Here is a 461,373-nt window from a genome sequence, read left to right as displayed (position 1 = left end):
TCGAACGCCGCGACATGCGAGGCATTCCAGGATGTTTGGTCCATCCGCAGCACCGGTTGGACGAACAACGCCCGCGAGCACGACAGGATCATCGCGAACACCCACACCGCGATGCGTCGCCCCGATTCCGGGTCACGCCACATGCCGAGCTTGCCGTAGTCGATCTGTGCTTCGCTGCCCGGTTCGACCGCTCCGCGGGGCACCGTGACTTTTCCTTCGAGTCGCTCCTCGGCGAACGCCGTTGCCACGTAACGACGTACCGTCGATTCGGACACGTCCACAAGGTGGTCGTCGCGGAGGCGCTGCGCGATGGTCGCCACTGTCACCGGAACCTTCAACTGCTCGGCGATCCACTGGTGATGCACGGCGATCTGGGGCCATGTCAGTGCCCGCGCCGCCGGATCGACGAGCTCGGGAAACCAGCGCCCGATGCGTGCCCGCCATAGCTGCTCGTCGAACTCCCCAGGGCACGGTTGCAGACCCTCGGCCAGCGCCGGGGCCAGATACTTGCGGATGGTCTTGCGGTCGATACCCAGTGCCTCATTGATCTGCACCTGGGATCGGCCGGCGTTCCAGTGCCGGAACATCTCCACGAAGTCAGTCACGTTCCACGATCTCCTCGCCATTCAAGGCCCCTTTCAGGACCCCCGGAAGGGGCACCTGAACGGAGCGAACCTGAGCAGCACCCCAACCCCCGCCGGACACGCCCCAAGGGGTGGGGAATTACGTGACGGCAGGTGAGGAATTACGTGACGGACAACCCCTCAGACCTGAGGAATTACGTGACCGCTGACACGGCCGCCCGCAGCAGTACGGCTGCACGCTCTACCGCCACCACAGCGGGAATCGCGACGAACTCAAGAGCGCCGCGAAACGGTACGCACCCGATGTGGAGTTCTGGTCGACCCTGGACACGACGGACTACCAGCTCGATCCGGGCGCCCAGGCCGAGCTCGATCGCCAGTGGGCCGAGAACGGCCGGATCGCGGTGACGACCGGGCGGGGCAAGGAGAAAATCGTCATCGACACCGACGGCATCACCGCCGCCGGCGACTTCGCGCCGTGGAGCGCCATCGCCGGACTGACCGCGGTGACCGACGTGCAGAGCACCATGTCGCCCGGGATGACTTTCACCGACCGAGCGCACCGTCTGGTGGTCGTCACCAACGAGGTCGACCGGAAAGGTCAGCGGCGAACACTGCGTCCGGAGTACTCCGCGGGCCTACGGCCACCGCTGGAGCAACTGCTGCCGGCGATCCGGCGGATCGCACCCGATCTGCCCATCAACGACCAGCGCACCGGAGGCTGACGCGGCGGCTACATGCTGGCGATGAGCCGGTCCACCCGCTCGTCGACGCTGCGGAACGGGTCCTTGCACAGCACCGTGCGCTGAGCCTGGTCGTTGAGTTTGAGGTGCACCCAGTCGACGGTGAAGTCGCGCCCGTTGTCCTGGGCCGCGGCGATGAACTCTCCGCGCAGTTTGGCCCGGGTGGTCTGCGGCGGGGTGGTGACCGCGGCGTCAATCTCCTCGTCGGTGGTGACCCGGGCGGCCAGGCCCTTGCGGGCCAGCAGGTCGAACACCCCGCGGCCGCGTTTGATGTCGTGATACGCCAGGTCCAGCTGCGCGATCTTAGGGTTCGACAGCTCCCAGTCGTAGCGGTCCAGGTAACGCTGGAACAGTTTGCGTTTGATCACCCAGTCGATCTCGGTGTCGACCTTGGCGAAGTCCTGGCTCTCCACCGCGTCGAGCTGGCGGCCCCACAGGTCGACGACCTGCTCCAGCTGGGCGTCGGGCTCCCGGGTCTTCAGGTACTCCACCGCGCGGGCGTGGTACTCGCGCTGGATGTCCAGGGCGCTGGCCTGGCGACCGCCGGCCAGCCGCACCGGGCGCTTGCCGGTCACGTCGTGGCTGACCTCGCGGATCGCCCGGATCGGGTTGTCCAGTGCGAAATCCCGGAACGGCACGCCGGCCTCGATCATCTCCAGCACCAGCGACGCGCTGCCCACCTTCAGCATGGTGGTGGTCTCGCTCATATTGGAGTCGCCGACGATGACGTGCAGCCGGCGGTACTTCTCGGCGTCGGCGTGCGGCTCGTCGCGGGTGTTGATGATCGGGCGGCTGCGGGTGGTGGCGCTGGAGACGCCTTCCCAGATGTGTTCGGCGCGCTGGCTCAGACAGAACGTGGCGGCCTTGGGGGTTTGCAGCACCTTGCCGGCGCCGCAGATCAGCTGGCGGGTGACCAGGAACGGCAGCAGCACGTCGGAGATCCGGGAGAACTCGCCGGCCCGGACGATGAGGAAGTTCTCGTGGCAGCCATAGGAGTTGCCGGCGGAGTCGGTGTTGTTCTTGAACAGGTAGATGTCGCCGCCGATGCCTTCGTCGACCAGCCGCTGTTCGGCGTCGACGAGCAGATCCTCGAGCACCCGCTCACCGGCCCGGTCGTGGGTGACCAGCTGGCGCAGGTTGTCGCATTCGGCGGTCGCGTACTCGGGGTGGCTGCCCACGTCCAGGTAGAGGCGCGCGCCGTTGCGCAGGAAGACGTTCGAGCTGCGGCCCCAGGACACCACCCGGCGGAACAGGTAGCGGGCCACCTCGTCCGGCGAGAGTCGGCGGTGACCGTGGAACGTGCAGGTCACGCCGAATTCGGTTTCGATGCCCATGATCCGTCGCTGCACGCAGTCGAGCTTACGGCGTGCGGCAGTCTCCGGCGCCTAGGTCGGCGCCTCGGTGTCGGGTGCTTGGGCCAGGATGGCCAGCAGCAGCTCGGCGCGGACCCGGGCCAGCCCGAGGTCGCAGCCCAGCAGTTCGGCGGCCTGCTCGATGCGTTTGCGCATGGTGTGGCGGTGCACGCCGATGGCGGCCGACGCGGACTCCCAGTGCCCGTTGGCTTCCAGGAACGCCCGCAGCGCGGGCATCAGGCCGGTGCCGTAGGCGGCGTCGTGCTCGATCACCGGGGTCAGCATCGCCCCGAGCACCATCAGCACCTCACGGCTCTGCCCGAACGCCAGCAGCGCGCTGCCGGTCAGCGCGCCGAATTCCAGTGGGTCCCCGCCGCGGTCGGCGATGGAGGCGGCCATCCGGGCGTCGCGCGCGGCGTCGGTGAGCCGTTCCAGCGGGTGCACGCCGCTCAGCCCGCTGCGCGCCGACGCGCGCGCGGATCGGCCCAGCCCGGCCAGCAGCGCCGCCGCGCCGGCCGCGGTGACCGTGCCCGGCAGCAGCACGGTGAGCGACGCGGCGGTGTCGACGACGAACACCGGGCGCCCGGCGGCCTCCAGCGCGCGCGCCAACGCGGCCTTCATCCGGCGCCGGTGGTCCTTGTCGTTCGCCTCTGCGTCGGCCTCGATGACCAGCACCCGGATCCGGCCCTTGGCGTCGGCGGCCGCGGCCAGCTGCGCCCAGGCCGGCTCGCGGCCGTCGTCGGAGGCCAGCAGCAGGCCGAGCGCCACCTCGTTGAGCTGCCTGCGGGTGTCCTGCAAGCGGACCGGTTTCTCGAAGTCCAGCGCCAGCAGCGAGTTCGCGTGGCCGAGCAGCACCTGGTCGATCGGGCTCAGCCCGGAGGGGCTGACCACGGCGAGCAGGCCGTGCGAGCGGCCGCCGGCCCGGATGTCCTGGGCGGCGACGGTGGTGCCGTCGGCCAGCACCCGCACCGCCGAGTCCGCGCCGGGCTCCACCGAGTCCCGGACCAGGTTGACGGTGGTGACGTTGAGATTCGGCGGGTGCGACGCGATGACGGCGCCGGCGGGGTCGAGCACCACGACCGCGGATTTCAACGCCCGGCCCAGTTCGGCGGCCACCCCGGCCGGGCCGTCGCTGACCACCGCCCGGCTCATCCGCGGCTGGGCGCGCGAGGCCCGCAGCACGGCGTCGTACTGCAGTGCGGCCAGCCGGGAGCCGACCCGCTGGACGATCGCCGCGAACGGGGTGCGCCGGGGCACCTGGATCAGCGGCAGGCCCAGTTGTTCGGCGTCGGCGATGAGGTCGGCGGGTACCTCGTCGAAGGTCAGCCCGGTGCCGAATCCGACGGCGGCGACCCCGCTTTCGGCCAGCGTGCGCAGGTAGTTCCGGCGGCCCCGGTCGTCGGTGGGCAGGCTGATGCCGGTGGTGAGCACCAGCTCTCCCCCGCTGAGCCATTCGGCGGGATCGGCGAGTTCGGTGGTCAGCACCAGATTGACCTCGCGGCCGGCGCCGGCCCGCCCGGCCAGCAGCCGCAGCTGCAGGTCCGGCTGGTCGAGCACCCAGCGCACCGGAACCGTCACGCAGCTGAATGTACAGAATGTCGAAACAGATCGGACAAAATCACGCTTTTGTCAGGCGGCGTGGATGCGCCTGAGCTCTTCGCCGGCTCGTTCCTCGCCGGCTCGACTCAGGCGTTGTTGATGCGCCTGAGCTCTTCGCCGGCTCGTTCCTCGCCGGCTCGACTCAGGCGTTGGCGTCCTGGTCCTGATCCGACACCGTCTCGATGGTCTCGCTGTCCACCATCGCCTTGGCCGGGCGGCCACCGGTGTCAGCCAGCTCCGCCATCCCGCTGCGCACCCGGGTCAGCCGGTCCAGCAGCTCCTGGGTGAACACCGACAATCCCAGCTCCGGGTTGTAGCCGTGGATCTCCTTGACGTCGAGCTGCGCCAGGAAGTACAGGATCTGCTTGGAGATGACCTGTCCGGGCACCAGCACCGGGAACCCCGGCGGATACGGCACCACGAACGTCGTCGACACCAGGGTGCGGCCCTCGGCGATACGCCGTCCGGCCTCGCCCAGCTGCAGGTATTCCCGGTCGGACTCCTCATACCCGGCGTAGAAGGCGGTGCGCATATCGCCGTACGCGCCGTCCGGGTCGCGGCGGAAGGCCTGGTCGAACTCGCTGAAGTTCGGCAGCGGCGGCAGATCCTCGGTCATTTCGACGACCTTGCGCTCGGCCAGAATCAGGTCGGCGCGGCTGGCCTCGGCCCGCTCCCGGTCCAAGCCCTCGGCGACCCGGCGCAACGCGTCGAGCAGGTAGTGCACGCTGGACCAGGTCACGCCGATGGTGAAGATCAACAGCACCGAGTTGATCGAGGTCTTATTGATCTGGATGCCGAAGCGCTTCATCAGCACGTCTTCGCGGAACGCGAAGCCGTTCATCCCGGTCTTGCCGATGTAGAGCGTCACCCGGGTCGGGTCGAGCACGAACTCATCCGAGCGCCAGGCCTCGTTCCAACCGTCGAGCACCCCGTCGCTGTTCTGCCGGTAGGCGCTGACCCGGGACGGCCGGAAATTCTCCGGCACCAGGTCGCCTTCCTCCAGGATGCGGAACCACTTGCTGATCAGCCGGTCGTTGGCGACCCGCTGCCGGAACGCCAGCGCCATGTTGTACGCCGAGCGCACCATCTGGAAGCCCTCGATGTCGACCTGACGACGGGCCAGATCCAGCGAGGCCAGCAGCTGCTGGTTCGGCGAGGTGGAGGTGTGGGTCAGAAACGCCTCGTCGAAGGAGTCTCGGGCCTTGGCGTTGAAGTCCTGATCCCGAATGTGCAGCATCGAGGCCTGCCGCAGCGCCGACAGCGACTTGTGGGTGGAGTGCGTCGAGTAGACCCGCACCCGGGCCTTCTTCGGGTCCGGGAAGAGCCGACGATCCAGCCACTCCGACTTGTCGACGCCGGCCATCTCCTGCTGCCACTGCTCGTAGTCCTCGGCGTAGCGCGGCGAGGCCAACATCTCCTCGAGCTGATCGGCGGCGATCATCGCGGTGCGCTGCCGCGCCCACGGCACGGCGGTGGCGAACGCGTACCAGGCCTCGTCCCACAGGAAGCAGATGTCCGGCTTGATGGCCAGCACCTCCTCCATCACCCGGCGCGGGTTGTAGACGATGCCGTCGAAGGTGCAGTTGGTCAGCAGCAGCATCCGCACCCGGTGCAGCTGACCGGCCGCCTCCAGGTCCAGCAGCGCCTTCTTGACGGTGCGCAGCGACACCGCGCCGTAGATGGCGTAGTCCTCCAGCGGGTAGGCGTCCAGGTAGTACGGGTTGGCGCCGGCCAGCACCAAGCCGTAGTGGTGCGACTTGTGGCAGTTGCGGTCGATCAGCACGATGTCGCCGGGCCGGGTCAGGGTCTGCACGACGATCTTGTTCGCCGTCGAGGTGCCGTTGGTGGAGAAGTAGGTGCGGTCCGAGCGCCAGGTCTTGGCGGCCTTCACCTTGGCCTCCCGGATCGCGCCGTGCGGATCCAGCAGCGAGTCCAAACCGCCCGAGGTGGACGAGGTTTCGGCCATGAAGATATTGCGGCCGTAGAACTCACCCATGTCCCGCAACGACTTCGAATTGAAGATCGACGCGCCCCGGGCCACCGGCAGCGCGTGGAACTGGCCGACCGGAGCGGCGGCGTAGGCGCGCAGCGCGTCGAAGAACGGGGTGGTGAACCGGTTGCGGATCCCCGCGGTGACGGTGGAGTGCAGGTCGGTGGTGTCGTTGAGCCGGTAGAACGTGCGGTCGTAGATATCGGGCTCTTCCTCGCTGACCGCGGCGATCGACTCGTCGGTCAGCAGGTAGAGGTCGATGTGCGGGCGCAGTTCGCGGATCCACTCTCCGCACTCCACCCAGTCGTGGGTGCGGTCGGTGACCACGGCATGCTTCTCCACGCCGAGCAGCGTGGTCATCAGCGGCAGCCGCGACTTGGACCGCAACGGCAGATCGTGGCGGATGACCGCGGCCTGGATGTCGCCGTTGAGCGCGGCCGCGCAGATCGCGTCCTCGACGCTGGAGACCACCAGCGGCTCGAACAGCACATCGTCGTTCGGGTTGCGCAGCGCCCGCAACTGGTCGGCGAGGTTGTCGGAGGTGGCCGCCGGGGCGTCGTCGGCGATCAGCACGGTGTAGAACTGCTGATGCTTGGCGCGGGCGACCAGCTCCTGGTCCTCCAGCGGGGTGGTGGTGTCGAACAGCACGGCCCGCGCCCCGTACTCCGACAGCAATCGCACCGCCAGGGTGACCTCCTCGGCCAGCCGTTCGGTCTCCATACCGTCCAGGTAGCGCCGGAACCGGTCCACGCTGTCCTGGCCCGGGTAGAGCCAATACCGCTCGTAGGCGCCGATCCGGTCCAGCAGTCGGCGCACCCGGGTCACCTCGGAGTCGCACTCGATGCCGGCGCGGTGCACCGCGGCCAGCTGGCGACAGGAGTCGTCGAGCAGATTCCAGGTGTCCAGGCGCTGGTAGGACGGGTTGGCGGCGGCCGCCAGCGCGGACACCCGCAACCGGCGTGGCTTGTTGAATCGTTGCATATTGTCTTTCAACCCAGCGTCTTTCAACGCAATTCGGCCGACACCGCGTCGAACGCGCGGATGGTGGAGAACAGCATGTGGGCGTGCTGCGGCAGCGGCCAGCTGGACAGTTTGGCGGCCACCACCCCGGCCGGCCGGTTGACGTAGATCATCTGGCCGTGGATGCCCAGGCACAGCAGCACGTCGTTGCCCGGGTACGGGAACCAGACCTGATTGCGGTACATGCCGCCGGGCATCCGGTTGTCGTCCGGGCTGAACTGGAACGCCTGCCGGGAGTCCGGCCCACCGGCCAGGGTGTCGGCCACCCAGGCCAGCGGCAGCACCTGCTCGCCCAGCAGCGACACCCCGTTGTTGAGGTACAGCGACCCGAACCGCACCAGGTCGGCCAGGCAGGCGCTGATGCCACCGTCGAACATGCCGGTGCCCATCGAGTCGACGCCGATGTTCGCGTCGTGCGCGGCGCCGATCCGGCTCCACACCGCCTGCGACATCAGCTGCGGCATCCGGATGCCGGCGGCGGCCTCGCACACCCAGCCCAGCACGTCGGTCTCACAGGACCGGTACTCGAACGGGCCGCCGTGCAGCGACTTCTGCTTGAGCGTCAGCAGGAAGTCGTACATGGTCGCCGGCACACCCGGGTGCTCGCGCGGCGCCCAGCCGATGGCCTGTTCCAGCACCCGCACCTCGGCGTCCGGGTTCAGGTACTCCTCGGAGAACGAGATACCCGAACGCATATCCAGCAGGTTTCGGACCGTCGCCCCGGCATAGCCCGAATTGGCAAGCACCGGAACGTAATACGAGGCCAGCGCGTCGACGTTGAGGGCGCCGCTGCCGTGCAGCACCCCGGCCACCGCGGAGATCAGCGTCTTGGACACCGACATCAGGATGTGCAGGGTGTCCGGGCGCATACCGCCGTGATATTCCTCGGTCAGCACCCGGCCGCGGTGCGTGACGATCCAGCCGTCGGTGGCGGTGGACGCCATCACCGCGCCGACCGTCGACGACTCGCCGTCGGGCAACTCGACGGCGATGTCGGCGAGGCCGGTGTGCTCGTCGGGCAGGTGCGCCATCCGACCCTGGCCGCGCGCGATGACGGCCGTCGGCAGGAAGTCCGCGATGTGCTGGAAGGTCCAGTGCAGGTTGGGCGCGGACTGCCAGTTGTCCAGCGTCACCTCCGAGGGAACGCGTCCGGAGTTGCCGCCCAGCATCCCCGCTCCTTCGCCCGTGTCCGGCTCCTTCACCGAAACCCGGTCCATCATAGGTATTTGCCGGCGACCGGATTGGCGGCAACGCCCGGATCGGCCAGCGGCACGCCCGAGTACTGGGCGCGGATCGAGTCGATCAGGTGCCGCGCCCGGATGGTCAGCGCGGAGCCGCCTTGGGCGCGGTCGCGTTGCAGCCGGCCCTTGGTCACCAGCACGCCCAGATCGGCGCCCTTCCAGCGGTAGTCCCCGACCGGGTAGATGCGCAGGAAGAACGCGTCGGCCTCGGACTGCAGCTGATGCCAATCCAGGGCCGCGCGGCGGAACACCAGCGCGCCGGAGGAGTCCAGCGAGTAGGCGCCGGTGGCCGGGGTGGCGACGAGCTGCTCGACGGCGTCGTTGGTCTCCTTGATAACCATCTGGCTCCACTCATCGGCAGCGGCCAACTCCACCCAGCGCTCGTTGATCTCGTCGACGTCCAGGTCGAACTCCACGCCCATGTACTCCAGCAGGTGGAACAGGAACAGCGGGACGTCGGCGTAGGCGCCGGCGGTGACATTGGTGATCGAGGTGGCGCCGCTGATCCGCGGGTTCAGCTCGCCCAGGTAGACCTCGCCGTCGTCGGTGTCCACCAGCACGTCGACCTCGAAGAAGCCGCGGTAGCCCTCATTGGCCAGCCGGTCGCCCAGGCGGCGCACCAATTGCGTCGCCGCGGCGCGCCGTTCGGAGGTGAGCACCTCCGGGAACATCTCGTTGCCGCACCAGCCACCGCGGTAGGGGGTCAGCTCCTCGTAGCCGGTGAGCTCGGTCATGAACGGGCCGACGATGGTGCCGCAGCGGGTGATGACGGCCTCCACCGCGATCGGCCGGTTGTTGATCCGGCGCATCACCTTGATGTCCTGGCCGACGATGTCGTCGGCGTGCTTGCGCCAATCGCCCTCCGACGAGATGAAGAAGGTGGTCTTGCCGGAATCGCCGTAGGGGGTCTGCACCACCAGTTCGCTGCCCAGCCCGGCGGCCTCGGCCGCGGCGGTCAGCTCCTCCCAGCTCTCCACCTTGGTCAGCACGTTGGGCACGCTCGGCGCGCCGGCCTCGTCGCCGAGCCGGGTGGTGACGATCTTGGAGTCCAGGTGGTCGCGCAGTTCAGCCGACGGCAGGATCAGGTCGTAGCCGAGCTCGGCGCAGATCGCCTCGGTCTCCTCGTCGAAGAACACCATCGCGACCTTCGGCCGCACCCCCGGGGCCAGGCCCTCGGTCATGAACGCGCGCACCTCGGGGTTGCGCAGCAGCCAGTTGTTGATCGCCTCGCCGCTGGGAAACTCCTGGTAGGGCTTGTAGCTCGGGGTGAAGACCCGCGGGTGCGCGCCGTCCCAGGCGTCGTAGTAGGTGACGAAGGAGAACCGGCGCACCCAGCGGTCCAGGCCAAGCAGGTTGAACGGCGTCGCGCCGACGAAGTAGACCGGGACGTCGTTGGTGCGGAAGAAGTGCCGCACCTCGGACATATTGCGCAGCGTGCGGCGGCGCCCGCCCCACACCGGCGAGGAGGCCGATCCGGCGTCCATCGCCACGCTCACCTCCGGCGCGTCCGCGGCGTTCTCCGCGACGTGGGCGGCGACCGCCCCGAGGACGGCGCCCTCAACGGCTTCGGCGACGGCGGTCTCGACCGCCTCGACCACGGCTGCGGCCTTGGCGGCGCGTTTGCGCGGGGCGGCCTTGGGCGCCGGGGTCTTCGCGGCGGCCTTGGCGGCCGTCTTCGCGGGGGCCTTGGCGGTGGTCTTGGTGGCGCGCTTGGCGGTGCGGCGGGTCGATTCCGTCAACGTTCACTCATTCCAGGTTCGGGCACATGCCGGATTGGGCACAGGGGAGATCACCAGTTTGCGTGACGCAGGCCACATTGAACAGTCGACAAATCGTCGATTAACACCCCGAGTTATTCACCAGAACGTCGATAGCGCTGGTGGGCCGCCCGCGGCGACGCTAAGCGGCAGAACCTGACGTTGAAGGGAGCATCTCGATGACCGACATTTCCTACCGCCTCGCCCAGAAGCGGAACATCATCACCGAACTTCCCGGCCCCCGGTCGGTGGAGCTCGCGGCCCGGCGGCGCGCCGCGGTGTCGGCCGGCGTCGGCGCGTCCACCCCGATCTACACCGCCGACGCCGACGGCGGTGTGATCGTCGACGTCGACGGCAACTCGCTGATCGACCTGGGCTCGGGCATCGCGGTGACCAGCGTGGGCGCCTCGCACCCGGCGGTCGTCGCGGCGGTCGCCGAGCAGGCCGCCCGGTTCACCCACACCTGTTTCATGGTCACCGGCTACGAGGGCTACGTGGAACTCGCCGAGCGGCTCAACGCGTTGACCCCCGGCGATCACGAGAAGCGCACCGCCTTCTTCAACTCCGGTTCCGAAGCGGTGGAGAACGCGGTCAAGGTGGCCCGGCTGGCCACCGGCCGCAACGCCGTCGTCGCGTTCGACCACGCCTACCACGGCCGCACCAACATGACCATGGCGCTGACCGCGAAGGCCGCGCCGTACAAGACCGCGTTCGGCCCGTTCGCGCCGGAGGTCTACCGGATGCCGGCGTCCTACCCGTACCGGGACGGGCTGTCCGGCGAGGCCGCCGCCAAGGCCGCGATCCGCAAGATCGAAACCCAGATCGGGGCCGCGTCGGTGGCCGCGGTGATCATCGAACCGGTGCAGGGCGAGGGCGGATTCATCGTGCCGGCGCCGGGATTCCTTGCCGCGCTGTCTGATTGGTGCACAGCCAACGGCGTGGTGTTCATCGCCGACGAGGTGCAGTCCGGGTTCGCCCGCACCGGCGCCTGGTTCGCCGTCGACCACGAGGGCGTGGTTCCCGACATCATCACCACCGCCAAGGGCATCGCCGGCGGCATGCCGCTGGCGGCGATCACCGGCCGCGCCGACCTGCTCGACGCCGTGCACCCGGGCGGCCTCGGCGGCACCTACGGCGGCAACCCGGTCGCCTGCGCCGCGGCGTTGGCCGCCATCGACGCGATGGCCGAACTGGACCTGGCCGGCCGGGCCCGCGCCATCGAGGCGCTGGCGCTGCCGAAGCTGCGGGCACTCGCCGGCACCGGGGTGATCGGCGATGTCCGCGGACGCGGCGCGATGCTGGCCGTCGAAATCGTCGTCCCCGGCGGCGACGAGCCGGACGCCGCGCTGACCAAGGCCATCGCCGCCGAGGCGTTCGCCCGCGGCGTCGTGGTGCTGACCTGCGGCAGCTACGGCAACGTGATCCGGCTGCTGCCGCCGCTGGTGATCAGCGACGACCTGCTCGGCGAGGGCATCGACATCCTCGCCGACGTCATCTGCGACCTGACCAGCTGAGTCGCAAGCAATGCCGGAGGAACGGAGGCTTTGCGCAGCGGGCTCAGCGCATCAGCACCAGCTAACGGCTACACCCGGGCCGACGGCTGGTGCTGCGTGATGCAGTGGATGCCGCCGCCGCGCTCGAACAGTGGACGGGCGTCGACGCTGACCACCTTCCGGCCCGGGTACGCCTCGGCCAGGATGGCGGCGGCGTCGGCGTCCCGCGGGTCGCCGAACGCACAGGCGATCACCCCGTCGTTGACCACCAGGTGGTTGATGTAGCTGTAGTCGACATAGCCCTCGTCGTCGGTCAGCACCGTCGGCGCGGGCAGTTCGGTGATCTCCCAGGCCCGCCCCGCGGCGTCGTGGGTCTCGGCGAGCATTGCCCGAAGCTCTTGGCACACCGCGTGATCCGGGTGCGAGGCGTCCGGCTGGGCGTGCAGCAGCAGCCGGCCGGGCGAGGTGATCGCCGCGACGATGTCGACGTGCCCGCGGGTGCCGAACTGCTCGGAGTCCCGGGTCAGGCCGCGCGGCAGCCACACCGCGTGGCTGGCCCCGATGGTGTCCGCCAGCAGCGCCTCGATCTGGGCCTTGGTGGCGCCGGGATTGCGGCCGGGGTCCAGCTGGACGGTCTCGGTGAGCAACACGGTGCCCTCCCCGTCGACCTGGATCCCGCCACCCTCGTTGACCAGCCGGGAGTCGATGACCGGCACCCCGGCCCAGTCCGCGACCGCGACGCCGATCTTCTCGTCGCGGTCCCAGCGGGCCCAGTCCTGGCCGCCCCACCCGTTGAACACCCAGTTCACCGCGGCCACCGAGCCGTCGGCCGCGTGCACGAACGTGGGGCCGATGTCCCGCATCCAGGCGTCGTTCAGCGGCGCCTCCCGGATCTCGACCTCGCCGGACAGGTAGCGCTTGGCGGCGCCGACTTCGTCGGGGTCGACGACCACGACAACCGGCTCGAATTCGCAGATGGCGTTGGCCACCGCCGCCCAGGTGGACCGCGCCTCGTGCTGCTGGGTTTCGGTGTCCCCCAGCGAATATCCGGCCGACGGGAACGCCATCCACACCCGGTCCTGCGGCGCGGACTCGGCCGGCATCAGATAACCGGTCACTTCACCACCTCGCCGGCCTGGTGTCCGACGCCGTACGGACGCTCGACGTCCACCGGCGCGGTCAGCGCGGCGTAGCTGTCCGGCCGGCGGGTCAGCAGGAACGGGAACAGCGACAGCCAGTCGCGGCGCTGGTCGAGGTCCAGGTCGGCGACCAGCACCGCCTCCTCGTCGCGCGGCGCCTGCACCAGCACCCGGCCGTAGGGGTCGGAGATGAACGACGAGCCGTAGAAACTCACCTTGCCCTCGTCGCCGGTGCGGTTGGGCACCACCATGAACAGCCCGCTGTTGATGCCGTTGGCGACGATCACCTGCTGCCACAGCGGCTGGGTGTCGAAGTTCGGGAACACCGGCTCGCTTCCGATGGCCGTCGGGTAGATGACGATCTCCGCGCCACCCAGCGAATAGTTGCGGGCCACCTCCGGGAACCATTCGTCCCAGCAGGTCGGCAGGCCGAGCCGGGCGTCGAGGCCCTCGGGGGCGTACACCGGGTAGGGGTCGGGCTCGGCGGGTCCGGCCCGGAAGTAGGTGTCCTCGTAGTAGCCGGCCGAGATCGGGATGTGCAGCTTGCGGGTGCGCGCCACCAACTCGCCGTCCGGGCTCACCAGGATCGCGGTGTTGAACCCCAAACCATCTGCGGCCGGGGCCTTTTCGTACAGCGACGCGTGCACGAACACGCCGTTGGCGCGGGCCGCCTCGGCGGCCAGCGCGAACGTCGGCCCGCCGGTGAGGTCCTCGGCGCCCTCCCCCGGGTTCTCCCCCGCCGGGACGTCGGCCGGGTAGCGCAGCAGGGTGATCTCCGGCAGGCAGACCAGCCGGGCGCCCTCGCCGGCGGCGCGGTCGATGCCCTCGCGCAGCACGGCGGTCAGCTCGTTGGCGTCCTCGCGCCAGCGGTGCTGCACCAGCCCGACCCGCAGCGGCGCCCGGGTGGACTCGACGCTGCGTGACAGCGGCTCGGGCGTTGTGGCGGTGCGGACGAGCATCGTTGGCCTCCAGGGGTCGTCGGGATAGCTGTCATTGTGGCCTCCCGGATCGCGCCGCGCCGGAGGTTGTGGATAGCCGATCACGAAATTCGGTCGCGCGGTGTGTGCTTGTCGGATGTCCGAGACCCCGGTGGCGGTGAGCCAGGACCCGCTGCGCCGCAGCGTGACGGCGGTGCGTGAGGGCGCTGCCGGGATCTCCCGCGTCGCCGCCCGCCCCGGGCCGGGCCTCTGCATCGCGCTGCCCGGATCGTCGACGGCGGCGGTGACCGGGCCGCAGGCGGCGCTGACCCGGCTGGCCGAGCTGGCCCGTCAACTCGCCGATTGGGCCGACGGCGCCGACATCGGCGGCGCCCGGTTCTCCGAGGCCGACGACTCCGCCCGGATCCGGATCGCCGCCCGATGACCCGCCCGACGGTGTCCCAGGCGCGCGGTTGGCAGCCGGACTCGCTGCTGGACGCGGCGCGGGCCTGGGACACCGCGGCCGCCGACACGCACCGCGAGGTCGCGGTCGCGGTCCGCGGCGTCGATTCCAGCGGGGACTTCTGGCGCGGGTCGGCCGCCGACGCCGCCCGGGACAGCGCCGGGGCGCTGACCGCGGAGGTGTCCCGGCTGGCCCGGGCGTTCGTCGCCGCCGCGGCGGCCGCCCGCAGCGGCGCCGCGCTGATCGGGCGGTTCCGGGACGCGGTGCTGACCGCCGTGTCGAGCGCCGGCGACGAGGGCCTCACCGTCGCCGACGACGGCGCCGTGACCGGAACCGCCGAACAGTCCTCCCGCGCCGCCGAACTCACCGTCACCGTCCGGGCGGCGCTGGATCAGCTCGGCATCGCCGACGACGACACCGCCCGGGATCTGGAGGCCGCGTTCGTGCTGACCGATCCCGCGCCGACGCGCACCGCGGGTTGGCCCGCCGGCCCGCAGACCATGGTGGCGAGCTGGCCGAGCACCGGCCAGGACGAGATCGCCGAGCAGATCGCGGCGCTCACCCCGCTGCAGCGCCAACAACTCGTCGAGGCCGCGCCGCTGCAGGTCGGCAACACCGACGGGGTTCCGTGGGACCTCCGGATCGCGGCCAACCGGATCAATATCGCCGACGCGATCCTGACTGCCCGCGCCGAACTCGGGCGCAGCGAGGACCAGAAGGTCGCCGCGGAACTGGCCGCCAGTATGCCGAAATCGGGCGTCGACGCGGCCACCCACGAGCGACTGCGGATGCTGTTCGCCCGCGACCCGAACGTCCGGGCCGGCGCGGTGGCCGCCCAGGACCGCAAGACCGGTGAGCGCGTCGACTTCTACCAGGGTCTGCTGGCCGAGGTCGCCGACCCGACCGGGCGCAGCGAGCTGACCGTGGCGCGGCAGTTCATCGGGTTCGACCCGGAGCGGCAGTCGCTGATCGAACTGCACGGCGACCTGAACACCGCGACGGGACTCGGTGTGCTGGTGCCGGGGCTGAACACCCGGATGCAGGACAGCGCGGCCAACACCGAGACGGTGGTGCGGTTCACCCGGGCCGGGGCGGGCAAGCTGGCGATGATCACCTACCTGGGCGGGCCGTTCCCCACCGGCGCGGACATCGTCTCCGGGCTGCGCCAGGCCGCCGACCCCGGCTACGCGGAGCGGATGGCGCCGCGGCTGGCGGCGTTCAGCGAGGACGTCGACCGCACCGTCGACGCGACCGGCCGGGACATCCCGGTCACCTACCTCGGCCACTCCTACGGCGGGTCCATTCTGGGCACCGCCGAGAAGCACGGGCTGACCGCCGACCGGGTGGTGTACGTGGAGGCCGCCGGCGCCGGCGTCGGGGTGCTCAGCCCGGCCGACTGGCATAACCGGAACCCGAAGGTGCAGCGCTATTCGATGACGGCGCCCGGCGATTGGATCGAGGCGGTGCAGGGTTTTCCGTTCGGCCCGCACGGCGCGGACCCGGACACCATGCCCGGGGTGCTGCCGCTGCCCACCGGGCGGCGCGCCAACGGCTGGCCGATGTTCGGCCCGAGCACGCACAGCGATGTGGTCAACGAGCCGTCGGACGCCTGGTCCAACCTGCTGAAGGTGATGCTGGCCCGGCGCCGCTGACTCAGCAGACGGGCGCCGACCGGGCGGCCAGCCAGCCGCCGGCGGCGGTGATGTCGCGGCCCGCCGTCGCGGCGGCGTGATCGCAGCCGAAGCCGGTGACGGTGCTCCCGTCGTCGAGTTCGATCGCGCCGAGGGTCATCGGGGCGGGCAGCGCGGCCAGGAACTCCCCCAGCGCCGCCGGGGACAGCGCCCAGCGCTCCCCCGCGATGGACGCGCCCGAATCATCGCGCACCATCCCCGGTTTCGCCGGTTCGGTGTCGAGTTCGTAGAGCCGGTAGCACGCCGCGGTGCGCAGCGGACCGGCCCAGCGGGCGCCGCGCCCGGTCAGCTGGTGCTCCAGCGGCTGACCACGCAGGTGCAGCCCGAACACCGCGAGGTCGACGCTGCGCGCCACCCCCGCGCGTTCCGGCCAGGCCGGGCCGGCCGGTTCGCCGAGGAACCGGGCGCCCAGGTCGGCCAGCACCGCGTCGTGGTGTGCCGGGGCCAGCAGGGTCACCCCGAACTGGGCGCCGTCGGCGGCCGTGCCGGCCGGGACGGCCAGCGCGCACAGGTCGAACAGGTTGCAGAAGTTGGTGTAGCGGCCCATTTTCGTGTTGACGCCGACCGGGTCGGCGGCCACCTGCGCGAGCGTCGGGTGACACGGCGCCGTGGGGACCATCAGCGCCGCGGCGCCGGCCAGCCGGGCCATCGCCGCCGCGCGCAGCTCGGCGACCGCCCGCCGGTCGGCGAGCAGACCGACGGCGGTGTGCCCGCGGGCCGCGCCGATGATGCCGGCCACCGTCGGGTCCAGGCCGTCCGCAGCCCCGGCCGCGGCGACGAATTCGCCGACGGCGTCGGCTCTTTCGGCGACCAGCGCGCCGTGGTAGAGCAGGTCGGCGGCGGCGAAGAAGTCGGCCATCTCGATCTCGACGATCTCGAAGCCCGCGGCCCGGGCGCGGGCGACGGCCGCCCCGAACGCCGCCTGCCAGTCCGGGTCCAGGTCGTCGAGCGCGCCCGGGATGGCCACCCGGGGCGCCGGCGGCGCGGCCAGCGGGGTGTCGGTCGGCCAGCTCCGGTCCGGCGCGCCCGCGGCCATCACGGCCATCGCGGTCTGCGCGGTCTCCAGGTCGGCGGCGAAGATGGTCAGGCAGTCATAACTCGCGCAGGCCGGGACCACACCGGCGTTGGCGGTGGCCCCGAGCGTCGGTTTGATCCCGACCAGGCCCTGCAGCCCGGCCGGCACCCGACCGGAGCCGGCGGTGTCGGTGCCGATGGCGACGTCGGCGAAGCCGAGCGCGACGGCGACGGCCGAGCCGGAGCTGGAGCCGCCCGAAATGTGTTCCGGGCGAAGCGAATCGCGCACCGCGCCGTACGGGCTGCGGGTCCCGACCAGCCCGGTGGCGAACTGGTCCAGGTTGGTTTTGCCGATCACCACCGCGCCGGCGGCGCGCAGCGCGGCCACCGCCGGGGCGTCGGCGTCGGGGGTGTAGGCGTAGCCCGGACAGGCCGCGGTGGTCGGCAGGCCGGCGACGTCCACGTTGTCCTTGACCGCCAGCAGCGTTCCGGCCAGCGGGCCGGTGGCGGCGCGGCATTCGGCCTCCACCTCGGCCTGCGGGCGCAGCGTGATGAACACCTCGTCGCGCCCGCACTCGGCGATGCGGCGGTAGGCCTGCGCGACCCGGGTCATGCCGGCTCCTTTCGCGCGAATTCCCCGGCGTCGGACCAGCGTTGGCGTTCTTGCGCCCGGGCGGCCTCCATGCCGGCGCGGGTGGCGGCGATGTCGGCGGCGTTGTCCTCGAGGAAGCGTTGGTAGTCGGCGAGCGAGAACTGCCCATCGGTGATGTTTACCCGGCCGCGGCCGGCGGCGGTGTCCGCGCGCAGGTCGGTGAGTTCCTCGGCGGACACCGGGTACCACTGGATGCGGTCGAAGAACCGCAGCAGCCAGGGGTGCTCCGCTTCGAACCCGCCCGCGGGCTGCGGGTGCCGGTGGTTCCACACCTGGGTGGTGCGGCCGACGAACTGATACCCGCCCGGACCTTCCATGCCGTACACGCACAGATAGGCGCCGCCGATCCCGACGGCGTTCTCCGGGGTCCAGGTGCGGGCCGGGTTGTATTTGGTGGTGACCAGCCGATGCCGGGGGTCCAGTGGGGTGGCGACCGGCGCGCCGAGGTACACATCGCCCAGCCCGAGCACCAGGTAGTCCGCGCCGTAGACGATGTCGCGGACGTCCTCGACGCTGTCCAGGCCGTTCATCCGGCGGATGAACTCGATGTTCCACGGGCACCACGGCGCATCCTTGCGGACGCCGTGCATGTAACGCTCTATCGCCTCCCGGGTCGACGGATCGTCCCAGCTCAGCGGCAGCCGGACGGTGCGGCTCGGCACCACCAGGTCCGCGGCGGCCGGCAGTGCGGCCTCCAGTTCGGCGAGCATCGGCAGCAGGGTGGACACCGGCAGCCGGTCGGGGTCGACCTTCACCTGCAGCGAGCGCACCCCGGGAGTCAGGTCGATCAGGCCGCGGCCGGCCGCGCGGATGGGCTCCAGTTCCTGTGCGAGCGCGTGCACTCGGGCCCGCAGCGCCAAATCCAGTGTCATTTCGCCGTATTCGACGAGCACGTTGTCATCGCCGCTGCGCCGGTAGGTGACCGACGCGGCGCCGTCGGAGGTCGCGCCGCGGGCCAGCACCCCGTCGTCGGTGTCGCCGCCGGCGGAGAACACCGCGGGCAGAAACGCCCGCCGGCTGCGCCCGACGGCGCCGGGTGAGGCCGCCTCGGCGGCCCGGACGGCGACGAAGCGCACGGTGTCGCCGGGCGCCAGTTGGCCGAGCTTCCACCGGTCGGCGGAGGTCACCGTGACCGGGCAGACGAACCCGCCGAGGCTGGGGCCGTCGGGGCCGAGCAGGATCGGGGTGTCGCCGGTGAAGTCCAGCGCGCCGATCGCGTAGGCGTTGTCGTGGATGTTCGACGGGTGCAGGCCGGCTTCCCCGCCGTCCGGGCGCGCCCACTGCGGGCGCGGCCCGGTCAGCCGGATGCCGGTGCGGTCGGAGTTGAAGTGCACCTTGTAGTCGTGCCCGAGCACGGTGTCGATGTCGGCGCGGGTGAAGAACTCCGGGGCGCCGTGCGGGCCCATGGTGACCGCGAGGTACCAGTGCGAGCCGATCGCCGGTTGCTCGTCGTGCAGGATCCGGCGACGCTCGCCGGTCGGCGCGGTCCCGACCGCGAGGGTGTCCCCGGCGCGCAGCGCCCGGCCCTGGTGGCCGCCGAACCCGCCGAGGGTGAACGTCGACGCGCTGCCGAGGTGTTCGGGCACGTCCAGCCCGCCGGCGACGGCGATGTAGGTGCGCATGCCGGGCCCGGCGACCGGGGCGACGTCGAGCACACTGCCCGGGCCGACCGGGACGGGTTCCCACATCGGGATCTCGATCCCACCCAGCGTCACCGGTCCCGGGGCGCCGGTGACGCACACCCAGGCGTGGTCGTCGAACCGCAGCGCCGCGCCGACCATGGTGGTCTCCAGCGCCGGGGCGCCCTCGGGGTTGCCGACGGCGATGTTCGCCAGCCGGAAGGACACGTCGTCCATCGGCCCGGACGGCGGCACCCCGACCTGCCAGTAGCCGGTGCGACCGGGCCAGTCCTGCACGGTGGTCCCCATCCCGGGTCGGACCACCTCGATGGTCGTCACGGCCGGGTCACCACCATCCGCACCGGCGTCGGGTCGAACCCGTTGCAGGGGTTGTTGATCTGCGGGCAGTTGGAGACCAGCACCAGGGTGTCGATCTCGGCGCGCAGGGACAGCGATTTGCCGGGCGCAGACAACCCGTCCACGATGCCCAACGAGCCGTCGGCGTCGACCGGGACGTTCATGAAGAAGTTGACGTTGGACACCATGTCGGCCTTGGTCAGGCCCCAGCGGGCGCCCTCGCCGATGAAGTTCTCCACGCAGGCGTGCTGGTGTTTGGTGTGGTGGCCGTAGCGCAGCGTGTTGGATTCCTGCGAACAGGCCCCGCCGATGGTGTCGTGGTAGCCGACCTCGTCGGCCACGATGGTCAGCATCGGCGCGCCGTCGCTGTCGCGCAGCACGCTGCCGGTGCTCAGGAAGATGTTGCCCTGGGCGGCGATGGTGGCCGGGGCGCTGTAACGCACCCCGTGGTCACGGGCCCCGTAGAACAGGGTGTCGACCGCCTGGTTGCCGTGCAGGTCGATGATGGTGAGCACGTCGCCGGCGGCGACGACCCCCGACCACGGCCCGCGGGCGCCGACGATTTCGTCGAGAATGACGGCGCCGGTGGGGATTTCGATCACGGTCACAGTGCCCTCCAGGCCTCTTCGGTGTTGTGGTAGGCGCGTTGGTATTCCGGGTCGCGCTCGTGCAGGTCCGCGCCGATGGACGCCAGATCCTCGCGGGCCGCCCAGGCCAGCACCTCCAGCGGTCCGGCGCCGAACTCGGTCGCCGGGTCCAGCGGGTGCGCGGTGTTGGCGATCGCCACGATCAGCGGCAGGTGCAGGATCAGCTCCACCGTGCCGCCGGGGCCCGCGGATCCGGTCGAGGCCAGGGCGCCGTCGGATTCGACGCGCACCCCGTGGAAGAACGACACATTCGGCGCGACGTCGCGACGGGTCAGTCCGTGCTTGAGCGCGGCGAGAGCGAGCAGTTCCCGTCCGGCGGGGCTGGCCGACTCCGGTTCGCCGGCCCCGTATTTGGCGGTGTTGCCGGCCAGCGTGGTGGCGCCGCACAGCGCGTCGTGGTGTCCGGAGCTGTCGGAGACGATGGTGGCCAGCACCCGGCCCTGATCGCTGAGCAGCGGATGCCCGGTCGAAAGGTATGCCTGCCACGGCACTTTGACGGTGTCGGCGGCATTGAGCCGTTCCCAGGGCGCGTCGGCGCGCCACAGCATCAGGTTCGCGCACGCCGTGCCGGTCAGGTCCCGCAGCCGCAGCCGGGAACCCCGGCCGAGCACCTTGTTGGCATACCGGCCGCCGGGGACCGTTTCGGCCCAGGTCAGCCGTTCGGCGTCGACTCCCAGCGGTGGCCTGGGCCAGCGGGAGGCGGGCACCACCGGCATGCTGTCGGTCAGCGCGGTGGCCTGGGCGCGGGCGTGTTCGCGGGCGCCGTGGGTGGTGGCGGTGCTCACGGTGGCGGTCCTCATGCTCAGGCTCCGATCTCGACGGGTGTGGGATGGGTCTTGCCGCGCGGATAGCACAGCGCGCCAAGGGCGATGACGGCCGCGACGGTGATGGGGCCGGCCCACTGCAGGATCGGCATGCTGCCGTCGGGGTTGAAGATCTCCGCCCGCGGCCAGCCCAGGTTGACGACCATGATCGCGCCGTACACCACGGCCGCGATATTGATCGGGATGCCGAAGCGGCCGAGGGAGAACAGCGGCTTGCCTTCGGCGTCGACCTGGCCGCGCCGGCTCGGCCAGCCCTTGAACCGGCGGTACAGCAGCGGCGCGGTGACGGTCAGGTAGGCCAGGTAGATCAGGATGATGCAGACGCTGGCCAGGGTCGCGAAGATCGCCGAGTTGCCGACATTGACCAGCAGGATGCCGATGCAGGCGAGGCCGATCAGGATCGACGGCCAGATCGGGGTCCCGGTGTGCGGGTTGACCCGGGCCAGCAGCGCCGATCCGGGCAGTCGGTTGTCGCGGGCCATCGAGAACGTCAGCCGCGAGGCCGCGGTCTGGATGGCCAGCGTGCAGATCATGATGGCGATGCAGACGTCGATCAGCAGGATGGTGCCCCAGGTCGAATTCAGCACGGTGTCAAGCACATACGGCAGGCCCTCGGTGGCCAGCCGGCCGTCGGTGAGGCTGGGGGCGGCCATCAGCGCGCCCAGGATCATCAGCCCGCCGCCGAGCGCGGACACCGACAGCGCCAGCCGGATGGTGCGCGGGGCGACCCGGCGCGGGTTGCGGGTTTCCTCGGCGAGTTCGCCGGCCGAGCCGAAGCCGACCATCACGTAGGCGGCCATCAGGCCGGAGACGATCCAGGCCCAGATGTAGCCGGGCTGGGTTCCGGGCTCACCGGTGTCGAACACCACCGACGGGCCGCGCTGGGCGTGGGTGAAGAACACCCCGATGACGGCGACGACGCCGACGATCTCGCAGATCACCCCGGTGGTGTTGACCCGCGACATCCATTTGATGCCAATGCAATTGATGGTGGTGGTGAAGACCAGCAGCACGGTGCCGAGCACGACGGCGTTCGCCGCGCCGCTGGGCGAGGTGAGCGACGGATCGTCGCCGATGACCTGGAATCCGGACCAGATGGTGGGCAGCACCACCTGCAGGGCGATGGCCGCCGCCGAGGCGGTGACGGTCTGGGCGAGCACCATGAACCAGCCGCCGAACCAGCCGACGAGTTCCCCGCCCATCCGCCGCGACCACTGGTAGATGGCGCCGGAGATCGGGTAGCGGGCGGCGAGTTCGGCGAAACACAGCGCGACCATGAACTGCCCGACGAACACCACCGGCCAGGTCCAGAAGAACGCCGGGCCGCCGAAACCGAAGCCGAGGCCGAACAACTGGAAGATGGTGGTCAGGATCGAGACGAAGGAGAACCCGGCGGCGAACGATTCGAACTTCCCGAGCCGGCGGTGCAACTGCTGGTCGTAGCCGAATTCGGCGAGGTCGTCGTGGTCGGTGGCCACCGACGGCGGCGCCGTCTGGACGGGGATCGACATCTGGGCGCTCCTGGGCAATTCGGCATCCCCTGTCCGTTGCGGGGATGAGGGCCGGGACATCGTCGTCACGTCGGCTTAGGTAAGCCCGCCGGAATGTCGGGTTTGTCAACGCGCTGTTTCCCGGGTGTGGCCGAAGGTAACCACTGTGTTTCCGGCCCGCGCCGACCTGCGGGTACCCGCCGGGCGTCCCGCGCGGGGCGGTGAATATTGCGAGAATGCGGCACATGTCCGACACCTCGCTTCGCGATGCGCGCGCCGCGATGGCCGTGGCGCGCGACGGCGCCGAGCTGGCCGGGGCCGCGGCCGCGGCGCGGCTGCGGGTGCGCGCCGCGGTGTCGGATCGGGTGTCCGCGGCGGCGCTGGCCGCCGAATGGTCGGCGTTGTGCGCCGCCGCGGTCGCGGCCGCGGTGCGCTGCGTCGGCGACGGGGGGCACTGGTATGTCTCGGGCAGCGTGGGGCGCGGTGAGGCGCTGCCCGGCGCCGATCTGGAGACCCTGGTGTGCAGCGCCCCGGACACCACGGCCGACGACGCGCTGGCCGGGGCGGCGGCGGTGCATCAACTGCTCGCCGACTGCGGGTTCACCGAGGACCCGCACGGCGCGTTCGCGGCCCGCGGCCGGTTCAACCGGTCTGCGGCGGACTGGTCGGCGGGGATCGCGAAGTGGGCGGCCCGCCCGGAGGCCGACCGCGGCGTGGTGATGACCGGGCTGCTGTCCGACGCCGTCGCCGTCACCGGCGGCCCGGACCTGCGCGCAGAGGCCGCCGCCGCTGCCCGCGAACAGCCCGCGGCCCTGTCGGCGATGCTGGAGGACGCCACCGCGGTGCGCGCCCAGGTGCCGCCGCGGCTGCGGATCTTCGGCGGTGGGGGCGCCGTCGACGTCAAACGCGCCATCATCGACCCGGTGGTGCGGATCGGCCGGTGGGCCGCGCTGAGCGTCGGCGCCGACGCGCTGTCCACGCCCGACCGGCTGGCCGCGGCGGCGGGGTCAGCGTATCTGGACGATCACGACGCCGCTCTGCTGACACGCAGCCACCGGATCGGCGTCGCGATCCGCTGGCGGTTGCGCGCCGAGGTGTTCGACTCCCCCGGCCCGCCGCCGGACACCGCGGAGATGTCGGCGCTGACCCCGGCCGACCGGACCGCGCTGCGCCATATCGGCCGGGAGGTCAACGGGGTGTGCCGCAAGCTCCGGTATCTCGCTTCGACATCGGCGTTCTCGCGATGGTGATGCTCGACGACGCGGTGCGGCACCGGATCGCCCAGACGGTGGCGGCCGAGGTGATGGAGGGCTGGCGCCCGGAGCCCGAGCAGTTGGCCGCGCTGGATCGGCTGGCCTACGGCGAGCTGTCCTTCGGGGCGTATCTGGCGCCGGAGTTGTCCCGGGCGCCGCGGGCCAGGGCCCGGCCGCGGCTGGCCCGGCGGCGGCCCTACCTGATTCCGGGAACGACGTTGCTGCGCAACAGTTTCGGGGTCGTCGACCCGGCGGCGCTGGCCCGGTTGGAGTTCGTCGCGACGGCCGGCCGGATGCTGCAGGCGCTCCAGATGCCCAGTCCGCCGCTGGACATCCGCGCGCTGCACACCCAGGTGTTCGGAGACGTGTACCCGTGGGCCGGGCAACCGCGGATCGTGAATCTGCGCCGGGGGTCCACCACGTTCGGGTCCTGGCGGTTGATCCCGGAGCACCTCGATTTCTTCGACGCCGACGTCGGTGAGCTGGCGGTGACCGCCGCCCGGCTCGACGACGGCGAGTTGGCGTTCCGGCTGGCCCGGGTCTACGCCGAGCACAACCGGATTCACCCATTCCGGGAGGGCAACGGGCGCACCGGGACGCTGCTGCTGCACCTGCTGGCCGCCGCGGGCCGGCGCCGGCTGGACCTGTCCGGCCTGGATCGCGCGGAGTGGATTGCCGCGTCGAGGGATTCGATGCCGTTTCGCCGGGACGGCGAGGCCGACCCCCGGCCATTCACAGCGATCCTGCGGAGCCGGTTGGGGTGACTCAGTCCGGCTTGCCCCGCAGTCGGGCCCGCATCACCTCGCGGTTCACCGCGGCGATCGCGGTCATCGGGATGCTCTCCGGGCAGACGTCCGCGCATTCGCCGTAGCTGGAGCACGGGCCGAACTCGTCCTCCAGCGCGCCGGTGAGCGCTTTCGCCCGCCGTCCGCGTTCCTGCCTGCCGCGTGTCACGGTTCCCAGGTGCAGCAGCTTCGCGCCGGCGAACAGGTGCGCCGCGCCATTGGGGCAGGCCGCCACGCACGCCCCGCAGCCGATGCAGGCGGCGAAGTCCAGCGCGTACTCGGCGGCGTCCTTGCCCTGCGGTTCGGCGTCCGCGTCGGCGGCGGTGCCGGCGTCCACCGCGATGTGCCCGCCGGCGGTGATGAGCCGGTCCAGCGCGCCGCGGTCGACCACCAGGTCACGGACCACCGGGTAGGCCGCCGACCGGAATGGCTCGATCCGCACGGTGGCGCCGTCGCGGAAGCTGCGCACGTGCTGGCGGCAGGACGGGGTGTTGGCGACCGGGCCGTGCGGGCGGCCGTCGACGGTGATCCCGCAGGATCCGCAGACCCCTTCCCGGCAGTCGGAGTCGAAGGCGACCGGGTCGTCGCCGCCGTCGACCAGGGCGTCGTTGAGCCGGTCCAGCAGTTCCAGCAGCGACATCTCACCGGTGGCGTCGTCGACGAGGTAGCGTTCGAATCGCCCGGGCGCGCCGGCCTCGGGTTGCCGCCAGATCTCCAGTGTCAGTTTCATACGTAGTTCCTGGTCGCCAACGGCACGGCGGTGAACTCCAGCGGCTCATCGTGCCGGATCGGTTTGGGCGCGTGTTCCCACGCCGAGACGAACGCCCAGTGCTCGTCATCGCGCTGGGCCTCCCCGGTCGGGGTCTGGTGCTCGGTGCGAAAGTGCGCGCCGCAGGATTCGTCGCGGTCCAGCGCGTCGACGCACATCAGCCGGGCCAGGCCGAGGAAATCGGCGACCCGGCCGGCCTTTTCGAGTTCCTGGTTGAACGCCGCCGCCGTCCCGGCCACCCGCAGATCGGCCCAGAACTCGCCCGTCAGCTCGTCGATCTCGCCGATCGCGGTCCGCAGCCCGGCCGCCGAGCGGGACACCCCGCAGCCCTGGTAGAGGATCTCGCCGAGCCGGCGGTGGAACCGGTCCGGGCCCTGCCGTCCGTCGATGGCCAGCAGTTCCTCAACACGCGTTCGGGTTTCGGCCAGCGTCGCCGTGACGGCGGGGTCGTCGGCGCCCGGCGCGGGGGCGCCCAGCAGCCCGGCCAGGTAGTTCGGCACCGCGTAGGGCAGCGTGAACCAGCCGTCCACGCACGCCGACAGCAGCGAGTTGGCGCCCAGCCGATTGGCCCCGTGATACGCCCAGCCGGCTTCCCCGGCCACGAACAGCCCAGGGATGTTGGTCATCTGGTCGAAGTCGCTCCACAGTCCGCCCATCGCGAAGTGCGCGCCGGGGGCGATCCGCATCGGGACGACGTAGGGGTCCTCGCCGGTGGCGTCCCGGTACATATCGAACAGGTTGCCGTAGCGTTCGGCGATGACATCGCGGCCCAGCCGGGCCAGCGCGTCCCGGAAGTCCAGGTACACACTGTTTTTCAGCGGCCCGACGCCGTGGCCGGACTCGATCTGGGCGCGCGCGGCCCGCGATGACACGTCCCGCGGCGCGAGGTTGCCGTAGGAGGGGTACATCCGCTCCAGGTAGTAGTCCCGCTCCTGCTCGGGGATGTCGGAGGGCGCCCGGTCGTCCCCCGGCTTGCGCGGCACCCAGATCCGGCCGTCGTTGCGCAGCGACTCGCTCATCAGGATGGTCTTGGACTGCCACGGCGAGCTCAACGGCAGCGCGGTGGGATGGAATTGGATGAACGACGGGGAGGCGAACAGCGCGCCGCGCAGGTGCGCCCGCCAGGTGGCGCTGGCGTTGGAGTTGCGGGCCAGCGTGGATCGGTGGAACACATTGCCGTAGCCGCCGGTGGCCAGCACCACGGCGTGCCCGGTCACCGCGCGGATCTCGCCGGTGAGCAGGTCCCGGGTGATCACCCCGACCGCCCGGGACTCGGAGACGATCAGGTCGAGCATCTCGGTGCGGGTGTGCAGGGTGACCGCGCCGGCGTTGACCTGCCGCAGCAGCGCCTGGCTGGCGGCGATCTGCAGCTGCTGGCCGGTCTGGCCGCGGGTGTAGTAGGTCCGGGAGACCTGCACCCCGCCGAAGGACCGGGTGGCCAGGCTGCCGCCGTATTCGCGGGCGAATGGCGCGCCGATGGCGTTCATGTGGTCGATCACCCGGCTGGACTCCTGCGCCAGCCGGTAGCAATCGGCTTCCCGGGCGCGGAAATCCCCGCCCTTGACGGTGTCCTTGACGAACCGGGCGACGCTGTCGTTGTCGACCTTGCGGCCGCGGGCGGCGTTGACGCCGCCCTGGGCGGCCACGCTGTGCGCGCGCCGCGGCGCGTCGTGGAAGGTGAAGGATTCCACCTGGTAGCCCAGCTCGCCGAGCGCGGCCGCGCAGCCCGCCCCGGCCAGCCCGGTGCCGACCACGATGACGGTGAACTTGCGCCGGTTCAGCGGGCTGACCAGCCGGTAGTCCAGCAGTCGGCGTTCCCAGGCGGTGGCCGGGTCACCGGCCGGGGCGCCCGGCGCCAGGGGCGTGCCGATCTCGCGCAGGTCGTCGAGGCTCATGACAACCACCCGGTGAGCACCGCGATGGGGATGGTCATATTGCCGGCCATCACGGTGAGCGCGAGCAGGCCGCCGGCGGCGGTGAGCAGCGCCCGGGCCCGGGCCCCGGTCACGCCGAGGTCGTTGACGGCCGTGTAGAGCCCGTGCGCGAGGTGCGCGCCGAGCAGCAGCATGGCCAGCAGGTAGAAGCCGGCGACCGCGGGCCGGTCGAAGCTGGCGATCAGGTTGGCGTAGGCGGCGCTCGAGGTGTGGGTGGCGGCGGTGAATTCGGCGCTGGCGGCCGGCCGGGTTCCGGTGGTCAGGTCCAGGATGTGGAAAACGATGAACGCCAATAGCACGACGCCGGTGACCGGCATGGTGCGCGCGGTGAACGACCGCATCCCCGTCATCCCGCGGCGGCGGAATGCGCCGCGGGCCCGTCGGCCCCGGATGGTCAGCAGCACCGCGGCCCAGACGTGCCCGATCAGCGCGGTCAGCAGCACCGCGCGGAACAGCCAGAGCGCGCCCTCGTACGGCAGCAGCGGCTCGGCCAGGGTGCGCAGCCAGTGCGCGTAGTCGTCGAAATGCGTTGCGCCGGTGTAGATCTTGAGGTTGCCGACCATGTGGACCAGCACGAACAGCGCGAAGACCACACCGGTGACGGCCATGACGAGCTTGAGCGTCACATTCGACGGCCGCGGCATGTCCCCCGACATGCGCCCCAAACTACACGCTGTCGTAGATCCGCGCTTCGGCTATTCGGTCGCGGGCAGCAATCCGTCGAGCGCGGCGCCGGTGATGCGCCGGAACGCCCGGCGCGGCCGGGTCGCGTCGAGCACCGCGACCTCCAGATTCCCCGCGCCCAGCTCTCGGCGCTCGCCGTCGGCGCCGGATTCCAGCGCCGTGACCGCCACCGCGACCGCGTCGGCCAGCGCCGCGTTCTCGGTGTAGCTGTCCCGCAGCGCGGCGGTGATCGGCTCGGTCGCGCCACCCATCACCACGAAGTGCGGCTCGTCGGCGATGGATCCGTCGTAGGTGATCCGGTACAGCTCCGGCGCCTTGGTCTCGCCGTAGTGCGCCACCTCGGCCACGCACAGCTCCACCTCGTAGGGCTTGGCCTGCTCGGTGAAGATGGTGCCGAGGGTGGAGGCGTACCGGTTGGCCAGCTGCCGGCCGGTCACGTCGCGGCGGTCGTAGGTGTAGCCGAGGGTGTCGGCGAGCTGGATGCCGCCGCGGCGCAGGTTGTCGAACTCGTTGAACCGGCCGACGGCGGCGAACCCGATCCGGTCGTAGAGTTCGCTGACCTTCTGCAGCGAGCGCGACGGGTTCTCCGCCACGAACAGCACCCCGTCGGCGTAGGCCAGCGCGACGACGCTGCGGCCGCGGGCGATGCCCTTGCGCGCCAGGTCGCTGCGCTCACGCATCGCCTGTTCGGGCGAGATGAAGTACGGGAAGGTCATGACTGCTCTCGAATGTCGGTGTGCGGACCGTGATTTCGGCGCAGGCTGGTCTGTTCCCGGTTGGCGATCACCGCGCGGGCCAGCTCGGCGATCCGCTCGGCGGTGATCTCCTCGGCGCCCTCGGCGCCGATGGTGACCGCGGTCGGGAAGATGCCGCGCACCAGGTCCGGACCGCCGGTGGCGGAGTCGTCGTCGGCGGCGTCGTAGAGCGCCTCGATCGCCGCGCCGAGCGCGGACTCGGCGTCGGTGACGCTCGGGTACAGCTTCTTCAGCGACGAGCGGGCGAACAGCGAACCCGACCCCACCGAGTGGTAGCCCTCCTCCTCGATGTTCCAGCCGCCGGCGGCGTCGAAGGACACGATCCGCCCGGCGTCGGCCGGGTCGGCGTCGTCGCGGTCGTAGCCGACCAGCAGCGGCAGCGCGACGAAGCCCTGCAGCGCGGCGCCGAGGTTGCCGCGCACCATGTTCGCCAGCCGGTTGACCTTGCCGGGGAAGCTCAGCGCGATGCCCTCGAGCTTCTCGTAGTGCTCCAGTTCGACGGCGTAGAGCCGGGCGAACTCGACGGCGATCGCGGCGGTGCCGGCGATGCCGGTCGCGGTGTAGTCGTCGGTGATGTAGACCTTCTGCACGTCCCGGCTGGCGATCATATTGCCCTGGGTGGCGCGCCGGTCACCGGCGATCAGCACCCCACCGGGGTACTTGACCGCGACGATGGTGGTGCCGTGCGGCAACTCCGACCCGGTGGCGTTGATGTCGCCGACCTGCGGGAGCAGGTGCGGGGCCTGGGCGCGGAGCAGTTCGGCGAACGAGGACTGGTCAGCCGTCCAGCTCACTGGCCGCCCTTTTGGACATAGGCCCGGACGAAGTCCTCGGCGTTCTCCTCGAGGATGTCGTCGATCTCGTCGAGCAGGTCGTCGGTTTCCTCGGTCAGCTTCTCGCGGCGCTCCTGGCCGGCGGCGTCGAGGCCGGCCAGCTCGTCATCGTCGCCGCCACCCCCGCCGCGCTTTTGTTCCTGGGCCATCGCTGCCTCCCGATGTCGTTGAACAGTGGTTCTACCCTACCGGCCGGGTCCGACCAGACCGCGCCGACATTCGCTAGTGGGTGAGCTGGTCGACCAGCTCGGCGGCCGAGTTCACCGAATCCAACAGCGCCCCGACGTGCGCCTTGCTGCCGCGCAGCGGCTCCAGGGTGGGGATGCGCACCAGCGAGTCGCCACCCAGGTCGAAGATCACCGAATCCCAGCTGGCCGCGGCGATGTCCGCGCCGAATCGGCGCAGGCACTCCCCGCGGAAGTAGGCGCGGGTGTCGGTCGGCGGCCTGACCACGGCGTCGAGCACCTGCGCTTCGGTGACCAGCCGGCGCATCGACCCGCGCGCGACGAGCCGGTTGTAGAGGCCCTTGTCCAGGCGCACGTCGGAGTACTGCAGGTCCACCAGGTGCAGCCGCGGCGCGGACCAGGACAGCCCTTCCCGGCTGCGGAATCCCTCCAGCAGCCGCAGTTTGGCCGGCCAGTCCAGGATGTCGGCACACTCCATCGGGTCGCGTTCCAGCAGGTCGAGCACCTCGGCCCAGGTGTCGACGACGTGCTGGGCGCGCGGGTCCGGGTCGCGGCGCGCCAGCATCGCCGCCACCCGCTCCAGGTAGATCCGCTGCAGCGCCAGGCCGGTGAGTTCGCGGCCGTCGGCCAGCGCCACGGTGGCCCGCAGCGTCGGATCGTGGCTGATCACGTGCACGGCGTGCACCGGTCGGGCCAGCGCCAGATCGGCCAGATCCACCCCGTGCGCGGCGCTCTCCTCGATCAGGTCAAGCACCAGCGAGGTGGTCCCGACCTTGAGGTAGGTGGAGGTTTCGCTGAGGTTCGCGTCGCCGATGATGACGTGCAGCCGGCGGTACTTGTCGGCGTCGGCGTGCGGTTCGTCGCGGGTGTTGATGATGCCGCGTTTGAGGGTGGTCTCCAGGCCCACCTCGACCTCGATGTAGTCGGCGCGCTGGGACAGCTGGAAGCCCGGTTCCTCCCCGGAGGCGCCGATGCCGACTCGGCCGGACCCGACCATCACCTGCCGGGAGGCGAAGAACGGGGTCAGCCCGACGATCGCCGCGTTGAACGGGGTGGCGCGGCTCATCAGATAGTTCTCGTGGGTGCCGTAGGAGGCGCCCTTGCCGTCGACATTGTTCTTGTAGAGCTGCAGTTTCGGCGCGCCGGGCACCGAGGACGCGTGCCGGGCGGCGGCGTCCATCACCCGCTCGCCGGCCTTGTCCCAGATCACCGCGTCCATCGGGTCGGTGACCTCGGGCGCGGAGTATTCCGGGTGCGCGTGGTCGACGTAGAGCCGGGCCCCGTTGGTGAGGATCATGTTGGCCGCGCCGATCTCGTCGGCGTCGATGACCGGGGCCGGGCCCGAGGCGCGGCCCAGGTCGAATCCGCGGGCGTCCCGCAGCGGGGACTCCACCTCGTAGTCCCAGCGGGTGCGTTTGGCGCGCGGCACCCCGGCTGCGGCGGCGTAGGCGAGCACCGCCTGGGTGGAGGTCAGGATCGGGTTCGCCGTCGGGTCCGACGGCGAGGAAATGCCGTATTCGACCTCGGTTCCGATGATCCGCTGCATACTCGCAGCCTATCGGGACGCCGGCGCCGAGCTGACCCGGCGCCGAGGGTCGCCCGACCCGGACCGCGCCGCCCACCCCAGAGGAGTCCACCACCACGATGAGCCAGCCGCATCTGCCACCGGGCCGATCCCCGCAACGAGCCGCCGAGGAATGGTTCCTGCGCCGCGGGCTGCCGTCAGTCCTGCGACCGGGCCGGCTGCTGCGGCGCCTGCTGGTGCGATCGGCGCCCGCGCTGGGCGCGTTCGCCGCGATGATGGCGTTCTCCATGCTCACCGTCGCCCTCACCGGCCGGCACACCATCGACATCGACGGCACGCCCTCGCGGACGGAATGGTTCCTGCTCGCCGTGGTGGCGCTGTTCCTGCCGACCGCGGCCCTGGTGGGCTGGCTGGTCTCCCGGCTGGCGAGTCCTCGGGCCCGGCTGGCCGTCGCGTGGGCGTCGGTGGCGTTGGCCGTGCTGGGCGCGGTCCTCGGCGGCCCCAGTCCGCGCACCGGGTTCAACCTGTTGGTCGACGTCGCCGTCATCGCGGCGATCATCTCGTGCACGGCAACCGGCCTCGGGTCGATCCTCGGCTGGGCGGTCCGGCTCACCGTCGAGAACTTGACGTCCGTCGGCCGGATGCTGATCCGCGCGCTGCCGGTGATGCTGCTGACCATGCTCGTCTTCTTCAACACCGCGGCGTGGAGCATGGCGGCGACCCTCAGCCGCGGCCGGCTCTGGGTTGCCCTGGGCATCCTGGTCGTCATCGCGGTGGCGTTTCTGACCTCCAGCACGGCGAACCGGCTGCAGCCGACCCTGGCGCCGGAGGCCAAGCGGGCCGAGCCGGCCGGGGCGCTCGACGACACGGCGTTCGCGCGGCTGCCCGACCGCCCGAACCGGGTGCCGCTGTCGCGTCGGGAGCGAGTCAATGTGGTGTTCGTGGTGACGATGTCCGAGTTGGTCCAGATCCTGACGGTGGCGGTGGTGACCGGCCTGATCTTCCTCGTGTTCGGTCTGGTGCTGGTCAGCCCCGAACTGCTGTCGGTGCTCACCCACGGCGGATCGGCCAGCGGGCAGGTGCTGGGGATGACACTGCCGATTCCCGAGGCGCTGATTCAGATCGTGATGTTCATGATCGCGCTGACCTTCATGTACCTGGCCGCCAACACCGTCAGCAACGACGAGTACCGCGCCCAGTTCCTCGACCCGCAACTCGACGAATTGCAGGTGACGCTGGCCGCCCGGGACCGCTACCGCGCCTACACCGCCTCCGACCGGGCCGAGGCGGTGGCGAAGTGAGCCCGCACATGGACACCACGCGCCCCACCGGCCAACAGCACGCCGTCGAGCAATGGTTCCTGCAACGCGGGCTGCCGCTGGTGCTGCGCCCGGACCGGCTGGTGCGCGGCCTCTGGTCGCGGTCGGCGCCCGCGCTGGCCGCCTGGGCGGTCATCATGGCGTTCTCGATCGTGATCGTCGCGGTGACCGGTGAGCACTCCGTCGACATCGACGGCTCGCCCACCCGCGGCGAGTGGTTCCTGCTGGGCATCGTGGCGCTGCTGCTGCCCGGGGCGGCGACCGCCGGGTGGCTGGTGTCGCGGATCACCAGCCGGCCGATTCGCCGGCTGGTGGCGGCGGCCTCGATCTCGCTGGTCGTCCCGGGGGTGCTGGTGGGCGGCCCGAGCGTGTCCCGGGCGGTGAACCTGGCCCTCGACGTCGCTGTGATCGCGCTGATCTTTGTGTGCACCGCGACCGGGATCGGGTCGATCCTGGGCTGGGCCGCCCGGATGACGCTGGCGAACCTCACCTCGATCGGCGGGCTGATGGTGCGTGCGCTGCCGGTGGTGCTGTTGACCATGCTGGTGTTCTTCAACAACCCGGTCTGGCGGATGGCCGACGTCCTCGACCGCAGCCGGCTGTGGCTGGTGTTGGGCTTCCTGTATCTGCTGGCCACCGCGTTCCTGGCGTCGTCCACCCTGCGCCGGGTCCGGCCGATCCTGGCGCGCAACGACTATCAGTCGCACGCCCGCGCGCTGACCGGCACTCCGCTGGCCGCGCTGCCCGACCTTGAGAACCCCGGACCGCTGAACCGTCCGGAGCGGGCCAATGTGCTGCTGGTCATCGTGATCTCCGAGGTGGTGCAGGTGCTGACGGTCGCGCTGGTCGCCGGGGCGATCTTCCTGACGTTCGGCCTGCTGGTGGTCAGCCCGGAACTGCTGGCCGATTACACCCGCGGCGGGCCGTCGGACGGCCAGATCTTCGGCATGACGCTGCCGATCCCCGACGCGCTGATCCAGGTGGTGATGTTCCTGACCGCGCTGACCTACATGTATCTGGCCGCCCGCGCGCTGTCGGACAAGGAGTACCGCAAGCAGTTCCTCAAACCGCAGCTCAAGGCGATGCGGGTCAACCGGGTCGCCCGGGACCGCTACCGTGGTTTCCTGGCCGCCGCAGGCTCAGAGCGCGGCGCTCAAGCCAGCGGCGCCGGGGCGGGGTAGACGCCGTTCTCGTCGTGCACCTCCCGGCCGGTGACCGGCGGGTTGAACACGCACAGCAATGCGCAGTCGCTCCTGACAGGTGATCCGGTGCCGCTCGTGGCCGTCGAGCAGGTACATCGTCCCCGGCGCGAGCTGGTAGTCGGTTCCGGTCTCCAGATCGGTCAGCACGCCGAATCCTGGACCACCCATACCGCTTCGACATGGTGCCGGTAGCAGAATTCGCTGACCGACGGCGCGGCGATGGTGGTCTCGTGGATTCGTCAGATATTTAGAGGTACTGCCCCAAATTGGACTCGGTGTCGATGGCGCGACTGGCACTGGAATTCTTTCCGGTGACCAGGGTGCGGATGTAGACGATCCGCTCGCCCTTCTTGCCCGAGATCCGCGCCCAGTCGTCGGGGTTGGTGGTGTTGGGCAGGTCCTCGTTCTCGGCGAACTCGTCGACGATCGAGTCCAGCAGGTGCTGGATCCGCAGCCCCCGCTGCCCGGTGTCCAGCACGCTCTTGATGGCGTACTTCTTGGCCCGGTCCACCACGTTCTGGATCATCGCCCCGGAGTTGAAGTCCTTGAAGTACATCACCTCTTTGTCACCGTTGGCGTAGGTGACCTCCAGGAACCGGTTGTCGTCGATCTCGGCGTACATCCGGTCGACGACCTTCTCGATCATCGCCTTCAGGGTGGCGGGGCGGTCACCGTCGAACTCGCCGAGGTCGTCGACGTGCACCGGCAGCGACTCGGTCAGGTACTTGCTGAAGATGTCCTGCGCCGACTCGGCGTCGGGCCGCTCGATCTTGATCTTCACGTCGAGGCGGCCGGGCCGCAGGATCGCCGGGTCGATCATGTCCTCCCGGTTGGAGGCGCCGATGACGATCACGTTCTCCAGCCCCTCCACGCCGTCGATCTCGGCGAGCAGCTGCGGGACGACCGTCGTCTCGACGTCGGAACTGACGCCGGTGCCGCGGGTGCGGAAGATGGAGTCCATCTCGTCGAAGAACACGATCACCGGGGTGCCCTCGGACGCCTTCTCCCGGGCCCGCTGGAAGATCAGCCGGATGTGGCGTTCGGTCTCGCCGACGAACTTGTTCAGCAGCTCGGGGCCCTTGATGTTGAGGAAGTAGCTCTTCGCCTCGCGGGACTCCTCGCCGCGCAGCTCGGCCATCTTCTTGGCCAGCGAGTTCGCGACGGCCTTGGCGATCAGAGTCTTGCCGCAGCCGGGCGGACCGTAGAGCAGCACGCCCTTGGGCGGGCGCAGCGCGTACTCGCGGTAGAGCTCCTTGTGCAGGAACGGCAGTTCGACGGCGTCGCGGATCTGCTCGATCTGGCGGCGCAGGCCACCGATATCGTCGTAGGAGACATCCGGCACCTCTTCCAGGACCAGGTCTTCCACCTCGGCCTTGGGCACGCGTTCGAAGGCGTAGCCGGCCTTGGTGTCCACCAGCAGCGAGTCACCGGGGCGCAGCCGGCGCTGCTTGTCGTCGTCGAGGGCGTCGGCGATCTCGTCGGGCAGGTCTTCGGTGGCGACCAGCGGTTCGGCCAGCCAGACGATGCGCTCCTCGTCGGTGTGGCCGACCACCAGCGCGCGCTGACCGTCGCCCAGAATTTCGCGCAGCGTGCAGATTTCCCCGACGGACTCGTACGCCCCGGCCTCCACCACCGTCAGCGCCTCGTTGAGCCGAAGCGTCTGGCCGCGACGGAGCGTGGTCACGTCGATGTTCGGCGACACCGTCAGACGCATCTTGCGTCCGGAGGTGAACACGTCGACGGTCTCGTCGTCGGTGACTGTGAGCAGCACGCCGTAGCCGCTGGGCGGCTGGCCCAGTCGGTCCACCTCCTCGCGCAGCGCGAGCAGTTGCTGACGGGCCTCCTTGAGAGTTTCCATCAGCTTGGAGTTACGGGAGCTCAGCGACTCGACCCGGTGCTCCAGGGCCTGGATGTCGCGGGCTGTGCGCAGTCCGCTGCCGGCGCCGGCGGCGGCCTCCAGCTTGGCGCGCAGGGCCGCGGTCTCGCGCCGCAGTCGCTCCAATTCGGCGTCATCGCCGCTGGACTGCGCGGGAATTGCGGCGTCGCGATCGTTCTCTGAACGCTCTGACGGGCTCATGGCGCCCTCCTTTCCGCCGTGCAATCTGGTGCGGTAACACCTTCAACGCTACCGGCGATTCACCTGTTGTGTGCGCTCGCGCACCGCGACACACCCGTTGTCTTTGTTAGCCTCGGAGCAATCCCTCGGCAATTTGGAAGGACCCAAGTGACCATCAAGACCGTTATGACCGGCGCCGTCGCCTTCGCGTTCACCGCAGGCGCGGCCGCGGGCATCACCGGCCTGGCCACCGTGCCCGCCGCCCCCGTCGTCCAGCCGGTGGTGTGGGACATCCCGATGCCCGCCGCCCCGGCCCCGGAGATCGAGGGCGCGCTGAGCCAGACCCTGAACGGCCTGGTCGCGCCGGGTTCGTTCTCGACCAAGTCCACCTACATCCAGGGCGGACTGGGCCCCAAGGACACCTTCCTGGCGGATAAGGCCTACGACAAGAAGGCCAAGCAGGGCTACTTCCCGCTGACCTTCACGGTGGCCGACATCGACCAGGTCGGCAACCAGGCCACCGCCAACGTGTCGGCGACGGCGGCCAACGGCGCCACCGGCGCGGAGCCGATCACCTTCGTTCAGGGCCCCAGCCCCAGCGGCTGGCAACTCTCCAAGGCGTCGGTGCTTAGTTTGCTGACCTCTTTGTCCTAGTATTTGAGGGTGCGGAGCACCCGAGCTGTGATCCTGAGCGCCGCCACTGTCGTGGCGGCGTTCGGTCTTTCCGGGTGTCATTCCTCGACTCCCCCGGCCGCCGAGCCGACCACGACGGTGTCGGTCGCCGCCGATCCGCGGGCGCCGCTGCCGGCCCCGGAGGTGCTGACCGCGGTGCTGCTGCGGCTGTCGGATCCGGCCGTTCCGGGTAACCAGAAGCTATCGCTGATCGACGGGTCGACCGCCGGTGACGCGGCCGCTCTGGAGGGACTGACCAAGGCGATGGCCGACAATCACGTGCTGCCGCTGACCGTCGAGGCCTCGGATCTGGCCTGGGTCGACGGCCAGGACAAGACCGTCACCGCGACGGTCACCATCACCCCGAGCGGGGACAAGTACGACAAGCCGTTCAGCTATCCGATGGAGTTCGTCGACTCCGGCTACGGCTGGCGGCTGTCCCGCAAGACCGCGGACCTGCTGTTGACCAGCGCAGGCGACGCCGCCGCGACCGGCCCGGAGCCGACCACCGGCGAGCCCGTGGGCGCCACCCCGGCGCCCACCTCCACTCCCGGCCGCTGACAACCGTGTGGATCGGCTGGCTGGAATTCGACCTGCTGCTCGGTGACGTGCATTCGCTGAAGCAGAAGCGCTCCGTGGTGCGCCCGGTGGTCGCCGAACTGCGGCGGCGGTTCAGTGTTTCCGCCGCCGAGGTTGGGGACCAGGATCTGCACCGCCGGGCCGGGATCGGGCTCTCGGTGGTGGCCGCCGACGCCGGGCACGTCACCGAGGTGCTCGACGCCGCCGAGCGGCTGGTGGCCTCCCGGCCGGAGGTCGAGTTGCTCTCGGCGCGGCGCGGGCTGTCCCGCAGCGACGACTAGTACTGCCGCTCGGTGAACTGCGGCTGTTCTTTGGCCAGGCCGGCCTTGCGCGCGATCGCGTGATTGCGGCCGCGCAGCAAGCGGATCTGCAGGGTCTGCTCCACCGGGAACGACAACCGCGACCCGTTGTACCAGGTCTGCTCGAACAGCGCCTTGGCCGCGGCCACCGCGTCCGGTGAGCGTTCCCGGATGGCGGCGATCAACTCGTCGGCAGCGGCGTGCGGGTCCTCGGCCACTCCTGAGAGCAGGCCCCACTCCAAAGCCTGCGCGGCGGTGAAGGTTTCACCGGTCATCGTCAGACGCTTGGCGACGTCGATGCTGGCCAGCTGGGCGATGCTCGCCGACAGCGACATGTCCGGGATGAGCCCCCAGCGCGACTCCATGATCGACAAGTCGGCACTTGGGGTGGCGAACCGGAAGTCGGCGCCGAGCGCGATCTGCAGTCCGCCGCCGTAGCAGTGGCCGGTGACGACCGCGATCACCGGAACCGGGACGCTCCGCCACGCCCAGCCGGCGGCCTGGAAGGCGTTCGCCGCGGTGTGCCGCTTGGGAATCAGATTGCGCATGATCCGGCCGCGTTCCTTGCCGGCCGAGGCGAAATCCAGCCCGGAGCAGAAGGATTCACCGGCGCCGTTGAGCACCACCGCCCGGATCGAGCGGTCCTTGGCCGCCCGGTCGGCGGCCTTGGCCAGATCGTCGATCATGTCGAGGGTCAGCGCGTTGTGCTTCTCCGGCCGGTTCAGCCGGACGTGTGCGACATCCCCGGTGACCTCGTAGTCGATGTTCGTCATCGCCCTTGTCCTCTCGTTGCCGTCCCCCGATTCCATCACGGCGGGCAACGATGGACCTTCGCGGTGGCTCCCACACCTGCGGCAGCGCCAGGTCGGGCCGGTAGTGCCGCAGCCAGGCGCCGATGACCCCGGTGGTCCAGTTCCCGGCGTTTCCTCAGGTACACCATCCCGACGACCAGCAGCGCGATGGTGATTCCGCCAGCGTAGGCGGGCACACCGGATTTCGGGAACATCAGGCCCAGCGGCAGCGCGGCGAGCATCCACACGGCGAAGCCCATGATCAGCAGCACCGGGATCATCCGTCGCATCGCCTTGCCTGCGTCGAGGACGCAGCGCAGTTCCACCGGCTGGGTGAATCCGGGGTGAGACATGGTCATCGCCTCTCTGCGCGGTTGCGGACCCGTCGGGCGAACCGGGCGGCGAACGCCATCGCCACCTCCGTCGGCCCGCCGGCCATGGTTGTCGGTTCGACGACGCCGTCGTCGGCGACCAGGAACACGGTTCGCCCGGTCGCCCATTCGCCGGGCGGAACCGGCGCGAACACCTGCCAGCCGGCCTCCAGACGCACGGCCGCCAAGCGGTTCAGCGGATACCCGGCCGAACCCGGCGCGCCGGAGCGGCAGTAATCGATGACCTGCCGGATGGCGACGTCTTCGGGGATCCGCCGGCACAGCGGCAGCAGCACGTCGGCGGCGTCCAGCTGGGCCAACGCCGCGGCCATGTCGAAGGACTCCGGCACTCCGTCGACGAACAGTTGCCGCAGGGTCGCTTCGGTGACGATCCCGGCGTCGGCTGCGCGTACGAAATTCGCTGCGGCATAAGCATTTCGGTCGGTCAGCGCGACACCGACGGTGTTCAGCACGCCGGTCACGGCCTCGGCGGTGGATTCGATGGACCACACCGCGGGGACCGCGCCGTGGCGCTCATCGGCGGTCCCGCGCTCCGCGCTGTACCAGGTGTGGCCGTCCCACCAGCAGCAGAAGGACAGCAGCCCGGCCGCCGCCCGCGGATCCAGGTAGAGGTCGTACACCCAGGCCGGGGCGCCGCGGTACAGGTCCGGCCACCCCGTCTGCCCCCGGTAGGCGGCGGTCAGCAGCGCCGAATCTCCGCGCCCGCCGGAGATGACGGCCCGCCCGCCCGGCAGTTTGGCCACCGTGCAGCCGTCCTGGCCGCTGCGGAACACCGCGAACGCCGGGTCCAGCCGGACCCCCTCCGGGTGGTCGACGCCGCGGCACAGCGCGGCGAGCGCCGCCATCCGCGACCACAGCAGGTCGAACACCGGAAGCCCGTCGGCCACCCGCGGCGCGGCCAGCGCCGACTGCCGGGCCTGGGCGGGGCTGCGGCGCTGCTGCCCCTCGTTGCCGGCGTATGCCAGCAACCACAGCGCGACATCGGGCCGGGGGTGCTGCTCGAGGTCGCGCAGGTAGGCCTCCGACGGCAGCAGCTCGTCGGCGGGAATGGGGTTGTCCCCGTAGTCGAAGGACACCGCCAGCTCGCCGGACGCGCCGAGGTCGATCAGCATCCGGAACCAGGGGCCGGTGACGCCGATGGTCGCCCCGCGGTGCTGCTGGGCCAGGTCGACCACCCGCGCCGGGACGGCTACGCCGACCGGTCCGGCGGCCGTCGTCGCCACCCCCCGGGCGATCTGCTGCCCACCGGCCATGCTGAACGCCGCGCGCATGTGCTGCCAGCCCGTCGGGCAGGCCGCCGCGAGGAGTTGCGCGGCCTCGTCCACCAGCTCTTCGGCTGGCCGGGGCGCCGCGATCTCGGCGAGGTCGATGTCCACGGCAGAAACGCTACCGACGGTTGCAGGGCCCTCCGGGCGCCAATTTTCCGGGGGCTTTGACGGCGCTAGATGTGCTTCTTGCGCCGCAGCGGCGTCGGCGTGACGGTGCCGGGGGCAAGGCGACGGGCGGAGACCAGGAACGCGGTGTGCCCGCGCATATTGTGCTGGGGGCGCACCGCCAGGCCGACCACGTCCCAGCCGCGCTGCAGCGTCTCCCAGGACCGCGGCTCGGTCCAGCACTGCTGCTCGCGCAGCGCCTCCACCACCTTCGACAGCTGCGTGACGGTGGCGACATAGACGATCAGCACACCGCCGGGGACCAGCGCCTTGGCGACCGTGTCGAGCACGTCCCACGGCGCAAGCATGTCGAGCACCACCCGGTCGGCCCGCGGCCCGTCATAGTCGGACAGGTCGGCGATCACCAGGTCCCAGTTGGCGGGACGTTCACCGAAGAAGGTGTCGACGTTGCGGGCGGCGTGCACGGCGTGGTCGTCGCGCACCTCATACGAGATCACCCGGCCGGTGGGGCCGACGGCCCGCAGCAGTGAGCAGGTCAGCGCGCCGGAGCCCGCGCCGGCCTCCAGCACCGTCGCGCCGGGGAAGATGTCGCCCTCGTGCACGATCTGGGCGGCGTCCTTGGGGTAGATGACCTGCGCGCCGCGCGGCATGGACAGCACGTAGTCGATCAGGAGCGGTCGCAGCACCAGGAACGGGTCGCCGTTGGTGGAGGTCACGACGCTGCCCTCGGGCAGGCCGATCACCTTGGCGTAGGCGATGGCGCCGCGGTGGGTGTGGAACTCGCCGTCGGGGGTGAGCACCATGGTGTAGTGCCGGCCCTTGGCGTCGGTGAGCTGCACCCGGTCACCGACCTGGAAGGGTCCCGTTTTCTCCGTCACAACCGATCACCCTGCCATGCCGGGGTTTCGGCGACGCCGATACAGTCGCCAGGGTGACGCAGAGCTACTACCGCCGGCTGGGCGACAGCACGTTCGCCTCCAACGATTGTGCGCGCAGCAACTGGGGCCCGCCGATCCAGCACGGCTCTCCCCCGCTGGCGCTGGCGACCAAGGTCATCCAGGAGCAGTTGGCGGGATCCGGCCAGCGGATCGGGCGGATCACCCTGGACATTCTGGGCGCGATCCCGCTGACCGACCTGGTGGTGCGGACGTCAGTCCCGCGTCCGGGTAAGCGCATCGCGGTGCTGGAGGCCGAGCTCTCACCGGTGGCCGACCCGGATCGGCCGGTGGCGCGGGCGACCGCGTGGGCGCTGCAGACCGCCGACACCAGCGGTATCCCCATGGATCGCTATCCCGCGCTGCGGCAAGGGAATCCGCAGCCGATGCCCGCCTACTGGTGGGATGCGCCGGGTTACCTGTCGTCGGTCGAGTTCCGCCGGGAGGCCGACGACGGTCGCGCCCGGGTGGTGTGGATGCGCCCGCGGGTCGGGCTGGTCGACGACGAGCCGACGACCCCGCTGCAGCGGTTGGCAATGGTGGTCGACTCGGCCAACGGCATCGGCGCGGCGCTGGATCCGGCCGAGTACGTGTTCATGAACACCGACACCGTGCTGCACCTGCACCGGCTGCCGGTCGGCGACGAGTTCGGCATCCGGGCCGCCGGTTCGATCGGGCCCGACGGAATCGGGGTGACCACCGCGGAGGTCTTCGACCACGACGGTTACCTGGGCAGCTGCGCGCAGACGTTGTTGGTGCGGCCGCAGGGCTGAGTCAGGGAATCATCCCCCCGCGCCCCACGGATCGAAACAACGCACGCCCAACGGCTCAAAGTGCCGGAGATTGCGGGTCGCGACGATTTTGCCGGCGGCCTGGGCAACCGCAGCGATCAACGCGTCGTCATAGGGGGCGTGCTCGGGAACTCGATAACTAGCCAGGACGCGCGCCGCGGCCAGATCGAAGGCCAGCGTTCGACGGGTGAATACGCGCAGCACCTTATCGTCGAACCAGCGCCGCAAGTGCTCACCTTGGACTGAGTCTGTGCGTTCCTTTGAAATCACGCCACGCTCGATCTCGGCGAGGGTGATCGCTGTCACGAATTGCTCGGCGGCCGGAACGGAATCGACCCACTCGCGCACCGCGGGGTGACGCCCCGGCACGCGCAACGCAGACACCACATTGGTGTCTAGGACGTACACCTCAAAGTTCCGGCGTGCGGGCGGTCAGGCCGAGCCGATCCGGCTCGAAGTCAAAGTCATGTCCGGTGTCGGCTGCGAGCAGCTGTGACATCGGAACGTCGTCGTCGGCCAACTCGGCGGTGAGGATCGCGCGGGCCTCCGCCTCGACAGAGTGGGCATGGCGCGCGGCGCGGACTCGCAGCGCCGCCTTGGTTCCCTCAGGCAGGTTCCGAATCAGGATCTGTTCCACGGCCCCCTCCTTCGATATCAGTTCCATGATATCGAAGAATGAGTCGCAGAGCGACGGTCTTGTGATGCCTCAGATCCGGCAGAACCGGATGTCGGAGGCCAGGATCGCCTTGGCGCCGATGGCGGCCAGCCGGTCCATGATGTCGTTGACGCCCTTGCGCGGCACCAGGGCCCGCACCGCGACCCACTCCGGGTCGGCCAGCGGGGCGATCGTCGGGGACTCCAGGCCTGGGGACACCGCGACGGCCTGGTCCAGCGCCGAACGCGGGCAGTCGTAGTCCAGCATCAGGTACTGCTGCCCGAACACCACGCCCTGCACGCGGGCGGCGAGCTGGTCGCGGGCCGGGTCCGCGCCGTTGCCGGCCCGTTCGATCAGCACCGCTTCGGAGTCGCACAGCGAATCCCCGAAGGCCACCAGGTCGTGCAGCCGCAGCGTGCGGCCGGAGCCGACCACGTCGGCGATGGCGTCGGCGACCCCGAGCTGGATGGAGATCTCCACCGCGCCGTCGAGCCGGATGACGGTGGCGTCAATGCCGTTGGCGGCCAGGTTGTTTCGGACCAGGTTGGGGTACGCGGTGGCAATTCGCTTGCCCGCCAAGTCATTCACGTTCCAGTCTCGGCCGGCCGGGGCGGCGTAGCGGAAGGTCGACGATCCGAATCCCAGGGCGAGTCGCTCCGAGACCGGGGCGCCGCTTTCGGCGGCCAGGTCACGGCCGGTGATGCCGAAGTCCAGCTCGCCGGAGCCGACATAGATCGCGATGTCCTTGGGCCGCAGGAAGAAGAACTCGACATCGTTGACCGGGTCGACGACGGTCAGGTCCTTCGGGTCGGTGCGCCGACGGTATCCGGCCTCGGCCAGGATTTCGGCCGCAGCCTCACTGAGTGCGCCCTTGTTGGGCACTGCCACGCGCAGCATCTTCGTCACAGCTTCCGGTAGACGTCGTCGAGGGTCAGGCCGCGGGCCAGCATCAGCACCTGCGTCCAGTAGAGCAATTGGCTGATCTCGTCGGCCAGCTCGTCGTCGCTCTCGTGCTCGGCGGCGATCCACACCTCGCCGGCCTCCTCCAGGACCTTTTTGCCGACGGTGTGCACACCGGCGTCCAGCGCGGCGACGGTGGCGCTGCCGGCCGGGCGCTCCTGGGCGCGCAGCGTCAGCTCGCCGAACAGTTCCTCGAAGCTCTTCACGGTTAGGGATTCTTTCATGACCTGGGCCGGGCTCCCGCTTCGGCATTGGCGGGCCACGCAGGTTTTGCAATCTAATGGTTGCAGTTCGGGCCGACCTGTGCGATTGGTCGTATTGCAACCAAATGGTTGCAATACGACCAATCGAGATCCGGGAGCAACCATGAATGACACCGACCGCGCGAACCCGCCCGCCGTGATCGACGCGGACGCCTGCGCCGTTCGCCGCACGATCCGCATCAACGCCACCCGCGAGAAGGTCTGGCGCACCGTCACCGAACCGGAGCTCATCTCCCAATGGTTCGGCCAGATCAGCCTGACCGGCTCCGGCGTCGGCGCCCACGGCACGATCAGCTGGCCCAACCAGGCCGGCGTGCCGATCCGCGTCGAGGCCTGCGAACCGGAGTCGATGGTGGCCTACCGCTGGTGCAACGAGGAGTGCACGCTACCGGACGCCGTTATCGAAGAGACCTCGACGGTGTTCACCTTCACCCTGGAGGACGCCGCCGACGGCACCCTGCTCACCGTCGTCGAGACCGGCTTCGACCGCACCGGCGACCCGGTCGGGAACATGGAGAGCCACCGGGGCGGCTGGGACGGCGAGTTGGACAAGCTCGTCGCGCTGCTGGAGCCCGGCGCGTGAGCTCCGAGATGTCGGCGCCGACGGGCGTGGTGGCGATGTGCGGCGCGCTCGGCGACGAGACCCGCTGGCAGATCCTCACGGCGCTGAGCGAGGGCGACGCTTCGGCGTCCGCCCTCGCTCGGCGGCTGCCGATCAGCCGGCAGGCGATCGCCAAGCATCTCGCGGTGCTGGCCGAGGCCGGACTCGTGGAATCCATACGTGTCGGACGCGAGGTGCATTATCAAGTCATGGGCGCCGAACTCAGCCGAACCGCACGACGGCTCGAGGCCATCGGCGTCGAGTGGGACCGCCGCCTGGCCGCGATCAAGTGGATCGCGGAAGGTTTGGAGTGACGCTTGAGAGGATCGCCAACCATGGTCACCAGCCCTAAGGATTCGATAAAACTTTCGATTATAGCCGAAAAGTCGCTGGCGCAAGGCCAAAACACGGCGTAGAATCGATAGTATGTACGATCCGATCGATCCGGTAGACCTCACCAGGGTCGATTCCGCCGGGTTGGTCACCCTGATCGCCGAGGCCACCCGGGCCGAGAATTCGGCCGCCGGAACGCGCATGGCCGCCGTCGCGGAACTGCTGACCCGCCACCAGGCCGATGACGACCCGCGCTGGGTGATCGACGCGCACGCGGCCACCACCGCAGACGTCGGCGCCGCGATGGGCATCAGCCCCCGCCGCGCGGCCACCGTGGTCAACACCGCCGAGGCGCTGCGCGACCGACTCCCCCGGATCGCTGAGCGGCTGCGCGCCGGCGACATCAGCGAGCGCGTCGCCAAGGTGATGTGCTTCCGCACCCACCTGGTCAATGAATCCGCAGCCGCGGCCGTCGACAACGCGCTGGCCCCGCGGCTGCCGACGGCGCCGGAACGCTGTCGGACAGCGCGCTGAACGCCGATATCGACGCCGCAATCAACACCTTCGATCCCGACGCGGTGCGCCGCACGCACTACAACGCCTCCCAGCGCGACATCAAGTTCGGAAAACCCGACGATCAGACCGGCGCCCGCAGCATCTACGGCTCGATGAGCACGGCCGACGCCGACTGGCTGGAACGGCGGATCGACGCCCTGGTCGCCACCGTCTGCGCCGAAGACCCGCGGCGGATGGGCGAGCGCCGCGCCGACGCCATGCGCGTCGCCTGCACCGGCGCCGAAACCCTGCCGTGCCGGTGCAATCGGCCCGAATGCCCGCAGAATGTCACCGGCGCCACCGACGGCAACGGGGTCGTCGACCGGACTCGCGCCGGGTCCGTGGTCATCCATGTGCTGGCCGACCAGGCCGCCATCGACGCCGCGATCCGCGAGGCCGCCACCCAACCCAGCATCGGAACTCCCTGGCTGGACGCCCACAAGCCCACCGAGGTGTACTTCCCGCAATCCGATTGGGTGCAGATGTACACCTTCCTCGACATGGAGACCATCCTCGAGCAGACCCTGGTCGTCCATGACCACTGGAACCCGCCCCAGGGCCCGGTCACCGCCGCCGCGGCCGCCCGCGGGGAACAGCGGATGCCGGTGCGCCGCGACTTCGGATCCCGACTGCTCAACAGCAAACGTCGCACACGGCCACGGACCTCGCTGTGCCGTCCGTCGGACACGGCCGGCCGGGACACATTCGACCCACCCGACGCGATCGCGCCCGCCGATCCCCCACACCCGACACCCCCGCCGCAATCGAAGCGCCCGCCCCGTCAGTGGCCACCCCCGCGCGACCCGGCCCCGACCGGCAACGCGGTCATCCTCGGCAGCGGCCACCTTTCCACCCCCGAGCTGGCAGAACTGGTCCGAACCGGCGCGACGATCACCGCCCTGCGACCCATCGGCGCGGCGCCCGAACCACGCCACCGCCCCTCGGACCGGCTGTCGTGGTTCATCCGCGCCCGCGACCTGACCTGCAGCTTCCCCGGCTGCGACCGACCCGCCGAGCAGTGCGACCTCGACCACGTCGATCCCTAGCCACACGGCCCGACCCATCCCGGAAACCTCACCGCGCGGTGCCGAACCCACCACGTCACCAAGACCCACCACGGTTGGGCCGCCCGGCAGGCCTCCGACGGCAGGGCGATCTGGACCAGTCCCACCGGCCACACCTACACCGAGACGCCGCTGACCAAATCCCTGTTCCCGCACTGGGACACCAGCACACCGCTGCCCGGCGGCGCTATCGCGGACTCCACCGGTGTTCCCACCGCGGGACACACCAGCCGCATAGACCCTGCCAGCCCGGCCATTCCCGCGCGCCGACGAACCCGCGCCACCGAACGCCGCGCGCATATCGAGGCCCGGCGTGCCGAGAACCACTTCCTCAACAGCATCGGACGACGAAAACCGCTACGCCCCAGGCGCAATCGGTTCGGCGGATGCCTCCCACCGCCGCCCGACACCGGGCCGCAAGAGCCACCACCGTTCTGATCTCCCTGCCCCGAGGCTCAGAGTTTTGCTGAGACGAACCTGAGGGGATACTCTGATTCATCTGAGATCGCTGATCTCGGGGGGTCACCGGGGGGTGGGGGAAATGGCGGCACTTCTGGCGCCCGTGCTGGCTGCCAGCACGGTTCTGTTCGTCGGCGGCCAGGCGACGCCCGACGAACCTCTGACCGCAGGGCAGCTGTCCACCATCGTCGCCCCGATCTATGGCAATCCGACGCGCACCGTCGAGTGGAAGCAGAACCACCCCCAGCCCCAGGGCATCAACGAGGTGGTCGCGAGCCTGCTCGTCGACTCGGGCAACCCCACCACCTTCAGCGGCGCGGCCACCCTCGGCGCGCCGAATCGCTCCCTCGGGCTGATCGGGCTCTCCTCGGGCGCCGACAGTGTGCGCAGAATCCAGCGCATCCTGGAGCCCGCGGCCCTCGCCGCGGCTGTGCCCGATCAGGCGGTGACCTTCAGCTATGTCGCCGACCCGCACAGTCCCACCGGCTTGCGGGCCCGGTTCGGCGTCGCCGACACGGTCACCGGCTCGCGATTCACCACCACCTACATCCACGGCGAGTACGACCCGTGGGCCGACTTCCCGGACCGGCCACTGAATCTGGTGGCCACGGCGAACTCGGTGCTGGCGCTGCCCTACGTGCATCTGCCGACCGGAACCGGCAGCGCCGACGACCCGCTGACCCGCCTCGGCGAGGCGGAGAAGGATCAGATCGACGACACCACGTCGGTCCTGCGGGCGCCCACCAAGCAACTCCCCCTCACCCGCCCGATGCGGGACACCCTGAAGGCCCTGGCGCCCGACGCCGCGTCCAAGGACGACGTCGATCGGCTGGTCAACGAGGTCGACAAGCCGCTGCGCGCCGTGGTCGACGCCGGCTACTCACGCAACGACAAGACCGGCGGTTTGGTCAAGGGCGTCCGAGACCTGGTCGCCAAGGTCCTGCGTCCCAAGCCGACCGCGGCAACACCGCAGGATCACGACCCCGCCTGACCCGCGCCGCTCAGCTCGTCCAGCGCCCGCTGCATCGCCGACTCCACCCGCGCGGCGAACGCCACCGGGTGCTCCCCGGACGCCGCGGTCAGCGCCGGCAGCACCCGGGTTCGCAACTTCGTCGGCAATGGCAGGTACGGCAGGAACCCGACTGCCCCCACGCTCAGGCCCCACGGCAGCGACAGGGTGACCGGAAGGGCCTTGAGCCGGAACAGTTTGTCCAACTGCGCGGCCCGGGCCAAACCCTCGCCGCTGGACAGCACCAGCAGCGAATCCCCCGCCCCGGCGGTCACGATCGGCACAATGGGCGCGCCGTTGTCGATGGCCTCCCGGGCGAACCCGGTGCGCCCGCCGAACTTGATCCGATTGCGGTCCCGCCAGGACTTGAAACCGTCGATGTCCCCGCCGGGGAACACCGCCACGTGATGGCCCTGGGCGAACGCCCGCCGCACACTCTCCGGACTGGCCGGCTGGGCGCCGACGTACTCCAGCACCGGGCCCAGCCCGAACTGCCACCCCAGCTGGTGGCTCAGCACGGTGACCGGTCGGTCCAGGTTCAATCGCTCGATTGCCGCGCCGAACGCGAACACGTTGAGGTCGAACGCGGCGCCGAATCCGTGGTTGACCACGAACAGCGCCGGCTCCGACGGCGCCGGGGCCTCGATCTCGATGTCGAGCCGGTGGTAGCGCCGGACGTACTCGGCGCCCACACGTCGGAATACCCGGGCGCCGTCCACGCCGTGCAGACTAGCGGCCGATCAATCCTTCATGATCTCGGCGTGCATGTCCTCCAGGTTCTTGCCCTTGGTCTCACGAACGAACTTCCACACGAAGACGAACGACAACGCCGCGCAGATCGCGTAGAAACCGTAGGCGCCGCCGAGGAAGTCGCGCAGACCCGGGAACGTCGTGGTGATGATGGCGTTGGACACCCACTGCGCGGACGCCGCCAGGCCCAGGGCCGCGGCGCGGATGCGGTTCGGGAACATCTCGCCGAGCAGCACCCACACCACCGGGCCCCACGACATGCCGAACGCGACCACGAACAGGTTCGCCGCGACCAGGGCGATGGTTCCCGCCGCGCCGGGCAGGCTGACGTGGCCGTCGGCGCCGGTCTCGGCGAAGAACCCGAAGATGATCGCCATGATGCCCAGCGACAGCGTCATGCCGGCGGAACCGATCAGCAGCAACGGCTTTCGGCCGATCTTGTCGATCAGGGCGATGGCGATCAGCGTCGTCGCGATGTTCACGATCGAGGTGATCACGGTGATGGTGAAGGACTGGCTCTCGTCGAAGCCGACGGCCTGCCACAGCACCACCGAGTAGTAGAAGATCACGTTGATGCCGACGAACTGCTGGAACACCGACAGTCCGACGCCCACCCAGACGATGCCGTACAGGCCACCGGTGGGCTTGCGCAGGTCCTTCCATGACGGCGGCTTGTCGGACTGCAGCGACTCCTGGATGCGGACGATGGTCAGTTCCAGGTTCTTCTCGCCGAGCAGCATGGTGAGCACCTTGCGCGCCTCGGGGATCCGGAACTTCGCGATCAGGTAGCGCGGCGACTCGGGGATGGTGAACGACAGCAGGCCGTAGACCACGGCGGGCACGGCCATCATCAGGAACATCCAGCGCCAGGCCTGCATGCCCAGCCACAGTTCGGACTGCGCGGACCCGCCGGCCAGTTCCACCAGCAGCGCGTCGACGGCCAGCGAGATGAAGATGCCGCTGACGATCGCCAGCTGCTGCAGCGAGCCGAGCCGGCCGCGGATGTGCGGCGGCGACGTTTCGGCGATGTAGGCCGGGGCGATCACCGACGCCACGCCGACGCCCAGACCGCCGACCACCCGGAAGAAGCCGAGGGTGAAGATCTCCGGCGCCAAACCGGTGCCGAACGCGCTGATCAGGAACAGCAGCGCGGCGATCTTCATGACGGCGAGGCGGCCGATGCGGTCCGCCAGCCGGCCGGCGACCAGCGCGCCGAGCGCCGCGCCCAGCAGCGCGGCGGCCACCGCGATGCCCAGCGCCAGGTTGCTGACGTTCCATTCCTTCTGCACGGCGCCGACCGCGCCGTTGATGACGGCGCTGTCGTAACCGAAGAGCAGACCGCCCATGGCGGCCACCGCGGCGATCAGGACGACGCGACCGCCGCCGCCCTTCTCCCCGGTGTCTTCGTAGATCGAGGGGCCGTCACCACCTACTGGACCGTGAGACATCTCCGCCCACCTTTCGCCGCATTCCACCGGTTGTGCAATCGGTCACAGACTAGTGATTGCGCGGCCCGAACATGGCGCTATCGACGGAGTAACTCAGGCGGTTCGTTCATCCTCGGCGTCGCGCAGCGCGGCGTAGATATCGCGCAGATCCGTCGGTGACAGCCCGTCCAGGGAGTCGGCGAACGCCCGGCGCGGCCCGTGGGGCACCACAATGGCGTTGGGAATCACCAGCACCGGGCAGCCGGCCGCGGTCGCCGCCGCCGAGCCGGTGATCGAATCCTCCACTGCCAGACAGTCGGCCGCCGCGAAGCCCAGCAGCTCAGCGGCGCGCAGGTAGATGTGCGGGGCGGGTTTGCCCTCGGGCACCTCGTCGCCGCAGACGGTCGCCGAAAAGTAGTGCCGCCCAATGCCGTCGAGCATCTTCTCGGTCAGGTCCCGGCGGGTGTTGGTCACCAACGCGGTCGGCACCCCCGCCGCCGCCAGCGCGTCCAGCATCGGTTGCGCGCCCGGGCACCAGATGGCGCCCGCCGAGAACAGCTCACCGACGTAGTCATGCACCCAGTCGGCGGTCGCCGCCATATCCGCCGGAATCGGCTCCAACCCCAGGTCGGCGTAGACGATCTCCATCACGGTCTCACTCGACCCGCCGAGGGTGGCGTGCCGGATCTCCGGGGTCAGTTTCCGGTCATAGCGACCGTAGAGCTCCTCGATCGCGATGTCCCACAGCTTCTCGGAGTCGACGAGGGTCCCGTCCATATCCCACAGCACGGCGCGCATGATTTCAGTCCTCCGGGTTGTAGGCGAGGTTCGACGACAGCCAGCGCTCGCCCTCGGCCAGCGTCCAGCCCTTGCGTCTGGCGTAATCGGCGACCTGGTCCTGGGACAACCTCCCCACCACAAAGTACTGCGACTGCGGATGCGCGAAGTACCAACCGCTGACCGAGGCGCCCGGCCACATCGCCATCGAATCGGTCAGCTCGATGCCGGCGCGCTCGCGGACGTCCAGCAACTCCCAGATGGTCGTCTTCTCGGTGTGCTCCGGGCACGCCGGATACCCCGGGGCGGGCCGGATGCCGACGTACTTCTCACCGATCAGCGCGTCATTGTCGAGCTGCTCATCGGGCTGATACGCCCACAGCTCGGTCCGCACCCGCTGGTGCATCCGCTCGGCGAACGCCTCGGCGAGCCGGTCGGCCAGCGACTCCAGCAGGATCGCGCTGTAATCGTCCAGGTCGGCCTTGAACTCCATGATCTTGTCGGTGCTGCCGAGGCCGGCGGTGACGGCGAACGCGCCGACGTAGTCGGCCAGCCCGGTGTCGCGCGGCGCGATGAAGTCGCCCAGCGACCGGTTCGGGATGCCAGGCCGGTGCTCGCCCTGCTGCCGCAGGTTGTGCAGCACCGTCAGCACCTCGGTGCGGGTCTCGTCGGTGTAGACCTCGACGTCGTCGCCGACGGCGTTGGCCGGGAAGAAACCGATCACCCCGTTGGCCCGCAGCCACTTCTGCGCGATCGCGGCGTCCAGCATCTGCTGGGCGTCGTCGTAGAGCTTGCGGGCGGTCTCGCCGGTGGCCGGGTTGTTGAGGATGTCCGGGAATCGCCCCTTCATCTCCCAGGCGTTGAAAAACGGCTGCCAGTCGATGAATTCGCGCAGTTCGGCGAGGTCGTAGTCGAGGAACTCGCGCACCCCGAGGCCCTGGGCGGGGACCGGCGGGGTGTAGCCCTCCCACTCGATCGGGGTCCGGTTCGCCCGCGCCTTCTCCAGCGTCAGCATCGGCCGCTCGCCCTTCTTGGCGTGCCGATCACGCAGGGCCGCATAGTCTTTCGCGGTGGCCTCCAGCAGCGCCGGGCGCTGCTTGTCGTCCAGCAGCGCCGCGGCGACGGGCACCGAGCGGGACGCGTCCTTGACCCACACCGTCGGGCCTTTGCGGCGCGGCGCGATCTTCACCGCGGTGTGCGCGCGGGAGGTGGTCGCGCCGCCGATCAGCAGCGGAATCTCCAACCCTTCGCGTTCCATCTCGACGGCGAAGTTGCTCATCTCGTCCAGCGACGGGGTGATCAGGCCGGACAACCCGATGATGTCGGCGTCGTATTCCCTTGCCGCGTTGAGGATCTTCTCCGCCGGCACCATCACGCCGAGGTCGATCACGGTGTAGTTGTTGCACTGCAACACCACCCCGACGATGTTCTTGCCGATGTCGTGCACATCGCCCTTCACCGTCGCCATCACGATCGTGCCGTTGGTGCGCTCGGCGTCGCCGGGCTGTTTCTCGGCCTCGATGTAGGGCAGTAGGTAGGCGACGGCCTTCTTCATCACCCGGGCGGACTTGACCACCTGCGGCAGGAACATCTTGCCCGCGCCGAACAGGTCGCCGACGACGTTCATACCGTCCATCAGCGGGCCCTCGATCACCTCGATCGGCCGGCCACCGGCGGCGGCGATCTCGGCGCGCAGTTCCTCGGTGTCGTCGTTGACGTGCGCGTCGATGCCCTTGACCAGGGCGTGGGTGATCCGCTCGCGGACCGGCAGGCTGCGCCATTCGGCGGCCGCCGGATCCTCGGCTTTCTCCGAGCTGTTGAACTTCTCGGCGATCTCCAGCAGCCGTTCGGCGGCGTCGGGCCGGCGGTTGAGCACCACGTCCTCGATCCGGTCCCGCAGTTCGGCGTCGATCGAGTCATACGGGACCAACGCGCCGGCGTTGACGATGCCCATGTCCAGGCCGGCCTTGATGGCGTGGAACAGGAACACCGCGTGGATGGCCTCGCGGACCGGGTTGTTGCCGCGGAACGAGAACGACACGTTGGAGATGCCGCCGGAGATGTGCACCCCGGGCAGGTTCTCCTTGATCCAGGCGCACGCCTCGATGAAGTCGATGCCGTAGGTGGCGTGTTCCTCGATGCCGGTGGCCAGCGCGAAGCAGTTCGGGTCGAAGATGATGTCCTCGGCCGGGAAGCCGACCTGCTCGGTCAGGATCCGGTAGGCGCGGCCGCAGATCTCTTTGCGCCGCTCCAGGTTGTCGGCCTGGCCCTGCTCGTCGAAGGCCATCACCACCACGGCGGCGCCGTACTTGCGGCACAGCCGGGCCTCGCGGATGAACTTCTCCTCGCCCTCCTTCATGGAAATCGAGTTGACGATCGGCTTGCCCTGAACGTTCTTCAGGCCCGCCTCGATGACCTCCCACTTGGAGGAGTCGATCATCACCGGCACCCGGGAGATGTCGGGCTCGGCGGCGACCAGCTTGGTGAAGCGGTCCATCGCGGCGACGCCGTCGATCATGCCCTCGTCCATATTGATGTCGATGACCTGCGCGCCGACCTCGACCTGCTGCAGCGCCACCGACAGCGCGGTGTCGTAGTCCTCGGCCTTGATCAGGTTGCGGAACCGGGCCGACCCGGTGATGTTGGTGCGCTCACCGATGTTTACGAACAGCGAGTCGTCGGTGATGTTCAGCGGCTCCAGTCCGGACAGCCGGGTGGCCACCTCGACGTCCGGCAATGTCCTGGGCGCCTTGCCGTCGACGACCTTCGCGATCTCGGCGATGTGCTCCGGCGCCGTGCCGCAGCAACCGCCGACCAGGTTGACCAGGCCGGCGTCGGCGAACTCGGCGAGATAGGCCGCCTGGCGCTCCGGGTCCTCGTCGTACTCGCCGAACGCGTTCGGCAGGCCCGCGTTCGGGTAGCAGGAGACGTAGGTGTCGGCGATGCGCGCCATCTCGGCGATGTAGGGCCGCATCTCCGGGGCGCCCAACGCGCAGTTCAGGCCCACCGCGAGCGGTTTCGCATGCCGGATCGAGTTCCAGAACGCCTCGGTGACCTGGCCCGACAGCGTCCGGCCGGAGGCGTCGGTGATGGTGCCGGAGATGATCACCGGCCAGCGCCGCCCGCGCTGCTCGAACAGCGTCTCCACGGCGAACACCGCGGCCTTGGCGTTCAGCGAGTCGAAGATCGTCTCGATCATCAGGATGTCCGAGCCGCCGTCGACCAGCCCGGCGGCAGCCTCCAGATACGCCGCGACCAGCTGGTCGTAGGAGACGTTGCGGGCGCCCGGGTCATTGACGTCCGGGGAGATCGACGCGGTCCGCGTCGTCGGCCCGATCGCGCCGGCGACGTAGCGGGGCCGCGTGGGCGTGGCGAACTCGTCGCAGGCCGCCCGGGCCAGCGCGGCGCCGGCGTAGTTCAGCTCGTAGGCCAGCTCGGCCATGTCGTAATCGGCCAGCGAGATCGCGTTCGCGTTGAAGGTGTTGGTCTCCAGGATGTCCGCGCCCGCCTCGAGGTACTCGCGGTGGATCCCGGCGATGATCTGCGGCTGGGTCAGGGTCAGCAGGTCGTTGTTGCCCTGCAGCGCGGTCGGCCATTCGGTGAACCGGTCGCCACGGTAGCCGGCCTCGTCGGGCCGCTCGCGCTGGATCGCGGTGCCCATCGCGCCGTCGATCACCATGATCCGCCGGCCCAGTGTCTCCGTCAGCTCGACGGTGCAATCCGGGCGGGTCAGCGGTTCGAAGGAATTCGACTGCGGGGTGCTCACATGCGTCCCTTCCTCAGCGGAAGGCGTCCTTGGCTCACCGAGCGTGGCGGACTCCGGGCGATTTCCGGATCCGTTGCAACGCCTCTCGGCCCTAGAAGTCTACGTCGTGGCTCGGCAGGGGTGAATTCGCGCGGTGTTGCGCGCCGCCGTCGGCCACAGATCGTAGGCTTGACGGGTGACCACGCCGGAGGACAGCGAGCTGCCCGAACTGCGCGACACCATCGTCGTCGTGGCGTTCGAGGGCTGGAACGACGCCGGGGACGCCGCCACCGACGCAGTGGAGCACCTCGACGCCATCTGGGAGGCCCGCCGGATCGCCGAGATCGACGACGAGGACTACTACGACTACCAGGTGAACCGGCCGGTGATCCGGCAGATCGACGGCGTGACTCGGGCCATCGAGTGGCCGTCGATGCGGGTGTCGCAGTGCCGGCCGCCCGGCGCGGACCGCGACATCGTGCTGATGCGCGGTGTCGAGCCGAATATGCGCTGGCGCAGCTTCTGCGCGGAGCTGCTGGAGATCGTCGTCGCCGTCAACGCCGACACCGTCGTCATCCTGGGCGCGCTGCTGGCCGACACCCCGCACACCCGCCCGGTGCCGGTGTCGGGGGCGGCCTACTCCCCCGACTCGGCCAAGTACTTCGGCCTGGAGGAGACCCGCTACGAGGGTCCGACCGGCATCACCGGGGTGTTCCAGGACGCCTGCGTGACGGCCGGCATCCCGGCGGTGACGTTCTGGGCGGCGGTGCCGCACTACGTGTCGCAGGCCCCCAGCCCCAAGGCGACGGTGGCGCTGCTGCGCCGGCTCGAGGAGGTCCTCGACCTGGAGGTTCCGCTCGGAGACCTGCCCGCCCAGGCCGAGGAGTGGGAAGAGACCGTCTCGGAGATGACCGCCGAGGACGACGAGATCGCCGAGTACGTGGCGTCGCTGGAGGAACGCGGCGACGCCGAGGTGGATCTGAGCGAGCAGTTCGGCAAGATCGACGGCGACGCGCTGGCCGCGGAGTTCGAACGCTACCTGCGCCGCCGGCGAAGCTAGGCCCGTTTGTAGCGGGGTTTGTGGGGCCGTCCACGCGGGTAGCCAACAACCCATGATCGACAGCCCCGATCCCAAGCAACGTCAACTCGACACCGTCCGCGAGAACGCGGCCGACGGCCACCTCACCACCGCGCAGGGGGTGCTCGTCGACGACACCGAAAACGCGCTGACCGTCGGCGACCGCGGCCCCACCCTGTTGGAGGATTTCCAGGCCCGCGAGAAGATCACCCACTTCGACCACGAACGGATCCCCGAGCGGGTGGTGCACGCCCGCGGCGCGGGCGCGTACGGCTACTTCGAGCCCTACGACGACCGTCTGGCCGAACACACCGCCGCGAAGTTCCTCACCACCCCCGGGCGGCGCACCCCGGTGTTCGTGCGGTTCTCCACCGTGGCGGGTTCGCGCGGGTCGGCCGACACGGTTCGCGACATCCGCGGGTTCGCCACCAAGTTCTACACCGAGGAAGGCAACTACGACCTGGTCGGCAACAACGCGCCGGTGTTCTTCATCCAGGACGGGATCAAGTTCCCGGACTTCGTGCACGCGGTGAAACCCGAGCCGCACAACGAGATCCCGCAGGCGGCCTCCGCGCACGACACGCTGTGGGACTTCGTCTCGCTGCAGCCGGAGACGCTGCACGCCATCATGTGGGCGATGTCGGACCGGGCCCTGCCGCGCAGCTACCGGATGATGCAGGGCTTCGGCGTGCACACCTTCCGGCTGGTCAACGACGCCGGCAAGGGTGTTTTCGTGAAGTTCCACTGGACTCCGAAGCTCGGGGTGCACTCGCTGCTGTGGGACGAATGCCAGAAGGTGGCGGGCAATGACCCGGACTTCCACCGCCGCGACCTGTGGGACGCCATCGCCGCCGGGGACTTCCCGGAGTGGGAACTCGGCGTGCAGCTCGTCGCCGAGGAGGACGAGTTCGATTTCCCGTTCGACCTGCTCGACGCCACCAAGATCATCCCGGAGGAGCTGGCGCCGGTGCTGCCCGTCGGCCGGATGGTGCTGGACCGCAATCCGGACAACTTCTTCGCCGAGACCGAGCAGGTGGCGTTCCACACCGCCAACCTGGTGCCGGGAATCGACTTCACCAACGACCCGCTGCTGCAGTTCCGCAACTTCTCCTACCTGGACACCCAGCTGATCCGGCTCGGCGGGCCGAACTTCGCCCACCTGCCGGTGAACCGCCCGGTCGCCCCGACCAACAGCAATCAGCGCGACGGCTACAGCCAGCACGCCATTCACCGCGGTGCGACCGCCTACCACCCGAACACCGTCGGCGGCGGCTGCCCGGCCATCGCCGGCGAAGGCGTCTACCGGCACTACACCGAGAAGGTGGAGGGGCAGAAAATCCGGCGCCGCTCACCGAGCTTCGCCGACCACTACAGCCAGGCCCGGCTGTTCTGGCAGTCGATGTCGGCGGCCGAAGCCGACCACATCGTGGCCGCGTTCTCCTTCGAACTCGGCAAGGTCGCCGCCGACAGCGGCATCCGGGAGCGGACCGTCGCCGAACTGGCCAAGGTGTCGCGGTGTCTGGCCGAGCGGGTCGCCAATCGGCTGGGCCTGCCCGCCCCGGAGGGGTCCGAGGCGTTCGCGGAGAACAGCTTGGCGCCGTCGTCGGCGCTGTCGCAGACCGCGTACGTCCCGGACACCATCGCCACCCGGCGGATCGCGATCCTGGCGGCCGACGGCGTCGACGCGGTGGGCCTGGCCCGGGTGGCCGACGCGTTGCGCGAACGCGGCGCGGTCACCGAGGTGCTCAGCATCCGGCACGGTGGCGTGATCACCGGCCGCGACGGCGAGGAGGTCACCGTCGACCGCGGCATCGCCACCATGGCGTCGGTGCTCTACGACGCGGTGCTGGTGCCCGGCGGCGCCGAATCGGTCGACCAGCTGGCCTGCGACGGCCAGACCGCGCATTTCGTCACCGAGGCGTTCAAACACCTCAAAACCATCGGAGCCTTCGGCGATGGGCGCCGACTGCTGCAGATCGCCGGTGTCGGCAGCCACCTCGCCGACGACGAGACCGACGACGGCGTCGTCACCGATGACGGCGTGATCAGTTGCGCGGCAGACGATTCCGATATCCCGGCGGAGTTCGCGGAGCAGTTCGCCGCCGCCCTGGCGCGGCATCGGGCCTGGGATCGGACCGTCGACGCGGTGCCGGCCTAAGCGGTTGTTAGATGACTTACACCGACGAATCCGATTGCGCTGGTTTGGATCCCGACCCCACGGGGGTAACCCACTAACACGCGGGAACACCGTGTCACCGCAAATGGAAGGGCGAATATGAGCGAGCAGAATTCCGGTCCGGCCGAAGGCATCAAGGGCGTCCTCGAAGGCATCAAGGGCAAGGCCAAGGAGGTCGCCGGCGCGGTCAGCGGCCGCGAAGACCTGGAACGTGAAGGCCGCGCTCAGCAGGACAAGGCCGAGCACGAGCGTGACGCCGCCAAGCACGAGGCTCAGGCAGAGAAGGAACGCGCCCAGGCCGAGGTCGACGAGGCCCGGCAGCGCGCCAACCAGTAACACTGGACTCGCAGGTGGCGGGTCGGCCTTCGGGCCGGCCCGCTTCCGGCGTTCTACTGGTAGCGCGCGCCGCAACAGCCTGGCGACCCGTGCCGAGCGGCCCGTGGTGTCCGCTTTGCGCGGAGCCGTCCTGGGCTTTCGCGTACATCGTTGGCCACTGGTGCAATCGTTGACCGCTCGCGCTCTATTCTGTGCCGAATATGGCCGCTCGGGCTCCGCGCTCGCTGCGACTCCGGTGTTGACCCGGCAGGCCCGCTCCGACCTACCGGTAACGCCTCCGGTAATCGTCAAAGTCCCAGCCGGACAAGAACTCCCGGCCCGCGGCGTAGCCGGAGTGATACAGCGCCGCCTTCTGCTGCTCGGTCAGGTCGAACTCCAGCACCCCCACATCCGAGGTGTCCACCCGGATGGTCCGCGCGGCCACCCACGGCATGGCGAGCTTGGTCTGGTCGTGCCCGACCAGCATGGTGGTGACCACCTTCTCCAACAGCGTCGGCGGGCGCACCTTGTGCAGCAGCTTCAGCGCCGGGAACACCTCTTCGTTGCGATCGGGCAGCGGCGGCATCAGCACCACCCCGAACGTCGGCCAGCGGGGCGGCTCACGGTCCGGCCGGTCGAAGGAGTAGATCGGATAGTTGGCCAGCAGCCCGCCGTCGACCAGCGTCGACTCGCCGCCGTCGGGGCGGGTCAGGGTCGCCGGCTTGTAGAAGAACGGGATGGCGGTGGAGGCGCGCACCGCGTCGGCGACCAGCTGCTCGTCGGGGTCGAGGCCGTAGATGCGGCCGTAGTCCCAGGGCAGCCGGACCAGCTGGCCCAGGCTGACGTCGGCGACGGTCACCACCAGCCGGTAGCGCTGCTCGGGCGGCAGGCTCGGATCGTCGATGGCCAGGTCGGCGAAGGTGCGCACCCCGTACGCGTCGAGCTGTCGCGTCACCCAGGCGTGCAGGGCGTCACCGCGGTAGATGCCGTCCCCGGACAGCACCCCCCACGCCGGCCCCAGCAGCGGGACCTTCTCCAGCGCCGACTGGTCCAGGAAGGAGGCGTAGTCGACTTCCAGCGCCAGTTGCTCCAGCTGCTCGACCTGGATCGGGCCCGCCGCGGCCGCGGCCGCCAGCACCGCGCCGACCAGCGCGCCCGCCGAGGTTCCGGAGATGCGCTGCGGGGCGTAGCCGGCGTCGATCAGCGCGGCGGCCGCGCCAACCAACGAGATGCCCTTCACCCCGCCGCCGGCAAGCACCAGGTCCGCGAACAACTCCTCGGCGCTCACAGCCGCACCCCGAGCAGGGCGTCGACGCACGTGGCCAGCATGCCCGGGGCGCCCGGGTCGGGTCCGCCGTAGTCCAGCGCGTCGGTGACCCAGCCATCGACGGCGGCCAGCGCCATCGGGGTGTTCAGATCATCGGCCAGGTAGCGGCGCAGCCGGGCCAGCAGGTCGGCGATGTCGGGTCCGGCCGGCAGCGCGGCCGCCGCCCGCCAGCGGTCCAGCTGGATCAGCGCCTGTTCCAGCAGCTCGTCGCTCCAGGACCGGTCGTCCCGGTAGTGCCCGGCGAACAGCCCCAGCCGGATCGCGCCGGGGTCCACGCCCTGGGCCCGCAGCTGCGAGACCAGCACCAGGTTCCCCCGGCTCTTGCTCATCTTGTGGCCCTGCCAGCCGATCATGCCGGCGTGCGTGTAGTGCCGGGCGAAGCGCCGCGACGACGTCGCGCATTCGGCGTGCGCGGCGGAGAACTCGTGGTGCGGGAACACCAGATCCACCCCTCCGCCCTGGATGTCGAATCCGACACCGAGCCGGTTCAGCGCGATCGCCGAGCATTCGACGTGCCAGCCGGGCCGGCCGGGGCCGAACGGGGAATCCCAGCTCGGCTCGCCGGGGCGGACCGCCCGCCACAGCAGCGCGTCCAGCGGGTCGGCCTTGCCGGGCCGGTCCGGGTCGCCGCCACGCTCGGCGAACAGCTCCATCATCTGCGCGCGGTCCAGGCCGGACTCGTAGCCGAACCAGTCGGTGGCCCCGACCCGGTAGTACACATCCGGGTGCTGCGGGTCGTCGACGACGTACGCCGCGCCGGCGGCCAGCAACTTCTCGGTGAGCCCGACGACCTCGTCGATGGTTTCGGTGGCGGCGACGTAGTCATGCGGCGGCAGCACCCGCAGCGCGGCCATATCGTCGCGGAACAACTGCGTCTCCCGGTCGCCGAGGGCGCGCCAGTCGATGCCGTCGCGGGCGGCCCGCTCGAACAGCGGGTCGTCGACGTCGGTGACGTTCTGCACGTAACGCACGTCGTGCCCGGAGTCCAGCAGCACCCGGTAGACCAGGTCGAAGGTCAGATAGGTGGCGGCGTGGCCGAGGTGGGTGGCGTCGTAGGGGGTGATGCCGCAGACGTACATGGTGGCCAGCGGGCCGGGCGACACCGGGCGGACCTGACGGTCGGCGCTGTCGTAAAGCCGTAGCTGCGGACCGTTTCCCGGCAGGGCTGGAACGTCGACTGCTGGCCAAGACCGCATGATCGGACATTCTAACGGGGTTGCGTCAGCGGTTGATGGCCGCCAGCAGGGTCGACGCCAACTCCGGTCGGCACATCAGCAGATCCGGCAGGTAGGGGTCGGGGCGGTTGTAGCGCATCGGTGAGCCGTCCAGCCGGCTGGCGTGCAGCCCGGCGGCCAGCACCACCCCGGCCGGCGCCGCCGAATCCCACTCCCACTGCCCGCCGGCGTGCACGTAGGCGTCGACGTCGCCGCGGACCACGGCCATCGCCTTGGCGCCGGCCGAACCGATCCGGACCAGCTCGACGTCGCACTGCTCGGCGACCTTGTACAGCACCGCCGGGGGCCGCGACGACGACGCGGTGATCCGGATGGGCCCGTCGCCGCGCGGCGGGCCGGCGGTCACCGTGTCGGTGCGGTACACCTCGTCGAAGGCCGGCAGCGCGACCGCGGCGTCGGTGATCGAGCCGTCCGGGCCGCCGACCCGCTGCCACAGCGCGATGTGCACGGCCCAGTCGCGGTGACCGGGCAGCGAGTACTGCCGGGTCCCGTCGACCGGGTCCACGATCCACACCCGGTCTGAGGCCAGCCGGGCCGGGTTGTCCGGCGACTCCTCGCTCAGCACCGCGTCGTTCGGGCGATGCTCGCGCAGCCGGGCCAGGATGCGGGCATTGGCGCGCGCGTCGCCGGCGTCGCCGAGCTCCCACGGCTGGTCGAAGCCCAGCTCGTCGCGGACCGCGAGCAGCAACCGGCCGGCGTCGGCCGCCAGGTCGGCGGCCAGCTCGACGTCGCTGAGTTCGGCGGGGCCCACCCGATCAGTATCGTGGGTGTCCCGATCGACGCGAATGGAGGCCCCGGTGCGCAGGATCCCCGCGGTGGCAGGAGCCGGTGTGTTGATGTGCGCCGCGGTGCTCGGCGGCTGCGCCGGCGCCGGCCAGGCCGAGACCCCAGCGCTGGCCGGCAGTTCGTGGGAGCTGGTGTCCATCGAGTCGATGGACGACACCCAGGGCGTCACCGAGATCCCGGATCCGGCGAAGTTCACCGTCGCCTTCGGCGCGGACGGGCGGGCGGCGTTCCGGCTGGACTGCAATCAAGGTGGCGGCTCGTGGGAGGCCGATCCGGCCGAGGGCGAGTCCGGCGCCCTGACGTTCGGGCCGATCGCGTCGACGCTGATGGCCTGCCCACCGCCATCGCTGGACGGGCGGGTGTCCACCGAACTGTCGAACGTCACCGGTTACCTGTTCGCCGACGATCAGCTGCACCTGTCGACCAAGTACGACGGCTCGATCCTGCACTGGCGGGCTGCCCCGGCCTAGAACGCGCAGCGGGTCTGGCCCAATAACACGGCCTAAAACGCCGGCCAGGGAATCGGGCGCCGGCGGCCCTCGGGGCCGGGCAACACCGGGTTCTCCAGCAGGCCGGCGACCCGTCCGGCCAGCGCGGCGACCTCGTCGTCGGTCAGGTGCTCGGCCAACTCTTCGCCGAAGCCGCTGTCCTCGGCGAGCTCGGCCACCGCCGCGAGGTCTGCGTCGTCGACGCGCCGGCCGGCCCACCCCCACAGCACGGTGCGCAGTTTGTCCTCCGCGTGCAGGCACAGGCCGTGGTCGACGCCGTAGAGCCGGCCGTCGACGCCGCGCAGCACGTGACCGCCCTTGCGGTCGGCGTTGTTGACCAGCACGTCGAACACCGCCATCCGGCGCAGGTCGGGGTCGTCGGCGTGCGCCAGCAGCACCTCGTTGCCGTCCGGGTCGTAGGCGGCCAGCACCGGCAGGTAGCCGTCGGGCACCGCGTCGACGGCGAACAGGTCCACCGGGTCCGGGCCGGGGTCGGCGGCGGGTTCGGCTTCCCCGGCGAACGGGTCGCCGCTGCGGTGGATCCACAGCTGCGCCATTCCGGGTCCGGCCGGTCCGTCGCGTAACACGGTGTGCGGCACCAGGTTCCAGCCCAGCCGACGGGAGATGAGGTAGGTCGCGAACTCTCGGCCGGCCAGCACGCCGTCGGGGAAGTCCCACAGTGGGGCTTCCCCGGCGATCGGTTTGTAGACGCAGTGCGCGGTGGCGCCGTCCAGCTCGGCCTCGCACAACAGGGTGGCGTTGCTGGCCGAGCGGATCCGGCCCAGCACCCGCAACTCGCCGCGGGCCAGCAGGTCAGTCGAGTGGCTCATCGCCGGACCCGAACGCCGCCCGGCGGTAGCCGTTGGTCCGAACGCAGATGTGCCCGTCGGCCTCCAGTGGTTCGGCGCACAGCGGGCAGGGCGGACGGCCGGCGGCGATCACCCGGGCGGAACGGGCGGCGAACTGCCGCGCCGATTCCGGGCTGAGGAACACCCGCACCGCGTCCGGCCCGTCGTCGGTGTCCTCCAGCACCACCGAGGCGTCGAATTCGGCGTCGGTGACGGCCAGCAGTTCCACCACCACCGAATTGGCCTCGGCGTCCCAGCCCAGCCCCATGGTGCCGACCCGGAACTCCGATTCGACCGGGACGACCAGCGGGTCGAGGTCGTCGATCTCGTCGGCCTCCGGCGGCAGCGGGGTGCCGAACCGGCGGTTCACCTCGGCCAGCAGCGCCCCGATCCGGTCGGCCAGCACCGCGACCTGCTGCTTCTCCAACATCACCGACACCACCCGGGCGTCGTGCACGGCCTGCAGGTAGAAGGTGCGGTTGCCGGGCTCGCCGACGGTTCCGGCGACGAAGCGGTCCGGGGTGCGGAAGACGTGGATTGCGCGGGCCATTTGGGTCCAAACTACCCGGCGCCGCCGCCGACCACGGCGTCGCCGTCCGGAGCGGGCGGCGCCTGCGGCGGCCGGGACAGCGCGCCGGCCAGCGCCGGGCCGGTGTGGTTGATGTGCACGACGAACGGCCGGTGCGGGGTGTAGCGCACCACGCTCATCGAGGCCGGGTCGGCGACGATGCGCTGAAAACTGTCCAGGTGCGTGCCGAGCGCGTCGGCCAGCACCGATTTGATGACGTCGCCGTGCGTGCAGGCGACCCACAGCACGTCGCGACCGGCGGCGCCCGACAGCCGGGCGTCGTGTTGGCGGACCGCAGCCACCGCGCGGGTCTGCACCGCCGCCAGCGATTCGCCGCCGGGAAACACCGCGGCGCTGGGCTGCTGCTGCACCACCGCCCACAGCGGCTCGGAGACCAGCTCGCCGATGCCGCGCCCGGTCCAATCGCCGTAGTCGACCTCGGCGAGTCGGTCCTCGACCTGCGGCGTCAGGCCCAGCGCGGCGGCCAGCGGCTCCAGGGTCCGGGCGCAGCGCAGCAGCGGTGAGCGGACCAGCGCCTCGACGGGCAGGCCGGCCAGCCGGTCGACGACGCCGGCGGCCTGGGCCAGCCCGTGCTCGTCGAGGTCCACCCCCTCGGCGCGGCCGGCCAGGGTGTGCGCGGTGTTCGCGGTGGAGCGGCCGTGCCGCAGCAGGATGACGGTCACGACGCCGCCAGCACACCCGTGCCGAGCAGGATCATCACCGTCACCCCGAGGATGATCCGGTAGCCGACGAACCAGTACATGCTGTGGCTGACCAGGAACTTCAGGAACCAGGAGATGGCGGCGTAGCCGACGACAAAGGTGATCAGCACCGACACCAGCAGTTGCGCGCCGGTGGCGCTCATCCCCTCGGTGACCGGGCTGAACGCGTCGGGCAGCGAGAACAATCCGGATGCGAACACCGCCGGGATCGCCAGCAGGAAGCCGAACCGGGCGGCCAGCTCGCGGTCCACGTTCAAGAACAGCCCGGCGCTGATGGTCGCGCCGGAGCGCGACACCCCGGGCACCAGGGCCAGGCACTGGGCGAAGCCGACGGTGACGGCGTCCTTCCAGGTGAGGTTCTCCGCGTGCCGGGTTTGTCGGCCGACCCGCTCGGCCAGCGCGATGACCAGCGCGAACACGATCAGGGCGGCGGCCACCAGCCACAGGTTGCGGGCCCCGGAACGGATCTGGTCCTTGAACAGCAGTCCGAGCACGCAGATCGGGATGGTGCCGATGATGACGAACCAGCCCATCCGGTAGTCGACGTCGCGGCGGGCCTTGTCGGCCAGGCCGGCGAACCAGGCCCGCACGATCCGGATGATGTCCTTGGCGAAGTAGACCAGCACCGCAGCCTCGGTGCCCAGCTGGGACACCGCGGTGAACGACGCGCCGGCGTCGGCGCCGAAGAACAGCCGGGACACGATCGCCAGGTGGCCCGAGGAGGAGATCGGCAGGAACTCGGTGAGCCCCTGCACCACCGAGAGCACGATCACCTGGAGCCACGACATGGCCTGCACGGCTATTTCCACGCCGACGACGGTACCGGGCAGAAGCTGTGAGGACCCCGTCGGCTGAATCCGGCTCCCGCCGCGGGGCGCATAGACTCGACCGGACCCCCTCGAGCCCACAGAAGAGAGCGCCTTGCCCCACCACGTGACGCCCGCGCTGCGCGGGTTCGCCGTCGCAGCGACCGCGGTGGCGCTGCTGACCGGGTGCTCGGGCGACAACACCGTCACGCCCGAAACGATCCCGGTGGGCACCGCCGCGGACTCCCCGCCCCCGGCGGTGACGCCGGCCGGCCAGGTGCGCGCCGTCGACGGCGATCCGCAGGCGGTGATCGTCGACGGCGATGTCGGCCCGGTCGTGCTGATCGGGTCGGAATCGCTGCGGCTGCTCGACGCGGACGCCGCCATCACGCTGCCCGCCCCGGCGACCGCGCTGACCGCCGACGGCGCCGGCCGGGCGCTGCTGGCCACCCGCGGCGGCTATCTCAGCGTTGACCTGGACGCGCGCAGCGCCGAGCGGGTGGCCGTCGACGGCCAAGCCGACACCGAGTTCACCGCGATCATCCGGCGCGGCGACGGCACGCTGGTGCTCGGCAGCGCCGACGGCACGGTGTTCACCCTGGACGGCGCCTCGGCGGTGCGCCGCTCGGCCAAGCGGTTCGCGCGGGTGGACGCGCTGGCTGTCCAGGGCGACACCGCGTTCGTGCTGGACCGCGGGCAGACGTCGGTCACCGAGATCACTCCGGACGGCAAGGTGGGCCAGGCGCTGCGGGCCGGGGAGGGCGCCACCACCATGGCCGCCGACGCCGCCGGCCGGGTGCTGGTCACCGACACCCGCGGCGAGGAGCTGCTGGTGTTCAGCGCGGACCCGCTGATCATGCGTCAGCGCTATCCGGTGCACGCCTCGCCGTATGGGGTGGCCGGCTCGGCGGGACTGGTGTGGGTGTCGACCACGGCGAACAATCAGGTTGTTGGCTACGATCTGTCCACCGGTATCCCCGTCGAGAAGGTGCGTTATCCGACCGTGCGCCAACCGAATCTGCTCGCCTACGACGACGACGCCGACACTCTGTACGTGGTGTCGACCGATGGCGGCGGCGCGCAGGTGATCACCAACGCGGCGGAGCGCCCGTGAGCAGGGGCCGGATGCCGGAGGCCTGGCAGGCGGACCTCTCCGATGACTACGAGTGGGTTCCGCTGCGCCTGCCCCCGGATGTGACCCGGCTGACCGCCTCCATCCGGTTGTCCATCGAGGCGCAATACCGCGGCTGGGAACTGACCAAGGTTCGGCTGTACACCGACGGGAGCCGTCGGGTTCTGTTGCGCCGCAAGAAGATCCGGCCGAATCCGCTGGCCGACCAGGTGGTGGGTCTGTAGCCATGTACGAATTGCTGCGCTCGGCGATGTTCGCCGTCCCGCCGGAGCGGATCCACACCGTGGTGTTCGGCGCGTTGCGGGCCGCGACCGCGACCGCCCCGGCCCGCGCCCGGCTGGCCCGATGGCTGGGGCCGACCGACCCCATCCTGGCCAGCGAGGTCTTCGGTGTCCGGTTCCCCGGACCGCTGGGCCTGGCCGCCGGTTTCGACAAGGACGGTCACGGCCTGAACGCTTGGGGCGCATTGGGTTTCGGTTACGCCGAGATCGGCACCGTCACCGCCGACGCGCAGCCGGGAAACCCGTCGCCGCGGCTGTTCCGGCTGCCGGATGATCGGGCGCTGCTGAACCGGATGGGGTTCAACAATCACGGCGCCGGGGAACTGGCCGTCCGATTGGCCCGGCACCGCGCCGAGGTGCCGATCGGGGTGAATATCGGCAAGACCAAGGCGACCCCGCCGGAGCACGCGGTCGAGGACTACCGGACCAGCGCCCGGCTGCTCGGGCCGCTGGCGTCGTATCTGGTGGTCAACGTCAGTTCGCCGAACACCCCCGGGCTGCGCGATCTGCAGGCCGTCGAATCGCTGCGGCCGATTCTGGCCGGGGTCCTCGAGGAGGTCGACCACGCGCGCACCCCCGTGCTGGTGAAGATCGCGCCGGATTTGTCCGACGACGATGTGCTGGCGGTCGCGGATCTGGCCGCCGAGCTCGGGCTGGCCGGGATCGTCGCCACCAACACCACCATCTCCCGCGCCGGACTGGCCACCCCGGGGGTGGCCGAGCTGGGCGCCGGCGGGATTTCCGGGCCGCCGGTGGCGAAGCGTTCGCTGGAGGTGCTGCGGCTGCTGCACGCCCGGGTGGGTGGGCGGTTGACGCTGATCAGTGTGGGCGGTGTCGAGACCGCCGATCAGGCCTGGGAGCGGATCACCGCCGGGGCGGCGCTGCTGCAGGGCTACACCGGGTTCATCTACGGCGGCGGGTTGTGGGCCAAGCGCATTCACGACGGCGTCGCCGCCCGGTTGCGCGCGGGCGGGTTCGCCAGCCTCAGCGAGGCCGTGGGCTCGGCGGCGCGATGACCACCCCACCCGACTGGGCGCGGCGCCTGGGCGCGGCGCGCTGGCCGCGGTGTCGGCGGCGGCCACCGACGGGCGGCCGGTGGTGACCGCATCGGCCGGAAACCACGGTCTGGGCACCGCGTTCGCGGCCACCCGGCTGGGCGCCCGGGCCTGCGTGGTGGTCCCGGAGAACGCCTCATCGGCCAAAGTGGAGGCGCTGCGCGGCTACGACATCGACCTACGGCTGATCGGCGACAGCTACGACGCGGCCGAAGCCGCCGCGGTGGCGATCGCCGCGGACACCGGCGCCCGCTTCGTCTCGGCGTACTCCGACCCGGACGTCATCGCCGGGCAGGCCACCATTGTCGGCGAGATCACCGATCTGCTGTCCGAACCGCTGCGGATCGTCGTTCCGGTCGGCGGCGGCGGGCTCGCCTCCGGCGTCGCGCTGGCGGCGCCGGACCGGGTGCCCGTCGTCGGCGTGGAATCGGCCCAGTCCCGGGCGGTGTCGGCGTCGATGGCCGCTGGACAGGTAGTGGAGGTCCACGTCGGGCCCACCATCGCCGACGGTCTGGCGGGCAACATCTCCGCCGACGCGATGACCCCGGCGATCCTGCGGTCGGCCGGCGTGCCTGTGCTGGCCGCTGCCGAGGACGACATCAGGGCGGCCGTCTGCGAATTGGCGTTGCGGCACGGCGTGGTCGCCGAGGGCTCCGGCGCGGCAGGTGTCGCGGCGGCCCGCGCCGGTGACATTCCCGCCGATCTGCCCACGGTGTTCGTGGTGACCGGGCGCAATATCGCCGCCGAGACCCTGACAGAGTTGCTGACGAAATAGTTGCCACCGAAAACAGGTAGTGACTACGCATGTGTTCACCCTGGCCGCCGTCGTAACGTTTCCGTCAAGGCACGGCGGATGACGGAGGGGTCTGGGACGGCCCGATCAGCAGCAATTAGGGGGGTTTGCTGTTCGGGCCGTCGCCATCTGGCCGCGCCTTGACCGCGGACCGGGCGAACCGCGAGGGGACGCCCGGTCCGCGATTATTTTTGCGCCAGCACCGCGCACAACGCGTTCACCGCCTCGGGATAGGCGTGCTCGCCTGGCCCCGCGAAATTCACCAGCACCCCGTCGCCGCGCGGCATCGACCCGGCGTCCGGGTGTCGCAGCGGCGCAAGCCCATCCAGCCCGATCCCGGCCGCCTCGGCGCGGCGCAGCACGTCGGCTTCGGCGCCGTCGGGCAACAGCAGCAGCGCGTGCAGGCCGGCGGGCAGGCCGCTGATCCGCACCTCGGGCGCCAGCGGCGCCAGCCGGGCCACCAGCAGGTCCCGGCGGCGCCGGTAGACCGCGCGCATCCGGCGGATGTGCTTGTCGTATCCGCCGCAGGCGATGAAATCAGCCAGCGTCAGCGCGGCGAGTCCGTCGGTGTGCCACTGCTGGCCACCGGCCGCCTGCACCGCCGGGTCGACCAGACACTCCGGCAGCGCCATCCAGCCCAGCCGCAGCACCGGGCTCAAACTCTTCGAGGCCGACCCGAGATAGATCACCCGATCCGGGTCGAGGCTCTGCAGCGCGCCGACGGGTTGCCGGTCGTAGCGGAACTCGCCGTCGTAGTCGTCCTCGATGACATAGCCGTCTACGCGCCGGGCCCAGGCCACCGCGGCGGCGCGGCGAGTGCGGTGCAGCGGCACGCCGTGCGGAAAGTGGTGCGCCGGGGTGAGCAGCGCCGCCGGGACGTCGAGGGTGTCCAGGTCGGAGACCACCGCGCCACCGTCGTCGAGGCCGATCGGGACGGTGCTGCCGCCGAGCGCGGCGATGGCGTCGCGGAACAGGAACAGCCCGTAGGCCTCCACCGCGATCGGCCGGGCGGCGCCGAACATCCGGGCCAGGATCTCCACAGCGTGCCGGGTCCCGGCGGTGATCACGACGTTGTCCGGGCGCACCCGGACGCCGCGGGTGCGCGCCAGGTAGTCCGCGATCGCGGCGCGCAGTTCGATTCGGCCGCGCGGGTCGCCCATCCGCAGCGCGTCGGCGGGCGCGGCCTGCAGGGCGCGCCGGGCCGAGGTCAGCCACGCCGCGCGCGGGAAGCCACCCACGTCGGGGGATCCGGGCCGCAGATTGTGCCGGGGCGCCTCGGCGGCGTCGCGCGCCGGCCCGGCCGGGGCGGGCGGCGCGGCGTCGCGGGCCACCCAGGTGCCGGCGCCCTGCCGGGATTCCAGCCAGCCCTCGGCGACCAATTCGGCGTAGGCGTCGGCGACGGTGTTGCGGGCCAGGCCCAGGTCGGCGGCCAGCGACCGGGCGGCCGGCAGTGCCGCCCCCGCGGCCAGCCGGCCGGATCTGACGGCGTCGCGCAGGGCGGTGAGCAGTTCGTCGCGCACACCGCGGGAACCCGGGGTGACGGCGGCGCGCAGCTCCAGGTGCAGGTCCAACCCGGCGGAATTGGCCCATGAACTCACCGATGAATTGAACCACGATCGCGGTGCATTCGGCCGGTAGCGTCGCAGTCATGACCGCTTCGCGATTGAACCTGCAACGTGTCTCGCCCAAGGTGTACCAGGCGATGATCGCCCTGCACGCCGCGGCCGCCGAGAACCTCGACCCGACGCTCGCCGGCCTCATCATGATCCGGGCCTCCCAGCTCAACCACTGTGCGTTCTGCGTCGATATGCACACCCACGACGCCCGGCAGGCCGGCGAGACCGAGCAGCGGATCTACCTGCTGTCGGCGTGGGAGGAGGCCGGCACGGCGTTCACCGAGCGGGAGCAGGCCGCGCTCGCGCTGACCGAGTCCATCACCGAACTGATCGGCCGCGGCCACGTGCCCGACGAGGTGTACGCGCGCGCCGCCGCGGTCTTCTCCGAAACCGAACTCGCGCAGGTGATTTCGATGGCCACCGTGATCAACGCGTGGAACCGGATCGGCGTCACCACCCGGAAGCGGCCCCCGCTCAGGCGCTGACCCCGTTTCCGCCAAAAACCCCCGGTCACCGGCCTGCGCGCGCTTAACTGTGCGTGCGGGGGCGTGTGTGGGCGCGGGGACGGGGAGACGCGATGGGCGGGATCGACGGCGAGTGGGCCACCCAGACCGATGTGCTGGTCATCGGCTCCGGATTCGGCGGCTCGGTGGTCGCGGCCGAACTCGCCGCGGCGGGGGTCTCGGTGTGCGTCGTGGAACGCGGAAAACGCTACCCCCCGGGCAGTTTCCCGCGCGGCGGCAAGGCCACCGCCCGCAACTTCTGGGATCCCAGCGAGGGGCTGCACGGGCTGTTCGACGTGTGGACCTTCGACGGGCTGGAGGCGGTGACGGCCAGCGGGCTGGGCGGCGGATCGCTGATCTACGCCAATGTGCTGCTGCCGGCGCCGGAGTCGTCGTTCCACCAGCCGCACCCCGACGGGTCGGGCGCCACCGAGCACTGGCCGTTCAGCGCCGCCGACCTGGCCCCGCACTACGCCGCGGTGCGGGCCGTGCTCGACCCGCAGCTGTTGCCGGACCCGGAGAACCCGCCGCCCGGCGCGCCCCCGGTGGACGCCGCCTACGGGTTGACCAAGACCACCGCGTTCCTCGGCGCCGGCGCCCGACGCGCGCCGCTGGGCGTCCAATTCCGGGGCGCCGACGGAAACGCCGTCATCGGCGCGCAGGTCCCGGATCCGGGCTACCCCAACGTGTTCGGGGCCATCCCGCGGCGCACCTGCCGGCTGTGCGGCGAATGCGACCTCGGCTGCAACGAGGGCGCCAAGAACAGCATGGACCACACCTACCTGTCCCGGGCGGTGGCCGACAACGCGTCGGTGCACACCCGCGCCGAGGTCACCGCCATCGAAGCGCGCGACGGCGGCGGCTTCGACGTGCGGATCCGGACCTACACCCCGGAGCAGGAGCGGACCGATGACTGGCCGGAACCCCGCGGCTGGTGGCCGCGCCGGAAATCCAAACACACTCCGCCACCGGCGCCCGAACGCGTCATCTTCGCCCGCCGGGTGGTGCTGGCCGCCGGCGCCCTGGGCAGCACCTTTCTGCTACTGCGCAACCGCGACAAACTGAAGCTGACCAACCCCCGGCTGGGATCTCGGTTCTGCGGCAACGGCGACCTGCTCGGATTCATCCTGGGCGCGACCGCCGAACTCACCGGGTGGCGTGGACCGGTGATCACCTCCTACCGGGACTACGGGGACGGCATGCACATCCAGGACGCCGGCTACCCGGAATTCGCGGCCTGGCTGACCGACACCGTCGCCTCGCTACGACGGCTGCCGACCATGGCCCGGGTGATCGTCGGCGAGGGCATCGGGCGGCTGCTGAACCGCTCGGACAGCTCACTGTCGAAGGAGCTCAGCGAACTGCTGGGCCCGGCGCGCACCGCCACCCACGGCCTGCCGGTGCTCGGCATGGGCCCCGACGTCGCCGACGGCAAGCTGTACCTGCGCAAGGGACGGCTGGAGAACACCTGGAACACCGCATCGTCGGCGGCGTACTTCAGCCTGCTGAAGTCCCGGATGGAGGAGCTGGCCGAAGCGCTCGGCGGGCGCCTCACCCTCAACCCGACCTACCACTACCGCCGGGTCATCACCGTGCACCCACTGGGCGGCTGCCCGGCGGACACCCTCACCAAATCGGGTGAGCTGTCCACCCCCGGAGTGGTCGACGGATTCGGGCGGGTGCGCGGAGTGCCCGGGCTGTGGGTGTGCGACGGCGCGGCGTTCCCCGGTCCGATCGGCGCCAACCCGTCGCTGACCATCGCCGCGTTCGCGCACCGGGCCGCCGCCACCATGATCGCCGAGCCGACGCCCACCGACAGTTGGCCGGTGGTGCTGTGAGCAGCCGACTGCGGTTCCGGGAATCGATGCGCGGGTTCTACGCCCCCGGCGCCTCCGACTACGGCGCCGGCGCCGCGCACGGCCGGGCCGACGGCACCCGGCTCGGGTTCGCGGTGACCATCCGCACCGAAAGCGTCCCGGCGACGATCGCCGACCCGAACCGCCGGATGTGGGTCGAGGGCACGATCACCGCCAAGGAGCTCGGGCCCGTCCCGATGCCGATCAGCGACGGGACCTTCGACCTGTTCACCGCCGGGCACAACGGACGCTTCGCGATGCGCTACCGGCTGCCGTTCACCACCGTGGACGGCAGGCCCATGACGTTGCTCGGCCACAAAGACGTCGGCGACGACCGCGGCCCGGACATGTGGCCGGACACCACCACCCTGTTCATCCGGTTGATCGACGGCACGGTCGACTGGTCCGATGAGGCCGGCCCCGAGCACGCCCGCGGCATCCTCACCCTCACCGCGCCGATGTTCGCCGGCCAACTGCTCACCTTCCGGGGCGGGCCGGCGGCGCTGGCCCGATTCGGGTGGTTCTTCTGCCGCCATCTGCTGATCGCCTACCGCGGCCCGTACCCGGAGCGCAACCGATGACCGAAACCACCACCGTCGAATACACCGCCGGCGACGGAATGGTGTTGACACTCAAGCACGTTCGCGGCGCCGGCGGCGCCAAGGGCCCGGTGCTGCTGGTCCCCGGCGCCGGGGTGCGAGCCGAACTGTTCTGCCCACCCGAGCAGCGCACCGTCGTCGACGCGCTGGTCGACGACGGCTGGGACGTCTGGCTGCAGAACTGGCGCTCCAGCATCGACGTGCCGCTGACCGACTGGGACCTGGACCAGGCCGCGGTCTACGACCACCCGCGCGCGGTCGCCGCCGTCCGCGCTCACACCGGCGCCGACACCGTGAAGGCGATCGTGCACTGCCAGGGGTCCAGTAGCTTCATGTTGTCGGCAGCCGCCGGGCTGTTGCCCGATGTGGACGTCATCGTCGCCAACTCGATGGCCCTGCACCCCATCGTGCCGCCCTGGGCGCGGGTCAAACTGCGCTACGTGGTGCCGATCGCCGCGCCGCTGCTGCCGCACCTGGACACCCGCTGGCAGGAGCCGGGCCACCCGGCGCCCAACTGGATCGCCAAGGCGCTGGTGGCCGTGGTGCGCGCCACCCATCGGGAGTGCGAGAACAGCTCCTGCCGGATGGTCAGCTTCACCTACGGCGCCGGGCGCCCGGCGCTGTGGTCGCACGACAACATCTCCGAGGCGACGCACAACTGGCTGCGCAGCGAGTTCGGCGCGGTGCCGATGAGCTTCTTCAAACAGATGGCCCGTTCGGTGCGCCGTGGCCAACTGACGCCCACCGGCCGGTTCGCCGAACTCCCCGTCGACCTGCTGGACGGACCACCGCACACCGACGCCCGGATCGCGCTGCTCACCGGGCGGGACAACCGCTGCTTCCTGCCCGCGAGCCAGCAGCAGACCTACGATTACCTGAACCGGACCCGCCCGGGCGGGCAGCAGTCGCTGACGGTGATCGACGGCTACGGGCACCTCGACATCTTCTTCGCCAGATACGGCGAGCGGGACACCTTCGGATCCGTGCTGGAGCTGCTCAACGCCTGACCGTCTGGCCGCGGGCCGGCGGCGAATCGGCCAGCACCCCGGCGCCGACGGCGGCGGCCAGCTCCAGCCGGTCGGCGACCCCGAGTTTGGTGCAGGACCGGTAGATGTGGCCCTCGACGGTGCGCACCGAGACACACAACCGCTCGGCGATCGCCTTGTTGCTCAGCCCCTCGGCCACCAGCACCGCGATGCCGCGCTCCCGGCCGGTCAGCGGCAGCGGTGTCAGCGCGCGTTCCAGCGCCGGGGTGGACGGCGAGCCGCAGGCCCGGGCCCAGGTCCGCGCCGAAGACCGGGCGATCAGCTCTGCGGCGCCGGATCCGGCGGCGGCGAACCGGACCGCGGCCTGGGCGGCGGCGTCGGCCGCCGTCGGCAGCATGCCGTGGGCGGCGAAGGCGTCGGCCACCTCGGCCAGCCCAGCGGCGTCGGCGGTGGCCAGCGCCCGGGCGTGCCGGGCCACCAGCGGGGCCAGCACGCCCTGGGTGCGGCCGCAGACCCGCTGGGCGCGGTCGGCGATCCGGCCGTCGCCCATCCGGACGGCGTCGCCGATGGCGAACACCGCCACCCCGAGCTGGCCGCTGTCCTCGGCGGTGACGACGGCCCGGCGGGCCTCGGCGATCGCGGCGGGCAGGTCCCGGCCCGCGGCCAGCGTCCAGGCCCGGGCCAGACACAACTCGGGGGCGTACATCGCCGACCGGGTGCCGAAGGCGGCTTCGGCGCGGGCCAGCGCCGCGGCGGCGCCGCGTTGGTCGCCGCGCTGCCCCAGCACCCGGGCCTGCAGCATCAGCGCCAGCGGCCCCCAGGAGTAGCCGGTGTCGTTGAGCGCCACCGCGCTCTGGAGCAGCAGCGCCGACGCCTCGTCGAACGCGCCGCGCGCCACCAGCACATGGGCCAGCAGCACATCCCCGATGGCCCGGCCCGGCTGCTGGATGCCGGCGAACTCCAGGGCGCGCCGGGCCAGCGCCTCCGCGCCGGCGCTGTCGGCGTCCAGCAGCGCCGCCGTGGTCTGCCCCATCCCGATGGTGAACCGCAGCAATCCCGGCGGCAAGGTCTGCAGACCCCGTTCGGCCAGCGCCGGCACCGATTCGATGCGGCCCAGCCGGGCGTCGCACAGCGCGGCGGTGGCCGAGGCCCACGCGATGGCCAGCGGGCCCGCGATGTGCGAGTCCAGCACGCCCTCCGCGATGCGGAGGCTCTTCTCGATCTCCCCGGCGTTCAGCGCGAACGTCGCCGACAGCGCGTCGAGCACGTCCCGGCCGGCCGGGTCGGTGACCTTGCCGCGGACATCGGCGAGCAGTTCGCGGGCCTTCTCCGACTCACCGCGCATCCAGAACTGGTTGGCGGTCTTGGGCAGCGCCCACACCACCAGGTCGCTTTCGCTCAGGGTGTCCACGTCGACGACCGAGAGCACCGCGTCGGCCTCCGCGCCGCGGCCCTGCCAGGCCAGCGAGTGCGACAGCGGCAGCCGGGCGTACAGGTGGTCCTTGGCGGCCAGCGCGCCGTCGGCCAATTGCTCCCCCAGCAGCAGGTCGCCCAGCCGCATGGCCTCCCAGGACGCCGAGATCAGCTCGTCGGCGCCCAGCGGGGTGTCGGTGTCCAGCGACAGCGCCGCCACCCGCAGCCGGTCGCTGACGTGGTCGGGGCCGCGACCGGCGATCTGGGCGACCAGTTCGGAGGCCAGCCGTCGGCCGCCGAGGACGCCCAGATCGGCCCGGACGCACTCGGTGTAGATGGGGTGTCGCGCCTGGGCCACCGTGTCGGCGCCACGCACCGTGACGGTGACCGCGCCCGCGGATTCCGCGCGTTCCACCGCGTCCGCGCCGACCAGCTCGGACAGGTCGCGCACCGACAGCGGCTCGTCGATGGCCAGGTAGCGCATCACCTGCATCGCGTCCGGGTCCAGCAGGGCCAGTTGGCGGCGGATCAGGGTGGCCAATTCCCGGGACAGCGGCGTCTCGCCGCGCAGCTGCCACACGCCGTGCGCGCAGCGCAGCGCCTCGGTGCGCAGCGCCTCGTCGACCAGGTGGCGCAGGAACAGCGGGTTGCCGCCGCTGATCGCGTACAGCTGGTCGGCGGTGGCGGTCTCCAGCGGGCCCTCGAGCACCGAGCTGACCAGTTCCGCCGATTCGGCCGCGGTCAGCGGCTCCACCTCGACCCGGACCAGCAGTTGGTCCTTCCACAGCGCGGTGACCGCGTCCGGGGCGTCGACGCCGTCGCGCAGGGTCAGCACCACCCGGACCCGGGTGTGCAGCATCAGCTGGTGCAGCAGGGTGGCCGACAGCTCGTCGAGGTGCTGGGCGTCGTCAACGACGATCATGGTGCGCGCCTCGTCCACGCCTTCGCACAGCGCCAGCCGCGCGGCGTGCAGCAGGGTGGCCGACTCGGCGGCCGGCGCCAGATCCAGCAGGTGGCTGAAGGCGCCGAACGGGATGTGGCTGGCCGAGGCGGTGGCGCCCACCCACCGGATGACGGCCCGCGGGTCGGCTTCGGCGCACCGGGCCGCCAGCGCCCGGGCCACGAAGGTCTTGCCGACACCGGACGCGCCGGCCAGCGCCATGCCCCGATTTCCGGGGGCGCAGACCACCGCGTCGATCCGTTCCCACAGCGACGATCGCGGTGCGGTGTGCCAGCGCAGATCGATCACCTATCCAAGGGTAAAGCGCCTATCGCTCGTAGGTGCCGTAAATGGTGGCCCGGGCGATTGCGTTGCTGAACAGGTTGAAGCCCAGGAACGCCGGCGACGCGTCCTCGGGGATGTCCAACCGCTCCACGCCGACGGCGTGCACGGCCACGATGTAGCGGTGCGGGCCGTGCCCGGGCGGCGGTCCCGCGCCCAGGAAGCGCCGCAGTCCGGCGTCGTTGCGCAGCGTCAGCGCGTCCCCGGGCAGCTCGCTGCCGTCGCCCACCCCGGCGGGCAGATCGGTGACGGTGCCGGGCAGGTTGCACACCGCCCAGTGCCAGAAGCCGGAGACCGTCGGGGCGTCCGGGTCGTAGACGGTGACGGCGAAGCTGCGGGTCTCCTCCGGGAAGCCCGACCAGCTCAATTGCGGGGACTCGTCTTCGCCGCCGGCCCCGAAGATCCCGCTGACCTGCGGGTTGCTCCACGGTTGCCCGTCGGTGAAGGACGCGCTGGTCAGGGTGAAGCTCGGCAGCTCGGGCAGGAAGTCGTAGGGGTTGTACGGAAAAGCCACGGGCATATCCCTTTCTGGTGTCAGCAGTTCTGCAGGAATTCGGTCAGCACCTCGGCGCCGAAGATCAGCGAGTCCACCGGGACCCGCTCGTCGACGCCGTGGAACAGCGCCGCGAAGTCCAGTTCCGGCGGCAGCCGCAACGGGGTGAACCCGAAGCAGCGGATCCCCAGCCGGGCGAAATGCTTGGCGTCGGTTCCGCCGGACAGCATGAAGGGCACGATGCGCGAGCCCGGGTCGACCGTGAGCAGCGCGGAGTTCATCGCATCCACCAGGTCCCCGTCGAAAGTCGTTTCGTAGGAGGGCAATTCGGTGATCCACTCGCGCTCCACGTCCGGGCCCAGGATCTCGTCGACCTCGCGTTCGAAGGCCGCCGTGCGACCGGGCAGCACGCGGCAGTCGACGACGGCCTCGGCGGTGGCGGGGATGACGTTGGCCTTGTAGCCGGCCGCCAGCATGGTCGGGTTGGCGGTGTCGCGCAGCGTGGCGCCGACGATCCGGCCGATCGGGCCGAGCTTGGCCACCGCGGTGTCCAGGTCCGGTGACTCCAGGTCGATCGCGTGCCCGGTCTCCTCGGCGACCGCGGACAGGAACGCGCCCACGGTGTCGGTGAGCACCAGCGGGAAGCGGTGCCGGCCCAGGCGTCCGACGGCGGCGGCGAGGATGGTCACCGCGTTGTCCTCGTGCACGAAGGAGCCGTGCCCGGCCCGCGCCCGGGCGGTCAACCGCATCCAGCGCATACCCTTCTCGGCGGTCTCGATGAGGTAGAGGCGGGCCTCGGAGCCGTCGGCGCGCGGCAGGGTCAGCGAGAAGCCGCCGACCTCGCCGACGGCTTCGGTGACGCCGTCGAACAGGTCCGGGCGGTTCTCCACCAGCCACCCGCAGCCGTACGCGCCGCCGGCCTCCTCGTCGGCGACGAACGCGAACACCAGGTCCCGCGGCGGCACGATGCGCTCGCGTTTGAAGTGCCGGGCGACCGCGATCATCATCCCGACCATGTTCTTCATATCGATGGCGCCGCGGCCCCAGACGTAGTCGTCGACGACGGCCCCGGAGAACGGGTGCACGCTCCAGTCGGCGGCTTCGGCGGGCACCACGTCGAGGTGGCCGTGCACCAGCAGCGCACCCCGATTCGGGTCCGCGCCGGGCAGCCGGGCGAACACGTTGCCGCGGCCTGGGGCGCCGGATTCGACGTAGGTGGTCTCGTACCCCGCCTCGCGCAGCTGCTCGGCGACCCAGAGCGCGCATTCGGCCTCACCCGCGGTGGTCGCGGGGTCGCCGGTGTTGGTGGTGTCGAACCTGATCAGCGCGCTGACGAGATCGACGACCTCGTCGGCGGGCCGCAGGGATGGGGTCACAGGTCTTTCCTACCACGGTGATTCGCGACGCGCGGCGGTAGCGGGTTTGGGTATCGGCCCGGGCATCCGATAGCCTTAGCTGCCCGCCTAGGCGGGCGATGTCCGAGTGGCGGAATGGCAGACGCGCTAGCTTGAGGTGCTAGTGCCCTATTAACGGGCGTGGGGGTTCAAGTCCCCCCTCGGACACGTCCGGCGACACGACTTAAGTCGGCAGTCGCCGTGACTCGCTGAAGATGCGGGTCGTAGTCGAGGCGCAGGCCCAGGCTTGCGTATACCTGAGCGCGTTCCGCCCCGGTTGCCTCACCAAGCACTGCTGACAGCCCGCCCAATTCCTCAACCAACTCGCTGATTTGTGCGGCAGTCATGACGCGAGGTCGCTCCGCTTGCTCAAGACGGACCTTCAGCTCGTCGCGCTCGGCGGTGCGGCGGCGCAATGCAACAGTCAAATCCTCAACGGCCACACCAGACTCCACGGCGGTAACCAGAGCAGCAACCTTCGCATTCGCCTCGCTGAGCTGGCGCCGCAAGGCCGCGTAGCCAGCCCCTGCTACCGGGTCCGCGTCTTGCCCGCGTGCCAAGTCGGCCGGATCGGCCAGGGTGGCGATCCATTCGTCAAGTCGCGCAGTCACCTCATCTTCACGGAGGTAGACGGTGCGCGGGTGATCACTCAGGTCCGCGGGTACCGAACGCGACTTACCGAGCTCACAACGGTAGAGGATGCGTGTTGTTCGCTTCCCGGCGCGGGCAGCGCCCTGCATCCGCCGTCCACATGCGGCACAGAACAGCAGCCCACGCAGTGCATATGGCACTGTTGACTCTCTGCTGCAAACAAGACCGGGACCCCGCCGCGCCTGCATCCGAAGACGAACAGCCTGCGCTAGTTCGTCACGGATCAGCGCTTCATGCGTGCGGCGTTCTGGTGCGATCCAGTCGGCCTCATCACGCCACCGCATACGAGTCTCATACCCCGCAGCGACATCATCGGGGTTGACCAGAACCTCGTATTTCTCCTGCTTGCCCCAAACACGGATACCGCGGTACGCCGGGTTGTCGAGTATCGCGCGGATCGCCGAATGGGACCATCCTCGTGGGTCACGATGCCGATTCCGTGCCGGGTCGTACTGGCTCGGTGACGGTACACCATCGTCGGTGAGCCGTTGCGCGATATAGCGCAGGCCCGCTCCGTCGGCGTACATGCGGTAGATCCGCTCGACGACCGAAGATGTCGCGGGGTCGGGTTCGAGGCGGTGAAGCCGCTGCCCAAGATTGGCCTTGGCAGGGTTTGGATGCGGGCCGGCATCGACGAGCCGGTAACCGTAGGGTGGTCGACCACCGAGATATCTGGCGGTGTCGTGCGCGAGTGCTGACATCGCCGTACGGACGCGCATCTGGATTCGAGCGCGCTCTCCCTTGCTCATGCCGCCGAACAGAGTCATCACCAGGTCGTGTGCCTCGGAGCCGGGATCGACCGCTCCGCCGACCTCGGGTACCCACAGGCCAACTCCGTAGTGCGTGAGGACAGGGAAGGTGAGCGCGAACTGCGGCCCGTAGAACGCACGGGCGGGTTCCCCAATCACTACGGCATCAAAGCTACGGTCCCGACAAGCGACATCAGCAAGCAGACGTGACGCCTCTGGCCTGCGCTTCCACGGCAGTGAACGGCTCTGTCCCACATCGAAGTAGTCGGCGGCGATGAATCCGCCGTGCGGAGTGATCAGGTCCATGGCACGCCGCTTCTGCCAGCTGCGGCTCGCCTCCGGGTCTTGAGCGTCCTCCGTGCTCACTCGGCCATAGAAGGCGAACCTCAGGCTCACGCCACTCCCCTCCCTGATCCAAGCATCCGGTCCCGCACAGCCATTATCACGTGTACCAGCGCGCGGTTGGCCTCGGACGGAAGTCGATATTGGTTGGGCACAACAATTTCAACACCCCCCTCTGACACCGTCGGCGCATCGGGACGAGCGTCACACCCGGAGCGAGCACGTGCTGCTCGGGACCTGTCAGCCATCGCTTCCCCCTGGCGGATCCCATTGTTGATTGCGGGCTTGGCCACGGACTTCGATCAGTCCGATGCGGCGGGTGTGGATGTGTTGGACGGCCGCGGAGTAGATGAGGGTCCGGTCGCCGAGGCTGGTGGGGCCGGCACGATCGAATTCCCATGCCACCAGATCATCGCCATCGGTGGAGTCGAGGCCGAGATCATGTTGGTGCGCAGTGCTTTTTAAACGTTGTTCACGGGTCCAGGCCGCGCGACGTTCGCGCAGCGCGGTCATCGTGGTGGAATAGCGGCGGGATTTGCTGGTGATGTGGCCCCGGTAGCCCAGGGTGTGCAGCCACCGACCGACACCGGCCAGTCCCTTATCGGCGAGTTGGCTGATGGCGGTCAGGATCGCCCGAACGTGGTCGCAGACATCGAGGTCAGCGATGGCCTCGGTGGAGATGCGTCGCGCGCTGATCCCGACGTCAGCTAAGGATTTGGTGACGTATTTCGCGAGGTAGCGAGCTACGCGGCGGCCTGGAAGAACCCCGCCGTGTGGTGAATCCTCCTGCACAGCAGAGCCGTCCGTGCCGGCGTGCCGGTTGTCGATGGGTTGGGTGTCGACTTGTGTGCCGAACCTGATCACCCGTGTCGCTGTATTTGAGGATGAGTCGGTGACCGTCACGGCCACGGTTCGAACGGCCTGTTGGATGATGGTGGCCAGTTCGGTTGCCGCAAGGGGCGCATGCCAGTCATGACCGCCAGAGTCATCGCTGTCGGGCGGGTCGAGGCGGATCAGGGCATGAATGTGCGGGATGAGCCGGGCTTGCAGTTCGACGACTTTGATGAAGCTGACCTGCACCGCATCCGGGTCGGCGCCCGAAGCACGTAGCTCTCGGCGCAGTGTGCGTCGCAGGGTGATGGTGAAGCGTCGCCACAGTTCGGGCAGGTGCCATGTGAACAGGACATGCCCGGTGTAGTCGTAGCAGTCCGCGCAGATCGGCTGTCCCGCATAGATATCACCTTCGCCGTGGGTTGTGCTGCACCACAGTGGTTTTCCATGCGGGCATCGGCGGTAGCCGCCAGTGTGGTGGTGGTCGCGACACACACGCTGCTTCTTGTCGCCTGCACGCGCGGCGGCGTGAACAGGCCCGTAGCTAGGTGCGGTGAGGGTGACGAACACCTGCGGACGATCGGCCACTGCTGCGGGGATGTTGTGGTGGCCGCCGGCGGTGCCAGCGTGCACGAGCTGCCACGTGTCGCGGGCGTACAGGTCTGAGCACGATGGGCATACCTGTGCGCGGCGGTTGTTGCACCGTGTCCACACCACCCGATCGCGGCCTATCTCGTCGGTACCTCTGAGTTGGATGGGGTGGGCGCAGAAGCCAACAGATTCCGCGCGCCGCCACCACGATTCGAACCCCGTCGAGGACGCGCGGCGCACCATCTGATCCACCACCGCATTGGTGTCGATCGAGCCGGGAACCCCGGGCAACACCAGCGTGGGGGCTGTCGTTGCAGTAGTCACCGTTGACCCCGGGCGGTGTCGGTGCGCCCGCTGTTGGACTGGTTGGTTCGGGTCGCGGCACGAGGTGGCCGGAATCGTGCTGCCAGAGTGGCGATGTCGTGGTCGGCGACGTGAAATGCCCGTACCCGCACCGGTTGGGCCGTGCCATCGATCATCATGTAGCCCACACCGGGAGTGGTGTCGGGGATGTGATCGCAGTCGGCCCCCGCGTCGCGGGCGCCCTGGCCCAAAACCATGGTGGTTTGGGTGGCTTCGGTCAACCGCAACCCGATTCGCACGGTAAACAGCTGCCGCACCGGCAGGGTGTCTTTGGCCGGATCTTGCACCGCTGCCACCACCGAAATGCCGACGGCCCGGCCTTGGGAGAGCAGCAGGCCCAACAGCTGTTCAATTTCGCTGCGCACCTTGCGGTCGGTCACATACGCAGTCAGCGCGGCGATCTCATCGATCACCACCACGAATAACGGCTCAGTCGGAGTCGGGGTGTGCATGCGCGTCTTGCCCCGTAACCGATTGGCGCGGGCGTGCATCACCTCCACTAGTTGCCGCAGCAGGTACAGGGTGGTGCCAGTGGCGTCGTGGGTGAACACCGTGAACATGGGTGCTCCGGCGCCCAGTTCCATGCCGCCTTTCGGGTCGATGACGCAGAGCCGCACTTGTCCGGTTTTCACGGCGGGGGCGAGGCCAGCGATCAGTGACCACAACACTGAACCTTTCCCCGCGCCGGTCGCGCCAGCCACGAGCAGGTGGTGGCCAAGCAGAGGTAGGTGCCACCAGTGGCGGGTTTCGGTGATCCCGACCCGCACCGACCCCACATCCACCGCAGTCGCCGTCGTGGGCATGGGCAGGGCAATCGGGTCGGCCAGCACGTCGCCGCGCATCAGGGTGATGCGTAGCTCTCCGGGCGCGGTCGCGCGGATGGCGATCCGGTCGGCACGCCAGGCGGCGGCTAGCGCCTCGGATTGCTTGTGCCAATCAGCCAGGGAGTGGCCGGTGACCACTCGCAGCGCCAGGACGTCGGTCGTCTTGCCGATGCGCACCGACTGCAAGGTCGGCACCAAGGTGCGTTCGCCAAGTGTGGCGGTCAGGCCGTGCAGGGTGCACACCGATTGCCAGGTGCGGGTGTAGCGCGACCAGGTCAACCAGCGCCGCCGCACCGGCTCGGTGACCCATCCGTGAAACGATCGCGGGTCCAGCCACGCCCAGCCCGCATACGCGGCAGCGAAAGCAATACCGATGATCAGACCCGCGCGTGAGCCATGGGTAATGGCCATCGCCACGCTGGCGATGATCGGGATGCTGATGGCCGGGAACAGGACCGCCCACCACAGCAGATACCCGGCCGCTTTGAACAGTGAGAGGATGAGGTCGGTGATCCAGTCGTCGTCGTTGGATTGAGAGTTCTTGCTGTTTTTGTAGTTTGATGCCATGACAGGCGTCCCTCTGGTGAGTGAATGGTCGATAGCAGCTCACGTGCTGGGGCGCGACACCCACGAGCGCCGCGCCCCAGCAAATGGGGTTATTTCTGCGCGCGGGACGCTTGATCGCTCGGCGCAGCCGCGGGGTTGGTGGGGGTGATGGCGTCGGCACGGAACGCCACGCCGCTGCGATCACCTTGAGCCCAAGGGATAGCAACCAGACCCGCGACTGAAACAGGTTGGGTGACTGTCACTTTCGGATCCCCGGCGACGGTGACGTTGAGCACTTCACCACCGGTGTCATCCAACGCCAACAGCTGCGCGGCATACAGTGGCACGCCGGTGGCGGTGTCCACTTTTGGGCTGCCGGTCTCGAAGTTCAGCCGCGGCTCGGCCGCTCGGGTGACGATGAACCGTGTGCCTGATGTGTCGATTCTTAAACGCATTGTCCCGCTGTTCCTTTCGTGATCTGTTTGCGCCCGTTGCGGCGCTGGGCTCAGTTCACGTGGACATCGCGGACGTAGCGAGGGACGTTGGCAGGCATTGCCGACACTGCCGCAGACATTTCGGACACGACAGGGACATGCCCGTGGGCATCGGACGGGCATCACCGCCGCGGGGCGGCGGCAGTCGCATGGCAAACTAGGAACCACGCGCTGAGGATGGACAGGGATGACACGGAAAGATGTGCGCTGAGACGACGGGCGATCAGGACGGCGACGCCGAGGCCGCCACGATCCCCAACGATCGCCTCACCCAACGGCTGCACGCCAAGGGACTCTCCCCACAGAGGTTCGCCACTGCGGTGGGCGTGGATATCAAGACGGTGCGCCGCTGGCTGGCCAACATCGACTACAACGTCCGCGAGGACAACGCCCGCCGCGCCGCTAAGCTGCTTGGCTGCACACCGCACAACCTGTGGCCCAACCAGTATCCTGCCCCTACCGCGAGCGCGCTGGCGACGACGTCGCTGGGTGGTCCGTTCACCGCGACGCTGTATGCCAGCCGCACCCAGCTGCCGATCACGACGTGGCAGCAGCATTTCGGCGACGCCACCACCGGCATCGACATCCTCGTCCTGGCGGCCACGTTCCTGTTTGACACCCTCGACGGCTTCCTCGACATTCTGCTCGACGCCGCCGCCCGCGGTGTGGCGGTGCGGTTTCTCGTCGGGGATCCTGACACTGCCACCACGATCCTGCGCGGCAAGGAGGAAGGCATCGGCGAGGCCGTCATCGCCCGCTGCCGCACGTCCGTGGAGTTGCTCGCCCCGCATGCCGATACCCCGGGGCTGGATATCCGCACCCACGACACCACGCTCTACACGTCGATCTTCCGGGTCGACGACGCCATGATCGTCAACTTCCACATCTACGGCTCACCCGGGCGCAACAACCCCGTGCTTGTGCTGTCGCGCCACCACGAACCACGGCTCTGGGCCACCCTCGAAGACGCTTTCACCCAGGTCTGGGATCGCGCCAGACCGCTCAGCGCGAAAGGCTGAACCCTATGCGAACCGACTACTACAACGACCCCAACGCCCCGCTGCCCAACAGCGTCGTTCCGTCAGCCTCGGCCATCGTCACCGACGAACAGGGTCGTATCCTGCTGATCAAACGCCGCGACAACACCCTGTGGGCGCTACCCGGCGGCGGACACGACATCGGCGAAACGATTGCCGACACCGCCGTCCGGGAAGTCAAAGAGGAAACCGGGCTCGACATTGAAGTCACCGGCCTTGTCGGTGTCTACACCAACCCGCAGCATGTCGTCGCGTTCACCGATGGCGAAGTCCGCCAACAGTTCTCTCTGTCCTTCACCACCAAGGTTCTCGGCGGTACCCTGGCCATCGATCACGAAAGCACCGACATCGCCTGGACCGATCCCGACGACATCCCCAATCTGGACATGCACCCGTCGATGCGACTGCGCATCGAGCACTACCTGCAACACCGCGACAGCCCCTACCTCGGCTAACCGGCTGGGTTTACAGCCAATCGCGTACCCGTCGGACCGCCGCCAACAGTTCGTCGCGCCCCGCGTCGACCGCGCGGTGCACCGGGTCCTCGGGTCCATAGCGGCCCAACACCTCGATCAATCGATCTCGCGGTGATACCGGCGCCCCGTCCGGCCCGGTCGTCAGATCGCAAAAGGTCAACACATCCAGAACATCGCTGGGCGGATCGCTGAACGCCGCTAAACCTGACAAGCCGCGCTCGGCAGCTTCCGCGTGCGCCCCAGTATGGAACGCCACCAGGGAGGCGACCAGCTCCCGAAAACCCGCCGCCCGGGCAAACTCTGCGCCATCGAGCGGATGAAACCCGGTCCGGCGCAACGACGGTGCGTAGCCGATATCGTGCAGCCACGCCGCTGCCACCAAAGAGTCCGCTGTCTGGGCATCGAACCGCCGACTCAGCCGCTCGGCAGTCGTCGCGACACCCCGCACATGCGCCAACCGCCGCAGCTGCCCCACCAGTCGCGTCTCGGCCTCTCGCCGTGCACGCTGCGCCAGCATCCCGCTCACAACCGCCATCCTACGAGTCCCATCGCCATGGCGCAGACCCGCAACTGATGCTCAGCGGAGCCCGGGCCGCCATAGCCCGCGAGGAACCGGCGGCTACCTGCGGGCTTCGCTACACTCCCTCTGCTCCCGTCCGCTGGCGCTCCCGTCCGCGCCGCTCGCTACGCTTCGCCCTCCGTCCGCCGCCACACAAGCTTGCACACGACGACGAGCGCTGTACATCTCAACGGCCACGGCATCCTGGCACCACGACAAGCCAGGACTGTCCTCGCTCCTCGCCGCATCGAGACGCCGCGGGCAGCAGGCGCGACCAACGCCCGCCTGACCGCCGCTGGCCTGCGATGTGAGAACTTTCTTTACTGCTATCAAGTCGATGGCGGCACGTTGCCACCAGCTCGACACCGCAGCCGCCCGACTCGAACGCCACGTCGACACCATCACCGCCACCGCCGCACCCGAGCTACAGCGTCGGGCCCGACACCGCTGCCACGCTGCTGACCGCCCTCGGCGACAACCCCGCTCGGATCGGCAGCGACGCCGCTTTCGCCAAACTCTGCGGGGTCAGCCCACTGGAAGCCTCCAGCGGCAAAACGATCCGCCACCGGCTCAATTGGGGAGGCAATCGCGACGCCAACCGTGCCCTGCACGTCATCCTGGTGGTGCGCATGCGCCGTCACCAGCCCACCCGCGACTACTTCGTTCACCGCCTGGCCGAAGGCAAAACCAAGAACGGAATCATGCGCTGCATCAAGCGTACATCGCCCGCGAGATCTACCACGCCCTCCGCCAACCCAGCAGAAGAACCAACGAACTCATTGCCTGAAGAACTCATTGCCTGAAGATAGGAGCATCTGGTATCAACTCCCGAAGGGCACCCGATCCGCAATGTCCACCCATTTCGTGGCGATATGGCACCTCTGTAGATGCCATCAATCCTCCCAGGTGAGTAATGTGCAGGTGGCTAATCGTTCAGGGTCATAGGGAACGCGAGATGATTTCCTTCATCACCTCATTTGTGCCGGCGTAGATTTTCTGCACGCGCTGGTCCACCCACAATCTCGAGATGGGGTACTCGGTCATGTACCCATATCCGCCGTGGAGCTGCAAACAGTCATCGAGCACCTTCATCGCTCGCTCAGTGGTCCACCATTTCGCCATGGCGACGGTCTGGACGTCGAGTTGGCCCGCGAGGTGTAGGTCGATGCAGTAGTCCAAAAATACTCGTGCGATGCGCGTTTCGGTTGCAGCTTCGGCCAAGATGAATTTCGTGTTCTGGAAGCCGAAGACGGGCCGTCCGAACGCTTCCCGCTCACGGGTGTATTTGAGTGTCTGCTCCACGGCAAGTTCCATCGCCGCGACCGCCCCAACCGCGACGATGAGCCGCTCTTGAGGTAGCTGCGTCATCAGCTGAATGAAACCCTGACCCTCGGTCTCGCCCAGGAGGTGCGAGCGGGGCACTCTTACGTCGTCGAAGAACAACTCGGAGGTGTCTTGTCCGCGTTGGCCGATTTTGTCGAGGACCTTGCCGCGCCGGAATCCGGGTCGATCGGCTTCGGCGACGATCAGCGAGATGCCGGCGGCGCCCTGACTTGGATCTGTCTTGGCGACGACGATGATCAGGTCGGCTTGCTGACCGTTGGTGATGAAGGTCTTTGCGCCGGTGATCACGTACTCGTCACCGTCAAGAATTGCTTTGGTCTTGACACTCTGCAGATCAGAACCGGTCCCTGGCTCCGTCATGGCGATAGCACCGATCATTTCGCCTGAGGCCATCTTGGGCAGCCACTGCCTCCGTAGTTCTTCGGCCGCATACTGGAGGATGTAGTGCGCGACGATTCCGCTGTGCAGCCCTGCGCCCCATGAGCTGTCCCCGACTCGGGCTTGCTCTTCGAGTACGACGGCTTCGTGCGCGAATGTGCCGCCTCCCCCGCCGTATTCTTCGGGTATGGACATGCAGAGCAGGCCTAGTTCGCCGGCTTTGTGCCACAATTCTCGGTCAACTTGGTGCTGGTCTGCGAAACGTTGCGCATGTGGGGCCAATTCGGTCGAGAAGAACTTCGCGGCAAGGTCACGAAGCTCGAGCAATTCGGCGCTCATCCAGGGAGAAATTGATGCTGTCACAGGATTCCCTCTCGGCTGTTCAATATCAATGGGTTTGATTTCTTAGGACGTTTCGATCTGATACTCGCCGGCGGAGTGACGCGCGCGTATGGCCTTCTTGTCGTATTTCCCGACGCTTGTTCGGGGAATCTCAGACACGAAGCTCCACCGCTCCGGGATCCACCACTTGGCGACCTTGTCCAACAGAAACGCGCGCAGTCGGTCGATGTCGACCTCGGCTCCACGGTGAACCACGACCAGGGCGAGCGGTCTTTCCTGCCATTTGTCGTCGGGAACTGCCACCACCGCAGCCTCGTAGATCGCCGGGTGACCAATCAGCGTGTTTTCCAGCTCGACTGAGGAGATCCATTCTCCACCTGACTTGATGACGTCCTTCGCACGATCGGTCAGCGTGAGATACCCGTCCGGGTCGATCCGGCCGACGTCGCCGGTGCGCAGCCACCCTCCGTCGAACTTGTCCGGATCATCGTCGCCGAAGTAGGCGCCGGTGATCCACGGGCCTCGCGCCTGTATTTCACCCGCTGATCGACCGTCCCACGGCACTGTCTTCTTGTGGTCGTCACGCAACCGGATCTCGACACCGCACATCGGCCGACCCTGGCTTTCGCGCATCTCCCACGCACGGGTCTCGCCTACTCCGTGCGCTGCGCGTGCGACGGTAGCCAGCGGCGAGGTTTCGGTCATGCCCCATGCCTGCACGATAGGCACGTTGTACTTGTCTTCGAATGCCCGCATCAGCGAGACGGGGACTGCCGATCCCCCGCAGGCAACCAGCCGAAGTGAGGAGATGTCCCGGGCGGGATTCGATTCCAGGTATCGATCGACATCGTTCCAGATCGTCGGCACTGCACCGGCGATAGTCGGCTGAGTCTCTTCGATGATCGACACCAGCGGCGCGGCTTGCAGATGGCGATCGGGTAATACCAAGTCCGCACCAGACATCAACGCCGCGTAGATCAGTCCCCACGCATTGGCGTGAAACATCGGGACAATGGCCAGGATACGGTCGGCCTCGCTCACTGCCAGGGCGTTCGACGTGCAGGCGGTCAGTGCATGTAGGTAGGTCGAACGGTGGCTGTAGACAACACCTTTGGGATTTCCAGTAGTCCCGCTGGTGTAGCACATGGCCGCGGCGGAACGCTCATCGATCTCGGGCCAATCGAAAGTCTCCGGTTGCTGCGCCAGGATCTCCTCGTAACGCAACACCGTCTTCCCGCATCGCTGCAGCGGAGCGAGGTCGCCGCCCCCGGTGGCGATGACCGTATGCACCGACTCCATCGCTGGTAGCGCACTAGCCAACAATGGCGCAACCGACGCATCCACCAGGATGATCTGATCGCTGGCATGGTTGGCGATGTACGCGAGTTGCTCTGGAGCCAAACGAATGTTGAGGGTGTGCAGCACCGCGCCCATGGAGGGAACCGCGCAGTAGGCCTCGAGATGTTCTTGGTTACTCCACTGAAAAGTGGCCACCCGTTGATCTGCCGTTATTCCGAGCCCGCGCAACGCATTGGCAAGTCGGCCCGCTCGCCCCAGGACGCTACGGTAGGACATACTTCGGTATCCAATTCCGTCGGGGGTGATCACCTCGCTGTTTCCGTGAATGGAGGCGGCATGGCGGACAATTGCCGAGATTGTGAGCTGGACGTCTTGCATCGTGCTGTGCATTACGCATCGGCCCTTCAGGCGAACAGGTCTGGATGGCGACTCGCATCGCCTATGAGCGTCCCGTAGTGGGTTCTGAGCGCTTGCAGGATCTCTGCCAGCGGTAGATCGTCGAAGGCGCCTCGATCCCTCAGATATTCCATGTGTTGTGTGCCGTCACCGGCGAACCCGTGCAGCAGGGCGTCTGTGCGCCCGTCGAAATCAATTGGCGGGACGCCGAACCGTGCGCATAGCTCGCGATTGAACGCCGGAGTTGCCTTGACCCAGACACCGCAGAGATGCATGAGGCTGTATCCGTGGTAGACGAAGACGTCGGTACCGCCCATCCGCTCACGCAATGTCTCGGTCTGAAGGTGGTTTCGGACATCGGCGAACCCCAGCCGCGCTGGGATGCCTGCTGCTCGGCAGGCCGCCGTCAAGAGCACCGCCTTCGGGACGCAGTAAGCGCGGTCTGCAGTTGCGATGGTGCTGGCGCGATACGCATGCGGGTCATCGGTCACGGTGTAGGGGTCATACCAAATCGAGTCGCGGACCGCAGTGAAGATGGCTATGGCCTTCGTGGTGTCGTCGACCGCGCCGCGGGTCGCCGATGCAACGAAGTCGCGTACCGATTCATGTTGCCAATCGAGGAACTCCGTGGGCTCCAGGTAAGGCGAGTTCTCACCGCTCATCGGTGCCGCAACGTCACAGGCAGTCCGTCCACGGGAATGGGCAGCGAGGTGTTGTCCCAACGCACGTGATAGTCGTTTGGGACCGTCCAAGTGTAGGTACGCAACATCTGGTGCAGGATTGCCTTCACCTCGAGTGTGCCGAACTGCATCCCAATGCATTTGTGCGCCCCCCCGCCGAACGGCACCCAGGCGAATCGGTGCTGTTGGTCCTCGCGCCGGGGCTCATCGAAGCGCGACGGATCGAAACGGTCCGGGTCGCTCCATATTCTGCGGTCGAAGTGATTTACGGCGGGTGTGATTGCGCACAAGGTTTCACGGGGGATGTGATAGCCGTCGATGGCGACATCGCGGACGGTCTTGCGCATCACCAGCGGAACGGGCGCCAGCAGACGCAGAGCTTCTTTGAGGATCAGATCGAGGACCGTCATCCGCTCCAGTTCGTCGATATCTGGCGAATCGTGACCGAAGGACCGCGCCTCCGCCGCTGCCTTCTCCTGCCACTCAGGATGTTTAGCGAGGAAGTAGGTGACAGCAGTGGTGGTGATCGTGGAGGTGTCATGGGCGGCCATCATGAGAAAGATCATGTGGTTGATCACATCCTCGTCGGAGAACCGTTCACCGTCTTGTGTGGTCGCCTGGCAGAGGGCGGCGAATAGATCGTCGGTCTCGCCTGCACGCGCGGCCGGCAGGTGTCGGGAGAAGTAGTCCTCCAACACGCGCCGCCCATGCACGCCGGCGCGGAACCTGGTGCCCGGGAGTGGAACTCGCACAAAGGAACTCGCCGCGCGAACAGTGGACACGAACGCCTCGTTGACAGCAGCGCTCTCGTCCTTGCCGCGGCCACCCATGAAGACATCCGTGGCAATATCGAGGGTGAGATTCTTCAACAACGGGTAGATCCGGACCGACGGACCGGTCGGCCACGCGGGCACGGCTGCGCGAACGCACGGGGCCACCTGCCCGACATATCCGGTCAGGCGAGGACGCGTGAACGCCTCCTGCATGATGCGCCGGTGCATCAAATGTTCGTCGAAGCTCATGAGCATCAACCCGCGATGGAAGAAAGCATCGATCAGGAAGGACCAGCCATCTTGAGAAAAGGCCTTGGCTTCGCTTGTGAACGCCTCACGCGTTGCGTCTGGACCGGCGATGACCACCATTTTGGTACCGAATGCGCCCATCCACGACACCGAGCCCAAACGTTCGTAACGCTCCCGACTGAATTCTGAACCAAATCGGATGTAGTCGACAGTGTGCCCCAGCAACGGGAGTCCAGCGTCCCCTAGGACGGCTCTCAGCCCAGATCCGGCGGGGGCCGGCGCAAGTTCCCGGACTCTCCAGTCCCGACTCCACTGTCGCCATTTGTCATCGACGACGCGGGGGGCGGGCGCCAACAGGACAGACGTCAACCGCTCCTTGGGGTGACGCGTGATTGCGAGAAGCTGATTAGCCACGATGCCTCCTGGGCGCTCTGCTGCACGGGTATCTGGTAATAGTTTACATAGATGTGCTGAATGTCAATATTCGAACAGTTAACAGTGAAATGTTAGACACCGCCTGCGACCCGGATCATCTGCGCAGCCTCGCGCGGTTCTCACTCGGGCCGTCTAACTGAAGGCGTTCAACGTGCCTGAATAGATAATCGTGACTGCGTGGTTTGCGGGTGAGGATCCGGTAGGCAAATGTAGGCCCAGGCCAGTTCGTCGGGATCGCGCCACTCGAGGTCGTGTACCAGCTCGCGCAAAGCGCCCACACCGACCTTCGCAGCCGCCGGCTCAATCGTGTGTTGTAGCTTTGCTCGATGTCTGGCCTGACGTCGACCGTACGCCCTGGGTCACTCGCCAAAATCTTGATGAGGGCACCGACATAGCGGACCTGAGACTCGATCATGTAAATGATCGACCCGGAACCGACATTCGTGTTCGGGCCATAGAGGAGAAAGAGATTCGGGAACATCGGGACTGTAATGCCCAGGTATGCGTGCGCCTGCGTCCCCCACACCTCGTCCAGAGTCACTCCGCCCCAGCCGCGAACACGCATCGGGGCGAGGAAGTCGGTAGCGCGGAAACCTGTTCCGTAAATGACGACATCCGCGCGATGGAGTACGCCATCGTCGGTCACGACTCCCTTGTCGCAAAGCTTCGCAACCGCGTTGGTCACCAACGAGACTTCACCGTTGGCAATCGCGGGGTAGTAATCATTCGAGAACAACACCCGCTTGCACCCCGGCGCATCTGATGGCGTGAGTTGCCGGCGCAGCATTGGATCGGCAACCTGCCGATGGAGGTGGTAGCGGGCGACCGCGCCGAGAATGCGTGACAAGGGCTTCGCGTCGACCAACGTCACTGCGAGCACTTCAAAAATCAGCCATACCGCGAAACGCTCAAGACGCAGCCACAGCGGCAGAACCTTAATCAGCTGTTGGTGAAGACGTCCGTACCTGCTGTCCCACTTCGGCAAAATCCAAGGCGCCGTGCGCTGATACAGCGTTACGCGCTGTGCCTCGTGTGCGATCCGTGGCACAAACTGTATCGCGCTTGCGCCTGTCCCGATGACGGCTACTTCCTTGCCGCGCAGCGATACCGAATGGTCCCAACGCGCCGAATGAAAACGCGGCCCCTCGAAGGTGTCTTCGCCGGCAATATTCGGCGTATGAGGTCGCGAGAGCTGCCCCACGGCCGAAATCACGACATCGCACCAGATCGTCTCGCTGGATCCGGTCACCAAACGCCAACGGCCGGCCTGTTCATCGAAGGTCATCTCGACGACTTCGGTCCGCGTGCGCAAATGCAGGTCCATTCCGTCGGCCAGGACGAGTCGGCGAAGATATTGGAGTATCTCGGGCTGTTCTGCATAACGTCTCGACCAACGAGTGTTGGGCTTGTCCGAGAGTGAGTACAACGCTGACGGCACGTCGCAAGCCGCTCCTGGATAGGTGTTGTCGCGCCAGACGCCGCCGATGTCTGCAGCCTTTTCCACCATGGTGAAGTTGGTGAATCCGTCCCTCTTCAGCTGATGGGCCATGGCGATACCCGCGACGCCGGCCCCGATGATCACTATCGACGGATCGTGTCCTCGAGGATCCCTCGCAAAGCCGCCTGTCATGAGACAGCTAAGAAGCAGTTGATGGCGCGGTGGCAGTGGAGCATCCACGGTCCCAACACTTTCACCGGTGGGCCGAAGCTTTCAGGAAGTTTCCAGCGCGGTGGATCGCCTCACGAGCCTCGGGCAGGATTCGGAACATGGCTTGGAACACGTGGATCTGTCCCCGGTACACCTGTATCTCAACGCTTGATCCGGCCGATCGGAGGCGGTCGGCAAGATGCCTCGAGTCATCGATCAACATTTCTCTTCCGCCTACCTGAATCAGGATCGGTGGCATGGACCTGAGGTCTGCGTCGAGCACGCTGATTCGCTCATTGCGGTGATCTGCACCAGCCACGTACAGGTCAAGAGCGCGGGCCGCGGACCGAGCAGAGGCGAAAGGATCACGGCGGCGAAGTTCGCGTGCCCTCGCGAGTTCACATGTCAGATCCAGGACCGGAGACATGAGAAGCATCGAATCCGGCAGCGGCAGTCCGTCACTACGTGCGCCAAGGGCGGTGGCCATCGTGAGCTGGCCGCCCGCCGAGTCCCCGGCCACCGCAACACCGCGTTCGCCGGAAGCCGAAGGCTGCCCTGTGACGAGCCAGCGGTATGCGTTCAGTGCATCGTCGGCGGCAGCGGGAAAGGGATAGCGTGGAGCTAGCCGATACCTCACCGCAAAGATGGGCCGACCGCTCGCGGAGGCAAGTTCACCGAGCAGGCCGCGGTGGGTAGCCGGTGAGCACATGGAGTAGGCGCCGCCATGAATGTAGAGCAACGGAACCGCGTGTGGATCGACTGCAGGAGAAGTGATCCAATCCCCGCGTATCTGATTCCCGGCGAACTCGGTATCTATTGTGCGAACCGCCACGCTTCGGCGGGGCCGCGATCCCACAAGCGCCATCCGGAGTACGCGATCCATCACCGCGAGGCCGTGGGCGCTCGACGGGATGAGTTGCGACAGCGGACGCAGTGTGTTTCGCGAAGTCATTGCCACGAAATGACTTGCAAGACTGGGGCGCCGGTCCGCCGCATCAGTGTTGGTCACCGTGCGCCAACGGATTCTGCGCGACGTTCAAATCGGTAATCGGAGAGCCGGAAGGTGCGGCTACGCCAGTAAGTCTCCAGGGTAGTTGACGGACGCAACGGAACATCGCCGTGTTTGTCGAAATAGTAACTGTTGGCATTGGAACAGCTCGGCTGCCAGAAAACCTGTCGATGTCGGCGGCTAACCATGTCACCGAAGTAGCGATCGTTCGCCTGCTGTCTGACCTCTACGTAATCAGCCTTCAGCGTGCGCGCACGACGAAGACAGCGGACGATATGCCGACTTTGCGCCTCGATGAGTGTGAAGTACGAGGAGCCGTTGTAACCATAGGGACCGAAGATATTGAAGTGATTCGGGAACCCTGGGACGCTCACACCCTCGAAGGCTTGGAGGCGGTGCTCATCCCACCAGGCAGACTGCTCCACTCCACCGCGTCCCTTCAGCACATAAGTCGGCATATTGCCCGACTCCATCACTTTGAACCCGGTGGCCAAGACCATGACATCGATCGGATAACTCTTGCCATCTTCAGTGTGAACCGAGGCATGGTCGACATGGGTGATGCCGCTGGTCTCGAGCGAAACATTGCGACGGTTGTACGTTGCGAGATAGGAATTGTGGAAACTCGGTCGCTTACAACCCAACGAATAGCGAGGAATGAGTTGGTCTCGAGTCACCGGATCGTCGACCGCCCGACGCATATAGCGTTTCGCCGCCTCTTCCATGAGGTCCGACACAGGGATCAACGAGTGAAAATGAGCTGCGATGGGAAATGTGAACTCGACGAACGCCTGACTCGCAGTGCGCGTCATCAGTTGTGCCCCTGGCACCAACCGCATCACTGTCGCGGCCCAGCTCGGTATGGAGAAATCCGGCTTCGGCAAGCAGTAAATCGGCGTTCGCTGGAAGACCGTCAGACTTGATGCGATCTTCGCGACTTCGGGAATCAGCTGCACCGCAGATGCCCCAGTCCCGATCACCGCCACCCGCTTACCGGTGAGATCTTTCGTATGGTCCCATCTGGCCGTATGCAGCGTCACGCCGGCGAAGTCGCGCACTCCTGGAATATCAGGCCACTTCGGCCGACTGAGAACGCCAGAGCAATTTATCACAAAACGCGCGGTCAGATTCTGACCAGAGGAGCAGCTCAGCCGCCATAGTGCGGCGCCTTCGTCGAAACAGGCTTCGTCCACAGTCGTGTTGAACCGGATGTAATTTTGGAGTCCGTATTTTTCTACACACCGCTCTGCATAAGCCTTCAACTCATCCCCGTGAGCGTAAGTACGTGACCAGGATGTTCGCATCTCATAAGAGAACTGGTAACTATAGGACGGAATATCGACCGCTATTCCCGGATACGTATTCCAGTGCCATGTACCGCCGACGCCATCGGCGTCATCGACTATAAGAAAGTCCGCAAATCCGGCCTTCAACAGGCTGATCGCTGTACCAATCCCAGAAAACCCGGCTCCGACTATTACAATTTCGTAGTGCTGCCCAGACTCAGAACCCATTACTTCCTCACGTGCGCTTTGATGTTTACCCTATCCGCTGCTGCAGTTCAGCGTGTTTGTGTCAACTTCAGGTCAGCATCGTCACGCCGAGTGATATCGTAATCCCGCATATCCAGACGGGACAGTTCCCTGGTGAACTGAGTCGCAAAGCCCGGATACATCGTGCCGTTATAGCCATCCTCTGTTAAATACCAGCTGCTGCAACCCGAGTTCCATGTCGTGCGTCGTAACCGCCGCTGAATATTGGAGTGGTACGCGTTTTGGCTATTCTCTTTCACATCCAGGGTATGGACTCCGTTACCTTGGTCGCGCAAGAGCTCGATCGCTTTTACGATGTAATCGATTGCCGCCTCCATATATAGAAGAGCGGAGTTGTGGCCAGGACCGGAATTAGGCCCGAAAGTGAAGAACAAATTCGGATACCCGGCCACACTCACGCTCTTGTAGGCAAATCTCCCCTCAGACCACGCGTCTTCGAGTTTTCGCCCGTCGCGCCCCAGGATCGGAAATGGCGTACCGCGTTTACACACATCGAAGCCTGTCGCGAATACTATGCAGTCCACCTCATGCTCGATGCCGTCGGCGGTTCGAATTCCGTTCGGAGCCAGTGTGGCGATCGGCCAGCTGACGAGTTTGCAGTTATCGGCCTGGAGAGCAGGGTAATAGTCGTTAGTCATAAGCATGCGTTTGCACCCAGGTCTGAACTGCGGTGTTAGCTGACGTCTCAACCAGGTATCCTTCACCTGCCGACGCAGATTCGCCTTCGCGGCCGCTTGGATGACAGATGTGGCAGCGGTATCCCAAACCATGCCCACGGCCATGACCTCATGCGCCCAAAACCACGCACCTCGTAGGGCCTGTTCGGTTGCCGGCATGCGCTTGAAAGTCGAACGCGCCCAGGCCGGATGCCGGAAATTCACCCTCGGTAGGACCCAGCCGGGCGTCCTCTGAAACACCTTGACCGACGCCGCCAACTGGACCAATTCGGGAACGATCTGCACAGCGCTCGCCCCGGTCCCGATAACCGCCACCCTCTTACCGCTCATGTCATAGGAGTGGTCCCACCGAGCACTGTGAATCTTTTTCCCCTCGTACGACTCGATGCCACGAATATCCGGGAAACTGGCGTCAGCAAGTGGTCCGCTAGCCATCACGACTGAACGGCCCCGATACCGCCTGCCGCCGGTCGTGTCGACAACCCACTCTCCGGCATCCTCGTCGAATTCCAGTGCACTCACGTCCGCACCGAAATGAATGAACCTCCCAAGATCGTATTTCGCGACAATCGCGTCGATATAGGCGAGGATCTCTGCGCTCCCCGAGTATGCGCGAGTCCAGCCTGGGTTCGGCTCGAACGAGTAGGAGTACAGCAATGACGGAATGTCGCAGGCGGCGCCGGGGTAAGTGTTGTCACGCCAGGTGCCCCCGACGCGATGTGATCGCTCCAAGATGACAAAGTCGTTAACCCCCGCTTGAAGCATTCTCATCGCCGTACCGATACCCGCGAAGCCGGCGCCGACGATCAAAGTCGTTACCGTGTCCGTCATTTAGCGACCGGTTCATAGGTCAGTTCATCCGTCCATGAAGGCGGTCGCCCGAGTACTTGCACGGGGAAGATGTCGATCGCATTGCCTAAGCGCTGGGAAACGAAGTGAAGGGGTTGGGACCGCTTGATCGAGGAGGACATGTGGGCCTTCAAGATGTGATATCCAGGCACCCTCCGCGTGTGCTCACTGCGGTCCCCGACATTGCCATATCGCGTCACCGCGTTGTACAGCTTCTCTTCGGATAGCCCCATCGCGTTGAGATTCATCAACATGCGCGTGAGAAGCGGTATATACAGCAACGCGCCAGTGAGAATACGGGGGTCCATCACAGCGCCGACCGTTTGGATTGCATGGATTCGCATGGGACTGGCGCCGAGGTCATTCAGGACTTGAAAACCTACTGCAAGGTGCCGCGATTCGTCGCTGTTGACCTTATTGAATACTTCCCCGCAAATTGGGTCGTCGACCTCATCAAGGAGAAATTTCAGCAGGGCCCCGTCCAGCGCGGTCTCCAGTGCGGGAATCGCGGCGCCGATGACAGTCAGAGGAAGAGCCTCAGCGTACCGATCTAGCCACTCGATCACGAGACGGATGTTCTTATTCGGTACAGGCTTTTCGCCTTCCTCGATCATGCCCCAGCGACGCATCAGAGCAAGTTCGGCGTTGGCGTGACGCTGCTCCTCGGCGTGAAAGTAACGGTAAATGTCTCCGAGCGCTTCGAAGGGCGCCTTCGGGGCCATCGCAGCAAAGGCGCGCGCTCCGACATGCTCAATCCACACCACGTCGGACATGAATTGCTTGAGTTTGGGACGCTGTTCGTCGGTGATCAACTCCGCACCAGGGGCGCCCCAATCGATATCGGCGAGAGCCCATTGCTTGTTCTTGATCGTCTCGAGCATGTCGCTATATGCGAACGCCATTTCACTGCTCCCTCTGTTCGGCTGGATCGTTCCATGAGGCCACGCGCTCCACCAGCCCCAACGCCCGCGTAAACTGACCGGGTAAAGCTCTTTTCAGTTGCCACAAAATTTTCGCGTCCAGTTGGGGCACTACATAGATTTGTCCGCGATCGTGCGCGTTCAAGGTCGTTCGAGCCACTTGATCCGGCGAAATGCCGGTCCACCTCATCAGGTTGGTCGCGAGTTTCGCCGCCGACTCCTCAATCTGAGGATTTTTGGCGATGTTCGTCTTGACGAAGGTGGGGCAAAGCACTGTGACATTGACGTTAGTACCGCTCAGTTCGGCCGCCAAGGTCTCGGACAGAGCGAGCACTCCGGCCTTACTCACGTTGTATGCCCCCATTCGGGGCGCCGAGCCGAAACTCGCGGCGGACGCCACATTGATCACTCCGCCACGGCCGTTGCTCCGGAGCCGGGGAACGAAAGTCTCGCACCCGTAGATAACACCCCAAAGGTTGACAGAAATCGCAGCGTTCCAGTCCTCGACCGACGTAGCGCCGATGCGATTGCCGCCCGCACCGATTCCGGCGTTGTTGATCACCAGGCTCGCCGCCTTGCCAAACCAGTCTTCACTGGCATCAGCGAGGTTACGGACCTGCTCAAGGTCGGTGACGTCGCATACGACGTCGAAACCCTCGCCGCCGGCCTGCCTCACCAACTCGGCCGACTCTTTCGCAGTGATGGGGTCTTTGTCCGCACACACAACACGTCCACCTCGGCGTGCAAGCTCAACGGCGAACGCGCGGCCGATACCGCTCCCTGCGCCTGTGACTACTGCGTGGGCGCGGTGGGTTCTACCTGGTGAACTACCGAACGGCAAGAACCTCATCTGCTTGCCTTTCGGATCGCGACACTGATTTCCGGTGCGGGAGACCATTGATTTGGGGGCATCAGCCACCATTGGTGTCGCATGCCACCAGTTTGGTCGTGAGCCCGACGTTTTGTCAAGATGTTTGATGTGCGGTCGAGAAACACGCGCTGGGGTGGTCGGACCGGTGCTGAGCGTCGAGCAGAGCGACGGCAGCAATTGATCGAGGCTGCGACCGAGATTTGGAGTGAGAGCGGTTGGGCCGCAGTGACTATGCGCGGCGTGTGCGCCCGGACAGGGCTCAACGATCGATACTTCTACGAGGACTTCAAGACGCGCGAGGATCTTCTCGTCGCAGCGTGGGATGGCGTTCGCAATGACATGCTCGGCGAGGTTTCCGCGCTCTTCGACGAGCGTGTGGATCGGCCGCCGATCGAAACCATCACCGCGGCGATCGCCATCGTGGTCGACCGGATCGCACGCGATCCTGGCCGGGCGCACATCCTCCTCGCTCAGCATGTAGGTAGCTCACCGCTGCAAGATCGCCGCGCTGTGGCGCTGCAGGAGGCAACGCAGTTGGTCGTCGAGGCAAGCCGGCCACATCTCAGAGAAGACGCCGACGAGACGGCCCTTCGTATGGACACTTTGGTTGCGGTGGGGGGGTTCGTCGAAGTCATCACGGCCTGGCACTCCGGTTTGCTCGCGGTGACCGAAAAGGAAGTGGTCGCGCACACGAGCCGACTGGCTGAAACCTTGGCTCAACGCTACGTCGTCAGCGGCTGAGGCTTAACCTTTCCGTGAGTTTCGAGGCCGACTGCACTTGTCTGTATGACTGTCGCCTTGACCCGCCACCGGGCATCCAATCCGTGACGACAGGCGCGCTGTCGATTGTTTGGAGGAACGACGCAGAAACAGTGTCTTTCTGCGTCGCCCTCCTCACGCACTTTTGCTACCCCGGCTGAGCGATGACCTTCTGTGAGCCGTCTTGGTCGAACAGTTCCTTGCTCCATCGCTCCAGGACCGCGGTGCTGTCCCAATCATCAGGGTGGAAGCCGGGGCGGTTGTACGAACGGAATCGCTGCAGCGCATCGGCGGTGAACATCGGGGTGCGACTGAAGCGACGTAGGCTACGCACCAACGTGACCGGGTTATACGAGGCCTTGTCAGAGGCCATCGACAGCGCAGTCTGCAGAATGAGTTCGCCGAACAGAATTGCAGAGGCGATCCGCATGCCCCGTACGCGGGTGCGCTCGGTGCCTCCAATCAGCCGATAGGCGTCGAAGGCGACGGCTTTGTGCTCCGACTCCTCGAACGCATGCCACAGCAGAATCGGTCGAACCTCTGTCTGTCCGATGAGCTTCTGCGCGTCATCGCTGGTGAGAATGATTTCAGCGAGCGTCGCGGTGTAGTGCTCCAATGCAGAGGTCATCGACAGCCGCATTTCTGGCGAAAAGCGCCGCTCCAATCGCTTGATCAGGCGTGCGACGTGGCGGTCGATCCGCGCGGTCGGATAACCCATGGCCTGGAGCCGTTCGTTGAGGAGCCGATGCTGGTGTCGGTGTGTGGCCTCTTGCCCGATGAAACCCTTGACCGCTGTCAGCAATTGGGGATCGTCGATGGAACTCTGGAAATACTTGACCGAGCGGATGAAGAAGTCTTCCCCTTCCGGGAAGGTCGCAGAAAGCACCGAGATGAAATGGCTCATCACCAGGTCGCCATCCACGAAGTGTCGCCGCTTCGTGGAGGTGGGCATGGGGAAACGAACGCGCCGGGGTTTTGGCAATACACGGCTCTTGGTCGAGGCTCGATCTTCCGGCATCTTGACGGGGTCCTTCCTCCGTTGCGTGATCTGACTTTAGGCCTTGTCACATGAGACTGCCAGAATGTAGGGCATGAGTCCAGCACGTGTTTATGGCGGGCTGTCCGCAACTCAACGCGATGCGCAGCGCCGCGCACTGCTGATTGACGCCGCGGTCGCGCTCATGGGCAAGCAGGGAGCCGCCGCGTGCACCGTGACCGCTGTGTGTACGGAGTCAGGAGTGACGAGCCGGTACTTCTACCAGCAGTTTCGCGACAGAGACGCGCTCCTGCGTGCGATGTTCACCAAGATCTCCACCACCTTCCAAGCCGTGATCACCAAGGCGATACCGGATGACACCGTTGCTCCTCAAGAACTCGCTTACGCTCCGATAAAGGCCCTGGTTCAGATGATCGAGAACGATCCCAGCATGGCCCGCATATTGTTTGTCGAATCGGGCGCTGAACCCCTGCTTCGGCAGCTGCGAAGCGAACTGATGTCCGAATTTGCGGAGCTCGTCCTCAGAGAGGCCCGCCTGCATCTCGATATACCCAGCGAGGTGATTCAGGTCGCAGATCTCGGAGCAATGATCAGAACCTGTGGATGACCCTCGGTGAGGGGGCGTGAAAGTGGGCGCACCTTCCCGAGGATGATCTGAATATCCGAAGGTCCGATCATGAGCCGGCGTTGGCGCGCTGGTTCGGGAAGGTACGCCCATGCTCACCGTAGTTCACGATGCCACCGAGGCCAATGAAAGCACCGGCGGTGCCGGTCGGTCGTTGTTGGACGAGATCGTCCGTGACGGCGCCCGGCAGATGCTGGCCGCGGCACTGCAAGCCGAGGTCGCCGCCTACGTGGCCCAGTTCGCCGACCAGCTCGATGAGGACGGCCATCGGTTGGTGGTCCGCAACGGCTACCACCAGCCGCGTGAGGTGCTGACCGCGGCCGGCGCGGTCGAGGTGAAGGCGCCGCGGGTCAACGACCGCCGCGTGGACCCCGATACAGGTGTGCGGCAGCGGTTTTCCTCGGCGATACTGCCGGCGTGGGCACGGAAGTCCCCGCAGATGAGTGAGGTGTTGCCGCTGCTGTACTTGCATGGGCTGTCCAGCGGCGACTTCACTGCGGCGTTGGAGCAGTTCCTCGGTTCGGGTGCGGGGTTGTCGGCGTCGACGATCACCCGGCTGACCGCGCAGTGGCAGGACGAAGCCGCGGCGTTCGGGCGCCGTGATCTGTCCGGTACCGACTACGTCTACCTGTGGGTCGACGGCATCCACCTCAAGGTGCGCCTGGAGCAGACCAAGCTGTGCCTGCTGGTGATGATCGGCGTGCGTGCCGATGGCCGCAAGGAGCTGGTCGCGATCACCGACGGGTATCGGGAGTCCACCGAGTCGTGGGCCGACCTGCTGCGCGACTGCAAACGCCGCGGGATGGCTGCCCCGGTGTTGGCCGTGGGCGATGGCGCCCTCGGGTTCTGGAAGGCGGTCCGCGAAGTGTTCCCGGCGACCCGTGAGCAGCGGTGCTGGTTTCACAAGCAGGCCAATGTCCTTGCCGCACTGCCGAAGTCGGCACATCCGTCGGCGTTGGCGGCGATCAAGGATATCTACAACGCCGAGGACATCGACAAGGCGCAGGTCGCGGTCAAGGCTTTCGAGGTCGACTTCGGCGCCAAATACCCCAAGGCCGTCGCCAAGATCACCGACGACCTCGACACCCTGCTCGAGTTCTACAAGTACCCGGCCGAGCATTGGATTCACCTGCGCACGACCAACCCGATCGAATCCACTTTCGCCACGGTGCGACTGCGCACCAAGGTCACCAAGGGGCCTGGATCACGCGCGGCCGGGATTGCCATGGCCTACAAGCTGATCGACGCCGCACAAGCCCGCTGGCGGGCCGTCAACGCCCCGCACCTGGTCGCCCTGGTCCGCGCCGGCGCGGTCTTCCACAAAGGCAAACTGCTCGAACGGCCCACCGACATCACACCACCGCAACCGCCTTCAAACGGTCACGAGCGCACCGGAACGGAGGTCGCCTGAAACACCCCGATCCACAGGTCTTGACAATTTCTCCAGATCTCGCCGCTACCTACGGTGTCGGGGGCCTGTTCGAGATTCTCCGTCGCTGGATAGACGGACAACTAAACCTATCGACCGAAGTGCTTATCGAGCATTGTGCGGGTTTTCTCGGCAGTCTTGGCCTGTATACCCTCGGCCAGAAACCTGACCCGGCCGCTTCGCACATCCAGGTCGATATCAACTCCCCGGCGGGCCACAACAGATGAGACCGGCGGTATTTTCGCCGACACGCTGCGGCGTCACGCTACCGAAGGCTGGTACACCACGATGTGGTCGAGTACGCGTTTGCTTAGCAAACCCCCTGTCGGCCCCGGTTCAATCCTGAGCAGCCTGCGCCGGTTGAAAAATGAGCAGATTTACGGGTTGAGTCATCCTTCCCAGGGTGGTCGCGCAGTGCAGCGTATTGACGACGCCTTCTGTATGGAGCTAGTGAAGTGATCCAGCGTGACGACGACGAATAACCCGGACGCGGACGCGACCAGCTGGCCGGTGGCTTCCTCGCGCAATTCTGTCCGCACTTCGAGTTTCCGGCCGGTTCTGGACACGAGCTCCGCGCTGACCTCGTAGGGAACCCCCAGCAATACCGGCGCGAAGAACTCGGTGTCGAGCTTACGGGTGACGGCCATCTCACCGACGACGTAGAGCAGCATGCCCACCGTGTCGTCAAGAACCGTCATGACTGCGCCGCCATGTGCGATCCCGGGTGCGCCGCGATGTCGGCCGTCGAAGATATGCCTGGCGCCCACCCCGTCGCCACGCCGACGCGCTCGCAGGCGATGACCGTGCGGATTGTCTGTGCCGCAACCAAGGCACCACGGATGGTGCGCATCGAGGTAGTCGCCGTCGGCGGCGATAACACGATTCTGAAAGTTATGCCACCACGCGATGGCCGAATCTTCTTCCGCTTGCTCGTCGATGACGAAATCCTCCTAAATAGGACCACGCAGTGCATGGACCACCATGCGACTGAAGAACTGCGCCGACGTCGGCTGGGCTGATCGCCCGAAGACAGTATGTAAAGGACTCGTTAGCCCGCCGAGATCATCGCTGCGGTACACCTTCCAGTTCCGTCACTATCAGCCATTTGGTCCTGCCCCGCAATACGCCCTCGACGCTGTCGCCGCATAGCTCGCCCGATAATGCTCGGGGTCGTCGTCGGTGCTATAGGGGTCATACCAAATCCTGTCCCCCACAGCGGTGACGGTCAACCTCGCCTTCTGCACAAGGGTCACGAACGTCACCGACCGCGTTCTGGGCGAAGCGCTGAACATCGTCATGCTGCCAATCGAGAAACCAGTAGTCTTCAGGAAACTCGATTGATTTGAAGTGCCACTCACAGATAGCCTTTCAGATGAGCTTCGATGCCGGTATCGACAGTGCCAACGGATCGACTGGCCGTTTCGAGGGCTTCGACGAGGCGCGTTTCGGCGTCCGGGATCGTCGCGGCGACTTTGGCCGCAGCTAGACTACGACTCCGTAGCGATGTGCCGGCATCCGTGGCTGCGGCCGCAAGCGTAGACCACGCTTTGGAAGCATGTCGGGCCGCGGCAGCCGCTTCGGCAGTGGCGGCGTCATCTAGGAGATCGGCGATGTTCTGGCAACCGTCTGCCTGCAGCGTACGAAAGAGCCCGCCGCCGGTACCGGCTTTCTCGATGAACGCCCCGAGCCCGAACAATGCCGCGGTCAGGGCATCGTCATCGAACAGCGTTGGCCAATGCCCTACGTCATCGACGAAGTCCTGCACACCCTTCAAACCGGAAGATTCGACTTCAGCTGCCTCGATGCGCAGTAGCGGCGCACCTACGGCACCGCCGCGCATGAACGCTGCGCTCGCGGCGAGTGCAGCGGCCGCGATCGGCCCAAGGTCTGGCACTCGCTCTGGCCAGTCGACGTGATATGTGGTGTGCCGGGTAGGTGTGGGAAACCCGACCGAGGACCGCGCCCGGCGTAGGTCGTCGTAGGCCACCGTCTGGGTTGTCTCGCGGTCATTATCGACCACATAGGCGACCCGTTGTTCGTCATCGTATCCGGTGATGACAATGTCGTGACGGCTCATGTGCAATCGGACGCGCAGGTAAGGAAGTTCGCCGATGTCAGCCCAGACCATGACGGGTCGACCTTTGTCGATTTCGTCGGTCACAAATGCCCATCCCACGTCCGGGTCATCGGTCGATCGCACGACGAACTTTGCGCCAACCCGGGAGAGGTAATCCTGTTCCAGGTCGCTTCCTCGTCCTACCAGGTACACCTGGGGGAACAACTGCGTAGAGCGGACGTACGAGAAGTCCAAGACTCCGCCGAGGGTGAAGACCAATCCTTCACTGAGTGCTTCTGTCCCCCATCCGAGTTGGGCCCATTCAGTAAGGTCACGAAGCGCACCGGAACCACAGTGCCCTCCCCTCCTATGGGGATAGGGAACTTGAATCCTCGTCATCGCCGCTTCCTTCCTTGTCAGTAGCACTGTTGAGACTCGTCAAAAGCTACGTTTCATCACGGCTTCCCGGCTGACAGTAGGTGCCAACACCAACACGCGTGACCGCAGCCAACCTCAGCCGCGCATCTCGACAGCCTATGGCGATGCGGAATTTGTCAAGGTGTTTGAGTCCAGTGGGTGTTAGGCAGCTGTCGTCTGGTCCTCCGGTTCGGCTGGTTTGGGTGGGTTGATCGCGGCGGTCTCGGGTAGGTCGATGATCTTGGGTGCGCGGTCTTGGCTGAAGCGGTGCCGGTGGCGTGCTCGGGCCTCGGCGAGCACAATCCGCCGCTGGGTGTCTTTCTCGGCGGCGAGGCCGTAGAAGACGTCGGCGGGGGTGTGCAGGCCGATGCCGCTGTGCCGATGCTCGTGGTTGTACCAGTCCACGAACTCATCCATGAAATCCCTTGCGTGATGGATGGATTCGAACCGGTCCGGAAACGTCGGCGCGTACTTGAGGGTCTTGAACCACGACTCGCTGTAGGGGTTGTCATTGGAAACCTTGGGCCGCGAATGCGAGCGGGTCACCCCCAGATCGCAGAGCAGGCCGGCGACGGTGTTGCTCGTCATCGAGGTGCCCCGGTCGGCGTGCACGACGTGTGGGATGCCGTAGGTTCCGAAGATCTGCTCCATCATCTCTTTGGCCAGCACACCGCATTCGCGGGCGTGCACGTGCACCCCGACGATGTAACGCGAGTAGATGTCGATCATCACGTAGGCGTCGTAGTAGAGGCCCTTGGCCGGGCCGCGCAGCTTGGTGATGTCCCAGGAGTACACCTGCCGGGGCGCGGTGGCCACCAACTCCGGGCAGACCGCCTTGCGGTGCCGGGCCAGCCGGCGCCGCTCCTTGACCTGCTTGTTCTCGTTCAGCAGGCGATACATCGTCGACACCGAGCACAGGTAAGTGTCCTCATCGAGCAACGTGGCCCACACCTGGATCGGGGCGGCATCGACGAACCGGGCACTGTTGAGCACCTCCACCACCCGAGCGCACTCGGCGGCGGACAGCTTGTTGACCGGCGCCGCGGGCGCCCGCGCCGGCCCGGCCGGCGCGGGTGCGGCCCGCCGCAGCGCGGTCGAGCGGTGCATCCCGGTCAACACCGCCGCAGCCCGGGTCGTGACATGCAGGCCGCGCAGAGCGGTCCAGGTGTCCATCAGCGCTTGGTCGGCTTGGTCGGCGGCTCCGCGCTCTCGGAGAGACTTTCCAAGAGCGCGTGTGCTTTTCCCATGATGTCCAGGGCGGCTTCGGTGGTGGCCAGCCGCTTGGTGGTCTTGTCGAGTTCGCGCTTGAGGCGGGCGATCTCAGCCTGCTCGGCGGTCAGCCGCCCGACCTTGGCACCGGCCGGTTTGCCCTCCAACACCCCGGCGTCGCGCTGCTTGCGCCACTCGCTGATCAGCGACGAGTACAAGCCCTCACGGCGCAGGTAGGCGCCACCATCATTGGTTTCACAGGCCTGCTCGTAGGCCACCAGATGCGCCAGCTTGTCGGCCGGGCTGAACGTGCGCCGCCGCTGCGGCCCATCCGAGCGCGGATGCGTGGAATCCATCTGCACATTCTCCCCAGCCACAGCCAGGTTGGAAATCGTCATCGTTAAGTCGATCCGTATCTCGCCCTGCAGGCGGATTTGCTATGAACCACTGGACTCAACTCACCCTGACACGCAGGGATGGGGCACATTGACTTTCGATCGCTAGTCCTGCATCAACACGTCAACGGTAAGAGCCACAGACGCGCAGCACTCAACCGTTGTACTCAGCTCGCTTGCTCCCGTGGTCGCGCTCCCGCGCTTCGGCTGCTTTATCAGAATCGGATGAGTCCTCGGATGTTGCGGCCCGATCGCATATCCGCGTAGCCTTCGTTGATCTGATCGAGGGTGTACTCACGGGTGATCAGCTCATCCAGCTTGAGGTGTCCGGCGTTGTAGAGCTCGACGAGCCGCGGGATGTCGTGGGCGGCGTTCGAAGAACCGTACAGAGCGCCGCGGATCTGCTTTTCATACAGCGTCAATTCCAGCAGTGAACCCGACATCGAGGTGTCTTCGGGGTGCCCGATCGCGGTAACGACCACACGGCCGCGTTTACCGACCAAGGACAGCGCCTCGCCGATGTAGGACCCTTCGGCGACATCGGTGGTCAAGACGCAGACATCGGCGAGTTTGCCGCGGGTGATGTCACTGATCAGTGACCAGGCCTCGTCGATCGTGGCAACGGCATGCGTCGCACCGAAACCGCCGGCTTGTTCACGCTTGAACGCCACCGGATCGACAGCCACGATGTTCAACGCGCCCGCGATGCGGGCACCCTGAATCGCATTCATGCCGATGCCACCGGCTCCGATCACCGCCACGGTATCCCCGGCACGCACCTCACCGGTGCGCACCGCCGACCCGTACCCGGTCGTCACACCACACCCGATCAACGCCGCCTTGTCCAGCGGTGTCCCCTGGTCGATTTTGACCAGAGACGCCTTGGGGACCACGGTGTATTCCGAGAACGTGCCCAGCAGGCACATCTGGCCGACGTCCTCACCCCTGGCATGGAAACGGTAAGTGCCGTCGATCTGGGGTCCCATCATGAGCGCGGCACCCAAGTCGCACATGTTCCCCATCCCCCGCGCGCAATAGGAACAGTGCCCGCACGACGGCAGGAACGTCAGGATCACCGAATCGCCCTCGGCGACGTTCTCGACACCCGCACCCACTTCGACCACGGTGCCGGCACCCTCGTGGCCACCGACGACGGGCAGCGGAATGGGCAGGTCGCCGGTCACGAGGTGTTCGTCGGAATGGCACAACCCGGTCGCGGTCAGCTGGACGAGCACTTCATCGGGGCCGGGAGGATCCAACTCGATGTCCTCGACTTCCCACTTTTCTCCTAGGCCCCACAGCACTGCAGCACGTGTCTTCATGTGTGTCTCCTTAACGTCAGTGTTTCGGTCGCAGTGGATTGATGATTCACGCCAGCGTCTCGATGATGAGGTCACCGTCGGCGAACTGGCGGCGCAGCTTCTTCTTGTCGAACTTGCCAGTGGAAGTCAGCGGAATGTCGGTGACGAACGCCCACCGTTCCGGTAGCCACCACTTGGCCACCCGCGCACGCAGAAATTCGGTCAGCTCCGCCGCGGTGGCGGTGCGGTCGGCAGCCAGGACGACCACCGCCAGCGGCCGTTCCTGCCACTTGTCGTCGGGCACTCCAATCACCGTGGCGGTGCGCACCGCAGGGTGAGCGGCCAACTCGTTCTCCAATTCCACCGAGGAGATCCATTCGCCCCCGGACTTGATGACATCCTTGGAGCGGTCGGTCAGCGCGATGAGCGCGTCCGCGCTGATCGTCCCGACGTCCCCGGTACGCAACCACCCGTCCGGCGACGCCGCCGGACTGTCATTCTCGTAATACGACTGAGTGATCCACGGGCCGCGGACTTGAATCTCCCCCACCGATTTTCCGTCCCACGGTTGTTCTGCACCGCTGTCATCGACGATGCGGGCCTGCACACCGGCCACCACCCGGCCTTGGGTTGCGCGCAGGTGAAGCGACCTCTCCGGGGTATCAGAACTCCGCGGCAGAGCGACCGAGGCCAGCGGGGAAGTCTCAGTCATCCCCCAAGCCTGCACAATGCGGATGCCCAGCTCGTCATAGGCGGTCATCAACGACCGCGGAACCGCCGAACCACCGCAGGCCACCATCTTCAGCGAACTCACGTCATGGCCAGGATTGTCGCGCAAGTAATGCAGAACATCGGTCCAGATTGTCGGCACCGCCCCCGCCATCGTCGGCCGCACCGCCTCGATCATCTCCACCAAAGGCCCCGCCTGCAGGAAACGGTCAGGCAGCAGAAGCTGCGCGCCGGCCATCATCGCCGCATACGGCAACCCCCACGCGTTGGCGTGGAACATCGGAACGATCGCCAACACCGTGTCGTCATGACCGATGCCCAAGGCATTCGAGGTGCACGCCGCCTGAGAGTGCAACCACGTCGAACGATGGCTGTAGACAACACCTTTCGGGTGCCCGGTGGTACCGCTCGTATAGCACATCGCTGCAGCCGACCGCTCATCGACATCGGGCCACTCGAACGTACTCGACTGGGCGGCCACCACATCGTCGTACCGTAGGACGTCCTTTCCGCACCCCTCGACCGCGGCAAGATCGCCGGTTCCGGTCACTAGCACCGTGCGCACCGAGGTCATCGACGGCAACGCCGCCGCCAAAAGGGCAAGCACCGTACTGTCGACGATGATCACCCGATCCTCGGCATGATTGGCGATCCACGTCAGCTGTTCCGGCGGCAGCCGCAGGTTCAACGTATGCAGCACCGCGCCCATCGACGGCACCGCCGCGTAACAGTCCAGATGCTCCTGGTTGCTCCATTGCAGCGTCGCGACACGCTCATCTCCACGGATGCCGATCTGGCGCAAAGCATTTGCCAACCGTGCCGCACGCTCACCCACCTCGCGATAGGACACCCCAGAGATCTGCCGGGGTCCGCGCGCAGTCAGCACCTCGCGATCGCCATGGACTGCCGAAGCATGGGCCACGATCGCGGGCACAGTCAACGCAACGTCCTGCATCGTGCTCCTCATCGCACACCCGCCCTACAGCCCGCGGTGAGGCGAGGGTCACGCATCGATGAGGTCCTGCCGATTCTGGCTCTCCAGCATCAACCGGTACTCGGGGAACAGGTTCTTGGCCTGCGGGATCAACTTGATCAACTTCGGCACCGGACCTTTCGCACGTACCGTTCCCTTGGCCATCGCCATCGTCAAGTTCACCTTCCCCAACCAGAACTTGTTCCCCGTGTCTGCCGACATGAACAACTCCACGTTGGGCACCGCGGTACTGGCCGCTCCGGTCTCCACCACCTTGTTCGGCATGTCCACCGTCACAACCGCATCCGGATCTGTGTAATGCACCCGCAACACCACACCCGAATTCGCGAGCTTGTCCGCCAGACCCTCCTTCTCCAAACCCCGCCGAAAGATCCCGCCCAGGAAGGCATAGACCTCGTCCTCGTCCCTAAATACCGCCACCGTCAACCTCAACTAACCTCAATCTTTCGTGCGGTTGATCTCCCTGCTTGTCGGGGTTCGGATTGTGTTGCTGCGGGCTGATTCTTGCTGGTGGGTGTGACAGGGTCGCCGGGTCAGCGGGTTCTGCCGGGTTCCACTTCCCGGGGGGTCTTTCGTTGGTCGGCGTTATCAGTGCTGGTCTGTCCGGTTATCCGGGTTGCAGCTTGGCGGTGGCGGTGACCAGCAGTTCGGACCAGGGCGCGGTGGCCGAGAGGGGTAGTCGTGTCCTTCGGGCGTGGCGGGTGATCCTCGCGGCGACGCTGAACAGGCGCAGGCGGAGGCGTTTGGGTTCCCAGCGTCGGGCTTGGTGGCCGGCCAGGGTGATCATCTGGGTCCACGCGGTGAGCTCGCAGGCGAGTTGGACCAGGGCGCACCAGATGCGGTTCTGATCGAACCCGTGCAGCGGGAGATTGGCCAGGCCGGTGTCTTTGGCGGCCCGTATCCGGTCTTCGCAGCGTGCGCGGCGGCGGTGCCGCAATTCCAGGTCGGGGACTTGTCCGCGAGCAGTGTTGGTGGCGAATGCGGTCAGTCGCAGGCCGTTTCGGTCGGTGAACCGCAACTGGGCTCCCGGGTGCGGGCGTTCCTTTCTGATGATGACGCGCATCCCGGGCGGCCAGCCGGCCAGGGGGATCAGGCCCGTGAGCTCGGCGACCCACGCCCCGTCGCGCACGCCGCCGGCGCTGTCATAGGCCGGGGTCCACGCCTGCTCGGGTATCTGGTCGACGGCGGCGGCTATGGTCTCGGTGAGCCCGAACCCGACCGAGTACGCCAGCCGTCGGGCGTGCAGATAGTTCAGGAATTCATGGGTGCCGCCGGCGGTGTCAGTGCGCACCAGCACCGTCTTGCCCACCCGATACCCGCTGATCCCGGGGATTTGTTCCAGTGCCTGTTGGAGCACCGTCTTGTGGTCGGCGGCGGTGTTCGCCCCGGCATTGCCACTGCGGAGCATGATGGCCAGGGGTTCCCCCGTCCCGTCGGGGCCGTGGTCGGCGAACGCGCACAACGGGTGAAACCCATAGCCGCGCTTATACGTTGGCGCGGCGGACTCTTTGTCCGAGTGCGCGGTGACCAGGGTGGCGTCGATGTCGATGGCCAGCGGATCAGCGACTGTGCGCCCGTGATCGGGGGCGTTGTCTCCGGCGGCGGCCCAGGCGGTTGCCCTCGCCTGGGCGCGGGCGGAGTCGATCGCCGACAACGCCGCCGGGGCGTCGGCGGCCAAGGTGGCGATCAGCCGTGACACTGTCGGATCTGAGGCCACCCGCCCGAAGACGGCGGGTTGTTCGCGCAGCACCGCGATATCGGCCAGGCAATCCCCACCCACAGCCAGGCTGATCGCCAGATCGAGGAGGACCTTGCCCGGATCGTGAGTGGCCAGGGGTTTGCGCCACGGTGTCAACGCCCTGGTCAAGGTGCTGCTCAACCCGGTCGCATCGGCGGTGCGTGTCAGCAGAACCGCCCCGGCATGAGACACGATCCCGGTTCCGGTGGCCTCCACGGACAACGCAGGATAGGACGACGTAGACTTCTTCACCTGAAAGGTGCTCCGGCTTCTGGTGGAAATTCAGATCTTGACAATCCGAATTATCCCAGTTCAGAGCACCTTTCTCTATTCACGACACACCCCGCGTGGCGACTCACGATGAAAGCGCGAGGCTAACCTCATTGTCAGAACAGAACAGAACAGAACAGGCACCGACTTCTGACGCTGCTCCTCCGGAAAGAATCGTCATGCTCGTTGGGAAACCCCACTAGCCTCAATCTTTCGTGCGGTTGATCTCCCTGCTTGTCGGGGTTCGGATTGTGTTGCTGCGGGCTGATTCTTGCTGGTGGGTGTGACAGGGTCGCCGGGTCAGCGGGTTCTGCCGGGTTCCACTTCCCGGGGGGTCTTTCGTTGGTCGGCGTTATCAGTGCTGGTCTGTCCGGTTATCCGGGTTGCAGCTTGGCGGTGGCGGTGACCAGCAGTTCGGACCAGGGCGCGGTGGCCGAGAGGGGTAGTCGTGTCCTTCGGGCGTGGCGGGTGATCCTCGCGGCGACGCTGAACAGGCGCAGGCGGAGGCGTTTGGGTTCCCAGCGTCGGGCTTGGTGGCCGGCCAGGGTGATCATCTGGGTCCACGCGGTGAGCTCGCAGGCGAGTTGGACCAGGGCGCACCAGATGCGGTTCTGATCGAACCCGTGCAGCGGGAGATTGGCCAGGCCGGTGTCTTTGGCGGCCCGTATCCGGTCTTCGCAGCGTGCGCGGCGGCGGTGCCGCAATTCCAGGTCGGGGACTTGTCCGCGAGCAGTGTTGGTGGCGAATGCGGTCAGTCGCAGGCCGTTTCGGTCGGTGAACCGCAACTGGGCTCCCGGGTGCGGGCGTTCCTTTCTGATGATGACGCGCATCCCGGGCGGCCAGCCGGCCAGGGGGATCAGGCCCGTGAGCTCGGCGACCCACGCCCCGTCGCGCACGCCGCCGGCGCTGTCATAGGCCGGGGTCCACGCCTGCTCGGGTATCTGGTCGACGGCGGCGGCTATGGTCTCGGTGAGCCCGAACCCGACCGAGTACGCCAGCCGTCGGGCGTGCAGATAGTTCAGGAATTCATGGGTGCCGCCGGCGGTGTCAGTGCGCACCAGCACCGTCTTGCCCACCCGATACCCGCTGATCCCGGGGATTTGTTCCAGTGCCTGTTGGAGCACCGTCTTGTGGTCGGCGGCGGTGTTCGCCCCGGCATTGCCACTGCGGAGCATGATGGCCAGGGGTTCCCCCGTCCCGTCGGGGCCGTGGTCGGCGAACGCGCACAACGGGTGAAACCCATAGCCGCGCTTATACGTTGGCGCGGCGGACTCTTTGTCCGAGTGCGCGGTGACCAGGGTGGCGTCGATGTCGATGGCCAGCGGATCAGCGACTGTGCGCCCGTGATCGGGGGCGTTGTCTCCGGCGGCGGCCCAGGCGGTTGCCCTCGCCTGGGCGCGGGCGGAGTCGATCGCCGACAACGCCGCCGGGGCGTCGGCGGCCAAGGTGGCGATCAGCCGTGACACTGTCGGATCTGAGGCCACCCGCCCGAAGACGGCGGGTTGTTCGCGCAGCACCGCGATATCGGCCAGGCAATCCCCACCCACAGCCAGGCTGATCGCCAGATCGAGGAGGACCTTGCCCGGATCGTGAGTGGCCAGGGGTTTGCGCCACGGTGTCAACGCCCTGGTCAAGGTGCTGCTCAACCCGGTCGCATCGGCGGTGCGTGTCAGCAGAACCGCCCCGGCATGAGACACGATCCCGGTTCCGGTGGCCTCCACGGACAACGCAGGATAGGACGACGTAGACTTCTTCACCTGAAAGGTGCTCCGGCTTCTGGTGGAAATTCAGATCTTGACAATCCGAATTATCCCAGTTCAGAGCACCTTTCTCTATTCACGACACACCCCGCGTGGCGACTCACGATGAAAGCGCGAGGCTAGGTCCTGATGCGCTGCGCCAAGGCGACCGCCGGGCAGCCGCTAGCGTTCCTTTGCCAGCGGGGCTGGATGGCAATTGTCACTGAAGTACCTCTCCAAGACACGCGTCGCATCCGCCGTCGTCGTTCCCACCGCCTACGCACCGCCGGCACCTCAGTCCGAGCCGGCGAGCACCAGTTCGGCCCGTTCGACGGCGACTTGCTGCGTGATGACCCGCTTGCTGAACATGAAGTCGCGGGGGCGGTTGATGCAGTCGGCGGCAAGAAGCTCGCCGGCACGGAGGTAGAAGCAGGTGAAGTCGCGCTCCCGGGTCGGGTCGCCGCTGAGGACGACCTCGTCGTACCCGGTGTTGAGACCGGCGATCTGGAGCTTGAGGTCGTATTGATCTGACCAGAACCATGGAAGGGCCGCTATCTTCTTGGACTTCCCACAGACGGTCGCGGCGGCGACCTTGGCCTGCTCGGCCGCGCTCGGCACGGACTCCAGGCGGATGCGACGGCCGTAACGGGCCATGTCGTGGCTGGCGCAGTCCCCGGCGGCCACGATGTCGGGGTCGCTAGTCCGGGCCTGATCGTCGATCACGACGCCGTTGTCGACGACCAGGCCCGCGGTGGCGGCGAGCTCGGTGTTCGGCTCCACGCCGATGCCGACAATGACGAGGTCGGCGGGAATTGATTCGCCACCGGCCAGGATTACTTCGCGGACCCTGCCGTCGCCGGACAGAGCCTCGACCAGCGTGCCCGTCCGGATGTTGACGCCCTCCTCCCGGTGGATCCGGTCGAAGAACTCCGATACCTCCGGGGCGGTGACCCGTTCAAGGACGCGCCCGGTCGCCTCGAGCAGGGTGACCTCCAGACCCAGTGCACGCAACGAGGCGGCTGTCTCCAGTCCGATGTAGCCGCCGCCGACGATCACCGCCCGACGCCCGGGGCCGGCGGCCTCTCGGATCATCTCGCCGTCCGCGGCGGTGCGTAGGTAGAAGACTCCGGCCAGGTCCGCTCCCGGGGTGGGGAGCCGACGAGGCCGGGCGCCAGTGCACAGCGCGAGCTTGTCGTAGGGCAGTGCGTCGCCGGTACTCAGCACGACATGACCAGCCGAGCGGTCGACCGCCGCCACCGTCGCATCCAGGAGTCGGATCCGCTGCTTGGCGTAGAAATCCGAGTTGCGGATCGCGAGTTCGGCCAGTTCGCATTTGTCGGCCAGGTACGACTTGGACAGCGGGGGCCGCTGGTAGGGCAACGCCGACTCATCGCCGACGAGGACGATTTCGCCGTCCCACCCTTCTCGGCGAAGACTGGCGGCGAGCTGGGTGCCCGCGTGGCTGGCCCCCGCGATGACCGCTCGCTGCACGGTCATGCGCCACCTTTCGGGGTGAGGCGGACCATCAGCTTACTGATCCCCCTCACGAAGTTGGACTGCACGTACTCGGGCTCACCGACGACCTCGATGTTCTCGAACCGCGGAAGCAGCTCCTCCCACAGGATCCGCAACTGCATCTCGGCCAGCCGGTTACCCATACAGCGGTGCACGCCGAAACCGAAGGAGATGTGGTTACGGGCGTTGGCCCGATCGATAATCAGGTCATCGGGCCGATCGAACACGCGCTCGTCGCGGTTGCCCGAGGCGTACCACATCAGGACCTTGTCGCCCTTGCGGATGAACTGCCCGTTGAGCACAGTGTCGGCCTTGGCGATCCGGCGCATATGCGCGAGCGGGGTTTGCCACCGGATGATCTCCGAGACCATGTTGGGGATCAGCTCGGGGTTCGCCTTCAGCTTCTCAAACTGGTCAGGGAACTCGTTCAGCGCCAGAACACCACCGCTCATGGAATTGCGGGTCGTATCGTTGCCACCCACGATCAGCAATACCAAGTTGCCCAAGAACTCCATCGGGCGATCGATCAGGTCCTTGGTGCTCTCGTCGCTCTGCAACATGGTGATCAGATCGAAGCCGGGCAGCTCTCCGGCAGCTGTCCGGGCTGCCTTGTCCCGCCAGTGAGCGCTGAGACCTCTAGCCATATCGACCATGCCGCGAAATATCTCGTCGTTGTCCGAGGGCCCACCGTTGGCTTGCTCCATGGAGGTGGCGAGATCGGACCATTGGACGAGCTTGCGCCGCTGCTCGAACGGGAAGTCCAGCAGCGTGGCCAGCATGCGCGCGGTTAGCTCGATCGAGACGTGCTGCACCCAGTTGAACGGTTCGCCAAGCGGCAGAGCGTCGAGCACGTCTACCACCCGCTCGCGGATGAGGCCCTCCATCTCACGCAGGTTCTTCGGTGCGACCACACCCTGGACAGCCTGCCGTTGCCGGTCGTGTTTTGGGGGGTCCATCGCGATGAACATCGCAATGTCGAGGAAGCGCGGCGGGCTCCCGATGACGATGAACGGCTCGGAGGAGAAGACCTCGTGGTTCTTGTCGACGGCCACGATGTCGGCATGCCGCGTCACCGACCAGAACGGGCCGAACGCGCTGTGGGCCTGATAGTGCACGGGAGCCTCGTTGCGTAGGCGCTCGTAATAGGACTTCCAGCGACCCTGACGATAGAGGAAAGGATTGCTAAGGTCGATGTCGGTCAGTTCAACCTCGTCAGCCGGCGGGATCGGTCGCTCGATGAAGATTTTTTCACCGTTGGTGCCGGTGACCCAGCGCCGCGTTCTGTCGTAGAGGTGGGCGCCCTGGATTATTCGGTCCATCGGAATTGTTGCCTGAGCCTTGGCAGTGACTGCCTCGCGAATATTGCTCACGTCTCACCTCTCTTTCGTCATCACAGTTGGAACTCGGGCAGATGGACGATCAAACCGTCCCACGCCTCAGAGACCTGCATCTGGCAGGACAGCCGGGAGGTCGGCTGACGCTCGGGGTTCATCGCGAGCATCTCCTCTTCATTGGCCCCGGAGAGGCCGACCCGATCGGACCATTGCGGATCGACGATCACATGGCAGGTGCCGCACGCGGCTTCGCCTCCGCAGTCGCCGTCGATGCCGGGCACCGCATTGTTGGTCGCGACCCGCATCAGTGACTGACCTTCCTCGAGAGGCGCCTCATACTTCTCGCCGCCGTGGGAGACAAATGTGACAACTGCCATAGCCAGGCTCCTTGCGTGTCCTCAGTTACTTGACACAAGTCTTGCGCCAGATGAGCGCTGCGGCTATGTTCGCCGGAGTCAGAAACTTGTGATTTCGGCTCAAAGGGGCCATGGTCAGTGAACCCCAATGACGCGGGTGTGCCCCCACTCGCATTCGTGCAAATGCTCGAGAGCCCGGCGTTTGACCCAGACGCCGTCGCGCGGCTTCGCAACATCATGGCTCGCGAAGGAACCGACGAGGCGACGCTGATTCAGCGTGATATCCAGGCCCCGTTACGGTGGTTTCGTGAGGCGTACCCCGGTCTAGACATCGATCAGGCAACGCTGCTCGGATTTGCGTTAGCCGAACAGGCACAGTTGACGTCCTTCGGCCCGCTGAGTGTTCCGCTGGTCAGCGCGGGCTCAGTGGCCGAGATCGTAGAGCTGCTGACTTATCTGCCGTTGATCACGACGGCTGTCAAAGCACAGTTTCATCCAGATGACCAAGGCCTCACCGTCGGGCTCTGGGGACACACCAGCGATCGTGCCCTGGACTGCCTCGCCGTCACGTACGCCGGGTTGGCGTTGTTGCGACTGCTGGACATGCTCGTCCGTGCGGCGCCGACCCTCACACTCCACTTGAGTTGGCCAGCGCCCGCCGCCTTGAAAGATCGCGAGGACGACCTTACCGCCGGGCGCCTGTTCTTCGACGCTCCGATGTCCTTCCTCCATGTTCCCGCGGACACGCTCAACGAGGTGTGCCGGTTCTCCGATCCCGTCGCATACCGACTCGCCATCGTCGATCTGCAGCGAACTCTCGACCAGCGGAGCGAAACCACGTCGTTCTCGGAGAAGGTGAGACGGCTGCTGCAGAAGGAGCCCGGACGCCGAAGTAAACATTGGTTCGCACATGAGCTGTCGATGTCCACCAGCACACTCAAGCGGCGCCTCTCCGAAGAGGAGACCACCTTTCGCGAGTTGCGCCAAGCATTCCTGCGCGAGCGCGCGATGCTGCAGCTACTCGACCGATCCCTATCGGTGAGTGAGATCGCCACGGATCTCGGATACAGCGACCTCGCCAACTTCTCACACGCCTTCAAGCGATGGACCGGCCGCTCTCCGAGCGAGTTTCGGCTCTCACCACATTGAGCTGTCCCGGCGGGTCCGGAGATCCCGACCTTTGCGGCGTCTTTCTGCAGCGTCGCCTCTCCCCGGGTGTTCGATGAAGGCCCGAGCCTGCGCGCCGGGCAGCAGATTCACCCGGTCACACAAGCCGGCCAGATGCTCGGCCAGCACCGAATCCAATTGGCGGGCATAACCGAAAGTGAACTCCCGCAACAGCGTTCCCATCGTTGACGGGGGATACACCCGGCGGAAAAAGGGTTTTTATGCCGCCAGCGCGGACCAGGTCGACATCATCGATGTAATCCGCGCCCGCGTACATGCTCGCGATCAGGGTGGCCAGTTTCGGAGCCGGATTGGCCGACCTCGACTTGACCCTGGGAGCTGCGATGTGAATCTTGTTGGCCAACAACTCCGATAGGCCTGCCTGCTCAGCCAGCGCCATCACCGGCACCAGGCCCGCGCACGACACCAGATGTCCTCATCGAACACATCGGACCGCGGGGTGAACGTGTGGGACACTCGCGCCGGAAGTGCCGTTCTCGAACTGGACCGATTGTTGCCTGAACAATATCAATCTTCCCAGCTCAGAACGCACTTTCCTTATCCCGACACCCCGACAAACAGTCCATTGTCAGTGGATCGAGGCTAAGACCGCTCAAGTCACAGCTATCTATAGCCAACGCCGAGGTAGCGGAGCGCCACCCGCGAGATCCGCGCACCCGTGGTGGCGATGTCCGCGGAGGGAAGGACGACGTGACTCACGGTGAGCCGCACCAGAACGTCTGCGACCTCCTCGACGTCTTCGGAGTCGAGATCGGCGAAGTGGTCGTGAAACCACGCGACCAAAGCCGCGGAGGAGAGCTGGAGCAGGGACGCCGATGTCGGCAGGAGAGGAAGAACGCCCGTCGTCGGCGCACCGGCGCGATCATCCCCTGAGTGGCTGGACGTCAGCACCGACTTCAGGAGCGGACTGGCTTCTGCTTCACGCAGGGTGAACCGCACCGCTGCGGTGATGCCGCCCTGAACGTCGCCGGTGTGTTCGGCGAGGATGGCGTGGATACCCTCCAGGAAGCGCTGACCCTCGGCCACCACGAGCGCGTCACCAAGTCCCTGCTTATCGCCGAACTCCTTGTATAGCGTCGGTCGGGAGACGCCGACAAGTTCGGCGACCTCACTCACTCGGACTTGTTCCCAGCCCTTCTCAATGGTGAGTTCCCGTGTCGCCCTCAAGACCTGCTCGCGGATATGTCGGCGAAACGACATCCGCGCCGAATCAGTTGGCATACGAGCAGAATAGGTGGCGAACTGGGATCTCCCGCGCAGCCCGACGACTGGCGTCAAACGGTACGGTCGAGAAAGTCGACGACCGCCGTCGAGAATGCGTCGTTGTTGTCGCCAGCAACCATGTGGCCCGCGCCCGACACGTCAACGGTTTGCGCGTGGGGAACCAAGGTGAGGAAATCCTTCACTGTCTCTTCGGAGACTATGTCCGACAGCAGGCCGCGGACCAGCAGCGCCGGCGCGGACACCTGTCGCGCGCCATCGACAAGGAATGCGCTCATCATCTCGAACTCCTCTGCGCCGTCGTCTGAATCACTCTGCAGGAACTGAAAATTCGACGTCGCAAACGCCGGATCCCATCGCCAGGCCCAGCGACCGTCTCCACGTCGGCGGAGGACTTTTTGAAGGCCGTCGACGTTTTCGGGGCGAGGGCGGTGCGGGTTGTAGGCGGCGATCACGTCAGCGGCCGACTCTAGGCTGTCGAAACCTTCGGGATGGGCCGACATGAACGATAGGACTCGGCGGGCGCCGTGCATCTGCATTCGCGGAGTGATGTCAACCAGGACGACGGCCTGCCATAGCTCCGATGGGGCGAGCAAGTGCGTGCCGAGGATGGTCAAACCGCCCAACGATGCCCCGATCGCGGCAACTGGGCGGGCGGAGCCGGCGTACGCGCGCACGGCCAACAGGTCGGACCCCAGCCGTTCGATGTCATAGCGTCCGTCTGGATCCCAGTCGCTGTCACCATGTCCCCTTGCGTCGTAGGCGGCAACGGTGTAGCCCCGCTGATGCAATCGTTGGGCGGTGACATCCCAGGCGTGCCGGCTCTGACCACCGCCGTGAAGGAGCAACACGACCGCCCGCGGTCCGTCACAGCGGTAGAAGTCGACCGCCAGCGAGAGCCCATCCACCGTGGGCACGCGCTCGACGACAGGAGCGGACGAATCATGTGCTCTGTTTGCAGACATCAAGAGATGGCCTTCGGTGCGACGACGGTGACGGTGCCCTGCGCCGCACACACCGCTCTGCCGTCGTTGCAGATGTCGATACGTGCCACACCGCTGGTTCTGCCCAGCGAGATGATCTCAGCCGTGGCTACACAGGTTCCGCTGGAGACTGGACGAAGCAAATTCAGTTTGAACTCCGTCGTCGCGACCCAGGATCCCATCGGAATCACGGGATAAAACACCACTCCAAGGCAATGGTCGACCATGGCCGACAAGCAGCCGCCATGCAAGTTGCCGAAAGGCGTCTTCAGGTCGTCGCGTGCGTCCATCTCCGCGACGAGCCGTCCAGCAGTGAATTCAGTGTGCCGGAAGCCGAGGTAACCGGCCAGCCCGCCCGTGGTTTCTGCTGCGCTCTGCAGTTGTTCAGCGACCTGCTGGTTGAACGCGGTGAACTGCACAGACATGTCCGGCCTCCTACCTCAGCTGTGGTTGAGACATTACGCCTTGTCTGTCACATCGGTCGACAATGGTCGCTCGCCAGGATTGCGGGAAGGAGAAACCTTGAAAGAAATGTCCGGAGCCCGTCACGACTGCGCTCCCGCGGTCCTCGAACAGTCAGCAGGCTCAGTATCGTGCGGAGAACCCACTCGGCGGCGTCGTCGACGGAGACGCCCGGTTCTACGTAACTCCAGTGTCTCCTGAAGATGGGACGGAGAAACTCGGTGACGAGTTCGAAGAGTGACGTCGAGGTCCCCGCCGCGAGGCCAACGCCGGCGAGTTCCTCGTCGCTGCCGAACAACAATCCGATGATCTCTTCGCGGCGCGCGGCCTCAACTGTGTATTCCACGAAATCGACGAGAGCGGAGCCCAGATCGGTGTGCTCCGCGATCCGGGGGTTGATGCGATCGAGATAGCGCTCGGCGGCGCGAATGATGACGCCCGACATCACCGCCTCCCGATTAGGGAAGTAGCGATACACCGTTGCCCTGGAGACACCCGCTGTTCTGCCGATGTCCTCCATGGTCGTGCCTACCACGCCGCAACTCTCTAGGCACCGCTCGGCAGCATCTAGCAATCGGTCGCGAGCGGAATCACGATCTGACGGCGCGGCGGCACCCCATCGCACCAACTTCGTCGACACAACAGCCAGTATGCCGCGGGCGCACACCATTGTGGCTTGACTGCAGATATGACACCATCGCATTCGTGTCTCACAACAGCCCGTGGCCCTGAGCGAGTGATCGATTGTCGGTAGAAGCGCGTACTCCGGTGGCGGTCGGCGTAGGCGAAGTCACCCATCGCGGGGACGACGTCGTCACCGGCCTCGGTTGGTATTCGACGAAACATTCGGTCGGTGTGTGGTCGGCCACCCCTCCACCAACCGGGTGGCGACTGATCGACACGGCAGACGAACAAACTCCGATCGATTCATCGCGGCTGGCCGTCGCAGGCGTCGACGAGGCGACCGGTCGCGCGACAGTGGACGGGTACACGGTCGAATACGACCGAGACGGGCGACCTCGATGGACACCGACCATCGCGCACCTGTCCGACGGGCGAAGAGTCGTCGCACGCAGCGACGATCCGCAGATTGCCGAGGCGATGGCGGGCGAGATGTACGTTGGCAGAACGGTTTGCCTCCGAAACACAGGGTCGTCCACGGGATTCGAGCTTCCATGATCGCCGAGGCCATGGTGTTGACCGGACCGCGGAATCTGGAGCGGCGCCAGATGACCATCCCCGACGTCGGTGACCGCGGTGCGATCCTGCGAGTTGAAGCATGTGGTCTATGCGGTACAGATCACGAACAATTCACCGGACACCTGCCTGCCGGCTTCTCATTCGTTCCAGGTCACGAAATCGTCGGCATCGTCGAACATGTCGGCAATGCGGCCAGCGAACGCTGGTGCGTCCGGGCCGGCCAGCGCGTGGCCGTCGAGGTGTTCCGGTCCTGCCGAGACTGCCCGGAGTGTCGCCGCGGCGAATACCGGCGATGTGCGGTGAACGGCATCGCCACCATGTTCGGGTTCGTCGACGTGGAGATCGGCGCCGGGTTATGGGGCGGATACGCCACCCATGTGGAGCTTCCGTGGGACGCGATGCTACTCCCGATTGCCGAAGACATGGACCCCGTTCTCGCCACGTTGTTCAACCCTCTCGGGGCCGGTATCCAATGGGGGAAAACTCTTCCCGACACCAAGGCGGGGGGTATCGTAGCGATACTGGGACCGGGCATCCGCGGGATCTGCGCGGCGGTGGCGGCGAAAGAGGCGAGAGCCGCTTTCGTCGCGATGACCGGCATCGGTCCACGCGACGATCAGCGACTGGCCATAGCCAGATCATTCGGTGTCGACCTGCCCATCGACGTATCGCAGGACGATGCAGTGACAGCGCTCCAGCGTGAGACAGGCGGACAGCTTGCCGACGTGGTCATCGATGTCACCGCCAAAGCACCCTCCGCGTTCGCCGACGCCGTCGCCCTTGCCAGGCCTGGCGGCAGGGTCGTGGTTGCTGGCACCCGCGGCGGAGGCGGCGCGCCCGGCTTTGAACCAGACACGCTGGTGTATAAGGAATTACACATCGCCGGTGCACTCGGCGTGGAGTATCCCGCCTACCGGGCAGCCCTCGAGATTCTGGCCACGCGCCGCTGGCCGTTCGACCGGATCACAAGAGAATCAACCGGATTCGCTGGTCTCGCGCCGCTGCTCAGTTCGCTTGCAGATGAAAATGCCAAATCGAGTGCGGCCCTGCACAACGTCTTCGTGCCCACGCCCTCACAGCATGCGGAGCTTCAACAGAGGAAGGTCACACGTGACGAGAACGGAACGCGTACCGATGCTCGACCTTGAGCAGGCCCGGCTGCGGGCTGCCGAGTGTGGGCTGCCCGCAGAGATGGCAGAACTGTCAGTATTTCGCGTGGCACTTCACCAGCCGAGCCTCGCAGTGGCCCTGTACGGAATGCTTGAGGCGCTGCTATTTAACGGTGTGCTCGACGCCCGGCTACGCGAATTGATCATCATGCGCATCGGCTGGGTAACGGGGTCGGTATATGAGTGGACACAGCATTGGCGAATCGCGACGCTGCTCGGTGTGGCTTCGGATGACCTTCTGGCGGTGCGTGACTGGCAGAGTTCCAATCGTCTGGGCCATGCCGAGCGTGCGGTCCTGGCGGCGACCGATGATGTGGTACGTGACGGGGTCATTGCCGAGGAAAACTGGGCCGCGTGCCACAAGGCATTCAATGGCGATCACGCGGTTTTGGTCGAACTTGTCGGAGCGATCGCCAATTGGCGGCTCTTTTCGATCCTGCTTCGATCCTTGAATATTCCGCTTGAGTCGGGTACCGACTCCTGGCCGCCCGATGGGCGAGCCCCTCGACGTGACGATTGAGTAAAAACGGTTGTTCAGCAATCGCACCCAAGTTGAAGCTCGGTTACCCCTTATGTTCCTAGTCAGTTGTGGGCTATTGAATTTCAAACGGGTAGTTGTAATTTCGGTCTCTTAGCCACGGTCTCGGGGTAATGCCACCAACTGGACATGTGGAGCCAACTGTTCTGGGACGCCTACACCAGCTTGAAGCACGCTCCGTCATACGAATACGATCCAAGGGATGTCGAGGTTCTTCGCGACTCAGGCCAACTGTTACTACTGGGAGAGTCGTTCAATCGGGTCGCTGGCAACAGAACGCCAATGAAGGCGATCGTCGGCAGTCACCGCACACAGCACCTCACGCAGAGAATTCAAGAGCCCGCTGCTGCAAGCTAGACCCGGCGTCCGACACCGAGGCGCTGCCGTCTTCATACAGCTGACCACGAACGCCAGCCGCGCCGAAGTCCCACCGGGGACGGCAAACACCTTCCGCCGCAACACCTTCGGATGCAGCTTGGACGGAAGGCCACCAGCCACCATAATATCGACCGTCTCGGCGTCGCCAGCACCGCGGACGAATCGGTGTACCGGCCCGTTGCCACCTCGCCTCCGGCTTGCGCGGGTCAATCTCTCAGGTCGTCGTTGCCACACTCAGAAGTGACATGTACAAATCACGGTTCAGCGAGTGTACAGTTCACGGTGTGGAGGTATCCGTGACCGAGTTGCGCGCGCACCTTAGCGATTGGCTCGATCGAGTTCGGGCTGGTGATGAGGTCGTCATCACCGACCGCGGGATTCCGGTCGCGCGACTCGCTGCGCTGGACAGCGCAGGCACCTTGGAGCGTCTCACGGCCGAAGGCGTGATTGCCAGGGCCACCGCGCAGCGGCCCGTCGCTGCGGGACGGTCCCGGCCCCGACCGCGGCGGCCGGTGTCTGACCAGGTCAGCGACCAGCGGCGCTGACCGGTGCCGCTCGTCTACTTCGACGCCAGCGCCTTCGTTAAACTTCTCACCACCGAGACAGGAAGCTCGCTGGCATCCGCGCTGTGGGACGGCTGCGACGCCGCATTGTCCAGCCGCCTGGCCTACCCCGAAGTCCGCGCCGCACTCGCTGCAGCAGCCCGCAATCACGACCTAACCGAATCCGAGCTCGCCGACGCCGAGCGTGACTGGGAGGACTTCTGGGCCGCCACCCGCCCAATCGAACTCACCGCCACGGTTGAACAGCACGCCGGCCGCCTCGCCCGCGCCCATGCCTTGCGCGAAGCCGACGCTGTCCATCTGGCCAGCGCGTTGGCAGTCGGCGAACCCGGCCTGATCGTCGCCGTTTGGGACCGACGCCTGCACGCCGGAGCCCAAGCCGCCGGGTGCCGACTCGCCCCCGCCCAACTCGACCCCTAATCCGACCGCTCGACGTCAGAGGTGGGTCGACCCCGGCATGGATGACGATCAGGTACCGATTCGCCAGGTCAGAACCCGTGTCGTAAGTGGCCAAGTCCCCCCTCGGACACAATTTTTGTTAGCTGAGTATTCAGAAAATCCACTCCGACCCCGGCTGGGGCGGATATTTCATGCGTGCTGACACCTACTCCGGCACGAACCCCACAGCTGCCGCGGCCTTAAGCCGCCCTTATGTGTGAAAAATCAGGCATAACAGCTGGACAGCGCCACACCAGAGGCCGATCCTATGTTATGCATGATTTATCAAGCATAAGGAGGGGCATGGCGCGCCCGAGACGGACAAACCCGCAACGCGGGGACCTTATGCCTGAATTAGCAGGCATAAGCCAAGCCTTCATCGAGCGACGACTAGCACTGCAGCTCACTCAGGAGACGCTAGCCGACCTGGCCGGGGTGTCGCGCTACAGCGTCCAAACCTTGGAAGCGGGGACCGGTGCGACCAAGATCAGTTCGGTCCTAGAGATCGCCAACATCCTTGGCCTGCGCCTCGAGTTGAGTTCGGGGTCTGAATGACCGACCGAATCGGCCTCGACCTTCGCGAGGTCGCCAAAGCCGACGTATTCCTCGGCGAGGCACTAGCCGCCCACCTGACCCGCCAACGTGGAGATGCCGTCAGCTTCGATTATGTGGCGGATGAACCTGGCGATGGCCGGGTACGAGATCGATCGGTTTCCTGGTCATTACCGCGGTCTGGCGAGTGTCCGATAACAACCGCAGGAGGGGCCATTCCACCGTTTTTCGCCGGCCTTTTGCCAGAGGGTGTCCGACTCGGCGTCGTCACCTCATCAACGAAGACATCGGCGGATGACCATCTGACGCTGCTGCTCGCGATCGGCGCCGACACTATCGGCAACATTCGAGTGTTCCCCGCCGGCGCAGCTCCCCTCCTGCCGCCGCCACTATTCGAACCGGAGCGAGACAACGACTTTCATGCAGTATTTGTGAAGCTGATGGGTTCTATCGAAGCCGACCCTGTCGGTTTGTCAGGAGTTCAACCTAAAGTCAGTGCCGGCATGATGTCGACTCCGACTCAAACTCGCGCAGGCCCCGCAATACTCAAGCTGAACCCTGCCGGCTTCCCGCTCCTCGTCGAAAACGAGCACTTCTTCATGCGGATGGCATCGGCATGCGGACTGCGAGTCGCTCAGACAACGTTGCTACACGATGCGCAGGGGCGCAGCGCCCTATTGGTGCATCGATTTGACCGCGTTGGAACAAGACGGATTCCGCAAGAAGACGCGTGCCAGGTCGCCGACCTGTATCCGGCGTCCAAGTACCGCATCAATACGGAGACCGCGTTGACGACCCTCGCCGATGCCTGCGGGCGCGGAGGCGGGTCGCGGGTGGTAGCACTGGTCGAATTGCTGAAAGTTGTTGTCTTCAGCTGGCTGATCGGGAACGGGGACCTGCACGGAAAGAACATGTCGATCTACAACCCGAATGGATTGTGGCAGCCGACCCCCGCCTACGATCTGCTCTGCACGCAGCCGTACACCGGGTGGAACGACCCCATGGCGCTCAACCTGTACGGACGCGCGAACCGCCTCACGCGCGCCAACTTCATCGAGGCGGGTGAACGACTCGGAATACGCGAGCGGGCTACGAAAAACATGATCGACGCCATGATCGATGCCGCAACTGCATGGCCGGATAGATGTGGCGAGATCGGTTTTGACGACCAACAAACAGAGCGCCTCGCACAAATGCTGTACACCAGGCTCGACAGTTTGAGGTGATCTGACAGGCATATCCCGAAGTCCGCGGCGCCCTCGCCGCGGCAGCCCGCAATCACGGCCTCAGCGACTTTGAACTCGCCGAGGCCGAGGGCCATTGGGAGCAATTCTGGGCCGCCACGCGCCCGGTCGAACTCACCTCGGAGGTCGAACAGCACGCCGGCCACCTCGCCCGGACGCATGCCTTGCGGGGCGCCGACGCTGTCCACTTGGCGAGCGCGTTGGCAGTCGGCGACCCCGGCGTGATCGTCGCCGTGTGGGACCGACGCCTGCACACCGGAGCACAAGCCGCCGGGTGCCGGGTCGCCCCCGCCCAACTCGACCCTAGCCCGAGCCCGACATCAGAGTGGGCCAACCCCGGCACGGACGACGATCGGCGTGCCGACTCACCACGTCTCGACCCGTGACGAAGGCCTCGCGAGGGTCCGTCGCCGCACGAGCGGCACAACTGTGAACACAAAAGCTCAGGACGGCGCCCGCGCGTCCGACGCCGTGTCCCGAACTGTCAAATATTTGCCCTCCGATGTCAAGACTAACCAGTGACGATATGCGCAAGATTTATCCCTGCTTGAGAAAGGGGCTGCGTTGGCCAAGGAACTCCACACTTCGGCGACTGTGGTGGCGCCGCTGCTGCCCGATGGCGGTGTCCTGCCATTCCCGCCGACGCCATCGGGCAGCATCGCCGGGCGAACCCTGGCCGAGTCGACGTACCACCCGCGCGAGATTCCGGCGCGGCTGCACGAGGACTCGCCGAACATCGTGATCGTGCTCATCGACGACGCGGGTCCGGGCCTGCCGTCGACGTTCGGCGGTGAGGTGACCACCACCACCATGGACCGGATCTGCGCCGAAGGCGTCACGTACAACCGATTCCACACCACCGCCATGTGCTCGCCCACCCGCGCTTCGCTGCTGACCGGCCGCAATCACCACGAGATCGGCAATGGGCAGATCGCCGAACTGGCCAACGACTGGGACGGCTACGCGGGGAAGATCCCGCGGTCCAGCGCCACGGTGGCCGAGGTGCTGCGCCAGTACGGCTACGCTACCTCCGCGTTCGGCAAGTGGCACAACACGCCCGCCGAGGAGACCACCGCGGCGGGCCCGTTCGACAATTGGCCCACCGGTCTGGGCTTCGAATACTTCTACGGCTTCCTGGCCGGCGAGGCTTCGCAGTACGAGCCGAACCTGGTGCGCAACACCACCGTCGTGCCGCCGCCGCGTACCCCGGAGGAGGGTTACCACCTCTCGGAGGACCTCGCCGACGACGCGATCTCCTGGCTGCGCCGGCACAAGGCCTTCAACGCCGACAAGCCCTTCCTGATGTACTGGGCCAGCGGCGCCGTGCACGGCCCGCATCACGTCATGAAGGAGTGGGCGGACAAGTACGACGGTAAGTTCGACGACGGGTGGGACGCCTACCGGGAGCGCGTCTTCGAGCGCGCCAAGGGCACCGGCTGGATTCCGCAGGACAGCGTGCTCACCGAGCGGCATCCGCAGATGCCCGCCTGGGACGACATTCCCGAGGACGAGAAGCCGTTTCAGCGGCGCCTGATGGAAGTCGCGGCCGGCTACGCCGAGCATGTCGACGTGCAGGTGGGCCGGCTCGCCGATGAGCTCGACGCCCTGGGGTACGCCGACAACACCCTGTTCCTTTACATCTGGGGCGACAACGGCTCGTCCGGCGAGGGGCAGAACGGCACCATCTCGGAGCTGTTGGCGCAGAACGGCATTCCCACCACCGTGCGCCAACACATCGACGCCCTCGATGAGCTGGGTGGCCTGGATGTGCTGGGTTCGCCGCTGGTCGACAACCAGTACCACGCAGGCTGGGCCTGGGCTGGTTCCACGCCGTACAAGGGCATGAAGCTGATGGCCTCGCATCTGGGCGGCACACGCAACCCGATGGCGGTGCGCTGGCCGGCCAAAGTTGCCGCCGACCCGGTGCCGCGGACCCAGTTCTTGCACTGCAACGACGTCGTGCCCACCATTTATCAGGTGGTCGGGATCGAACCGCCGCGCACGGTGTCCGGGGAGACCCAGATGCCGCTGGCTGGTGTCGGGTTCGCGCAGACCCTGGTGGATCGGGATGCCGAGGGCGGCAAGAAGACTCAATACTTCGAAATTATGGGCAGCCGCGGCATCTACCACGACGGATGGTTCGCCGGGGCCGTCGGGCCGCGCCTGCCGTGGATCCCCGGCCTGCCGCCGGGGATGGCCACCTGGACCCCCGACCAGGACACCTGGGAGCTCTACAACCTGGACGAGGACTGGACCCAGGCCCACGATCTAGCGGAGCAGATGCCCGAGAAGCTGGCCCAGATGCGCGAAACGTTCGCTATCGAGGCCGCGAAGAACGCGGTGCTGCCGATTGGCGGCGGCCTGTGGGTGCCGGTCTATCACCCCGAACTGCGGATCGCGCCGCCGTTCACCGAGTGGGAATTTTCCGGCGACATGATCCGGATGCCGGAGTTCTGCGCACCGGGTCTCGGGAACAAGAACAACACCGTGACCATCGACCTGGATGTGCCGGCGAACGCCAACGGCGTGCTCTACGCGCTTGGCAGCGGGGCCGGCGGTCTGACCTGCTTCTTCGACAACGGACGGCTGTGCTACGAGTACAACTTGTTCATCCTGCAGAAGACCAAGATCCGGTCACCGGCGCCGATCGCGGCGGGGCCGCACACAATCACCGTGACCACCTGGTACGCCGCGATGAGACCGGCCGGGCCGCTGACCGTCAGCATCGCGGTGGACGGCGTCGACGTCGTCTCCGGAACCGTGCCGGTCAGCGCGCCGCTGCTGTTCACCGCCAACGATTGCCTCGACATCGGCGTCTGCCTGGGTTCCCCGGTGTCCATGGACTACCGGGATCGGGCGCCGTTCCCGTTCGAAGGACTGATCCGCAAGGTTCACGTCGCCTACTCAGAGAGGACCCACCAGTGAATCACCTGTATCGCCGTCTCGGCGCCTTCGAGCTCGCAGTCGCTGCCGTCGCCGTCGGCGTCGGCGTCGGCGGAGTCGGGGTGGCCGCGGCCGACCCCACACCGGAGCCGGTGCGTCCACCCAACTGCGCCGCCGCCGATCTGGCCGGGATCGCGGCCGGCGTCGCCGCCGCGACGTCGGCTTACCTCTACACCCATCCCGACGTCGACGGCTTCTTCACTGGTCTGCACGGCCTGCCGAACGAGGAAGCCCCCGACGCGATCCGCGACTTCTTCGACGCCCACCCGCAGGAGCACGCCGAACTGAAGGGCATCCGTCAGCCGCTGAAGGACTTCCGCACCCGGTGCGGCTATGAGGACGTCAACCGACTGGGAGAACAGTGATGGCGGGCCACCCGCAGCGTCGATACCCGGCCCGCGTGCTGGCGGTGGCGCTGACCGCCGCCGCGCTGCCCGGAGCCGTAGTGCTGTTCGCCCCCGCCGGCGACGCCGCCGCCGACGTCTGCGTGGGCGCAGGGCGACGGGTCAACGTCAGCGGATGCGTCGACATCGCCGGGGCCGTCAACACCTATGCGCCGCCACCGGCGTATTACGCGCCGCTGCCCGAGGACACCCCGCCGCCCCCACCGCCACCGGGATCTAACGTCAGTGGCTGCATCGGCTACAACGGCCGGTGGGTCCACGCCGGCGGCTGCAACTAGCGAACCTCGATCAGTTCTTCACGGCCCGAGGCGGTTTCCTCAGCAGGCACGCTCCGATCTTGATTCTGTGGGACAGATTCTTGATTATGGAGGACATGCAACTGGTCCGCGGATCGTCACTGACCGGGTTCGCAACACTGGTCCGCGACCCGGGATCAACGCCCTGAGGTACGAGCGCGGGTTACTTCTCGTCGGCGGCCTCGACCTCGTCGGCCTCAACCTGGGCCTCGACCTGATCGGCGGCCTCATCGGACGCCTCGTCGGCCGCGGCTTCGGCTTCTTGCGCCTCGACCTCGTCGGTTTCGAGGGCTTCGGCTTGCGGGGAGGGCACCTCGTCGGCGAGCTGCTCCGCGCTGGATTCCACCGGCTCCTCGGCTTCCTCGGTGGCCTCAGCCGGTTCCTCGGCCGACTCGTCCACCGGCTCGGCGGATTCCTCGGCGACGGGCTCCTCGGCGTCGTCGGCCAGCTCGACGGTCTCCACCGGCACCTCGGGGTCGTCCATGGTGGCGCCCTCGGCGATGGCGGCCTCGGCGGGGATGGCCTCGTCGGCGTTCTCGGCGTTGAAGGTCCCGCCGGCGCTGGCGTCGGCGGCGGGCTCATACCCGGCCTCGGCGCGGGTGCGCTCGCGGATCGCGTCGATGATCAGCAGGATCACGCCGAGCACACTGGAGCCGATGCAGACCCACGCGACTAGCTCATTGCTGGTGACCACAGCGGTGACCAGAGCGGCCAGGCCGATGACGGCGAGAACCAGCGCAACGATCAACATTGCCTGATCATCCCTTCCCTAGGCGCCCGCGGGTCATCCGGCGGACGCCCACCAGGCTAGTTGCCCCGATTGAACTGGTTGTAGCCACCCTCGCCGGCGCCGGAATCGACCGGGGCGGCCGAGCCGCGCTGGCCCAGCTCCTCGAGCTGGGACTCCAGGTAGGTCTTGAGCCGGGTGCGGTACTCGCGCTCGAAGGTGCGCAGCTGCTCCAGCCGGCCTTCCAGCACGGTGCGCTGCTGGTTGATGGTGCCCATGATCTCGGCGTGCTTACGCTCGGCGTCGGCCTGCAGGGCGTCGGCCTTCTCCTGGGCCTGACGCAGCTGGGTCTCCGAGCGGCTCTGCGCGTCGGCGAGGGTGGCCTCGGCGCGCGACCGGGCGTCGGCCAGCGTGGCGTCGGCGGTGGCCTGCGCCTCGGTGACCAACGCGTCGGCGTTGGCGCGGGCGTCGGCCAGCATCTTATTGGCCTCATCGCGGGCGCCGCCGGTCAGGCGGTCCGCGGTGTCCTGGGCCAGGGCCAGCACCTTGGCGGCCTTGACGTGCGCCTCCTCGCCGGGCACCGACTCATAGGCGGGCGCGGGCGCGGGCGCCGGCTCGCTGTAGACCGGGGCGGCGACGGCGGCGCCGCCGCTGCGGGCCGAGACGACCTCCTGGTCGAGCTCGCCAACCCGCTGACGCAGATCGGCGTTCTCCTCGACCAGCCGGGTCAATTCGGCTTCCACCAGATCGAGGAAGGCGTCCACCTCGTCCTCGTTGTAGCCACGCTTGCCGATCGGCGGCTTGCTGAAGGCGACGTTGTGCACGTCGGCGGGTGTGAGCGGCATTCTCTGACCCCTTGCCAGTTGTTGCGGTCGGACCGGTCTGCGAGTTTAGAACGATAGAGCAACTTTGCCAGTTGCTACCGTCCGTATCGTAACTGGCGTCCATCCTGTCACATCAGACCCGCCGGTTCCGAAACTGCGGGATAAATAAGAACGATTTTCACAGAAGGCTCAGCGCATGGAAGCGCCGAAGGCCAGCTGCATGCCGATGAAGGCCACCAGCAGCAGCACCATCACCGACAGGTCCAGCCGCACGCTGCCGATGTTCAGCGGCGGGATCACCCGGCGCAGCAGCTTCACCGGCGGATCGGTGACCGTCAGGATCACCTCGAGCACCACCACGGTGAATCCGCGCGGCTGCCAGTCCCGGCTGAAGGTGCGGATGAACTCGATGACGATCCGCGCGATCAGCAGCAGCCAGAACAAGAACAGCGCAAAGCCCACTATTTCGAAGACGATCGGCACCGGCTATTTCCTCTTCCGTGGGGCTGGGCGATGAGAACGCGAACCGGCCGGGGCGGTTGGCCCCGGCCGGTTCCCAGACTACCTAGTCAGCGCGAGTAGAAGCCCGCCTCGGCCATCCGGCGGCGCTCCTCGGGGGTGACCTCGACGTCGGCCGGCGACAGCAGGAACACCTTGGTGGCGACCTTGTCGAAGGAGCCGCGCAGCGCGAAGGCCAGGCCGGCGGCGAAGTCGACCAGCCGCTTGGCGTCGGCGTTGTCCATGGTCACCAGGTCCATGATCACCGGCGTGCCGTCGCGGAACCGCTCGCCGATGGTGCGGGCTTCGCTGTAGTCCTTCGGACGCAGCGTGGTGATCTTCGACAGCGGGCTGCCTTCCTCGAACAGGGTCTGCATGCGGCGCGGGTCCATCGCCAGCGCGCCGCGAGTCGATCCGTGCAGCGGGGCGAACCGCTGCGACGGCGGCGCCGACGGGCGGTCGAACTCGCGCGGCGCGTGGTAGCGCGGGTCGTCGTCGTAGCCGCCGCGGTAGCCACCACCGGCCGGGGCGTACTCCGGCTCGCGGCGCTCCTCGGCGTACTCGTGCTCGTAGCGGGGACCGCGGTCGTAGTCGTCGGCGAACCGCTCGCCGCGGCGGCCGTAGCCGCCGCGCGCGCCGCGCTCGTCGTCGTAGTACTCGTCCTCGTAGTCCTCCAACGGCGCCATGCCGAAGTAGGCCTTGACCTTGTGCAAAGTGCTCATTGTGTTGACCCTTCTGGAAAGAGCGGCGGCGCCGGGGAACCCGGATTTCGTTCTGATGTACGTGATGAAGATGTGACTGGAGTGACTACTGCCGGTGACGTTAGCGGGCGATTCCCCATTAACGCGGTTCCGACACGCACACACGTCGAGCCGTGTTTGACCGCCGATTCCAGATCGCCGGACATGCCGGCCGACAACCCGACGGCACTCGGATGCCGCGCGCACACCCGCCGGCGCTCGTCGGCCAGCCGCCCGAACGCCCGGTCCGGGTCGGCGCCGACCGGTGGCACCGCCATCAGCCCGGCCAGCCTCAGCCCCGCCGCGCCGGCCACCGCGTCGCACACCTCGTCGACCGCGTCCGGCTCGTCGATCGGCACACCGCCGCGCGCGGTGTCGCTGTCCAGACTCACCTGCACGTAGGCCTGCAGCGGCGCGCGGCGCCGCCCGTCGCCCAGGGCCGCGGCGGCCGCGGCGCCCAGCGCGTTGGCCAGCCGAACCGAGTCCACCGAATGCACGACGTCGGCCCAGAGCGCCACCGAGCGCGCCTTGTTGCGCTGCAGCCGGCCGATCATGTGCCAGCGCACCCCGTCGGGCAGTCGACCGGCCAGCGCGGCGATCTTCGCCGACGCCTCCTGATCGCGCGCCTCCCCAAACTCCCGGCACCCGAGCCCGGCCAGGATCTCGATGTCCGTGCCGGGGAAATACTTTGTGACAGGCAACAATCCGACGTCCCGCGGGTCCCGGCCGGCCGCCCGGGCCGCCTCGTCCAGCCGGCGCCGCAGCGCGGCCAGCGCCCGGGCCAGCTCCTCGCGGCGCTGATCGCTCACTGCATCCACACCAGCGACGCCAGCCGGCCGGTGCCGCCGGCGGCAGTCCCGTCGCGGCGGTGGCTGAACAACGTCGGGTCGGCGACCGTGCAACGCGGGTCGATGTCGACCGCGCCCACTCCGAGTGAGCGCAGCTGCGCGGCGATTCCGGCGCGCAGGTCCAGCCCTGGCGTGCCGGAAGGGGTGGTGACGCGACTGCCCGGCAGCGCGCTCTCGACCTCATCGGCCATCTGCGCGGGAACCTCGTAGTTCGCGCCGCTGACCGCCGGGCCGAGGAACGCCGAGATGTCGGCGGGGCGCGCGCCGGCGGCCACCATCGCCTCGACGGTGCGGGCGACCACCCCGGCGGCCGCCCCGACCCGGCCGGCGTGCGCGGCGCCAATGACGCCGGCGCGCGCGTCGCCGAGCAGCACGGGCACGCAGTCGGCGGTGATGACGGCCAGCGCCAGGCCGGCCGTGGTGGTGACCAGGGCGTCGACCCCGTCGACCGCCTCGGCCCGCGGACCGTCGACGGTGGCCACCGAATCGCCGTGCACCTGGTTCATCCAGATGACGCGCTCCGGCGCCAACCCGATCCGGTCGGCCAGTCGGGCCCGGTTCGCCGCGACGGCCAGCGGGTCGTCGCCGACGTGGTCGCCGAGGTTGAAGGTGTCGAACGGCGCGACGGACTGCCCGCCCGCGCGGGTGGTGGTGACCCGGCGGATCTGCACGCTCACCGGCAGGTCAGTGCCGCATGAACGGCGGGACGTCGACGTCGTCGTCATCGTCGCCGCCACCGCCCACCGTGACGGTGTGGCCGTTGGTGCGGTGCGGGGAGCTGGCCGGGTCGGCCGGCTCGAACACCGTGGCGGGCTGCCCGGCGCCGGCCGGCGCGGGGTTGACGGCTCCGGCGCGGGCGGCGCCGAACAGGCCGCCGGCGGCGGCGCCTCCCTCGGGCTTGCGGGTGGGCGATCCGGCTTCGAATCCGGCGGCGATGACGGTGACCCGCACCTCGTCGCCGAGGGAATCGTCGATCACCGTGCCGAAGATGATGTTGGCGTCCTGGTGCGCGGCGTCCTGGACCAGCGAGGCGGCCTCGTTGATCTCGAACAAGCCCAGGTCGGAGCCGCCGGCCACCGACAGCAGCACACCCTGCGCGCCGTCCATCGAGGCCTCCAGCAGCGGGGAGTTGATCGCCATCTCGGCGGCCTTGAGCGCCCGGCCGTCGCCGCGGGCGGCGCCGATGCCCATCAGGGCGGTGCCCGCGCCGCTCATCACGCCCTTGACGTCGGCGAAGTCGACGTTGATCAGGCCCGGGGTGGTGATCAGGTCGGTGATGCCCTGCACGCCGTTGAGCAGCACCTCGTCGGCGCTGCGGAACGCGTCCATCAGCGAGACGGCGGCGTCGCCCATCTGCAGCAGCCGGTCGTTCGGAATGACGATCAGGGTGTCGCAGCTCTCCCGCAGCGCGTTGATGCCGTTCTCAGCCTGGTTGGAGCGACGCTTGCCCTCGAAGGAGAACGGCCGGGTGACCACACCGACGGTCAGCGCGCCCAGCTTGCGCGCGATGGAGGCCACCACCGGGGCGCCACCGGTGCCGGTGCCGCCGCCCTCACCCGCGGTGACGAACACCATGTCGGCGCCGCGCAGCAGCTCCTCGATCTCGTCCTTGGCGTCCTCGGCGGCCTTGCGGCCCACCTCCGGATCGGCGCCAGCGCCGAGGCCGCGGGTGGAGTCCCGGCCGACGTCGAGCTTGACGTCGGCGTCGCTCATCAGCAGCGCCTGGGCGTCGGTGTTGATCGCGATGAACTCAACGCCCTTGAGTCCCTGCTCGATCATTCGGTTGACGGCGTTGACGCCGCCGCCGCCGATGCCGACCACCTTGATGACGGCGAGGTAATTGTGCGGGGGGGTCATTATCGTCTTCCTCCCAGGGAGATTTTGCCGGTGTCCTGCGGGTGAAACCCTCTGCCAAAACCCTCAACCTCAACCATAGGCTTAGAGTTATGTCAAGTTGTTCCGTATGCCCAGAACCGTAGGGCGACCGGGACCGGCCATCGCGCAGGCGCGCCGGAGTGTCGGAGTTTTTTTACCTGACGGTCGCCAGATCCGGGCTGGACACGTCGTAGGTGTGACCCGGCTGAGTCAGCAGCGGGCCCAGCTTGGCGGCCTTCTCCCGGGTCCGGTCGGCGCCGCCCCAGATCACCACCCGCCCGTCGGTCAGGATCAACGTGACCGAGGACACCGACGGCGCGGCGACCCGGCCCACCTGACCGGCGATGTCGGGGCCCAGCGAGCCCAGCACTTCGAGCGCGGCCTGAGTCGGCGGATCGTTGGGTCCCGGATTGTCCACATCCAGATACGGCAGGTTCAGCGGCGGCGCGATCGAGGTGAAGTCCACCCCGTCGCGGTCATAGAGCCGCGGGCCGTCGGGGAAATCGCGCATCGCGATCGGCGCCCGCTCGGCGATGGTGATCCGCAGCGACGACGGGTACTCGCGCTTGACCCGCGCGCTGGCCACCCGGCGGATGCCGGCCACCCGGGCGGCCACCGCATCGGTGTCGACCTGCAGCAGCGGGGTTTCCAGCGGCACCGCGGCGGCCTCCACCACCTGCTCGCGGGTGACCTCCCCGACGCCGACGACGACGATGTCGCGCACCGACATCAGCGGGGTGAAGTAGAGCACCAGCCCCAGCCCGACGATGACCGCGGCGGCCAGCACCCCCAGCACCGCGGCCTTGAACCCGCGGACCATGCCCCGCGAGGGTCCCGCGGCCGACGGTTCTGCCACCGCGTGCGCCTTGCGCTTGGCCTCCAGCCGGGCGAGCTCCAGGGCGCGGGCCTTCTCGGCCAGCGCGCGGCGCTCCTCGCGTTCGCGCCGAGCCCGCCGTCGCGGGCCCTCGAAGTCGGCGGTCCCGGACTCCCCCGCCGCCTCAGCCTGCTCGGCCTGCTCGGCCGCTTCGGCCTCGGGTGGCTGCGGCGACGGCTCCTCGCCGGCCGGACCCTCAGGCGGCTCGGAAGGCTCCGACATCACCGGGCTTCCAGCGCGGACAGGATCTCCGGTCCGAGCATGGTCACGTCACCGGCGCCCATGGTCACCACCACGTCGCCGGGGACCGCCACCCGCGCCACCTGCTCGGCCGCCGCCGAGAAATCCGGCAGGTAGCCGACCGGGACGCCGACCCGGTCGGCGATGGTCGCCCCGCTGATCCCGGGCAGCGGCTGCTCCCGGGCGGCGTACACGTCGAGCACGAAAACCCGGTCCGCCAGATCCAGGGCGGCGGCGAACTCCTCGGCGAAAGCCTTTGTGCGCGAATACAAATGCGGTTGGAACACCGCGATGACCCGGCCGCCGCCGCTCTGCTCGGTGAGGGTGCCCAGCGCGGACAGCACCGCGCGCACCTCGGTGGGATGGTGGGCGTAGTCGTCGAACACCCGGACCCCGCCGGCGCTGCCGACCAGCTCGAAACGCCGGCGCACGCCCTCGAAACCGGACAACCCCTCCAGCACCAGGTCCACCGGGGCGCCGGCCGCGCAGGCGGCCAGCACCGCGCCGAGGGCGTTGAGCGCCATATGCCGGCCGGGCACCGCCAACCGCAGCGCCCGGTGATGGGACTGGCCGGCCAGCGCGATCTCGGCGACCGCGCCGGTGCCCTGCTGCTGCCAGCTCACCAGTTCGCCGGCCAACTCCAGCTTCCCGTCCAGCAGACCGGCGTCGCTGCCGTAGGCCAGCACCCGGACCCCGCGGTCCGCGGCGCGCACGGCCAGCGCGGCCGCGCCCGGGTCGTCGGCGCAGACCACCAGCGCGCCGCCGGGTTCGATCCGTTCGGTGAACGCGTCGAAGACGTCGCTGTAGGCCTGCGCGCTGCCGAAATGGTCGAGGTGGTCGGCTTCGATATTGGTGACCACCGCGACGTCCGGGCGGTATTCCAGCAGCGAGCCGTCGCTCTCGTCGGCCTCGGCCACGAAGATCGACCCGCTGCCGTGGTGGGCGTTGGTGCCGGCCTCGCCCAGGTCACCGCCGACGGCGAACGACGGGTCGGCGCCGGCGTGCTGCAGAGCGACGATCAACATCGAGGTGGTGGTCGTCTTGCCGTGGGTGCCGGTGACCAGCAGCCGGGTCAGCCCACTCATCAGCTTGGCCAGCACCACCGGGCGCAGGATCACCGGGATGCCGCGGCGGCGCGCCTCGACCAGCTCGGGATTGTCCTTGGGGATGGCGGCGTGGGTGGTGATGACCGCGGTCGGCCCGCCGGGCAGCAGGTCCAGCGACGACGCGTCGTGGCCGATCCGCACCGACGCGCCGCGCGCGGACAACGCCCGCACGCCGCGGGACTCCTTGGCGTCGGAGCCGGACACCGCGGCGCCGCGGTCCAGCAGGATCCGCGCGATACCGGACATGCCGGCGCCGCCGATGCCGACCATGTGCACCCGGGACAGTTCCTCGGGCAGCGGTGCGCTCATCGATTCTTCTCCCGGTTCGCCACCGCGATGTCCAGCGCGGCGCCGGCGACCCGGCCGGCCGCGTCGCCGGCGGCGATGGCCGCCACCGCGGAGGTCATGGCGGCCAGTCGCGCGTCGTCGGTGAGCAGGTCGGCGACCGGTCCGGCGACATAGGCCGGGGACAGTTCGGCGTCGTCGACGAGCAGCCCACCGCCGCCGCCGACCACCGGCAGGGCGTTGAGCCGCTGTTCGCCGTTGCCGATCGGCAGCGGCACATACACCGCGGGCAGCCCGACGGCGGACACCTCGGCGACGGTCATCGCCCCGGACCGGCAGATCACCAGATCCGCGGCGGCGTACGCCAGGTCCATCCGGTCCAGGTACCCGACGGCGACATACGGCGGGTCCCCGGCGGCGGGTTCGGGCAGTTCCAGGGTGTTCTTCGGGCCGTGCGCGTGCAGCACCGAGACGCCGCGGGCGGCCAGGTCGGCGGCCGCGCCGGAGACCGCCCGGTTCAGCGACGCCGCGCCCTGGGAGCCGCCGAAGACCAGCAGCACCCGGGCGTCGGGGGCGAAGCCGAAGTGCGCGCGGGCGGCCGCGCGCAGGCCGGGGCGGTCCAGTTCGGCGATGGCGGCGCGCACCGGCATGCCGACCACCTCGGCGCCGGCCAGACCGCAGTCCGGCAGCGCGGCCAGCACCTCGGTCGCGCCGCGGGCGCCGACCTTGTTGGCGATGCCGGCCCGGGCGTTGGCCTCGTGGATGAGCACCGGGACGCGGTTGCGGCGCAGGCCGCCGCGGGCGGCCAGGTAGGCCGGCAGGGCGACGTAGCCGCCGAAGCCGATGACCACGTCGGCGCGCACGTCGTCGAACACCGCGCGGGTCTCCCGGACCGCGCGGCGCACCCGCAGCGGCAACCGGGCCAGGTCGGCGTTGAGTTTGCGGGGCAGCGGAACCGGGGTGATCAGCCGCAGGTCATAGCCGCGCTGCGGGACCAGCCGGGTTTCCAGGCCGCGTTCGGTGCCCAGCGCGGTGATCCGGACCCGGGGGTCGATCGAGCGCAGCGCGTCGGCGACCGCCATCGCGGGTTCCACATGTCCGGCCGTGCCACCCCCGGCGAGCACGACCGAGATGGCCGGACCGCCGGCGGCGGCCGCGGAGTTGACCGCCTCGTTCACCCGTAACGCTGACCTTCCAGAGTGCGTCTGCCACGCGGCTGGCGGAGTCCAGCAGGCGGCAGGTCGCCGTAGTCGCGGGCGCCGCCGGCGCGCTGCGCGCGCCCGGTTCCCGTCGAGCCGACCTTAGCGGATCTGGCCGACGCCGCTTTGCCGGTGCGGGTCTGCGCGCGGGCGGGCTCCCGGCGACTGGGGTCGCGACGGGCGGGTTCTCGGCGCGCCGGATCCCGGCGGGCGGGTTCCCGACGCTCGGCCGACCGCTCCGGCCGGCCCTGGCGTTCGGCGACGCCGCGCCGGGTCGAACTTCGGGTTTCGCCGCGTTCCGGCGCCGGTCGCCGCCGCGCCCCCGGCGGCGGGGTCTTGGCCGGCCGGCGGGCCGGGGCCTTGGCCACCGCCTTGGCCGGTTTGACGGGCTTGGCCGCAGGCGCGGGCTTCGGCCGGGCCTTGGGCTTGCCCGAGTCGAGCAGCTTCGGGTCGTAGGGCACCGGTAGCGGCAGCCGCAGGAAGCGGTTCATCCGGTCGTCGCGGCCGGCCCGCAGCGCGGCCACCGCCTCGGGTTCGTGGCGGGCGGCATTGGCCATCAGCCCGATCATCACCAGCGTGGTGGCCGTCGACGTGCCGCCGGCCGAGATCAGCGGCAGCTGCAGCCCGGTGACCGGCAGCAGGCCAAGCACATAGCCGACGTTGATGAAGGACTGGCCGATGATCCACAGTGTGGTGGTGGCGGTCAGCAGCCGCAGGAACGGGTCCACCGAGCGGCGCGCGATGCGCAGGCCGGTGTAGGCGAACAGCGCGAACAGCAGCAGCAGGCCCAGGGCGCCGATGAAGCCCAGCTCCTCGCCGACAATGGCGAAGATGAAGTCGTTGTGCGCGTTGGGCAGATAGTTGTACTTCGCGGTGCCCTGGCCCAGGCCCTCGCCGAACACCCCGCCGTTGGCCAGCGCGAACTTCGACTGCCGGGCCTGGTAGCCGGCGCCCTGGGCGTCGGAGCTGGGATCCAGCCAGGACCGCACCCGGGTGGACCGGTAGCCGGCGGACAGCGCCATCACCGCGGCCAGGCTCACCATCGCGCCCAGCGAGGTGACGAAGACCTTCAGCGGCAGCCCGGCGAACCAGAGCAGGCCGATCAGGATGATGGCCATCGACACGGTCTGCCCGAGGTCGGGCTGCGCGACGATCAGCGTGCAGGCGATGGCGGCCGCGGGGATCAGCGGGATGAGCATCTGGCGCAGCGAGGCGTGCTTGGTGCGCCGGGTGGCCAGCAGGTGCGCGCCCCAGATGGCGAAGGCGACCTTGGCCAGCTCCGAGGGCTGCATGGACATCGGCCCCACCACGAACCAGCCGCGGGAGCCGTTGGACAGCGTGCCGATGCCCGGAATGAGCACCAGGATCAGCAGCAGGATGGTGAAGCAGAAGAACGGCAGCGAGGCCCGGCGGATGAAGCCGACCGGCATCCGCAGCGCGATCCAGAACGCGAACAGGCCGATGACCGTCCACATCACCTGCTTGCCGAAGATCAGCCAGGGGGTGCCGTCGATGTCGTAGGACTTCACCCCGGACGCCGAGAGCACCATGATCAGGCCGAGGGTTATCAGCAGCCCGGCGATCGCGATGACCAGGTGGAATGAGGTCAGCGGCTTGCCGAGCCAGGCCACGAACCGGGCGTTGCGCAGGTGCAGCCGCCGCGCCGGGGCCTCCGCGGCCGGGGTTTTCCCCGTCTCGGTCGATTCGGCTCGGGCCTCGTCGGGTTCCTCGGCGGCGTCCTCGGCCGCGGCGGATTTGCCTCGCAGCCGGCGCAGCATCGCGGGCATATCCGCTACCGGGACGAGGCGGTGACGGCGGCGGCGAAGGCGTCGCCACGGTCGGCGTACCCGGCGAATTGGTCGAAGGAGGCGCCGGCCGGGGCCAGCAGCACGGTGTCGCCGGGCGAGGCCAGCCGGCGGGCGGCCGCGACCGCCGCCGTCATCACCGCAGCCCCCGACTCACCAGCCACATGAGTCACATCTGCATCAGAAGTCCCACGCATCCCAGCATCCTCCCCCGTCACAACTTGGATGACGGGCACATCGGGCGCGTGTCGCGATAACGCCTTGGCAACCACCCCGCGATCAGCGCCGATGAGCACCGCGCCGGCCAGCCGGTCGGCCACCGCGGCCACCAACTCGTCGACCGAGGCGCCCTTGAGCAGACCGCCGGCGATCCACACCGAGCGCGGGTAGGCCCGCAGCGACGCCTGCGCGGCGTGCGGATTGGTGGCCTTGGAGTCGTCGACGTAGGTCACCCCGTCGCGCACCGCGACGACCTCGGCGCGGTGCCGGCCCACCTCGAAACCGGCCAGCGCGGCGGCGATCGACTCGCCGGGCACGTCGACCGCGCGGGCCAGCGCGGCCGCGGCCAGCGCGTCGAGCACCCCGACCGGACCGGCGACGGTCACCGCGCTCACCGGGGCCAGCGCCGCGGCCGGGTCGGCGAACGCGTGGTCGGTCAACTGCCCGTCGACCACCCCGAGCTCACCGGCGCCCGGCTCACCCAGGGTGAACCCGACCTTGCGCGGCGCGTCGGCGCCCGCCAGCAGGTCCGCCGCGATCGGATCGTCGATCCCGGCGACCGCGACCCGGCCGCTCAGCGCCACGGCCTTGGCGCCGGCGTAGTCGGCCATCGAGCCGTGCCAGTCGAGGTGGTCTTCGGCGACGTTGAGCACCGCGCCGGCCTCCGGGCGCACCGACGGCGCCCAGTGCAGTTGGAAGCTGGACAGCTCGACGGCCAGCAGCTCGCAGGAATCGGCGAGCACGTCGATGACCGGACGTCCGATGTTCCCGCACAATCGGCTGGTGCGGCCCGCCGCGGTCAGCATGGCGTGCAGCATCGAGGTGGTGGTGGTCTTGCCGTTGGTGCCGGTGACCACCAGCCAGCGCCGCGGCGGCCCGTAGTGGCCCGCGGCGTCCAGCCGCCAGGCCAGTTCCACATCGCCCCAGATCGGGACGCCCGCGGCGGCCGCGGCCGCCAGCAGCGGGGTGGCCGGCGACAGCCCGGGGCTGGTGACGACCAGCTGATAGTCGGCGATCCCGGCGGTCGCCTCGGCGACGCCGCGGGTGGCCACCCCGGCGACCGCCAGCGCGGCGAGGGTGTCGGCGCTGTCGTCGGTGACCTCGGCGCGGACGCCGAGCGGTTCCAGCGCGGTGAGCACTGCGCGGCCGGTCATTCCGGCGCCGGCCACCAGCACCCGGGCACGGCCGCCCAGTTGCGCGATATTCACCGCTAGCCGCCGACCGCGGAGAGCCATTCGCTGTAGAACAGCGCGACGCCCAGTCCGCAGGCGATGGCGGTCAGCAGCCAGAACCGGATGATGACCGTCGTCTCGGCCCAGCCGGCCAACTCGTAGTGGTGGTGGAAGGGCGCCATCCGGAACACCCGCCTGCCGGTGGACCGGAACGCCACGATCTGCACGACGACCGAGACGATCTCGGCGACGAACAGCGCGCCGAGCACCACGGCCAGGATCTCGGTGCGGCTGGTCACCGACAGACCGGCGATGATGCCGCCCAGGGCCAGCGAGCCGGTGTCGCCCATGAAGATCTTGGCCGGCGCGGCGTTCCACCACAGGAACCCGATGCAGGCGCCGGCGGTGGCGGCGGCGATCAGCGCGAGATCCAGCGGGTCGCGGACGTTGTAGCAGCCGGCCTCCGGGGCCGTGGCGCACGGATTGCGGAACTGCCAGAAGGTGATCAGCACGTAGGCGCCGGTGACCATCGCCATGCAGCCGGCGGCCAGGCCGTCCAGACCGTCGGTGAAGTTCACCGCGTTGGACCAGGCGGACACCAGCACCACCACGAACAGCACGAACACCACCGGCGGCAAGGTCACGGTGGCGATGTCGCGCACATAGGACAGTTGCTGGCTGCCCGGGGTGAGCCCGCTGGCGTTGGGGAACTGCAGCACCAGCACGCCGAAGATGACTGCGGCGCTGACCTGCCCGACGGTCTTGGCGGTCTTGTTCAGGCCGAGGTTGCGCGACCGGCGCAGTTTGATCAGATCGTCGACGAACCCGACGCCGCCGAGCGCGGTGGCCAGACCGAGGACCAGCACCGCGGTGACCGACGGGCCGTGGCCGCCGAGCGCCATCGACACCAGGCGGCTGCCCAGGTAGCCGGCCCAGATGCCGGCGACGATCGCCACGCCACCCATCGACGGGGTGCCGCGTTTGGTCTGGTGGCTCGGCGGCCCGTCCTCGCGGACCTCGTGGCCGAGCCCCTGCTGGGTGAACGCCTTGATCAGCACCGGCGTAAACAGGATCGACACCGTCAGCGCCAGGCCGACAGCAATCAGGATCAGTATCATCGGGTGGAATCCTCCCCCACCGCGGCCGGTTTCGGCGCATCCGGGTCGGTCGCGTCACCGGCCAGGGTCTCCCCCAGCGCGCCCAGACCGACCGAGTTCGACGCCTTCACCAGCACCACGTCGCCCGGGGCGAGCTCGGCGCGCAGCAATTCCAGCGCGGCGTCGGCGTCGGCGACGGCGACGGCTTCGGCGCCCCAGGAGCCCTCCATCACCGCGCCGTTGAGCAGCGCGCTCATCGGTCGCCCGGCGCCGACGGCCACCAGCAGGGAGACGTCCAGGCGCACCACAAGCCGGCCGATCCGGTCGTGTTCGGTGATGGCGTCGTCGCCGAGTTCGGCCATTTCGCCGAGCACCGCGACGCTGCGCCGCGGCGGGCCGCCGTCGCCGCGGGCCATCCAGGCCAGCGCCTTCAGCCCGGCGGCCATCGAATCGGGATTCGCGTTGTAGGCGTCGTTGATGACGGTCACCCCGTCGGCTCGGGTGCGCACATCCATCCGGCGCGCCGAGACGGGGCCGGCGCCGGCCAGCGCGGCGGCCGCCTGGGCCAGGTTCGCGCCGCACTCGCAGGCCACGGCGGCCGCGCACAGCGCGTTGGACACCTGGTGGTCGCCGTGCACGGCCAGTGCCACCTCGACCGACTCCCCGGCGCGGCACAGCCGGAACCGGGGCCGGGCCAGCTCGTCGAGCCGGACGTCCTCGGCCCACAGCTGCGCCTCGGTCCCCGGCGCGCGGGAGACCCGGACCACCCGGGCGTCGGTGACCGCGGCCATCGCCGCCACGGCCGGGTCGTCGGCGTTGAGGATGACCGCGCCGGAGGCCGGGATCGCCTGGGCCAGTTCGGATTTGGTGTCGGCGATGGCCTGGCGGGAGCCGAATTCGCCGAGGTGCGCGGTGCCGACATTGAGCACCACTCCAATCGACGGCGGCGCGATGGCGGCCAGCGCCGCGATATTGCCGGGGTGGCGGGCGGAAAGCTCCAGGATCAGGAAGTCGGTGTCCTCGGTGGCCCGCAGCACCGTCCAGGGGTGGCCCAGTTCGTTGTTGAACGACCCGGGCGGGGCGACGACCTGCCCGAGCGGGGCGAGCACCGCGGCCAGCAGGTCCTTGGTGGAGGTTTTGCCGGCCGAGCCGGTCACCCCGACGATCCTCAGGCCGGCCGCGGTCAGCCGGCGGGCGACCTCGGCGGCGAGTTTGGCCAGCGCGGCGAGCACCGCTGCGCCGGCGCCGTCGCGATCGTGTTCGAGCACCCCGGCGCCCCGGTCGGCGGAGTCCGCCGGCGCGGCGATGACGGCGGGAACGCCGACCGGGCGCGCGGCCAGCACCGCGACCGCGCCCGCCGCGATCGCGGCTGCGGCGTGGTCGTGGCCATCGTGGCGCGCGCCGGGCATGGCCAGGAACAATCCGCCGGGGGTGATCGCGCGGGAATCGAATTCGACGGTTCCGGTGACTCGGGTGGTGGCGGCGTCGTCGGCGCTGATGTCCGCGAGGCGGCCACCGACGATGTCCGCGATCTCGGCCAGGCTCAGCTCGATCACGATTACTCCCGTCCCCCGCGCGCCCGCAGCGCGGCTTCCAGTTCGGCCCGGTCGTCGAACGGGCGGGTCTGCCCGGCCGCGGTCTGCCCGGTCTCATGCCCCTTGCCGGCGATCAGCACCACGTCGCCTCCGCCGGCCCAGGCCACCGCGGCGGCGATGGCCTCGGCCCGGTCGCCCACCTCGCGGATCTGCGCCGGCCCGCGTTCGGCGCGCGCGCCGGCGAGCACCTCGGCGCGGATGGCCGCGGGGTCCTCATCGCGCGGGTTGTCGTCGGTGACGATCACCAGATCGGCCAGTTCGGCGGCCACCGCGCCCATCGGGGCGCGTTTTCCGGTGTCCCGGTTGCCGCCGGCGCCCACCACCACCGCGATTCGGCGCGCCCCGGGGCGCCCGCGCAGCGTCTCCAGCACCGCGCGCAGCGCACCGGGCTTGTGCGCGTAGTCGACCAGCGCCAGGAAATCCTGCCCGACGTCGACCGGTTCCAGCCGGCCCGGCACCAGCGCGGTCCGCAGCCCCGCCGCGGCGGCTTCCGGGCTCACCCCGACCGCGTCCAGAATCGCCAGCGCCAGCAGGGCGTTGGCGACGTTGTAGGACCCCGGCAGCCCGATCTCGACGCGATGCCGCGCGCCGTCGGGCCCGACGGCGACAAAGCTCTGCCCGCCGGCCGCGGCGCCGGACACCTCGGCGGCGGTCCAGTCCGCCGCTCCGGTGGTCGACACGGTGACCGGGTCGGCGGCCCGGGCGGCCATCGCGACGCCGGCCTCGTCATCGACGCAGACCACCGGCCGCGCCGCGCAGACCGTCGAGGCCGGGTCGAACAGCCGGGCCTTGGCCTCGAAGTAGTCGGCCATGTCCGGGTGGAAGTCCAAGTGGTCGCGGGACAGGTTGGTGAATCCGCCGACGGCGAAGGTGGCGCCGTCCACCCGGCCCAGCGCGAGCGCGTGACTGGACACCTCCATCACCGCGGTCCGCACACCTTTTTCCACCATGGCGGCCAGCAGCGCCTGCAGCGCCGGCGCTTCCGGGGTGGTCAGCGCCGAGGGCACGTCGACGCCGTCGATGCGGACCCCGACGGTGCCGATCAGTCCGGCCACCCGGCCCGCGCCGCGCAAGCCGGCCTCGATCAGATGGCTGGTGGTGGTTTTGCCGGAGGTGCCGGTCACCCCGATCAGCTGCAGCCGCTGCGAGGGGTCGCCGTAGACGGTGGAGGCCAGCGGGCCCAGCGCCGCGCGGGGGTCGTCGCAGACCAGCAGCGCCACCTCGGCGCCGTCGATCATCGCCGCGCCGGCGGGGTCGGTCAGGATGGCGGCCGCGCCGCGGTCGGCGGCCTGGCCGGCGAAGGCCGCGCCGTGGGTGGCCGCGCCGGGCAGCGCGGCGAACACGTCGCCGGGGCGCACCTGCTGGGCGCGCAGGGTGACGCCGCGCACCTGGGTCGCGGGGTCGCCGATCAGGGTGATCGCAGGACCGGCCAGCGCCGCCAGCGCGATGCCCGCGACATGGTCGGGGCGCAGCGGTTCAGGCATCCGGTCAGCCTATACATCCGGGCCCGCGGCACGCGTCAGAGCGCACGCAGGACCAGCGGCGGGCCGAGATCGGCCGAGGGCGGCACATTGTCGCGCTGCATCAGCCAGGCCGAGATGTTGTGGAACAGCGGCGCCGCGGAGTAGCCGGGCGTGCCGTCGGCGTTGCGCGACGGGGCGTCCATCATGATCCCGATGACGTAGCGCGGATCGTCGGCGGTGGCCAGTCCGGCGAAGGTGATCCAGTAGACATTGTCGAAGTAGCAGGCGCAGGCCGGGTTGATCTGCTGGGCGGTGCCGGTCTTGCCGGCCATCTGGTAGCCCTCCACCCCGGCTGCCGGGCCGGTGCCCTGCTGGTAGCCCATCGGGTCGCTCTGCACGACGGCGCGCAGCATCTGCCGAACCGAGCGGGCGGTGTCCCGGGAGACCACCCGCACCCCCTCGGGCCGCTCCTCTTCGGTGCGCGTCCCGTCCGGGGCAATGGTGGCCTTGACGATGCGCGGCGGCACCCGCACCCCGTCGTTGGCCAGAGTCTGGTACATCCCGGTCATCTGCAGCAGCGTCATCGACAGGCCCTGCCCGATCGGCAGGTTGGAGAAGGTGCTGCCCGACCACTGGTCCATCGGCGGGACCAGGCCGGCGCTCTCGCCGGGCAGGCCGACGCCGGTACGCTGGCCGAGCCCGAACTTGGTGACCATATCGGCGAACTTCTCCGGGCCGACCCGCTGGGCGAGCATCAGGGTGCCCACGTTGGACGACTTCCCGAGGATCCCGGTGGTGGTGTAGGCCTCGGTGCCGTGGCCCCAGGCGTCCTTGATGCTGACGCCGCCCATCTGGATGACGCCGGGCACCTGGAACACCTCGTCGGGGGTGGTCAGGCCCAGCTCCAGCGCGGTGGCCATGGTGATCACCTTGTTGACCGAGCCCGGCTCGAACGGCGAGGACACCGCCAGGTTGCCCATCTGCCGCTCGGATTGGCGGCCGATGTCCTGGGACGGGTCGAAGGTGTTGTCGTTAGCCATCGCCAGCACCTCGCCGGTGTGCGAGTCCAGCACGACGGCGGAGACATTGCGGGCGCCGGACAGGTCGCGAGCCTGCTGGACCTGCTGCTGCACGTAGAACTGGATGTCGTTGTCCAGGGTCAGCTGCACCGTCGAGCCGTTGACCGCGTTGTGCTTGTTGCGGTAGCTGCCGGGGATGACGACGCCGTCGGATCCGCGGTCGTAGGTGATGGAGCCGTCGGCGCCGGCCAGCACCGAATCCAGTGAGTCCTCCAGGCCGAGCAGGCCGTGCCCGTCCCAGTCGATGCCGCCGACGATGTTGGCGGCCAGCGATCCGCCCGGGTACTGGCGCAGATCCTGACGCTCCGCGCCGACCTCGGGGAACTCCTCGGTGATCACCCCGGCCAGCGCCGGGTCGACGGCGCGGGCCAGGTAGACGAAGGTCTCGTCGCTGCGCAGCTTCTTCAGCAACGACTTGTAGTCGGGCTTGTCATCCATCCGGGCGGCGACGCCCTTGGCGATCTCACGCAGCCGGGCGTCGGGCTCGGGGGCCTTCTCCGACTTCTGCCGGGCCTCGGTGAGCTGTTCGCGGATCCGCTGCGGCTGGAAGGTCAGCGCCCGGGCCTCCACGGTGAAGGCGAGCTTGGCGTCGTTGCGGTCGACGATGGCGCCGCGCACGGCCTGCTCCACGTCGACCACCTTGAGCTGGCTGGCGGCCTGGGCCCGCAGCGCGGCGGCGCCCGGGACCTGCAGGTAGAACAGCTGGCCGGCGGCGACGACGAGCACCACGCCCATCACGATGGCCCCGATCCGGCTGCGGAAGGCGAACGACGCGCTGCGGTTGGCCAGTTCGGTGGCCTCCCGGGTGCGCCGCGCGTCGGCCGGACGGCCCTCGGCCACGGTGGCGCGCTGGCGGACCGGGCGGTTGCGGGCGGCGCTCATGCCGCGGGCGCGGGCTCGACGGGCGCGGCGGGTTCGACCGGCGCCGCGGGTTCGACCGGCGCGGGCGCCGCGGGCTCGGCGGGGGCCGCGTCAACCGGTCCGGGCGCGGGTCCTGCGGGGGCCGCCGCAACCGGTCCGGGCGCGGGGCCGGGGGCCCCGGGGGTGCTCACACCGTGCGGCGCGACGAGCACCGGCACCTCGGCGGCGCCCGGATCGGCCGGCGCGGTGGCATTCGGCGCGGTGGCGTTCGGCGAGACCGGAACCGGACGCTCCGGGCTGGCGGCCGGATTGTCGGCCGGCGGCTCGGCGCGCGGCTTGGGCGCGGGGGCCAGCGGCTTCTCGTCGGGCAGTTTGACGTTCAGCGGGGGCGGCGGCGCGCCGTCGGCGGGCTTGGGCGTGCCGACCACGGTCCACATCCCGGACGGGTCCTGCACCAGGTGCGCGGTGCTGCTGGAGGGGATCATGCCGAGCTGGCGGGCGGCCTCGGCCAGCGCCGGGGCGGCCTGAGCCTCCAGCACCTGGCGCTCCAGCGACTCCTTCTGCTGCTGCAGCACCTGGTTGAGCTGACGCTGGCTGCCCAGCTGGTAGGACCGCTCGGCGGCGTCGGTGGACAGCCACAGGGTGACGCCCAGGCCGATGCCGAGGGCGCCGATGACCAGCACGACGAATGGCACCCGGCGGGCCAGGGTGCGCGGGTTGAGGTCGATCGAGGACAGCCGGGTGAGCAGCCGGACCCGAAGCGGGACCCGAACGAGCTTGGGGGCCTTGGCTTTCGCCGCCTTCGCCCGCGCCTTGGCCTGGCTGGCGCTGCGCGCGCGGGTGCGCTTGGGGGTGGGTGTGGCGCGGGGGGCGCGCTTGGCGTCCCGGGCGGGCGCCGCCGAGCGGGCGGTCCGGTCGGCGGGCGGGCGGTTGCCGCGCGCCGGGGCGTCGGCGGCGCGTCGCGCGACGGCCGCGCCGCGGCGCGGCGCCTCGCCGCGGGCGGCCCGCGGCGTCTGGCCACGGCGCGTCGAAGACGCTCCCGCCTTGGCCTTGCGTTCGGTCTTCACCGACGTCCCCCTTCGGTTTGACGTGCCACGGCGCGCAGGCGGGCCGGCGCGCTGCGCGGATTGCGATCGATCTCGTCGGCGTCGGCGCGCTCGGCGCCGCGGGTGAGCAGGACGAACTCGGGCTCATGGCCCGGCAGTTCCATCGGCAGCCCGGCCGGGGTGCGGCTGGCCGTCGCCGCGGCGAAGCACTGCTTGACGATCCGGTCTTCGCCGGACTGGTAGGACATCACCACCACGCGGCCGCCCGGCCGCACGGCGCGCAGCGCGGCCGGCAGTGCGGCGCGCAGCGAGTCGAGTTCGGCGTTGACGGCGATGCGCAGCGCCTGGAAAGTGCGCTTGGCCGGATGCCCACCGGTGCGCCGCGCCGGCGCCGGAATGGTGTCGTAGAGCAGTTCCACCAATTCGCCGGTGGTGCGCAGCGGAGCGGTTCTGCGACGCCGGACAATTGCGCCGGCAATTTTTCCAGCGAACCGCTCATCGCCGAACTCCCGGAGGATGGCGGCGATTTCACCCTGCTCATAGGTGTTGAGAATATCCGCCGCAGACACCACAGCGCTGTTATCCATGCGCATGTCGAGCGGCGCGTTTGCGGAATACGAGAATCCGCGCTCGGTGCGGTCCAATTGCATCGAGGAGACCCCGAGGTCGAACAGCACACCGTCGATCGACTCGGTTTCCGGCAAACCGGATTCGCTGAGAATCCGGGCAATTTCGTCGTACCGGGCGTATGCCGCGGTGAAACGGTCGGAATAGGACGCCAAGCGCTTCGAGGCGATATCCAGGGCGGTGGGGTCGCGGTCCAGTCCGATCACCGTCAGCCCGGCGAAGCGGCGCAGCAGCGCCTCGGAATGCCCGCCCGCGCCCAACGTCGCGTCGATGACGACCGCGCCGGACCCGTCGGCGTCCGAGCGGGTCAGTGCGGGAGCCAGCAGGTCCAGGCAGCGATCCAGCAGCACCGGCACGTGGCCGAAGCGGCCGGGGTCTTCGGTCACCGTGCCACCTCCACCCTGCTTCAGCCGGTACGTCGCCAGCTCCGTATCGAGCGTCCGGCCTCTTCCTCGCTCGTTCCTCGCTCGTCGAACCGGCCGCGTGTCGAGCGTCCGGCCTCTTCCTCGCTCGTTCCTCGCTCGTCGAGCCTGCCGTGCACCGTGGCCCCTGCCCGACTTCGCGAACCTGGCGCCGGGGAAGTGCGTCAGGGCCCGTTCGGACAGAGACCGCGGTGCGCGGCCCGGGTCTACCTTCACCTCAGATGATGTCGCGCAGAGCTTCATCGCTGGCCGAGGAGAAATTCTCTTCGTGGGACTGCTGGTAGGACTCCCAGGCTTGGGCGTCCCAGATCTCGAGATAGTCCACCGACCCGATCACGACGCATTCCTTGGACAGGCCGGCGTAGCGACGGTGGTCGGCGGACAGGGTGACCCGACCCTGGGCGTCCGGCAACTGCTCGTCGGTGCCGGCGGCCAGGTTACGCAGGAAGGCGCGGGCGTCGGGGTTGCTGCGGGAGGCCGCCGCGGCGCGGCGGGCCAGCTGCTCGAATTCGGCGCGGGGATACACGGCCAGGCTGTGGTCTTGGCTCTTGGTGACCATCACCCCTCCTGCCAGTGCGTCCCGGAACTTCGCCGGCAGCGTGAGCCGGCCCTTGTCGTCGAGCTTGGGCGTGTAGGTGCCGAGAAACACGTGGCGCCTCCCGCTTTGACTCTGGGTGCGGCGGTCTCGTCAGCCCGTCGCTCCGTTGTCAGCCACAATACCCCACTATCCCCCACTTTGCTCCATATAGCTCCCCCGAATCCGTGTCTTCTCCCACCGTCGACCCACTTCCCCCACCGCACGGACGGGACAGGACGGCCGAACACGGCCCAGAAACGACAAAAGCCCAGGCCAACGGCCTGGGCAGAAGTCGGGGGGAAAGTGGGGGACGGTGGTGAGCCGTCCCGCCGGTGGGTCAGTTGTCGAAGCGGCGGCGGAAGCGGTCTTCCATCCGGTTGCTGAAGCCGCCCTGGTTCTTGGGGGTCTTCGCGGCGGGGGACTCGGTCGTCGCGGCGGTCGTCTTCGACGAGCCGGTGACGGCGAACACCACGCCACCGAACATCACCACGAAGCCCAGCACCGACAGCACCGGGAAACCACCGATCATGGTGGCCTTGATCGCCACTCCGGAGACCAGCATGGCCAGACCCAGCACGAACAACGCCGCGCCCTGCAGGCGACGGCGGGCCGAGGGCACCCGCATCGAACCGCCACGGACGCTGGAGGCGAACTTGGGGTCTTCGGCGTAGAGCGCGCTCTCGATCTGATCAAGCATGCGCTGCTCATGCTCGGAGAGTGGCATTCGTCCCTCCTTGCCGGCGCGGCGGTCGTGGTCGCAAACCGGTTGCGACCGTGTCTGAACAACTCCTGTGCCCGAGGTTTCGGACACATAGGTCAATGATACGAGCAGAACCGGCCCGTTACCACCTTGTTCCCGTGCCGATTCTAATCGCTGTCGACGCGCGACGAAGCGCCCACCTCCCGCGTCGGGAGATAATAGGGCCCGCAGCGCCACCTACCGAGAGGCCACGCAGCGGTGACCGGCACGTCAACCTCGACCTATCTGGTCGACCTGTCCGTCGATGACCTGCGCAAACGACTGCCCGAGGCGCTCGGCGTGTACGTCGCGGCGATGGGCTATCCCCCGGGCACCGCCGACCAGCGGGCCGCCATGTGGCTGGAACACTCCCGGCGCGCGGGCTGGTCCGGGGTGGCGGCGCTGGACGCCGAGCACCGCCTCGTCGGCATCGCCTACGGATACCGCGGCGCGTCCGGGCAATGGTGGCAGCAGCAGGTGGTGTCGGGCCTGCGTCGCGCCGGAGCGCCCGAGGCCGCCATCGCAGCGTGGATGGACAACTACTTCGAGCTGACCGAACTGCACATTCATCCCGGGGCCCAAGGCCGCGGGCTGGGCGAGGCAATGGCCCGGCGGATGCTGCGCCCCCGCGCGGAGGACACGGTGCTGCTGTCCACGCCGGAGATCAGCGGCGACGCCAACCGGGCCTGGCGGCTGTATCGCCGACTCGGGTTCGCCGACGTGTTGCGTGGCTACCGATTCGCCGGGGATCCGCGGCCGTTCGCCATCCTGGGCCGGTCCCTGCCGCTGTGAACCCGCGCGTCTGGCACGATGGCCGGGTGCGCGCCCCCCGACGACTGCGTCTGCTGGCCCTGACGGTGCTGCTGCTGGTGATCGCGCCGCTGGCGACCGGCTGCCTGCGGGCCCGGACCACCCTGACCGTCTCCGCCGACGACACCGTCTCCGGCTACATCATGGCCGCGGTCAAACCCGCCACCGATGACGATCCCGGCCCGCAGTTCCGCCGCGACCTATCCTTCGGGAACAAGCTGGCCGTCTCCAAGTACAACCACGACGGCTACGTCGGGTCTGAGGCGGTGTTCTCCAACCTGAGCTTCGGCGAGGTTCCGCAGCTGGCCGACCTGAACGCCGACGCTGCCGGCGTGGACCTGTCGCTGCGCCGCGCCGGGGACCTGGTGATCTTGGAGGGCCGGGTCGATCTGACGTCACTGCCCGAAGGCGACAACGAGGTGCGCCTGACGGTGAACTTCCCCGGCGAGGTGACCTCCACCAACGGCGAGCGGGTTTCCGGGCAGTCGGTGAACTGGCAACTCAAGGCCGGAATCGTCAACACCATGGCCGCCCAGTCCCGCTACACCGACCCCAGCACCCGGGCGTTGAACCGGGCCGCCACCTGGCTGGGCCTGGCCGCGCTGATCGCCGCCGGGATCGTCGGGTACCTGGCCTACCGGTTCCGGGACACCTCGCCCCGGCTCAGCGTCGGATCGACGGAGCAGGACTAGCCTGCTCGATCATGCCCAGGTTGGCCAGCACCTCGCTGGTCGCCCGGGCGAAGTTCAGCGTGCAGAAATGCAGGCTCGGCGCGCCCTCGTCGATCAGGCGCTGGCCCATCTCGGTGGCCAACGCGATGCCCTCCCGGCGGACCGCGTCGCGGTCCTCCTCCGGCCCGTCGCCGGCCGCGCGGGTCAGCCGGTCCAGCACGGTCGCCGGGATCTCGGAGTCCATCAGCTCCACCATCCGGCGCACCGACCGCAGCGAGGTGATCGGCATCAGCCCGGGAATCAGCGGTTTGGCGCCCTGCTCGGGATCCGCCGCGCACACCCGATCCCGCAGCCGCAGGTAATCGTCCACGTCGAAGAACATCTGGCTGATCGAGTACTCGGCGCCCGCCCGCAGCTTGGCAACCAGGTTCGCGGTGTCCGCGTCCAGGTCCACCGCGCGCGGGTGGCCCTCTGGGAAGGAGGCCACCCCGACGTGAAAGTCCCCGGCCGCGCCGATCAGCTCCACCAGCTCGACGGCGTACTCCAGGCCCTCGGGATGCTTGACCCACTCCTGGCGGACTCCGCCCTGCGGGTCGCCGCGCAACGCCAGCAGGTTGCGCACCCCGACCGCGGCGAAGGAGTCGATCAGCCCGCGCAGTTCATCGACGCTGTGCCCGACCGCGGTCAGATGCGCGACCGGCAGCAACGACGTCGTCGAGGCCAATTCCCCCACGATGCGGGCGGTGCGGTCCCGGGTGGTGCCACCGGCGCCGTAGGTCACCGAGACGAACGCCGGGCCCATCGGCTCGAAGGCGCGCGCCGCGCGCCACAACTGGGCTTCACCGGCCTCGTCGCGCGGCGGGAAGAACTCGACGGAGAACGGGGTTCGGCCTTTGGCGATCTCGGCGATCCGGTCCACCACAGACACGCTCGGGCGCTCGGAATGCTCGGATGTCACGGCCCCAGCATAGGTCTAGTCTGTCTTCAGCCCTCCGGGCGCTATCTGAGCAGGAAGAAAGGGGCGGCGCGCTGAGCGTCAACGCAGCGGCACCGTCGGCCGTCGAACTGGCCGACGCCGTGACCGAACAACTCCGGCAGTATCTGGCGGCCCGTCGGCGCGAGGCCTCCTATATGGGGCCCGACTACGACCGGTTGATCGCCGCCCTGGAGACGTTCGTGCTGAGCGGCGGGAAACGGGTGCGCCCGGCGTTCGCCTACTGGGGCTGGCGCGCGGTGGCCCCCGAATCCGAGGGGTTCGAGCCGATGCTGCCGCTGTTCGGCGCGCTGGAGCTGCTGCACGGCTGCGCGCTGATCCACGACGACGTGATCGACGCCTCCGACACCCGCCGCGGCAAACCCACCGTGCACATCCAGTTCGCCGACCTGCACCGCGCCAACGGCTGGTCCGGCTCCGCCGACCAGTTCGGCGCGTCGGCGGCCATCCTGCTCGGCGACCTGTCGCTGGTCTGGGCCGACGACCTGCTGGCCTCGGTGGATCTGCCCGACGACGCCGCCCGCCGGGTGCAGCGGATCTGGTCGGCCATCCGCACCGAGGTGCTCGGCGGCCAGTACCTCGACATCGTGGTGGAGGCCACCGGGGCGCCGTGCATCGAATCCGCGATGCGGGTGGCCACCTACAAGACCGCGTCCTACACCGTCACCCGGCCGCTGCAGCTCGGCGCCGCGGCGGCCGCCGACCGCCCCGACGTGCAGGAACTGTTCCACGGCGTCGGCAATGACCTCGGCGTCGCCTTCCAGCTCCGCGACGACGTGCTCGGTGTGTTCGGCGACCCCGCGGTCACCGGCAAACCGTCCGGGGACGATCTGCGCTCCGGCAAGCGCACCGTGCTGCTGGCCGAGGCCGTCGAACGCGCCGCCGCCACCGACCCGGCCGCCGAAGACCTGCTGCGCAGCGGGATCGGCGCCGACCTGAGCGACGCCGAGGTGCGCCGGATGTGCGACGCCATCGAATCGGTGGGCGCGCTGGCCGCCGTCGAGGACCGCATCACCGCGCTGGCCGACGACGCGTTGGACCGACTGGCCGCCGCCCCGATCAACGACACCGCCAAGACCGGGCTGGCGCAGCTGGCCCGGCGGGTCGCGCACCGGAGCGCGTGAGCTGATGAGCGCCGAAGGTGTGAGCACCGCGACCGACGCCGGACGACTGGCCCGCAACTGGACCCGGCTGCGCGCGTTCGCCCGCTCCGACGACGCGCGTCCCGCCCTGCTCGGGCTGGCCGGCGCGGTGTCGGTGACCGTGGGCGGCCTGGGCGCCGGCAGCACCCGGGTGCACGATCCGCTGCTGGAGGCGATGGGCCTGTCCTGGCTGCGGTTCGGCCACGGGTTGGTGGTGTCGTCGATCCTGTTGTGGGGCGGCGTCGCGGTGATGCTGGCCGCCTGGCTGCTACTCGGCCGCCGGACGCTGGCCGGCCGCAGCACCGAATACACCATGATCGCCACCACCGGCTTCTGGTTGGCGCCGCTGCTGCTCAGCGTGCCGCTGTTCTCCCGCGACACCTACTCCTACCTCGCCCAGGGCGCGCTGCTGCGGGACGGGTTCGACCCGTACGCCGTCGGGCCGATCGAGAATCCGAACGGGCTGCTGGACAACGTCAGCCCGATCTGGACGACGACGACCGCCCCCTATGGGCCGGCGTTCATCCTGGTGGCCCGGTTCGTCACCATGATCACCGGCGACAATGTGGTGGCCGGCGCGATGGTGCTGCGGCTGTGCATGCTGCCGGGGCTGGTGCTGCTGATCTGGGCGCTGCGCCGCATCGCCCGCCACATCGGCGCCGACCCCACCACCACACTGTGGGTGTGCGCGCTCAACCCGCTGGTCATCGTGCACCTGATGGGCGGGGTGCACAACGAGATGCTGATGGTCGGGCTGATGGCCGCCGGGGTCGCGCTGACCTTCGCCGACCGGCCGATGGCCGGGATGACCCTGGTGGCGCTGGCCACCGCGGTCAAGGCCACCGCGGGCATCGCCGCGCCGTTCCTGGTCTGGGTGTGGATGCGCAATATGAGCCGCCGCCGCGGCTACCGGTCGGTGACGGCGTTCGCAGCGGCCTCGGCCGGCACGGTGCTGGTCTTCATCGCGGTGTTCGCGGTGTCCTCGCTGGTCGCCGGGGTGGGGCTGGGCTGGCTGACCGCGCTGGCCGGATCGGTGAAGATCATCAACTGGCTGACCGTCCCGACCGCGATCGCGAATCTGGTGAACTCCGTCGGCGGGCTGTTCATGGCGGTGAACTTCTACGCCGTGCTGGAGGTCACCCGAATCGTCGGCGCGACGGTCATCGCGGTGGCGCTGGTCGCGCTGTGGTGGCGGTTCCGGCGCACCGACCGGGATGTGCTGATCGGGATGAGCCTGGCCATGGTTGTGGTGGTGCTCTTCGTGCCGGCCGCATTGCCCTGGTACTACAGCTGGCCGCTGGCCGTCGGCGCGGCGCTCGTGCAGTCCCGGCCCGCCGTCGCGCTGGTCGCCGGGTTCTCCACCTGGATCATGGTGATCTTCAAACCCGACGGCAGCCACGGCATGTATTCGGTGGTGCACGTACTGCTGGCCACCGTCTGCGCGGTGGCGGCCTGGCGGTACCTGGCCCGCGCGCCGCAGGACGCGCCGGCCGGCGGGTCCGGCTCGTCGGTCGGCTAGAAGGTCCGGGCCTGCGCCCGGCGCATCACTTCGCGGGCCTGATGCGAGTGCAGCGCGTCCACCGGCCGCGCGTTCCCGGTCTGCTCGCGGGAGCCGTCGACGGTGATCGTCAACGACTCGTCGGGGGTGAACAACCAACGCAGGATCTCGGTGTCGTCATAGCCGCCGTCATGCAGCAGCGACAGCAACCCGGGCAACTGCCGGACCACATGGCCGGCCGGGGTGAAGAACGCCTGCGGGATCACGACGACCTTGTTCCGGCGCACCGCGACCAGGTGGCGGTCCTTGAGCTGCTGGTGCACCTTGGTGACCGGGATCCGGAGCAGTTCGGCGACCTCGGGCAGGTTGTAGACCGGCTCGTCGGGATCGAGGACGTCCTGGCCGGCGGGAATGGAACTCACCTGCGTCAGTCTAGGAGGCGGCGCCTCTACCATGGGCGCGTGGCGGCAGACGAGCTCATCGGCGCGACCCTGGAAGGTCGCTACCAGGTGCACGACGAGATCGCCTCCGGCGGCATGTCGACGGTGTACCGCGGGGTGGACCTGCGGCTGGACCGGCCGGTCGCGATCAAGGTGATGGACTCCCGCTACGCCGGCGACCAGCAGTTCCTGGACCGGTTCGAGCTGGAGGCCAAGGCCGTCGCCCGGATGTCGCACCCCAGCCTGGTCGCCGTCTACGACCAGGGCGTGGACCTGCGCCGGCCGTTTCTGGTGATGGAACTGGTCGAGGGCGGCACCCTGCGGGACCTGCTGCGTGAGCGCGGGCCGATGCCGCCGCACGCCGCCGCCGCGGTGCTGCGCCCGGTGCTGGCCGGGCTGGCGGTCGCGCACCGGGCCGGCTTGATCCACCGCGACATCAAACCGGAGAACGTGCTGATCTCCGCCGACGGGGACGTCAAACTCGCCGACTTCGGTCTGGTCCGGGCGCTGGCGCAGGCCGGGATCACCTCCACCAGCGTCATTCTGGGCACCGCCGCCTACCTCTCGCCGGAGCAGGTGACCACCGGCGACGCCGACGCCCGCAGCGACGTGTACGCCCTGGGTGTGCTGACCTACGAGCTGCTCACCGGGGCGACCCCGTTCGACGGCGACAGCGCGCTGGCGGTGGCCTACCGGCGGGTCGACGCCGACGTCGCGCCGCCCAGCGCGGCGATCGCCGGGGTGCCGGCCCAGTTCGACGAGTTCGTCGCCCGGGCGACCCGGCGGGACCGCGACCAGCGTTATCCCGACGCGGCCGCGATGGCCGCCGATCTGGACGCCATCGCCACCGAGCTGGCGTTGCCGGCGTTCCGGGTGCCGACGCCGTCGCGCCCGGACCGGGGGACCGTCGCCGCGCCTCCGCGCCTGTCGCCCCCTGCTGCGCCGGCGCCGGTCCGCAACCCGACCCGCGCGCTGCCGCGCGACCCCGACGAGCACGAGACCGTCCGGCATCCCCGGGCGGTGGAGGCCACCGCAATCGCCGAGGACGGCTTCGGCTTCGACGCTGATCAGCGGGACGCCGAATCCGATTACCCGCCAGCACAATTCGCCGGCGTGGAGATGTCCGCGTTCGTCTGGGACCGGCACCGGCAGCGCCGCAACCTACTGGTGGCCGTGCTGGTGGTGGGGCTGCTCACCGCGGGCGCGGCGCTCGGCGGGTGGACGCTGGGCGCCCACCTGCCGGGGTTGTTCTAGCCGCGCAGCATCTCGGCGCCGCCGTTACGCCGAGGCTGCTGCGCTGGTCGCTTCGCTCCTAGCCGCGCAGCATCTCGGCGACCAGGAACGCCAACTCGAGGCTCTGCTGGGTGTTGAGCCGCGGATCGCACGCGGTTTCGTAGCGGCCGGCGAGATCGTGGTCGCCGATGTCCTGGGCGCCGCCCAGGCATTCGGTGACGTTCTCGCCGGTGATCTCGACGTGGATGCCGCCCGGGTGGGTGCCCAGGGCATGGTGCACCTCGAAAAAGCCCTGCACCTCGTCGACGATCCGGTCAAAGTGCCGGGTCTTGTAACCGGTGGAGGATTCGTGGGTGTTGCCGTGCATCGGATCGGACTGCCAGATCACCTGGTGTCCGGAGGCCTGCACCTTCTCGATGATGGCCGGCAGCACGTCGCGCACCTTGTTGTTGCCCATCCGGGACACGAAGGTCAGCCGGCCCGGCACATTGTTCGGGTTGAGCCGCTCGGCGTACTCGACGGCCAGCTCGGGGCTGGTGCTCGGGCCGATCTTCACCCCGATCGGGTTGGCGATCACCTCGGCGAACGCGATGTGGGCGCCGTCGAGCTGACGGGTGCGCTCCCCGATCCACAGGTAGTGCGCGGACAGGTCGTAGAGCTTGAAGTTGCCGCCGGCCTCGTCGGAGTCGTCGGCCAGTCGCAGCATGGCCCGCTCGTAGTCGAGCACCAACGCCTCGTGGCTGGCGTACAGGTCGGCCGACTCCAGGTTGCGGTCGTTGACGCCGCAGGCGCTCATGAAGCGCAGCGCGCGGTCGATCTCCCCCGCCAGGGCCTCGTAGCGGGCCCCGGCCGGCGAGGTGCGGACGAATTCGCGGTTCCAGTCGTGCACCAGGTGCAGCGAGGCCAGGCCCGACGCGGTCAGCGCCCGGACCAGGTTCATCGCGGCGCTGGCGTTGGCGTAGGCGCGCACCAGCCGGGACGCGTCGTGCTCGCGGACCGCGGCGTCGGGGGCGAACCCGTTGATCATGTCGCCGCGGTAGGACCGCAGGCCGAGGGAGTCGATGTCGGACGAGCGCGGTTTGGCGTACTGGCCGGCGATGCGGGCCACCTTCACCACCGGCATGCTGGCGCCGTAGGTCAGCACCACGGCCATCTGGAGCAGGGTGCGGATATTGGCGCGGATGTGCGGCTCGGTGTTGTCGGCGAAGGTCTCGGCGCAATCCCCGCCCTGCAGCAGAAACGCCTCACCGCGGCACACCTGGGCGAGCTGGCTGTTGAGCCGCTCGACCTCGGTGGGCACCGTGATCGGCGGGACGCTTTCCAGCACCGTGCGCATGGCCTTGGCCTGATCCGCGTCCCAGCTGGGCTGCTGAACCGCCGGGCGCGACAGCGCGTCGTCCAGGCGCGTGCGCAGGTCTTCGGGCAGCGGCGGCAGGTCAGGCAGCTGTTCGATGGGCACGTCAACGGTCCAGTTCACCCGTCCATGGTAACCGGCGGCCAACAGCGATTTTTCCACGGCGGGGGTGTCCGGGAGTGGGGTCTCGGGAGAAAAGCCGGGCCGCTGCGCGACTATTAAGAGGTGAACTGCGACGTCGCCCGCGAGGCGCTGTCGGCCCGCATCGACGGCGAGCGTGAACCCGTGCCCGCCGCCCGGGTCGACGAGCACCTCGCCGACTGCCCCGACTGCCGGGGCTGGCATGCCCGGGCCGCGGAGCAGGCGTCGGCGTTGCGGGCGCTGGCGGGGATTGACGCGCCCGCGGTGTCGGCGGTCTCCCCCGGCGCCGCGCCTGTCATCCGGCGCGTGCCGGTCCTTCGGGTGGCGCTGGGTGTGGTCGGCGGTGTCCAGCTCGGATTGGCCGCACTGCAGGGTGTCTCCGGTGATCTGGGGCTGGGGCACGGCGGCGGGCATCTGCTCAACGAATCGACGGCCTGGTCCGCGGCGGTGGGCGCGGCGATGCTGCTGGCCGCCTGGCGGCCCGTGTTCGCCGCCGGCGTCGCCGCCGTGCTGGGGTTCTTCACGCTGCTTCTAAGCGGCTATGTGGTCGCCGACGCGCTGGCCGGGGATGTCGGGGTGGCGCGGGCTTTGTCGCACCTGCCGGTGCTCGTCGGCGCGGTGCTGGCGGCGCTGGTATGGCGGGCGTCGCGGGCTGATCGCCCTTCGGGCTCGGTGCTGGCCGATGTGGTGCTGCCGGAGTCGGCCGCCACGCCCCGGCGGCTGCGCGAGGCGGGTTGAGGCGCGAAATGTGGTGGTCGCGGATGTCATGATCAATGCATGGGCTACATCGTGATCCACAACGTGCCCGACGACGTGCTGGCCGGCATCGACGCGCGCGCCGCCGAGGTGGGCGTGTCGCGAGGCGAGTGCATCCGTCGCAGATCGACCCCAGGACTCCCTGGTTGCGCGAGTCACGGTCACCCACACTGACCTTGAGCGGTTCGGACAGGGGGCCGCCGGACTCGACGACGCCCAGCTGATGCGCAAGGCCTGGGAATGACCGAGTCCACGTGACTTCCGTTGGCCTCGGGCGCGAGTGCAGAAGACAGGACCAGCACTGGGGTGACGATTAGATTCGGATCGTGGAGAGACGCCTATTCGATCGGGTCAATCCAAACTCCGCGTCACCCAGCTACACCGACTCTTCCTACTATCCTCTGTCCACAGCACCGGAGCAGTGCTGGGAGGGCGTGCGCGCGATGTTCCTGACCGGCTTCGACGCCACCACCCTCAACACCCTGTTTGTCGACAAGAATCTGCGGGCTCACGGCCTGATCTAGGCCTCGGGCTGTTCGGCGCCATCCTGCGCCTGGAGAACATCCTCACCTCGTTCAACGACTTCGCCGGCAGCGAGATGCTCACCGAGCGCCAGGCCCAGGACTACCGCAGTGTGTACCTGGACCTGTACGCGGAGTTCCGCAGGGACAGCGATGCGGAGAAGGAGCTCATCAACGACGACGTCGTCTTCGAGATCGAGCTCATCAAACAGGTCGAGATCAACGTCGACTACATCCTCATGCTCGTCGCAAAGCACCGTGAACAGTTCGGTGACGGCGACGACAAGGAAGTTCGCGCCGAGATCACTCGGGCCATCGACGCCAGCCCGACGCTGCGCAACAAGAAAGACCTCGTTGAGGCGTTCGTGGACTCGGTCTCCGTCGACGGCGCCGTCGACGAAGAGTGGGAGGCGTTCATCGCCTCCAAACGCGAAGCGGAGCTGGCGAAGATCATCGCCGAGGAGAACCTGCGGCCCGCTGACACTCGGCGCGTCATCGATATCGCGTTCCGCGACGGCACCCTGCGCACCACCGGCACCGAAATCACCACCGTGCGACCACCGGTGTCCCGCTTCGCAGCCGCCGGTGGTCACGGCGAGAAGAAGCAGCGCGTCATCGAGAAACTCAACGCGTTCTTCGACCGGTTCTACGGCCTTTCGGCCACCAATTCCGGGCGCTAGAAAGCGCACAACTACGCGGGATGCCGCATCAGGTACTCGGCGACGGCCCGGCGTACCAGTTCGGCGGGCTTGATCGACTCGGCCGCGGCCCGCTGGGCGATTCCTTCCCGCAGGTCACTCGGGAAACGCACCGACATGGTCGGGGTACTGCCGCCAGCCTCACGGCGACCGGCCGGCCGCCCTTCTTTCAGCTTTACGAAGGCTCCGGGTCCCACCGAGGCTGGACCAACAATCTCAAAATCGCCCGCTTCGAAATCCGCCGCCATTGCGGCGTAGTCGTCGTCGGTGCGGCCCGTCATGGTGTCCTCCTAATTGGCTTCCCTAGCAACGTTGGGTCTTTGCGGCGTCCGAGGTAGAGATTCGGCCGAGCCTCCAGGAACGACCGAGAACGGGTCGGCACCACCAACGTCGGGAACTCGATCACGCACCGAATCTCGGCGTCGGTGATTCCGTGTTGACGGGCAGACGACCTGACCCGGATCTCCACTCGAACAACTGTACTGCAGTTCTCATATAACTGCAACACAGTTCTAGTCCGGCTTAGAGCATCACGCCGAACATGATCGCCATGCCGGCGGCCATCATGGCTTGGCCGAGCACTCCGGCGTCGTCGACGCTGAGTTCCTCCGGCACCCGGCTGTGGGTGCGGCGGCCGGCGAAGTAGCGGTAGGCCAGCACGACGGCCGCGACGGCGAAGAACACCGTCCAAAACCCGTTGACCCCGGTGATCCAGCCGGGATCGGCGGCGGCGGAACCGCCGTGCCCGTCGTGACCGCCGTGCGCGCCATGCCCCGCGTGACCCCCGTGGCCGTCCTGTCCGGAGTCGCCGCCCTGGCCGGGGATCAGCTTTCCCATCACGGCGTACATCCACGCCATCGCCGCCATCATCGCGGCGTGGTACCAGGCGATCGGGCCGCCGCACATCCGCCCGGTGATCGCGCGCACCAGGAACCACAGCGCGCCGGCGGCGAAGACGACCATGGCCGGCGCGTTCGGCACGCCCATCCCCCACGGCCAGGCCATCACCGCCATCGCGACCGACATCGCCAGGTGCAGCACCTCGCTCACCCAGTGCGGCCCGGACACCCGCCCGGAGGCCATCGCGGTGAGGCAAATGACGGCGGCCGCGACGAACAGCGCGGTCACCGCCCAGCGCAGCAGCGGGTCGGCGATCATGAGGCGGCGCCCCGAAGAGTCATACGCACAGAGCTATGGTCGGCCGTCGCGCCCCCGCGGTTCCCGGCGGGGCGCCGATGCCGTCGGCGGGCGAACGTAAAATCCCAGGAATGACCCGTCGCTGGTGGCCGCTGCTGGCCGGATACCTGGTCGCGGCCGTCGTGCTGGCCGGCTACGGCGCGGTCAGCGGCGCCCGCCGGTTCGCCCAGGCGCGGGTGACCGATCCGGGCCCGCTGACCGAGATCGCCGGGCCGGTGGGCTATTTCACCGCGACGCTGGCCGGCGCGGTCACCCTCGGGGCCCTGCTGTATGTGGTGATCACCGCGCGCCCCGACGACGCGCACGTGATCGATCCGCCGTCGTTCCGGGCGCACCGGCTCGCCGAGGTCACCGCGGCGGTGTGGCTGGTCGCCGCGCTGCTGATGATCCCCGTTCAGGCCGGGATGACCACCGGGGCCAGCGGCTTCGCCCTGCTGGCCCAGGGCCGGCTGCCCGACGCGCTGGCGGTCTCCGAGATGGCCCGGGCCTGGATCGTGGTGGCCGTCTGCGCGGCGGCGATCGCGGCCACGCTGCGGTTGACGGTGCGCTGGGTTCCCCACGCGGTGCTGCTGATCCCCGCGTCGATCGCTGTGGTCGCGCCGCCGGTCACGGGCAACGCCGGCCAGGGCCCCGACCACGACTACGCCGGCTCCGCGGCCATCGTCTTCGCGACCATGCTCGCGATCACCGCGGGGTTGCGGGTCACCGCCGCCATCTGCCGCCCCGGCCCCGAGCTGTCCCGCCGGATCAGCGTGGTCCTGACCTGCGGCGGCGCGATCGCGCTGGCCTACGGCGCGATGCTCGCGCTGCTGCTGCTCGACGGTCCGGCCGACCTGCTGCGCACCGACTACGGCCGGTGGCTGGCGCTGGCCGCGGTGCTGCTGACCGCGGTCACCGCCGCCGACGCCCTCGCCTGGCGGCGCGGCGCGCTCACCGGCGGGTACCTGACCGGCACAAGTTGGGCGATCACCGCGGCGGTGGCGGCGGTGTCGGCGATGGCGATCCAAGCCGCGCCCCGACTGCTCAACCACGACTACACCATCTGGGACGTGTTCCTCGGCTACGAGCTACCGGACCCGCCGAACCTCTGGCGTCTCGTCACCGACTGGCGGTTCGACTCGTTCTTCGGGGCCGTGGCGCTGGTCGCGGCGGCGCTGTACATCGCCGGCTACCTGCGGCTGCGCCGCCGCGGCGACGACTGGTCCACCGGCCGGCTGCTGTCCTGGCTGATCGGCTGCCTGGCGCTGCTGATCGGCACCAGCTCCGGCATGCGGACCTACGGGTCGGCGATGTTCAGCGTGCACATGGCCGAACACATGCTGATCAATATGTTCGTGCCGATCCTGCTGGTTCTCGGCGGGCCGGTCACGCTGGCGCTGCGCGCCCTGCGCCCGGCCGACCACGACGCCACCCCCGGCCCGCGGGAATGGGTGCTCGCCCTGGTGCATTCGAAGTTCACCGGCTTCTTCGCGCACCCGGCGACGGCGTTCCTGATGTTCGTCTCGACGCTCTACATCGTGTACTTCACCCCGCTGTTCGACACCCTGGTGCGCTACCACTGGGGCCACGAGCTGATGACGACGCACTTCCTGATGTCGGGCTACCTGTTCTTCTGGGTGATCATCGGCATCGACCCAGGCCCGCGCCGGCTGCCGTTCCTGGGCCGGCTGGCTGTGCTGTTCGCGGTGATGCCGTTCCACGCGTTCTTCGGCATCGCGCTGATGACCATGACCTCGATCATCGGCGGCGACTTCTACCGCATGCTCGACCTGCCGTGGATGCACAGCCTGATCGACGACCAGCACCTCGGCGGATCCATCACCTGGGGGTCCTCCGAGCTGCCGATCCTGATCGTGGTGATCGCCCTCGTCGTGCAGTGGGCCCGATCCGACCGCCGCGCGGCGCGGCGCGCGGACCGGCACGCCGACGCCGGCTACTCCGGCGACGACGACCTGGACGCCTACAACGCGATGCTGGCCGAGCTGGCCAAACACCGGAACTGACGCTATGCCGGCCACGCTCACGACGGACGCGCGCTGGCCGGTGCGCTACGCCCCCGGGGAACTGCTGGCGGGGCTGCTTCGGCGGCGGGGCGCCGTCGTCGACGCGGGGCTCGGGCAACACGGCTACAGCTATCTGCTTGGACTCCAGGCGAACCGGTTCATCTTCGCCAACTCGGACCACTTCAGTTGGCGGGAGGCGTTCCAGGCGCTGGTCCCCGTCGACGGGCCGACCGCGCTGATCGTCAGCGACGGCGCCGACCACAGCCGTCGCCGCGCCCTGGTTCAGCCGGGCCTGCGGCCTCGGCAGGTCCGCCACTACACCCCCACCATGGTCGCCAACGCCGACGCCGTCATCGACCGCTGGCGCCCCGGCGAAACCGTCGACGCGTACGGGCAGTTCCGCGCGGCGATCCGGCGCAGCGCCATCGAATCATTGTTCGGCCCCCGAATGGCCCGGCACGCCGACATTCTTGGCGAGGCGCTGCAGCCGCTGATCGACCTCACCGACCAGCTCCCGCAGCGGTCGGCCTGGCAGCGCCGACTCGGCACGCCGGCCTGGCGTCGCGCGATGGCCGCGCGCGGCCGGGTCGACGAGATCGTCTACGCCGAGATCGCAGCGGTGGACCCCGCCGAGAACCACTTGCTGGCCCGGCTGGTCGCCGCACGCGGGCCCGACGGCGCTGCGCTGTCCGTCGATGAGGTGCGCGATCAAGTGGTCTCGCTGATCGCCGCCGGGTACGAAACCACCAGCGCAGCGATGGGCTGGGCGGTCTACGCCCTGCTGGCCGTCCCCGACGCCTGGGAGTCCGCGCGCGCCGAGGTGCACGACGCGCTGGGCGACCGGACGCCGACGGCCGCGGACCTGGCCGAGCTGACCTACCTGAACGGCGTCGTTCTAGAGACTCTGCGACTGTGCCCACCCGCGGTGGTCTCGGCCCGCAAGGTCATCGACGATCTGGAGTTCGACGGCCGACGCATCCCCGCCGGCCGAACCGTGATCTTCAGCCCGTATGTGACCCACCGGCTGGCGGAGGTGTGGCCGGAGCCGCTGCGATTCCTGCCGCAGCGCTGGGACCCCGGGTCGCCGCTATACGCCAAACCCGCGCCGCACGAATTCCTGCCGTTCGGGGGCGGCTCGCACCGGTGCGTCGGAGCGGGGTTCGCGACGACCGAACTCACGGCGATGCTGGCCCGACTGGTGGCGCGGACCTCGCTGGCGCTGCCCGCTCAGCGGATCAGCGCCCGCGGTTACGCCGCGCTGCGGCCGGCGCACGGCCTGCGAGCGGTCGTGACGGCCGTCAGCTAGCGCCGAACTTGCGCAAACGCAGGCTGTTGGAAACCACGAAGAACGACGAGAACGCCATCGCGCCGCCGGCGATCAGCGGGTTCAGCATCCCGGCCGCAGCCAGCGGGATCGCCGCCACGTTGTAGCCGAACGCCCAGCCCAGGTTCACCCGGATGGTGCGCATGGTGGCCCGGGCCAGGTCCAGCGCCTGGGGCACCACGTCGAGGTTGTCGCGGACCAGGATGACGTCGGCCGCGCCGATCGCCACGTCGGCGCCGCGCCCGATGGCCAGCCCCAGATCGGCTGCGGCCAGCGCCGGGCCGTCATTGATGCCGTCGCCGACCATGGCGACCGAGCGGCCGGCGGCGCGCAGTTGCTCGATGACGTCGACCTTGCCCTCCGGCAGGACCTCGGCGATCGCCTCGTCGATGCCGACCTGGGCGGCCACTGCGCCGGCCGAGGCGGCGTTGTCGCCGGTCAGCAGCACGGTGCGCAGGCCGCGGGCGTGCAGCGCCGCCACCGCCTCGGCCGCGGAGTCCTTGACCGCGTCGGCGACCGAGATCGCCGCGGCCGCCTCCCCGTCGACGGACACGAAAACTATCGTCTCGCCGCGGTTTTCGGCGCACCGCCGGGCGTCGGTGAGCCGCGCGGGCGCCACCCGGTCGCGGCTGACCCAGCCGGGCCGGCCCACCTCGACGCGACGGGCGCCCACCTGGCCGGACACCCCGCGGCCGGCGGCGGCGATGAAGTCGGTGACCGGCGCCGGTTCCACGTCGCACGCGGAGGTGATGGCGTGCGCGACCGCGTGCTCGCTGCCGGCCTCAACCGCGGCAGCCAGCGCCAGCACCTCGTCGGCGTCCCAACCGTCGGCGGCGGTGACGTCGGTGACGGTGGGCCGGCCGACGGTCAGGGTGCCGGTCTTGTCGAACACCACGGTGTCCACCGCGCGGATCGCCTCCAGCGCCCGGTAGCCCTTGAGGAAGATGCCCAGCTGCGCGCCGCGGCCGGAGGCGACCATCATCGCGGTCGGGGTGGCCAGGCCCAGCGCGCATGGGCAGGCGATGACGAGCACGGCCAGCGCCGCGCCGAACGCCTTGTCCGGGGCCGCGCCGGCCAGCAGCCACCCGGTCAGCGTGAGTGCGGCGATGACGAACACCACCGGCACGAAAACCGCGGCGATCCGGTCGGCGAGGCGTTGCGCGTCGGCCTTCTGCGCCTGGGCCTCCTCGACCAGGCGCACCATGCCCGCGAACTGGGTGTCGGCGCCGACGGCGGCGGCCTCGACGACCAGCCGGCCGTCGAGCACCACGGTGCCGCCGATCACCGAACCGCCGGCCTCGACCCGGACCGGGGTGGCCTCGCCGGTCATCGCGCTCATGTCGACCGCGGCCCCGCCGCCGGTGACCAGGCCGTCGGCGGCGATGGTCTGGCCGGGCCGGACCACGAACGTCTGCTGCTCCTTGAGTTCCTCGGCGGGGATGACCAGCTCGGAGCCGTCGGGCATCAGCACGGCGGCGTTCTTGGCGCTCAGCGCGGCCAGCGCCCGCAGCGCGCTGCCGGCCTTGGATCGGGCGCGGGCCTCGAAGTATCGTCCGGCCAGCACGAACACCGTGACGCCGGCGGCCACCTCCAGGTAGATGGAGTCGCTGCTGGTCAGCGCCGCCCACACGCCGTCGGGACGGGCGGTGTCCCGGCCGGCCGGGCCGAACATGGTGTACAGCGACCACAGCGTGGCCGACGTGACGCCGACCGAGATCAGCGTCTCCATGGACGCGGTTCCGTGCCGGGCGTTGCGCAGTGCGACGCGGTGCAGCGGCCAGGCCGCCCAGGTGACGATCGGCAGGGCCAGCGCCAGCAGCACCCACTGCCAGTGCGCGAACCGGGTGCTGGGCACCACCGCGAACATCACCGACAGGTCCGCCAGCGGCACGAACAGCACCGCGGCCAGCGCCAGCCGGCGCATCAGGTCGCGGGCGTTGTCGGAGTCGGCGTCCCGGCCGGGGCCCGCGCCGTCCACATGCGGGGCGGCCGAATAGCCGGCCTTGGTCACCACCGCGCACAACGCGTCATCGTCGACGCCGGGTTCGGCCTCGATGCTGGCCACCCCGGTCGCATAGTTCACCGAGGCGCGCACGCCGGGCGCCTTGTTGAGCTTGTTCTCCACCCGGGCCGCGCACGCGCCGCAGGTCATGCCGCCGACGTCGAGGCGGACCCGACGCGGCACGGCGTCGACGTCGTCGACGGCCGCGGCGGTCACCGGCACAGAAGAGCTCACCTATTCATTGTCGCGCCGGGTGGGCCGGGAGTTCCCGGCGGGTGCCGCGCCGGTTAGCATCTCCCGCGTGGACTCCCGCGGCGACATCGACCAGGTGACCTGGCTCGCGCTTGCCGCCGGGCGCGGCGATCCAGGCGCGTTGGAGCAGTTCATCAAGGCCACCCAGGCCGATGTGTGGCGCTCGGTGGCCTATCTGGGCGATCCCGGCACCGCCGACGACCTGACCCAGGAGACCTTCCTGCGGGCGATTCGCTCGCTGCCCCGGTTCACCGGCCGCTCTTCGGCGCGCACCTGGCTGCTGTCCATCGCCCGACGGGTGGTGGTCGACCAGATCCGGCACAACCAGGCCCGCCCACGGGCGGCCTACACCGTGGATCTGGACCGGGTGCTGGACCGCCGGATTCCCGGCGTCGGGTTCGAGGAGTTCGTCGAGACGCGGCTGCTGCTCGACGGGCTGGACCCGGACCGGCGCGACGCGCTGATCCTCACCCAGGTGCTGGGGTTGTCCTACGCCGAGGCCGCGCAGGTGGTGGGCTGCCCACTCGGCACCATCCGTTCGCGGGTGGCCCGGGCGCGCGAAGACCTGCTTGCCGCGGTCGAGGATCGGGGTCGGGAAACCGGTTAGGCCCGGTAGATCGCCCGCGCGAGTGACGTCAGGACGCCCTGACTCATCGCCGGTGACCTCAGAACGGCCTGACTCATCGCCAGTGACCTGGGACCGATCTGAGGGCCGGAAATCTGCCTCCAGTCACTGGCGCGAGCCAAGGTCGTCCTGACGTCACTAGCGCGAACTCAAGGCCCGGCCTCCAGTCACTGGCGCGCCGGCCAGTGACGTCCCGGGGTCACTGACGGCACCCACCCGCTCGGGAACCCCTGAACTCCGCGGCGATGTCGCCGACGTGACTAGAACCGGCTGATCGCCTGGAATTTCGCCAAGTTATGCCGGGCGTCAACCAGGGCGTCGTGGTTGTCATCCGGCAGGGCGGGTAGTTCGGGGCGCCCGCGCTCCTCCCACAGTTGCTTGAGTTCCCGGGTGAACCGCGGGATTCCGCGCGGCAACCCGGTCATCGGTCCCCACAACTGGGCCAGCACCACGTGGTCGTAGGCCCCGACCCAGGCCCATAGCTCCACCGGTTCGGGGCTGCCGAGGCCGAAGAATTCCTCCAGGTCCTCCCGGATCTGCCGTCGGGACCGCCACAGCTTGGAGGCAGGGGACGGCAATTTCGGCAGCACGTTGGCCCGCACCCAGGTCCCGGCGTCGTCGGGGTTGAATTCGGTGGACACCGCGTAGTACTCCCGGCCGTCCTCGGCGGCCACGCCGATGGAGATCAGCTCGATGGTGCGCCCGTCGTCGATGAACTCGGTGTCGTAGAAGTAGCGCACGGCCCCAACCCTACGGTGGAAGGCGCCGGCGCGGCGCGCACGGTGCGGTCCAGTTCGGCTTCCACCGCGTCGTCCTCGGGCACCCGCGGCATGCCCGCGACCACGCTCTGCAGCCACAGGTTGGCCGCGGCGATCGGGCGGCGGATGCGGCGCTCCCGGGCCAGCGCGCGGCGCATCTTCGCCGGCCGGTCGGTGTAGCGCCAGCGGGCCCACGGAGCGTGCGGGCGAGACAGCCGCAGCGTCCCCACCACCAACAGCGGCAGGAAACCCATCCCGACCAGGCCCGTCCACAGTTTGCCCTTGAGCAGCACCACCACCGCCAGCACGAGGCTCAGCACCGCCCAACCGATCACCGCCGCGCGCACCGCCGGCGAGCTGTCCGCCCGCCAGATGTCGATGTCGAAGAACGACAGCGGGTTGAAGCCCAGCACCAGCAGCCCGGCCACCGCGATCGCGACGAACACCGCGTCCACCGACGTGCGGCCGTCGGCGCTCCAGTACACGTCCTGCAGGTGCAGAATCAGCGCGAACTCATCGAGCACCAGCGCCGCGCCGATCCCGAAGAACACCGCCGCGATGGTGAACTCCGTCACCGTCCCGCTGACCGCGAGGGTGACCATCGTCATCCCCGAAATCAGCACCAGGATCACCCCGAACACCACGTGGTGCAGGTGAAAGCCGCCGACGGACAGGTTGCGGGGCTGCCACCAGCGCCGTGGCCCGGTCTTTCCGGCGTGTGCCCTGATGTAGCGAACGATGGTCCTGGTGACGAAGAACGTCAGGATGAACGCGATCAGACAGAACAGCAGCGGAACCCGATCCGGGGAGATCATGCGCAGTTCCACCGCACGAACTTACGCCCATCTCGTCGGCGCGGATACGCTGGTGTGGATATGAGCTCCACGGCGCCCGAGACGGGCATGCACACCCCCACCCGGCCGACGCGCCGGGTGATTTTCCAGGTCGTGACGGTGCTGGCGTTGCTCGCCGCGGCGGTCTGGCTGCTCGCCCACACCGATTACCGCATCGACATCGACGTGTACCGGATGGGCGGGCGGGCCTGGCTCGACGGCACCCCGCTCTACGCCGACACCACCGAGTTCCACACCCAGGCCGGCATCGACCTGCCGTTCACCTATCCCCCGCTGGCCGCCGTGGTGTTCGCGCCGTTCGCCTGGCTGCCGCTGCCGGCCGCGGGCATCGCGATCACCGTGCTCACCCTGGCGCTGCTGGTGCTGTCCACCAAGATCGTGCTGACCAGCCTCGAGGTCGGCGCGGGCGCGGCGCAGCGCTGGTGGCTGGCGGCGGCGATCAGCGCGCCGGCCGCGGTGCTGCTGGAGCCGCTGCACGCCAACTTCGACTTCGGCCAGATCAACGTGGTGCTGATGACGCTGGTGCTCGCCGACTGCGCGCAACGGCGCACCCGCTGGCCGCGCGGGCTGCTGATCGGCATCGCGATCGCGGTGAAGCTCACCCCGGCGGTGTTCCTGCTGTACTTCGTGCTGCGTCGCGACCTGCGGGCCGCCGCCGTCGCGCTGGGATCGTTCCTGGCGGCCACCGCCGTCGGGTTCGCGCTGGCCTGGCGCGACTCGATCCAGTACTGGACATCGACCATTCACGACACCGGCCGGATCGGCACCCCCACCCTGAACACCAACCAGAACATCTCGGCGGCGCTGGCCCGGCTGGGCCTGGGCGACGACGCGCGGTTCATGGTGTGGGCGCTGTGCTGCCTGCTGGTGCTGGCGCTGACGGTGTGGGCGGGCCGGCGCGCGGTGGCCGCCGGGCAGCCGCTGCTGACGCTGATCTGCGTGGCGCTGTTCGGCCTCGCGGTGTCGCCGGTGTCCTGGTCGCATCACTGGGTCTGGGCGCTGCCCACCCTGATCACCACGGCGGTGCTGGCCCGGCGCTGGTCCTCGACCGCTCTCGGGGTGCTGACCGGCGTCGGACTGATCCTGATGACCAGCTACCCGATCCTGCTGATGCCCGAGCACCACGAGGCCCAGGCCGCCTGGTGGCGGCAACTGGTCGGCACGTCCTACCTGTGGTGGGCGTTGGCGGTCATCGCGACCGTCGGGTTCGTCTGCGGCGCGCGGCTCAGCCGGCCGCAGAATCCGGAAGCCGGGACGACGACGGATTCTGGCTCTGGGGCAGCGGCGTTGCGCCCTCTTTGAGCGACGCGGCGTAGATGTCGACGTACTCCTGGCCGGACAGCTCCATCAGCTCGTACATCACCTCGTCGATGACGGCGCGCTCGATGAAACGGTTGCCGGCCAGGCCGTCGAACCGGGAGAAGTCCATCGGCTTGCCGAACCGCACCGTCACCCGGCCGAACTTCCACATCTTCGATCCGGGCGGATTCACGGTGTCGGTGCCGATCATGGCGACCGGGATCACCGGGACCCCGGATTCCAGCGCCAGCCGGGCCAGACCGGTCTTGCCCTTGTAGAGCCGCCCGTCCGGGGAGCGGGTGCCCTCCGGGTACATGCCGAGCAGCTTGCCGGCGCCCAGGATCCGTTCGGCGGTGTCGAGCGCGGCCTGGGCGGCGTCGGCGTCGGAACGGTCGATCGGCACCTGGCCGGCCACGGTGTAGAACCAGGCGATCGCCCGGCCCTTCAGGCCGGTCCCGGTGAAGTACTCCTGCTTGGCCAGGAAGGTGATCCGCCGGTGAACCACCAGCGGCAGGTAGAAACTGTCGGCGACGGCCAGGTGATTGCTGGCCAGAATGGCCGGGCCGTCGGCCGGGATGTGCTCGAGTCCCTCAACCTTGGGGCGACCCAGCAAGGTGAGCAGCGGGCCCATGAAGATGAACTTGAACAGCCAGTACCACATGGACCCTCCCGTGTGGACGCACCCCGGTGACGTCCCGCGTCGAACCCGCCGCGCCGATCGGCGCGACGGGCACAACCTTACCCGCCCCTACGGCTGGACGGTCACCGGAATGCGGTGGTAGCGAACGGCCGCGGAAACCTCCGCGGCGGCAGGTTCGGGGGCGGGCTCGACGGCCGGCTCGGGGTCGGGTTCCCGCGGCGGCGGACCGGCCGGATTGTCCGGCGGCGGCGGGCTCGGCGGGGCGGGCTTCGGGGACCGCTGCGCCACCGCCATCCGGACCGCGCTCATCAGGGTGACGCTGTGCTCGGCGATCAGCTGCAGCAGCGGGTGGTCCTGGTCGTGCACCAGCGCCGCCAGCGCGCACACCGGGCACCATTGCTCCTGGCACGGGCTCGGTTCGGCGCCCTCAGTGAGCAACGCCGCCGTCGTCACGATGGGCTCCAGCTTGTCCAGCAACTGGTTGGCGAGCTGGCTCAGGTCCGCGCCGAGATCCGCGTGGCTGTCCGTCATTTCGGCCACACCTCCGGATTCGGTCGGAATCTCACCGTCAGTTCCGAGCCGCGCAGCCCGGCGTCGACGACGACGCACCGCCGGAGCACCGACGCCAGCCGCACCCGGCGGCGCCATCCCCCGATACCGATGACCAGATCGTCGTCGGCCCGGCCCAACGTCAACGCGCCCGGATCGACTTTCGGCAACTCTAGCCGCATTCGGTAGACCGCTTCCAGACCGGATCCCGATTCGCGGTCCACCACCGGCCGCAGCGGCGACGGCGGCGGGCAGCCCCGCCGGCGGCGGGCGCTGTCGAGCAGCGCGCCGAGCGCCGTCGGGCCGATCGGCTCGCCGCTGCGGTGCGGAACCAGGATGAGCTCCACCTCGCCGATGGACTCCGACAGCCCGTCGAGCACCCGGGTCTGTTCGGCGATCCGCTCGGCGTACCAGGTGAACGCCGGATGCCGCGGCAGGTTGTCGTAGGCGTAGTCGTCGTCGGTGGTGAGCACCTGGTTGACGATCAGCTCCTCGACGCGCACCCCCACCAGCGACAGCGCGCCGAGGGTGCGCACGGCCTCGGCGGCGACCACCTGTTCGGCGGTCAGCACCAGATGCGCCGACACCCGATCTCCGTCGGCCAGCAACTCCCCGAGGCGGTCCAGGCCGGCGGCCATCCGCTCCAGCGCGTCGACCAGCGCGCCGGTCGCGTCGCCGGAGGAGGTGGAGAGTCGGCGGTGCCGCGGCCAGGCCCGCTCCAGGTACAGCCCGAACGTCGACGGCAGGCTCAGCATCCGCAGCGCGTCGGCGGTGGAGGCGCAGTCGACCACCACGTGGTCCCAGCGGCCGGAGTCGGCCAGTTCCCCGACGGTGTGCAGGCCCAGCACCTCCTGCGCGCCGGGCAGCGCGGACAGTTCCTCGGGCGCCACACCGCCGAGGTCGGAGTCCGGAAACCGTTGCGCGACAACGCCGGCGATCTTGCGCCAGCCGTCCTCCAGCAACGCCAGGGTGTCGAGTTCCAGCGCGTCGAGGCAGCCTTCCTCCGGCTCGGTGAGCACGCGCACCGGCTCGCGGCCGCCGGTCGGCGGGACGTCCGCGCCGAGCACATCGCCGAGCGAATGCGCCTGGTCGGTGGAGACGATCAGCACCCGGAACCCGGCTTCGGCGTCACGCACCGCCGTCGCGCAGGCCAGGGTGGACTTGCCGACACCGCCCTTGCCGACGAACAGACTGATCCGGGTGGCTCCCGAGCTCAGGCTTCGGCCCGCTTCTTCAGGTCCTTGAGCGCGGTGTCGGTCAACCGCCGCTCGGCCTTGCGCTTGAGCAGCCCGATCATCGGGATGAGCAGGTCGACGGCCAACTCGTAAGTGACCTCGGTGCCCTCGCCCTTGGGCGCCAGGCGATAGGCGCCGTCGAGGGAACGCAGCAGCGAGGAGGACACCAGCTTCCAGCGCACCGACGAGCGGTCGGGCGCCCAGTCGTACTCCAGCACCATGGTGTCCTTGAGCACGGCGGCGTCGAGCACCAGGCGCGCGGTCTTCGGGTTGCCGGCGTCGTCGGACTCCAGCACCTCGGTCTCCTGGTACTCCTTGACCCAGTCCGGGTAGGACTCGATATCGGCGATGACGTCCATCACCGTGCCGGGGTCCGCGTCGATATAGATGGTCTGGGTGGTCTTGTCCGCCACGTTCGCGCTACCTGTCTTAGCCGGGGATTCCTGGAGGGAAACGGTACCCGTCCCGTCGTCGCGACGTTAGGCGCCCGCCGGCGCCACCCCCACCGGGCGGCCGCGTTCCAGCTCCGATTTCACCTCGAAGGACATCCGTTTGCCGGCCACCCGGCGGCGGTGATTGGCTTGCGCGAGATCGAGTTTGGGGTCGGCGACGGTTGGCTCGGCGTGCAGGAAGTAGTGCAGCAGCACCCCGTCGAGCATCGGCTCCAGCCAGATCTCCATGGTCCCGGTCAGCGGTCCGGCGACCTGCCAGCGGACCCCGGCCGGGCCGCGGTCCTCGATGACCCTCAGGCGCAGATCCGGCCACCAGCGCCGCCACCGGGCCGGGTCGCCAACCGCGGCGCCGACGGCCGCCGGGTCGGCGGCGACGAAGGTCTCGTCGGCCACCTGGAAGCTGTTCACCGTCTTAGCTTCACACACCACACCGGCCCCGCGAGTGTGAGGGTCGTCCCAGGCCGGCGGTTCCTGTGTTTAAGCTGGGCGTGATCACAACTGCGAAAGCGAGCCGGCCTGTGCGTGAATTCAATGCTCCCGCGACGTTCACCGTCGAGGACACCGACAACATCGTCTCCGCGGTGTATGAGCATGAACGTTCCGACCCGAATTACCCGATCTTCCAGCGCCTGGTCAACGGCGCCTGGACGGATGTCAGCGCGGCCGAGGCCGCCGCGCAGATCCGCGGCGTGGCCCGCGGTCTGATCGCCCGCGGCGTGACGCCCGGCGACCGGGTCGCGATCCTGTCCGGCACGCGCTACGAGTGGGCCATCCTGGACTACGCCATCCTGAGCGTCGGCGGGCTCACCGTGCCGATCTACGAGACCTCCTCGGCCGACCAGGTTCGCTGGGTGCTGCAGGATTCCGCCGCGGTGCTGCTGATCGCCGAAACCGATCAGCATCTGGAGATCGCCGAGGGCCTGCGCGCTGACCTGCCGGCGCTGCGCGACGTGCTGAACCTGCGCGACGGCGGCGGCGACGCCCTCAGCGTGCTGACCGCCGACGGCGAAGAGATCGATCCGGGCGAGGTCGACAAGCGGGTGGCCGCCCTGCGGTCCACCGACCCGGCGACCATGATCTACACCTCCGGCACCACCGGCCTGCCCAAGGGCTGCCAGCTGACGCACTCCAACCTGCTCTACGAGACCCGCGGCGCCAAGGACGCGCTGCCCACGCTGCTGGACCGCGGGCAGAAGCTGCTGGTGTTCCTGCCGCTGGCGCACGTGCTGGCCCGCGCGCTGTCCATCGCCGCGTTCCACAACAAGGTCACCGTCGGGTTCACCAGCGACATCAAGAATCTGGTGCCGATGTTCTCGGTGTTCAAGCCGACCGTCGTGGTGTCGGTGCCGCGGGTGTTCGAGAAGGTCTACAACACCGCCGAGCAGAACGCCGCCAACGACGGCAAGGGCAAGATTTTCCACATCGCCGCCGAGACCGCGATCGCGTGGAGCGAGGCGATGGACGACCCGAACGGCCCGGGCCTGATGCTCAAGATCAAGCACGCCCTGTTCGACAAGCTGGTCTACCACAAGCTGCGGGCCGCGCTCGGGGGCGACTGCACCGCCTCGGTGTCCGGCGGGGCGCCGCTGGGCGCGCGGCTGTGCCACTTCTACCGCGGCGTCGGGCTGACCATTTACGAGGGCTACGGCCTCACCGAGACCTCCGCCGCGATCACGGTGAACCGGATCGGCGACATGCGGGTGGGCACCGTCGGAAAACTGTTGGGCGGCAACAGCTTGCGCATCGCCGACGACGGCGAGGTGCTGGTCCGCGGCGGCGTGGTGTTCCACGGCTACTGGCAGAACGAGCAGGCAACCGCCGACGCCGTGCACGACGGCTGGTTCTACACCGGCGACCTCGGCGACGTCGACGCCGACGGGTTCCTGCGGATCACCGGCCGCAAGAAGGAGATCATCGTCACCGCGGGCGGCAAAAACGTCGCGCCGGCGGTGCTCGAGGACCAGCTGCGCGCACACCCGCTGATCAGCCAGGCGATGGCCGTCGGCGACGCGGAGCCGTTCATCGCGGCGTTGATCACCGTCGACCCGGAGGCCTGGGACGGCTGGAAGTCCCACCATGGCAAGGATCCCGGCGCCAGCGTCGCCGACCTGGCGAACGACCCGGACCTGAACGCGGCGATCGATGAGGCCGTCACGCACGCCAATCGGGCGGTGTCGCACGCCGAGTCGATCCGCAAGTTCACCATCCTGCCGGTGGACTTCACCGTCGAGACCGGGGAGCTGACCCCCACCCTGAAGCTCAAGCGCAAGGTGGTGGCCGAGCGCTACGCCGCGGAGATCGCCGCGCTGTACGGGCACGGCTGAGGGGGCTCAGCGCAGCCGCGCCAGCTCCCCCAATCGCTCGGTGAGCCGGTCCCACCGCCACTGCGCGCACACCCATTCCCGGCCGGCCGCGCCCATGGCGGCCGCGGTGTCCGGGTCAGCCAGCAGGTCTGCCACCGCGGTGGTGATCCGATCCAGGTCGCGGCCGGGCACCACGGTCCCGGTCTGCCCGTCGATCACCGTCTCCGGGGCGCCGCCGGAGTCCCCGGCGACCACCGGCACACCGGTCGCCGAGGCCTCCAGGAACACGATGCCCAGGCCTTCGACGTCCAGTCCGGCGCCGCGGGTGCGGCATGGCATGGCGAACACGTCGGCGATGGTGTGATGCGCGGGGAGTTCGGCGGCGGGCACCCCGCCGGTGAACACCACGTGCTCGGCGACGTCGTGTTCGTCGGCCAGCTTGCGCAGGTGATCGCCGTACGGGCCGCCGCCCACGATGACCAGCGCGGCCCCGTCCACCCGGCGTCGAATCTCGGGCCACGCCCGGATCAGCATGTCCTGGCCCTTGCGGGGCACCAGCCGGGACAGGCAGACCACGGTGGGCCGCTCCCCCAGCCGATAGCGGGCGCGCAGGTCGGCGCGGGCGCCCGGGTCCGGGGCGAACCGGTCGGTGTCCACCCCGGGCGGCAGGTGTTCCATCACCGCGCGCGGGCCGAACGCGGCGGCGAACCGGCCGCGGGTGTAGCGGCTGACGAAGGTGACGACGTCGGTGTGCTCGCCGATGCGGCGCAGCGCCGAACTGGCGACCGGCAGCATCGACCAGCCCACCTCGTGGCCGTGGGTGCTGGCCAGCACCCGCTGCGCCCCGGCGGAGCGGGCCCGGTCGGCCAGCAGCGCCAGCGGCGCGGCCGCGCCGAACCACACGGTTTCGATGTCGTTGGCCCTGATCAGGGCGCGCATCCGGGAGTCCACCCGCGGCTCGGGCAGCATCAAAGTGGTGGGATGGCGCTCGATCTGGAAGCCGGCCGCCTGGTCGTAGGCCTCGGCGCCCTTCCAGCGCGGGGCGTACACCGTCAGCTGGTGTTCGCCGGTCTCGGCCAACCGGGTGGCGAACTGCTCCAGGTAGGACTGGATGCCGCCGGGCCGCGGCGGGAAATCGTTGGTTACCAGCAGAATCCGAGTCATCGGTTGTCAGGCTAGCCCGGCTGGCCTGAGGCGTGCGCGCGCCAGTCCGCCAGCAGCTGGTCTTCGTCTGCCCCGAGCGTCTCGGTCAGCGCCGTCGCGGTGTCCGGGTGACCGGGTCCCGCGGCGCGCCGGTAGAGCTCCCTGAGCCGGTCCGAGCCGTAGCGCTGCGCGATGAAACGGGCGAACAACCAGGCGCGGTCGTAGCCGACGGACAGTTCCGCGGGCTCGGTGGCGGCGAAGTCGGCGTCCTCCGGCAGCCGGTCCGGGGCGGTCGGCGTGGTCGACACGGTCGGCGCCGGGCGGGCGACGTAGTCGGCGACGCCTTCTTGCACCCAGCGCGGGGCGTCCAGGGCGGTGTCGGCGCGGGTCGCGTAGTGGAACAGCTCGTGGGTCAGCACCAGCTGAAAGTCGTCGTCGGTGAGCGCCGACGCGCCGGGCGCCAGCACGATGCGCTGTCCGACGGCAATGCCGTGGCTGGGGTCGACCCATTCGGCGACGGCGGCCGCGGCGATGTGCTCGGCGTCTGGGCCGATGCGGGTGAGTTCGGCGAACGCGGTGTCCGACGGCGCGGCTTGCACGACGATCTGCCGCGGCCAGTCCGGGCCCCAGAACCGCTCGACGGTGGCGATGGCGGCGGGCAGGTGCGCGCCTGCGCGGTCGGTCAACGCGTTCGGCGTGCCGGCGACGACGATTTCGCGGCCACCGACGATGACGCGGGGCTCAGCCGATGTCGCAGGGGCGGGTTGGGCCGGTCCGGCGTGCGCCGGGGTGGGTTGCGTCGCCGGTGACGTGTTGGTCAGCGGCACCGCCGCCGCGGCGGTGGCGAGGCAGACGGCGGCCGCCAGGACGCGGATCCGCCGACGTCGACGGATCAGTACCGGCGGGCGTTGAAGAACGGCCCGGCGGCGTCCAGCGGGACCACCCGCACCGGGACGCCGTAGGTGGAGGCGTGCACCACCATGCCGTCACCGATGTAGATGCTGGAGTGCGAGGCGTCGCCGTAGTGGTTCACCACGTCGCCGGGCTGCAGTTCGTCGCGGGAGACGGGGGTGCCGTTGGCGGCCAGCGCGTAGCTGGACCGCGGCAGGCCGATGCCGGCCTGGTGGTAGGCCCAGTTCACCAGACCTGAGCAGTCGAAGGCGCCCGGACCGGTGCCGCCCCACGCGTACGGCGAGCCGATCTTGCTCAGCGCGGCCTGCACGACGATGCCGCCGTGGCCGGAGGACGTTGGCAGCGGCGCGGCCACGTCACCCGGCGGGATCGCCTCCGGGGCGGCCGGGTTGGCCGGGTTGTCGACCGGCGGGACGGCCTCGGGCAGGCCGGGCGCCGGGGCGGCCAGCACCTCGGGGCCGGCCGGGACCGGACCCGGGTCGGCGAGCTGCACGCGCTGCTGCGGGGTCAGCTGTTCGTATTGGGCGCGGACGACGGCGATCTTGCGCTGCAGTTCGCTCTGCTTTTCCATCAGGCCGGCGCGGACGGTGGCGGCCTGATCGGCGGCGGTCTTGGCCTGCGCGGCGGACTCGGCCGACGCGGCGGCGGCCTTGATGGTGTCTTCGCGGGCGGCGCGGAAGTCGGCCATGGTCGTCGCGAGCTGCGTGCCGATGACGCGCTGCAGCGACAACTGGTCGATCAGCCCCTGCGGGGAGGTGGCGGTCAGCACCGCGCCGAGTTCGCCGGTCTGCCCGCTCATGTAGGTGGCGACCGCGAATTCGTCGACGCTGGTCTGGTAACCGGCCAGCTTGGTCTGGGCGGTCTGCAGGGCGGCGGCGTCGCTGTCCCGCTGCTGCTCGGCGGCGGTCTGCGCGGCCAGCTTCGCGTCCAGGTCGTCCTGGGCGGCGTTGACGGCCTCGTTGGTCTGCTCGGCGGTGCGGGACAGTTCCTGCAGCTGGGCCAGCGCGTCGTCTGCGGGGTCGGCGTGGCCGACGCCCACCGTCGCGCCGGTGATGACGAGGAAACCGACGATCGCAGCCGTCATCGTGCGCTTGGACACGCGCAGTGCGCGCGCGGAACGTTCAAACCTCAAGTGGGTGTCCTCACAATTGCCCTCGGCGCACCGCTGCCGCAGCGCCGCCAGATCGCCTTAGGTCTCGAATAGGTTACGAAACGGTCTCGGCGTTGTCCATCCGGAAGACCCAATTTAACTCATGTCGAGTACCGCGGCCAAAGTGTGGCGACACCCACAGGACATCTGGAGTTTGTCTCAAGCCACCCCCGATCTGCCGTCGCGGTGAACCGGCACCAGCCGCAGCCGGGGCGCCATCCCGGCCTCGGCGAGCACCTCCAGCGCCGTCCGCTCATCGGCCAGCAGGGTCTCCGGGGTCCCCAGCAGCACACTGACCACGCAATCCCGGCAGCCCGGTCCGCGCACCGCGCAGTCGTCGCAATCGATGAGCATCGGCTCTTCGCGATCCGGCATGGGTGTCCTTTCTGACGTCATATTAGTCATGTCGGTGACGCTAGATGTCGGGTCCGACAGGTCGAGACACCCCGACGAAGTCAAGCGGCGAGGAACGAGCTGCGAAGAGCTTCGTCGGCGTCCGACACCGTGCGAGGGGCGAAGAGCTTGTCGGGGTTTGTCTGCGGAGCCAAGTAGCGTCCGAACATGTGAGCGACCAGTTGAGCTTCGCCGACCTGGCGGACACCTCGGCGACCGATCTGCTGCTGGCCGACACCACCTTCGTGGTGGTCGACCTGGAGACCACCGGCGGCAGTTCGAACACCGAGGCCATCACCGAGATCGGCGCGGTCAAGGTCCGCGGCGGGCAGGTGCTCGGCGAGTTCGCCACCCTGGTCGATCCGGGCCGGCCGATCCCGCCGCAGGTGGTTCAGCTGACCGGGATCACCACCGCGATGGTCCGCGACGCCCCGCGGATCGCCGCGGTGTTGCCGATGTTCTTGGAGTTCGCCCGCGGCGCGGTCCTCGTCGCGCACAACGCCGGGTTCGACATCGGGTTCCTCAAGGCCGCCGCCGCCGCGTGCGGAATCGACTGGCCGCGTCCGCAGGTGCTGTGCACCGTGCGGCTGGCCCGTCGGGTGCTGTCCCGGCAGGAGGCCCCCAGCGTGCGGCTGGCGACGCTGGCCGGACTGTTCGGCACCGCCTGCCAGCCCACCCACCGCGCGATCGACGACGCCCGGACCACCGTCGAGGTGCTGCACGCGCTGATCGGCCGCGTCGGCAACCAGGGAGTGCGCAGCCTCGGCGAGCTGCGCGGCTACACCTCGAACGCCACCCCGGCGCAGCGCCGCAAACGGGAGCTGGCGGCGGCCGTCCCGCACCGGCCCGGGGTCTACCTGTTCCGCGGTCCGGGCGCGGAGGTGCTCTACATCGGCACCGCGGTGGACCTGCGCCGCCGCGTCGGCCAGTACTTCACCGGCGCCGATCCGCGCGGGCGGATCAAGGAGATGGTGAACCTCGCCGAGGCCGTCGACCACGTCGAATGCGCGCACGCGCTGGAGGCCGGGGTGCGCGAGCTGCGGCTGCTGGCCGCGCACGCCCCGCCGTACAACCGGCGCTCGAGGTTCCCGCACCGCTGGTGGTGGCTGACCCTCACCGACGAGCCGTTCCCCCGGTTCTCGGTGATCCGGCGACCCACCCACGACCGGGTGATCGGGCCGTTCCGGGCGCGATCGGAGGCCGCCGACACCGCCGCGCTGCTGGCCCGGCACAGCGGGCTGCGCACCTGCGCCGGACGTCTGGGCCGCGCCGGCCGGCACCGCTGCCCGGACCGCGAGGTGACGCCCTGCCCAGCGACCCAGGACATCGGCCCGCTGGACTACGCGGCCGCGGTGGCCCGGGCCGCCGCGGTCATCGAGGGTTCCGACGGCGCGCCGCTGGCCGGCGCCATCGCCCGGGTCGACGAGCTCGCGGCGGCCGGGCGCTACGAGAACGCGGCCCGGCTGCGAGACCACATCGCGGTCGCTGTGGACGGGTTGTGGCGGGGTCAGCGGCTGCGGTCGCTCGCCGAGGTCGGTGAGCTGGTCGCGGCCCGCCCGGACGGCGCGGGCGGCTGGGAGCTCGCGGTGATCCGGCATGGGCAGCTGGCCGCCGCCGGCAACGCGGCGCGCGGCGTGGCCCCGATGCCGGTGGTCGACGCGCTGTGCGCGGCCGGTCAGACGGTGCTGCGCCGCGACGAGCCACTCGGCGGCGCGCTGGTCGAGGAGACCGGACTGCTGGCGCGCTGGCTGGCCGGTCCGGGGGTGCGGATCGTGCGCTGCGACGACGGCTGGGCCTCGCCCGCGCGGGCGGCGGGACGCTGGGCGGAGTGGGCGGCCACCGCGCGATCGGCGCGGTTGGCCGCAGACGAGTTACTGGCCGCAGGCGAGGATCTGGCGGCCGTCCAGCGGCCCGCGCCGCGGCGGAAGCTGACCGCCGAGGGGAAGCTGACCGCCGAGGGGAAACTCAGCGCCGCTGGGTGAACTGCGCCCAGCGCGCCAACAGCCGACCGGCGGCGCCGGAGTCGATCGCCTCGGCGGCCCGGCTCAGCCCGGCCTCCCAGGCCGGCAGCCACTCGGCGCTGGCGCTCAGGCCGGCGTGGGCCACCAGCGCGCCGGCGGCGTTGAGGATCACCGCGTCGCGCACCGGCCCGGTGGCGCCGGAGAACACCGCGCGGGCCTCGGCGGCGTTGGCCTCGGCGTCGCCGCCGAGCAGTTCGGACAGCTGCGCGCGCGGGAAACCGAAGCCGGCCGGGTCGAAGGTCAGCTTGTCGATGGTGCCGGCCTGCACCCGCCAGATGGTCGACGTCGTGGTGGTGGTGAGCTCGTCGAGGCCGTCGTCGCCGTGCACCACCAGCACGCTGCACCGCCGCGCCGCGAACACCCCGGCCATCACCTCGGCCATATCGCCGAACGCGCAGCCGATCAGGCCGGCGCGGGGGGCGGCCGGATTGGTCAGCGGGCCGAGCAGGTTGAACACCGTCGGCGTGCCGATCTCCCGGCGGGCCACCCCGGCGTGCCGGTAGGACGGGTGGAACACCGGGGCGAACGCGAAGCCGATGCCGACCTCGGAAACGCAGCGGGCCACCTCGTCGGGGTCCAGGTCGATGCGCACCCCGAGGGCCTCCAGGGTGTCCGCGCCGCCGGACAGCGACGACGCCGCCCGATTGCCGTGCTTGATCACCGGAACCCCGGCGGCGGCGACCACGATGGCGGCCATGGTGGACAGGTTGACGGTGTTGGCGCCGTCGCCCCCGGTCCCGACGATGTCGACGGCGTCGGCGCCGATCGCGTCGGCCGGAAGACGGCGCGCGTGGGCCAGCATGGTGTCGGCCAGCTCACCCACTTCGGCGGCCGTGGGGCGCTTCATCTTCATCGACACGCCGAAGGCGGCGATCTGAGCCGGACTCGCCGCGCCGGTCATGATCTGCTCCATGGCCCACCCGGACTGCCCGCCGAGCAGGTTCTGAAACTCGGTCAATCGGCCCAGGACCTGCGGCCATGTGGTCTGCGGATCGGATTCGCGGGGGGTTTCGGTCACCGTCTGATCGTGCCATGGGACGCGGTCCGCGAAGACCGCGGGACCCCAGTTCTGAACCGATTTTGGGGTCCGGGTGGAGAAGACCAACTACAAAGCGTCATACTTGCTCCTGTGACGAGCGCTGTGGGAACTTCAGGGACGGCAATTACGTCGCGCGTACATTCGCTGAACAGGCCAAACATGGTCAGTGTCGGCACCATCGTGTGGCTCTCCAGCGAGCTCATGTTCTTCGCTGGTTTGTTCGCGATTTACTTCACTGCGCGCGCCCAGGCTGGAGACACCGGGTGGCCGCCGCCGCCTACCGAGTTGAACCTCGCGTTGGCCGTGCCGGTGACCCTGGTGCTGATCGCCTCGTCGTTCACCTGCCAGATGGGCGTGTTCGCCGCCGAGCGCGGCGACGTGTTCGGGCTGCGCCGGTGGTACCTGCTCACCCTGGCCATGGGCACCTTCTTCGTGCTCGGCCAGGCCTACGAGTACGTGCACCTGGTCCAGCACGGCACCACCATCCCCGGCAGCGCCTACGGCACGGTGTTCTACCTGGCCACCGGCTTCCACGGTCTGCACGTCATCGGCGGTCTGATCGCCTTCGTGCTGCTGCTGTTGCGAACGACCATGGCCAAGTTCACCCCGGCCCAGGCGACGGCCGCGATCGTGGTGTCCTACTACTGGCACTTCGTGGACATCGTGTGGATCGCGCTGTTCGCCGTCATCTACTTCGTGCGGTGAGCGTTCGGTGACCCACGAACCCAACCCCCTGGCCACACAGCCCCAGCCCCCGACGGACAGGAGTGCTCGGTTGAAGATCTCGCGGTTGTCCCCAGCGACCGGCGGTGACCGGTCCCGGCGCAAACTGCGCCGACGGCTGTCAGCCGGTGTGCTGCTGGTCCTCGCGCTGGCGTTCGCCGGCACGCTGGCCGCCGTGCTGACCCCGCGGCCCCAGGTCGCGGTGGCCGACGAAGCCTCCTCGGCCGTGCTGCGCGAAGGCAAAGAGCTCTACGACACCTCGTGTGTGTCCTGCCACGGCGCCGCCCTGCAGGGTGTGCCCGACCGCGGCCCGAGCCTGATCGGCGTCGGCGAGGCCGCCGTCTACTTCCAGGTGTCCACCGGCCGCATGCCGGCGATGAGCCTGAACTCCCAGGCCCCGGCCAAGAAGGCCAAGTTCGACGATCACCAGATCGACGCGCTGGGCGCCTACATCCAGGCCAACGGCGGCGGCCCGCTGATCCCGCGCGACGCCGACGGCAAGGTCAGCGAGGAGTCCCTGCTGGGCAGCAACATCGCCCGCGGCGGCGACCTGTTCCGGCTGAACTGCGCCTCCTGCCACAACTTCACCGGTAAGGGCGGCGCGCTGTCGTCGGGCAAGTGGGCCCCGGACCTCGGTGAGACCACCCCGGCGAACATCTACGCGGCCATGCTCACCGGCCCGCAGAACATGCCGAAGTTCTCCGACCGTCAGCTCAGCCCCGAGGAGAAGCGCGACATCGTCGCCTACGTCCGCGACGCGTCGACGACGCCGAGCCAGGGCGGTTACGGCCTCGGCGGGTTCGGCCCGACGTCGGAGGCCATGGCGATGTGGTTCGTCGGCATGGTGGCGTTGATCGGTCTGGCGATGTGGATCGGAGCACGCGCATGAGTGAGAACACCCCCCGTCCCACCGACGAGCAGCTCGCCGGCATGTCGCGCGAGGAGTTGGTCCGCCTCGGCGGCGAGCTCGACGGCGTCACGACGATCTTCAAGGAGCCGCGCTGGCCCGTCGAGGGCACCCGCGCGGAGAAGCGCGCCGAGCGCACCGTGGCCATCTGGATGCTCATCGCGGGCATCAGCGGGCTGGCGCTGCTGCTGATCTTCTTGTTCTGGCCCTGGGAATACAAGGCCGCCGGCGAGGAGGGCAACTTCCTCTACAACCTGGCCACCCCGCTCTACGGCCTGACCTTCGGTCTGTCGGTGCTGGCCATCGGCATCGGCGCGGTGCTGTTCCAGAAGAAGTTCATCCCCGAGGAGATCTCGGTCCAGGACCGCCACGACGGCGCGTCCTCGGAGCTGGACCGCAAGACCATCGCGGCCACCCTGAACGACGCCCTGGAGGGCTCGACGATCAAGCGCCGTAAGATGATCGGCGCGACCGCCGGTCTGGCGCTGGGCACCTTCGGCCTCGGCACCGGCGTCGCGTTCATCGGCGGCCTGGTGAAGAACCCGTGGAAGCCCGTCGTCCCCACCGCCGAGGGCAAGAAGGCCGTGCTGTGGACCTCGGGCTGGACCCCGCGGTACCACGGCGAGACCATCTACCTGGCCCGCGCCACCGGCGACAGCCACTCCCCGTTCATCAAGATGCGCGCCGAAGACATCGACGCAGGCGGCATGGAGACGGTGTTCCCGTGGCGTGAGGCCGACGGCGACGGCACCACCCCCGAGTCGCACCACAATCTGAACAAGATCCTGATGGGCGTCCGCAACCCGGTGATGCTGATCCGCATCCGGCCCGAGGATCTGGACAAGGTCACCTTCCGCAAGGGCCAGGAGAGCTTCCACTTCGGCGACATGTTCGCCTACACGAAGGTCTGCTCGCACCTGGGCTGCCCGTCGTCGCTCTACGAGCAGCAGACCTACCGGATCCTCTGCCCGTGCCACCAGTCCCAGTTCGACGCGCTCACCTACGCCAAACCGATCTTCGGCCCGGCGGCGCGCGCGCTGGCGCAGCTACCGATCACCATCGACCAGGATGGGTTCCTGGTCGCCAATGGTGACTTCATCGAACCCGTCGGACCGGCCTTCTGGGAGCGCAAGTCATGAGTTCGAAAATTGGAGACCGGCTCGCCAAGCAGGGCGACGAGATCGATTCGCGGTACCACCCGTCGGGGGCGCTGCGCCGCCAGCTGAACAAGGTGTTCCCCACCCACTGGTCCTTCCTGCTGGGCGAGATCGCGCTGTACAGCTTCGTGGTGCTGCTGCTGACCGGCGTCTACCTGACGCTGTTCTTCGACCCGTCCATGGCCGAGGTCACCTACCAGGGTGTCTATCAACCGCTGCGCGGCATCGAGATGTCGAAGGCGTACGCCTCGGCGCTGGACATCAGCTTCGAGGTCCGCGGCGGCCTGTTCGTCCGGCAGGTCCACCACTGGGCAGCGCTGATGTTCGCGGCGTCGATCATGGTGCACCTGGCCCGCATCTTCTTCACCGGCGCGTTCCGCCGCCCGCGTGAGGCGAACTGGGTGATCGGCACGCTGCTGCTGATCCTGGCCATGTTCGAGGGCTACTTCGGCTACTCGCTGCCCGACGATCTGCTGTCCGGCATCGGCCTGCGCGCGGCGCTGTCGTCGATCACCCTGGGCATGCCGGTGATCGGTTCCTGGTTGCACTGGGGCCTGTTCGGCGGCGATTTCCCCTGCGGCCAGATGGGCAACGACTGTGTGGCCACCGGGGCCGGCCTGATCATCCCGCGCTTGTACGCGATGCACATCCTGCTGATCCCGGGCATCATCCTGGCCCTGATCGGCATCCACCTGGCGATGGTGTGGTTCCAGAAGCACACCCAGTTCCCGGGCGCCGGGCGCACCGAGAAGAATGTCGTCGGCGTGCGCGTCATGCCGGTGTTCGCGGTCAAGTCGGGCGCGTTCTTCGCGATCACCGTCGGCATCCTGGGCCTGATGGGCGGCCTGCTCACCATCAACCCGATCTGGACGCTCGGCCCCTACCGGCCGTCGCAGGTGTCCGCGGGCAGCCAGCCGGACTTCTACATGATGTGGACGGAAGGCCTGGCGCGTATCTGGCCGGCCTGGGAGTTCTACCCGTTCGGCCACACCATCCCGGCGTCCACCTGGGTCGCGGTCATCATGGGCCTGGTGTTCGGTCTGCTGGGCGCGTGGCCGTGGTTGGAGAAGAAGTTCACCGGCGACGACGCGCACCACAACCTGCTGCAGCGTCCGCGTGACGCTCCGGTCCGCACCGCCATCGGCGCCATGGCCATCGCGTTCTACATGGTGCTGACCCTGTCGGCCATGAACGACGTCATCGCGCTGAAGTTCCACATCTCGCTGAACGCGACGACGTGGATCGGCCGCATCGGCATGATCGTGCTGCCGCCGCTGGTGTACTTCATCACCTACCGGTGGGCCGTCGGCCTGCAGCGCAGCGACCGCGACACCCTGGAGCACGGCATCGAGACCGGCATCATCAAGCGGACGCCGGAGGGCGCGTACATCGAGCTGCACCAGCCGCTCGGCCCGGTCGACGACCACGGACACCCGATTCCGTTGCCGTACGAGGGCGCCGCGCTGCCGAAGAAGATGAACAAGCTGGGCGCCGGCGGACGGCCGGGCTCCGGCAGCTTCCTGACCGCCGACCCGCCGGCCGAGGACCGGGCGCTGACCCGCGCCGAGCACGAGGCCGAGCACAAGGCGCTCACCGCGCTGAAGGAATACCAGGACGAGGAGGTCGTCGGAGTCGACGGCCGCTAGATCCAAGCTGCGCTGTGGCCCCGGGGATTTCCGGGGCCACAGTCGTTTCTGGGGGTTCGAGGCTCCGAGGTTCTGGGTTTGGGGGCTTGGGATTCTGGGGTTTGCCAGGTTCTGGGGTTGGCGGGGCCGCACTCCCCTACCCCGTCTGCGCCGGGCGCGCGAGCGGCAGGCTCGTGGGCCAGGTCGACGAAGACGTCGTCGCCGGGGCGCACACCCTAGACGCGGACGGGCGCCGACCCCCACCCGGACCGAGCGCCCCGGGTCCTCATGGTCGATTTGAGAACTGGTGGCGGCTGGTGAGAATTCATGGAGATCGCCGCATCGACTGAGAGCTGGTGGCGGCTGGTGAGAACTGAGGTACGTCAGTGAGACCTGACGGAGGCCATTTTCATCGACTGAGAACCAGCGCATGGCTCTACTCGAACAACGTGTACCTCAGTTCTCAACCGATGAAAAACAGGTACGCCAGTTCTCACTAAGCGACCTGAGTTCTCACCAGGCGACGTAGGTTCTCAAATCGAGGCGCGACAAATCCCAATCCGCCTCGGACGAATCCCATCCGCCCCGTGAGCCCCACCTGGCCCGCAGGCAACAACCGGGCCAGACCCGAGCTCGACTCGCCCGCTCGTCGACTCAGGTGTTAAGCCGGGGCTTTCGGTAGCGCCTGTGTAACTATCCGGTAGCAGTGGCGCGGGTATCTGGTAGCGCTGTTCGAGGATCGCTTTCATCCGTGGCCGCAGGGGTCGCGGCGATTGAGAGGGATCCCGCGGATGACGGATTACCGGTATGTGATGGGCCTGCTGGTGCAGGGACTGGCCTATAGGCAGATCGAAGCGATGGCGGGGTGCTCGCACCGGGCGATCGCCCGGGCCCGCCGTGTGCTCGATGAGGAGCAGTTGAGCACCGCCGAGCAGGTCGCGGCGCTGACCGCTGAGGATCTGGATCGGCTGTTCGCCGATGGCCGCAAGAACGTGGCCAGTGAGTTCGTGCCGGTCGATATCGACAAGGTCGTCGCGGCGCGGCTGGGTCGCAAGAAGCCGCCGTTGAAGGTGCTGTGGAGCCAGTACCTGCGATCCGATGCGGCCCCGGGCGCCCGGTTCTACGGGTATGAGCGCTACTGCCAGATCGTCACCGAGCACGTCCGGGTCAACGATCTGAGTGTGCCGATCGCCCACGTGCCGGGGCATACGATGCAGGTCGATTGGGCGGGCACGCCGATGAAGGTGACCGATCCGATCACCCGGGCGGTGACACCGGTGTCGGTGTTCGTGGCGACGTTGCCGTTCTCGGGGATGGTGTTCGCCTACGGCTACTTCGATGAGAAACAGCCCGCGTGGTGCGATGGGCATCGGCGGGCGTTCGAGTATTTCGGCGGGGTCGCCCAGGTGATCGTCCCGGACAACGCTTCGACGGCGTCAAACCAGATCAGCCGCATCGACCGGGCCCGCGACGTCAACGCCTCGTATCAGGATTTCCTGGCCCACTATGGGGCCGCGGCGGTGCCGACACGCTCAAATCGCCCGCGGGACAAAGGGAACGCCGAAGCGGGGGTGAAGGTCATCACCAACTGGGTGATCCACTTCCTGGCCGATCGGGTGTTCGCCTGCCTTGATGACCTCAACGCGGCGGTCGCCGCCCAAGTCGAGCAGATCAACGACCGGACCCCGTTTCGCGGGGAGGCGCGGGCGCGGCGTGGCTGGTTCGACGACCATGAGCGCGGCGAGCTCATCGGGTTGCCCGAGCAGCGGTGGGAACCGGTGTGCTGGCGCAAGGCGAAGGTGCACCGGGATTGGCATATCCAGCTCGACACCATCAAGTACTCGGTGCCCTACCGGTTCGCCGGGCGCGGGGTGGACGTGCGGATTATCGGCACGACGATCGAGGTGCTCGCCGATGGGCAGATCATCGCCGCCCACCAGCAGGGCCGGCACCGCAACGGCTATGTCACCGACCCTGAGCACGCGCCCCCGCACTATGAGTCGGTGACCGGATTGTGGACCCGCGGTTACTTCCTGCGCCAGGCCGGCAAGGTCGGCCCGGCCACGGTGGCCGCGCTCACCCGGCTGCTCGATGGCAAGGCGATCGAGGGGGTGTCAGATGGTCTGTGTAAGTCCTGACAAGGGAAGGATCTCAGGGCATGACGACAGATCGGGATTTGGACGCGCGGCTGGCTGAGGCCGCGTCGACGGTGGAGGTGGCCGAGGCGCTGCGGGCATCCGGGGCGGTCGATGAGCTGCTGGCCTCGATCGACTCCGGCGAGGTCGCGCTGACCGGTGAGGGTGGCCTGCTGCCCGGGCTGATCAAGCTCGCGTTGGAGCGGGGCCTGGCCGCCGAGCTGACCGATCATCTCGGCTATGAGAAGGGCGACCCGGCCGGCCGGGGCCTGCCGAACGCCCGTAACGGGCACTCGGCCAAGACCGTGCAGACTGAGGCCGGCCCGGTCTCGTTGGAGGTGCCTCGGGACCGTGACGGGTCGTTCACGCCGCGGCTGGTGCCCAAGGGACAGCGCCGGCTCGGTGGGCTCGATGACATGATCGTTTCGCTGTATGCCGGCGGGATGACGTTGCGGGACATCCAATTTCACCTGCAATCAACGATCGGCGCCGAGGTGTCTCATGAGACGATCTCCAAGATCGTCGACGAGATCTCCGATGAGGTCCTTGCCTGGCAGCGTCGCCCGTTGGATGCGCTGTACCCGGTGATCTACCTCGACGCGATCGTGGTGAAGGTCAAAGACGGCGGCCACACCCGCAACAAGGCCGCGCACATCGCCGTGGGCGTCGATATGGCCGGCGTCAAGCATGTCCTGGGCATCTGGGTCCAGCAGAACGAAGGAGCCTCGTTCTGGGCGTCGGTCTGCGCTGATCTGGCCAACCGAGGGGTGCGTGACGTGCTTATCGTGTGCTGCGACGGGCTCACCGGGTTCCCCGAGGCCATCACGGCGACCTGGTCGCAGGCCACCGTCCAGACCTGCGTGGTGCACCTGATCCGCAACGCGCTGCGGTTCGTGTCCTACAAGGACCGCAAGGCCGTGGCCGCCGCGCTCAAGCCGATCTACACCGCCGCTGACGCCGATGCCGCCCGCGCCGAGCTGGATGCGTTCACCGCATCAGATTTGGGCAAGAAAAACCCCACTGTGACAATGGTTTTCGATCGATCATGGGAGCAATTCATCCCCTTCCTGGAGTTCCCTCCAGAGCTACGCCGGGTGATCTACACGACCAACTCGATCGAGTCGTTGAACTACCAACTTCGCAAGGTCACCAAGACCCGCGGGCAGTTCCCCAACGACGCCGCGGTGGTGAAACTGCTCTGGCTGGCGATCTGCAACATCGAAGACAAACGCGCCGCCGAACGGGCCAAGGAACGCGGCCAGAAACATAACCGAAAGGCCGCCGGACGCCTCGTGGAAGGACAAGTGGTCACCAACTGGAAGAAAGCCCTCGAACAGCTCGTGCTGGTCTACCCAGACCGCATCGAGCCCCACCTGTAGAACACACCAAACGACAACATCAGAGGAAACGACTTACACAAAAGACTTGACACGCTCGCGATCGAGGCCCAGGGCTACCGGTCCTGCATGAACATCCTGGACCTGGGCAAACGCGCCAGCGCCAACCGGATGCTGCTGGAGGCTGCCTGCCGCGAGCTCATCGCCGAGGACGCGCACCGGCCGATCACCTACACCGCGGTCAAACACCGCATCAGCGCGCTGCGCGCCGACGGCAACCAACGACCCACCACCATCGGCGGGGACGGCGATGCCGCCAACCCGATCACGCCAGCATCCAGACCCGCAGCGGCCGGGGTGGCCGGCCGTGACACCAGCCGCGCGCACCTGGCCGGCGCCGAAGCGTTCAGCCTCGACGCGCTCACCACCGGTGACCGGCGCACCGATGACGGTGGCGATGACGCCGGGGCGGGAGTCCAGCGATGAATGACCAGCACCTCAGCGTCGATGACATGCCCGTGTTCACCAAACTGCGGATGACCGCCTTCGGCGAAGCCGTCATCGACATCGCCAACGACCCCACCTACGACCAGTGGAGCTTCTCCCGAAAGATCCGCCACGCCCTGGAGCAGGAGACCGCCGCTCGCGCCGAGCGGCGTGTGCTCAAGCTCCTCAAAGCCTCCCGGACACCGAATCCAGCGGCCTGCGTCGAAGACATCCACTACCTCGATGGCCGAAACATCAACCGGGACTTGATCGAGCGCCTCGCCGCATGCCGGTGGATCGACCGCACACACAACTTGGTCATCCTCGGCAAATCCAGCGTCGGCAAGTCGTATCTGGCCCAAGCCCTGGTCAACGCCGCCTGCCGCCGGGACTACACCGCCAGATACTTCCGGCTCGACGACCTGGCCAACCAGCTCGCGGTCTACCAACGCCACGACGCCGGGCGGCTGACGTTCCTCACCGGCGTGCACACCTGCGAACTGCTCGTCCTCGACGACTTCCTGACCACCCCGATCACCGGCGAAACCGCCGCCGAACTGCTCAACATCCTCGCCGCCCGAGAAGGCCGCGGATCCACCGTCGTCACCAGCCAATTCGACCCCGAAGACTGGTACCGATCCCTACACGACGCTGTCATCGCCGAGTCCATCCTCAACCGCATCGTCTCCACCGCCGAACTGGTCCAGCTCGACGGACCCAACATGCGCCGGCACGGCCACGAGACTGCGACCGAGTAGAAAGCGCGGGCGCGAGGACCGCTACCCGATCCCCGCGCCCGCGCTACCACTTCGTCACACAACCGCTACCGAACGCCCCTGCTAAACATCAGGCGGTGCCAGAACGCCCGAGCTCTCCTCACGGACTCGCAGGCTCGCCCGCTCGTCGACTCAGGCGTCGGCGAGCTCGTCCCGCCCGGCGGCCACCTCGTTCTTGAGCTCCTTGACGAACAACTCCGGCACCACCACCATCGCGACGGTGATCGCGCCGGCGATGCCGAGGAAGATCCAGGCCGCGGTGTCGTAGCTGCGGGCCATCAGCAGCGCGGACAGGGCCACCGCGCCGAGCGCGGCGCCCGTCGGGGTCAGCACGGCGAGCAGGCCGCGCAGCAGGATCCGGTCCAGGACCTCCGGGGCCACCGGGCTCTTCTTCGCGGCAGGCTCGGCAGGCTCGCTCGGATCCCGGTCGACGGCCTTGCGCAGCACCGGGCGGGACACCGCCACCCGGGACGGCTCGGCCTCGGCGGCGCGACGGGCGCGGATCAGCAGCGGGATCGACCCGGCGATGATCGCCGCGGACACCCCGATGATCAGCCAGAGCCACCAGGTGGAGCCGCCGTCGCCGTCGACCTCGACCTCGGGGCGCTCCGGGGAGCCCATCCCGGCCAGCGCGACCAGGGCCGCGACGGTCAGCGCCAGCGTGATCAGCCAGACCACGCCGCAGCCGATGATCGACGCGCGGTCGGTGTCCTCCGGAGATCCCATAAATCGGGCCAGCGGGCTGCGGTCTGCCATGTTCATGCCTCGTTCCCTGTACAGCGGCCCATCAGCAGGCCGTCTGCGCGGAGTTGCTCTGGTTGGACGACAGGGTTTGCCCGTCGCTGGTGGTGATCGAACAGTTCAGCCTGCTCACCAGGAACAGGCTCGACGCCGACACCGATCCCACTTCGGATTGGGAGATCGGGGTCACGGTGAACGACCACGGGATGTAGACGTTGCGCAGGGTCTTACTCCTGCCGTTGGCGTCGGTGTAGGTGACTGTGATGATGTCACCCGGCGACTTGGTCCCGGTCACCGAATAGGTGATCTGCTTCGGCGCCGAGCGCGTCGGCGGCGGGGTCGTCGTCGGAGGCGGCGGCTCCGGAGACGGTTCGGGTTCGGGCTCGGGTTCCGGGGCCACCACGGTCGGCGGCTGCGTCGGCTCGGGCTCCGGCGGCGGGGGCGGCGGCTGCGTCGGCGACGGGGGCGGTGGCGGCTCCGGGGAGGGCTCCGGCGGCGGAGGTTCCGGAGACGGCTCCGGCGGCGGCACGCTGGTCGGGATGGCGTCGTGCTCGGGCGTGGTGGGAGCGACGGTCGTCGTGGTCCCGGCGCCGGCGGTGTCGCGGGTCTCGGTGCGGGTCACCAGCACCGACACCGACACGACCAGCGCGATCGCGGCCAGGATGGCGGTGACGCCGACGATCCAGGGCCAGCGCGGCGGGCGGGCGTCCTGGTATTCGGTGATGTGCTCGAAGTCGTCGTACTCATACAACGCCAGGTCGGCCGGAACGTATGGCGCGCTGGTGATGTGCTCGGCCTCCGGCGCGGAGTACGCCTGGTAGGTCTGCGGATCCGGATCCTCGGGCTCGTCGAAGTTTCCTTCGACGTCGTCGTCGACGATTTCGGCGTCCACGTAATCGGTGAGGTCTTCCTCCGCGCCCGCGTCGGGTTCCCGATGACGGCCGCCGGACTCCGCGCCTGGCTCCGCCTCGCTCATTCTGTGTGTCCTTCGTGACGACGTGCGCCTGCCAGCGGCAGGGGATCCTGCGGGATCACCCTACCCAACGCCGACGGCCCGACCCTGGATTGACCACGGTGCGCGGCGCCGGTGTTACCGGACCGACACCTGCGGGTTCAGGGGAGAAAAATCAGTGCTTCTCGGCGCCGACGTAGTACTCGAAGACCAGGCCGGAAACCGACATCAGGATGAAGGCCACGCCGGCCACCAGCAGCCACGGCAGCCACAGCGCGCCGGCCACCGCGGTGACCGAGGCGGACAGCGCGATCAGGATGGGCCACCAGCTGTGCGGGCTGTAGAAGCCCAGCTCGCCCGCGCCGTCGGCGATCTCCGCCTCGTCGTAGTCCTCGGGCCGGGTGTCCAGGCGGCGGGCCACGAAACGGAAGAAGGTGCCGATGATCAGCGTCAGGCCGCCGGACAGCGCGAGGGCGACGACGCCCACCCACTCCAGACCGCTGGTGGCGAACATGGCGGTCAGGACGCCGTAGCCGATGGTCGCGAGGATGAAGAACGCGGTCAGGATCTCCATGATCCTGGCTTCAATATGCATGAGGTGTCCCCTGCTCCCTGTTCTGCGTTCCTAGTTCCTGGGCTCGGGCGCCTGCTCGCCGCGGCGAGTGTCGAACGGCGCCGTGGTGACGGCCAGCGGCGGTTCGCCGATGGCCTGCAGCGCCTCGGCGTTGCTGGCGCCCTGCTCACGCTTGGCCAGGTAGGTCTTGAAGTTCTCCGGGCTGACCGTACGGATCTCGAAGTTCATCATCGCGTGGTAGGTGCCGCACATCTCAGCGCATCGGCCGACCACAGCGCCCTCGTCCATTCCCGTCACCTGGAACCGGTTGACCTGGTTGTTCGCCGCCGGGTACGGCATCACGTCGCGCTTGAACAGGAACTCCGGCACCCAGAACGAGTGCACCACGTCGCGGGCGTTCAGCACGAACTCGACGCGCTTCTGCGCCGGCAGCACCAGGACCGGGATCTCCGAGCTGGTGCCCAGCGTCTCGATCTTGTCGAAGTTCAGGAAGCTCAGGTCGGTGGGGTTCTTGCCGCGGATCGCGCCGACCTTCTCGTGGCCGTGCTCGTCGACGCCCTCGGGCGCCGAGGTGAGCTTGCCCTGGCGGGTCTCGTCGACGCCGTCGTAGTTCAGGCCGTCGAAGTTGACCTTCTGATAGCCGAACTTCCAGTTCCACTGGAACGCGGTCACGTCGACGACGACCTCGGGGTCGTCAGCGAGGTGGGTCATCTCGTCCTGCACCTTCACGGTGAAGTAGAAGAGGATCGAGATGATGACGAACGGAATGATGGTGAGGACCAGCTCCAGCGGCATGTTGTAGCCGAACTGGCGGGGCAGTTCCCGATCGCCCTTCTTATGGCGATGGAAGGTGGTGGTCCAGAACAGCAGGAACAGCACGATCGCGCCGATCACGAAGGCCGCGACGACCGACCAGATCCACAGTTCATAGTTGGGTTTGGCCTGGTCGGTGGCGCCCTTGGGCCAGCCGAGCCCGATGGCGTCCTTCCAGGTGCAACCGCTCATGGCGATGGCTGTGACAGCCAGCATCCCGACCAGAGCGATCTTCCGGAGCCGCGTCGAGCGGGGTCCGGAAATGCCTTGCCCGCGGGTTCTCACGGTGGCGCCTCCTGTGTGCAATTCCAGTCGCATGGGCTGCGTCGCGAATCGAATACTACGCAGCGTAGACCACATGAGTTCGCCGAGCGTGACACACCTGCCCAATCGGGCATACTTGCCTCGATGTGTGGACTGCTTGCGCTGGTGTGCGCCCCCGGAAATCCCGTAACCGACGATCTGGTTGACGCGGTCGCCGGCGCGTCGCACCTGATGCGCCACCGCGGTCCCGACGAGCCCGGAACCTGGTCCGACGCTCAGGTGGTGCTCGGTTTCAACCGGCTCTCCATCATCGATATCGCGCACTCGCACCAGCCGCTGCGCTGGGGCCCGCCGGAGTCCCCGGACCGCTACGTGCTGGTGTTCAACGGGGAGATCTACAACTATCTGGAATTGCGCGAGCAGCTGGCCGACGAGTTCGGCGCGCAGTTCGCCACTGAGGGCGACGGCGAAGCCATCGTGGCCGGGTTCCACCACTGGGGCCCCGATGTGCTGCCGAAGCTGCGCGGCATGTTCGCCTTCGCGCTGTGGGACACCGCCACCGGCGTGTTGTTCTGCGCCCGCGACCCGTTCGGCATCAAGCCGCTGTTCATGGCCACCGGCCCCGGCGGCACGGTGTTGGGCAGCGAGAAGAAGTGTCTGATGGACCTGGCCGGCCGCCTCGGCGTCGACACCGGCATCGATGTCCGCGCGGTGCAGCACTACACGGTGCTGCAGTACGTGCCGGAGCCGGAGACCCTCACCACCGGGGTGCGACGGCTGGAGTCCGGCAGCTACGCGGTGATCCGGCCCGGCGAGGCGCCTGCCGTCACCCGCTACTTCACCCCGAAGTTCCCCGTCTTGGCGTTCCGCGCCGGCGCCGAGCAGGCCCGCTATGACGAGATCACCGCCGTGCTGGAGGACTCCGTCGCCAAGCACATGCGCGCCGACGTGACCGTCGGGGCGTTCCTGTCCGGCGGCATCGACTCGACGGCGATCGCCGCGCTGGCCATCCGGCACAACCCGAAGCTGATCACCTTCACCACCGGGTTCGAACGCGAGGGCTTCTCCGAGATCGACGTCGCGGTGGCCTCCGCCGAGGCGATCGGCGCCCGGCACATCACCAAGGTGGTCTCCCCGACCGAGTTCGTCGCCGCGCTGCCGGAGATCGTCTGGTACCTCGACGAGCCGGTCGCCGACCCGGCCCTGGTGCCGCTGTTCTTCGTCGCCCGGGAGGCCCGCAAGCACGTCAAGGTGGTGCTCTCCGGCGAGGGCGCCGACGAGTTGTTCGGCGGCTACACCATCTACCGCGAGCCGCTGTCGCTCAAGGCGTTCGACTACCTGCCGCCGCGGCTGCGCAAGCGGGTCGGGAAGATGAGCCGCCCGCTGCCGGAGGGCATGCGCGGCAAGAGCCTGCTGCACCGCGGGTCGCTGACCCTGGAGGAGCGTTACTACGGCAACGCCCGCAGCTTCTCCGACGAGCAGTTGCGTGCGGTGCTGCCCGATTTCCGCGAGGATTGGACGCACACCGACGTCACCGCCGCGCTGTATGACGCCTCGGCCGGCTGGGATCCGGTGGCCCGGATGCAGCACCTGGACCTGTTCACCTGGCTGCGCGGCGACATCCTGGTCAAGGCCGACAAGATGACGATGGCCAATTCCCTCGAACTGCGGGTGCCGTTCCTGGACTCGCAGGTGTTCGCGGTGGCCTCCCGGTTGCCGCTGGATCAGAAGATCACCCGCACCACCACCAAGTACGCGTTGCGCCGCGCGCTGGAGCCGGTGGTGCCCGCCCATGTGCTCAACCGGCCGAAGCTCGGCTTCCCGGTGCCGATCCGGCACTGGCTGCGCGCCGGTGAGCTGCTGGACTGGGCCAACCATATGATCGACACCTCCCAAGCCGGCGATCTGGTCGATCTGGCCGCCGTGCGCCGGATGCTCGACGAGCACCGCACCGGGGAGATCGATCACAGCCGCCGGTTGTGGACGGTGCTGATCTTCATGCTGTGGCACGCGATCTTCATCGACGGGTCGGTGACCCCGGATATCCAGGAGCCGGTCTACCCCGTCGAGCTGTAGTTACAGCAGCGCCGCGGTGCTGTCCGCGGCCACGTGCCCGGCTGGTTTGGGAACCGCGGCTCGCTACAGCAGCGCCGCGGCGATCTCGGAGGCCGACTCGGGCCCGTAGGCCGCGCGGATCCGCTCGATGCCGGCGTCCCGGTTCCAGGTCCACTCCTGGGTGCCGGTGGACTCCAGCACCAGCACCGCGACCAGCGAGCCGAGTTCGGCGCAGCGACGCAGGTCCAGGCCGGCGCTGCGGGCGGTGAGGAAGCCTGCCCGGAACGCGTCGCCGACGCCCGTCGGGTCGACCTTCGCGGTCTCCGGGACGACGTCGACGTGCACGGTCGTCCCGTCCGGGTCGACGATGTCCACGCCGTTTTCGCCGAGGGTGGTGACCCGCAGCCCGATCTGGCTCATCACCTCGGCCTCGGTCCAGCCGGACTTGCTCAGCAGCAGGTCCCATTCGTAGTCGTTGGTGAACAATATCTGCGCGCCGCCGATCAGGGCGCGGATCTCCTCGCCGGACAGCCGGGCCAGCTGCTGGGACGGGTCGGCGGCGAACGGCAGGCCCAGCGCGCGGCACTCCTCGGTGTGGGAGAACATCGCCGCCGGGTCGTTGGCGCCGACGATCACCAGTTCGGGGGCGCCGATGCGGGCGACCAGGTCGGCCAGCGAGATGTCGCGAGCCTCCGACATGGCGCCGGGGTAGAACGACGCGATCTGCGCCATGTCCTCGTCGGTGGTGCAGACGAACCGCGCGGTGTGCGACACCTCGGAGATCAGCACGTGATCGCAGTCGACGCCGGCGCTCTCCAGCCAGGCCCGGTAGTCGGCGAAGTCCGCGCCCGCCGCCCCGACCAGGGCCGCGTTTCCACCCAGCACGCCGATGGCGTAGGCCATGTTCCCGGCGACGCCGCCGCGATGCACCACCAGGTCGTCGACCAGGAAGCTCAGCGACACCTTGTGCAGGTGTTCGGCCAGCAGCTGCTCGGAGAACTTGCCGGGGAAACGCATCAGATGGTCGGTGGCGATTGATCCGGTTACCGCGATGGTCACGAACGCCCATCCCTTCGTCGACGACGTGAACGGCCCCGTCCGGGGCCATCGCCGAACTTACCCAACGCCGCGCTTCCGCTGGTATCGGCCCACGTTGGGTAACCTGGCTTACACCAGACCGGCGCACCGCCCTGCGGCGCGAACCGCCGAGATCCGATCCCGCGAGACCAGGAGCCACTTGATGACCGATGCCCAGCGGCCGACGGAGGACCCCGACACCGACGGGGCTGGGATCGAAGAGACTGTCATCGAGGAGTCCGTCGTCGACGAGGCCGGCGACCGCGACGAGGCCGGCGAGGTGGGCGTCGAGGAAGAGATCTCGTTCGGCGTCGAGGACACCGGGGTGCTGCCGGCCATCACCGACGAGCCCCCGCGCGCCGAGTCGGCGCGCGCCACGGAACCGGATTCCGGCCCGACGACCGACCCCCGGCTGACGCCGGCCCACTATCCGCAGGATCCGGCGACCGGCCCGCAGCAGCCGATCCCCGGCGCGTACCCGGCCGCCGGGCCCTACCCTCCGTCAGGGCCCTACCCTCCGTCAGGGCCGTATCCCCCGTCCGGTCCGTACCCGGGCCCCTATCCGCAGCCGTCGCAGCCGTTCCCGGGCTCGCCGGAGTACCGCCAGCGCTTCGGCGCGAACCCGCCGGCCTACCCGGGCATGCTGCCGCCGGCGGTCCCGTACCCGCCGAAGGCTTCCCGCTGGAAGACGCTGCGGGTGCCGCTGATCGCGCTGGCGGTGGCTGTCGCGCTGCTGGTGGCGGTGCTGGTCGCGGTGAACAACAACCCGTCGTCGGCGCAGCAGCAGGCGCAGATCACCGACGCCACCGCCACCGCCGCGCTGCAGAGCTATCTGAACGCGCTGGCCGAGGAGGATGTCGACGTCATCGCTCGCAACTCGCTGTGTGGGCTGTACGACGGCGTGCTCGACCACCGCGGGGAGAACGCGGTCGCCCGGCTGGCCAGCGCGGCCTACCGCAAGCAGTTCTCCCGGACCGAGGTCACCTCGATCGACTCGATGGTGTTCGTCTCCCCCAGCAACGCCCAGGTGCTGTTCACCATGGAAACGACCCCGGGCAGCGCCATGCCCGGCAACGGCACCGCCGAACGCCAGGGCATCGCCCAGCTGCAGGTGGCCGGCGAGGAGATCCTGGTGTGCTCCTACGTATTGCGCGGCGGCGGGTTCTGACCCCCGTTCCCCTCAACGCGAAAACGCGGCCGGTCCCTCGAGGGACCGGCCGCGTTTTGCGGTGCTTAAGTACTCAGTTGAACGAGTCGCCGCAGGCGCAGGAGCCGGTGGCGTTCGGGTTGTCGATGGTGAAGCCCTGCTTCTCGATGGTGTCGACGAAGTCGATGGTGGCGCCCTGCACGTACGGCGCGCTCATCCGGTCGACGGTGAGGTTGACGCCGCCGAACTCGACGACTAGGTCGCCGTCGAGGGTGCGGTCGTCGAAGAAGAGGTTGTAGCGCAGGCCGGCGCAGCCGCCGGGCTGAACGGCGATGCGCAGCGCGAGGTCGTCGCGCCCTTCCTGATCGAGCAGCGACTTCGCCTTGGCGGCGGCGGCGTCGGACAGGGTCACACCGTGGGCTTCGGTGGTGGCGCCGGCCGGGGCGGCCGAGTCGTTAACGGTCATCGAGGTCTCCTCAAAAACGTCCTGGAGCAGTTCTGCTATTTCAACGGTACCCCGAACCGCGGTTATTCCCCGACCTCCCAGGCGATTGCCGTCCGCTCGGCCAGCCCGCGCAGCGCGTTGTCGGCGTCGGCCATGGCCCGCTGCGCCGACCCGGTGTAGTCCACCAGCGAGTGCGCGGCCCGCACTCCGGCGGCCGCCAACTCCTGCGCGCCAAGGGTGACCTGCCCGGCCAGCACCAGCACCGGGACGCCGCGGGCGCGGGCCCGGCCGGTCAGCGCGCTGATCACCTTGCCGTGCAGGGACTGGTCGTCGAACCGGCCCTCACCGGTGATGATCAGCCCGGCGGCGTCGATGTCGGCGGCCAGCCCGGTGTGTTCGGCGATCACCGTGGCGCCGGACTCCCGGCGCGCGCCCAGCGCCAGCAGCGCGGCCCCCAGCCCACCCGCGGCGCCCGCCCCGGGCTGGTCCTCGGCGGGCAGCCCCAGTTCGGCGGCCCAGCCGGCCAGCCGTCGTTCCAGGATCGCGACGGTTGCCGGATCGGCGCCCTTCTGCGGGCCGAACACCGCCGCGGCGCCGGTGGGCCCCAGCAGCGGATGCTCGACGTCGGTGGCGGCGATGAGGTCCACCCCGGTGAGCGCTGCGACTGCGCCGTCCCGGCCGCCGAGCGCCTCGACCATTCCGCGGCCGCCGTCGGTGCAGCAGCTGCCGCCCAGCCCGACCACGATCCGGCGGGCCCCGGCCGCCAGCGCCGCCGCGATCAGCTGCCCGACGCCGGCGCTGTCGGCGGCCAGCGCGGTGGCCGGGGTCGGTGGGCCGTCCAGCAGCGCCAACCCGACGGCCTGCGCCGACTCGATATACGCCGTGTCGCCGTCGCACACCCACGCCGCGGTCACCGGCGCGCCCAGCGGGCCGCTGACGGTGAGCTCGCGTCGCCCGCCGAGGCGCTCGGCGAGCACGTCGACGAAGCCGGGCCCGCCGTCGGACTGCGGCGCGGTGACCAGCACGTCCCCCGGCCGGCCCGCCCGCCAGCCCGCGGCGATGGCCTCGGCGGCGACCACCGCGGTGAGGGTGTCGCCGAAGCAATCCGGCGCGATCAGCACCTGCGTCATGCCCGCACCCTACGACCGCGGCGACGCGGGCGCATGGCGAGCCGGGCGGCAAAGTACCCTGGTCGGCGTGAGTTTGTTGGGCCGCAAGAAGGCGAAGGCCGATGCGCCGGAAACCGTCGAATTGACCGAGTCGAGCGCCGTCGAGGAGTCGACGGCAACCCCGCGGGTCACCCCGCCGAAGGGCCGGCCGACCCCCAAGCGGGACCAGGGCCGTCGCGGCCCGGTGGCGCCGGCGCCGCAGAACATGTCCGAGGCGCGGGCCCGTCGTAAACAGCTCAAGGGCCCCAAGCTGTCCAAGGAAGAGCGCAAGGTCGCCCGGATGCAGCGCCGCGCGCAGATGGACGACCGCCGATCCCGGATGATGGCCGGCGAGGAGAAATACCTGCTGCCCCGCGATCAGGGCCCGGTGCGCCGCTACGTCCGCGACATCGTCGACTCCCGCCGGTTCAGCCTGCTCGGGCTGTTCATGTGGGCGGCGCTGGCCATGCTGATGATCATGTTCGCCATGCCGCAGCAGTTCGCGGTGTGGGGGTCGACGCCGATGCTCGCGCTGATGCTGCTGATGCTCGGCGACGCGCTGGTGCTGGGCCGCAACGTGTCCCGGCGGGTCGACGAGAAGTTCCCGGACAACACCGAACGCAAGTTCCGCCTCGGCCTGTACGCCGCCGGCCGCGCCTCCCAGCTGCGCAAGATGCGCGCGCCCAAGCCGATGGTCAACCGCGGTGATGTCATCGACTGACCGGGTCCTGGTGCTCGGCGGCATCCGGTCCGGCAAGTCTCGGCTGGCCGAAACCCTGCTCGGCGACCTCTCCGGCGACCTGCGCTATGTGGCCACCGGCGCGCCCGCGGACCGGGATCCGGAATGGGCCGCCCGCGTCGACGCGCATCGGGGACGTCGCGGCGAGCGCTGGCAGACGGTGGAGTCCGCCGACGTGGCCGGTGTGCTCAGCGGCGCCGACCCGGTTCCGACATTGGTCGATGACGTCGGAGGCTGGCTGACCGCGGCCTACGACGGCCGCGGCTGGGCCGGTGACGTCTCTCCGGACATCGAGTCGCTGGTGGCCGCGGTGGACCGCTACCCCGCGCCGCTGGTGCTGGTCAGCCCCGAAGTCGGGCTGACCCTGGTGCCGGCGACGGCGTCCGGGCGACTGTTCGCCGACGCGCTGGGCACGGCGAACCAGCGGCTGGCCGCGGTGTGCGAGCGGGTGCTGCTGGTGGTCGCGGGTGTCCCGGTCCGGATCAAGGGCGCGTGATGACCGACTCCAGCTCTCCCGAGCCCGCCCTTCCCGAGTTCGCGATCACCGCCCCGGACGCGGCCGCCGCCGACGCCGCCCGGGCGCGCCAATCCCAGCTGACCAAGCCGGCCGGCGCGCTGGGCCGATTGGAGGAACTGTCGGTGTGGGTGGCGGGCTGTCAGGGCCAGTGCCCGCCGCGGCAATTCGAGCGGGCCCGCGTGCTGGTGTTCGCCGCCGATCACGGGGTGGCCGCCGCCGGGGTGTCGGCCTACCCGAGTGAGGTGACCGCCCAGATGGTCGCCAATATCGGCGCCGGCGGCGCGGCGATCAACGCGCTGGCCGACATCGCCGGCGCCGGGGTGCGGGTGATTGACGTCGCCGTGGACACCGACGCCGACGCGCCGCACCGGATTCGGCGCTCCAGCGGCAATATCGCCGTCGAGGACGCGCTGACCCGCGACGAGACCGCGGCCGCGCTGGCCGCCGGCGCCGCGCTCGCCGACGAGGAAGTGGACTCCGGCGCGGATCTGCTGATCGCCGGGGACATGGGCATCGGCAACACCACCGCCGCCACTGTGCTGGTGGCCGCGCTGACCAAGACCGAACCGGTGGCCGTGGTCGGCCGCGGCACCGGGATCGACGACGAGGGCTGGATCCGCAAGACCGCGGCGGTGCGCGACGCGCTGTACCGGGCCAAGGGCGCGGACCCGGTGGCGTTGCTGCGCATCGCCGGCGGCGCCGATTTGGCCGCGATGGCCGGGTTCCTGGCCCAGGCCGCGGCGCGGCGAACCCCGGTGCTGCTCGACGGCCTGGTGGTCACCGCGGCGGCGCTGGTCGCCGAGCGGCTGGCCCCCGGCGCACGGGACTGGTGGCAGGCCGGGCACCGCTCCCCCGAACCAGCGCACACCCGGGCGCTGACCGCCTTGCTGCTGGAGCCGATCCTGGATCTGGGCATGCGCCTCGGCGAGGGCACCGGCGCGACGGTGGCGCTTCCGGTGCTGCGCGGAGCGGTGCAGACCTGCGCGGCGATGGCCACCTTCGCCGAGGCCGCGGTGAGCACCGAACTCCCGGGCGGCGACGTCGAGCCGGGGACCCGGCGGTCACGGTGATCCGCTGCTTGGCAGGCGCTTTCGCGTTCGGCACGGTGGCGCCAATGCGCGTCGACACGCCGCTTGGCCGCGGTTCGATGGCGGCCTTCCCGCTGGTCGGTCTGGTGCTGGGATTGGTCGCCGCCGGCGTCGCACTCGGCGGGCGGGCGCTGTTCGGGCCGGATTCTCTGCTGGCCGGACTGCTGGCGGTGACCGCGCTGGCGCTGCTGACCCGGGGCCTACACCTCGACGGACTCGCCGACACCGCCGACGGGCTGGGGTGCTACGGATCGGCGGAGAAGGCCCGACGGGTGATGCGCGACGGGTCGGCCGGGCCGTTCGGGGTCGCCGCGGTGACCCTGTCGCTGATGCTCACCGCCGGAGCGTTCACGGCGCTGCCCGCGGCGCAGATCGTGGTGGCGGTGACGGCGGGCCGGGTCGCGGCGCTGGCGGCCTGCGCCCGTGGCGTGCCGTCGGCGCCGGGCAGTTCACTGGGCGCGCTGGTGGCCGGCAGTCAGCCGATCGCGGTGGTGACCGGCTGGGTGCTGGCGGTGACCGTGGCGGCCGGTTTCCTCACCACTTCGCCCTGGCACGGTCCGGTGGCCGTGCTCGCCGCGCTGGCGGTGACCGGGCTGCTGGTGGCGCATTGCGTGCGCCGGTTCGGCGGTGTCAGCGGGGACGTGCTGGGCGCCGCGGTGGAGGCCGCGACGGTGCTGACCGCGCTGGGCCTGGCCGCCGGCTAATTCAGTCGGGTCATCCAGCCGTGCGTGTCGGCGAAAGTGCCGCGCTGCACACCGGTCAGGGTGTCGCGCAACGCCATGGTGATCTCGCCGGGCTCACCGTCGCCGATGGTGAACTCGCCGCCGTCGTGACGCACCGTGGAGACCGGGGTGATGACCGCGGCGGTGCCGCACGCGAACACCTCGGTGATCTCGCCGCTGGCCGCGCCCTTGCGCCACTCCTCCACGTCGATCTTGCGTTCCTCGACCGAGAATCCGGCGTCAACGGCCAACTGCAGCAACGAGTCCCGGGTGATGCCGGGCAGCAGCGAGCCGGACAGCTCGGGGGTGACCAGCCGCGCCGAGCCACCACTGCCGAGCACGAAGAACAGGTTCATCCCGCCCATCTCCTCGACGTGGCGGCGCTCGATGGCGTCCAGCCAGACCACCTGGTCGCAGCCCTGCTCGGCGGCCTGGGCCTGCGCCAGCAGCGAGGCGGCGTAGTTGCCGCCGAACTTGGCCGCGCCGGTGCCGCCCGGGCTGGCCCGGACGTACTCGGTGGACAGCCACACGCTGACCGGTTTGACGCCGCCGGAGAAGTACGCGCCGGCCGGCGAGGCGATCACCAGGAACCGGTAGGCCTCCGCGGGCCGCACGCCCAGCCCCGGCTCGGTGGCGATCATGAACGGCCGCAGGTACAGCGCTTCCTCGCCGCCGGCCGGCGGGACCCAGGCCTCGTCGACGGCGATCAGCTGCCGCAGCGATTCCAGGAACAGGTCCTCGGGCAGCTCCGGCATGGCGAGCCGGTTCGCGGAGGTCCGCAACCGCTCGGCGTTCGCGGCGGGGCGGAACGAGACGATGGACCCGTCGTTCCAGCGGTAGGCCTTGAGGCCCTCGAAGATCTCCTGCGCGTAGTGCAGCACGACGGCCGACGGGTCCAGTTCGATGGGCCCGTAGGGCAGCACCGCGGCGTTGTGCCAGCCGTCGGCGACGGTGTAGTCGATGGAGACCATGTGGTCGGTGAAGTGTTTGCCGAATCCCGGCGCGGCCAGGATGGCCTCGCGCACCTCGTCGCTTGCCGGGTCCGGGTTACGGGCAAGCGTGAATTCGAGGGGGCCGTTGGTCATGGCTGCGATTGTATAACCGCGGGTCCACCCGATTTTCTCGGAGAGTTACTTGGGCGCCGCGGCGACGAACGGCGGCCGCACCACCTCGCAGGGCAGTTCGCGGCCACGCACGTCGACGCTCACCGTGTCGCCGTCACCGATCCCGGCCGCCGAGTCGATGAGGGCAAGGGCGACACCGGCTTTCAGCGTGGGCGAGAAGGTGCCGGAGGTGGTGGCCCCGACGACCTGCCCGCCGGCGGTGACGGTGAGACCGGCGCGCAGCACGCCGCGGCCGGTGGCCCGCAGGCCCCGCAGCACCCGGACCGGCCCGGCCGCCTTCTCGGCCAGCAGCGCCTCGCGCCCCCAGAAGGCGTCCTTCTTCCAACCGACCGCCCAGCCGCAGCGGGCCTGCAGCGGGGAGATGTCGCGGGACAGTTCGTGGCCGTGCAGCGGGTAGCCCATCTCGGTGCGCAGCGTGTCGCGGGCCCCGAGGCCGGCCAGTTCGCCGCCGGCAGCGACGACGACGGGGACCAGCGCGTCGAACACCACCGCGGCGTCTTCCCAGGACGGCAGCAGCTCATAACCGTGTTCGCCGGTGTAGCCGGTGCGGCAGACGCGCACATCGACGCCGTTGAACTGGGCGTCCTCCCAGGCCATGTAGTCCATCCCGGTGGGCAGGCCCAGTTCGTCGAGGACCTGCGCCGAGCGGGGTCCCTGCACCGCGAGCACCGCCCGCGAGCGATGCTCGTCGGTGACGGTGATCCCTTGCGGCGCCACGGCTTTCATCGCCGCGACGACGTCGGCGGTATTGGCGGCGTTGGGCACCAGGAACAGCTCGTCGTCGCTGACGTAGTAGACGATCAGGTCGTCGATGACGCCGCCGGACTCGGTGCAGCACAGCGTGTACTGGGCCTGGCCCGGTCCGATCCGGCCCAGGTCGTTGGTGAGCGCGGCGTTGACGAAGTCCACCGCGCCCGGGCCGCGCACCAACGCCTTGCCCAGGTGGCTGACGTCGAACAGCCCGACGGTCGCGCGGGTGGCGTTGTGCTCGCTGACCGTCCCGGCGTAGGACACCGGCATCAGCCAGCCACCGAACTCGGCGAAACTGGCCCCCAGCTCGCGATGTCGATCTTCCAGCGGCCCGTGCAGCAGGTTTTCCGTCACGGGCGCCGAGCTTAGTCACCCCTGACTACTGTGGTTCCCCGTGAGCACCCAATCCGGTCACCTGTCCCCCGTTGTCACCGCCGTCGCGACCCTCGCCGACGCGATCTCCTCCACCGACACCCCGGACCCCCAGGCCCGCGCGTTGATCGTCGGGATCGTCTCCGGCGCCGACGACGGTCCGCCGGCGGTGCTGGCAAACCCGTTCCTGGACGCCGAGGCGACCGGGCAGATCGAGGAGCAGCTCGCCGGGTTGCGCGCCAAGGCCGGCGTGGAGAAGGTGACCCGGCTGGTGGCGCCGGCGCTGCCGTTCGAAAGCGTCTTCGCCGTCGGGCTCGGCAAGTCCGGCGAGGACGTCAGCGCCGATGTGGTCCGCCGCGCCTCCGGCGCCGCGGCCCGCGCCGCGGCCGGTGTTCCGGTGCTGGTCACCGCGCTGGCCGAGGCCGACCTGGAGGCCGCCGTCGAGGGCACGGTGCTCGGCGCCTACCGGTTCACCGAATTCCGCAGCGACAAGACCGCGCCGAAGGATCCGGCGCTAGCCACCGTGGTGGCGCTGTCCACCGCCGAGGACGCCGAGGACCGGGCGGCCCGGGCTTCGGAGATCGCCGAGCAGGTCAACTTCGCCCGGGATTTGGTGAACACCCCGCCGAACGCGCTGTTCCCCAAGTCCTTCGCCCGTCGAGCCAAGAAGTTCGGCGAGGCCGTCGGCCTGGAGGTCGAGGTGCTCGGCGTCAAGGAGCTCACCAGGCAGGGATTCGGCGGCATCCTCGGGGTGGGCCAGGGGTCGGAGCGCTCACCGCGGCTGGTGCGGCTGCGGCACAAAGGCCCCGAGGGCGCCAAGAAGGTCGCGCTGGTCGGCAAGGGCATCACCTTCGACACCGGCGGCATCTCCATCAAGCCCGCCGCCTCCATGCACCACATGACCTCCGACATGGGCGGGGCGGCCGCGGTCATCGCGACCGTCGCGCTGGCCGCCATCCTGGAGCTGCCGATCGAGGTCACCGCGACGGTGCCGATGGCCGAGAACATGCCGTCGGGTTCCGCGCAGCGCCCCGGCGACGTGCTGACCCAGTACGGCGGCACCACCGTGGAGGTGCTCAACACCGACGCCGAGGGCCGGCTGATCCTGGCCGACGCGATCGTGCGGGCCTGCGAGGACAACCCGGACTACCTGATCGAGACCTCGACGCTGACCGGCGCGCAGCTGATCGCGCTGGGCCCCCGGATTCCCGGCGTGATGGGGTCGGCGGAGTTCCGCGACCGGGTGGCGGCCTGCTCGGCGGAGGTCGGCGAGAACGCGTGGCCGATGCCGCTGCCGGACGAGATCCGTGAGGACCTCAAGTCCACGGTGGCCGATCTGGCCAATATCAGCGGTCAGCGTTTCGCCGGCATGCTGGTGGCCGGGGTGTACCTGAGCGAATTCGTCGCCGACGGCGTGGACTGGGCGCACATCGACATCGCGGGCCCGTCGTACAACACCGGCAGCCCGTGGGGTCACACCCCCAAGGGCGGCACCGGTGTCCCGGTGCGCACCATGCTGGCCGTGCTCGAGGACATCGCGACCAACGGTTAGCGGTCGGCCTTGTCGACGATGGCCTGGGCCACCGCGACGGCCTCGTTCTCGACACCGAAGCCGCAGACCTGCGTGTCGATGGCCAGGTTGGCGTGGATCCGCAGCACGTGCTGGCATTTCCAGCGCGGCTCCTCCTGATCGGAGCGGACCTGGGCGATCTGGTTGTCGCTGACCACGACCTGCTCGAGCGTCTCCTGGTAGGTCTTCTCCGGCGTGATGTCGCTGACGACCTGGTTCGCGCAGGCCTGCCAGCGGATGGTCTCCGCGGCCAGCAGCGCCCCGGCGCGCTCGGCGCTGCGGAACACCGTCACGCCCTGCGAGACGTAGTCCTGCCCGTCGGGGTCGTTCAGGTACTGGGCGCGCACGTCGGCGCCGGCGCGGTAGCTGGTCTGCAGCACGATGGTGACCGCGCTGGTGCAGCTGTCCGGTTCGATCACGCTCTCCTCCGGATCCGGCAGCGCGAAGGTGTCATAGACCTCGCTGCCCTCCAGGTTCCCCGCGCCGACGGTGTCGGCGGCCTCGATCGGGGTCAGCAGCATGGCGTCGAGGTCACCGTCGTCGAATTCCGGCGCGGCGACGGTGGTGGTTGTGGTCGGGGAGGTGGTCGCCGTCGGACTGTCGGCTGCCCCCGGGCGGTTCCGGGCGCCGCCCAGCAGCATGGTGGCCGCGACCAGCGCCGCGACGACCACGACGACCCCGCCGACGATCCACAGCGCGATCTTGCCGCCGTTGCCCTTGGGCGGCGGCGGTGTCGGTGGCGGGTATCCGTAGCCGGGCCAGCCCTGGGCAGGGGCGGCCACCGTCGGGGACCCGGGGCCCGGCCAGGACCCGTACTGCGCGACGGAGACGGGGGCGCCGCACTGCACGCAGAACGGTTGGCCGTAGCTGTTCGGATGCCCGTTCGGGCACCGCGGTTCGGCGTTCATGGCCATCCCCCCTATCGGCGCGGCCGGCCGTCGTCGGACTTCGACGCCGATTCTGCACCGGTGGCTCCGTCGGCGCCGCCCCGGGCGCGCCGATTGGCGGACCCGGGTCGTGCCAATGCGCCAACAGTGACAGGATGGATACGGGACAATCCATGGGGTGCCGACGTCGGCGCGCACGCTGTGGCAAGTCATGAGTTCGACCGGTGACGAATGACCTTCAAGGAGTCAACAAGATGGCCGTGTCCGTTGAGATGCCCGCACTCGGTGAGAGCGTCACCGAGGGGACGGTGACCCGCTGGCTGAAGCAGGAGGGCGACACGGTCGAAGTCGACGAACCCTTGCTGGAGGTGTCCACCGACAAGGTGGACACCGAGATCCCCTCCCCGGTCGCCGGCGTGCTGACCAAGATCGTCGCCCAGGAGGACGACGTGGTGGAGGTCGGCGGCCAGCTGGCGGTCATCGGCGACGCCGACGAGGCCGAATCCGACGCCCCCGCTGCGGAATCCGAACCGGAGCCGGAACCCGAAGCCGAGCCCGAGCCTGAGCCGGAGCCGGAAGCCAAGTCGGAGCCCGCCGATGACAAGCCGTCCTCCTCCGGTGGCGAGGCGACCTCGGTGAAGATGCCCGAGTTGGGCGAGTCGGTCACCGAGGGCACCGTCACCCGCTGGCTGAAGAAGGTCGGCGACGAGGTCGCCGTGGACGACCCGCTGGTCGAGGTCTCCACCGACAAGGTCGACACCGAGATCCCCTCCCCGGTCGCCGGCGTGCTGCTGTCCATCTCCGCCGAGGAGGACGACGTCGTCCCGGTCGGCGGCGAACTCGCGAAGGTCGGCGAGGCCGGCGCCGCGCCCGCCAAGGAAGAGCCCAAAAAGGAAGCTCCGAAGGCCGAAGAGCCGAAGAAGGAAGAGCCGAAGCCCGAACCCAAGCCGGAGCCCAAGTCCGAAGAGCCGAAAAAGGAAGAGCCCAAGAAGGAGGCGCCCAAGGCTGCCGAGCCTGCGCCCGCCAAGGCGTCGTCCGGGGACTCCGGCGACGGCGGGTACGTCACCCCGCTGGTCCGCAAGCTCGCCGCCGAGAACGGCGTCGACCTGAGCTCGGTGAAGGGCACCGGCGTGGGCGGGCGCATCCGCAAGCAAGACGTGCTCGCGGCCGCCGAAGCCAAGAAGGCGCCGGCAGCCCCGGCCGCGAGCGCCCCGGCGGCGGCTTCCGCCCCGAAGGCCCCGGCCGCGGCGGCCCCGAGCCCGCTGGCGCATCTGCGCGGCACCACGCAGAAGGCCAACCGGATCCGGCAGATCACCGCCAAGAAGACCCGGGAGTCGCTGCAGGCCACCGCGCAGCTCACCCAGACCCACGAGGTCGACATGACCAAGATCGTGGGACTGCGCGCCCGCGCGAAGGCCGCCTTCGCCGAGCGCGAGGGTGTCAACCTGACCTATCTGCCGTTCATCGCCCGCGCGGTGATCGACGCCCTCAAGGCGCACCCGAACGTCAACGCCAGCTACAACGAGGACACCGCGGAGATCACCTACTACGACGCCGAGCACCTCGGCTTCGCGGTGGACACCGAGCAGGGCCTGCTGTCCCCGGTGGTGCACAACGCCGGTGACCTGTCGCTCGGCGGACTGGCCCGGGCCATCGCCGACATCGCCGACCGCGCGCGGTCGGGGAACCTCAAGCCCGACGAGCTCTCCGGCGGCACCTTCACCATCACCAATATCGGTAGCCAGGGCGCGCTGTTCGACACCCCGATCCTGGTCCCCCCGCAGGCGGCGATGCTGGGCACCGGGGCGATCGTCAAGCGCCCGCGGGTGGTGGTCGACGACGCCGGCAACGACTCGATCGGCGTGCGGTCGGTCTGCTACCTGCCGCTGACCTACGACCATCGGCTGATCGACGGCGCCGACGCGGGCCGCTTCGTCACCACCATCAAGCGACGCTTGGAAGAGGGCGCGTTCGAGGCCGAACTCGGCCTGTAGGAGTGTCCGACAACGGCGCCATCGCGGTCGCGGGGTCCTCGGGCCTGGTCGGATCGGCGTTGGTCGGCGTGCTGCGCGCGCAGGACCGGCCGGTGATCCGGCTGGTCCGGCGTCCGCCGACCCAATCGGGCCAGCGGTTCTGGAACCCGGAGGCCGGCGACCTCGATCCGGCTGTGCTGGAAGGCGTTTCGGCCGTCGTCAACCTGTGCGGGGCGCCGGTCGCGGGGCAACGCTGGTCCGGCGCCTACAAGCAGATCCTGCGTGACAGCCGCATCACGCCCACCGAGGTGCTGTCCTCGGCCTGCGCCGCCGCCGGGGTGCCGACCCTGGTCAACGGCAGCGCGATCGGGTTCTACGGCGACACCGGGGCCCAGATGGTCGACGAGAAGGACCCGGCAGGCGGCGGTTTCCTGGCCGGCTTGTGCCAGGACTGGGAGGCGGCCACCGAACCGGCCGCCGAGGCCGGCGCCCGGGTGGTGCGGGTGCGCACCGGACATGTGCTGTCGCCGTCGGGCGGGATCCTCGGCACGCTGCGGCCGCTGTTCAACCTCGGACTGGGCGCCCGGTTCGGCGACGGCCGCCAGTACATGTCGTGGATCAGCCTGGAGGACATGGTGCGGGCGCTGCTGTTCGCGCTGGCCTCCCCCACGCTGTCCGGGCCGGTGAACCTGACAGCGCCGAACCCGGTCAGCAACGCAGAGTTCACCACCGCCTACGGCAAGGCGATCGGCCGGCCGACGCCGTGGCGGGTGCCCGGCTTCGTCGCCAAGCGGCTGGTCGGCGAGTTCGCTGAGGAGGGCCTGCTCATCGGCCAGCGGGTGGTCCCGACGGCGCTGCGCCACGCCGGGTTCGAGTTTCACCACGACTCGCTCGCCCAGGCGCTGGACTACGCCACCGACGCGTAGCGTGAGTCCCGTGACGCCATCCATCCGGTCATCGAGCCAGCCGATCGAGGTCCGCAATCTGGGCCGCGTCGACTACACCGAGGCCTGGGAACTGCAGCGCGAACTGGCCGAGGCCCGAGTGGCCGGCGGGCCGGACGTGCTGCTGCTGCTCGAGCATCCCCCGGTCTACACCGCCGGCCGGCGCACCGAGCCGCAGGAGCGTCCGCTCGACGGGACTCCCGTCATTGACACCGACCGGGGCGGCAAGATCACCTGGCACGGGCCCGGACAGCTGGTCGGGTACCCGATCATCGGTCTGACCGAACCGCTGGATGTGGTGAATTTCGTTCGCCGCCTTGAGGAATCGCTGATCTCGGTGTGCGCCGAACTGGGAGTGACGGCCGGCCGGGTGGACGGCCGCTCGGGGGTCTGGCTGCCCGACGACGGGCTCAAACGCGAACGCAAGATCGCCGCCATCGGGATCCGGGTGGCCCGCGCGGTCACGCTGCACGGTTTCGCGCTGAACTGCGACTGCGACCTGCGCGCGTTCGGCGGCATCATCCCGTGCGGCATCGTCGACGCCGGCGTGACGTCGTTGTCGGCCGAGTTGGACCGCCGGGTCGGCGTCGACGACATGCGGGCGCCGGTGGCCGACGCGGTGCGCCGGGCCCTCGATGGCCAACTGCCGGTCGCCGATCACCCCCTGACCGAAGCCGCCCGCGTAACATCACAACAGTGAGCGTCGAGCCCGGTAACCGCAAGCTGCTGCGCCTTGAGGTGCGCAACGCCGAGACCCCGATCGAACGCAAGCCGCCGTGGATCAAGACCCGGCTGCGGACCGGCCCGGAGTACACCGCGCTGAAGTCGCTGGTGCGTCGTGAGGGCCTGCACACGGTGTGCGAAGAAGCGGGCTGCCCCAACATCTTCGAATGCTGGGAGGACCGCGAGGCCACCTTCCTGATCGGCGGCGAGCAGTGCACCCGGCGCTGCGATTTCTGCCAGATCGACACCGGCAAGCCGGCCGACTTCGACCGCGACGAACCTCGTCGGGTCGCCGAGAGCGTGCAGACCATGGGCCTGCGCTATTCGACGGTGACCGGCGTGGCGCGCGACGACCTGCCCGACGGCGGCGCCTGGCTCTACGCCGAGACGGTGCGCGCCATCAAGGAACTCAACCCCGACACCGGGGTGGAGCTGCTGGCCCCGGATTTCAACGGGGACCCCGAACTGCTGCGCGAAGTGTTCGAATCCCGGCCGGAGGTGTTCGCGCACAACCTGGAGACGGTGCCGCGGATCTTCAAGCGGATCCGCCCGGCGTTCCGCTATCAGCGCAGCCTCGACGTCATCACCGCCGCCCGCGCGTTCGGGCTGGTCACCAAGTCGAATCTCATCCTCGGGCTGGGTGAGACGCCCGAGGAGGTCCGCGAGGCGCTGGTCGCGCTGCACGAATCGGGCTGCGACATCATCACCATCACCCAGTACCTGCGGCCCTCTCCCCGGCACCATCCGGTGGAGCGCTGGGTCAAGCCCGAAGAGTTCGTCGAGCATCAGGGCTTCGCCGAGCAGATCGGCTTCGCCGGCGTGCTGGCCGGACCGCTGGTCCGCTCGTCGTACCGGGCCGGTCGGCTCTACGCGCAGGTGATGGAGTCCCGGGCGGCCGCCGAATCGGCCGACGCCCCGGTGGACCCGCGCAGCGCCGCCGTATCCTGATTCCCATGGCGAAGACCCGGAACTCGGCGCAGAGCAAGGAACTGAAGGCAGAGGCAAAGAAGGCCCGCAAGGCGGCGTCCAAGGCGCGCCGTCAGCAGCTGTGGCAGGCGTTCCAGATCCAGCGCAAAGAGGACAAGCGGCTGGTGCCGTACATGTTCCTCACCTTCGTGCTGGTTCTGGCGATCTCGGTCGCCCTGGGCTTCTGGTCCGGCGGCACCTTCAGCATCATCCTGTTCAGCGTTTTCGGTGTGATCCTGGGCGCGCTGGTGGCGTTCATCGTGTTCGGCCGCCGCGCCCAGAAGGCGGTGTACGCCAAGGCCGACGGTCAGACTGGCGCCGCGGCCTGGGCGCTGGACAATATGCGCGGCAAGTGGCGGGTGACCCCGGGTGTCGCCGCCACCGGCCATTTCGACGCCGTGCACCGGGTGCTGGGCCTGCCGGGCGTGGTGCTGGTCGGCGAGGGCGCGCAGTCCCGGGTCAAGCCGCTGCTGGCGCAGGAGAAGAAGCGCACCGCGCGGCTGGTCGGCGACATCCCGATCTACGACATCATCGTCGGCAACGACGAGGGCGATGTGCCGCTGGCCAAGCTGGAGCGCCACCTCAACAAGCTGCCGCGCAATATCGCCGCCAAGGACATCGACTCGCTGGAAGCGAAGCTGTCCGCGATCAGCTCCAAGGCCAGCCCGGCCGCGGCCATGCCGAAGGGCCCGATCCCGGGCGGGGCGAAGATGAAGGGCGTGCAGCGCCGCGTCCAGCGCCGCTGAGTTCGGCGCCGGGCTAAGGCGTGTCACGAAAACGGATCTGTGAGCACGTTCGACCTCGCCAGCGACGACCGTCGTGCGTGCAGGTTCGCGAGCTCAGCCCGTTAGCGCACGTAAACCGCCGCGAGCGGCCAGACGACGCACGAGGGCTCCATGGTGTCTGCCTCGCGCCGGGTGGTCCTGGCCCGTTGTGTTCATCGTCGGCCACTCGTGCAGCCGTTGACCGCTCGCCAAGGAAAACGTGCAGTCGTTGGGCGCTCGCGGTCAGACATGACCGTCGTTGCACACTCGGGCCCGGAAAAGGCGGGACCTATCGGTGTCCAGCGCGATAGGCCCGCTACGCAAAGCCTCCGTTCCTCCGGCTTCGCTTGCGACCTATCGGTGTCCAGCGCGATAGGCCCGCTACGCAAAGCCTCCGTTCCTCCGGCTTCGCTTGCGACCTATCGGTGTCCAGCGCGATAGGCCCGCTACGCAAAGCCTCCGTTCCTCCGGCTTCGCTTGCGACCTATCGGTGTCCAGCGCGATAGGCCCGCTACGCAAAGCCTCCGTTCCTCCGGCTTCGCTTGCGACCTATCGGCGGACGACGGCGGTCCCGGTGACGCGGTCCTGGATGCCACGGCCGTCGGAGTCGGTGAACAGCGCGGGCACCACCAGCCCGACGAGCACCCCGCGGGCCGCGGCCCGGCCGAGGCCGACGTGTTCCCGGTTGTCCACCGAGGCGACCCGCAGTCCCAGCAGCAGCTGACCCGGAGTGAAGCCGTACAGCCGCACCGACAGCATGCCCAGCACCAGCCAGATGCCCATGATCAGCCACGGCCCCAGCGGGCTGAACAGCAACTGCTCGCGGCTGATCACCCCGAGGGTGACCAGCAGACCGGCCAGCCCGTAGGCGATCATCCAGTCGACCATCATCGCCACGATGCGGCGGAACATGCCGGCGATCGAGCCGGAGCCCGACGGCGGCAGGCCCAGTCGTTCACCGGGATACTCGCCCCGGCCGGTCGCGGAATCGGGCAGACTCGCCCCGGACAGCCAGTCGCCAAAAGGTCGGCCCATGCCCTTGAGGTTAGTCGGCGGCGTCGGGCCGGCCGCATGGCGCTCGCCCCGGGCGGACCCGGCTGATTGCGTAACGTCGGCGCAACATTAGGTTGATTACTGCGCAACATCAGGTCCATAGCGTCAGCGCCGGGTTAACCGCAACGCCGTGCCCGACGCCGGCGGCAACATCAGCGGAACACTGAAGCGAATAAGGAGCAGTTCGTGGCAGAGACGAATTCCGACGACATCATCAAGCTGATCAAGGACGAGAACGTCGAGTACGTCGACATCCGGTTCTGCGATCTGCCCGGTGTTGTCCAGCACTTCTCGATTCCCGCCAGCGCGTTCGATGAGAGCGTCTTCGAGGACGGCCTGGCCTTCGACGGCTCGTCGGTGCGTGGCTTCCAGTCCATCCACGAGTCGGACATGATGCTGCTGCCGGATCCCGCCACCGCGCGGATCGATCCGTTCCGCAAGGCCAAGACGCTGAACATGATGTTCTTCGTGCACGACCCGTTCACCCGCGAGGCCTACTCCCGCGACCCCCGCAACGTCGCCCGCAAGGCGGAGAACTACCTGGTCAGCACCGGCATCGCCGACACCTGTTTCTTCGGGGCCGAGGCCGAGTTCTACATCTTCGACTCGGTGCGCTTCGACTCCAAGATGAACGGCACCTTCTACGAGGTCGACTCCGAGTCGGGCTGGTGGAACACCGGCAACGCGACCGAGCCGGACGGCTCCCCCAACCTGGGCTACAAGGTCCGCCCCAAGGGCGGCTACTTCCCCGTCGCCCCGTATGACCACTACGTCGACCTGCGCGACGAGATGTCGACCAACCTGACCAACGCCGGGTTCACCCTGGAGCGCGGCCACCACGAGGTGGGCACCGCCGGCCAGGCCGAGATCAACTACAAGTTCGACACCCTGCTGCACGCGGCCGACGACGTGCTGCTGTTCAAATACATCATCAAGAACACCGCGGCCGCCAATGGCAAGACCGTCACGTTCATGCCGAAGCCGCTGTTCGGCGACAACGGTTCGGGCATGCACGCCCACCAGTCGCTGTGGAAGGACGGCAAGCCGCTGTTCCACGACGAGGCCGGCTACGCGGGCCTGTCGGATCTGGCCCGGCACTACATCGGCGGCATCCTGCACCACGCGCCGTCGCTGCTGGCCTTCACCAACCCGACGATCAACTCCTACAAGCGCCTGGTGCCCGGCTACGAGGCCCCGATCAACCTGGTCTACAGCCAGCGCAACCGCAGCGCCTGCGTCCGCATCCCGATCACCGGCAACAACCCGAAGGCCAAGCGCCTGGAGTTCCGTTGCCCGGACAGCTCGGGCAACCCGTACCTGGCGTTCGCGGCGATGATGATGGCCGGCCTGGACGGCATCAAGAACAAGATCGAGCCGTTGGCCCCGGTCGACAAGGACCTCTACGAGTTGCCGCCGGACGAGGCCGCCAGCATCCCGCAGGCGCCCACCTCGCTGGCCGCGGTGATCGACAAGCTCGAGGAGGACCACGAGTACCTCACCGAGGGTGGCGTGTTCACCGAGGACCTGATCGAGACCTACATCTCCTACAAGCGGGAGAACGAGATCCTGCCGGTGCAGATCCGTCCGCATCCGTACGAGTTCAGCCTGTACTACGACTGCTGAGTCGGTTTCGAAAGCAGCCGGTCCGGGGCCTTTTGGCCCCGGACCGGCTGTTCTTCGCTGGACTATGATCCAAGTTATGACCGACTCCGCCACCCCCAACGCCTGGCAGCGTCTCGCTTACATCTACGGGCGGCGGCTGCCGGCTTCGATGCGAGGCTGGGTCAAGCAGGATCTCACCGGCCCGGGCGCGGTGCGCCGGCACATGATCCGGATGGCGATCCCGTCGGCGCTGGTGCTGGCGCCGCTGTGGCTGCTGGACGCCCCGGTGCCGACGCGTATCGAGATGACGGTGCCGATCTTCATCTGGGCGCTGCTGATGGCGATGGCGCTGAACAAGCCGTGGCGGCGGCACCGGTTGGCCCAGAACGGGCTGGACATGAACCTGATCGACACCCGCAAGTCCAAGCGCGCCCTGCAGATGGAAGCCAACTATCTCGCCAACCACGGCCCGCGGCCGGAAGAGGCGCGCTGGCAGTCCAACAGCAGCCCGTTCTGATCCGTGCGAGTCCTGGTCCAGCGTGTCACCTCTGCGCAGGTGCGCGTCGACGGAGAGGTCGTCGGCGCCATCTCCCCCGCCGGCCAGGGACTGGTGGCGCTCGTCGGCGTCACGCACAGTGACGACGCGGTCACCGCGGCCCGGTTGGCCGAGAAACTCTGGACGCTGCGGATCCTCGACGGCGAGCGCAGCGCCGCCGACGTCGGCGCGCCGATCCTGGTGATCAGCCAGTTCACCCTGTACGCCAACACCGCCAAGGGCCGACGGCCGTCCTGGAACGCCGCGGCGCCCGGTCCGGACGCCGAACCGCTGGTGGCGGTCTTCGCCGACACCCTCGCCGGACTCGGCGCCGAGGTCGCGACCGGGGTGTTCGGCGCGCACATGGCGGTCGAACTGGTCAATGACGGACCCGTGACCATCCTTCTCGAATCAGAAAGATAGAGTGATCTATATGGCATCAAAGCACGTCCCGTCCTGGTACGACGACGAAGTCTCCGCCCTCTACGACCTGGCGCTGGGCTTTTTCGAGCGCGAAGTCGTCGCCCATCACGAGAAGTGGGACGACCAGCGCCACATCGACCGCGACGTCTGGCTGGAGGCCGGCAAACTCGGGCTGCTGTTGTGCTCGGTGCCCGCGGAATACGGCGGCGGCGACGGCACCTTCGCCCACGACCTGGCGGTGCTGGAGGCCCAGGGCTATGCCGGGGACCTGTCGCTGGGCGTCGGCGTGCACAGCGGGATCGTCGCGCACTACGTGCTGGCCTACGGCTCCGAGGAGCAGAAGAAGTACTGGTTGCCGCTGATGGCCAGCGGCGAGGTGCTCGGCGCCATCGGCATGACCGAACCGGGCGCGGGCTCGGACCTCAAGGCGATCCGCACCACCGCGATCCGCGAGGGCGACGAGTACGTCGTCAACGGCTCCAAGACCTTCATCACCAACGGCGGCTCGGCCGACATGATCGTGCTGGCGGTCAAGACCGATCCCAAGGCCGGCGCGCGTGGCGTCTCGCTGATCATCGTCGACCTACGGGACTGCCCCGGCTATCAGGTGACCCGGGTGCTGGACAAGGTCGGCATCCACGGCGGCGACACCGCAGAGCTGGGATTCACCGACGTGCGGGTGCCGGTGGCCAACCTGCTCGGCCCGGAAGAAGGCAAGGGCTTCGGACAGCTGATGGCCCAGCTGCCGCAGGAACGGCTGACCATCGCCGCCTCCGGCGTGGCCGGAATGGAACGCGCCGTCGACGACACCGTGGCCTACACCAAGTCACGAGAAGCGTTCGGGCACAGCATCTTCGACTTCCAGAACACCGCCTTCGAACTCGCCGAGTGCAAGACCATCGCGCGCACCGGCCGGATCTTCTACGACCACTGCGTGGCTGACCACCTGCGCGGCGAGCTGTCCAACACCGACGCGGCGATGGCCAAGTACTGGCTGACCGACCGCAAGTGCGAGGTCATCGACCGGTGCGTGCAGCTCTACGGCGGGTACGGCTATATGCGCGAATACCTCATCGCGCGGATGTACGAGGACGCCCGGGTGGAGCGCATCTACGGCGGCGCCAACGAGGTGATGAAGCAGATCATCGCCCGGGATCTGTAGGGCGGGGTTTGCGCATCGGCTCCGGGTAGATCCGCTCGGCGCGATCACGCCGGGTGTACAGCTCCCAGTAGGCCTGCGCCAAGTCGTCGGGGTTGACCGACGGGAACGCCGCACCCGAATCCGGGACGGCGCCCACCGTGGCCTCAGCGATCTCACTGCCGGTGATGAGCCCGGCGACCGACAAGGTGCCGGCGTAGATCCCCTGCGCGGCCAGTTCGCCGTACAGCGAGTACACGTAGTTGCGCGCGGCGGCCATGACCGGACCCACGCCGCTCAGATGCGGGATCCCCTGCACGGCTGAGGCGCCCTGGGTGAGCAGGAACGCGCCATCGCCGCGGCCCCGCCATTCCGGCAGCACGGCCTGCATGATCTCGACCGGGGATAGCAACAGCAGGGGAATCAACGCCTGCAGTTCGGCGCTGTCCAGCCGCGCCGCCGGGATGAAACCCTGCTCGCCGCTGATCGGCCCGTACTCGACGACGTCGATCCGGCCGAGTCGGTCCCGGATCGCCGCGATCGCGGCCGCCGCTTCGCCGGGCGTGTTCAGGTCGGCGAGAAACTCCTCCGCCGGGATCCCGTCGCCGGCGAGCCGGTCAACGAGGGCTGCCAGACGGTCGGCGCGCCGCGCCAGCAGCCCGAGCGGGCCGACGACCTCAATTCCTACGATTTGTTCGTAAAGCCATGATGGCCGGGCGCGGAGCGGGTTACAAAAGGCACATGAGTGTCCGTTACGGAGGGAGATGTGCGTCATGACCGTCACACCGGGTGGCGCCGATGCGCTGCCGGCGCCCTGCGCCGGGATACCCGCCGAGGAGATGATCTTCATTCGGCAGATCCTCGATCGCATCGGCGACAAATGGACCCTGCTAGTGATCGCGGTGCTGGCCAACGGGCCGCGGCGCTACACCGATCTGCACAACGACATCGGCATCATTTCCCAACGCATGCTGACCCTGACGCTGCGCCAACTGCGCCAGGACGGACTGGTGACCAGAACCTCCTACCCCGAGGTTCCGCCGCGCGTCGAATACGCCCTGACGCCGCTGAGCCACGGCCTGCTGGACATCGTCACGTCGTTGATCACCTGGGCGGCCGCGAACCGCGAGGTGATCCTCGCCAACCGCGCCCGGGCGGCTGCCGCCGAGCAGTCGGCCTGAGCCTTCCGCCGGTCAGCCAGGACGGTGCGCGTCAAAATGTGCGATCGCACCGGTGCACTCCAGTCCGTCGATCACCAAACCGGCCTCGGTCAACCACCGCCGAGCATCGGCGACGGCGCCGCCCGGACCGAACGTTCCGGTAGCCCGCAGCACTGTCATGTAGGCGTCTGACCGGCGGAGTTGGCCTCGGACGGCGAATTCGCCAACCAGCCTGCCACCGGGTTTCAGGCACCGTGCGATCTCAGCCACGGCGACCGCCGGGTCGGGCACGCAGTGTAAGCCGTTGAAGCAGACACACAGATCGAACTCACCATCACCGAATGGCATCTGCTCGATGCTGCCCTCGATGATCTCGACCCGATCGCGGCGCTCGGCGGGAATCCGACGTCGAGCGCGCTGCAGCATCGGCGCTGAAATATCCAACCCCACGTACCGGACTCGCTGATCGGCTCGCAACCGGAGCATGACGATTCCGCTCCCGCAGGGCACATCGAGAATCGCCGCGCCGTCTGGCATTTCGGCGACGACATCCATCGCACGGTAGACACGATCTACATCGGCGCCCATCACAAGACGTCCGAACCGCCGTGCGACGGACTGTCGCCCCATCGCCCAGTCATAGCTCGCGCCGACCGTCCCAGCGAACGCCGGGTTCTGCCAGACTCGGCTCACATTGACCACGTCGCTCACCATAAACCCCCAACCACGAGGTGACGGCGCGCGCTCCGCGCCCCGTCGGCCCACCCGTCGTGCGAGACTGCGTTCGTGACCGGCGGCGTGGACCAGATCCCCAAGGCCACCACGGAGTGGACCGCACAACCCGGCGATGCGCGGCGGGCGACGCTATCGATTCTGCGGCAACCCGCGCTGTGGAGGCGGCTACTGGCCTTCACGACGGTGGTCGCCGCGATCGCCGCCGTGGTGTGCGTCGTCAACGGCAGCGGGTGGGTCGTCGGGTCCGTGATATTCGCGGGAGCGGCTGTGGTGTACGCGGCGTTCGCTGTCCTGGTGAGTCTGGTGTGTGCCTACGTTCCGAACCGCCGAGTCCTGCGCGCCGGTTCGCGGTGGGCCGCCGGCTGCGATGACACCCGAATCCGTATCGACACCCCCGCCTCCACTCTGGTCATCGACCGCGGCAACATCATCTCGGCCCGCCCAGCCGGTGCGCTGATCGTGTTGCGGGTCCGCCCCAAGCAGGTTCTCGGGATCCCGACGGCGCTGTTCGCCGATCCGGCGCTCCAGAGCCTCATCGACTGACGCGGCCCTGTCGCCGTATCGGCTTTCGAGGACGTCGAGAACCGTGCCGGCGGTGTGCGCTCCCCGGAAACGGGTCGCAATCACGAGGGTGCCGCAGGCACCGCCGGCGACCGGATCAGCGGAGATTCTGCGCGAGACCGATGAGGATGCCCTCGGGTCCGCGGATGTAGCAGAGTCGGTAGAAGTCCTCGTAGTTCACGACCTCGCTGCTGACAAGTTGCGCGCCGTGCGAGTCGAGTCGGGCCAAGGTGTCGTCGATGTCGTCCACCTCGAACATCACGCGGAGATATCCCAGCGAGTTGACGGGTGCGTTCCGGTGATCATCGATCACTTCAGGTGCGAGGAAGCGAGAGAGTTCCACCCGGCTGTGGCCGTCAGGGGTGCGCATCATGGCGACCTCTACCCGCTGGTCGCCGTGGCCTGTGCAGCGTCCGGCCCACTCGCCCTCGGCCGTGGCTCGTCCTTCGAGTTCGAGTCCGAGGTCGAGGAAGAAGGCGATAGCGCCGGTCAGGTCTTCGACCACAATGCCGACGTTGTCCATGCGAACCGTCACGTTGTCACCTCCGGGCTTGATCCTGCGCGCGGCTCAGATGTTGGGGAACGCTCGTCCGATGCAGCTGCCGGTGCGGACATGCTTATTGGGACGCCCGTTCAGGATCACGTTGCTCCGCTGCTGGAACACCATCACGAAATCCGAACCGCCGAAAGCGAAGTAGCCGAGTTCGTCGCCCTTCTGCAGGGTGCGGCCCTCATCGGCGGTGATGACGACCGAGGACACCGGCCACATGCCCATCGGCACGCACGCGACCAGCCCGATCGGCGAGTCGATGACGATCATGCCGCGGGTCTGCACGAACTGGTAGCCGGTGCCGTCGAGGATGGTGACGTTGTGCGTCTGCTTGCCGTCGACGACCGGCCCGGGAACCACACCGATGTCCAGGTAGTCCTGGCCCTGAATGATCTTGGCTTCCAAGATGGTTCCGGACACCGGGGTGTGCCACCGGTGGTAGTCGTTGGTGTTCAGAAACGAGTGGGTGAAGATGCCGCCGGCGAACTCGTCCGCGTAGTCGCTGTCGGCCAGCAGATCCTTGATGGACCATTGCAGGCCCTTGCTCTCGATGAAGATATTGGAGTCGTTGTCGACTTCCCAGTAGTCGACGAAGGTGCAGTCGGCCGGCGAGGTGATCACGCTGTCGTCGGCGATCGCCGCGATGGGGCGCATACCCGGTTTGATGTGCCGGGCGAAGAACTGGTTGTAGGTGAAGTACCCGCTGGGCGGGGCCATGAATTCGTCCCACTGAAACAGCGGGTTGTTCTTGAAATCCTCGATGTGTCCGACGGATTCGGGTGTGTCGAGGAACTTCCCCCACGAGTTGTCGAAGTCGAGGTCAGGTCGGCCAGCGCCGGCACGTTGTAGGACCGCACCTTCGCGATCGCCTCTTCGAAGTCGGCCCGCCAGCCGTTCTCCTTGACCAGATCGACGAGCTTCTGAACCACCGGCTGCATAGCGTGCATGCGAGCTAACCGAACGCGACGAGGCGGCAGCACGCAACCGTGCTGCCGCCTCGCCTATGGGTTTGTCGAAGGTGTTAGACCTCAGTGCTTGAAGGCGTCCTTCACCTTTTCGCCGGCGTCCTTGAAGTCCGCCTTGACCTGATCGGCCTTGCCTTCGTTCTTCGTCGAGTCGTCGTCGGTGGCCTTGCCGATGGCCTCCTTGGCCTTGCCACCGAGGTCGTCCAGCTTGTTCTTGATCTTGTCTGTTGCACTCATGCTCAAGGGATGCCCCGGTCTGCCGAGGGCTAAACCACCCAATTCCTGTGACGGCGGTCACCGCGCGGACGTGCCTGCCGGACCGAGCGGCCAGATTCGGCGCCGAATCCTCCTCGAGTGGCCAGTTTCCACACAATTGAGCCCGCGAGAGGCCCGACAGGGCACGAGCGCCCCTTCGTGTCCGCTTCGCGGCTAGCTGACCTGGGCTTTTGTGTTCACAGATGGCCAGTCGTGCAGCAACTGGCCCCTCGCGGCCGCGTCGGCGCCGTATCTGCCCTAGGTCAGGCCCCGAAAACCTCGCGCACCACAACTTTCGCCCGACGGGTCACCCGCAGGTAGTTGTCCAGGAACGCGCCGCCGTCGTCGTCGGGCCAGCCGGCGGCCACCGCGACGGCGTTGAGGAACCGGCCCGGCCCGGGCAACTGGTCGGTGGGCTTGCCCTTGACCAGCACCAGGGCGTTGCGGCTCGCGGTCGCGGTCAGCCACGCGGTACGCAGCTTATCCACGTCCTCACCCCCCACCAGCCCGACTTCTTCGATGATGTCCAGGCACTCCAGCGTCGAGGTGTTGTGCAGCCCGGGGTACTCGTGGGCGTAACGCAACTGCAGCAGCTGCACGGTCCACTCGATGTCGGCCAAACCGCCGCGGCCCAACTTGGTGTGGGTGTTCGGGTCCGCGCCGCGCGGCAGCCGCTCGGCGTCCACGCGGGCCTTGATCCGGCGGATCTCCTGCACGGTCTTGGCCGAAATCCCTTCCGGCGGAAAGCGAAACGCGTCGACCATCAGCAGGAACCGCTCACCGAGGTCCATATCGCCGGCCACCCGGTGCGCGCGCAACAGCGCCTGCACCTCCCACGCTTCGGCCCACTGCTTGTAGTACGCCTCATAGGAGGCCAGGGTGCGGACCAGCGGGCCGTTGCGGCCCTCGGGGCGCAGGTTGGCGTCGACCTCCAGCGGCGGATCGGCGCTCGGGGTGCCGAGCAGCGCGCGGACCTGCTCGGCGACGGTCGTCGTCCAGCGCACCGCCACCATGTCTTCGACGCCCTCGTTCGGCTCGCAGACGAACATGACGTCGGCGTCGGAGCCGTAGCCGAGTTCCCGGCCACCGAGGCGGCCCATGCCGATCACCGCGACCTTCGCCGGCGGGTCGCCGTCGGTGTTCGCGCGGATCACCGCGTCCAGCGCCGACTGCAGCACCGCCACCCAGATCGAGGTCAGCGCGTGGCACACCTGCCGCACGGTGAGCATCCCCAGCAGGTCCGCCGACGCGATCCGGGCCAATTCGCGGCGGCGCAGGCTGCGCGCGGCGGCGATCGCCCGCTCCGGATCCTTGTGCCGGGCGGCGGCGGCCACCAGCGATTTGGCGACGCTGTCGGGATCGGTGTCGAGCAGCTTGGGGCCCATCGGCCCGTCGCCGTAGGCCTGCAGCACCTCCGGCGCGCGGATCAGCAGGTCCGGGACATACGCCGAGGTGCCCAGCACCCGCATCAGCCGCTTGGCCACCGCGCTCTCGTCGCGCAGGGTGGCCAGGTACCAGCGCTGCTCGTCGAGCGCCTCGGACACCTTGCGGTAGTTCAGCAGTCCGGCGTCCGGGTCGGGGGTGTCCGACAACCAGTCCAGCAGGGTTGGCAGCAGCACGGTCTGCACCTGCCCGCGGCGACCGCTGGCATTGGCCAGCGCCCCCAGGTGCGTCAGCGCGCTGCCCGGCGCGCGGTAGCCCAGCGCCGCCAGCTGCCGTTCGGCGGCCTCGGTGGACATGCCCGTGCGGAAATCCAGTGCGGCGCCGACGGATTCGAGCAGCGGCTGATAGAACAGCTTGGCGTGCAGCCGGGACACCCGAACGCTGTTGCGGCGCAGCTCACTGCGCAGCACTCCGAGAGCGTCGTGGGTGCCGTCGGGACGGACGTGGGCGGCCCGCGCCAGCCAGCGCATCGCCTCGTCGTCGTCCGGTGGCGGAAGCAGGTGGGTGCGCTTGAGCCGTTGCAGCTGCAACCGGTGCTCCAGCAGCCGCAGAAACTCGTACGACGCGGTCAGATTCGCCGCGTCGTCGCGGCCCACGTATCCACCCGCGCCGAGCGCGGCCAGCGCGTCGACGGTCGAGGCGACCTGCAGCGATTCGTCGGTGCGGCCGTGCACCAGCTGCAGCAGCTGCACGGCGAACTCCACGTCGCGCAACCCGCCGGTGCCCAGCTTGAGTTCCCGGTCCCGGACGTCGGCGGGCACCAGCTCCTCCACGCGGCGACGCATGGCCTGCACGTCGGGCACGAAGTCCTCGCGGTCGCGGGCCTTCCACACCATCGGCATCAGCGCCTCGATGTAGGCCGCGCCGAGTTCGGCGTCGCCGACGGCCGGCCGGGCCTTCAGCAGCGCCTGGAACTCCCAGGTCTTCGCCCAGCGCTGGTAGTACGCCACGTGCGACTCCAGGGTGCGCACCAACTGGCCGGCCTTGCCTTCGGGTCGCAGCGCCGCGTCGGTCTCGAAGAAGGTGTCCGAGGCGAAGCGCATCAGCTCCCCGGCCACCCGGGTGGTCACCGAGTCGGCGTTCTCGGCGACGAAGATGATGTCGACGTCGCTGACGTAGTTTAGCTCTCGGGCGCCACATTTGCCCATCGCGATGACCGCCAGCCGGGGCGCCGGGGTGTCCGCGCCGCAGACCTTCGTCACCGCGATGGTCAGCGCGGCGTCCAGCGCGGCGTCGGCCAGGTCCGCCAGGTGCGCGCCGACGGTCGGGAACTCCAGCACCGGTTCGTCTTCGACGGTCGGCGCCAGGTCGAGCGCGGCGAGCACCATCAAGTGGTCGCGGTAGATCTTGCGCAGCGTCAATTGCGCTGTCGGGCCGGCGTTTTCCCGCGCGGCCGCGGTGAACGCGGCGCGCAGCTCATCGCGTCCGGGCAGCGACACCCGCCCGGCCAGCAGCCGCCAGGACTGCGGGCTCGCCGCCAGATGGTCGCCGAAGGCCAGGGAGGCGCCCAGCAGCCCGAACAGCCGGCCGCGCAGGCCGGTGTCGGTCAGCAGGGCCGCGTCGAGTTCGGCGTAGTCCGGGCCCAGCGACTCCGACAGCCGGATCATGGCGTGCAGCGCGGCGTCGGCGTCGGCGGCGCGCGACAGCGACCACAGCAACGCGACGTGCGCCTCGGTCACCCAGCCGAGCTGGTCCAGGTTCGCCCGCGCCGTGGAGTCGACCAGCCCCAGCCGGCCGACGCTGGGCACGGTGGGTCGCCCGGTCGCCGGGCGGGGACGCGATTGTGGCACGCCAGACACCGTATCCCAGGAGGTCTACAGCGAGAGGTACTGCTTCAGCTCGTAGGGCGTGACGTTGCTGCGGTAGTTCTCCCACTCGGAACGCTTATTGCGCAGGAAGAAGTCGAACACGTGCTCGCCGAGCGCCTCGGCGACCAGCTCGCTGCGCTCCATTTCGGCCAGCGCGTGCCCGAGGCTGCTGGGCAGCTCCCGGTAGCCCATCGCGCGACGCTCCTCCGGGGTGAGGTCCCAGACGTTGTCCTCGGCCTCGGGGGCGAGTTCGTAGCCCTGCTCCACCCCGCGCAGGCCGGCGGCCAGCAGCACCGCGTAGGTCAGGTACGGGTTGCACGCCGAGTCGGGGCTGCGCACCTCGATGCGGCGCGACGCCGACTTGTTCGGCGTGTACATCGGCACCCGCACCAACGCCGAGCGGTTGGCGGCGCCCCAGCAGGCGGCGGTGGGGGCCTCCCCGCCGTGCACCAGCCGCTTGTAGGAGTTCACCCACTGGTTGGTGACGGCGCTGATCTCCACCGCATGCTCCAGGATGCCTGCGATGAACGACCGGCCGACCGAGGAGAGCTGCAGCGGGTCGTCGTCGCTGTGGAAGGCGTTGGTCTCGCCCTCGAACAGGCTCATATGGGTGTGCATGCCCGAGCCGGAGTACTCGGTGAACGGCTTGGGCATGAACGACGCCCGCACCCCCTCCGACAGCGCGACCTCCTTGACCAGGTGCCGGAAGGTCATCACGTTGTCGGCCATGGACAGCGCGTCGGCGTACCGCAGGTCGATCTCCTGCTGCCCGGGCGCGCCCTCGTGGTGGCTGAACTCCACCGAGATGCCCATCTTCTCCAGCGCCTCGATGGCGTTGCGGCGGAAGTTCGGCGCGCTGTCGTGCACGGCCTGGTCGAAGTAGCCGCCGTTGTCCGACGGCACCGGGACGCTGCCGTCGTACGGGCCGGGCTCCAGCAGGAAGAACTCGATCTCCGGGTGCACGTAGCAGGAGAACCCGAGGTCGCTGGCCTTGGCGAGCTGGCGGCGCAGCACGTGCCGGGAGTCGGCCCAGGACGGGGAGCCGTCGGGCATGGTGATGTCGCAGAACATCCGGGCGGTGTGGAAGTGCCCGTTGTTGGCCCGCCAGGGCAGGATCTGGAAGGTCGACGGATCGGGCCGGGCGACGCAGTCGGATTCCGACACCCGGGCGAACCCCTCGATGGAGGAGCCGTCGAATCCGATGCCCTCCTCGAATGCGCCTTCGAGTTCGGCCGGGGCGATCGCCACCGATTTGAGGAATCCGAGCACGTCGGTGAACCAGAGCCGGACGAATCGGATGTCGCGTTCTTCCAGGGTCCGCAGCACGAATTCCATCTGGCGATCCATGCAGCGACTGTAGGCGCCAGCTGTTAATTCCGTGTTACAACAGCGCTTTTGCCCGGGGGCCTCAGCCGCAGCGCAGGCCCGACGGCGGAGTCTTGCCATCGATAAGGAACGCCAGCACCGTGGTGTCCAGGCATTCGTTCCCGTTGAACACCGCGGTGTGCTGGGTGCCCTGGAAGGTGACCAGCGACCCGCCGAGCTGGCGCGCCAGCGACACCCCGGCCTGATACGGGGTGGCCGGGTCTCCGGTGGTGGAGACCACCACCACCTGGCCGGGCTCGGCGGCGGTGGCCGGCGCGGGCGACGAAGTCGGCGGAACCGGCCAGAACGAGCAGATGTCACGCGGGGCGCGGCCGGTGTGCGAGCCGTAGGCGGCGAACGGCGCCGCCTCGCGAACCTCGGCGTCCAGGCCGGCCCAGACCGCCGGATCGGTCGGCCAGGGGGCGTCGACGCAGCGGATGGCGTTGAAGGCGTCCTGGGCGTTGGTGTAGTGCCCGCTGCGGTCCCGGCCCTGGTACTCGTCGGCCAGCGTCAGCAGGTCCCCGGGATCGGTTCCGCGGGCCAGACCGGTCAATCCGCGGGTCAGGTAGCGCCACAGCTGCGGGCTGTAGAGGGCGTTGAAGGTGCCGGTGATCGCGTCGGCGTAGGACAGCCCGCGCGGGTCGGCGGTGCGCGCGGGCCGAGTGACCAGCGGGTCGACCAGCTGCCGGTACCGGGCGTTGGCCTGGCTCGGGTCGGTCCCCAGCGGGCAGTCGGCGCTACGGGCGCAGTCGGCGGCGAAGTCGTCGAAGGCCGACTGGAATCCGGCCATCTGGTGCAGGATCGCGTCCAGCGGGCCGGCGCTGGGGTCGATCGCCCCGTCGAGCACCATGGCGCGCACCCTGGGCCCGAAGCGGTTGACGTACTCCGTGCCGATCCGGGTGCCGTAGCTGAAGCCGAGGTAGTTGATCTGCTCGTCGCCGAGCATTTTGCGGACCTCGTCCATATCGCGGGCCGCCTCGCGGGTCCCGACGTGCGCCAGCACCGCGGTTCCGGTCTTGGCGGCGCACCGATCGGCGTACTGCTTGTTGAGCGCTTCGATCCGGGCCACGCCGGCCGGGCTGTAGTCGGCCATCGGCTCGCGCCGCCAGGCGTCGAACTCGGCGTCGGTCAGGCAGCGCAGCAGCGGCTGGGAGTAGCCGACGCCGCGCGGGTCGAAGCCCACCAGGTCGAAGTGGGTGTTGATCGGGCTGCCGGCCAGCGCCGAGCCCATCGCGACCACGGTGTCCACCGCCGAGGCGCCCGGACCGCCCGGGTTGACCAGCAGCGCGCCGAGCCGCTGCCCGGTCGCCGGGACGCGCACGACGGCGATCCGGGCCACTCCGGCGCCGGGGGCGTCGTAGTCGATCGGCACCGTGAGCATCGCGCACTGCGCGCCGGGCGCCTGCTCGGCGCCGTCGACAATCGGCAGGCAGCTCCCCCAGTTCGCCTGCGCGGCAGCCACATTCGGCGCGGCAGGCGCGACGGGAAGTGGGGTGGCGCAGACCAGCGCCGCGGTCAGCAGCGCAGAGCCGAAGATGCGCTGCATGCCCAACATGCTGGCAGCGCGACGCCGCGTTCCCGTTCCGGGAGGATCACGCCTTGGTGTCGATCACGGACAGCGTCAGTTGGGACAGCGCGCGCCGTCCGGGGGCAGGCTCCCGTCCACCAGGTATGCGGTGGCGTAGTCGTCGACGCACTGCTCACCCTGGAACACCACGGTGTGCTGGGTGCCGTCGTAGGTCAGCAGGGCGCCACCGAGCTGACGGGCCAGCTCGACCCCGGCCTGGTACGGGGTGGCCGGATCGCCGGTCACCGACACCACCAGCGTCGGCGGCAGACCCGGGACCGACAGCTCGCCCGGCTCGCTGGTCGGGGGCACCGGCCAGAACGCGCAGGTGCTCAGCGGGGCGTCGCCGGTGAACTCGCCGTAGCTCATGAACGGGGCGGCCTCGCGGCTGCGCCGATCGGTTTCGATGACCGTCTCCCGGTCGGTGATTGCCGGTTTGTCGACGCAGTTGATCGCCACCCGGGCGTCCGTCGAGTTGTCGTAGCGGCCGTTGCGGTCACGCCGCATATAGATGTCGGCCATCGTCAGCAGGGTGTCGCCGGTGCCGTTGCGCAGCTCGGCCAGCCCGGTCTTCAGGTGCGACCAGAAGTTCGGCGAGTACATCGCCAGGATGGTGCCGACCAGCGAATCGGTGTAGGACAGCCCGCGCGGGTCCTTGGTCTGCGCCGGCTGCTGCACCAACGGCCAGGTCAGCGAGCGGTACACCTCGACGGCCTGGGTCGGATCGTCGCCCAGCGGGCAGTCGGCGTCCTTGGCGCAATCGGCGGCGAAATCGTCGAATGCCTTCTGGAACGCGGTGTCCTGGTCGATCTCGGCCTGGACCGGATCGGCGTTCGGGTCGATCGCGCCGTCCAGGATCATCTTCCCGACGTGCTCTGGGAAGGCCTCGGCGTACGCGGCGCCGATCCGGGTGCCATACGAGTAGCCCAGATAGGTCAGTTTGTCGTCGCCAAGGGCGGCGCGCAGCATGTCCAGGTCGCGGGCGACGTTCTTGGTGCCGACGTTGGCCAGGAAATCCTTGCCCATCCGGTCGACGCAGCGCTGCACGAAGGCCTTGGTCTCGGACTCCATGTGCTCGACACCCTCGGGGGTGTACTCCACGATGTTGTCGGCGCGCAGCCGGTCATTGTCGGCGTCGGAGTTGCACCACAGCGCCGGCTGCGACCGCCCGACCCCGCGGGGATCGAATCCGACCAGGTCATAGCGTTCCCGGACCGGGCCCGGCACCTTGTCGAGCATGCTGATCGCGGCGTCCATGCCAGACTCCCCCGGCCCGCCCGGGTTGATGATCAGCGACCCGACCCGGGCCCCGGTTGCAGGGAAGCGGATCAGCGCGATGCTGGCCTGCTGACCGCTGGGGTCTTCGTAGTCGACGGGGACCTTTATCACCCCGCACTCACCGGAGCGCACCGAGTCCGGCGCCTGATCGGTGAACGGGCACGACTTCCACTGCACCGACGCCGTCGGCAACTCCCCCGGGGTGTCTCGGGCGTCCATCCGCTTGACCAGCCACACCCCGGCCGTCGCCAGCACCGCGACGGAAACCCCGATCGCGGCCAGCCGCACCGCCATGTGCCGACGCGGTTTCGCGGCGGTCCCGGGCGTTCCGGGCGCGGCGAACGCCGGCGCCACCGCGACACCGGGCGCCAGACCGGCGGCCTGCAGCGCGGTGAAGAACTCTTCGCAGATCGGGTAGCGCCCCTCGGGAGCCTTCGCCAGCGCGCGGGCGAACACCGGGTCCAGGGTCGGCGGCAGCTGCGGGTTCGCCGCGCTGATCGACGGGATCGGCGCATAGGCGTGCGCCACCATCAGTTCCGGCAGGGTCGGCGCGATGTACGGCGGCCCCCCGGTGAGCAGCTCGAACGCGGTGGCGCCCAGCGCGTACACGTCGGCGCGATTGTCCAGTTCCCGACCCTGGGTGGCCTCCGGATAGATATTGCCCGAGGATCCCGACTCCACCTCGGCCAGCTTCACCGACTGCAGTGACCCGTCGGCGGCGAAGTCCAGCAGGATGTTGGCCGCGGTGAGGTCCCGGTAGGGGGTCAGGCGTTCGCGGTAGCCGTTGTCCAGCGCCGCGGCGGCGCCCCCGATGATCGGCAGCGCCAGCTCCGGCGGCAATGGCCCGCGGGCCGCCAGCAGCTGCGCGGCGTTGTAGGTCACGTCGCCATCCACAGCGCCGAGTCTTTCACGCCGACCTCCCGGCGTCGGACACCCCGGGGCCGCGTGGCGGCCCGATCAGCGGTTTGCCGCTTCCCCCGGGCTGGTCACAACCCTTTCGGTCATTGTGAGCAAATCCACTCCGCGAGCGCGTTCACCTCGGCGCAACCGGATGGCAAACTGAGGTGGTCAGACGAACCCGGGGACCCGGATGGGCCACGAGGATCGACCCGACGATCACATTGAGGACAACGATGTCTGTCACCGAGATGCCCGTTTACGGCTCCGCCCCCGCCACCGAGACCAAGCGCCGGATCAAGGTCCGCACCCACCACCTGGGCCAATGGAAGGCCGAAGGCCACAAGTGGGCCATGCTGACCGCCTACGACTACTCCACCGCCCGCGCCTTCGACGACGCCGAGATCCCGGTGCTGCTGGTCGGCGACTCCGCGGCGAACGTGGTGTACGGCTACGACACCACCGTGCCGATCACCATCGACGAGTTGATTCCGCTGGCCCGCGGCGTGGTGCGCGGCGCCCCGCACGCCCTGGTGGTCGCCGACCTGCCGTTCGGCAGCTACGAGGCCGGCCCGGAGCAGGCCCTGGCCACCGCGACCCGGTTCATGAAGGAAGCCGGCGCGCACGCGGTGAAGATCGAGGGCGGCGAACGAGTCGCCGGCCAGATCGCCACGCTCACCCAGGCCGGCATCCCGGTGGTCGGGCACCTCGGCTTCACCCCGCAGAGCGTCAACAGCCTCGGCGGTTTCCGGGTGCAGGGCCGCGGGGACAGCGGCGAGCAGGTCATTCACGACGCCATCGCGGTCGCCGAGGCCGGCGCGATCGCCGTGGTGCTGGAGATGGTGCCCGGCGACCTGGCCACCCAGATCACCGGCAAATTGACCATCCCGACGATCGGCATCGGCGCCGGCAAGAACTGTGACGCCCAGGTGCTGGTCTGGCAGGACATGGCCGGGATGACCTCCGGGCGGACCGCGAAGTTCGTCAAGCGGTTCGGCGATGTGGGCGCCGAGCTGCGCCGTGCGGCAAGCGATTACGCCAACGAGGTGGCCGGCGGGGTGTTCCCCGCCGAGGAACACAGCTTCTAACTCAGCGCCGCGGCGTCGATGGCCGCGGGGCTCAGCACCCGGTCCAGCGCCACCGCGGCGCTGCCGATCAGGCCCGCCTGATCCCCGAACGCGCCGGGGACCACCTGCAACTCGCGGGTGGCCAGCGCGGTGGCGTCCCGGTAGAGCGTTTCCCGCAGGCCCGCCACATAGACGTCGTAGGCGCCGGCCAGATCACCGGAGATGACCAGCGCGGCGGGGTTGAGCAGATTGACCGCGGATGCGAGCGCCGCGCCGACATGGCGGCCACTGTCCCGGATCATCCGACGGGCCTCGGCGTCACCGGCGTTGGCCAGCTCGACCACGTCGCGGACGTGCGCGACCGGGCGGCCGGCGCGCCGCAGGTCCCGCACCACGGCCCAGCCACCGGCGATCGCCTCGACGCAGCCCACATCGCCGCAGCGGCACGGGATGCCCGCGGCGGCGGCGACCTTGTTGTGTCCGAACTCGCCCGCGGCGGCCGTTGCGCCGCGCTGCAGCACCCCGCCGGCGATGATGCCCAGCCCCAGACCGGTCGAGGCCTTCAGCACCAGCAGGTCATCGAGATCGGATCCGCCGGGCGCGCGTTCAGCTCCGGCGATCACGTTCACGTCGTTGTCGAGAATGATTGGCGCATCGGTCAATTCGGCAAAATAGGGACGCAGCGGAACACCGTCCCAGCCGCTCATGACCGGTGAGTCCGAGACCGCGCCGCGACCTTGGTCGACGGTTCCCGGCAGGCTCAGCCCGACGCCGAAGATCCGGGCGTCCGCGCGGCCGCACTCGGCCAGCAGCGCGTCGAGGCCCTTGACCACGTCGGGCATCAGATCGTCGGGGCCCACACCGGGTTCTTGATCGAGCGTGCTGGCGGCCAGCGTCCGCCCGGCCAGGTCGTAGACGGCCAGCTGGGTGCGGCTGCGGCCGACGGCCGCGGCCAGCACCACCCCGGCGTCGGCGGCGAAACTCAGATAGGTCGCCGGTCGGCCGCCGGTCGAGGGCGCCGGGGCGCTCTCGTCGACCAGCCCGAGTGCGATGAGCGCGGACACCCGGGCGGCCACCGCGGTGCGGGACAGTCCGGTCAGCCGGCCCACCTCGCTGCGCGTGAGCCGGCCCCGAGCCCTGATCAGCGCGTAGACCTCACCCGCGGTCGGCGGGGTCGCGTTTCGCGGGGTGGTCACAGGGGAAGCGTAACTCTCCTCACTTTTAACTCCCAAATACCTAAGTTGATTTTGGGAAGTGCGTAAGCGGCCTTAGCGTGGTTTCCATGACCGTTCTGGAACGCCCTGACGCCCCGACGTCACGAGTCGCGCCCGATCCCGCGGTGCGCGCGCTGGCCGTGATCGCGCTGGCCGTCGGCGGCTTCGGCATCGGCACCACCGAGTTCGTCGCGATGGGCCTGCTGCCCGACATCGCCGCCGGATTGGGGGTCACCGAACCCATCGCCGGCCGCGTCATCTCCGCGTACGCGCTGGGCGTCGTCGTCGGCGCCCCGGTGATCACCGCGCTGACCGCACGGATGGTCCGCAAAACGCTGCTGCTGACGCTGATGGCCGTCTTCACCCTGGCCAACCTGGCCAGCGTGCTGGCCCCCAGCTATGAGGCGCTGCTGGCCGCCCGCTTCGTCGCCGGCCTGCCGCACGGCGCCTACTTCGGCGTCGCCGCGCTGGCCGCCGGCCACCTGATGGAACCGCGACAGCGGGCCAAAGCCGTGGCGCACGTGATGTCCGGTCTGACCATCGCCACCGTCGCCGGTGTGCCGATGGCGTCGTGGCTGGGCCAGACCCTGGGCTGGCGCAGCGCGTTCGCCCTGGTCGTCGTGATCGGCGCGGCCACCCTGGTCGCGCTCTGGTTCTGGCTGCCCGCCCGACTCAAGGACATGCGCGTCACCAGCCCGCTGACCGAACTCGGCGCCCTCAAGCACGCCCAGGTGTGGCTGGCCCTGCTGGTCGGGATGGTCGGCTTCGGCGGGATGTTCGCCGTCTACACCTACGTCAGCACCACGCTGACCGACGTGGCGGGCCTGCCGCGGGCGCTGGTGCCCGTCGGGCTGATGATCTTCGGTGTCGGCATGGTGATCGGCAACCTGGTCGGCGGGCGGCTGGCCGACTTCTCGGTGATCCGCGCCCTGTACCTGTCCATCACCGCGCTCGGCGTGGTGCTCGCGGTGTTCGTCGCGGCCGCGCACAACCCGGTGACGGCCCTGATCGGCCTGTTCTGCATCGGGGCCGCCGGATCGGCGATCGCCCCGGCGCTGCAGATCCGGCTGATGGACGTCGCCCGCGGCGCGCAGACGCTGGCCGCGGCGCTGAACCACTCCGCGCTCAACGTCGCCAACGCGACCGGCGCCTGGGTGGGCGGCATGGTCATCGCGGCCGGCTACGGCTACACCGCGCCCGCCGCGGCGGGCGCGCTGCTGGCCGCCGCCGGCCTGATCGTGCTGACCGGCTCGGTTCTGCTGCAGCGTCGCCAGTCTCGCTGACCCGCGGGGCGGGGCGGCGCCGGAGCTTTACGCTGAGCCATGCCCAATATGCGCGACCTGAATCTGCGTGACCGCGAGATCCACCCGGAGGACCCGGAAACCGATCGCCGCCAGGGCCGCGCGCAACGACAGGTGACACCCCGGAAGGCGTTGGCGGAGCTGACACCCGCGGGCCGCTCCGCTACGTCGATTCTCGTCGAGCAGAACGGGGTCCGGGTGCCGGATCTGGTCGGATTGCGGTTCGCCCGGATGCTGGTCGACCCGCTGCATTTCTACCGGGGGGCCGCGGCGGTGATGGCGGCCGACCTGGGCGCCAGCCCGACCACCGGCATCGAGGTGATGTGCTGCGGCGACGCCCACCTGTCCAACTTCGGGGTGTTCGCCGCGCCGGACCGCGCCATCGTGTTCGACCTGAACGACTTCGACGAGGCGGCGGCCGCGCCGGCCGAATGGGACCTCAAACGCCTGGTCACCAGCGCCATCCTGACCGCGCGGAACCGCGGGTTCTCCGAGGCCACGGTCCGCGACATCGCCGACGGAACCGCCGAGGCCTACCGCCGCGCGTCGAACGAACTGCTGCGGATGAGCGTGCTGGACCGCTTCTATCTGCGCGTCGAACCGGAGCGGACCAGCGTCAACGTCTCGAAGAGCCTGGACAAGGTGGTCCGCAGGGGTATCGCGCAGGCCCGCAAACGGACCTCCGCGCGGGCGTTCGACCGCCTCACCGAACCCGATTCCGACGGCATCCCGCGGGTTCCGGGAGACCGCGCTGACGCGGCACGTGCCGCTGTCGGACGAGCGGGCGCTGCTCGACGCGATCGCCGAGTACATGGATTCGGTCGGCGTCGACGTCCGTCTGCTGCTGGCACACTTCAAGGCCACCGACATCGCGATGCGGGTGGTGGGCGTCGGCAGCGTCGGCACCCGGTGCTTCCTGGTGACCGGGATCGACGGGCACGGGACCCCGCTGATCATGCAGGTCAAGGAGGCCCAACGCTCGGTGCTGGAGCAATACGGTGGCCGCGCGCAGCCCCCGGCGCTGGATGAGGCGATCAGCGCCCACGGTCAGGGCCGACGGGTGGTCGACGGGCAGCGAATCCTGCAGGCCATGTCGGATGTGTTCCTCGGGACCGTGCGGATCGACGGCGGCGAGTACTACGTGCGGCAGTTCCACGACATGAAGGGCAGCGTCGACCTTTCCGTCCTCGATGAGACCAGCCTGTCCGAGTACGCCCAGGGCTGCGCTGTGGTGCTGGCACGGGGACACGCCCAGAGCGCCAACGCCGAGGTGTTCCGCGGCTATTTCGGCGAGGGCGGCAAGGCCACCGAGGCGGTGGTGCAGTGGTGCTACCGCTACGCGGATAAGACCGTCGCCGACTTCGAAGAGTTGCAGGCGGCGGCGCTGGCCGGCGACATCGAGGTCGCCGCCGACCCGCTGCTCAACTGAACCGGGGCTCGCGCTTGTTCAAGAACGCGTCCATGCCCTCCCGGCCGTCCGGCCGGTTGGCGTTGGCCGCGATCTGCGCCGCCTCGTCGGCCAGTTGCCGCCGGTAATCGTTGGCGTAGGCCTGCGCCAGCAGTCGCTTGACCGACGCCTGCGCGGTGCGCGACCCGGCGGCCAGTTGGGCCGCGAGCTCCTCGGCGCGGGCGCCCGGGTCGTCGCACACCTCGGTGACCAGCCCCCAGTCGGCGGCCTCGGCGGCTGTCAGGGTCCGGTTGGTGAGCATCAGCTCCTGGGTCCGCCGCAGCCCGACCAGACGCGGCAGCAGGTAGGACGCGCCGCCGTCGGGGCTCAGCCCGGCCCGGGTGTAGGCCATGGTGAACGAGGCCGACTCGGCGGCCAGCACCAGGTCACCGCTGACCGCGAGGCTGAACCCGGCCCCTGCCGCCACCCCGTTGACGACGGTGATCAGCACGGCGTCCATCTCGGCGAAGATCGCCAGCGCGCGGTGCAGGTCCTCGGCGAGCCGATGGACGTAGCCGCCGGGGTCCGGCGCGGCGCTGATCTCCTTGAGATCGCCACCGGCGCAAAAGAATCGACCGGCCCCGGTCAGCAGCACGACATCGGCCGACGCGCAGCGCTGCGCCGCCTCGACCAACGCCGCGCCCAGCTCGGCATTCAATCCGTTGGCCGCCCTCGGCCGATTCAGCGTGATCCGCGTGACGGGTCCGGGCTCGAACAGCAGGCACTGATCATCCACCCGCTGACGATATCTCGGGCCATTCACCAAGATGTGGCATGGTGTGCCCATGCCGAAGAAGCTGCAGGAAGTCGAGCGCAAGTACGACGTCACGGAATCCACGGTGTCCCCGTCGTTCGAGGGCCTGGCAGCCATCACGCGGATCGAAGTGATCGAGCCTCAGCAGCTCGAAGCCGTGTACCACGACACCGCCGGGCGTGACCTGTCCCGCAACCGAATCGTCTTGCGCCGCCGGACCGGTGGCGACGACGCCGGCTGGCATCTCAAGCTCCCGGCGGACGGGGACACCCGAATCGAGATCCAGGCGACGCTGAGCGACACCGTGCCCGACGAGTTGCGCGACGTGGTGCTGGCCATCGTGCGCGACCGCGAGCTGGCCCCGGTCGCCACGGTCCGCAACGAGCGGCATCTGCAGCGGTTCTACGGCGCCGACGGCGCGCTGCTGGCCGAGTTCTGCGACGACCACGTCAGCTCGAGCTCCGACGCCGGCGAGCAGAACTGGCGGGAGTGGGAGATCGAACTGGGCGCCGGCGACACCGAGTTGCTGGACGCGCTGTCCCGCCGCTTGCGCGACGCCGGCGCGGAACCCGCCGGCCACGCCTCGAAGCTGGTGCGGGCCCTCGGCACGCCGCCGCCGGCGCCCGAGTTGCCGGAGGAGCCGATGCATCGGGCGGTGGCCGAGCAGGTCGCGGCGCTGATCGAGTGGGACCGGGCCGTCCGCGCCGACCAGTGGGATTCGGTGCACCAGATGCGGGTCACCACCCGCAAGCTGCGCAGCCTGCTGCGCGAGGCGGAGGACTCCTTCGGGCTGGCCGACGATTCCTGGGTGCTCGACGAACTCCGGCAGTTGGCCGCCATCCTCGGGGTGGCCCGGGACGCCGAGGTGCTGGCCGAGAAGTACCAGCAGGCGCTCGACGAACTGCCCCCGGAGCTGGTCCGCGGCCCGGTGGCCGAGCGTCTGGTCGGCGGTTCCCGACACCGCTACGAGGTGGGCTGGCGGCGGTCGGTGGCCGCGATGCGATCGGAACGGTACTTCCGGCTGCTGGACGCGCTGGACGAGTTGGCCACCGCCGACCCGGTGGACGCCGACGGCTCCGGGGACGACCCGGGCAACCTGGACGGCGCCTACAAGCGGCTGCGCAAATCGGTGCAGAACGCGCACGCCGCCGAACGGACGCCGGATCGCGACGAGGCGCTGCACCGGATCCGGAAAAGCGCCAAGCGGCTGCGCTACAGCGCCGCGGCCGTCGACCGGCGCAAGGTGTACGAGGCCGCCAAGACCGTTCAGAGTCTGTTAGGCGATCACCAGGACGCCACGGTGAGCCGCACCTATCTATCCCAGCAGGCCGAGCTCGCCCACGCCGCCGGGGAGGACACCTTCACCTACGGCGTGCTCTATCAGCGGGAGACCGAGCTGGCCACCCAGCGCCGCGCGGAGCTGGAGCCGGCGCTGAAGAAACTGAAGAAGGCCTTCCGGCACTGAGCCGCGCGGGCCGGAACCGGCGGTGGGGCGAACGAGCTGGCCTGTAAGCCGGATTCTGTGTCCGCGCCCGAAGGCGCGGCGGCGACCATCCATCTGGACGCACCGTCACCGGGCGCCTCAAGCGGCCTACCCGCAGGTGTGGGCGAGCAACCCGCCTGCGCAGTCGCAAAGCGACCTCTTGACCTTGCTTCGGGTGGGGTTTGCCGAGCCATCCCGGTCACCCGGGATGCTGGTGCGCTCTTACCGCACCGTTTCACCCTTACCCCCTGAGCCGAAGGCCCAGGCGGCGGTCTGTTTTCTGTGGCACTGTCCCGCGAGTCACCTCGGATTGCCGTTAGCAATCACCCTGCTCTGTGAAGTCCGGACTTTCCTCGAATTTCTCCGCGGCCGCCCAGCCAACTCGTTCGCGCTGGTCATGGTACCTCGCGATGGTGCTCCAGCGCGCCGGGCAACCCACGTTCCCGCGCCCAGGCGTGGTGACGGCGGCCGAGTTCGGTGACCGGCTCGGCCACGCCGTCCATATCGTCGAGGACCGAACGCACCGGGACCGTGGCCCGCAGCCCGGTGAACAGGTGATCCATGGCGACCTGGATCCGGGGCAGGAACGCGGCCTCCGGCGTCGGCCGGATCTTCGTCAGCCCGCTCAGCCCCAGCTCCCCCAGCATCGCCTGACGCTTGCGCGCGTTGAACTCCGGGGAGAAGGTCACCGGCTGCGGGGCGACGGCGTCGACGATCATGCCCCGGCAGAACTCACCGGCCTGCTCGACGGTCAGCGGGGAATCGGCGGCGATCATCTTGCTGCGAACCATCAGCCGTCGCACCTCGGTCTGTCGGCCGTCGATGGTGGCGCGCATCAGCGCGACGAGAACCCAGCGCAGCTGTTCCGGCACCACCTGAACGCAGCCGAAGTCCAGCACGCCCAGGGCGCCGTCGGGCAGGAACCGGAAATTGCCCGGGTGCAGGTCCACGTCGATCAGGTTGGAATGCCGAAAGTTGGCCTGGCAGTAGCGCAGCAGCGACTCGGCCCAGATGTCCCTGCGCTGTTGATCCGCCTGGCGCGCGCTCGCCCAATCCAGCCCGTCCAGGTAGGTCATGGTGAGCACCCGCCCACCGGATGCCTCCGGGATCGCGTCGGGGATGTGGATGAAGGGGTGATCGCGATACAACTCGGCGAACCGCGCCAGCATCACCGCCTCGTGCCGGTAGTCCAGTTCCTCGCCGACCCGGGTCCGGACCTCTTCCGCGACGGCGGTGATGTCGATCTTGGTCCCCGACACCGACATCACCAGCAGGATCAGCGATCTCAGCAACTCCGCATTGTCCAGGTCGGCCCGAATGGCCTCCGCGACACCGGGATACTGCACCTTGACCGCCACCGGCCGGCCGTCGTGCAGGACGCCGCGGTGCACCTGGCCGACCGAGGCGGCGGCGATGGGCTCGACGTCGAATTCCGCGAAATGCCTTTCCGGCGGGCCGATTTCGGAGACCAGTTGGGCGCGGACCAAGTCCGGGTGCATGGGCGGCGCGTCGGACTGCAGCCGGGCGAACGCCTGCTGGTAGGGCGAGGGCCCATCGAGGTCGACCATCGACAGGATCTGGCCGATCTTCATCAACGCGCCCTTGGAGTTGCCCAGCAACTCGACATAGCGGTCCGCGGTCCTGGCGTGGAACCGGCGCACCGCGCCCGGGTCGCCGGCCAACTCCTGGACGCCGGCCACCAGCCGCCCGCCGGCGGTGCGCGCGGCCAGACCGGCCAGCGGCATCACCCGCCGGAGGCGGCCCTGCGGAACCGGTGGATCGCCGGTCATCGACTCATCTGCCCAGGTAGTCGGTCTGGTTGACCAGCCGAACCGAGGACAACCCGTCGGAGTAGAACTCGGCGATGCTCAGCGACGCCAGGTCTAGGTGCAGCCGGTACAGCATGTCCGGTCCGGCGTTGAGCGCCATCCGCAGCAGCGTCTTGATCGGCGTGACGTGCGAGACCACCAGCACCGTCGAGTCGCTGTGGCCGGCGATGATCCGATTGCGCGCGCGCCGCACCCGGTCATGCACCGCGTCGAAGCTCTCCCCGCCCGGCGGAGTGATACTGGTGTCCCCCAACCATTCTCGGTGCGCCTCCGGGTGCGCCTGCGCGGCCTCGGCGAACGTCAAGCCCTCCCAGTCCCCGAAGTCGGTTTCGATCAGGTCCTCATCGACGGTGACCGGCAGGCCGAGCGCGTCGGCCGCCGCCGCGGCGGTCTGCCGGGCGCGCTCCAGCGGCGAGGACACCACCGCGGCGATACCACCGCGGGCCGCCAGGTAGGACGCCGCGGCGGCGGCCTGCCGGCGGCCCAGATCGGTCAGCGCCGGGTTTCCGCGGCCGGAATAGCGGCGCTGCACCGACAGTTCAGTCTGGCCGTGCCGCAGCAGCAGCAGTCGGGTCGGGACGCCGCGGGCCCCGGTCCAGCCGGCCGCGTTCTCGGCCTTGCTGTTCGGCGTCTCGGCTTTCGGCTCGGCCTTGGGGGTTTTGGCGGGCTTCACGGGCTTGCCGGCGGCGACGTCCATCGCCTCGTTGGCCAGCCGGTCGGCGTGCTTGTTCTGCTCCCGCGGAATCCACTGGTAGCGGACCCGGTCGAAATTCGAGGCCAGCCCGCGGGCCTGGCGGTGCAGGTCGGCCAGGTCGGCGTTCTTGACCTTCCACCGGCCCGACATCTGTTCGACCACCAGCTTGGAGTCCATCCGGACGTCGACCTCGGACGCGCCGAGTTCGGTGGCGGCGGTCAGTCCCGCGATGAGACCGCGGTACTCGGCGACGTTATTGGTGGCCGTCCCGATGGACTCATTGCGCTCGGCCAGCACCTCGGCGCGGTCCGCGGCGAACACCACCGCCCCGTATCCGGCCGGCCCGGGATTGCCGCGCGATCCCCCGTCGGCCTCGATGACAACCCGCACCGCGTCAGCCCGTGACTCGCAACAGGATGGCCCCGCACTCCGGGCAGCGCAGCACGTCGTCGGCGGCGGCCGCCGCGATGCGGGCGGCCTCGCCGCGGTCCATCTCGATCCGGCAGGCGCCGCACCGGTTGCCCTGCAGCACCCCGGCCCCGATGCCGTTGGCGGCCCGCTGCCGCTCGTAGAGCGCCAGCAGGTCGGCGTCGACGCCGCCGGCCAGTTCGGCGCGCTCGGCGCCGCGCCGGGCCAGGTTCTCCTCCAGTTCGGCGCGGGCCCGGTCGTGGGCGGCCTCGGCGTCGGCCAGCTCCAAGCGGCGGTCATGCAGGGTGTGGTCGGCGTCGGTCTGACGCGCGGCCAGCGTCTCGCGCTGCTCCATGATCTCCAGTTCAGCGTCCTCGAGGTCGGATTGCCGGCGTTCCAGGGTTTCCAGTTCGTGGGCGAGCTCGGCCTGCTGCTTGCCGTCGACGCCGGAGTTCAGCAGCGACCGGTCCCGGTCCTCACGCTTGCGGACCGCCTCGATCTCGGTCTCCAACTTGGCGATCGAACCGTCGAGATCGGCGAGCGCGATGCCCACCGACGCGACCTCGTCCTCGGCGGCCGTGCAGGCGGCGGTCAGCTCCGCGACCTTGGCCGCCTCGGCGATGTTTTTGAGCCGGTGCGAGAGCCGGGCCAGGTCCGCGTCGATTTCGACCAGTTCCCGCAGTCGACGTTGCTGTGCCACTTCGGCTTTCATCGTTCTCCTCGTTGAGAGTGGGCGGTCAGATTCCACGGATCGGTGCGGATGTCGCAGACCTGCACCGGCAGCGCGTCGCCGAATGCGGCGCGCAGGACGCCGGCGGCTTGGGCGCACCACGGGAATTCGCTGGCCCAGTGCGCGACGTCGACGAGCGCCATCGAGGCGACGCGCCGCTGCTCGTCGGCCGGGTGGTGACGCAGGTCGGAGGTGAGGAACACGTCGACCCCGGAGCGGGCGGCGGTGGACAACAACGAGTCGCCGGCGCCGCCGGAGACCGCGACGGCGCGCACCAGCGCGGCCGGATCGCCGCTGGCGCGCACCCCCCAGCTGGTGGCCGGCAGCCGGGCGCCGGCGCGAGCGACGAACTGCGCCAACGATTCCGGCTCGTCGAGCTCGCCGATCCGGCCGATGCCCACGCCGGCCGGGAGCTCGGCCAGCTCGAAGACGTCGAACGCCGGTTCCTCGTAGGGGTGCGCGGCGCGCATCGCCGCCAGGATCGCGGCGCGGCGGCGAGCCGGGGCGATCACCTCGACGCGGTCCTCGGACAGCCGCTCCAGGGCCCCGACCGTCCCGACGGCGGGGTCGGCGCCGTCGTTCGGCAGGAACTGGCCGGTCCCGGTGACGGTCCAGCAGCACTGCGAGTAGTCGCCGATGTGCCCGGCGCCGGCGTCGAACACCGCCGCGCGGACCGCGTCGGCCGCGGTCGGCGGGGTGAAGATCACCCACTTGTCCAGGTCGGGGCCGGCCGGGACCGGTTCCAGCACCCCGGTGACGGTCAGGCCGAGCGTCTCGGCGAGCGCGTCGGACACTCCCGGGGCCGCGGCGTCGGCGTTGGTGTGCGCGGTGAACAGCGACCGTCCGGTGCGGATCAGCCGGTGCAGCAACGCGCCCTTGGCGGTGTTCGCGGCGACGGTGTCGACCCCGCGCAGCAGCAGCGGATGGTGCGCCAGCAGCAGCCCGCGGTCGGGCACCGCGTCGACCACCTCGGCGGTGGCGTCGACCGCGATGGTGACCGAGGTGACCGGCTCGCCGGGGTCACCGCAGACCAGGCCGACGGAATCCCAGGACTGGGCCAACTGCGGCGGATACGCCGCGTCGAGCACCTCGGTGACCCGCGCCAGGGGAATCTTGGACACCTTGCAAACAGTAGTGGTCGCCCTATCGGGGACAATGACGATGTGACCGATCTGCGCTGCGCCACCAGACCCGCGCTGGTGATCTTCGACCTCGACGGCACGCTGACTGATTCCGCGCCGGGCATTGTGGGCAGCTTCCGGCACGCCCTGGCCGAGATCGGCGCGCCGATCCCCGACGGCGATCTGGCCGCGATGCTGGTCGGGCCCCCGATGCACGAGACGCTGGCCGGCCTGGGCCTCGGCGGCGTCGACGGCGCCGCGATGGCCGCGTACCGGGCGCATCAGCTGGGCGGCGGCTGGGCGGTCAACGCGGTGTTCGACGGCATTCCCGAGCTGCTGGCCGACCTGAGCGCGGCCGGGGTGCGGCTGGCGGTCGCCACCTCCAAGGCCGAGGCCACCGCGCAGTTGGTGCTGCGGCATTTCGGATTGGACGGCTACTTCGAGGTGATCGCCGGGGCGTCGGCCGACGGGACCCGCTCGGCAAAGGCCGATGTGCTCGCCCACGCGCTGGCCCAGCTCGGTGAGCTGCCCGAGTCGGTGCTGATGGTCGGTGACCGCGACCACGACGTGGCCGGGGCCGCCGCGCACGGCGTCGACACGGTTCTCGTCGGCTGGGGCTACGGTGGAGCAGATTTCGACGACGGGCGGCCCGGGCCCGCGCTGCGGGTCCGTGATGTCGCGGAACTGCGCGGGGTGCTCGGTGTCTGAGCTGCACGTGACGTTCATCTGCACCGGCAATATCTGCCGGTCCCCGATGGCGGAGAAGATGTTCGCCCACCAGCTCGCCGAACGCGGGCTGGCCGACCGGGTGCGGGTGACCAGCGCCGGCACCGACGGCTGGCACGTCGGCGAGGGCGCGCATCCGCGCACCGTCAAGGTGCTGACCGACAACGGCTACCCGACCGCGCACCGGGCCGCCCAGATGGACGACGATCACCTGTCCGCGGATCTGGTGATCGCGCTGGGCCGCAATCACGATCGGATCCTGCGCCACCACGGGGTGGACCCGCAGCGACTGCGACTGCTGCGGGCCTTCGACCCGGCGTCCGGCCCGATTGACGTGGACGACCCGTATTACGGAGACATGTCGGACTACCTGAAGTGCTTCGAGGTCATCTCCGCCGCCCTGCCCGGTCTGCACGATTGGGTGGACGAGCAGCTCGACGAGAGTCGGCGCTGAGTATGGCCGATGCGCAGGGCACGACGTTCGGTCGCTACCGCCTGGTCGAATTGCTCGGCCGGGGTGGGAGGGGCGAGGTCTGGCAGGCCTACGACACCGGAACCGATCGGATGGTCGCCCTGAAGGTGCTGCCCGCGCAGCTGGCCGCCGACCCCGGCTTCGAGCAACGCTTCCGCCGCGAAGCCCACGCCGCCGCGCGGTTGCGCAACGCCCACATCGTCGCGATCCACAACTACGGCGAGATCGACGGCCGGTTCTTCGTCGACATGGCGCTCATCGACGGCCACGACCTGGCCACCGAGATCGCCACCGGCCCGCTGCCACCCGAACGCGCGGTGTCCATTGTCGAGCAGATCGCCAGCGCCCTGGCCGCCGCGCACAAGGCCGAGGTGGTGCACCGCGACGTCCAACCATCCAACATCCTGCTCGGCGACGACGGGACCGCCTACCTGATCGACTTCGGCATCGCTCGCGCCGCCACCGACACCGGGCTGACCGGCACCGGGAACACCGTCGGCGCCTGCGCCTACGTGGCCCCCGAGCGGCTCACCAGCGACGCCGTCGACCCCCGCAGCGACGTGTACTCCCTGGCCTGCGTGCTCTATGAAGCCCTCACCGGGTCGCGACCCTTCCCGGGCGAGGCGGCGGAACGCCAGATCGCCGGACACCTGCGCACCGCGCCGCCGAAGCCGTCGGCCTCGCGCCCGGAGCTGCCCCCGGCGTTCGACGACGTCATCGCCGTGGGGATGGCCAAGGATCCGGACCGACGACATCGCAGCGCCCCCGAGTTCGCCGGCGCAGCCCGCGACGCCCTCACCGACGGCGCGACGGCGCGGACTGCGGTGGCCACCGCGCAGACTGCGTCGCCGGATCGCCCGACGGCGCGACGCGGATCTGTTTCGGGGGTTCGGAAGCTCGTTTTCCGGCCCAGCTGGCTGGTGCTGGCGGCGGTGGTCGCGCTGTTCGCCTACCTGTGTTTCACCGTGCTGGCGCCCTGGCAGCTCGGCAAGAACGCGCGGGTGTCCAAGGAGAACCAGCAAATCAACGCCTCGCTGAAGGCCGACCCGGTGCCGGTGACCTCGCTGCTGCCGGAGCAGGATTCCGCCGCGCCCGACGATCAGTGGCGCCGCGTCACCGCGACCGGGCATTACCTGCCCGATCAGCAGGTGCTGGCCCGGCTCCGGGTGCTCGACGGCGGGCCGGTGTTCGAGGTGCTGGTTCCGTTCCAGGTCGACGACGGCCCGACGGTGCTGGTGGACCGCGGCTGGGTGCCGCCGATGGAGGGCTCCCGCCCGCCGGCGTTCGATCCGGCGCCGTCGGGGACCGTGACGATCAACGCCCGGTTGCGCGATGGCGAGACCGCGCCCCCCGGCAAGGCGCCATTCACCGCCGACGGCGCCCTGCAGGTCTATGCCATCGACACCACCGAGATCGCCGAGCTGACCGGGTCGCCGCTGACCGGCTCCTATCTGCAGTTGGAGGCCAATCAGCCGGGCAGCCTGGGGGATCTCGGCGTGCCGAATCTGGACGCCGGCCCATTCCTGTCCTACGGCATCCAGTGGATCGCGTTCGGCGTCCTGGCGCCGATCGGGCTGGGCTATTTCATCTGGTCGGAGATCAAGGTCCGCCGCAAGGAGAAGGAACTGCAGGCGGCCGCCGAGGCCGATGATTCCCCCTCGCCTGTTGACGGCGTTGACAGCGCAGCCGAGACCGCCGTCGCCCAGACTTCCCGGCCGGACGTCGACGACAGCACGCGCGAGGCCACCATCGAACAGAAGCTCACCGACCGCTACGGTCGCCGCCGCTGAGGGCCGCCGATGAGCACGGCTGCGGCCGTCAGTGCCGCGGCGGCTTGGACGCACCTCGACAGGCGCACCGCCCGGCGCAGGTCCGCCGACGTCGGGCTTCGGCCGTCACCGAGCGTGGGGCGGATCTCCATGCCGTGCCGGTATTGGGTGGGCCCGCCCAGCCGCACGCCGAGCGCCCCGGCGAAGGAGGCTTCGGCCACCCCGGCGTTCGGGCTGGGATGGCGGGCGGCGTCCGCGCGCCAGGCGCGCCGCGCCTTGGCAGGCGATCCACCGACCACACCGGCGCAGGCAACCACCAGCATGCCGGTGATCCGGGCCGGCAGGTAGTTCAGCACGTCGTCGAAACGCGCTGCGGCCCAACCGAATCTCTCGTAGCGATCCGACCGGTAACCGATCATGGCGTCCAGGGTGTTGGCGCCGCGGTAGACCAGCACGCCGGGGATGTCGGCGCAGGCCGCCCAGAACAGCGGCGCGACGGTGGCGTCGGAGGTGTTCTCGGCGATGGATTCCAGCGCCGCGCGGGCCAATCCGTCGGCGTCGAGGAACTGCGGGTCTCGGCCGCACAGTGACGGAAGGAGTGCGCGGGCGCCGTCGATGTCACCGGCGTCGAGCAGGTCTGCCATCTGTTCTCCGGTGCGGGCCAGGGACGTGCCGCCGAGACTCACCCAGGTGGCCGCGGCCAGCAGCGCCGCGCGCCACCTCGTGTTTCTCGCGGCGAATGTCGCGGCTGCCAGGGCGCCGAGCAGCGTTGCGACGTGCACAGCTCCGGCGGCGCGGCTGTCCCGATAAGTCGTCTTCTCCAGTGCCGCCGCGATTGTGCCGAAGCCGGCCACCGGATGCCCGCGGCGCGGATCGCCCAACGCCAGATCGGCGAGGTAGCCGGCGAGCAGACCCGCGGCGGTGGAACGCATTACGGCAGCTTCTCACAGCGGACCGAGGGCGTCGGTCTGCTGGTCATCCAGATCGGGCTGCCGTGGTGGGTGGCTCCGGCGCTGTCGATTGCCGGGTTCGCCGGTTCCCTCGAGCTCTTGCTGTTCGCAACGATCGCTGCCGCGGTGACGGCCGCGATCCACCTCTCGACCGGGCGGCGCACCCTGCTCAGCGTCGGCGTGGGCACTCTGGTTTACGTCGCGTTGTCGAACCTATTCTGACGGGCAGGTGTCGAGGTGTATCTCCTTGAGTGGGTCGCCTCCGTCGATATAGAGCCGACCGCCCGGCGCGAGCACGGCGGCGACGCGGGACTTGGCCAGAACCCCCGCCCGGGGATGGCGCCCGTCGAAGGCCCCGACTCGAACCGCGAACGCGATATCGAATCGCGCCTCGCCGGGCTCCAGCGCGAAGTCCTCGATGGCGACGCATCGGACACTGAGCAGGCCGGCGTCGATCTCGCCGGCCGCGTTTCGCTCGATCAGCGCGACGCCCCTGGCCGAGCGGTCGACGACCAGAACGTGGCCGTCCCCGACGCGGTGCGCGACAGCCTTCGCCGCTGCCCCGGGAGCTCCGCCGATCTCCAGCACCCGCATGCCCGGGCGCAACGGTAAGGCATCCACGATCGCCGCGAGCCGCGCAGACAATCCAGCCACCACATCAGTGAACACTGCTTTGCGGACGCGGTGCGAGATTCTGTTCGATCAGCCCCCGGGACCCTCGCGGCGCACCTCAGTTGCGCGTCGAACTGTCGCCCCTCAAGCCGCCGCCCCTCGCTTCTTCGCCCCTCGAGCGGCCGCCGAATTTTCTCATAGAACTCTCACCGTTTGAGGTCCGAATTCGGTTGTCTCGCAGCGTTTCTTGTCGGTGTCGAGGTATAGCGTTTTGGGTATGAGCAGCACCGCCTACGCGGATCGGGAGGCGATCTTCGCCGCCCTCGCGCAGGCCGAAACCGCTCACCACGTCCTGGCTTCGGCGTCCCTCGACGCGCTCTCGTCGGAGGAGATTTTGGAGGTGCTCGCGCGCCGGGAGGCGCTCGCGTGGCGGGCCCCGGCGGCCGACCATCGGCTGCTGGCCCGGTTGGTGGCCGACGGCAATCCCGGGGTGTTGGGGGCGGCGAACCTCACCCTCGTGTTGGAGGAGCGTCTGCGGATCTCCCGCGGCGTCGCCCGACGGCGTCTGGCTGAAGCCGCTGACCTCGGACCCCGGGTCGCGGTGGATGGGCAACCCCTGGAACCGGTGATGCCGTCGGTTGCTGAAGGGGTGGCGGACGGGGTGATCGGCCCGGAACAGGTCGCGATCGTGCGAGACACCTACGCGAAGATCCCGGCGGCGGTGGATCCGGAGACCCGGGCTGATGCCGAGAAGGAGTTGGCCGAGCTCGCCACGCAGTACGGGCCCTCGCATTTGAGCAAACTGGCGACCATGCTGCTCATGGTCCTCGACCCGGACGGGGACTTCGCCGATCGGCGCCGCGCCGCCGCCCGCGGCCTGTCCGTCGGCGCACAGACCCACGATGGGATGCGCAACCTGCGGGCGCGGTTGACCCCCGAAGCGTGGGCCACCCTAGAACCCATCCTGGAAAAGTTAGCGGCGCCGGGCATGTGCAATCCCGACGATGAACACCCCTGTGTCTCGGGAACACCCAGCGAGGAACAAATCCAGGGCGATAAGCGGACGGTGTCGCAACGCAACCACGACGCCCTGGTCGCCGCCATGCGGGCACTGCTGGCCTCCGGCGACCTCGGGCAACACAACGGACTACCCGTCACCGTGATCGTCACGACAACCTTGGCGGAATTGAACGCCGCCGCCCACGGCGGAGTCCCCGCCGACCTCAGCGGTGGGCCGATCATCGACCCGGTGGTGACGATCACCGGCCCCGACGCCCCGAGCGGCGGCCCGGTGACCCCGGCCGTGCCGGAACCGCCCGAGAACCCGACTGCCACTGATCCTGCCGGACTCCCGACCCCCTACGTCCCCGCGGCGCTCACGGGGTGGGCGGTGACTGCGGGCGGGTCGATGGTTCCGATGAGTGATTTCCTGCGGATGGCATCGCATGCCCTGCATTACCTGGTGATCTTCGACGGACGTGGCCGACCGCTGTGGCTGGGTCGGACCAAGCGTCTCGCTTCAGCCGATCAGCGGCTGGTCCTGTTCGCCCGGGACAAGGGATGCACCCGGCCGGGGTGCACAGCCAGCGCCTACCGGTGCCAGGCCGATCACCTCGACAATTTCAGCCAGGACGGCCAGACGAATGTCGACGAGCTGGGGCTGGACTGCGGCCCGGACAATCGGATGGCCTACCAACAGAACTGGACCACCCGCCTCAACACCGACGGCCGCGTCGAATGGACCCCACCAGCACACTTGGATCGCGGGCAGCCGCGGGTCAATCCGTATCACCAGCCCGCCGACATGCTCGCCCACTTCCACAAACGGTTCCGCCACCAACACCCACCCGGGACAGACCCACCCGGATAGTGGCCCAACATCACCAGCGACGGGTAACTAGTCAGAATCCGGAGTGAATCGCAGCAGGTGGTCATCGCCGGGTTGCGGGTCACCGCGACCGTCGGTGTTATTGGTCAGCACCCACAACGTGCCGTCGTGTCCGACGACCACATCGCGCAACCGACCACGGTCACCGAGATGCTCGGTCGAGGAACCGAGATCCGACAGCGGGACCTGCAGCAACCGTTCGCCGCGAAGGTTCGCAATCCACACCGACCCGTCGTACACCGCGATACCGCTGGGGCTGGCGTGCCGCGGTTGCCACTGCTGAACCGGGTCGATGTACCGGTCTCCCCCGCCGAGGCCTTCCACCTCAGGCCAGCCATAGTTGCCGCCGGCCTCGATGATATTGAGCTCATCCCAGGTGTTCTGCCCGAACTCCGCGGCGTACATCGTGCCGTCGTCATCCCAGGCGATGCCCTGGGGATTGCGGTGTCCCAGGCTGTACACCGGCGACCCGGGGAACGGGTTATCCTGCGGCACTTCGCCGTCCGGCGTCAGCCGTAGGATCTTTCCGGACACCGAGCCCAATTCCTGTGCGCTACCGGGGTTTCCGGCGTCACCGGTGGTGACGTAGAGCATGCCGTCTGGGCCGAAGGCGATCCGGCCGCCGTCGTGATAGTTGGCTGCCGGAATCCCGTCGAACACCAGCGTGGGCTCCCCGAGACGCAACCCGCCCGGCGCTCCCTCGATCGGGTAGCGCTGGATCCGGTTGCCGCCGGTGGCGGTCGAATAGACATACAGCCGAGCGTCGCGGGCCGCCAGTCCGAGCAACCCGGCCTCGCCCACCGCGCTCACGCCGTCGATGGTGGCGACGGTCGAGGTTCCGCCGTCGAGGCCGAGTTCCAGGATCCGAGCGGTGTCGCGCTCGCTGATCAGCGCGGTCCCGTTGTGGAAGGCCACCGACCAGGGCGCGTCCAGACCCTCGGCGATCACCTCGACACCCACGGGCGACGCCGCTGAATCCGCCGGCGCCGACTCATCCGAGCGATCCGCGGAGGGCTCGGCGGCCGTCCCGCATCCGACGATCAGCGCCGACAAGGACAAGGCCAACAAGAGGGCCGTCGCCGGGACCACACGTCCGCGGGATCCCGCCCGCGGCCAAAAGTTCGGCGTCCTCATTGCGGGTAGATCGATTCGCCTCGGGCCAGCATCTCGACGAACTTCTCGATCCTGCGTTCGCGGGTCGGCTGGGTGCGGGCAGTCACGACCCGGTGCAGCACCGCGTACCGGTTGGTGGCGTTCAGCGCGTCGAAAGTCCTTCTGGCGGCTGGCTTCTGGTCGAGTGCGACGCTCAGATCGTCGGGCACCTGGATGCTCGCCTGTCCGGCGTAGGCCGCGTCCCAGCGGCCGTCGGCCTTGGCCCGTTGCACCTCCGCCAGCCCCCGCTCCCGCATCCGGCCCTCGGTCGTCAAACGCTCGATGTGGGTGACGTTGCGCGCCGACCAGATGCTGCGCGCCCGGCGCGGCGTGAAGCGCTGCCGATACGTCTGGTCGTCGATCCCCTTGTTCTGGCCGTCGATCCACCCGCTGCACAGCGCCTCGTCGAGGGCTTGGGCGTAGCTCAGCGAGGTCGGCGTGGTGACGCCTTTCTTGGCCAGCAGCAGCCAAACCCCGTCGTTACCGCCCTCGTTCGCGTCCAGCCACTCCCGCCACGCCGCCGCGTCCGGAACGACCAACACCTCGGGCTCGTCCTTGGTGTCCATGATTCGACCGTATACGCGTTCACCCAGACGGGCTCCTGATCGCGCGCGGCGGTGACGTACTTCCCCGATGAGTCTCATCCTCACCGCCGGCACGGTCATCACCATGGACCCGGCGCGCCCGTGTGCCGACGCCGTCGCGGTGTCAGACGGGCGAATCGTCGCCGTCGGAACCCTCGCCGACTGCCGCGCCGCCTACCCGGACGCCGTCGTCTCCGACACCGGCGCACAGGTGTTGGCCCCGGGGTTCGTCGAACCGCACAGCCACCCGCTGCTGTCCGGGGCGGCCACCCAGGCCCCCGCCCGCTCAATCGCCCCGTGGAACGCGCCTGATTGGGCGGCGGTGCTGGACGCGTTCGAAGACGCGAAACCCGGCGCACCGGCGGATAAACCGTTGTGGTTCAGCGGGTTCGACGCCCTGCTCCACGGGCACCCGGCGCCCAAGGCTGCCGAACTGGACGCGCTGTTCGGCGACCGCGTCGTCGTCATCACCGACAACTCCGGCCACGGCGCGTACTTCAGCAGCGCGCTGATCCGCCGCAACGGCTGGGACACCACACCCCCGTCCGACCCCGACGGCGGGCATTGGGGCCGCAACCCGGACGGCTCGCTCGACGGACAGGGATTCGAGCTTCCGGTGGTCACCCTCATCGTCGCACCGCTGATGGCGACGATGGGCAACCCACTGGCCTCCGGGGCCGCGTACTTCGCCGAGATGGCCCGCGGCGGCTACACCTCGGCGTCGGAGATGACGTATCAACCTGAACTGCGCGCCGGGTACGAGGCGCTCGCCGCGGCGCCGTCATGCCCACTGCGGGTCAGCATGTGGGAGGTCTCCGGCGCCGACAGCTATGCCGACCCGGCCGTGTTCGACGCCGGCGAGCTGATGCTCACCAAGGCCGGGGTGAAGCTGTGGACCGACGGCTCGCCGTGGGTCGGCAATATCGCCACGTCGTTCCCGTACCTGGACACCGACGCGACCCGCGTGGCGGGCATCGACCCGGCGACCGCCGGCGGCGCGCGGTCGATGAACTACACCCGCGACCAACTCGACGCGATCATCGACCGGGCCGCCCCGGCCGGATGGCAGATGGCATTCCACGCCAACGGGGACCTCGCCGTTGAGCTCGCACTGGGCACCTACGCCGACGGGTTGGCGCGGCACAACCTGCTGGGGACAGATCATCGTTGGCGGTTGGAACACTGCGGCGCGGCCACCTGCGCCCAGTTCGAGCGCGCCGCCGCGCTCGGAGTGCACGTGTCCCTGGCGCCGTTCCAGTACTACTACTGGGGTGACCTGCTCGACGGGTCCATGTTCGACCATCGGCACGGCGCGCGCTGGGGCGCCATCGCCGACGCCGTCGCCTCCGGGGCGTGTGTGTCCATGCACAACGACGGTTCGGTGTCCCCGCCGCGGCCGCTGACCAATATCGCCACCGCGGTCACCCGTCGCACCCGGGCCGGGCATGTGCATGACGCGGACCAGGCGATCACCCTGGAGCAGGCCTGGCGCGCGCAGACCATCGACGCGGCGCGCACGCTACGCCGCGAACACCTCGTCGGATCCATCGAGGTGGGCAAACTGGCGGACTTCGTCGAACTGACCGCCGACCCGTGGGCGCTGGACCCGGCCCGGCTGATCGATGACGTCGGGGTGGCCGGGACCTGGCTGGGTGGTCGGCGAATTGACCTGCGGGAATTCACCTCTGGCGTCGCGGCGTCCGGACACCCCGACCTGCCGGAGCGTGCGCACAGCGGATGCTGCTGATCGAACAGGGGTGTCGGCGGCGGGCATCGGTGGAAGAATGGGCAAAGGTTCGGGGACTCTGCAGGGAGGAGCCATGACCAAATCCATTCTCGGCGCCATCGCGGCCGCCGCGACCGTCGCCGCGCTCACCTCGACGCCCGCCGCGCAGGCGCTGCCGGGCGAATGCTTCGACACACCCTTCGGCGGCTACTGCGACACCGACCCGTGGCCGGACGGCAGCTTCCAGCACTGCGAGAAGGCGTTCGGGTTCACCAACTGCTTCCGCGCCTGCCACGATCCGAGCAACGGCGGCCGGACGCCGACCGACGCCGACGTCAACACGCCCTGCTAAGGCCTATCCCAGCACGACGGCGCCGTCGTCGGCGACGCGCCAGCCTGGGTTGTGCGCGATCTCCCAGATGACGCCGTTCGGGTCCGCGGCGTGACCGTGGAAGACCCCGCCGAAGTCGCCCTGCTGCGCCGGTTTGAGGATGGTTCCGCCCGCCTTTTCGAACGCGTCGAGCGTCGCCACCACGGCGTCGCGGTCGGCGACGTTGTGCGACAGAGTCACCCCGCTCACCCCGGCGGTCGCGTGACCGCGCAGCAAATCCCGATCGATCTTCTCCGCGTCGAAGAACCCGAGCACCAGGCCGGGCGCGATCTGGAAAAAGATGATCTCCCCCGGCACGTCCATCAACGGCGTCCAGCCGAGACCGTCGCGGTAGAACGCCCGCGCCGCGTCCAGGTCGGCGGTCGCGAGGGTCAGAAAGTGCAGACGCTGGTCCATCGACCGACGGTACACAGAGCTGGTGGGCGCGGAGGGTTTCGAACCCCCGACCGCTGGCGGAAAGCCTGGCGGACGCTCTGGTTTGAGCCGTTATCGAATCATGCCGTACGACCAGGCGCCGATCGCACTAAGCCGGATACGCAAGTGTTCGTGCTCAATTGGCGCCGCAGACCCTGAGAGCCATGCCTTCACATGAGTCAGATGAAGGAATGTGGTGGTGTCCACAGCAGCAGAGTGCCCGCCCCATTTGGGCGGCTGGGGCGCCGCGGACTCACCCGAGAAGCAGGGTCTAAGTGACGCATCCGATAAATGGGCGTCGCCCCCAGCCTCGATTCGGCAGGGGGCGACTCAATCAAGCCAGGCTTAGGCGCTGGCGGCTAGGTTTTGCTGCTGCGCGAGTTGATGGCGTGCGTTTACTCCACGAACAACGGACATAATCGAGCTCGTGGGCCCGTACTGGACGTTCGGGCGGGTCATAACGGCCCTCGAAATCCCGGCCGAGTTGCCGACCGGTTACTAAATACTCAATGGTATCGCAAACCTTAATTCTGAATTGCAGACTGCCGCACCACCGACTTCAGCGCCAGAGTCGCCCTGACAGGTCTGCTCGTAAGCACCGTTTGGCCCCTTTCATCAGAGCCGCCGTCACTTACTGACTGCGCCACGAATGTCGGCGGCTTGGATATCGACTGTTTGTGGGCCGTTACCTGGCTCATCCCAAACCAGGGTGTAGTCGTGGCCTGAATCCGCCGGTCTCCAGGAGCGCGCGGGCAATGTAGTTGGTGAGGTTGCGGAACCCCAGGGCTGAGCCGCGTAGGTGTTCCAGTCGGCCGTTGATCGCTTCGGTGGGCCCGTTGGAGGTGCCCGGCCGGTCGAAGTAGGCCAGCACATCAGCAGCACGGCTTTTCAAGGTCCGCCCGAGAGTGACGGCTTCGGCCAGCACGGTGGGCACCCCGGAGCCGAGCATGGTGATCAGCGCGGCCATCTTCTTACGGCCCGCCGCCCGGTCGGGGTGGCGGTAGGCGGCGATGACTTCCTGGTAGATCGCCCAGGTCGTCTGCACCTGGACGTGGCGATCGTCGGCGAACAGCGCGTCGAGGCGATTCTTCTGCTTGTCGGTGAGCAGATCTGATCCGGTGAGCAGGGTGCGGCGGGCCTTGTAGAGCGGGTCGGTCTTTCGGCCTCGGTGCCCACAGGTGGCCAGTTGGATGCGGCGGCGGCACTCATCGACAGCGTTGCCCGCCAGCCGCGCCACATGGAAAGGATCCATCACCGCGACGGCTTTCGGGACCTCCTCGGCGGCGGCGGTCTTGTAGCCGGTGAACCCGTCCATCGCCACGACCTCGACCTGCTCACGCCAGTCTTTGTCCCGTTCGGCCAGCCAGGTCTTGAACACCGATTTGGAGCGGCCCTCGAGCATGTCCAAAAGTCGTGCGGGACCGGTCTTTTCACGCACCGGGGTCAGGTCGATGATGACGGTGACGTACTTGTCGCCGCGGCGCGTGTGACGCCAGACATGCTCATCGACCCCGATCGCGGTGACCCCGTCGAAGCGGTCAGGGTCATCGAAGAGGACCCGTTTGCCTTCGGCCAGCACGGCGTTGTTGGCGGTGCTCCACGAGACGCCCAGAGCTTCGGCCACCCGCGCCATCGTCAAGTGACCGCAGACGACGCCGACCAGGGCCCAGCGCAGGGCGCGGCGTGACAACCGGGCCCGCGGCTCGGCCGCCGCACTGCTGTCTTGTCGCCACACATGCAGGCAGCCCGCGCAACGGTAGCGGCGCAGGGTCACCAGCAAGGTTGTCGGCCGCCATCCGAACGGCTCATGGGCCAGCTGGCGGGTGACGGTGTCACGGACCGAGCCTTGTTCGCCGCAGCGCCGACACCACGAGTCATCCGCACTGACCCGACAGGCCAGCACCGCCCGATCAGCGGTCACCCGCTGGCCGGTGGCCACCAGCCCGAGGTCATCGAGGCAACAAAAAGCGGACAGGTCAGGAGCGGCCAAAGCGGCCGCCGCGGTAGCGTCGAGCACGTCGAGGTCTTTCAGATGCGGTGTGTAGGAACCCTCATCTTCGAAAGACCTCGACCCTCATCCCGGCAACGACGCGCCGACCACCACTACACCCTCATCTGGGAAGAGCCCGTTACCTGTCACGAGGCGAAGTTCGGGGTTGGGCAGCAGGAGCATCGACGTCGGTACTGTCGCGGCGAGCACGGTGAACCCCGCTTCTTCCAGTGCTTGGTCCACGAAGTACTCCAGGCGGGTGCGTTCGCCCGGGATGTTGACGTATCCGTAGTCAAGCATGCCCGTCTCCCCGGTGCTACCCACAGTGGTGATTTCGGCTTGTTTGAAGGGGTTCTCGCCGAAGGCATACGGTTGCCCGTTGGCATCGATGCGAAAGTTGGTTGACGTTAACGCGATCGGGGCGTGACAGATCAGCGAGATGTACACCTGGTTCTCGCGCGCCAGGTGAAGTACTTCGCCAAGCCACGGGTTGCGGAGAAAGTCGACCATTGGTGCGTGTCCGCCGGGCGCATGGATGAAATCGATGTCGGCAAAGCTGAACTCGTCTTCTGGGTCCCGATGTCGCTGCACCAGCTCCGGAAGGGAGAAGTATCGCTTGGGCGCCCACGTGTCAATCAACGGCACCACTTCGTCTCGGTACGCGAGGTTTTCTGCGTCGGTGTTCGCCAACGGCTCGCTGATCGGAAGCTTGCCGAGATGGCGTTCGAGCAGTGCGAGTTCACGTGCACGGCGCTCGACGAGTTTGGGGTACTTCGCGCGGTAGCCCTCCACGGTGAAGTCAGCGGCGGTGAACTCCGTCACCGAATTTCCGTACACCCACGTCATTTGGTCGGTTGCGTGCCAGGGAATCGACCAGCCGTTGGTGTCTATCTGCGGCCGCTGGCCGTCAGGCGTGGCGAGGATGAACTCATGGTCGTCCTCAAACTCGGCCAGAACTTGACCGAGCTCGACATGGAAGAACCCGATCGGTATGGACTGCACCGTTTTCGGTGAGCTCAGTGGCAGCCTTCGGGCCGACGACAAGATGATTAACGCTCGGCGCTTGCACTTTGCAGCAGACATACATCGCCCCTCAACGGTTCAAACTCATGTGTTGCTATGTCGATCGTCACCGATGGCGAGCAACCCCGTAGGCCTCAAGCTGTGTAGAGGATGCCCCCGTTCGGTAGACATCCCGATTGGTTTGGCAGCGTGCTGCTGGCCGGGAAAGGATGTTGTTGTGGGCACGAAGAAGAGGGCGTCGTATACGCCGAAGTATCGGCATGAGGCCGCGCATTTGGTGATTGACACCGGGCGCTCGATTGCCGAGGTGGCCCGAGAAATCGGGGTTGGTGAGGCGTTGCTGGGCCGCTGGGTGGGTATTGAGCGCGCACAGATGGATTCGGCACCGGAAGCCTTGGACGCTGATGAGCGCGCTGAGTTGGAGCGCCTGCGGGTGGAGGTTTCTGAATTGCGAATGGATCGGGAGTTTCTAAAAAAAGCCGCAGCCTTCTTCGCGAAGGAGACCGGTCCGAACCCGCCGAGGCGTTCGCACTGATCGACGCGGAGAAGGCCATGTTCGGTGTCAGCCGGTGCGCTCGACTGCTGGGGGTCTCTCGCTCGGGTTACTACAAGTGGGTCAAAGCCCGCGACGCCGGGCCCGGCCCGCGCGCGCAGCGGCGCGCCGAGCTCACCGTGGCGGTCAAGGCTGCCCATGAGGAATCCGACGGGGTCGACGGCGCTCCGCGGATCCTTGCGACGCTGCGCCGGCAGGGCGAAACCGTGTCTCGTAAGACAGTGGCGAAGATCATGGTGGACAATGGAATTGAGGGAATCAGCCCGCGCACATGGCGCCCGCCGACCACGATCGTTGATGATCGGGCGCACACGTTGCCGGATCTGGTGGGCCGGCGTTTCGACCAGGGCGCGTTGAACAAGGTGTGGACCTCTGACATCACCTACCTGGGTACCGACGAGGGCTGGTTGTACCTGTGTGCGGTCCGTGACGGTTGCTCGCGTCGGGTACTGGGATACGCGTTCGCCGAAACCTTGCACACCGACGTGGTGGAGGCCGCGCTGCGCCGGGCGCACCTGTTCCGGGACCCGGCGACGGGACCGATGGAGCGAGTGATTTTCCATGCGGATCGCGGGTGCCAGTACACCTCGGCGCAGATGTTCTCCGTGGCCGAGGAATTGAATGTGCGTCAGTCCGTCGGGCGAACCGGGGTGTGTTGGGACAATGCGCAGCAGGAGAGTTTCTGGTCGACATTGAAATCGGAGTTTTATCACCGATGGCATTTCGCCACGCACGCTGAAGCTATTCACGCGGTAGCGAATTGGATTGAGAACGTGTACAATTGGCGTCGGCTCCATAGTTCACTCGGGTATCTCAGTCCAGTGGATTTCGAGACATTGATGATCAACCAAGCGGAGCAAGCCGCTTAACCGGTGTCTACCGAACGGGGGCAACCCCAGTGTGGCTGCCGGGGGTGCTCGCCGGTGCATGAATACGGCGTGGTCGGCCGCCTATCGGAGTGGCCGCCGCTCAAACCGCCCGAGCTAGCGGGTGGTGTACCCGCCGTTGGCGAAGATGGTCTGCCCGTTGATCCAGTGCCCCTCGTCGGTGAGGAATACCACCAGCGGGGCGATGTCGGTGATCTCGGTCAGCCGGTTGCCCATCGCCTGCGATTTGTGGAACTCGACCCGCTCCGGGGTCTCCTGCGGATAGAAGAACGGTGTGTCCATCGGGCCGGGCGCCACGTTGTTGACGTTGATGCCACGGACGCCGAATTCCTTGGAAGCGGCCCGGGTGAAGTGTTCGACGGGGCTCTTGGAGCCCGCGTAGGTCGAGTAGCCGTCGGTGTAGGCGGCCAGCAGCGCGGTCACGATACTCACCACCGAGCCATTGTCGTTGAGCCGCTTGCCCGCCTGCTGCAGAAAGAAATAGGCCGCCTTGGCATTGATGTCGAACATCGAGTCATACTCGGCCTCAGTGGTTTCGACCATGGGCTTGCGCAAGACCTTGCCGACGGTGTTGATCGCGATGTCGACGCTGCCGAATGCATCGATCGCGGTGTCGAAGAGATGCTCGACATTGGCAGGCACCGTCAGGTCGCCTTGCACCTTGACCGCCTTCACGCCGGCAGCCTGCACCGCCGCGACCGTCTTGTCGGCGTCGGCCTCACTGCTGGCGCTGTTGAAATGGACAGCGACGTTGACACCCCTCGAAGCCAACGTCGTGCTGATCAGGCCACCAAGATTCTTGGCGCCGGCAGCAACAACTGCGGATTTCCCCTCAAGTTTGCTCATGCCTGGAAACGGGCTCTTCGTAATTCAGAGTGCATTGACCAGTGAGTGCAGGGCGCCGCTGTGCAGTAGTGAGCGCAGCCGGTAGTGGGTGAGGTTTCTGAATCCGAGGGCGTTGCGGCGCAGTGCTTCGAGGCGGCCGTTGATGGCTTCGGTGGGTCCGTTGGAGGCGTGGTGGTCGAAGAAGGCCAGGATGTCGTGGCGGCGGCGCCACAGGGTGCGGCCGAGTTGGGCCAGTTCGGTCAGGACTGCGGGGACGCCGCGGCGTAGCGAGTCGATGATCGCGGTCATCATGGCCTTTCCGCGCCGGCGGTCGGGGTGGGCGTAGGCGGCGATGATGCGCTGGTAGACGCTCCAGGTCACCATGACGCCGAGATGATCGTCCTCGGCGAACACGGTTTCCAAGCGTGTCTGCTGCCCGGCGGTGAGCAACGGCCACCGGGTGCGCAGGGTGCGGCGCGCACCGTAGAGCGGGTCACCGGTGCGGCCCCGGTGTCCGCAGGTCAGCTGCTGGATGCGTTGGCGACACAGATCCAACTTCAAGCCGGCCAGGGCCACGACATGGAACGGATCCATGACCGCAGTGGCCTCAGGCAGTTGCGCGGTGGCGGCGGTCTTGTAGCCGCCGAAACCGTCCATGGCGATGACCTCGACCTGGGCGCGGAACGCCGAGGGCTGTTTATCGAGCCAGCTGGCCAGTGCTGCCGCAGAGCGCCCTTCGACGAGGTCGAGCAGCCGCGCCGGGCCGGTGTTGTCCTGGACCGGGGTGAGGTCGATGATCAGCGTGACGAACCCCGCAGTCCCGCGCCTCCTTGGAGCCCAGCGGTGCTCATCAACCCCGATGACCCGCACACCGTCGAGCCGATCGGGGCCGGCCGCAGCGATCAGATCGGCCACAGCACGCATCGCGATCGTGCTGACGGTATGCCAGGACACCCCGAGTTCTGCGGCGATCGCCGAAATGGTGGTGCGGTCGATCATCAACCGCCGCAACACATAGCGGGCACAGCGCCGCGTCGTCGAGGAACGTGGGGCGGCCAGTTTGCCGAGGTCCTGGTTGAACACCGACCGCCCGCACTGTGGTGTCAGGCATCGGTAACGCGGGATTGCCACCCGCAGCACCAGCGGGTAGCCGGCCACCGGCAGATCGGTCAACGGCCGCACGACCGTGTCACGATAGCGGCCGTCATGACCGCAGTCCGGGCAACGTGCATCACGGGCCACCGGCGTGCAGAAGATCGTGGTCTGCTTCTCATCGACGGCAGCGTCGGTGATCGTCACCCCCAACTCGATGGTGCGCATAATCGTGTCGGCAACAACAGACGGCGGACAGGCAGTAGCCTCAGGCACGGGTTCCCTCGGTGGTGTTGATGAAGCTCGGTGTAGGAACCCGCATCGTCACCCACCGAGGCCCCACCTCAGCTCACCGACACGACACCCGCCCCGGTCTCAACCCGCCCAGCCGTGCACTCTCGTTCACGAAGAGCCTGGAAACGTTAGCCAAATAGGTGATGGCACGGAAGATGGCTGCGAGAATTCGCAAGGATGACGCAAGATCCCGCAAGCCACCGTGTGGTTTGTCGATACAGGCAACCGCCCACCCGCCTCGGGCGGGTCAGGTCAGCTTGTAGCGTGAGCAACGTTTCGCGCTTCTGCGCCGTGGTGTGCTGCGCCGAATGGAAAACAGTTGCCGCCTGCGTCAAAATAGGGCGTGCACTGTTGCCGACCCGGAATTTGTCAAGGTGTTTGAGTCCAGTGGGTGTTAGGCAGCTGTCGTCTGGTCCTCCGGTTCGGCTGGTTTGGGTGGGTTGATCGCGGCGGTCTCGGGTAGGTCGATGATCTTGGGTGCGCGGTCTTGGCTGAAGCGGTGCCGGTGGCGTGCTCGGGCCTCGGCGAGCACAATCCGCCGCTGGGTGTCTTTCTCGGCGGCGAGGCCGTAGAAGACGTCGGCGGGGGTGTGCAGGCCGATGCCGCTGTGCCGATGCTCGTGGTTGTACCAGTCCACGAACTCATCCATGAAATCCCTTGCGTGATGGATGGATTCGAACCGGTCCGGAAACGTCGGCGCGTACTTGAGGGTCTTGAACCACGACTCGCTGTAGGGGTTGTCATTGGAAACCTTGGGCCGCGAATGCGAGCGGGTCACCCCCAGATCGCAGAGCAGGCCGGCGACGGTGTTGCTCGTCATCGAGGTGCCCCGGTCGGCGTGCACGACGTGTGGGATGCCGTAGGTTCCGAAGATCTGCTCCATCATCTCTTTGGCCAGCACACCGCATTCGCGGGCGTGCACGTGCACCCCGACGATGTAACGCGAGTAGATGTCGATCATCACGTAGGCGTCGTAGTAGAGGCCCTTGGCCGGGCCGCGCAGCTTGGTGATGTCCCAGGAGTACACCTGCCGGGGCGCGGTGGCCACCAACTCCGGGCAGACCGCCTTGCGGTGCCGGGCCAGCCGGCGCCGCTCCTTGACCTGCTTGTTCTCGTTCAGCAGGCGATACATCGTCGACACCGAGCACAGGTAAGTGTCCTCATCGAGCAACGTGGCCCACACCTGGATCGGGGCGGCATCGACGAACCGGGCACTGTTGAGCACCTCCACCACCCGAGCGCACTCGGCGGCGGACAGCTTGTTGACCGGCGCCGCGGGCGCCCGCGCCGGCCCGGCCGGCGCGGGTGCGGCCCGCCGCAGCGCGGTCGAGCGGTGCATCCCGGTCAACACCGCCGCAGCCCGGGTCGTGACATGCAGGCCGCGCAGAGCGGTCCAGGTGTCCATCAGCGCTTGGTCGGCTTGGTCGGCGGCTCCGCGCTCTCGGAGAGACTTTCCAAGAGCGCGTGTGCTTTTCCCATGATGTCCAGGGCGGCTTCGGTGGTGGCCAGCCGCTTGGTGGTCTTGTCGAGTTCGCGCTTGAGGCGGGCGATCTCAGCCTGCTCGGCGGTCAGCCGCCCGACCTTGGCACCGGCCGGTTTGCCCTCCAACACCCCGGCGTCGCGCTGCTTGCGCCACTCGCTGATCAGCGACGAGTACAAGCCCTCACGGCGCAGGTAGGCGCCACCATCATTGGTTTCACAGGCCTGCTCGTAGGCCACCAGATGCGCCAGCTTGTCGGCCGGGCTGAACGTGCGCCGCCGCTGCGGCCCATCCGAGCGCGGATGCGTGGAATCCATCTGCACATTCTCCCCAGCCACAGCCAGGTTGGAAATCGTCATCGTTAAGTCGATCCGTATCTCGCCCTGCAGGCGGATTTGCTATGAACCACTGGACTCAACTCACCCTGACACGCAGGGACCGGAAGAAAGTGCCATCGTGCAGCCAATGGTGAATCCAAGCCGTAGGGCGGCGTCGGAGCCGACTGCGGCCGATGATGCACGCGCCTTTCTCGCCCGGAACCACTGGCAGTCCAATGGCATGCAGTTCATTTTTGCCGACGAGGCTGTCAACACACCGACAGACTGGCAGTTCAATAGCCCCGACCATGTCCTGGTAGTGCACCGCGCAGGTGACCTTACGACGATGGAGGTCGAGTTCGAACGCGGCCCGAGCGGACCCGCGCTGCCGCGCGTCGGCGATGTCTGGCTGATCCCCGCTCAACAGCGCTACGCCGCACTAGCACAAGGGACATCCGTTCAATTCTGCGAGATCCGCATTCCGACTAAGGACTTCGAGGATCGCGACGTTGCGGCGACGGTGCAGCACCGCGACCTTCTGGCGCTGCATCTGACCCAACGGATGTTCCGCGCGGCGAACAGCTCCGACCCGTTGGAGCGGATGTTGTGTGAGTCATTGGCAGACGCGTTACGCCTGCAGTTCCTGACGACGCTCACCACGCCGGGCCTGATGCCCGCCGTCGTCCGGTCACCGACCGCTTGGGACGACGCCATTCGCGCCAAGGTTGTCGAGTACCTCGAAGACAACCTGGACGCTGACATCACTCTCTCTCACCTGGCAAAGCACCTCGGGCTCTCGGTCACCGAGTTGACCGCCCGGTTCAAGCTGACGTTTCGAACCACACCGCACCAGTACTTGGTTGACCGACGAATCAGGCGCGCAAAGATGTTGCTGACCCGCACCACCAAGCCCATCACCGAAATCGCCCATGCGGTCGGCTTCTCCACCCCGAGCCACTTCGCAACGACCTTTCGGTCCCGGGTGGGCCTCACGCCAACTGCCTACCGCCGATGCTCGTGAGCGCCGACAAACGCACTCAAAGTTTTCCGCAACTCCGGTCGAAGTTTCCCGACAGCGCTACACGGGGCCGTCCGGTTACCGTTGCTGTGCGTCCTACGAATTAGGCGACGTTGACGCGCTGCCTGCTTGCCGAACGAATCAATTCGTTCGGCAACCGGGTTTGCGTTCAGCATCTGCCCCGTGTTCGGCGACCATCGAATGGCACGCCATCGGTATTTCACAAGTACTCGACGATTTTTGAAAAGCGCCCCGGTCGGTCCATCGATTACGGTGCCCGAGTTTCTTTCAGGGAGAGCGAGTCTGACCTGACGAGAAGATTCACGTGAGGTACGTGGCGGAGGTGAGTGGCTCGGTCAGGACGCTTCTTCCAGGGTGACGGAGAAATTGTCAAGACCTGTGGATCGGGGTGTTTCAGGCGACCTCCGTTCCGGTGCGCTCGTGACCGTTTGAAGGCGGTTGCGGTGGTGTGATGTCGGTGGGCCGTTCGAGCAGTTTGCCTTTGTGGAAGACCGCGCCGGCGCGGACCAGGGCGACCAGGTGCGGGGCGTTGACGGCCCGCCAGCGGGCTTGTGCGGCGTCGATCAGCTTGTAGGCCATGGCAATCCCGGCCGCGCGTGATCCAGGCCCCTTGGTGACCTTGGTGCGCAGTCGCACCGTGGCGAAAGTGGATTCGATCGGGTTGGTCGTGCGCAGGTGAATCCAATGCTCGGCCGGGTACTTGTAGAACTCGAGCAGGGTGTCGAGGTCGTCGGTGATCTTGGCGACGGCCTTGGGGTATTTGGCGCCGAAGTCGACCTCGAAAGCCTTGACCGCGACCTGCGCCTTGTCGATGTCCTCGGCGTTGTAGATATCCTTGATCGCCGCCAACGCCGACGGATGTGCCGACTTCGGCAGTGCGGCAAGGACATTGGCCTGCTTGTGAAACCAGCACCGCTGCTCACGGGTCGCCGGGAACACTTCGCGGACCGCCTTCCAGAACCCGAGGGCGCCATCGCCCACGGCCAACACCGGGGCAGCCATCCCGCGGCGTTTGCAGTCGCGCAGCAGGTCGGCCCACGACTCGGTGGACTCCCGATACCCGTCGGTGATCGCGACCAGCTCCTTGCGGCCATCGGCACGCACGCCGATCATCACCAGCAGGCACAGCTTGGTCTGCTCCAGGCGCACCTTGAGGTGGATGCCGTCGACCCACAGGTAGACGTAGTCGGTACCGGACAGATCACGGCGCCCGAACGCCGCGGCTTCGTCCTGCCACTGCGCGGTCAGCCGGGTGATCGTCGACGCCGACAACCCCGCACCCGAACCGAGGAACTGCTCCAACGCCGCAGTGAAGTCGCCGCTGGACAGCCCATGCAAGTACAGCAGCGGCAACACCTCACTCATCTGCGGGGACTTCCGTGCCCACGCCGGCAGTATCGCCGAGGAAAACCGCTGCCGCACACCTGTATCGGGGTCCACGCGGCGGTCGTTGACCCGCGGCGCCTTCACCTCGACCGCGCCGGCCGCGGTCAGCACCTCACGCGGCTGGTGGTAGCCGTTGCGGACCACCAACCGATGGCCGTCCTCATCGAGCTGGTCGGCGAACTGGGCCACGTAGGCGGCGACCTCGGCTTGCAGTGCCGCGGCCAGCATCTGCCGGGCGCCGTCACGGACGATCTCGTCCAACAACGACCGACCGGCACCGCCGGTGCTTTCATTGGCCTCGGTGGCATCGTGAACTACGGTGAGCATGGGCGTACCTTCCCGAACCAGCGCGCCAACGCCGGCTCATGATCGGACCTTCGGATATTCAGATCATCCTCGGGAAGGTGCGCCCACTTTCACGCCCCCTCACCGAGGGTCATCCACAGGTTCTGATCATTGCTCAGGGTGACGTGGTAGCCCATGGCTTCAAGCTGGCGGACGGCGTTGCTGCGTGCTTTCTGCGGGTTGAGCCTGGTGAAGTAGTCGCCGCCGGGATCACGGTAGGCGGTGTCGGTGGTGGCGATGTTCCAGATCGCGACCAGCAGTGCGCGTTGGATGGCGACGTTGGCGCGCAACGGTCCTCGACGCGCGGCGATCCGCCGGTACTTCGCGCCCAGGTAGGTGTCGCGGGTATGGGAGATCGACATCGCCGCGGTGCCGAGTGCGCCCTGCAGGTACGGATTGCCCGGCCGGGTGCGCCGTGACTTCACCTTGCCAGCGGATTCGTTGTTCCCCGGGGCGGCGCCGGCCCACGATGCCAGGTGCGCGGCGGTAGGGAACTTGGCCATGTCCGCGCCCGTTTCGGCGACGACGACGTCTGCGGTGAGTCCGCCGATGCCGGGGATGGTGCAGATCAGGCCCCGGAAATGACGAAAGGGTTCCATCACCACCTCGATCCGCTCGGTGAGCGCCTCGATGGCCGCGGTGTGCTGGTCGATGAGAGCCAGGTGCATGCGGGTCAGGAACGCGTGATGCTCGGTGAACCGCCCGTAGAGGGCTTCGGTGAGTTCCGGGATTTTCCTACGCAGTTGTTTCTGGGCCAGATCAGCCATGACGGCGGTGGCGGTTTGCCCGGCGAGCAAAGCGGCGATCATCGCCCGCGACGATTTGCCGTTGAGGTCGGCGGCCACCGACGACAGTTTGATGCCGGCGTCCTCGAGCAGTTTTTCCAGCCGCTGGATCTCGCGAGTCCGCTCCCGGGTGACCGCAGTACGGGTGCGGGTCAGATCCCGCAGCGCCCGGATCGGGGGCGGTGGAACGAACGAGCCGCGGACCAGACCATGGGCGCCGAGTTGGGCCAGCCAGGTGGCGTCGGCGACATCGGTTTTGCGGCCGGGGAGGTTCTTGACGTGGCGGGCGTTGACCAGCATCACCTCAACCTCGGCGAGGTCCTCCAGCAGGTAGTAGAACGGCTTCCAGTAATCGCCGGTGGCTTCCATCACCACGCACGAAACCTTCTGCGCGACCAGGTGATCCCGCAACGCCATGATCTGGCGGGTGGTCGCTCCGAACGTAGTGACGGTTTCGGTGGTCTTTCGGCGGCCGGCGCCGTTGATCCGGACACACACTTTGGCGTCCCTTTTCGAAATGTCCAGGCCCGCGCAGCGCGGGTGAATCACCTCCACGGTGCCGCTCCCTTCTGTCATATCCGCTATCGAAGGTGTCCGTCGTGGGGAGGGCGGGGAGAGTCGGAAGTCTGACGCACGGGCTCAAGGCACCAATCCACGGTTCCCGTGGAAGCCCTCCGCCACCATGCTGACTTACAGGCTCACAGCACCAAGGTCTTTACGGGGACGACCACGACGAACACCATCAACGATGCTCCGCCGCGAAAGCGAGCACAACAGGTGAGCACCGCCGAATCTTCGCGCACCACGGTGCGCCCACAGGGCGCCGGTCTGCTGACTTAGGACATTACTGGCGGGTAGCTTGGGTGGCGGGGCTGTGACCTGCGGTGCTGTTGTTAGCTCCGAGCACAACTGCGGCTGTGCGCCGAACAGCTGCGACATGCGCACGCCGTGAGGCGGGATGGTCACATCCCGGGAGTCCTCGCTCGCGGTCTGGCCGAGCACCGAGTTGCCGAAGTACGCCGAATTCACGTGGTAGATGTACTTGCTCGCGTCGCGCTTGAGCTCGGACTTCACGGTCCCGATCTCGTCGGTGCAGCCGAACACGCTGGTCGCGATGATCTTCTGTTCCGGCAGGTGCCCGTGCCCACCCCCGACCTTGCGCCGGGCGGCCTTGACCAGTCCCTCGGCGGTGCCGCTCGGCTTGACGGCGATGCCCGGGGGGAACGGCACAGCGCTCTCCGCGGTGGCCATGGACGTGGTCTTCGCCGTCGCCGGGGCGCCGAACACGAGCACGTTGTACGACAGGGACAGTCCGGAGATCTTGTTCTCGCGGTTGCCATTGCGGGGCTCGATCAGGACGTTGGCCGGCACCCTCGCGCTGATCCGGGCCAGGATCGGCTCGATGACGCCGTGGTAGTAGACGCCGTCCCGTTCCGCGATGTTCGCGATGCGCCCCAGGCCCGGCGTCATGCCGGTCCAGAGCAGGGTGTCCGGGTCACGCTCGCCGCGCAGCTTGCCCTCGATCTCGCGAATGCGCTCCCACATCGCCTGGTCACCGTCCTCCCAGTCCGTCACCAGTTCGCCTTCCACTGCATCATCCACGGCGAGATCGTTGGTCGTCGATGTCGGCGCGACCGGAGACTCGTCGACGATCTCGGCATCGATCGGTTCGGTGGGGTCGGAGGACACCAGTGCGAGCTTCGACACCGGTGTGGGAGTAGGCGCTCCGAGCACCTGCTTCCCGGCGTCGGTCACCGTCTCACCGCCGGCCTGCTGCGCTTCGGCAGCCGACCGCTCGACGCGGAGCATCCGTGCTGTCTCCCGGCACGCCGCTGCCTGCCGCAGCCAGTGCTCCCGCCCCGCGGTGAGGCCGAGCCACTGCCGCCCGGTGGCCCGCCCCGTCACCGTCCGGGTGCCGCCCTTGCCGTCCTCCGGTCTGGTCGTCGTCGATGATGCCGGCGCCCCGCCGCACCCCGACACACTCAGCAAGGCGTGGCGCGAGGCTCTGGCGGCGGCGCACCTCCCCCACATCCGGCTGCACGACGCACGCCACAGCTGCGCGACGCTCATGCACCTCGACGGTGTGCCGGCCGCGGTGATCGCCGCGTGGTTGGGCCACACCGACGCGAGGTTCACGCTCTCGGTGTACGCGCACGCGAACGACAGCGCACTCGCCGCCGCGGCGGCCTCCTTGTCGAAGGTGACCGGCCAGCGACAGTCCGAGAAGGACGACGAGTGACCCACCGCCGGGTCATCGCGAGCCGATTAGATGCCGAATGGGTCAACCTGGGTCATCGAACCGCCCCTGCGAGAGACCCGGTTACAGATAAATCCTGCCCCTGAACTGGGGTGATACTGGTGGGCGTGGACGGTATCGAACCGCCGACCGCTGGTGTGTAAAACCAGAGCTCTACCACTGAGCTACACGCCCGGACCGCTGCAGGCTACACGCTCGGCGAGTGCCAGCTCAAAATCTCAGGCCTCCAGCGACGCCAGCGCGTCAACCCAAACCTGCTGGTCACGAACCTCGCCGGGCTGCTTGCACTCGGCGAAGCGGATGACGCCGGACTTGTCGATGACGAAGGTGCCGCGGTTGGCCACGCCGTTTTCGGCGTTGAACACCCCGTAGAGCTCCGCGACCTCACCGTGCGGCCAGAAGTCCGCCAGCAGCGGGAAGGTGAAGCCGTTGGTAACCGACCACACCTTGTGCGTCGGCGACGCGCACACCGAGACGGTGAGGGTGACGGTGTCGTCGTTCTCGTACCGCGGCAGATGATCCCGGATCTCGTCGAGTTCGCCCTGGCAGATGCCGGTGAACGCGAGCGGGAAGAAGACGAGCAGCACATTGCGCTCACCGCGGAAGTCCGACAGCCGCACCACCTGGTTGTTCTGGTCCTTGAGGGTGAAGTCGGGGGCCTGCTCCCCCACTGCGACCATCAGCTGTGTCTCCCGGCTGCCTTGGACTTGCGCTGCACCAGCCGACTGCCGATCCAGGCGCCCAGGTTGGCCGAGGACGTCTGCATCAGCCCGGCGGTCGGCGCGGACTCGGCGATCTCGGCGGGATGCACGTGGCCGTCCTGGCCGGTCTTGGGGGTCAGCACCCAGATCACGCCGTCTTCGGCGAGCGGAGTGATGGCGTCCATCAACGCGTCCACCAGGTCCCCGTCGTCGTCGCGCCACCACAGCAGCACCACATCGACGACCTCGTCGGTGTCCTCATCGAGCAGTTCGGACCCGCTGGCCTCTTCGATATCGAGCCGGATGTCGTCGTCGGTGTCCGAGTCCCACCCCAGTTCCTGGACGACCTGATCCTTTTGAATGCCCAGTCGCTGGGCGTAGTCAGGGGCGCCGTCGGCCGCCACCACCGTGGGTCCTCCTTCACGTCAACGCGGCTTTGCCGCGGGATTCATCGTCGCACAGCAGCCGCCGCCGCGACATCCACATCACCGATACGTCGAATCGCACAGTTCCAGCGCCGTCTTCCGGGCGGAGTTCACCTGCATCACCGACGCGTTGAAATCCGTCGGCGAGGCGTCGTTGGCGATGCTGTCCGCGGTGGCCCGGGCCGCCGCGACCCAGGCGGTCAGCGCGTCCCCCAGATCGCCGGTGACCGCGGCGGTGACGCCGGTCTCCACATTGTCGGCGCTGTTGTTCAGCGCGTCGACGGCCGGCTGCTTGCTGACGGCCGGATCACCGTTGCCGTTGACCGCCGAGACGTAGGTGTTGACTTTGCTGACCGCGTCGGCGCTGCTGGTGGCCATGGTCTCGCACACCCCGTAGATCGCCTTGGTGGTTTCCGCGGCGGCGCGTTCGGCCGCCTTCGCGCTCGACGTCACCTCCGCGGCCGACGCCGACACCGACACCGACGTGCGAAACGCCGGGGCTTCTTCCTGGTTCGCGACGCCCTCGCCGTCGGTGATGGCGCTGCATCCGATGACGCCGATCAGCACCGCGGCGGCCCCACCGATCAGCCGTCCACCGGTCCGGATTCGGCCGCCGTCAATCACAGCCGAGAGGTTACCGGTTGGTAGCGCTTCCGGTTGCTCGCAACCGGGTTTCCGATCGTGGCGTCGGGACCGCACATCCGCCTTACACGCAAGCGTGAGTTGGGGTTTGATAAGAGGGCGTCGCGCCAGAAAACCCCGTCGGCGTCCCCCGCCGAGCAAGGAGCTGAAGTTGTCCCCCGAGTTCGCCAAGCAGCCGTCGTCCGCCGAGCATGACCGGGTGCGGGTGATCCGCGAAGGCGTCGCGTCGTACCTGCCCGACATCGACACCGAGGAGACCGGCGAGTGGCTGGAGTCCTTCGACGACATGCTCAAGCGCTCCGGCCCGGCCCGCGCGCGGTACCTGATGCTGCGGCTGCTGGAGCGCGCCGGCGAGCAGCGGGTGGCCATCCCCGCGCTCACCTCCACCGACTACGTCAACACCATCCCCACCGAGCTGGAGCCGTGGTTCCCCGGCGACGAGGAACTCGAACGCCGCTACCGGCAGTGGATCCGGTGGAACGCCGCGATCATGGTGCATCGCGCCCAGCGCCCGGGCGTCGGCGTCGGCGGCCACATCTCCACCTACGCGTCGTCGGCCTCGCTGTATGAGGTCGGCTTCAACCACTTCTTCCGCGGCAAGGGCCACCCCGGCGGCGGCGACCAGATCTTCGTCCAGGGCCACGCCTCCCCCGGCATCTACGCCCGCGCCTTCCTCGAGGGCCGGCTGTCGGCGGACCGCCTCGACGGGTTCCGGCAGGAGCACTCCCACCCGGGCGGCGGTCTGCCGTCCTACCCGCACCCGCGACTGATGCCGGACTTCTGGGAGTTCCCGACGGTGTCGATGGGCCTGGGCCCGATGAACGCCATCTACCAGGCCCGGTTCAACCATTACCTGCACGACCGCGGCATCAAGGACACCTCCGACCAGCACGTCTGGGCGTTCCTGGGCGACGGCGAGATGGATGAGCCGGAAAGCCGCGGCCTGCTGCAGGTCGCCGCCAACGACGGCCTGGACAACCTGACCTTCGTCATCAACTGCAACCTGCAGCGCCTCGACGGCCCGGTCCGCGGCAACGGCAAGATCATCCAGGAGCTCGAGTCGTTCTTCCGCGGCGCGGGCTGGAACGTCATCAAGGTGGTGTGGGGCCGCGAATGGGACGCGCTGCTGCACGCCGACAAGGACGGCGCTCTGGTCAACCTGATGAACAACACCCCCGACGGCGACTATCAGACCATCCGCGCCAATGACGGCGCGTTCCTGCGGGAGAACTGGTTCAACCGGGACCCGCGCACCAAGCAACTGGCCGCAAATCTTTCCGACGACGACCTGTGGCGGCTCAAGCGCGGCGGTCACGACTACCGCAAGATCTACGCCGCCTACCGGGCCGCGCTGGACCACCACGGTCAGCCGACGGTGATCCTGGCCAAGACCATCAAGGGCTACACCCTCGGCAAGCATTTCGAGGGCCGCAACGCGACCCACCAGATGAAGAAGCTGGTGCTCGACGACCTCAAGGCGTTCCGGGACACCGCGCGGGTGCCGATCACCGACGCCCAGCTGGAGGCCGACCCGTACCTGCCGCCGTACTACCACCCCGGGCCCGAGGCCCCGGAGATCCGCTACATGCTCGACCGCCGCGAAGCCCTCGGCGGGTTCCTGCCGGAGCGGCGCACCAAGGCCAAGGCGCTGACGCTGCCCGGGCCCGACGCCTACAAGTCGGTGAAGAAGGGGTCCGGCAACCAGGAGGTGGCCACCACCATGGCCACCGTTCGGGTGTTCAAGGAACTGCTGCGGGACAAGAACATCGGCTCCCGGATCGTGCCGATCATTCCCGACGAGGCCCGCACCTTCGGGATGGACTCCTGGTTCCCGACGCTGAAGATCTACAACCGCAACGGCCAGCTGTACCGGTCGGTGGACGCCGAACTGATGCTGGCCTACAAGGAAAGCGAGACCGGCCAGATCCTGCACGAGGGCATCAACGAGGCCGGCTCCACCGGCGAGTTCATCGCCGTCGGCACCTCGTATGCCACCCACAACGAGCCGATGATCCCGATCTACATCTTCTACTCGATGTTCGGGTTCCAGCGCACCGGCGACAATTTCTGGGCCGCCGCCGACCAGATGGCGCACGGGTTCGTGCTCGGCGCGACCGCCGGGCGCACCACGCTGACCGGCGAGGGCCTGCAGCACGCCGACGGTCACTCGCTGCTGCTGGCGGCGACCAACCCGGCGGTGGTCAGCTACGACCCGGCGTTCGCCTTCGAGATCGCGCACATCATCGAAAGCGGCCTGGCCCGGATGTACGGCCCGAACCCGGAGAAGATCTACTTCTACATGACCATCTACAACGAGCCCTACCCGCAGCCCGCGGAACCGGAGGGGCTCGACGTCGACGCCCTGCTGCGCGGCATGTACCGCTACCGGCAGGCGCCCGAGTCGCGCGCCCACACCGCGCAGATCCTGGCCTCCGGGGTCGGCATGCCCGAAGCGCTGCGCGCCCAGGGCATGCTGGCCGAGAAGTGGGATGTGGCGGCCGACGTGTGGTCGGTGACCAGCTGGGGCGAGCTCAACCGCGACGGCGTCGAGGTGGAGAAGGAACTGCTGCGCCATCCCGATCGCGCCGGCGACGGCGCCCCGATCCCCCACGTCACCCGGGCGCTGTCCGAAACGGCCGGGCCGGTGGTGGCGGTCTCGGACTGGATGCGGGCGGTGCCCGAGCAGATCCGGCCGTGGGTGCCGGGCACCTATCTGACCCTGGGCACCGACGGTTTCGGGTTCTCCGACACCCGCCCGGCGGCGCGGCGCTACTTCAACACCGACGCCGAGTCGGTGGTGGTCGGGGTGCTGGTGGCGCTGGCCCGCGACGGCGCGATCGACATGTCGGTCGCGGCCGAGGCGGCCAAGGAGTACCAGATCGACGACGTGCAGGCGGCCGGTGTGTCGTACCGGGACACCGGAAGCGCGTAGCTTTTAGCTGTGCCCGACACCCGCTTCACGCCGGCGCGTCCGCCGTTGGCGCTGCTGGCGAACGTGCCGGAGTCGACGCTGCGCCGGCTCAAGCAGTACTCGGGCCGGTTGTCCACCGAAGCCGTCGGGGTGATGGCCGACCGGCTGCCGTTCTTCAACGACCTGGACGCCGCCCAGCGGGCCGGGGTGCAGCTGGTGGTGCAGACCGCGGTGGTGAACTTCGTGGACTGGATGGCCGACCCGGACCGCGACGTCGACCACACCGCCGAGGCCTTCGCGCTGACCCCGCAGGACCTGACCCGGCGGATCTCGCTGCGCCAGACCGTCGAGATGGTGCGGGTGACGATGGAGTTCTTCGAAGAGGTGGTGCCGCTGCTGGCCCGCTCGGAGGCGCAGTTGACCGCGCTGACCATCGGAATCCTGCGCTACAGCCGTGACCTGGCGTTCGTGGCCGCCTCCAGTTACGCCAACGCGGCCGAGGCGCGCGGCGCGTGGGACGCCCGAATGGAGGCCAGCGTCGTCGACGCGGTGGTGCGCGGCGACACCGGCGCGGAGCTGTTGTCGCGGGCGGCGGCGCTGAACTGGGACACCAACGCCCCGGCCACCGTGCTGGTCGGCACGCCGATACCCGACCTGGACGAGGGCGCCGCGATCGAGAACATCCGGGCCATCGCCGCCCGGCACGGTCGCGCCGCGCTGACCGATGTGCACGGCACCTGGCTGGTCGCCATCGTGGGCGGCCCGCTCAGCCAGACCGACAAGTTCCTGTCCGATCTGCTCAGCGCCTTCGCCGACGAGCCGGTGGTGATCGGCCCGACGGCGCCGAGCCTGACCGCGGCCTATCACTCGGCGCAGGAGGCGATCGCCGGGATCAACGCCGTCGCGGGCTGGAGCACCGCGCCGCGCCCGGTGGCCGCCCGCGAGCTGCTCCCGGAGCGGGCGCTGATGGGTGACGCCGCGGCCATCGCCGCGCTGCACACCGATGTGATGCGGCCGCTGGCCGACGCCGGCCCCGCGCTGGCCGAGACGCTGGACGCGTACCTGGATTCCGGTGGCGCGATCGAGGCGTGCGCCCGCAAGCTGTTCGTGCACCCCAACACCGTGCGGTACCGGTTGCGCCGGATCGCCGACTTCACCGGACGTGATCCCGCGGTGCCGCGGGACGCGTATGTGTTGCGGGTCGCAGCGACTTTGGGGCGACTTCATCCCAGCTCTTAATTATTTGTAGCCCCCGCGGGGCTGAAAACGGCATCCCCACGTGCATTTTTGTAGGATCTCCACAAAAATATAAGACGACATTCATAATCTCGCACACCGCGTAAAACCGTTCCCACAGTGTTCTCTTAGAGACGTGCAACCGACTATCGCGCTGCTCTGCCCTGGGCAGGGTTCCCAAACGCCGGGGATGTTGAACCCCTGGCTGGAACTGCCCGGCGCAGCTGACCAAATCGCGGCCTGGTCCGCGGCCAGTGGCCTGGACCTGGCCCGCCTGGGCACCACCGCCGAGGCCGAGGAGATCACCGACACGGCGATCACCCAGCCGCTGGTGGTGGCCGCCACCCTGCTGGCCGCTCAGCAGCTGAGCAACCGCGGCCTGCTGGCCGACCGGGCCCGCATCGTGGCCGGGCACTCCGTCGGCGAGATCGCCGCCTATGCGATCGCCGGCGTGATCAGCGCCGACGACGCCGTCGCGCTGGCCGCCACCCGCGGCCGGGAGATGGCCAAGGCGTGCGCCGAGACCCCCACCGGGATGTCCGCGGTGCTCGGCGGCGACGAGGCCGAGGTGCTGGCCGCCCTGGCCGACCTCGACCTGACGCCGGCCAACCGCAACGCCGCCGGACAGATCGTGGCCGCCGGCCGCCTCGACGCGCTGGCCAAGCTCGCCGAGAACCCGCCGGCCAAGGCCCGGGTCCGCCAGCTGGCCACCGCCGGCGCGTTCCACACCCAGTTCATGGCGTCGGCGCAGGACGCCTACGCCGCCGCGGCCGCCGAGGTCAAAACCTCCGAGCCGACCGCGACGCTGCTGTCCAACGCCGACGGCAAGCCAGTCTCCTCCGCGGCCGACGCGATGGAGAAGCTGGTCAACCAGTTGACCCGTCCGGTGCGCTGGGACCTGTGCACCGCGACCCTGCGCGAGCGCGAGGTCGCCGGGATCGCCGAGTTCCCGCCCGCGGGAACGCTGGTCGGCATCGCCAAGCGCGAACTCAAGGGAGTTCCGACGCTGGCCATCAAGACCCCCGAAGACTTGGACGGTGTCGCCAACCTATAGGCGTCTCAATCCAGGAGTTCCACCCCCAAAGCGCCTCTCAACCGGGAAGCGCCAAACCAATGAAGGGAGCCACATCGTGGCCGCCAGCCAGGAAGAAATCATCGCCGGTCTCGCCGAGATCATCGAAGAGGTCACCGGTATCGAGCCCTCTGAGGTCACCATGGAGAAGTCCTTCGTGGATGACCTGGACATCGACTCGCTGTCGATGGTCGAGATCGCCGTGCAGACCGAGGACAAGTACGGCGTGAAGATCCCCGATGAGGATCTCGCCGGCCTGCGCACCGTCGGTGACGTGGTCTCCTACATCCAGACCCTGGAAGCCGAGAACCCCGAGGCCGCCGCCGCCCTGCGCGATAAGTTCGGCTCGAACTCGTGACCCGTCCTTCCACTGCCAACGGCGGTTTCCCCAACGTCGTGGTGACCGCTGTTGAAGCCACCACGGCGCTGGGAGCCGACTCCGAGAGCACGTGGAAGGCCCTGCTTGCCGGCGAGAGCGGTATCCGCATCCTCGAGGACGACTTCGTCACCAAGTGGGGCCTTCCGGTTCGCATCGGTGGCCACCTCGTGGACAACGTCGACGACCACATGTCGCGCATCGAGATGCGCCGCATGTCCTACGTCCAGCGGATGTCGAAGCTGGTGGCCACCCGACTCTGGGAGAAGGCGGACAAGCCCGACGTCGACCCGGATCGTTTCGCGGTGGTCATCGGCACCGGTCTCGGTGGCGGCGAGAAGATCGTCGAAACCTATGACTCGATGAACGAGGGCGGGATCCGCAAGGTCTCCCCGCTCGCCGTTCAGATGATCATGCCCAACGGCGCGGCGGCGGTCGCCGGCCTGGAGCTGGGCGCCCGCGCCGGGGTCATCACCCCGGTGTCGGCGTGTTCCTCCGGGTCGGAGGCCATCGCCCACGCCTGGCGGCAAATCGTCATGGGCGATGCCGACTTCGTCGTCTGCGGCGGCGTGGAGGGCATGATCGAGGCGCTGCCGATCGCGGCGTTCTCGATGATGCGCGCCATGTCCACCCGCAACGACGACCCCGCTGCGGCATCCCGCCCGTTCGACAAGGACCGCGACGGGTTCGTCTTCGGCGAAGCCGGCGCGATGATGATCATCGAAACCGAGGAGCACGCCTTGGCCCGTGGCGCCAAGCCGCTGGCACGCCTGATGGGCGCGGGTGTCACCTCGGACGCCTTCCACATGGTGGCCCCGGCGCCGGACGGCAAGCGTGCCGGCCACGCGATGAAGCGGGCGATGGAAACCGCAGGCCTGGAGGCCAAGGACATCGACCACATCAACGCGCACGGCACCGCCACCCCGATCGGCGACACCGCCGAGGCCGCCGCCATCCGGGTTGCCGGGTGCGGTGAGGCCGCGGTCTACGCGCCGAAGTCGGCTCTGGGCCACTCGATCGGCGCCGTCGGCGCCCTCGAATCGGTGTTGACGGTGATGGCGCTGCGTGACGGCGTCATCCCCCCGACGCTGAACTACGAGACGCCGGACCCGGAGATCGACCTGGACGTCGTCCACGGCGAACCCCGCTACGGCGACTACAAGTACGCGATCAACAACTCGTTCGGATTCGGCGGACACAACGTCGCGCTCGCGTTCGGCAAGTACTAGACCGCGTAATCTCGCACTGAAGCAACGAAAAACGGGACGAAATTCGTCTGATTCGGAAGGGAAACCCGCAAGACCCATGGCGCTGACGACCGGAAATGGGCTCCCCAATGTGGTCGTGACAGCTGTCGCGACGTCGACCGCGTTGGCCACCAACGCAGAGGACACCTGGACCAAGCTGCTCGCCGGCGAGTCCGGAATCCGCAAACTCGAAGATCCATTCATCGAGGAGTACGACCTGCCGGTCCGTATCGGCGGTCATCTCCTGGAGGACTTCGAGGACGGGCTGACCAAGGTCGAGCTCCGCCGGATGGCCTACCTGCAGCGGATGTCGACCATCATGGGTCGCCGCGTCTGGGAAGCTGCGGGTTCCCCCGAGGTCGACGAACGTCGTCTGCTGGTGTCGATCGGCACCGGCATGGGCGCCGCCGAGTCCCTCGTCTTCGCATACGACGGTATGCGCGAGCGGGGACTGCGGGCGGTTTCTCCGTTGGTCGTGCAGCAGTACATGCCGAACGCTTCGGCGGCGGCCATCGGACTGGAGCGCCACGCCAAGGCCGGGGTGCTCACCTCGATCTCGGCGTGCGCCTCCGGATCCGAGGCCATCGCCCAGGCCTGGCGCAACCTCATCCTCGGCGAGGCCGACATCGCGATCTGCGGCGGCGTCGAGACCAAGATCGAAGCCGTGCCGATCGCGGGCTTCGCCCAGATGCGCATCGTGCTCTCCACCAAGAATGACGACCCCGAGGGCGCCTGCCGCCCGTTCGACAGGGATCGCAGCGGCTTCGTCTTCGGTGAAGGCGCCGGCCTGCTGGTCATCGAGACCGAAGAACACGCTCTGGGCCGCGGCGCCAAGCCGCTGGCCCGCCTGATGGGCGCCAGCATCACCTCCGACGGCTACCACATGGTGGCCCCGGACCCCAACGGCGAGCGCGCCGGACACGCCATGAGCCGGGCGATCGAACTCGCCGGCCTGCAGCCGACCGATATCGACCACGTCAACGCGCACGCCACCGGCACCAGCGTCGGCGACGTCGCCGAAGGCAAGGCCATCAACAACGCGATGAAGGGCCACCGCCCAGCCGTCTACGCCCCCAAGGGCGCGCTCGGACACTCCGTCGGCGCGGTCGGCGCGGTCGAGTCGGTGCTGACCATCCAGGCCCTGCGCGACGGCGTCATCCCCGCGACGAAGAACCTGGAGAACCTCGACCCCGAGATCGATCTCGACGTGGTCTCCGGAGCCCCCCGCAAGGGCCACTACCAATACGCAATCAACAACTCGTTCGGATTCGGCGGGCACAACGTCGCGCTCGTTTTCGGCAAATACTGAGCCGACAACTGCGGCGCTTGAGGAGAAGAAATGACAACGATGGCCCCCGACCCGGTCAATGAATCAGTGGACCCCCGGGACCCGCTGCTGAGGCTGTCCGCCTTCTTCGACGACGGCACCGTCGAACTGCTGCACGAGCGCGACAAGTCCGGCATCCTCGCCGCCGCCGGCACGGTCAACGGCGTGCGCACCATCGCGTTCTGCACCGACGGCACCGTGATGGGCGGCGCGATGGGCGTCGACGGCTGCGCGCACATCGTCAACGCCTACGACATCGCGATCAACGAGCAGAGCCCGATCGTCGGCATCTGGCACTCCGGCGGCGCCCGGCTGGCCGAGGGCGTGCGCGCCCTGCACGCCGTCGGCCTGGTCTTCGAGGCGATGATCCGCGCCTCCGGCTACATCCCCCAGATCTCGGTGGTGGTCGGCTTCGCCGCCGGCGGCGCCGCCTACGGCCCGGCGCTGACCGACGTCATCGTGATGGCCCCGGACAGCCGCATCTTCGTCACCGGCCCGGACGTGGTGCGCAGCGTCACCGGCGAGGACGTCGACATGGCCTCCCTCGGCGGGCCCGAGACCCACCACAAGAAGTCCGGCGTGTGCCACATCGTCGCCGACGACGAGCCCGACGCCTACGCCCGCGGCCGCCGGCTGGTCGGACTGTTCTGCCAGCAGGGCCACTTCGACCGCAGCAAGGCCGAGGCCGGCGACACCGACCTGCACGCCCTGCTGCCCGAGTCCCCCAAGCGCGCCTACGACGTGCACCCGCTGGTCAACGCCCTGCTAGACGACGACGCGCCGCTGGAGGAATTCCAGGCCAAGTGGGCGCCGTCGATGGTCGTCGGCCTGGGCCGGTTGGCCGGGCGCACCGTCGGTGTGCTGGCCAACAACCCGCTGCGCCTCGGTGGCTGCCTGAACTCCGAGAGCGCCGAGAAGGCCGCCCGGTTCGTGCGACTGTGCAACGCCTTCGGCATCCCGCTGGTCGTCGTCGTCGACGTGCCCGGCTACCTGCCCGGCGTGGACCAGGAGTGGGGCGGCGTGGTGCGCCGCGGCGCCAAACTGCTGCACGCGTTCGGCGAGTCCACGGTCCCGCGCGTCACGCTGGTCACCCGCAAGATCTACGGCGGCGCCTACATCGCGATGAACTCCCGCTCGCTCAACGCCACCAAGGTGTTCGCCTGGCCGGACGCCGAGGTCGCCGTGATGGGCGCCAAGGCCGCCGTCGGGATCCTGCACAAGCGCAAGCTCGCCGCCGCTCCCGACGATGAGCGCGAGGCGCTGCACGAGGAACTGGCCATCGAGCACGAGCGGATCGCCGGCGGCGTCGACTCGGCCATCGAGATCGGCGTGGTCGACGAGAAGATCGACCCGGCCCACACCCGCTCCAAGCTGGCCCAGGCCCTCGCCGAAGCCCCGCACCGGCGCGGCCGGCACAAGAACATCCCGCTGTAGATCTCTCCCTGCTGAGCCTTCGCCGGGTGGCCTTCGCTCGGTGGCCTTCGCCGGGTGGCCTTCGCCGGTTAACCTTCGCCGCCCGGGCTCGTTCGCGAGCCCGGGCGGTTTGGCGTTCGCAGGGTTTCGATCCGCCCCATCCTGCGTGCGGTGAGGCAGGTTTCGCGTCCTGAGTGCGCTGAGGTCGCAGTTTCGGCGAGATTCGCGATCTCAGCGCACTCAAGACAGCGTCGGTCTACAGCCAGTTCCAGATTCCGTTGAACCAGTAGCCCCAGCCGCGGTTGTCGCCGGACATCATCGGCTGGACGCGCTGGCCCTCGCGCAGGAACGGCTGGTGGTCGCGCCGGGCGTCGTCCACGCCACGGTCGCGGAGCTGCTTGCCGTTGACCTCCTGGCAGTGCGCGGGCTGCGAGCACTGGCCGGGTTGATTCGGTTGGCTCGGCTGATTCGGCTGGGCTGCGGCGGCGCCCAGGGCCATGCTGAAACCGGCGGCGCCGAGGCCAGCGGTGAGTGCGGACGCGGCGATGAAGCGGCGCAGTGTCACGTGGTTCTCCTTCGTTGGTCGGCCGAGCGATCTCGCTGGGCATAAACGAAGTTACGAAGCGCCGATGGGCGCCGAATGGGTCAAAGCTATGTCTGCGCTAGGCATCGGGCGTCGCTTCAGTAACGCGGCCTGCGGCCCATCGCCTTGGGCCCCACCGGTCGACAACCTCGGGCCACCACCGGTCGCCAGCACGCTCCGTGCGGAACGCTGTGGCGGTGAATGGGCCTTTGGCCGCCACAGCGTTCCGCGCGGAGCGTGTTGGCGTTGGCAAGTCTGACACGCCTGTTATTCCTGTGATGAATGTGACAGGTGAGGTGCCGCGGTTGTAGGCTCATCCATACTTTTTCGAGGTCGCCGTGTCCGCACACTGAGGGCCTGTGAAAGGTGCGAGAATCCCCACGGCGGGGATGGTCAAACGAAGGGCATTTCGGCGTGGACGCATCCAAGTACATCGGCAGAGTTGGCGCGCTGGCAGTGGCGCTCGGCGTCGGAGCCGCCATGACGACCGGCGCCGGAATCGCCCTGGCAAATGATGGTTCGGGCTCCTCGTCTTCGTCGAGCTCGGGCAGTACTTCCGGCGGCGATTCGTCGCCGAGCGGCGCGTCCACCAGCAGCGACTCCACCGGCAGCGTGTCCACCACTGGTTCGACGTCCGGCCAGCAGGCGCGGAGCACGCGGCCCAGCCTCGGCGACCAGTTCCGCAAGGCGATCAACTCGGCGGTGTCGGGGGCCTCCGAGTCGCGGCGGTCGACCAGCGACAGCAGCGCCGCCGCTGACAAGGCCACCTCAGCGACCAGCCCGAGCGACAGCAGTTCTCGCAGCAGCCGCTGGCAGGCCCGGATCAAGCAGTCCCAGCAGGTGTCCAAGCCCACCGAGGCCCCCGCCGCCAAGGTCGAAGCACCCGCTGAAGCGCCGGACGCGCCGGCCCCGCAGCCTCAGGGCGATACGACCCCGCCGGCGGGCACCCCGGCCGTCGCCCCGAAGGCGCCCCAGCTCTCCGACATCGCCGACCGCGTCACGAAGCGCTTCCAGGAGCGCGCCGCGACGCTGACCACGGTCGTCGAGAAGCCGCTGGTGGCTTCCTCGGACAAGCCCGCCGGCTCTCCGGACCCCGCCTCCGCGGTCGAGCGGGTGACCTCGCGCAAATCCGAATCCGCGGTACGGGTCTACTCCGGCCCGGCACCCGAATTGGTTCGCGGCGCCGACGGGGTCACTGCCCGCGTCTCCAAGCTGGCCGACGTCGACGCCGCACCGCTGAGTGGCGCGTTCACCGCCGCCAGCAAGGTGGTGGACAGCGTCAGTGCTCCGGTGACGGCGTTCGTCACCTCTGCCTCGACTCCCCCGCAGCTGGCCAACCTGCTCGACCTCGGCGAGATCGCCAAGCCCGCCGCATCCGCCGCGGCGACGGTGGTCTCCAGCCTGCTGGTCGTCGCGGGGCTGTCGCCGCTGGCCGGCACTGGCCCGGCGCTGCCCGCGCAGTCGCCGCTGGCCTGGGCACTGGCGGCCTTCGCCCGCCGCGAGTCGGAGAAGGAGATCTCCGAGGACGACGCGCTGCAGTCCGCGGTCGACGGTGAGTCGAACCCGCCGGGTGATCAGCCGTTGGCTCAGAAGACCTACGACGTCCAGCTCGCGGCGGCGACCACGACGACGAACAACTCGAGTCCTGGACCTGCCCCGAAGCCCGATGTCCCCGGCTCCCTGACCGCACGCCAGGTCGGAGACTGGATCACCGGCAACGGCAGCGGGAGTGGTCCCACCGACGGCTGGTGGGTGGCCGGAACCGACCTGGGCATCATGTGGGACAGCGGGTACACCCTGAACGGCAAGCCGGTCGTCTATACCCTATTCGGTGACACCTTCCAGGACACCGGCATGAAGGGCGACTGGCGCAACAATGTGCTGTTCCGCACGACCGACACGGACCTGACTAACGGCATCACCTTCGATGACGCCATCATTCTTCCCGGCGGCGACGTAACGCAGGGCACTTGGTGGCATCCCTTAGCGCCCGGTCAGCGTGTCGGGGCGGGACAGATCATCCGCGTGCCCGATGATTCCCGCTTCACCGGCACCACGTACACCCTGATTCCCACCGCCGGGATCGCCGTGCCGGATGCGCGGGACGCGAACGGCGAACCGGTGGGCACCGGACCCAATGGCGCTGTCCAGGACTCCGACATGACGCAGTACGCCACCGTCATGTCCGTCAAGAAGTGGGGCGATCCGGGTAAGTGGACCACCAACTGGTCCGCTATCGCCGTTTCTACCGACGGCGGCAAGACCTGGAACGTCGATCCGACGACCATTCGGTACGCCAGCGGCAACGACGCGAACTGGCAGCAGAACGCGCTGGTCTACGGAGACCCCAAGGATGACCAGTCGTACGTTCACAACGCCGCCGGCGAGAAGACCAACGAGCGTTACGTGTACGTGTACGGCACTCCGGCGGGTCGGCAAGGCTCGGCGTACCTCGCTCGGGTTCCCGAGAAGGACATCACGGAGCTCGACAAATACGAGTACTACGCCGGTGGCACCTCACCCGAGCAGGGGACCTGGACGACCGACCAGTCAAAGGCCGTCGTCGTTTTCGACAGCATGGAGCCGCTGACCTCGGTCTTCCCGGAATCCGGGATCCTCGGCTTCTTCTTCAGCCCGGTGGTTGCCTTCCTGAAGCTCGTATATCCGGCAGGATTCAAGCCGGGCGGAACCTTCGCCAAAGGCGGCCAGGGCAATGTCAGTGAGATCTCGGTGCAGTACAACGAGTACCTCGACAAGTACGTCGTGATGTACACCGACGGTGGCAACAACGTCGTGATGAAGGTGTCTGACACGCCCCAAGGCGAGTGGTCGGATTCGATTGTCGTGGAGAGGAACGTTGCAGGCTGGTACGCGCCGATGATCCATCCGCTGTCCGGCACCGGCGGCCTCGCCAGCCCGGATACCAGCGACGGGGCGCAGTACCTGTATTACAACCTGTCGAATTGGAACAGCTACAACGTCCGGGTTAAGCAGGTGGACCTGTCTACGGTGAAATCAGCATGAACCGACGCGCCCTCGCCCTGACCGCGGCCGCCGCAACGACCGTCGTGGTGGGTGGGGGCGCGTTGGCGTACACCCTCGCCAGCGCTGACCCCGGCAGCCAAGAACCCGCGCCTGCCCCGGCACTCGACGCGTCCTGCGCGGAGAATCTGGACGGCGCCGTCACGGAGCTGCCCGGGCAGGCCGAGGACGGCCGACGAAATTTCATCGAGTGCCGCAGCGGCTCCTGGCAGGCGTTCACCGCCGAATACCCGAGTTCGGACCGCTGGCTCTCCAACGACACCGGCCTCCAGCTGCACGGCCAAGGCGTGCGCAACGCGGAGATGTTCGCCGGGACGTGGACCGGAACACCGCAGACCCCAGACACCGTCTGCACCACCAAATACAGTGACGCCACCGGCGGCAAGATCGCCGACCCGGTGACCGCCACCGCGGATCCCGGTCAGCCGGTGTCGTTTGAGGCATCAGATTGGCTGTTCAGCGTCACGCTGACCGGTGATTGCCTCTGGAAGCGCGATTAGCCGGTTGCGCTAGTCAGGAGTCATGGCCGACAAGCCAACCCGCCACGATGAAACCTCCGTATGGTGGCCACCCATGGGTGCGAGAATCCTCGCAACTCAATTCATCGGTTTCATGGGGGCAATCGCGTGGCTGCGTCGAGATACATCGGCAGGATCGGTGCGCTGGCGGTAGCGCTGGGTATCGGCGCCGCCATGACGACCGGGGCCGGAATCGCACTGGCCGACGAATCCAGTTCAACGTCGGAATCCTCGACCGACTCACCCGCTCGGCCGAAGCCCGGCGATCGGATCGCGGCGAAACTGCAGAGGATCCGCGACGCCGCTACGGCCACAGCGACGGCCACCCCTTCAGCCACCAGCGCCGGCCAATCCCAGCAGCCGCCTGGCGACGGCGCTGCCGAACCACAAGGCGAGACAACCCAATCCACCGCTAAGCGAGGCGATCGACTGTCGGCATGGGCCGCGCGTCTGCAGGCGCGGGCGGACCGGTTCGCTTCCGATCTCGTCACCGCTCCCGGCTCGAATACGCGAGTGCTGTCGCTGCCCGGCCGCGACGGAGACAGCGAAACACCGCGGACCATCCCGTCATCAGACCGCCTGAAAGGCTTGACTCAACCGACCAAGCGCCGCCAGGGCATCACCCCGGACGGCGTGGCGCCCAGTAACTTGCTCGACCGGAGCACCGAGCCCGCCGCGGTGCGGGGTATCGCGCAGCTGACCGACTGGACGCCAATCCTCGCTTCCGCCAAGGTGATTGCGAGCTCCGCCGAGTCCACTGTGCGTGTGCCGACGCTCCGGGTATCCGCCGCAGTCACCGATCTGGCCCACGCAGCACCAGCCGCAGCCGCGACGACGAAGACGGTGGTCTCCGGACTGCTGATCGTCGCCGGACTGTCCCCGCTGGCCGGGAACGGGCCCGCGTTGCCCGCACATTCTCCGCTGGCCTGGGCGCTGGCGGCTTGGACCCGCCGCGTCGCCGAGAAGGACTCCTCCGGCGAGGACCGGCTGCGGTCTGTCGCGCATGGTCAATCCCAGGGGGTGACCGAGCCGGTCCCGCAGGTCCGGCAGGAGGTCGCGCTCGCGAGTGCCGTCAGCCCGTCGGCCGACCCGGGATACGTCCTCAGTGGCGCGCAGGGCACGAAACCGAGCATCTCCGGTTCGCTGAGCGCCAAGCAGATGGGCTGGACGACGGGTCGTCCAACCGCGCCGTGGGTGGTCGGCGGCACCGACCTGGGCATCATGTGGGTCGGCGGAACACAGAACGGGACTCCCGTCGTCTACGCGCTGTTCGGGGACACCTTCGACCAGCGGCAGCGCCAGACCGGCTGGCGCAACAATGTGCTGTTCCGGACCACCGACCTCAACCTGAGCAACGGCCTGAGCTTCGACACCGCCATCGTCACACCGGGCGGCACCGGGCCGGGATCACATCCCGAATGGAACCAGTGGTGGGGACCCAGCTACCCAAATGGGTTGAAAGACAAGACGATCGGCGCCGCGCAGGTCATCCTCGACCCCGTGGTGTTCCAGAAGAACCAGGGCTTCTCGCATCTGGGCAAGGCCTACACCATGATCCCCACCGCCGGAATCGCCATAGGCGACCCCGGGGCAGGCCCCGAGCAGGTAACCCAGTACGCCACCGTGATGTCGATCAAGCAATGGGGCGCCGCCGGGCATTGGACCACCAACTACTCGGCGATCGCCAAATCCACCGACGGCGGCAAGACCTGGACGGTGCTCAAAGACACCGTGCGGGAGTCGAACAAGGATCCGAACTTCCAGCAGAACGCCTTGGTCTACGGCAAGGACGGCGACGTCGACGCGGACGACAATCGGTACATCTACGTGTACGGAACCCCGGCGGGCCGGCAGGGATCGGCCTATGTGGCCCGCGTCCCGGAGAACCAGTTCGAGGATCTGTCGGCCTATCAGTACTACGCCGGCGAGCAAGGCGGTCAGAGCAAGTGGGTCACCGGTGACCCGTCGGCCGCGACGGCGGTGATCGGCACCGCCGGAAACCGTTCGATCCTGCCGCAGAAGGGCATCCTGGGCTTCTTCGTCCGGCCGGTCGAGGCGGTGCTGAACTTCATTCTGCCCGGACTGTTCAAGCCCGGTGGGCTGCTCAACGCCGGCGGCCGGCACGGCAATGTCAGCGAGCTATCCGTGCAGTACAACCCGTATCTCGACAAGTACGTCGCGATGTACACCGACGGTAGCGGCAGCGTGGTGATGCGCGTGTCCGACACGCCGCAGGGCGTCTGGTCGGACACCGTCACGGTGCAGGAGGGGCGCTTGCTCGGCAGTCGAGCAGGCATGTACGCGCCGATGATCCATCCGCTGTCTGGCACCGGGCAACTCGACGGCGGCGCCAACGAGCAATACCTGTACTACAATCTGTCCCAGTGGAACGACTACAACGTCCGAATGATGCGGACGGACCTGAGCCGTCTCACACTCACCTGAGTCAGCACCGGAATTGCGTCAGCGCCGCAACGCAGTTGAGCCGCTGACCAAAGGTCAACGGCTCAACCTCCCACCACCAAGATCGCGGGATTAGCTTCCGACGGCGCGGTCCAGCCAGCTCACGTCGGCGACTTCGCCGCCGTTGCGGTAGGGCTCCAGCGCCTCGTCCCAGGCGGTGCCCAGCACGTTGTCCAGTTCCGAGGCCAGCGAGTCCGCGCCGTGCTCCATCAGCGTGCGCAACCGCATTTCGCCGACCATCACGTCGCCGTTGGCGCTCATCGCGCCGCTCCACAACCCCAGCTGCGGGGTGTGCGAGTAGCGCTGACCGTCGACACCCTCGCTCGGGTCCTCGGTGACCTCGAACCGCAGCACCGTCCAGGAGCGCAGCGCGTCGGCCAACCGGGCGCCGGTGCCGACCGGGCCGATCCAGTTGGTGACGGCGCACAACTGCCCGGGCAGTGCCGGCTGCGCGGTCCAGGTGAGTTTCGCCCTGGAGTTCAGGGTCGACGAAAGGGCCCACTCCACGTGTGGGCACACCGCCGCGGGCGAGGCGTGGATGTAGACCACGCCCGAAGTCGCGTCGGCGAATTGGTTCGACGCACGCATTGGCTGCTCCTTCAGTTCGACGAGGGACGTCTTCCCCAAGCGACCTCAACGAACTCGAAGCATTACAACTCGTGTGTCTCGCGTGTCTATTGTGCCTCGTGTGGCGCCTGTTGCGCTAGTCTCTCGCAACTTCTCTCAGAGCCTCATCAGAGATTTGTGACCTCCGGCCCCCACCGGTGCGCCCAACGGCCACCCGGCTATGCCGGTCCGTCACCAAACTGAGCCAGTACAGCGTCGGAAACCGCAGGCCACAGCGGCAACGCCCACTCACCGAAATCTCGGTCGGTGAGCACCACCAGTGCCAGCTCACGAACCGGATCAGCCCAGATGAAGGTGCCGGACTGGCCGAAGTGGCCAAATGTCGACGGCGAGTTGTCCGCCCCCGTCCAGTGCGGGGACTTCTTGTCGCGCAGTTCGAAGCCCAGGCCCCAGTCGTTGGGGCGCTGCGGACCGTAGCCGGGAAGCACCCCGTCGAGCCCGGGGAACTGCACCGTGATCGCCTCGGCGTGAGTCTGCGCGGACACGGTCACCGGCGCCAATAGGTCTGCGGCGAACCGGGTCAGATCGCCGACGGTCGACCAGCCGCCGTACCCGGCGGCCGCCGCCCCGCCGTCGAGCCGCGAGTCGGCCATGCCCAGCGGAGCGAACACCGCTTCCTCGATGTAGTGGTCGAACTCGATGCCCGCCTCTGCCTCCAGCGTCTCGGCGGCCACCTTGAACCCGGTGTTGGAGTAGATCCGACGGGTTCCCGGCGCGGCCAGCACCCGGTCGTCGAGCATCGCCAAACCCGACGCGTGGGACATCAAATGACGCACCGTCGAACCTTCCGGCCCGGCCGCGGTGTCCCACTCCAGCGCGCCCTCCTCCACCGCCACCTGGACGGCGCGGGCGGCCAGCGGCTTGGTGACCGATGCCAGCCGGAACGATCGGGCGGCGTCGCCGTGGGTCGCCAGCACCCCGGCGGGGCCGACCACCGCGGCGGCGGCATTGGCCACCGGCCAGCGGGAAATGACGTCGAGAGCGCTCATTGCGCAGGAATCCTACGGGCCGCGTGGACTCCACGCGGTGGCCTCCACGCGTTGGCCTCCACGCGTTGGCCTCCATGCGGTGGCCCTCACGCTGAGGCCGTCAGGCGATACGGGGCAACTCCCTGCTCAACGGTCCGCAACGAACGCCGTACCGCGCGCGGACGGTGTCGAGGGCGTGGCGCGCCCGCTCCCGATCTGCGCGGTGCTGCCGCAGGAACTTCAGCTGGGCGATCGATCGTCGCGGCAGCGGATACCAGCGGTCGAAATCCAGCCCGCACTCCCGGAACGCCGAGGCCGGCAGAGCGTCCACGCAGAGGCTCAGATTGTGCGCCGCCAGCGCGAACAGCGTGGGCGGGAACACTTTTCGCGACGCGTTGTACAACTCCATGAGATCCACCTCGTAGAGCCCGGCGTCGGACAGCCGGTCCGAGAGGAACAGGTGCGTGCCGAAGTACGCGCCGAACGACGTGAGATGCATGATCGCCGACTGCGGCTGAATCGACAGCGTCGTGCCGCTCGGCGACAGGTACGGCTCGTACGGGAAATCCAGGTGGTTGAGGTACCCGGTGCAATTGACCATCCAACTGCCCGGCCGCAGCGGAAGGCTGGCGCCGCTGCGCAACAGCATCCGGGGCTGCTCGTCGTCGTCGATCACGTCGACCAGGTGGTCCATCACCACCTGATTCAGCGCGGAGTCGACCGTCACGCGCTCGGCCTCCGAGAGCAGCCCGAGGAAGAGGTTGCCGGTGTGCGGTGTCGCCCATAGGCCGTAGGACCGCCGGAACCAGTCCCACACCTCGTCCTCGTTGGCGCCGTTGAATCTCGCCGTGAACTCCGCCGCGACCGCGCTGAACATGACGCCACCGCGCCACCGCGCGATGCCCTCCGGAAAGAACAGATCACGGTCGACGCGCTGGTCCTTGGCGATGGTGTCCAGGCAGTGCTCGAAATGCGCGAGCACCTCATCCTTCGACGGCAGATACGACGGCCGCTGTCTCAGCGTCCACTTGATGTTCCCGGCGGTGAACATGCCGTGCGGCTGATGCAGCCGGACATACCCCGTTCATCAGGATGAACCCGCCCCTGAGCGTTGTCAACGGCGAAAGTTCCCGCCCGAAAGCGGCCCTCCTCGGCTACCCGCCCAGCTGCCGGCGAATGGCGGCGGCGGCAGTGACGTCGGCTTCGGCGGCGTCGCTGTCACCGAGACCGCGGTGCGCCAGCGTCATCCACTCGTAGACGTCGGCGGTGTCACCGTGTGGTCGCAGCACCCGGTACTCGCGCAGCGCCACGCCCAGTGATTCCAGCGCTCGGCGGTGGTCGCCGCCGCGGACCCGCAGCACGCCGCGAGTGTGCGCCGCCCAACCGCGGTACAGCCCGGCCAGCCCGCTCTCAGCAAGCCAATCCTCCAGCGCCATGGCCAGCCGGTCGCTGCGTTCGATCTCCGCGGCGCCGCGGGTGTGCCGGACCACCACGCCGTGCACCTCCCCGACCCATTCAATGGTCGACGGGTCGGCGCCGACGACGGAGACCGCACGGTCCAGCAACTCGAAGGCCGCCTCCGGGGATCCCTGCGACAGCGCCTCCCGCGCTTGGGCGACCAGACCGAGCGCCGTCACCTCCGGGTGCGCCAACTGCTGTTCGAGATCGCTCAGTTCCCGAACGCGCTCCCGCAACTCGGCGTCGCGGCCGGCGTCGGCCGCCACCGCGGCGTCCAGATACGCCAGGTAGGCGTGCACCGGAGCGACCAGCGCGCCGGTGATCAATTCGCGGGCGCGTTCCATCCAGGTGCGGCCGAGGTTCGAGTCGCCGCGGGTCAGCCAGATCAACGCGAGACCGACGGCCTTCTCTCCGGCGGCGACGGGGTCCCGGCGGGCGTGCCGGGTGAACACCAACTCGGCGAGTCGCGCCGACTCCCCCAATCGGCCCAGCCGCCAGGCGGCGGTCGCCATCGCGTCCAGATCCTCTGGCGTCAGCGGTCCGAGCGCGCTCGCGGCGCTGAAACTGGCGTAGCCGGCTGCCCAATCACCGGCGGCGTAAGCGGCGCGGGCCGAGGCGACCATGTCGGCCCGGGAGGTGGCGCGGAGTTCGGCTGCGGTAGTCATCAAGATCCCACGGTACTGCGCCGACCGTGTCCAGGAAACGTGCGTGTCAACGGCGCGACGACGCATAGGGTGTGTCGCATGAGTCAGACAGTGCGCGGGGTGGTTTCGCGGTCTAAGGGCGCGCCGGTTGAGGTGGTTGACATTGTGATCCCGGATCCGGGTCCCGGTGAGGTGGTGGTGGATGTGATCGCCTGCGGGGTGTGCCACACCGACCTGACCTACCGCGAGGGTGGGATCAATGACGAGTACCCGTTCCTGCTGGGTCATGAGGCGGCCGGGCGGGTCTCCCAGATCGGCGAGGGGGTCAGCAACGTCGCCGTCGGGGACTTCGTGGTGCTGAACTGGCGCGCGGTGTGCGGGCAGTGCCGGGCCTGTAAACGCGGCCGCCCGCAGTACTGCTTCGACACCTTCAACGCCACCCAGAAAATGACCCTCACCGACGGCGTCGAGCTGACCCCGGCGCTGGGCATCGGGGCGTTCGCCGACAAGACCCTGGTCCATCAGGGCCAGTGCACCAAGGTCGACGAGGCCGCCGACCCGGCGGTCGTCGGGCTGCTGGGCTGCGGGGTGATGGCCGGCCTCGGCGCGGCGGTCAACACCGGCGACATCGGCCGCGACGACACCGTCGCGGTGATCGGCTGCGGCGGGGTCGGTGATGCCGCCATCGCCGGCGCCGCCCTGGTCGGCGCCCGGACCATCATCGCCGTGGACACCGACGACGCCAAGCTGGAGCTGGCCCGGGAGTTCGGGGCCACCCACACCGTCAACGCCACCTCCTCCGACGTGGTGGCGGCCATTCAGGATCTGACCGACGGTTTCGGCGCGGACGTCGTCATCGACGCGGTCGGGCGCCCGGCCACCTGGAAGCAGGCGTTCTACGCCCGCGACCTGGCCGGCACCGTCGTGCTGGTCGGGGTGCCGACCCCGGACATGACCCTGGACATGCCGCTGATCGACTTCTTCTCCCGCGGCGGCGCGCTGAAATCCTCCTGGTACGGCGACTGCCTACCCGAACGCGACTTCCCCACCCTGGCCAGCCTCTACCTGCAAGGCCGGCTGCCCCTGGACAAATTCGTCACCGAACGCATCAGCATCGACGACGTCGAAAACGCCTTCCACAACATGCACGACCACAGCAAACCCATCCTGCGCTCCGTCGTCATCCTCTAACCACCTCTAACCACACAGCATCCACCAACCGCGCAGCATCCACCAACCGCGCAGCATCCACCAACCGCGCAAGGAGAAGCCACAGTGAGCGATTCGAATCAACCGGGCATCGAGCGGATCGTCACCCACGGGGTGTTCGAACTCGACGGCGGCAGTTGGGAAGTCGACAACAACATCTGGCTGGTCGGCGACGCCAATGAGGTGATCGTCATCGACGCCGCCCACGACGCGGCCGCGATCAAACAGGCGGTGGGCGGCCGCCACGTCGTCGCCGTCATCTGCACGCACGGCCACAACGACCACATCACCGTGGCGCCGCAGCTGTCGGCCGACCTGGACGCGCCGGTGCTGCTCAACCCGGCCGACGAGATGCTGTGGCGAATGACCCACCCGGACAACGAGTTCCGCACTCTCGCCGACGGCGACGTGCTCAAGGCCGATGGCATTGAGCTGCACGCCATTGAGACCCCCGGACACTCGCCGGGCTCGACGTGCCTCTACGCGCCCGCGCTGGGTGCGGTGTTCTCCGGGGACACCCTCTTCCAGGGCGGCCCCGGCGCCACCGGGCGCTCGTTCTCCGACTTCCCCACCATTCTGGGCTCCATCAAGGACAAGCTCGGCAAGCTGCCGCCGGAGACGGTCGTGTACACCGGCCACGGTGACACCACCCGCATCGGCGACGAAATCGTCAACTACGACGACTGGGTCGCCCGCGGGCACTGAGTCACTCGTCGGGCGTCGGATCCTCTTCTGCCGCAGCGCTACTGGGCGTGACCGCCGGCTCCGAAGTCGGAGCGGGTTCCGACGCCGGGGCCGGCTCCGAAGTGGGCACGGGCTCCGAGGTGGGAACAGGCTCTGAGCTAGGCGCGGGTTCCGACGTCGGGGCGGGTTCCGAGGTGGGCGCAGGTTCAGAGGTTGGCGTCGGCTCGGCGCTGCTGGGCGGGTTCGCGCGATCGGTCGGCGTCGACGGCGTGTTCGACGGACGGTCGCCGAAGAACGGCAGCCCCAAGGTGATGTCGGGGATCTGCAGCGCCGGGATCGGCGGCGCCACAACGGGGGCCGGAATGGCGGGCCCAACCGGCGCCGGGATCGGAGCGGGAGCGGCGGGGATCGGAGCGGGAGCGGCCGGGGCGGGTTGAGCTGCGGGCTGCTGACGATTGGCCTGCACCGCCTTGGCCGGCGCCGGTTGGGTGGCCCGCTGCTGGCTCGGGACCTCGGCGGAACGCTGCTGCACCACCACATTCGGGCTGGCCTCGGCGACCGGGCTCGGTTCTTCCACCGGGTTCTGCGCCGCAGACTGCGGCAACGCGCTCGATCCCGGCGGCAACATGATCGCGGTGACCGGCCGCGGCTTGGAGTCCGAAGCCGCCGTCAGCGCGACGGCGGCGCCGCTCACCCCGGCGCCGATCAGCAGCGCGGCCAGAATTGCTGCCGCGACCGGGCGGCGGAAACGGCGCTCCTCCAGCGTGGGCGCATCCGGGGCTGGCCGGTACGCCACATGCGGCCGGGCGTCGGCTGGATCGGCGATCTCCCGAGGGGGCTCCGGGCCGAGGTTCGGAACGGGGATCTGCGCCGACCGCGGGTCGTCGAACGGGAGTGGTTCGGGCACGTCGTCGGCTTCCGACCAGGCCAGCGACGCCTGGGCGGCCCTGGTGGTCGATCCGGTGGCCGGCGCTGCGACGTTCAGGACCGTCGCGGTGTTGTCTGCGGGCCCGCGCAACGCACGACGCGCTGCGCCACCGGCCGCGGTCAGGCTCGGATTCGGTGCGGTGATCACCGGTGTGCGGAACCTCCCCGACAGGGCGGCGGTGACCAGTGGCATCGCCGCGACACCGCCGGTGGTGGCGACCCCGGACAGATTCACCGGGTGAATCTGGTTGTCGCGCAGCACTTCTTCGACCAGGTCGAGGAAGACGTTCAGCGAGGGAGCGGACAGATCGTCCAGTTCGGATCGGGTCACCCGCATTTCACCGCGGAAGCCGGGAACGTCGGCGGCCAGCGAGCCAACCGCGCCGGTCGACAACTGCTCACGCACCCGACGGCTGGCCTGCCGCAGCCGGGTGAGCGCCCCGATCGCTGAGGTCTCCGACAGATCCGCCGCCGGCATACCGGTCAGCACATGCTCGAGCACAGCCCGGTCCAGCAGGTCGCCGGAGAACTCCGGGCACCGGACCGTGGGGCTGAGCGCGCGGTAGCCGTGTTCGGCGTCGACCACGGTGACGCTGGCGCCGCTGCCACCGAAGTCCAGCACCGCGATGATTCCGTGCGTCGGGAGCCCGGGCCGATGCTGCAGCGCGATGGTCGCCGCGGCGTGGTCGGGCAGCAGGATGACCTCACGCCAGGACGCGGACTTCCGCAGGGCGCGCCGCAGCGCTTCGACGGTCTCGGGCCGCCAGTGCGCGGGGTGGCTCACCGACACTCGGCCGGGCTGCCGCCAGCTCCCGCTGACCGTTTCGGCGAGCTGCCCGAGCGCGGCTGCCAACAATTGTTCGCCGCGATGGATGGAGCCGTCATCGGCCACCATCCCCACCGGATCCCCTACCCGGTCGACGAATCCTGCGACCAGCGGGCCGCTCGGCAGCCGGAGCACCGCGTCACGCACCAGCGAGTGACTGGCGGTGACCGCAGCCAGCTTCGTCGCGCCGATCGACAAACCGATCACGGGCTCTGCGCGGCCCGATGTCTGCGTCATGCCATTCACCCGCGTCCAGGTTGATTAGCCGAACTCACTTCCTTGCTTTGGTTCTCGCCGCAGCGCCCGGCCGCGTTACACCCGCGCACAGTCGTCATTTGCGGCATGCCTGTCGTAGCATTCCCTCAGGTTGGGGCGGGATTGAGAGGGTCGGCATGGCCGGTAAACATCGGGCGAATCCCGCCCAGCGCGTTCGTGCAGGTCGGACTCGTCGGCTGGGTGTCCCGGGAGCCGCCGGGGTGGCATTGTTGAGCGTCGCCGCACTCGGTGTGGCGCCCGGCTTGACGCCGTTCGGGCAGAGCCTGGCGATTGGGCCGACACAGGTGGTCGCCGCGGAAACGCGGCTGGCGGCGCAGGTGTACTACCTGCGGGGGACCAACATCGGCGATGAGCCGACCGATGGCCAATACCGCGATTTCATGACGGTCGTCCGCAGCGGCACCAGTCCCGTCACACCGGAGGACACCTTCACCCAGGTCGTCTACCCGGCAAGCATCTGGCCGGTCTCCAAGGGCTTCTTCAATGACGCGAAATGGAACGACTCCGTCGACAAGGGCGTGGCTGGACTGACGGACCAGGCCCCCGGAGCCGACGATGTGGTGTTTGGGTTCTCCCAGGGCGCCGTCGTCGCCTCGAAGTACAAGGCGCAGAATCCAGACGTTGGGACGACCTACATATTGGTCGAGAATCCCACCCGCCCCAACGGCGGGGTGATGTCCCGGTTCGCGGGCCTCTACATCCCGATCATGGACCTGACGTTCAGCGACGCGACGCCGGAGAACGGCGACACGACCATTGACATCGCCCGCCAGTACGACGGCTGGGCAGACTTCCCGACCTATCCGCTGAACCTGCTGGCCACCGCCAACGCGGTCATGGGCATCGCCCTGGTGCACGGCAAGACCCAGACTCAGCTGCAAGCGAGCGACCTCGCTGAGGCGGCGGAAACCGGTGACGGCTCCATGTACTACCAGCAGCGCGGGAACACCACCTACTACCTGGTCCGCACCGACGATCTGCCGCTGCTGGCGCCGGTCCGCGCGGTCTCCCCCGAACTGGCCGACGCACTCGATCCGCCGCTGCGGGCCATCATCGAAACCGGCTATGACCGAACCGATTACAGCAAGCCCACCCGCGCGCAATTGCTTCCGTCAATCGGCGCCCTGCAGAAGTCGCTGGAGAACACCTCCGCCGATCTGAAGGCGTCCGCCGACGACGGCGAAACCTACACAGCGCCCGGCAAACTCAGCGCGAAGCTGACCGGCGAGTCCGCGGGGGTCCTCGCCAAGGCGCTGAAACCATTGGCGCCGGCGTCCCAGAACGCGGTGTTCAACCGGACCGGCGCGGGCGCCGCTCTGGTGTCCGACCCAAGCGAGGGCACACGCGCTCAGCAACCGAAGAAGTTGAAGCCGCCCAGCCTGACCAAGTTCGTCAGGAAGATCAGCAAGGCGTTCACCGGCGATCGGGACAAGCCCAAGGACAACGCGCCGCCGAGCGCGGGCTCCTAACCCGACGCGGCCCGCCGATTTGTCGGGCACCGGCGTGAGGTTGGTGGTTCACTCCTCCTACAGCGACAGGACGGGGGAACGACGGTGACCGGGCCACGGCAGGGATCCCGTTTCGGCAAGTATCAGCTGATCAAGCTGCTCGGCCGTGGCGGGATGGGCGAGGTGTACCAAGCCCACGACACCCAGAAGGACCGCACGGTCGCGCTGAAGATCCTGCTCGACCAGCTCTCCCGCGACGACGAATACCGGCAGCGATTCACCCGGGAGGCCCATGCCGCGGCGAAGCTGCAGGAACCGCACGTCATCCCCATCCACGACTGGGGTGAGATTGACGGGCGCCTCTACATCGATATGCGGATGGTCCAGGGGCCGGATCTGGGGACGGTGCTCAAGTCGGGGCCGCTGGATCCGGCTCGCGCGGTCAGCATCATCACTCAGATCGCCGGCGCGTTGGACGCCGCGCACGCCGACGGCCTGGTGCACCGCGACGTCAAGCCCGAGAACATCGTCGTCACCGCGGGCGATTTCGCATACCTGCTGGACTTCGGGATCGCCGAGCAGTCCGGCGACAGCCACCTCACCCAGACCGGAATGACGGTCGGCTCCTTCGCCTATATCGCGCCGGAGCGACTCACCGGCGCCACCGTGTCCCCCGCCGCCGACGTGTATTCATTGGCCTGCGTGCTGCACGAGTCCCTCAGCGGCTCAAGGCCGTTCGACGCGCGAACCGCGCAATCACTGATGACCGCACACATGTATAGCCCGCCGCCGCGGACCTCGGCGCTCAATCCGCGGGTGCCGCCGACATTCGACGCGGTGATCGCCCGCGGCATGGCCAAAGAGCCCGATGACCGCTACGGCAGCGCCGGCGCGCTGGCCCGCGCCGCCGGGCGCGCGCTGACCCAGCCGCCGCCGGCGCAGACCGCGATGACCGCACTGCCCGGGTCGGGGCCGCTGGGGTCCACCCAGGCCGCCCCGCCCGGCTACGGACCCCCGCCGTCGGTCCCGACGCCGCCGCCGTGGCCGGCGATGACGCCGCCGGCCTGGCCCGCCGTCGCCCCCGAGTACACCGCCCCACCTGCGACGCACGAGCCCACGGAGGCGTCGGGCCGCACATCGAGGAACACCGCCGCGCTGCTGATCGGGGCGGTGGTCCTGTTGGGTGTCGTCGGCCTCGCCATCGGCATGTTCGTCGGCGGCCAGGGGTCCGGCCCGTCGGCGCCTGCGGAGACCACGATCCGGGCGTCCCCGCAGTCGGCGCCCAGCTTTCCGGCACGTGACACCTCGACGGCTCCGGCCAGCCCCACCCGGCCGGCCGGGGTGCCGCCGATGGTGCACGGGCCCGACGGCACCCAGACCAACTGCGACGCCGGCTACAGCCACGGCGACGGGGCCGAGTTCGGCAGTCACGCGGCCCGCGGTTCGGTGGCCACCAGCTGCCTGTTCACCCGCAATGTGCTGTCCGCGTATTGGGAGGCCGGCGCGCCCGACGACCGGCCCCGCACCCTCACCGTGCCCGGCGCGGTGCCGTGCAATCCGAGCAGTCAGCGTTGCCAGGGCGGCTACTTCGTGGTGGAGTGCACCGGTTCGCCCACCGATCCGTACATCACCTGCACGGGAGGCACCGACGCGCGTGTGTTCCTGCATTGAAACCCGCCACTGACCTGAGAAGGCACACACCGGCGTCCGCATTTGTGCGCGCGAATGAGGTGAATCCGCTACTTCCGGTTGCTTCGCGGTCTGGCGATACTCACGTTGGTGGCGCGGAACTCGTCGATGACGATTTCGTGCAAGCATTCGGCAACGCCGCTTCTATGCCCTTAGTCAAGCTCTCCGAATAGAGAGCTATGCCTTCATCGCCAATGGGCACAGAGCCACCCTTACCAGGCAACCCGAACTCGTTGTATACCCAAGGAACATTCTCGGAGATGAGCATGATAATCGGAATGTTCCCCGACCAAAGGGGTGCGCGGCCGCCAAAGTCGTTGTCGACCACGCTTACCGTCCGACCCTCGACTTCACTCCGCTTCTTGGCGATCACGTTGCCGTACCGCTCGCTCTTCGCGGCGGTCTCGCCGTTGGTGAACTCTACGCGGACGTGCTTGCCTTGCGCGGCGGTTCCTTCCCGATAAAGTCCGACTCGCTGAACGAAGACCGATGCGTTGTTGATATCGGTGTGGATAGAGACCGCGAGATCGGCGCCTGCTTGGTCGGCCCGGTTCACGCGTTCGCGGTAGCTCACGCTTTCGTCGACTGAATTCTTCAACAGGACAGCGGTGTAGCCTGCATTGCTTAGCGCCTCCTTAACGTTGTTGGCTACGGCCATAACGTTCGCGCCTTCCGCCCCGTTTGGGTAGTCGATCATCGCCGCACCAGTTTCGGGGTCGAAGGCTTCGATTTGCACGGGATTGTGTCCGGGATCTAGAGCCACGACGGGCGCTTGGCAGTCGGAGGCATCATTGGGTGCTGACCTCTCGTGCGAGGTTCCTGCGACTGGCTCCGATACCTCGGTTTTGTGCGGTTGTGCTTCGAAGGACCGGGGTGTCCCAGACGAAGAACAGGAGGTCGCCACCAAGCTTGCGACCATACTGACCACCATTACTCGGGCCTGTTGTTTAGTCACGCGACCTCCTGGATTAGCAACGCCGACTTTCGCCGCTGGTTAGTAGATGTAGACGACCGCCGCGCGGCCTCCGGTGCAAGCGACGTAGTCACCGGTCCGTAGTGGCGAGCAGCGCACGATGATGGTGTCATTGGGTCCGCACTCCGCGGCTGGCCCAAGCGTCGAGCACGGAACGGATCCTTCGACCGGAAATCCTACCGCCGGATCGGGCATCACACCTCGTACGGGCCCGCTGTTCCAATATGCCCTCAGCGTGTTCGCTGCCATCAGGCACGACGTACTTTTCGAACCTCGTCGCGCCTGAACACCCCACCCAACAGAGGAATCAGTCAGGCTTGTAATGGCGCATGAGACCCCGTAGGGATCGATCCCCGTGTATGACGCCGGAGGAACTCCCGAATATCTCGGGATCGAGTTCACGTTCGTAGTTGTTGTTGTCGTGGGATACGCGGTCGTCGGGTAGGTCAGGTGAGACGTTATCGTTGGTGACGATGCCGACTTGACGCTTGCGTCCGACACCATATTCACCCCGGCCACGACGGCCGCAATTGCGACCGGAATGCACAGCGCGACGACCAGCCAGCCCATACCCCCCAGCTTCTTCTTCGACGTTGACGGAAACCCTGGGGGCAACGCATCGGTGGACGCTCCTGCATCGAGCGGAGATTTGAATTGCGGTTTGGTCGACACCGGCGGATTCGGGGCGACTTCCTTCGAGGCTTCCGTTGTTGGTCGCTTTTCTGTCTGTGCCCACGGTTCCGGCTTTGACTTTGCGGGCCAGGCGGTGGCCGTTCCCGGTGTCCGTTCCTGAACCATTGACTCGGGAGCGCTCATCGTCGACGCCCCCGCCGGATAATCCACGACTGGTGGTTCTGCGACCACGACTTCAGGCGCGGCCGCGGTCCGCAGCGCAGCGACAAACTCCGCGCACGTGGCGTAGCGGTCACGCGGTTCCTTGGCCAGCACCCGGGCGAACACGGCATCCAGCGCCCTGGGCAGAGCCCGGTTGGCGTCGGTGATCCTCGGCACCGGCGCCGAAACGTGACGCATCATCAGCGCCGAGACTGGCGAGGCGACGTACGGCGGGGCGCCAGTCAACAGATCAAATGCCGTGCAACCCAGCGAATACACATCAGCGCGATTATCCAGCTCTCGGCCGTCGATCGCCTCCGGGGAGATGTAGCTCATTGTGCCGATCGTCATCCCAGTCGAGGTCAGGGACGTCGACTCACTGCCAGCCTTGGCGATCCCGAAGTCCGCTAGTTTCACCGACTTCAAATCACCCGCGCGATCCAGCTCCACCAGGATATTCGCCGGCTTCACATCCCGGTGGGTGATCTTGCGTTCGCCGTAGGCATGATCCAGGGCGGCGCCGGCGCCAGCAATGATCTCCGTCGCCAACTCCAACGACAACGCGCCCCGGGCCTTCACCAACTGTGCGGCATCCTGGCCGTCGATGAACTCCATCGTGAGCCACAGTCGGCCCTCGTACTCGCCGCGGTCATAGATCGTGATGATGTTGGGGTGGCGCAGTGGGGCCAGCAGCTCGGCCTCGCGAATGAACCGCACCTGGAACTGGGCGTTACGACTGACATTGGTGTCCAGCAACTTCAACGCATCCTGGCGCGGCAGACGCGGATGCTGAACGAGATACACCTCACCCATCCCACCGGCGCCGATTCGGCGTAGTACCAGGTACCCACCGATGCTCGCGTACTTCTGTGTCTCCCCCTCCACGCTGTCGAGTCTCGCACGAGTGCCTCAGACTCGGCGGCAGAAGATCGAGGAACTCATGCCCGCGTGACCCGCGTCGGACGCCCGCGGCTGAGGCGGCCTTTCAGCACCGTCCGGGCGTCTCCACTCTGGGGCCCCGGCCCCGGCGGTGACTACCTGGTGCGGCAACTGGCGCTGGTGTCCGAGGAAAGCGGCAGCGTCGGCGTGGCGCTGGCCGCCGAACCCGACGACGGCCAGTTCGCCACCGCGACCGCGATGCTCAACGAGCTCGGACAGTGGTTCGTTGAGCACCGGCACAATTTTTCGACGGTCACTTGTCACACCGCATGAGGCCCGAAGTCGTGACTCTGTCAGCAAAGAGATTCCACTTCGGAAAGGTGCGGTCACGATCACAGTTGTGAGCTAGGTTCGGGGAGTCGATTAGGGACACGACGACCACGGGGAGACCTCAGAATATGTCGGACACCGACGTTTCGCCCGCGAGGACCGCAGGCGCCTCAGCTGGAAAACTTGGGCTCGCCGCCCTGACCGCCATCGTCATCGGATCGATGATCGGCAGCGGCATTTTCGCACTGCCCTCGCAGATGGCCGGGATGGCCGCACCCGGGCCACTGCTGGTCGGCTGGATCATCACCGGCATCGGAATGCTGATGCTGGCCTTCGTGTTTCAGACACTGGCCACCCGCAAGCCCGAGGTCGACGGCGGTGTCTACGGCTACGCGCGCGAGGGCTTCGGCAACTACATCGGCTTCACCTCGGCGTTCGGCTATTGGGCTTCGGCCTGGATGGGCAACGTCGCGTACCTGGTGTTGTTGTTCGCGACACTGGACTACTTCTTCCCGGGCGCCTTCACCGAGGGCACCACTCCGGCCGCGATCATCGGCGCCTCAATCCTGTTGTGGGTGACCCACTTCCTGATTCTGCGCGGTGTGCAGACCGCGGCGTTCGTCAACACCGTGGTGACCATCGCGAAGGTGGTGCCGATTCTGGCGTTCATCGCGGTGGCCGCCGTCGGCTTCAAGATGGGCCTGTTCAGCGCCGACCTCTGGGGCGAGAACACCGACATCGATGGCGCTCCGCTCGGTGACACCATGACTCAGGTCCGGAACATGATGCTGATCACCGTGTGGGTGTTCATCGGCATTGAGGGCGCAGCCGTCTACTCCGAGCGCGCCAAGTCGCGCAGCGCTGTCGGAAAGGCCACCGTCGCAGGGTTTTTGGCGGTCCTCTCGCTGCTACTGCTGGTCAACTTCCTGTCCTACGGCCTGATGAAGCAGGCCGAGCTCGCCGACCTGCCGGATCCGTCGATGGCCGCCCTGATGGCCCAGCAGGTCGGGCCCTGGGGCGCGGGGTTCATCTCGGTCGCCCTGATCATCTCGCTGCTCGGCGCCCTGCTCGCCTGGTTCCTGCTGTGCGCGGAGATCCTGCGCATTCCGGCGAAGGAAGCCGTGATGCCCGAGGCGCTGGGCCGGGAGAACGCCAACGGCTCCCCCGCCGGCGCGCTGTGGCTGACCAACGGCTGCGTGCAGGTGGTGCTGATCCTGACGCTGTTCTTCGAAAGCACCTACCTGGGCCTGGTGCTGCTGGCCACCTCGCTGATCCTGCTGCCCTACCTGTGGTCGGCGGCCTACCAGTTCCTGTTGGCGGTGCGTGGCGAGACCTACAACGACGGGAAGGGCCGCACCCGCGACATCGTGGTCGGCGGAGTCGCGCTGATCTACGCCATCTGGCTGGTCTACGCCGGCGGGCTGGAATACCTGCTCACCGCGGCGCTGCTCTACGCGCTGGGCACCGCGCTGTATGTGTGGGCGCGTCGGGAAAAGGGCCAGCCGCTGTTCACCAAGGCCGAACTGATCATCTTCATCGTTCTGGTCGTCGCCGGGCTCATCGCCATCTGGCAAATCGCCACCGGAAATATCGCCGTCTTCTCCGGCTGAGACATCGCATTCAATTCGGCGCGCTCGCGCGCGGCTCCTGAGTTCGTCCCAATGTTGTGACAATGGAAAGGAAACCAAATGCCTGAGACCGAATCCAAGGTGGGCGTGTGGTCGGAGATCGGCAAACTGCGCCGCGTGCTGGTGTGTCAACCCGACCTGGCCCACCAGCGTCTCACGCCCGACAACAGCGCCGAGCTGCTGTTCGACGACGTCATCTGGCTGGCCCAGGCACGTCGTGATCACTTCGATTTCGTCTCCAAGATGCACGACCGCGGCGTGCAGGTTCTCGATCTGCAGGAATGCCTGGGTGATGTGCTCGCCGACCAGACCGCTCGCAGCTGGGTGCTCGACCGCCGGCTGACCCCGAATATGGTCGGCCCGGTGGTCGCCGAGGAACTGCGGCCGTGGCTGGAGGAAATGCCGGCCGCAGAGCTGGCCCGCTCGCTGATCGGCGGCATCGCGTTCCACGAGGTTCCCAAGGACGCCTCCGGCGCCTTCCTGCGCGCCTTCGCCGAGACCGAGCCCGCCGGCTTCGTCATCGCGCCGCTGCCCAACACCCAATTCATGCGGGACAACTCGTCCTGGATCTTCGAGGGCGTCACGCTCAACCCGATGTACTGGCCGGCGCGGCAGCCCGAAACCCTGCTGACCACCGCGGTGTACAACTTCCACCCGGAGTTCGCGGGCGCGACCTACGACGTCTGGCTGGGTGACCCCAACGGCGATCCCTACGACCACGGCGCCACCACGCTCGAGGGCGGCGACGTGATGCCGATCGGCAACCGCACCGTCGTCATCGGCATGGGTGAGCGGTCCTCCCGCCAGGCCATCGTCCAGGTCGCCAGGAATCTGTTCAACGCCGACGCCGCCGACCGGGTGATCATCGCCGCGCTGCCCAAGACCCGTTCGGCGATGCACCTGGACACCGTCTTCACCTTCTGCAATCACGATGTGCTGACCGCCTACGCCCCGATTGTCGACGGCATCCAGCCGATCAGCCTGCGGCCCGACGAGACCGAACCCTACGGCATCAGCATCACCAAGGAGAAGAAGGGCCTGGCCGAGGTCGTCGGCGAGGCGCTCGGGGTGAAGTTCACCGTCGTCGCCACCGCCGGCGACATCTACGGCATCCAGCGCGAGCAGTGGGACGACGCGAACAACGTCGTCGCCGTGGAGCCGGGCGTGGTCATCGGCTACGACCGCAACACGCTGACCAACACCGCCCTGCGCAAGGCCGGCATTGAAGTCATCACCATCGACGCCGGCGAACTCGGCCGGGGCCGCGGTGGCGGTCGCTGCATGACCTGCCCGATCCTGCGGGACCCCGCCTACTGATCCATTCGCCAAGCACCCGGCCGCCGTCCCGGCGGCCGGGTCACCCACTCACCCTCGATCAAAGGACGCCGACGATGCCTTTCAATATCCGCAACCGCAACCTGCTGTCGCTGGTCCACCACAGCGAGCGCGACCTGATCTACTTGCTCAACCTGTCCCGGGATCTCAAGCGCGCCAAATACTCCGGCGCCGTCCGGCACAGTCTGGCGGGCAAGAACATCGCGCTGATCTTCGAGAAGACCTCCACCCGCACCCGGTGCGCGTTCGAGGTGGCCGCCTACGACGAGGGCGCGCACGTCACCTACATCGACCCGACTTCCTCGCAGATCGGCCACAAGGAGTCGATGAAGGACACCGCCCGGGTGCTGGGCCGGATGTACGACGCGATCGAATACCGCGGCTTCGGTCAGGATGTGGTCGATGAGCTCGCCAAGTACGCCGGCGTCCCGGTGTTCAACGGTCTGACCGACGAATACCACCCGACCCAGATGCTGGCCGACGTGCTCACCATGACCGAGCATTGTTCCAAGCCGATGCATGAGATCTCCTACGCCTACGTCGGCGACGGCCGCAACAATATGGCCAATTCGCTGCTGCTGGTCGGCGCGAAGCTCGGTATGAACGTGCGGATCGGCGCGCCCAAGCACCTGTGGCCGGAGCCCGAGCACATCGCGATGTGCGAGAGCTTCGCCAAGGACTCCGGCGCGCTGCTGCTGATCACCGACGATCCGCAGGAAGCCGTCAAGGGCGTCGACTTCATCCACACTGACGTGTGGGTGTCGATGGGTGAGCCGATCGAGGCCTGGGGACAGCGGATCGACGAGTTGATGCCGTTCCAGGTCAACGCCGCCCTGATGGCCGCCTCCGGCAACCCGCGGGTGCGGTTCATGCATTGCCTGCCGGCGTTCCACAACTCCGAGACCAAGGTGGGCGCCCAGATCGCGGCGCAGTACCCGCAGCTGTCCAACGGCATCGAGGTCACCGACGACGTGTTCGAGAGCCCGGCCAATATCGCCTTCGAGCAGGCCGAGAACCGGATGCACACCATCAAGGCCGTGCTCGTCGCGGCGCTGGCGTAAGGAGTTCGCTGTGCGCATCGTTATCGCCTTGGGCGGCAACGCACTTCTGCAACGCGGCCAGCCGATGACCTCGGAGAACCAGCGGTCCAACATCCGGCTCGCCGCCGAACGGATCGCCGCGGTGGTGCCCGGCAATGAAGTGGTTGTCGCGCACGGAAACGGCCCGCAGGTGGGTCTGTTGGCACTGCAGTCCGCCGCTTACACCGAGGTCGCGCCGTACCCGCTGGACGTGCTCGGCGCCCAGACCGACGCCATGATCGGCTACGTGATCGAGCAGGAGCTGGGCAACCTGTTGCCCGGCCACCAGCAGCTGGCCACCATGCTGACGATGATCGAGGTCGACCGGAACGACCCGGCGTTCCAGAATCCGACCAAACCGATCGGCCCGGTCTACGACAAGGAAACCGCTGAGGCGCTGGCGGCCGAGAGCGGCTGGGCGATCGCACCCGACGGCGACAAGTTCCGCCGGGTGGTGGCCAGCCCGAAACCCAAGCGGATCTTCGAGATTCGGCCGATCCGCACCCTGGTGGAGAACGGTGTCGTGGTCATCTGCGCCGGCGGCGGCGGCATCCCCACCATGTACGACGAGAACAACGACCTGCAGGGCGTGGAAGCGGTGATCGACAAGGATCTCGCCTCGGCGCTGCTGGCCGAGGAACTCGGCGCTGACCTACTGGTGATCGCCACCGATGTCGACGGCGTGTACCTCAACTGGGGCACACCGGACCAGACCAAGGTCGGCGAGGTCACCGCCGGGGAGATCGAGGGGCTGGACCTGCCCGCCGGGTCGATGGGCCCGAAGGTCGCGGCCGCCTGCGGTTTCGCCCGCGCCACCGGCGGCACGGCGGTGATCGGCTCGCTCGCCGATATCGCCAATATCGTCACCGGGTCCGCCGGCACCCGGGTCACCGGCTGATTCGACGAGCGCGCGAGGAGAAGATCAGCCGCACCGGCACCGGCTGATTCGACGAGCGCTCGTCACAACTGTGAAAGCGGTCGGTAACAAGGCGATCACTCCGCGCGGCGGGATCTGACCCGGCGCCGTGCCGCTGTTAATTTTCCCGCAGCGGCACGGCGACGGGAGATCAGGTGGCGAGCTCAATCACGCGACGGTGGACGAAGGTGTCTGCGCGCGCGGTCAGCGTCGGCGCCGCCGCAGTGCTCGCCCTCGGCGCGTCGCTGGTCACCGGACCCCAGGCGGGCGCCTACTCGCGTCCCGGACTGCCGGTGGAGATGCTGCAGGTTCCGTCGCCGTCGATGGGCCGCGACATCCCGGTTCAGTTCCAGGGCGGCGGAGAGCATTCGGTGCTGCTGCTCGACGGCCTTCGGGCACGTGACGACGCCAACGGCTGGGACATCGAGACGGCCGCGTTTGAGTGGTTCAACGATTCCGGGCTTTCGGTGATCATGCCGGTCGGCGGCCAGTCCAGCTTCTACACCGACTGGTACGAACCGGCCAAGGGCAACGCCGGCACCTACACCTACAAGTGGGAAACCTTCCTGACCCAGGAACTGCCGGCCTGGATGGCCGCCAACAAGGGCCAGTCCCCGGTCCGCAACGCCGTCGTCGGTGTGTCGATGGCCGGCGGCGCGGCGCTGACGCTGGCCACCTGGCACCCGCAGCAGTTCGTTTTCGCCTCCTCGCTGTCAGGTTTCCTCAACCCGTCCTACGGGCTGTGGCCGACGCTGATCGGCGTCGCCATGAACGACGCCGGCGGTTTCAGCCCGCGCAATATGTGGGGCCCGAGCAGTGACCCGGCCTGGCAGCGCAACGACCCGATGGTGAACATCCCCCGCCTGGTGGCCAATGGCACCGCGCTGTGGGTGTACTGCGGCGACGGCAAGCCCGCCGGCATGGAGTCAGGCGGCGACTTTGGCATCAACTTCTCCGCGTCGTACCTGGAGAACATCACCATCTCCACCAACAAGGAGTTCCAGCAGCGTTACGTCGCCGCCGGCGGCCACAACGCGGTGTTCAATTTCCCCGCCAACGGCACACACAGCTGGGGGTACTGGGGCGCGCAATTGCAGCAGATGAAGCCGGAGATGCTCAAGGTGCTGCAGGTCGGCGAGTACGCGCCAGCCCCTGTCCCGGTCGCGCCTGCTCCGGTGGCAGCGGCCCCGGTGGCAACCGCTCCGGTGGCAGCAGTTCCGGTCGCGACCGCCCCGGCGGCAGCCGCACCGGCGGCAACCGCTCCGGTGGCAACCGCTCCGGTGGCCACAGCCCCGCAGACGCCCGCCGCAGCCATTGCGCCGACGGCCCCCGCAGCCGTCGCGCCCACAGCCCCCGCAGCCGCCGCACCCGTCGCCCAATCCCCCGCCCTCGCCCCGGGCCTGACCCTGCACCGCGGCGTCACCGCCACCGTCCCCACCCGCTGACCAGCGCCGTCCGCGCCGCCCCCGGCCGGAGCCGCCATTGCCGCTGCGGGCGGACCGGCAGGGTGCTAATTTTCCGGGGCGAGAGGCCGACAATGAGCAGCTGAGGGATATGACGATGACCGATGTGACCGACCGCCAAACCCAAGAGATCCCGACCGGCTTGAGCCGCACCGGGATGACGGCCAATGCCTTGAAAGCGGCGATATCCGACCACCTGTTGTATTCGATCTGTCGCCCGGCGGCGGTGCTGACCACGCAGAACTACTACACCGCGCTGGCGCTGGCGGTCCGCGACCGGCTGCAGGGCCGCTGGATGCCGACCACCCAGACGTTCCTGGACCTCAGCAAGAAGGTCACCTGCTACCTGTCGGCGGAGTTCCTGATGGGCCCGCAGCTGGGCAACAACCTGCTCAACCTGGGGATTGAGGAGTCTGCGCGGGAGGCGCTGGCCGATCTCGGCCAGGACCTCGACGCGGTGCTGGCCTGCGAGGAGGAGCCGGGCCTCGGCAACGGCGGACTGGGCCGGCTGGCGGCCTGCTATCTGGACTCGCTGGCGACTCTGCAGCGTCCCTCTATCGGTTACGGCATCCGCTACGAGTTCGGCATCTTCGACCAGGAGATCCACGAAGGCTGGCAGATCGAGCGCACCGACAACTGGCTGTCCTCGGGTAACCCGTGGGAGGTCTACAAGCCCGACATGAACTACTCGGCCGGCTGGGCCGGCCACACCGAGCAGTACGTGGACGTCGCGGGCCACTTCCGGGTCCGCTGGGTGCCGGGCCACGTGGTCAAGGGCGTCGGCTACGACACCGCGGTCCAGGGCTACGGGGTGCCCAACTGCAACACCCTGACGCTGTGGAGCGCCCGCGCCATCGAGTCCTTCGCGCTCGAGGCGTTCAACACCGGCGACTACTACAAGGCCGTCGAGCAGGAGGTGACCGCCGAGACGGTCACCAAGGTGCTCTATCCCAACGACGAGCCGGAGATCGGCAAGCGGCTGCGGCTGGCCCAGCAGTACTTCTTCGTCACGTGCTCGCTGCAGGACATTCTGCGGATCCACCTCGAGGTGGCCGGCCGACCGCTGCGCGAGTTGCCCGACCAGTGGGCGGTGCAGCTCAACGACACCCATCCGTCGATCGCGGTCGCCGAGTTGATGCGGCTGCTGGTCGACGAGCACCATGTGCACTGGGACGAAGCGTGGGACATCACGGTGCGAACCTTCGGCTACACCAACCACACGCTGCTGCCGGAAGCCCTGGAGACGTGGCCGCTGCGACTGTTCGATGAGTCGCTGCCGCGGCACCTGGAGATCATCTACGAGATCAACAACCACTTCTTGGAGCAGGTCCGCACCCGCTTCCCCGACGACCCGGACCGAGTCTCCCGGATGTCGCTCATCGGCGAGGACGGCGGCAAGTGCGTGCGGATGGCGCATCTGGCCACCGTCGGCAGCCACCGAATCAACGGTGTCGCGGCGCTGCACTCGGAGCTGCTGAAAGCCAGTGTGCTCAAGGACTTTTACGAGATGTGGCCGGATCGGTTCGGGAACATCACCAACGGAGTCACCCCCCGGCGGTTCCTGGCGCTGTCCAACCCCGGGCTGCGCGACCTGTTCAACGAAACGATCGGCGACGGCTGGCTGACCGACCTGTACAAACTGCGCGAACTGGAGCCCTACGCCGAGGACCCGGAATTCCTCAAGCGCTGGCGAGCGGTCAAGCGCGCCAACAAGAGCCGGCTCGCCGAGTACGTGCACACCACCACCGGAATCGAGCTGGACCCGACTTGGATGTACGACATCCAGGTCAAGCGAATCCACGAGTACAAGCGTCAGCACCTCAATGCGCTGCACATCGTCACGCTGTACCACCGCCTGAAAACCCAACCCGGACTGGTGATCCCGCCGCGGGTGTTCATCTTCGGCGGCAAGGCCGCGCCCGGTTACTTCATGGCCAAGCGGATCATCAAGCTGATCACCGCCATCGGCGCGACGGTGAACAACGACCCCGACGTCAACCGGTTCCTGCGGGTGGTGTTCCTGCCCAACTTCAACGTGAAGAACGCCCACCTGGTCTATCCGGCGGCCAACCTGTCCGAGCAGATCTCCACCGCCGGAAAGGAGGCCTCCGGCACCGGCAACATGAAGTTCATGATGAACGGGGCGCTGACCGTTGGCACCCTCGACGGCGCCAACGTGGAGATCCGCGAGGAAGCCGGCGCGGAGAACTTCTTCCTGTTCGGACTCACCGTCGAAGAGGTCGAGCAGCTGCAAGCCACCGGCTACCGGCCCGCCGACTACATTGAGCGCAACGCCGAGCTGACCGCGGTGCTGCAGTTGATCTCCGACGGCACCTTCACCCACGGGGACACCGAGATCCTGCGCCCGGTGCTGGATTCGCTGGTGTTCCACGACCCGTTCCTCGCGCTGGCCGACTACGCGTCCTACATCGAGTGTCAGGACCGGATCAGCCGCGTCTGGAATGACCGCGACCACTGGTCGAAGATGTCGATCCTCAACGCCGCCCGCAGCGGCAAGTTCTCCTCCGACCGCGCCATCCGGGAGTACTGCGACGAGATCTGGAACGTGGGGCCGATGGGCGTGAATCTGTGACAAAACCGGCCGGCGACACCGCCGGGTGGGTGGACCGCTACTTCGAGATCACCGCGCGCGGTTCCAACGTCGTCACCGAGTTGCGCGGCGGGCTGGTCACCTTCATCGCGATGGCCTACATCATCGTGCTGAACCCGATCATCCTGGCCAGTGGCTCCGACGTCGAAGGCCACCAGCTGGGATTCGCCCAGGTGTCGGCGGTGACATCGGCGGCAGCCGGTGCGATGACGATCCTGTTCGCGGTGGTGGCCCGGATGCCGTTCGCATTCGCCGCCGGATTGGGCATCAACTCGTTTCTAGCCAGCTCGGTGGTCGGCTCGCTGACCTGGTCGGAAGCCATGGGGCTGGTGGTCATCAACGGGCTCATCATCGTCGCGATGGCGGCCACCGGGGTGCGCAAGATGGTGTTCGACGCCGTCCCGATGGAACTCAAGCTCGCCATCACCGTCGGCATCGGGTTCTTCATCCTGTTCATCGGGCTGGTCAACGCCGGGTTCGTGGCCGCCACCGGTAGCCCTTCTCCCCCGGTGGGTCTCGGCCCGCAGGGCAACGGCTCGATCAGCGGTGTGCCCACCCTGATCTTCGCGATCACACTGCTGGTGACCGGCGTGCTGGTGGCCCGCAAGCTGCGCGGCGGCATCCTGATCGGGCTGGTGGTGGGCACCCTGCTGGCCGTCATCGCCGAGGCCGCCCTCGATCTGGGCCCGGCCACCGAGAACCCGGGCGGCTGGCGGCTGTCGGTGCCCGCGCTGACGAGTTCGCCGCTGGCCCTGCCCGATCTGTCGCTGCTCGGCGACTTCAGCTTCACCGGGTTCGGCCGGATCGGAGTGATCGCCGCGCTGATGCTGGTCTTCACGCTGGTGTTCACCAACTTCTTCGACGCCATGGGCACCTTCACCGGGCTGTCCCGGCAGGCCGGGCTGGCCGACAACTCCGGCAACTTCCCGCGGTTGCAGTCCGCGCTGGTAGTCGAGGGCGCCGGCGCGGTGGTCGGCGGGATGGCGTCGGCGTCGTCGAACACGGTGTTCGTCGAATCGGGCGCCGGCATCGGGGAGGGCGCGCGCACCGGTTTGGCCAGCGTGACCACCGGGCTGCTGTTCCTGGCGGCGATGTTTCTCACCCCGGTCGCCGAGATCGTGCCGTCGGAGGTCGCCGCTGCCGCGCTGGTGGTGGTGGGCGCGATGATGATCTCGCACCTGCGTGAGATCGACCTGTCGGACTTCTCGGTGGCGTTGCCGGTGGTGCTGACCGTGGCGGTGATGCCGCTGAGCTACTCGATCGCCAACGGCATCGGCGTCGGGTTCATCTCCTGGGTGGTGGTGCGCTCGGCGACCGGCCGGGCGCGCGACGTCAGCCCGCTGCTGTGGGTGGTGGCCGTCGGTTTCCTGCTGTTCTTCATCCGCGGCTGGCTCGACACGCTGCTCTGATCAGGGCCAGGAGCCCAGGGCCGGTTCGCTGGAGATGACCTCGCCCGGTCCCAGCGGCACCGCGCTACCTCGTCGCGCCGTTGATCACCGGCTGATCCACCACACTGAGCTGCTGGCCCCATTGAGTGGCGATCTCCCGGTACTCCCCGGTGCCGATCAGGTGCTCCAGAGCCATCCGCAGCGACTGCGACAGCGCCGAATTGCGCGCGACGGGCCACCCGTAGAGGCCGGTGTCGAACGCCTCACCGGCCTGCTCGATCTTGCCGGCGCTGAGCTTGACCGCGAACCCGACGATCGCCGAGTCGGCCGACATGGCGTCGATCTCGCCCTGCAACAGCGCCTTGGTCACCGCGTCCTGCTCATCGAGCACCACCTTCTCCAGCGGTGGCAGGCCGGCCGCCTCGCACGCCGCGCTCTTCGACGGCAGCTCGTGGGTCTCCTGAACGGTGCCGCGGGCCACCCCGACCCGCAACCCGCAGGGCGCCTCCGGGTCGGCGGTGTCCCCGACGCGCCGGGACCAGCTGGTGCCGGTCTGCAGGTAGGTGACGAAGTCCACCTTCTGCTCGCGTTGCCGGGTGTCGGTGATCGAGGACGCGCCGACGTCGATCGTCCCGGTCTCCACCGCGCCCAGGATCGTGTCGAACTCCAGATCGCGGTACTCGACGCGCAGCCCCAGGGTTCTGGCCACCGCGTTCATCAGGTCGATGTCGTAGCCGACCAGATTGCCGTCGCTGTCCTTGAACTCCCCCGGCGCGTAGGGCACGTTCGTCCCGACGATGAGGACGCCTCGGGATTTGATCGCCTCGGGGACCGTGGCGGCGATCTTGGCCACCCGGCCGTCGTCTCCGGCGTTCCGCGACGGCGACGTCCCCTCACCCGGCCCGCCGCGGTCCCCGGTGGCCCAGACGAAGGCTCCCGCCAGCACGCCGACGAGCAGCAGAGCGGCGGCCACCAGCCAGCCCTTTCGACTCTTCCGGGCGGCGGCCGGCCTCGGGGCCGCGTGTCGGCCGGTGGTGCTGCGGGCGGTGGCCTCGGCCGCGCGGGACGTCGCGGCGGCCAGCGCCGCGCCGCTCTGGAACCGGCGGTCCGGATCCTTGGCCATGCCCTTGGCGATCACCTCGTCGAACGGGGCCAACCGCGGGTTGATGTCCGACGGCTTGGGCGGCGGCAACCGCAGGTGCCCGGCGATCTGCTGTTCGAGGCTGTCGCCCTGATACGGCCGCACCGCGGTGAGGCATTCGTAGAGCACCGCGGTCAGCGCGTAGATGTCCGAGCGCGGATCGGTGACCGAGTTGTCGAAGCGCTCCGGCGCCATGTAGGCGAGCGTGCCGAGGGTGTTGCCCGCGGTGGTCATCCCGGCGTCGGTGGCGCCGCGGGCCAGCCCGAAGTCGATCAGGTAGGCGAACTTGTTGTCGGTGATCAGGATGTTCGCGGGTTTGACGTCGCGGTGGATGATGCCCTCGGCGTGCGCGGCGTCCAGCGCGGACCCGATCTGCTCGACGAACGTCGCGCAGAACTCCGGGCTCAGGGCCCGGCCGGTGTCGGTGAGCACCGCGCCCAGGGTGCGGCCCTCGATCAACCGCATGTCCAGGTACAACTGGCCGTCGATCTCGCCGTAGCCGTGAATGGGGACGACGTGCGGCTCGCTGAGCCCGGACACCGCGTGCGCCTCCCGCCGGAACCGCTCCTGGAAGGCGGCGTCCTCGGCGTGGTGGGCCGGCAGCACCTTCAGCGCCACCTCGCGGTGGGTCTTGGTGTCGAAGGCGCGGTAGACCTCGCCCATACCCCCGCGCCCGAGCCGTTCACGCAGCTCGTAGTGGCCGAACGCCTTGGCCTCCACACGTTCTCCTCGAGCGGGCTCGTCGGGGCTGGGGTGTGGTGCGGCGCGAACCGTCCCAGCGAACTCCCCTGCTGAATCGCTTGAAGCTACAACACCGGCCGTGAGGGCGGCCACGAAAGTCCGGTTAACGACTGTGTCCCAGAGTTGAACAGAACTTGAACACCTGGTTGATAATGCTCGCCATGGCGATTCTGGCGGCGGTGATTGTCATCGCCACCTTGGTGGCCATGGCGAGCAATAAGGTGCCGCCGGTGTTGGCGCTGATCTGCGGGTTGGCGACCGCCGGGCTGGTCGGCATCGCGACCCCGTCGGAGTTGTTCAGCGGGTTGTCCAACGGCGGCGTGCTGACCGTCGCGGCGATGCTGGTGATCGCCAAGGGGGTGTTGCACACCGGTGTCATCTCCCGGATCACCTATCGGCTGCTCAACGGGGTGGACAGTTCGCTGCACGCGCTGACGCGGTTGATCCCGCCGGTCGGGTTCATTTCGGCGTTGATCAACACCACGCCGATCGTGGCGATGCTGATCCCGGCGACCCGGGAACTCGAACAGCAGTCCGGCGTGCCGGCCCGCAGCGTGCTGCTGCCGATCGCGCACGCCACCACGCTGGCCGGATCGGCGACCCTGATCGGCACCAGCTCCAACCTGCTGATCGCCGGCCTGGCCGCCCCGGCCGGGGTCCAGCTGTCGATGTTCTCCTTCGTTCCGATCGCGGTGCCGGTGGCGCTGGTGGGCTGGGTGGTGTTGCTGATCACCGCCCGGCCGATGCTGCGCGGCGAACCTCGCGCCCGCGAGCGGGAGATGTCCTGGCGCGCGGAGATCCCGATCGCGCCGGGCGCCAACGCCGTCGGCCGGACCGCCGCCGAACTCGGCGTCTACGCCACCCCGGAGTTCGAACTCGTCGACCTGCAGCGCTGGGGCAAGCACACCGCGCCCGACAGCATCCTGGAAGAGGACGACGTGCTGGTCTACCGGGCCACCGAGTCCGGGGTCCGGATGCTGTGGGCCAGCCCGCGCTTCGGGCAGTCGCCGCAGGACCTCTACATGGTGTCGATCTCCACCGACGAGAACGCCACCATCCGCGACCTGGAGGAGGGCGAGGACGTCCAGGTGGTGGCCGCCGAGACCGAGAAGCTGCTGCGCGACACCGCCGCCCGACCCGGCGAGATGTGCATGGTCACCGCGAAATCCGCCGAGGTGCTCAACGAACATCCGCTGGTCGGGTTGTGGCAGAAGGTGGCGGGCAAGGCTCCCGAGACCCGCAAGACCTGGATCGCGCTGGGCGTCCTGCTGTCGGTCATCATCTCCGGGTCGCTCGGGCTGGCGCCGATCGAGCTGATCGCGGCCACCGGAGCGACGCTGATGGTGGTGACCGGCGTGCTCACCCCGCGCTCGGCGGTGCGGGCGCTGAACTGGAACATCCTGGCGATCATCGCCGGTTCGGTGGGTCTGGGCGTGATCGTCGTCAACAGCGGCCTGGGGAACTACATCTCCGACGCACTGCTGGCCGCGGGCGGCGGCAGCGTGGTGCTGCAGGTGGCGGCCATCGCGATCTCCACCGCCCTGCTGACCAATTTCGTCACCAACGCCGCCGCGGCGGCGATCCTCACACCGATGGCGTTGGTGGTGGCCGACACCATGGGCATGGACCCGGTGGGTCTGCTGACGCTGATCGGCACCTGCATCTCGTTCACGTTCCTCAACCCGTACAGCCACCAGTCCAACCTGATGGTGATGAAGCCGGGCCGCTACACCAACGCGACGTTCTTCAAATTCGGCCTGCCGCTGATCACCGCGTGCCTGGCCGCCGCGATCGGAATGGGTGTGCTGTTGCTCGCCTGAGGCCCCGCGACCAGGGCGTTCGGGCTGAACTCGCTTGTCCACCAGGCGTCGTGACAGAATGCGGCAATGCCTTCACGCGCGAAAATGCTGTCCCGTCTGAGCTTCAGCGGCCTGCTGGCCGCCGCCTCCGTCGTCCCCATGGTCGCGTTCGCGGCGCCGGCCGCCGCCGATGACTGCGCGAGCGTCGACCTGGTGTTCGCGCGGGGCACCAACGAGGCGCCCGGCCTGGGCCTGGTCGGCGACGCGCTGGCGAATTCGCTGCGGTCCCAGCTCGGCGGACGCAGCCTGAGCACCTACGCGGTGAACTACCCCGCCAGCTACAACCTGCTGCACACCCAGGACGGCGCGAACGACGCCCGCGGGCACCTGGCCTGGATGGCGCAGAACTGCCCGAACACCCAGATCGTGCTGGGCGGCTTCTCCCAGGGTGCGGCCGCCATGGCGATGCTGGCCGGGGTTCCGCCGGTCGGCGACCGGATCGGCTCCTTCGGTTCCGCGCCCGCGTTGGCCCCCGACCTGGCGAGCAATGTTTCGGCGGTGGCCGTGTTCGGCAACCCGAGCCGTCGTTTCGGCAGCCCGCTGAGCGGCGCCGGCCAGTTCGCCGGCCGCACCATCGACCTGTGCATCGCCGGTGACCCGATCTGCACCGACGGCGGCGAGGACCGCGCGGCGCACAGCAACTACGAGTGGGCCCCCTACCCGGACCAGGCGGCCAGCTTCATCGCCGCGCGCGTCTAACGGACTTCCCCGTCCGACACACGACTCTGGTATGAATAGCTGACCTAACTGTCGTAGGAAGGGGCTCCGCTCACCGTGCCGGATGCACCCGCGGCCACCCACGCCACCCCGGACACGCATCGCGGCATCGCGCGATTCCTGCGCCGGTACGCCGTGCTGGTCGTCGCCGCCTGGATCGCCCTGATCGCGGTGGTGAGCAGCACCGTGCCGACGCTGGAAGAAGTCGGCGACATGCGATCGGTGTCGATGAGCCCGGAAAACGCGCCGTCGATGATCGCGATCAAGCGCATCGGCGAGGTGTTCGACGAGTTCAAATCCGACTCCTCGGCGATGATCGTGCTGGAGCGCGACACCCCGCTGGGCGATGTGGACCACATCTTCTACGACGGCATGGTCGACCAGCTGGAGGCCGACACCCGCCACGTCGAGCATGTGCAGGACTTCTGGGGCGACAGCATCACCGAGGCCGGCGCACAGAGCGACGACGGCCACGCCGCCTACGTCGCGGTGTACCTGGCCGGCAATATGGGCGAGGCGCTGGCCAACGAATCGGTTCAGGCCGTGCAGAGCCTCGTCGACGGCATGGAGAAACCGGAGGGCCTGAAGGTCTACGTCACCGGCGCGACGGCGCTGGCGTCCGACCAGCAGGTGCACAGCACCGAGAGCCTCAAGCGCATCGAGATGGCGGTGTTCATCGTCATCATCACCATGCTGCTGTGGACCTACCGGTCCATCCCGACCATGCTGGTGATGCTGTCCATCGTGGTGCTGCTGCTGTTGGCGTCCCGAGGGTCGGTGGCGTTCCTCGGCTATCACGATCTGATCGGGCTGTCCCCGTTCGCCACCCAGCTGTTGGTGACCTTGGCCGTCGCGGCGTCGACCGACTACGCGATCTTCTTCATCGGCCGATATCAGGAGGCCCGGTCCAAGGGGATGTCCAAAGAGGACTCCTACTACGACATGTACCACGGCACCGCGCACGTGGTGCTCGGCTCGGGTATGACCATCGCCAGCGCGCTGTTCTGCCTGCACTTCACGAACCTGCCGTACTTCCAGACCCTCGGCATCCCGATCGCGGTCGGCATGACGGTGGCGGTGATGGCGGCGTTGACGCTGGGTCCGGCGATCATCAGCATCGCAACCCGGTTCGGCAAACTGCTGGAGCCCAAGCGGGCCATGCGAATCCGGGAATGGCGCCGGATCGGCGCACTGGTGGTGCGCTGGCCGGTGCCGGTGCTGCTGGCGACGATCGCGCTGTCGCTGATCGGCCTGCTGACGCTGCCCGGCTACAAGACCAACTACAACGACCGCAACTACCTGCCGGACACGCTGCCGGCCAGCGAGGGCTTCGCGGCGGCCGACCGACATTTCTCGCCGGCGAAGATGAACCCCGAGCTGCTGCTCATCGAACTCGACCACGACATCCGCAACTCGGCGGACTTCCTGGTCATCGACAAGGTCGCCAAGACCATTTTCCGGGTGCCCGGCGTCGGCAGCGTGCAGGCCATCACCCGGCCCGACGGCAAGCCGATCGACTTCACCACCATCCCGGCGATGATCAGCCGCAATGGCGTGATTCAGGACATGAACCGTCCGTACACGGACAAGATGATGGACAACATGTTGGCCATGGCCAATGACATGGACATCACCATCTCGACCATGGAGCAGATGGTCTCGGTGATGGGCCAGTCCACCGAGGTGATGACCTCGATGGTCACCAAGATGCGCGGCATGATCGGCGACGTGAAGCAGATGCGCGACAGCATCTCCGATTTCGAGGATTTCCTGCGCCCGGTCCGCAACTACCTGCACTGGGAAAAGCACTGCTACAACATCCCGGTGTGCCAGTCGATCCGGTCGATCTTCAACGCGCTGGACATGTTCGACCCGCTGGTCGACAACTTCGACGACATGCTCTCCGATATGGACCGCATGGTGGTCCTCCTGCCGGAACTGCTGGCCCTGATGCCGGAGCAGATCGCGTCGATGCGGTCGCAAAAAGAGATGATGCTGACCCAGTACCAGGTGCAGAAGGGCATCGCCGACCAGGGCAAGGCCATGTCGGAGAACCAGACGGCCATGGGTGAGGCGTTCAACGAGGCCAATAACGACGACACCTTCTTCGTGCCGCCGGAAATTTTCGACAACGCCGACTTCAAGCGCGGGATGGAGAGCTTCATCTCCCCCGACGGACACGCGGTGCGGTTCATCATCTCCCACGACGCGGACCCGCTGACCACCGACGGCATCAAGAACATCGACGCGATCAAGGCCGCCGCCCGCGAGTCGGTGAAGGGCACCCCGTGGGAGGGCGCGAAGATCTACCTGGGTGGCACCGCGTCGGCGTTCAAGGACATGCAGACCGGCAACAATTACGACCTGATCATCGTGGGCATCTCCGCGTTGACCCTGATCTTCATCATCATGCTGCTGATCACCAAGAGCCTGGTCGCCGCGACGGTGATCGTGGGCACCGTGCTGGTGTCCCTCGGGTCATCGTTCGGTCTGTCGGTTCTGTTGTGGCAGCACATCATCGGCATCGAATTGCACTTCATGGTGATGGCGATGGCGGTGATCGTGCTACTGGCCGTCGGCGCGGACTACAACCTGCTGCTGGTCGCGCGGATGAAGGAAGAGATACCGGCCGGGCTCAACACCGGCATCATCCGGGCCATGGGCGGCTCCGGAACGGTGGTCACCTCCGCGGGTCTGGTGTTCGCGTTCACCATGATCTCGATGTCGGTCAGCGCGATGATCGTGGTGGCCCAGATCGGCACCACCATCGGCCTCGGGCTGCTGTTCGACACCCTGGTCATCCGCTCCTTCATGACCCCGGCGATCGCCGCCTGGCTCGGCAAGTGGTTCTGGTGGCCGCAGCACGTGCGGCAGCGCCCGGTCCCCTCGCCGTGGCCGAAGCCGCTGGCGACCGCCGGAACCTCGGCCTCCGAGTAACCGTGGGCGCGCCCATCGAGCGCGAGATGTGACCGGCGTTCACACAGTCCGGCGCAGCAGGCCCACGGCCACGTCGGCGGCGACGAACCCGGCCAGGCTCAGGCCGAGCAACGGGATGAACCAACCGACCAGCGCGGCGGCGGCCAGCACGGCGACCGCGGCGCCCGGCGCCAGGGCTGCCAACGCCCCGCGGCGCGGCGGGCGGCCCACCCGCATCCGATCGGGCCTACGTTGCCACCACATCCGGTAACCACCCACGATGACCGCCACCAGCGCGCCGGCCAGCGCCAGCAGCGCCAGCTGATTGGGCAGCCCGAACAGCGTGCCCATGTGCAGCTGGATGCCCCAGGCGGCCAGCTTCGCCGCCAGCGGCCAGTCGGCGAACCAGCTGGCGTCGGTGACGGCGCCGGTCGCGCCGTCCACGGCGACGGTGTTGGTGGACATCACCCAGGGCTGGCGGGTCTGGGCGACGGTGAACGCGGTCGTGGTGTCGGCGGGGATCGCGATCTCCACCGGGCCGCCGAGTCCTGCCGCACGGGCTGTGTCGAGGACCCGGTTCAATTCGCCCACTCGCGGCGCGGTGGGCACGACGGGGACGCTCGGCGCGGTGGCCCCGTGACCGTGCCCGGCGTGCGGATCAGGGTCGTGCTCGGCGCCCTCGCTCCCGGTCAACGAGACGCTCACCGCCGGGGTGCTCCAGGACAGCGCGGCGCGCAGCTTGTCCACGTTGGCGCCGGCATAGGCCGACCAGGTCAGGCCGGTGGCGGATAGGAACAGCAAGCCCGTCGCGATCCAAATCCCGGTTGCGCCATGCCAATTCAGGGTGCGGCGGCGTCCGGTCGCCGAGCGGTCGACGGTCAGCAGCCGATTGCGTCCGCGGCCGCGCAGGTAGCGCCCGATCCACAGGTAGAGCCCGCCGAGCACCACCACCCAGAGCCAGGACGCGGCGAGTTCGCTGTAGAGCCGGCCCGGTTCGCCGAGGTTCAGGTTGCGGTGCAGCCCGCTGAGCCAGGCCCGCACCGGCAGAGCGTTGACGCTGCCGTAGACCGCGAGGTCCCCCTGCAGTTCCCCGCTGGCGGGGTCGACGAACACCGCGCGACGCGATTGCTCCAAGATCGGGTCGGCGAACAGCACCTGGGTGGTCAGGCCGGACTCCCCCGGGCGCACCGCCACCGCGGCCAGATCGGGGCGGGCGCGCTGGGCGGCCCGGACCTGGTCGGCGATCGGCAGCGACGGCCCCGCCGTCTGCGCCTGCAGGTGGTCGCGGTACATCCACTGCTCGATCGTCGGCGCGACGGCGTACAGCCCGCCGGTCACCGCGGCGACCAGCAGAAACGGCCCGACCAGGACGCCGGCGTAGAAGTGCAGCCGCAGGAAGAAGGCCCGGGTGCTGCCCGGTCGTCCGGAGGCCGACGTGTCGGCGCGGTCTACCTCGGTGAGCGGCAACGGTGTCTCGATTCTCCGGCAGCGGCGGGCCGCCGGGGCTGTGGCAGCGTCAGACACCGTCGCACACCCACCCCCACCTGCGCAAGCCCTGAATTTCTCGCGGAATTTCCGGGAACTTTCCCGGCCATCGGACCGACTATTACGTGTTGCGGTGCTGTGCTTCCAGACGCCGCAGCAACCGCGTCAGCTGCGTTTCGGCCACCGCCGGGTGCTCCGGGTGCCACTGCACGCCGGTGATCGGGGCGCGGGTGTGCACGACGGCCTCGACCACCCCGTCGGGGGCCCGGGCCACGACCTGCAGGCCGGACCCCAGCCGGTCGACGGCCTGGTGGTGCGAGCAGTACACCGGTCCGGCGCCCGCCGCCTCCGGCAGCCCGTCGGCGTTCACCCGGGCGGTGGTGAAGCGGGCCATCCCGGCGCCCGCGGCGCTGCGGTGGGCGCTGTCGGGCCCGAGATCCTGGATGAGGGTCCCGCCGAGCGCGACATTGACGACCTGCAATCCGCGGCAGACGCCGAGCAGCGGCTGACGGCGGGCCAGCGCCTGTTCGATGACGGCGAGGTGCGCAGCGTCCGCGTCGGGCTCGTGCCCGCCGCCGCCCGGGTAGTCCGCGGCGCCGCCGTATCGCTGCGGGTCGATGTCCTCGCCGCCGAGGAGCACCACCACGTCGGCGTCGGCGGCGGCGTCCAGGGAGGCCTGGACCGGCGCTTCGGCGCTGGCGAAAAGCCGGGTCTGCCAACCCAGGAGCGTGGCCGCGCGCAGGGCGCCCCGGTTCAGCTCGTCGAGCACGTCCTGGAACTCGCGCGCCTCGGGTCGCTCGGTGCGGAGATGGAACAGTGCCGCGCGCACGCTGCCTCCGGTCGGTCGTGCGCTGCGTCGCGCGAGAATCACTGCGGGGGAGAACCATGATAGGGTCAGTTCGCGCGAATTTTAGTTGTCGCGTATTTCAAATGAGAGAAGCAAGTTAAATGGCACAGGGCACTGTGAAATGGTTCAACGGCGAAAAGGGCTTCGGCTTCATCGCCCCGGATGGCGGCGCTGCTGACGTCTTCGTCCACTACTCCGAGATCCAGGGCAGCGGTTTCCGCACGCTCGAGGAGAACGCTCGGGTTCAGTTCGAGGTCGAGCAGGGCGCGAAAGGCCCGCAGGCAGTGGGCGTTTCGACCATCTAGTCAAACGCAGACTTCCGACGCCGGCGCAGCACAAGCTGCGCCGGCGTTCTGCTTTCCGGTGGCCGGCGCCGGAAGCCCGGGTCCCGACCAGTAGGTGTTACACCGTATGTTTCGGTGTTACACTCACTTATGCCGACCAACCACAAACGTCACGCGATAACCGAGACCGAGGACATCAGCGACGCCCTGGCTCTCGCGCGGCAGCAATGGCCGGAACTCGGCGACCGGCCCGGCGCCCTGCTGCGACGCCTCATCCTCACCGGACGAGAGTTTCTCGCTCTCAACTCGTCTGAGGCGAACCGCGATCGACGAGACGCGATCGCCGAGACCAGCGGGGCGCTCAGCGGCGTCTTCGGACCTGGCTACCTGGACGACCTGCGCCAGGACTGGCCCGAGTGATCGTCCTTGATGCGAGCGTTCTGATCGGACACTTCGAATCCGCGGACGCGCATCACAACCGTGCTACTCGGCTGATGGCGACACACGCAGGCCAGAATTTCGCGGCCAGCGTCGTGACGATCGCCGAATTGTATGTCGGGGCCACGCGCGCCGGACAAGCCGAACAGCTGTCCCGGCTACTGCGCAGATTGAACGTCGTCAGCCTCGAACTCCCCGCCGACGCGGCGCGGCGGCTCGGCGAACTTCGATGCCAAACCCGGTTGAAGATGCCGGACTGCGCCGTGCTGTTCGCTGCGGAATCCCGGGGCGCCGAACTGGCCACCTTCGACCGGATCCTCGCCGCACGGGCGCGGGAGATCGGGGTGACCGTCACCGACGCGCAGGACTGAGCCAGGAGCGTCGGCGGGATGTCAACGATCGGCGAATCGGTTGCAGCCCAGGGTGTCGACGAACACCGGGCCGCGCCGCTGAAGATCGCGATGGTACTGCGCGGCCCATGAGCCGTACGGGTGATGCGCCAGGTATTCGTTGCGGAAGCGGTCGTCCTCGGACACCTCGCTGACGCAGAAGGCGGGGATCTCCAGATCGACGACCGGGCCGCCACGCTCGACCTCGGCCAGCACCAGCGGCGCATTGCCGCCGAGGAACCGGTCGAGAACCCAGCCGTCCTCGCCCAGCCACACCGAATACCGGGCCTTGACCACAACGTGGACGGCGCGGCGAATGATCTGGCCCGCGATCTGCGCGTCGAGCTCACGCTCGGCCTCATACCGGGTGCCGCCGACCGCCGGACCCTTGACCGTCATGGTCCCGACGGCGTCGTCGCCCAGGGCGTCGACCAACTCCCCCGCCTGCGCGGCCAGATCGACCGGCGCGGCGCCCTGAACACGGATGCGGACGGCGTAGCCGTCGGCGCCGAACAGATAGGCCTGGACGATCAGGGTCGGCGACGGGTCCGACGCCGCCACCGCGGGCAGTTCGTCGACGAAAAACTTCCGCTCGAATTCGAAATCGCCGTAACCGGATTCGGACATGTGTTAAACGGTAGCCCGAATAGGGGCGAATCCCCGGGATTGCGGGGCCGGCCACCGGAGGTGTGTGCGCCGTGATCCGACGGCATGCGACGATGGTGCCGCGTTTTCGCGCCGGGGCGGTAGCTCAGATGGTCAGAGCTGGGGACTCATAATCCCTAGGTCGCGGGTTCGAGCCCCGCCCGCCCCACTAGCCTCACCCTGCACAACACGCTCAGTGCCGCAGGTACACCAGCGCGCCCTGACCACCCTCGCAGCGCGACCCGGCGTTGTAGCAGTTCATGGTGTAGCTCTGCCCGGTCACCGGGCTGAGCACACTGAACGCCAGTGAGCCTTGGCCCTTGTTGTGATAGGTCTCGGCCACCGCCATGGCGAACGGGCACGAGGTGTTCGCGTTGCCGGCGAACACGTTCGCCCCTCGGCTCGAGACGCCGCAGAAGGTTTCCGGGTCTGCCGACGCCGGGCTCGCCGCCACTGTCAGCGCCGCGGCGACGGCAAACCCCGACATAAAGATTCCCGCCATCACTCGCACGCGGTGTCCTCGCTCCCTGATCCGCCATCCCGTCCGATCTCACGATAAGCCCGCGCCCGACCCCTACGACGCGCAAGATTCCTGGATGCCGCGGACTTCAAGGGGCCCGGCGTCGGCAACCGAAAGCAGGCCGTCCTGATGACGTTTTCCCGCACCACCGCCGCCATCGCGGCCGTCGTTCTCACGTTCGGCCTGACTGCCTGCAGCAGCTCAGGGAGCGTGAACGAAACGCCCACCACCGCCGTGTCGTCGGAAGCAGAACCGGCGAATACGGACCTGGCGACGCTGGTGCCACCGCCGGCGGGCGCCACCGAGACCAAAGGCCCCCATCAGATCGACAACGGCGGAATCCACCTGTACTACCAGGTCGACGGGTCCCCCAAGGACGTGATGGCCGCGTTCCGGGACGCCCTCGCCGAGCACGGCTGGGAAATGACGACCATCACCTCCGGCGGCGGCGATCACGGGGGTGGCGCGACCTACACCGGAACCCACGGTGACGCCTACGGCGTGTTCGACGGCGGCGGGTTCCAGACCACCACCCACGTCGACGTGTGCGTCTGGCCGACGAAGCCCGCAGACCCGGATTGCGACCGCGACGACGAGTAGCCGCTCAGCGATGTTGAGCGTCGCCGCTATTGCGCCTGGCTGACCGAGGACATGTGGAAGTCCGGGATCCGCAGTGACGGCATGGCGGCCCGGTTGAACCAGTCCCCCCATTCCCGCGGCAGGGTGATCTCGGTCTGGCCGGCCTCGGTGGCGCGGCGCAGCAGGTCCAGCGGCGATTCGTTGAACCGGAAGTTGTTGACCGCCGCGGTGATCTCGCCGTCCTCGATCAGGTACACCCCGTCGCGGGTCAATCCGGTCAGCAGCAGCGCGGTGGGGTCGACTTCCCGGATGTACCAGAGCGTCGTCAGCAACAGGCCGCGCTCGGTGCCGGCCACCAGGTCCGCCAGTTCCCCGGTCCCGCCGGTCATCAGCAGGTTCGACGCCGGCACGGCCACCGGCGCGCCGAATTCGGCGGCCGCCGCCCGCGGGTAGGACAGCGTCGCGATGGTCCCGTCCCGGATCCAGTCCACCCGGGGAATGCTCATCCCGTTGTCGAACACCGACGAGGTCTCCGAGGAACTGCCGACGGCCACGAACGGCTCGCATTCCAGCCCGGGCGCGGCCGGGTCGGAGTACATGGTCAGGCCCAGATCGGTGAGCTTCTCCCCCACCCGCGTCCCGCCGCCGGGCGCCGACAGCGCGGTGCGGCCCTCCTGCGCCCCGCGGCCGTCCATGCTCCAGTTCAGGTAGATCATCATGTCGGCCACCGTCGAGGGCGGCATGATCGTCTCGTAGCGCCCGGCGGGCAGTTCCACGGTGCGCCGCGCCCACCCCAGACGCATGGACAGATCGGCCAGCATCGCCTCGGTGGGCACGTCGGTGAAGTCGCGGGTGCTGACCCCGGCCCAGGCGCTGGCGCGATCGTGTTTGGCGTTGATCTCCACCGATCCGGTGGGTTGGCTGTGGCGGCGCCGAACGCCCGTGGAGGTGGCCAGCCAGGTGGTCTCCACCACGTGGTGGGCGAACCCGTACAGGGTGTCCGGGCCGGCGAATCCGCGGGACAGCCCCGCGGCCACCGGCGCGAACACCGCGGCGCCGGTGCCCGGGGCCGGCTCATCCCAGTCCGGATCGGCGTCGGTCGCGGTGATCAGCGCGACGTTGTCGCGGGCCGGCGGGGCGGAGCGGGCCGCGGCTTGGGAGGCGGCGACGATCGCGGCGATGGCGTCCGGGTCGACCTCCGCCGAGGACAGCGAGCCGACACGGGCCACCGCGCCATCGCGGACGATGGAGACGACGGTGGTCTGCCGGGACGTCGTCACGCCGTTGGTGGTCATGGTGTTGCCGGCCCAGCGCAGGGCGGCGGTCGCGGTGTCGGTGACCAGCACCATGGTTTCGTCGGCGCCGCCGGCGCGGGCCGCTTCGGCCAGCACCAGCTCGGCGGCCTGCTGCGCAGCGATCACGAGTGCGCCCCTTCGGTTTTGGTGTTCAGCACGGTCACCCCGCGGAACAGCGCCGACGGGCAGCCGTGGCTGACCGCGGCGACTTGGCCGGGCTGGGCCTTGCCGCAGTTGAACGCCCCACCCAACCGCCAGGTGGACGCACCCCCGACGGCTTCCATCGAGTTCCAGAAGTCGGTGGTGGTCGATTGGTAGGCGACGTCGCGGACCTGGCCGTCCAGTCGGCCGTCGCGGATTCGGAAGAAGCGCTGACCGGTGAACTGAAAGTTGTAGCGCTGCATGTCGATTGACCAGGATTTGTCCCCGACGATGTACAGACCGTCGGCGACGCGCGAGATCAGGTCAGCGGTGCTGATGTCCTCGTCGGCCGGGGCCAGCGACACATTGGCCATCCGCTGGATGGGCACGTGATGCGGCGAATCGGCGTATGAGCAGCCGTTGGATCGGGCCTGCCCCATCCGGCGGGCGAACACCCGGTCGAGTTGATAGCCGACGAATAGGCCGTCGCGCACCAGATCCCAGGACCCGGCGGCCACCCCCTCGTCGTCGTATCCGACGGTGGCCAGCCCGTGCTCCTGCGTGCGGTCGGCGGTGACCGTCATCACCGGCGAACCGTATTGCAGCACACCGAGTTTGTCCGGCGTCGCGAACGACGTTCCGGCGTAGGCCGCTTCGTAGCCGATCGCCCGGTCGTATTCGGTTGCGTGGCCGATGGACTCGTGGATGGTCAGCCACAGGTTGGTGGGGTCGATGACCAGGTCGGTGGGCCCGGCGTCGACGGAGGGGGCCTTGGTCTTCTCGGCGAGCAGGTCCGGCAGTTCCGCCAGTTCCGCGGTCCAGTCCCACACCGTGTCGTCGACCAGCGCCTCCCAGCCCCGGCCCATCGGCGGCGCGAGGGTGCGCATGGACTCGAAACCGCCGGCCGCCGGGTCGACGGAGATGGCGTCCAGGGTCGGCATCACCCGGACCCGCTGCTGGGTGATCGACGAGCCGAACGTGTCGGCGTAGAAGGACTGTTCTTTCACCGCGTTCATCCCGGCCGAGACGTGGTCGACGCCGTCGGCGGCGAGCAGGCGCCCGGAGTATTCGCCGAGCACGGCGATCTTGTCGGCGGTGGGGACCTCGAAGGGGTCGATCCGGTAGCTCGACACCCAGGCCGCGTCGGCGTAGACCGGCTCGTCGGCCAGTTCGATCGGTTCGGCGTTCAGATCGGCCAGCGCGGTGGCGACCTCGACCGCTTGGCGCGCGGTGTCGGCGGCGACCTGCGGCGTCAGCGCGGCGTGTGAGGCGAAACCCCAGGTCCCCGCGACGATCACCCGCACCGCCAACCCGAGCTCCCGGGTGATCACCGCGGTCTCCAGTTCGCCGTCGCGCAACTGCACGATCTCGGCGGTGATGCGGTGCACGCGCAGATCGGCGTAGCTGGCGCCGGCTGCCCGCGCCGCCGACAGCGCGGCGTCGGCCAATTCGTGGCGCGGCAGGGCCAGGAAGTCGGCGTCGATGACGGTCACGACTATGCACCGTAGCGGGCCGGCAGGGGTTTAATGGCCGAATGTCCCGTCGACGCCATGACACCGCGCTGGGCTACGCGCTGTTGGCGCCCAGCCTGTTCGGGGTGCTGGTGTTCCTGCTGCTGCCAATGCTGGTGGTGGCCTGGTTGAGCCTGCGTCGCTGGGATCTGCTCGGCCCGATCGAGTATGTCGGCCTGGACAATTGGGCGTCGGTGCTGACCGATCCGACGTTCGGCAACTCGCTGCTGGTCACCGTGGTCTTCGTCGCGCTGGTGGTGCCCGTTCAGATCGCGCTGGGCCTGTTGGTGGCGGCGATGCTGGCGCGGGAACTGCCCGGCAGTGGATTCTTCCGGACGGTGTACGTGCTGCCGTGGATCTGCGCGCCGCTGGCCATCGCGGTGTTGTGGCGCTGGATCCTGGCCCCCACCGACGGCGCGGTGTCCACGCTGCTGGGCACGCGCATCGAGTGGCTGACCGATCCGGGCCTGGCGCTGCCGGTGGTGTCGGCGGTGACGGTGTGGGCCAACGTCGGCTACGTCGCGCTGTTCTTTCTGGCCGGCATCCTGGCCATTCCCGCCGACGTGCACAACGCGGCCCGGATCGACGGCGCCACCTCCTGGCAGCGGTTCCGGCACATCACCCTGCCGATGCTGCGGCCGACGATGTTCTTCGTGGCGGTGACCGGGGTGATCAGCGCCGCCCAGGTTTTCGACACGGTGTACGCGCTGACCGGCGGTGGTCCGGCGCACCGCACCGACCTGGTCGCGCACCGCATCTACGCCGAGGCGTTCGGGTCGGCGGCGATCGGGCGGGCCGCGGTGATGGCGCTGGTGCTGTTCGTGGTGCTGGTCGCGATCACCGTCGTTCAGCAGGTCTACTTCCGCAACCGGATCAGCTATGACCTCACCTAGAGTTCTGACGGTTTACCTGGGGCTGGCCGCCTCGGCGTTGATCGTGCTGGCGCCGTTCGGATTGGGGTTGCTGACCTCGTTCACCTCGGCGCAGCAGTTCGCCACCGGCGCCCCGCTGTCGTGGCCCGACCCGCCGACGCTGGGCAACTATGCCGATCTGGGCGGCGCGGGCTTTCCCAGGGCCATCGCGGTCACCGCGCTGATGACGGCGGTGATCCTGCTGGGGCAGCTCATCTCGTCAGTGCTGGCGGCATATGCGTTCGCGCGGTTGGAGTTTCCGGGCCGCGACACCCTGTTCTGGGTGTACCTGGCCACCCTGATGGCGCCGGCCACCGTGACGGTGGTGCCGCTGTATCTGATGATGGCCCAGGCCGGGATGCGGAACACCTTCTGGGCGTTGGTGTTGCCGTTCGTGTTCGGCTCGCCGTACGCGATTTTCCTGCTGCGCCAGCACTTCCGGACCATTCCGGCCGACCTGGAGCGCGCGGCCCGGCTCGACGGCGCGAACACCCTCGATGTGCTGGTGCACGTGGTGCTGCCGGCCAGCCGGCCGATCCTGGTGACGCTGGCGCTGATCACCGTGGTCTCCCAGTGGAATTCGTTCATGTGGCCGCTGGTGATCACCAGCGGGGAGAAGTGGCGGGTGCTGACGGTCGCCACCGCCGGGCTGCAGTCGCAGTACAACGCGCAGTGGACGCTGGTGATGGCGGCCACCACCGTCGCGATTGTCCCGCTGCTGGTGTTGTTCGTAGTGTTCCAGCGCCACATCACCCGTTCGATCGTGGTGACGGGGCTGAAATGAGCAGGCCGCGGTTCTCCACCATGCTCGCCGTCGCGACGGCGCTGGTGTTCACGCTGCTGCTGGTCCTCGCGGTCGGGTTGGGCCGCAACGCCGATCCGACCGGCAAGACCGTGCTGACGCTGCGGCTGTGGGACCAGCAGGTGGCCGCCGCCTACCGGGAGTCGTTGGACGCGTTCACCGCCGCCAACCCGGACATCGAGGTGCGGATCGTCACGGTGTCCTACGCCAGTTATTTCGACACGCTGCGCACCGATGTGGCCGGGGGCGGCGCCGACGATGTGTTCTGGCTCAACAGCACCAACCTGGCCGGCTACGCCGACAACGACAGGCTGCTGGCCGTCGATCCGCAGCCCGGGTGGGAGCAGACTGTCGTCGACCAGTTCACCCGCGACGGCACGCTGTGGGGTGTGCCGCAGCTGACCGACGCCGGGATCGCGGTGTACTACAACGCGGAGCTACTGGCCGAGGCCGGGGTGGCCCCGGCCGAGCTGGACGGATTGCGCTGGGGCACACCCGATGACACGCTGCGACCGCTGCTGGCCCGGCTGACCCGCGACACCACCGGCCGCCCGGCGACGGACCCGTCGTTCGATCCGGGGCGCACCCGGGTGTGGGGCTACAACGCCGCCAACGACCTGCAGGCGATCAACCTGAACTTCGTCGGCTCAGCCGGCGGCACGTATTCGGAGGGCGACGCGTTCACCTTCGACAACCCGGCGGCGCGTGGCGCGTTCGAGTACCTGGTCGCTCTGATCAACGACGACCGCGTCGCTCCGCCGGCCAGTGACACCAACGACAACGGCGACTTCTCCCGCAACCAGTTCCTGTCCGGCCGGATGGCGCTGTTCCAGTCCGGGACCTACAACCTGGCCAATGTTGCTGATACGGCCCGCTTCCCGTGGGGCGTGGCGCTGCTGCCCACCGGACCAGCCGGCCGAGTCAGCGTCACCAACGGAATCGTCGTCGCCGGCAACGCGGCCACCGACCACCCTGCGCAGGTGCGGCGGTTGCTGGACTGGTTGGGCAGCTCGGCGGGCAACGCCTATCTTGGCGCCGGCGGCGCGGCGATCCCGGCGGTGCTCGCTGCCCAGCAGGGCTATTTCGACTACTGGGAGCGACGCGGTGTCGACGTGAGCCCGTTCTTCGACGTGCTCGACGGCAGCTACGTCCAAGCCCCCGCCGGCGCGGGTTTCGCGGCCGGATTCGCCGCGCTCAAACCGTATTTCGACGAGATGTTCCTGGGCCGGCTGCCGGTCGGCGAGGCGCTGAGCCAGGCGCAGGCCGCGGCAAATTCCGCGGCAAACTCGGGTCGTTAGAAGAGCAGCACCGAGACCACGCAGACCACGGCGACCACCGAAAGCGCGATCCAGTCGCGGGCAGCCGGCCCGGCGTGGCTCGCGGTGATCTGACCGGCGCCGCCGCGGGCGGTGATGGCGTCGCCCATCTCGTCGGCGCGGCGCAGCGCCGCGGTGGTGGCGGCCGCCAGCAGATCGGTCAGCTCGAAGAAGGCCTGCCGAATGCGTTTGCGGCGGGTCAGCGACTGCGGATGGGGACGCAGTTTGCGCGCCGCGAGCAGCACCCGGAATTCGTCGAGCAGCATCGGGAAGGACCGCAGCGTCAGCGCGGTGGTGACCGCCCACTCGTCGACCGGGATCCGCAGCAGCCGCAGCGGCCGGCCCAGGGTGGCGATGGCCGGCGCGATATCGGCCACGTTGGTGGTCCAGGACACCATCATCGACAGCGCCAGCAGCACCACCGCCAGGAAGGTGATCCGGGTGAAGGTGAGCAGGCCACCGAGGGCCACGTCGAGTCCGAAGAGCGACAGCACCGGGTCCCCGCCGCCGAGCGCGGCGGTGAACGCGCCGATGCCGATCAACACCCACAGGAAGCGCGGGATGCTGGGCACCGCGCCGCGGGGGACCCCGGCCATCCGGATCGCGACCCCGACCGCCACGGCCACCAGGGTGATCGAGGCCCAGCTCGGGAAGAAGGTCAGCAGCACCGAGAAGATGAAGACGGCCAGTAGTTTGGTGCCCGCCCACATCCGGTGGATCGGCGAATCGCCGGGCGCCGGGCGCAGCAGCACCACCGGCCGACGCTGCTTGTCCGTGCGGCTCATGCCCGGCCTCCCGCCGTCGTCGGGGTGGCGCTGAGCACCCCGTCGCTCAGATGCAGGATCCGCGGGCACAGCGTCTCCAGACCGACGAAGTCGTGGCTGATCACGATGACGGTGAGCCCGGTGTCCCGACGCAGACCCTCGAGCAGCCGCAGCAGTTTGCGCTGGTTGAGCGCGTCGACGCCGGCCAGCGGCTCGTCGAGGATCAGCACCCGGGGGCGCCGCGCCAGCAACCCGGCCAGCACCACCCGGCGCATCTGACCGCCGGAGAGCTGGTCGATGCGTCGTCGCGCCAACGAGGCGTCCAGGCCGACGGTGGCCAGCGCCTCGGCGACCCGGTCGGTGTCGTCGGCGGAGAAACCGGCGGCCGAGGCCACCTCCTGGTCCACCCGCGGTCGCATCAGCTGCAGCCGGGCGGCCTGGAACGCCACCGCGACCTGCCCGCATTGCTGGGCGGCGGGCAACCCGTCGACCAGGCACTGCCCGGAGGTCGGGGTGGTCAACCCGGCCATGATCCAGGCCAGCGTCGACTTGCCGGAGCCGTTGCCGCCGTGCACCAGCACCCCGTCGCCGGCCTGCACCGAGAAGTTGATGTCGCGCAGCGCGGGCTTGGCCCACGGGGTGCCCGCGGCGTAGGTGTGGCTGAGGTCGCGGCACTCCAGCACCGTCGCCGCGGCTGTGGGCGCCGGCGCGGCGGGCACGTCGGTCGGCGCGGAGGCGATCTCCACCATGGTGGTGTTGTCCAGCGACTCGCTGAGGTTGATGATCCGGTCGGCCGCCTCGGCTTCCCCGGAGTAGTGGGTGATCTGCACGACGCTGATCTCCCCGCGCGAACCGAGCCCGGAGAGCAGGTCCATCAGCGAATCGCGGCCGGCCTGGTCGACCATGGAGGTGACCTCGTCGGCGATCAGCAGCTGCGGATCACGGGCCAGCGCGCCGGCGAAGGCCAGCCGCTGCAGTTCGCCGCCGGACAACCCTCCGGTGGAGCGCTCCCCCATGCCCGCCAGTCCGACCTCGCCGAGCAGCCCGTCGATGTCGACGGTGCGTCCCGGCGGCAGTCCCCAGACCACGTCGTCGGCGACGCGGGTGCCCAGCACCTGGGTCTCCGGGTGCTGCAGCACCACCGCGGTGCCGCCCGCCTCGCCGAGGGCCACCGCGCCGGGGCGCTGGATCACACCGGAGCTGGGGTCGCGGCCGGCCAGGATCAGCATCAAGGTGGTCTTGCCGGAGCCGTTGGCGCCGGTGATGGCGACGTTCTCGCCGGCCTCGATGTCCAGGCTGATCGGGGCGAGTGCGTCGTGGTCGGCGCCCGGGTAGCGGAACCGCACATCGCGCATCCGGACCGGCACCGGTCCGGGCGTCCCGGGCGGCGGGGTTTCGAGTTTGTGCACGTCGGGGATGCCGCGCAGCCGTTCCAGCACCCGCGACAGCAGCAGCCATCCGATCAGGCTCACGCCCATGATCGCGATGACGGCGTACCCGCCGAGCAGCGCCGGCCAGTAGTCCAGGGCGCCGCCGACGAGGTTGCGCAACGGTTCGGCCGGGGCGCGGATGGCGGCGGCCACCGCGTCGGAGGCTTTGGTGTCCAGCGCGGCGACCGCGGAGGCCATCGCCTCCAGGAACCGCGCCGTTCCCTCGGCGTTGACGGTGATGGTGGCGAAGATCAGTTCCCGCAGTCGGGACAGCACGGCCAGCGCGGCGACCGCGAACACGCCGGCCACCACTCCGGCCACCGCGGAAGCGGCGATCACGGTGGGGGTGCCGCGGCGTTTGCGTTTCACGATGCCGGTGAGGCCGCCGATGTAGGCGCAGTTCAGGACGGTCATGAAGCCGCCGAGCCCGGCGACCAGGAAGGCGATCGCGGCGCCGGCGAAGGCCGCGGCGATCAGCACCCGGACCCGGTAGCGGTAGGCCAGCAGCCCCATCGGGACCATGCCGAGCAGCGAGACGCCCTGGGCGAACGGGACGACGACGGCGATCACGGCGCAGGCCGCGCACAGTGCGCCGGTGACGGCGGCGTGGGCGAGTTCGGCGGGAAGAAGTGACCGCTGCGGGCGGCGTTCGGCCGCCGGGATGTAATCGGTCACCGGCCAATTCTGCCAGTTACGTCGCGCCGGCCGGCGCGGCCCTGTGCCGCGGGGCCCGGTTTCACTGATTGGGGATGGGGTCGAGCGCCTGCAGTCTGCCGTCGTCGCCGATGGCGAAACGCACCGAACCAATGCCGGTCGGGCAGCAGTTCGGCTCGTTGCCCTGCAGCCACTGGTACTGGATGGTGATGGTGTCCTGACCGGTCTCCAGCACGGTGATGTAGGGCTTCGGGTTGGGCGTCGGCGTGCCCAGGTAGGTGTTGTGGTCGAAGAACAGCACCTGGCCGGGTGTCGAGGCCGTCGCGTCGGTGCTGTCGATCTGCACCCAGTACAGCCGGCAGTCGCGGGTGTTGCCGCGACCGGTTTCGGTCCACTGCGCGCCCTCGGACAGCGGGGCGACGCCCGCGATGGACCGGGCGACGGTGTCGGCCGACGGGCCGTCGGCGTCGGCGCAGGTCACCGGTCCGGCGTGCTCGGGACCGGCCGGGCTCCAGCCGCAGCCGGAGGCCAGCAGCGTGATGACCGAGAGGATCGCCGCGATGACGCGCATGGACCGCATGGCGATCACCGACGCTTGGGCGGCTCGTAGACGGTGACCTCGTCGATCTCCGTGACGGCGCCCATCGGGTCCGGCGAGACCCGCTTGGCGATTTGTCGCCGGCCCGAGTCGATGACGGTCTTGGTGACCGGGCTTGCGGTCACCGCCTTGTAGGTGCGCACGATCTGCTCGTAGCGACGGCGGCCCGCCTTGGTGCCCATCACGTAGCCGACGCCGAGCACCGCGACATATCCCAACAACCCACTGCCTCCCGAAGACGTTGCAATCCATCCTGCCTGACGTCGGCGCGATCGCGCACCCCACCCCGTCCGGGGCTGGCACATCACCTCCAGACGGTGGCCTTTTGGGTCCGACGGCGTCGGTAGGCTAAAGTCATGCCTCGTTCGCGCTAGCGCGGATGGCCAATCCCCTGTAGCTCAATTGGCAGAGCTCCCGACTGTTAATCGGGCGGTTGATGGTTCGAGTCCATCCGGGGGAGCTTTCAGAACAAGGTCACGCCGCACTCCGCCGCAACCCGTCCAAGTCGCTTGTCTCGTGTCCACAACTTGGCGCCGGCAACCAATGCGACCGCGGCCATCAAGTGAACATCCACGGCGCTAAGGCCTCGCCCCCACAATCTTCGCCGATCGGTGATGTGAAGGATCTCGCGGTGGCCAACCTCCGGGAAGCGGGTCAGGTTCGCCAGCAATGCCAGCACCTCCGCCCGATTCGCGATCGACCCGAGCGCCAGTTCCTCGATCACCAACTGATGGCAACCCACATCGTCGGCTTCCAGCCGTGCCGATAGCCGCGCGTCAGGGGCGTGTAGGTGATCGATCCACACCGAGGTGTCGACCAAAATCATTCCGGCTCGCCACGCCGCCGCGGCGCCGACGCGGCGTCCGGGTCGGATCCACCCAGCGCCGCCAGGCGCCGAGCGCTCTCCACCCGGATCAACGTCTGCAGCCCACGTTTGAGCAGCGCGACGTTCTCACGCACTCCGGTCAGTTCCGCGGCGCGCTCCAGCAATTCATCGTCGATAGTGACCGTCGTCCGCATATCGCACCTCCGTAGGCATCAATGATGCCACATTTGATGCGGCCGCCCTCAGACGCCGGCTGAATGCAGCATCTCGGCGTTGCGGCACTGCTCGGGCACACCGAAGCCGTCGACCAGCGTCTGCGCGTACGGGCGCAGCGTGCGGCAACGCTCGTTGATGCCGCGGGTGACCGCCTTGGCGCGCTCGGTGGACAGGAACCGGTGCTCGATGAACCAGGCCTTGTCCTCCTCGATGGCGCACAGCGCGTACAGGTCGCAGACCAGCTCCAGCACCCGGCGCGCCTCCGGATCGGGGCACGAGTCGATGCCGGCGACGAACGCCTCCATGATGATCCGGTCGATGTGCGCCTTCGCGGCGTGCAGCACGTGGTCTTGCACGGCGTTGAACGCCTCGAACTCGCTCATCTCCTTGGACTTGCCCTGCAACCGGCGGGCCACCGAGGACAGCGTGTACTCCTCGCGGTCCTCGAACATCTGCATCTGGGTGCCGCGGTTGAAGAGGCTGCCTTCCTCCTCGTTGTCCTGGCGGGTGTCCAGGATGGTCTGCATGATCGTCTCGGCCGCGGTGCGCTTGAGCACCCGCTCGCCGGCGAAGTTGGCGGCGAACCGCACCCAGCCCACCGGGCTCATGCTCTTGATGTCGTCGGCGTAGGCGGTGAGCAGCTCCTTGGCCACCAACTGGGTGAGCACCACGTTGTCGCCCTCGAAGGTGGTGAACACGTCGGTGTCGGCCTTCAGCGCGACCAGCCGGTTGTCGGCCATGTATCCCGCGCCGCCGCAGGCCTCGCGGGACTCCTGGATGGCTCGGGTGGCGTGCCAGGTGTTGGCGGCCTTGAGCCCGGCGGCGCGCGCCTCCAGCTCGCGCTGCTCTTCCGGGTCCGGGTCGTCGGAGGTCTGCAGCTCGTGGCACTTGGTGACCAATTCGTTCTGCGCGAACTGCAGCGCGTAGGACTTGGCGATCAGCGGGAAGAGCCGGCGCTGGTGCGCCAGGTAATCCATGATGAGGATCTCCTCGTCGCCGCCGGGGGCTTCAAACTGCCTGCGCTGCAACGCATACCGGGTGGCGATGTCCAGCGCCACCCGTGCGGCGGCGGCCGCGCTGCCACCGACAGTGACCCGCCCGCGGATCAGGGTGCCCAGCATGGTGAAGAACCGGCGGTTCGGGTTCTCGATCGGCGAGCTGTAGGTCCCGTCGGGCGCCACGTCGGCGTAGCGGTTGAGCAGGTTCTCCCGCGGCACCCGGACGTGGTCGAACATGATCCGGCCGTTGTCCACGCCGGGCAGCCCACCCTTGTAGTGACAGTCCGAGGTGGTGACGCCGGGCAGGTCCTCGCCGTTGTCGTCGCGGATCGGGACCACCAGCGCGTGCACTCCGTGACCCTGGCCGTCCGGGGTGATGAGCTGCGCGAAAACCGCTGCCACCCGGGCGGATTCGGCGGCGCCGCCGATGTAGTCCTTGCGCGAGGACGGCGTCGGGGAATTGATGACGAATTCCTGGGTCTCCGGGTCGTAGGTCGCGGTGGTCTCCAGCGACTGGACGTCGCTGCCGTGCCCGGTCTCGGTCATGGCGAAGCAGCCCAGCAATTCCAGGTCGATGATCTTGCGGACGTAGGCCTCGTGGTGACGTTCGGTGCCCAGGTTCTCCACGGCGCCGCCGAACAGGCCCCACTGCACGCCGGCCTTGACCATCAGCGACAGGTCGCTCATCGCGAGCATCTCGATCTGGGTGATCGCGGCGCCGACCTCGCCGGCGCCGCCGTAGCCCTTGCCGAATCCGTCCTCGGACGCGCCGGCGGCCGCCAGCAACCGCATCTGTTCGGCGACCTTCGCGCGGGCGATGGCGATGTTCGGGGTGTAGTGCGGTCGGAAGACCTCGGTTTCGAGTTCGGCGCGAACCCGGTTCTTCACGTCGCGCCAGCGACCGTCGAGAGTGTTCTGCAGATGCTGGGCAATGGAGTCCATACCCGACGGTAACCCGAATCGCGTGGGCGACGGCGAACTATCCCATCGGAATGGTGCCGCTGAACGAACTACCGGGCGCCAGCGGACCGCTGTAGATGCCGCCGTTGCCCAGTCCGACACCGGGGGTGCCGACGTTGACCGGGCTGCCGTTCGACCAGGAGATGCACGTCCCGGTGCCGCGGGCGCCCAGCCAGGCCAGGCAGTTCTTGCCGGGGGCGGCCTCGGTGATGACGGCGTCCGAGCCGGTGGAGGCGGCGACCGCGACGGGGCCGAGCACGGCGGCAGCAGAGACCGCGGCGACGCCCAACAGCCGCGCGCTTGTCCAGGTGCTCATGATCGGTCCTTCCGGTCGCAACCAACGGGTCCCGAGTCTAACCCGCCGAGCCGGATCATGCGGAGAGATCATCCCCGGCGGCCTGCTCCAGCAGGCTGCGCCGGTAGGACTCCATCGCCACCAGGTCGCCGAACAGCACGTGGTACTCCTCGGCGTCGTCGACCGGAGACATCCGCTGCAGCTTGGATTTGACCTCGGCGATCTGCCGGCCGACCCACACCTCCTGCAGTCGGGCCAGCACGCCGGCGATGTAGCGCGGCAGTTTGTCCTCATCGAGGACATTGACGCTTTCCACGCCCAACTCGGTGACCAGGGCGGCAGCCGCCGGCGCGGAGGTCTGCTCCCGGACGGCTTCGATCCAGCTGGCCCCGGACGCGCCGGCCGACACCCCGCCGGCCGCGTCTATGGCCCGGCGCACCGCGGCGTAGCCGGGGTGGGTGAAGCTTTCCACGGTCAGCGAGTCGAACACCGGACCGGCGAATCCCGGGTACTGCAGCGCGGCCTTGAGCGCCTCGCGCTGCGGCCACAGGGTGGGATCGCGCGGGTCCGGACGCCGAGCCGGCGCCGGGGCCGGCGGGGCGGCGTCGCGGGCCGCCGGGCGTTTGGCGTCGCGGCCCTGCCCGGCGCCGCCACCCTTGGCGGTTTCGCGGACCCGGCGGATCACCTGCGCCACGTCGTCCCAGCCGACCCAGCCGGCCAGTTGCCGGGCGTACTCGTCGCGCAGCGTCGGATCCTTGATCTGGGCCACCATCGGCACGCAGCGGCGCAGCGCGGAGACCCGGCCCTCGGCGGTGTCCAGGTCGAATTCGCCCAGCGCGGCGCGGATCGCGAACGCGAACAACGGGGTGCGCCGGGCCACCAGGTCGCGCAGCGCCGCGTCGCCGTGCGCGAGGCGCAGGTCGCAGGGGTCCATTCCGTCGTCGGCGACGGCGACGAAGGATTGCCCCGCCAGGTTCTGCTCGCCGCCGAAGGCTTTCAGCGCGGCCGCGCGGCCGGCGGCGTCGCCGTCGAACACGTAGATCAGCTCGCCGCGGAAGAAGCTGTCGTCCATCATCAGCCGCCGCAGCATCGACAGGTGGTCGTCGCCGAACGCGGTGCCGCAGGACGCCACCGCGGTGGTGACACCGGCGGCATGCATGGCCATCACGTCGGTGTAGCCCTCCACCACCACCGCCTGGTGGCCCTTGGCGATGTCGCGCTTGGCCAGGTCGATGCCGAACAGCACGTGGGATTTCTTGTACAGCGTGGTCTCGGGGGTGTTGACGTACTTGGCTTCCATCGGGTCGTCGTCGAACAACCGGCGGGCGCCGAAGCCGAGCACCTCGCCGGAGGAGCCGCGGATCGGCCACAGCAGCCGGCGGTGGAAACGGTCCATCGGGCCCCGGCGGCCCTCCCGGGACAGCCCGGCCGCCTCCAGCTCCTTGAACTCAAATCCCTTGCGCAGCAGGTGTTTTGTCAGCCGGTCCCAGCCCGACGGGGCGTACCCGCAACCGAAGGTGTGCGCCGCCTTGGCGTCGAAGTTCCGTTCGGTGAGGTAACGGCGCGCGGTGGCGGCCTCCTCGGATTCCAGCTCGGCGGCGTAGAACTCGGCGGCCGCGGCGTTGGCCGCCGACAGCCGGCTGCGGCTGCCCCGGTCGCGCTGCACGTTGGTGGCAGAGGCCCCGGTGTAGGTGATGGTGTGGCCGACCCGATCGGCCAGCAGTTCGACGGATTCGACGAAGCTGATGTGTTCGATCTTCTGCAGGAAGGCGTAGACGTCGCCACCCTCGCCGCAGCCGAAGCAGTGGAAGTGGCCGTGGTTGGGGCGGACGTGGAACGACGGGGACTTCTCGTCGTGGAACGGGCACAGGCCCTTCATGGAGTCCGCGCCGGCCCGTCGCAGCTGCACATAGTCGCCGACGACGTCCTCGATGCGGGCCTTCTCACGGATCGCCGCGATATCGCGATCGGAGATTCGGCCTGCCATGGGCACAGTGTATGGCCTGCCCGGGCCGCGAAACTGCCGCGTCGGGCGGGGCTGTGGACTGTTTAGGCTGAACCGGACCGCCGAGCGCCGAGGAGGGATCGCTGGTGAGCCTCAACGACGCCGATTCGCGCGCCGTGCCGTTCGCCGAGAGTCGGCTGCCGCGTTGGTGGCGGGTGTGCATGGCGTTGGTGACCGTGGCGGCCGGGGCCACCTGCCTGTGGATGCTGGCCGGCGCCGCCGCGGTGTTCGAACCGCTGCTGGTCCTGATCTTCGGGCTCTACGCGCTGGCCGGGTGCGGATTGGTCTGGCTGGTGCTGGCGGTCCTCGGGCTGTCGCGCTATTCCGGACGACGGTGGGCGGCGGCCAGGTGGGCGCTGCCACCGGTGTTGATCGTGGTGGTGGCCGCGCTGGCGATCGGGCTGATTCCGCGTCTGCAATGGGCGGTGTCCCGCGGCGCGATGGAGCGTGCCGCCGACGCGTGCCAGGAGACCACGTCACCGATCTGGGTGGGCGCCATCCACCTGGAGGAGATCCGGCGGATGGACGGCGCCTGCCACCTGTTCGAATACGGCTCGTTCATGAGCAGCTCCGGCTGGGTGCGCTTACCAGACGGCCCACCGGCCAAACCGCTCAATCAGATGAAGCTCACTCACTACGACGGCGATTGGTATCGCTTCGTCTACGACCTGTTCTGAACCGTCACGAGCTGACCAGGAAGCGCTCCAGCCGGGTCTCGGTGCAGGAGGCGATCTGGTCGACGACCACGCGTCGGCGCGCGTCGTCGTCCGGGGCGTTGTCGAACGCCGGGCGCAGCAGCGGGTCCAACGACGCAGGCGCGCCGTGCAGCAGCAGTTCGTAGACCGCGGCGATCCGCTCGCGCTGCACCTGCTGGATGGCCAGATGCCGCGGATTGCTCATGATGTATTGCAGCGCAAGAGTTTTCAGCACCGCGACCTCCGCGCGGACCAGCGGCGGAACCTCCAGGTCGGCGTCGTAGCGCCGCAGCGGCGCCTCCCCCATCACCTCCCGGGTGGCGGCGATGGCGGCGTTCGCGAATCGGCCGACCAGCTCGGAGGTCAGCTGCTTGAGGGCGCCGGAGGCGGCCAGCGTGCCGTCGTAGCGGCCGACCGCGGCCACCACCGGCATCTTCGACAGTCGCCCGGCGGCGGCCAGCAGATCGTCGTAGTCCGCGCCGTGGGTGGAGTCGCCGAGTTCGGCCAGCGCCGCGGACGCTTCCGGATCGGCCAGCACCCGCATGTCGATGCGCCCGGAGATCACGCCGTCCTCGACGTCGTGCACCGAGTAGGCGACGTCGTCGGCCCAGTCCATCACCTGCGCCTCCAGGCACGGCCAGGCCGCCGGGGCGCCCTCGCGCACCCAGCGCGCGGCGGGCAGGTCGTCGTCGTAGAAGGCGAACTTGGTGGGGCCGGCGCGGCCGGGCTCGCGCGGCCACGGGTATTTGGTGACCGCGTCGAGGGCCGAGCGGGTCAGGTTCAGCCCGGCCGAGGCCCCGTCGGCGGTGATGACCTTGGGTTCGAGCCGGGTCAGGATCCGGAAGTTCTGCGCGTTGCCCTCGAACCCGCCGAAGTCGGCGGCGATCCGGTTGAGTTCGCGTTCGCCGTTGTGCCCGTAGGGCGGGTGGCCGATGTCATGGGCCAGCCCGGCGAGGTCGACGAGGTCCGGGTCGGCGCCCAACCCGATCGCCATGCCGCGGCCGATCTGGGCCACCTCCAGCGAATGGGTCAGCCGGGTGCGCGGGGTGTCACCGTCGCGCGGTCCGACGACCTGCGTTTTGTCGGCCAGTCGCCGCAGCGCCGCGCAGTGCAGCACCCGGGCCCGGTCCCGGGCGAAATCACGGCGATGCTCGGTGTCCGCGCCGGGCACCCCGGCGGACTTGGGCGCTTCGATGACCAGGCGTTCGGTGTCGAACGCGGTGTAGTGCTCGCCCATGATGGACACAGTGTGCCAGCCGGAGGCGCACTTGCCGCCCAAGCCCGCCATCACCGGGCATAGATTGTGCACATGCGCCTCCCCCGATTCCTCGGCATGCTGCTCGCGGTGCTGATGACCGCGTTGCTGGCAGCCCCCGCCGCGCTCGCCGAACCCCCGATGCGGCTGAACACCTACGTCACCGACTCCGCCGGCGTGCTGTCCGGTTCGCAGCGCTCGGAAGTCGGCGACGCGGTGGACACCCTGTTCGACAAGACCGGCATCAAGCTGTGGGTGGTCTACGTCGAGGACTTCGACGGCATGGGGTGGATGAGCTGGGCACAGCAGACGGAGAAGCTGTCCGACTTCGGCAACGACGACGCCCTGCTGGCCATCGCCACCGGCGAGCGCTCGTTCGCGTTCGTGGTCGACCCGTCGATGACCGGCGGCAGTTCCACGCTGACCGACAATGTGCGTCGTTCCCGGGTCGAGCCCGCGCTGCGCAAGGACGACTGGGCCGGCGCGGCGATCGGCGCGGCCGAAGGGCTGGCGCAGGGCAAGGGCTCCGGGTCCTCGTCGGGGTCGGGCGGCTCGGCGGCGTCGATGTGGCCGGTGCTGGTGGTGCTCGCGCTGGCCGGGCTGGCGCTATGGGGGTGGCTGCGGATCCGCGGGCGCAAACGGCGGCGCGACGAGATCGCCGCGGCCAAACGGGTGGACCCGACCGATCCGGCGCAGTTGGCGCCGCTGTCGCTGGACGCGCTGGACGCATTGGCCCGCGACATTGTGGTCGACGTCGACAACGCGGTGCGAACCAGCGAGCACGAGTTGGAGTTGGCCGTCGGCGAATTCGGCCCCGAGCGCACCGCGCCGTTCCGCGCAGCCGTCGAGAACGCCAGATCCGCACTGTCCCAGGCCTTCACGGTGCGCCAGACCCTGGATGACTCCATCCCGGAAACACCGCTGCAGCGCCGCGAGATGCTGACCCGGGTGATCACCTCGGCCGGCCGGGCCGACCGCGAGCTGGAGACGCAGACCGCGGCGTTCGAGGAACTGCGCAACCTGCTGATCAACGCCCCGGACCGGCTCGACGCGCTGACCCGCGAGCTGGTGGCGCTGACCGCCCGGGTGGAACCGGCGAAGGCGGTGCTGCAGGGCCTGCACGAGCAATTCTCCGACACCGCGCTGGCCTCGGTGACGGGCAATATCGGCGAGGCGCGGGACCGGCTGACCTTCGCCGACGCCAGCATCACCCGGGGCCGGGAGCTGTTGGCCCGGCCGGCCGGTGACCAGAGCGAACTGATCGACGCCATCCATTCTGCCGAGGGCGCGTTGGGTCAGGCCGACACCCTGTTGGACGCCGTGGACAGCGCGGCGTCGGACATCAAGCGGGCGACCGCCGCGCTGCCGGAAGCCCTCGCCGACATCCAGCGCGGCATCGACGCCGCCGGCACGCTGCTGACGTCGGCCGACGCCCCATCGGCCGCCGAGCTCCGGGCGGCCCGGGACGCCGCGGTGGCGGCGGTCCAGGTCGCCCAGCGCGCCGGTGAGTCCGACCCGCTGGGCGCGTTCGGCCGGGTCACCGCCGCCGACGCCGACCTGGACCGGGTGCTGGCGGTCGTCGACGCGGCCCGCCAGGAGGCCGAGAAGCAGGCCCGCATGCTGGACCAGGCGTTGTTCACCGCGGAATCCCGGGTCAAGGCGGTGTCGGACTTCATCGACACCCGCCGCGGCAGCATCGGGCCCGAAGCGCGCACCCGGCTGGCCGAGGCGGTCCGCCAGCTGGAGGCCGCCCGCGCCAAGCGCGCCACCAACCCGGCCGAGGCGATCGCGCACGCCAACGGGGCTTCCACCCTGGCGGCCCAGGCGCAGACCCTGGCCAATGACGATGTGCGGGCCTCTCAGCGCCAGATGTACGGCGGGCCCGGCGGTTTCAGCGGCCGCGGGACCGGCGGTGGGTCGGATATCGGCTCGGTGCTCGGCGGGATCATCATCGGCTCGATGATGGGCGGCGGCCGCGGTCGCGGCTACGGGGGCTCCTGGGGCGGCGGTTCCTGGGGTGGTGGCCGCAGCGCCGGGCGGCCGAGCTCCTACGGCGGGGCGTCACGGTCCTCGGGCCGCAATTACAGCGGCGGGCGGTTCTAGGTCCCCCGCTGGCGTGGGTACGCCGGTTCGGCGCGCCGGGCGTGGGTACGCGGGCGAGGAGGTCTACGAGAACGGACGGTCTACGAGAACGGGTGTCACATCAGCAACACCGTCACCACCTGCCCCGGAGGCACCGAGCGGAAAGCGGAAACCTCACCGTCCGCCTACGAGCGACAGATTCCCAACCTGAGCGACAGCGTCTCAGCCTGAGCGACAGCGACTAAAACGTCCAAGCGAGATCAACAGTGAGTGGCAGCGTCTCAGCGCCAACGACAAGCTGAGGTGCATAAGAGGCGCATTGTTTGCCCGCTGCGGCTGCGCGGCGGCTTGCGCTCCGCGAGCCAAACAGCGCGGACCGCCCCGGCACACCGTGTCGCTGAAGGTGAGACCGTGTCGCTCAAGTTGGGAATCCGTCGCTCATAGGCGGACAAACGGCGAAGCGCTTCTCGCTAGGTGCGGCTGGGACCCCTGAGACGCCAGGGACTTGTGAGACGAGCGCAGATGTCCAGGACAGCACGGACCCCTGCGCAGCCGGGATTCGGGGCGGGCGGAACTCCGGATTCCCCGGACCCTCCGTGCTCCCAGCCTCCTCAGCAGCCCTTGAGCCGAACGGCCAGGTAGTCCGAAACCTCCGACAACGCCACCCGCTCCTGGGACATGGTGTCGCGCTCGCGGATGGTCACCGCGTGGTCTTCCAGCGTGTCGAAGTCCACCGTCACGCAGAACGGGGTGCCGATCTCGTCCTGACGACGGTAGCGACGGCCGATCGCGCTGGCGTCGTCGAACTCGATGTTCCAGTTCTGCCGCAGCTCGGCGGCCAGATCGCGGGCCTTCGGCGACAGCTCGGCGTTGCGCGAAAGCGGCAGCACCGCGGCCTTGACCGGGGCCAGCCGCGGATCCAGCCGCAGCACCGTGCGCTTGTCGACGCCGCCCTTGGCGTTGGGCGCCTCGTCCTCGTGGTACGCGTCGACCAGGAACGCCATGAACGACCGGGTCAGGCCGGCTGCCGGTTCGATCACGTACGGCACGTAGCGAGTGTCGGCGGCCTGGTCGTAAAACGACAGGTCGGCGCCGGAATGCTTGGAGTGCGTCGACAGGTCGAAGTTCGTCCGGTTGGCGATGCCCTCCAACTCACCCCAGCCGCTGCCGGAGAAGCCGAACTTGTACTCGATGTCCACGGTGCCGTCGGAGTAGTGCGACAGCTTCTCCTTGGGGTGGTCGTACAGCCGCAGGTTCTCCGGATTGATGCCCAGGTCGATGTACCACTGCCGACGGGTCTCGATCCAGTACTTGTGCCACTCCGGCGCCGTCGACGGCTCGACGAAGAACTCCATCTCCATCTGCTCGAACTCGCGGGTGCGGAAGATGAAGTTGCCCGGGGTGATCTCGTTGCGGAAACTCTTGCCGATCTGGGCGATGCCGAACGGCGGCTTCTTGCGCGAGGTGGTCACCACATTGGCGAAGTTGACGAAGATGCCCTGCGCGGTCTCCGGGCGCAGATAGTGCATGCCTTCCTCGGACTCGATCGGCCCGAGGTAGGTCTTGAGCATCATGTTGAATTCGCGCGGCTCGGTCCACTGGCCCTTGGCCCCGCAGTCCGGGCAGACGATCTCGGTCATCGACACCTGATCGGGGTCGGTGATGCCCTCCTTGGCGCCCTTGCGGGCGACGTACGCCTCCTGCATGTGGTCCTGGCGGTGCCGCTTGTGGCAGTTCAGGCACTCGACGAGCGGATCGTTGAAGACCTCGACGTGGCCGGAGGCCACCCACACCTCACGCGGCAGGATGATCGAGGAATCCAGGCCGACGACGTCGTCGCGGCTGGTCACCATGGACCGCCACCACTGCTTCTTGACGTTCTCCTTGAGCTCCACACCCAATGGCCCGTAGTCCCAGGCGGACTTCGTGCCGCCGTAGATCTCCCCGGACGGGTAGACCAGGCCGCGGCGCTTGGCCAGGTTGACGACGGTATCGATGACGGACGCCATGGCGCTCGGCACTCCTTAATGGGGGGAAGGCAACCCGATCAGCCTAGACGGTTGAGCCCTTGCGACTCGCACGGGACGGCACGCGGCCACCCGATGACATGCGCGGTCCTGCATATTTCGGGTAAGCTGAAAATCGTTTCCATTTACGAGGAGCGTGGAGGGCCGTGATCAGCACCACCGACGACGAACTCACGCCGGCCACCGGTCTGCCCGACCCGGCCCTGCTGGAGGCCGCCGGCAACCTGCTGCGGGCCCTGGCCGCGCCGCTGCGGATCGCGATCGTGCTGCAACTGCAGGACACCCCCCGCCGGGTGCACGAACTGGTCGACGCCGTCGGGGTCCCCCAACCGCTGGTCAGCCAGCACCTGCGGGTGCTGCGCGCGGCCGGTGTGGTGGCCGCGCAGCGCTCCGGGCGCGAGATGGTCTACCGCCTCGTCGACCACCACCTGGCCCATATCGTGGCCGACGCCGTCGCCCACGCCGGAGAGGACCACCCGTGACCGAAGTCAAAGCCACCCGGTCGACCCGCCAGCGGGCGGCCATCACCGACCTGCTCGACAGCGTGTCGGAGTTCCGCTCCGCCCAGGAGCTGCACGACGAACTTCGCCGCCGCGGCGAGAACATCGGTCTGACCACCGTCTACCGCACCCTGCAGACCATGGCGGCCGCCAACCAGGTCGACACCTTGCGCACCGACAACGGCGAATCGGTGTACCGGGTCTGCTCCGGCCCGCACCATCACCATCACCTGGTCTGCCGCAGCTGCGGCGCGACGGTGGAGGTCGACGGCCCGGCGGTGGAGACCTGGGCCTCCGAAGTCGCTGCGGCACATGGCTTTTCCGATGTCAGCCACACCATCGAGATCTTCGGGACGTGCCCGGCCTGCTGACGATCAAGCGGCGAGGAACGAGCCGCGATGAGGAAGCAGGCCAATCAGACAGAGCCTGCTGACGATCAAGCGGGCCAATCAGACAAAGCCTGCTAGGAGAGCAATTCGGCCCTGATGTCGGCCCCGGTGGCCAGCACCATCAGCACCAGCGTCCGCAGCGCGTCATCGGAGAGCCCGGTGCCGGGAAAGTTGTAGCGCAGCATCACGTCGGCGACGTTGTCGTCGCGGTCGACCAGCGTGACCGTGCCCAGCATGGTGGCCGCCGCGTGCCGGAGAACCACCTCCCGGGTGGCGTCGTCGCCGGGCAGGTCCCAGGCCAGCGGCTGGTTGAGCGACACGATTTCCAGGTCGTCGGCCAGCGGCACCACCCGCACCGAGGCGACCGAACCGGCGGTGGCCACCGTCAGCGCCCCGTCGGCCTCCACCGTCACGGTCGCCGCGTCCTGCAACGCCGAGGCCAGCCGGGCCAGCAGGTCCGGCATGCTCAGGCCCGGCCGAATCGCCGGTTGCGGTGCACGTACTCCTCGCAGGCCGCCCACAGGTCGCGGCGGTCGTAGTCCGGCCACAGCTTGTCCTGGAACACGTACTCGGCGTACGCGGACTGCCACAGCAGGAAGTTGCTGGCCCGCTGTTCGCCGGAGGTGCGGATGAACAGGTCCACGTCGGGGATGTCGGGGCGGATCAGGTGCTGGGCGACGGTGTCCTCGTCGACCCGCTCCGGGTTGATCAGACCGTCGGCGGCCAGCCGGGCGATGGTGCGCGCCGACTCGGCGATCTCGGTGCGACCGCCGTAGTTCACGCAGTAGTTGACGGTGATCGTGTCGTTGGTCAGCGTCATGTTCTCGGCGATGTCGAATTCCTTCATCACGCTGCGCCACATCCGGGATCGGGAGCCGACCCAGCGCATTTTCACGCCCATGATGTCCAGCGCCACCCGGCGGCGTCGCACCACCTCGCGGTTGAAGCCCATCAGGAATCGGACCTCGTCGGTGGAACGACGCCAGTTCTCGGTCGAGAACGCGTACACCGACAGGTGTTTGATGCCCAGCTCGATGGCGCCGCAGGTGATGTCGATGAGCACCGCCTCGCCCATCTTGTGGCCCTCGGTGCGGCTCAGGCCGCGCTGCTGGGCCCACCGGCCGTTGCCGTCCATCACCACCGCCACGTGATTGGGCAGCTGGTCGGCCGGGATCAGCGGCGCGGCGGCCTTGGACGGGTGCTGCGGCGGGCGCAGCGGGCCGCCGCCGGGGACCGGCGGAAGCTCCGGGAACACCACCGGCCAACTGGAGGTGTCCGGGAACACCGGATAGTCCTCAGGCGCCGGCGGCAGCTGCGGAAACTCCGATCCCCGGTCCCGTTTCAATGCCATGGGCCATATCCTGCCCGACCGGTCCGCCGATCGGGTGCGCGGCCCGGGAGATCCCCGGACGCCTCTAAAGTCGTGCCATGTCCGACACGGGGGCGCCGGAGTGGAGCGAGGTCCACCTGACGAGTCGCCGCAGTGCGGCGGCCCAGCGCGTGTTCGCGATGCTGTTGGGCGCGTTCGGCCTGGTCGCCGCGGGGACTGCCCTGGTGGTGATCCCGAACGTGTGGGCGGTGGCGGCGATGCTGCTGTTCTGCGTGTTCATCGTGATCATCGGCGTGGCCCTGTGGGTCGACGCCGGCGAGAAGGAAACCGGCACCGTCGCGCTGCTCAAGGCCGGGGCGTCGCACACACTCCCGGTGCTCTCGGCCGAGAAGATCCACGACGAAGAGTTGAAACTCCAGCTCTGGGTGCGCCTGCCGAACGACGAGGTGGCGCCGCACCGGTGCGGTGACGCGGCGTGCCGGAAAGCCGCGCGTGCGGCCCCGAACTCCGAGCTCCCCGCCATCGCCGATCCGGCGGGCAGGGCGTGGGCCGTCGTGCACGGCCCCGTCGACTGCTGACGGCGCGTGCCGGGCGCCGCCTCAGCCCGCGCTGTGCTCGACCGGGGTTCGCTCCACCAGCGGCAGGGTGCGCAGCTTGCGCTCCAGATGCCACTGCAACTGCGCGGCCACCAAACCGCTGGCCTGGCTGCGGTGCGAAGCGGTGGCCCGTTCGGCAGTCGGCCAGTCCCCGTCGTGCAGCGCTGACATCAGCTCCAGCACCTGCTGCGGCGGGGTCATCGAGCCCGACGGCCGGCAGTGCACGCAGACGCTGCCACCGGCGCCGATGTGGAACGCCCGGTGCGGGCCCGGGGTGGCGCAGCGGGCGCATTCGGTCAGCGCCAGCGCCCACCCGGCGATCGACATGGCCCGCAGCAGGTAGGCGTCGAGCACCAGATCCCGGGGCCGGGACCCGTCGGACACCGCGCGCAGCGCGCCGACGGTCAGTTGGTGCAGCGCCCGCGCGGGGGCGCGCTCCTCGCCGGCGAGGCGCTCGGCGGTCTCCAGGACCGCGCAGGCGCAGGTGTAGCGGCCGTAGTCGCTGACGATGCCGGTGGCGAACGCGTCGATGGCCTGCACCTGGGTGACGATGTCCAGGTTGCGGCCGCGGTGCAGCTGCACGTCGATGTGGGCGAACGGCTCCAGCCGCGCCCCGAACTTGCTACGGGTGCGCCGCACCCCCTTGGCCACCGCGCGGACCAGGCCGTTGTCGCGGGTCAGCAGGGTCACGATGCGGTCGGCCTCGCCGAGCTTGTGCTGGCGCAGCACCACCGCCCGGTCCCGATACAGCCGCATGGGGACACAGTCTGGCGCCGGGCGCCGACAATCTCCGGGACGCGCGCCGCGAGCGGACCGGACAACCCGGCGCAAGTGGCTAGGCTTACAGCCAGTATGGCCACATCGCGCTTCCCCACCGTTCACGAACAGCTGTATCAACTGGCCAGCGGCCAGGCCACCGCCGTCACCCTGACCCGCCGGGCGCTGACCGCCATCGAGGCCAGCCAACCCACCCTGAACGCGTTCCGGGTGGTGCTGACCGACCGGGCCCTGACCGAGGCGGCCGCGGCCGACCGTCGCCGCGCCGCCGGGGAACAGGCCCCGCTGCTGGGCATTCCGATCGCCATCAAGGACGACGTGGACCTGGCCGGGGTGCCGACCGCGTTCGGCACCGAGGGGTGGGTCCCGCCGGCGGTCGCCGACTGCGAGCTGGTGCGCCGGCTGCGCTCGGCCGGCGCGGTGATCGTCGGCAAGACCAACACCTGCGAGCTCGGTCAGTGGCCGTTCACCAGCGGGCCCGGATTCGGGCACACCCGCAACCCGTGGAGCCGCCACCACACCCCCGGCGGGTCCTCCGGCGGAGCGTCTGCGGCGGTGGCCGCCGGGCTGGTCGCCGCCGCGATCGGCTCCGACGGCGCCGGCAGCGTGCGGATCCCGGCGGCCTGGACCAACCTGGTCGGCATCAAACCGCAGCGCGGCCGGATCTCCACCTGGCCGCTGCCGGACACCTTCAACGGCATCACCGTCAACGGGGTGCTGGCCCGCACCGTCGCCGACGCCGCGCTGGTCCTGGACGCGATCTCCGGCAGCGCCGACGGCGACATCCACCGCCCCGAACCGGTCGCCGTCTATGACGCGCTGTCCCAGGATCCCGGCCGGCTCAAGATCGCGGTGTCCACCCGCTTCCCGTACACGGCGTTCCCGGCGAAGCTGCACCCGGAGATCCGCGACGCGCTGGACCGGGTGGCCGGCCAGCTCGACGAACTCGGGCACACCACGGTGGTGGGCAACCCGGATTACGGGCTGCGGCTGGGCTGGAACTTCCTGGCCCGCTCCACCGCCGGCATCGTGGCCTGGCAGTCGCGGATCGGCGACGGGGTGAATCTGGACCCGCGGACCAAATCGAACATGCGGGTGGGCCGGCTGCTGTCACAGCGGGTGCTGGACCGGGCCCGCCGCGAGGAGGCCGCCTCGCGGCGGCGGGTCGGCCGGATCTTCGACCTGGTCGACGTGGTGCTGGCCCCGACCACCGCGCTGCCCCCGCCGAAGGTGACCGCGTTCGACAAACTCGGCCCGACGGCCACCGACCGCGCCATCGTCGCCGCCTGCCCGGGCTGCTGGCCGTGGAACGCGCTGGGCTGGCCGTCGATCAACATCCCGGCCGGGTTCACCTCCGACGGACTGCCGATCGGGGTGCAGTTGATGGGGCCGGCGAACAGCGAGCCGCTGCTGGCGTCGCTGGCCGGGGCCCTGGAGTTGGTCAGTGGCTGGAGTTCCCGGGTCCCCGACCCGTGGTGGGAAGAGGGCTAAAACCCCAGCCGGCCGAGCTGTTTGGGGTCCCGCTGCCAGTTCTTGGCGACCTTGACCCGCAGGTCCAGGTACACCTTGGAGCCCAGCAGCTTCTCGATCTGGCCGCGCGCGGACGCTCCGACCTCGCGGAGCCGCGAACCGCCCTTGCCGATCACGATGCCCTTCTGGCTGTCGCGTTCGACGTAGATGATGGCGTGCACGTCGACCAGGGCCTGGTCTTCTGCGCGGCCCGGCCGCTCCTCGACGTCCTCGATGACGACGGCCAGCGAGTGCGGCAGCTCGTCGCGCACACCCTCCAGGGCGGCTTCCCGGATGAACTCGGCCATCAGGGTTTCCTCGGGCTCGTCGGTGAGCTCCCCGTCGGGGTAGAACGCCGGCCCCGGCGGAAGTTTGGCGGCCAGCACGTCGATCACCACGTCGACCTGTTCGCCGGTGGTCGCCGACACCGGCACGATCTCGGCGGCCTGCTCCCCGAATTCCTCTGCCACCGAAGCCAATTGGGCGATCACCCGGTCCTTGGACACCTTGTCGATCTTGGTGACCAGCACCACCAGCGGGGTTCGCGGGGCGACGTCGCGCAGCTGTTGGTAGATCCAGCGGTCACCGGGGCCGATCGGCTCGTCGGCCGGGACGCACATCCCGATCACGTCCACCTCGGAATAGGTGTCGCGGACCAGGTCGTTGAGCCGCTTGCCCAGCAGCGTGCGCGGCCGGTGCAGCCCGGGGGTGTCCACCAGGATGATCTGGAAGTTCTCCCGGTGCACGATGCCGCGGATCGTGTGCCTCGTGGTCTGCGGCCGGTTCGAGGTGATGGCGACCTTCGCCCCGACCAGCGCGTTGGTCAGCGTCGACTTGCCGGTGTTGGGCCGGCCCACCAAACACACGAAACCGGAATGGAATTCAGTCACGCTCGGCCCCGTCGTTGTCTTCGTCAGGTTCGGGCAGCCGGTCCACCTTGACGGTGTTGATCCGCATCCGGCCGCGGTGGTCCCGGCGGCCTTCGGCGCGCATCCGCAGGCCGTGGCTGATCACCTCGGCGCCGGGCAGCGGCACCCGGCCCAGGTCGACGGCCAGCAGCCCGCCGACGGTGTCCACCGACTCGGCGAGGTCCTCGTCGAACTCCAGGCCGAACAGCTCGCCGAGGTCGTCGATCGGCAGCCGCGCCGACACCCGGTAGGAGCCTTCGGCGATCTCCTGCACCGGAGCGACCTCGTCGGCGTCGTACTCGTCGTTGATCTCGCCGACGATCTCCTCCAGCACGTCCTCGATGGTGACCAGGCCGGCGATGGCGCCGTACTCGTCGACCAGCAGCGCCATGTGGTTGCGGTTGCGCTGCATGTCGCGCAGCAGGGCGTCCAGCGGTTTGGTGTCCGGCACGAACACCGCGGGCCGCATCACCGCGGCGACGTTGGTGCCGCGGCCGCCGTCGGTGGCGGTGTAGGTCTGCTCAACGAGGTCCTTGAGATAGACCACGCCCAGGATGTCGTCGACGTTCTCGCCGATCACCGGGATGCGGGAATGCCCGGAGCGCACCGCCAGAGAGGTGGCCTGGCCGGCGCTCTTGTCCTGCTCGATCCACACCATCTCGGTGCGCGGCACCATCACCTCGCGGGCGACGGTGTCACCGAGTTCGAAGACGGACTGGATCATCCGGCGTTCGTCGTCGGCGACGACGCCGCGCTGCTGGGCGAGGTCGACGACCTCACGCAGCTCGGTCTCCGAGGCGAACGGGCCGTTGCGGTAGCCGCGGCCCGGTGTCACCGCGTTGCCGAGTAGCACCAGCAGCCGGCTGATCGGCATCAGCAGCACCGAGATCGCCTGCAGCCCAACCGCAGACATCAAGGCGATGGTGTAGGCGTTCTGCCGGCCGACGGTGCGGGGGCCGACCCCGACCAGCACGAAGCTGGTCACCACCATGATCACCGCCGCGACCAGCAACGCCTTGGAGAAAGACATGTGCTGGGCCAGGTAGGCCACCAGCAGCACGGTGGCGGTGATCTCGCAGACGATGCGCAGCAGCACCACCAGGCTGATGTAGCGGGGCCGGTCGGCGACGACGGCGGCCAGCCGGACGGCGCCGGGCCGCTCGTCGCGGACCATTTCGGCGACGCGGGCCACCGACACCGTGGAGATGGCGGCGTCGATCGCGGAGAACAGGCCGCCCAGGGCGATCAGGGCGATCGCGCCGAGCAGCGGCGTCAGGCCGCTCACAGGCTGTCGGGGTGGTTGTGGAAATCGCTGGTGCGATCCAGCAGGTGCCGGTCCCGCTCCCCCTGCCGGGTGCGGTGATAGAGCGCCGCCTGGTCGTCGTACCAGTCGGCGAGCAGTTGGCGTTGCAGGCCGAACATCTCCTTCTCCTCGTCCGGCTCGGCATGGTCGTAGCCGAGCAGGTGCAGCACGCCGTGCACGGTGAGCAGAGCCAACTCGTGGGCCAGCGGGTGGCCGGCGGCCTTGGCCTGTTCGGCGGCGAACTGCGGGCACAGCACGATGTCACCCAGCATGGACGGGCTCGGGTCGGCGGCGTCGGGCCGCCCGCCCGGCTCCAACTCGTCCATCGGGAAGCTCATCACATCCGTCGGTCCGGGCAGGTCCATCCAGCGCACGTGCAGATCAGCCATCGCCTCGAGGTCCAGCAGGATCATCGACAGTTCGGCGGCCGGGTTGACATCCATCTGGGCGATGACGAACCGGGCGACGCTGATCAGCTCCTCCTCGCTGACGTCGACGCCGGACTCGTTGGACACCTCGATGCTCACGATCGCGCCTCCCGAGTGTTCCTGGGCTGCCGGCGACGCTGCCCGCGGTTGGCCGGGGTGGGGCCTTCGGCGCGGGCGTAGGCGTCGACGATGTCGGAGACCAGGCTGTGCCGGACCACGTCGGCACTGGTCAGCTGGGCGAAATGGATGTCGTCGATGCCGTCGAGGATATCCATGGCCGCGCCCAGGCCGGAACGCGCCCCACCGGGCAGGTCCACCTGAGTGATGTCGCCGGTGACGACGATCTTGGAGCCGAAGCCCAGCCGGGTGAGGAACATCTTCATCTGTTCGGCGGTGGTGTTCTGCGCCTCGTCGAGGATGATGAACGCGTCATTGAGCGAGCGGCCGCGCATGTACGCCAGCGGGGCCACCTCGATCACCCCGGCGCTCATCAGCTTCGGGATGGCCTCGGCGTCCATCATGTCGTGCAGCGCGTCGTACAGCGGCCGCAGGTAGGGGTCGATCTTCTCGCTCAGCGTGCCGGGCAAAAAGCCCAGGCGCTCGCCGGCCTCCACCGCGGGGCGGGTCAGGATGATCCGGTTGACCTGCTTGGACCGCAGCGCGTTCACGGCCTTGGCCATCGCCAGGTATGTCTTGCCGGTGCCGGCCGGCCCGATGCCGAAGACGATGGTGTGCGCGTCGATGGCGTCGACGTAGTGCTTCTGGTTCAGCGTCTTGGGCCGGATGGTCTTGCCGCGCCGGGACAGGATGTCCAGGCTCAACACTTCGGCCGGGGAGGTGTCGCCGGGGGCGGTGACCATCCCAACGCTGCGGCGCACCGCGTCCGGGGTGAGCGGGTTCCCACCGGCGACCAGGGCGATCAGCTCGGTGATCACCCGGTCTGCCAGGGCCACATCCGCCGGAGACCCGGTGACGGTCACCGTGTTGCCGCGAACGTGCAGTTCGGCGACCAGCGCCTGCTCCAGGGCGAGCAGATTCTCATCATGGGAGCCCAACAGGCCCACGACGAGGTCGGACGGTACTTCGATGGTGCTGCGCACCGACGGGCCGGGCGCGGGATCGCGGGACGTCACGTGGGGTTTTATGCCTGCCTGTTGGGTTGTCCGGACGGGCCCATTCTACCGTCGGCGCCCGACACGGCAGCCTGGTCAGGATCAGAACGCGTCGAGCCTTCCCCAGCCGATGTTGATCATGTTGGTAAACTCACAACATCACCAACATAGGAGGTGCGGAGATGTCCGTGACCCAGGTTGACCTCGATGACGATGCCCTCGCGGCCGTGATGAGCATTGCCGGCGTGCATACGAAGAAGGAAGCGGTGAACCTCGCCTTGCGCGCCTACGCCGAGCAGCACCGACGCATCGCCGCATTGGCGACGTCTCAGCACCAGGCGCAGAACTGGGACTACGACGGTTGGCTGCAGGTGCGGGCCGACGAGAAGACCGCCGGGGCGTGAGGCACTTCCTGGTGGACTCGTCCGCGGTGTGGCGCATCCAGCGCCAGCCGGAGCGCGTCGAGCGGTGGCGGCCGGTGTTGATCGCCGGCGCGATCGGCTCGTGCGAACCACAGCGTGCCGAGTTTCGGCGGTCGGCGCGCAACGCCGACGAGTTCACCCAGATGAACCAGATGTTCACCGAGGTATATCCCGACGTGCCGGTGCCCAAGCGCGTATGGCAATGGATCGACTCCGCGCAGTATCGGCTCGCGGCAGCCGGAGCTGCGCGCGCGCTATCGGTCGTTGATCTGTTGGTTTGCGCCACCGCCGCGACACAGGGCCTGGTGGTTCTGCACGACGACGCCGACTACGAACTTGCGGCACGCCATCTGCCCGACGTTCGGGCGCAACGAATCGTCGACTAGAAGCCGGACTCCTCGGCCTGCTCCCAGCGTGAGGTCAGCACACCCAACGCGCCCAAGGCGACGGCGGCAGCGGTAGAGGTGCGCAGCACGGTGGGGCCCAGCCGCACCGGGTGCGCGCCGGCGGCGATCAGCGCGTCCAGTTCCTCGGCGCCGATGCCGCCCTCCGGGCCGACGATCAGCGTGATCTCCGACGCGGCGCCGGGATCCAGCTGCGCCAGCGGGACGGCGGCGTCCTCGTGCAGGACCAGCGTCAACCCGGCGCCGCCGGAGATCTGGCGGGTCAGCTCGGCGGTCCCCAGCACACCGGACACGACGGGAATGTGCGCGCGGCGGGACTGCCGGGCGGCCGAGCGGGCCACCGCCGACCAGCGCCGCAGCCCCTTCTCCGCGCGCGGGCCGTCCCAGCGGGCCACACAGCGCGCCGCCTGCCAGGCCACGAACTCGTCGGCGCCGGCTTCGGTGGCCAGCTCGATGGCCAACTCGGAGCGCTCGGATTTGGGCAGCGCCTGCGCCACGGTCACCCGCGGCGTCGGCGCCGCGACGGACCGTCGGGCGTCCACCCGGGCGGTCAGCTCCTTCTTGGCGACCTCGACGACCTCGCAGTCGGCCAGCTCGCCGCTGCCGTCGCCGAGAACGATCTGCTCGCCGACCCGGATGCGGCGCACCGACGCGGCGTGGAAGCCCTCATCGCCGTCGAGCAGCACCAGCGCGCCGTGGTCGGGCAGCCCCGGAACGTAGAACAGCGGCCGGGACACCGCTCAGCGGCCGCTGAACGTTTCGCGCAGCCGGCTGAAGATGCCGCCGCCCTGCTCCGAGGCGCCACCGGAGCGCGCGGACTGCACCTGGGCGCGGTCTTGGCCGCGGTGATTGCGCAACTCGGTGAGCAGTTCGGTGTCGCGGGCGTCCAGCCGGGTGGGCACCACCACGTTGACGTGCGCGTGCAGGTCGCCGCGGACCCCGGAACGCAGATGCGGCATGCCGTGGCCGCGGACGGTGACCACCGCGCCGGGCTGGGTGCCCGGGGCCACCGTCAACTCGGTCGCCCCGTCCAAGATGGCCTCGACGGTCACCGTGGCGCCCAGCGCCGCGTCGGCCATCGGCACGTCGATGGTGCAGTGCAGGTCGTCGCCGTCGCGGATGAAGTGCTCGTGCGGCTTCTCGTGCACCTCGACGTACAGATCACCGGCCGGTCCGCCGCCGGGGCCGACCTCGCCCTGGGCGGCCAGCCGCACCCGCATTCCCTCACCGACGCCGGCGGGGATCTTCACGCTGATCTCGCGGCGGGCGCGGACCCGGCCGTCACCGCCGCAGTTGTCGCACGGGTCGAGGATGACCTCGCCGACGCCGCGGCAGGTCGGGCAGGGCCGCGAGGTCATCACCTGGCCGAGCAGGGAGCGCTGCACCGACTGCACCTCGCCGCGGCCGCCGCAGGTGTCACAAGTGCTGGGCCGGGAGTCGCCGTGGGTGCCGCGGCCCTGGCAGCCGTCGCACAGGATGGCGGTGTCGACGGTGACCTGCTTGGTCACCCCCGTCGCGCATTCGGTGAGGTCCAGGCGCAGCCGCAGCAGCGAGTCCGAGCCGGGCCGCACCCGGCCGATCGGGCCGCGGGCGGCCTGACCGCCACCGAAGAACGCCTCGAACACGTCACCGAGACCGCCGAAGCCACCGAACCCGCCCCCACCGCCGGCGGCGCCGTTCTCCAGCGGGTCGCCCCCGAGGTCGACGATGCGGCGCTTCTCCGGATCGCTGAGCACCTCGTAGGCGACCGAGATCTCCTTGAACATGGCCTGCGCCTTCTCGTCCGGGTTGACGTCGGGGTGCAGTTCCCGAGCCAGCCGGCGGTAGGCGCGTTTGAGTTCGGCGTCGCCGGCGTCCTTGCTCACGCCGAGTAGACCGTAGTAATCCCGTGCCACGCTATTTCTCCAGGTCTTCGCATTACCGAGGCGAGGCGGGCGCTATCGCGCGCCCAGCACCTCACCGATGTACAACGCAACCGCGGCGACGCTGGCCATGGTGCCCGGATAATCCATCCGGGTCGGACCGAGCACGCCCATGCCGCCGTAGACGGTGTCCATTGTGCCGTACGTGGTGGTCACCACCGACGTGCCGGCCATCTGCTCGGCGCCGGAGGCCACCTCGGTCTCATGCCCGATGCGGACCGTCACCTTGCCGAGCTCCTGCTGGGCGGCCAGCAGCTTGAGCACCACCACCTGTTCCTCGAGCGTTTCCAGCACGGCGTGCAGCGACCCGCCGAAATCCGCGGTGTTGGTGGTCAGGTTCGCCGTTCCGCCGGTGAACAGCCGCTCCTCGCGGTGCTCGACGAGGGTCTCCACCAGCACGGTGGCGGCCCGGCCGACGGCGTCGGCCAGCGGATTGCGGCCGCCGCCGGCCTCGGCGAGCTGGCCGGCCAGATCAGCGACCGCGATGGAGGCCGCCGACAGCCGTTTGCCGTCCAGCGCCTTGCACAGCAGCTCGCGCAGTTGGCCCAGCTGGGCGTCGTCGAGCGGGTTGCCGAGTTCGACGATGCGCTGGTCGACGCGGCCGGAGTCGGTGATCACCACCAGCAGCAGCCGGGCCGGGGTCAAGGCGACGACCTCGAGGTGCCGGACCGTCGACGCCGACAGGGTCGGGTATTGAACGACGGCGACCTGCCGGGTCAGTTGAGCCAGCAGCCGCGTGGCGCGGCGCAGCACATCATCGAGGTCGACGCCGGATTCCAGGAACTCCAGGATGGCGCTGCGCTCCGGGCTGGACATCGGTTTGACGTCGTCGAGCCGGTCGACGAACTCCCGGTAGCCCTTCTCGGTGGGCACCCGGCCCGAGCTGGTGTGCGGCTGGGCGATGTACCCCTCGGCTTCCAGCACCGCCATGTCGTTGCGGACGGTGGCGCTGGACACCCCGAGGTTGTGCCGTTCGACGAGGGTTTTGGAGCCGATCGGTTCGCGGGTGGCGACGAAGTCGGCCACGATCGCGCGCAGCACTTCGAAACGACGGTCGTCGGCGCTGCCCACCTCCGCACACCTCCCTCGTCACCGAACCCGACCAGTTTACTGGCGGGCCTGCGGGTTCTCGACGCGGCGGACACCGGGACGCACCACGCGTTTGAGTCCGCCGCTGGAGGCGTCGAGCGCGTCGACCACCTGCTCGATGCCGTAGACGTGGGTCACCAGCGAATCGAGGTCCACCTGGCCGGAGGCCACCAGCTCACGGGCGATCGGCCAGGTGTTGGTGTAGCGGAAGATCCCGGTGACGTTGAGCTCGCGCATCGCGATCTCCGGCACCTCGAACGGCACCACGTCGGCGCTGCCCACCAGCACCACCGTGCCGCCGGAGCGCAGCGACCGCACCCCGTTGAGGATCGCCGGGGTGGCGCCGGAGGCGTCGATGAACACGTGCGCGCCGAGGTCCTCGGTGGATTCGGCGGCCGGGTCGACCACCCGCGCCCCGAATTTGGCGGCCAGTTCCCGGCGCTCGGCGCTGATGTCGGCGACCACCACGTCGGCGGCGCCGAAGGCGCGGGCCACCTGCGCGGCGATGACGCCGATCGGGCCGCCGCCGGCGATCAGCACGGTGTCACCGATCTTGATGCCGCCCTTCTGCGCGGCGGCGATGCCGACCGACAGCGGCTCCATCAGGGCGGCGGCGTCGTCGCTGACGGCGTCGGGCACCTCGTAGGCGAAGTCGTCCTGGATCAGCACGTATTCGCAGAACGCGCCGTCAATCGGCGGGGTGGCGTAGAACGCCATCTTGGGGCACAGGTTGTAGGCGCCGGAGCGGCAGAAATCGCACACCCGGCAGGGCCGCTGCGGTTCGATGGACACCCGCTGGCCGATCCGCGCCGGGTCCACGTCCGCGCCGACCGCGACAATCCGGCCGCCGGCCTCGTGCCCGAGGATCAGCGGCTGCTCGACGACGTAGGGGCCGATGGCGCCGTGGGTGTAGTAGTGCGTGTCCGATCCGCAGACCCCGACGCTGGCCACCTGGATCAGCACCTCGTCCGGCGCGCAGCGCGGCACCGGCCGTTCCTCGAGGGTGATCTCGCCGACCTTCTGCAGCACGCTGGCGGTCATCGTCTCGGGAATGTCATAGGCGGTGGTCATGGCTCATCAGGGTACCGGCAAGTGACCTGGCCCACACCGGCTCGCGTGGCCCGCGGCCGGTTGTGGACCAACTGCCGCCGACGCCGAGCCGACCGCACTAATCTGGCCGGATGCCCACTCCAGACGCCGAAGCGGCCGGCCGATGATTTTCAAGGGAGTTCGCGAGGGCAAGCCCTATCCCGCGCACCAACTCGATCACCGGGACTGGGCGCGGATCCCGCCGCGGCAGGTGCGTCTCGACGAGATGGTGACCATCACCAAGGTGCTGGAACTGGACAAGCTGCTGTCGGAGGATTCCACCTTCTACGGCGATCTGTTTCCGCACGCGGTGCGCTGGAAGGGCGTGATCTACCTGGAGAGCGGACTGCACCGGGCGGTGCGGGCCGCGCTGCGGAACCGGACAGTGCTGCACGCCCGGGTGTTCGACATGGACGGTTCGGCTCCCCGGACGGGGCCGACCCCGTCGGCGCCGCCACCCCGTCCCGGCTGGTAGCGCTACGGGGCCAGCGACTCCCGCAGGCTGCGTGGACGGATGTCGGTCCAGTTGGTCTCCACATAGGACAGGCATTCGGCGCGGGAAGCCTCGCCGAAGACCGTCGTCCAGCCGGCCGGGATGTCCGCGAACGACGGCCACAGGCTGTGCTGTTCCTCGTCGTTGACCAGCACGTAGAAGGTGCCGTTCTCATCATCGAATGGGTTGACGCCCATGGCTTCTCCTTCGGTTGACGCTCGGTGGCCGCTGGCCCAGGTCTGCGCCGAGCACCCGGTCGGACAGCAGCCCCAAGCAGCTGAGGTTCGGGAAGCCGGGCCCCTGATTGAGCCCGGACAGGTTGGGCAGGAACAGTTTCGGCGCCAACTGCGCGACCGCCAGGTCGTAGCCGATCGACTCCTGCAGTCGATCGCCGGTCATCGGCCCGCCCAGGCTCAGCTCGATCATGTCCAGCGCGTCCTGACTGAACAGCTGGGTGAACCACAGTGCGTCGGCGCCGGATCCGTCGATCACCAGGTCGAATCCGTGCACGGTTTCCAGGGGTTCGCCGGCCCGGTCGCTGTGCAGCGTCACCCGGATCTGCTCGTCGCGGGCCACCGCGTGCGCGACGCGGCCACGCAGGTGCCGGATCCGGTCGTCGGCCAGCAATGAGTCCTGCACCCGCGCGGAGAACACGCCGCGGTCGGTGCGGGCGATGGCGTCGCGACGCTCGGCCGGGGTGAGGCCGGACCAGCCGGTCGGGTCGGAGAACAACGCGTTCTCGAAGTACCCCTCGCCTCGGGTGAACAGAGTGACCTGCGGGGAGATGACGGTGATGGTCGAAACGCGGTGCCCGAACAGCTCATTGAGGATCGCCGCGGCGGTCTCACCACCGCCGATCACCACCACCCGTTCGGCGCAGATCCGCTCGTGCGCGGCAGCCCGGTGCCAGAACTGGGCGATCGAGAGCACCCGCGGATTGCCGGGCAGGATCGAGCGTTCGGACTGACCGGGCCCGGTGACCATCAGGGCGTCGGCGCTGACGGAAGCGCCGCCGTGTTCGGATTCGGTGGCGAGTGCCCAGCGGTCGCCGTCGACGCCGATCTCGGTGACCTCGCCCGACAGCACGGTCATGCCGACCTGGTCGGCGACCCAACGCAGATACTGCGCCCACTTCCGGTGCGGCGGCGCGGGCCGGCCGCGGTCGACCCATTCGGCGAACTGCCCGGTCGAGACCAGGTGGGACTGCCAGCTGTAGCGCATCATGCGGGCGTCCAGATCGGCGTTGCGGCGCGGCGCGGCCGAGGACCGGTACGGGAAGCCGATGTCCTTCTCCGGGCCGGTGCCCAATCGGTGGTTGCCGTCGGTCCATCCACCGCCGGGCAGCCAGTTGGCCGCCACGCTGGTCCGTTCGACGGCGACGACCTCCGGGGTCGGGACGCCCATGCCGCGCAATGCGGCGGCCTTGGCGGCCACCGCGACGGCCTTGGGTCCGGCGCCGATAATCGCCAGCGTCGCGGTCATGACAGTGCGCCTTTCATGACAGTGCCTCCTGCCACAGTTGCTGCATGACGGCGATGTCGTCGTCGGTGAAAATCTCGGGCAGCCAACGCCATTGGGTCGCCAGCACCGGCTCGCCGGAGCCCGCCGGGTCGAGCATGACGGCGGCGATGATGGTCAGTTCGTGGCGCACCGCGAGGTTGGGCTCCGGAATGAGCGACGCCCCGGCCAGCAGGCTGCGGTCCTGGGTGGCCGCGCCGCCGCGGCCGATCTCGGTGCGGCCCAGGTAGTTCAGCATCAGCTGCGGCTCCGGGAGCGCCGCGAGCCGCTGCGCGGTGTCGTCCCGCAGATAGCGGAGCAGGCCGTAATCGATGCCGTCACCGGGGATTTCGGGCATCCCGTCGACCGGCGAGACGCGGACCGGGTAGATGGCGCTGAGCAGGCCGAGGGTTTCGGCGGTGTCGGTCGCCCCGTCCGGGTCGACGACGGCGTCGGCCCGGCCGTGGGTTTCCACCGCCAGCAGCGGGGTCGGGGTCGCCTCGCCGCGCCGGGCCCGCCATCTCATGATCATGATCGCCGCGGCCCTGGCCAGCCGGTCGGTGATCTCCCCCGGATTCGCCAGCAGCGCGGCGCTGAGCTGTGGGTCGCTGATGGACACCGTGACGCGTAGCTCGGCCGCGCGGTCGGTGTCCGGGCGCAGCCTGCGGGCGCCCAGGGCAGGGTCGGGGCCGTCGAGTTGGCCGGCCCAGAAGTCCACCGAGTCCAGTTGCCGGGCGCGCTCACCGAGCAGCGTCGACCACTGCCGGTAACTGGTGCGTTCCCGGACCGGCCGGGCCGCACCGCCCCCTGCCAGCGCGTGCCAGCCGGCGTCGAGTTCGGCGATCAGGATCCGCCAGGACGCCGGGTCCAGCGCCAGCACGTGCCCGGTGAGCACCAGCACGCTGTGCCCGGACCCGCGCAGCCAGATCGGGATGAGCAGCCGGCCCGCCACCGGGTCGAGGTCCTCCACCGCGGCCCGGGTCGCCTCGGCGACCGCGGCGCCCAGGTCACCGGTGACCTCCACCTCGCGCAGTTGCGGGCCGTCGGCGTCCGGGATCAGGGTGGCGGCGCCCGGGTCGTAGCGGCAGCGCAGCACCTCGTGCGCGTCGGCCGCGGCGGCCAGCAGAGCGCGCAGCTGATCGCCGGTGACGCCGTTGGGCAGTCGGATCGCCTCGGTCTGGACCAGCCGGCGCGGATCGCCGTACTGGTAGAGCCAGCGCGCGTTGGGCAGCGCCGGGATCGGGCCGCCGCCGGGTTCGACGAGCGAGGAACGAGCGAGGAAGAGGCCCGGCGCGTCAACACTGCCTTGCGCCGCCGGCGCCGGGGTCGGGTCGGCGTGCGCGGTGTCCTCCTCGTCGATGGCGGCGGCGAGGTCGCGGATCGAGTCGCATTCCAGCAGCAGCCGGGCCCGCACCGGGATGCCGCGCCGACGCGCCGCCTGGACCACCGACAGCGCCACGATGCTGTCCAAGCCCAGCGACAGCAGTTCGGCGGTGACGTCGACCGACGGCGCTTCCAGCAACTCGGCGACGATCTCCGCCAGCGCCTTCTCGGTGTCGGTTTCCGGGGCCGCGCCGGATCCGGAGTCCTCGGTCCCGTCGAGGGCGGCCAGCGCGCGGTCGTCGACCTTGCCGTTGACGGTCAGCGGCAGCCCGTCCAGCGTCAGAATGCGGTGCGGGACCAGGTATCTCGGCAGCCGCGAGCTCAGCATGTCGCGGATCTCGGCGACCGACGGGTTCGCGTCGCCGGTGTCCAGGTAGGCGACCAGCCGGGGCCCGCTGCGGTAGCGGCGCACCGCGACGTGCGCGGCGCGCACCTCCGGGTGGGTCATCAGCACGGCGACGACCTCGCCCGGTTCGACGCGGTAGCCGCGGATCTTGACCTGTTCGTCGCTGCGGCCGAGATAGCGCAGGGACCCGTCGGCGCCGCGGCGCGCCAAATCGCCGGTGCGATACATCCGCTGTCCCGGGCGGGTCGGGTCGGCGACGTAGCGGGTCGAGGTCTCCCCCGCCCGGCCCAGGTAACCGCGGGTCAGCTGGTCCCCGGACAGGTACAGCTCGCCGGCCGCCCCGTCGGGGACCGGGCGCAGCCAGGAATCCAGGACCGCGGCCCCGGTGCCGCCGGTCGGCGAGCCGATCACCGGATGGTCGACGCAGTGGATCTCGGCGACCACGGCCTCCACGGTGGTCTCGGTGGGCCCGTAGCAGTTGTAGGCCGTCATCCCGGCGCGCGCGCAGGCGTCCCGGATCGCGGCCCAGGTCGACGTTCCGATGGCTTCCCCGCCGAGGGCCAGCACCGGCAGCGGGACGCGGGTGAGCAGTCCGGCGGCGTGCAGCTGGGCGAACATCGACGGGGTGGTGTCGATGAGGTCGATCCGGCGCTCGTCGATGGTGTCGACGAGTTTCTCGGCGTCGCGCTGGATGTCGTCGCCGATGATGTGCACGCTGTGGCCGTCGAGCAGGCCGGCCAGCGGCTGCCAGGCCGCGTCGAAGGTGAACGACCAGCCGTGCGCGATGCGCAGCGGACGGCCCAGCCGGTCGGCGGCCGGGCGCAGCACGTGCGCGGCGTGGTCGACCGCGTACGCCAGCACGGCGCGGTGAGTTCCGATGACGCCCTTGGGTTTTCCGGTGGTTCCGGAGGTGAACACGGCGTAGGCGGCGGCATCCGGCGCGGTGCGAACGGGACGGTAGTCGCCCAGATCTGTGGTGCTGAGGGGCCAGCTCTCGTCGATCACCAGTTGCGCGCCGCACTGGGCGAGGATGTCGGCGATCCGGTCGGCGGGCATGCCGGGCTCAAGCGGGACGATCATCGCGCCGGCCTTGAGCACCGCGAGCATCGCGACCACGTAGCGCGGCCCGCGGCCGAGGACGATCGCCACCGGCTGCTCGGGACGCACCCCCCGGTCCAGCAGGTCGGCGGCCAGCAGGTCGGCGGCGCGGTCGAGTTCGCCGTAGCTCATCGACCCGCCGTCGAAGGTCAGCGCCACCTGATCGCTGCGCGCCGCGGCGATCTCGGCGAAGCGCAGGTGGATGGCCGGGGATCCGGCGGCGTCCATCTCCGCGGGTGTGCGGGGCGCCGGCGACTCGCCGTCGGCCAGCAGGCTGACGTCGCGCAGCGGGGCGTCCCAGCCGTCGAGCAGCCGGCCGACGACGTCGACGACGCGACGCCCGAGGCTTTCTCGGCTCATCTCGCCGAGGGCGCCGGGCAGGGATTCCACCAGCACGGTGAGTCGGTCGCCGGCCAAGTGCGCGGCGATGGTGACCGGAAAGTGCGCCAGGCTCTCCAACGCGGCGGGCGCGAAGGTGGCGCCGCCCACGGTGAACGATCCGCCGCCGACCAGCCCGCCCGGCGGGAAGTTCTCGTAGACCAGCAGGGTGTCGAACATCTCGCCGACGCCGGCCAGCGCCCGCAGGTCGGTGTGCGACAGGTAGCTGTGGTCGCGCAGCGCCGCGGCCTCGCGCTGCAGGGCCAGGCAGGACTGCCCGACGGTGGCGGCGGGGTCCAGCCGCACCCGCAGCGGGACGGTGTTGATGAACAGCCCGATCATCGACTCGACGCCGGTGATCTCACCGGGCCGGCCCGACACGGTCACTCCGAACACCACGTCGCTGCGGCCGACACAGGACGACAGGATCAGCGCCCAGGCCAGCTGCACCAGGGTGTTGACCGTGACGCCGCGCGCCCGGGCGGCCGCCACCAGCGACGCGGTGGCCGCCTCGTCGAGGCGCACTTCGGCGCGAACGGGGAGGCCGGGCGCGGGTTCGGCGGAGGTCAGCGCGGGGGTGAGCAGGGTCGGCTCGGCCAGCCCGTCCAGGTGCGACCGCCACAGCGCGAGGCTCTGCTGCTCATCGCGCCCTGCCAGCCAGCCGATGTAGTCGCGGTACGGCCGCGGCGCGGGCGGCAGCGCGGCGGCGTCGGCGCCGGATTGGTAGAGCGCGATGAGTTCGCCGACGAACAGCGGCAGTGACCAGCCGTCGATGACGATGTGGTGGGCGACCACCGCGAGCCGCCAGTGGCCGTCGGGCAGTTCGACGAGCAGGAACCGGATGGCGGGGCCGCGGGCCAGGTCGAATGGCCGGCGACGGTCCTGGGCCTCCAACCGCAGCGCGGTGTCGCGGTCGGGCGCGGTGATGTGCCGCCAGGGCAGCCGCACCTGCCTCGGGATGACCTGCACGGGTTTGCGGAGATCGCCGCGGAAGAAAGCGGCCCGCAGGTTGGGGTGGCGGACCAGCATGGCGGTGGCGCAGTTTCGCAACAGGTCGACGTCCAGCGCGCCGTCGATGTCGGCGGCCATCGCGATGATGTACGGATCGGCGCGACCGGTGTCGCCGTCGGACAGCGCCGCCATGGAGTAGAGCCCGAGTTGCAAAGGGCTCAGCGCGAGGACATCCTCGATCGCCGGCGCGCGCTGCGCTCCGGCGGTCTGCGTGTCGGTCGAGGTCACGACAGCTCGGCTCCGGAATCCGCCCACACCGAGGCGAGTTCGGCCAGCTCGTGCTCCGACAGGCCCGAGGCGCTCATCGGCGGGTGGTGAATGTCGCCGGCCTGCCCGTCGGGGTCGGCGGCATCGACCGCGTCGGCCAGAGCGGCCAGCACCGGGTGCTCGAACACCATCCGCGCGGTGAGCGCCAGCCCGGCGTCGCGGGCCCGGGATGCCAGTTGGACGGCCAGGATGCTGTCGCCGCCGAGGGCGAAGAACTCATCGCGGCGTCCGACCCGGTCGGCGTCCACGAGTTCGCCGAGCAGCTCGGCCAGCAGGCGTTCGGTGTCGGTCACCGGCGCTTCGAAGGCCACCGGTCCGGCCGCGGGCGTCACTGTCGCCAGGGCCACCGCGCCGAGGTGTTCCAGGACGCCGTCGGCGCGCCAGCGGGCCTGCGTTCCGGTGCGCAGCAGCCGGGAACCGGGTTGTCCGCCAACGGGATCGGCGACGATCCGGATCGCGGTGGTTGCGGCGTCGGGGTATCGGCCGTCGGCCAGCACGCCGCCGACGTACAGCTCGCCGACCACCCCGATCGGGGTGGGCCGCAACGTCTCGTCGAGAACGTACCCGCCCGCGCCCGGTGCGCCGCTGAACTCTTCGAGGATCTGCCGTTGTTCGTCGGCGTCGGCGATCGACAGGTCCGCGAGCGTGATGTCGGGGTCAGCGGCGAAGGCGCGCAGCACCCGGGTCAGCCAGCCGGCGAAGCGTTGCACGGTGGCGCGTTCGTACAGTTCGGGCCGGTAACCGATGAGTCCGCGGTATCCCGCAGTGCTGACGAAGAAGGCCAGCGACACGTCGGCGTGCGCGACGTCGAACACCGGCTCCAGCGCGGTGAAGGTGGTGTCCCCGTCGGGTCCGCTGGTCAGCACCCGGTCGACCGGGGCTTCGTCGCGCACGTGCACGACCACCTGGAAGAACGGGTTGCGCGACAGCGTCCGCTCCGGCCGGACCGCGTCCACCACCTGGTCGAACGGCAGGTCCTGGTTCTCATACGCCGCCAGCGCCATATCCCGTGCGCGGTCCAGTATCTGGCGCAGGGTGGGATTGCCGCGCAGGTCGTTGCGCAGCGCCAGGATATTGACGAAGAAGCCGATCAGCTGGTCCAGCTCGGATTCGCCGCGCCCGGCGACCGGGGTGCCGACGAGCACGTCGTCGCCGCTGCCGGCCTTGCTCAGCACCACCGCGACTGCTGCCTGCAGCAACATGAACTCGGTCGCGTTCTCGCCGCGGGCCAGCTCCAGCAGTTGCTGGCGGATCTGCGCGTCGAGTTCGAACTCGACCGTTTCGGCCTTGCCGGTGGGCACCGGGGGCCGGGGAAAGTCCGGGCGCAGCCCGGTCTCGGCGGGCGCCGCGGCCAGTTGGCGTCGCCAGTAGTCGCGTTGCGGTTCGGCGACGCCGGCGTCCTCGGCGAGCAGCTCGGCCTGCCAGGCGCCGTAGTCGCGGTATTGGATCGGCAGCGGCTCCCAGTGCGGGGGCTGCTGATTGACGCGGGATCGATAGGCGGTGAGCAGGTCGGTGAACAGCACGCCCGCCGACCAGTGGTCGCCGGCGATGTGATGCACCAGCAGGGACACCACCGTCTGGCCCTGTCCCGCCGGGAAGATCGCGGCCCGGATCGGCCATTCGTTCTCCAGGTCGAAGGCGTGCCGGCGCTGCGCGTCCAGCGCCGCCATGGCCGCGTCCAGGTCGGCGCAACGCTCGACGCGCACCTCCATGGCGCTGTCAACGCGCCGGGCCTCTTCCTCGCTCGTCCCTCGCTCGTCGAACCCGGCGGCGGCGGCGGGGTGGATGACCTGGTGCGGGACACCACCGTCGACCTCGCGGTAGGTGGTGCGCAGGATCTCGTGGCGGGCCACCACGTCGCCGATCGCCCGACGCAACGCGTCGAGGTCGCACGGGCCGCTCAACCGCGCGGCGAACGGGATATTGCCGACGGTGCTGCGGCCCTCGATCCGGTAGGCGAACCAGCTGCGCAGCTGCGCCGAGGACAGCGGCGCGGGACCGTCGGCGGCGCCCGCGCCGAGCGCGGGCCGCGGCGAGACCGGACCGGCGAGGGCGAGGGTGTCGATGTGCCGGGCCAGTTCGGCGACGGTCGGGTGTTCGAAGACCTCGCGGACCCCGATCTCGACGCCGCAGCCGGCCCGCACCGCGGCGACCAGCCGGGTCGCCAGCAGCGAGTGACCGCCGAGGTCGAAGAAGGAATCGTCGGCGCCGACGGCGCCGGCGTCCCGGCCGAGCAGGTCGGCGAAGATGCCGGCCAGCCGCACTTCGGTGTCGTTGCCGGGGTCGCGGTACGCCGCGCCGGAGCTGATCTGCGGGTCCGGCAGCGCGCTGCGGTCGATCTTGCCGTGGTTGGTCAACGGAATCTCTTCCACCACAACGTATCCGGCGGGCGCCATGTATTCCGGCAGCGCGGCGGCGACCCGCGCGCGGATGCGCTCGACGTCGACGTCCTCGACGCGCTGGCCGGCGACCGGGGTGAGGTAACCGACCAGACTCTTGCCGAGCCGCGGCAGTTCGCTGACCAGCACCACTGCCTGCCCGACGCTGGGGTCGACCGAGATCGCGGACGCGACGTCCCCCAGTTCGATGCGGAACCCGCGGATCTTCACCTGTTCGTCGGCCCGTCCGACGAACTCGATGTCGCCGTCGGCGTTGCGGCGGGCCAGGTCCCCGGACCGGTACATCCGGGCGCCCGCGACGAACGGGTCGGCGACGAAACGTTCCGCGGTCAGTCCGGGCCGACGGTGGTAGCCGTGCGCGACATGCGTTCCGCCGATGTAGATCTCGCCGATCACTCCGACCGGGACGGGCTGCAGGGAATCGTCGAGCAGGTACATGGCGGTGTTGATCTTGGGTGTGCCGATCGGCACGATGCGGGTGCCCTGCTTGCCTTCGACCTTGAACCGGCTGGCGTTGATCACCGCCTCGGTGGGCCCGTAGAAGTTGTGCAGCATGGCGTCGAAGGTCGCGTGGAAGCGGTCGGCGACCTCGCCGGGCAACGGCTCGCCGCCGATCGGCACCCGCTCCAGGGTTCGCCACTGGTTGACGCCGGGCAGCGACAGGAACAGCCCGAGCAGGGACGGCACGAAGTGCATCGCGGTGATGCCCTCGTCGCGCAGCAGGTTGGTGAGGTAGCCGATGTCGTTGAGCCCGCCCGGCTTGTGCACGACGACCCGCGCCCCGCAGGCCAGGATGCCGAACACCTCGGCCAGCGAGATGTCGAAGCTCGGCGAGGCGACCTGCAGCATCCGGTCACCGGCGTCGACCTGGTAGTCGCCCTTGAACCAGACGAAGTACTCCGAGATCGGGCGGTGCGGCACCGGGACGCCCTTGGGCTGGCCGGTGGTGCCGGAGGTGTAGATCAGGTACGCGGTGTTGCCCGGGCCCAGCGGGCGCACCCGGTCGGCGTCGGTGGGGTTGTGGGCGGGAAACCCATCGAGCTCGCCGACGCCGGATTCCCGGATGACCAGTTTGGCGTCGCAGTCGGCGAGGATGAAGTCCAGTCGGTCCTGCGGGTAGGTCGGGTCGACGGGCAGGTACACCGCGCCGGATTTGACCACGCCGAGCGCGGTGACGACCAGTTCCGGCGACTTGTCCAGCAGCACCGCGACGCGGTCCTCGGTCCCGATGCCCGCCCCGATCAGCCAGTGCGCCAACCGATTCGCCGCCTCGTTGACCTCGCGGTAGCTGTAGTGCCGGCCCTCGTAGACCATCGCGACGGCATCCGGGGTGCGCTGCGCCTGCGCCTCGATCAGGTCGACCAGGGTGGCGGCGGGGGTCTCGAACGCCTCGCCGTTGGAGACCTCGCGCAGCCAGGCAGATTCCTCGTCGTCCATCAACCGCAGCCGGTTCAGCGGCTCGTCCGGCCGGCTCAGCGCGTCGTCGATGAGGACCGCGAAATGGTCCAGCAGCTGGCGGGCCATGGCCGGGGTGAGGATCTCGATCAGGTGCTCGGCTTCGATGAGCACGCCGCCGTCGGCGCCGAACTCGACCATCAGCTCCAGCGGCAGTTGGGTGAGGTGGCCGCGCAGTTCGGCGCGCCGGCAGGTCACCCCGGGCGGGCAGAAGCCGTCGCCGTCGAGTTCGCGGAAGCCGAAGCTGACTCGGGTGAGCCGTTCGGCGCCGTGCCGGCGGTCGACGTTGAGTTCGCGCACCACCCGGTCGAGGTTGACCCGCTGGTGGCTGAACGCGCCGATCGCGGTCTCCCGGGTCTGGGCCAGCAGCGCACGGAAGGTCATGGTCGGCTCGGGGCGCAGTCGCATCACCACGGAGTTGCCGTAGTAGCCGATGACGTCCGCGGTGTCGGCGTCGCGGTTGATGACCGGGGCGGCGACCAGGAAATCGTCGCTGTGGGTGTATCGGTGGGTCAGCGCGCCGAACAGCGCGAGCATCACCATGTACGGGGTGGCGGCGGTCTCCCGGGCCAGTTCGGCGATCCGCTGGGCGGCCCGGTTCGGCAGGGTCACCGCGGCGCGTCCGCTGCGCCAGCTGGTCGGCGCCGCCGAGCCGTTGGGGCCGGGAAGTTCCAGCGGCTCAGGCGGATTCGCCATCACCTCGCGCCAGTACCCCAGGTCCGCGTCGGCGCTCTCCGGCGTGCTCGGGCGCGCCGGCCGGGCGGGGGCCGGGGTCAGCTCGGCGCCGGTGTAGGCGCGGGTCAGGTCGCCGAAGAACACCCGCCAGGAGGCGTCGTCCCAGGCGATGTGGTGGGCGACCAGCAGCATGACGTGCTCGTCGGCGCCGAGGCGCACCATGGTGATCCGCAGTGGCGCGTCGGTCCTCAGGTCGAACGGCGCGGCGAAGGCCCGCTGTGCGATGACCTCCAGGCGCAGTTTCCGGGCGTGCGCGGACGCCCCGGACAGGTCGTGTTCGGCCCAGCCCGGCGTGAGGTCGTCGTGGACGGTGGCGACGGGGTCTCCGTCGGCGTCCTCGCGGTAGGTGGTGCGCAGCACCGGATGGCGGCGCGCCACCGCGTTCACCGCGGCGCGCAGTGCCGCCAGGTCGATCTCGCCGGTGATCCGGTAGGACACCGGAACATTGAGCAGCGCGCCGCTGGGGTCCACCGATTGCACGAACCACATCCGGCGCTGCCCGTCGGTGAGCGCGTCGGCCGGCGCCGCGGGTTGTTCGGCTGCCGCGCCGAGTCCGCGCTGGGCGATTCTGCGGCGCATCAGCTCCAGCCGCGGGTCAGTCGTTTCAGTCACGCGAGGATTCCACTTTCTCCGGCGTCGCGGCTTGCTGCGCGGCGCGACGCACTTCTGCGATCAATCCGGCGCCGGTCATGCCGCCGAGCAGCGCGGCCAGCGAGACCCGTCCCCCGGTGGCCCGTTCCAGCCGTTTGCGCAGGTCCAGCGCGAGCAGCGAGTCGATGCCGAGGTCGAACAGCGAGGCCTCGAGGTCGACGTCGTCAGGGTCGGCCAGCCGCAGCACGGCGGACAGTTCGGCGCGCACCGCGGCGGGGGCGTCGAGGTCGGCCGTCGGGTCGGGTTGCCCGGCGGGTTCGGCGTGCCGGGTGTCGACGAACACCCGGAGTCGCTGCGCGTCGGCGGCCATCACGATCGGATCGCCCGGGTGGTCGTGCAGGGCGGCTTCGATGGCGGCGGCCGGCGGCATGGGCCGCAGGCCGGAGCGGGCGATCTGGGCGACCTCGGCGGCGTCGGCGATGCCCTCGACCTGCCACAGCCCCCAGCGGATCGACGCGCACCGCTTGTCCTTGGCGCGCAATTGTCCGGCCAGCACGTCGAGCATCCGGTTGGCGCCCGGGTAGGCCGGATGGCCGCGGCCGCCCCAGACGCCGGACACCGAGGAGCACAACAGCATTCGCGCGTTCGGGCGCAGCGGCCACAGTTCGGCCATCCGGGCGCCGCCGACGACCTTCGCCCCGAAGGTGTCGGCGCACTCGTCGGCGGTGAACCGGCCCCCGGTCCCGAGGGTGGCGACCGCGGCCGCGTGGATCAGCAGGGTGGCGCCGTCGCCGGCGTGGGCGGCGGCGACCGAGCGGACCGCGTCGGCGTCGGTGATGTCGCACGGCGGCGCGACCACCGCGGCGCCGCTGCGCTCGGTGAGTTCGGCGATGGCCGCCGGGTCCGCGCCGCGCCGGCTCAACAGCACGATGCGGCGGGCCCCGCGGGCGGCCAGGTACCGCGCGAAGTGCATCCCGATCGCGCCGGCGCCACCGGTGATGACGACGTTGTCCAAGAGACCGTCGTCGAGGCGCAGCGCGGGGGCCGGGGCGGTCTCGGTCAGGGTGCGCCGGTGGGCTTGCGGTCCGGTTCGCCCGGGGCGCACGGCCATCTCGACGGCGTCGCTGAGCAGCGCCTCGACCGCGGCGGCGGCGGTGTCGTCGTCGCAGTCCCAGGACGGCAGGTCCAGGCAGCGGAAGGTCTGGTCGTTGTGGTCGAAGCCGATGGTGCGGTGCATGCCCGCCAGCGCGGCCTGGGCGGGCAGTGGGACCGGTTCGCCCTCGCCCACCTGTTGGCCGCCGACGGTCAGCAGGCAGACCTCGCGGCAGTCGGCGCCGATCTGGTTCGGGTAGTCCAGTCCCGCGGCGCCGACCAGCGTGACGAGGTCTTCGACGGCGCGGATCACGTCCGGGTGGTCCAGCGCGGGCGCGATGACCAGCAGGAGTTCGGCGTCGGCCGGCGGGGTCAGCCGCACGCCGTGGTGGCCGTCCAGGGCGGTCCGCAGCCGGTCTGCCAGCGCGGTGTCGGCGCCCGGGCCGGTTACCGCGACGCGGCGCAGGCCGGCGGGCGCGACGGTGGTGTCCTCGGGTGTCCACGTTTCGGCCGCGACGGTGATGTCGGCGGCGGGTGTGGCGGCCCGGGGAGCCAGCCAGTGGTGCTCGGATTTCATCGGGGCGTTGGGGAATCCGCGCAGCAGCGTCTCGGCGCCGGTGAGGTGCTCGCGCCACGGGTGCTCGGGGTCGGCGAGGGCGGCGGCGGCGATGCCGGCGCTCAGTTCGTCGATGGGCGCGGTGTCGCGCCGCCCGGAGCCGAGCAGCAGCGGCGAGGGCCCCGCGGTGTGCTCGGCGAGTTGGTCCAGCGCGGTCAGCAGCGCCGGGTGCGCGGACATCTCGATGAAGGCCGCGGCGCCGTGGTCGATCGCGCATTGCGCGGCGCGGTCGAACCGCACGGTGCTGCGCAGATTGTTCGCCCAGTACGCGGCGGTCTCGGCGCCGGCACTCACCGTGGCGCCGGTCGCCGACCCGATGAACGGCATCGCCGGCGCGGCGAACCGGGCGTCGGGAAGCTGGTTGATCATCTGTGCGGCAACGGGTTCCAGCAGGCTGGTGTGCGCGGGGAATTCGACGGCAAGTTCGCGGACGAATTCACCGTCGGCAGCCACCCGGGCGACCAGTTCCGAGACGGCCGCGCGGTCTCCGGAAACCACCACCGAGGACGGCGAGTTGACCACCGATAGCTCCAGCCAGCCCGAGCTGTCGGCGATCAGCGCTTCGGCGCGCTCCGGGGAGCAGCCGAGCACCGCCATGCCGTAGCCGCCGTGGAAGCCCTGCACGGCCTGGGCCCGGGCGATGACCGCGGCGACCGCGTCGGGCAGTTCGATGGCGCCGCAGAGGTAGGCGGCGGCGATCTCACCGAGGCTGTGCCCGACGGCGAGGTCGGGCTCGACGCCGTGCGCGCGCCACGAGGCCGCCAGCGCGATTGCGTGCAGGAATTGCGCGCCCTGGATCTCCACCTGCTCGGCCTCAGGCGGTTGATCGCCGGCGATCAGGTACGGCAGCGGGGTGGCCGCGCCGGCGGCGGTGAAGGCCGCCGCGGCGCGGTCGGCGGCGTCGCGGTAGACGGGCAGCTCGGCGTACAGATCGGCGCCCATGCCCGGCCACTGGCCACCCTGGCCGGGGAACACGAAGGCCCGTCGCGGGCGGGTGGCCGACGATGACCGGGCCACCAGCGGGTGTGCGACGCCGGCGACGACGGCGCGCAGCCCGTCGGCGAGTTCGGCGGTGTCGGCGGCGCGCAGCAGCACCCGGTGCCGGCGGATCCGCCGGGTGCGCAGCAGCGTCGCGGCGACGTCGACCGGCCGCGGGTCGCGGTCCAGGAACCTCAGCAGCGCGGCGGCGTCGGCGGAGAGCAGCGATTCGTCGTGGGCGCTGAGCAGCACCGGGTTCCGGCCGTCGGGCAGGGTTCGGGGGCCGGTCAGCACAGCGCCTCCACGCGGGGTCGGCGATCGGGCATGGCGAGGATGGTGTGCGCGTTGGTGCCGCTCATGCCGAACGCGGAGACTGCGCCGATCCGCCGTCCCGCGGTGGCCGGCCAGTCGGTCAGCGTGCGGGCCAGCCGAAGGCCCTGTGCGTCCCAGTCGATGTGGTCGCTGGGCGTCTCGGCGTGCAGGGTCGGCGGGATCTGCCCGTGTTCGGCGGACACCAGGACCTTGGCCAGGCCCATCGCGCCGGCGGCCGCCTGGGCGTGGCCGATATTGGATTTCACCGATCCCAGCACCGGCCCGCGCTCGGGCGCGCAGGCCCCGTAGGTGGCCGACAGGGACCGGAGTTCGGTGCGGTCGCCGAGGCGGGTGCCGGTGCCGTGGCCCTCGACCACGTCGACGTCCTCCGGGGCGACGCCGGCGCGGTCCATCGCGCGTTGGAACAGCCGGGCCTGCGCGGATTCGCTGGGCGCGGTGAGGCCGGGCGTGGACCCGTCGGAGTTCAGGCAGCAGGCCAGCACCTCGGCCAGCACCGGGCGGCCGTCGCGCTCGGCGGCGGATCGCCGTTGCAGCAGGAACATCGCGCCGCCTTCGGCCCACACCGTGCCGCCGGCCTGCGCGCTGTACGGGCGGCAGCGGCCGTCGGCGGACAGCGCGTGCTGCTTGGCGAATTCGACGAAGTAGCCGGGGGCGCCGAGCACCGCCACGCCGCCGGTCAGCGCGAGGTCGCAGTCACCGGCCCGCACCGCGGACACCGCGGTGTGCAGCGCGGTCAGCGACGACGAGCAGGAGGTGTCGATGGTCAGCGCGGGCCCTTCGAGCCCGAGGATGTAGGCCACCCGGCCGGAGATCACCCCGAGCGAGGTCCCGGTCAGCAGGTGCCCGCTGTGCTCGGAGTACTCCGACATCGGCGGGCCGTATTCGAGCATCGACGCGCCGATGTAGCAGCCGACGTCGTGGCCGGCCAGGTCGTCGGGGTTGACGCCGCTGTTCTCCACGGCGCGCCAGGCCAATCGGAGCGCGAGTCGTTGCTGCGGATCCATCGCGACGGCCTCCCGCGGCGAGATGCCGAAGAACCCGGGGTCGAAGTGCGTTGCGCTGGAGAGGAATCCGCCGAGATTGCTGATCGGGGTGTAGCCGTCGCGGAACGACCCGGCGAGCAGTTCGGCGACCGGCCAGTCCCGGTCGGTCGGGAACGGGGTCAGCGCGTCGCGCCCGCCGCTCAGCAGCGACCAGTACTCGTCGGGGGTGCTGACATCGCCGGGCCCTTCCACCGCCATGCCGACGATGACGACGGGGTCGTGATCGCTCGCGCTAGCCACGGCCGATCAGCTCCGCCACGGTGTCGATGTGGTCGTTGATGTAGAAGTGGCCGCCGTCGAACAGGGTGCAGGTGAACGCGCCGTCGGTGTGGAACTCCCAGCCGCGCAGCATGTCTTCGGAGATCCGGTGGTCGTCGCTGCCGCCGAGGGCGTGCACATCGGCGCCGATCCGGACGTTGCGGTCGCAGCTGTAGTTGTTGAAGGCGGAGTAGTCCGCCCGCACCGCCATCAGCAGCAGCTCGACGAAGTCCGGGTCGGCGAGCAGCCGTGGGTCGGTGCCGTCGAGGTCCACCATGTCGGCGAGCACCTCGTGATCGGCCAGCGGCGCCGGCGGCGATCCGGCCACCGTCCAGGGCGCCTGGCCCGCCGACACCCACACTTCCGGCACCGGGATGCCCTGGCTCTCGGCGCGACGGGCGAATTCGAAGGCGACCAGCGCGCCCATGCAGTGGCCGAACAGCCGAAGCGCTCCGGCCCGGCGCCAGTCGGCGGCGGCGAACAGTTCGTCGGCCAGCGCCTCGAGGGTTTCCGGGGCGGGGTCGGCCAACCGGTCGGCCCGCTGCGGGTACTGCATGACGAAGGTGTCCGCGCCCTGGGTGGACAGCGCCGTGGCCAGCGGCCGCAGGGCGGTGGCCGCTCCCCCGGCGTGCGGGAACAGCACGGTGGCGGCGCCGGGTTCGCCGGGGCTCGAAGATGGCGGGAAATGCTTCACCCAGGGTTTGAGGGTGGCGTGATGCGCTGCGGTCATCGGCACTCCGCTTCCAGGGCCGCGGACACCTGACCGGCGTCCATGGCGGCGACCTCCAGGTACACCTCGGCGACGTCGGCCAGCCGGGTCGGATCGGGTTCGCGGCCGGCCAGCAGCGCGGCCAGTCCGGCCGCGGTGCGGGCGGCGAAGACGTCGGCGACCATCACGGTCGGGGTGTCCAGCCAGTCCCGCACCCTGGCCACCAAGGCGGTGGCCAGCACCGAGTCGCCGCCGAGGTGGAAGAAGTCGTCGTCGGGCCCGACGGCGTCGGCGCCCAGCGCGCCGGCGAAGATGTCGGCCAACGCGGCCTCCAGCGGTGTGGCGGGTTCGCGTCGCCCGGCGGCGGGTTCGGCGTCGGCCCGGCGCGCCTCCTGCGCGAGCAGCGCTTCGGCGGCCTTGCGGTCGGTCTTTCCGCCGACGCCGTACGGGATCGCGTCGGTGAGCACCAGGACATCCGGAATCATGTGCGGCGGAACGAATCCCGCGAGCGCGCGGGTCAGCTGCGCAGCGGTCATGGCCGGATCGGTGACGGCGACCAGCGCGGCCAGCCGGACTCCGGCCCGCGCTCCGGCGGCGGGCACGACGGCGGCGACCGCGCCGTCGACGGCCTTGATCCGGTTCAGCGCGCCTTCGACCTCGCCGAGTTCGACCCGGTAGCCGCTGATCTTCACCCGGTGGTCGGCGCGTCCGATGAACTCCAGTGAGCCGTTGGGCAGGTAGCGCGCCAGGTCCCCGGTGCGGTACCAGCGAATCGAGTCGTGAACCACAAACTTCTCCGCGGTCAGGTCCGGTCGGCCGCGGTAGCCGTCGGCCACTCCGCGCCCGCCCACCCAGAGTTCGCCGGGAACCCAGTCCGGGCAGTCGGTTCCGTCGGCCGCGACGACCCGGCAGGCGTTGCCGGGCAGCGGCCGGCCGAACGGGACGGCCGACCACTGCAGCGGCAGGTCCCCGGGTTCGCAGATGGTGTTGTGGATGGCGGTTTCGGTGGCGCCACCGAGTCCGGCGACCCGTACCCCGGGCGCCAGCCGGCGCAGCGCGCGGACCATGTCGGCGCGCACCCAGTCCCCACCGGTGGGAACCACCCGCACGGTCGCGATCCGGCCCACCGGATTCAGCGCCACCAGCATCTCCAGCCAGCCGGACAGCCAGTGCAGCACGGTGATTCGGCGCGCCTGGATCAGGTCGACCCAGGCGTCGGGGTCGCGGCGCTGGTTCTCCTCGACCATCACGATGGTCCCGCCCGCGCTGAGCATGCCGAACACGTCCAGGACGCTGATGTCGCCTTCCAGCGTGGACAGCGCGAGCGCCCGGTCGTCCGGCCCGATCCGGAAGTGCCGGTTGATGAACTCGACGGTGTTCATCGCGGCGTCGTGGCTGACCTCGACGCCCTTGGGCTCACCGGTGGAGCCGGAGGTGAACAGCACGTAGGCCAACCCGGTCGGGTCGGTCGCCACCGGTTCGGTGTCGGCTGCCTCGGGCAGGCCGGCCGCGATGGCGTCGCAGACCCGCAGCGTCGGAATGTTCAGGCTCGAATCCGGTTGCGCCGCAGCGTCTTCGCCCCCGCAGCGCAGGACCAGCCGGACGTCGGCGCCGACCAGGATGCGGGCCGCGCGGTCGGTGGGCTGGTCGGCGCCGATGGGCAGGTACGCCGCGCCTGCGGCGTGCACGCCCAACAGCGCCGGGATCTGATCGGCATGCTTGGGGCCGACCACGGCCACCAGGTCGCCGGGGCGCACGCCGCGGCGGCGCAGCGTCGCCGAGACCGCCAGCGCCTGCTCGCGCAGCTGCCGGTAGGTCCATTCGGCGCCGGCGCCGATCACCGCGGTCGCGTCCGGCTGGGCCTGGGCCGCCCGGAAGAACCCGTCGTGCAATCGATCACCGCTGGGCCGGGGTGCGACGCTGTTGAGCGCGTCGCGGATGGCCTGCTGGCCGACCGGGACGGCCGAGCCCGCGGCGGTGTCCCAGGCGGCGTCGTCGGCGGCGAGCCGGGTCAGCTCGGCGATGTGGTCGGCGAACATGGCGTCGGCCACGCCGGAGCGGAACGCCTCCTCGCGCACGTCCCAGTTGATCAGCAGCCCGCCGTCGAACGGGGTGGCCTGGGCGTCGAGCAGCACCTGCGGCCCCTGCGAGATGTGCCACACGCAGTCGCCGAACGCGTCGGTGACCTCACCGGCGAACAGGTCGCCGAGGCCGAGGGCGCTGGTGAAGACGAACGGCGCCAGCGCGGGGACGCCGCGCAGCCGGGTCAGGTCGCGCAGCACCGACAGGCCCGAATAGCTGGAGTGCGCGGCGGAGGCCCGCATGGACTCCTGCAGCACCCGGCCGCGCTGGGCGGGGGTGTCCGCGTCGGTGAGATCGACGTCGAGCATCAGCGAGGTGGTGAAGTCGCCGACGAGTTTGTCGACGTCGCGGTGATACGGCTCGCGGCCGAACATCGGCAGGTTGAGCAGGAAGTGCTCGCTGGTGGACCAGCGGGCCAGGGTGCCCGCGTAGCAGCCGGCGATCGCCATGGCCGGGGTGACGCCGCGCCGCTGGGCGGCGGTGAACAGCGACTCGCGCTGCTCGGCGGTGAAGAAGTGCCAGCGCCGGACGGTGCGGCGCGGGTCGGTTTGTTCTGAGGCCGGGGTCAGCGGCGGCGCCGGTGGTTCCGGCAGGGTCGGGATGCGCTCGGCCCACCACTGCCGGTCGGCGTCCCGGACGCCGTTCTCGGCCGTCAGCGCCGCGCGGTACTGCCGGTAGGTGTATTCGAGGTCGGGCAGCTGCGCGCCGTTGTAGAGCGCGGCCAGGTCGGCCATGAAGTTGCGGTAGCTGACCGCATCAGCCGCCGACATGTCCATGTCGACGTGCAGCCGGCTCCGGCCGCCGGGCAGCAGGGACAGGGAGATCTGCAGCACCTCGCCGTCGAGCATCTGGTGAGAGTTGCGGTCCCGGATCTCGGCCAGCCGGGCGTCGGCCGTCGCGGTGTCCAGTTCGCGCAGGTCGTTGATGGTGACCGGCAGGCTGCGATCGGTGATGCGCTGCAGGCCGTCGGGCAGGATCTGCACCCGCAGCATGGGGTGGCGCCGCGCCAGCGCGGCCGCTGCGACCCGCAGCCGCTGCGGGTCGACGGCGCCGCCGGGTTCGAGGGGCGAGGTACGAGCTCCGAAGAGGCCCGGCGCAATGTCACCGCCGGGTTCGAGGGGCGAGGTACGAGCTCCGAAGAGGCCCGGCGCAATGTCACCGCCGGGTTCGAGGGGCGAGGTACGAGCTCCGAAGAGGCCCGGCGCAATGTCACTGCCGACGGAGTCGAACTCGACATAGAGGTGCGGCGCGACCCCGCCGAGAGCCTGCTCGGCGTTGCGTCCCAGCCATAGCGCGTGCTGGATCGGCGCCAGCGGGAACGGTTCGTCGAGGTTCTCATCGGCGCCATCGCGCTGCTCGGACGGTTGCGAGGGCGCCGAGTCGCCGGGTGCGCGGTCCCCCAGCAGTCGGGCCCAGGCGCTGATGGTCGGGTTCTGCGACAGCGCGGCGAACCCGACGTCGATGCCCTGCCGGCGCCACCGGCCCGACAGCGACATCATCCGGATGGAGTCCAGCCCGGAGGCGATCAGGTCGGCGTCGGGGTCCAGCGTCTCAGCGTCGACGCCCAGCAGTTCGGCGACCTGGTCGCGCACCGCGGTCGGAGTCATCGCCGCGCGACCCACGATTTCATCCTCCCGAACTTTCGAGTTGGGCCCGGCTGTTAATTGAGTTCAAGACCCAATTCTTAAGCGGAGGCTAAGCTAACTTTGTTGAGGCTACCCTAGCTAGGATCGTCCGGAAGCAGTCACCCGGAAGGTCGTCCACACGCCATCATGAGCACCAACTCCAGCCCCCGCATTTCCGCCGCAACGGTGACCGTCGAAACCGAACCGACTTCTCTCACAACCGGTTTCGCCCCGTTCCCGGCCGACCGGGCAGAGCTGTACCGGGCTGAGGGGCTGTGGGCGGGCCGTCCTCTGGACACCCTGCTGTCCGACGCCGCCGAGCACTGGCCGGACCGTCCCGCAGTGATCGATTGTCACATCAGTCACAGTTTCGCGGAGCTGGACGCCCTCGCCGACCGGACGGCCGCCGCGCTGACCGACCGGGGCATCCGGCCCGGCGACCGGGTGCTGCTGCAGTTGCCCAACTCCTGCGCTTTCGCCGTCACGTTCTTCGGCTTGCTGCGCGCCGGGGCGGTCCCGGTGATGTGCCTGCCCGGGCACCGGCACGCGGAGCTGGGCCACTTCGCCGCCGTCAGCGGCGCCGTCGCGCTGATCATCCCACCCCAGGCCAGCACCACCGGGTTCGACTACCGGGAGATGGCCGCCGGCCTGCAGGCCGAGCACCCGGGCCTGCGCCAGGTGCTCACCCCCGCCGATCTGGACGCCCCGGCCGACGGTTCCGCCGCGGCCCGAGGACCCGTCGACCCCGCGGCGCCGGCCCTGCTGCTGGTCTCCGGCGGCACCACCGGACTGCCCAAGCTGATCCCCCGCACCCACGACGACTACCACTACAACGCGCGGGCCTGCGCGCAGGCGTACGGCATGACCGGCGACGACGTGTATCTCGTCGCGCTGCCGGCCGGCCACAACTTCCCGCTCGGCTGCCCGGGCCTGCTGGGCTCGATGAGCGTCGGCGCGCCCACCGTGTTCACCGACGACCCCAGCCCGGAGAACACGTTCGCCCTGATCGACAAGCACCGGGTCACCGTCACCGGGCTGGTCAACGCGCTGGCCAAGATGTGGGCCCAGGCCTGCGATTGGGAGCCGGTGCTGCCGCGCACCCTGCGCGTCGTGCAGGTCGGCGGCTCCCGGATGCTGCCCGAGGAGGCCCGCTTCATCCGGCAGAACCTGTCGGAGGGAATGGGGCAGATCTTCGGGATGGCCGAGGGGATGCTGAACTTCACCCGCCCGGGCGACCCGGTCGACGTCGTGGAGCACACCCAGGGCCGGCCGATGTCCCCGCACGACGAGCTGCGCGTGGTCGATGAGAACGGCGACGAGGTGGCCCCGGGCGAGGAGGGCGAATTGCTGGTCCGCGGGCCGTACACGCTCAACGGCTACTACCGCGCCGACGACGCCAACGCCCGGTCCTTCACCCCGGACGGCTTCTACCGCAGCGGCGACCGGGTGCGGGTGTTCGCCGAGGGCCCGCGCGCCGGCTACGTCGAGGTGACCGGTCGGATCAAGGACGTCATCCACCGCGGCGGGGAGACCGTGTCGGCCTCCGACCTGGAGGAGCATCTGCTCACCCACCCGGCGATCGGCGCGGCCGCGGCTGTCGCGCTGCCCGATGAGTATCTGGGTGAGAAGATCTGCGCCGCAGTGGTGTTCGCCGGGCGCACGATCACGCTCGCCGAGCTGAACGAGTTCCTCGACGGCCGCGGCGTGTCCGCGCACAGCCGCCCGGACACCCTGGTTCCCCTGCCGACGCTGCCGAAGACCGCGGTCGGCAAGGTGGACAAGAAGCAGATCGTCGCCGGACTGACCGGCGGTTCGGCAGGCACGTCATGAGCGCGACGGCGCCGGTCGCGATCATCGGCATCGGGTGTCGGCTGGCCGGCGATGTCCGCACCCCCGCGCAGTTCTGGGACTTCATCACCGAGGGCCGCAGCGCGGTGACCGAGGTGCCCCCCGAGCGCTGGGAGCCGTATCTGCGCCGCGACGCGCGCAACGCGGCGGTGCTGGCCGAAACCACCCGGCACGGCACCTTCATCGACGACCTCGAAGGGTTCGACGCCGAGTTCTTCGGCGTGAGCCCGCGCGAGGCCGAGTTGATGGATCCGCAGCAGCGGCTCGCCCTGGAGGTCAGCTGGGAGGCCCTGGAGCACGCCGGGGTCGGCCCCCGCTCGCTGGCCGGCAGCGACACCGCGGTGCTGATGGGGGTCAACTCCGACGACTACGGCAAGCTGCTGATGGAGGATCTGACCGGCATCGAAGCCTGGACCGGGATCGGCACCTCGCTGTGCGGGGTGGCCAACCGGGTCTCACACCTGCTGGACCTGCGCGGGCCGAGCGTCGCGCTGGACGCCGCGTGCGCGGCCTCGCTGGTCGCCGTGCACCAGGCCTGCGCGATGCTGCGCTCCGGGGAGACGTCGCTGGCACTGGCCGGCGGGGTCAGCGCGCTGATCGGTCCGGGCCTGACCCGGGTGCTCGACCAGGCCGGGGCCACCGCCGGCGACGGCCGCTGCAAAACCTTCGACGCCGGCGCCGACGGATACGGTCGCGGTGAAGGCGCCGCCGTGGTGGTGCTCAAACGCCTCGACGACGCGCTGCGCGCCGGCGACCGGGTGATCGCCGTGGTGCGCGGCGGCGCCGTCGCCTCCGACGGCCGCACGGTCGGCATCATGAGCCCGAACGGCGCCGCTCAAGCCGACCTGTTCCGGCTGGCCTGCCGAGCCTCCGACGTCGACCCCGCGACGGTCGATTTCATCGAGGCGCACGGCACCGGCACACCGACCGGCGACCCCGTCGAGGTCGCGGCGCTGGCCCAGGTCTACGGCGCGGCCCGCGCTCCCGGCGCGCCCGCGGTGATCGGATCGGTCAAACCCAACACCGGCCACCTGGAGGGTGGCGCCGGCGCGGTCGGCTTGATCAAGGCGGCGCTGGCGCTACAGCACGGCGAGATCCCGCCGACCGCCGGAATCCGCACGCTCACAACGGAAGTCGACTGGGATACCAGCGGTTTGCGGGTCAACACCGTCACCGAGCCGTGGCCGGACGCCGGCGCGCGTCACCGGCGCGCCGCGGTGTGCAGCTACGGCTACGGCGGCGCGATCGCGCATGTGCTGCTGGAACAGGCGCCCGTCACCGCCGACGCCCCGGCGACGCCGGTCGGCGGACCGCTGCTGGTCCCGGTGTCGGCGCGCACCCCCGCGCGCCTGGCCGACCAGGCCGCGGCGCTGGCCGATCACCTCGACGACCACCCGCTGCCGGAGGTGGCCGCCACCCTGTGGCGGCGCCGGTCGGCCGAACCGGCGCGCGCCGCGGTGCTGGCGCACGACACCGCCGGGCTCCGGGCGGCGCTGCGCGGCCTGGCCACCGGGGCGCCCCACCCCGACATCGTGCGCGGCGAGGTGCTGCCCGGCGCCGCCGACGGCGCGGTCTGGGTGTTCTCCGGGCACGGCTCGCAGTGGCCGCAGATGGGCGCGGAACTGCTGGCCGGCGAACCGGCCTTCGCCCGGGTGATCGATGAGATCGAGCCGATCTACCAGTCCGAACTGGGCTTCTCGCCGCGCGCCGCGCTGGCCGCGGGCGACCTCGGCGACACCGACCGGATCCAGGCGCTGACGTTCGCCGTGCAGGTTGGGCTGGCCGCCGTGCTCCGCGAGCGTGGCCTGTCCCCCGCGGCGGTGATCGGGCATTCGGTGGGCGAGGTCGCGGCCTGCGTGACGGCGGGGGTTTTCGACCTGGCCCAGGGCGCCGCGGTGGCCTGCTACCGGGCGCGCGGTTTCCGCCGGGTGCAGGGCGCCGGCGCGATGGCGATGGTGTCGGCCGGGTTCGACGAGGTGCGGGCACGGTTGGCGGACCGCACCGACGTGGTGGCCGCGATCAGCTCCTCACCGACCGCCACGGTGATCTCCGGCGAACGCGCCGCGGTGGCCGACATCAGCGAGCAGTGGTCCGGCGACGGGTTGGCCGTCCGTCGGGTCAACACCAATGTGGCGTTCCACTCCCCGGCGATGTCGGAGCTGACCGGTGAGTTGTCCCGCCTGGTGGCCACGCTGCCGCCGGGGCGGCCGGCCGCGACGCCGCTGTACACCACCGCGCTGGCCGATCCCCGCTCGACGGCGCAACGTGGGCCGCAGTACTGGGCGACGAATCTGGCCGGCCGGGTCCGGTTCGCCGAGGCGGTCACCGCGGCCGCAGAGGACGGCCATCGACTGTTCCTGGAGGTGTCCGCGCATCCCGTGGTGGCGCATTCGGTGTCAGAAACGTTGCTGCACTTGGGGATCGAGGATTACGCGGTCACCGGGACGCTGCGCCGCGACGGCTCGTCCGCGGACTGCGTGGCCCGCGCGACGGCGACGCTGCACTGCCACGGGGCGCCCGTCCCGGCCCCGGTCCCGCCGGGGGCCCGGTGGGCCGAGCTGCCCGGCGCCCAGTGGCGGCACCGCCGGTTCTGGCGCACCCCCACCGCCCCGCCGGGGGGCCGCGGTTTGCACGATCCGGGCACGCACACGCTGCTCGGCGAGCAGTTCGACATCGCCGGCCCGGCGCCGGCCCGGGTCTGGGAGACCCGGCTGGACATGGACACCCGGCCGTATCCGGCCACGCACCCGGTGTACGGCGCCGAGATCGTGCCCGCCGCGGTGCTGCTGAACACCTTCCTGACCGCGGCCGGGACCGACATCGCCGACGTTCGGCTGCGCACCCCGGTGCCCCCGGGGCAACCGCGTGACATTCAGGTGGTGCGCCAGGACGGGTCGCTGAGCCTGGCCGGCCGACCGGACGGGCAGACCAGCTGGCTCACCCACTGCTCGGCGTCGATCCGCGAAAACGGTTGTCCCCCAGAACCGCTGGACATCCCCTCGGCGCGGAACCGCTGCCGCGAGGAGATGGCGCCGGAGTTCGTGGTGGACACCCTGGCCGGCCTCGGCGTCGCCGAGATGGGCTTCGACTGGCGGATCGTCGAACACCGTCGCGGTGACGGTGAGCACCTGGTGACGGTGCGCGCCGACGGCGCGCGGACCTGGGCCCCGGTGCTCGACGCCGCCACGTCGGCGGCGTCCACGGTGTTCGACGGGCGGCTGCGAATGCCGTCGCGCATCGAGCGCCTCACCGTGCTGAGCCCGCCGGCGGAAGACGCAATGCTGCATATCCGGCCGCGGCCGGGCGGCACCTGCGCGGACGTGCTGATCACCGACACCGCGGGCGAACCGCTGTCGGTGATCGCCGGAATGACGTTCGAGGAGTTGGAGAACTCCGACGGCGAGGTGACCCGGATGCTGCACCGGCTGAGCTGGCATCCGATGCCGTTGCCCGACCAACGTCCCCCGCGGGTGGTGCTGGTCGGTGGCGACGATCGCGTCGCGGCGTGGTGCGCGCGCGACCTGGACGCCCACGGCGTGGACTGGCGCCGGATCGCCACGGCCGCCGCCCTGCCCGACCGGCTGCCCGAGGGTTCTGCGGTGCTGGTGTTGCCCGCCGACGCGCAAACGCCCACCGACGCGGTAGGACAGCTGTTGAACACCCTGAAGGCCATGCGGGACAAGGGGGTTGGCGCACGGCTGTGGACCCTGACCCACAATGTCCGCGACGGTGCGGACCTGAACCGCTCCCCGCTGTGGGGATTGGCCAGGGTCGCGGCGACCGAGCATCCGCAGCTATGGGGCGGCGTGCTGGACCTCGACGCCGACGAGCTCCCGGTGACCGCCCTGAGCGGGCCGGCCGGGCACCCGGTGGTCTCGTTCCGCGACGGCGCGGCGCACACCGCGCGGCTGGCCGCCCCCGGCGACGCCGACGGTCAACCGCTGGCATGCTCACCCGCCGGCAGCTACCTGATCACCGGCGGCACCGGCGCCCTCGGGCTCCGGGTCGCCGAGCACCTCGCCGAACTGGGCGCCCGCCGGTTGATCCTGGCGTCCCGATCCGGGCTGCCGCCGCGGCGGGAGTGGGCCGCCCGCGACGACGACGTCATCCGCGCGGTGCTGGCGCTGGAGGAGCACGGCGTGACGGTGACCGGGCTGGCGCTCGACATCGGCGCCCGCGGCGCCGCGGACCGGTTGCGCGCGGCGCTCGCCGAGTTGCCGGAGGTGCGCGGCGTGGTGCACGCCGCCGGGGTGGACGCCTCGGCGGTGCTGACCCAGACCACCGAGGCCGACCTGACGGCCACCATGTCGCCCAAGGTCGACGGCGCGCTGGCCCTGCACGAGGTGTTCCCCCCCGGGACGCTGGACTGGCTGGTGCTGTTCAGCTCGTGCGGCTACCTTGCGGGCTTCCCCGGCCAGGGCGCCTACGCCTGCGGCAACGCGTTCCTGGACGCGCTGGCCCGGCATCGGCGCGCCCGCGGCGACAACGCCGCCGCGGTGGCGTGGACGGCGTGGCGCGGCCTGGGCATGGGTTCGGACTCGGCGTTCGTGGCCGCGCAGCTGGACGCGTTCGGGATGGGGTCCATCGCGCCCGATCAGGGCGTCTCGGCGCTGGCGGAGGCCATGCGCAGTGGGCTGGCCAACCCGGTGGTGCTGCCGGTGCTGCCGGCGGCCGCCTCGATTCCGATTTTCGCCGATGTGGCCGCTCCGGCCCGGCCCGACACCGAGCCCGCGCCGGCGCCCGGCCCGCACGACGGAATGGACACTGCCGAATGGGCGGCCCGACAGGTGCTCGACGCAGTGGCCGGTGAGCTCGGGTTGGCGCCCGAGGACGTCGACGTGCGGGCGCCGCTGGTGGAGATCGGCGTCGACTCGATCATGACGGTGGCGCTGCGCCGCCGGCTGGAGCAGCGCACCGGGCTGCGGCTGCCGCCGACGCTGCTGTGGGAGCACCCCACCGCCGCGGCGGTGACGGCGCGCATCACCGAGTTGTGCTCAGTCGGCGAGCAGGTCCCGGACGATGGCGTCGGCGAGCAGCCGGCCCCGATCGGTGAGGACGAGGTTTTCGCCGCTGCGGACCAGCAGGCCCGCGTCGACAGCGTCGTCGGCGCGACGTAGCTCCTCGGGCGCCAGCAGCGCGGTCGGCAAGCCGTCGCGCATCCGGATCCGCAGCAGCACCTGCTCGACGTGCCGGTCGTCGTCGTCGAGTTCCTCGAACCCGGCAACCGGCAGCCCTCCGGCGGCCAGCTCGTCGGCGTATCTGTTGGGGTGCTTGACGTTCCACCAACGCACGGCCCCGAGATGACCGTGCGCGCCGGGCCCCGCGCCCCACCACTGGCCACCGTTCCAATAGCCCAGGTTGTGCCGGCACTGTCCGCCCGGGCGGCTCCAGTTGGACACCTCGTACCAATCCAGGCCGGCCGCCGACAGGCGCGCGTCCAACAGCTCGTAGCGGTGCGCGAGCACATCGTCGTCGACGGCGGGCATCTCGCCGCGCCGGACCCGCCGGGCCAGCGCGGTGCCGTCCTCCACCACCAGCGCGTAGGCGGAGACGTGGTCGACCTCGGCGGCCAGCACCGCGTCGACCGAGGCGGCCAGGTCGTCGTCGGATTCCCCCGGGGTGCCGTAGATCAGGTCGAGGTTGACGTGGTCGAACCCGGCGTCGCGGGCTTCCAGCGCCGCGGCCGGCGCCCGGCCCGGTGAGTGCACCCGGTCCAGCAGTCGCAGCACGTGCGACGCCGCGGACTGCATGCCCAGCGACACCCGGGTGTAGCCGGCGGCCCGCAGGTCGGCGAAGAAGGCCGGCGAGGTGGACTCCGGGTTGGATTCGGTGGTCACCTCGGCGTCAGGGGCCAGGGTGAAGTTCGCCCGCACCGCGTCCAGCACCGCGGCCAGCCCGTCGGCGCCCAGCAGCGACGGGGTGCCGCCGCCGACGAACACGGTGTCCACCGCCGGCGCCTCCAGCGTCTGCGCGGCCAGGTCGAGCTCCCGGCGCAGCGCTTCGAGCCAACCCGCCACGGTCGAACCGGGCTGGCCTGCCAGCTCCGCCGGGGTGTAGGTGTTGAAGTCGCAGTACCCGCACCGGGACGCGCAGAACGGCACGTGCAGGTAGAGGCCGAACGGGGCGCCGGGCGTCGCCCGCAGTGGCGGCACGGCGACGGCGGTCATGTCCACCAGTCTCGCAGAGCACACCCGGCTCGCATTCCGCGCGCTCCCCTGACCTGCCCTGATTGGGTGTGCCGGGGGCTTTCGTGGCAGAATGGGCCAGGTGTCCGCAGCAACCAGCCCAGCCCCCGGGGATTCCTTGACGCTGCGCCGGCACATCGACCACATGCGGATGTCCAGCTGTTGCTGTCCGTGTTGATTCTGCGTTGATCTCGGAAACCCTGCCAACACTGCACGTTTAGACCGGCACCGAAGATCCGCGCCGCCGGATCAGCCCCGGTAGCGAGCGCGTTCGGTGTGTCGGCGACAACCGACTTGGAGCACACATGACGGAGACAGCGGAAAAGCCCGCCCGCCCGGCCCGACCCGCCCGGGCCCCCCGCGACGAGGGGCAGTGGGCGCTGGGCAGCACCGACCCGCTGAACCACAACGAGGCGTTCAAGAAGGAAGACGACGCCCTCAACGCCCACGACCGGGTGATCGAGATCTACTCGAAGCAGGGGTTCAGCTCCATCCCGACCGACGACCTGCGCGGCCGGTTCCGCTGGCTGGGCCTCTACACCCAGCGCAAGCCCGGCTACGACGGCACCTTCACCGGCGATGACAACACCGACATGCTCGAGGACGAGCACTTCATGCTGCGGGTCCGTTGCGACGGCGGCGCGCTGACCACCGCCGCGCTGCGCACCATGGCCGGGATCTCCACCGAGTTCGCCCGGGACTCCGCCGACATCACCGACCGCGGCAATATCCAGTACCACTGGATCCGGATCGAGGACATGCCCGAGATCTGGCGCCGGCTGGGTCAGGTCGGCCTGGGCACCACCGAGGCCTGCGGTGACTGCCCGCGCACCATGCTGGGCTCGCCGCTGGCCGGGGATTCCCTCGACGAGGTGCTCGACGCCTCCCCCGCGCTGCGCGAAATCGTCCGCCGCTACGTCGGCAACCCGGAGTTCTCCAACCTGCCGCGCAAGTTCAAGACCGCGGTGTCGGGGCTGCAGGATGTCGCGCACGAGATCAACGACGTCTCGTTCGTCGGCGTCAACCACCCCGAGCACGGCCCCGGCCTGGACGTCTGGGTCGGTGGCGGGCTGTCCACCAACCCGATGCTGGCCCAGCGTCTCGGCGTCTGGGTGCCCCTGGATGAGGTGCCCGACGTCTGGGAGGCCGTGACGTCGATCTTCCGCGACTACGGCTACCGGCGGCTGCGGTCCAAGGCGCGGCTGAAGTTCCTGGTCAAGGACTGGGGGCCGGAAAAATTCCGCGAGGTGATGGAGACCGAGTACCTCAAGCGGAAGCTGATCGACGGGCCCGCGCCCGAGCAGCTGGCCCATCCCGTCGACCACGTCGGCGTGCAGAAGATCCGCAACGGGCTCAACGCCGTCGGCTTCTCCGCCATCGCCGGCCGCGTCACCGGGACCATCCTGACCCAGGTCGCCGACCTGGCCGAGGCGGCCGGATCCGATCGGGTGCGACTGACCCCGTACCAGAAGCTGATCATCATGGACGTGCCCGACGACAAGCTCGACGAGCTGGTCAGCGGCATGGAGGCCCTCGGATTGTCGTCGCGGCCGTCGAACTGGCGGCAGAACCTGATGGCCTGCACCGGCATCGAGTACTGCAAGCTCAGCTTCGTCGACACCCGTGGCCGCGCCCAGGGTCTGGTGCCGGAACTGGAAGGCCGGCTGGCCGACCTGAACGCGAAGCTGGACATGCCGGTGGGCGTGCACCTCAACGGCTGCCCGAACTCCTGCGCCCGAGTCCAGGTCGCCGACATCGGCTTCAAGGGCCAGATGGTCGACGACGGCAACGGCCCCGAGGAGGGCTTCCAGGTGCACCTGGGTGGCAGCCTCGGCGCGGACAGCGGCTTCGGCCGCAAACTGCGTGGCCACAAGGTGCTGGCCACCGAACTCGTCGACTACATCGAGCGGGTCACCCGCAACTACGTGGAACAACGCGAAGACGGGGAGCGTTTCGCCCAGTGGGCGGTGCGCGCCGACGAAGAAGCGCTTCGCTGAGTTCTATAGAGGGGTAGGCCGCACGATGGCACTAGACACCACCACCGAAGACCAATTGCGCGAGATCGCCGCCCGCGGCGCCGCCGAGTTGGACGGCGCGGACGCCGAGGAACTGCTGCGCTGGACCGACGAGACCTTCGGCGGCCACACCGTCGGCGAGCGGTCCGGCTATCTGGTCGCCTCGAACATGCAGGACGCCGTGCTGGTGGAGATGGCCGCCAAGGTCCGCCCCGGCGTGGAGATCCTGTTCCTGGACACCGGCTACCACTTCCCGGAGACCATCGGCACCCGTGATGCGGTGGAAGCCGTCTACGACGTGCGGGTGCGCAATGTCGTCCCGGAACGCACCGTCGCCGAGCAGGACGCCGAATTCGGCGCCGACCTGTTCTCCCGGGACGCCGCGGCCTGCTGCCGGATGCGCAAGGTCGAGCCGCTGTCGAAGGTGCTCGGCGGGTACACCGCCTGGGTGACCGGCATCCGCCGGGTCGAGGCGCCCACCCGCGCCAACGCCCCGCTGATCTCCTTCGACGAGGCGTTCGGGCTGGTGAAGATCAACCCGATCGCGGCCTGGTCGGATGATCAGATGCAGGAGTACATCCACACTCACGGCATCCTGGTGAACCCGCTGGTCGACGAGGGCTATCCGTCGATCGGGTGCGCGCCGTGCACCGCCAAGCCGGCCCCGGGATCGGATCCGCGCAGCGGACGGTGGGCCGGGCAGACCAAGACCGAATGCGGATTGCACGCCTCGTGACCCTGGTGCTGACCGCGCACGGCAGCGCCGACCCTCGTTCGGCGACCGTGACGCGGGCGATCGCCGGGCGGATCCGTCGGATCCGCCCGGATCTGGACGTGCGGGTGGCGTTCTGTGAGCAGAGCTTTCCCGCACTGCCCGACGTGCTCGGTTCGCTGCGCGGGCCTGCGGTGGTGACCCCACTGCTGCTGGCCGACGCCTATCACTCCCGCGTCGACATCCCCGCGTTGATCGCTGCCTCCGGCGTCGAGGCCCGGCAGGCGCCGGTGCTGGGCAATGATCCGGCGCTGCTGGCGGTGTTCCGGCAACGGCTCACCGAGGTGGGAGTGTCCCGGCACGACGACGGCCTCGGGGTGATCGTGGCGGCCGTCGGTTCCTCCGATCCGTCTGCGAACGCCGCGACGGCAGAGGTCGCCCGCCGGGTGGCGTCCGGAACCCGTTGGGCGGCAAGCACTGTCGGCTTGGCCACCCGCCCGCACCCGTCGCTGGCCGAAGCGGAGGAGAAGCTGCGCGCCGCCGGCGCGCAGCGGATCGTCGTCGCCCCGTGGTTTCTGGCCCCCGGGGTGATCACCGACCGGGTGGCCGAGTTCGCCCGCGCCCGCGGCTTCGCGATGGCGCAACCGCTGGGCGCGCACAATCTGGTCGCCGCCACCGTGCTGGACCGCTACGAGCTGGCGCTGACTTCGGTCTCTGGGACTTGGTCGGTCGCGGCGCCGCCTGTTGCGGTCGCTCAGCGTCCTGGCGCCTGAACCGGCAACCCCATCTCCTCGGCCGCGACCGTGCGCCTAGCGCGCTCAGCCCTCGGCGGTCTGGGGCTCCCCAGCGACCGGCGGCACCCGGGTGGCCCGCACGTACACCGTCTCGCCGGGGGTGATCTGCAGCGCCTCGGCGTCCCCGCGGGTGATCTGGGCGGTGAACGGCTCACCGGTCAGCGCGCTGGTCAGCTCGACGCGGACCTCGAAGCCCAGCCGCACCACCCGGTCCACCACGGCGCGGGTCACCCCGGTGCTCTCCGCGGTGCCGTCGCTGGCCGCGATGGCCAACTCCGGGTTGCGGCCGACGCGAATATCGTGCGGGCGCACCAGGATTCCGTTCAGCGAGCTCACCGTGCCCAAAAAGCCCATCACGAAGGCGTTGGCCGGGGAATCGTAAACGTCATCGGGTGAGCCGACCTGCTCGACGCGGCCCTTGTTGAGCACCGCGACCCGGTCGGCGACGTCGAGGGCCTCGGCCTGGTCGTGGGTGACCAGCACGGTGGTGACGTGCACCTCGTCGTGCAACCGGCGCAGCCAGGTGCGCAGGTCGTCGCGGACCTTGGCGTCCAGGGCGCCGAACGGCTCGTCGAGCAGCAGCACCTCCGGGTCGACGGCCAGCGCCCGGGCCAGCGCCATCCGCTGCCGCTGACCGCCGGAAAGCTGGCTGGGGTACCGGTTCTGGAAGCCGGCCAGCCCCACCACCTCGAGCAGGTTGTCCACCTTCTCGGCGATCTCGTCCTTGGGCCGCTTGCGGATCTTCAGCCCGAACGCGACGTTGTCCCGCACGCTCAGGTGCTTGAACGCCGCGTAGTGCTGGAACACGAACCCGATGCCGCGCTTCTGCGGCGGCACCCCGGTGACATCGCGGCCGTTGATGGTGATGGTGCCCGAATCGGGGTGGTCCAGGCCGGCGATGGCCCGCAGCAGAGTGGATTTGCCGGAACCGCTGGGGCCCAGCAGCGCGGTCAGCGACCCGGACGGGACGACGAAGTCGACGTTGTCCAGCGCCGCGAAGTCACCGTAGTGCTTATTGGCGCCGGTGACCGTGATGGCGTTGTCGGTGGACATCGAGATTCTCCTTGGCAGCTATTCCGCGGCGGCTATTCCGCTGAGCTCTTGCGGCGGGCGTCGAGCACGATCTGGACGACCAGCACCAGCACCGCCACCGTCATCAGCAGGGTGGACAGCGCCAGCGCGCCGTACTCGTTGCCGAGGTTGTAGCGGTCGGCGACCAGCAGCGTCAGTGTCTGGGATTGGCCGGGCAGGTTGGAGGCCACCATGATCACCGCGCCGAACTCACCGAGGGTGCGGGCGACGGTCAGCACGATGCCGTAGGTCAGGCCCCAGCGGATCGACGGCAGGGTGATCCGCCAGAACGTCTGCCAGCCGGTGGCCCCCAGCGTCGCGGCGGCCTCCTCCTGATCGGAGCCCAGCTCGTGCAGCACCGGTTCGACCTCGCGGATGACGAACGGAACGGTGACGAAGATCGACGCCAGCACGATGCCGGGGAAGCCGAAGATGATCTTGATCCCGAAGTCGTTCTCCAGGAACCCGAGCAGGCCCGAGGATCCCCACAGCAGGATCAGCGCGACGCCGACCACCACCGGCGACACGGCGAACGGCAGGTCGATGACGGCCTGCAGCAGGCTCTTGCCGCGGAATCGCCGCCGGGCCAGCACCAGGGCGGTGGGCACCCCGAAGATGACGTTCAGCGGCACCACGATCGCCACCGTCAGCAGGGTCAGGTTCAGCGCGGAGATGGCCGCCGGGGTGGTGATCCAGGACCAGAAGTAGGCGAAGCCCGGTTCGAAGGTGCGGTACAGGATCAGCCCGACGGGCACCACCACGAGCAGGCCGACGTAGGCCAGCGCGGTGAAGCGCAGCAGGTAGCGGATCGCCGGGGACAGGGTCATCTACTGGGCCTGCTCTTCACGGCGCGCGGCCCGGGATCCGACGGTCCGCAGGATGAACAGCACGGTGAACGAGATGCTCAGCAGCACGATCGAGATGGCTGCCGCGCCGGTCGGGTCGTCGTTCTCGATCAGGGTGCGGATCCATTGCGAGGACACCTCGGTTTCGCCGGGGATGGCGCCACCGATGAGCACCACCGAGCCGTACTCGCCGATCGCGCGGGAGAACGCCAGCCCGGCCCCGGATAGCAGCGCGGGCAGTAGCGCCGGCAGCACCACCTTGATGAAGATGGTCCGGCCGTTGGCGCCCAACGACGCCGCGGCCTGCTCCACTTCCTGGTCCAGTTCGATCAGCACCGGCTGCACGGAGCGGACCACGAACGGCAGCGTGACGAACAGCAGTGCCACCCCGATGCCCCACTTGGTGTGCTGCAGCTGGATGCCGAGCGGGCTGTGCGGCCCGTACAGGGCCAGCATCACCAGGCTCGCCACGATGGTGGGCAGCGCGAACGGCAGGTCGATGACGGTGTCGACGAGCCGTTTTCCGGGGAAGTCGTCGCGGGTCAGCACCCAGGCCACCAGCAGCCCGGCGACCGCGTTGACCGCGGCGACGCCGAACGAGACGCCGATGGTGACCCGGAACGACTCCAGCGCGGCATTGGAGGTGACGGCCGCCCAGAACGCCGCCCAGCCGCCCTTGGCGGACTGCAGCAGAATCGCCGCCAGCGGCAGCAGCACGATCAGCGACAGCCACATGGTGGCCAAGCCGATCTGCAGCGACATCCGGCCGCGGCGCGGGCCGGGCGCAGGCGCGGAGACCGGCTCCGGCGGGATGGTGTTGGCCCCGGTGACGGCGGTCATCCGGTGGCCTGCTTGTAGATCGCGGTGATGGAGCCGTTCTCCTTGTCGAACAGCGCCGGGTCGACGACGTCCCAGCCGCCGAGGTCCTCGATGGTCCAGAGCTTCTGCGGGGCCGGGAACTCGCGGGAGTACTCGGCTGCCACCGCGGGGTCCACCGGCCGGAATCCGGCTTCGGCCCACAGTCGCTGGCCGGCCTGGGTGTAGAGGTAGTTGTTCAGCGCGACGGCCTGCTTCTGGTGCCGGCTGGTGCTGGTGACCGCGACCGGATTCTCGATCCGGAAGGTCTGGTCCGGGACGACGTACTCGATGGCGTCGCCGCGCCGTTTCGAGTTGATCGCTTCGTTCTCGTAGCTCAGCAGCACGTCGCCGGTGCCGCGCAGGAACACGTCGGTGGCCTCCCGGCCGGAGGCGGGCCGGGTGCGGACGTGTTCGTCGACCAGCGTGCGGACGAAGTCCAGTCCGGCTTGCGGGTCCTTGCCGCCGTCGCTCTTGGCGGCGTAGGGGGCCAGCAGGTTCCATTTCGCCGAACCGGAACTCAACGGGCTCGGGGTGACCACCTCGACGTCCGGCGCCAGCAGGTCGTCCCAGTCGTGGATGTTCTTCGGGTTGCCGGGGCGCACCACCAGCGCGACGACGGAGCCGAACGGGATGCCACGGGTCACGCCGGAATCCCAGTCCTCGGCCACCTTGCCTGCTTTGACCAGCCGGGCGACGTCGGGTTCGACGGAGAAGTTGACCAGGTCGGCGGGTTTGCCGTCGACCACCGAGCGGGACTGGTCGCCGGAGGCGCCGTAGGAGGTGGTGACGTCGACGCCCTCGCCCTCGGGGGTGGCGGCGAACGCCGGGATGACGGTGCTCCAACCGGGCTCGGGAACCGCGTAGGCGACCAGGGTCAGGATGGTGTCGGCGTCCCGGTTCTCCCCGCCGGGGACATCGCTGGGCCCGCCCCCGCAGCCGGCCGACAGCGTGACCGTCAGGGCCAGCGCGGCGAGCGCGCGCCGACGGGATCTGATTGGCAGGGTCATGCGGTGGGGCCTTCCGGTCGTCTACATACGTCAGCGGGCGCCCGGCGACGCGGAAGGAGCGAGGGGTGGACGCGACGCGGCACGGTCCGCGACGCCGCCGTCACCCGACCGCGCGGGCCAGGGTCAGCGACAACAGCAAGCGTCGGCGTCAACGCGTGAGGCGACGTCGCGACCTGCTGTTTTCATGGGGCGAAGGTTACCAGAGCCGCTGTTGGACGAGCTTGTGGTCAACCGCTGCGACGCCGGTCAGCGGGTGAACAGCCACAGCACGACGACGAGCGCCAACAACCCGATCAGCGCCAGGTGCACCCGGGACCGGGGCATGCCGCTCATGACCGCTCCGCCCGGCCGCGCCGCAGCCGATGGAGCAGTTCGATCGCCCGGCCGAGCACGGCGTCGCATCCCACCGCCAGGCCGTAGGCCAGCAACAACACCACCGGCATCACGACGATCACCTGCAGCACGAAGCCGAGGCCGGTGACCCACAACTCGACACCGTCCCACCAACCCAGGAATCCGTCCATCGCCGTCCACCCTACGGCGACCGGCGGTCGCCCGAGCCACGGGCATGATCACAAGTTGGGAGTTCGGTCGGCATTAAGTTCAGCGGGAGCCGATTATGTATCGATGAGCACCGAGCGTGACGCCGCCGAGGACGACGACATTTCGCCGCCGGCCCGCAACCCGTTCCCGCCGATCGCCGATTACGGATTCCTGTCCGACTGCGAGACCACCGCGCTGATCTCTTCGGCGGGGTCGGTGGAGTGGATGTGCGTGCCCCGCCCGGACTCCCCCAGCGTGTTCGCCGCGATCCTGGATCGCGGGGCCGGGCACTTCAAGCTCGCGCCCTACGGGGTGGCGGTGCCCTCGGCCCGGCGGTACCTGCCCGGCGGGCTGATCCTGGAGACCACCTGGCAGACCCACACCGGGTGGCTGGTGGTGCGTGAGGCGCTGGTGATGGGCCCGTGGCACGACGTGGACTCCCGGTCCCGCACGCATCGGCGCACCCCGATGGATTGGGACGCCGAGCACATCCTGCTGCGCACGGTGCGCTGTGTGTCCGGCACGGTCGAGTTGGCGATGAGCTGCGAGCCGTCCTTCGACTACCACCGGATCCCGGCCGCCTGGGAGTACTCCGGCCCGGCGTACGGGGAGGCCATCGCCCGCGCGTCGCGCAATCCCGACGAGCACCCGGAACTGAAGCTGACCACCAACCTGCGGTTGGGGCTGGAGGGGCACACCGCGCTGGCCCGGACCCGGCTCAGCGAGGGCGACAATGTGTTCGTCGCGCTGAGCTGGTCGGGCAATCGGGCGCCGCAGTCCTTCGAGGAGGCGGCCGGCAAGATGTGGCGCACCGCGGAGTGCTGGCGGCAGTGGATCAACGTCGGCGATTTCCCGGACCATCCGTGGCGGGCGTACCTGCAGCGCAGCGCGCTGACGCTGAAGGGGCTGACCTATTCGCCGACCGGCGCGTTGCTGGCGGCGTCCACCACCTCGCTGCCGGAAACCCCGCACGGGGAACGCAATTGGGACTACCGGTACGCCTGGGTGCGCGACTCTACGTTCGCGCTGTGGGGGTTGTACACACTCGGCCTGGACCGCGAGGCCGACGACTTCTTCGCGTTCCTGGCCGATGTGTCCAGCGGGCAGAACGGCAAACGCCATCCGCTGCAGGTGATGTACGGCGTGGGCGGTGAGCGCAGCCTGGTCGAGGCGGAGCTGCCGCACCTGTCCGGCTATGACGGCGCGCGGCCGGTGCGGATCGGCAACGGGGCGTTCGACCAACGCCAGCACGACATCTGGGGCACCGCGCTGGACTCGGTGTACCTGCACACCAAATCCCGCGACCAGGTGCCCGACCACCTGTGGCCGATGCTCAAGGACCAGGTCGAGGAGGCCATCAAGCATTGGCGCGAACCCGACCGCGGCATCTGGGAGGTGCGCGGCGAACCGCAGCACTTCACCTCCAGCAAGATCATGTGCTGGGTGGCGCTGGACCGGGGGGCCAAACTGGCCGAACGCCAGGGTGAGAAGAGCTACGCCCGGCAGTGGCACAAGATCGCCGCCGACATCAAGAACGACATCCTGGCCAACGGCGTCGACGACCGCGGGGTGCTCACCCAGCGCTACGGCGACCCGGCGCTGGACGCCTCGCTGCTGTTGGCGGTGCTGACCCGGTTCCTGCCGCCGGACGACCCGCGGATCCGGGCCACCGTGCTGGCCATCGCCGACGAGCTCACCGAGGACGGCCTGGTGCTGCGGTACCGCGTCGAGGAGACCGACGACGGGTTGTCCGGCGAAGAGGGCACCTTCACCATCTGCTCGTTCTGGCTGGTGTCGGCGCTGGTCGAGATCGGCGAGTTCAAGCAGGCCAAACATCTGTGCGAGCGGCTGCTGAGCTTCGCCAGCCCGCTGCACCTCTACGCCGAGGAGATCGACCCGGGCACCGGCCGGCACCTGGGCAACTTCCCGCAGGCGTTCACCCATCTGGCGCTGATCAACGCGGTGGTGCACGTGATCCGCGCGGAGGAGTCGTCGACCTCGGACAATTCCGGCGGGTTCCAGCCGGCGCACGCGCCGTGACCTAACGTCATCGCGAGCACAACCGGTCCGAGCGGCCCACCGGGTGGCGCAATGCCGCGGCCGGAGTGTTTCGTCTCTAGCGTCAATCCTCACACCGTCAGCCCACGGATGAGGACGTCCCCCGATGACCGCCGAGATCACCGCCGCCCCCGGGTCCGCGCCGCCGCGCCGGTCCCGGGCCGACCAGGCCCGCCTGGTCAGCGACGTGTTGTGGCACCAGATCCACTCCGGCGGGCACGCCGACGGGCTGCCCGGGGAAGCCGAACTGGCCGCGGGCTTCTTCGTGTCCCGCAACGCCGCCCGCGAAGCGCTGGCGACGCTGGCCGCCGAGGGCCTGATCGACCGGGCGACCCGGGTCGGAACCCACGTCGCGGTCCGCAAGTTCGACCACGGACTGGATGAGCTCGTCGGATTGAAGGAGACCTTCTCCGGCTACGGCGAGATTCGCAACGAGGTGCGCGCCGCCACCGCGGTGAGCGCGCCGCCGGCGATCGCCGAGCGACTCGGCGTGCCACCCGGGGCCGAGGTGGTGTTCATCGAACGCCTGCGGTTCCTGGGCGACCTGCCGTTAAGCCTGGACACCACCTACCTGGTCCGTGAGATCGGCGCCGAGGTGCTGCGACGGTCGTTGGAATCCAACGATGTCTTCGCCCTGATCGAACAGGTCACCGGACGACGGTTGGGCGCGGCCACCCTGGCGGTGGAAGCGGTTGCCGCCGACGCGCATTCGGCAGCGCTGCTGCGACTGCCGCCCGCCGCGCCGGTGCTGTTGATGGAACGCCTCACCCACGCCGACGACGGAGCCCCCGTCGACCTGGAATACATCCGGATGCGCGGCGACCGGATCACGCTGCGCGGCAACCTCACCCGAACGGACGGAGAACAGTCATGAGCCTGGTCAATCAGCGCGTCGACGTGCCGGTCACCATCGATGAGTCACTGTGCATCGAGGGCTGCAACCTCTGCGTGGAGGTCTGCCCACTGGACTCACTGGCCATCAACACCGAAACCGGCAAGGCGTTCATGTACGTCGACGAGTGCTGGTACTGCGGACCGTGCGCGGCCCGCTGCCCCACCGGGGCCGTCACGGTCAATATGCCCTACCTCATCCGCTGACCACTACCGGGAACACCACCATGAGAACCTCTCTGCGCCTGAAACTCTCGGCCACCGCCCCCCACCGAACTCGGCGCGAAATCCTGGACCGAAGTGCTCGCCCAACGTCTGCGCTGCTCCCGCGGCGAAGCCCGCCACCGCATCAACGACACCCACACCTTCGGACTACGCCACACCCTCACCGGAGACGTGTTGGAACCCCTGCTGCCCGAAGCGGCGGCCGCCATCGCCGACGGCCGCATCGGCCCCGAACACACCACCATCCTGCGCGACTTCACCACCCACCTACCCACCACCATCGACCCGAGCGACAGATGCGAGGCACTGCGCCAACTCGCGCACATCGCCGCCGACTACACCCCCGAACAAACCGGCTCTTCCGGAATGACGGTGCGTGGATGGGCGCTGCGGTCGGGGTGAGGGTGGGGATGTAGGCGGGCCCTGGGGTGTGAGGATGGGAGTTCCTACACAACCGTTCTCACTCCCACAGGACCCATGTCTGAGCCTACGTGCCTTGTTGCCGACACCATCTGCCGAACCGTCGAACTGGGGGTGACGATCACCGGCGCGGCGATCGCTGAAGAGCTGACCTGGATCGACTGCCGCCCCGTGGCCCACGACAGCAGGTGCGGCAAGTGTGGCCACGAGGGGTCGCTGCGTGATCATGTCCAACGGGTCGTGACCGATCTGCCAGTGGCAGGCCATCCCACCCGACTGCGGATCCAGGTGCCCCGCTTCGTCTGCGGCAACGACGACTGCGCCATGAAGATCTTCCGGCAGAAGACTGACCAGGTTGTTGCACCGAGAGCTGCCACGACACGTCGGTGTGCCCGGTGGATCTTGCAGCGATTGGCCATCGACAAGATGTCGATCTCTGCGATCGCCAAGGCGCTGAAAGTCAGCTGGGACACCGTCGAATCGGTCGCCGCCGAGGTGGCCCGCGACCTGGTCTTCGGTGATCCCCATCGCCTTGACGGGGTCCGCTACCTCGGGGTCGATGAACACAAGTGGAAGCACCGCCGCGGCCAGGGCGGCGCCGATTTCGTTACCGTCATCGTCGATCTGACCCCGGTCATCGACGGCACCGGGCCAGCTCGGTTGTTGGACATGGTCGCCGGGCGTTCGGCTGGGGTGTTCACAGACTGGCTGCAGGCCAGGGACCCGAACTTTCGCCGGCGGATCCAGGTGGTGGCCATGGATGGGTTCGCCGGGTACCGCACCGCGGCCGCCGAAGCACTGCCCACGGCGCGGGCGGTGATGGATCCGTTCCATGTCGTGCATCTAGCCGCCGAGAAGCTCACCGTGTGCCGCCAACGCATCCAACAGGACACCTGCGGGCATCGGGGACGCACCGGGGATCCGTTGTTCGGGATCCGACGAATCCTGTTGACCCGCACTGAATTACTCAGCACCAAGCAGAGAACCAAACTCGAGGCTGCCCTGGCTACCCATGACGCGCACACTGCAGTCGAGGTGACCGCCTGCTTCTACCAAGACCTCATCGCCGCTTACGCTCACCCCGATCGGCGGGCCGGCAAGCTCGCGATGTTCACCTGCCTCAAACGCATCCGCTCCGGCCTACCCAAGGGCCTCGAGGAACTGGCCCAGCTCGGCCGAAGCCTGTGGCGCCGCCGCGCCGAGATCTTGGCCTACTTCGACGTCGGGATCTCCAACGGCCCCGTGGAAGCCATCAACGGCCGCCTGGAACACCTGCGCGGCATCGCCCTGGGATTCCGCAACATCAACCACTACATCCTGCGAGCACTCATCCACTCCGGCCAGATTCAAGACCGCATCAACGCACTCTGAAACCGGAAGAGCCAACAAACCCGCCAATACGCCCACCGCCTCATGTCCCTCCTACACCCCGACGGGGTGTTGAGGATGCCCCCGTTCGGTAGACATCCCGATTGGTTTGGCAGCGTGCTGCTGGCCGGGAAAGGATGTTGTTGTGGGCACGAAGAAGAGGGCGTCGTATACGCCGAAGTATCGGCATGAGGCCGCGCATTTGGTGATTGACACCGGGCGCTCGATTGCCGAGGTGGCCCGAGAAATCGGGGTTGGTGAGGCGTTGCTGGGCCGCTGGGTGGGTATTGAGCGCGCACAGATGGATTCGGCACCGGAAGCCTTGGACGCTGATGAGCGCGCTGAGTTGGAGCGCCTGCGGGTGGAGGTTTCTGAATTGCGAATGGATCGGGAGTTTCTAAAAAAAGCCGCAGCCTTCTTCGCGAAGGAGACCGGTCCGAACCCGCCGAGGCGTTCGCACTGATCGACGCGGAGAAGGCCATGTTCGGTGTCAGCCGGTGCGCTCGACTGCTGGGGGTCTCTCGCTCGGGTTACTACAAGTGGGTCAAAGCCCGCGACGCCGGGCCCGGCCCGCGCGCGCAGCGGCGCGCCGAGCTCACCGTGGCGGTCAAGGCTGCCCATGAGGAATCCGACGGGGTCGACGGCGCTCCGCGGATCCTTGCGACGCTGCGCCGGCAGGGCGAAACCGTGTCTCGTAAGACAGTGGCGAAGATCATGGTGGACAATGGAATTGAGGGAATCAGCCCGCGCACATGGCGCCCGCCGACCACGATCGTTGATGATCGGGCGCACACGTTGCCGGATCTGGTGGGCCGGCGTTTCGACCAGGGCGCGTTGAACAAGGTGTGGACCTCTGACATCACCTACCTGGGTACCGACGAGGGCTGGTTGTACCTGTGTGCGGTCCGTGACGGTTGCTCGCGTCGGGTACTGGGATACGCGTTCGCCGAAACCTTGCACACCGACGTGGTGGAGGCCGCGCTGCGCCGGGCGCACCTGTTCCGGGACCCGGCGACGGGACCGATGGAGCGAGTGATTTTCCATGCGGATCGCGGGTGCCAGTACACCTCGGCGCAGATGTTCTCCGTGGCCGAGGAATTGAATGTGCGTCAGTCCGTCGGGCGAACCGGGGTGTGTTGGGACAATGCGCAGCAGGAGAGTTTCTGGTCGACATTGAAATCGGAGTTTTATCACCGATGGCATTTCGCCACGCACGCTGAAGCTATTCACGCGGTAGCGAATTGGATTGAGAACGTGTACAATTGGCGTCGGCTCCATAGTTCACTCGGGTATCTCAGTCCAGTGGATTTCGAGACATTGATGATCAACCAAGCGGAGCAAGCCGCTTAACCGGTGTCTACCGAACGGGGGCAACCCCACATTAGCTCCTACGGGCGCATAACGTGCGGGTCCACTAGCTTGAATGGACTCGTCATGCCGCCAGGCCGTGATGGTGGTGGGCGCCAGATATTTCATACTGGCGTGTTTGCGCTGACGTAGGCCCCGAGTCCGGTGGTGAACTTGATCGATCTCGCTATCGTTTCACCCGATCACACGGCGGGTGGCCGACTGCGGTCGTAGGTCCAGTCGACGCAGCAACTGCGAGTTCAGGGCGACAACAACGGTGGAGGCAGACATCAGCATGGCTCCAACGCTCATGGGCATCACAAATCCGACCGGAGCGAGCACTCCGGCAGCCAACGGCACGGCGATCAGGTTGTACCCGGCTGCCCACCAGAGGTTCTCCTTCATCTTGCGGTAGCTCGCACGCGACAGTTCGATGACAGAAATCACCGACCGGGGATCTGAACTGGCGAGAATCACCCCAGCCGACGAGATCGCCACATCGGTGCCGGCCCCGATGGCGATTCCCACATCAGCTTGAGCCAACGCTGGGGCGTCGTTGACTCCGTCGCCGACCATGGCCACCTGATGCCCCTCATCCTGCAGTTCTTTGACCGCAGCTGCCTTGTCTTCGGGCCGGACCTGGGCGAATACGCGGTCTACGCCGAGCTCATCGGCGACAGAGGCTGCGACCGCATGCGCGTCACCGGTGATCATGACCACTGAGATCCCCAGCTTGTGCAAGGCTTCGACGGTGTCGCGTGACTCTGGCCGAATGGCGTCGGACAGCCGCAACGCGCCCGCTACCCGCCCGTCGATGACAACGTGCAAGATGATGGCGCCTTCCTCTCGCCATTGATCGGCGATCGGCAGCTCCTGGCATCCCACCTGTTTCAGCATCATCGGTCCGCCGACCTTGACAGTGACGCCGGAGACGTCCGCGGTGACGCCCAACGCGGGTTCAGAGGAAAATCCCTTCGCGACCGGCAGATGCAATCCCCGTTGTTTTGCGGACGCGACGATCGCACGGGCTAGCGGATGTTCGCTGTCGACTTCTGCGGCGGCCGCCATGGCCAGCACCTCATTTGCGGGGGATTCAACCGAGTGGATGTCGGTGACGGTTGGAGCCCCTTCGGTCAGTGTCCCCGTCTTGTCGAAGAACACCACGTCGACGTTGCGCATTTGCTCCAGTGCCAACCTGTCCTTGATCAACACCCCGCCGCGCGCCGCGCGTTCGGTGGCTATGGAGACCACGAGCGGGATCGCTAGGCCGAGGGCGTGTGGGCAGGCGATCACCAGGACAGTGATCACCCGAACAACAGCCTCGTCAGGCTGGCCGATGGCCGACCACACCACAGCCGTGACAATGGCGGCGGCCAAGGCGAACCAGAACAGCCACCCGGCGGCCCGATCGGCGAGGCGTTGGGCACGCGACGTTGATGCCTGCGCGTCGGCCACCATTCGCTGAATCCCGGCCAATGCCGTGTCTTCGCCCACGGCTGTGACCTCGACCCGCAACCCCGAGTCGGTGGCCACCGTTCCTGCGACCACTTGATCTCCGCGTTGTCGACGGACAGGGCGGGATTCCCCGGTGACCAAGGACTCATCCAGATTCGCGGCGCCCTCCACGATCCGGCCGTCAGCCGGCACTGAGCCACCCGGGCGGACGACAACCACGTCCCCCGCGCGGAGTTCGCTGGGATCCACCTCGACAACCGCGCCGCCTTCCACACGTTCAGCCTTGGCGGGGAGCAACGCGGCGAGGGAGTCCAACGCGGAGGTGGTGTGAGCCAGCGAGCGCATCTCGATCCAGTGCCCCAACAGCATGATCACCACGAGCAACGCGAGTTCCCACCAGAAATCGAGTTGGTGGTCCAAAACGCCCAGGCTCGAACCCCAGGAAGCGACGAATGCCACCGTGATCGCCAGCCCGATAAGCAGCATCATCCCCGGTTTCCGGCGGCGAATCTCGTCGGCGGCACCCACCAGGAACGGACGACCTCCGACGAGATAAATCACGGTGCCCAGCAGGGGCGAGACCCACTGAACCCAGGTGCCTTCCGGCAACTGATACCCCAGCAGGTCCGCGAACATCCCATTGAAGCCCACCACGGGCGCCGCTAAGGCCAAGGCGGCCCAGAACAGGCTCCGGAATCGTGCGACGTGGTCTCCGTGGCCTGCGTGGCTTCCACGCTCTCTGTGAGGGTCAAGTGGGTGGCCCCGGCCGTGATCACCCGGTCCGGGGTGCGGGGAGTGATCATGTCCGTGCTGATGCGGCCCGTGGGTATGGCCGGCGGCCTTCGGAGAGTGGTCCATACCCGCAACATATACCCCTAGGGGGTATAAAGCAACGGCGTTGCGTCGGGAAAATCACGATCGGGTCTCATACCCCTCGGGGGTATCCGAATCGTGCTAGCTTGGCGGGCATGACCGTTGTGGCGCACCGCGAACCCCGCGGCGCGCAACGGTGGCTGATCGCGTTGATCGTGATCGTTTTCACTGCCATCCCGACCGCGCATTGCCTTGCCGGGGCCGGCCAATCGGCCGGCTCTTCCGCAACGTCCACCCATGCGCACGCGGTGGCCCCATCGTCGGATGGTTTCGCCGAGGCACTGTCGATCGCGGTGATCGACCACGCACACGCCGACCCCGTGCCGGTGGACGCCTGGTGCTCAGCGCTCGGCATGGTGGGCGTGCTGATCCACGCCGACAACCCCGGCCGCAATCTCCTGGTGCTGGCCGCTGTGCTGCTCACCCTCGGCGCCCTGCTGTGGGGACGCCAACCAATCCGAGGCCCGCCCCGGGGCACTCAGGTCGCCAGCTCCGGCCGCGACATCCTGCATCGCCACTGCGTCATTCGGCGCTGATCCGGCTCTCCGGGCACGGCGGCACACCGCCACGCCCAGATGAGTCCACCTCAGCACCCGGCCACCCCACGGCCACGACGCAGGAAACAACCATGACCAAAACCTTCTCTCCACATCCGACACTTGACGGCATCAGGCTCAGGGGCTTCCCTCTGCGCGCCGCTTCAATGGGAATCGCCTTGGTGGCGGTTGCTGCCACCGTGTCCTTCGCAGGCGGAGGCATCGCGATCAGTCTCGCCAACCACCAAAGCGCACTCGAAGAGCCCCGCGACCAAGCGCCGAAGACTGCGATTCCAGGTCCGACAGCTCGCGAGGGCAACAGTGACGCCGGCCAGATGGCGCCGCGGAGCAAGCGAAAGCGTTACAACGCCAACGGTCGAGTGTTCGTGCCTCGGCATCCCTACGCCGACACCGACCCGTCGGCCGGCAGCTCCAACTTCTAATCGCAGAACTCGAAGGCGACCTGTCTCAGGTCCGCCGATCGAACGATGCTGCCCAACATGCGCTGACCACGCGCCAACCACCAAACCATCACTCGCGGTCTATTTCACCGACCGCGTCACCGAAAGGGACACCGTGTACACCCCCAGAGAAAATGCGCGCGAGAGCAGTTCCGGCTTCGGCCGTGAACTGTCGCGGCGAGGATTCCTCATCACCGCTGCAGGCGGCCTCGTTTTGGCCGCCGGCTGCGGGCAGACGTCTGATACCGCGGACTCGACGCCCACATACGCCGACGCCATCGAGCAGGCGGAAGCCGCACGCCCCCGTTCTGGCCGCACCGTCCAGGCCGTGTTGACCGCGAAACCGCAGGCGGTGGATCTGGGCGGCGTTATCGCGCAGACCCAAGCTTATAGTCCAGAGTTGCCGGGTCCCCTACTTCGCGCGAAGGTGGGCGATCAGTTGGAGGTGACCGTCGTCAACGAGCTGAGCAAGCCAACGTCGTTGCACTGGCATGGGCTTGCGCTGCGAAACGATATGGATGGGGCAGAGCCAGCAACGCCGAATATTGCGCAGAGCGAACGTTTCACCTACCGATTCACCGCCCCGCACCCTGGCACCTATTGGGCGCATCCTCACACGCCACTCGACGCCGACCGCGGACTGTACGTGCCTGTGGTGATCGACGCCGCCGACGAGGCGACCGACTACGACGCCGAGTGGATCGTCATGATCGACGATTGGACAGACGGTGTGGGCCGATCACCGGAGCAGGTGTTCGAGGACCTGAACAAACCCATGGGGCACATGCCTGGGATGCACTCCATGGAAGGGATGGGCGAGCAAAGCGACAGCCTCCTCGGCGCAGGCGGGGACGTCACCTACCCCCATCATGTGATCAATGGCCGCATCCCGTCAGCGCCGACTTCATTCCGCGCGACACCCGGCCAGCGCATCCGGATGCGAATAATCAACGCCGGAGCCGACACGGCGTATCGGATAGCGCTGGGCGGCCACACCATGACAATCACCCACACCGACGGGTTCGCGGTACAGCCGGTGGAAACCGATGCGGTCCTCGTCGGGATGGGCGAGCGCTACGACGCGATAGTGACTGCCGGGGACGGAGTGTTCCCGTTGGTCGCCGCCGCCGAAGGAAAGGATGGTCTGGCGCGGGCGAATCTGGTCACCGCCGAAGGCCACGCGCCCGAAGCCGGGTTTCGGCCGGCCGAGCTCACGGGTCGAGTCCTAACGATCGACGAGCTGCGCTCGGACCCATCGGTCGATCTGGGCGCACTGCAGGACCCAGTCGAGCTGTCGGCTGCGCTGACCGGAGGCATGGGCAGCTACGACTGGGGAATCAACGGAAAGCGTCACCCCGACATCGATCCTTTCCGGATAGGAATGGGCGACAACGCGGTGATCACCTTCGCGAACCACACGATGATGTGGCACCCGATGCACCTGCACGGCCACACCTTCCAGGTGCTGAGGCCCGACGGCAGCCGCGGTCCACGAAAAGACACCGTGATCGTCAAACCCATGGAGGCCGTCAAGGTCGCCCTGGTCGCCAACAATCCGGGGACCTGGCTCCTGCACTGCCACAACACCTATCACATGGACGCCGGGATGATGACCCAACTGAACTACACCTAGCCAGTCCGATTAGGAGCCTCGAACAGGGGCGCGGACGACCGACGAAGATTGGGCCGTCCGCGCCCCTACCGATGACGTCTAGCTTGTCGCCGAGACTTCAACGGACGTCGGCTCTTTCCGGCCGGCCAGCATCCCCGCGTGCCGAAGCGTGAACACCGCGAACGCACTCAACAGCCCGACAGCGGTGAGCGCCAGCCAAAGCAACGACGGCGCGCCCTTCTCCTGTGCGATCTCAAAAAGTCTGCCAGCCAACAGATTTCCAGCGAGGATGCCAACCCCGACGATCGTGTTGTACAGGCCGTAGTGGGTCGCGACGAGCCGGTCACGCGCCAGCATGACGACACTGTCCATCTCGAACGGAAACGTCGCAATTGTGCCGAGCGCCAACAACGTAGCCGTGGCCATCAGCGCCAGAACCGCCACAAAGGGCCCAAAGGTCGACGAGGTCGGTGCCAATGTCAACGGCAAGAAGGCGGCCGCGGTGACCAGCAGGCCTAGTACCAGGGAACGACTGGAGCCGAATCGCTCTGCCAACCACCGTGTCAGGCGCACCTGCCCCAGGATCGAAACCAATCCCGAGATCACGAAGATTCCCGTCACCAGGGCAGTGTCGGAGACGTTGACCCCGGTGAGGGCCTGCGCCTGCAGCGGCAATGCCAGATAGACCTGGAAGGTGAGCACGTAGAACCCGATCATCGCCGCAGCGAACAGCAGGAACGGCTTATTAGACAGGACCGAACACCACTCCGCCAAGACCGGCTCCCGCTCCCCTGCGCTGCGGGCCGGATGCGGGGGCAGCGCGGTCAGCTGCAGTACCGCCAGCGCTGCGAACACCAGAGCAGCCACTGCGCATGTGATCCGGAAATCCCAGGCGACCATGGTCAGACCGAGGACCGGGCCCAACAAGATACCGGCCTGATAGAACACATTGAAGACGGCGAAAGCCTCTACCCGCCTTGGACCCGAGTCGGCAGCCAGGTAGGCCCGCACCGCGGGATTGAACAGCGCCCCAGCGAAACCTGTCGCCGCTGACGCGATCAGGATCGCCGGGAGGGTGTCGCTGAACGCCAGCAGCAGGAACCCCGCCGTGCGCAGCACGCTGCCGGCGACGATAAGGGGGCGATACCCGAAACGATCTGCCAGCGTGCCTCCAATCAGGAACATGCCCTGCTGGGAGAAGTTTCGGACACCCAAGACCAGTCCAACAATCCACGCCGCCATACCCAGGGGGCCGGCGAGGTAACCGGCAAGGTAGGGCATCAGCATGTAGAAACCGACGTTGATGCCGAACTGGTTGACCATCAGCACCTGGCTGGGTCGGTCGAAAGACTTGAACTCCCGAAACGTGGAGATCACTTCGACCGGCCAATCGGATCGATGACCTGAGTCAGCCGCGTCCACCGGCCGACTATCCGCTCCCCAGGATCGCCGACCACATCTGGCGACGCCGCCGGAGGACGATCAAGCAAGTCGTGCCGGGCGCAGTAATCGTCGTCGTAAATGGTGCCGTGGTAGCGCAATGGATTGTCCGGAAACACCGCAGCGACGGTGGTCTCTGGCGATGATGTTCGCGCAACCCACGCGGCCACCAACGCGACGGCGCCGACACTCCAGCCGCCGGTGGCGTGATGGGTGGCCGCTAGAGTGCGGCAGGCCCACACGGCCTCATTCGGCGCGACCCAATGCGCCTCGTCGAACGCCTCGTAGTCGACATTGCCGGGATAAATACTTGATCCCAACCCGCGCATCAGTCGTTCGCTCGCGGGCTGGCCAAAGATGGTCGAGCCAATCGTGTCAACGCCGACCAGGCGCAAATGCGGGTTGTGTTCACGCAGAACCCTCCCCACCCCAGCAGAGTGACCACCCGTGCCAACCGAGCAGACCAAGGTGTCGACGACGCCAAGTTGATCGATGAGTTCCTCGGCCAACCCCCGGTACGCAGCTACGTTGTCGGGGTTCTGATACTGATCAGGGCACCACGAGTTCGGTTCGTCGGCGAGGATCTCAGCGACCCTGTCCTTCCGGGCCTTCTGCCAGCCACCCACAGGGTGCGGTTCAGCGACCGTGACCACCCGAGCGCCGTACGCGGTGAGCATCCGGTGGACGATCGGCTCAAGCCCCGGATCGGCCACCAGCACCACCGGATGCTCATGGAGGATCCCGGCCAACGCTAGGCCCAACCCGAGCGTGCCACTGGTGGATTCGACGATGGTTCCTCCGCGCCGGAGATCGCCCCTCGCGCGCGCCTGTTCGACCATGTGCAACGCTGGTCGATCCTTCATTCCGTTGGGATTGTGGCCCTCTAGCTTCGCCCAGAAACCAGCCTGTCCGCCTGCTGGATGTGGGTCCGCCAGAAGGTCGGAAATCCAAAGCACCGGCGTGTTGCCGACAAGTGTGTTGGGGTCGTGAAACCGCGGCCCTCGATGGGTGCAGCTGCGACGTGACGATAGAACGGTTTTGGTCATGGTTGTTTCCTGCGTCGTGGCCGTGGGGTGGCCGGGTGCTGAGGTGGACTCATCTGGGCGTGGCGGTGTGCCGCCGTGCCCGGAGAGCCGGATCAGCGCCGAATGACGCAGTGGCGATGCAGGATGTCGCGGCCGGAGCTGGCGACCTGAGTGCCCCGGGGCGGGCCTCGGATTGGTTGGCGTCCCCACAGCAGGGCGCCGAGGGTGAGCAGCACAGCGGCCAGCACCAGGAGATTGCGGCCGGGGTTGTCGGCGTGGATCAGCACGCCCACCATGCCGAGCGCTGAGCACCAGGCGTCCACCGGCACGGGGTCGGCGTGTGCGTGGTCGATCACCGCGATCGACAGTGCCTCGGCGAAACCATCCGACGATGGGGCCACCGCGTGCGCATGGGTGGACGTTGCGGAAGAGCCGGCCGATTGGCCGGCCCCGGCAAGGCAATGCGCGGTCGGGATGGCAGTGAAAACGATCACGATCAACGCGATCAGCCACCGTTGCGCGCCGCGGGGTTCGCGGTGCGCCACAACGGTCATGCCCGCCAAGCTAGCACGATTCGGATACCCCCGAGGGGTATGAGACCCGATCGTGACCGAGGCCCGTCCGGTTTGGCGCTGTAGTCACTTCGACGAACCGGTTTGAGGGTCATCCAAGTTTGATTGCTTGGGTATAGCCGAAAAGTTCATTGGCCCGCAGTTTATGACCGGCTAGCAGGCCGTTGATGGCGTCGGGCTGATCCCAGCGGCCCGCCGTGACGAGGGCGTCCGCAAAATTACACACCGCAGATCTCAGGGCACCCATGCGGGTGTCCGTGATGACGCGCGCGCCGTTCGGAGCGCTGGCGTCCTTGGCCAGGGTGTTCGATGGGTGGATCAAGATCGGCAACGCCGAGCTGCTGGCGTCGTACTGCCTGTTGAACCAGTTGATAGAACCGGCCAGTTGGTTGATGTATCCCTTCTGGATGTACTTCGCCGTCGAGCCGCTCTTGGCTTCGATCACCCAGTATTTGAGTTGCCCGAGTGCCCAGAGCCCGTCCGGCCCCTGCCCGATGTCGTGTTCGGGTCGCTGCGCGGCAAGTCCGATGTGCATCGCGAGGTCAACAAGCGCTCGCTCGAATTCGACAGTTCGCTCAGGGTCGAATCGCAGATCTTCGATCAGAGCTTCGATACCCATCCTGATCTCGACCTTGTCCTTGTATCGCCGTGTCAGATAGTCACTGGCGGCAATCGCCTGGTGGTCCGACCCAGACAGTTTTTGGTAGGTGTTGCCCACCAGCGGCCGCAGTACTGATGTGTTCTTGGCTCGCGCAGCAGTCAGAATTTTCTGCGCTTCAGCAGGATTGGTGCGATCAACATAGGTCGCCTTCTGTTCGAGAAGCCATCCCTGGAGGCGGGTGTCACTGGTGCCAGCGATGCCCACTGACAACGCCTCCCCAGCTGCGGCGAGGTCTCCCGCCACAGCCCGGTCGAATGCAGTCCGACGGGCGATAGCAGCTGCGCTGACGTGGCCCGGCGAGGGGGGCACATGAGCCAAACCTCGGCGAGCGTAGGCGACCCATGCCGGGTCGCGATCCAGTGCCTGTCGCGCGACATCGATGATCGCCGGCAGTGGTTGGTCTTCTAGACCTCCGGCCAACTGCCGCGACTGCTGAAGCTGAGCTTGAGTCGCCGGGCTGAAACGCGCCAGCGTATCCGGGTTGTAGACAAGTTGGGTCAGCCGCGCGCCCAGCAGGAAGACAACGCAGTGGTCCTCGTTGCTTCGCACACCACGGCCCATTCCCTGCTCGATGCGCTGCACCTGTCGGTCGTCAGTGCCCGATGTGTGCGTGGTCAACTGGGTTTCAAGGCGTTCTTCGCCGCTAAATGCCTCCGGCAGCCCATCGATGACCAGGACGCGGCATGCTTCACCAGGCAGGTCGATCCCGTCGTACTTGCCGACCAACACGACCAGGCCGACCGTTCCGCTGCGCAACTGCTCAACCGTGTCAGCGACGGCATCTGCGCGCACGATCTTGCTCTCATCGATGTGGGGTAGCCACAACTTGGCTACACGCTCACTCGGTGCAATCACGACAACGTTGCGATTGTCGGCCAGTTCTGCGATGCCCGCCCGCACGTCCTCGACGGCCAGCTGCGGGTTCAGCTCCATCGGCGCCAAGATCATGCGCTCACCGATGTCGCCGGCAGTTTGCGGCGTGATCGGTGTAGCCACGCTGCCGGGATCGGCGCCGAAGTCTGTCACCAGCACGGAATCGTCAGCCAACGTGGCGGTCAGGTAGATCCGCCGTTTGGCCGCGTCGAAGTTGACGATGTGCCCGACCGGGCTACACAGCGGGGTGATCGTCACCTGCCTACCGGTGAACACGGTCCTGCTGTACTCCAGCACGTCCCTGACCGCCGCCCATGACCAGTAAATATGCTGGTGTTCCTTTGCTTTGTTCTGCGCAGAATGCAGGATCTTGCGGGCTCCTTCGAGGTGCGACCGCCACACCCAGAACGGCACCCGCAGCAGCGCGCCCGGGCTCTGCTCGGCCACATCGAGCAGCTCATTGGGCGAGTACGCCTCCAGATCGTCGCGGAACTCCGCGAGGAGCTCCTTGAACGTGGGGTCCTCGTAGGGAATGCTGATCGATAGACAATCGCGCGCGGTGCTCAGAGCGGCGTGCGCATCATCGATGACGACGACACCGATGGGTGCCGGTGTCTTCGTCGGCCGCTGCCGAAACACCGATCGTCCGTTGAACAGCTTCCAGGCATTGATGACACAGATCGCCTGTCCCAGGCGGTATTTCGGACTGTCGGGATCCTCGACGACGGAGAGCCCGATATGGTGGGCCTCCTCGATCACTTGGCTAACCAGGTACTTGTTAGGCGCGACATAAAGTGCAGGGCCTAGATCTTCGTTGAGATAGCTCTGCAAGATGATCAGCCCATCAATCGTCTTGCCCGCCCCGGTGTTCACCTTAATGATCAGGTCACGCTGGGCGCGGCGCTCGTGCCAAGCGGACAGAACCTGACCCTGGACATCACGTAGGTACCCATACCCCTCAGCCTTGCTCGGCAACGAGGCGAACAGTTCGCGCGGCTCGATCGGCGCAGCCTGTTCTCCGTCTGCCAGCAGCTTGTTGAAGTCCATCCGTTCATTCTCCCGGTCGGCCCATGGTCACCTCCCGGCCGGTTCCCGACGGTCACCCGGTGGGGCCAAACACGCGTCAGCCACTGTAGATGTCCTCGCCGTATCGGTGTCCGCTGTGACGGCCACGTGAGGGCGGCGATGCTGTCGGCCGAGCACTCGGGAGCCTTCGACTTATATACCCCCATGGGGTACATGCTTCGGCTGATGCGTATTCACGTCGGTGGCACCGCTACAGATAACACTGTTCCCCACGGGGATTCAGGGGCGCTGACCGTACGTCGGGCGCAGTGGAGAAATTGTCAAGACCTGTGGATCGGGGTGTTTCAGGCGACCTCCGTTCCGGTGCGCTCGTGACCGTTTGAAGGCGGTTGCGGTGGTGTGATGTCGGTGGGCCGTTCGAGCAGTTTGCCTTTGTGGAAGACCGCGCCGGCGCGGACCAGGGCGACCAGGTGCGGGGCGTTGACGGCCCGCCAGCGGGCTTGTGCGGCGTCGATCAGCTTGTAGGCCATGGCAATCCCGGCCGCGCGTGATCCAGGCCCCTTGGTGACCTTGGTGCGCAGTCGCACCGTGGCGAAAGTGGATTCGATCGGGTTGGTCGTGCGCAGGTGAATCCAATGCTCGGCCGGGTACTTGTAGAACTCGAGCAGGGTGTCGAGGTCGTCGGTGATCTTGGCGACGGCCTTGGGGTATTTGGCGCCGAAGTCGACCTCGAAAGCCTTGACCGCGACCTGCGCCTTGTCGATGTCCTCGGCGTTGTAGATATCCTTGATCGCCGCCAACGCCGACGGATGTGCCGACTTCGGCAGTGCGGCAAGGACATTGGCCTGCTTGTGAAACCAGCACCGCTGCTCACGGGTCGCCGGGAACACTTCGCGGACCGCCTTCCAGAACCCGAGGGCGCCATCGCCCACGGCCAACACCGGGGCAGCCATCCCGCGGCGTTTGCAGTCGCGCAGCAGGTCGGCCCACGACTCGGTGGACTCCCGATACCCGTCGGTGATCGCGACCAGCTCCTTGCGGCCATCGGCACGCACGCCGATCATCACCAGCAGGCACAGCTTGGTCTGCTCCAGGCGCACCTTGAGGTGGATGCCGTCGACCCACAGGTAGACGTAGTCGGTACCGGACAGATCACGGCGCCCGAACGCCGCGGCTTCGTCCTGCCACTGCGCGGTCAGCCGGGTGATCGTCGACGCCGACAACCCCGCACCCGAACCGAGGAACTGCTCCAACGCCGCAGTGAAGTCGCCGCTGGACAGCCCATGCAAGTACAGCAGCGGCAACACCTCACTCATCTGCGGGGACTTCCGTGCCCACGCCGGCAGTATCGCCGAGGAAAACCGCTGCCGCACACCTGTATCGGGGTCCACGCGGCGGTCGTTGACCCGCGGCGCCTTCACCTCGACCGCGCCGGCCGCGGTCAGCACCTCACGCGGCTGGTGGTAGCCGTTGCGGACCACCAACCGATGGCCGTCCTCATCGAGCTGGTCGGCGAACTGGGCCACGTAGGCGGCGACCTCGGCTTGCAGTGCCGCGGCCAGCATCTGCCGGGCGCCGTCACGGACGATCTCGTCCAACAACGACCGACCGGCACCGCCGGTGCTTTCATTGGCCTCGGTGGCATCGTGAACTACGGTGAGCATGGGCGTACCTTCCCGAACCAGCGCGCCAACGCCGGCTCATGATCGGACCTTCGGATATTCAGATCATCCTCGGGAAGGTGCGCCCACTTTCACGCCCCCTCACCGAGGGTCATCCACAGGTTCTGATCATTGCTCGGCGCAGTGTTATACACCCCCGAAGCCGTTACAGATAATGTCTCACGGAGCACTGCATTTCCTATACACCGGCGAGCGCCGTCATGGTGCTGACCAGCTGAAACGCGGAGCGGTGCAACGGAAGTGCAGACGAAGTTGAGAAAGTGCAGCGAAACTTGAGAACCTACAGGCGTGTAGGTTCTCACGCCGCGTCGCATTTCCCGACGCCCTGACCTGGCCCTTCCTGTTTGTCTCACCGCCGCTGCACCACCGTTTGTCTCACGGAGCACTGCATTTCCTATACACCGGCGAGCGCCGTCATGGTGCTGACCAGCTGAAACGCGGAGCGGTGCAACGGAAGTGCAGACGAAGTTGAGAAAGTGCACAGCGAAACTTGAGAACCTACAAGGCGTGTAGGTTCTCACGCCGCGTCGCATTTCCCGACGCCCTGACCTGGCCCTTCCTGTTTGTCTCACCGCCGCTGCACCACCGTTTGTCTCACGGAGCACTGCATTTCCTATACACCGGCGAGCGCCGTCATGGTGCTGACCAGCTGAAACGCGGAGCGGTGCAACGGAAGTGCAGACGAAGTTGAGAAAGTGCAGCGAAACTTGAGAACCTACAAGGCGGTTTTATCCGACAATGCTGTCATACATGCGGGTCGCCGCCGAGACCTGCGACTGAATCTCCCGCAGGTACGCCTTCCTTCCATTGGCGTAGGCCGCCTCGGCGGAGGACTCTCCCGGCCTCTGCTGAAGCCAGAAAATCGACTTCCAGATGTCCGAGGATGTGCGTCCACCCTTGCCGTCCAGGCGCTCGAAGAACTCGTAGATATTCAGGTTGGGGTTGGCACGTCCGTGATAGCTGGTGTCCTGTTGGAAGATCCCCCACCACGCGCCGCCACCACCTCTCGCTTGCTGCCTCAACCCCGATTCCTGCATCGCAGTCGACAAGATCGCGATGGCGCGCTCGCGCGAGTATCCCCGTCGCGCGGCCTCCGCCAGGATCGCCCGCGCCACCTCCTTGGGTGAGGATGACGCCGAGAGAGCCCCGGAACTCAGCGAGGGGATCGCCGATTCGCCACTGCGCGTCTTGGTGGTCCCCCGGTTGCCGAACAGTGTGCTGAGCCCCGGAATGCCATTCATCTTCGGTGCCCCAGGGATGCTGGGCTTTCCTGATGGACTGCCGCCCATCGAACCCAGGTTGGGTATGCCGCCGCCGGTTTTGCCGGCGGCGCGGTAGGCGGCGGCGATCTGGCGCAGCCGTGCGGCCAGGAGCGCGTTCTGGCGTTTCGAGGTGGCCAGCTTGCGCTCCATCGCCGCCAGGCGCTGTTCCATCGACCCCGCCAGGGTCTTCATCCCCTCAGGGGAGTTGGCCGCCGGAGCCAGTGCGTTGCCGGTGCTGCGGGCGTCGGTGCGGATGCCCGCGGCATCACGTCGATCACCCGCGCCCTTCTCGTCGGTCGTGCTCGTCCACCAGTTGACCCCTTTGTCGGTGTTGCCGGTGCTGGTCAGCTTGATCTGGTAGCTCCGGCCATCGGCCGACGAGTAGGTCAGCAAGTTCCCCGCCCCGTTCGGCGGTCGCGGGATCACGGGCTCGAGTGTGCTCAGCGTCTTCTGGCTCGTCGAGGTCGGATACAGCCGCTCGGCACCGCCAAGCACGCTGTCCACCGCCCCGAGGTACTTCTGGACGCCAACGCTCACAGCACCAACTTAGAGCCCAAAACCGGCCACAACCACACCCACCAGCGGATTCACAGCCCTGCTCAGTGGTTGGAGAGATCCACGCCTCCAACGAGCGCGGCGTACAGCAAGTCCGCCAGATCTCCGCGCTCCCAGGCGAGTAGCGCTTCCAGGCGGCGGCAGATCATGAAGTCCGCTTGGTAGGCCACCAGCTGTTCGGGATCCTCGATGCCCAACAGCCCCGGTCGCTGCGCGCCAGCCATCAGTTGCGCCCGCTGGTACTCCTCCTGCAAGGCCGCCCACTCGTCGGCAGTGGGCCATCGCCCAGCGGCGATCGTTCGGGCAATATCCTGCGCGGTCGACGACAACGCAGGTTCAGCGAACGCGATTCGCTCGATCAACGCCCGGCAGTACTCCTCCATCTCGGTGCGCTCAGCCTGTTGCAGTTGGAACCAGATCGAATCAGACAGCGTTTCCAGCCGATGCGAGCGATTCCGCGCGGGCTGGGCGGCCTCGGCGGCGGGCGGGCCACCCTCCAGACCTAAAACTCCCGCCGCCAGGGCAGGCACATTCTCAGTCACCCGTTCCCCCGGAGTCGACCACGTGGTCGCAATGGCAGACACGGTGAGTCCGCGCGAGGTGATGGATCGCCACACCGTCTCCGCAGGATCGAACCAGCCGAACCACCGGGCATCAAAGTCCGGGTCCATCCCGCGCACCAAGGGCATGGTTCGTGGAACATACACTCCCGCAGGGATATACGACGCGCCCTCGTTGCTGACGATCCAAAACTCCGGCACACCCGACGGCCCCCGCGCGACACCGACGGCCCACTCCAACCCCGGGTAACTCACGCTGGACGCCGCCGCCAGATCTGCCACCACCGCGCGCGCGGTATCCAAATCCGAGACCGCCAACTCTCGCTTGACCCGCGTTCCGGACACGTCTCGAACTGCCGCGGGAACCACGCTCGCCGGCGCAGTGGCAGCTGCGGGAGCGACCGGTGAGGCCGGAGTCATAGGAACCGGCGCGCCAGCGGGGGCGGTGCCGGCTGCCGGCGGCATAACCGAGCCGTACGGCGTCATCGGAGGCATCGGGGCACCTGCAGATGTCGCCGGAGCTGCCGCCACGGGTGCTGGCGCTGACGCGACCGTCGGCGGGCTCACAACCGGCGCAGTCGCCGGTGCCGGTGCAGCCAGTGGCGTCGGCGGCGCGGTCGGCGGCGCGCCGCTCACCAGCGGTTGGACAGCAGCGGTGCCCACCGTCATCCCGCGGGACAGCGGATCGCCGAAAGCCGCCAAGGTCTGGAAATGCTGGTTCAAGGCCTGGGGCTGCAAGAGCTTCCCCGCATCACCCGGCAGCTGCGGAAGCCCCGTCCCACGGAACAGGCTCGTCAACGGATTCGTCGGGCCGGTCAGCAACTTCAACGGATCACCTGCACCGCTGCCCGGAAGCTGAGGGATCTGCGGAATCTGCGGGAGCGCCTGGTTCAGAGCTTTCCCAATCGGGGTGTCTTCGAGAAGCCGATTGACGGGCGCGGGGAGCAGAGGTGCGAGCTGGTCGGTTAGCCCTCCCGGCGTGGGGTTTGGTTCGAGGAGTCCGGGCCCTGTAGGTAAATCCTCCCCGAGGGCGTCGGGGTCGGGCACCGCTGGATCGCCGCCTGTCGGGTCGTCGTCTTGAAGTCCGCCGTCGCCGTCCGAATCCATGGGCGTCGCGGGCACGTCACCGAACCGGTTTGTGAACAGTGAGATCTCGGTGGTGGTGGATTGGGCCAGCTCACCTGAGTACGACGTGATGAGGCCGCGATACTTCGTGAGAATTGGTGGGATCTGCGCAGTTGAGAAGAAGTTGTCTGACTTGAGAAGTTGATCAATCTCGTTGTGCGCGTCAGTATTCGCATCGAACATCTTGCGTTTAGTGTCTCGAACCTGTGGGCCAAGGCGGCGGTACCCCTGGGCTGCCGCGTCGTAGGTTCCCGCCAGGCGAATCTGGGTTGAGTGTTCTCCGGTGTAGTGTGCGTCGGCGGATTGGGCGGCCTGTCCTACCCAGTCGCCCGAGAACACCGCGTCCGTCCGGGCTCTCGCAGTCGTCGAGGCGTCCTCATGTCGAGACCCTATGCCTCCGAGCTGCTGTGCGGCCTGGTCGATCTGGCTTTCGGATTCAAGTGGCCACAGGCCCGGCTGGATCAAGGCGTAGGTGAAAAGCCCTGTGGGCATCGGGACATCTGCGCCGCCAGGCATCCCAACCCCGGCGATGTATCCGGCGGGAATTGACGGCATGGCGTTGGCGAGGAGCGTCTGTAGCCGCGCGCCTTCACCAGTGGCCGGGGTAGCGGGCGCCGTCAACACCGGCGGGGCCGGTGTTGACGGCGGGGTGATATGCGCGGCGGGCACACGCGGAATTGACAGACCGGGCGGCGGCGGTGGGACGGGTGGACGTGGGCTGGCCCCCGTGGTTACTGCCGCCATCAGTAGGCGATGCCGCAGGCGTCGGCAAGGTTCCGTGTCGCCTCGTTGCCCAGCCCATTCAGGCGTACCAGCTCCTCAATGGACTCGTTAGCGAGGGCTGCGTTGGCCAAGGCGAGTTTTCCGTCAACGAAGGCGTTTGCGAGCTCGGCGACGTCGGGAGCCACGTCGTTGGTCGTGGCACGCTGGATCGTGACCACGCTCGCAACTATCCGGAGAACATTCGCAGTATTGAGTTCCCCGTCGCTAACAACTCCGCCGCGGCCTGTGGAGCCCTTCGTCGTTTGTAGGAATGCAGCGCAGAGTCTCTCTTTGGCTACGGCGGAGTCCCCCGCCGAGCTGGCTGGCGTGGAAGGCTCCGACGCCGGGGTCTCGACTACTGGAGTCGAGCTGCGCGACGTGAGCGTGTAGGTAATCAGTGCGGTCCCGCCGATCAGCACCAGCACCAGGAAAGCGGCGGCGGCTCCGAGAGCCTTTCTGACGTGCGGCCCGCGCCGCCGTGGATGACGAGCCTCCGGAAGTGGCTGCGACGGTGGCGGCGGGAGGGCCCCTCCCCCGGCAGTCGGCGGTGCCCAAGGAGGTGGCGAAGTGGTGGTCATCGTTCTAGCCATTCCTTCCCGGCAATCAGGTACTCAGGGTTGCTGTGTTAAGCGCCTGCTGCGTGTCATAGCTGGCCATCGACGGCCCGGTCGCCGTCAGGCCGGCAGTCACCTTCCCTGAAAGCTTCGCGGTGTCTGCGATGAGTGCGGCGCGTACCACGGTGGAGAACGCGCTGATGTATGCGCCTTCGGGCAGGATGGGAACGCCGGCGGCGATCGCGGACATGCGTTCCTGGCCCGCGGCGAGCAGGCCCGCGCCGGCGGCAGAGGTATCGACGTCTAGATCTCGTGCCATGCCGTGATCGTACTCGCCCGGAACATTCGGCACAGCGGTCAAACCAAAGCTGACCAGGCACTCACGCCAGCAACGGCGCGAGGCGGGGATCATCCACCCAATCCGCGCCGTAGGCCGCCGCACCAACCCAAAGAGCCATCGCCGGGACCGCCAGGCCCCGGAGCCGCAGGGGGCTGCACTCATCGCCGAAGGCCAGAGTCATCGACCAGTCGCTCAGGTCGGGGTGGAACTCAGTCACCGATCGGTAGAAGAACGAGATGAACTGACCTTCTGGATTGCACATGATTCGCCAGTCAGTGGCTATCGCGGCAACCTTCTGTTGAGCGCGCCAGCGGACCTCGGCCTCCCGCCGGGCGGCAGCTTTCCGCCGCCGGTTGACGGTGGCGGTGATGACAGCGGCCGTCGCCATCACCGCCGGGCGGCCAACGACCCACGTGTTGGCGGGAGTGTAGTAGCCGTCGCCGCCGTAGAGGCGGCTGTACTCGATGCCCTCGGCGAGCACGAGGGCCTTCTCGTCACGACGCAGCACCGGGCCGTGAACTCGCACAGGTTCGGGGAACACTCCCTCGCGGTAGCGCCGCGCACACAGCCGCGCGTAGGTCCACCAGTCCTGCGGATTTGCGGTCTGGGGGACGACCGCCCTCGGCGTCCACAGGGCCGGCAGCGCCGACGCCGCGCCGTCGCGGTTCAGCTGATCCTCCCACCATTCGCTCATACGTTCAGTATTGGCACACGCGCCGACAAAGCGCCACCGTCACAGAGGATCGCGCAGCTGTGCCAGCAGCCGGTAGGCCGTGGCTCGGGCCTCGTCGGGCAGCCATGACAGCGCGGCAAGGAGGGTGTTTTCGGCGGTCCTGCTGAATCTCTCGACCTGATCGTGCAGTGCGATGCGGGTTTCCTCGGGCCACCCCGCGGTCGTATCGGCGAAGGACTCCCGCATGGCCAGCACTTCGTACACCAGGCCGAACTGATCCCCCAGCGCCGGTGCCGTCGGCTCCGGGGCCGGCGCAGCCATTGGCGCGGCCGCGGCGGGGACAGCGGGGCCGGCCGGGGTGGCGTCCCCGTCCGGGCGGACCTCGGCCTCGGCGATCGACGGTTCGTGAGCCGTCGCCAGCGTCGGCTCCCCTCCGTCGAGCACGCACTTCACGCTCCCCGGCTCCCAGCCGAGCACCCGTTCGATGCTGGTCGTCAGCTTCGGCGTCAGCTCGTGCGAATACCGCCCCTTCTCCAGCTGCCGCTGTGCCGTGGTGCCCGGTCCGCCGGAAGCTCTGACAGCCTCCTGGGTCAGGCCGAGTTCACGACGGCGCAGCCGCATGCGCTGACCCAGCTTCTCCCGAGACATGATGGGCCTCATCTTGCCCGATGCGATCGGCAAAACCGACACTCAACACCGAAACGGGCCGTGAGCAGGGCTAGGCAGAGGCCGAAAACCGACAAAGTAGGCCGATCACGGGCCTAGCGACCGGTAAAATCGACAATATGAGCCGTCAAAGCGACAAAATACCGGGATTCTCTGCTACTCTTCCCCCTCATAAGCGGTAAAACCGACAAACGGACGGACGAAAAACCGTCAAAGTCAAGGTCAGGAGGGTGCAAAGTGCTCATCGAGGCGTCGTTCACCAAGTCCACCACCCCGGCAGCCGGGATTCCCGACTCCCCCACGATCCGCAGGACCTTCGTGTCCACGCAGCGGACCCCCTGCCAGGCCAAGCCGCCGGCGGAGTCCGACGCGCTGTGGTTCGCCGTGGACACCAAGTACCGGAGAGCCGAGAAGATGTGCAGCTCCTGCCCCTTCATTGGCCGCTGTGCCTACAACGCCGTCGTCAGCCGCGCCACACACGGCGTCTGGGCGGGCCAGGTTTTGCCCGGCGACAAACTCACCGCCCTGGAACCGATCTACGAACGGTTCCTTGAAATCTTCAAGTCCCGTGCTGCCGTCGAGCTGGGCGGCGCTCCGCTGCCGCCACTGCCGGACGTCGCCAGCACGCGGCGCAGCCGCCGCGGCGCTGCCGCCGCGGCCGCCGCCTGACCGCCCTGTGCGGTCAACCCAGCAGAGCTGGCTAGGGCTTCGTTCCGGCCGGCCGATTCTTGGCCCTCAGCCATGCCGCTTCCAATTCGCCAACGCTGACTCCCAGCACAGGGGCGAGTTTCTCGGCTTTACGCGGCGACCAGCGGGTCTCCCCCCGCTCAAACCCGGACACCACCGTCGTCGACAGGCCGGCTGCCTGGCCCAGCTGCATCTGCGTCATTCCTCGGCGAACGCGCAAATCCGAGGGCATGCATTCGTCGTCGGGCACCACGACAACCTCAGCGATCTCCACGTCCAGAAGTCGCACCACCCGCGCCAATCGCTCGATGTCCGGCTCGCCGCCGCGCCGCTCCCAGCTGTTGAGTGTGGACGCCGCCACGCCGGCCAGGCGGGCCACATCGGAGCGCGCCATACCGCTCTCGGCCAGCAGCGCCGAAAGTCGCTCGCGCTGGAAACCCCGGCTCACACGTCGGCTCACGACGCTCCTCTGCTCGCCACCTGCTGGACCGTCCGATCCTGGCACCGGGCTAAACAGGCGTCACAAACGCCGGGAGTAAAACCCGGAACTAAAGTGCCGCGGCCGGACTCCGGCGTGTCGCGCCGGTTTCCTGGAAACGATCGGTCAAGGTGAACGGCATGGCGCTCAAGACCTCAACAGGCCGCCGGGGCCGCCCCCACCTTGGTGACCGAGAAGTCGTCAAGGTCGGCCTATACCCGTCCGAAGTCGCTACGGTCGACGGACTCCGCGGCCCCGTCGACCGGTCGACCTTCCTCGCAGAAATACTGGCCGAGCACGTGGGCCGCGGTGATCTGCTTAACCCTCGCCACCAGCTGACCCTGCTGAACGTCGACGCGGGCTCCGCGGCGCAGGACGCGCCCTCCGGTGACGCAGACGACCATGTTCTCTACGCGACCGCGCGGGTGCATCCCGAGGTCCGCGGCGAGATCGAACGCCGGCGCGGTCGGCTGCCCCAAGCGACCTACAACGCCCAAGTGGTCCGGGCCCGCCTCGGTCTCACGCAACCGGCTATGACGGTCCGCCGGGACCAGGAGGGAATGCTGCGCCTGGCGATGTGACAGCACCCCGAGAGGCTGGACCCTCGGGAAGACGCAGACAAATCCATAGCGGTGTCGATCCCCCTAGATACGACAAAAGCCCCGGGCGGGGGCTTTGTCTTTGACCCGAGTTACCAGCTCCGGTCGGGGCGGTTCTGAGTTACCAGCTCAGAACCAGATCGCACCTTTGCCCCTCGAAAGGGACGCCGTCTTGTTCAAGGACTCGTCTCACGATAGCGCATACCTGGCCGCCGAGCCAGAGCCAGCGCCAAATCGTGACCACAGTGTCGCGGCCGCCTGCGACATCCGCGCGGCCACCGACCCGCCTGCTGCGGTGTGGCGCGCACTCGCGCCCCTCATGGCCCCCGCCGGCCGCCGGGTGGTCCGGCTGATCGATCCCGAATCCAAGCAGAGTGTCCGCCGCGCCAAAATCACCGACCGGCTGCCGACGCTGCTGGCGGCCGTGCACCTGTTCAACGGCGTCGGCCGCACCGCCATGCTTGTTTTGGACTTCGACGCAAAGCGGGGCGGACGGGGCCAGGTCGACGCCGACGTCGCCACCGCGATCGCGTGGTTCACCGCCTGCGGGGCGCGCATCGTCACCGACCGCTCCACCAGCGGTGGCCGACACATCCTGGTCCCCCTGGCCGCGGGCACCTCGGCGTCCTTCTCAGAACTCAAAGGCCTCGTCCAGGCCCTCGCGGCGCGGCTTCCCAGCCTCGACATCACCCCTAACCTCAACGCGCGCACCGGCGCGATCTCGGTGCCCGGAACCGTCTGCTCGGGCGGTGGCCACCGACTCCTCGACGGGCCCCTGGCCAATGCCGTGGATGCCTTCACCGTCGGCAGCGAGCCGGGGTTCTTGCCCGCGCTCTACACACTCCTGGGAACCCTGCCCGCGCCGGCGGGGACGCGCGAGAACACCACCACGATCGAGCCTGACCAGACCACCTGCGGCGAAGGCGACGACCTCCGCCTAGCCGCGCCGTTCTGCTGGCGCAAACCGCTCACCGCCGATGAGGCCGCTTTCGCCGCCGACGGAATCCTCCCCCGCAACAAGCGCTGGCCAACACCATCAGAAGCCCGCATGTCCGTGATGCTCAACGCCGTCAAAAACGGCTACAGCATCAACGCCATCCTCAACAACACACTGCCCGGACGCCCCTGGGCAGGGCTCGGCCGAAGCTACGCCGACAAGGGCCCACGGCCAGAAGACCGGCTCGCCCACGACTTCCGCAAAGCCCTCACCTACTGCCAAGCGGCATACGCCAACAAAGCGAACCAACTCGCACACAGGAATAACTACACACACCCCCCACAGTCGGTGGTGTTGTGGCTTTCCCACAGTCTCGCGTGGGCGGACAGGGAATTTCGTGGCAGCAGGCACCGCTGGGCTGTACGAGATGTCCTGCAAGCCCTGGTGAGGATGCCCCCGTTCGGTAGACATCCCGATTGGTTTGGCAGCGTGCTGCTGGCCGGGAAAGGATGTTGTTGTGGGCACGAAGAAGAGGGCGTCGTATACGCCGAAGTATCGGCATGAGGCCGCGCATTTGGTCCTGAGTTAGGACATTTGGTTTAGTACCCCGATTTCCCGATTTTCGACCCGGCGCGGTGGCGTTTGTAAGGATATTTGGCGTTCAGGGCGCCAGTCCGAGGTGTTCGAGGATCTCGCGCTGGGTGGCGGGCACATCGGGTGGGAACGTCTGGGTGACGCCGTTGATGGCGATGGTCGCGCTGCGCAGTGTCCGTAGGCCTTTGACGACTTTGGCGATGGAGTACCCGGTCCGGGATTGAACGGCATGCGAGACGGCCAGTGCGGCGAACACGATCGTCAGGTGCGCTTCGATGGTTTCGCGTTGGCGATGCCAGATCGGGCGGGCGGCCAGGTCGGACTTCGACATCCGAAATGACTTCTCCACGTGCCACAAGTCGTGGTACTTCGCCATGACCTCGTCCGCCGGCATGACCGTGGCCGGCACATTGGTGATGTAACCCTTCAGTCCCGCAAGGGATTTCGCCCGAGATAGTGCGGAGTCATCGAGGTGTCGGTCTTTGCCGCTGACTTTGACAAACCGCGCTGATTTCGCCGGCTGCGTTCCGTCGATGATGGCCTTGGCGCGGGCTTCCTGAGCGGCAAGGGTCTTCTGATCTCGCCGGGCCCGTTTGGCTGAGTACGCCCACACCGCCCGCCAGGCCGCCGAATGGACCTCGGGGTCCCACACGGGTTCAGCGCGCTTTGCTCGGTCGTTGACGCACTTGTTGTTGCCGTGCCGCGGGGTGACGGTGTCGATGACTTGGCCGTCGGTGAACGCGTCACCGTTCCAGTGGAAATGGGACTCCAGATCAGCTGGCGCCTTGGTTGCCCGGGAACCGACGATGAACGAGAGCCCCAGCTCATCGAGGTCCTTGAGATTCGAGGCAGACAACATGCCGGCGTCGGCGGCCACGACCATGTCGGTGTCGGTGAGCTGGTGGCGTTCCAGGAACCCGCGCACGACCGGCACAATGGTGGTGGTCTCGGCGGTATTGCCTTCATAGCAACCGATTTCGAGAGGGAACCCTGTCCGGTCGACCAGCAGTCCGACCACAATTTGAGGGTCGACCTTCCGGTCTTTCGAGTACCCGACTTTGCGTAGTCCGTCCTCGTTCTCAGCTTCCCACCACAACGTGGTGACGTCATACAAAAGGAGCGAGAGGCCGCCGCAGTCACGCGCGTAGGCGAAGCACTTCTCAGCAATGGTGTCGCGGTACTTCTTCGGCCCGACCTCATCGAGGTGACGTTGCACCGTCCGATACGAGCGCCCATCCGCGCCGAGATCGGCCAGCACCCGCAGGGAATCAAGTTTGCTGGTCGGTTCCACGATTCGGGCGATCACCAAATCCCGGAACACCGGATCATCGACCGCGTCGAACCCGAGCCAGTCATACACCGCGGCGAGGGTGTCATAGAGCAACCTCGAGCAAGTGCCGACCGTCCGGCCCGGCGGCGCCGGCGCTCCCGCGCAACTCGACGTGCCGGTCGCAGGCAGGATTCGTCGCCGGTAGTCGGCGACATCCTCGACCCGAGCTGAGCGGGCCGGGGCTTCGAAGTCCAGCGCCTCCTGGTCCCCGTGCACCAGCTGCCGGGCCTTCTCCAACAGGATCCCCAGCTCAGCATCGGTATGAGCAGATCCAACATGGGCGATGACCTGGACTTTCCCGGAATTCTTGCAGGCCACCTGCACCGCCACCGCGCCGGAGCCGGTGCGCACCTTCCGCACGTACGCCACCGCACGAATCTACCCGCTTAGTACCCCAAACCATCCACCCCAGCGAACGAACCTGCAGGTCAACGCGACGCACCCAAAGCTACCGACCAGTAATGTCCTAAGTCAGGCGGGAAAGGATGTTGTTGTGGGCACGAAGAAGAGGGCGTCGTATACGCCGAAGTATCGGCATGAGGCCGCGCATTTGGTGATTGACACCGGGCGCTCGATTGCCGAGGTGGCCCGAGAAATCGGGGTTGGTGAGGCGTTGCTGGGCCGCTGGGTGGGTATTGAGCGCGCACAGATGGATTCGGCACCGGAAGCCTTGGACGCTGATGAGCGCGCTGAGTTGGAGCGCCTGCGGGTGGAGGTTTCTGAATTGCGAATGGATCGGGAGTTTCTAAAAAAAGCCGCAGCCTTCTTCGCGAAGGAGACCGGTCCGAACCCGCCGAGGCGTTCGCACTGATCGACGCGGAGAAGGCCATGTTCGGTGTCAGCCGGTGCGCTCGACTGCTGGGGGTCTCTCGCTCGGGTTACTACAAGTGGGTCAAAGCCCGCGACGCCGGGCCCGGCCCGCGCGCGCAGCGGCGCGCCGAGCTCACCGTGGCGGTCAAGGCTGCCCATGAGGAATCCGACGGGGTCGACGGCGCTCCGCGGATCCTTGCGACGCTGCGCCGGCAGGGCGAAACCGTGTCTCGTAAGACAGTGGCGAAGATCATGGTGGACAATGGAATTGAGGGAATCAGCCCGCGCACATGGCGCCCGCCGACCACGATCGTTGATGATCGGGCGCACACGTTGCCGGATCTGGTGGGCCGGCGTTTCGACCAGGGCGCGTTGAACAAGGTGTGGACCTCTGACATCACCTACCTGGGTACCGACGAGGGCTGGTTGTACCTGTGTGCGGTCCGTGACGGTTGCTCGCGTCGGGTACTGGGATACGCGTTCGCCGAAACCTTGCACACCGACGTGGTGGAGGCCGCGCTGCGCCGGGCGCACCTGTTCCGGGACCCGGCGACGGGACCGATGGAGCGAGTGATTTTCCATGCGGATCGCGGGTGCCAGTACACCTCGGCGCAGATGTTCTCCGTGGCCGAGGAATTGAATGTGCGTCAGTCCGTCGGGCGAACCGGGGTGTGTTGGGACAATGCGCAGCAGGAGAGTTTCTGGTCGACATTGAAATCGGAGTTTTATCACCGATGGCATTTCGCCACGCACGCTGAAGCTATTCACGCGGTAGCGAATTGGATTGAGAACGTGTACAATTGGCGTCGGCTCCATAGTTCACTCGGGTATCTCAGTCCAGTGGATTTCGAGACATTGATGATCAACCAAGCGGAGCAAGCCGCTTAACCGGTGTCTACCGAACGGGGGCAACCCCAGACATGATGGACCGGGCGACCGTCAACACCGGAAGGGCGCCCACCCGCACAGAGCAGCTCCGGTGACGTCGGCGTTCCCGAACCGACGGGGCAGGCTGAACACCCGGCCTACTTGATCACCAGGAGCAGGTCCCCACCCTCGACGGCCGCCGCGGTCGCGGTGACTGCGGCGCGGATGATCGTGCCGGCCTTGGGCGCGGTGATATTGGCCTCCATCTTCATGGCCTCGATCGTCGCCACGGTCTGCCCGGCTTCGACGGTGTCGCCCTCGGCCACCGCCAGCGCCACCGTCCCGGAGAACGGCGCGGCGAGGTGGTCCGGGTTGGACTTGTCGGCCTTCTCCGCGGCGGGCACATCGGCGGCGATGGAGCGGTCCCGGACCGTGATCGGGCGCAGTTGGCCGTTGAGCACGCACATCACCGTGCGCATGCCGCGCTCGTCGGGTTCGGAGATGGCCTGCAACCCGATCAGCAGCTCCACGCCCTTGCCGATGCGGACCCGGTGCTCCTCGCCCTGACGCAGGCCGTAGAAGAACTGGTTGGCCGACAGTTGGGTGGTGTCGCCGAATTCCTCACGGTGCGCCTCGAATTCGGCGGTGGGACCCGGGAACAACAGGGTGTTGAGCCGGGACTGCCGGGCGAGTCCGGGGTGGCTGAGGCGCTGCAGGTCGTCGTCGGTGAGCTGCTGTTCGGCGCGGCCGGGCCCGCGGCCTTCGAGCACCGTGGTGCGCAGCGGTTCGGGCCACCCGCCGGGCGGGTCGCCGAGTTCACCGCGGAAGAAACCGACCACCGAATCCGGGATGTCGTATCGGCCCGGGTCAGCGGCGAACTCTTCGGCAGTCGCGCCCGCCCCGACCAGCGCCAGCGCCAGATCGCCGACCACCTTCGACGACGGGGTGACCTTGACCAGGTGCCCGAGGATGCGGTCGGCGCCCGCGTAGGCGTTCTCGATGTCCTCGAACCGGTCGCCCAAACCCAGCGCGACGGCCTGCACCCGCAGGTTCGATAGCTGCCCACCGGGGATCTCGTGGGTGTACACCCGACCGGTCGGCGACGGCAGTCCCGCCTCGAACGGCGCGTACACCCGCCGCACGGCCTCCCAGTACGGCTCCATCGAGCACACCGCGGCCAGGTCCAGGCCGGTGTCGTACTCGGTGTGCGCGGCCGCGGCGACGATGGAGCTCAGCGCGGGTTGGCTGGTGGTGCCGGCCAGCGGCGCGGCGGCCCCGTCGACGGCGCTGGCGCCGGCCTGCCAGGCCGCCATGTAGCTGGCCAATTGGCCGCCGGGGGTGTCGTGGGTGTGCACGTGCACCGGCAGATCGAAACGGGACCGCAGTGCCGAGACCAGCGTCGCCGCCGCGGGCGGGCGCAACAGACCGGCCATGTCCTTGATCGCCAGCACGTGCGCGCCGGCGTCCACGATCTGTTCGGCCAGCCGCAGGTAATAGTCCAGGGTGTACAGCGACTCGTTCGGATCGGACAGGTCACCGGTGTAGGACATGGCGACCTCGGCGACCGTCGTGCCGGTGGCCCGGACGGCGTCGATCGCGGGCCGCATCGACTCCACATTGTTCAACGCGTCGAAGATCCGGAAGATGTCCACTCCGGTGCGGGCGGCCTCGTCGACGAACGCGTCGGTGACTGCCACCGGGTACGGCGTGTAGCCGACGGTGTTGCGGCCGCGCAGCAGCATCTGCAGGCAGATATTGGGCATCGCCTCCCGCAGCGAGGCCAGCCGCTCCCACGGGTCCTGTTTCAGAAAGCGAAGGGCCACATCGTAAGTCGCGCCGCCCCAGCATTCCACCGACAGCAGTTCCGGGGTCAGCCGCGCCACGTGCGGAGCGGCCCGCACCAGACCGCTGGTCCGGATCCGGGTGGCCAGCAGGGATTGGTGGGCGTCGCGGAAGGTGGTGTCGGTGACCTTCACCCCCGGGGAGTCGCGCAGCCACAACGCGAACCCCTCGGGCCCCAGCTCGTCGAGCCGCTGTTTGGAACCCGACGGCGGTTTGGCGTCGAGGTCCAGCTCGGGCAGCTTGTCGCGCGGGTACACCTTGGACGGTTGGGAGCCGTGCGGCTTGTTGACGGTGATGTCGGCGAGGTAGTTGAGGATCTTGGTGCCGCGGTCGGCGCTGGTCCGCGCGGTCAGCAACTGCGGGCGCTCATCGATGAACGACGTCGTCACCCGCCCGGCCAGAAAATCCGGGTCCTCCACCACGGCCTGCAGGAAGCCGATATTGGTGGACACCCCGCGGATCCGGAACTCGGCCAGCGCGCGGCGGGCCCGGCGCACCGCGGTGGCGAAATCCCTTCCGCGGCAGGTCAATTTCACCAGCATGGAGTCGAAGTGCGCGCCGACCTCGGCACCCAGGTTGGCCCCGCCGTCCAGCCGGATGCCGGCGCCGCCGGGGCTGCGGTAGCCGGTGATGCGACCGGTGTCGGGACGGAACCCGTTGCCCGGGTCCTCGGTGGTGATCCGGCACTGCATCGCCGCGCCGCGCAGCGTCACGGCGTCCTGGCTCAGGCCGAGGTCGTCGAGGGATTCCCCGGCGGCGATCCGCAGCTGCGAGGACACCAGGTCGACGTCGGTGACCTCCTCGGTCACGGTGTGCTCCACCTGGATGCGCGGGTTCATCTCAATGAACACATGCTCGCCGCGTTCGTCGAGCAGGAATTCCACCGTGCCGGCGCAGGTGTAGCCGATGTGCCGGGCGAAGGCGACCGCGTCGGCGCAAATCCGTTCCCGCAGCGCGGGATCCAGGTTCGGGGCGGGGGCGAGTTCGATGACCTTCTGGTGCCGGCGCTGCACGCTGCAGTCCCGTTCGAACAGATGGATGACGTTGCCCTGGGTGTCGGCGAGGATCTGCACCTCGATGTGGCGCGGGTTCAGCACCGCCTGTTCCAGGAACACCGTCGGATCCCCGAACGCCGATTCTGCCTCCCGGCTGGCCGCCTCAATGGCGTCGGCGAGGTCCTCCGGGTCGGCGACCCGTCGCATACCGCGCCCACCGCCACCGGCCACCGCCTTGACGAACAGCGGGAGGCCCACCTCCTGCGCGGCGTCCAACAGCGTCGGCACATCGGCCGACGGCGCACAGGAGCGCAGCACCGGCAGCCCGGCCTCCCGGGCGGCGGCGATGGCGCGAGCCTTGTTGCCGGTCAGTTCCAGCAGTTCGGCCGACGGCCCGACGAAGGTGATGCCGGCGTCGGCGCAGGCCGCCGCCAACTGCGGGTTCTCCGACAGGAATCCGTACCCGGGGTATACCGCGTCGGCGCCCGCGGCGACGGCGGTGGCCACGATCTCCTCGACGTTCAGATACGCCCGGACCGGGTGGCCCTCCTCGCCGATCTGGTACGACTCGTCGGCCTTGGAGCGGTGCACGGAGTTGCGGTCCTCGAACGGATACACCGCGACCGTGGACACACCCTGCTCGAACGCCGCCCGGAACGCGCGGATAGCGATCTCACCGCGGTTGGCGACCAGCACCTTGGAGAACATGGACCCCACTATCCCAGGGCGCGCTGCGGCGGGCCGGCGTATTCGCTCAGCGGGCGGATCAACGCATTGGCCGCGGTCTGCTCCATGATGTGCGCGGTCCATCCGGTGATCCTGCTCATCACGAAGATCGGGGTGAAGCTGCCGATGTCGAAGCCCATCAGGTAGTAGGCGGGCCCGGTCGGGAAGTCCAGGTTGGGCTTGATCTTGGTGGCCGCGTACATGGCGCTCTCCAGCACCTCGTAGATGTCGACCCAGTTCTGCCCGTCACGCACGGCGGCCACACGCAGCAGCGATTCCTTCATGGTGGGCACCCGGGAGTCGCCGTTGCGGTACACCCGGTGCCCGAAGCCCATCACCTTCTCCTTGCGAGAAAGCTTGCCGTGCAACCACTCCGCGGCACGCTCGGGCGTCCCGATCTCCAGCATGTCGTGCATGACGGCTTCGTTCGCCCCGCCGTGCAGCGAACCTTTCAGCGCGCCGATGGCGGCGGTGACGGCACTGTAGATGTCGGACCGGGTGGAGGTCACCACCCGGGCGGCGAAGGTGGAAGCGTTGAAGCTGTGCTCGGCGTAGAGCGTCATCGAGGCCTCGAAGGCCTTGACGATCTCCGGTTCGGGCGCCTCGCCGAAGCACATGTGCAGGAAGTTCTCCGCGTAACCGAAGTGGCTGCGCGGCGGGATCGGGTCCAGCCCGCGCCGGCGGCGCATATCGGCGGCGACGATGGTCGGCAGCACCGCGAACATCCGGATCGACTTGGCCAGGTTGGCTCGCGGGCTGGGATCGTCCTCCTCGGAGTCCTCGGCGCCCAGGTAGCTGATGGCGGTGCGCACCACGTCCATCGGGTGGCAGGTCTCGGGCAGCTTGGCCAGCAGCGCCTGCATGGAGCGGTCGATGCGCCGCGAGGCGCGCTCCTGCTGGCAGAATTCGGTCAGCTGCTTCTCGGTCGGCAGCTCACCGTGCCAGAGCAGGTAGGCGACCTGCTCGAAACTGCAGTGCGCGGCCAGGTCCTGCACCGGGTAACCGCGGTAGGTCAGGGTGTTGGTCTCCGGCACCACCTTGGAGATGGCGGTGGTGTCCACCACCACACCGGCCAGGCCCTTGTAGATCTTGGGGGTGTCGTCGGTGACGGTCATCGCTGTGCTCCCTGCAGTGCGAAGTTGTAGATGTCGCTGTCGAATTCGTTGTAATCGGCGTAACGCAGCAGCTCGTAGAGCCGACTGCGGTGCTGCATCTGATCCAGCAGTCCGGATTGCGTTCCGGTGGAAGCGATTTCGCGCAAGCCCTGCTCGACGGCGAACATCGCCAGCCGCAGGGTGGTCACCGGGTAGATGACGACGTTGTAGCCGAGGTCGGAGAGTTGACCGGCGGTGAGCAGTTCGGATTTGCCGAATTCGGTCATGTTCGCCAGCAGCGGGGTGTCCACCGCGGCCCGGAACTGCGCGAAGTCGGCCGGGGTGTGCAGCGCCTCGGTGAAGATCAGGTCAGCGCCGGCGTCGGCGTAGGCCTTGGCCCGGTCGATCGCCGCGGGGATCCCTTCGATGCCGGCGGCGTCGGTGCGGGCGCAGATGACGAAGTTCGGATCGCGGCGCGCGGCGACGGCGGCGCGGATGCGTTTGAGCATCTCCTCCACCGGCACCACGGCCTTGCCGTCCAGGTGCCCGCAGCGCTTGGGGTTGACCTGGTCCTCCAGGTGGGCGCCCGCCAGTCCGGCGTCCTCCAGGACGGTGATGGTGCGCGCGGCGCTCATCGGCTCACCGAATCCGGTGTCGGCGTCGATGAAGGTCGGCAGGTCGGTGGCGGCGGCGATCTGCGCGCCCCGGCCGGCGACCTCGGTGAGCGTGGTCAGGCCGATGTCGGGCAGGCCGATGTCGGCGGAGAGCACCGCGCCGGAGACGTACACCCCGTCGAAACCGAGTTGGGCGACCAGCTTGGCGACCAGCGGCGAGAAGGCGCCCGGCATGCGTTGCAACGCACCGGATTCCAGTCCCGCGCGGAACGCGCGGCGCTTGTCCGCCGCCGACGCGGACGCGCCCAACAGGCCGCTCATCAGAAGATACCGGCGGGGATGGTCGGGGCCTTGTCCAGCACCTCGGGGCGCACCAGCACGTTGAGCCCGTCGGCGTTCGCGGCCGAGGCCAGACCGTCGACCGCGGCCAGGAATCGTTGCTGCTCATCGCCGTCGACGACGCCGTCGGAGAGTTCCAAAAACTTGTTGACGTACTGCGGGCGGGCGAAGGGCCGCGCGCCGAGGGGGTGCGCGTCGGCGACAGCGAGTTCGTCGGTGATGACCTCGCCGCTTTTCAGGGTGATCACCGCGCGGGCGCCGAACGCCTTCTCGGCCGGGTCCAGGCTGTGGTAGCGACGAGTCCACTCCGGGTCCTCGACGGTGGAGATCTTGCGCCACAGCTCGACGGTGTCGGGGCGGTGCGCCCGCCCCGGAGCGTAGGACCGCTCGTGATGCCAGGCGCCGTCCTGCAGGGCGACGGCGAAGATGTAGGGCACCGAGTGGTCCAGCGTCTCCCGCGACGCGTCCGGATCGAACTTCTGCGGGTCACCCGAGCCTGTGCCGATGACGACGTGGGTGTGGTTGCTGGTGTGCAGCACAATGGACTCGATCTCGCCGGTGTCGCCGACGCGTTCGCGCATCCGGCGGGCCAGGTCGATCGGCGCCTGGCTCTGGTACTCCGCGGAGTGCTCCTTGGTGTAGCTGTCCAGGATGGCGCGCTTGGGCTCGCCGGGGGCGGGCAGCGGCACCTGGTAGGTGTGCTCGGGGCCTTCCAGCAGCCAGGCGATGACGCCGTCCTCGCCCTCCCAGATGGGGGCCGGGGAGCCCTCCCCGCGCATGGCGCGGTCAACGGCCTCGATGGCGACCTTTCCGGCGTACGCCGGGGCGTAGGCCTTCCAGCTGGAGATCAGGCCCTTGCGGGATTGCCGGGTGGCCGTCGTCAGGTGCATCGCCTGCCCGATGGCGTCGTAAATGGTCTGCTCGTCGAGGCCCAGCATGGTTCCGATGCCGGCGGCTGCCGACGCGCCAAGGTGGGCGACGTGGTCGATCTTGTGCTTGTGTAGGCAGATGCCCTTGACCAGGTCGATCTGGATCTCATAGGCGGTGGCCAGTCCGCGGATCAGGTCGACGCCGCCGACGCCGAGGTGCTGGGCCACGGCCACCAGCGGGGGGATGTTGTCGCCCGGGTGGGAGTATTCGGCGGCCAGGAAGGTGTCGTGGAAGTCCAGTTCGCGCACGGCGACGCCGTTGGCCCAGGCGGCCCACTCCGGCGAGGAGGCCCCGGCCACGCCGAACACCTTCGCTCCGTTGCCGGTCCCGGACGCCGGGTGCGCCTGGGCTTGCACCCGGGCGACGGTGACCGGCCGGCGGATCACCGAGGCGGCCGACACCGACGCGTTGTCGATGATCCGGTTGAGCACCATCTCGGCGGTGTCCTCGGGCACGGCGACGGGGTCGGCGGCGACCCGGGCGATCTTGGCGGCGAGGTGGTCTTGCTGCGGGAAGTCTTCGGCACTCCGGCGGGTGCGAACGTCGTGGATCTGCATAATTCGCACCGTACGCAGCGCTCAGATCAACCGAAACCCCCGGTAAATGCGTATTTTTGTGTCCATTTCCGCCAGTGTTTGCGAACCTTGCGTAAGCATCCGGGCGTAAGGTGCGGATTGTGGCGAAGACATTCGCCGGCGCCCGGCTGCGGCGCCTGCGCGAGGAACAGGGGCTGACCCAGGTCGCTCTGGCGCACGCGCTGAATCTCTCCACCAGCTACGTCAATCAGCTGGAGAACGACCAGCGCCCGATCACCGTGCCGGTGCTGCTCTCGCTCAGCGAGCGCTTCGGCCTGCCGGCCGGCTATTTCGCCCCGGACTCCGACGCCCGGCTGGTCGCCGACCTGCGCGATGTGCTCGACGCCCCGGCGGTGACATCCGGCCAGATCGAGGAGCTGGTGGCCCGGATGCCGGAGGTGGGCCAGGCCCTGGTGAGCCTGCACCGACGGCTGCACGACGCCAACGCCGAGCTCGAGGCGTTGCACGGCGCGGCGCACGGCCACGTCCCCGACGGCTCGCAACCCATGCCGTTCGAGGAGGTCCGGGACTTCTTTTACGACCGGAAGAACTACATCGGCGAGCTGGACCTGGCCGCGGAGTCGCTGTTCACCGAGCACCGGATGCAGGTCGGCGAGTTGGACACCCGGCTGGTGGAGCTGCTCGATGACCAATTCGGCATCCGCGCCGCCCTCGATGACACCTTGCCGCCCAATGCCAAGCGGGTGTTCGACCCGCAGAGCCGCACGGTTCGGCTGGCCCGCTGGCTGCAGCCCGGCCAGCGCGCCTTCCAACTGGCCACCCAGATCGCGTTGCTGGCCTACGACGAGCTGATCACCGCGATCCTGGCCGGCGACGACCAGCTCAGCCCCGATGCCCGCGGGGTGGCCCGGATCGGCCTGGCCAACTACTTCGCCGGCGCGCTGCTGCTGCCGTACCGCCAGTTCCTGGACGCCGCCGAGACGCTGCGCTACGACATCGACGCGCTGGCGCGCCGCTTCCAGGTGGGCTTCGAGACCATCTGCCACCGGCTGTCCACCCTGCAGCGTCCGGACGCCCGCGGGGTGCCGTTCATCTTCGTCCGCACCGACAGCGCCGGGAACATCTCGAAGCGGCAGTCCGCCACCGCATTCCATTTCTCCCGGGTGGGCGGCAACTGCCCGCTGTGGGTGGTGCACCGCGCGTTCGCCCAGCCGGGGGCGTTCCTCACCCAGGTGGCCCAGATGCCCGACGAGCGCAGCTATTTCTGGATCGCGCGCAGCACCACCACCGAGCCCAGCCGCTACCTGGGGCCGCAGAAGAGTTTCGCGATCGGTCTGGGCTGCGATGTCGCGCACGCCGAGCGACTGGTGTACGCGGCCGGAGTGGATCTGACCGACGCCGAGGCCCGGGTTCCGATCGGCGCGGGCTGCAAGATCTGCCAACGACCGGCCTGCGCGCAGCGCGCCTTTCCCTACCTGGGCCAGCCGGTGCGGGTGGATCCGGACCTGAGCACGGACCTGCCCTATCCGCCACTCTCGGCGCAGCGCTGAGTTGCCCGAAGCGCCTCCCGAGGACTATTTTCGGTCGACCGAATCTTTTGATTCGCTGCGGCCAACAACGGGGCGGAGGTAGAAATGTTCGCACGCACGCGACGGCGGCTGACCTGCGCGATCGCCGCGCTCGCGGTGTCCGGGGCACTGGCGTCGTGCGCCCCCGAGGACACCGACGCCGAAGAACGCCCGACGGTGCTGACCACGTTCACCGTGCTGGCCGACATCGCCGCCAACGTGGCCGGCGACCACCTGCACGTGGCGTCGCTGACCAAACCGGGGGCGGAGATCCACGGCTACGAGCCGACCCCCGGCGACATCCGCCGGGCCGCCGGCGCGGCGCTGATCCTGGACAACGGCCTGAACCTGGAGGCCTGGTTCGACAAGTTCGTCGACGGCATCGACGTGCCGCACGCGGTGGTCAGCGACGGGGTGGATCCGCTGCTGATCGCCGGCAGCGAGCACCCGAACCCGCACGCCTGGATGTCCCCGCTGAACGCGCAGATCTACGCCGACAATATCGCCGACGCGTTCGCCGAGCTGGACCCCGACCGCGCGGCGGACTACCGCGCCAACGCCGCCGCCTACCGCGGGAAGCTTCAGCAGGTCAACGACACCCTCACCACCGCGCTGGCCGCGCTCCCGGAGAACCAGCGCGCCCTGGTCAGCTGCGAGGGCGCGTTCTCCTATCTGGCCCGCGACGGTGGGCTCACCGAGCAGTACCTGTGGCCGGTCAACGCCGAGCAGCAGGCCAAGCCGCAGCAGATCGCCGCCGTCATCGACTTCGTCAAAGCCAACGACGTGCCCGCGGTGTTCTGCGAATCGACGGTCTCCGACGCCGCGATGCAGCGTGTGGTCGAGGCGACCGGCGCGCAGTTCGGCGGCACCCTCTACGTCGACTCACTCTCCGGCTACGACGGGCCCGTGCCCACCTACCTGGATCTGATCACCCACGACGTCAACACCATCGTGGCGGGACTGACCGGCGGCGACCGGCCGTGAACACCCCTGCGCTGCAAGTGGATTCGGTCACCGTCCGGTACGGACCGGTGCTGGCTCTGTCCGACGCCAGCCTGAAGTTGGGCCGCGGTCGGGTGTGCGGGCTGATCGGCATGAACGGCTCCGGGAAGTCCACCCTGCTGAAGACCATCATGGGCGTGGTGCGCCCGGATCGCGGCTCGGTGCGCATCTACGGCGGCGACCCGCGCGCGGCGCGCCGGCGCGGCGCCGTCGGCTATATGCCGCAGAGCGAGAACGTCGACTGGGCGTTCCCGGTGTCGGTCCGCGAGGTGGTGATGACCGGCCGTTACGGGCACATGGGCCCCACCCGGCGGCCCCGGGCCGCCGACCGCGACGCCGTCGACCAGGCCATCGAGCAGGTCGAGCTGACCGACTTTCAGCACCGTCAGATCGGGCAGCTGTCCGGCGGGCAGCGCAAGCGCGCGTTTTTGGCCCGCTGCATCGCCCAAGGCGCGGACCTGCTGCTGCTCGACGAGCCGTTCGCCGGGGTCGACAAGCGCAGCGAGGCCACCATCAGCCGGCTGTTGCGGCGCCTCGCCGACGACGGGGCCAGCGTGCTGGTGTCCACCCACGACCTGCACGCGCTGCCGGACCTCGCCGACGAGGCGGTGCTGTTGATGCGCACCGTGCTGATGCACGACGACCCGGCGACCGTGCTGCAGCCGGCGAATCTGGCCCGCGCGTTCGGCCTCGACGTGCTCGACGACGGACGGGGCGCCCGATGACGGCGCTGTGGGAGTTCCTGGTCGAGCCGCTGCGGATGGAGTTCATGGTCCGCGCGGTGGCCACCACGCTGATCGCGTCGGTGGTGTGCGCGACGCTGTCCTGCTGGCTGGTGCTGATCGGCTGGTCGCTGATGGGCGACGCGGTCAGCCACGCGGTGCTGCCCGGGGTGGTGCTGGCCTATATCGCCGGGGCGCCGTTCGCGGTCGGCGCGGTGATCTTCGGGTTCGCCGCCGTCGCGCTGATCGGGCTGGTGCGCAACACCAGCCGCACCAAGGAGGATGCCGCCATCGGCGTGGTGTTCACCACCATGTTCGCCCTCGGCCTGGTGCTCATCTCGATCACCCCCAGCCAGATCGACTTGAACCACATCATCTTCGGCAACCTGCTGGGGGTCTCCCGCGCCGATCTGGCGCAGGTCGCGGTGCTCGGCGCGCTGGTGTTCACGGTGCTGATCGTCAAGCGCCGCGACTTCACCCTGTACGCGTTCGACGCCAGCCACGCGCACGCGATCGGGCTGAACCCGCGGGTGCTGGGCGCGACGCTGCTCGGGCTGCTGGCGCTGACCGCGGTGGTCGCGCTGCAGGCCGTCGGCGTGGTGCTGGTGGTGGCGCTGTTGATCACCCCGGGAGCCACCGCGTACCTGCTGACCAACCGGTTCTCCCGGATGCTGCTGATCGCGCCCGCCCTGGCGACGGTGTGCGGGCTGACCGGGCTGTATCTGAGCTACTACCTGGACACCGCCACCGGCGCGATGGTGGTGCTGGTCAACGGCGTCGCCTTCGCGCTGGCCTACCTCTTCAGCCCCAGCCAGGGCGTGCTGCCCCGGCTGGTCAAGCATCGATCGACCGCCGCAGCCCGCGGCTGAGCTCGACTATCCCAGCGCTGCGGCGATCTCCCCGGCCGCGCCCGCGCCCACCGCGATCTGGCGGGTCTCGCCGGTGAACCGGTTACGCAGTTCCATCGTGCCGTCGGCCCAGCCGCGGCCCACCACCACGATCCACGGCACCCCGAGCAGCTCGGCGTCCTTGAACTTCACCCCCGGCGAGGAGGTGCGGTCGTCCAGCAGCACGTCCAGGCCGCGGGCGTCGAGTTCGTCGGCCAGCGCCAGCGCGCCGGCGCGGGCGTCGGCGTCCTTGTTGGCGATCACCAGGTGCGCGTCGAAGGGCGACACCACCGACGGCCAACGCAGGCCCAGCTCGTCGTGGCACTGCTCGGCGATCACCGCGACCAGCCGCGACACGCCGACCCCGTAGGAGCCCATGGTCAGCCGCACCGGCTTGCCGTTCTCCCCCAGCACGTCCACGCCGAAGGTGTCGGTGTACTTGCGGCCCAGCTGGAAGATGTGCCCGATCTCGATGCCGCGGGCGCTGACCAGCGTCCCGGCGCCGTCCGGGGACGGATCACCCTCGCGGACCTCGGCCACGTCGATGACGCCGTCGCCGACGAAGTCGCGGCCGGCGACCAGGCCCACCACGTGCCGCCCGGGCGCGTCGGCGCCGGTGATCCAGGCCGTCCCGGCCACGATCCGCGGATCCAGCAGGTAGCGGACCTCGTTGTCGCGCAGCGCCTTCGGGCCGATGTAGCCCTTCACCAGGAACGGGTGCTTGGCGAAGTCGGCGGCCTCCAGCATGGCGAACTCGGCCGGCTCCAGCGCCGCCTCCAGCCGCTTGGCGTCCACCTCCCGATCACCGGGCAGCCCGATCGCCAGCAGCTCCCAGTCACCGCCCGGCGCGCGGACCTTGAGCAGCACATTCTTCAGGGTGTCGGCGGCGGTGACCTGCCGGTCGCCGAACACGCCGGCGTCGTTGGCCCATGACACCAGGGTGGCGATGGTCTCGGTGGCCGGGGTGTCGTGCACGACGGCCTCCGGCAGGCCGGCGATCTCCTCGTCGCCCAACGCCGGCGGCGCGGGCGTCTGCACGGCCTCCACGTTGGCGGCGTACCCGGACTCCAGGCAGCGCACGAAGGTGTCCTCGCCGACCTCGCTCTCGGCGAGGAACTCCTCGGACGCGCTGCCGCCCATCGCCCCGGAGGTGGCCGAGACGATCACGTAGCGCAGCCCGAGCCGGTCGAACATCTTCTGGTACGCGCCGCGGTGCGCCAGATAGGACCGCTCCAGGCCGGCGTCGTCGAGGTCGAAGGAGTAGGAGTCCTTCATGATGAACTCGCGGCCGCGCAGGATGCCCGCGCGCGGACGTGCCTCGTCGCGGTACTTGGTCTGCACCTGGTACAGGATCACCGGCAGATCCTTGTAGGAGCTGTACTCCCCCTTCACCGTGAGCGCGAACAGCTCCTCGTGGGTGGGGCCGAGCAGCATGTCGTTGCCGCGGCGGTCGGCCAGCCGGAACAGGTTGTCGCCGTACTCGGTCCAGCGGTTGGTCTGCTCATAGGGTTCGCGCGGCAGCAGCGCCGGGAACAGGATCTCCTGCGCGCCGATGGCGTCCATCTCCTCGCGCACGACGTTCTCGATCTTGCGCAGCACCTTCAGACCCAGCGGCAGCCAGCTGTACAGCCCGGGGGCGATCGGCCGGACGTAGCCCGCCCGGATCAGCAGCTTGTGGCTGGGAACTTCGGCGTCGGCGGGGTCGTCCCGGAGCGTGCGCAGAAACAGCTCCGACATGCGGGTGATCACAACGGATCAGCCTACTCACCCCGACGGGGTGTCCTGCGGCTGCGGCGCCGTCCCCGGCGGGGCCACCTCGGGCAGCCCGGGTGTGCCGAGCCGGCCGGCCAACCAGGGCAGCGCCCGGTCGAAGCCCGCCCCTGCGAACGTCCAGTCGTGCTTGCCGGGAATGACCTGCACCGAGCAGTCGATGCCGTGCGTCATTCCCAGCCGGCACAGCGTGTCCGCGGCGACGTCCTGGCCCTCCGGGTTGTCCAGGGCGTCGCGGCGGCGGGCCGGGTCCCCGGGCACCACGAACACCGCCGCCAGGTCGGCGTACCGGCCGTGGGCGCGGATCACGGTGGCCGGGTCGAATTGCGCCCGGCGCGCCTCATCACCGCCGAACAGCCGGTCCAGGGTCTGTTCCGGGGTGCCGGCGTTGGGGCGCAGGTCCCCGGCGATGTCGACGATCGAGCCGAACAGGTCCGGCCGTCGGGTGGCCAGGTGCGCCGCACAGGTGCCGCCCATCGACCAGCCGACGATCCCCCACTGCCGCGGGTCGGCGCTGGCCCCGAAGTCGGAGATGACGAACGGGACCACCTCCTCGGTCAGGTGGGTCGAGGCGTTGCCGCGGGGCCCGTCGACGCATTCGGTGTCGTTGTCGAACGCCCCGGTGGCGTCCGGGAAGACGAAGATCGGGGACATCCCACGGTGGGCGGTGGCGAAGTTCTCGATGATGTTCGACGCATTGCCGGCGCGCAGCCAGTCCGAGGGCAGGTTGAGTTGGGAGCCGAGCATCATCACCACCGGCAGCTCCGGCGGCGGGTTGGTCGCGAACCAGGCCGGCGGCAGGTACACCAGCTCGGTGCGGTGGCCGAACCCGGAGATCTCGGCGGTGGTCGTCACCGGCACCACCACACCGTGCTCGGGGCGTTCGCCGGACAGCTGCATGGCGGTGACGGTCATCCGGTCGGTCTGGCCGGGCAGCGGCGCGACGGTCAGCTGCGCCCAGGCGCTGTGCACGGTCGGGAAGTAGCCGACCCAGGCGTTGACCGTCAGCCCGATGCTGAGCACGCACAGCAGCGCCGTCGCGCAGGACAGCACCCCGGCCCGCCAGCCCGCCCAACGCCAGCCCAGCGCCGCGACGACCAGCCAGAATCCGCCGACGGCCAGCCACCACCACAGCCGGGCCGGGGCCGGGTCCCCGGTGATGCCCTCGTCGTGCAGATACCACGCCACCGACCCCGCGACGACGATCCCGGCCACCGCGGCGGCCACCGGAAGCCAGCGCGGCCAGCGCCGGCCGAATCGCCAGAGCGAGACGAGGGCGATGAGCAGGGCGAGCGCCTCGACCACGGTGGGCAACCAGCCGTGATCGAGGTGCTGGTCACCCAGGAATTGCCGAAGCCCCGTCACAACCAGCAGAAATTACCGGCGCTGGCTGTGAACGGGGCTTGCGACGCTCCCAGGTGAAGATCAGATGTCGCCCGCGTCGAACGCTTCCTTGACTTCCTGGGCGTGCGCGACTTCCTTGGCGGAGTAGCGGATGAACAGCGACGCCGCGCCCACCAGGATCGCCACCGCGGCGACCCACAGCAGGCCGTAGGTGTAGCCCTGGTCCAGGGCGTGCAACTGCGCGTCGTTCATATCGCGGACCGGGCCGGTGGTGCCGCCCAGGTACAGGGTGCGGGAGGTGATGACGGCCTGGATGACCGCCAGCACGACCGGGCCGCCGAGGCTCTGCAGCATCAGCGCGATGGCCGACACCGGGCCGATCTCGTCGAAGCCGACGCCGGCGATGGCCGACACCGTCAGCGGGACCACGATCAGGCCGATGCCGAAGCCGCCGACGGTGATCGGGATGACCAGGTTCGGGAAGTACGGGATGGTCGCGTACAGCGTCGAGCCGTAGATCATGGCGCCGAGCACCAGCACGCCGCCGCCGATCACCAGCACCCGCGGCGAGAAGTAGTTCACCAGCTGGGAGGCGACGCCCAGGCCGACGCCCAGGGCGATCACGAACGGGATGAAGCCGATGCCCGCCCGCAGCGGCGAGTAGCCCATGATGTCCTGCACGTACAGGCCGATCAGCACGGTCAGCGTGAACATCACGCCGCCGGCCAGGAAGATGGCGGTGAAGGTGGCCAGCCGGTTGCGGTCGCGGAACAGCGTGAACGGCACCACCGGGTTCTCCGCCCGGCGTTCCACCAGGAAGAACGCGCCGAACAGCACGACGGCGGCGGCTCCGGAGATCAGGGTGGTCGAGGTGAGCCAGCCGTTCTCCGGGCCGTTGGAGAACCCGAACACCGCGGCGGTGCAGGCCAAGGTGGCCAGCAGCGCGCCGGCCGCGTCCAGCTTCATCGGCTCGCGCTGGGTCTCGGTCAGCGAGTTGCGGGCCATGTAGATCATGGCGATGCCGATCGGCACGTTGATCAGGAAGGCGAACCGCCAGTTCACCTCGACCAGGGCGCCGCCGACGACCAGGCCCATCACCGAGCCGATGCCGGTCATCGCGGCGAACACCGCCGTCGCGGCGTTGCGCGCGGGCCCCTTGGGGAAGGTGGTGGCGACCAGCGCCAGGCCGGTCGGTGAGGCGATGGCCGCGCCGACGCCCTGCAACAGCCGGGCGATGACCAGAGTGGCCTCGTTCCAGGCGACGCCACACAGGATGGACGCGATGGTGAACAACGCGACGCCGACGATGAAGGTCCGCTTGCGGCCGATGGTGTCGCCGAGGCGCCCACCGAGCAGCATCAGACCGCCGAAGGTCAGCACGTAGGCGGTGATGACCCAGCTGCGGCCGGCGTCGGACAGCCCCAGTTCGTCCTGGATCTTCGGCAGCGCGACGATGGCGATGGTGCTGTCCATGGTCGCCAGCAGCTGCATACCGCCGATCGCGACGACCGCGGAGATGAACTTCCAGGAGAAGTCGGGGCGCTGACCGGTCTGCTCGGGGGCCTGATCTTCCTGACCCCGGCGGCCGGAATGGGAGATCGGCATTGCCTGCTCCGCATCGTTGAGTGCCGTCATGCCGACCTACCCTACAGTAATATTAAGAAGAGTTTAAGCCTGTGGAGTGTGGCCCTGATCCCATCTCGTCGGCAAGGCCCACAACTGGGCCGATGACGATAATCGCAGGTGGGCGCACCCCTTCGGCACGCACCACGGCCGCCACCTCCGCCAGCGAGGACCGCACCGTGCGCTGCGCCGGAGTGCTGCCCTGCTGCACCACCAGAACCGGTGTTTGCGCAGGTCGTCCGCCCTTTATCAGCACATGGGCGAACAGCTCGATGCGCTCCACGCCCATCAGCAGGACGATGGTCCCGGTCATGGCCGCGAGCGCGTCCCAATTGACTAACGATTCGGCCGCGCCGGGGGCGCAGTGCCCGCTGACGACGGTGAATTCGTGATTCACCGAGCGGTGCGTGACCGGCGCCCCGGCCAGCGCCGGCACCGCGATGGCGCTCGTCACCCCGGGCACCACGCTCACCGGGATCCCGGCGTCGGCCAGGGCCAGGACCTCCTCATAGCCGCGCGCGAACACGAACGGGTCCCCACCCTTGAGCCGCACCACGAACGCGCCGGCGCGGGCCCGGTCGACGAGCACCTCGTTGATGGCCTCCTGCGCCATCGCCCGGCCGTAGGGGATCTTGGCCGCGTCGATGATCTCCACGTGCGCGGGCAACTCCGACAGCAGTTCGGGCGGCGCCAGCCGGTCGGCGACCACCACGTCGGCGCGCGACAGCAGCCGCCGGCCGCGGACGGTGATCAGCTCCGGGTCCCCGGGCCCGCCGCCGACCAGCGCCACCGTGCCGCGCAGGTTCTCGTCGGCCCCGGCCTCGGGTTCTGTGACGAGCCCGCCGGCCAGCGCCTCCCGGATCGCGGTGCGGATGCCCGCCGAACGACGGTGGTCACCGGCGGCCAGCACGCCGACCGCCAGCCCGGCGTGGGCGAAGGTGGCTGGGGTGACCGCCGATCCGTCCACCGCGACGTCGGAGCGCACGCAGAAGATCCGCCGGCGCTCGGCCTCTGCCGCGACGGCGGCGTTGACGTCCGCGTCGTCGGTGGCGGCGATGGCGTACCAGGCGCCCTCCAGATCCCCGTCGCGGTAGTCGCGCAGGGTGACGGTGACACCGGACATCGCCTCCACCGCGGGGGTGGCCGATCGGGCCACCACGCGCACGTCGGCGCCGCTGGCGACCAGCAGGCCGAGCCGGCGCTGCGCGACGCTGCCGCCGCCGACCACCACGACCTTCTTGCCGGCCAGCCGCAATCCGACCAGGTAGGCGTTATCGCTGCTCACCGGGGAATCGTATCGGCCGCCTCGACGAAGCGGCGGACCGCGGCCGGGCTCGCGGCCGGGTGGGTGTGCAAGTAGGCCGCGGACATCGGTCCGCGCACCGCGCCGTCGGCGATGACCGTCCCGGCGCCGTCGCGGAACTTCCAGGCCGGTGTCACCTCGCCGGCGAATTCGACGACGGTGCGGTGGAACTCGTGGCCGACGACCCGCTCGCCGGCCCGGCGCAGGCAGGAGTCGGCGACGGCGACGGCGTCGCGGTAGCCCAGTGTGAGCCGCCGGGTGAACCGCGCGGATCCGGCCAGCACCCCGCACATCGGGGCGCCGTCGAGGTCGTCCATCAGGTAGGTCAGCCCGGCGCATTCGGCGTGGATCGGGCCGGCGAACCCGCGGATCTGGCCGCGCAGCGCCTCGTTGGCCGACAACTCGCCGAGGTGCTGCTCGGGGAAGCCGCCGGGCAGCACCAGCGCCGCGGCCTCGGCCGGCAGCGCGTCGGTGAGCGGATCGAACGCGACGACCTGCGCGCCGGCGGCGGACAGCAGTTCGGTGTGCTCGGCGTAGCCGAAGCTGAACGCGGCGCCGGCGGCGACCGCGACCACCGGGGCGCCGGCGACCGGCTCGATGTGCTGAGCGGGTGACCAGGGCGGCGCGCTGACCGCGCCGGCGGCGCGGGCGGCGATGGCCGCCACCGCGGGCAGGTCGACGCGCTGGGCGACCAGTTCGGCCATCGCGTCGACGGCGGCCCACGCCGCCGCGCCGTGCTCGACGGCGGTCACCAGGCCCAGGTGCCGCGACGGCACCGACAGCGCGTCGGCGCGCGGCAGCGCGCCGAGCACCGGCAGCCCGACACTCCCGCAGGCCTGGCGCAGCACCTGTTCGTGGCGGGCCGAGCCGACCTGGTTGAGGATCACCCCGGCCAGGCTGACGCTCGCGTCGAACCCGGCGAAGCCGTGCAGCAGCGCCGCGAGGCTCTGGCTCTGCCCGCGGGCGTCGACGACCAGCACGATCGGGGCGCCGATCAGTCCGGCGACCTGCGCGGTGGAACCGTCCGGGATGGCCGGGCCGGGAGCGTCGCCGGCCGGGATGCGGCCGTCGAACAGACCCATCACCCCCTCGACGACGGCGATGTCCGCACCCGCGGCCCCGGCGGCGTACAGCGGCGCGATCAACTCGGTCCCGACCAGCACCGGGTCCAGGTTGCGGCCCGGCCGGCCGGTGGCCAGCCCGTGATAGCCCGGGTCGATGAAGTCGGGGCCGACCTTGAATCCGGCGACGCAGTGCCCCGCGCGGCGCAGCGCGGCCATCAACCCGGTCGCCACCGTGGTCTTGCCGGCGCCGGAGGACGGCGCGGCCACGACCACCGCGCCGGGCGTCACCACTCGGTGTTCACCCTCTTCACCACTCGATGCCCTTCTGACCTTTGCGGCCGGCGTCCATCGGGTGTTTGACCTTGACCATCTCGGTGACCAGGTCAGCGGCGTCGATCAGCGCCGGCGGGGCGTCGCGGCCGGTGATCACCACGTGCTGGCTGCCGGGCCGGGCGGTCAGCGTCGCCACCACCTCGTCGATGTCGACCCAGCCCCACTTCAGCGGGTAGGTGAACTCGTCGAGGACGTAGAAGTCGTGCTGCTCGGCGGCCAGCCGGCGGGAGATCTCGGCCCAGCCCTCGGCGGCCGCCGCGGCGTGGTCGGCTTCGGCGCCCTGTTTGCGGGACCACGACCAGCCCGACCCCATCTTGTGCCACTCCACGGCGCCGCCGTCGCCGTGCTCGTCGTGGGCGCGGCCCAGCGCGGCGAACGCCGACTCCTCGCCGACCTTCCATTTGGCGCTCTTGACGAACTGGAACACCGCGACCCGCAGGCCGGCGTTCCAGGCCCGCAGCGCCATCCCGAACGCGGCGGTGGATTTGCCTTTCCCGGCCCCGGTGTGCACGGCCAGCACCGGCTGACGCCGGCGGGCCCGGGTGCTCAGCCCGTCGTCGGGCACCGAAAGGGGCTGACCCTGCGGCATGACGGTGCTCCTTCTACTCAGACGACTTCTACTCCGACGACTTCTGCTCAGGCTGCGCGGACCGCGGCGGTCAGCGTCTCGGCGCGCAGCTGATCCAGCCGCAGCACCGGGGCGTCGAGTTCGGCGGCCAGCTCCGCGGCCAGGCCGAGCCGGACGTAGCCGGTCTCGCAGTCGACGACGACGGCGGCGGCGCCTTCGGCGCGCAGCATCGCCGCCGCGGCGCGGGTCCGCCCGAGCGGGTCCGGGCCGCCGGTGGCCCGCCCGTCGGTCAGCAGCACCACCAGGGCGCGCCGGGTGCGGTCGCGCACCTTCTCCCTGGCCACCAGGTCGCGGGCGGCCAGCAGGCCCTGCGCCAGCGGCGTTTTGCCGCCGGTGTCGAAGCGGGCGAGCCGCCGGCCGGCGATGTGCGCCGAGGACGTCGGCGGCAGCAGCAGGTCGGCGCGGGCGCCGCGGAAGGTGATCACCGCGACCTTGTCCCGGCGTTGGTAGGCGTCGCGCAGCAACGACAGCGCGGCGCCGCCGACCGCGGCCATCCGGTCGCGGGCGGCCATCGAGCCGGACGCGTCGACGCAGAAGATGACCAGGTTGCCCTCCCGGCCCTCCCGGATGGCGCTGCGCAGGTCGCCGACCTCCGGCCGCAGCGGCCCGGGTCCGGCGGCGCGCTCGGCGGCCTTGAGCAGGGTGGCGAAAAGGTGCATGCCGGAGGCGGTTTCGTCGCCCGGCTCGGCGGGGCCGATCACCGCTCCGGTCCGGTTGCGCGCCGTCGAGCGCCGCCCCGGGGCGCCCTCCCCCACGCCGGGCACCCGCAGCGCGCGGGTGCGATAGGTCGGCCCGGGTTGCGCCGACGGCCGGTCCTGGGCGCCGGGCCCCGACGCCGGCGATTCCGCGGCCTCGCCCGAGGACTCCCGCGAGTCGCGCTGCGGGGCGCCGGGATCGGCGTCCGGTTGGCCGCCGCCGGGCGGATCGGGATCGTCGTCGGGCCCGGGATCGTCGGGCCCGGGATCGGATTCGGCCAGCGCCCGGTCCAGGACGTCGGGATCCAAGCCGGGATCGTCGAACGGGTCGCGGCGACGACGATGCGGCAGCGCCAGTTCGGCCGCCACCCGGATGTCGGCGGCGTCGACCTCGTCGGCGCCGCGCCAGGCGGCATGCGCGACGGCGGTGCGGGCGACCACCAGGTCCGCGCGCATCCCGTCCACGTCGAAGCTGGCGCACAGCGCCGCGATGCGGCGTAACTCCTTGTCCGGCAAGCTGACCCGAGAAACCCGGGCCCGGGCGTCGGCGATCCGGGCGGCCAGCCCCGCGTCGGCGTCGGCGTGCCGGGCGGCGAATCCGCGCGGGTCGGCCTCGTAGGCCAGCCGGGCGGCGATCACCTGGGTTCGCACATCGACGTCGCGGGAGGCCCGCACCTCCACGGTCAACCCGAAGCGGTCCAGCAGCTGCGGGCGCAGTTCGCCTTCCTCCGGGTTCATGGTGCCGATCAGCACGAACCGGGCCTCGTGGGAGTGCGAGACGCCCTCCCGTTCGACGTGCACCCGGCCCATCGCGGCGGCGTCCAGCAGGATGTCGACCAGGTGGTCGTGCAGCAGGTTGACCTCGTCGACGTAGAGCACGCCGCCGTGCGCGGTGGCCAGCAGGCCCGGGGAGAACGCGTGCTCGCCCTTGCCGAGCACCTTCTGCAGGTCCAGCGAGCCGATCACCCGGTCCTCGGTGGCGCCGATCGGCAGTTCGACCAGCCGCCCGCCGTCGACGTCGGCCAGGATCGCGCCCAGGCCGCGCACCGCGGTGGATTTCGCGGTGCCCTTCTCACCCCGGATCAGCACCCCGCCGATCTCCGGCCGGATCGCGCACAGCAGCAGTGCCAGCAGCAACCGGTCGTGTCCGACGATGGCGCTGAACGGGTATGGCGGGATGTCACCGCCGCCGTCGCGGTCAGCCATTGCGCACCATCGGGGTGTGCGGGATGCCGTCCTCGCTGAACTCCGGCCCGTCGGAGACGAATCCGTGCCGACTGTAGAGCTCGGTCAGGTAGGTCTGAGCGTTGATGCGGCACGGATAGGGGCCCACCTCGGCGAGCGCCGCGCGCAGCAGCCGGCCGGCGTGGCCACCGCCGCGGTCGGCCCGGCGCACGCACACCCGCCCGATCCGGAACTCCTTCTCGCCGCCGGGGTGTTCCTCCATCAGCCGCAACGTGGCGATCACCCCATCCGATTCCAGCCAGTAGTGCCGGGTGTCGGGCAGCAGGTCGCGCCCGTCGAGTTCGGGATAGGGGCAGGCCTGCTCGACGACGAACACCTCCACCCGCAGTTTCAGCAGCTCATAGAGGCTGGCGGCGTCGAGGTCCTGGGCCCGGGCCCGGCGCAGCGTCGGATTCATGCCGGGCGGTCAGGCCCCCTCGACGGCCGGCGCCTGCAGGCCCAGCGTCTGCTGGGTCCAGTTCCAGACCTCGTCGAACAGCTTCGGTTCGTCGGAGAGCTTGGTGCCCAGCGACGGGATCATCTCGGTCAGCCGGGGCAGCCACTGGCGGTAGTGCTTGGGGAAGCAGCGCGACATCACGTCGAGCATGGCCGGCACCGCGGTGGAGGCGCCCGGCGAGGCGCCGAGCAAGCCGGCGATGGTGCCGTCGTTCGAGGCCAGCACGGCGGTGCCGAATTCCAGGGTGCCGCCGAAGCCGCTGTCCTTGGGCTTGATGACCTGCACGCGCTGTCCCGCGACGATCAGGTTCCAGTCGGAATCGACTGCGCTGGGGGCGAATTCGCGAAGTGCGTCGACCCGGGCGGACTCCGACAGCGCGAGTTGGCGGATCAGGTAGGCGGTCAGGTCCATCTGGGTCATGCCCACCCCGAGCATCGAGCCGAGGTTGTTGGGCTTGACCGACAGCGGCAGGTCGGTGAATTTGCCGTGCTTGAGGAACTTCGGCGACCAGCCCGCGAACGGGCCGAACAGCAGCCACGGCTGGCCGTTGATGATCCGGGTGTCCAGGTGCGGGGCCGACATCGGCGGCGCGCCCAGCGGCGGGAAGCCGTACACCTTGGCCTGGTGCTGCGAGGTGACCGCGGGGTTGGAGGCGCGCAGGAACTGCCCGCCGACCGGGAACCCGCCGTAGCCCTTGGCCTCCGGGATGCCGGCCTTCTGCAGCAGCGGCAGCGCGTCGCCGCCGGCGCCGACGAATACGAACCGGCTGTTGATGGTGCGGGTCGCGCGGGTGCGGCGGTTGCGGACCTTCACCGACCAGCCGTCGCCGTCGCGGCTCAGATTGCGCACCTCGTGCCCGAATAGCACCGAGGTGCCGCTGCGCACGCCGAAGTTCAGCAACTGCTTGGTCAGCGAACCGAAGTCGATGTCGGTGCCCTCGGTGGTCCAGTTCAGCCCGACCGGCTCGGAGAAGTCGCGCCCGGTCGCCATATAGGGCAGTCGGCGGGCGAACTCGTCGGCGTCGTTGATGAACTCGGTGGTGGCGAACAGCGGGTTGGCCGCCAGCGCGTCGCGCCGCTTGCGCAGGTACTCGACCCGGTCGGCGCCGGCCACGAAGGACACGTGCGGCACCGGGTTCAGGAAGCTGCGGACGTCGGTCAGCACGTTGTTCTGCACCGAATGCGCCCAGAACTGCCGGGACACCTGGAACTGCTCGTTGACCGTGATGGCCTTGGTGATGTCGATGCTGCCGTCGGGTTGTTGCGGGGTGTAGTTCAGTTCGCACAGCGCCGAGTGCCCGGTGCCGGCGTTGTTCCACGGGTCGCTGCTCTCGGCGGCCGCGCCGTCGAGGCGCTCGATCACCGTGATGGTCCAGTCGGGCTCGACCAGGCGCAGCAAGGCGCCCAGCGTCGCGCTCATGATCCCCGCGCCGATCAGTACGACATCGGTCTTGGTCTCTGCGGTATCTGCCACCGGTCTGCTCGCCCTTCGCGGTTGCGCGTCCCCACCCCGGAGGAGGCGGGACTGATCGGACTCAGATTATCCCGTGGCAAACCTTCGGCCGCCACCACGTCCACCCGGAGCGCCCGGCGCGCGGCGTCGGAGTTCGGGAAGAGTGTTCCGCCGGGCGCGGATTTATAGTAATATTGCAATATGAGCAATGAAGCGTGCACCAATCCGAACTGCAAGTGCGAGAACTGTCAGTGCGGGGCGAACTGCTCCTGCGATGGCAGCAAGGACTGCGGCTGCGGCAAGTGACCGAATAGCCATCCCGGCCCCGCCCGTGCGGGGCCGGAGTCATTTCTGCCGGACCTACAGTTGCCGGACCCGTTCGGTCTGCCGGTCGAAGATGTCCAGGAAAGTGTTCGGCAGGTCGGCGCGCGCCTCGACGGTGGTGTCCTCCAGCGGGAAGGCCGCCCCGAACACGCTCATCTGCCCGATATTGGCGAACCCCATGTACACCGACGCGTCCACCGCGTCCAGGGTCATGGTCTGCTGGTAGAGCAACTCATTGTCGTGCTCGCTCGGCAGCGCGGTGGTGGTCATCGGGATCCCGCGCGAGGTGTTGTCGAACAGCACGAAGAAGTGCTCGCAGCGCTGCGCGGTGGCCTGCAGCGCCTCCAGATCCAGCGGCCAGGACAGCACCGTCATCACGATGCGGGCCCCGTCGTAGATCACCTCGTACTTGGCGGCGCTGCCCGGACCGCGTTCGGCCGAGGACGCGATGACGTTCGTCAGCCCGTTGGAGCAGCCTTCCGGCCGCGTCATCATGGTCGGGGCCTCACCCGTGCCATCCGGGGCGCCCGGGTCTTCCTCGATATCGCGGAACAGCACCCCATCCGGGAAATCCGCCGCCGTCAGCGTCACCTGGGACAGCTTCGCCCCCGGCCAGGTCGGGGTGCCCGCGACGACGTGGCAGCCGCTGACCAGCATCGAAACGAGCGCCAACAGCACCGCGGCGCGGCGCACGCGGGTCGGCCGGGGCACTCTCACGCCCACAGGTTACCGGCGCCGGGCGGAAAGCACCTGCTCACCGGATGCGGCCCGCGACCACGGTTGGCCGGGTCGGCGGGCCGTCGCGCAGCAGCGCCAGCAATGCCTCGACGTCGGCGTGGGCAGCCAGCAGATCGGCCATCAGGTCCAGTTGGGCGTCCCGCCGGGCGGGCACGTCGACATCGTCGGCGACGACGAAGCCGGTGCGGCCGGTGCTCGCCGCGACCGCGGTCAGGAAGTCGCGGCGGAAATCGTCGTTGTCCAGCAGCCCGTGCCAGTGCGTGCCATGGATCGCGCCGTCACGCAGTCCGATCCCGGCCCAGTCCGCCGCCGCGCTGCGGGCGAGCAGGCCGTGATGGATCTCATAGCCGGACAGCCCGCCGGTCGCCGCGGCGCCGGTGTGCAGGGCCAGCGTCTTATCCACGGCGAAGACGATGTCGGCGTCCAGCAGCCCCAGCCCGGGCACCGCGCCGCGGCCCGACTCGACCGGGTCGTCGATGCCGCGGCACAGCATCTGGAAGCCGCCGCAGATCCCGAGCACCGCGCCCCCGCCGCTGGCGTGCTCGGCCACCGCGGCAGCCAGGCCGCGGGCGCGCAGCCAGTCCAGGTCGGCGACGCTCGCCTTACTGCCCGGGATCACCACCAGGTCCAGCCCGGCCAATCCGGCCGGATCGTCGACCCAGCGCACCGCCACCCCCGGTTCGGCGGCCAGCGCCTCGATGTCGGTGGAGTTCGAGATCCGGGGCAACCGGATCGCGCCGACCCGCAGCCACTGGTCGCCGCGCGGTGCGGTCGGGATCCCGACGACGTGCCCGGCCAGCACCGACACCGAGTCCTCGGTGTCCATCCACAGCCCGTCGTGAAACGGCAGCACCCCGTAACTGGGCCGACCGGTCAGCTCGGCCAGCCGGTCCAGCCCGGGCGCCAGCAGGCGCGGGTCGCCGCGGAACTTGTTCACCAGGAAGCCGGCGATCAGCGCCTGGTCTTTCGGCTCCAGGATCGCGACGGTGCCGAACAGGTGCGCCAGCAGACCGCCGCGGTCGATGTCGCCGACGATCACCACCGGCAGGTGGTGCGCGCGGGCCAGACCCATATTCGCCAGGTCGGTGGCCCGCAGGTTGATCTCGGCCGGCGAGCCCGCGCCCTCACAGATCACCGCGTCGAACTCGTCGCGCAGACTCCGCAGTTCCTCGGCGACCACCGACGACAGCGCGTCCCGGTGGGCGATGTAGTCCCCGGCGCGCACCGTCCCGGTCACCCGGCCGCGGACGACCAATTGACTCTGGCGGTCACTGCCCGGTTTGAGCAGGACCGGATTGAACCGGGTGTGCGGCGCCAATCCGGCGGCGCGGGCCTGCATGGCCTGGGCGCGGCCGATCTCCCCGCCGTCGACGGTGACCGCGGAATTGTTGGACATGTTCTGCGCTTTGAACGGGGCCACCTTCACGCCGCGGCGGGCCAGCAGCCGGCACAGCCCGGCGACCACCATGGACTTGCCGGCGTCGGAGGTCGTGCCGGCGATCAGCAGAGCGCCGCCCGAGCTGCTCAAGGCGCCAGCGTCAGGATCTCCGCACCGTCGTCGGTCACCACCAGCGTGTGCTCGAACTGCGCGGTCCATTTGCCGTCGACGGTGGCGACGGTCCAGTCGTCGTCCCAGATCTCGTAGTCCAGCGAGCCGAGGTTGATCATCGGCTCGATGGTGAACGTCATGCCGGGCTCGATGATGGTGTCGACCTCGGGTTTGTCGTAGTGCAGCACCACCAGTCCGTTGTGGAAGGTGGTGCCGATGCCGTGGCCGGTGAAATCACGGACGACGTGGTAGCCGAATCGGTGCGCGTAGGACTCGATGACCCGGCCGATCACCGACAGCGCGCGGCCGGGTTTGACCGCCTTGATGGCGCGCATGGTGGCCTCGTGGGTGCGCTCAACCAGCAGCCGGTGCTCCTCGCTGACGTCCCCGGCGCAGAAGGTGGCGTTGGTGTCGCCGTGCACCCCGTCGATGTAGGCGGTGACGTCGATATTGACGATGTCGCCGTCGGCGATGACCGTCGAATCCGGGATGCCGTGGCAGATGATCTCGTTGAGCGAGGTGCAGCAGGACTTCGGGAAACCCTTGTAGCCCAGCGTCGACGGGTAGGCGCCGTGGTCGATCATGTACTCGTGCGCGATGCGGTCCAGCGCGTCGGTGGTGACCCCGGGGGCGACGGCCTTGCCGGCCTCGGCGAGCGCGCCCGCGGCGATCCGCCCGGCCACCCGCATCTTCTCGATCACCTCGGGCGTCTGCACCCAGGGTTCGCTGCCCTCGTTGACGCTGTCCCGCCAGGCGTACTCGGGACGGTCGATCGACTTGGGCACCGGCAGCGTCGGGGACAGCCGGCCGGGGCGAAGCGGGGCGCGCACAGACATGGCTAAAGGTTAACCGCGTCGTCACGGGCCGCGTCCAATCGACTTAGGGTTGACGCCATGCGGGTATTCGTCACCGGCGGCACCGGAGCGATCGGCGGCCACGCGGTGCCCGCATTGGTGGCCGCCGGCCACGAAGTCACCGCCATGGCCCGCACCGAGGACAAAGCGCAGCTGCTGCGCGGGCAGGGAGCGACGCCGGCTCTGGTGTCGTTGTTCGACCGCGACGCGTTGACCGCCGCCTTCGCCGGCCATGACGCGGTGGTCAACATGGCGTCGTCGCTGCCGCCGACGGAGCGCTTCATGCTGTACTCGGCGTGGGCGGACTGCGAGCGGATCCGCACCGAGGGTTCGGCGGCCGTGGTCGACGCCGCGCTCGCGGCGGGCGTGGGACGCGTGGTCCAGGAGTCGGTGGCGATGCTCTATCACGATGGCGGCGCCGGGTGGATCGATGAGAACTGGCCGGTCGAGCACTACCGGATCTCCGCCGGGAACCACGCGGCCGAGGCCAGCGCACGTCGGTTCGCGGAGTCCGGGGGCGAGGCCGTGACCTTGCGGTTCGGGTTGTTCTACGGACCGGGGGCCGCGCACAGCGAGCAGCTGATGGCGATGGCGCGCCGCCACATCGGGTTCCGTCCGGGCCGGCCCGACGGGTACATGTCCTCGATCCACCTGGCCGACGCCGCGGGCGCCGTCGTCGCGGCCCTGCGCTGCGATCCGGACGTCTACAACGTCGTGGACGACCAGCCGGTCACCAAGAAGGAGAACTGCGCGGCGATGGCGGCTGCGGTGGGCGTCCGACCATGGGTCACCGGACCGGGCCGGCTGGCGGCGCTTGTCGGGGACCGCGTCACATCGCTGACGAGATCCCTGCGGGTCAGCAACGCGCGGTTCCGGGCCGCGGCGAACTGGGCCCCGAGCCATCCGAGCGTGTGGGAGGGCTATCGATCGATGGCCGGGCACACCGGCTGAACGAGAGTGGTCAACCGCGCCCGCGGCGCAGCTTGATCCGGTCGCGCCAGGTGCGCTGCGGGCCCCAGATGTCAACGGATCCGCAGACCACCTTGCCGCTGAGAATGACGTGCGGCCGACCGTCGGCGGGCGGATTGGGCCGGTGGTCGCGGGCGCTGCCGACGATCACCTCGACGTCGTCGAGCGACGCGCTGGCCGCCTCGGGCAGCCGCAGGTCCAGCGAACCGAACTTCATGTCGAGGTCGATCACCGCGATCGGCCCGGCGAACCGGGCGTGGGTGAGGTCCAGGCTGACCGAGCCCATCCGGCGGTACAGCGCCAGGCTGGTGGGCACCGACCACTCCCCCTCGCGGTGCAGCGATCCGAGCACGCCGCGCAGTTCCAGCCGGTCGGTGGCCGAGGTGACGACCGCGCCGGGCCCCGGCAGGTCGCCGACCAGCAGGTCCAGTTCGGGACGCAGTCGGGCGGTGGCGACCTGAACCGAACGCTGCTCGAACTCGTCGATGTCGATCAGCCCGAGCGCGACGGCGTTGTGCAGCCGGCGCAGGGTTCCGTTGCGGTCCGCGTCGGAAACCCGCATCCGGTCAGGTTCATCGGGGAAAGTCATCGCCCGTAAGCCTAGCCGGGTCGCAAGCAAAGCCGGAGGTACGGAGGCTTTGCGCGGCGGGCCCGGCGCATTTGCCCACCGTGGGGTCGTTGACCAGCGGCGATGTGAGGTTGGTGACTCAGGCGAGATAGTCCCCGGGCAGGCTGTCGAGCATCTGCCGGGTCATCCGGACCGCGTACTCCGAACTTCCGCCGCCGACGATCAGTGACGCGAAGGCCATATCGCCGCGGTAGCCGGCGAACCAGGCGTGTGAGCCGCCGTCGAACTCCGCCTCACCGGTCTTGCCGCGGACATCGCCGGCGTCGCGCAGGTCCTTGGCGGTGCCGTCGGTGACCACCATCCGCATCATCGACCGCAGACCGTCGAGCATCTGCGGGCTGACCGGAGAGGCCTGGCCGTCGACGACGGTGTCGTGGCCGATGATCAGCCGCGGCACCGGGGTCTGGCCGGCGGCCACCGTCGCCGCGGCCAGCGCCATGCCGAACGGGCTGGCCAGCACCTTGCCCTGGCCGAAGCCGTCCTCGACCATCTCGGCCAGATCGACCGTCGGCGGCACCGATCCGGAGACCGTCGGCAGGCCCTCGATCTGGTAATCCACTCCGAGGCCGAAACGGGCGGCGGTCTGGTTCAGCGCCCGCGGGGTCATCTTGGAGGCCAGCTCGGCGAACGTGGTGTTGCAGGAGTCGGCGAACGCGCGGCTCATCGGCACCACGCCGAGGTCGAACTTGTTGTAGTTGGGCACCCGGCGGTGGCCGATCTCGATTTCGGCGGGGCAGCCCAGCATGGTGTCGGGGCTGGCCAATTGGTTGTCCATCGCCGCGCCCGCGGTGATGATCTTGAACGTCGACCCGGGCGGGTACAGGCCCATGGTGGCCGTCGGCCCGTCGACGTCGGCGGCCGCGTTCTGGGCGACCGCGAGAACGTCGCCGGTCGACGGCCGGATCACCACCATCATGGCCTTGAGGCCCTGGCCGTTGACGGCGTTCTGGGCGGCGTCCTGCACGGCGCGGTCCAGCGTGATGGACACCGACGGCGCCGGGGCTGGCGCGACTTCGTGCAGCACATCGGTGTCGGTGCCGTACTGGTTGACGCTGACGACGCGCCAGCCGGGCGCGCCGTCGAGATCGTCGACGACGGCCTTGCGGACCTCGCTGATCAGCGCCGGGGCGAAACCGGGGTCGGTCGCCAGCAACTCCGGGATGGCGATCTTGATGATCCCGGGCCGGTTCTCCAGCGCCGGGGCCACCTTGTCGACGTCGTCCTGGGACAGCGTGGCCAGCAGCATCGGCTTGTCCGAGGCGCTGGACTGCTCGGCCAGCAGCGCGGCGTCCGGCGGCCCGCCGAAGGGGCGCAGCACGTCGACAGCGGTCTGCGCGCTGGGCATCAGTTCCAGGCCGGCCTGGCGGGCGTCGAACTGGTAGCTGTACCGGTAGCCGGGCACCAGCACATCGCTGCCGCCGAGCTCGTTGACCGAGGCGCGTCGGGGCGCGTCGGCGCGCAGTTGCAGGCTCTGATTCTCCCCCAGCTTCGGGTGCAGTCCGGTGCCTGACCAGCGGACCTGCCAACCGGCTTCGTCACGGACCATGTTCAGCTGTCCGTCGTAGGTCCAGGTGCGGTTCTTGGGCAGATGCCAGGTGTAGGTGTAGTTCACCGAGCCGGTGTCCTCGGTGAAGCGCGAGCCGGTGGTGGCGACCTCCAGGCGGTCGGCCTGCAGCCCGGTCCAGGACGCGTTGAGCGCCTCCAGGGCGATGTCGGGCCGGTCGGTGAGGTCCGCGGCGGTGGTGGTGTCACCGGTGGACAGCGCGTCGAAGAACGCCTTGGCGGCCGGTTCGGGCCCGTCGGGCCGGGGGGTGCAGCCGGCCAGCGCCATCGTCGCGGTGAGCACGACGGCCAGGAGCAGCCCGCCGGCCCGTGTTACGGATGATGCTTTCGTTGCCATTGTGACGAATGTTAGTTGTGGGGCGGGCGATCCGCCCGACGCCACACCGAGATGGGTCCGCAATCAGCCCGTGACCGCCACCTCGGGCGACGCCAGTGACCTCAGGCCGGGCCGGAAGGGTCCACGGGCGCCGCCGGTGACCACAGGCCGGACCGCAAGCGTCCACGAGCGACGCCAGTGACCACAGGCCGGGCCGGAACGACGCCAGTGACGGTGGGGCGATTTTCGGGCGGATTTTCGCCCTGTGGTTACTCGCGGCCAGGCATCCCGGCCTGGCGTTACTCACACGCGGTCGCCGGACACGCAAAACGACGGGTGCCCGGCCACCGCGCCGCACACCCCTTGACACCACGCCGCATCGGCGTAACGTACAACCAAATGGTTGTAGATGAGCTTTCCGACGAGCAGGTGGACCGGATCTTCCGGGCACTGGCCGACGCGACCCGACGCGACATCGTCCGCCGCACGCTGGTGGCCGAGGCATCGGTCTCCGAACTGGCTCGCGATTACGACATGAGCTTCGCCGCCGTGCAGAAGCACGTCGCGGTGCTCGAGGCGGCCGACCTGGTCATCAAGATCCCGCGCGGACGGGAGCGCATCGTGCAGGGCAACCCCGAGGCGATCCGCCGCGCGCAGCAGCTGCTCGGCCATTTTGAGCAACTGTGGCGGGGCCGCATCGAGCGGCTCGACGCACTGCTCGCCGAACCACCGGACTGAATCCCCCAACCCCGAGAAAGGACACCCGCCATGCCCATCACCGAGGTCGTCACCGACACCGACGCGCTCACCCTCACCGTGATCGCCGACTTCCCCGTCGGCGTCCAGCGGCTCTGGGACGCCTACCTGGACCCGCGCCAGATAGAGCGATTCTGGGGTCCGCCGGAGTATCCCGCCACCTTCCTGCGGCACGACGGCTACCCGGGCGGCCGCACCCACTACCGGATGGTCGGGCCGGACGGCGCCGCCTACCCCGGCTACTGGGAATGGGTCGCCGTCGACGCGCCGCGCTCCTTCGAGGTGCGCGACGGCTTCGCCGACGCCGACGGGACCCCGAACACCGAGATGCCCACCACCCGGATGATTTTCGAATTCAGCGAGACCCCCGACGGCGCCCGGCTGGTGACCACCACGACGTTCGGTTCGCTGGCCGACCTCGAGCAGCTCAAGGAAATGGGTATGGAAGAGGGCATGCGCGCCGCGATGGGCCAGATCGACGCCATTGTCGCGGACCTGAGCAGCTTCGCCGCCGACCAGCGCACCCAGCTGCAGCGGGTCGGCGACACCCAGGCCCGGGTCAGCCGGGTCATCGCCGCGACGCCGGAACAGCTATGGCACGCCCACCACGATCCGGAGCTGATGAAGCGCTGGATGATCGGCCCGGACGGCTGGGCGTTGACGGTCTGCGAACCGGCCGCCGAGGTCGGCGCGCGGTACCGCTGGCACTGGGACCCGGTCGACGGCGGCGCCGGGTTCGGTTTCACCGGCGAGTTGCTGGCCGCCGAACGGCCGTGGCGGGAGGTGACCACCGAGGCGATGACGACCGCCGAGGACCCGGACGCCGCGAACAGCTGGCAAACCGTCAACGAGCTGACCTTCACCCCGGTCGCCGGCGGGACACTGCTGACGCTGTTGATCAGCTACCCCGACGCCGAGCTGCGCGAGCAGATCCTGGCGACCGGAATGGTCGACGGCATGGAGGCCAGTTACGCGCGGCTGGAGGCCATCGAGCTCGGCTAGCCGCTCAGTCCAGCAGGACGGTGGCGAACTCCCCGACCTGGGTGAAGCCGACGCGGTCGTAGACGGCGCGGGCCACGGTGTTGAAATCGTTGACGTACAGGCTGGGAATCCGGCCCTCGGCGGCGATCGCCGCGGCCAGCGTCGCCGTGCCCGCGCTGCCCAGGCCGTGGCCGCGCTGGTCCGGGCGCACCCACACGCCCTGGATCTGCCCGACGGTCGGCGACTGCGCGCCCACCTCGGCCTTGAACACCACCTGGCCGCGTTCGAACCGCGCCCAGGCCCGGCCGGCGGCGATCAGCGCGGCGACCCGGCGGCGATAACCGCGGCCACCGTCGCCGGCCCGCGGGTCCACCCCGACCTCGCCGATGAACATGTCCACCGCCGCGACCAGGTAGGCGTCGAGCTCCTCGATCCGGACCCGGCGCACCAGCGGGTCCGGGGCGCACGCGGGCTCGCCGGACAGCGCCAGCAGCGGCTGATTGTCCCGAACATCCCGGGCCGGGCCCCACACCTGCGCCAGCCGCTGCCACATCGGCAGCACCAGGTCCACCGGGCCGACCACCGAGGAACAGCGCCGCGGAGCGGAGGACGCCTTGTCGGCGAAGGCGTGCAGATCGGTGATCGCGCCGCGCAGCGGGATGAGGTTGGGCCCGGAGAAGCACAGCGACTCCTCGACGCGCCGGCGGGTCCACAGCTCCCCGCCGATGGCGGCCGGGCTGATGCCGTGGTCGGCCACCCGGGCGGCGACCATGCAGCAGGCCACCGGGTCGGCGGCGAACACCCGCGCGACCGCGGCCGCGTCGCGCACCACCGACACCCGTCGCTCGTCGACGAGACGATGGAACGGTGGCGCCGACATCAGCACTTCTTTCCCCACGGCGTTAGGCCAGCTCCCAGCAGGCCACCCCTCAGCTTACGGTGACGATCGGCGTGCCGCTGGCGCTTGGGCCGTCCCCGGTGTCGACCGCCTGGCCCATCTCCTCGGCCAGCCGCAGCGCCTCCTCGATGAGCGTCTCCACGATCAGCGCCTCGGGCACGGTCTTGATGACCTCGCCCTTGACGAAAATCTGGCCCTTGCCGTTTCCGGAGGCCACCCCGAGGTCGGCTTCCCGGGCCTCGCCGGGGCCGTTCACCACGCATCCCATCACCGCCACCCGCAGCGGCACCTCCAGGCCCTCCAGCCCGGCGGTCACCTGGTTGGCCAGCGTGTACACGTCGACCTGGGCGCGGCCGCAGGACGGGCAGGACACGATCTCCAGGCCGCGCGGGCGCAGGTTCAGCGATTCCAGGATCTGGTTGCCGACCTTGACCTCTTCGACCGGCGGCGCGGACAGCGACACCCGGATGGTGTCGCCGATGCCCTCGGCCAGCAGCGCGCCGAACGCGACGGCGGATTTGATGGTGCCCTGGAAGGCCGGTCCGGCCTCGGTGACCCCGAGGTGCAGCGGGTAGTCGCAGGCCGCGGCCAACTGCCGGTACGCCTCCACCATCACCACCGGGTCGTTGTGCTTGACGCTGATCTTGATGTCGCCGAAGCCGTGCTCCTCGAACAGCGAGGCCTCCCAGAGCGCGGATTCGACCAGCGCCTCCGGGGTGGCCTTGCCGTACTTCTCCAGGAACCGCTTGTCCAGCGATCCGGCGTTGACGCCGATCCGGATGGGGACGTGCGCCGCCCCGGCGGCCTTGGCGACCTCGGCGACCCGGCCGTCGAACTCCTTGATATTGCCGGGGTTGACCCGCACGGCCGCGCAGCCGGCGTCGATCGCGGCGAAGATGTACTTGGGCTGGAAGTGGATGTCGGCGATCACCGGCAGGTTCGAATGCCGCACGATCTCGGCGAGCGCGTCGGCGTCCTCCTGCCGGGGGCAGGCCACCCGGACGATGTCGCAGCCCGACGCGGTCAGCTGGGCGATCTGCTGCAGCGTGGAGTTCACGTCGTGGGTCTTGGTGGTGCACATCGACTGCACCGAGATCGGGTGGTCGCTGCCGACGCCGACGTCGCGGACCATCAGCTGACGGGTCTTGCGCCGCGGGGCCAGCACCGGCGGCGGCGCCGACGGAAGCCCTAGACCGATG

The 461,373-nt window shown here is 68.9% G+C and carries 399 protein-coding genes, 4 tRNA genes, 1 other RNA gene and 14 pseudogenes (2 of these 418 cut by a window edge); 174 read left to right on the top strand and 244 right to left on the bottom strand.

The window, feature by feature from the left end; all coding sequences use genetic code 11:
• A protein-coding gene (gene istA / locus L2Z93_RS07965; RefSeq protein ID WP_090589763.1) for an IS21 family transposase crosses the window boundary here: on the bottom strand, positions 1-605 show its 5' end (the start). It extends 931 nt beyond the left edge of the window; the window shows 605 of its 1,536 coding nt (coding positions 1-605); the start codon lies at positions 603-605; the stop codon falls past the left edge of the window.
• A 284-nt stretch (positions 606-889) separates the two neighbouring features.
• Between istA (L2Z93_RS07965) and L2Z93_RS07960 the strand changes: the two genes are divergently transcribed.
• On the top strand, positions 890-1,309 hold the full coding sequence (locus L2Z93_RS07960; protein ID WP_090589759.1) for a hypothetical protein: 420 nt from the start codon (positions 890-892) through the stop codon (positions 1,307-1,309).
• A gap of 8 nt (positions 1,310-1,317) precedes the next feature.
• On the opposite strand, the gene pafA is transcribed toward L2Z93_RS07960, so the two are convergent.
• The 5 genes from pafA to L2Z93_RS07935 all read right to left on the bottom strand — a co-directional run bounded on the left by pafA (position 1,318) and on the right by L2Z93_RS07935 (position 10,013).
• Entirely contained in the window at positions 1,318-2,676 is a 1,359-nt protein-coding gene (gene pafA, locus L2Z93_RS07955; protein WP_090589755.1) for a Pup--protein ligase, read from the bottom strand.
• A gap of 36 nt (positions 2,677-2,712) precedes the next feature.
• Complete coding sequence (locus tag L2Z93_RS07950; protein WP_090589750.1) at positions 2,713-4,245, bottom strand: PucR family transcriptional regulator; 1,533 nt, start codon at positions 4,243-4,245, stop codon at positions 2,713-2,715.
• Between the two features lie 175 nt (positions 4,246-4,420).
• The gene (locus tag L2Z93_RS07945; protein WP_090589746.1) at positions 4,421-7,249 is read right to left on the bottom strand and encodes an aminotransferase class I/II-fold pyridoxal phosphate-dependent enzyme; all 2,829 of its coding nucleotides are present in this window, start codon (positions 7,247-7,249) and stop codon (positions 4,421-4,423) included.
• A gap of 23 nt (positions 7,250-7,272) precedes the next feature.
• Positions 7,273-8,457 carry a serine hydrolase domain-containing protein gene (locus L2Z93_RS07940; RefSeq protein WP_090589983.1) on the bottom strand — a complete coding sequence of 395 codons (1,185 nt, stop codon included), beginning with the start codon at positions 8,455-8,457 and terminating at the stop codon, positions 7,273-7,275.
• 47 nt (positions 8,458-8,504) lie between these two features.
• Positions 8,505-10,013, bottom strand: a complete 1,509-nt coding sequence (locus tag L2Z93_RS07935; protein WP_090589742.1) for a biotin carboxylase — start codon at positions 10,011-10,013, stop codon at positions 8,505-8,507.
• A 452-nt stretch (positions 10,014-10,465) separates the two neighbouring features.
• On the opposite strand from L2Z93_RS07935, the gene gabT reads away from it, so the two are divergent.
• A complete protein-coding gene (gene gabT / locus L2Z93_RS07930; RefSeq protein WP_090589733.1) occupies positions 10,466-11,800 on the top strand; it encodes a 4-aminobutyrate--2-oxoglutarate transaminase in 1,335 nt (444 codons plus the stop codon).
• 68 nt (positions 11,801-11,868) lie between these two features.
• Here gabT and L2Z93_RS07925 read toward each other — a convergent pair whose 3' ends face one another.
• Complete coding sequence (locus L2Z93_RS07925) at positions 11,869-12,882, bottom strand: agmatine deiminase family protein (RefSeq protein WP_193438912.1); 1,014 nt, start codon at positions 12,880-12,882, stop codon at positions 11,869-11,871.
• Between the two features lie 11 nt (positions 12,883-12,893).
• Positions 12,894-13,877 (bottom strand): nitrilase-related carbon-nitrogen hydrolase, encoded by a 984-nt coding sequence (locus L2Z93_RS07920; protein ID WP_090589726.1) that lies wholly within the window; start codon positions 13,875-13,877, stop codon positions 12,894-12,896.
• Positions 13,878-13,992: 115 nt separating this feature from the next.
• Between L2Z93_RS07920 and L2Z93_RS07915 the strand changes: the two genes are divergently transcribed.
• Together L2Z93_RS07915 and L2Z93_RS07910 are read left to right on the top strand one after the other, a co-directional pair.
• A complete protein-coding gene (locus L2Z93_RS07915) occupies positions 13,993-14,280 on the top strand; it encodes a hypothetical protein (protein ID WP_090589722.1) in 288 nt (95 codons plus the stop codon).
• Positions 14,277-15,950: an alpha/beta hydrolase gene (locus L2Z93_RS07910; protein WP_090589718.1), complete on the top strand. Its 1,674-nt coding sequence runs from the start codon at positions 14,277-14,279 to the stop codon at positions 15,948-15,950. Before L2Z93_RS07915 ends, L2Z93_RS07910 begins: the two co-directional genes overlap by 4 nt.
• A 1-nt stretch (position 15,951) precedes the next feature.
• Here the strand turns inward: L2Z93_RS07910 and atzF are convergent, their stop codons facing one another.
• Genes atzF through L2Z93_RS07885 form a run of 5 tightly spaced genes read right to left on the bottom strand, consistent with a single transcriptional unit; the run spans position 15,952 to position 22,613 of the window.
• Positions 15,952-17,616, bottom strand: coding sequence for an allophanate hydrolase (gene atzF, locus L2Z93_RS07905; RefSeq protein ID WP_090589714.1), 1,665 nt, complete (start codon positions 17,614-17,616; stop codon positions 15,952-15,954).
• A complete protein-coding gene (locus tag L2Z93_RS07900) occupies positions 17,613-19,613 on the bottom strand; it encodes a 5-oxoprolinase/urea amidolyase family protein (RefSeq protein WP_090589711.1) in 2,001 nt (666 codons plus the stop codon). Before L2Z93_RS07900 ends, atzF begins: the two co-directional genes overlap by 4 nt.
• On the bottom strand, positions 19,610-20,239 hold the full coding sequence (locus L2Z93_RS07895; protein WP_234786172.1) for an urea amidolyase associated protein UAAP2: 630 nt from the start codon (positions 20,237-20,239) through the stop codon (positions 19,610-19,612). The genes L2Z93_RS07900 and L2Z93_RS07895 overlap by 4 nt, the downstream gene beginning before the upstream one ends.
• Complete coding sequence (locus L2Z93_RS07890) at positions 20,236-21,078, bottom strand: urea amidolyase associated protein UAAP1 (protein WP_090589707.1); 843 nt, start codon at positions 21,076-21,078, stop codon at positions 20,236-20,238. Before L2Z93_RS07890 ends, L2Z93_RS07895 begins: the two co-directional genes overlap by 4 nt.
• A 2-nt stretch (positions 21,079-21,080) precedes the next feature.
• A complete protein-coding gene (locus L2Z93_RS07885) occupies positions 21,081-22,613 on the bottom strand; it encodes an amino acid permease (protein WP_090589703.1) in 1,533 nt (510 codons plus the stop codon).
• A gap of 224 nt (positions 22,614-22,837) precedes the next feature.
• On the opposite strand from L2Z93_RS07885, the gene L2Z93_RS07880 reads away from it, so the two are divergent.
• Positions 22,838-23,842 (top strand): putative nucleotidyltransferase substrate binding domain-containing protein, encoded by a 1,005-nt coding sequence (locus L2Z93_RS07880; protein WP_162561941.1) that lies wholly within the window; start codon positions 22,838-22,840, stop codon positions 23,840-23,842.
• Positions 23,836-24,609, top strand: a complete 774-nt coding sequence (locus L2Z93_RS07875; RefSeq protein WP_090589697.1) for a Fic/DOC family protein — start codon at positions 23,836-23,838, stop codon at positions 24,607-24,609. Before L2Z93_RS07880 ends, L2Z93_RS07875 begins: the two co-directional genes overlap by 7 nt.
• A 1-nt stretch (position 24,610) precedes the next feature.
• Here L2Z93_RS07875 and L2Z93_RS07870 read toward each other — a convergent pair whose 3' ends face one another.
• The 7 genes from L2Z93_RS07870 to dop form a co-directional block, all read right to left on the bottom strand.
• Complete coding sequence (locus tag L2Z93_RS07870) at positions 24,611-25,360, bottom strand: succinate dehydrogenase/fumarate reductase iron-sulfur subunit (RefSeq protein WP_090589695.1); 750 nt, start codon at positions 25,358-25,360, stop codon at positions 24,611-24,613.
• Entirely contained in the window at positions 25,357-27,294 is a 1,938-nt protein-coding gene (locus L2Z93_RS07865) for a fumarate reductase/succinate dehydrogenase flavoprotein subunit (protein WP_090589691.1), read from the bottom strand. The genes L2Z93_RS07870 and L2Z93_RS07865 overlap by 4 nt, the downstream gene beginning before the upstream one ends.
• Positions 27,291-27,989, bottom strand: a complete 699-nt coding sequence (locus tag L2Z93_RS07860; protein WP_090589687.1) for a succinate dehydrogenase cytochrome b subunit — start codon at positions 27,987-27,989, stop codon at positions 27,291-27,293. The genes L2Z93_RS07865 and L2Z93_RS07860 overlap by 4 nt, the downstream gene beginning before the upstream one ends.
• Positions 27,990-28,028: 39 nt before the next feature.
• The gene (prcA, locus tag L2Z93_RS07855) at positions 28,029-28,733 is read right to left on the bottom strand and encodes a proteasome subunit alpha (protein WP_090589683.1); all 705 of its coding nucleotides are present in this window, start codon (positions 28,731-28,733) and stop codon (positions 28,029-28,031) included.
• Entirely contained in the window at positions 28,730-29,566 is an 837-nt protein-coding gene (prcB, locus tag L2Z93_RS07850; RefSeq protein WP_090589679.1) for a proteasome subunit beta, read from the bottom strand. The genes prcA and prcB overlap by 4 nt, the downstream gene beginning before the upstream one ends.
• Positions 29,563-29,754: a ubiquitin-like protein Pup gene (locus L2Z93_RS07845; protein ID WP_090589674.1), complete on the bottom strand. Its 192-nt coding sequence runs from the start codon at positions 29,752-29,754 to the stop codon at positions 29,563-29,565. The genes prcB and L2Z93_RS07845 overlap by 4 nt, the downstream gene beginning before the upstream one ends.
• 73 nt (positions 29,755-29,827) lie before the next feature.
• Positions 29,828-31,336 carry a depupylase/deamidase Dop gene (gene dop / locus L2Z93_RS07840; protein WP_090589672.1) on the bottom strand — a complete coding sequence of 503 codons (1,509 nt, stop codon included), beginning with the start codon at positions 31,334-31,336 and terminating at the stop codon, positions 29,828-29,830.
• Positions 31,337-31,434: 98 nt separating this feature from the next.
• On the opposite strand from dop, the gene L2Z93_RS07835 reads away from it, so the two are divergent.
• Together L2Z93_RS07835 and L2Z93_RS07830 are read left to right on the top strand one after the other, a co-directional pair.
• Entirely contained in the window at positions 31,435-32,616 is a 1,182-nt protein-coding gene (locus L2Z93_RS07835) for a hypothetical protein (RefSeq protein WP_090589668.1), read from the top strand.
• An 8-nt stretch (positions 32,617-32,624) separates the two neighbouring features.
• Positions 32,625-33,815 (top strand): hypothetical protein, encoded by a 1,191-nt coding sequence (locus L2Z93_RS07830; protein WP_234786171.1) that lies wholly within the window; start codon positions 32,625-32,627, stop codon positions 33,813-33,815.
• Here L2Z93_RS07830 and L2Z93_RS07825 read toward each other — a convergent pair.
• Positions 33,788-34,069, bottom strand: a pseudogene (locus L2Z93_RS07825) (ectoine synthase); the annotation flags it as partial. The gene L2Z93_RS07830 and the pseudogene L2Z93_RS07825 overlap by 28 nt on opposite strands.
• 14 nt (positions 34,070-34,083) lie before the next feature.
• Positions 34,084-35,913, bottom strand: coding sequence for a proteasome ATPase (arc, locus tag L2Z93_RS07820; protein WP_090589975.1), 1,830 nt, complete (start codon positions 35,911-35,913; stop codon positions 34,084-34,086).
• A gap of 147 nt (positions 35,914-36,060) precedes the next feature.
• Here arc and L2Z93_RS07815 point away from each other — a divergent pair, with 147 nt between their 5' ends.
• Genes L2Z93_RS07815 through L2Z93_RS07805 form a run of 3 tightly spaced genes read left to right on the top strand, consistent with a single transcriptional unit; the run spans position 36,061 to position 37,424 of the window.
• Positions 36,061-36,546, top strand: a complete 486-nt coding sequence (locus tag L2Z93_RS07815) for an MTB12 family secreted protein (protein WP_090589665.1) — start codon at positions 36,061-36,063, stop codon at positions 36,544-36,546.
• 9 nt (positions 36,547-36,555) lie between these two features.
• A complete protein-coding gene (lppK, locus tag L2Z93_RS07810) occupies positions 36,556-37,125 on the top strand; it encodes a lipoprotein LppK (RefSeq protein WP_193438909.1) in 570 nt (189 codons plus the stop codon).
• Between the two features lie 5 nt (positions 37,126-37,130).
• Entirely contained in the window at positions 37,131-37,424 is a 294-nt protein-coding gene (locus L2Z93_RS07805; RefSeq protein ID WP_090589662.1) for a DUF503 domain-containing protein, read from the top strand.
• Here L2Z93_RS07805 and L2Z93_RS07800 read toward each other — a convergent pair.
• From L2Z93_RS07800 to L2Z93_RS07785, 4 genes are all read right to left on the bottom strand, one after another.
• Positions 37,421-38,215, bottom strand: a complete 795-nt coding sequence (locus L2Z93_RS07800) for a crotonase/enoyl-CoA hydratase family protein (RefSeq protein ID WP_090589658.1) — start codon at positions 38,213-38,215, stop codon at positions 37,421-37,423. The two genes, L2Z93_RS07805 and L2Z93_RS07800, sit on opposite strands and share 4 nt — an antisense overlap.
• Positions 38,216-38,250: 35 nt before the next feature.
• On the bottom strand, positions 38,251-38,586 hold the full coding sequence (locus L2Z93_RS07795) for a hypothetical protein (protein WP_090589655.1): 336 nt from the start codon (positions 38,584-38,586) through the stop codon (positions 38,251-38,253).
• Positions 38,587-38,588: 2 nt separating this feature from the next.
• Positions 38,589-40,001, bottom strand: a complete 1,413-nt coding sequence (locus tag L2Z93_RS07790) for a hypothetical protein (protein WP_090589651.1) — start codon at positions 39,999-40,001, stop codon at positions 38,589-38,591.
• Between the two features lie 65 nt (positions 40,002-40,066).
• Positions 40,067-40,897 carry a tRNA (adenine-N1)-methyltransferase gene (locus L2Z93_RS07785; RefSeq protein ID WP_090589648.1) on the bottom strand — a complete coding sequence of 277 codons (831 nt, stop codon included), beginning with the start codon at positions 40,895-40,897 and terminating at the stop codon, positions 40,067-40,069.
• Positions 40,898-40,950: 53 nt separating this feature from the next.
• Between L2Z93_RS07785 and L2Z93_RS07780 the strand changes: the two genes are divergently transcribed.
• Positions 40,951-41,727, top strand: coding sequence for a thioesterase family protein (locus L2Z93_RS07780; protein WP_090589643.1), 777 nt, complete (start codon positions 40,951-40,953; stop codon positions 41,725-41,727).
• Positions 41,728-41,736: 9 nt separating this feature from the next.
• Here the strand turns inward: L2Z93_RS07780 and L2Z93_RS07775 are convergent, their stop codons facing one another.
• The 4 genes from L2Z93_RS07775 to L2Z93_RS07760 form a co-directional block, all read right to left on the bottom strand.
• Positions 41,737-42,153, bottom strand: coding sequence for a PIN domain-containing protein (locus L2Z93_RS07775; RefSeq protein WP_090589640.1), 417 nt, complete (start codon positions 42,151-42,153; stop codon positions 41,737-41,739).
• A gap of 1 nt (position 42,154) precedes the next feature.
• Complete coding sequence (locus L2Z93_RS07770) at positions 42,155-42,370, bottom strand: FitA-like ribbon-helix-helix domain-containing protein (RefSeq protein ID WP_090589972.1); 216 nt, start codon at positions 42,368-42,370, stop codon at positions 42,155-42,157.
• Positions 42,371-42,451: 81 nt separating this feature from the next.
• A complete protein-coding gene (gene hisG / locus L2Z93_RS07765; protein WP_090589967.1) occupies positions 42,452-43,297 on the bottom strand; it encodes an ATP phosphoribosyltransferase in 846 nt (281 codons plus the stop codon).
• Between the two features lie 5 nt (positions 43,298-43,302).
• Positions 43,303-43,584, bottom strand: coding sequence for a phosphoribosyl-ATP diphosphatase (locus L2Z93_RS07760; protein WP_090589637.1), 282 nt, complete (start codon positions 43,582-43,584; stop codon positions 43,303-43,305).
• A 142-nt stretch (positions 43,585-43,726) separates the two neighbouring features.
• Here L2Z93_RS07760 and L2Z93_RS07755 point away from each other — a divergent pair, with 142 nt between their 5' ends.
• From L2Z93_RS07755 to L2Z93_RS07735, 5 genes are all read left to right on the top strand, one after another.
• Complete coding sequence (locus L2Z93_RS07755; RefSeq protein WP_090589634.1) at positions 43,727-44,206, top strand: SRPBCC domain-containing protein; 480 nt, start codon at positions 43,727-43,729, stop codon at positions 44,204-44,206.
• Between the two features lie 8 nt (positions 44,207-44,214).
• Positions 44,215-44,538, top strand: a complete 324-nt coding sequence (locus tag L2Z93_RS07750; protein ID WP_090589963.1) for an ArsR/SmtB family transcription factor — start codon at positions 44,215-44,217, stop codon at positions 44,536-44,538.
• A gap of 112 nt (positions 44,539-44,650) precedes the next feature.
• Complete coding sequence (locus L2Z93_RS07745; RefSeq protein ID WP_090589630.1) at positions 44,651-45,091, top strand: DUF222 domain-containing protein; 441 nt, start codon at positions 44,651-44,653, stop codon at positions 45,089-45,091.
• Positions 45,013-46,158 (top strand): DUF222 domain-containing protein, encoded by a 1,146-nt coding sequence (locus tag L2Z93_RS07740; protein WP_128111758.1) that lies wholly within the window; start codon positions 45,013-45,015, stop codon positions 46,156-46,158. The genes L2Z93_RS07745 and L2Z93_RS07740 overlap by 79 nt, the downstream gene beginning before the upstream one ends.
• A gap of 559 nt (positions 46,159-46,717) precedes the next feature.
• Positions 46,718-47,626, top strand: coding sequence for a PE-PPE domain-containing protein (locus L2Z93_RS07735; RefSeq protein WP_090587943.1), 909 nt, complete (start codon positions 46,718-46,720; stop codon positions 47,624-47,626).
• On the opposite strand, the gene L2Z93_RS07730 is transcribed toward L2Z93_RS07735, so the two are convergent.
• The 4 genes from L2Z93_RS07730 to metH all read right to left on the bottom strand — a co-directional run bounded on the left by L2Z93_RS07730 (position 47,611) and on the right by metH (position 54,364).
• On the bottom strand, positions 47,611-48,363 hold the full coding sequence (locus L2Z93_RS07730) for a 1-acyl-sn-glycerol-3-phosphate acyltransferase (RefSeq protein ID WP_090587945.1): 753 nt from the start codon (positions 48,361-48,363) through the stop codon (positions 47,611-47,613). The genes L2Z93_RS07735 and L2Z93_RS07730 overlap by 16 nt on opposite strands.
• Positions 48,364-48,384: 21 nt before the next feature.
• The gene (locus L2Z93_RS07725) at positions 48,385-49,842 is read right to left on the bottom strand and encodes a sugar porter family MFS transporter (protein ID WP_090587947.1); all 1,458 of its coding nucleotides are present in this window, start codon (positions 49,840-49,842) and stop codon (positions 48,385-48,387) included.
• Between the two features lie 93 nt (positions 49,843-49,935).
• A complete protein-coding gene (locus L2Z93_RS07720; RefSeq protein ID WP_090587950.1) occupies positions 49,936-50,619 on the bottom strand; it encodes an HAD family hydrolase in 684 nt (227 codons plus the stop codon).
• Positions 50,620-50,623: 4 nt separating this feature from the next.
• Positions 50,624-54,364: a methionine synthase gene (gene metH, locus L2Z93_RS07715; RefSeq protein ID WP_090587953.1), complete on the bottom strand. Its 3,741-nt coding sequence runs from the start codon at positions 54,362-54,364 to the stop codon at positions 50,624-50,626.
• Between the two features lie 175 nt (positions 54,365-54,539).
• On the opposite strand from metH, the gene L2Z93_RS07710 reads away from it, so the two are divergent.
• From L2Z93_RS07710 to mbp1, 3 genes are all read left to right on the top strand, one after another.
• Complete coding sequence (locus L2Z93_RS07710; RefSeq protein WP_090587956.1) at positions 54,540-55,403, top strand: PAC2 family protein; 864 nt, start codon at positions 54,540-54,542, stop codon at positions 55,401-55,403.
• 52 nt (positions 55,404-55,455) lie between these two features.
• Positions 55,456-57,579 carry a catalase gene (locus L2Z93_RS07705; protein ID WP_090587959.1) on the top strand — a complete coding sequence of 708 codons (2,124 nt, stop codon included), beginning with the start codon at positions 55,456-55,458 and terminating at the stop codon, positions 57,577-57,579.
• Between the two features lie 117 nt (positions 57,580-57,696).
• Positions 57,697-57,933 carry a microaggregate-binding protein 1 gene (gene mbp1, locus L2Z93_RS07700; protein ID WP_090587962.1) on the top strand — a complete coding sequence of 79 codons (237 nt, stop codon included), beginning with the start codon at positions 57,697-57,699 and terminating at the stop codon, positions 57,931-57,933.
• Between the two features lie 262 nt (positions 57,934-58,195).
• Here the strand turns inward: mbp1 and L2Z93_RS07695 are convergent, their stop codons facing one another.
• Genes L2Z93_RS07695 through L2Z93_RS07685 form a run of 3 tightly spaced genes read right to left on the bottom strand, consistent with a single transcriptional unit; the run spans position 58,196 to position 61,225 of the window.
• On the bottom strand, positions 58,196-59,200 hold the full coding sequence (locus L2Z93_RS07695) for a patatin-like phospholipase family protein (protein WP_090587965.1): 1,005 nt from the start codon (positions 59,198-59,200) through the stop codon (positions 58,196-58,198).
• Entirely contained in the window at positions 59,197-60,435 is a 1,239-nt protein-coding gene (mshC, locus tag L2Z93_RS07690; protein ID WP_090587968.1) for a cysteine--1-D-myo-inosityl 2-amino-2-deoxy-alpha-D-glucopyranoside ligase, read from the bottom strand. Before mshC ends, L2Z93_RS07695 begins: the two co-directional genes overlap by 4 nt.
• Before the next feature lie 25 nt (positions 60,436-60,460).
• On the bottom strand, positions 60,461-61,225 hold the full coding sequence (locus L2Z93_RS07685; protein WP_234786071.1) for a 3'(2'),5'-bisphosphate nucleotidase CysQ: 765 nt from the start codon (positions 61,223-61,225) through the stop codon (positions 60,461-60,463).
• A 64-nt stretch (positions 61,226-61,289) separates the two neighbouring features.
• On the opposite strand from L2Z93_RS07685, the gene L2Z93_RS07680 reads away from it, so the two are divergent.
• Positions 61,290-61,730: an META domain-containing protein gene (locus L2Z93_RS07680; RefSeq protein ID WP_234786072.1), complete on the top strand. Its 441-nt coding sequence runs from the start codon at positions 61,290-61,292 to the stop codon at positions 61,728-61,730.
• A 32-nt stretch (positions 61,731-61,762) separates the two neighbouring features.
• On the opposite strand, the gene L2Z93_RS07675 is transcribed toward L2Z93_RS07680, so the two are convergent.
• The 4 genes from L2Z93_RS07675 to L2Z93_RS07660 are packed head-to-tail and all read right to left on the bottom strand — an operon-like array spanning position 61,763 to position 64,674.
• A complete protein-coding gene (locus L2Z93_RS07675) occupies positions 61,763-62,578 on the bottom strand; it encodes an Rv2133c family protein (protein WP_090587976.1) in 816 nt (271 codons plus the stop codon).
• Positions 62,562-63,146: an Rv2134c family protein gene (locus L2Z93_RS07670; RefSeq protein ID WP_090587979.1), complete on the bottom strand. Its 585-nt coding sequence runs from the start codon at positions 63,144-63,146 to the stop codon at positions 62,562-62,564. Before L2Z93_RS07670 ends, L2Z93_RS07675 begins: the two co-directional genes overlap by 17 nt.
• A gap of 11 nt (positions 63,147-63,157) precedes the next feature.
• Positions 63,158-63,847, bottom strand: a complete 690-nt coding sequence (locus L2Z93_RS07665; protein WP_090587982.1) for a histidine phosphatase family protein — start codon at positions 63,845-63,847, stop codon at positions 63,158-63,160.
• Positions 63,844-64,674 carry an undecaprenyl-diphosphate phosphatase gene (locus L2Z93_RS07660; protein WP_090588014.1) on the bottom strand — a complete coding sequence of 277 codons (831 nt, stop codon included), beginning with the start codon at positions 64,672-64,674 and terminating at the stop codon, positions 63,844-63,846. Before L2Z93_RS07660 ends, L2Z93_RS07665 begins: the two co-directional genes overlap by 4 nt.
• A 133-nt stretch (positions 64,675-64,807) precedes the next feature.
• Here L2Z93_RS07660 and L2Z93_RS07655 point away from each other — a divergent pair, with 133 nt between their 5' ends.
• Genes L2Z93_RS07655 through L2Z93_RS07640 form a run of 4 tightly spaced genes read left to right on the top strand, consistent with a single transcriptional unit; the run spans position 64,808 to position 67,935 of the window.
• Positions 64,808-65,806, top strand: coding sequence for a YncE family protein (locus L2Z93_RS07655; protein ID WP_193438949.1), 999 nt, complete (start codon positions 64,808-64,810; stop codon positions 65,804-65,806).
• Between the two features lie 11 nt (positions 65,807-65,817).
• Entirely contained in the window at positions 65,818-66,048 is a 231-nt protein-coding gene (locus tag L2Z93_RS07650; protein ID WP_090587985.1) for a DUF5703 family protein, read from the top strand.
• 2 nt (positions 66,049-66,050) lie between these two features.
• Positions 66,051-67,121: a quinone-dependent dihydroorotate dehydrogenase gene (locus L2Z93_RS07645; protein WP_090587987.1), complete on the top strand. Its 1,071-nt coding sequence runs from the start codon at positions 66,051-66,053 to the stop codon at positions 67,119-67,121.
• A 13-nt stretch (positions 67,122-67,134) separates the two neighbouring features.
• A complete protein-coding gene (locus L2Z93_RS07640; RefSeq protein WP_260575682.1) occupies positions 67,135-67,935 on the top strand; it encodes a threonine ammonia-lyase in 801 nt (266 codons plus the stop codon).
• 203 nt (positions 67,936-68,138) lie between these two features.
• Here the strand turns inward: L2Z93_RS07640 and pdxR are convergent, their stop codons facing one another.
• A complete protein-coding gene (pdxR, locus tag L2Z93_RS07635; RefSeq protein ID WP_090587992.1) occupies positions 68,139-69,551 on the bottom strand; it encodes a MocR-like pyridoxine biosynthesis transcription factor PdxR in 1,413 nt (470 codons plus the stop codon).
• Positions 69,552-69,601: 50 nt separating this feature from the next.
• Between pdxR and L2Z93_RS07630 the strand changes: the two genes are divergently transcribed.
• From L2Z93_RS07630 to L2Z93_RS07615, 4 genes are all read left to right on the top strand, one after another.
• A complete protein-coding gene (locus tag L2Z93_RS07630; protein WP_090587994.1) occupies positions 69,602-70,054 on the top strand; it encodes a carboxymuconolactone decarboxylase family protein in 453 nt (150 codons plus the stop codon).
• Positions 70,055-70,146: 92 nt separating this feature from the next.
• Positions 70,147-71,910, top strand: a complete 1,764-nt coding sequence (locus L2Z93_RS07625) for a GMC oxidoreductase (RefSeq protein ID WP_090587999.1) — start codon at positions 70,147-70,149, stop codon at positions 71,908-71,910.
• Positions 71,907-72,509: a hypothetical protein gene (locus L2Z93_RS07620; protein WP_090588002.1), complete on the top strand. Its 603-nt coding sequence runs from the start codon at positions 71,907-71,909 to the stop codon at positions 72,507-72,509. The genes L2Z93_RS07625 and L2Z93_RS07620 overlap by 4 nt, the downstream gene beginning before the upstream one ends.
• Entirely contained in the window at positions 72,506-73,534 is a 1,029-nt protein-coding gene (locus tag L2Z93_RS07615) for an alpha/beta fold hydrolase (RefSeq protein ID WP_090588006.1), read from the top strand. The genes L2Z93_RS07620 and L2Z93_RS07615 overlap by 4 nt, the downstream gene beginning before the upstream one ends.
• On the opposite strand, the gene L2Z93_RS07610 is transcribed toward L2Z93_RS07615, so the two are convergent.
• Genes L2Z93_RS07610 through L2Z93_RS07600 form a run of 3 tightly spaced genes read right to left on the bottom strand, consistent with a single transcriptional unit; the run spans position 73,524 to position 78,065 of the window.
• Positions 73,524-76,175 carry a helix-turn-helix transcriptional regulator gene (locus tag L2Z93_RS07610; protein ID WP_234786073.1) on the bottom strand — a complete coding sequence of 884 codons (2,652 nt, stop codon included), beginning with the start codon at positions 76,173-76,175 and terminating at the stop codon, positions 73,524-73,526. The genes L2Z93_RS07615 and L2Z93_RS07610 overlap by 11 nt on opposite strands.
• Positions 76,176-76,194: 19 nt before the next feature.
• Positions 76,195-76,722, bottom strand: coding sequence for a YbhB/YbcL family Raf kinase inhibitor-like protein (locus L2Z93_RS07605; RefSeq protein WP_090588021.1), 528 nt, complete (start codon positions 76,720-76,722; stop codon positions 76,195-76,197).
• A gap of 20 nt (positions 76,723-76,742) precedes the next feature.
• Positions 76,743-78,065 (bottom strand): M20/M25/M40 family metallo-hydrolase, encoded by a 1,323-nt coding sequence (locus L2Z93_RS07600; protein ID WP_090588024.1) that lies wholly within the window; start codon positions 78,063-78,065, stop codon positions 76,743-76,745.
• A 112-nt stretch (positions 78,066-78,177) separates the two neighbouring features.
• On the opposite strand from L2Z93_RS07600, the gene L2Z93_RS07595 reads away from it, so the two are divergent.
• Positions 78,178-78,263, top strand: a tRNA-Leu gene (locus L2Z93_RS07595).
• On the opposite strand, the gene L2Z93_RS07590 is transcribed toward L2Z93_RS07595, so the two are convergent.
• From L2Z93_RS07590 to L2Z93_RS07575, 4 genes are all read right to left on the bottom strand, one after another.
• Positions 78,245-79,891, bottom strand: coding sequence for a recombinase family protein (locus L2Z93_RS07590; protein ID WP_012394803.1), 1,647 nt, complete (start codon positions 79,889-79,891; stop codon positions 78,245-78,247). The two genes, L2Z93_RS07595 and L2Z93_RS07590, sit on opposite strands and share 19 nt — an antisense overlap.
• A 186-nt stretch (positions 79,892-80,077) precedes the next feature.
• Positions 80,078-81,583 carry a replication initiator gene (locus L2Z93_RS07585; RefSeq protein ID WP_012394804.1) on the bottom strand — a complete coding sequence of 502 codons (1,506 nt, stop codon included), beginning with the start codon at positions 81,581-81,583 and terminating at the stop codon, positions 80,078-80,080.
• A complete protein-coding gene (locus tag L2Z93_RS07580) occupies positions 81,580-83,013 on the bottom strand; it encodes an FtsK/SpoIIIE domain-containing protein (protein WP_012394805.1) in 1,434 nt (477 codons plus the stop codon). The genes L2Z93_RS07585 and L2Z93_RS07580 overlap by 4 nt, the downstream gene beginning before the upstream one ends.
• A gap of 89 nt (positions 83,014-83,102) precedes the next feature.
• Positions 83,103-83,447, bottom strand: coding sequence for an SCO3933 family regulatory protein (locus tag L2Z93_RS07575; RefSeq protein WP_011893911.1), 345 nt, complete (start codon positions 83,445-83,447; stop codon positions 83,103-83,105).
• A gap of 239 nt (positions 83,448-83,686) precedes the next feature.
• On the opposite strand from L2Z93_RS07575, the gene L2Z93_RS07570 reads away from it, so the two are divergent.
• Positions 83,687-84,505 carry a hypothetical protein gene (locus L2Z93_RS07570; RefSeq protein WP_012394806.1) on the top strand — a complete coding sequence of 273 codons (819 nt, stop codon included), beginning with the start codon at positions 83,687-83,689 and terminating at the stop codon, positions 84,503-84,505.
• A gap of 5 nt (positions 84,506-84,510) precedes the next feature.
• Positions 84,511-84,978: an NUDIX hydrolase gene (locus L2Z93_RS07565; RefSeq protein WP_012394807.1), complete on the top strand. Its 468-nt coding sequence runs from the start codon at positions 84,511-84,513 to the stop codon at positions 84,976-84,978.
• Positions 84,979-84,988: 10 nt separating this feature from the next.
• Here the strand turns inward: L2Z93_RS07565 and L2Z93_RS07560 are convergent, their stop codons facing one another.
• The gene (locus L2Z93_RS07560; RefSeq protein ID WP_012394808.1) at positions 84,989-85,525 is read right to left on the bottom strand and encodes an HD domain-containing protein; all 537 of its coding nucleotides are present in this window, start codon (positions 85,523-85,525) and stop codon (positions 84,989-84,991) included.
• 356 nt (positions 85,526-85,881) lie between these two features.
• Here L2Z93_RS07560 and L2Z93_RS07555 point away from each other — a divergent pair, with 356 nt between their 5' ends.
• Positions 85,882-86,361 (top strand): transposase, encoded by a 480-nt coding sequence (locus tag L2Z93_RS07555; RefSeq protein ID WP_308214500.1) that lies wholly within the window; start codon positions 85,882-85,884, stop codon positions 86,359-86,361.
• 136 nt (positions 86,362-86,497) lie between these two features.
• Here the strand turns inward: L2Z93_RS07555 and L2Z93_RS07550 are convergent, their stop codons facing one another.
• The 10 genes from L2Z93_RS07550 to L2Z93_RS07505 form a co-directional block, all read right to left on the bottom strand.
• Positions 86,498-87,619 (bottom strand): acyl-CoA dehydrogenase family protein, encoded by a 1,122-nt coding sequence (locus L2Z93_RS07550; RefSeq protein ID WP_016889182.1) that lies wholly within the window; start codon positions 87,617-87,619, stop codon positions 86,498-86,500.
• Between the two features lie 66 nt (positions 87,620-87,685).
• A complete protein-coding gene (locus L2Z93_RS07545; RefSeq protein WP_016889183.1) occupies positions 87,686-89,311 on the bottom strand; it encodes a fatty acid--CoA ligase in 1,626 nt (541 codons plus the stop codon).
• A gap of 14 nt (positions 89,312-89,325) precedes the next feature.
• Complete coding sequence (locus tag L2Z93_RS07540) at positions 89,326-89,979, bottom strand: transglutaminase-like domain-containing protein (protein WP_012394811.1); 654 nt, start codon at positions 89,977-89,979, stop codon at positions 89,326-89,328.
• Positions 89,976-91,433, bottom strand: a complete 1,458-nt coding sequence (locus tag L2Z93_RS07535; RefSeq protein WP_090588009.1) for a cytochrome P450 — start codon at positions 91,431-91,433, stop codon at positions 89,976-89,978. Before L2Z93_RS07535 ends, L2Z93_RS07540 begins: the two co-directional genes overlap by 4 nt.
• A gap of 115 nt (positions 91,434-91,548) precedes the next feature.
• A complete protein-coding gene (locus L2Z93_RS07530) occupies positions 91,549-93,084 on the bottom strand; it encodes a flavin-containing monooxygenase (protein ID WP_012394813.1) in 1,536 nt (511 codons plus the stop codon).
• A 61-nt stretch (positions 93,085-93,145) separates the two neighbouring features.
• A complete protein-coding gene (locus L2Z93_RS07525; RefSeq protein WP_012394814.1) occupies positions 93,146-94,111 on the bottom strand; it encodes an alpha/beta hydrolase in 966 nt (321 codons plus the stop codon).
• A complete protein-coding gene (locus L2Z93_RS07520; RefSeq protein ID WP_012394815.1) occupies positions 94,108-95,625 on the bottom strand; it encodes a flavin-containing monooxygenase in 1,518 nt (505 codons plus the stop codon). Before L2Z93_RS07520 ends, L2Z93_RS07525 begins: the two co-directional genes overlap by 4 nt.
• A 47-nt stretch (positions 95,626-95,672) precedes the next feature.
• Positions 95,673-97,172 (bottom strand): flavin-containing monooxygenase, encoded by a 1,500-nt coding sequence (locus L2Z93_RS07515; RefSeq protein WP_012394816.1) that lies wholly within the window; start codon positions 97,170-97,172, stop codon positions 95,673-95,675.
• Positions 97,169-98,092 (bottom strand): hypothetical protein, encoded by a 924-nt coding sequence (locus L2Z93_RS07510; RefSeq protein WP_012394817.1) that lies wholly within the window; start codon positions 98,090-98,092, stop codon positions 97,169-97,171. Before L2Z93_RS07510 ends, L2Z93_RS07515 begins: the two co-directional genes overlap by 4 nt.
• A 1-nt stretch (position 98,093) precedes the next feature.
• A complete protein-coding gene (locus L2Z93_RS07505) occupies positions 98,094-98,960 on the bottom strand; it encodes an SDR family NAD(P)-dependent oxidoreductase (RefSeq protein WP_012394818.1) in 867 nt (288 codons plus the stop codon).
• Between the two features lie 252 nt (positions 98,961-99,212).
• Here L2Z93_RS07505 and L2Z93_RS07500 point away from each other — a divergent pair, with 252 nt between their 5' ends.
• A complete protein-coding gene (locus L2Z93_RS07500) occupies positions 99,213-99,722 on the top strand; it encodes a TetR/AcrR family transcriptional regulator (protein WP_461786723.1) in 510 nt (169 codons plus the stop codon).
• 166 nt (positions 99,723-99,888) lie between these two features.
• Here L2Z93_RS07500 and L2Z93_RS07495 read toward each other — a convergent pair whose 3' ends face one another.
• A complete protein-coding gene (locus L2Z93_RS07495) occupies positions 99,889-100,758 on the bottom strand; it encodes a metal-dependent hydrolase (protein ID WP_012394820.1) in 870 nt (289 codons plus the stop codon).
• A gap of 73 nt (positions 100,759-100,831) precedes the next feature.
• Here L2Z93_RS07495 and L2Z93_RS07490 point away from each other — a divergent pair.
• The 3 genes and pseudogenes from L2Z93_RS07490 to L2Z93_RS07480 all read left to right on the top strand — a co-directional run.
• Positions 100,832-101,323, top strand: a pseudogene (locus L2Z93_RS07490) (TetR/AcrR family transcriptional regulator); the annotation flags it as partial.
• A 130-nt stretch (positions 101,324-101,453) separates the two neighbouring features.
• Positions 101,454-102,773, top strand: a complete 1,320-nt coding sequence (locus tag L2Z93_RS07485; RefSeq protein WP_090593670.1) for an IS256 family transposase — start codon at positions 101,454-101,456, stop codon at positions 102,771-102,773.
• 35 nt (positions 102,774-102,808) lie between these two features.
• A pseudogene (locus L2Z93_RS07480) lies at positions 102,809-103,018 on the top strand (TetR/AcrR family transcriptional regulator); the annotation flags it as partial.
• A gap of 162 nt (positions 103,019-103,180) precedes the next feature.
• Here the strand turns inward: L2Z93_RS07480 and L2Z93_RS07475 are convergent.
• Positions 103,181-103,558, bottom strand: coding sequence for a PaaI family thioesterase (locus tag L2Z93_RS07475; protein WP_016889187.1), 378 nt, complete (start codon positions 103,556-103,558; stop codon positions 103,181-103,183).
• Here L2Z93_RS07475 and L2Z93_RS19350 point away from each other — a divergent pair.
• Positions 103,526-103,810 carry a hypothetical protein gene (locus L2Z93_RS19350; protein WP_012394823.1) on the top strand — a complete coding sequence of 95 codons (285 nt, stop codon included), beginning with the start codon at positions 103,526-103,528 and terminating at the stop codon, positions 103,808-103,810. The two genes, L2Z93_RS07475 and L2Z93_RS19350, sit on opposite strands and share 33 nt — an antisense overlap.
• Before the next feature lie 335 nt (positions 103,811-104,145).
• Here L2Z93_RS19350 and L2Z93_RS07470 read toward each other — a convergent pair whose 3' ends face one another.
• The 10 genes from L2Z93_RS07470 to L2Z93_RS07425 all read right to left on the bottom strand — a co-directional run bounded on the left by L2Z93_RS07470 (position 104,146) and on the right by L2Z93_RS07425 (position 116,865).
• On the bottom strand, positions 104,146-105,246 hold the full coding sequence (locus L2Z93_RS07470) for a BtrH N-terminal domain-containing protein (RefSeq protein ID WP_090588011.1): 1,101 nt from the start codon (positions 105,244-105,246) through the stop codon (positions 104,146-104,148).
• A 180-nt stretch (positions 105,247-105,426) separates the two neighbouring features.
• Positions 105,427-106,829, bottom strand: a protein-coding gene (locus L2Z93_RS07465; protein ID WP_090587900.1) for an IS3 family transposase whose coding sequence is annotated in 2 segments (ribosomal slippage) — positions 105,427-106,469 and positions 106,469-106,829 — 1,404 coding nt in all. Because the reading frame shifts where the segments join, the coding sequence is not laid out codon by codon here.
• A gap of 254 nt (positions 106,830-107,083) precedes the next feature.
• A complete protein-coding gene (locus L2Z93_RS07460) occupies positions 107,084-108,190 on the bottom strand; it encodes an NDMA-dependent alcohol dehydrogenase (RefSeq protein ID WP_012394825.1) in 1,107 nt (368 codons plus the stop codon).
• Between the two features lie 46 nt (positions 108,191-108,236).
• Complete coding sequence (locus tag L2Z93_RS07455; protein WP_016889190.1) at positions 108,237-109,853, bottom strand: fatty acid--CoA ligase; 1,617 nt, start codon at positions 109,851-109,853, stop codon at positions 108,237-108,239.
• A 48-nt stretch (positions 109,854-109,901) separates the two neighbouring features.
• Positions 109,902-110,312: an SCP2 sterol-binding domain-containing protein gene (locus tag L2Z93_RS07450; protein WP_016889191.1), complete on the bottom strand. Its 411-nt coding sequence runs from the start codon at positions 110,310-110,312 to the stop codon at positions 109,902-109,904.
• A gap of 187 nt (positions 110,313-110,499) precedes the next feature.
• On the bottom strand, positions 110,500-111,882 hold the full coding sequence (locus tag L2Z93_RS07445; protein WP_099541447.1) for an IS1380 family transposase: 1,383 nt from the start codon (positions 111,880-111,882) through the stop codon (positions 110,500-110,502).
• Positions 111,883-112,274: 392 nt separating this feature from the next.
• Positions 112,275-113,657 (bottom strand): IS1380 family transposase, encoded by a 1,383-nt coding sequence (locus L2Z93_RS07440; RefSeq protein WP_099541447.1) that lies wholly within the window; start codon positions 113,655-113,657, stop codon positions 112,275-112,277.
• Positions 113,658-113,933: 276 nt separating this feature from the next.
• Positions 113,934-115,136, bottom strand: a complete 1,203-nt coding sequence (locus L2Z93_RS07435) for an NAD(P)/FAD-dependent oxidoreductase (protein WP_012394828.1) — start codon at positions 115,134-115,136, stop codon at positions 113,934-113,936.
• The gene (locus tag L2Z93_RS07430; RefSeq protein WP_046188902.1) at positions 115,133-116,473 is read right to left on the bottom strand and encodes a cytochrome P450; all 1,341 of its coding nucleotides are present in this window, start codon (positions 116,471-116,473) and stop codon (positions 115,133-115,135) included. Before L2Z93_RS07430 ends, L2Z93_RS07435 begins: the two co-directional genes overlap by 4 nt.
• A 71-nt stretch (positions 116,474-116,544) precedes the next feature.
• A complete protein-coding gene (locus tag L2Z93_RS07425) occupies positions 116,545-116,865 on the bottom strand; it encodes a 2Fe-2S iron-sulfur cluster-binding protein (RefSeq protein WP_012394830.1) in 321 nt (106 codons plus the stop codon).
• Positions 116,866-117,027: 162 nt separating this feature from the next.
• Here L2Z93_RS07425 and L2Z93_RS07420 point away from each other — a divergent pair, with 162 nt between their 5' ends.
• Complete coding sequence (locus L2Z93_RS07420; RefSeq protein ID WP_046188922.1) at positions 117,028-117,993, top strand: helix-turn-helix transcriptional regulator; 966 nt, start codon at positions 117,028-117,030, stop codon at positions 117,991-117,993.
• A gap of 69 nt (positions 117,994-118,062) precedes the next feature.
• Here the strand turns inward: L2Z93_RS07420 and L2Z93_RS07415 are convergent.
• The 5 genes and pseudogenes from L2Z93_RS07415 to L2Z93_RS07395 form a co-directional block, all read right to left on the bottom strand.
• Positions 118,063-118,488: pseudogene (locus L2Z93_RS07415) on the bottom strand (IS1380 family transposase); the annotation flags it as partial.
• Positions 118,489-118,635: 147 nt separating this feature from the next.
• The gene (locus L2Z93_RS07410) at positions 118,636-119,214 is read right to left on the bottom strand and encodes a TetR/AcrR family transcriptional regulator (protein WP_172827193.1); all 579 of its coding nucleotides are present in this window, start codon (positions 119,212-119,214) and stop codon (positions 118,636-118,638) included.
• A 92-nt stretch (positions 119,215-119,306) separates the two neighbouring features.
• Positions 119,307-120,218: an alpha/beta fold hydrolase gene (locus L2Z93_RS07405; RefSeq protein WP_012394833.1), complete on the bottom strand. Its 912-nt coding sequence runs from the start codon at positions 120,216-120,218 to the stop codon at positions 119,307-119,309.
• Positions 120,218-120,655, bottom strand: a complete 438-nt coding sequence (locus tag L2Z93_RS07400) for a PaaI family thioesterase (protein WP_041325313.1) — start codon at positions 120,653-120,655, stop codon at positions 120,218-120,220. Before L2Z93_RS07400 ends, L2Z93_RS07405 begins: the two co-directional genes overlap by 1 nt.
• Positions 120,656-120,708: 53 nt before the next feature.
• The gene (locus tag L2Z93_RS07395; protein ID WP_008256180.1) at positions 120,709-121,233 is read right to left on the bottom strand and encodes a TetR/AcrR family transcriptional regulator; all 525 of its coding nucleotides are present in this window, start codon (positions 121,231-121,233) and stop codon (positions 120,709-120,711) included.
• A gap of 275 nt (positions 121,234-121,508) precedes the next feature.
• Between L2Z93_RS07395 and L2Z93_RS07390 the strand changes: the two are divergent.
• The 11 genes and pseudogenes from L2Z93_RS07390 to L2Z93_RS07340 form a co-directional block, all read left to right on the top strand.
• Positions 121,509-121,877, top strand: a pseudogene (locus L2Z93_RS07390) (hypothetical protein); the annotation flags it as partial.
• Positions 121,874-123,046 (top strand): zinc-dependent alcohol dehydrogenase, encoded by a 1,173-nt coding sequence (locus L2Z93_RS07385; RefSeq protein WP_090591032.1) that lies wholly within the window; start codon positions 121,874-121,876, stop codon positions 123,044-123,046. The pseudogene L2Z93_RS07390 and the gene L2Z93_RS07385, both read left to right, overlap by 4 nt.
• On the top strand, positions 123,009-123,587 hold the full coding sequence (locus tag L2Z93_RS07380; RefSeq protein ID WP_012394838.1) for a carboxymuconolactone decarboxylase family protein: 579 nt from the start codon (positions 123,009-123,011) through the stop codon (positions 123,585-123,587). Before L2Z93_RS07385 ends, L2Z93_RS07380 begins: the two co-directional genes overlap by 38 nt.
• Positions 123,588-124,073: 486 nt before the next feature.
• Positions 124,074-124,528 (top strand): annotated as a pseudogene (locus L2Z93_RS07375) (type II toxin-antitoxin system Phd/YefM family antitoxin).
• 3 nt (positions 124,529-124,531) lie between these two features.
• Entirely contained in the window at positions 124,532-124,966 is a 435-nt protein-coding gene (locus L2Z93_RS07370) for a type II toxin-antitoxin system VapC family toxin (RefSeq protein WP_012394840.1), read from the top strand.
• 363 nt (positions 124,967-125,329) lie between these two features.
• Entirely contained in the window at positions 125,330-125,539 is a 210-nt protein-coding gene (locus tag L2Z93_RS07365) for a type II toxin-antitoxin system RelB family anti-toxin (protein WP_090591029.1), read from the top strand.
• Positions 125,536-126,762: a type II toxin-antitoxin system HipA family toxin gene (locus L2Z93_RS07360; protein ID WP_090591026.1), complete on the top strand. Its 1,227-nt coding sequence runs from the start codon at positions 125,536-125,538 to the stop codon at positions 126,760-126,762. The genes L2Z93_RS07365 and L2Z93_RS07360 overlap by 4 nt, the downstream gene beginning before the upstream one ends.
• 8 nt (positions 126,763-126,770) lie before the next feature.
• Positions 126,771-127,085, top strand: a pseudogene (locus tag L2Z93_RS07355) (type II toxin-antitoxin system VapC family toxin); the annotation flags it as partial.
• Between the two features lie 259 nt (positions 127,086-127,344).
• Positions 127,345-129,705 carry an arylsulfatase gene (locus L2Z93_RS07350; protein WP_234786197.1) on the top strand — a complete coding sequence of 787 codons (2,361 nt, stop codon included), beginning with the start codon at positions 127,345-127,347 and terminating at the stop codon, positions 129,703-129,705.
• Complete coding sequence (locus L2Z93_RS07345) at positions 129,702-130,088, top strand: heme-binding protein (protein WP_090591021.1); 387 nt, start codon at positions 129,702-129,704, stop codon at positions 130,086-130,088. Before L2Z93_RS07350 ends, L2Z93_RS07345 begins: the two co-directional genes overlap by 4 nt.
• Positions 130,088-130,405: a hypothetical protein gene (locus tag L2Z93_RS07340; RefSeq protein WP_090591017.1), complete on the top strand. Its 318-nt coding sequence runs from the start codon at positions 130,088-130,090 to the stop codon at positions 130,403-130,405. The genes L2Z93_RS07345 and L2Z93_RS07340 overlap by 1 nt, the downstream gene beginning before the upstream one ends.
• A 181-nt stretch (positions 130,406-130,586) precedes the next feature.
• Here L2Z93_RS07340 and L2Z93_RS07335 read toward each other — a convergent pair whose 3' ends face one another.
• From L2Z93_RS07335 to L2Z93_RS07240, 20 genes are all read right to left on the bottom strand, one after another.
• Positions 130,587-131,174, bottom strand: coding sequence for a hypothetical protein (locus tag L2Z93_RS07335; RefSeq protein WP_109395669.1), 588 nt, complete (start codon positions 131,172-131,174; stop codon positions 130,587-130,589).
• Positions 131,175-131,230: 56 nt separating this feature from the next.
• Entirely contained in the window at positions 131,231-131,995 is a 765-nt protein-coding gene (gene wag31 / locus L2Z93_RS07330; RefSeq protein WP_090591013.1) for a DivIVA-like cell division protein Wag31, read from the bottom strand.
• Positions 131,996-132,163: 168 nt separating this feature from the next.
• A complete protein-coding gene (locus L2Z93_RS07325; protein WP_090591010.1) occupies positions 132,164-132,457 on the bottom strand; it encodes a YggT family protein in 294 nt (97 codons plus the stop codon).
• Between the two features lie 86 nt (positions 132,458-132,543).
• Positions 132,544-133,194, bottom strand: coding sequence for a cell division protein SepF (locus tag L2Z93_RS07320; protein ID WP_090591006.1), 651 nt, complete (start codon positions 133,192-133,194; stop codon positions 132,544-132,546).
• Positions 133,191-134,021: a YggS family pyridoxal phosphate-dependent enzyme gene (locus L2Z93_RS07315; RefSeq protein ID WP_090591003.1), complete on the bottom strand. Its 831-nt coding sequence runs from the start codon at positions 134,019-134,021 to the stop codon at positions 133,191-133,193. The genes L2Z93_RS07320 and L2Z93_RS07315 overlap by 4 nt, the downstream gene beginning before the upstream one ends.
• On the bottom strand, positions 134,018-134,785 hold the full coding sequence (gene pgeF, locus L2Z93_RS07310; protein ID WP_275984879.1) for a peptidoglycan editing factor PgeF: 768 nt from the start codon (positions 134,783-134,785) through the stop codon (positions 134,018-134,020). The genes L2Z93_RS07315 and pgeF overlap by 4 nt, the downstream gene beginning before the upstream one ends.
• Positions 134,745-135,917 carry a cell division protein FtsZ gene (gene ftsZ, locus L2Z93_RS07305; RefSeq protein WP_090590993.1) on the bottom strand — a complete coding sequence of 391 codons (1,173 nt, stop codon included), beginning with the start codon at positions 135,915-135,917 and terminating at the stop codon, positions 134,745-134,747. The genes pgeF and ftsZ overlap by 41 nt, the downstream gene beginning before the upstream one ends.
• Before the next feature lie 172 nt (positions 135,918-136,089).
• Positions 136,090-137,031: a cell division protein FtsQ/DivIB gene (locus L2Z93_RS07300; protein WP_090590989.1), complete on the bottom strand. Its 942-nt coding sequence runs from the start codon at positions 137,029-137,031 to the stop codon at positions 136,090-136,092.
• On the bottom strand, positions 137,031-138,464 hold the full coding sequence (murC, locus tag L2Z93_RS07295) for a UDP-N-acetylmuramate--L-alanine ligase (RefSeq protein ID WP_090590985.1): 1,434 nt from the start codon (positions 138,462-138,464) through the stop codon (positions 137,031-137,033). Before murC ends, L2Z93_RS07300 begins: the two co-directional genes overlap by 1 nt.
• Positions 138,461-139,618, bottom strand: a complete 1,158-nt coding sequence (gene murG / locus L2Z93_RS07290; RefSeq protein ID WP_234786196.1) for an undecaprenyldiphospho-muramoylpentapeptide beta-N-acetylglucosaminyltransferase — start codon at positions 139,616-139,618, stop codon at positions 138,461-138,463. Before murG ends, murC begins: the two co-directional genes overlap by 4 nt.
• Positions 139,615-141,426: a putative lipid II flippase FtsW gene (gene ftsW, locus L2Z93_RS07285; protein ID WP_090590981.1), complete on the bottom strand. Its 1,812-nt coding sequence runs from the start codon at positions 141,424-141,426 to the stop codon at positions 139,615-139,617. The genes murG and ftsW overlap by 4 nt, the downstream gene beginning before the upstream one ends.
• A 5-nt stretch (positions 141,427-141,431) precedes the next feature.
• Positions 141,432-142,898, bottom strand: a complete 1,467-nt coding sequence (gene murD / locus L2Z93_RS07280; protein WP_164886124.1) for a UDP-N-acetylmuramoyl-L-alanine--D-glutamate ligase — start codon at positions 142,896-142,898, stop codon at positions 141,432-141,434.
• Positions 142,874-143,953: a phospho-N-acetylmuramoyl-pentapeptide-transferase gene (gene mraY / locus L2Z93_RS07275; protein WP_090590978.1), complete on the bottom strand. Its 1,080-nt coding sequence runs from the start codon at positions 143,951-143,953 to the stop codon at positions 142,874-142,876. Before mraY ends, murD begins: the two co-directional genes overlap by 25 nt.
• A complete protein-coding gene (locus L2Z93_RS07270) occupies positions 143,950-145,488 on the bottom strand; it encodes a UDP-N-acetylmuramoyl-tripeptide--D-alanyl-D-alanine ligase (protein ID WP_090590974.1) in 1,539 nt (512 codons plus the stop codon). The genes mraY and L2Z93_RS07270 overlap by 4 nt, the downstream gene beginning before the upstream one ends.
• A 2-nt stretch (positions 145,489-145,490) precedes the next feature.
• Positions 145,491-147,011: a UDP-N-acetylmuramoyl-L-alanyl-D-glutamate--2,6-diaminopimelate ligase gene (locus L2Z93_RS07265; protein WP_090590970.1), complete on the bottom strand. Its 1,521-nt coding sequence runs from the start codon at positions 147,009-147,011 to the stop codon at positions 145,491-145,493.
• A 35-nt stretch (positions 147,012-147,046) separates the two neighbouring features.
• Positions 147,047-148,951, bottom strand: a complete 1,905-nt coding sequence (locus L2Z93_RS07260; protein WP_090590966.1) for a peptidoglycan D,D-transpeptidase FtsI family protein — start codon at positions 148,949-148,951, stop codon at positions 147,047-147,049.
• A complete protein-coding gene (gene ftsL / locus L2Z93_RS07255) occupies positions 148,948-149,997 on the bottom strand; it encodes a cell division protein FtsL (RefSeq protein ID WP_099541384.1) in 1,050 nt (349 codons plus the stop codon). The genes L2Z93_RS07260 and ftsL overlap by 4 nt, the downstream gene beginning before the upstream one ends.
• Complete coding sequence (gene rsmH / locus L2Z93_RS07250; RefSeq protein ID WP_234786248.1) at positions 149,994-150,989, bottom strand: 16S rRNA (cytosine(1402)-N(4))-methyltransferase RsmH; 996 nt, start codon at positions 150,987-150,989, stop codon at positions 149,994-149,996. Before rsmH ends, ftsL begins: the two co-directional genes overlap by 4 nt.
• A 253-nt stretch (positions 150,990-151,242) precedes the next feature.
• On the bottom strand, positions 151,243-151,674 hold the full coding sequence (gene mraZ, locus L2Z93_RS07245; protein WP_090592672.1) for a division/cell wall cluster transcriptional repressor MraZ: 432 nt from the start codon (positions 151,672-151,674) through the stop codon (positions 151,243-151,245).
• 265 nt (positions 151,675-151,939) lie between these two features.
• Positions 151,940-152,326, bottom strand: coding sequence for an SCO2097 family morphological protein (locus tag L2Z93_RS07240; RefSeq protein WP_090592676.1), 387 nt, complete (start codon positions 152,324-152,326; stop codon positions 151,940-151,942).
• A gap of 234 nt (positions 152,327-152,560) precedes the next feature.
• Here L2Z93_RS07240 and L2Z93_RS07235 point away from each other — a divergent pair, with 234 nt between their 5' ends.
• Together L2Z93_RS07235 and L2Z93_RS07230 are read left to right on the top strand one after the other, a co-directional pair.
• Positions 152,561-153,133, top strand: a complete 573-nt coding sequence (locus L2Z93_RS07235) for a GNAT family N-acetyltransferase (protein ID WP_234786249.1) — start codon at positions 152,561-152,563, stop codon at positions 153,131-153,133.
• A gap of 26 nt (positions 153,134-153,159) precedes the next feature.
• On the top strand, positions 153,160-153,843 hold the full coding sequence (locus L2Z93_RS07230; protein WP_164886123.1) for a DUF3153 domain-containing protein: 684 nt from the start codon (positions 153,160-153,162) through the stop codon (positions 153,841-153,843).
• Here the strand turns inward: L2Z93_RS07230 and L2Z93_RS07225 are convergent.
• Entirely contained in the window at positions 153,815-154,780 is a 966-nt protein-coding gene (locus tag L2Z93_RS07225; protein ID WP_090592682.1) for a methylenetetrahydrofolate reductase, read from the bottom strand. The two genes, L2Z93_RS07230 and L2Z93_RS07225, sit on opposite strands and share 29 nt — an antisense overlap.
• Positions 154,781-154,899: 119 nt before the next feature.
• Between L2Z93_RS07225 and idsA2 the strand changes: the two genes are divergently transcribed.
• Both idsA2 and L2Z93_RS07215 read left to right on the top strand, forming a co-directional pair.
• The gene (gene idsA2, locus L2Z93_RS07220; RefSeq protein ID WP_234786250.1) at positions 154,900-155,940 is read left to right on the top strand and encodes a bifunctional (2E,6E)-farnesyl/geranyl diphosphate synthase; all 1,041 of its coding nucleotides are present in this window, start codon (positions 154,900-154,902) and stop codon (positions 155,938-155,940) included.
• Positions 155,941-155,944: 4 nt separating this feature from the next.
• Positions 155,945-157,477: an alpha-(1->6)-mannopyranosyltransferase A gene (locus L2Z93_RS07215; RefSeq protein WP_090592689.1), complete on the top strand. Its 1,533-nt coding sequence runs from the start codon at positions 155,945-155,947 to the stop codon at positions 157,475-157,477.
• On the opposite strand, the gene L2Z93_RS07210 is transcribed toward L2Z93_RS07215, so the two are convergent.
• Positions 157,474-157,878, bottom strand: a complete 405-nt coding sequence (locus L2Z93_RS07210) for an Rv2175c family DNA-binding protein (protein ID WP_090592693.1) — start codon at positions 157,876-157,878, stop codon at positions 157,474-157,476. The genes L2Z93_RS07215 and L2Z93_RS07210 overlap by 4 nt on opposite strands.
• 114 nt (positions 157,879-157,992) lie before the next feature.
• Between L2Z93_RS07210 and L2Z93_RS07205 the strand changes: the two genes are divergently transcribed.
• Positions 157,993-159,150, top strand: a complete 1,158-nt coding sequence (locus L2Z93_RS07205) for a protein kinase domain-containing protein (RefSeq protein WP_090592776.1) — start codon at positions 157,993-157,995, stop codon at positions 159,148-159,150.
• A gap of 58 nt (positions 159,151-159,208) precedes the next feature.
• On the opposite strand, the gene L2Z93_RS07200 is transcribed toward L2Z93_RS07205, so the two are convergent.
• Positions 159,209-160,606, bottom strand: coding sequence for a class II 3-deoxy-7-phosphoheptulonate synthase (locus tag L2Z93_RS07200; protein ID WP_090592779.1), 1,398 nt, complete (start codon positions 160,604-160,606; stop codon positions 159,209-159,211).
• Between the two features lie 102 nt (positions 160,607-160,708).
• On the opposite strand from L2Z93_RS07200, the gene L2Z93_RS07195 reads away from it, so the two are divergent.
• From L2Z93_RS07195 to L2Z93_RS07190, 3 genes are all read left to right on the top strand, one after another.
• Positions 160,709-161,362, top strand: a complete 654-nt coding sequence (locus tag L2Z93_RS07195) for a zf-HC2 domain-containing protein (protein ID WP_090592696.1) — start codon at positions 160,709-160,711, stop codon at positions 161,360-161,362.
• Between the two features lie 461 nt (positions 161,363-161,823).
• Entirely contained in the window at positions 161,824-161,904 is an 81-nt protein-coding gene (locus L2Z93_RS19435) for a type I restriction enzyme subunit R domain-containing protein (RefSeq protein ID WP_370745852.1), read from the top strand.
• A gap of 8 nt (positions 161,905-161,912) precedes the next feature.
• Entirely contained in the window at positions 161,913-162,581 is a 669-nt protein-coding gene (locus L2Z93_RS07190; protein ID WP_234812040.1) for a type I restriction endonuclease subunit R, EcoR124 family, read from the top strand.
• An 11-nt stretch (positions 162,582-162,592) separates the two neighbouring features.
• On the opposite strand, the gene L2Z93_RS07185 is transcribed toward L2Z93_RS07190, so the two are convergent.
• Entirely contained in the window at positions 162,593-162,880 is a 288-nt protein-coding gene (locus L2Z93_RS07185) for a ribbon-helix-helix domain-containing protein (protein ID WP_128111827.1), read from the bottom strand.
• 241 nt (positions 162,881-163,121) lie between these two features.
• Positions 163,122-163,757 carry a DUF5134 domain-containing protein gene (locus tag L2Z93_RS07180; RefSeq protein WP_090592700.1) on the bottom strand — a complete coding sequence of 212 codons (636 nt, stop codon included), beginning with the start codon at positions 163,755-163,757 and terminating at the stop codon, positions 163,122-163,124.
• Positions 163,758-163,867: 110 nt separating this feature from the next.
• Here L2Z93_RS07180 and L2Z93_RS07175 point away from each other — a divergent pair, with 110 nt between their 5' ends.
• Positions 163,868-165,799: a cytochrome c oxidase assembly protein gene (locus L2Z93_RS07175; RefSeq protein WP_193438939.1), complete on the top strand. Its 1,932-nt coding sequence runs from the start codon at positions 163,868-163,870 to the stop codon at positions 165,797-165,799.
• A gap of 40 nt (positions 165,800-165,839) precedes the next feature.
• On the top strand, positions 165,840-167,105 hold the full coding sequence (locus L2Z93_RS07170; RefSeq protein WP_193438940.1) for a cytochrome P450: 1,266 nt from the start codon (positions 165,840-165,842) through the stop codon (positions 167,103-167,105).
• Here L2Z93_RS07170 and L2Z93_RS07165 read toward each other — a convergent pair.
• Positions 167,098-169,341: a heavy metal translocating P-type ATPase gene (locus L2Z93_RS07165; protein ID WP_370745853.1), complete on the bottom strand. Its 2,244-nt coding sequence runs from the start codon at positions 169,339-169,341 to the stop codon at positions 167,098-167,100. The two genes, L2Z93_RS07170 and L2Z93_RS07165, sit on opposite strands and share 8 nt — an antisense overlap.
• An 85-nt stretch (positions 169,342-169,426) precedes the next feature.
• Between L2Z93_RS07165 and sigC the strand changes: the two genes are divergently transcribed.
• A complete protein-coding gene (gene sigC / locus L2Z93_RS07160; protein WP_162562022.1) occupies positions 169,427-169,984 on the top strand; it encodes an RNA polymerase sigma factor SigC in 558 nt (185 codons plus the stop codon).
• 278 nt (positions 169,985-170,262) lie between these two features.
• On the opposite strand, the gene L2Z93_RS07155 is transcribed toward sigC, so the two are convergent.
• A complete protein-coding gene (locus tag L2Z93_RS07155; RefSeq protein ID WP_090592720.1) occupies positions 170,263-170,742 on the bottom strand; it encodes a polyadenylate-specific 3'-exoribonuclease AS in 480 nt (159 codons plus the stop codon).
• Complete coding sequence (locus L2Z93_RS07150; protein WP_090592783.1) at positions 170,688-171,575, bottom strand: hypothetical protein; 888 nt, start codon at positions 171,573-171,575, stop codon at positions 170,688-170,690. Before L2Z93_RS07150 ends, L2Z93_RS07155 begins: the two co-directional genes overlap by 55 nt.
• A 60-nt stretch (positions 171,576-171,635) precedes the next feature.
• Between L2Z93_RS07150 and L2Z93_RS07145 the strand changes: the two genes are divergently transcribed.
• Complete coding sequence (locus tag L2Z93_RS07145) at positions 171,636-172,916, top strand: glycosyltransferase 87 family protein (RefSeq protein WP_165782309.1); 1,281 nt, start codon at positions 171,636-171,638, stop codon at positions 172,914-172,916.
• Here L2Z93_RS07145 and L2Z93_RS07140 read toward each other — a convergent pair.
• From L2Z93_RS07140 to L2Z93_RS07120, 5 genes are all read right to left on the bottom strand, one after another.
• Positions 172,840-173,574: a lysophospholipid acyltransferase family protein gene (locus L2Z93_RS07140; protein WP_090592726.1), complete on the bottom strand. Its 735-nt coding sequence runs from the start codon at positions 173,572-173,574 to the stop codon at positions 172,840-172,842. The two genes, L2Z93_RS07145 and L2Z93_RS07140, sit on opposite strands and share 77 nt — an antisense overlap.
• Positions 173,575-173,661: 87 nt before the next feature.
• Positions 173,662-174,084: a hypothetical protein gene (locus L2Z93_RS07135; protein WP_193438938.1), complete on the bottom strand. Its 423-nt coding sequence runs from the start codon at positions 174,082-174,084 to the stop codon at positions 173,662-173,664.
• Complete coding sequence (locus L2Z93_RS07130; protein WP_090592729.1) at positions 174,081-175,319, bottom strand: ArsA family ATPase; 1,239 nt, start codon at positions 175,317-175,319, stop codon at positions 174,081-174,083. Before L2Z93_RS07130 ends, L2Z93_RS07135 begins: the two co-directional genes overlap by 4 nt.
• Entirely contained in the window at positions 175,316-175,750 is a 435-nt protein-coding gene (locus L2Z93_RS07125) for an SRPBCC family protein (protein ID WP_090592733.1), read from the bottom strand. Before L2Z93_RS07125 ends, L2Z93_RS07130 begins: the two co-directional genes overlap by 4 nt.
• 66 nt (positions 175,751-175,816) lie before the next feature.
• Complete coding sequence (locus L2Z93_RS07120) at positions 175,817-176,197, bottom strand: polyketide cyclase / dehydrase and lipid transport (RefSeq protein WP_090592737.1); 381 nt, start codon at positions 176,195-176,197, stop codon at positions 175,817-175,819.
• 110 nt (positions 176,198-176,307) lie between these two features.
• Between L2Z93_RS07120 and L2Z93_RS07115 the strand changes: the two genes are divergently transcribed.
• Positions 176,308-178,113 carry an AMP-dependent synthetase/ligase gene (locus L2Z93_RS07115; RefSeq protein WP_090592742.1) on the top strand — a complete coding sequence of 602 codons (1,806 nt, stop codon included), beginning with the start codon at positions 176,308-176,310 and terminating at the stop codon, positions 178,111-178,113.
• A 6-nt stretch (positions 178,114-178,119) separates the two neighbouring features.
• Here L2Z93_RS07115 and L2Z93_RS07110 read toward each other — a convergent pair whose 3' ends face one another.
• The 4 genes from L2Z93_RS07110 to L2Z93_RS07095 form a co-directional block, all read right to left on the bottom strand.
• The gene (locus L2Z93_RS07110; protein ID WP_090592745.1) at positions 178,120-179,256 is read right to left on the bottom strand and encodes a glycosyltransferase family 4 protein; all 1,137 of its coding nucleotides are present in this window, start codon (positions 179,254-179,256) and stop codon (positions 178,120-178,122) included.
• An 11-nt stretch (positions 179,257-179,267) separates the two neighbouring features.
• Entirely contained in the window at positions 179,268-180,062 is a 795-nt protein-coding gene (locus L2Z93_RS07105; protein ID WP_234786251.1) for a gluzincin family metallopeptidase, read from the bottom strand.
• 65 nt (positions 180,063-180,127) lie between these two features.
• Positions 180,128-181,279, bottom strand: coding sequence for a peptidoglycan hydrolase RipC (ripC, locus tag L2Z93_RS07100; protein ID WP_260575518.1), 1,152 nt, complete (start codon positions 181,277-181,279; stop codon positions 180,128-180,130).
• A 177-nt stretch (positions 181,280-181,456) separates the two neighbouring features.
• The gene (locus tag L2Z93_RS07095) at positions 181,457-181,672 is read right to left on the bottom strand and encodes a hypothetical protein (protein WP_306439051.1); all 216 of its coding nucleotides are present in this window, start codon (positions 181,670-181,672) and stop codon (positions 181,457-181,459) included.
• 188 nt (positions 181,673-181,860) lie between these two features.
• On the opposite strand from L2Z93_RS07095, the gene L2Z93_RS07090 reads away from it, so the two are divergent.
• Positions 181,861-183,672 (top strand): DEDD exonuclease domain-containing protein, encoded by a 1,812-nt coding sequence (locus L2Z93_RS07090; protein ID WP_234786252.1) that lies wholly within the window; start codon positions 181,861-181,863, stop codon positions 183,670-183,672.
• Here the strand turns inward: L2Z93_RS07090 and trpD are convergent.
• The gene (gene trpD / locus L2Z93_RS07085; RefSeq protein WP_090592793.1) at positions 183,656-184,729 is read right to left on the bottom strand and encodes an anthranilate phosphoribosyltransferase; all 1,074 of its coding nucleotides are present in this window, start codon (positions 184,727-184,729) and stop codon (positions 183,656-183,658) included. The two genes, L2Z93_RS07090 and trpD, sit on opposite strands and share 17 nt — an antisense overlap.
• A 111-nt stretch (positions 184,730-184,840) precedes the next feature.
• On the opposite strand from trpD, the gene ctaE reads away from it, so the two are divergent.
• From ctaE to L2Z93_RS07045, 8 genes are all read left to right on the top strand, one after another.
• On the top strand, positions 184,841-185,455 hold the full coding sequence (gene ctaE / locus L2Z93_RS07080) for an aa3-type cytochrome oxidase subunit III (RefSeq protein WP_090592760.1): 615 nt from the start codon (positions 184,841-184,843) through the stop codon (positions 185,453-185,455).
• A 76-nt stretch (positions 185,456-185,531) separates the two neighbouring features.
• Positions 185,532-186,362, top strand: a complete 831-nt coding sequence (gene qcrC / locus L2Z93_RS07075; RefSeq protein WP_234786255.1) for a cytochrome bc1 complex diheme cytochrome c subunit — start codon at positions 185,532-185,534, stop codon at positions 186,360-186,362.
• On the top strand, positions 186,359-187,519 hold the full coding sequence (qcrA, locus tag L2Z93_RS07070; protein WP_090592764.1) for a cytochrome bc1 complex Rieske iron-sulfur subunit: 1,161 nt from the start codon (positions 186,359-186,361) through the stop codon (positions 187,517-187,519). Before qcrC ends, qcrA begins: the two co-directional genes overlap by 4 nt.
• Positions 187,516-189,183: a cytochrome bc1 complex cytochrome b subunit gene (qcrB, locus tag L2Z93_RS07065; RefSeq protein ID WP_090592768.1), complete on the top strand. Its 1,668-nt coding sequence runs from the start codon at positions 187,516-187,518 to the stop codon at positions 189,181-189,183. Before qcrA ends, qcrB begins: the two co-directional genes overlap by 4 nt.
• Before the next feature lie 770 nt (positions 189,184-189,953).
• Positions 189,954-191,300 (top strand): IS21 family transposase, encoded by a 1,347-nt coding sequence (gene istA / locus L2Z93_RS07060; protein ID WP_260575516.1) that lies wholly within the window; start codon positions 189,954-189,956, stop codon positions 191,298-191,300.
• Positions 191,301-191,320: 20 nt separating this feature from the next.
• Positions 191,321-192,676, top strand: coding sequence for an IS256 family transposase (locus L2Z93_RS07055; protein WP_090585016.1), 1,356 nt, complete (start codon positions 191,321-191,323; stop codon positions 192,674-192,676).
• A gap of 87 nt (positions 192,677-192,763) precedes the next feature.
• Positions 192,764-193,120 (top strand): hypothetical protein, encoded by a 357-nt coding sequence (locus L2Z93_RS07050; protein ID WP_193438972.1) that lies wholly within the window; start codon positions 192,764-192,766, stop codon positions 193,118-193,120.
• On the top strand, positions 193,117-193,878 hold the full coding sequence (locus tag L2Z93_RS07045) for an ATP-binding protein (protein ID WP_090588997.1): 762 nt from the start codon (positions 193,117-193,119) through the stop codon (positions 193,876-193,878). The genes L2Z93_RS07050 and L2Z93_RS07045 overlap by 4 nt, the downstream gene beginning before the upstream one ends.
• Positions 193,879-194,028: 150 nt before the next feature.
• Here the strand turns inward: L2Z93_RS07045 and L2Z93_RS07040 are convergent, their stop codons facing one another.
• The 4 genes from L2Z93_RS07040 to ctaC all read right to left on the bottom strand — a co-directional run bounded on the left by L2Z93_RS07040 (position 194,029) and on the right by ctaC (position 197,294).
• The gene (locus L2Z93_RS07040) at positions 194,029-194,652 is read right to left on the bottom strand and encodes a DUF2561 family protein (RefSeq protein ID WP_162562013.1); all 624 of its coding nucleotides are present in this window, start codon (positions 194,650-194,652) and stop codon (positions 194,029-194,031) included.
• A 31-nt stretch (positions 194,653-194,683) separates the two neighbouring features.
• The gene (locus L2Z93_RS07035) at positions 194,684-195,613 is read right to left on the bottom strand and encodes an MmpS family transport accessory protein (RefSeq protein WP_128111825.1); all 930 of its coding nucleotides are present in this window, start codon (positions 195,611-195,613) and stop codon (positions 194,684-194,686) included.
• A gap of 151 nt (positions 195,614-195,764) precedes the next feature.
• The gene (locus L2Z93_RS07030) at positions 195,765-196,184 is read right to left on the bottom strand and encodes a cytochrome c oxidase subunit 4 (protein ID WP_090592224.1); all 420 of its coding nucleotides are present in this window, start codon (positions 196,182-196,184) and stop codon (positions 195,765-195,767) included.
• 30 nt (positions 196,185-196,214) lie between these two features.
• Positions 196,215-197,294, bottom strand: a complete 1,080-nt coding sequence (gene ctaC / locus L2Z93_RS07025) for an aa3-type cytochrome oxidase subunit II (protein WP_090592228.1) — start codon at positions 197,292-197,294, stop codon at positions 196,215-196,217.
• A gap of 90 nt (positions 197,295-197,384) precedes the next feature.
• Here ctaC and asnB point away from each other — a divergent pair, with 90 nt between their 5' ends.
• Positions 197,385-199,316 (top strand): asparagine synthase (glutamine-hydrolyzing), encoded by a 1,932-nt coding sequence (asnB, locus tag L2Z93_RS07020; RefSeq protein ID WP_090592232.1) that lies wholly within the window; start codon positions 197,385-197,387, stop codon positions 199,314-199,316.
• 63 nt (positions 199,317-199,379) lie between these two features.
• On the opposite strand, the gene L2Z93_RS07015 is transcribed toward asnB, so the two are convergent.
• A complete protein-coding gene (locus L2Z93_RS07015; RefSeq protein WP_090592236.1) occupies positions 199,380-200,354 on the bottom strand; it encodes a carbohydrate kinase family protein in 975 nt (324 codons plus the stop codon).
• 181 nt (positions 200,355-200,535) lie between these two features.
• Between L2Z93_RS07015 and L2Z93_RS07010 the strand changes: the two genes are divergently transcribed.
• Positions 200,536-201,540: an Rv0361 family membrane protein gene (locus tag L2Z93_RS07010; protein WP_090592239.1), complete on the top strand. Its 1,005-nt coding sequence runs from the start codon at positions 200,536-200,538 to the stop codon at positions 201,538-201,540.
• A gap of 73 nt (positions 201,541-201,613) precedes the next feature.
• On the opposite strand, the gene L2Z93_RS07005 is transcribed toward L2Z93_RS07010, so the two are convergent.
• Together L2Z93_RS07005 and L2Z93_RS07000 are read right to left on the bottom strand one after the other, a co-directional pair.
• A complete protein-coding gene (locus tag L2Z93_RS07005) occupies positions 201,614-201,985 on the bottom strand; it encodes a HesB/IscA family protein (protein WP_090592243.1) in 372 nt (123 codons plus the stop codon).
• A 62-nt stretch (positions 201,986-202,047) separates the two neighbouring features.
• Positions 202,048-203,094: a glycerate kinase family protein gene (locus tag L2Z93_RS07000; protein WP_090592246.1), complete on the bottom strand. Its 1,047-nt coding sequence runs from the start codon at positions 203,092-203,094 to the stop codon at positions 202,048-202,050.
• A gap of 67 nt (positions 203,095-203,161) precedes the next feature.
• On the opposite strand from L2Z93_RS07000, the gene L2Z93_RS06995 reads away from it, so the two are divergent.
• The 4 genes from L2Z93_RS06995 to L2Z93_RS06980 are packed head-to-tail and all read left to right on the top strand — an operon-like array spanning position 203,162 to position 206,160.
• Positions 203,162-203,833, top strand: coding sequence for a DUF3043 domain-containing protein (locus L2Z93_RS06995; protein ID WP_090592249.1), 672 nt, complete (start codon positions 203,162-203,164; stop codon positions 203,831-203,833).
• Positions 203,820-204,347 (top strand): bifunctional adenosylcobinamide kinase/adenosylcobinamide-phosphate guanylyltransferase, encoded by a 528-nt coding sequence (locus L2Z93_RS06990; RefSeq protein WP_090592251.1) that lies wholly within the window; start codon positions 203,820-203,822, stop codon positions 204,345-204,347. Before L2Z93_RS06995 ends, L2Z93_RS06990 begins: the two co-directional genes overlap by 14 nt.
• Positions 204,347-205,438, top strand: coding sequence for a nicotinate-nucleotide--dimethylbenzimidazole phosphoribosyltransferase (cobT, locus tag L2Z93_RS06985; RefSeq protein ID WP_090592383.1), 1,092 nt, complete (start codon positions 204,347-204,349; stop codon positions 205,436-205,438). The genes L2Z93_RS06990 and cobT overlap by 1 nt, the downstream gene beginning before the upstream one ends.
• Complete coding sequence (locus L2Z93_RS06980) at positions 205,435-206,160, top strand: adenosylcobinamide-GDP ribazoletransferase (protein WP_090592255.1); 726 nt, start codon at positions 205,435-205,437, stop codon at positions 206,158-206,160. The genes cobT and L2Z93_RS06980 overlap by 4 nt, the downstream gene beginning before the upstream one ends.
• Here the strand turns inward: L2Z93_RS06980 and L2Z93_RS06975 are convergent.
• Both L2Z93_RS06975 and gcvT read right to left on the bottom strand, forming a co-directional pair.
• Positions 206,157-207,263: a branched-chain amino acid aminotransferase gene (locus tag L2Z93_RS06975; protein WP_090592259.1), complete on the bottom strand. Its 1,107-nt coding sequence runs from the start codon at positions 207,261-207,263 to the stop codon at positions 206,157-206,159. The genes L2Z93_RS06980 and L2Z93_RS06975 overlap by 4 nt on opposite strands.
• A 45-nt stretch (positions 207,264-207,308) precedes the next feature.
• Positions 207,309-208,406 (bottom strand): glycine cleavage system aminomethyltransferase GcvT, encoded by a 1,098-nt coding sequence (gcvT, locus tag L2Z93_RS06970; RefSeq protein WP_090592262.1) that lies wholly within the window; start codon positions 208,404-208,406, stop codon positions 207,309-207,311.
• A gap of 40 nt (positions 208,407-208,446) precedes the next feature.
• Between gcvT and L2Z93_RS06965 the strand changes: the two genes are divergently transcribed.
• Entirely contained in the window at positions 208,447-209,976 is a 1,530-nt protein-coding gene (locus L2Z93_RS06965) for a leucyl aminopeptidase (RefSeq protein WP_090592265.1), read from the top strand.
• On the opposite strand, the gene L2Z93_RS06960 is transcribed toward L2Z93_RS06965, so the two are convergent.
• Positions 209,973-210,902, bottom strand: coding sequence for a sensor domain-containing protein (locus L2Z93_RS06960; RefSeq protein WP_162562014.1), 930 nt, complete (start codon positions 210,900-210,902; stop codon positions 209,973-209,975). The two genes, L2Z93_RS06965 and L2Z93_RS06960, sit on opposite strands and share 4 nt — an antisense overlap.
• Before the next feature lie 233 nt (positions 210,903-211,135).
• On the opposite strand from L2Z93_RS06960, the gene sucB reads away from it, so the two are divergent.
• Genes sucB through L2Z93_RS06935 form a run of 5 tightly spaced genes read left to right on the top strand, consistent with a single transcriptional unit; the run spans position 211,136 to position 216,233 of the window.
• A complete protein-coding gene (gene sucB, locus L2Z93_RS06955; RefSeq protein ID WP_090592274.1) occupies positions 211,136-212,875 on the top strand; it encodes a 2-oxoglutarate dehydrogenase, E2 component, dihydrolipoamide succinyltransferase in 1,740 nt (579 codons plus the stop codon).
• 2 nt (positions 212,876-212,877) lie between these two features.
• The gene (locus L2Z93_RS06950; RefSeq protein WP_090592278.1) at positions 212,878-213,780 is read left to right on the top strand and encodes a TIGR01777 family oxidoreductase; all 903 of its coding nucleotides are present in this window, start codon (positions 212,878-212,880) and stop codon (positions 213,778-213,780) included.
• Positions 213,781-213,790: 10 nt separating this feature from the next.
• Positions 213,791-214,498, top strand: a complete 708-nt coding sequence (lipB, locus tag L2Z93_RS06945; protein ID WP_090592284.1) for a lipoyl(octanoyl) transferase LipB — start codon at positions 213,791-213,793, stop codon at positions 214,496-214,498.
• The gene (lipA, locus tag L2Z93_RS06940) at positions 214,495-215,469 is read left to right on the top strand and encodes a lipoyl synthase (protein WP_090592287.1); all 975 of its coding nucleotides are present in this window, start codon (positions 214,495-214,497) and stop codon (positions 215,467-215,469) included. Before lipB ends, lipA begins: the two co-directional genes overlap by 4 nt.
• Before the next feature lie 5 nt (positions 215,470-215,474).
• On the top strand, positions 215,475-216,233 hold the full coding sequence (locus L2Z93_RS06935; protein WP_090592291.1) for a DUF4191 domain-containing protein: 759 nt from the start codon (positions 215,475-215,477) through the stop codon (positions 216,231-216,233).
• 567 nt (positions 216,234-216,800) lie between these two features.
• Here L2Z93_RS06935 and L2Z93_RS06930 read toward each other — a convergent pair.
• Complete coding sequence (locus L2Z93_RS06930) at positions 216,801-217,286, bottom strand: RDD family protein (protein ID WP_090592294.1); 486 nt, start codon at positions 217,284-217,286, stop codon at positions 216,801-216,803.
• Between the two features lie 204 nt (positions 217,287-217,490).
• On the opposite strand from L2Z93_RS06930, the gene glnA (L2Z93_RS06925) reads away from it, so the two are divergent.
• The 4 genes from glnA (L2Z93_RS06925) to L2Z93_RS06910 all read left to right on the top strand — a co-directional run bounded on the left by glnA (L2Z93_RS06925) (position 217,491) and on the right by L2Z93_RS06910 (position 221,026).
• Positions 217,491-218,927, top strand: a complete 1,437-nt coding sequence (glnA, locus tag L2Z93_RS06925; protein ID WP_090592298.1) for a type I glutamate--ammonia ligase — start codon at positions 217,491-217,493, stop codon at positions 218,925-218,927.
• A 76-nt stretch (positions 218,928-219,003) separates the two neighbouring features.
• The gene (locus tag L2Z93_RS06920; protein WP_090592302.1) at positions 219,004-219,423 is read left to right on the top strand and encodes a DUF5313 domain-containing protein; all 420 of its coding nucleotides are present in this window, start codon (positions 219,004-219,006) and stop codon (positions 219,421-219,423) included.
• A gap of 3 nt (positions 219,424-219,426) precedes the next feature.
• The gene (gene dtd / locus L2Z93_RS06915) at positions 219,427-219,864 is read left to right on the top strand and encodes a D-aminoacyl-tRNA deacylase (protein WP_090592305.1); all 438 of its coding nucleotides are present in this window, start codon (positions 219,427-219,429) and stop codon (positions 219,862-219,864) included.
• Between the two features lie 10 nt (positions 219,865-219,874).
• Positions 219,875-221,026 (top strand): acyl-CoA dehydrogenase family protein, encoded by a 1,152-nt coding sequence (locus tag L2Z93_RS06910; RefSeq protein ID WP_090592386.1) that lies wholly within the window; start codon positions 219,875-219,877, stop codon positions 221,024-221,026.
• Here L2Z93_RS06910 and L2Z93_RS06905 read toward each other — a convergent pair.
• Positions 221,007-221,777, bottom strand: coding sequence for an SDR family NAD(P)-dependent oxidoreductase (locus L2Z93_RS06905; RefSeq protein ID WP_090592309.1), 771 nt, complete (start codon positions 221,775-221,777; stop codon positions 221,007-221,009). The genes L2Z93_RS06910 and L2Z93_RS06905 overlap by 20 nt on opposite strands.
• On the opposite strand from L2Z93_RS06905, the gene L2Z93_RS06900 reads away from it, so the two are divergent.
• Positions 221,776-222,183 (top strand): winged helix-turn-helix transcriptional regulator, encoded by a 408-nt coding sequence (locus tag L2Z93_RS06900; protein WP_090592312.1) that lies wholly within the window; start codon positions 221,776-221,778, stop codon positions 222,181-222,183. The two genes, L2Z93_RS06905 and L2Z93_RS06900, sit on opposite strands and share 2 nt — an antisense overlap.
• Before the next feature lie 12 nt (positions 222,184-222,195).
• Here L2Z93_RS06900 and L2Z93_RS06895 read toward each other — a convergent pair whose 3' ends face one another.
• Positions 222,196-222,873: a class I SAM-dependent methyltransferase gene (locus L2Z93_RS06895; protein WP_234786234.1), complete on the bottom strand. Its 678-nt coding sequence runs from the start codon at positions 222,871-222,873 to the stop codon at positions 222,196-222,198.
• A gap of 75 nt (positions 222,874-222,948) precedes the next feature.
• On the opposite strand from L2Z93_RS06895, the gene L2Z93_RS06890 reads away from it, so the two are divergent.
• A complete protein-coding gene (locus L2Z93_RS06890; protein WP_090592318.1) occupies positions 222,949-223,440 on the top strand; it encodes a hypothetical protein in 492 nt (163 codons plus the stop codon).
• A 115-nt stretch (positions 223,441-223,555) separates the two neighbouring features.
• Here L2Z93_RS06890 and L2Z93_RS06885 read toward each other — a convergent pair whose 3' ends face one another.
• The 7 genes from L2Z93_RS06885 to L2Z93_RS06855 all read right to left on the bottom strand — a co-directional run bounded on the left by L2Z93_RS06885 (position 223,556) and on the right by L2Z93_RS06855 (position 232,983).
• Complete coding sequence (locus L2Z93_RS06885) at positions 223,556-223,993, bottom strand: VOC family protein (protein ID WP_234812041.1); 438 nt, start codon at positions 223,991-223,993, stop codon at positions 223,556-223,558.
• A gap of 33 nt (positions 223,994-224,026) precedes the next feature.
• The gene (locus tag L2Z93_RS06880; protein ID WP_090592327.1) at positions 224,027-224,725 is read right to left on the bottom strand and encodes a phosphatidylserine decarboxylase; all 699 of its coding nucleotides are present in this window, start codon (positions 224,723-224,725) and stop codon (positions 224,027-224,029) included.
• Between the two features lie 311 nt (positions 224,726-225,036).
• Positions 225,037-225,210: a CsbD family protein gene (locus tag L2Z93_RS06875; protein WP_090592331.1), complete on the bottom strand. Its 174-nt coding sequence runs from the start codon at positions 225,208-225,210 to the stop codon at positions 225,037-225,039.
• 281 nt (positions 225,211-225,491) lie between these two features.
• A complete protein-coding gene (locus L2Z93_RS06870) occupies positions 225,492-228,461 on the bottom strand; it encodes a bifunctional [glutamine synthetase] adenylyltransferase/[glutamine synthetase]-adenylyl-L-tyrosine phosphorylase (RefSeq protein WP_090592334.1) in 2,970 nt (989 codons plus the stop codon).
• 24 nt (positions 228,462-228,485) lie between these two features.
• Positions 228,486-229,826, bottom strand: a complete 1,341-nt coding sequence (gene glnA, locus L2Z93_RS06865; RefSeq protein ID WP_090592338.1) for a type I glutamate--ammonia ligase — start codon at positions 229,824-229,826, stop codon at positions 228,486-228,488.
• A 61-nt stretch (positions 229,827-229,887) separates the two neighbouring features.
• Complete coding sequence (locus tag L2Z93_RS06860) at positions 229,888-231,399, bottom strand: alpha/beta hydrolase (protein ID WP_090592342.1); 1,512 nt, start codon at positions 231,397-231,399, stop codon at positions 229,888-229,890.
• A 66-nt stretch (positions 231,400-231,465) separates the two neighbouring features.
• Positions 231,466-232,983: an alpha/beta hydrolase gene (locus L2Z93_RS06855; RefSeq protein ID WP_090592389.1), complete on the bottom strand. Its 1,518-nt coding sequence runs from the start codon at positions 232,981-232,983 to the stop codon at positions 231,466-231,468.
• Between the two features lie 839 nt (positions 232,984-233,822).
• On the opposite strand from L2Z93_RS06855, the gene panB reads away from it, so the two are divergent.
• On the top strand, positions 233,823-234,674 hold the full coding sequence (panB, locus tag L2Z93_RS06850; RefSeq protein WP_090592345.1) for a 3-methyl-2-oxobutanoate hydroxymethyltransferase: 852 nt from the start codon (positions 233,823-233,825) through the stop codon (positions 234,672-234,674).
• On the opposite strand, the gene L2Z93_RS06845 is transcribed toward panB, so the two are convergent.
• Positions 234,671-235,849, bottom strand: a complete 1,179-nt coding sequence (locus tag L2Z93_RS06845) for an ROK family transcriptional regulator (RefSeq protein WP_090592349.1) — start codon at positions 235,847-235,849, stop codon at positions 234,671-234,673. The two genes, panB and L2Z93_RS06845, sit on opposite strands and share 4 nt — an antisense overlap.
• Before the next feature lie 86 nt (positions 235,850-235,935).
• On the opposite strand from L2Z93_RS06845, the gene L2Z93_RS06840 reads away from it, so the two are divergent.
• The 3 genes and pseudogenes from L2Z93_RS06840 (at position 235,936) to L2Z93_RS06830 (ending at position 238,597) form a co-directional block, all read left to right on the top strand.
• A complete protein-coding gene (locus tag L2Z93_RS06840; RefSeq protein ID WP_090592392.1) occupies positions 235,936-237,150 on the top strand; it encodes an MFS transporter in 1,215 nt (404 codons plus the stop codon).
• 39 nt (positions 237,151-237,189) lie between these two features.
• A pseudogene (locus L2Z93_RS06835) lies at positions 237,190-237,831 on the top strand (DUF2252 family protein); the annotation flags it as partial.
• A gap of 100 nt (positions 237,832-237,931) precedes the next feature.
• The gene (locus L2Z93_RS06830; protein WP_260575514.1) at positions 237,932-238,597 is read left to right on the top strand and encodes a DUF2252 family protein; all 666 of its coding nucleotides are present in this window, start codon (positions 237,932-237,934) and stop codon (positions 238,595-238,597) included.
• Here L2Z93_RS06830 and L2Z93_RS06825 read toward each other — a convergent pair.
• On the bottom strand, positions 238,590-239,351 hold the full coding sequence (locus L2Z93_RS06825; protein WP_234786235.1) for an enoyl-CoA hydratase/isomerase family protein: 762 nt from the start codon (positions 239,349-239,351) through the stop codon (positions 238,590-238,592). The two genes, L2Z93_RS06830 and L2Z93_RS06825, sit on opposite strands and share 8 nt — an antisense overlap.
• A 49-nt stretch (positions 239,352-239,400) precedes the next feature.
• Here L2Z93_RS06825 and L2Z93_RS06820 point away from each other — a divergent pair, with 49 nt between their 5' ends.
• Positions 239,401-240,834 carry a CYTH and CHAD domain-containing protein gene (locus L2Z93_RS06820; RefSeq protein ID WP_234786236.1) on the top strand — a complete coding sequence of 478 codons (1,434 nt, stop codon included), beginning with the start codon at positions 239,401-239,403 and terminating at the stop codon, positions 240,832-240,834.
• Positions 240,835-240,862: 28 nt separating this feature from the next.
• Here the strand turns inward: L2Z93_RS06820 and rnpB are convergent.
• The 5 genes from rnpB to L2Z93_RS06795 form a co-directional block, all read right to left on the bottom strand.
• Positions 240,863-241,237: RNase P RNA component class A (rnpB, locus tag L2Z93_RS06815), an RNA gene on the bottom strand.
• A gap of 10 nt (positions 241,238-241,247) precedes the next feature.
• Positions 241,248-242,642, bottom strand: a complete 1,395-nt coding sequence (locus L2Z93_RS06810) for an ABC1 kinase family protein (RefSeq protein WP_234786237.1) — start codon at positions 242,640-242,642, stop codon at positions 241,248-241,250.
• Between the two features lie 4 nt (positions 242,643-242,646).
• A complete protein-coding gene (locus tag L2Z93_RS06805) occupies positions 242,647-243,765 on the bottom strand; it encodes a bifunctional RNase H/acid phosphatase (RefSeq protein WP_090592359.1) in 1,119 nt (372 codons plus the stop codon).
• Between the two features lie 4 nt (positions 243,766-243,769).
• The gene (locus L2Z93_RS06800; protein ID WP_090592363.1) at positions 243,770-244,495 is read right to left on the bottom strand and encodes a zinc ribbon domain-containing protein; all 726 of its coding nucleotides are present in this window, start codon (positions 244,493-244,495) and stop codon (positions 243,770-243,772) included.
• Entirely contained in the window at positions 244,492-245,634 is a 1,143-nt protein-coding gene (locus L2Z93_RS06795) for a Nif3-like dinuclear metal center hexameric protein (protein WP_090592369.1), read from the bottom strand. The genes L2Z93_RS06800 and L2Z93_RS06795 overlap by 4 nt, the downstream gene beginning before the upstream one ends.
• 42 nt (positions 245,635-245,676) lie before the next feature.
• Here L2Z93_RS06795 and L2Z93_RS06790 point away from each other — a divergent pair, with 42 nt between their 5' ends.
• From L2Z93_RS06790 to L2Z93_RS19425, 4 genes and pseudogenes are all read left to right on the top strand, one after another.
• A complete protein-coding gene (locus L2Z93_RS06790) occupies positions 245,677-246,342 on the top strand; it encodes an HAD-IA family hydrolase (protein WP_090592372.1) in 666 nt (221 codons plus the stop codon).
• Positions 246,335-246,814 (top strand): low molecular weight protein-tyrosine-phosphatase, encoded by a 480-nt coding sequence (locus L2Z93_RS06785; RefSeq protein ID WP_090592399.1) that lies wholly within the window; start codon positions 246,335-246,337, stop codon positions 246,812-246,814. Before L2Z93_RS06790 ends, L2Z93_RS06785 begins: the two co-directional genes overlap by 8 nt.
• A gap of 2 nt (positions 246,815-246,816) precedes the next feature.
• A pseudogene (locus tag L2Z93_RS19430) lies at positions 246,817-247,575 on the top strand (serine/threonine-protein kinase); the annotation flags it as partial.
• Between the two features lie 174 nt (positions 247,576-247,749).
• Positions 247,750-248,622, top strand: a complete 873-nt coding sequence (locus L2Z93_RS19425; protein WP_234786239.1) for an SURF1 family cytochrome oxidase biogenesis protein — start codon at positions 247,750-247,752, stop codon at positions 248,620-248,622.
• Here the strand turns inward: L2Z93_RS19425 and L2Z93_RS06770 are convergent.
• Positions 248,604-249,533 carry a cobalamin biosynthesis protein gene (locus tag L2Z93_RS06770; protein ID WP_099541400.1) on the bottom strand — a complete coding sequence of 310 codons (930 nt, stop codon included), beginning with the start codon at positions 249,531-249,533 and terminating at the stop codon, positions 248,604-248,606. The two genes, L2Z93_RS19425 and L2Z93_RS06770, sit on opposite strands and share 19 nt — an antisense overlap.
• On the opposite strand from L2Z93_RS06770, the gene L2Z93_RS19290 reads away from it, so the two are divergent.
• Positions 249,459-249,773: a hypothetical protein gene (locus L2Z93_RS19290; protein ID WP_090592377.1), complete on the top strand. Its 315-nt coding sequence runs from the start codon at positions 249,459-249,461 to the stop codon at positions 249,771-249,773. The genes L2Z93_RS06770 and L2Z93_RS19290 overlap by 75 nt on opposite strands.
• Here the strand turns inward: L2Z93_RS19290 and L2Z93_RS06760 are convergent.
• Entirely contained in the window at positions 249,765-250,145 is a 381-nt protein-coding gene (locus tag L2Z93_RS06760; protein WP_109395677.1) for a methyltransferase domain-containing protein, read from the bottom strand. The two genes, L2Z93_RS19290 and L2Z93_RS06760, sit on opposite strands and share 9 nt — an antisense overlap.
• 295 nt (positions 250,146-250,440) lie before the next feature.
• On the opposite strand from L2Z93_RS06760, the gene L2Z93_RS06755 reads away from it, so the two are divergent.
• Positions 250,441-252,033 (top strand): HNH endonuclease signature motif containing protein, encoded by a 1,593-nt coding sequence (locus L2Z93_RS06755; RefSeq protein WP_090586739.1) that lies wholly within the window; start codon positions 250,441-250,443, stop codon positions 252,031-252,033.
• A 27-nt stretch (positions 252,034-252,060) separates the two neighbouring features.
• Here L2Z93_RS06755 and L2Z93_RS06750 read toward each other — a convergent pair whose 3' ends face one another.
• Together L2Z93_RS06750 and L2Z93_RS06745 are read right to left on the bottom strand one after the other, a co-directional pair.
• Positions 252,061-253,011: a PQQ-dependent sugar dehydrogenase gene (locus tag L2Z93_RS06750; RefSeq protein ID WP_306439062.1), complete on the bottom strand. Its 951-nt coding sequence runs from the start codon at positions 253,009-253,011 to the stop codon at positions 252,061-252,063.
• Between the two features lie 170 nt (positions 253,012-253,181).
• Entirely contained in the window at positions 253,182-253,769 is a 588-nt protein-coding gene (locus tag L2Z93_RS06745) for a YdeI/OmpD-associated family protein (protein WP_090586735.1), read from the bottom strand.
• A gap of 67 nt (positions 253,770-253,836) precedes the next feature.
• Here L2Z93_RS06745 and L2Z93_RS06740 point away from each other — a divergent pair, with 67 nt between their 5' ends.
• Both L2Z93_RS06740 and L2Z93_RS06735 read left to right on the top strand, forming a co-directional pair.
• Entirely contained in the window at positions 253,837-255,534 is a 1,698-nt protein-coding gene (locus L2Z93_RS06740) for an amidohydrolase (RefSeq protein WP_090586733.1), read from the top strand.
• Positions 255,535-255,607: 73 nt separating this feature from the next.
• A complete protein-coding gene (locus tag L2Z93_RS06735) occupies positions 255,608-255,865 on the top strand; it encodes a hypothetical protein (RefSeq protein ID WP_090586730.1) in 258 nt (85 codons plus the stop codon).
• Between the two features lie 3 nt (positions 255,866-255,868).
• Here L2Z93_RS06735 and L2Z93_RS06730 read toward each other — a convergent pair whose 3' ends face one another.
• The 3 genes from L2Z93_RS06730 to L2Z93_RS06720 all read right to left on the bottom strand — a co-directional run bounded on the left by L2Z93_RS06730 (position 255,869) and on the right by L2Z93_RS06720 (position 259,391).
• On the bottom strand, positions 255,869-256,300 hold the full coding sequence (locus L2Z93_RS06730; protein ID WP_090586728.1) for a VOC family protein: 432 nt from the start codon (positions 256,298-256,300) through the stop codon (positions 255,869-255,871).
• 712 nt (positions 256,301-257,012) lie between these two features.
• Positions 257,013-258,335 (bottom strand): ISL3 family transposase, encoded by a 1,323-nt coding sequence (locus L2Z93_RS06725; RefSeq protein WP_090584960.1) that lies wholly within the window; start codon positions 258,333-258,335, stop codon positions 257,013-257,015.
• Positions 258,336-258,392: 57 nt separating this feature from the next.
• Positions 258,393-259,391, bottom strand: coding sequence for a type 1 glutamine amidotransferase family protein (locus tag L2Z93_RS06720; protein ID WP_234785969.1), 999 nt, complete (start codon positions 259,389-259,391; stop codon positions 258,393-258,395).
• A gap of 157 nt (positions 259,392-259,548) precedes the next feature.
• Between L2Z93_RS06720 and L2Z93_RS06715 the strand changes: the two genes are divergently transcribed.
• Positions 259,549-260,753 (top strand): IS3 family transposase gene (locus L2Z93_RS06715; RefSeq protein ID WP_090585282.1). Its coding sequence is split into 2 segments (ribosomal slippage): positions 259,549-259,804 and positions 259,804-260,753, totalling 1,206 coding nucleotides; the frame shifts between segments, so codons are not numbered across the junction.
• A 114-nt stretch (positions 260,754-260,867) separates the two neighbouring features.
• On the opposite strand, the gene L2Z93_RS06710 is transcribed toward L2Z93_RS06715, so the two are convergent.
• The 3 genes from L2Z93_RS06710 to L2Z93_RS06700 form a co-directional block, all read right to left on the bottom strand.
• Positions 260,868-261,617, bottom strand: coding sequence for an SDR family oxidoreductase (locus L2Z93_RS06710; protein WP_090586723.1), 750 nt, complete (start codon positions 261,615-261,617; stop codon positions 260,868-260,870).
• Positions 261,618-261,641: 24 nt separating this feature from the next.
• Positions 261,642-262,964: an ISL3 family transposase gene (locus L2Z93_RS06705; protein ID WP_409347457.1), complete on the bottom strand. Its 1,323-nt coding sequence runs from the start codon at positions 262,962-262,964 to the stop codon at positions 261,642-261,644.
• Between the two features lie 412 nt (positions 262,965-263,376).
• Positions 263,377-264,779 (bottom strand): IS3 family transposase gene (locus L2Z93_RS06700; protein ID WP_090587900.1). Its coding sequence is split into 2 segments (ribosomal slippage): positions 263,377-264,419 and positions 264,419-264,779, totalling 1,404 coding nucleotides; the frame shifts between segments, so codons are not numbered across the junction.
• A 28-nt stretch (positions 264,780-264,807) separates the two neighbouring features.
• Between L2Z93_RS06700 and L2Z93_RS06695 the strand changes: the two genes are divergently transcribed.
• A complete protein-coding gene (locus L2Z93_RS06695; RefSeq protein ID WP_162562051.1) occupies positions 264,808-265,800 on the top strand; it encodes a helix-turn-helix domain-containing protein in 993 nt (330 codons plus the stop codon).
• A 411-nt stretch (positions 265,801-266,211) separates the two neighbouring features.
• Here L2Z93_RS06695 and L2Z93_RS06690 read toward each other — a convergent pair whose 3' ends face one another.
• The 3 genes from L2Z93_RS06690 to L2Z93_RS06680 form a co-directional block, all read right to left on the bottom strand.
• Positions 266,212-267,531, bottom strand: coding sequence for an IS256 family transposase (locus L2Z93_RS06690; protein ID WP_090593670.1), 1,320 nt, complete (start codon positions 267,529-267,531; stop codon positions 266,212-266,214).
• Between the two features lie 89 nt (positions 267,532-267,620).
• Positions 267,621-268,889 carry an IS110 family RNA-guided transposase gene (locus L2Z93_RS06685; protein ID WP_090593648.1) on the bottom strand — a complete coding sequence of 423 codons (1,269 nt, stop codon included), beginning with the start codon at positions 268,887-268,889 and terminating at the stop codon, positions 267,621-267,623.
• Positions 268,890-269,024: 135 nt separating this feature from the next.
• Positions 269,025-270,041, bottom strand: a complete 1,017-nt coding sequence (locus L2Z93_RS06680; protein WP_260575513.1) for a hypothetical protein — start codon at positions 270,039-270,041, stop codon at positions 269,025-269,027.
• Positions 270,042-270,258: 217 nt separating this feature from the next.
• Between L2Z93_RS06680 and L2Z93_RS06675 the strand changes: the two are divergent.
• Positions 270,259-270,573 (top strand): annotated as a pseudogene (locus L2Z93_RS06675) (tyrosine-type recombinase/integrase); the annotation flags it as partial.
• A gap of 117 nt (positions 270,574-270,690) precedes the next feature.
• On the opposite strand, the gene L2Z93_RS06670 reads toward L2Z93_RS06675, so the two are convergent.
• The 4 genes from L2Z93_RS06670 to L2Z93_RS06655 form a co-directional block, all read right to left on the bottom strand.
• Positions 270,691-270,765 (bottom strand) — tRNA-Val (locus L2Z93_RS06670).
• A 44-nt stretch (positions 270,766-270,809) separates the two neighbouring features.
• Entirely contained in the window at positions 270,810-271,271 is a 462-nt protein-coding gene (locus L2Z93_RS06665; RefSeq protein WP_090593637.1) for a peroxiredoxin, read from the bottom strand.
• Complete coding sequence (locus L2Z93_RS06660) at positions 271,271-271,699, bottom strand: DUF3052 domain-containing protein (RefSeq protein ID WP_090593634.1); 429 nt, start codon at positions 271,697-271,699, stop codon at positions 271,271-271,273. Before L2Z93_RS06660 ends, L2Z93_RS06665 begins: the two co-directional genes overlap by 1 nt.
• Positions 271,700-271,777: 78 nt before the next feature.
• On the bottom strand, positions 271,778-272,341 hold the full coding sequence (locus tag L2Z93_RS06655) for an Rv2240c family protein (RefSeq protein WP_090593633.1): 564 nt from the start codon (positions 272,339-272,341) through the stop codon (positions 271,778-271,780).
• 169 nt (positions 272,342-272,510) lie between these two features.
• Here L2Z93_RS06655 and aceE point away from each other — a divergent pair, with 169 nt between their 5' ends.
• The 7 genes from aceE to L2Z93_RS06620 all read left to right on the top strand — a co-directional run bounded on the left by aceE (position 272,511) and on the right by L2Z93_RS06620 (position 281,962).
• On the top strand, positions 272,511-275,291 hold the full coding sequence (gene aceE, locus L2Z93_RS06650) for a pyruvate dehydrogenase (acetyl-transferring), homodimeric type (RefSeq protein ID WP_234786286.1): 2,781 nt from the start codon (positions 272,511-272,513) through the stop codon (positions 275,289-275,291).
• 9 nt (positions 275,292-275,300) lie between these two features.
• Positions 275,301-276,509, top strand: coding sequence for a PucR family transcriptional regulator (locus tag L2Z93_RS06645; protein WP_090593630.1), 1,209 nt, complete (start codon positions 275,301-275,303; stop codon positions 276,507-276,509).
• Between the two features lie 145 nt (positions 276,510-276,654).
• Entirely contained in the window at positions 276,655-277,560 is a 906-nt protein-coding gene (locus L2Z93_RS06640) for an ACP S-malonyltransferase (RefSeq protein ID WP_260575635.1), read from the top strand.
• A 76-nt stretch (positions 277,561-277,636) separates the two neighbouring features.
• Entirely contained in the window at positions 277,637-277,936 is a 300-nt protein-coding gene (gene acpM / locus L2Z93_RS06635; protein ID WP_090593625.1) for a meromycolate extension acyl carrier protein AcpM, read from the top strand.
• Positions 277,933-279,183: a 3-oxoacyl-ACP synthase KasA gene (gene kasA, locus L2Z93_RS06630; protein ID WP_090593622.1), complete on the top strand. Its 1,251-nt coding sequence runs from the start codon at positions 277,933-277,935 to the stop codon at positions 279,181-279,183. Before acpM ends, kasA begins: the two co-directional genes overlap by 4 nt.
• Before the next feature lie 76 nt (positions 279,184-279,259).
• Entirely contained in the window at positions 279,260-280,510 is a 1,251-nt protein-coding gene (locus tag L2Z93_RS06625; RefSeq protein ID WP_090593619.1) for a KasA/KasB family beta-ketoacyl-ACP synthase, read from the top strand.
• A 30-nt stretch (positions 280,511-280,540) separates the two neighbouring features.
• Entirely contained in the window at positions 280,541-281,962 is a 1,422-nt protein-coding gene (locus L2Z93_RS06620) for an acyl-CoA carboxylase subunit beta (protein WP_090593616.1), read from the top strand.
• 235 nt (positions 281,963-282,197) lie between these two features.
• On the opposite strand, the gene L2Z93_RS06615 is transcribed toward L2Z93_RS06620, so the two are convergent.
• A complete protein-coding gene (locus L2Z93_RS06615) occupies positions 282,198-282,506 on the bottom strand; it encodes a hypothetical protein (protein ID WP_090593612.1) in 309 nt (102 codons plus the stop codon).
• A gap of 474 nt (positions 282,507-282,980) precedes the next feature.
• Here L2Z93_RS06615 and L2Z93_RS06610 point away from each other — a divergent pair, with 474 nt between their 5' ends.
• From L2Z93_RS06610 to L2Z93_RS06600, 3 genes are all read left to right on the top strand, one after another.
• Positions 282,981-285,548, top strand: a complete 2,568-nt coding sequence (locus L2Z93_RS06610) for a glycoside hydrolase family 183 protein (RefSeq protein WP_090593610.1) — start codon at positions 282,981-282,983, stop codon at positions 285,546-285,548.
• Positions 285,545-286,066, top strand: coding sequence for a hypothetical protein (locus L2Z93_RS06605; RefSeq protein WP_090593607.1), 522 nt, complete (start codon positions 285,545-285,547; stop codon positions 286,064-286,066). The genes L2Z93_RS06610 and L2Z93_RS06605 overlap by 4 nt, the downstream gene beginning before the upstream one ends.
• A 606-nt stretch (positions 286,067-286,672) precedes the next feature.
• Complete coding sequence (locus tag L2Z93_RS06600) at positions 286,673-288,529, top strand: glycoside hydrolase family 183 protein (protein ID WP_162562041.1); 1,857 nt, start codon at positions 286,673-286,675, stop codon at positions 288,527-288,529.
• A 90-nt stretch (positions 288,530-288,619) separates the two neighbouring features.
• Here L2Z93_RS06600 and L2Z93_RS06595 read toward each other — a convergent pair whose 3' ends face one another.
• The 4 genes from L2Z93_RS06595 to L2Z93_RS06580 all read right to left on the bottom strand — a co-directional run bounded on the left by L2Z93_RS06595 (position 288,620) and on the right by L2Z93_RS06580 (position 292,265).
• Positions 288,620-289,135 (bottom strand): DUF3145 domain-containing protein, encoded by a 516-nt coding sequence (locus L2Z93_RS06595; RefSeq protein ID WP_090593601.1) that lies wholly within the window; start codon positions 289,133-289,135, stop codon positions 288,620-288,622.
• Between the two features lie 197 nt (positions 289,136-289,332).
• Positions 289,333-290,163 (bottom strand): serine hydrolase domain-containing protein, encoded by an 831-nt coding sequence (locus L2Z93_RS06590; RefSeq protein ID WP_090593598.1) that lies wholly within the window; start codon positions 290,161-290,163, stop codon positions 289,333-289,335.
• A 100-nt stretch (positions 290,164-290,263) separates the two neighbouring features.
• The gene (locus L2Z93_RS06585; RefSeq protein ID WP_090593595.1) at positions 290,264-291,193 is read right to left on the bottom strand and encodes a hypothetical protein; all 930 of its coding nucleotides are present in this window, start codon (positions 291,191-291,193) and stop codon (positions 290,264-290,266) included.
• A gap of 103 nt (positions 291,194-291,296) precedes the next feature.
• The gene (locus tag L2Z93_RS06580) at positions 291,297-292,265 is read right to left on the bottom strand and encodes a hypothetical protein (protein ID WP_128111918.1); all 969 of its coding nucleotides are present in this window, start codon (positions 292,263-292,265) and stop codon (positions 291,297-291,299) included.
• A 78-nt stretch (positions 292,266-292,343) separates the two neighbouring features.
• On the opposite strand from L2Z93_RS06580, the gene L2Z93_RS06575 reads away from it, so the two are divergent.
• Positions 292,344-293,435 carry an S-(hydroxymethyl)mycothiol dehydrogenase gene (locus tag L2Z93_RS06575; protein WP_090593589.1) on the top strand — a complete coding sequence of 364 codons (1,092 nt, stop codon included), beginning with the start codon at positions 292,344-292,346 and terminating at the stop codon, positions 293,433-293,435.
• Positions 293,436-293,519: 84 nt separating this feature from the next.
• Positions 293,520-294,158: an MBL fold metallo-hydrolase gene (locus tag L2Z93_RS06570; protein ID WP_090593586.1), complete on the top strand. Its 639-nt coding sequence runs from the start codon at positions 293,520-293,522 to the stop codon at positions 294,156-294,158.
• Position 294,159: 1 nt separating this feature from the next.
• Here L2Z93_RS06570 and L2Z93_RS06565 read toward each other — a convergent pair whose 3' ends face one another.
• Entirely contained in the window at positions 294,160-296,127 is a 1,968-nt protein-coding gene (locus L2Z93_RS06565) for an Hsp70 family protein (RefSeq protein ID WP_090593583.1), read from the bottom strand.
• Between the two features lie 239 nt (positions 296,128-296,366).
• Here L2Z93_RS06565 and L2Z93_RS06560 point away from each other — a divergent pair, with 239 nt between their 5' ends.
• Both L2Z93_RS06560 and L2Z93_RS06555 read left to right on the top strand, forming a co-directional pair.
• Positions 296,367-297,635: a PE-PPE domain-containing protein gene (locus L2Z93_RS06560; protein ID WP_162562040.1), complete on the top strand. Its 1,269-nt coding sequence runs from the start codon at positions 296,367-296,369 to the stop codon at positions 297,633-297,635.
• 84 nt (positions 297,636-297,719) lie between these two features.
• Complete coding sequence (locus tag L2Z93_RS06555; RefSeq protein WP_234786285.1) at positions 297,720-299,285, top strand: serine/threonine-protein kinase; 1,566 nt, start codon at positions 297,720-297,722, stop codon at positions 299,283-299,285.
• 100 nt (positions 299,286-299,385) lie between these two features.
• On the opposite strand, the gene L2Z93_RS06550 is transcribed toward L2Z93_RS06555, so the two are convergent.
• Together L2Z93_RS06550 and L2Z93_RS06545 are read right to left on the bottom strand one after the other, a co-directional pair.
• On the bottom strand, positions 299,386-300,066 hold the full coding sequence (locus tag L2Z93_RS06550; RefSeq protein ID WP_234812045.1) for an N-acetylmuramoyl-L-alanine amidase: 681 nt from the start codon (positions 300,064-300,066) through the stop codon (positions 299,386-299,388).
• A gap of 231 nt (positions 300,067-300,297) precedes the next feature.
• On the bottom strand, positions 300,298-301,995 hold the full coding sequence (locus L2Z93_RS06545) for a serine/threonine-protein kinase (protein ID WP_260575512.1): 1,698 nt from the start codon (positions 301,993-301,995) through the stop codon (positions 300,298-300,300).
• Positions 301,996-302,151: 156 nt separating this feature from the next.
• On the opposite strand from L2Z93_RS06545, the gene L2Z93_RS06540 reads away from it, so the two are divergent.
• The 8 genes from L2Z93_RS06540 (at position 302,152) to L2Z93_RS06505 (ending at position 312,760) form a co-directional block, all read left to right on the top strand.
• The gene (locus L2Z93_RS06540) at positions 302,152-302,322 is read left to right on the top strand and encodes a hypothetical protein (protein WP_162562039.1); all 171 of its coding nucleotides are present in this window, start codon (positions 302,152-302,154) and stop codon (positions 302,320-302,322) included.
• A 125-nt stretch (positions 302,323-302,447) separates the two neighbouring features.
• Positions 302,448-303,929, top strand: a complete 1,482-nt coding sequence (gene arcD, locus L2Z93_RS06535) for an arginine-ornithine antiporter (protein ID WP_090593577.1) — start codon at positions 302,448-302,450, stop codon at positions 303,927-303,929.
• 78 nt (positions 303,930-304,007) lie between these two features.
• Complete coding sequence (locus tag L2Z93_RS06530; RefSeq protein WP_090593574.1) at positions 304,008-305,264, top strand: arginine deiminase; 1,257 nt, start codon at positions 304,008-304,010, stop codon at positions 305,262-305,264.
• A gap of 74 nt (positions 305,265-305,338) precedes the next feature.
• Positions 305,339-306,343 (top strand): ornithine carbamoyltransferase, encoded by a 1,005-nt coding sequence (locus L2Z93_RS06525; RefSeq protein WP_090593571.1) that lies wholly within the window; start codon positions 305,339-305,341, stop codon positions 306,341-306,343.
• Between the two features lie 10 nt (positions 306,344-306,353).
• On the top strand, positions 306,354-307,259 hold the full coding sequence (gene arcC / locus L2Z93_RS06520; protein WP_090593568.1) for a carbamate kinase: 906 nt from the start codon (positions 306,354-306,356) through the stop codon (positions 307,257-307,259).
• A gap of 206 nt (positions 307,260-307,465) precedes the next feature.
• A complete protein-coding gene (locus L2Z93_RS06515) occupies positions 307,466-308,722 on the top strand; it encodes an esterase family protein (RefSeq protein WP_370745930.1) in 1,257 nt (418 codons plus the stop codon).
• Positions 308,723-308,837: 115 nt separating this feature from the next.
• Entirely contained in the window at positions 308,838-311,333 is a 2,496-nt protein-coding gene (locus tag L2Z93_RS06510) for a glycogen/starch/alpha-glucan phosphorylase (protein ID WP_090592625.1), read from the top strand.
• Positions 311,330-312,760: an NCS2 family permease gene (locus L2Z93_RS06505; RefSeq protein ID WP_090592440.1), complete on the top strand. Its 1,431-nt coding sequence runs from the start codon at positions 311,330-311,332 to the stop codon at positions 312,758-312,760. The genes L2Z93_RS06510 and L2Z93_RS06505 overlap by 4 nt, the downstream gene beginning before the upstream one ends.
• Before the next feature lie 64 nt (positions 312,761-312,824).
• Here the strand turns inward: L2Z93_RS06505 and stpK7 are convergent, their stop codons facing one another.
• Complete coding sequence (gene stpK7, locus L2Z93_RS06500; protein ID WP_090592444.1) at positions 312,825-314,600, bottom strand: serine/threonine protein kinase StpK7; 1,776 nt, start codon at positions 314,598-314,600, stop codon at positions 312,825-312,827.
• A 182-nt stretch (positions 314,601-314,782) separates the two neighbouring features.
• Here stpK7 and L2Z93_RS06495 point away from each other — a divergent pair, with 182 nt between their 5' ends.
• The 3 genes from L2Z93_RS06495 (at position 314,783) to L2Z93_RS06485 (ending at position 320,134) form a co-directional block, all read left to right on the top strand.
• Positions 314,783-316,441: an SLC13 family permease gene (locus tag L2Z93_RS06495; RefSeq protein ID WP_090592628.1), complete on the top strand. Its 1,659-nt coding sequence runs from the start codon at positions 314,783-314,785 to the stop codon at positions 316,439-316,441.
• Positions 316,442-316,507: 66 nt separating this feature from the next.
• A complete protein-coding gene (locus L2Z93_RS06490) occupies positions 316,508-317,179 on the top strand; it encodes a cutinase family protein (RefSeq protein WP_370745929.1) in 672 nt (223 codons plus the stop codon).
• 75 nt (positions 317,180-317,254) lie between these two features.
• The gene (locus L2Z93_RS06485) at positions 317,255-320,134 is read left to right on the top strand and encodes an MMPL/RND family transporter (protein WP_090592452.1); all 2,880 of its coding nucleotides are present in this window, start codon (positions 317,255-317,257) and stop codon (positions 320,132-320,134) included.
• A 39-nt stretch (positions 320,135-320,173) separates the two neighbouring features.
• On the opposite strand, the gene L2Z93_RS06480 is transcribed toward L2Z93_RS06485, so the two are convergent.
• Both L2Z93_RS06480 and L2Z93_RS06475 read right to left on the bottom strand, forming a co-directional pair.
• Positions 320,174-321,580 (bottom strand): PepSY-associated TM helix domain-containing protein, encoded by a 1,407-nt coding sequence (locus tag L2Z93_RS06480; protein WP_090592455.1) that lies wholly within the window; start codon positions 321,578-321,580, stop codon positions 320,174-320,176.
• Positions 321,581-321,719: 139 nt separating this feature from the next.
• On the bottom strand, positions 321,720-322,427 hold the full coding sequence (locus tag L2Z93_RS06475; protein WP_234786243.1) for a gamma-glutamyl-gamma-aminobutyrate hydrolase family protein: 708 nt from the start codon (positions 322,425-322,427) through the stop codon (positions 321,720-321,722).
• A gap of 119 nt (positions 322,428-322,546) precedes the next feature.
• On the opposite strand from L2Z93_RS06475, the gene L2Z93_RS06470 reads away from it, so the two are divergent.
• The 3 genes from L2Z93_RS06470 to L2Z93_RS06460 all read left to right on the top strand — a co-directional run bounded on the left by L2Z93_RS06470 (position 322,547) and on the right by L2Z93_RS06460 (position 323,538).
• On the top strand, positions 322,547-322,750 hold the full coding sequence (locus L2Z93_RS06470; protein ID WP_090592459.1) for a cold-shock protein: 204 nt from the start codon (positions 322,547-322,549) through the stop codon (positions 322,748-322,750).
• A gap of 129 nt (positions 322,751-322,879) precedes the next feature.
• Positions 322,880-323,149, top strand: a complete 270-nt coding sequence (locus L2Z93_RS06465) for a hypothetical protein (RefSeq protein WP_090592462.1) — start codon at positions 322,880-322,882, stop codon at positions 323,147-323,149.
• A complete protein-coding gene (locus L2Z93_RS06460; RefSeq protein WP_090592465.1) occupies positions 323,146-323,538 on the top strand; it encodes a type II toxin-antitoxin system VapC family toxin in 393 nt (130 codons plus the stop codon). Before L2Z93_RS06465 ends, L2Z93_RS06460 begins: the two co-directional genes overlap by 4 nt.
• Positions 323,539-323,559: 21 nt before the next feature.
• Here the strand turns inward: L2Z93_RS06460 and L2Z93_RS06455 are convergent, their stop codons facing one another.
• Positions 323,560-324,183 carry a CYTH domain-containing protein gene (locus tag L2Z93_RS06455; protein WP_090592469.1) on the bottom strand — a complete coding sequence of 208 codons (624 nt, stop codon included), beginning with the start codon at positions 324,181-324,183 and terminating at the stop codon, positions 323,560-323,562.
• A 113-nt stretch (positions 324,184-324,296) separates the two neighbouring features.
• Here L2Z93_RS06455 and L2Z93_RS06450 point away from each other — a divergent pair.
• Positions 324,297-324,370 (top strand) — tRNA-Ile (locus tag L2Z93_RS06450).
• A 24-nt stretch (positions 324,371-324,394) separates the two neighbouring features.
• On the opposite strand, the gene L2Z93_RS06445 is transcribed toward L2Z93_RS06450, so the two are convergent.
• Positions 324,395-324,703 carry a hypothetical protein gene (locus L2Z93_RS06445; RefSeq protein ID WP_128111917.1) on the bottom strand — a complete coding sequence of 103 codons (309 nt, stop codon included), beginning with the start codon at positions 324,701-324,703 and terminating at the stop codon, positions 324,395-324,397.
• Between the two features lie 147 nt (positions 324,704-324,850).
• Here L2Z93_RS06445 and L2Z93_RS06440 point away from each other — a divergent pair, with 147 nt between their 5' ends.
• Positions 324,851-325,321 carry a hypothetical protein gene (locus L2Z93_RS06440; protein ID WP_090592477.1) on the top strand — a complete coding sequence of 157 codons (471 nt, stop codon included), beginning with the start codon at positions 324,851-324,853 and terminating at the stop codon, positions 325,319-325,321.
• Positions 325,322-325,347: 26 nt separating this feature from the next.
• Here the strand turns inward: L2Z93_RS06440 and L2Z93_RS06435 are convergent, their stop codons facing one another.
• Together L2Z93_RS06435 and L2Z93_RS06430 are read right to left on the bottom strand one after the other, a co-directional pair.
• Positions 325,348-326,721: a metallopeptidase TldD-related protein gene (locus tag L2Z93_RS06435; RefSeq protein ID WP_090592480.1), complete on the bottom strand. Its 1,374-nt coding sequence runs from the start codon at positions 326,719-326,721 to the stop codon at positions 325,348-325,350.
• Complete coding sequence (locus L2Z93_RS06430; protein ID WP_370745927.1) at positions 326,718-328,229, bottom strand: TldD/PmbA family protein; 1,512 nt, start codon at positions 328,227-328,229, stop codon at positions 326,718-326,720. Before L2Z93_RS06430 ends, L2Z93_RS06435 begins: the two co-directional genes overlap by 4 nt.
• Positions 328,230-328,270: 41 nt before the next feature.
• Between L2Z93_RS06430 and L2Z93_RS06425 the strand changes: the two genes are divergently transcribed.
• From L2Z93_RS06425 to L2Z93_RS06415, 3 genes are read left to right on the top strand one after another with little or no spacing between them, the layout of a single operon-like run.
• Complete coding sequence (locus L2Z93_RS06425; RefSeq protein ID WP_090592492.1) at positions 328,271-329,140, top strand: carbohydrate ABC transporter permease; 870 nt, start codon at positions 328,271-328,273, stop codon at positions 329,138-329,140.
• Complete coding sequence (locus tag L2Z93_RS06420; protein ID WP_090592495.1) at positions 329,127-329,942, top strand: carbohydrate ABC transporter permease; 816 nt, start codon at positions 329,127-329,129, stop codon at positions 329,940-329,942. Before L2Z93_RS06425 ends, L2Z93_RS06420 begins: the two co-directional genes overlap by 14 nt.
• On the top strand, positions 329,939-331,258 hold the full coding sequence (locus L2Z93_RS06415) for an ABC transporter substrate-binding protein (protein ID WP_090592498.1): 1,320 nt from the start codon (positions 329,939-329,941) through the stop codon (positions 331,256-331,258). Before L2Z93_RS06420 ends, L2Z93_RS06415 begins: the two co-directional genes overlap by 4 nt.
• Here L2Z93_RS06415 and L2Z93_RS06410 read toward each other — a convergent pair.
• The 4 genes from L2Z93_RS06410 to L2Z93_RS06395 all read right to left on the bottom strand — a co-directional run bounded on the left by L2Z93_RS06410 (position 331,255) and on the right by L2Z93_RS06395 (position 334,943).
• Positions 331,255-332,061, bottom strand: coding sequence for a CbiQ family ECF transporter T component (locus L2Z93_RS06410; protein ID WP_164886140.1), 807 nt, complete (start codon positions 332,059-332,061; stop codon positions 331,255-331,257). The two genes, L2Z93_RS06415 and L2Z93_RS06410, sit on opposite strands and share 4 nt — an antisense overlap.
• Positions 332,058-334,145, bottom strand: coding sequence for an ABC transporter ATP-binding protein (locus L2Z93_RS06405; protein WP_090592502.1), 2,088 nt, complete (start codon positions 334,143-334,145; stop codon positions 332,058-332,060). The genes L2Z93_RS06410 and L2Z93_RS06405 overlap by 4 nt, the downstream gene beginning before the upstream one ends.
• Before the next feature lie 61 nt (positions 334,146-334,206).
• Positions 334,207-334,695 (bottom strand): LppP/LprE family lipoprotein, encoded by a 489-nt coding sequence (locus tag L2Z93_RS06400; RefSeq protein ID WP_090592637.1) that lies wholly within the window; start codon positions 334,693-334,695, stop codon positions 334,207-334,209.
• A 14-nt stretch (positions 334,696-334,709) separates the two neighbouring features.
• Positions 334,710-334,943 (bottom strand): hypothetical protein, encoded by a 234-nt coding sequence (locus tag L2Z93_RS06395; protein WP_090592505.1) that lies wholly within the window; start codon positions 334,941-334,943, stop codon positions 334,710-334,712.
• A 166-nt stretch (positions 334,944-335,109) separates the two neighbouring features.
• Between L2Z93_RS06395 and L2Z93_RS06390 the strand changes: the two genes are divergently transcribed.
• A tRNA-Asn gene (locus tag L2Z93_RS06390) sits at positions 335,110-335,182 on the top strand.
• A gap of 3 nt (positions 335,183-335,185) precedes the next feature.
• Here L2Z93_RS06390 and L2Z93_RS06385 read toward each other — a convergent pair.
• From L2Z93_RS06385 to dnaG, 5 genes are read right to left on the bottom strand one after another with little or no spacing between them, the layout of a single operon-like run.
• Positions 335,186-335,548: a type II toxin-antitoxin system VapC family toxin gene (locus L2Z93_RS06385; protein ID WP_090592508.1), complete on the bottom strand. Its 363-nt coding sequence runs from the start codon at positions 335,546-335,548 to the stop codon at positions 335,186-335,188.
• A complete protein-coding gene (locus L2Z93_RS06380; protein ID WP_090592512.1) occupies positions 335,545-335,742 on the bottom strand; it encodes a type II toxin-antitoxin system VapB family antitoxin in 198 nt (65 codons plus the stop codon). Before L2Z93_RS06380 ends, L2Z93_RS06385 begins: the two co-directional genes overlap by 4 nt.
• Positions 335,743-335,790: 48 nt before the next feature.
• Positions 335,791-337,704, bottom strand: coding sequence for an acyl-CoA dehydrogenase family protein (locus L2Z93_RS06375; RefSeq protein ID WP_090592516.1), 1,914 nt, complete (start codon positions 337,702-337,704; stop codon positions 335,791-335,793).
• 37 nt (positions 337,705-337,741) lie between these two features.
• Positions 337,742-338,038, bottom strand: coding sequence for a DUF7155 family protein (locus tag L2Z93_RS06370; RefSeq protein WP_090592520.1), 297 nt, complete (start codon positions 338,036-338,038; stop codon positions 337,742-337,744).
• A gap of 55 nt (positions 338,039-338,093) precedes the next feature.
• Positions 338,094-340,010, bottom strand: a complete 1,917-nt coding sequence (gene dnaG / locus L2Z93_RS06365) for a DNA primase (RefSeq protein WP_090592524.1) — start codon at positions 340,008-340,010, stop codon at positions 338,094-338,096.
• 98 nt (positions 340,011-340,108) lie between these two features.
• Between dnaG and L2Z93_RS06360 the strand changes: the two genes are divergently transcribed.
• The gene (locus tag L2Z93_RS06360) at positions 340,109-340,699 is read left to right on the top strand and encodes a hypothetical protein (RefSeq protein ID WP_090592529.1); all 591 of its coding nucleotides are present in this window, start codon (positions 340,109-340,111) and stop codon (positions 340,697-340,699) included.
• Positions 340,700-340,703: 4 nt separating this feature from the next.
• On the opposite strand, the gene L2Z93_RS06355 is transcribed toward L2Z93_RS06360, so the two are convergent.
• On the bottom strand, positions 340,704-341,954 hold the full coding sequence (locus tag L2Z93_RS06355) for a deoxyguanosinetriphosphate triphosphohydrolase (RefSeq protein ID WP_090592640.1): 1,251 nt from the start codon (positions 341,952-341,954) through the stop codon (positions 340,704-340,706).
• A 72-nt stretch (positions 341,955-342,026) separates the two neighbouring features.
• Between L2Z93_RS06355 and L2Z93_RS06350 the strand changes: the two genes are divergently transcribed.
• Positions 342,027-344,075, top strand: coding sequence for a TPM domain-containing protein (locus L2Z93_RS06350; RefSeq protein ID WP_090592533.1), 2,049 nt, complete (start codon positions 342,027-342,029; stop codon positions 344,073-344,075).
• Positions 344,076-344,665: 590 nt separating this feature from the next.
• On the opposite strand, the gene L2Z93_RS06345 is transcribed toward L2Z93_RS06350, so the two are convergent.
• On the bottom strand, positions 344,666-346,063 hold the full coding sequence (locus L2Z93_RS06345) for a glycine--tRNA ligase (RefSeq protein WP_090592643.1): 1,398 nt from the start codon (positions 346,061-346,063) through the stop codon (positions 344,666-344,668).
• A gap of 164 nt (positions 346,064-346,227) precedes the next feature.
• On the opposite strand from L2Z93_RS06345, the gene L2Z93_RS06340 reads away from it, so the two are divergent.
• The gene (locus L2Z93_RS06340; protein WP_090592536.1) at positions 346,228-346,563 is read left to right on the top strand and encodes an ArsR/SmtB family transcription factor; all 336 of its coding nucleotides are present in this window, start codon (positions 346,228-346,230) and stop codon (positions 346,561-346,563) included.
• A complete protein-coding gene (locus L2Z93_RS06335) occupies positions 346,560-346,952 on the top strand; it encodes a Fur family transcriptional regulator (protein ID WP_090592540.1) in 393 nt (130 codons plus the stop codon). Before L2Z93_RS06340 ends, L2Z93_RS06335 begins: the two co-directional genes overlap by 4 nt.
• A 92-nt stretch (positions 346,953-347,044) precedes the next feature.
• On the opposite strand, the gene L2Z93_RS06330 is transcribed toward L2Z93_RS06335, so the two are convergent.
• Positions 347,045-347,434: a hypothetical protein gene (locus tag L2Z93_RS06330; RefSeq protein ID WP_090592544.1), complete on the bottom strand. Its 390-nt coding sequence runs from the start codon at positions 347,432-347,434 to the stop codon at positions 347,045-347,047.
• Positions 347,435-347,436: 2 nt separating this feature from the next.
• Entirely contained in the window at positions 347,437-348,321 is an 885-nt protein-coding gene (locus L2Z93_RS06325; protein ID WP_090592548.1) for a decaprenyl diphosphate synthase, read from the bottom strand.
• Positions 348,322-348,398: 77 nt separating this feature from the next.
• Between L2Z93_RS06325 and L2Z93_RS06320 the strand changes: the two genes are divergently transcribed.
• Complete coding sequence (locus L2Z93_RS06320) at positions 348,399-348,878, top strand: hypothetical protein (RefSeq protein WP_128111916.1); 480 nt, start codon at positions 348,399-348,401, stop codon at positions 348,876-348,878.
• 21 nt (positions 348,879-348,899) lie between these two features.
• Here the strand turns inward: L2Z93_RS06320 and recO are convergent, their stop codons facing one another.
• Positions 348,900-349,652 carry a DNA repair protein RecO gene (recO, locus tag L2Z93_RS06315; protein ID WP_090592556.1) on the bottom strand — a complete coding sequence of 251 codons (753 nt, stop codon included), beginning with the start codon at positions 349,650-349,652 and terminating at the stop codon, positions 348,900-348,902.
• 96 nt (positions 349,653-349,748) lie between these two features.
• Between recO and L2Z93_RS06310 the strand changes: the two genes are divergently transcribed.
• Positions 349,749-351,164 carry an amidase gene (locus L2Z93_RS06310; protein ID WP_090592559.1) on the top strand — a complete coding sequence of 472 codons (1,416 nt, stop codon included), beginning with the start codon at positions 349,749-349,751 and terminating at the stop codon, positions 351,162-351,164.
• Here the strand turns inward: L2Z93_RS06310 and era are convergent.
• Genes era through L2Z93_RS06290 form a run of 4 tightly spaced genes read right to left on the bottom strand, consistent with a single transcriptional unit; the run spans position 351,161 to position 354,954 of the window.
• Entirely contained in the window at positions 351,161-352,072 is a 912-nt protein-coding gene (gene era, locus L2Z93_RS06305) for a GTPase Era (RefSeq protein WP_090592563.1), read from the bottom strand. The two genes, L2Z93_RS06310 and era, sit on opposite strands and share 4 nt — an antisense overlap.
• Positions 352,065-353,375: a hemolysin family protein gene (locus L2Z93_RS06300; RefSeq protein ID WP_090592567.1), complete on the bottom strand. Its 1,311-nt coding sequence runs from the start codon at positions 353,373-353,375 to the stop codon at positions 352,065-352,067. Before L2Z93_RS06300 ends, era begins: the two co-directional genes overlap by 8 nt.
• Positions 353,372-353,920, bottom strand: a complete 549-nt coding sequence (gene ybeY / locus L2Z93_RS06295; protein WP_090592571.1) for an rRNA maturation RNase YbeY — start codon at positions 353,918-353,920, stop codon at positions 353,372-353,374. The genes L2Z93_RS06300 and ybeY overlap by 4 nt, the downstream gene beginning before the upstream one ends.
• Entirely contained in the window at positions 353,917-354,954 is a 1,038-nt protein-coding gene (locus L2Z93_RS06290; RefSeq protein ID WP_234786244.1) for a PhoH family protein, read from the bottom strand. Before L2Z93_RS06290 ends, ybeY begins: the two co-directional genes overlap by 4 nt.
• 161 nt (positions 354,955-355,115) lie before the next feature.
• On the opposite strand from L2Z93_RS06290, the pseudogene L2Z93_RS06285 reads away from it, so the two are divergent.
• Together L2Z93_RS06285 and L2Z93_RS06280 are read left to right on the top strand one after the other, a co-directional pair.
• Positions 355,116-355,265: pseudogene (locus L2Z93_RS06285) on the top strand (type II toxin-antitoxin system VapB family antitoxin); the annotation flags it as partial.
• Between the two features lie 83 nt (positions 355,266-355,348).
• Complete coding sequence (locus tag L2Z93_RS06280) at positions 355,349-355,741, top strand: PIN domain-containing protein (RefSeq protein WP_324611376.1); 393 nt, start codon at positions 355,349-355,351, stop codon at positions 355,739-355,741.
• Here L2Z93_RS06280 and L2Z93_RS06275 read toward each other — a convergent pair.
• The 4 genes from L2Z93_RS06275 to L2Z93_RS06260 are packed head-to-tail and all read right to left on the bottom strand — an operon-like array spanning position 355,738 to position 359,841.
• Positions 355,738-356,496 (bottom strand): 16S rRNA (uracil(1498)-N(3))-methyltransferase, encoded by a 759-nt coding sequence (locus tag L2Z93_RS06275; protein ID WP_090592586.1) that lies wholly within the window; start codon positions 356,494-356,496, stop codon positions 355,738-355,740. The genes L2Z93_RS06280 and L2Z93_RS06275 overlap by 4 nt on opposite strands.
• A gap of 3 nt (positions 356,497-356,499) precedes the next feature.
• Positions 356,500-357,654: a molecular chaperone DnaJ gene (gene dnaJ / locus L2Z93_RS06270; protein ID WP_090592590.1), complete on the bottom strand. Its 1,155-nt coding sequence runs from the start codon at positions 357,652-357,654 to the stop codon at positions 356,500-356,502.
• A gap of 42 nt (positions 357,655-357,696) precedes the next feature.
• Positions 357,697-358,752: a heat-inducible transcriptional repressor HrcA gene (hrcA, locus tag L2Z93_RS06265; protein ID WP_090592594.1), complete on the bottom strand. Its 1,056-nt coding sequence runs from the start codon at positions 358,750-358,752 to the stop codon at positions 357,697-357,699.
• Between the two features lie 36 nt (positions 358,753-358,788).
• Positions 358,789-359,841 (bottom strand): NAD(P)-dependent alcohol dehydrogenase, encoded by a 1,053-nt coding sequence (locus tag L2Z93_RS06260; protein WP_090592598.1) that lies wholly within the window; start codon positions 359,839-359,841, stop codon positions 358,789-358,791.
• 142 nt (positions 359,842-359,983) lie between these two features.
• On the opposite strand from L2Z93_RS06260, the gene L2Z93_RS06255 reads away from it, so the two are divergent.
• Positions 359,984-360,334 (top strand): type II toxin-antitoxin system VapB family antitoxin, encoded by a 351-nt coding sequence (locus tag L2Z93_RS06255; protein ID WP_090592601.1) that lies wholly within the window; start codon positions 359,984-359,986, stop codon positions 360,332-360,334.
• A gap of 2 nt (positions 360,335-360,336) precedes the next feature.
• Here the strand turns inward: L2Z93_RS06255 and L2Z93_RS06250 are convergent, their stop codons facing one another.
• The 8 genes from L2Z93_RS06250 to L2Z93_RS06215 are packed head-to-tail and all read right to left on the bottom strand — an operon-like array spanning position 360,337 to position 380,230.
• The gene (locus tag L2Z93_RS06250) at positions 360,337-360,549 is read right to left on the bottom strand and encodes an MbtH family protein (RefSeq protein ID WP_090592605.1); all 213 of its coding nucleotides are present in this window, start codon (positions 360,547-360,549) and stop codon (positions 360,337-360,339) included.
• A complete protein-coding gene (gene mbtG / locus L2Z93_RS06245; RefSeq protein ID WP_090592609.1) occupies positions 360,527-361,834 on the bottom strand; it encodes an NADPH-dependent L-lysine N(6)-monooxygenase MbtG in 1,308 nt (435 codons plus the stop codon). Before mbtG ends, L2Z93_RS06250 begins: the two co-directional genes overlap by 23 nt.
• 13 nt (positions 361,835-361,847) lie before the next feature.
• Complete coding sequence (locus L2Z93_RS06240) at positions 361,848-366,293, bottom strand: non-ribosomal peptide synthetase (RefSeq protein WP_090592647.1); 4,446 nt, start codon at positions 366,291-366,293, stop codon at positions 361,848-361,850.
• Positions 366,290-371,533, bottom strand: a complete 5,244-nt coding sequence (locus L2Z93_RS06235; RefSeq protein ID WP_370745924.1) for a non-ribosomal peptide synthetase — start codon at positions 371,531-371,533, stop codon at positions 366,290-366,292. The genes L2Z93_RS06240 and L2Z93_RS06235 overlap by 4 nt, the downstream gene beginning before the upstream one ends.
• Positions 371,526-374,489, bottom strand: coding sequence for a mycobactin polyketide synthase MbtD (gene mbtD, locus L2Z93_RS06230; RefSeq protein ID WP_090592650.1), 2,964 nt, complete (start codon positions 374,487-374,489; stop codon positions 371,526-371,528). The genes L2Z93_RS06235 and mbtD overlap by 8 nt, the downstream gene beginning before the upstream one ends.
• Positions 374,486-375,814, bottom strand: coding sequence for a beta-ketoacyl [acyl carrier protein] synthase domain-containing protein (locus L2Z93_RS06225; protein ID WP_260575509.1), 1,329 nt, complete (start codon positions 375,812-375,814; stop codon positions 374,486-374,488). Before L2Z93_RS06225 ends, mbtD begins: the two co-directional genes overlap by 4 nt.
• Positions 375,807-376,562 carry a thioesterase II family protein gene (locus L2Z93_RS06220; protein ID WP_090592658.1) on the bottom strand — a complete coding sequence of 252 codons (756 nt, stop codon included), beginning with the start codon at positions 376,560-376,562 and terminating at the stop codon, positions 375,807-375,809. Before L2Z93_RS06220 ends, L2Z93_RS06225 begins: the two co-directional genes overlap by 8 nt.
• Entirely contained in the window at positions 376,559-380,230 is a 3,672-nt protein-coding gene (locus L2Z93_RS06215; RefSeq protein ID WP_109395678.1) for a non-ribosomal peptide synthetase, read from the bottom strand. Before L2Z93_RS06215 ends, L2Z93_RS06220 begins: the two co-directional genes overlap by 4 nt.
• Before the next feature lie 165 nt (positions 380,231-380,395).
• On the opposite strand from L2Z93_RS06215, the gene L2Z93_RS06210 reads away from it, so the two are divergent.
• Positions 380,396-382,078 (top strand): (2,3-dihydroxybenzoyl)adenylate synthase, encoded by a 1,683-nt coding sequence (locus tag L2Z93_RS06210; protein WP_090592616.1) that lies wholly within the window; start codon positions 380,396-380,398, stop codon positions 382,076-382,078.
• Positions 382,075-387,066: pseudogene (locus L2Z93_RS06205) on the top strand (type I polyketide synthase); the annotation flags it as partial. The gene L2Z93_RS06210 and the pseudogene L2Z93_RS06205, both read left to right, overlap by 4 nt.
• Positions 387,067-387,090: 24 nt before the next feature.
• Here L2Z93_RS06205 and hemW read toward each other — a convergent pair.
• Complete coding sequence (hemW, locus tag L2Z93_RS06200; protein WP_193438933.1) at positions 387,091-388,263, bottom strand: radical SAM family heme chaperone HemW; 1,173 nt, start codon at positions 388,261-388,263, stop codon at positions 387,091-387,093.
• Positions 388,264-388,586: 323 nt separating this feature from the next.
• On the opposite strand from hemW, the gene L2Z93_RS06195 reads away from it, so the two are divergent.
• The 3 genes from L2Z93_RS06195 to L2Z93_RS06185 are packed head-to-tail and all read left to right on the top strand — an operon-like array spanning position 388,587 to position 391,781.
• On the top strand, positions 388,587-390,278 hold the full coding sequence (locus L2Z93_RS06195; protein ID WP_128111914.1) for a nitrite/sulfite reductase: 1,692 nt from the start codon (positions 388,587-388,589) through the stop codon (positions 390,276-390,278).
• Positions 390,279-390,303: 25 nt separating this feature from the next.
• Positions 390,304-391,032, top strand: a complete 729-nt coding sequence (locus L2Z93_RS06190) for a phosphoadenylyl-sulfate reductase (RefSeq protein WP_090586687.1) — start codon at positions 390,304-390,306, stop codon at positions 391,030-391,032.
• Positions 391,011-391,781, top strand: coding sequence for a sirohydrochlorin chelatase (locus L2Z93_RS06185; protein ID WP_090586689.1), 771 nt, complete (start codon positions 391,011-391,013; stop codon positions 391,779-391,781). Before L2Z93_RS06190 ends, L2Z93_RS06185 begins: the two co-directional genes overlap by 22 nt.
• A gap of 45 nt (positions 391,782-391,826) precedes the next feature.
• On the opposite strand, the gene L2Z93_RS06180 is transcribed toward L2Z93_RS06185, so the two are convergent.
• The 5 genes from L2Z93_RS06180 to L2Z93_RS06160 form a co-directional block, all read right to left on the bottom strand.
• A complete protein-coding gene (locus L2Z93_RS06180) occupies positions 391,827-392,855 on the bottom strand; it encodes a sulfate/molybdate ABC transporter ATP-binding protein (RefSeq protein WP_090586691.1) in 1,029 nt (342 codons plus the stop codon).
• A 32-nt stretch (positions 392,856-392,887) separates the two neighbouring features.
• Entirely contained in the window at positions 392,888-393,700 is an 813-nt protein-coding gene (cysW, locus tag L2Z93_RS06175; protein ID WP_090586694.1) for a sulfate ABC transporter permease subunit CysW, read from the bottom strand.
• Positions 393,701-394,558: a sulfate ABC transporter permease subunit CysT gene (cysT, locus tag L2Z93_RS06170; protein ID WP_090586697.1), complete on the bottom strand. Its 858-nt coding sequence runs from the start codon at positions 394,556-394,558 to the stop codon at positions 393,701-393,703.
• Positions 394,555-395,583: a sulfate ABC transporter substrate-binding protein gene (locus L2Z93_RS06165; protein ID WP_090586700.1), complete on the bottom strand. Its 1,029-nt coding sequence runs from the start codon at positions 395,581-395,583 to the stop codon at positions 394,555-394,557. Before L2Z93_RS06165 ends, cysT begins: the two co-directional genes overlap by 4 nt.
• Positions 395,584-395,912: 329 nt before the next feature.
• Positions 395,913-396,107: a hypothetical protein gene (locus L2Z93_RS06160; RefSeq protein WP_090586702.1), complete on the bottom strand. Its 195-nt coding sequence runs from the start codon at positions 396,105-396,107 to the stop codon at positions 395,913-395,915.
• A 103-nt stretch (positions 396,108-396,210) separates the two neighbouring features.
• Here L2Z93_RS06160 and L2Z93_RS06155 point away from each other — a divergent pair, with 103 nt between their 5' ends.
• From L2Z93_RS06155 to L2Z93_RS06130, 6 genes and pseudogenes are all read left to right on the top strand, one after another.
• Entirely contained in the window at positions 396,211-398,166 is a 1,956-nt protein-coding gene (locus L2Z93_RS06155) for a glycoside hydrolase family 15 protein (protein ID WP_090586705.1), read from the top strand.
• 124 nt (positions 398,167-398,290) lie between these two features.
• A complete protein-coding gene (locus tag L2Z93_RS06150; protein ID WP_090586707.1) occupies positions 398,291-399,058 on the top strand; it encodes a GntR family transcriptional regulator in 768 nt (255 codons plus the stop codon).
• Positions 399,055-399,282 (top strand): 4Fe-4S dicluster domain-containing protein, encoded by a 228-nt coding sequence (locus L2Z93_RS06145; protein ID WP_090586710.1) that lies wholly within the window; start codon positions 399,055-399,057, stop codon positions 399,280-399,282. The genes L2Z93_RS06150 and L2Z93_RS06145 overlap by 4 nt, the downstream gene beginning before the upstream one ends.
• A 69-nt stretch (positions 399,283-399,351) precedes the next feature.
• A pseudogene (locus L2Z93_RS06140) lies at positions 399,352-399,702 on the top strand (DUF222 domain-containing protein); the annotation flags it as partial.
• Positions 399,703-399,777: 75 nt separating this feature from the next.
• On the top strand, positions 399,778-401,091 hold the full coding sequence (locus L2Z93_RS06135) for an ISL3 family transposase (RefSeq protein ID WP_090586715.1): 1,314 nt from the start codon (positions 399,778-399,780) through the stop codon (positions 401,089-401,091).
• Between the two features lie 142 nt (positions 401,092-401,233).
• Positions 401,234-402,438, top strand: a protein-coding gene (locus L2Z93_RS06130; RefSeq protein ID WP_090585282.1) for an IS3 family transposase whose coding sequence is annotated in 2 segments (ribosomal slippage) — positions 401,234-401,489 and positions 401,489-402,438 — 1,206 coding nt in all. Because the reading frame shifts where the segments join, the coding sequence is not laid out codon by codon here.
• 192 nt (positions 402,439-402,630) lie between these two features.
• Here L2Z93_RS06130 and L2Z93_RS06125 read toward each other — a convergent pair.
• Positions 402,631-404,526, bottom strand: a complete 1,896-nt coding sequence (locus tag L2Z93_RS06125; RefSeq protein ID WP_234786291.1) for a heavy metal translocating P-type ATPase — start codon at positions 404,524-404,526, stop codon at positions 402,631-402,633.
• Between the two features lie 332 nt (positions 404,527-404,858).
• Here L2Z93_RS06125 and L2Z93_RS06120 point away from each other — a divergent pair, with 332 nt between their 5' ends.
• The 3 genes from L2Z93_RS06120 to L2Z93_RS06110 all read left to right on the top strand — a co-directional run bounded on the left by L2Z93_RS06120 (position 404,859) and on the right by L2Z93_RS06110 (position 407,393).
• Positions 404,859-405,299, top strand: coding sequence for a hypothetical protein (locus L2Z93_RS06120; RefSeq protein ID WP_090593675.1), 441 nt, complete (start codon positions 404,859-404,861; stop codon positions 405,297-405,299).
• 92 nt (positions 405,300-405,391) lie between these two features.
• The gene (locus L2Z93_RS06115; protein WP_128111873.1) at positions 405,392-405,742 is read left to right on the top strand and encodes a hypothetical protein; all 351 of its coding nucleotides are present in this window, start codon (positions 405,392-405,394) and stop codon (positions 405,740-405,742) included.
• Between the two features lie 133 nt (positions 405,743-405,875).
• Entirely contained in the window at positions 405,876-407,393 is a 1,518-nt protein-coding gene (locus tag L2Z93_RS06110) for a multicopper oxidase family protein (protein ID WP_234786290.1), read from the top strand.
• A 78-nt stretch (positions 407,394-407,471) separates the two neighbouring features.
• Here L2Z93_RS06110 and L2Z93_RS06105 read toward each other — a convergent pair whose 3' ends face one another.
• The 11 genes from L2Z93_RS06105 to L2Z93_RS06055 all read right to left on the bottom strand — a co-directional run bounded on the left by L2Z93_RS06105 (position 407,472) and on the right by L2Z93_RS06055 (position 421,130).
• Positions 407,472-408,695 carry an MFS transporter gene (locus L2Z93_RS06105; RefSeq protein WP_090593687.1) on the bottom strand — a complete coding sequence of 408 codons (1,224 nt, stop codon included), beginning with the start codon at positions 408,693-408,695 and terminating at the stop codon, positions 407,472-407,474.
• A 50-nt stretch (positions 408,696-408,745) separates the two neighbouring features.
• Positions 408,746-409,858, bottom strand: a complete 1,113-nt coding sequence (locus L2Z93_RS06100) for a PLP-dependent cysteine synthase family protein (protein WP_090593678.1) — start codon at positions 409,856-409,858, stop codon at positions 408,746-408,748.
• A gap of 92 nt (positions 409,859-409,950) precedes the next feature.
• The gene (locus L2Z93_RS06095; RefSeq protein WP_090593675.1) at positions 409,951-410,391 is read right to left on the bottom strand and encodes a hypothetical protein; all 441 of its coding nucleotides are present in this window, start codon (positions 410,389-410,391) and stop codon (positions 409,951-409,953) included.
• A 109-nt stretch (positions 410,392-410,500) separates the two neighbouring features.
• Complete coding sequence (locus L2Z93_RS06090; protein WP_090593672.1) at positions 410,501-412,990, bottom strand: helicase C-terminal domain-containing protein; 2,490 nt, start codon at positions 412,988-412,990, stop codon at positions 410,501-410,503.
• 323 nt (positions 412,991-413,313) lie between these two features.
• A complete protein-coding gene (locus L2Z93_RS06085; protein ID WP_090593670.1) occupies positions 413,314-414,633 on the bottom strand; it encodes an IS256 family transposase in 1,320 nt (439 codons plus the stop codon).
• A 746-nt stretch (positions 414,634-415,379) separates the two neighbouring features.
• Positions 415,380-416,450: a hypothetical protein gene (locus tag L2Z93_RS06080; RefSeq protein WP_090593881.1), complete on the bottom strand. Its 1,071-nt coding sequence runs from the start codon at positions 416,448-416,450 to the stop codon at positions 415,380-415,382.
• A gap of 62 nt (positions 416,451-416,512) precedes the next feature.
• Positions 416,513-418,822, bottom strand: a complete 2,310-nt coding sequence (locus L2Z93_RS06075; RefSeq protein WP_234786306.1) for a WXG100 family type VII secretion target — start codon at positions 418,820-418,822, stop codon at positions 416,513-416,515.
• A 74-nt stretch (positions 418,823-418,896) separates the two neighbouring features.
• A complete protein-coding gene (locus L2Z93_RS06070) occupies positions 418,897-419,340 on the bottom strand; it encodes a hypothetical protein (protein ID WP_128111870.1) in 444 nt (147 codons plus the stop codon).
• A gap of 178 nt (positions 419,341-419,518) precedes the next feature.
• Positions 419,519-419,788 (bottom strand): hypothetical protein, encoded by a 270-nt coding sequence (locus L2Z93_RS06065; RefSeq protein ID WP_090593872.1) that lies wholly within the window; start codon positions 419,786-419,788, stop codon positions 419,519-419,521.
• A gap of 61 nt (positions 419,789-419,849) precedes the next feature.
• Entirely contained in the window at positions 419,850-420,503 is a 654-nt protein-coding gene (locus L2Z93_RS06060) for a hypothetical protein (RefSeq protein WP_090593869.1), read from the bottom strand.
• A gap of 39 nt (positions 420,504-420,542) precedes the next feature.
• A complete protein-coding gene (locus tag L2Z93_RS06055) occupies positions 420,543-421,130 on the bottom strand; it encodes a hypothetical protein (RefSeq protein WP_128111872.1) in 588 nt (195 codons plus the stop codon).
• 255 nt (positions 421,131-421,385) lie between these two features.
• Here L2Z93_RS06055 and L2Z93_RS06050 point away from each other — a divergent pair, with 255 nt between their 5' ends.
• On the top strand, positions 421,386-421,817 hold the full coding sequence (locus L2Z93_RS06050; RefSeq protein ID WP_162562049.1) for a WhiB family transcriptional regulator: 432 nt from the start codon (positions 421,386-421,388) through the stop codon (positions 421,815-421,817).
• A 31-nt stretch (positions 421,818-421,848) separates the two neighbouring features.
• Here the strand turns inward: L2Z93_RS06050 and L2Z93_RS06045 are convergent, their stop codons facing one another.
• Positions 421,849-422,295 carry a helix-turn-helix domain-containing protein gene (locus L2Z93_RS06045; protein WP_234786305.1) on the bottom strand — a complete coding sequence of 149 codons (447 nt, stop codon included), beginning with the start codon at positions 422,293-422,295 and terminating at the stop codon, positions 421,849-421,851.
• 158 nt (positions 422,296-422,453) lie between these two features.
• Between L2Z93_RS06045 and L2Z93_RS06040 the strand changes: the two genes are divergently transcribed.
• Both L2Z93_RS06040 and L2Z93_RS06035 read left to right on the top strand, forming a co-directional pair.
• Entirely contained in the window at positions 422,454-422,894 is a 441-nt protein-coding gene (locus tag L2Z93_RS06040; protein WP_090593860.1) for a hypothetical protein, read from the top strand.
• Between the two features lie 190 nt (positions 422,895-423,084).
• Positions 423,085-424,413 carry a hypothetical protein gene (locus L2Z93_RS06035; protein WP_133119232.1) on the top strand — a complete coding sequence of 443 codons (1,329 nt, stop codon included), beginning with the start codon at positions 423,085-423,087 and terminating at the stop codon, positions 424,411-424,413.
• A gap of 97 nt (positions 424,414-424,510) precedes the next feature.
• Here the strand turns inward: L2Z93_RS06035 and L2Z93_RS06030 are convergent, their stop codons facing one another.
• Positions 424,511-426,142 carry an IS1634 family transposase gene (locus L2Z93_RS06030; RefSeq protein ID WP_099541445.1) on the bottom strand — a complete coding sequence of 544 codons (1,632 nt, stop codon included), beginning with the start codon at positions 426,140-426,142 and terminating at the stop codon, positions 424,511-424,513.
• A 124-nt stretch (positions 426,143-426,266) separates the two neighbouring features.
• Between L2Z93_RS06030 and L2Z93_RS06025 the strand changes: the two genes are divergently transcribed.
• Positions 426,267-427,471, top strand: a protein-coding gene (locus L2Z93_RS06025; RefSeq protein WP_090585282.1) for an IS3 family transposase whose coding sequence is annotated in 2 segments (ribosomal slippage) — positions 426,267-426,522 and positions 426,522-427,471 — 1,206 coding nt in all. Because the reading frame shifts where the segments join, the coding sequence is not laid out codon by codon here.
• A 137-nt stretch (positions 427,472-427,608) separates the two neighbouring features.
• Here the strand turns inward: L2Z93_RS06025 and L2Z93_RS06020 are convergent.
• From L2Z93_RS06020 to prpD, 4 genes are read right to left on the bottom strand one after another with little or no spacing between them, the layout of a single operon-like run.
• Positions 427,609-430,995: a pyruvate carboxylase gene (locus tag L2Z93_RS06020; protein WP_090585600.1), complete on the bottom strand. Its 3,387-nt coding sequence runs from the start codon at positions 430,993-430,995 to the stop codon at positions 427,609-427,611.
• A gap of 8 nt (positions 430,996-431,003) precedes the next feature.
• On the bottom strand, positions 431,004-432,128 hold the full coding sequence (locus L2Z93_RS06015) for a bifunctional 2-methylcitrate synthase/citrate synthase (RefSeq protein WP_090585284.1): 1,125 nt from the start codon (positions 432,126-432,128) through the stop codon (positions 431,004-431,006).
• Positions 432,125-433,042, bottom strand: coding sequence for a methylisocitrate lyase (gene prpB, locus L2Z93_RS06010; RefSeq protein WP_090585286.1), 918 nt, complete (start codon positions 433,040-433,042; stop codon positions 432,125-432,127). The genes L2Z93_RS06015 and prpB overlap by 4 nt, the downstream gene beginning before the upstream one ends.
• Complete coding sequence (gene prpD / locus L2Z93_RS06005) at positions 433,042-434,547, bottom strand: 2-methylcitrate dehydratase PrpD (protein WP_162561852.1); 1,506 nt, start codon at positions 434,545-434,547, stop codon at positions 433,042-433,044. Before prpD ends, prpB begins: the two co-directional genes overlap by 1 nt.
• Before the next feature lie 119 nt (positions 434,548-434,666).
• On the opposite strand from prpD, the gene L2Z93_RS06000 reads away from it, so the two are divergent.
• The 4 genes from L2Z93_RS06000 (at position 434,667) to L2Z93_RS05985 (ending at position 438,687) form a co-directional block, all read left to right on the top strand.
• Positions 434,667-436,076 carry a short-chain fatty acyl-CoA regulator family protein gene (locus tag L2Z93_RS06000; RefSeq protein ID WP_193438923.1) on the top strand — a complete coding sequence of 470 codons (1,410 nt, stop codon included), beginning with the start codon at positions 434,667-434,669 and terminating at the stop codon, positions 436,074-436,076.
• A gap of 84 nt (positions 436,077-436,160) precedes the next feature.
• Positions 436,161-437,078, top strand: coding sequence for a metal ABC transporter substrate-binding protein (locus L2Z93_RS05995; RefSeq protein ID WP_090585292.1), 918 nt, complete (start codon positions 436,161-436,163; stop codon positions 437,076-437,078).
• Positions 437,075-437,821 (top strand): metal ABC transporter ATP-binding protein, encoded by a 747-nt coding sequence (locus L2Z93_RS05990; protein WP_090585294.1) that lies wholly within the window; start codon positions 437,075-437,077, stop codon positions 437,819-437,821. The genes L2Z93_RS05995 and L2Z93_RS05990 overlap by 4 nt, the downstream gene beginning before the upstream one ends.
• Positions 437,818-438,687: a metal ABC transporter permease gene (locus tag L2Z93_RS05985; RefSeq protein WP_090585296.1), complete on the top strand. Its 870-nt coding sequence runs from the start codon at positions 437,818-437,820 to the stop codon at positions 438,685-438,687. Before L2Z93_RS05990 ends, L2Z93_RS05985 begins: the two co-directional genes overlap by 4 nt.
• Positions 438,688-438,693: 6 nt before the next feature.
• Here the strand turns inward: L2Z93_RS05985 and L2Z93_RS05980 are convergent, their stop codons facing one another.
• From L2Z93_RS05980 to map, 12 genes and pseudogenes are all read right to left on the bottom strand, one after another.
• Entirely contained in the window at positions 438,694-440,454 is a 1,761-nt protein-coding gene (locus L2Z93_RS05980; RefSeq protein WP_090585298.1) for a proline--tRNA ligase, read from the bottom strand.
• A gap of 15 nt (positions 440,455-440,469) precedes the next feature.
• Complete coding sequence (locus tag L2Z93_RS05975; RefSeq protein ID WP_234785977.1) at positions 440,470-441,840, bottom strand: alpha/beta hydrolase; 1,371 nt, start codon at positions 441,838-441,840, stop codon at positions 440,470-440,472.
• A 60-nt stretch (positions 441,841-441,900) separates the two neighbouring features.
• Positions 441,901-443,349: pseudogene (locus L2Z93_RS05970) on the bottom strand (MFS transporter); the annotation flags it as partial.
• 127 nt (positions 443,350-443,476) lie between these two features.
• On the bottom strand, positions 443,477-444,727 hold the full coding sequence (gene cobA, locus L2Z93_RS05965) for a uroporphyrinogen-III C-methyltransferase (RefSeq protein ID WP_109395643.1): 1,251 nt from the start codon (positions 444,725-444,727) through the stop codon (positions 443,477-443,479).
• Positions 444,724-446,097: a cobyrinic acid a,c-diamide synthase CobB gene (locus L2Z93_RS05960; RefSeq protein WP_370745816.1), complete on the bottom strand. Its 1,374-nt coding sequence runs from the start codon at positions 446,095-446,097 to the stop codon at positions 444,724-444,726. Before L2Z93_RS05960 ends, cobA begins: the two co-directional genes overlap by 4 nt.
• Positions 446,098-446,116: 19 nt before the next feature.
• A complete protein-coding gene (cobO, locus tag L2Z93_RS05955) occupies positions 446,117-446,731 on the bottom strand; it encodes a cob(I)yrinic acid a,c-diamide adenosyltransferase (RefSeq protein ID WP_090585306.1) in 615 nt (204 codons plus the stop codon).
• 47 nt (positions 446,732-446,778) lie between these two features.
• On the bottom strand, positions 446,779-448,644 hold the full coding sequence (locus tag L2Z93_RS05950) for a VWA domain-containing protein (protein WP_090585606.1): 1,866 nt from the start codon (positions 448,642-448,644) through the stop codon (positions 446,779-446,781).
• Between the two features lie 19 nt (positions 448,645-448,663).
• Positions 448,664-449,107: a GNAT family N-acetyltransferase gene (locus L2Z93_RS05945; RefSeq protein ID WP_090585308.1), complete on the bottom strand. Its 444-nt coding sequence runs from the start codon at positions 449,105-449,107 to the stop codon at positions 448,664-448,666.
• Positions 449,108-449,116: 9 nt separating this feature from the next.
• Entirely contained in the window at positions 449,117-450,619 is a 1,503-nt protein-coding gene (gene mqo, locus L2Z93_RS05940) for a malate dehydrogenase (quinone) (RefSeq protein ID WP_324611360.1), read from the bottom strand.
• Positions 450,620-450,958: 339 nt separating this feature from the next.
• The gene (locus L2Z93_RS05935; protein WP_234785978.1) at positions 450,959-451,639 is read right to left on the bottom strand and encodes a hypothetical protein; all 681 of its coding nucleotides are present in this window, start codon (positions 451,637-451,639) and stop codon (positions 450,959-450,961) included.
• Positions 451,640-451,676: 37 nt separating this feature from the next.
• Positions 451,677-453,188, bottom strand: a complete 1,512-nt coding sequence (locus L2Z93_RS05930; protein ID WP_260575508.1) for a cobyric acid synthase — start codon at positions 453,186-453,188, stop codon at positions 451,677-451,679.
• On the bottom strand, positions 453,185-454,045 hold the full coding sequence (map, locus tag L2Z93_RS05925; protein ID WP_090585315.1) for a type I methionyl aminopeptidase: 861 nt from the start codon (positions 454,043-454,045) through the stop codon (positions 453,185-453,187). The genes L2Z93_RS05930 and map overlap by 4 nt, the downstream gene beginning before the upstream one ends.
• Before the next feature lie 57 nt (positions 454,046-454,102).
• On the opposite strand from map, the gene L2Z93_RS05920 reads away from it, so the two are divergent.
• Complete coding sequence (locus L2Z93_RS05920; RefSeq protein WP_090585317.1) at positions 454,103-455,014, top strand: NAD-dependent epimerase/dehydratase family protein; 912 nt, start codon at positions 454,103-454,105, stop codon at positions 455,012-455,014.
• A gap of 10 nt (positions 455,015-455,024) precedes the next feature.
• On the opposite strand, the gene L2Z93_RS05915 is transcribed toward L2Z93_RS05920, so the two are convergent.
• Complete coding sequence (locus L2Z93_RS05915; protein ID WP_234785979.1) at positions 455,025-455,621, bottom strand: DUF1707 SHOCT-like domain-containing protein; 597 nt, start codon at positions 455,619-455,621, stop codon at positions 455,025-455,027.
• A 118-nt stretch (positions 455,622-455,739) separates the two neighbouring features.
• Positions 455,740-457,560: a penicillin-binding transpeptidase domain-containing protein gene (locus L2Z93_RS05910; protein WP_090585320.1), complete on the bottom strand. Its 1,821-nt coding sequence runs from the start codon at positions 457,558-457,560 to the stop codon at positions 455,740-455,742.
• Positions 457,561-457,938: 378 nt separating this feature from the next.
• Here L2Z93_RS05910 and L2Z93_RS05905 point away from each other — a divergent pair, with 378 nt between their 5' ends.
• Positions 457,939-458,277 carry an ArsR/SmtB family transcription factor gene (locus L2Z93_RS05905; protein ID WP_090585322.1) on the top strand — a complete coding sequence of 113 codons (339 nt, stop codon included), beginning with the start codon at positions 457,939-457,941 and terminating at the stop codon, positions 458,275-458,277.
• Between the two features lie 30 nt (positions 458,278-458,307).
• Positions 458,308-459,297, top strand: a complete 990-nt coding sequence (locus L2Z93_RS05900; RefSeq protein ID WP_090585324.1) for an SRPBCC family protein — start codon at positions 458,308-458,310, stop codon at positions 459,295-459,297.
• A gap of 4 nt (positions 459,298-459,301) precedes the next feature.
• Here L2Z93_RS05900 and L2Z93_RS05895 read toward each other — a convergent pair whose 3' ends face one another.
• Both L2Z93_RS05895 and ispG read right to left on the bottom strand, forming a co-directional pair.
• Positions 459,302-460,156, bottom strand: a complete 855-nt coding sequence (locus L2Z93_RS05895; RefSeq protein ID WP_090585611.1) for a GNAT family N-acetyltransferase — start codon at positions 460,154-460,156, stop codon at positions 459,302-459,304.
• A 49-nt stretch (positions 460,157-460,205) separates the two neighbouring features.
• On the bottom strand, positions 460,206-461,373 hold the 3' portion of the coding sequence (gene ispG, locus L2Z93_RS05890; protein WP_090585326.1) for a flavodoxin-dependent (E)-4-hydroxy-3-methylbut-2-enyl-diphosphate synthase. 5 nt of this gene lie beyond the right edge of the window; the window shows 1,168 of its 1,173 coding nt (coding positions 6-1,173); the start codon falls outside the window, past its right edge; the stop codon is at positions 460,206-460,208.

The organism is Mycolicibacterium brumae (genome assembly GCF_025215495.1).
In the GTDB taxonomy this organism is placed as follows: Bacteria; Actinomycetota; Actinomycetes; order Mycobacteriales; family Mycobacteriaceae; genus Mycobacterium; species Mycobacterium brumae.
Note: the sequence above shows the minus strand (reverse complement) of the source record. Positions and strands in the feature narration are given on the sequence as shown.

Coding starts and splice junctions, on each gene's coding strand:
- L2Z93_RS07945 (WP_090589746.1), bottom strand. CDS start 7,249: ATGCAACGATTCAACAAGCCACGCCGGTTGCGGGTGTCCGCGCTGGCG.
- L2Z93_RS07175 (WP_193438939.1), top strand. CDS start 163,868: ATGACCCGTCGCTGGTGGCCGCTGCTGGCCGGATACCTGGTCGCGGCC.
- L2Z93_RS07110 (WP_090592745.1), bottom strand. CDS start 179,256: ATGACTCGGATTCTGCTGGTAACCAACGATTTCCCGCCGCGGCCCGGC.
- L2Z93_RS07140 (WP_090592726.1), bottom strand. CDS start 173,574: ATGTGGTACTGGCTGTTCAAGTTCATCTTCATGGGCCCGCTGCTCACC.
- recO (WP_090592556.1), bottom strand. CDS start 349,652: ATGCGGCTGTATCGGGACCGGGCGGTGGTGCTGCGCCAGCACAAGCTC.
- hemW (WP_193438933.1), bottom strand. CDS start 388,263: ATGACCGCCGTCGCCGTGCCGCCACTGCGGGCGACGCCCGGCGCCCCG.
- L2Z93_RS06310 (WP_090592559.1), top strand. CDS start 349,749: ATGGCCACATCGCGCTTCCCCACCGTTCACGAACAGCTGTATCAACTG.
- L2Z93_RS06385 (WP_090592508.1), bottom strand. CDS start 335,548: ATGATTTTGGTCGACACCTCGGTGTGGATCGATCACCTACACGCCCCT.
- L2Z93_RS07565 (WP_012394807.1), top strand. CDS start 84,511: ATGCGAACCGACTACTACAACGACCCCAACGCCCCGCTGCCCAACAGC.
- L2Z93_RS07000 (WP_090592246.1), bottom strand. CDS start 203,094: ATGACGCAGGTGCTGATCGCGCCGGATTGCTTCGGCGACACCCTCACC.
- L2Z93_RS06920 (WP_090592302.1), top strand. CDS start 219,004: ATGACCGACTCCGCCACCCCCAACGCCTGGCAGCGTCTCGCTTACATC.
- L2Z93_RS06620 (WP_090593616.1), top strand. CDS start 280,541: ATGACAACGATGGCCCCCGACCCGGTCAATGAATCAGTGGACCCCCGG.
- L2Z93_RS06710 (WP_090586723.1), bottom strand. CDS start 261,617: ATGAGCAAACTTGAGGGGAAATCCGCAGTTGTTGCTGCCGGCGCCAAG.
- qcrA (WP_090592764.1), top strand. CDS start 186,359: ATGAGTGAGAACACCCCCCGTCCCACCGACGAGCAGCTCGCCGGCATG.
- L2Z93_RS07920 (WP_090589726.1), bottom strand. CDS start 13,877: ATGCTCGTCCGCACCGCCACAACGCCCGAGCCGCTGTCACGCAGCGTC.
- L2Z93_RS06100 (WP_090593678.1), bottom strand. CDS start 409,858: ATGACCAAAACCGTTCTATCGTCACGTCGCAGCTGCACCCATCGAGGG.
- L2Z93_RS06855 (WP_090592389.1), bottom strand. CDS start 232,983: ATGGCGGTGCGGCTGGCCGCGATCGGGGTTTCCGTCGCGGTGCTGGCG.
- L2Z93_RS07910 (WP_090589718.1), top strand. CDS start 14,277: ATGACCCGCCCGACGGTGTCCCAGGCGCGCGGTTGGCAGCCGGACTCG.
- L2Z93_RS06625 (WP_090593619.1), top strand. CDS start 279,260: ATGGCGCTGACGACCGGAAATGGGCTCCCCAATGTGGTCGTGACAGCT.
- prpB (WP_090585286.1), bottom strand. CDS start 433,042: ATGAGCGGCCTGTTGGGCGCGTCCGCGTCGGCGGCGGACAAGCGCCGC.
- L2Z93_RS06575 (WP_090593589.1), top strand. CDS start 292,344: ATGAGTCAGACAGTGCGCGGGGTGGTTTCGCGGTCTAAGGGCGCGCCG.
- L2Z93_RS07095 (WP_306439051.1), bottom strand. CDS start 181,672: ATGCCGGATCGCGAAGAGCCGATGCTCATCGATTGCGACGACTGCGCG.
- L2Z93_RS05915 (WP_234785979.1), bottom strand. CDS start 455,621: ATGACTTTCCCCGATGAACCTGACCGGATGCGGGTTTCCGACGCGGAC.
- L2Z93_RS06330 (WP_090592544.1), bottom strand. CDS start 347,434: ATGCCGGACCTGCTGGCCCGGCTGGCCTCGGCGTTGCAGGACGCGGCG.
- L2Z93_RS06355 (WP_090592640.1), bottom strand. CDS start 341,954: ATGGGCGAGCACTACACCGCGTTCGACACCGAACGCCTGGTCATCGAA.
- L2Z93_RS07510 (WP_012394817.1), bottom strand. CDS start 98,092: ATGGCGTTCGCATATAGCGACATGCTCGAGACGATCAAGAACAAGCAA.
- L2Z93_RS07870 (WP_090589695.1), bottom strand. CDS start 25,360: ATGAAACTGACACTGGAGATCTGGCGGCAACCCGAGGCCGGCGCGCCC.
- L2Z93_RS07705 (WP_090587959.1), top strand. CDS start 55,456: ATGATCGACAGCCCCGATCCCAAGCAACGTCAACTCGACACCGTCCGC.
- L2Z93_RS07625 (WP_090587999.1), top strand. CDS start 70,147: ATGGGCGGGATCGACGGCGAGTGGGCCACCCAGACCGATGTGCTGGTC.
- sucB (WP_090592274.1), top strand. CDS start 211,136: ATGGCCGTGTCCGTTGAGATGCCCGCACTCGGTGAGAGCGTCACCGAG.
- L2Z93_RS07735 (WP_090587943.1), top strand. CDS start 46,718: ATGGCGGCACTTCTGGCGCCCGTGCTGGCTGCCAGCACGGTTCTGTTC.
- L2Z93_RS07470 (WP_090588011.1), bottom strand. CDS start 105,246: ATGACGAGGATTCAAGTTCCCTATCCCCATAGGAGGGGAGGGCACTGT.
- L2Z93_RS06165 (WP_090586700.1), bottom strand. CDS start 395,583: ATGACCCTGCCAATCAGATCCCGTCGGCGCGCGCTCGCCGCGCTGGCC.
- L2Z93_RS07615 (WP_090588006.1), top strand. CDS start 72,506: ATGACCGAAACCACCACCGTCGAATACACCGCCGGCGACGGAATGGTG.
- L2Z93_RS07505 (WP_012394818.1), bottom strand. CDS start 98,960: ATGAGGTTCTTGCCGTTCGGTAGTTCACCAGGTAGAACCCACCGCGCC.
- L2Z93_RS05910 (WP_090585320.1), bottom strand. CDS start 457,560: ATGGCAACGAAAGCATCATCCGTAACACGGGCCGGCGGGCTGCTCCTG.
- L2Z93_RS06160 (WP_090586702.1), bottom strand. CDS start 396,107: ATGGACGGATTCCTGGGTTGGTGGGACGGTGTCGAGTTGTGGGTCACC.
- L2Z93_RS06735 (WP_090586730.1), top strand. CDS start 255,608: ATGACCAAATCCATTCTCGGCGCCATCGCGGCCGCCGCGACCGTCGCC.
- L2Z93_RS07005 (WP_090592243.1), bottom strand. CDS start 201,985: ATGACCGTTAACGACTCGGCCGCCCCGGCCGGCGCCACCACCGAAGCC.
- L2Z93_RS06255 (WP_090592601.1), top strand. CDS start 359,984: ATGATTTTCAAGGGAGTTCGCGAGGGCAAGCCCTATCCCGCGCACCAA.
- L2Z93_RS06525 (WP_090593571.1), top strand. CDS start 305,339: ATGCCTTTCAATATCCGCAACCGCAACCTGCTGTCGCTGGTCCACCAC.
- hisG (WP_090589967.1), bottom strand. CDS start 43,297: ATGCTGCGCGTGGCAGTGCCCAACAAGGGCGCACTCAGTGAGGCTGCG.
- L2Z93_RS07755 (WP_090589634.1), top strand. CDS start 43,727: ATGAATGACACCGACCGCGCGAACCCGCCCGCCGTGATCGACGCGGAC.
- L2Z93_RS06905 (WP_090592309.1), bottom strand. CDS start 221,777: ATGACGCACATCTCCCTCCGTAACGGACACTCATGTGCCTTTTGTAAC.
- ctaC (WP_090592228.1), bottom strand. CDS start 197,294: ATGCGACTGGAATTGCACACAGGAGGCGCCACCGTGAGAACCCGCGGG.
- L2Z93_RS06375 (WP_090592516.1), bottom strand. CDS start 337,704: ATGGACTCCATTGCCCAGCATCTGCAGAACACTCTCGACGGTCGCTGG.
- asnB (WP_090592232.1), top strand. CDS start 197,385: ATGTGTGGACTGCTTGCGCTGGTGTGCGCCCCCGGAAATCCCGTAACC.
- L2Z93_RS07745 (WP_090589630.1), top strand. CDS start 44,651: ATGTACGATCCGATCGATCCGGTAGACCTCACCAGGGTCGATTCCGCC.
- L2Z93_RS07750 (WP_090589963.1), top strand. CDS start 44,215: ATGTCGGCGCCGACGGGCGTGGTGGCGATGTGCGGCGCGCTCGGCGAC.
- L2Z93_RS06465 (WP_090592462.1), top strand. CDS start 322,880: ATGCCGACCAACCACAAACGTCACGCGATAACCGAGACCGAGGACATC.
- L2Z93_RS06755 (WP_090586739.1), top strand. CDS start 250,441: ATGAGCAGCACCGCCTACGCGGATCGGGAGGCGATCTTCGCCGCCCTC.
- L2Z93_RS06415 (WP_090592498.1), top strand. CDS start 329,939: ATGAGCAGGCCGCGGTTCTCCACCATGCTCGCCGTCGCGACGGCGCTG.
- L2Z93_RS07630 (WP_090587994.1), top strand. CDS start 69,602: ATGACCGCTTCGCGATTGAACCTGCAACGTGTCTCGCCCAAGGTGTAC.
- L2Z93_RS06730 (WP_090586728.1), bottom strand. CDS start 256,300: ATGGACCAGCGTCTGCACTTTCTGACCCTCGCGACCGCCGACCTGGAC.
- L2Z93_RS07035 (WP_128111825.1), bottom strand. CDS start 195,613: ATGAGCGAGGCGGAGCCAGGCGCGGAGTCCGGCGGCCGTCATCGGGAA.
- L2Z93_RS06760 (WP_109395677.1), bottom strand. CDS start 250,145: ATGCGGGTGCTGGAGATCGGCGGAGCTCCCGGGGCAGCGGCGAAGGCT.
- L2Z93_RS07875 (WP_090589697.1), top strand. CDS start 23,836: ATGGTGATGCTCGACGACGCGGTGCGGCACCGGATCGCCCAGACGGTG.
- L2Z93_RS07485 (WP_090593670.1), top strand. CDS start 101,454: ATGCTCACCGTAGTTCACGATGCCACCGAGGCCAATGAAAGCACCGGC.
- L2Z93_RS06665 (WP_090593637.1), bottom strand. CDS start 271,271: ATGGTCGCAGTGGGGGAGCAGGCCCCCGACTTCACCCTCAAGGACCAG.
- L2Z93_RS06530 (WP_090593574.1), top strand. CDS start 304,008: ATGCCTGAGACCGAATCCAAGGTGGGCGTGTGGTCGGAGATCGGCAAA.
- L2Z93_RS07795 (WP_090589655.1), bottom strand. CDS start 38,586: ATGTCTCACCCCGGATTCACCCAGCCGGTGGAACTGCGCTGCGTCCTC.
- L2Z93_RS06210 (WP_090592616.1), top strand. CDS start 380,396: ATGAGCACCAACTCCAGCCCCCGCATTTCCGCCGCAACGGTGACCGTC.
- L2Z93_RS07335 (WP_109395669.1), bottom strand. CDS start 131,174: ATGTTGATCGTTGCGCTGGTTCTCGCCGTCATCGGCCTGGCCGCTCTG.
- L2Z93_RS06425 (WP_090592492.1), top strand. CDS start 328,271: ATGTCCCGTCGACGCCATGACACCGCGCTGGGCTACGCGCTGTTGGCG.
- L2Z93_RS07915 (WP_090589722.1), top strand. CDS start 13,993: ATGTCCGAGACCCCGGTGGCGGTGAGCCAGGACCCGCTGCGCCGCAGC.
- L2Z93_RS06060 (WP_090593869.1), bottom strand. CDS start 420,503: ATGAGCGAATGGTGGGAGGATCAGCTGAACCGCGACGGCGCGGCGTCG.
- L2Z93_RS07360 (WP_090591026.1), top strand. CDS start 125,536: ATGACCGACCGAATCGGCCTCGACCTTCGCGAGGTCGCCAAAGCCGAC.
- L2Z93_RS07040 (WP_162562013.1), bottom strand. CDS start 194,652: ATGGCAGACCGCAGCCCGCTGGCCCGATTTATGGGATCTCCGGAGGAC.
- L2Z93_RS19290 (WP_090592377.1), top strand. CDS start 249,459: ATGCCCGCGGCGCGGATCGCCCAACGCCAGATCGGCGAGGTAGCCGGC.
- L2Z93_RS05895 (WP_090585611.1), bottom strand. CDS start 460,156: ATGTCGGCGCCACCGTTCCATCGTCTCGTCGACGAGCGACGGGTGTCG.
- L2Z93_RS06875 (WP_090592331.1), bottom strand. CDS start 225,210: ATGAGTGCAACAGACAAGATCAAGAACAAGCTGGACGACCTCGGTGGC.
- L2Z93_RS06935 (WP_090592291.1), top strand. CDS start 215,475: ATGGCGAAGACCCGGAACTCGGCGCAGAGCAAGGAACTGAAGGCAGAG.
- L2Z93_RS05995 (WP_090585292.1), top strand. CDS start 436,161: ATGTTCGCACGCACGCGACGGCGGCTGACCTGCGCGATCGCCGCGCTC.
- L2Z93_RS06040 (WP_090593860.1), top strand. CDS start 422,454: ATGGCGCTCAAGACCTCAACAGGCCGCCGGGGCCGCCCCCACCTTGGT.
- L2Z93_RS07205 (WP_090592776.1), top strand. CDS start 157,993: ATGTCGACGGTGTACCGCGGGGTGGACCTGCGGCTGGACCGGCCGGTC.
- atzF (WP_090589714.1), bottom strand. CDS start 17,616: ATGACCCGGGTCGCGCAGGCCTACCGCCGCATCGCCGAGTGCGGGCGC.
- L2Z93_RS07150 (WP_090592783.1), bottom strand. CDS start 171,575: ATGATCTCCCCGGATCGGGTTCCGCTGCTGTTCTGTCTGATCGCGTTC.
- L2Z93_RS07570 (WP_012394806.1), top strand. CDS start 83,687: ATGTGCGCTGAGACGACGGGCGATCAGGACGGCGACGCCGAGGCCGCC.
- L2Z93_RS07300 (WP_090590989.1), bottom strand. CDS start 137,031: ATGTCGGAGCCTTCCGAGCCGCCTGAGGGTCCGGCCGGCGAGGAGCCG.
- mraY (WP_090590978.1), bottom strand. CDS start 143,953: ATGATACTGATCCTGATTGCTGTCGGCCTGGCGCTGACGGTGTCGATC.
- L2Z93_RS06975 (WP_090592259.1), bottom strand. CDS start 207,263: ATGACCAACGGCCCCCTCGAATTCACGCTTGCCCGTAACCCGGACCCG.
- L2Z93_RS07430 (WP_046188902.1), bottom strand. CDS start 116,473: ATGGACCGAATAATCCAGGGCGCCCACCTCTACGACAGAACGCGGCGC.
- cysT (WP_090586697.1), bottom strand. CDS start 394,558: ATGACCGCCGTCACCGGGGCCAACACCATCCCGCCGGAGCCGGTCTCC.
- L2Z93_RS07425 (WP_012394830.1), bottom strand. CDS start 116,865: ATGGCAGTTGTCACATTTGTCTCCCACGGCGGCGAGAAGTATGAGGCG.
- L2Z93_RS06510 (WP_090592625.1), top strand. CDS start 308,838: ATGACCGATGTGACCGACCGCCAAACCCAAGAGATCCCGACCGGCTTG.
- mbtG (WP_090592609.1), bottom strand. CDS start 361,834: ATGACCGCGACGCTGGCGATTATCGGCGCCGGACCCAAGGCCGTCGCG.
- L2Z93_RS06220 (WP_090592658.1), bottom strand. CDS start 376,562: ATGACCGCAGCGCATCACGCCACCCTCAAACCCTGGGTGAAGCATTTC.
- glnA (WP_090592338.1), bottom strand. CDS start 229,826: ATGGATCGCCAGATGGAATTCGTGCTGCGGACCCTGGAAGAACGCGAC.
- L2Z93_RS07050 (WP_193438972.1), top strand. CDS start 192,764: ATGAACATCCTGGACCTGGGCAAACGCGCCAGCGCCAACCGGATGCTG.
- L2Z93_RS06120 (WP_090593675.1), top strand. CDS start 404,859: ATGACCGTTGTGGCGCACCGCGAACCCCGCGGCGCGCAACGGTGGCTG.
- mbp1 (WP_090587962.1), top strand. CDS start 57,697: ATGAGCGAGCAGAATTCCGGTCCGGCCGAAGGCATCAAGGGCGTCCTC.
- L2Z93_RS06880 (WP_090592327.1), bottom strand. CDS start 224,725: ATGGCCCCGCCCAGCGGGTACTTCACCTACAACCAGTTCTTCGCCCGG.
- L2Z93_RS07830 (WP_234786171.1), top strand. CDS start 32,625: ATGGACACCACGCGCCCCACCGGCCAACAGCACGCCGTCGAGCAATGG.
- L2Z93_RS07725 (WP_090587947.1), bottom strand. CDS start 49,842: ATGTCTCACGGTCCAGTAGGTGGTGACGGCCCCTCGATCTACGAAGAC.
- L2Z93_RS07835 (WP_090589668.1), top strand. CDS start 31,435: ATGAGCCAGCCGCATCTGCCACCGGGCCGATCCCCGCAACGAGCCGCC.
- L2Z93_RS07860 (WP_090589687.1), bottom strand. CDS start 27,989: ATGTCGGGGGACATGCCGCGGCCGTCGAATGTGACGCTCAAGCTCGTC.
- L2Z93_RS06770 (WP_099541400.1), bottom strand. CDS start 249,533: ATGCGTTCCACCGCCGCGGGTCTGCTCGCCGGCTACCTCGCCGATCTG.
- cobO (WP_090585306.1), bottom strand. CDS start 446,731: ATGCCGCAGGGTCAGCCCCTTTCGGTGCCCGACGACGGGCTGAGCACC.
- L2Z93_RS07365 (WP_090591029.1), top strand. CDS start 125,330: ATGCCTGAATTAGCAGGCATAAGCCAAGCCTTCATCGAGCGACGACTA.
- L2Z93_RS07885 (WP_090589703.1), bottom strand. CDS start 22,613: ATGTCGATCCCCGTCCAGACGGCGCCGCCGTCGGTGGCCACCGACCAC.
- L2Z93_RS07865 (WP_090589691.1), bottom strand. CDS start 27,294: ATGAGCCTCGACGACCTGCGCGAGATCGGCACGCCCCTGGCGCCGGGC.
- L2Z93_RS06135 (WP_090586715.1), top strand. CDS start 399,778: ATGTCTGAGCCTACGTGCCTTGTTGCCGACACCATCTGCCGAACCGTC.
- L2Z93_RS07265 (WP_090590970.1), bottom strand. CDS start 147,011: ATGCCTGAACCGCTGCGCCCCGACCATGTCGCGGGCATCGCGCTGGCG.
- L2Z93_RS06015 (WP_090585284.1), bottom strand. CDS start 432,128: ATGACCGTCACCGACGACACCCCCAAGATCTACAAGGGCCTGGCCGGT.
- dop (WP_090589672.1), bottom strand. CDS start 31,336: ATGCAGCGGATCATCGGAACCGAGGTCGAATACGGCATTTCCTCGCCG.
- L2Z93_RS07045 (WP_090588997.1), top strand. CDS start 193,117: ATGAATGACCAGCACCTCAGCGTCGATGACATGCCCGTGTTCACCAAA.
- L2Z93_RS06350 (WP_090592533.1), top strand. CDS start 342,027: ATGCGCCTCCCCCGATTCCTCGGCATGCTGCTCGCGGTGCTGATGACC.
- L2Z93_RS06250 (WP_090592605.1), bottom strand. CDS start 360,549: ATGGGCGTCAACCCATTCGATGATGAGAACGGCACCTTCTACGTGCTG.
- L2Z93_RS05945 (WP_090585308.1), bottom strand. CDS start 449,107: ATGAATCCGACGCTGCGCCGGGCCCGGGCCCAGGACCTCGACGCCGCC.
- L2Z93_RS07435 (WP_012394828.1), bottom strand. CDS start 115,136: ATGACCGTGCAGCGAGCGGTCATCGCGGGGGCCAGCCACGCGGGCACC.
- mshC (WP_090587968.1), bottom strand. CDS start 60,435: ATGCGGTCTTGGCCAGCAGTCGACGTTCCAGCCCTGCCGGGAAACGGT.
- L2Z93_RS06380 (WP_090592512.1), bottom strand. CDS start 335,742: ATGCGGACGACGGTCACTATCGACGATGAATTGCTGGAGCGCGCCGCG.
- L2Z93_RS07055 (WP_090585016.1), top strand. CDS start 191,321: ATGACGACAGATCGGGATTTGGACGCGCGGCTGGCTGAGGCCGCGTCG.
- L2Z93_RS06585 (WP_090593595.1), bottom strand. CDS start 291,193: ATGTTCACCGCCGGGAACATCAAGTGGACGCTGAGACAGCGGCCGTCG.
- L2Z93_RS06065 (WP_090593872.1), bottom strand. CDS start 419,788: ATGGCACGAGATCTAGACGTCGATACCTCTGCCGCCGGCGCGGGCCTG.
- L2Z93_RS07030 (WP_090592224.1), bottom strand. CDS start 196,184: ATGCATATTGAAGCCAGGATCATGGAGATCCTGACCGCGTTCTTCATC.
- L2Z93_RS06910 (WP_090592386.1), top strand. CDS start 219,875: ATGGCATCAAAGCACGTCCCGTCCTGGTACGACGACGAAGTCTCCGCC.
- map (WP_090585315.1), bottom strand. CDS start 454,045: ATGTCTGTGCGCGCCCCGCTTCGCCCCGGCCGGCTGTCCCCGACGCTG.
- L2Z93_RS06990 (WP_090592251.1), top strand. CDS start 203,820: ATGTCATCGACTGACCGGGTCCTGGTGCTCGGCGGCATCCGGTCCGGC.
- L2Z93_RS07260 (WP_090590966.1), bottom strand. CDS start 148,951: ATGAGCGCCGCCCGCAACCGCCCGGTCCGCCAGCGCGCCACCGTGGCC.
- L2Z93_RS07240 (WP_090592676.1), bottom strand. CDS start 152,326: ATGCCACTCTCCGAGCATGAGCAGCGCATGCTTGATCAGATCGAGAGC.
- L2Z93_RS06720 (WP_234785969.1), bottom strand. CDS start 259,391: ATGTCTGCTGCAAAGTGCAAGCGCCGAGCGTTAATCATCTTGTCGTCG.
- L2Z93_RS06455 (WP_090592469.1), bottom strand. CDS start 324,183: ATGTCCGAATCCGGTTACGGCGATTTCGAATTCGAGCGGAAGTTTTTC.
- L2Z93_RS06115 (WP_128111873.1), top strand. CDS start 405,392: ATGACCAAAACCTTCTCTCCACATCCGACACTTGACGGCATCAGGCTC.
- L2Z93_RS07575 (WP_011893911.1), bottom strand. CDS start 83,447: ATGCGTTTAAGAATCGACACATCAGGCACACGGTTCATCGTCACCCGA.
- L2Z93_RS07670 (WP_090587979.1), bottom strand. CDS start 63,146: ATGGCCCGCGCAATCCACGTCTTCCGCACCCCGGACCGCTTCGTCGCC.
- cobT (WP_090592383.1), top strand. CDS start 204,347: ATGACCGACTCCAGCTCTCCCGAGCCCGCCCTTCCCGAGTTCGCGATC.
- L2Z93_RS06190 (WP_090586687.1), top strand. CDS start 390,304: ATGGCACTAGACACCACCACCGAAGACCAATTGCGCGAGATCGCCGCC.
- prpD (WP_162561852.1), bottom strand. CDS start 434,547: ATGCAGATCCACGACGTTCGCACCCGCCGGAGTGCCGAAGACTTCCCG.
- L2Z93_RS07455 (WP_016889190.1), bottom strand. CDS start 109,853: ATGCAGGACGTTGCGTTGACTGTGCCCGCGATCGTGGCCCATGCTTCG.
- L2Z93_RS07760 (WP_090589637.1), bottom strand. CDS start 43,584: ATGAAAGAATCCCTAACCGTGAAGAGCTTCGAGGAACTGTTCGGCGAG.
- L2Z93_RS06420 (WP_090592495.1), top strand. CDS start 329,127: ATGACCTCACCTAGAGTTCTGACGGTTTACCTGGGGCTGGCCGCCTCG.
- L2Z93_RS05985 (WP_090585296.1), top strand. CDS start 437,818: ATGACGGCGCTGTGGGAGTTCCTGGTCGAGCCGCTGCGGATGGAGTTC.
- L2Z93_RS06185 (WP_090586689.1), top strand. CDS start 391,011: ATGCGGATTGCACGCCTCGTGACCCTGGTGCTGACCGCGCACGGCAGC.
- L2Z93_RS06595 (WP_090593601.1), bottom strand. CDS start 289,135: ATGCGTGCGTCGAACCAATTCGCCGACGCGACTTCGGGCGTGGTCTAC.
- prcA (WP_090589683.1), bottom strand. CDS start 28,733: ATGACCTTCCCGTACTTCATCTCGCCCGAACAGGCGATGCGTGAGCGC.
- L2Z93_RS06590 (WP_090593598.1), bottom strand. CDS start 290,163: ATGAGCGCTCTCGACGTCATTTCCCGCTGGCCGGTGGCCAATGCCGCC.
- L2Z93_RS06445 (WP_128111917.1), bottom strand. CDS start 324,703: ATGGCGGGAATCTTTATGTCGGGGTTTGCCGTCGCCGCGGCGCTGACA.
- L2Z93_RS06150 (WP_090586707.1), top strand. CDS start 398,291: ATGACCGCCGAGATCACCGCCGCCCCCGGGTCCGCGCCGCCGCGCCGG.
- L2Z93_RS06090 (WP_090593672.1), bottom strand. CDS start 412,990: ATGGACTTCAACAAGCTGCTGGCAGACGGAGAACAGGCTGCGCCGATC.
- istA (WP_260575516.1), top strand. CDS start 189,954: ATGACGGATTACCGGTATGTGATGGGCCTGCTGGTGCAGGGACTGGCC.
- L2Z93_RS06410 (WP_164886140.1), bottom strand. CDS start 332,061: ATGAGCCGCACGGACAAGCAGCGTCGGCCGGTGGTGCTGCTGCGCCCG.
- cysW (WP_090586694.1), bottom strand. CDS start 393,700: ATGACCCTGTCCCCGGCGATCCGCTACCTGCTGCGCTTCACCGCGCTG.
- L2Z93_RS19435 (WP_370745852.1), top strand. CDS start 161,824: ATGTTCCTGACCGGCTTCGACGCCACCACCCTCAACACCCTGTTTGTC.
- L2Z93_RS07800 (WP_090589658.1), bottom strand. CDS start 38,215: ATGACGAACATCGACTACGAGGTCACCGGGGATGTCGCACACGTCCGG.
- L2Z93_RS07940 (WP_090589983.1), bottom strand. CDS start 8,457: ATGCTGGGCGGCAACTCCGGACGCGTTCCCTCGGAGGTGACGCTGGAC.
- L2Z93_RS06580 (WP_128111918.1), bottom strand. CDS start 292,265: ATGACTACCGCAGCCGAACTCCGCGCCACCTCCCGGGCCGACATGGTC.
- L2Z93_RS07845 (WP_090589674.1), bottom strand. CDS start 29,754: ATGGCCCAGGAACAAAAGCGCGGCGGGGGTGGCGGCGACGATGACGAG.
- wag31 (WP_090591013.1), bottom strand. CDS start 131,995: ATGCCGCTCACACCCGCCGACGTGCACAACGTCGCCTTCAGCAAGCCG.
- L2Z93_RS07650 (WP_090587985.1), top strand. CDS start 65,818: ATGCCGGAGGCCTGGCAGGCGGACCTCTCCGATGACTACGAGTGGGTT.
- L2Z93_RS07660 (WP_090588014.1), bottom strand. CDS start 64,674: ATGTCGTGGCTCCAGGTGATCGTGCTCTCGGTGGTGCAGGGGCTCACC.
- L2Z93_RS07185 (WP_128111827.1), bottom strand. CDS start 162,880: ATGACGGGCCGCACCGACGACGACTACGCCGCAATGGCGGCGGATTTC.
- L2Z93_RS06800 (WP_090592363.1), bottom strand. CDS start 244,495: ATGAAAGCCGAAGTGGCACAGCAACGTCGACTGCGGGAACTGGTCGAA.
- L2Z93_RS07880 (WP_162561941.1), top strand. CDS start 22,838: ATGTCCGACACCTCGCTTCGCGATGCGCGCGCCGCGATGGCCGTGGCG.
- L2Z93_RS05905 (WP_090585322.1), top strand. CDS start 457,939: ATGGTTGTAGATGAGCTTTCCGACGAGCAGGTGGACCGGATCTTCCGG.
- arc (WP_090589975.1), bottom strand. CDS start 35,913: ATGAGCCCGTCAGAGCGTTCAGAGAACGATCGCGACGCCGCAATTCCC.
- L2Z93_RS06155 (WP_090586705.1), top strand. CDS start 396,211: ATGAGCACCGAGCGTGACGCCGCCGAGGACGACGACATTTCGCCGCCG.
- ftsW (WP_090590981.1), bottom strand. CDS start 141,426: ATGCCCGCGATGCTGCGCCGGCTGCGAGGCAAATCCGCCGCGGCCGAG.
- L2Z93_RS07460 (WP_012394825.1), bottom strand. CDS start 108,190: ATGAAGACACGTGCTGCAGTGCTGTGGGGCCTAGGAGAAAAGTGGGAA.
- L2Z93_RS07550 (WP_016889182.1), bottom strand. CDS start 87,619: ATGAGCGCCGAATTGCTCGAGCTTCGTGACCTTGCCGCGAAGTTCTTC.
- L2Z93_RS06085 (WP_090593670.1), bottom strand. CDS start 414,633: ATGCTCACCGTAGTTCACGATGCCACCGAGGCCAATGAAAGCACCGGC.
- L2Z93_RS07720 (WP_090587950.1), bottom strand. CDS start 50,619: ATGCGCGCCGTGCTGTGGGATATGGACGGGACCCTCGTCGACTCCGAG.
- L2Z93_RS06105 (WP_090593687.1), bottom strand. CDS start 408,695: ATGGTCAACCAGTTCGGCATCAACGTCGGTTTCTACATGCTGATGCCC.
- qcrB (WP_090592768.1), top strand. CDS start 187,516: ATGAGTTCGAAAATTGGAGACCGGCTCGCCAAGCAGGGCGACGAGATC.
- L2Z93_RS07515 (WP_012394816.1), bottom strand. CDS start 97,172: ATGACGGACACGGTAACGACTTTGATCGTCGGCGCCGGCTTCGCGGGT.
- L2Z93_RS07405 (WP_012394833.1), bottom strand. CDS start 120,218: ATGTCTGCAAACAGAGCACATGATTCGTCCGCTCCTGTCGTCGAGCGC.
- L2Z93_RS06740 (WP_090586733.1), top strand. CDS start 253,837: ATGAGTCTCATCCTCACCGCCGGCACGGTCATCACCATGGACCCGGCG.
- L2Z93_RS07010 (WP_090592239.1), top strand. CDS start 200,536: ATGACCGATGCCCAGCGGCCGACGGAGGACCCCGACACCGACGGGGCT.
- L2Z93_RS06320 (WP_128111916.1), top strand. CDS start 348,399: ATGTCCGACACGGGGGCGCCGGAGTGGAGCGAGGTCCACCTGACGAGT.
- L2Z93_RS06900 (WP_090592312.1), top strand. CDS start 221,776: ATGACCGTCACACCGGGTGGCGCCGATGCGCTGCCGGCGCCCTGCGCC.
- L2Z93_RS07530 (WP_012394813.1), bottom strand. CDS start 93,084: ATGACAGGCGGCTTTGCGAGGGATCCTCGAGGACACGATCCGTCGATA.
- L2Z93_RS06495 (WP_090592628.1), top strand. CDS start 314,783: ATGGCGATTCTGGCGGCGGTGATTGTCATCGCCACCTTGGTGGCCATG.
- pgeF (WP_275984879.1), bottom strand. CDS start 134,785: ATGACGACGACGTCGACGTCCCGCCGTTCATGCGGCACTGACCTGCCG.
- panB (WP_090592345.1), top strand. CDS start 233,823: ATGTCTGTCACCGAGATGCCCGTTTACGGCTCCGCCCCCGCCACCGAG.
- L2Z93_RS06215 (WP_109395678.1), bottom strand. CDS start 380,230: ATGACTCCGACCGCGGTGCGCGACCAGGTCGCCGAACTGCTGGGCGTC.
- L2Z93_RS06180 (WP_090586691.1), bottom strand. CDS start 392,855: ATGTCCACCGACAACGCCATCACGGTCACCGGCGCCAATAAGCACTAC.
- L2Z93_RS06565 (WP_090593583.1), bottom strand. CDS start 296,127: ATGACGCAGACATCGGGCCGCGCAGAGCCCGTGATCGGTTTGTCGATC.
- L2Z93_RS06490 (WP_370745929.1), top strand. CDS start 316,508: ATGCCTTCACGCGCGAAAATGCTGTCCCGTCTGAGCTTCAGCGGCCTG.
- L2Z93_RS07320 (WP_090591006.1), bottom strand. CDS start 133,194: ATGAGCACTTTGCACAAGGTCAAGGCCTACTTCGGCATGGCGCCGTTG.
- L2Z93_RS06840 (WP_090592392.1), top strand. CDS start 235,936: ATGACCGTTCTGGAACGCCCTGACGCCCCGACGTCACGAGTCGCGCCC.
- L2Z93_RS06145 (WP_090586710.1), top strand. CDS start 399,055: ATGAGCCTGGTCAATCAGCGCGTCGACGTGCCGGTCACCATCGATGAG.
- L2Z93_RS19350 (WP_012394823.1), top strand. CDS start 103,526: ATGTCGGCCGTCGAAGATATGCCTGGCGCCCACCCCGTCGCCACGCCG.
- L2Z93_RS06810 (WP_234786237.1), bottom strand. CDS start 242,642: ATGACCGGCGATCCACCGGTTCCGCAGGGCCGCCTCCGGCGGGTGATG.
- L2Z93_RS06960 (WP_162562014.1), bottom strand. CDS start 210,902: ATGAACGCCGAACCGCGGTGCCCGAACGGGCATCCGAACAGCTACGGC.
- L2Z93_RS07500 (WP_461786723.1), top strand. CDS start 99,213: ATGCGCGGCGTGTGCGCCCGGACAGGGCTCAACGATCGATACTTCTAC.
- L2Z93_RS05920 (WP_090585317.1), top strand. CDS start 454,103: ATGCGGGTATTCGTCACCGGCGGCACCGGAGCGATCGGCGGCCACGCG.
- murC (WP_090590985.1), bottom strand. CDS start 138,464: ATGAGCGCACCGCTGCCCGAGGAACTGTCCCGGGTGCACATGGTCGGC.
- L2Z93_RS06820 (WP_234786236.1), top strand. CDS start 239,401: ATGCCGAAGAAGCTGCAGGAAGTCGAGCGCAAGTACGACGTCACGGAA.
- L2Z93_RS07420 (WP_046188922.1), top strand. CDS start 117,028: ATGCTCGAGAGCCCGGCGTTTGACCCAGACGCCGTCGCGCGGCTTCGC.
- L2Z93_RS07675 (WP_090587976.1), bottom strand. CDS start 62,578: ATGAGCCACTCGACTGACCTGCTGGCCCGCGGCGAGTTGCGGGTGCTG.
- L2Z93_RS06745 (WP_090586735.1), bottom strand. CDS start 253,769: ATGGACACCAAGGACGAGCCCGAGGTGTTGGTCGTTCCGGACGCGGCG.
- L2Z93_RS06020 (WP_090585600.1), bottom strand. CDS start 430,995: ATGTTCTCCAAGGTGCTGGTCGCCAACCGCGGTGAGATCGCTATCCGC.
- L2Z93_RS05900 (WP_090585324.1), top strand. CDS start 458,308: ATGCCCATCACCGAGGTCGTCACCGACACCGACGCGCTCACCCTCACC.
- L2Z93_RS07545 (WP_016889183.1), bottom strand. CDS start 89,311: ATGCACAGCACGATGCAAGACGTCCAGCTCACAATCTCGGCAATTGTC.
- ftsZ (WP_090590993.1), bottom strand. CDS start 135,917: ATGACCCCCCCGCACAATTACCTCGCCGTCATCAAGGTGGTCGGCATC.
- L2Z93_RS06260 (WP_090592598.1), bottom strand. CDS start 359,841: ATGACCACCGCCTATGACATTCCCGAGACGATGACCGCCAGCGTGCTG.
- L2Z93_RS07495 (WP_012394820.1), bottom strand. CDS start 100,758: ATGCCGGAAGATCGAGCCTCGACCAAGAGCCGTGTATTGCCAAAACCC.
- L2Z93_RS06325 (WP_090592548.1), bottom strand. CDS start 348,321: ATGGCATTGAAACGGGACCGGGGATCGGAGTTTCCGCAGCTGCCGCCG.
- L2Z93_RS07145 (WP_165782309.1), top strand. CDS start 171,636: ATGAGCTCCACGGCGCCCGAGACGGGCATGCACACCCCCACCCGGCCG.
- L2Z93_RS06605 (WP_090593607.1), top strand. CDS start 285,545: ATGAACCGACGCGCCCTCGCCCTGACCGCGGCCGCCGCAACGACCGTC.
- L2Z93_RS06470 (WP_090592459.1), top strand. CDS start 322,547: ATGGCACAGGGCACTGTGAAATGGTTCAACGGCGAAAAGGGCTTCGGC.
- L2Z93_RS06930 (WP_090592294.1), bottom strand. CDS start 217,286: ATGGGCCGACCTTTTGGCGACTGGCTGTCCGGGGCGAGTCTGCCCGAT.
- arcD (WP_090593577.1), top strand. CDS start 302,448: ATGTCGGACACCGACGTTTCGCCCGCGAGGACCGCAGGCGCCTCAGCT.
- murD (WP_164886124.1), bottom strand. CDS start 142,898: ATGGCTCTCCGCGGTCGGCGGCTAGCGGTGAATATCGCGCAACTGGGC.
- L2Z93_RS07540 (WP_012394811.1), bottom strand. CDS start 89,979: ATGAGCGGTGAGAACTCGCCTTACCTGGAGCCCACGGAGTTCCTCGAT.
- L2Z93_RS07340 (WP_090591017.1), top strand. CDS start 130,088: ATGGCGGGCCACCCGCAGCGTCGATACCCGGCCCGCGTGCTGGCGGTG.
- L2Z93_RS07215 (WP_090592689.1), top strand. CDS start 155,945: ATGAGCGCCGAAGGTGTGAGCACCGCGACCGACGCCGGACGACTGGCC.
- L2Z93_RS06370 (WP_090592520.1), bottom strand. CDS start 338,038: ATGAGCACCTGGACAAGCGCGCGGCTGTTGGGCGTCGCCGCGGTCTCT.
- L2Z93_RS07925 (WP_193438912.1), bottom strand. CDS start 12,882: ATGCCGGCCGAGTCCGCGCCGCAGGACCGGGTGTGGATGGCGTTCCCG.
- L2Z93_RS07580 (WP_012394805.1), bottom strand. CDS start 83,013: ATGGCATCAAACTACAAAAACAGCAAGAACTCTCAATCCAACGACGAC.
- L2Z93_RS07135 (WP_193438938.1), bottom strand. CDS start 174,084: ATGACGGACAGCCACGCGGATCTCGGCGCGGACCTGAGCCAGCTCGCC.
- L2Z93_RS07645 (WP_090587987.1), top strand. CDS start 66,051: ATGTACGAATTGCTGCGCTCGGCGATGTTCGCCGTCCCGCCGGAGCGG.
- L2Z93_RS06055 (WP_128111872.1), bottom strand. CDS start 421,130: ATGTCTCGGGAGAAGCTGGGTCAGCGCATGCGGCTGCGCCGTCGTGAA.
- L2Z93_RS06095 (WP_090593675.1), bottom strand. CDS start 410,391: ATGACCGTTGTGGCGCACCGCGAACCCCGCGGCGCGCAACGGTGGCTG.
- L2Z93_RS07180 (WP_090592700.1), bottom strand. CDS start 163,757: ATGATCGCCGACCCGCTGCTGCGCTGGGCGGTGACCGCGCTGTTCGTC.
- L2Z93_RS07520 (WP_012394815.1), bottom strand. CDS start 95,625: ATGGGTTCTGAGTCTGGGCAGCACTACGAAATTGTAATAGTCGGAGCC.
- L2Z93_RS06860 (WP_090592342.1), bottom strand. CDS start 231,399: ATGTTGGGCATGCAGCGCATCTTCGGCTCTGCGCTGCTGACCGCGGCG.
- L2Z93_RS06195 (WP_128111914.1), top strand. CDS start 388,587: ATGACGGAGACAGCGGAAAAGCCCGCCCGCCCGGCCCGACCCGCCCGG.
- L2Z93_RS06400 (WP_090592637.1), bottom strand. CDS start 334,695: ATGCGCGTCATCGCGGCGATCCTCTCGGTCATCACGCTGCTGGCCTCC.
- L2Z93_RS06690 (WP_090593670.1), bottom strand. CDS start 267,531: ATGCTCACCGTAGTTCACGATGCCACCGAGGCCAATGAAAGCACCGGC.
- gabT (WP_090589733.1), top strand. CDS start 10,466: ATGACCGACATTTCCTACCGCCTCGCCCAGAAGCGGAACATCATCACC.
- L2Z93_RS06440 (WP_090592477.1), top strand. CDS start 324,851: ATGACGTTTTCCCGCACCACCGCCGCCATCGCGGCCGTCGTTCTCACG.
- L2Z93_RS07385 (WP_090591032.1), top strand. CDS start 121,874: ATGATCGCCGAGGCCATGGTGTTGACCGGACCGCGGAATCTGGAGCGG.
- L2Z93_RS07890 (WP_090589707.1), bottom strand. CDS start 21,078: ATGAGGACCGCCACCGTGAGCACCGCCACCACCCACGGCGCCCGCGAA.
- L2Z93_RS07935 (WP_090589742.1), bottom strand. CDS start 10,013: ATGGACGCCGGATCGGCCTCCTCGCCGGTGTGGGGCGGGCGCCGCCGC.
- L2Z93_RS06125 (WP_234786291.1), bottom strand. CDS start 404,526: ATGTTCGCGGACCTGCTGGGGTATCAGTTGCCGGAAGGCACCTGGGTT.
- L2Z93_RS06345 (WP_090592643.1), bottom strand. CDS start 346,063: ATGGCGTCCGTCATCGATACCGTCGTCAACCTGGCCAAGCGCCGCGGC.